The sequence below is a fragment of the Pseudomonas sp. B21128 genome (assembly GCF_044218865.1).
GTDB classification, from domain to species: Bacteria; Pseudomonadota; Gammaproteobacteria; order Pseudomonadales; family Pseudomonadaceae; genus Aquipseudomonas; species Aquipseudomonas iridis.
Genome location: NZ_CP162590.1, coordinates 3,338,269 through 3,799,641, shown reverse-complemented (window position 1 = coordinate 3,799,641; position 461,373 = coordinate 3,338,269). Strand labels below are relative to the sequence as shown.

Genomic DNA, 461,373 nt, shown 5'->3' with positions numbered 1-461,373 from the left:
GTGCAAACTGTTGATGGCGCCGCTCGGCCAACACCGTCAAATTAAAAAACCATGACTAAAGGACCTGAAATCATGAGTAACCTTGACTACTTCACCGAACTCGGTATCGATAAAGCACTGAAACCCGCGTCCACCGCGCATAAAGAAATCTCTCAGGAGGAGTATTTCAAACTGACGATTTCGCCGAGTTTCCCTCAAATTCCTGAGTTCGCTCCCAACCAATACTTCTATGCTTCATTGTCAGAAAACTCGATTAGCGTCATTGCGCGCCACACTACGCCAGAATTGTTTTATCAAGCAGGCTTTGTCTTGGACCGCGATATTGAGGACGGCACATACGAATTGCAGGAGAGGAGCGGCAGCAAAGTGCAAGCCCGCTTCATCACACCGGTCAATTTCAGTCCGGTTCTTACAGGGCAGAATGGCCAGATCACGCTGAAGCAAAACAAAGCAGACAAAACAATCGAAGCAACATTCGAATATGACATGATTCATAAAGGCGAAGTATACAAAGTAAGGAACGGGAGATTATTACTTCGGGCAACCGGCCCTCTTTAAAGCAGATTATTAGATATTAAAGAACAACCAATGCCAAACGAGAACGTTATCTCTCGCTGTGTTTGGCAGCTACTTATCCCCGAAAACAATACCCTTCCCTCCTCTCTAAATGCTCACCCCCCTTTAATGGCATGTTACCGCCCAGGCTGTTAACTCTGCCAGCGCGTCGGCGCTCATCATTGAAAGTGCAGGATCACGACATTTACACCAACGGGGTAACCGGGCACCCGCCGGCGTCAAGCCAGGGCTCGACACTTCGTTATTTACGAACTCTAAACCAGAAATAAACGATTTTTCTTTCGCCCAATCACGTCGCTAGCATGGCCTCGTCTGACCCTAAAACAACCAGAAACGGGGAGCGTGACATGCTGGAAACGAACATCAATATCGGCGAACCATGGATGTGGGGCGCTTTCATCGTCTTCGTACTTGCGATGTTGGCCCTGGACCTTTTTGTGTTCGGCGGGCGCAAGGCGCATCGGGTTTCAGTGCGAGAAGCCTCGGCTTGGGTCATTGCCTGGTGCTTGCTGGCGCTGAGCTTCGCCGGGCTGCTGTGGTGGTATCTCAACGGGGAATTCGGCGGCGACATCGCCCGACAGAAAACCCTGGAATTCCTCACCGGTTATCTGATCGAGCAGTCGCTGTCGATCGACAACATGTTTATCTTCGTGATGATCTTCACCTACTTCGCCGTGCCGCCGGAGTTGCAGCGTCGGGTGCTGCTGTACGGCGTACTCGGGGCGATCGTGATGCGCGCGGTGATGATTTTTGCCGGGGTGTGGCTGGTGTCGCAGTTCGAGTGGCTGCTGTACGTGTTCGGGGTGTTCCTGATCATCACCGGTATCAAGATGCTGGTGTTTGCCGATCAGCAACCGGATCTGGAGAAAAACCCTTTATTGCGCTGGGTGCGCGGGCATATGCGCATAACCAGCGGCTTTCATGGCGAACGGTTTTTTGTCCTGCAAAACGGCGTGCGCTGGGCCACGCCGATGTTTCTGGTGCTGGTGCTGATCGAGGCCAGCGATTTGATGTTCGCGGTCGACAGCATTCCGGCGATCTTCGCCGTCACCACTGACCCGTTCATTGTCTTCACCTCGAACATCTTCGCGATCATGGGCCTGCGGGCGCTGTACTTCCTGCTGGCGGACATGGCCGACCGCTTCCACCTGCTCAAGTACGGTTTGGCGATCGTGCTGGTGTTCATCGGCGCCAAGATGACATTGATGCCGTGGTTCCACATGCCGGTGGAATGGTCATTGGCGGTGGTGGGCGGGGTGATTTTCGGGTCGGTGCTGCTGAGCCTGATCACGACCAAGAGCAAAGCGCCGGAAAACCAGTCACCCTAAATCCCTGTGGGAGCGAGCTTGCTCGCGAAGGCGGTGGATCAGCCAACATCATCGTTGGATGGCTCGACGCTTTCGCGAGCAAGCTCGCTCCCACAGGGTGATGTGCTGTCAATTACCGGATTTGATGCTGGTCCAGACCCGGGTGCGTACACGCTCAACCTTTTGCGGCAGTGGCTGGACGACGTAGAGGGTTTTCAGCGCCTCGGGGGTCGGCGTCAGGTTCGGGTTGCCAGTGATGTCCTTGTTGATCAACGCCATCGAATCCTTGTTCGCATTCGGGTAACCGAGGAAATCACTGATCGGCGCGATGACCTTCGGATCCAGCAAGGTGTTGAGAAATTCATGGGCCTCGGCGACGTTCTTCGCGCTCTTCGGAATCGCGAACGTATCGAACCAGATCGGCGCGCCTTCCTTCGGCAAGCGCCAGTCGACCACCACACCATTGCCCGACTCTTTCGCGCGGTTGCCGAACTGATAAAAGCTGCCGGAATAACCGATGGCTACGCAGATGTCGCCGTTGGCAATGTCGGTCATGTATTTGGCGGAGTGGAAGTAGGTGACGTAGGGACGAACCTTGAGCATCAGCTCTTTGGCTTTCTCGTAGTCGGCGGGGTTTTGGCTGTTCGGATCGAGGCCCAGATAATGCAGGGCCAGCGGCAGAATTTCCGTCGGTGAATCAAGCATCGCCACACCGCAGGATTTCAGCTTTTCCATGTTTTCGGGCTTGAACACCAGATCCCAGCTGTCCACCGGCGCGTTCTCGCCCAAGGCAGCCTTGACCTTGGCCGGGTTGAAGCCGATCAGCACCGTACCGACCATGTAGGGAACGCCGTACTGGTTGCCGGGATCGTTCTTGCCCAGCAGCTTCAACAGCTCAGGGTCCTGGTGTTTCCAGTTGGGCAACTTTGACTTGTCGAGTTTCTGAAACACACCCGCCTTGATCTGGGTCTCGAGAAACTGGTTCGAAGGCACCACGAGGTCGTAACCGGAGTTACCGGTAAGAAGTTTGGCTTCCAGAGATTCGTTAGTGTCGAAGGTGTCCCAGGTCACTTTGATGCCGCTTTGCGCTGCGAAATCCTTGGGCACCGCCGGCAGGATGTAATCCGCCCAGTTATACACCCGCAGTTCGCGCTGCTCGGCCTGGACCGCGCTGGCCAGCAGCGTCAGTCCACAGACGGTGGCACCCAGAATACGTTTCATCGTGACCATGGTTGTTTTCCCAAAATGCGACGTGAGTTCAATGGTTTTTATGTTCTGTACACGGCAGTGGCTTTAAAGATAGCCAAGGGTAAAAAGGTCTGGCGTTTCGTTGTGGCTTTGATTCTTGCTGAGCGTGTAGATGGATCACAGTGGGCGATGGGCCAAAAGGGGATCGATATGGCCAATTTGCATGACCACCGTAATGCGCAGACGAAACTAGCCGCTGTATGCCAAGGCCTTGTTCGGGCGCGAGTCACCCACTTCGCGACTAATCAAACCCCGTTGAACATCGCCTTTTCGACGCAAAAGCCACGCTTATCGGCTCCTCTTAAAAGCCCTTGCAAAGAACAAATACTGGTATACCATCAGACCAACAAATTCATAATAATCGCGTCACATCACCCGAGGACCGCCCCATGATCGATGCCGCCATCTACAAACAAGTCATGGGCTCGTTCCCGTCCGGCGTAACCGTCATCACCACCCTTGATGACGACGGCCAGATTGTCGGGCTGACCGCCAGTGCCTTCAGTTCGCTGTCGATCGATCCGGCCCTGGTGCTGTTCTGCCCCAACTACAGTTCCGACTCCTACCCGGTATTGATCAAGAACAAACGCTTTGCGATCCATGTTCTGTCCGGTGGTCAGCAAAGCGAAGCCTACGCCTTCGCCCGCAAAGGCAAGGACAAGGCGCAGGGCATCGAGTGGACATTGAGTGAACTGGGCAATCCGATTCTGGCCAACGCGACAGCGGTGATCGAGTGCGAGTTGTGGCGTGAATACGAAGGTGGCGACCACGCGATCATGGTCGGCGCGGTGAAGAACCTGATCGTGCCCGAACAGTGCGCCGGGCCGCTGGTGTATTGCCACGGCAAAATGGGCGCCCTGCCCGTGCTGGCCTGATCAAAACCTGCAGCCACAACAAAAAAAAAATCCGAGGAAACGTCATGAAATTTTCCCTGTTCGTACACATGGAACGCTGGGACGAAAGCGTCAGCCACCGCCAACTGTTCGAAGACCTCACCGAACTGACCCTGATGGCCGAAGCCGGCGGTTTCAGCACCGTGTGGATCGGCGAACACCACGCCATGGAATACACAATTTCGCCGAGCCCGATGCCGCTGCTGGCCTACCTCGCGGCCAAAACCACCACCATCCATCTCGGCGCCGGCACCATCATCGCGCCGTTCTGGCACCCGCTGCGGGTCGCCGGTGAATGCGCGTTGCTCGACGTCATCAGCAACGGCCGCATGGAAGTCGGCCTGGCGCGTGGCGCCTATCAGATTGAATTTGATCGCATGGCCGGCGGCATGCCCGCATCAAGCGGTGGCCAGGCCCTTAGAGAAATGGTCCCGGTGGTCCGCGCCCTGTGGAAAGGCGACTACGCCCACGACGGCGACATCTGGAAATTCCCCACCTCCACCAGCGTGCCGAAACCGATCCAGAAGCCCAACCCACCCATGTGGATCGCCGCCCGTGACCCGGACTCGCACAACTTCGCCGTGGCCAATGGCTGCAACGTGATGGTCACGCCATTGATGAAGGGTGACGAAGAAGTCCTCGACCTGAAGAACAAATTCCAGACCGCACTGGACAACAATCCTGACGTGCCGCGCCCGCAATTGATGGTGCTGCGTCATACCCACGTACACACCGTTGATGATCCGGATGGATGGAAAGTCGGCGCCAAGGCGATCTCGCGGTTCTACCGCACGTTTGATGCGTGGTTTGGCAACAAGGAAACACCGGTGAACGGCTTCCTCGCGCCGAGCCCGGAAGAGAAGTTTGCCGAACGTCCGGAGTTTGAGCTGGAGAGTCTGCACAAGACGGCGATGATCGGAACGCCGGAAGAGATTATTCCGCGGATCAAGTACTACCAGGAACTGGGGGTGGATGAGTTCAGTTTCTGGTGTGACAACAGCTTGCCGCATGAGGAGAAGAAGAAATCGCTGGCGCTGTTTATCAAGCACGTGGTGCCGGCGTTCCGCTGAAAACCGTTGCGCACTCCATAACTGAAAACGGGGGAGTATTTATCAGGATGAACGCTCCCCTTCTATTCCGTCGAGGACGCTGTTAAAGACGATTTTTCAGTGCTCGACGCCGAATCGGGTCGCCACCTCGTTCGCCGCCAACACGCGACCATCCGCCGCCTTCAGTTCAATCTTGCGGATCGGCTGCCGATTCTTCGCATCGACCATCACTGATCCCGCCTCCCCCGGCGCGTACATAAACTCGCCGCCCCATTGCGACAGCGCGACAATCACGGTCTGCAAGGCCTTGCCGCGTTCGGTCAGCACATACTCCTTATAGGCGCCGCCATCGGCGGCCGGTACTGTTTGCAGGATGCCCTGCTCCACCAGCGCCTTGAGGCGGGCGCTGAGCATGTTTTTGGCGATATCCAGGTTCTTTTGAAAATCGCTGAACCGGCGTATGCCCTCCAGCGCATCGCGGATGATCAGCAACGACCACCAGTCACCGATCAGGTCCAGTGTCCGGGCAACCGGGCAGGCATTGCCTTGCAGGCTTTTGCGCTTCACGTCAACGTACTCCCTCAAACCAGTGATCGGCCTTGTGGTTCAGGGTTGCATCATACAACCCTGATGCCGAGATCCAACCCAGCACCTGCATACAAGTGACCGGTTGCGATTGCGTGGATAGTGAAGGCTGCCTTTTCGGCAATCCATGCACGCCCTTCGAAGAACCCTGACGCAAGGAGTTTCCATGAGCACGCTCACCACGCAAGACGGCACCGAACTCTATTACAAGGACTGGGGCAGCGGTAAGCCCGTGCTGTTCAGCCACGGCTGGCCACTGGACGCCGACATGTGGGAATACCAGATGGAATACCTGAGCAGTCGAGGCTATCGCACCATCGCTTTCGACCGTCGGGGTTTCGGCCGTTCCGATCAGCCGTGGACCGGTTACGACTACGACACCTTTGCCGATGACATCGCGCAACTGATCAATCATCTGGACCTGCGCGAAGTGACGCTGGTGGGTTTCTCCATGGGCGGCGGTGATGTCAGCCGCTACATCGCCCGGCACGGCAGCGAGCGCGTTGCCGGGTTGGTTTTGCTGGGCGCGGTGACGCCGCTGTTCGGCAAGAAAGCCGACTTCCCGCAGGGCGTCGACACGTCGGTGTTCGATGGCATCAAGGCCGGTCTGCTGAAAGATCGCGCGCAGTTCATCGCTGATTTTGCCGCGCCGTTCTATGGCACCAATCAGGGTCAGACCGTCTCCGATGGCGTGCTGACGCAAACCCTGAACGTCGCGCTGCTGGCGTCGCTCAAAGGCACCGTGGACTGCGTGACGGCCTTCTCGGAAACCGACTTCCGCCCGGACATGGCGAAAATCGATGTGCCGACCTTGGTGATTCATGGCGACGGCGACCAGATCGTGCCGTTCGAAACCACCGGCAAACAGGCCGCCGCGCAGATCAAAGGGGCTGAACTCAAGGTCTATGCCGGCGCACCGCATGGTTTTGCGGTGACGCATGCGCAGGCGTTGAATAAGGATTTGTTGGCGTTCCTGAATCGTTGATGCATGGGACTGCCGGATCTATGGCCAAGGAGGGAAGCTAGTTAGCGGATCTATTGCTATTTAACCCTGCAGTGAGGCATTGATTCCTCAATCAATGCCTCTTGTACATGGTGACTTTTCGAGTAACTTCACACCGTAGTTCAACGCAATCACTAGGTGTTTTAACATTACAAATGTCGCATAGGTCGCGGACTTTCACCTGCCAATAAAATGCACCACCCCTTGTAATATCGACGCAATGGAAAGGCACAAAAGCCCCAAAAATGCGTAAAGAGTTACCCGCACTGGATGTTTCTCCCAAAGGTGCAATTCAGACTCCAGTCTTGTTTTGCCCGGTGCCAGCCGCTCCTGAAGTTCCAAAATCAAATGCTCTTTCTCCTGCGGTGTATATACGGCAGGAAGCTCGTTGATCTTCACAGTCTGCGACTCAATCAACTCATTCAAGTGTTCCAGCTTTCTAACTCTGACACCTTGTTGAAAACGTGCGCCAGGTGCCCAGATCGCGTCATATGCCAGAAACGCTGATGCCAGGACACTTAGTACCAAGGACACCACTACAAGACCATCCGCAAGCGCCATTTCCAACTCCTTTAATTCCACTTGGGTCGACATTTTTCGGCTACACAAATATCGACGAAAAGCGATTGTATCAGGCAGGTTTATGACATTATTTTGTTTCGGGCGTCGCCAGTTTTTTACGCATGATTTGCACTATCTTTGATCGCCTGGGCAGTAACCTCCGGTCCTCGATAGCCCCGTTTTCCAGCCAGACATAATTCTGCATCAGTTTTTTATCTTCACATCCCAGCTTAATAATATTTTACCGATACCCCCCTCCTCCTTAGTCTGACCGCAAGCAAAACGGACAAGCCGACAGCGCCCGAATCCAACTGCCTTGCTAGGAAGGATGTAGAGATGACCACTGAAATAACAACAACAGACACACTCATAGTGGGTGCCGGCCAGGCTGGCGTGGCGATGAGCGAACACCTGAGCAAACTCGGTGTACCGCACATCGTTCTGGAACGTAATCGTATTGCGGAACGCTGGCGCACGGGGCGCTGGGATTCGCTGGTGGCCAACGGTCCGGCGTGGCACGACCGCTTTCCTGGCCTTGAATTCGATGACGTCGATCCCGACGGTTTCGCCCCGAAAGAACGCGTGGCCGACTACTTCGAAGCCTACGCGAAAAAATTCAACGCGCCGATCCGCACCGGCGTCGAAGTCAGGAGTGTCGTGCGCAATGTCGGGCGTCCGGGCTTCACCGTCGAGACTTCCGAGGGCGTGATCGAAGCCTCGCGCGTGGTTGCTGCAACCGGGCCTTTCCAGCGCCCGGTAATCCCGGCGATTGCGCCGAAAGTCCAGGGTCTTTTGCAGATTCACTCCGCGGACTATCGCAACCCACAGCAATTGCCAAACGGCGCAGTGCTGGTGGTGGGCGCCGGTTCGTCAGGGGTACAGATTGCCGATGAACTGCAACGCTTTGGCAAGCAGGTTTACCTCTCGGTCGGTGCTCACGACCGACCGCCTCGCGCCTATCGCAACAGGGATTTCTGCTGGTGGCTGGGGGTGCTCGGCGAGTGGGATCAGGCGGCAATGAAACCCGGGCGCGAGCACGTAACCATCGCGGTCAGCGGCGCTCATGGCGGGCGCACCATCGATTTTCGCGGCTTGGCTCATCGCGGCATGACGCTGGTCGGCGTGACCGAATCGTTCAGCGACGGCGTGGTGACCTTCAAGCAGGATCTGCTCGGCAATCTCAAGCGCGGTGATGAGAACTATCTGGCGCTGCTCGACGCCGCCGACGCATACATCGAACGCAATGGCCTGGACCTGCCGGAAGAACCGCAGGCTCGCGAAACCTATGCGGACCCAGAGTGCGTGAAAAATCCGCTGGTCGATCTGGACCTGGTCAAGGCCGGTGTTACGTCGGTCATCTGGGCCACCGGTTTCGCCGTGGATTATTCCTGGCTGCAGGTCGCGGCATTTGATGACAACGGCAAGCCTGCGCATCAGCGCGGTGTGTCGAATGAGCCGGGGGTGTATTTCCTCGGGCTGCCGTGGCAGTCGCGCCGGGGGTCCTCGTTTATCTGGGGCGTTTGGCACGACGCCAAGCATGTCGCCGATCACATCGCCACCCAGCGCAAGTATCTGGACTACCGCGATGCCGAGCAGCGTGAAGCCGCGCTGCACCCGGCCACCCACAACAAAGCGGCAGACACCGTCGACGCTTGATTCCCTCTGTCGCACCGGCGCCGATTGCGCCGGGCCCACCTTCGTCAGGAGCTTCCCATGAGCCAGCCCACTCACACCCGAATTCGCATGTTCAACACCAAAGAGACTTACCCGAACCAGAGTCTGGACAATGACCTGTGCCAAGCGGTTCGCGCAGGCAACACGATATATGTGCGAGGTCAGGTCGGGACCGATTTCGACGGCAATCTGGTCGGCCTCGGCGATCCACGTGCGCAGGCCGAGCAAGCCATGCGCAACGTCAAACAGCTGCTGGAAGAAGCCGGTAGCGACATGAGTCATATCGTCAAGACCACCACTTACCTCATCGACCCGCGCTACCGAGAGGCGGTGTATCAGGAAGTCGGCAAATGGCTCAAAGGCGTGTTCCCGATTTCGACGGGGCTGGTGGTGTCGGCACTGGGGCAGCCGCAGTGGCTGATGGAGATTGATGTGATTGCGGTGATTCCCGAGTAAGCAGACTCACCGAGTTGCGGCCATCGCTGGCAAGCCAGCGATGAGGCCAACCCAGACACCCAAGGAACATATCCATGACTTTTTCCATCGCCGCACGCTGCCCCGAAACCGGTCAATTCGGTATCGCCATCAGCTCCTCCAGCATCGCCGTCGGTGCGCGTTGCCCTTGGCTACTGCCGGGTGTCGGCGCAGTGTCGAGCCAGAACATCACCCTGCCGTCCCTCGGCCCGGAAGTCCTGGCCCTCATGGAGCAAGGCTTTACGCCCGACCATGCCCTCGACAAAGTGCTGACCCGCAACGGCTACAGCCAATATCGCCAAATTACCGCGGTTAATCACCTCGGCCAGACCGCGCATTTCAGCGGCGCGCAAACCCTCGGCGTGCACAATGCGGTCTCCGGTGAACAATGCGTGGCGGCCGGCAACATGCTCGCCGGGCGCTCGGTGATTGAGGCGATGGTCAGTGCGTTTGAGCAGGGTGAAGGCCAATTGGCTGACCGACTGCTCAAGGCCCTGCACGCCGCCCAAGCGCTCGGTGGCGAAGCAGGTCCCGTCCATTCTGCCGCTATTGTGGTGGTCGGTGAACAGACCTGGCCGATCGTCAACCTGCGGGTAGACTGGGCCGACGAAGACCCGATCGGTCAGTTGCAAAAACTCTGGAATGCCTATCAGCCACAGCTTCAGGATTACATCGACCGCGCCCTCGATCCGGCCAAGGCACCGGGTTACGGCGTCGCCGGAGATGATCGATGAACAGCAGCGTCGAGTTGCTCAAGACGCTGGTCGGGTTTGACACCACCAGCCGTGAATCCAACTTGCTGTTGATCGAGTTCGTGCGCGACTACCTCGCCAGCTTCGACGTGCCGTGCGCGCTGATCTACAACGATGAGCGCAGCAAGGCTAATCTGTTCGCCACGGTCGGCCCGGTGGATCAACCGGGCATCGTGCTGTCCGGGCACACCGACGTGGTGCCAGTCGATGGTCAGCCGTGGACGCTGCCGCCCTTCGACCTCACCGAACGCGACGGCAAACTGTTCGGCCGTGGCACGGCGGACATGAAGGGCTACATTGCTTGCGTACTTGCGCTAGTGCCAGCGTTGGTGAAAGCATCGTTGAGCATGCCGGTGCACATCGCGCTGTCCTATGACGAAGAGGTCGGCTGCCTCGGTGTGCGCTCGCTGCTCAAGGTGCTGGAGCAGCGTCCAGTCAAACCGCTGCTGTGCATCATCGGCGAACCCACCGAGCTCAAACCGGTGCTCGGCCACAAGGGCAAACTCGCGATGCGTTGCGACGTGCATGGCCACCCCTGCCATTCGGCCTACGCACCGCTTGGGGTCAATGCCATTGAATACGCGGCTGAGTTGATCGGTGAACTGGGCCGTCTCGGCCAACAACTGAAGGCGCCAGAGCATCACGATGCCCGCTTTGACCCGCCCTACAGCACGGTGCAGACCGGCGTCATCAGCGGTGGCAAGGCGCTGAACATCGTGCCGGCCGACTGCCGCTTCGATTTCGAGATCCGCGCCCTGCCCTCGCAGGATCCGTGCCTCGTCGCTGCGGCGTTGAAAACCTACGCCGAGCAACACTTGCTGCCACGCATGCGCGCTGTCAATGAACACAGTGATATTCGCTTCAGCGAACTGTCGGCCTACCCAGGCCTGGCTACCGATGAGCAGAGTCATGCCGCCGAGCTGATTGCGACGTTATGCGGCTCAAAGGAATTCGGCACGGTAGCCTTTGGCACCGAAGGCGGACTGTTCGATGCGGCTGGCATTCCCACCGTGGTTTGCGGCCCCGGCAGCATGGATCAGGGCCACAAACCGGATGAGTTTGTCAGCCTCGCCCAACTGCAGGACTGCGATGCAATGCTCCAACGGATGCTGACATCTATCCGTTACTGAGCATCGGTTCGGCTGCACTCAAGCGTACAGTCGAGCCAATTCCTCCCTGCAATGATCGACAAACAACTGCACCGGTTTGGTCAGTTGCACTCTCCGCAGCCAGGCAGCCGACAATCCCGAGCCGGTGACGTTTTCTGCCAGCGGCACGCACACCACTTGCTGACCGTCGTAGGTGTAGTCGCTGAACGGCTTGGTCACCAGAATCGAAAAGCCGAAACCACGCCCGACCATGCCGCGCACCATCTCGATTGACGGTGAGCTGAAGACGATGTGCGGGGTCAATCCGCGTTCTTCGAAGATGCTCACGAAGTAGGTTCGGCTTGGCACTACATCAAGCAAAATCATTGGCTCCAGCACTAGATCGTGCAGCGAGACTTTCGCCTGTTGCGCAAAGCGGTGATCCGCCGGCAGCAAGGCGTAGGGCTGCTGCGGCGGCATCAGCGGCACGGTTTCTATCGTGCTGTCTAGGTCGTGTTCGAAGAGCATTGCCAGGTCGATACTGCCGGCAGTCAGCGCCTGCACCAACTCCTGTTGCTCACCGTCACGAATGCGGATTTCGACCCCGGGCCAGCGCTCTTTGAAACCGGCAATCAGGCGCGGCAGGTACAACGGTGCGACGGTTTCGAAGCAGCCGATATCGATCTGTCCGGCGACGACGTCGTTGTCGGCCAAAGCGTTCTGTTCGAATTCATGGGCCACCCGCAACAGCTCCAGAGCCTTGCGATAAAACCGCGAACCGCTCGGCGTCAGCGAAACGCCTTGGGCGTGATGACGGATGAACAACTGCACGCCGAAGCTTTCTTCCAGATGCTTGATCGCGGTCGACACCGACGGCTGCGCGATATAGAGCTTGCGCGAGGCCTCGGCGACGCTGCCGCAGTCGGCGGTGGTGACGAAGTATTTGAGCTGGCGCAGGTTATAGGCGGCCATCGGAATCTCCAGTAATGCAAAGGATCGCAGCCTTCGGCAGCGCCTGCAGTGAGCACCACAGAAAAGGGCCCGCCCCTGAAAGACTTTGTTGTTTGATCAACGCTGAACATACCCGACACCCCCGCCGCCTGGGGCATATATTTTTTAAGGTCTTTAGCAACAAACTTACTAATTTATCTATCCCGGGGCTTTGCACATGATCACTTCAACAAGAAATGCGCCATCCGTGCCGGCGCTTACCGAAGTACGTCCACGTACTCATCCTTGCCTTGGAGTCCGTCATGGCCACCTCAGCAGCAACCTCCGCTCCGCTCATTGAAAAACACACGATAGGATATGTGCCCCCCGAAGATCGCCACGGAAAAGTCAGGGATCTGTTCACGCTCTGGTTCGGCGGCAATATTGCGCCGTTGCCCATCGTCACCGGTGCGTTGGGCGTGCAGTTGTTTCACTTGAATCTACTCTGGGGCATCGTCGCGATTCTGGTCGGCCATCTGGTCGGCGGCGTGCTGATGGCGCTGCACTCGGCGCAAGGCCCGCAGATGGGCATCCCGCAAATGATTCAGAGCCGTGCGCAGTTCGGCTCCCTCGGCGCCTTGCTGGTGGTGCTGATCGCAGGCGTGATGTACATCGGCTTTTTCGCCTCCAACATCGTCCTCGCCGGCAAATCGCTGCACGGAGTGGTCGACAGCGTTCCAGTGCCAGTCGGCATCGTCATCGGCGCCCTCGGTTCAGGGATCATCGGCATCATTGGCTACCGCTTCATCCACGTGCTCAACCGCATTGGCACCTGGGTGCTGGGGATCGGCATCATCGTCGGTTTTGCCTACATCCTGACCCACGTTCAGACCGATGACTTCCTCACACGCGGCAGTTTCAACCTCTCGGGTTGGCTCGCCACAGTTTCATTAGCAGCGTTGTGGCAGATAGCGTTCGCGCCATATGTTTCCGACTATTCGCGTTACCTACCAGCCCATGTGAAGGTGTCGTCGACGTTCTGGACCACCTATCTGGGCTCGGCACTGGGTTCGAGCCTGTCGTTCATCTTCGGCGCTGTAGCCGTGCTGGCGACGCCAGTGGGCATGGACACCATGGACGCGGTAAAAATGGCCACCGGTGCGATCGGTCCGTTGATGCTTGTACTGTTCCTGCTCAGCGTAATCAGCCACAACGCCCTCAACCTGTACGGCGCGGTACTGTCGCTGATCACCCTGGTGCAAACCTTTGCCTACCGCTGGATCCCGACCGCCAAGAGTCGGGCGCTGATCTCGATCATCGTCCTGCTCGCCTGCTGCTTCGCCGCCGTCGGTGCGTCGGCGGACTTCATCGGCCACTTCGTCGACATGGTGCTGGTGTTGCTGGTGGTGCTGGTGCCGTGGACGGCGATCAACCTGATCGACTTCTACGCGATCCACAAGGGCAAGTACGACATCGCTTCAATCTTCCAGGTCGACGGCGGCATCTACGGCCGCTACAACCCGCAAGCGTTGCTGGCCTATGCGATCGGCATCGCAGTACAGATCCCGTTCATGAACACGCCGCTGTACGTCGGCCCGATTTCGGCGCACATCAACGGTGCTGATCTGTCATGGGTGGTGGGCTTACTGGTGACCTCGCCGCTGTACTTCTGGCTGGCCAACCGAGACAGTGCCTACCGTCGACGGATGTTCGGTGGCAAATTGGCAAGCAGCCTCTGAGAGTTGGTTCGACGAAAAACGAAGGCCCGCCATGTGTGGGCCTTCTGCATTGGCCTGTGGTATTTATTTAGCACCGCCGACCATAGGGAGAGGGACATCCAATGCTGCGAATTCTGGGCAAGGCTTCATCTATCAACGTGCGCAAAGTCCTATGGACCTGCGCCGAACTGCAGATCCCGTTCGAGCGTGAGGATTGGGGCTCGGGCTTCCAATCCACCGACACGCCTGAGTTCCTGGCACTCAACCCCTGCGCCATGGTGCCGGTGATTCAGGACGGGGATTTCACCCTGTGGGAATCCAATTCGATCATTCGTTATCTGGTGGCACGCTATGACGGTTCGCACCTTTACCCGGCTGATGCGCGCGAGCGGGCGCGGATCGATCAATGGCTCGACTGGCAGCCGGCGGAGCTGAACCGTTCATGGTCTTATCCGCTGATGGCACTGGTGCGCAAGTCACCGGACTATCAAGATCCGGACGCCTTGGCCGCCGGTTGCCAAGCGTGGTCGAGAAACATGCAAATCCTCGACCGGCAACTGCAGAAAACCGGCGCCTACGTCAGCGGCGAGCGGTTTTCACTGGCGGACATCCCGATTGGCTTGTCGGTCAATCGCTGGTTCGAAACGCCGCTCAATCATCCGCATTTGCCCGCCGTAAACGCCTACTACGAACGCTTGAGCGAGCGTCCCGGCTATCTGCTTTACGGTCGCAACGGCACGCCGTGATCATCCGTATTTGCCCTGAACACGTTGCCGATCCGACCCTTACAGGGCGTCGTTCAACTCAAGCTGGCGGGTGAACAGAACACTCACATCCATTTTGCTTTGATGTGCAAATTCACTGTCGTTGATCGACCATGGATCGCGGCGACCAGCCGTATGGTTCAGCGCGCCCAAATCATGCAGAACGGCGACCAGAGCACTGCTGTCTGGCGGGTTGCCCTTGTCTGCGGTGGCCTGGAAGTACGCGCTACCCACGCCTGGCTTGCTGTTTCCGGAACGAACATCGGTTGCACTGTTCGCCAACGGAAAATGGCCGCTTTTGAATTGTGAACGGAGAATGTTCAGCATCGAGTTGATGACTTCGGCCGGATAGACGCGCCCATCCTGCAAATAGATGCCATCGGTTTGAATTCGATAATGGAACATTCTGCCGCGTGCCGCGGTGAAGCACTCCGTCCAATCCTCTTCGTCGTCAATCTCGCGCGGGCTCACTGCAACCTCGCTCGACCGGCCGTGTGGCAAGTCGTAGCCAATCATGAACAGTGCTGCCTCAAGTCGGCGTAGCGCGGGTATCGTCGAGGCAGTATTGAATGCGCTGAAAGGCGCTCGGCGCAAGACTTCGGCCAGAATCCCGCTAGCTTTCAGGTTCCAGACAGCATGTGGCTCACCGGCAGCCAAACGGGGGAAGTAATAGTTATGTTGCCGTGGATCGCGATTTTTCGGTGCCTTGGCATTGGCTGCTTCTTTCGCAGGCGCCCAGGGAAAGGCCAGTTCTGCGGGTACTGCGGGCAGTTGTCTGGCCTGACAATATTTCACTACGATCCAGTCCAGAGCAGCGGCGACGCGACTGTCGTAAATGATGAAATCATCGACCAACAGCGAGTAGACCTTGGTCATGCCGGCGTTGAAGCGCATCTGCCCGCGAGTCGCAAGGAGTCCATGAGCCAGGTTTTGGCTGGCCAGCGCAGCCGTCGTCGAAGAGAGGATGCTCACAAGTTTTGCGGTGTTGATAGTCAGCCAGCGCGCATTGCCTGCCCGCACGCCGCCCCAGGCCATGACTTCGATGCTCGCCGAAAGCGTGGCTGCATCGTTGGAGTTTTTCATCCCGGTGTTCAAGGCCTGTCGAAGTGCGTTCAATACGGCATTGCTGCTGGTCAGGCACGTGCCACCAGGTGCGCCAAGCGCGCCATTGTGCTTCCAGAAATACTGCGAAAGCGCATCGGGCAAGCCAGTGAATGTTCTTGGACCGTGGCGACGATCAACGTAGGCATGAGCAAACAATGGTTGGTCAAGATTGGCGGCGAGCCAATCGATAAAATCGTCGACTACGGCGAGTTTCAAATACTGAAGCATGTGCTGTTTCCCGTGTGCATTCTCAGCGTGGCAAAGTCCGGTATTGACCGGGCTCCCCGTGCAGTAATTTTTCATACCTGACGGCACGCGTGCGCGACAGGGCCTGCTCGGCATCACTGCCTGCCAGCAACGCTTTTACAGGGTTGACGATCAGAGCCTGAACATCCGCGGGGCTGTTGATATCGGTCAGATACAGGCTGTAGCACCACTCATCGTCGTACTGAGAGTGAGCCCACTTGAAAAGGCGATCCGCTTGCAGTGAAAGATCGAATTCACTGTCCAGATCAAGCGGAAAGCTCATCAGAAACTCTTCGAAATCAATCGGTGCGCCCCACCATCCGACATGGATCAGTGGCTCGTGATTATCCGCTGCACCGATGCCATTTCCGGCGAGGCTGATCTGCACGACGATGTAACCGCAGATCGAACGTTTTGGCTTGATGACCACCGGCAGCGAAAAACCCAGCTCGGTATTGATCCAACCCTTTTCGTCATTGGCGAATTTCTCGATCCATTGACCTCCCGCCTTGTAGCGGTGCGCAACTTCCGGGCTCAACAACGCGCGACTCACCTCCTCCCTGATCAACTTGGCGAGATGATCACACTCGCCGCCGACTCGAGAAATGAACTCGATGCTTTCGGTGATTGCCTTCCCGATGGCTGAAATATTGGTCACGGTGCTGAGTCCCAGAGGTAAGAGGCGGAGGATTTTTCGAGTGAAGGAACGACGGGTGGCATGAGCTGCGAGAAACCGCTCAATGGCCGCCAGAAAATAGAAGACTGTTCGTTTGGCGCAGACATAGGCGTAGGCGTGGTTAGCGCGACAAACCCCTGAAACCGCAAGATCCCGAGCTTGCCGAGGAAGCGCGTCATCTGCTCTCGCCAGGTCTGCAGTCCGCAGAACTCAGCCGCGCGAAGGTTGCGCACCACATGCAGAACACCGATCCAGGAATGGAGAATGAGTCTGCCCTGCCACACATCGTTGCTGCCAAGGGCATTGAGGCCCGCGCTTATTTCCGGGGCGATAAAGAGATGATAGGCGTCTGCCCGCTCCGCTTCGGTGAGGAACTCAAGCCACTGCCGGTGCAGCTGTTGCTCACCACTTAACGGCGCATTCCACTTGAACTCGACCAGCAAAATGCGCCGCTCTCCAGATGGCCAGTGCAATTCCACGACCAGATCCGGTTCGACTGCGCGACGTGGCCAGAAGCGCATTCGGATATGGCTTGGCGGCGACTCGGGAAATGCCGCGCTGGCAGTACGCCCTGTCTGCTCGACGAGACCGCGCCAGAACAATCCCGCAGCGGCAGGCGGCAAATAATCCAGCGGGCCCATGATCAGGGCGGTGATTTCATCCTCTTCACTGACGCGCTTCTCGCTACCATCGCGGTGCCCCAGGTAACGTCTGTAAAGGTTGCTCTTTCCTTGATTGAAGGCGTGCAGCATTCCGTTCGCTTCGCTGTTTTTCAGAAGGCGCAATAATGGCCTTTCGCCTCACCTTTTACCAGCGAGCAGTTTACGGCTTTGATCCTTTTGAATTTCCTGGGGCGACACGCTTGAAATCAGCCGAACTCACGCTCCGCCCGCACCACACCGCGCTCTTCAAGCAAGCGCACAAACATGCTCAGGCTGCGCGACACCGTGCCCCGCCGCCACACCAGCCAAGTGGTCAGGTAACGGAAATCTGCCGCCAGCGGCCAGACACTCACCGTCGCGCTGCCGGGCATGCTTTGCAGCATTTTGCGTGGCATCAGCGCCAGGCCTGCGCCAGCACTGACGCAAGCGAGCATGCCGTGGTAGGACTCCATTTCGAAGATCTTGCCGGGCACGGCGGCGTCGGTGCTGAACCATTTTTCGAAGTGGTGCCGGTAGGAGCAGTTGGAGCGAAACGCGTAGATGCTCTCGCCGTTCACATCCGCCGCGCGCTGGACTGGCGGATGGTTAAGCGGTGCGATGACGACCATTTCCTCTTCAAACGCCGGCACGCCCTCCAGCGCCGGATGCAACACCGGGCCGTCGACAAATGCAGCGGCCAGACGCCCGGACAGCACGCCGTCAATCATTGTCCCGGACGGACCGGTGGACAGGTCCAGATCGACTTTGGGGTGCAACTGGTTATACGCCGCCAGCAGTTCAGGGATGCGCACCGCGGCGGTACTTTCCAGCGAACCCAGAGGAAACGCGCCCTGCGGTTCTTCACCGGCAACCGTCGCCCGGGCCTCTTGCACCAGGTCGAGAATGCGCCGTGCGTACTCAAGAAAACTCCACCCGGCTGGCGACAGGCGCAAACGGCTTTTCTCACGAATAAACAGATCGACGCCCAGATCCTGCTCAAGCTGTTTGATTCGCGTGGTCAGGTTCGACGGCACGCGATGGATCTGCGCGGCGGCGGCGCTGATGCTGCCGTGGTCGGCCACGGCTTTGAAGATTTCCAGCTGCACCAGATCCATAGTCATTCTCTAATCGTGAAAGAAACGATCTTTATTATTCAGTTTCCAGAACACAAACGCCACCCTACTCTAGCCCCATCCAATGAACACGCAGGACGAAAGCCATGAGCCAGATTTCCAGCCAGACCCACGCCATCTCGATCAACCCCGCCACCGGCGAGCACATCGGCCGCTACGCGTTTGAATCCGCAGAAGCCCTCGATGCCGCGCTGACCCGCGCCGCCTTCGGCTTCGGCAAGTGGAAACGCAAGCCGTTGCAAGATCGCTCTCGCGCACTGACCGCCCTCGCCGGCGCGCTGCGTGAAACCGCTGAGGCCATGGCCACCATGATCACCCTGGAAATGGGCAAGCCCATTGCCCAGGCCCGCGGTGAAATCGAAAAATGCGCCAAGCTCTGCGAGTGGTACGCCGAACATGGCCCGGCCATGCTCGAGGCTGAACCGACTCAGGTTGAAGGCGGCAAGGCGCGGATTGAATACCGTCCGCTCGGACCGATCCTCGCCGTGATGCCGTGGAACTTCCCGATCTGGCAAGTGCTGCGCGGTGCCGTTCCAGCGCTTATCGCCGGCAATACCTACGTCCTCAAGCATGCGCCTAACGTGATGGGCAGCGCTTATTTGTTGCGCGATGCGTTCACCCGCGCAGGCTTTGCCCCCGGCGTGTTTGAAGTGATCAACGTCACTCCAGAAGGGGTCTCCAGCGCCATCGCCGACCCGCGCATTGCTGCCGTTACGCTGACCGGCAGCGTCCGCGCCGGCATGGCCATCGGCGCTCAGGCCGGTGCCGCGCTGAAGAAATGCGTGCTGGAGTTGGGCGGCTCCGATCCGTTTATCGTACTCAATGACGCCAATCTCGACGAAGCCGTTCAGGCCGCCGTGATCGGTCGCTACCAGAACTCCGGTCAGGTCTGCGCGGCAGCCAAGCGACTGATCATCGAAGAAGGCGTCGTTGAAGCATTTACCCGCAAATTCGTCGAGGCAACGCGCAAGCTGAAGGTGGGCGATCCGCTGTCTGCCGAGACTTACATCGGGCCGATGGCGCGTTTTGATCTGCGTGATGAACTGGATCAGCAAGTGCGCGACACCCTCGAAGAAGGTGCGACCCTGTTGCTCGGCGGCGGCAAAACCGCTGGGGCTGGCAACTACTACGAACCGACCGTGCTGGCCGACGTTACCGATCGCATGACTTCGTTCAAACAGGAACTGTTCGGCCCGGTCGCCTCGATCATCACCGCCCGCGATTGCGCGCATGCCATTGCGTTGGCCAACGACAGCGAATTCGGCCTGACCGCGACGATCTACACCGCCAATGTGCAACTGGCCCAGCAACTGACCAGCGAGCTGGAAACCGGCGGCGTATTCATCAACGGTTATTCCGCCAGCGACCCGCGCGTGACCTTCGGCGGCGTGAAGAAGAGTGGGTTTGGCCGTGAGCTGTCGCACTTCGGCGTTCGCGAGTTCTGCAATGCGCAGACGGTGTGGCTGGATCGACGCTGATCATTAGCAGAAAATGCTCGCGCTCGATGCCCTGCAAGTTGCCCATTGCCGTGGGCCTTCTATAGTGATCAGGTCCCCCTGCTCTTGGGGCCCGATATCGAGCGCTTTTCATGATCGCCCCCGAACGCCTGATCATCTGCGAGCACTGCGATTGTGTGTATGAAAAAGCCGTGCTCTGCAAACACCAGAAAACCCTCTGCGTACGCTGCGGCGGGGTGCTCGAACGCTTCAACGGACTGACCGTTGAGCAGCGTCTGGCCCTGTCGTTCACGGCGGCGATGCTGTGGCTGTTCGCCAATTTCTATCCGGTGATGAGCATCAGCCTCAAAGGCTTGAAAAACAGTGCGACGCTGTGGGATTCGGTGGTCGCCCTGAGCCAGGGGCCGATCACGTTCATGGCGATGGTGGCCGCAATCTCGATCATTATTGCCCCGGCGTTCCAGTTGGTGTTGCTGATCTGGGTGCTGAGTTTCGCCCTCTCATCCCGACGCGCGCCAGGCTTCAAGGTCTGTATGCGCTGGCTGGAAACGCTGCGGCCGTGGAGCATGCTGGAAGTGTGTTTGCTGGGGGCGATGGTCGCCGTGTTCAAACTGGCCGGAATGCTTGATGTGCTGCCCGGTATCGGCCTGTTCGCCCTGGCCGTGCTGAGCCTGATGATGATCCGTATTGCCGGCCGCGACATCCGTGACCTCTGGGACATCTTATGAAGCGACCAGCGACCGCCAGCGAGCTGAACCTGTGCCTGTGCCACAGTTGCGGCCTGGCCTGCGACATGACCGACGAACCGCATGAGTGCCCGCGCTGCGACGCCCCGCTGCATCGGCGCAAGATCAATTCGCTCACTCGCACCTGGGCCTATCTGCTCGCCGCACTGGTGTTTTACGTGCCGGCCAACTTGCTGCCGGTGATGAACACCACGATGCTGGGCAGCGGCGCCGACAGCACGATCATGAGCGGCGTGCTGGAGTTCTGGCAGCACGGTGCGTGGGATATCGCGCTGATCATCTTCATCGCCAGTATTGCCGTGCCGGGCGTCAAGTTCGGAGCCCTGACGCTGTTGCTGATCACTGTGCAGCGCGACAGTGGCTGGGCGCGGCGGGAGCGCTCGAAGCTGTTTCGGTTCGTCGAGTTGATCGGCTATTGGTCGATGCTCGACGTACTGGTGGTTGCCCTGGTCGCGGCGCTGGTGAAATTCCAGACGCTGGGCGATATCGAACCGCGTTCGGGCATCCTGTTTTTCGGCATGGTGGTGGTGCTCACCATGCTCTCGGCAATGAGCTTCGACCCGCGACTGATCTGGGACAACGCGCCGGACGACGAAACGCTCAGCGACGCACCCTCTCAAGCAGCACCTGCAAGGGATGGCGCACTGCCCGATCCGACTGGCGCTTGACCTGGCTGCGGCACGAATAGCCGGTGGCCAGCGCCTCGCCTTTCTGCGCTGGCGCGTCGATCTGACGTGCCCACGATTGTTCGTAGATCACTGCCGAAGTGGCGCGGTTGCGCGCTTCGTGGCCATAGGTGCCGGACATGCCGCAGCAGCCGGTGGCCTGCGTGTTCAGTTTCAATCCCACGCGCGCGAACACTTGCTCCCACTGCCGGGTTGCGGCCGGTGCGTTGGTTTTTTCCGTGCAATGCGCCAGCAAACGGAAGCTCTCGGCGGTGCCTTGAAGTGCCTGCTCCGGCATCACGTCGAGCAGCCATTCCTGCAGCAGCGCGACCTCCGGGCATGCCTGCATACCGGAGACTTTCTGATATTCCTGGCGATAAACCAGGGTCATGGCCGGGTCCAGCCCCACCAGCGGCACGCCGACATCCGCCAGTTCGCGCAACTGCCGCGCATTGCGCAACGCCGCGCGGTTGAACGCCGACAGAAAACCCTGCACATGCAGCGGCTTGCCGTTGGCACTGAACGGCGCCAAATAGACCTGATAGCCAAGCCGCGAAATCAGCTCAACCAGATCCGCCAACAGCGGCGCTTCGAAGTAGCGGGTAAACGCGTCCTGCACCAGCACCACGCTGCGCTCGCGCTGCGCCTGGGTCAGCGCAGACAAGGTCGGCACCGTCGCCGGCTGCACCTGCCAACGGCGCATCGCTGCGTGGAAATCGAAACGGCTGAGCAACGGCACATCCACCATGCCGCCCAGGCGCTCCAGCAGTTGTCGAACCACCGACGCGCCCATCAAACCGTTGTACAGCGCCGGAATCCGCGCCATGTAGGGAATGCTGTATTCAAGCGAAGCGATCAGATAATCCCGCGCCGGCCGCAGGTAGCGGCTGTGATACAGCTCGAGGAATCGTGAACGAAACTCCGGCACATTGACCTTCACCGGGCATTGGCCCGCGCAGGATTTGCACGCCAGACAACCGGCCATGGCATCGTAGACCTCATGGGAGAAGTCTGGCGTTTGCGCGCGGCTGTTGCGCCAGCGCTGCCAAAAGGTGCTGAAAAACCCAGGTCGGCGAACGGCCTCCGACAGCACATCAACCCCCGCCTCACCCTGCAATCGCAGCCATTCGCGGATCAACGACGCCCGCCCCTTGGGCGACTGCGCGCGCTCACGGGTGGCTTTCCACGACGGGCACATCGCGTCATCAGGATCAAAGTTGTAACAAGCGCCGTTGCCATTGCAGTGCATCGCTGCACCGTAGTCCTGCCAGACTTTCTCGTCGATCTGTCGATCCAGTTCGCCACGCAAGGTCACTTCATCAATCTTCAGCAGCTCAGCGCCTGTGTTGGCCGCCGTCGCGATTTTGCCCGGGTTGAATTGGTTGAACGGGTCGAACGCGGCCTTCAGCGCTTGCAGTGCCGGGTACAGCTCACCGAAAAACGCGGGCGCGTATTCCGAGCGCAGGCCCTTGCCGTGCTCGCCCCACAGCAGGCCGCCGTAGCGTTGAGTCAATGCGGCGACGCCATCGGACACCGGCCGCACCAGCGCCGCTTGTTGCGGATCTTTCATGTCGAGAATCGGCCGCACGTGCAGTACGCCGGCATCGACATGACCGAACATGCCGTACTGCAAGCCGTGGCTGTCGAGCAGATCGCGCAACTCGGCGATGTACTCGGCAAGATGCTGCGGTGGCACGGCCGTGTCTTCGACAAACGGCTGCGGCCGCGCTTCACCGGCAACGTTGCCGAGCAAGCCCACGGCGCGTTTGCGCATGCCATATACCTTGTTCACCGCGGCGTGGCCTACCGCCAGCGTGTGGCCCAGACGCTCAACGGTAAGGTCGTTGCTCAAGTGCTCAACGAACGCTTCTACACGGCGCTGCAGATCTTCGGCATCGTCACCGCAAAATTCCACCAGGTTGATCCCCAGCGTCGGCCGGTCGGGGCTTTGTGGGAAATACTCGGCAACGCCGTGCCAGACAATGTCCTGCATCGCCAGCAACAGCACTTTCGAGTCGACGGTTTCAATCGACAGCGGCTTAAGCGCCATCAGCGCCCGAGCATCACGGAGCGCGTCCATGAACCCGGCGTAGCGAATGTTCACCAGCATCGTATGTTTGGGAATCGGCAATACGTTCAACTTCGCCTCAACCACAAAACCGAGCGAACCTTCGGCGCCACACAGCACGCTGTTGAGGTTGAAGCGATTGTCCGCCTCGCGCAGGTGCGCCAGGTCGTAACCGGTCAGGCAACGGTTGAGATCGGGAAAGCGCGCCTTGATCAGCGCACCTTGCTCATCAATGATCTGCCGCGCACAACGATAGACTTCGCCGATCCGATCTTCGCGGGCGCACTGCGCTTCAAGTTCGCTCTCCGCAAGCGGCTGACCGTGCAGACGCTCGCCGCCGCGCAGGATCATATCGAGCTCCAGCACGTGATCGCGGGTCTTGCCATAGGTGCAACTGCCTTGGCCGCTGGCGTCGGTGTTGATCATGCCGCCGACGGTGGCGCGGTTGGAGGTGGAGAGCTCCGGGGCGAAAAACAGCCCGGCTGATTTCAGCGCGGCGTTGAGCTGATCCTTGACCACCCCGGCCTGCACGCGCACCCAACGCTGCTCGACGTTGATCTCCAGAATCCGGTTCATGTGCCGCGACAAGTCGACGACGATACCGTCGGTCAACGACTGGCCATTGGTGCCGGTGCCACCGCCGCGCGGGGTGATGACCACGTGTTGGTAGGTCGGGTCGGCAATCAGTCGTGCGACCTTGGCCACGTCCTCAGCGTCCATGGGGAACACCGCAGCTTGCGGCAGTCGCTGATAGATCGAGTTGTCAGTGGCCAGCACCACGCGACTGGCGTAGTCGGCGCTGATTTCACCCCGAAAACCGCTGGCCTTCAGCGCATTTAGGAACTGCTGGTAATTGGAGGTTTGCGCGGTTGCGGGCGACAGCTGGGCAATCATCGGTCAGGACATCTCGGTCAAAATCGGGCCGTGTGGCGGTGAACAGTTGTACGCAACGAATGATTGCGTCAGGCTCCGCCATCTCATGTTGCCCATATTCATTGCTGACGAATGCTGGGACAACCGTAAATTTGACCCGCTATTGATGACTTTTACGAATGAATCCGCGCACGCTCACGCCTTCCATGTCGTTATTGCTGGCCTTCGAGGCTGCCGCGCGCCACGAAAGCTACACCCGCGCCGCCCATGAACTGTCGCTGACGCAAAGTGCGGTCAGCCGTCAGGTGCAAATCCTCGAGAAGATGCTCGGCATGCGCCTGTTCAGCCGCGAAGGCCGGCAAGTAGTCCTGACCGACGTCGGGCGCATGTATCAACGCGAACTCGCCGAAGCACTCGGGCAGATCCGCAGCGCCACTTTGCAGGCCATGGCATTCGGCTCCGGCATCCATAGCCTGCGGCTGGCAACGCTGCCGACCTTCGGCTCGAAATGGTTGTTGCCGCGACTCAAGGATTTCTACACCGCCCACCCGGGCATGACCGTGCACTTGCACTCACGCATCGAAGCCATCGATTTTGATACCAGTGAAATCGACGCGGCAATTTGTGTGGGCGGCGGCGAGTGGCCGGGGCTGACCGCCCTGCCCCTGCACACCGAGGAACTGGTGGTAATCGCCAGTACGCAACTGTCCGAAGACGAGCGCAACGACGCTGGGCAACACATCGCCGGGCAATTGCTACTCAACGTCAGCAGCAATGCTCAAGCGTGGACAGAATGGTTCAGCCAGCACGATTTGCCGCATCGCAGCATGCGCATCGGGCCGAGCTTCGAAATGACTGCGCATCTGATTCAGGCGGTGCGGGCGAATATTGGCGTGGGCCTGGTGCCGCGGATTCTGGTCGAGGACGAACTGCTGAATGGGGAGTTGCTGCAACTGGGGGAACCGATTACCAGTCGACGCAGCTATTACCTGGTGTACCCGCCGCGCAATGAAGCGCTGCCGTCGTTGAAGGCGTTTCGGGATTGGTTGGTGGAGACGCTTTGAAGCATCACGATGACAGCCGGGCAGTCATCACGTTTCCAAGGATGGCTGGCGCTTCAGAGGTGGTGGCGCGCTTGGCCCTTTGATCAGTGGTTCCGCTAGTGGTTTTCCGTCTGCCCCCCTGAAAAGACGCGCATACTCCCTTGGCATAGGTTGTGGTGCTCTGGCGGTCATGATGAACCCTCTAATGTGGGGTTGAACTCAACCCATTTAACTTTTGCCGAATCTATCAGTAAATATTCGGCACCAGAAGGCAGCGACTTGCCATCCTCGTCGAGCCAATGCGGGTCCTGCATCACAAACTGCCCATTGGCTGACTCCGGTGGCCACTCGACCGGCCAGCCAAGTACGCGCCTTTCGTCGATCAAATGCAGAGTGATGAAGCGGTCATTTTGAACGAATGCGCTGAACCATTCGCTTGGGTAGGAAGATTGTTTCGTTACGTTTCTGTCGCGCAACCATCGATTTGACCAGATCACCCATGATCCGTGGCTCCTTGAAAGACATGCCGGCCTGATTTTCGGCCGGCAATCCAAAGCCTAGCGCACGCTGAAAAAACCCTCACGAGCAACTGCCACAGCTCATTTCGCCAAGCCTGAAACCTGCGCATCCTGCAAAATCAGATCCGCGCCCGTCTCCAACGCCATCAGCACCGCCGCATAACCGCGGATCAACCGAAGCGGGATTTTTTTGCAACGCAGCGGGTTTATGCGACCGGAATCATCGGGTCGGCAGCCGCGAGCGCGGTGACGCGATCCGCCGCTGGTGGGTAAATCCACTGGGTATTGATCTGGGTCTTCAACGCTTTGCCTTCCTGTTTGACCAGTTTCACCTGACGATCCCAGCCTTCCGTGTACACCGCGCCCCAGGCGCCGAGGTCCAGGCAGGTCACGTATTTCGGCTGGCTATACGGCGTCGGGTCAACCCCGAGAATCTGCGCCGCGACGTTGTTGCCGGCATGACGACCCAGCGAGATCGCGTGCTGGCAAGTCATCAGCGCGTAATTACCGATGTCATCACTCGCCGCGTAAGCCACATCACCCGTCGCAAAGATATCGTTCTGGCCGATGACCTTCAGGTTCGCATCGACGTGCAGGCGTCCCTGCTTGTCGCGTTCGGCGGGAATCTGCTCCGTCAGCGAACTGGCGCGTACACCGGTGGTCCAGACGACTGTTTTCGCGTCGATGTGTTGACCGTCCGACAGGGTCACACCCTCGGCATCGACAGACTGCACGGAGACACCCAAGCGCCATTCAACGCCCAACTCTTCGCTGGCCTCGACGATGGATTCGCTGATCTGCTCGCCCATCGACAGGCCGATTTTCTGCCCACGATCAACAATGATGACCTTGATGTCAGCCTGCCCGCCGAAGATTTCACGCAGCCGCGCCGGCATTTCCGTTGCGGTTTCGATCCCGGTAAAACCGCCACCGGCGACCACCACGGTGTTGCGTGCAGTGCTTTCTGGCAAATCCTTCAGACCTTTCAAATGGGTTTCGAGGCGAACGGCGGCTTCGATGCGGTCGACGTCAAACGCATGCTCGCTAACGCCTGGCGTACCGGACTGAGCCAAACCGCTGCCGGAGGCCAGCACCAGTTTATCGAAGTGAAACACTTGCCTGGTGCCTGCGGCATCGGTGTATACGACGGTTTTGCCCGCCACGTCGATGGTCTCGGCCGCACCTTTGATGAAGTGAACGCCGACCGCTTCAAATAGTTCATGCAGCGGTGCAGCCAGCTGATGAGCATTCGGCTCGTAGAAACGCGGACGAACTCGCAGTTCAGCCTGAGGTGCGAGGACGGTCACCTCAACATTGTCGCGAGCGTGGATATCGACCAGACGCGTGGCGCTCAATGCGCTCCACATGCCACCGAAACCTGCGCCAATTACCAGAATGTGCTGTTTCATGTTCGTCTCCGGGCTGATGCCACTTACGGAAAAAGGTGTGAAGAGTTCGTGCTGATCGGGAGTCACTGGACCGTGAAACTGAAAAAATTTGAAACTCGCAGATTACTGCCCACCCGATATAGCCGACTGTATTGGTCGTATATATTACGAACAAGTCGGATTATGTGATAGTTACCATCGAAAACATCGATAGCTCAAATACTTGACACCGGGACGGCAGAACGCCATTAAAAAGGCACATTCTGGCAATAATGGGGATTAGAAAGCAGGGAATTACACCCGCGCGCCCGTTGCCGGGCAAAGGTTAGCCTGCTAACATTTACGACAAATCAGGTCGGACTTCTATATGGCTCTTTACAGCGCAGGCGTCGAATACGGCATTCATTGCCTGACTTTTCTGGTTGCCAACGGTGGCGACAGTCGGGAGGCCAGCGTGCGTGACCTCGCAGAACTGCAGGGTGTGCCACTGGAGTATCTGGCAAAGATCTTCACCAAACTCGCCAAAGCCAAAGTGGTGGTCGCCACTGAAGGCGTACGTGGCGGCTTCAGCCTGGCGCGGCCGGCAGACGAAATCACCCTGCTCGACGTCGTCAACGCCATTGATGGGCGCAAGAATATTTTCGAATGCAGAGAGATTCGCGGGCGTTGCGCCCTGTTTGAAGGGGATCCGCCGGACTGGGCCATCGAAGGCACCTGCTCGATCCACGCCGCCATGATGACCGCGCAAAAACGCATGGAAGAAGCCCTCGCCCAGCAGACCATTCTCGACATCGCCAGAAAGGTTGGACGCAAGGCGCCGGCGCAGTTTGGCCAACAAGTCGAAGACTGGATTCAGGATCGACGCGAGAAAAAGGGCAACTTCGGCACCATCCCGCTGACCGACATTTCAGACTGATCGCGCTCTACTGGTATCGCCAGCCAAAAAAAAAGCAGAAACCGAAATCCGGTTTCTGCTTTTTTTTGCACCCAACAATCGCTACAGGCAATCACGCACAGATTGGCGTAGCGAGCCGGACTTGGCCCAAGGCGGGCCCTGGTACAAAGACACGCTGCTACCGTCCTTGTATTTGACGATTTCGAGGATCTCGTCAGCCGTGATGATGCTCGGCGCGGTGATGCGGTAACCATTGGAGATCGATGCCTGCGAGGTTTTCGCAACATCCTTCTGCCACAACGGTAATACGCACGCGGCATAGTCTTTGGGCGCCTTGCTTGTGGTCTTTCTGACATTGGGCTCACCCGGCACCAACGATGTCGGCAACGAGCACCCTGCCAACACGGCCAACGCCAGACTCCCGATCCATATCCGCATGATGTTTCCTTTTGCTAAAAAAGTGAATGTACCGCCTAACAGACAACACATCTATCGTGGCATCGCGCCCGCTGTGGAGATTGGACAATCTTTTACACCCATTCAGCGGTATCACAGACAAACCACGCGCGACGGGTGAGAAATGCGACTACTCTTTTTTACCGAGAATGTTCCGGAGGTGATCATGCGTCTCAACGAATACGAACATGAACTGCAACGCGACTTGCAAAGCGTCGCATCGGATCTGCGCTGGTCGGCAGTCGATCTGAAACGCATCGCCGAGCAGCTGCGCAAATCTGGTAACGAGGCTGACGCGCAGTCAGTGCTGAGATCCTGCGAGGTCTTGCAAAGCGATGAAGAGCGGCTGCAATTGTACGCCAGGGAAGTGAAGGCACGGGCAATCAGTCGTACCAAAGTCCACTGACACTTACCACCGCTGCAAACCATGGCCCCGGCATTAGCCGGGGCTGCTTTTTTACAACCCGTTATCTCGCGTCAAGCCCCTAAACACGCGTTTAGGGTTTTCTGCATCCGCTCGCACCACACAAGCCTGTTCAGCATTTGGCACTTCTCTCAATACTCGACGCTCCAACGTCAAAGGAACCTTTAACCGAAGGCTCGGCTCGAATATTGCAGTTTTGTTTCTATTTTGTGACAGCAGTAACAGGCATCCGATGAAAGTACGTGCAACCGTCATTTGCGAACAGGATCGACATATCCTCTTGGTGCGCAAGCCCAGCTCCCGCTGGAATTTGCCTGGCGGCAAAGTTGAACCTGGCGAAACCCGGGCAGACGCTGCCGTGCGCGAACTGCAGGAAGAAACCGGACTGGATGCCGATGAGGTGCTTTACCTGATGGAGCTGCACTACGGCGGAACCCGACATCATGTCTACGAGGCTTCGGTGCTGAATATCAATCAGGTACGACCGCAAAACGAAATCGTCGATTGCATCTGGTTTCCGCTGGACTCGGTGCAGAATTTGGATACCAGCGAAGCCACGCTTCGCATCGTTCGGGCATTTCAACGGCGTTTATAAACATCAACCGGCGAAGGCCCTGCGGCCGGCACTAATTTCTGTACGTAATTCGCCGATGAAGTTGGAAATGTCGCGGATCGTGACGAGATGTTCCGGGGAGGCGCCGTTGAGCAGCAATTCGACGCGCCCGCTCTCGGGCTCATAGACTTTGATTTGCAACAGCCCCTGAGGCGTTGAAATGCAGTCGCATTTAAACGTGGGAAAGCCGGATTCGACAATGCGACAAATGTCGGCAATGGCAAGCATGGCGGGGCGCCTCGCAGGCGTTGAATCGATCAATCCGTAGAGCATAGATGGGCGTTGACCGCCCCGCCGCCGAAAAAACGCCAACCCGATCACACTTTTCATGCGTCCCGTCAGCGCGCGTCGTGCCCCCAGATCCAGTTCCACAGGCCCGGCAACTGCACCGGCTCGGAACTTTGCCGAACCGTTCGCGCCAGCGCAGCCTTCTCCAATTCAGCGTGATCGTCATAAAAAGGCTTTTGCGCCAATCTCACGCCGGTGGCTGCGGCGCTGTCGAGCAGGATTTGCAGGTATTCGCGCATATGCCGCGCGGTATAGCGGTTGAGATCATGAAAGGTCACCACCACAGGGATCACACCGTCCACGGTCGGTAACTCTCCCAGGGCGATTCGCTCACGCACTTGCGACAGGTGCCGCAACATGTTCGCCCGGCGGCGCGGGCTGGCGTTGAAACCCCAGATCTTGCCGTCATTGGCACTCAGATCCGTAAGCAGCACCTGCAAGCCGTGCTGTTGATAGGCGGCGAACGTTCGTTTGTCGTAATTCCAGAATGGCGGTCGCAGCAACTGCGGCGGCGCTCCGGTGATGGCGGCAATGTCAGCGGAGCCGTGGGTCAGCGATTCCTTGAGTGCCTGCGGGGTGAGCGAGCGATGGTTGGTGTGCCAATGGGTCGCGGTATGAAAACCGAGGACATGCCCCTCTTGGAACTCGCGTCGCATGATGTCGCGACCGATTTCGCTGTTGCCAGCCCGGGGGGCACGCGTCTGGACGAAAAATACCGCTTTGATCCCCGGCTGCACCGGGTTGTCTTTCAAGCTGTCAAGCACCGTCGCTGATGGATTCCAGAAACTTGAGGCGCTGGGGCCGTCATCGAACGTCAGCACAAAACGCACCGGCGCTTGAGCCTTTAACCGGGATTCGGTTTGCGCGGTCATTTCAATGGGCGCGGCAATGCAGCCAGCCAGCACCAGGGCGATGATCGCTGCACAAAGAAGTTTGAATCCGGTTGTCATGTTTTGCCTTGAGCCCGACCACTGCTTTCATATGTTCGATGGCAAAACTCCCTCGCCCCTATCCCTCCCTGCGCTCGGCTTCGCGAGCCGAGGTTGGATAAGGTACACACGGTTTGGTTCCGGTGCTCGCTCGAGCTGATCGCTGAAGTGGCGTAAAAATCAAAGATCGTAAACCTTCGGCAGTTCCTGCAGGTGACGCTTGGAGTTTACAAATGGTGTTTCAATCTTGAGACAAACCTGAATAAAACAGTCGTTTGAGCGAACTAACCGCTTGTCTGACATTTCAATCGTCATACATACATTTACATTCGCTACGGATAGCATGCGCGCCGCATTTCCAATTGGTATACCAGTTGACCACAGAGTCAAGAAACCAGGATTCCCCATAACTTCTACAAGCCTTGCAGAGAACTAAGTTGCGCGACGATTTTGCAATCAAACAGGTCGGTGGCCTGGAGTGTATTCATCTGTCCACGACAGAACGCTTTCAACTCGACTGTTTTATCGGCCATTACATCAAGACCCGAAACCTGAGTTCAGTCCCAGACATCGAACGTATTCTGCGCACCACGCTTGATGAGTATCCCGGCCAAGCGCCGGTAATGGTCAACGAGCTCAATGCCTGGATCGACCGAACCCTGGGTTATCGGGCGGCACACCCCGATCTCACGCAGTTCGAAGACCTTTGAAACGCAAAGCCCCGTTGATTCGGGGCTTTGGCAATTCATCATTCAAGGTTTTAGCGGGCGTTCCTGATCGCGATCCGACAGCTCTCTGCTGTCGTCATGTTTCCAGGTCTGCTCCTCTCTCCTCTTCTGTTGCTCGACCTCTTCTTCTGATGGCTCATCCTCATCCTCCAGATGCGTTTTCTCAGTTGCCATGTCCGCCTCGCTTTGAGAAGTCATTCGTCATCGATAAAGCGTAGAACAATTTTCATCGCGCAACTTATAACCGCTCGACGCAGACAGCAAACACCATGTCCGGCTAACAATTGCGCTCAATCGCGCCGTGCGTGAGCCGACACATGGCGTAACATGGAACCCATCACACAAATGCGTCAGGGAGACGACATGCTGTACCGAATCGCAGCCGACGGGCTGGTGCTGTTTCATTTGCTGTTCATTCTGTTCGTGCTGTTCGGCGGGCTGCTGGTGCTCAAGTGGCCGCGGCTGATGTGGCTGCACTTGCCGGCCGCCGCGTGGGGCTTCGCGGTCGAGGTGTTGCACCTGACCTGCCCCCTGACCTACTGGGAAAACCTGATGCGCCACGCCGCCGGGCAAACCGAGTATGCCGGCGGTTTCATCGAACATTACATCTGGCCGATCATCTACCCGGCCGGGCTCACACCGCAGATTCAGCTGGTGCTAGGCAGCGTGGTGCTGATGGTCAACCTGCTGGTTTACGGGCGCTTGATCCGCTCGTGGAAACTGCGCCGAGCCAGCCGTATTTCGCTTTAACGCGACGCAGGTTTCAAGGCCTCCAGCCACGCCGGATCAAGGCGTGGCTGGTCGACATCGAGACCCAGCGCCTGCATCCTCTCCTTGTGCTGCTCGACTTCGCGATGCAACTGCGCATGATCGCTGGAGTTGCCATCCAGTTCATGCATCTGCGTCAGCCCCTGATGGTAGAAGCGCAACACTTTCATCGCGATCGGGTCGTTCTGTTCCACTGCTGCCGTCACCTGATGCATCACATTGGTGACGCTCATCAAATTGCGCTTGAGCCGCCAGCTATACACCGCCGGCGCCATCCAGCCCTGATTCCAGAAGCGCCCGCGCAGCAATGCCGCCGTCAGCAGAAATGCCAGAAAAACTCCGCCGACATTAAACCGCAGGTTATCGCCGCCCGGTTCTCCGAACAGCTGCACCGCCACCGTTGAAAACAACATCGCCAGCACGAGGAACAGCACGGCGATGATCAGCGTGCTGCGGCGGGTCTGCTGGCGAAAAGTGGCGGCGTCCATCGGCTGAATCTCGAACATTACAAATGACTTCCTTGAGCAAGAAAAAGAGGCGCAACAGAAAAACGGGCCCGGGCATTATCGCCTCTGCGATGGATTTAGCTATGCTGGGGCCCCTTTTCATCTTTTCATCGTCCAACGGGGACATGGCGGTATAGCGCAGATCGTGCCATCTTCATTCATGGATACACACTATTCGGATGCCATTCGCCTGGTTCTGGGATGACATCGTTTTAAGGATCATTGCATGACCCAACGACACGTAATCAATGCTTCGGTCAGCCCCAAAGGCAGCCTGGAAACCCTTTCTCAACGTGAAGTGCAGCAACTGAGTGAAGCCGGATCCGGCAGCACCTACACCCTGTTCCGCCAGTGCGCCCTGGCCATCCTCAACACCGGCGCTCATGTCGATAACGCCAAGACCATTCTTGAAGCCTATAAGGACTTCGAAATCCGCATTCACCAGCAGGATCGCGGTGTGCGCCTTGAGTTGCTGAACGCTCCGGCCGATGCCTTCGTCGACGGCGAAATGATCGCCAGCACCCGGGAAATGCTGTTCAGCGCCCTGCGAGACATCGTCTACACCGAAAACGAACTCGACAGCCAACGCATCGATCTCAGCACCTCCCAAGGCATCAGCGACTACGTCTTTCATCTGCTGCGCAATGCCCGCACCCTGCGTCCGGGTGTCGAGCCGAAAATCGTCGTGTGCTGGGGCGGTCACTCGATCAACACCGAAGAATACAAATACACCAAGAAAGTCGGCCACGAACTGGGCCTGCGTAGCCTCGACATCTGCACCGGCTGCGGCCCCGGCGTGATGAAGGGCCCGATGAAAGGCGCGACCATCGCCCACGCCAAACAGCGTATTCACGGCGGTCGCTATCTCGGTCTGACCGAGCCGGGCATCATCGCTGCCGAAGCGCCAAACCCGATCGTCAATGAGCTGGTGATCCTGCCGGACATCGAGAAACGTCTGGAAGCGTTCGTGCGTGTCGGCCACGGCATCATCATCTTCCCGGGCGGTGCCGGTACGGCGGAAGAGTTCCTCTATCTGCTGGGCATCCTCATGCATCCGGACAACGAGGGTCTGCCGTTCCCGGTCATCCTGACCGGACCGAAACATGCTGCGCCGTATCTGGAACAGCTCGACGCGTTCGTCATCGCGACCCTCGGCGAAGCGGCCAAGCAGCACTACGAAATCATCATCGACGACCCGACTGAAGTCGCGCGCCAGATGACCCAAGGCCTGAAAGCCGTGAAGCAGTTCCGCCGCGAGCGCAACGACGCGTTCCACTTCAACTGGCTGCTGAAGATTGACGAGGGCTTCCAGCGTCCGTTCGATCCGACCCACGAAAACATGGCCAACCTGAAACTGCACCGCGACCAGCCACCGCATGAACTCGCGGCCAACCTGCGCCGGGCGTTCTCAGGGATCGTGGCCGGTAACGTCAAGGACAAGGGCATTCGTCTGATCGAGGAACATGGCCCGTACCAGATCCGCGGTGACGCCGCGATCATGCAACCGCTCGACGCGCTGCTCAAAGCCTTCGTCGCCCAGCACCGGATGAAACTGCCGGGCGGCGCGGCGTATGTGCCGTGCTATCGAGTGGTGGCGTAAGGTCCAGCCACACAATATCCCTGCAGGAATTTGTGTTGGGCAAAGATCTGATCTAGTGCTCAACGCAAGTCCCTGTGGGAGCTGGCTTGCCAGCGATGGCGGCCGAAACTACACCCTCAACCCCACAGACCTCTCAATCCGTCAACCGCGCCGCCAACGCCTTCGCCTGCAACGCCACATCCGTCACCGCCGTACTCTCCCACCACATCCCGCGCAACGGCGGACCCATTGCGAACAAGCGATTCGCTGCTTGTCCGTGTTCGCCCACAACAGCTCCGTCAGTCGCTGCCGCAATCCCTAACGCCAAAGGCCCAGGCTGCACCAAACCTCGCGCCAACAATTGTTGTGGCAACGGTCGCGCCACTCGACGCCAGTCATACTCGATGCCGCTGGAGTTGATCAGCGCTGCGCCATGTACCACGCAGGTTTGCGCTTCACCCCGCCGACGAATGCGGATACTCACACCACCCTTCGCGCAAGGTTCAAGCCCTTTGAACGAAGCTGCGTGAATCCGCAGCCGCCCTTCGCTATGCAAGCGCTCAACCAACTGCGCACTCAGTGGTGGTGAACGATGATGATGACTTTCCCACCAAGGCCGCACATGACGTACGAATTGTCGACGCTGCACGTCAGTCGCCTGGCTCCAGAGTCGGCCAATGTGTGCACGCACCGTGTCCAGCGGCGCTTGCCAATCGATGCCTTGTGCGATGGCGTCACGGCAATGCCGTCGCAGCTCGCGCAGTAACTGTCGGGGGGAACGAATGCCGTGGTCTTCAGCAAGAAAATCTACCCAGCCCGGCGGTTGTCGACGCACATGGGGCAGCAAGCCATGACGGGAAAACACCTCGATCGGCCCACGATGCCCAGCCTGCTCCAGCGATACCACGGCATCGACCATGGTCAGGCCGGAACCGATGATCAGCACGCTCGATTGCGCATCGAGCTGACGCATCGCCGCTACATTCCACGGGTCCAGAGCCGCGGCGTTGAGACCACTGGATTGCGTCTGCGGTGTGCGCGCGGCCGGGAACATGCCGGTGGCGAGTACTGCGTACGCGCCATGCAATTGTTGGCCATTGTCCAGGGTGAGCTGCACTGAATCCGTATCGATTTGCAGGTCGACGGCCTCTGCGCGGATGTGTTCGACGGTCGAACCCCGTTGCGCGCCGTCCTCTCGTGCTTCGGCTAATCGCTGCTGCACGTAAACGCCGAACAGTCCGCGCGGCGGGAACAGTTCACTGACCGGCACCTGTTGCTCGGCAGACTCGGGCCAACCGCCCGTAGCGATGTGCTCGGCGAGCCATTGCGTCAGGTCATCCGGGTCATCCGGATCGACGCTCATCCGCGCCGCGTTGCCATTGAGCGTGTGGCCCAACTCCACCGCACTATAGGCCTCGCCACGGCCGAGTTCCGTGCGCGGCTCAATGACCAGAATCCGGCGCTGGCCTGGCCGACGCAACAATTGCACCGCCAGCATCGTGCCGCTGAGGCCACCGCCAATGATCAGAATGTCTGCGTACTGGTTCATTCAAATCACCACATTGCGCACAAACCGCGCCGCCACATCCCCATCATTGCGATAAGCGTGGGGCTGATTACTGGCAAACATGAAGAACTCCCCCGTGCCGATCTGCTGCGCATGATCGCCAAGCATCAACGTCAGGCAACCCTCAAATACATAAATCTGTTCACTCCAGCCATCGGCGTCCGGTTGCGACGGATAGACCTCGCCCGGTTGCAGGCACCACTCCCATTGCTCGACTTCGCGGGTTGCAATGGCTTTCGACAGCAACACGGCTTTGCTGCCGGGGATGCTACCGGCCCATGCCACTTCGTTGATGCGGCTCGGATCGCGCGCGTCGGGGGCCTGGATCAAATCGCTGAAGGCAACGTCGAGTGCTTCGGCGACGCGGTCGAGGGTGGTCAGGCTGACGTTCTTTTCGCCTGCCTCGATCGCCACCAGCATCCGCCGACTCACGCCGGATTTTTCCGCCAGCGCGGTCTGGCTCATGTCGGCAGCGTGCCGCAAGCGCCGGACGTTCTGGCTGACGTGTTGCAGGACGGAGGCGCGTTGGCTGGAATCTTTGTGCACTATATTGCTCACTCGGTGGGGTTGGGCAGTATACTGCGCAACATTTGGCGCATTGTGCGTCGCTCCTTCTTCCGCGCGCAAGGACATGACGTCAGTGAATCGCTCCGACACCTCCCCTCGTTTCTCCCGCTTCAGCCAGGCCGAGTGCGTGCTGGTGGTGATCACCATGATCTGGGGCGGCACCTTTTTGTTGGTGCAACATGCGATGACCGTCAGCGGCCCGATGTTCTTCGTCGGCCTGCGCTTTGCCGCCGCAGCGGTCATCGTCGCGCTTTTTTCGTGGCGGCACTTGCGTGAGCTGACCTTGTTCGAACTCAAGGCTGGGGCCTTCATTGGCGTAGCAATCATGCTCGGTTACGGCCTGCAGACGGTGGGGTTGCAGACCATTCCAAGCAGTCAGTCGGCGTTCATCACTGCGTTGTACGTCCCGTTCGTGCCGCTGCTGCAATGGCTGGTGCTGGGGCGGCGACCGGGTTTGATGCCGAGCATTGGCATCATGCTGGCGTTTAGCGGATTGATGCTGTTGTCGGGGCCATCCGGAGCCTCGCTGAATTTCAGCTCCGGTGAAATCGCCACACTGATCAGCGCCGTAGCCATTGCTGCTGAAATCATTTTGATCAGCACCTACGCCGGCCAGGTGGATGTGCGCCGGGTGACCGTGGTGCAACTGGCAACGACCTCGGTGTTGTCATTTTTGATGGTGGTGCCGACGGGCGAAGCGCTTCCGGACTTTTCCTGGCTGCTGCTCGCCACGGCTTTGGGCCTGGGCGCGGCGAGTGCGGCCATTCAGGTAGCGATGAACTGGGCGCAGAAGAGTGTTTCGCCGACGCGAGCGACGCTGATCTATGCCGGTGAGCCGGTATGGGCAGGGATTGTCGGACGGCTTGCTGGCGAGCGTTTGCCGGGGATTGCGCTATTGGGCGCCGGGTTGATTGTGGCGGCGGTAATCGTCAGCGAGTTGAAGACCAATGGTAAGCATTCGGAGGAAGTGCTGGAGGATTTTGACCGCGAGACTGAGCGCTGAGGATCTAGAAGGTCAAAGATCTCAGCCTTCGGCAGCGCCTACACTGGAATGCGTTTTCCTGTAGGAACTGCTGCAGGCTGCGATCTTTTTTCGCCCATGAAACAAGACCAAACACAAATATCCCGACTACTTTGTAGGATTCTGAGACATCCTGCCATTTGGTGATCGGGGAGCTGGCACGTATGATGCTTCACAAACTTCCGCAGATTAGAAGCCTATGTCCCTGATAGTTCTACTGCTTCTGCCATTCATTGGCAGCTGTCTGGCAGCGGTGCTGCCACACAATGCGCGTAATACCGAATCCCTGTTGGCAGGTCTGGTCGCTCTGATCGGCGTCGTCCAGGTGGCTTTGTTGTACCCGCAGATCGCCCATGGCGGCGTCATTCGCGAAGAATTCATGTGGTTACCGAGTCTCGGGCTCAACTTCGTTCTGCGCATGGACGGTTTCGCCTGGCTTTTCTCGATACTGGTACTCGGGATCGGCTCACTCGTCTCTTTATATGCCCGCTACTACATGTCGCCGGACGACCCGGTGCCGCGATTCTTCGCATTTTTCCTGGCGTTCATGGGCGCCATGCTTGGCCTGGTGATCTCCGGCAACCTCATCCAGATCGTGTTCTTCTGGGAACTGACCAGCCTCTTCTCTTTCCTGCTGATCGGATACTGGCACCACCGCTCCGATGCCCGTCGTGGCGCCTACATGGCGCTGATGGTCACAGGCGCCGGCGGACTATGCCTGCTGGCGGGGGTCATGATCCTCGGCCATGTCGTCGGCAGCTATGACCTTGACAAGGTCCTGGCCGCCGGCGATCTGATTCGCGCACATGCCCTCTACCCAATCCTGTTACCCCTCATTCTCATCGGCGCCTTAAGCAAAAGCGCCCAGTTTCCCTTCCACTTCTGGCTGCCGCACGCTATGGCGGCGCCAACGCCAGTCTCGGCGTATCTGCACTCGGCGACCATGGTCAAGGCCGGGGTTTTCCTGCTCGCACGCCTGTGGCCATCGCTGTCCGGCAGTGAGGAATGGTTCTACATCGTCAGCGGCGCTGGCGCGTGCACCCTGTTGCTCGGCGCGTATTGCGCAATGTTCCAGAACGACCTCAAAGGCTTGCTCGCCTACTCAACCATCAGCCACCTGGGCCTGATCACGTTGCTGCTGGGCCTGAACAGTCCGCTGGCCGCCGTTGCCGCGGTATTCCATATCCTCAACCACGCCACGTTCAAGGCCTCGCTGTTCATGGCCGCAGGGATCATCGACCACGAGAGCGGCACCCGCGACATCCGCAAGCTCAGCGGTCTGATCAAGCTGATTCCGTTTACCGCAACGCTGGCGATGGTGGCCAGCGCCTCAATGGCCGGCGTGCCACTTCTCAACGGCTTCCTGTCCAAAGAGATGTTCTTCGCCGAAACCGTGTTCATCAACGCCACGGCGTGGGTCGAAGCCGCGCTGCCGATTGTCGCAACCATTGCCGGCACCTTCAGCGTCGCCTATTCGCTGCGTTTCACCGTCGATGTGTTCTTCGGCCCGACAGCCACCGACCTGCCCCACACCCCGCACGAGCCGCCGCGCTGGATGCGTGCACCGGTCGAGTTGCTGGTGTTTACCTGCCTGATCGTGGGGATTTTCCCGGCACAAGTGGTCGGCCCGCTGCTCGCCGCCGCCGCGCAGCCCGTAGTGGGCGGCACCTTGCCGGAGTACAGCCTGGCAATCTGGCACGGCCTGAACGCACCGATGATCATGAGCCTGATCGCCATGTCCGGTGGCATCGTGCTTTACCTGTTACTGCGTAATCAGTTCAGACACGGCCGCTTCAAATACCCGCCACTGGTGGGACGCTTCAACGGCAAGCGCCTGTTCGAGCGCAGCCTGGTGGTGATGATGCGCATGGCCCGGCGGGTGGAACGCCGGCTCGGCACCCGACGCCTGCAAATGCAACTGTTCCTCATGGTCTTGGCGGCAGTGCTCGCGGGCCTGATTCCGATGCTGCACAGCAGCCTGAGCTGGGGTGACCGGCCGAAGATTCCGGGCTCGATCGTTTTCGTGACCCTGTGGCTGCTGGCGATTGCTTGCGCTCTGGGCGCCGCGTGGCAGGCCAAGTATCACCGTCTCGCCGCCCTGACCATGGTCAGCGTCTGCGGCTTGATGACCTGCGTGACCTTCGTCTGGTTCTCCGCTCCGGACCTGGCGCTGACGCAATTGGCCGTCGAAGTGGTGACCACCGTGCTGATCCTGCTGGGGCTGCGCTGGTTGCCCCGGCGGATCGAAGAGGTTTCGCCACTGCCGAGCACGCTGCGCAAGGCACGCATTCGCCGTCTGCGCGACTTGATGCTGTCGATTGCGGTCGGCGCCGGCATGGCGCTGCTGTCCTACGCAATGCTCACGCGGCAGACGCCGAATGACATTTCCTCGTTCTACCTCAGTCGCGCCCTGCCTGAGGGCGGTGGCAGCAATGTGGTCAACGTGATGCTGGTGGACTTCCGAGGTTTCGACACCCTGGGTGAAATCACCGTGCTGGTCGCCGTGGCGTTAACGGTATTCGCCCTGCTGCGCCGCTTCCGCCCTCCGAAAGAAAGCCTGCAACTGCCGGCCCAGCAGCGCTTGCTGGCACCGGACGTGGTCACCGACCTGGTCAACCCGCGCTCGGCCAGCGACACCGCGCTCGGCTTCATGATGGTCCCGGCAGTGCTCGTGCGTCTGCTATTGCCGATTGCGCTGGTGGTGTCGTTCTACCTGTTCATGCGCGGACACAACCAGCCGGGCGGCGGATTTGTCGCCGGGCTGGTGATGTCGGTGGCGTTCATCCTGCAATACATGGTCGCCGGTACGCAGTGGGTCGAGGCACAAATGAGTCTGCGGCCACTGCGCTGGATGGGCACGGGGTTGCTCTTCGCCACCGCCACCGGGCTTGGTGCGATGGTGGCTGGGTATCCGTTCCTCACCACCCACACCTGGCATTTCACCTTGCCGCTGCTGGGTGACATCCATATCGCCAGCGCGTTGTTCTTCGACATTGGCGTGTACGGCGTGGTGGTTGGCTCGACGCTATTGATCCTCACCGCTCTCGCCCACCAATCGGTGCGTGGTCACAAGAACGCGTCCCTGCCCAAGGCCGTCGCCAGCAAAGGAGCCGTCTGATGGAAGAAGTCATCGCAATCGCCATTGGCATTCTCGCCGCCTCCGGCGTCTGGCTGATCCTGCGCCCACGTACATTCCAGGTGGTCATGGGCCTGTGCCTGCTGTCCTACGCGGTCAACCTGTTCATCTTCAGCATGGGCAGCCTGTTCATCGGCAAGGAGCCGGTGATCAAGGACGGCGTGACCCAGGACTTGATGCACTACACCGATCCGCTGCCGCAGGCGCTGGTATTGACAGCAATCGTCATCAGCTTCGCCATGACCGCATTGTTCCTCGTCGTTCTGCTCGCTTCGCGCGGCCTGACCGGCACCGACCACGTCGACGGCCGGGAGCCTAAAGAATGATGGCGATGACTCACCTGATCGCCGCACCGATTCTGCTGCCGCTGCTGACTGCCGCGATGATGTTGATGCTCGGCGAGCGGCACCGACCGCTGAAGGCGAAAATCAACCTGTTCTCCAGCCTCCTCGGCCTGTTCATTTCAGTGATGCTGCTGCAATGGACGCAAACCACCGGCGTGCCCGGCTCGATCGGCGTATACCTGCCGGGCAACTGGCAGGCGCCGTTCGGCATCGTGCTGGTGGTTGACCGCCTGTCGGCGCTGATGCTGGTGCTCACCGGGGTCATTGGCGTCAGCGCGCTGCTGTTTGCGATGGCTCGATGGGACGGCGCCGGATCAAGCTTCCACGCGTTGTTCCAGATCCAGTTGATGGGTTTGTATGGCGCGTTCCTGACCGCTGACCTGTTCAACCTGTTCGTGTTCTTTGAAGTGCTGCTGGCCGCCTCTTATGGCCTGTTGCTCCATGGTTCGGGCCGGGCACGGGTTTCGTCCGGGCTGCATTACATTTCGATCAACCTGCTCGCCTCGTCGCTGTTTCTGATCGGCGCGGCGTTGATCTACGGCGTCACCGGTACCCTGAACATGGCCGATCTGGCGGTGAAAATTCCGCTGGTTCCGGAAGCCGACCAAGGCCTGCTGCACGCCGGCGCAGGCATTCTCGCGGTAGCGTTTCTGGCCAAGGCCGGCATGTGGCCGCTGAACTTCTGGTTGGTACCGGCCTACTCTTCGGCCAGCGCACCGGTAGCGGCGATGTTCGCGATCATGACCAAGGTCGGCGTCTACACCCTGCTGCGCCTGTGGACGCTGCTGTTCTCCGCCCAGGCCGGAGCCTCGGCGTTCTTCGGTGGCGACTGGCTGATCTACGGCGGCATGGTGACCATGGCCTGCGCAGCGCTGGCGATTCTTGCCGCGCAACGCCTTGAGCGCATGGCCAGCCTGAGCATTCTGGTGTCGGCGGGGATTCTGCTGTCGGCCGTCGGCTTCGCACAACCGAACCTGATCGGTGCGGCGTTGTTCTATCTGGTCAGTTCGACGCTGGCGTTGAGTGCGCTGTTCCTGCTGGCCGAGTTGATTGAGCGTTCGCGCTCGGCCAACGAAATTCCACTGGAAGACGAAAGCGAAATGCTGCCGCGACCACAGGAATCCCTGCAACCGCCCAAAGGCATCAACCTCGACGACGAGCAGAAAGCCGTGGTCGGTCAGGTCATCCCGTGGACCATGGCGTTTCTCGGCTTGAGCTTTATCGCCTGCGCCCTGCTGATCATCGGCATGCCGCCGCTGTCCGGTTTCATCGGCAAACTCAACCTGATCAGCGCGTTGCTCAATCCGCTGGGATTGGGCACCGCCGCGCCGATTTCCAACGCGGCATGGGCGCTGCTGGCGCTGTTGATCCTGTCCGGCCTGGCAGCGTTGATGGCGTTCTCGCGTCTCGGCATCCAGCGTTTCTGGACGCCAGAAGAGCGCCCGTCACCGCTGCTGCGCAAACTCGAATGCGCGCCGATTTTCCTGCTGCTGGGGCTGAGCATCGTTCTGACCTTCAAGGCCGAACCGCTGCTGCGTTACACCCAGGCCACGGCTGACGCATTGAATAATCCCCAGCTATACGTCAATGCCGTGCTCGGCACTCGCGCCGTACCGAGCCCGGAAAGCAAGGCCGCCCTGTTGGAGGTGCAGCCATGAAGCGTGTATTTCCGGCACCGTTGCTTTCAATGGCGCTGTGTATCTTGTGGCTGACGCTTAACCTGTCAGTCAGCCCCGGCAACCTGCTGCTCGGCGCAATACTTGGTTTCGCTGCGCCGTTGATGATGCGCAAATTGCGCCCCAAGCAAGTGCGTATCCGCCGTCCATGGACAATCGTGCGGCTGCTCCTCCTGGTTGGTCGTGATGTGGTGATGTCCAACTTGATCGTGGCTTGGGGCGTATTGAATGCAGGCCGTCGCCCGCCTCGCTCCGGCTTCATCAAAGTGCCGCTGGACCTGCGAGACGCCCATGGCCTGGCCGCGTTATCGATGATCTGCACGGTAGTGCCCGGCACGGTGTGGTCAGAACTGGCGCTGGATCGCAGCATTCTGCTGGTACACGTATGGGATCTGGATGACGAAGCGCAATTCATCGAGCACTTCAAGAGCACTTACGAGCGGCCGCTGATGGAGATTTTCGAATGAGCCCATTACTGTCGAATGCGATTCTGCTGACCCTGTTTCTATTCTGTTTGGCCATGCTGCTGACGCTGTTGCGTCTGTTCAAAGGGCCATCGGCGCAGGATCGGGTACTGGCGCTGGACTACCTGTACATCGTTGCGATGCTGATGATGCTGACTCTGGGCATTCGCTATTCCAGTGACACTTACTTTGAGGCGGCGCTGCTGATCGCGCTGTTCGGCTTCGTCGGTTCGTTTGCCCTGGCGAAATTCCTGCTGCGTGGCGAGGTCATCGAATGAACGCGGAACTGTCTCTTTGGGTTGAGATTCCTGTGGCGATCTTGCTGGTGCTCAGCGGCGTGTTTGCCTTGATCGGCGCAATCGGATTGCTGCGGATGAAGGACTACTTCCAGCGCATGCACCCGCCGGCACTGGCGTCTACGCTGGGAGCCTGGTGTGTGGCGCTGGCCTCGATCATCTGCTTTTCAGCGCTGAAGTCCGGACCGGTGCTGCATGCCTGGCTGATCCCGATTTTATTGGCAATCACGGTCCCGGTGACCACGTTGCTGCTGGCGCGGGCGGCGTTGTTCCGCAAACGCATGGCCGGGGATGATGTGCCGGCGGAAGTCAGTAGTCGCTCCACTGAAAGCGGTAGCTGAATTCAGACTTTGTGGTGCCGGGTCTGGCCTCTTAGCGGGCAGGCCCGGTCATCACATCGATCTGCTCAGCGTCAAACCCAAGCCACCGCCAACAACCCCACCCCCAACACCGCACACAATGGCGAATAAACCCACGTATCCAGCCGCGCAAAACGTGAGCCCTTCACCTCCTTGAAAAACCCCACCAGATGCGAATCACCAATCGCCCGGGCAAACATCAACAGCGCAATGACACTGATCACCCACTGCAACGCCTTGTGATGAACCGGCGCCACGCCCCACCCGACCCGCAGACACACCAGCGCGGCAATCGCCAATAAAACAACCGCCACCACCAAGGTAATCCAGCCCGACGGTTTGAATGCCGGTCGCAACGTCGCCACCAAGCCTTCCTCCGGAACTTGCGGAACGGCCGCCACCGCCGCCCATTGCCCACCCAACGCCCAATACACATGCACCAGGCTGATCACTGCAAACACTGTCACCAGCCATTGAGCCAACACAAAGGTCATGGTTGAAATCCTTGAAAGGGATTTGAACAAATCATCCTAGTCGCATTTTTTTCAAGTGCACGACCGATCAGCGGTACGGTAAAGTGCCGGCCCATGAAATTCTCCCGTTCCGATCGATCACTGCTGGCCTGGATGCTCTATTGCTGCGTCCTGTTCAACGTGTTCGCTTGCAGCATCGGTCACGGGCAAATGGTCGGCATGCAGCTCAACGGCATCGGCGGCCAGTTCTGTACAGTCGACCCGGCGACTCAAGCGCCGCTGGCCTCCAATCCCAGCGAAGAACAACTGCCGACGCTGTCCAAAGCCTTCGGCTGTCCGCTGTGTTCTGTCGGCGGCGGCATGGGTCCGGCGTTCAATTCCAGCCTGACCCTGGCGATCCTCCCGGAACAACACAGCCCGCCGCTGGCGCCCATCGCCAGCGCCGACCTCCTCGCCCGCCTCACCTGGCCCTCGGCCAACCCACGCGCCCCACCGCTCGCCTGAGTGTTCCTGCCTTTTTGATTTGTCGGCCCACTGCGCCAACGCGCGGCGTTTGCCTGTGCGCTGACGCCTAGACATGCATTCAGGATTCAATGATGAAACACCTCACTTTGCTGGCGAGCCTGTGCGGCTGCCTGTCCATAAACGTCTGGGCGCAATCCACCCTGGAACTCGCGCCGATCAACATTGATGGCGAATCCGGCAGCGAACCGGGCCTGAGCCTCGACCAGTTCAGCGGCATGGCTTCGCGACTCGGCTTGAGCGTCCGCGACACACCCGCTTCGGTGGCCATCGCCAATCGCAACGACATCGAGCGCCACGGCGCACAGAATTTCCAGGACGCCGCCAATACCCTGCCCGGCGTCAATGCCAGCGCACCGCCAGGCTTTGGCGGATTCATCTCCTATCGCGGCTTCACCAGCAGCCAGATCACGCAGATGTTCAACGGCATCAACGTTTCCGGAGGCCTCGCCCGTCCTGTCGATGCGTGGATCTATGACCGGGTGGAGTTGGTGGGCGGTCCATCCTCGCTGATCAATGGCGCAGGCTCGGTCGGTGGTTCGTTGAACTACGTGACCAAACTGGCGACCCGCGATGAACAGGCCGTTGAAGGCAGGGTCAGTTACGGCACCTACGACACTACCGAAACCGCGTTCGGCCTCAACCATGCGTTGACCGATCCAGGCCGCGAGGTGCAGCACTACGCGCGTCTGGACATCAGCCACAACACCAGCAATGGCTACATCGATCGACAGGAGCGCGATGCCTGGAGCGTAGCGTTTTCGTTACTCAGCGATTTCACGCCAAACCTGTCGCATACCCTGGCCCTGGAGTATCAGGACGAACACGAAGACAGCCCGTACTGGGGCACGCCGGTACTCAACCCCAAGGCCGGCGAATTGAAGATTGATAAACACAACCGCTTCAACAACTACAACGTCGAGGACGGCCGCTACGAACAGCGAACAATCTGGGTGCGGTCGATCATCGACTACCGGATCAACGACAGCACCACCCTGCGCAACACGCTGTACCACCTCGACAGCCAGCGCGATTACCGCAATCTCGAGACCTACCAATACAACGCCGACAACTCGGCAGTGAATCGTTCGACGGCGTACCAGGTGCGGCACCAGGGCGAACAGAACGGCAACCAGTTCGAACTGCGCCACGACAACACATTGTTGGGACTTGATACGACGTGGTCCGGCGGTTTCGAATACAAGGTCAACCAAACCACCAACTCGCCGCTCAACATAAAAGGCGCGAGCGCGGTAAACCCGAACCACTATCGTCCCGGGTATTTCTACGACATTCCTGGCACCAACCCCGCACTGATCAGTGACAAGACCAACGAGGTCACCACCAAAGCGCTGTTCGTGGAAAACCGTCTGGCGTTGACCGACAATCTGTCGCTGCTCACCGGCCTGCGTTATGACGACATCGATCTCGACGTGACCAACCACCGCGCCGTGACCGCCGCCAATCCCAGACACCTCGAGCGCAGTTGGGAGCCTGTCACGGGGCGCGCGGGCCTCACGTACCAGTTCATCCCTTCGGCCAACGTCTACGTGCAATACAGCACCGCGGCCGAGCAACCCAATGGCACACAGGACTTCGACGTATCGACCGGCAAGCAATGGGAAATCGGCAGCAAATTCGACTACCTGAACGGGCGAGGCTCGGCGACTGTGGCGGCTTACACCCTTGAGCGAAAAGACTTCGCCGTCACCGATCCACTGGACCCGACCCGCAGCATTGCGGTGGGCCAGCAGACGTCAAAAGGGATCGAGATTGCCAGCGCCTTGCGCATTACCGACAGACTGCTGGCCGAGGGCAATTTCGCCTGGGTTGACGCGCAGTACGATGATTTCACCGAAAAAAACGCCGCGGGCGCGGTGGTTTCGCGCAAGGGCAACATGCCCACCAATGTCCCGGACCGGGTTGGCAATCTCTGGCTGACTTATGATTTTTCGCCGCAATGGCAAGGTGGGGTCGATGCACGATATGTCGCATCGGTATTCGCCGACAACGCCAACACCCTGACCGTGCCGTCGTACACGCTGTTCGGCAGTTTCCTCAGTTTCAAGGTCGATTCGCACACCACCGTCACCGGTCGGGTGCGCAATTTGACGAATGAGGTGTATGCCGAGTTTGCGCATGTATCGCCGGCGTATTACCTGGGTACACCACGCACCTTTGAGTTGGCGGTGCAGACCCGATTCTAAAAGCATCGCGGGCAAGCCCGCTCCCACATTGACCGGTGTCGTACACATATTTTGTATTCGACAGAAAAACCTGTGGGAGCGGGCTTGCCCGCGATGAGACCTGTGGCCTCAACCCTCTATTTCAGATCAGCCGACACCTTATCCGCCACATCCTTCGGCAACCACGCCTGCCACACATCCGGATGCGCCTTCATGAACGCTTCAGCCGCCTGACGCGGTGCGGTGTGTTTCTCGCTCATGTCGGCCAACGCCTTGTTCAGCTCAGCAATCGGGAAATCGACCTTGCTGAAGAACTCGGCAATCTGCGGATACTGCTTCTGGAATGGCGTAGACACGCCAATCGACAGTTTCGACGCCAGCGAGCGGGTGGGTTTCGGGTTGGGATTATCAGCGTCAGTCAGTGTTTTCCATGCCTCGGCATCAAACGGCGGCTCTTCCAGCTGCACCAGTTTGAACTTGCCCAGCAACGGCGTCGGCGACCAATAATAAAACAGCACCGGTTTACCGCGACGAATAGAAGAACTGATTTCGGCGTCGAGCGCGGCACCCGAGCCACTGCGGAAATTGGTGAAGTCGTCCTGCAACCCGTAAGCCGTGAGTTTCTGCTTGTTGACCACTTCTGAAGTCCAGCCAATCGGACTGTTGAGGAAACGCCCCTTGGTCGGGTTTTCCGGGTCCTTGAACACGTCCTTGTATTTTTTCAGATCACTGACACTGCGCAAGTCCGGTGCCAGCGGCTTGATGCCCTTGGCCGGGTCCCCCTTGATCACGTATTCCGGCACCCACCAGCCTTCGGTGGCGCCCTTGACCGTATCGCCCAGGCTCACGACCTTGCCTTCAGCCTCGGCCTTGACCCACACCGGACTGCGCCCGGCCCACTCCTCGCCAATGACCTGAATGTCATTGTTGGCCAGCGCGGTTTCCAGAGTAATGGTGGTGCCGGGCAAGGTGTCGGTTGGCAACCCGTAGCCCTTCTCGACGATGATCCGCAAGACATCGGTGATCAGGCTGCCGCTTTCCCAATTCAGGTCGGCGAAATGGATCGGCGCCTGTACTGCCATCGTCGATTGCGCTGACGCCAGCAGGCCGAATGTCGCCACGCTGGCGGCCAATAACCGTCGAAATCCGTTCATGCATTACACCTCGTGCTGTTCACAGCAATGACAGGATGGCCTGACAGAAGACCGCAAGCCTCTGAATACTCAGTCAACTGACTGTAGACGAGGTTCCTGCTTTTTCAGGGGCTAGCCCCAGACGAGGTTAGCTTTCAGACTTTTCCTGCAAGCTTTGCAGCTCGCGTCTGACCATGCTGGCGTATTCCGCTGGACGCAACGCATAGATCTGCGAGGCCACCCACCCCAGCCACGCGCCTTGCAACTCGGCCTTCATGGCGAACAAGCGCCCGGCCTCATCACGCGCATTGTCGATGTTCTGCGAATGAAAATCGGCGCGACTCAAACCACCGATCACTCGCTCGCCTTGAAGGTCACCAGTTCGCCCTTGCGCCACTTCGCGGCTTTGCCAGTGACCGCTTTCAGGGTCTTGGTCAGGCCTTCCTGCAATTGCTCATCGGCGGCGAACACGGTCACCACGCTGTGACCTTCCTTGAACAGGATCGCGTGGCCATCAGCGCTATCAACGAAGGCGTAATCGCCAAGCCCATAAACCGTCAGTTTTATTTCACGAAAACGAATATCCATCTTGCCACCTTCACGGCTGGGCAAGACTGATGCACTGAAGTGGTCGCCGACCTTGAGCTTCAGCCCCGGTTTGTCATCGACTACCAACGCACTTTGCGTGTCGAGTTCGGCAACATAAATACCTTCAGCGCTTTGCTCGGTGATGTAAACAAAACGCGATTGGAACTGCTTGACCAGCTTTGCACGCAAATCACCCAGCACGAACAAAGCATGCATATCGAGATTACTGACTGCCAAAGAAACATCCCCACATCTGAAAAACCGCACACGGGAAACGCGCACGGCAAAAAAAAGCCAGGCCGATGGCACTGCCAATTGACTCAAATAAAAACCTGAACTGAGCAGAGCGCTCGTTCAACGCGAGGTTCGTAAGACTACTGGATTGTCACTCGCGAAACTCACTCCAACGTCGCCAAAGCCTGAAGGAAAAATCCTCACTCGCCATGAGAGAAAGTTGACTACGAACTTTAGGGAAAATTCTCACGAAGAAAAGCTCTTTTCCGACATATCGCTTGCGAAAAATTGCTTTAGATAAGCGCTGTCGTCAACAGGTACTGGCGATTCTAGAGCAGCGATGCTCATCAAGACTACCCACAACGGCCTGTAAATATCGGCCAACTGATGAAAAGGACTTCATATGTGCACTCTGACTCATTTCGCCATGCCCGCTGACGCCCGACTCAAATCGCCTGTGATCCTGCATATCACCGGCATGGAAGATCTGCCGGAGTCCGTTACAAACGACCAGACGCCACGCTTTCAGGTGGTACCTGCAGGTAACGCTTTCTTTCACATTAAAGAAAAGTCGACCGGCCGTGTAAGAGGTTTCCGCGAGGATCATAACGAGGCTTGCGCGCTCGCCCGCTCACTCGAATTACAAATCGAACTCCTGGCCAGCGGCTGCCTCAGATAGAGAGAGCGATTGACTGCGCCACATCGGCGCGAATCAAAAAGGAGTACGTGATGGATTTGCCAAGCTATGATCTGAAAACCCTGTTCGATCAACTGGGACTGCCTTCAGAAGGCGATGCAATCGACGAGTTCATCGACGAGCATCAACTGGACGCTGACACCAAACTGATTGACGCCGAATTCTGGACCGAATCGCAGGCACAGTTGCTGAAAGAATGGTTACGCGGCGACGGCGAAGAGGCAGTCGTGGTCGATGAGCTCAACTTGCGCTTGCATCACGACATCAAGTAACCCGATCAGTGCAGGCTGTCGCCAACCTCCGCTTTCAACTGCGCGAGCCAAGCAGTCCTGCACTCTTCGGCCTCATCGCGACTGGCGAACGCGGTGCCACGTCGCTCACCGTTGAGCAAAACCACCCAGCAAACGCTTTGCCCCATTGCGCGCAAACCGGCGGGCACGCCACTGCCGATCATCACGGCAACATCAACCCTGCACTGCATGTGGACCTCCGAAATTCATTAGCTACCTAACTAAGCGGGCATGTTAATGATTTGGCCACAGCGGAAACAGCAACCCTCGTGCACAGATTCATTGCATCCAGCGTAACAATCGATCAGCGCGGACTTTCCGGTTTATAGCCCAGACGCAAACCGCCCCAGTGTCGGCCCTTTATCGTGATCGGCACCGACAGGTCGTGCATCAACTCACCGGTATCTCGCGTATAGGTCTGCAACAACACCGGCTGCTGATGGCTGCCACAGCGAATCCCGGTGCGGTCGGCGAACTTGCGCTTGGTCCGGTTGTTGACCGCATCGACCTGCGCATCACCAGTCAGTGCCTGGCTGAACACCTGATTATGCGTCGGCACATACCCCTGCTGCGTGCAGGCAATGGCGAACACCAGACCTTCGTGACGCGGCAGCAACGGTTCCTGGATCGCTGGCAGAACCTGATCGGTATAACGGTCGAAGCGGGTTTGAAATTTGGTCGGTTGAGTATTCGCGATCGCCTGATACTGGCGGTCGAACAGATCTTCGAGACTGATCCGCCCTTGATCGACGTCCGCCTCGAAACGCGCCGCAATCTGACTCGCCCCTTCGCGCGCCAGATCGTAGATGCGCTGGTGATAGTCATCCAGACCAACTTCGGCGAGACGTTCGCTGATGGTTTCTGCCTGCCCCTCCATCTGCACCGCCGCATCGGCGAGGCGCCGGGTCTGTTGATCGCTGATCGCCAGATCGCTGCGCATCTGCTCGATGGCCTTGAACAGACTGTCGAGTTGCTCACGATTGGTCTCGGCACCACGGGCGATTTCGCCGACCTGACTTTCCACCCCGGCCGCCAGCCGAGCAATGTTCTCCAAGTGCTGGCCGGTGTGCTCGACCTGTTCGACGCCCGTGTGCAAGTCACTGGACAGCTCGCGGATCTGCTCCACCACCTGCGCGGTGCGTTGCTGAATGTCGGCGACCATCTCGCCCACTTCGCCAGTCGCCGACGCCGTCCGCGCCGCCAATCCGCGCACCTCATCAGCCACCACAGCAAACCCGCGGCCATGCTCACCAGCCCGCGCCGCTTCAATGGCCGCGTTCAACGCCAACAGATTGGTCTGGCTGGCAATCGACTGGATCACCAACGTCACACGTTGAATGTCATCGCTGCGCAGGCTCAAGGCTTCGATCAATTCACGACTGGCATTGGCGCGCTGACTGAGCTGACGCATGCGCGAAATCGAATCGATCAATTCGGTGCGCCCCGCCGCACTGCTGTGATGTGCCTCGCTGGCGGCTGCCAGTGCATCGCGGCTGAGCTGCGAAGTCGCGTGTTCGGTGGCGATCATCACTTCGGCGTTGCTGACAATCCGTGCCGCAGCATCGAGTTGCGATTCGAGCTTGCTCGCCAGCTCCTTGACCGAAAACGCCACGCCGGCCGCCGACAACGCGTTATGGCTGGTGGTGTAGGAAAGGTCGCGGGTCAGTTCGGACATGGCGTTGCCGGGGTCGGCAGGCGGTGCATCGGGGACGGCGCGGGTGCGCAGGCGCGGCAGCCAGACAATCAGCACCGCCAAGGGCATGCCAACGTAAAGCGACCACTCACCCAGCGTCATGCCGGCCAACAACAGCATCAGGGCGATGCTTTGCAGGGTCGGTGCGATCCAGCGGTTTTTTGGCAAAAGCACTGGTGCAGGCAAAGCCCCAACCAGAGATCCATCTCTCGTCATATCAACACCCCACGCGTGTTCTCATTATTGTGACTGCATTAAACGCCACTACAACGCCATTATCTATGGTCCGTTAGTCGTGATGTCTTGCAGCAGGTCAATGGAACGGCGCGGAATATCGCAGACGAAAAAAAACAAGATCGCAGCCTTCAGCCGCTCTAAAAGGAGCTACCGAAGGCTGCGATCTTTTCAGGGTGACCCACATTCATGGGTCACCGCACAGAATCAGGCCTGACGCTGGTGCTTATCGATCTGCTCGTGACGCTCTTGAGCTTCGATGCAGTACTTGGTGGTCGGGCTGATCAGCAGGCGCTTCAGGCCAATGGCCTCGCCGCTGTCGTCGCACCAGCCAAAACTGTCTTCCTTGATGCGCTCAAGGGCTTGTTCCAGTTGCGGCAGCATGCGCTGGTCGCGATCGATCGCGTTGACCAGCCAGGTGCGCTCTTCTTCAACCGAAGCCGCGTCCGCCGGATCAGCCGGGGTATCCAGGCTCTCGATGGCGATACGGTTTTGCTCAATGCGCTCGTGGGTTTCGACTTTCATGTTCTGCAACAGCTCTGCGAAGAAAGCGTGTTGCTCAGCATTCATGTAGTCATCTGCCGGCATGGCCAGCAACTTGTCCTTTGTCATTGATATCTCTATAAAAAAACGTGCATTAAGGCGAAATAGGGAGCGTTCCGGCGAACCGTGTCCGGTCGACGAAAAGGCATCGTTTATTGCAAATGCCACCCGGCACTCAATTTACGAGGGGCGGCAGTCTAAGGCCCGTTTCAGGCATCAGCAACTCTAAATACTGGGAATTTGTCCGACAAGGCCCGGAAAAGGCTCTGACACAGGCTTCATTGCGGTTATCGGAGTGCGTTTATAGCAAGAAATTCAGTCGAGCGGCTGTATATAGAAGACAAACGGCTAACCAAGCGCCATTTGATCGAGATTTTTTCGCCTGCCAGTGCATCGTTTCAGCCAGGCAGACCCGGCAAAGCCCCACTACCATCAGCCACACCTCGCCACAGCGATATCGATCAGACAGAAGGATAACGTATGCCCCGCCCCGATCTGCCGGCCACCGACGAGCCCACCCTCGCCAGCCCCCCGATCACTGCCGAGCGTCTGCTGCAACTGATCACCGAACAATACGAAACCCTGCCGCGCCAGCTTAAACGCATTGCCAGCTACATGAGCCAGCAGAGCGACCGGATCATGGTCGACCGCATCAGCGACATCGCCCGCGAATGCGAAGTCCACCCGTCTGCCATCGTGCGCTTCTCCCAGCGTTTCGGCTTCAGCGGCTTCAGTGAAATGCAGGCGCTGTTCCGCACCGCCTACACCCACAAAGCCTCGCCAGTGCAGAACTATCAGCAACGCATCCGCAACATGATCGCCAACCAGTCGCAGAAAGCCAGCGACGGCGACCTTGCCCGCGAGTGCATCGACGCGACCCTCAGCGGCATCGAACGCCTGGGCCGCGAACTCGACGACATTGCCTTCGAAAAAGCCGTCGACCTGATCGTCAACGCCGACAACATCTATGTCGTCGGCGTGCGCCGCTCATTCGCCGTTGCCGACTATCTCGTTTACAACTTGCAACACACTCAGAAACGCATCCACCTCGTCTCCGGCCTCGGCGGCAGCTACCGCGAACAAATGCGCAGCGTCCGCGAAGGCGACCTGGTCATCGCCATCAGCTTCACCCCCTACGCCAGGGAAACCCAACACTGCCTGCGCCACGCCCGCGAACAACAGGCCAACACCCTGATCCTCACCGACAGCCACCTCTCGCCACTGGCCAAACGCGCGAACAGCGTGCTGTTGGTCAATGAAGGCAGTGCGCTGGCCTTTCGTTCGTTGAGTGCGACGTTGTGTTTGTGCCAGGCGTTGTTTGTGGCAGTGGCCTATCGACTGGAATTGAATGTCGATGAGATTCACGAACAAGCCGGATTCGACGACTGACAATTGCTTCAACCTCGGCTAGGTTATGCCTACCCCACCGGTTTGGCTTGAAGGAACGCGTCATGAAACTGATCGGCATGCTGGACTCCCCATACGTGCGCCGCGTGGCGATCTCCGCCAAACGCTTAGGGATCGACCTTGAACACGAGTCAGTCTCGGTGTTCCGCCACTTCGAGCAGTTCCAGCAGATCAACCCGGTGGTCAAGGCGCCCACCCTGATCCTCGACGACGGCGTCGTCCTCATGGATTCGACCCTCATCCTCGACTACCTCGAAACCGCCTCTGGCAAAAGCCTGCTGCCGAAAGACCTGAGCCAACGAGCCCAAGCCCTGCGCCTGATCGGCCTCAGCCTCGCCGCCTGCGAAAAAGCCGTTCAGCTCTACTACGAACGCAACCTGCGCCCGGCCGACATCCAATACCAACCGTGGGTCGAGCGCGTCGAAGGCCAACTCGCCGCCGCCTTCACCGCCCTCGAACACGAACTCGAAAAAACCGGCCTGCCCACCGACGGCACCCTCACCCAGGCCGGCATCAGTCTCGCCGTCGCCTGGAGCTTCACCGACCTCGTCGTCCCCGACCAGATCGATGTGGCGCGCTACCCGCGTATCGCCCAATACACGGCCTACGCTGAAACGCTTGAAGCGTTCGTCAGCACGCCGATGACCTGATCATGAGCGCACCTGAAACCGCGGCACCGGCACTGAAAGAGATCTTTAACGCTGAGCGCTTGCAACACATCGCCACAGAAATGAGCGCTGTGTACCCAGCGTTTAAGGCCAAGGCGTTTTTGACGTATGCCAATGATGGGCTGGCTGAGTTGTCGGTGATGCAGCGGATGGCGCGGGTGAGTGAAAGCCTACATGCGGTGCTGCCGCTGGACTACGAAGATTCCCTCGATGTGCTGCGCGAACTCGCACCACGACTGAACAGTGGATTCGTCAGCATGTGCCTGCCGCACTACGTCGCCAGCTACGGCGGCCATGCGTTCGATACCTCCATGGAAGCCCTGAAGTACTTCACCACCTTCGGCTCCTCCGAATTCGCCATCCGCCACTTCCTGCGCAGCGACCTGGAGCGTTCGCTGGAACGGATGCACGACTGGACCCAGGACGAAAACCACCACGTCCGCCGACTCGCCAGCGAAGGCAGCCGCCCTCGCCTGCCGTGGTCGTTTCGGCTGGAAGCCGTGCAGGTGGATCCGCAATTGGCCGCCGGGATACTGGATCGGTTGAAAGCGGATGAGAGTCTGTACGTGCGCAAGTCCGTGGCGAATCACTTGAATGACGTGACGAAGGTGCATCCCGAGTGGGTGCTCGACACGATTGAAGGCTGGTCGTTGGAAAACAAACACACGGCGTGGATTGCGAAGCATGCGTTGCGGAGTCTGATCAAACAGGGGGATTTGCGTGCGTTGACGGTGATTGGGGCCGGGGGGAAACCTGAGGTCGAGTTGCTGGATGTGAAGGTTGAGCCGGCGGTGGTGAGACTGGGGGAAGCGATTACGTTGTCGTTTGTGGTGAAGTCGACGGTGGCTGAAGAGCAGCGGTTGGTGATCGATTATGCGATTGACTATGTGAAGGCGAATGGCGGGGTTTCGGGGAAGGTTTTCAAGTTGAAGACGGTGGTGTTGCCGGGGTTTGGGAGTGTGGTTGTGGGACGGCGCCAGGTGATTAAGGATTTTACGACGCGCAAGCATTTTGCTGGGGGACATGGGGTGAAAGTGATGGTTAACGGGGAGGTGTTGGCAGCTACCGCGTTTAACATCATCGCGGGATGACGCCGTAAATAGATTTAGTGGGGCTGGAGAAGGTTGAACAGGTGCGAGATTGAGGGTGGGCCAGTTTTATCACGTATTAAGCAGCCACTCGCGAAGGACTGCTGTCGGCCAAAAGCAGACCATCCGGCAATGGCCTAATAGGTTTACCTTGTGGTTTGGAGATTTCTTCGGAATCCATTGCGTTTCAAAGTGCCACAATCGACTCTGAACAAATCGGCATTGTAATGTACCACTCTTAACCTGCGTTAAATGGCGACAATAGCCCCGAATGAACTGCAATAGCCTGCCAAGCTAAAGGCCATTACACTGGAAGTAGTCAAGCGGAAGCGGAGTCAAGGAACGATGGAAAATTCAACAGAGGTACATTTCCACTCTGCACGCCAGTTGCTGGACTACTTGTCACCTCTAAACCCTATTTGGGATGTTGGAAAATTCATCTTTAGAGGTCAGCCAAGTGATGAGTTCAAGCTGACACCATCAGTGTGCAGGCGTGGAGTAGGCTCATTCGCCTATGGCTCTCCAAGGAGGATGTTTGATGCCTCGACGGCCGGGCAAGTGGCCTTTGAGCTGGAGATATTGAGGAGATTTCTGAATGGCTGTGATCGCTCAGGGCTAAATGTTCCGGGCTACACCGAACAGTTAAGCGGAACACTTGTCGATGGTTGGGGCTCGTTCCAAAGTCCGCATATCCCTTAGCCGTCTACTCAACTATACGAAATCATGGCGGTCGCTCAACACTACGATGTTCCCACTCGCCTTCTAGACTGGACTGAGAGAAGCTTTGTCGCTTGTTACTTCGCTGCCTCATCGGCAAACTTTGAGATTGATAGCAGGGAAATGCCGAGGCTGGCTATCTGGGCTCTGGACACCACTCATGCGATGCACTGGAAAACAGTGAAGGTGATTAGGACTCCAGGGGGAACGAGCAAAAATCAGGCGGCTCAGTCTGGTTTGTTCACCACGCATGAGGTTAAAGGGTATAACCCAGACGACTTGTATCAGGTAGAAGCGCTAGAGGACGTTGAAGAGATTTACAGCATGACAGGGAGCCACACACCACTTGTCAAAATGACCCTGCCGATTGAGGAAGCTCCCGCTTTATTAAGCCTTTGCTCGCGACTTGGCGTTGATGGCTCAACACTCTTTCCCGGATTCCATGGTGTGGCAAAAAGCGTAAGGGATTGGGCTAACGTTGAGGTTGGTGTAAGGCCGTCTCAGTCACTCATTCAGGAATACAATGAAGAAGGCTACGATCCAGACTTCCATTAAGTAGCAATCGCCTGCGGGCAATCGAAGTAACAAACTGAATCGCCCCTAATTCCCAAGACGCCTTCGACTGGCTCCTTGTGGCAGATTTCTGCATTTGAAGCGCAGAAACCGACTAATAGAGGACCCCGAATGAGCCCATGAAATTGGGGGCTATTCACAGCTCTCCGTGGCCACACGCCTACATGCTGGCTGTTTCGTGGTGTTAGGAAGGGCGCAGCGGCATTCTTCATTTGTATCTACGGAGGGGCAATGACCTCGAAATTTTTTAAAAATCAAGACTCTATTACGCTGGCATTTTCGTTAATTGCAATTATCATCTCTGGCTTGGGTTTTTATTACTCAGTTAGAGAGGTTGATTCTGTAGTTGTTAGAGCGGTCAGTTTTTCTGAGTCGAACGCAGCGAAGCTTGGTACCGATGTAGAGCTTGTATTCTCAAATGGTGGAAATTTACCTTATCTTATTAGCAATATAGAAATTAAAACCTACCAAGGAGTTACTGATGGCGGATATCTTTCATCCTTGTCGGATGTAAGATTTGCCGAGGTGCCTTTTGTATTAGATAAAGGTGCAATGAAAATGTTGAAGCTGACCGTGCCGCTGCCCGAATCGTTACTCGAAAGCAAAAGAAACATCCCTGTTCATCTCGTTGCAAAAATTACAGCTTTAGATGTGTATGGTCGGCTCCGCGGAGTTGAAGCCTGGTATGGATCATTCTGCATGGAACCTAAAACTATAACCCAAGACGTTATTAGAAGGGACATGGTTTCCATAAGTGATAGCAAATTTGGCTCTTCGCCGGATTTTAATACTGATCCTTGTGTTGAAGTGTCACGAACCGCTAGAACTAAAGCGAATCGCACTAGTTTTGGAGACTATTAGAAAGACTGCTAATGGCCGTTTGCTGCTAGTCGCCACCGGCAGGGATCGGCCAATACCGGACGTTCACCAAGGCACTATTTTGAGATTTGGAGGCGCCTACAGAGCCGGGGACAATTCATATAGATATGGCGATTATCAGACCGAGGCAGAAGTTCTTGAACCGGCGTACCACCAAGCACGTCGGCTCATGATCAAGAGACTCAGAATGGGATATCAGTATTCGAACCATCGGCCCCAGCTGAGAATGGCTTAGGAGACTGCGCTACAATTGGGATTACCAAGGACGCGGCAGTGCGCAATGGCTCGACAGCGCCTACGTCACCAGGCTCCCCTGAAACAACGATAAGTGCATCCTCCCCAACTGCAGTGCCGCCAGAATTTCCGAGCAACTCCTCATCTTCTGGCTCATCCTCTACAGGATCTAAATCGACAAAGTCTCGGCCCATCATCATTTTATAATGAGGCATATGTTCCATAGCCTTAAAGACCTTGAAGAAGATCTTTATATAGCTGTGTGCCATACCATCGCTTATTGCCACGTACAGATCATCTGGCGAATAGTGGGATCCGTCGTTAACCCAGCTAATTAATGATTGGCATTGAACCTTCTCCTGCCCTTCGAACTTGTCTATGATGACATGCGTATCTATGTTTCCTAGAATTTTGAAGTAATTCTCCAAGATCCTACGCATGGTATTTTGAATGGTAAGCGCCGGCAATGGTTTTTTCGTCAATTCTGCCCACAGCAACTGATAGGACGTTTTAATGGGATTATTCTCAAAGCCTTCAATCTTCGAGAAATGATCGGGCTTGCGTACTACCCAAAACGTCTCATCCTTAATAGAAGCATCTCCAGTCCTCTGGGGGTTAAAGGTAATTTCTTTATGAAAGTGGACGTTATGGGTCAGGACAAAGATCTGTTTTAGGTTATTGCCCTTCTGGCGAACCTCGTGAAAGAGCTTTTTGATCAAACTGCTCACGATGAACAGCACATCGCTATCCAGGCTTGAAACCGGGTCATCAATGACGACTATTCGATCAGTACTGATACCTGAGGTCGAGATACTTCCCCTAAGCAAATGATAGAAGTACAGGAAAGTAACGAAGGTCTTTTCTCCTTCACTGAGCGTTGCTTTAGCATCAGTTCCATCGCTTCTGATCAGGCGATATGAATTATCGGCACACGCAGGATCTAGGGAGAAACTCCGAAACCCAAAGTCTTTCAGGATTTTATTGATCGCAATGACAGTAGGTCTCACACTTGTCAGCAACGTTTCAATCTTTGCAATTTCTGCGTCAGCTGTGGATATATCTACCGTTGCCTTATCCACGCTTGCAGTGATGCCATCAATCGCTTTGCCGACGCGACCCACATCTTTAGTGTAATCAGCAAGAGCGTCTTTAAGCTCAACATCAAGAAGATACCGCCACACCGCATCTGTTAACTTATTCTGCTCAACGGAGAACCCGGAAACAAGACGATTATGTTCAGATACCTTGAGGTTAGCTGAATTGATCAGTTCAGAAACTCTAAGCGGAATCTCTGCAAGACCTTCCAACTCCACGGCAACACTGGGGCTAGCCACCTTGTGGTCGATGCGTTGCCTGTTCACCAACATGATTGCATTCAGGGCCTGCAATTCAAGATCAAGTTTCTCTTTATCTAGATGCGAACAATCCGTGGCCAGGATTGTTTGAGCCTGGGCTAACAGACCATCTGCTATTGCGTTATAAGTATCCCGAAACTGCGAAAGAGCTCTAGTTTCAGCTTCGAATGTTTCGTCGAAATAATCTTCAAGGCTTTTTTCGAATTCATGCGGCAATTTCTGTTGACAGAAAGGACAGTCATCGTCGGTATGGCCCAAGTACTTCATACCTTGTCTAATCCAGTCACTGTTCCCCAAGTTCTGGATCATCGCAGATATATTGACATCCTCTTTGCCGACGACTTTCTTACCCAGGACAGGGTTTTGCTCAAGCGCAACCAAGCGAGACAGGTCAAGATCGGAGACGGCATTCATGGGTAATGGTGCGTCACCATAAAGTACGCTTGCGCGTTTGCGCAGGTCTTCCATATCAACCAACTGGGAGGTATTACTTTTGCTCTCCTGCAAAACCCTATTTTTGAAGGCCTCCCGGTTATTTCTTAGGCCTTTAAAAGCCCCCTGAAACTCATCATCGTGCTTCTGCTTTTGTTCCCAACACCGTCCTACCAGCTTTTCTTCCAAGGCAGTTTTTTCGGCGATCTTCCCGCTCTTACCGTCTGGGCCATTCAGGTTTTCTTGCGCTCTGGTTTTGAATAGCGCGTGGCGGTCTCTTTCCTTCTTGAGCTCTTCCAGGTGATCAAGTTGCGACTGCTCGGCCTGGCCCAGCGTGAACACACCTTTGAACTGCTTCGAGTCAGTGAAATTCGAAGCGATGAAATCGTTGTTGTAGACCATTGCCGGAATCGGATCGCCCTTCGCCCACGTGACCCTGGAGGTAGCTGATAGCGCTGGGTTGTTTATCAGCCTGCTGATCGTTGTCTTGCCTGCTCCGTTTGCACCGTAGAAGTAGTTCACAGCCTTCAGGTTTTGAATCGTTTCGGGGGTTACAGGGCTGTAGGTTGCTATGCCGGAAAGGGTGATCGATTCAATCATGTCTCGCATCCGTGGAGAGGAAACGTTAAGGAACAAGCCAAGGGGCGGCCTTAGATATGGCGCACGTCATCCTAGAACCCTGAGTAGGCAGTGGCCTTTTGCCGCCTCAGCGTAGACCAATACACCAGCTTGTGAAGGCGGTAGCAATCGAAAACTACCACCGCGAACCCAGCTGTAGTGATCTACTTCTGTTTTTTGGCACTCTGGGGAGTGGTCAAGCGCGTCCTAGGCACCTCGACAACAGCTAGCCACTCTGCATCTTCAACATGCGCATCATCTAAAAGGGAACCATCTCAGATTTATTTTTCTATCATTGTCCGCTTATGGCCGATATGGGTCGATCGCAGTCAGCCGTTCGTGACTTTACCAAGCCATAGTTTGTAACCGTTTGCCAGCATCACGCGGAGCTAATGACAGCGAACAGGTTTTTCATGATTGGAACTTGTTAACGTTTGACCCCACCTCCCCGAGTCGGGCGAGAAACCGTGTCGACTCGTCAGCAGTGTTGGTCACAACGACGGCCGCAGATGGTCGTGTGCTACAACGCCAAGGGCATGACAGGACATCAAGGTATCCAAGCGCTCTTGGTCGATCTGCGACAAGAGGTTCAACGACGGTACGTCCGCTAAGCGATGCCAAATTGACATCCTGCTTTGACCAAAGCTAGGCTCAGCTGCTGCAACAACGGCAAGGACTCCGACCCCATGACACCTCGCGACCAGTTTCACAGAAATGGCTACATCCTCTCACGCCAAGACCCCGGCGACTGGATGGCTGCACTGTGCAGCAACTTCGACGCCTTTACCCGGCCCTGGGACCAATGGGTATTTCCGCACGACAATCACTTGTGACATTTGCTGCTGATACTGGCCCGACGATCCGTCAATCGCGCCGTCTGTCCCTGATCCTGACCGCCGTCGTCGATCTGGTCCGCAAATGCTTTCCCCCCCAAGTGTATGGCTGTGATGCCTCCCCAAACCGCAACTTAATCAACCGCAGAGCCACAAGTTGAACGTCAAGACCACCAGCACAGAAAGGGCCCTGCCCTCGTCAGAACAATTCACATACATTATCGGCAACAACGGCATCGGCAAGAGCATCGCGCTGGAGAAAAACGCACAAAACACAAGTGAACATACTAATGTCGTGGTCATTTCCTCTGGTTTAAGCGACAGATTCAAATGGGGCAGCAAGAAGAAAGATAGAAAAGGAGGCGGCAGCTATACCTACCTTGGCAATCGCACCGTAGGCAACGGCGTCCACATGAATACACTGGCTGCGAATGCAGTACTGAACTACGTCATCTGCCTAGAAAAACAAAGAGATTCTGTATTGAAAGGGCTACTTCAAGACATAGGTTTTAAAAGCGAGGTATGGATAGGCCCACGCGAGGTAAAGAAGCGAAAAAGCGATAATAACTCGCAATTGGCCAGGACCTTCGCAAAAGCACCACTGGACCTTGACTTCGTCAAAAGAAACCGTGCAATTCTGGATCACCCGCTCAAGCCATTCGAACTCATGCTCAGAAAGGGCGACGAAATCCTACCGTTTTCCTTGTTCAGCTCTGGAGAGCAGAACATGGTGTCGACGGGGTTGAAAATCTTGTCTCATTGTGCGCCGAATACTCACTTCTATATTGATGAACCAGAGATAAGTCTACATCTTGAGTGGCAATTGGCATGGCCTAAGACTATGCAACAGATCGTCGCCAACGTGCTCGATTGCAAATTCACCGTTGCCACGCACTCGCCGGTAATCATTGCGAGCGCCCTGAAGCTGGGCTCTGCCTGCTATAACATGACTGGTGAGTCTAAGATGCAAAGAATCGTCGAAATTTCCAGCAATGTAGAAAACCTTATCTTCGAGGAATTTCATACTGTCACCCCGAATAACAAAGCGATCTACGAAAAATATGCGACGGTTCTCAACATGGCATTGGACCATGCCAACACCGAGATTCACAGCATGCAGGAAGTAAAAGACGCATTAACTCTCCTGGAGGAGCACACCTTATCAGCTGCTGCCATGGCCGGTGAAAGAGCGGAACTGCGTAAGTCTGTTGAAGATTTCAAAATCGCTATTGATACCATCCTGCAAAGGGTGACTTCCCATGGATAGTGATATCACCTGTTTCTTGAAGCAGGTTTACCCGAAAGCTGCTCATGCACCCGACCGCGCCGCTGCCTACCAGCAAATCTCGCTGTTCTACAGAGGGGTAAGGAGGAATTTTCCGCCGGATAAGAATATCTGGGCGAATTTCTATAATACTGGTAAAGGAGCCTATCTTCACAGAAAGCTCCGCGAGTACCTCGCGACCCGACAAAATCAGTTGTGCTGTTATTGCCAAGACAAAATTTATCATCACATAAACTCTAATATTGAGCACATATTACCCATCAAGCACTACCCCTATTTTGCATTTTCCTTCGATAATTTAGCGTTATCCTGTGCGACCTGTAACGCGTTGAAAAGCGCAGACGACTGGTTCAAGCTACCGAGCGTGAAGCAGTCATACAGGAGGAACAAATTCGATTGTTTCCATCCACGCTATCATAGCTACCATGAACATATAGAAATGATTAGGATAGGAACTAACAAGGTCGACGTTAGAGTATTTTTTGGGAAAACCAAGGAAGGCAAGATTGTTTGTAAAAACCTTCTTGGCAAGGTGTCCAATTTCTTCTTAAAAGAAAAGACTTGCCCAGAAATATCGAAGGCAATTACATCATTGGAAAACTATATCAGCAACAACCCCGGTGCAGCCAGTCTCGCGCTTGAGAAGATAACAAAAATGCTTTACTCGAAAATTTAGATCAACATAGGGCTGTGAATCGCCCTTAGTGAACAATTTTTGGCGCTCGCTTCGGCCGATTGCAGTCCACCGCGAAGGACCGTTATGGGTCGGTAGCCGCCATTGGTGAACGGCTGCTTTTGGCCGTTCGTCGTCACTTGCGAACAGCCACTTATGGCCGGAAGCAGACGCTAGCGACAGGCAGCAATCGGCCAAAAGCAGACTATGGACACGCCACTAATCCGTCAGTAATGTCCGCAAAAGTCATGTTGCTTTACCTCCTCGCCTCATGTCACGGTTCTGGCGCGACGAACGAGTCAACATGGAGTTACACATGGACAAAGAATGTTATCAGACACCAGCGGTGGAAAAGATTACGCCATTTGTATCGCCAACTTATAGTTATGCGCCTTGGCAAGGAGCATGCATTGAAATTTGAAAGGATTTATAAAAACATGACCGGCTTAAGCTGCCCAGTATTCGGGATCCAATGGAATGCTCCGATAATAGAAGCTAATGAGGCTCGGAATATTATTGTACTTCTCGAAGATAAATGCGTTCTTTTCAATCCTGGCAACATGGAAGATTCAAATCATTGCGCCCTAAGCATACTTGATATCAGATCTGAAACAACTAAAGCACTACAAGCATTACCTGCCAGTTCAAGTTTATCAAATTCTTTGAAGCGTATGAAAAAATCTTGCCTCGAATTTAGCAACAAGCTTGGCCATCCAAATTTCTTAAGTTTTGATCCACCCGTACAAGTATCAATACTTGAGCGAGAGCTATTTAGATTGCGAGAGAAATTTGGTATCTCTGTCGCTGAAATCTCAGTGGCATATGGGATTGACATAGATGACGACTTGGCCAGCATCATACCATTCAACAACGCAATAAACACATAGCCAGTGGTTCAAGTCGTTCGTTACGCTCACTTAGGACGGGCCAAAACAAGCCCCTCAACCAAACGCTAGAGGAAATAAAGTTGACACTCCGCAATCGATTTCTTGACGCAATTATCCACGGCCAAATTGGTAGCGGAAGGACAACGCACTAGCACGTACTCGTAGGTTGCTTTACGTGACATGTAGTCGGGCTGAAAAGAGCCTGGCGATTGTCGTATACAGCCCCCCAGCTTGCACTTGCCAAGCAAAACCTTGTTGCTGCTGGCTGGCTTCAGGAGAGTGAGGTCGAAATCCTGTGAAGCCTTCCTCCTAGGGTTGAGTCCGCCCTAGTTGCGTAGACGCTTCCGGGCCTCAGCGAAGCGCATGGATCAGTTTATCAGGGATGGAGGTGGTCAGGACTGTATTGAAGAAGACAAGACTCAGTAGGGTTGGTAGCATTCGGCCATTAATTTTCATTGCATAAGGATGTGAGTAAAACGGCAGCGATCTGACCGATAACAGTTATTGAGCTAATTGGGTTTTCGGAGGGGTGGTAATTCCATTCGCCTTCTTTGTGTATAAATTATAAAGGAATTGAGATAATGGAGCCTGTAGCTGTAGGTATGTCCGTGATAAACGCATCGGGCGTGCCAAAGAAAATTATTGAAAGTACAATTGTGTCGGACGTATTTGACTCTTTGGTGACGAAGTACAAATTGTCGTCGTTCTCTGGTTTCAAGGATAAGTATCTTAAGCTCTGTTCTGGAAATTTATTAATAAAAACGATTGTATCTCCGGACAATTCGGTTCATGTAGATGAGATTTATGTGCCACTTGAGCTTTCGGGCCACTCTAGAATTGAAGTTGAAAATGGGACCACTCTTGATAATTCAAGTCGAGCATCTTTGATTGTTGGTCTTGCCGGGCAGGGCAAGTCAACAATTTTAAGGAAGTTGCTTTCTAATAATATAGCAAAAATCAGCAGGCTTCCATTTTTTTATGAACTGAAGAATTATGGCGGTGGAGAGATAGAGGTTGCGATTTCAAGTAATTTATCTAGCCAAGGGATTGAGTTTAGCCCTGGCGGGTTAAAGAAAATCTTCAACGATAGCAATGTAAGGCTTTTCCTTGACGCTTTCGATGAGTGCCCATCTAATCATAAAGCTGCATTATATGCAGAGATTGACAAGCTTGTAAGAAAATATAATTGCAATATTATCTGCACAACTCGCCCTGACACTGAGCTTGACGCCTTGGTAGGCGTGGATGTCTATAGAGTTGAGTTTTTAAAAGAAAGGCAAATACAATCGATAATTCACAAGACTTGCAATGACAAAGATAAGGCGGAAGAATTATGCAATGCTCTAGATCGAAGTGAATTCCACAAAGATAGCGATAGTGTTTTGAGGTCTCCCATACTGGTAGTTCTTTTTTGCACAAGCTATAATCTGGGAATATCGATTCCAGAATCGTTATCTCAGTTCTATAAAAATATCTTCGACACAGTCTTTTTAAAGCACGACAATTTAAAGGGTGGCGTTTCTCGTTCGCGCCACTGGAATGATGATAGAAGTATATATCGCAATGTTTTTGATTATTTTTGTTTCATCTCTCAAAGAAAGTCTCTCGCTAGCTTTAGTTTTTCAGAGCTGGCAGGCTTGATATCGGATACGCTAAGTTACTTGAGTAAAGAGCCATCTTCTGCTGACGTTATAGCCACAGAACTGATACAAATAACAAATCTATTAATTAAGGATGGCTATGATGAGTATAAGTTCATTCATAAATCCATTCAGGAATTTTATTGTGCTTCTTTTTTAGCTACCGGTCTAGACACTGAAAAGAAAAAAGAATTCTATAAAAAATGCTCCGAAGAGCTGGCTTTTTATAGCATATTTTCGAATACCTTGTTGTTCATGAAAGAAATTGATTCTTTTGACTATCTGGCATTCTACATCGCTCCCGCAGTAAGTAAGATGCTTGACTTAGACATGAAGATGATTGGTGATGCGTTTGTAGTTGGTCAGAATTTGATTGAAGAATATACTGGCTCGATAGTTTACATTGTTAATTATGAAGAAGGCTTTGATAAGCGGGGTGGTGCAACAATATCTGCGGAAATGTTTCCCGCAAAAGTTAGTCATGTTGTTAGAAACACATTCTTGCACAAGCTGTTTTTAACTGCTAGTGAGTTTTTGCAAGGGAAGTACCCCTCAGTTCTGACCATGAAATCCATTTCCGTTCAATCTAAAAATTTGGGCGATGGTCTTTATGAGATGGATTTGAAGGCAATATGTCCATTTCTTGAGATTACATCAACTGACATTGAGAATAGTTTGATGTTGTCCCTTGGTGTGCTGTACCGGCGGGAGTATAATTTGGCTATTGAACATATTAATAATAGAGTCACTCAAGTTACACGGCAAGGGTATTTGGACTTTGGCTTAGAACGCTGAGCGCATGGGTCGCTCAGATCGCGGTCAAAGACATCTCGATGTGCGCACCAGTTTCACCCGCACGGCGAAAGCCCAGACGTTCATAAAGCCTCTGCCCAATATATTCGTTCGGGAACACCCAGTTGCACGGGCACTTTCGGGCAGAGGAGTCCAGCTGGAAGACCTTCAAAATGTGAGCGCAGATACTCTTGCCTTATAACTTTTATGAAATAGCGATGTCCTGAGCGTAGAAGTCAGCTAAAGCGGCGAACTGAATCGCCCCTGCTTCTGTAGACGCCTTCAAGCTTCAAGGAGACGCTCCTAAGCCTGTGAAACTGTCCGCTTCTGGCCGATCACAGCCATTCGTAACAGGCAACAATCAGCCAAGCACTCATGATGCCGTGCGGTAAACATCAAAAATCCAGTGTGCTCGCGATGAGGTCAGCGCTTCCATTGATGTTGGCTGACACTACGCCATCGCGAGCAGACTCGCTCCCACAGGGGGGATTGGTGTTTGGGGAATTGCGCTCCGCCGACATGGGGCGGCATTTTCCGACGTTTCACCCATTGCTGCCGTCGATAGCCCCCATCGCGCCAATGGCGTTCTAATACAAAACCTCGGCGTAGCATCTCGTCGATGCTCGTCTGCGGTAGCCGAAAGGGGGGTTCAGCGTATCAGCGTCTGATCAACTGCAGAGTGAGCGGACACAGCTGAACGCCCCCTAACCTCATAACAGTGCTGAGCCGCGTTTACATTCGAGGCTTTCACCCAAGCCACGGATCATCTCCATCAATGCCTTCACCCGCAGCGGCAAGTTTCCGGCCGGGTATACCGCGTGCATCTGTGGGCTCTCGCCGCTGCTGGAGGTGAGTTTGTACTCAGGACAAACCCGGCACAGGCGCCCCGCTTCCACTTCGGGCTCCGCCATCCAATCCGCCAAGCGGGCGATCCCGACGCCTGCCAGGGCTGCCTGGAATACCGCCAGACCGGAGCTGAAACGAAATTTGGGGTGAACCCGAAAGCTGATGGCCTGCTCCTCACTGCGAACATTCCACTCCTTGAGAATCCGTGGCGCCGTGTGCAGGATCAGCGAATGCGACTCCAGTGCCTCGATGGAGTCGGGCATGCCGTTGCGCTCCAGGTACTCGGGGCTGGCATACAGATAACGTGAGTAACTCCAGAGCGCAAAGCCGATCAATTCGCTGGATTGTGGAAACGCGCCGCGAATCGAGAAGTCCAGCTTGCTCTTGGCCGGATCGATGATCTCATCGGTGAAAATCACATCGATTTTTACGTCTGGATAACGCTCGCAGTATTGCGCGATCAACCGGGGCAATACCCCGTTTGCGAGATACTCGGGGGCGGAAAAACGGATCCAGCCGGAGGCCAGACCGCTGAGACCGGCCAGGTCTTCATCCACCTCACGTTGCAGATCGAGCATTTTGTACGCGTGGGGCAATAAGCATTCACCCGCTTCGGTCAAGCTCACGGCATTGGACGAGCGATTGAACAACTTGAGCCCGACACTTTCCTCCAGGGCCTGAACGGCGCGGGTCAGTGCGCTGGGGGAGCGCCCCAGGGTCCGTGCCGCGGCGACGAAGCTGCGCTTGCGAGCCACGGTCGCGAAGGCTTCAAGTTCCCCCAACATATTCAATGCCACTCTCCACCTCATTGCGTTTTTCACAACGCGGCATTGCAACACAAAAAAGTCCCTTCCGTTAACCTTCCCGCTCAACCCACAAGGATTGGGCAAACAGGAGCGCACGGACGTGTCGAAGCTGGATAAAGAAATCGGGAAAGCCGCAGCTTGTGTTGATGAAGTCATTCATGAATGGCTGGAAAAACAATCGGTGACTTCGATCCGACGGGAGATACCGCAAATTCATCTGTCGCTCGAAGAACAACGCACACTTCAGGCCGGTCTGGCATTACTGGACGTGACCGATAGCGCCTCGGGTATCCGCCACATGCCGGTCCTGGGGCCGTTGCTGGAAAGTGTCCTGTGCACCGAAAAAATCCAGCAGCTACGCAATTTTCCACAGTCCCGTGAAGTGGCGATGATCGTCAGGGGGCTGCCGCTGGACCCGCAACTGCCCGCCACGCCCTATGACCTGGAGCCGGGTATCGAGAACTTGTCGACTCTGGCCGGAGCTATTTTGTCCGTGCTGCAAACGCTGCAAACCCGTCCGCTGGCGTACGAGGGTGAAAGCAGCGACACCGTGTTCCGCCACGTATCGCCCAAGCAAAAGCGAGAAACCGAAAGAAGCTCCTATGGCTCGCGCGCGGATCTGGACATGCATGTCGACAACCCTCACCTGCCTTTGACCTGCGAACCGGTCTCGCAGTTGTCGGCCTGTCCGGAGTACCTGTCCCTGACCGGCCTGCGCTGCGAGCTCGACGTGCCGACGCGCATCGTCGCCATTGACGAGGTGCTGGCCATTCTGCCGACCTGGGTCGAAGAAGAATTGTCACGACCGAAATTCACCGTTCGCCGGCCGGCCTCCTTCGGCAAACAGGGCAATGTGCTGGAAAACGTCCCCTTGCTGTACAGAAGCGCAACCGATGGCCTGTATTGCCGCTACAACAAAGCGAGTGTCGAAACGACCTGCGCCAATGCGCAGTTCGCCCTCCAACTGTTCGCCGCCGCTGCCAATCATCCTGATGTCGTGCACCACATACTGCTGCAACCGGGCGACATGCTGATCTTCAAGAACCAGCAAACCCTGCATGCCCGGGATGGTTTTACACCCCGCTACGACGGCCGTGATCGCTGGATGTTGCGCGTCTTCGGGGTCAATGATCCGGCACGCGTGATGCCGCTGGACCCTCATCAACCCTATATAGTCAGAGCCTGATTCATGGTCGATATTGTCATCCTTTGCGTGTTCGCCTTCGCCGCCGGCCTGATCGATGCGGCGGTGGGCGGCGGCGGACTGATCCAGATTCCCGCGCTATTCAACGTGCTGCCCACCGCTCAACCGGCGGCGCTGCTGGGTACCAATAAGGTCGCGGCCGCCTGCGGCACCGCATTCGCGGCCCGGTCCTTCGTGCGCAAAGTGGTGATCGACTGGGGGCTTGTAATCCCCGCCGCCTGCGCGGCTTTTGTCATGGCCTTCTTCGGAGCGGCCACGGTGTCGTTCGTACCCCAGTCGATGATCCGGCCGGCGGTGCTGGTGTTGATCGTACTGATGGCGATCTACACCTTCTGGAAAAAGGATTTCGGCGCCCTGCACAAACCCATGCACATCGGTACCAAGGAAAAACTGCTGGCGATCGTCATCGGCGGTGCTATCGGTTTCTACGATGGTCTGTTCGGTCCCGGCACTGGCAGCTTCCTGATCTTCCTGTTTATCCGTTGCTTCGCCTTCGACTTTCTTCATGCCTCGGCATCGGCCAAGCTGGTGAACATCGCGACCAACGTAGCGGCACTGATGTTCTTCATTCCGACGGGTAACGTGCTCTACCTGATCGCAATCCCCATGGCGGCATTCAACATCCTGGGCGCGCTCACCGGCACCTGGCTGGCGGTTCATAAAGGCGTGCCCTTTGTCCGGGCTCTGTTCCTGGTGTTGCTGGTGATTCTGATCAGCAAACTGTCCTACGACCTGTTCCTGTAAACCAGAGGAAAACTACATGCATCCCATGTTCGATCGCCTCGTGGCACTACTCGATGCCCGCTCAGCCTCCTACCGGGTGTTGATGCACGATGCCGAGGGCCAGTCGGCGCGCGTCGCCGAAATCCGTGGCACCGAGCCCGGCCAAGGCGCGAAGGCCATGCTTTGCTCCCTCAAGGGTCAGGCCGAACCCTATGCACTGGTGATACTGCCGGGCGACCAGAAGCTGGACATGAAGAAAGTCGGAGCGGCCCTGGGCGGGAAAAAAGCCGAACTGGTGAAGGCCGAAACCGCCATGGAACTGACCGGGTGCCGGATCGGCGCCATCCCTCCTTTTGTTTTCGATGAGCGGATTCAATTGATCGTCGATCCAGCCTTGACCACACGCTACGCTGAAATAGCCTTCAACGCGGGGCGGCTGGATGCGTCGATGGTGCTCGATACGAAAGATTATCTGGCGATTGCCATGCCTCGATTGCTGGATATCAGCCAGGCTTGAGCAGATGTTTTCAGGGACGGATTTATTTTCATTTATTAAAAAACGGATCTTGAAAATAAATCAGTCTGCTGGGCGGCAGCCATCAAGCGGCTATTCGGGGCCGACAGCAATCGGGCAATAGTCGCCATTCACGAAAGGCTCCTTTCGACGCATGGCAGCGTGATGCTTAGCTTCATTGATCCACCGCTTACCAACTTCCGTAAGGAATGCCGTACTTCTCGATGTAGCGCTTAGCTTTTTCACTCACGGGATAAGCGTAGCGATCACCGTGCTTACCCTGTTGTGGGCCGAGTGGTTCGATTTCTCCCTGGGCACTCGAAACTTTCACTGGGCTATGGCAAGAGTCTCTGACCCATGCTTGTAGCACCCCTCCAGGCGCCAAACCCACGTAGAGCGATGCCATGTATCGCGCAGTTCTTTCGGGAGTTTTCGGGCAGCGCTGATGGGTTGATCTCACCATCAATTGCCTGGCTTCTTCTGGGATTTCTATGAATCCCTTGTAGGTTTTTTGCTCTGATATGGACTGCCAGCGGACGAAGATGAGTTTTGGAAGATCAGCGCCGGTCACTGGTATCCCGGATCCAGTTACCGCCCCCCAGCCCCGGGCAGATTCAGTGGTGAGTTTCGGCTCTCCGCTGGCGGCAGTGGCCTTACCAGCTCTGAAAAACATCCTGTTATTGATATCCAGAACAGAGCTGTCCTCTACCCAGACTTTCATATAGTTCGGTTCAACGAACACTAATTCCCACCAAGGATATTTTGGATCATTTTCGCCGGTTTCACGGCCCCCGATTTGGCAGCCCGACACCAGTAAACCACCCAGCAGAGCAATCACTGCTTTCATCACTAAAGCGTCCATTCAGGTACGTGTCACGACTACCAACTTCCGTATGGAATGCCGAATTTCTCAATATAGCGTTTGGACTTTTCACTAACCGGATACGCGTATCGCCCTTGGTTTTTGCCTTGGCTTGGTCCCAATGGCTCGATCTCGGCTTGAGCGCGTGCGACTTTGACCGGGTGATTACATGAGTCTCGAACCCAAACCTGCACGACACCACCGGGGGCCAGTCCCAGATACACCGAGGCCATATACCTTGCTTCCTGTTCAGGCGTCTGCGGGCAACGTTGATTAACGGATGACACCATCAGTTGCCTGGCCTGCTCTGGAATATCTACCCATGCCTGCCAAGTTTTTCGTTCAACGATTGATTGCCAGCGAACCCAGATACGAGCAGGTAAATCTGCACCTATTACTTTCCTTCCGCTACCACCTACTCCACCCGTCCACCCCCGGGCAGAGTCGGTGCCGTCTTCAGGCTCTCCCCCTGCAGCGGTTCCGCCGCCAGTTTTGAAAAAAACCTGGCCAGTAATGTCTTGAACAGAACTGTTCTCTACCCAGACTTTCATGTAGTCCGGCTCAATAAATGCCAACTCCCACCATCCAGATTTCGGATCGCTTTTTGCTGAAAGTGGATCAGCAGACTGGCAACCGGTGATGAATAGCGCGCATAGCAGGACGAAAAGTAATTTCATTACCAGAGCTTCCAATCAGCTACGTGAGGGTGTTGGACGCGAATCGAATCCGCCGTTGGGGCATTGATGTAAACGGCGCGAACACCACTACCGTCTCTTCGGCCGAGAGGATGATTCCAGTTTGCGGACATGTGAATGTACTTCAGTTTCAGCATCTGGTCTTCTTGCAATGACGTGACGTAGTTACCTGCAAGAAATCGATCACACAGGTCCTGAAGCTCTGACGGAACTGCCAATTCAGGCGTATCTGGAATGTCGTTGAACCGAACACCCTTCTCTTTTGCCAATTGGTGCATCACTCGTAGATATACCCTGGAGAGCATGCCACTCACAGGACGTTTGAGCTGCACTGCGGCGTAAACTCGTTTTTTACGTGGGCCGAGCCGATCTTGGTGATCTGTTGGCAGGAAAAGCGCATCGGGGGTGACGATCTCCAACATTTCATCTGGCCAACCTTTGGCGACCCACTGACTTTTCACAACTACAGCATCACGGTAGATCGACGTGGTGGAAATATCGGTGAACTGCGAGACCTCAAGCGTCTGCATTGGGCTGATGAGCACGCACTCTTGAACCTCGTCCTGGTAACCACCGCCAATGTCAGAATGAACGCCGGGAAGAGTGATTTCCAAGTGATCGGCCTTAACTCGACTCAAAGCAAAGTTGGCCCGGTATTCGTCGCGAGCAGAGAGTTGAATGACATCTGTGAAAAAACGACGATCAAGATACAACTTGATGCCCGTAGCGATGGGGCTTTTGATATCGCCCCCATTTGACCAACCAGCAATCGACGGGACAGTGTCGAACAGGCCAATAAAGCCCATGTTGATGCTGCCATGGTATTGGTCAATGAATGTTCGGCTGAAGGCTGTGGTGTGACTTCGCAAAACATCCCCCAGCGGACCTTGCTTTCCTCGTACGACTTCATTGGCAAAGTGTCGAGCTGCAGCGGCACCTCGGCTAAAACCAAATGTGTCAAACGTCAGAGAGGTGATTTCACTATTGGGATGGTTGTCCAACACATCCTTGATACGCAGTTTGATTTCTGTAAACGAATGCTGAACTCGCCCGGCAACGCCGGTTTCTCCTCGGCCGGTGCCTGCACCAAGCGTACTGTCTTGCTTGCCTGATTCCGTACCGATTCCCTCGACATAGATCATGCGGAAGGCTTGTTTCTGCAAGCTGTCCCCTTCGCTTTTTTGAGGTGCAAAGTACAGCTCACTTAGCTTGTATACGTTACTGGTGTCGTTGGCGTAGCTACTATCAGGATCGCCCATATAAGGCTGACAGCTCGCAGGAATATCCTTCGGCGCAATCGGATGCTGCGCACCACACAGCAACCCAGCTGCCGTGTTGTTCGCATTATTTCCAGTGCCATCAAAGAACACACCAATCCGCAACGCGATGCCGATTTTCTCAGGCTCGGGCGCGGGTTCTTTCCCGTGTTTTTCGTATTCAGCCCAACGCTGGGCGTGGATATCGACGGGTTTGGCTTCTTCGTAGCGATAATTTTTCGGGGGGTTGGGGACGTAGCCGCTCAATCCTTGATTCCTTGCTCTGATCCTTGAGAACGGCCCGAAGGGTGACAGCCGAGGCCTGGGGGCGCAAGGCGTGGCCGTATGCCAGCGCGGTTGAGACAGTGTGATGTGACGAGGGTTTCCCCTCGTCTTGGCGGAGGGCTATTTCGTGATTACGACGTTATCCAGCGCTTGGTTTACGGCCAGTTCGCCAAGCATTACGACCTGCGCGATTCCCAATGCAGTTTTGCGGTGGGAGATGTCCAGCATGGCGGCGAAGTTGTTGAGCATTTCGCTGGCCGAACCGAGGGTTTCGCTGGCGTTGGCTAGCAGGGATTCGGTGTCGTATTTCGGGTTGGCGAAGTACATGCGGTCAGGCTCGTTGGTGCTGGCCATGATTTGGTCGGCAGGCTTGAGGTAGTGGTCGAGGGCGCGTTCGGCGGCTTCGTGAAATTTCTTGGAATCGGGGGATTCGTAGGGGGATGTGGGGTCGGTTTCTGGCGGGTTGGGTGTTGGTTTGAACATGGTGAAACTCCTGATTTTTCAATAGGAGCTACCAACATCACTTGCAGATGATGGGTGGCAGCTATGCGCGGGTCTGCAAGACCGGGAAACCAGGCACCCGGCAGACCCGAGGGTCTCCCGCACAAAGCCGCCATTGAGCGGACACAAATGAGTGTCCCTTGGCAGGGCTATGCGACTGGTTTCGGCGAGCTTGCAGACCCGATCACTGATGAGCAGTGACGGGAATCAAGTTACGGGGGGAGTTCCAGACGCACAAGCCGGCGGATTCTGGCTTAGTCGTAGCCGATGGCGCAAGACGTTGTAGGGCTTGGGTCGTTACTGGAGGCTTCGTTTAAACAGCACCGGAATTGTCTGTTTATTTTGGTCTGGGATTCAGGTGGTGATTGGGATGGCGTCATCGCTGGCAAGCCAGCTCCCACGGAGTTTCGGCTGATTTGGGATTTTTGGTGATTAGGCTGGCGTCTTCGCGAGCAAGCTCGCTCCCACAGGGTTTTGGGGTTGGTTTTGAATTTTTGGTGACTGGGCTGGCGCCATCGCTGGCAAGCCAGCTCCCACAGGGGTTTCGGCTGGTTTTGGATTTTTGGTGATTGGGCTGGCGTCTTCGCGAGCAAGCTCGCTCCCACAGGGTTTTGGGGTTGGTTTGGGGGTTTTGGTGACTGGGCTGGCGTCATCGCTGGCAAGCCAGCTCCCACAGGGGTTTCGGCTGGTTTTGGATTTTTGGTGATTGGGCTCGCGTCTTTGCGAGCAGGCTCGCTCCCACAGGTTTGGGGGCTGTTCAGGTTCGGTGGCGTTTCATTTGGATCAGGGCTGATCGTCCGCCATCCGGCGCCGGGCGTTCTTCGATGCCGAACGGGACGAAGCCGAGTTTCGGGTAGAGCAGCAGGCCGGCGGTGTTTTGGTTGAAGCAGGAGATCTGCACCTCCTCGGCTTGATACTTTTCGAACGCCAGTGCAGTCATGGTCGTGACGATGAATCCAGCCACGCCTTGACCGCGAGCACTCGGCGCGACGATGACGTTGCCGATGCAGCAGATGCCGTTGTGTTCGGCGCGGTAGAAATTGGCGAAGCCGACGACTACTCCATCAGCCTCGAAAACCGTGGAGTCGAAGCGTTGGCTGATCGCGGTGTGCAACTGTTCTTCCGTCAGCGGGTAGTTGGCTTTCGGGAACATGAAGAACAGTTCCTGAATGCCCTGCGCAAAGCTGCAGATAGTTTTGACATCTTCGGCCAGTACGGGCCGGTGGGTGAAGTTCATCGCTGCCCTGCCCTCACTTTTTGCCATTGGCCAAATGATGCGCGACCAGCGGGTTCGCGTGGCCGTGGCCCGATAGAGAAGACATACGGCGCCGGGCCTTTCACTTTGTTGTCTCCGCTCATGCTAAACGCTCCGTGGGCCGCGACGGAGGGTCGGCGGACGCTCCTTGTCGGCAAGGCCTAAGCGTGGACGCGAAATGCGGATCCGGCAACTGCCCCACGCGACCGGACGCCGCAAAACCCTGTGGGAGCGAGCTTGCTCGCGAAGGCGTCGTGTCAGTCAGCAGTGATGTTGACTGGATAGACGCTTTCGCGAGCAAGCTCGCTCCCACAGGGTTTGTGGTTGGAGTAGATCAGCGTGAACCTGTACGCCCCGGCAGCATGCGCACCAGCGTGTTATCGCGCACCCAATAATGGTGAAACAACCCCGCCAACGCATGCAGGCCGATCAGCCAGTAGCCGGTGCTGCCGATCAGTTCGTGCCAGTACTTCAGGCGTTTGGCGAAGTCCGGGTCGATGGCGACCGGGGCCGGTACGTGGAAGCCGAAGTACGGGAACGGTTTGTCGCCGGCGGCGAGCATCAGCCAGGCGAGGATCGGGGTGGCGATCATCAGGCCGTAGAGGGCCAGGTGCGTGAGGTGCGCAAGGCCGGTTTGCCACGCAGGGGGTTTGGGGGTGATCGGTGGACGCGGGGTCAGGCGACCGAGCAGGCGGATCCATACCAGGGCGAAGATGCTGGCGCCGAACAGGCCGTGAAAGCCCATCAGCAGGCCGCGCGCCTCGCTGCCCTTGGGCATGTAGCCCTTGATTTCGACGCACGCGTAGACGCCGACGAACAGCGCCAGCATCAGCCAGTGCATCGTGATTGAAAGTTTTCCATAACGGTTTACGGCGTTGTCGCGGGTCATAAGTAGCGCCTCGTGATTGTCGTGAGTGACGGTCGATGCGCTCGACGGTCACGTTCCTTGGGCCGGGCGAACCGACGGTGTGAGCCTGCCCGGCCAGTCTTAAGACAGTCTGAAGATCGGCTCACAGGTTAACCTTTTTTTACCTTCAGACTTCGTTAAGAAATGGCTTGGATACTCCTCTCAAACCTATTGAGGGAGGCGTTCTGCCCATGCCCGATTTCGACTGGAACATCCCCCTGCCCCTGCACTTCGGCCAAGCCGAAACGCCGCAGATGACGCTGACCAATGCCTTGCCGGATGACGGGCAACGGTCGGCCTTCGAAACGTTTATTCAGCAGCGATTTCGCAAAGCCCACGGCGCTGACATCCGCCATTTCATGCCCGAGCTGTTCGGCATGCACAACGCCGTGGGTGAGCTGAGTGCGGTGGCCGGTGTCCGTCGCGCCCATCTGGAGCCGCTGTTTCTTGAGCGCTACCTGGATGAACCGATCGAACCGCTGATCAGCGCGGCGGCGGATCGCCCGGTGACGCGCAACGGCATTGTCGAAGTCGGCAACCTGGCCGCCAGCGACACCGGCAGTGCGCGCCTGAGCATCATCGCCATCACCTATTTACTGGCCATGGGCGGTCTGGAGTGGGTGACGTTCACCGGCAATATCGGCTTGGTCAACAGCTTCCATCGTCTCGGCCTGAATCCAGTGACATTGTGCGCCGCAGACCCGGAGCGGCTGGGTGACGAGCGTCAACATTGGGGCAGTTATTACGAGAGTAAACCCTGGGTTCACGTCGGCAATATCCGCGCCGGGTTTATCCATTTGCGCAATATCGGACTGTTCAACCGGCTGGGATTGCCGACTTCGATTGAAGGAGCTTTCCATGTCGCTTGAATTGCAACGCTTTCAGGAAACCCTGCGCAGCCATGCCGGGCGCAATGACAACGCGGTCGCGCTGTGGGGCGATACGCTGAAAATCGATTACACGACCCTCTACGCCGAGGTGCTGTATCGCCAGGAGCGTTTGCGCGATGAACACGTGCAAGTCGTCGCATTGGTGCTGGATAACGGCGTCGACGCGATGCTCTGGGATTTGGCGGTGCTGTTCGAAGGCCTGACCTGTGTGACGCTGCCGCCGTTTTTCAGCCCGGCACAACGCGCCCATTGTCTGGAGCTGAGTCAGGCTGAACGGGTGATTGCCGAGCCAGAGCTGGAGGCCGAGTTGCTCAGCGCCGGTTATGTGAAGAACGGTGAGTTCTGGTGCCGCACATTCAGCGGGCCGAGCCGCATGCCCGCCGGCACCGCCAAACTGACCTTCACTTCCGGCACCACCGGCACGCCTAAAGGGGTATGCCTGAGCGCCGACAGCTTACTGCGGGTTGCACGCGAGCTGGATCAGGCGAGCGAACCGACCGGTCCGGCGCATCATCTGGCGCTGTTACCGCTGGCGATCCTGCTGGAAAACCTCGGTTGTTATGCGGCGCTGTATGCCGGTGCGATGTTGAGCCTGCCGAGCCAGAAAACCCTCGGCATTCAGGGCGCCAGCGGCGTCGATGTGCCGCGCCTGCTGGGCTACCTGGCCAGCCGTGCACCGGAGAGCCTGATTCTGGTGCCGCAGCTGTTGCTGATGCTGGTCAGCGCCGCCGAGCAAAAAGCCTTCGATCCACAAAAACTGCGTTTTGCCGCCGTCGGCGGCGCGCGGGTTTCCGAGGATCTGCTGCACCGTGCGCAACGTGTCGGCCTGCCGGTTTATGAAGGTTATGGCTTGTCCGAATGTGCGTCGGTGGTGTGCCTCAATCGCCCCGGTGCCCGGCGCCCAGGCAGCGTCGGCAGGCCCCTGCCGCATGTCGAAGTGCGGCTGGCCGAGGACGGCGAAGTGCTGATCAAGGGTTCGCCACTGCTGGGTTACCTGGGGGATGCGCCGTATGCCGAAGAATGGTGGCCGAGCGGCGATCTGGGTGAGTTCGACCCGGAAGGTTTTCTCTTTCTCAAGGGGCGCAAGAAGCATCAGTTCGTCACCAGTTTCGGGCGCAACGTCAACCCGGAATGGGTCGAGTCGGAGCTGACCCAGCGCCGCCACATCGACCAGGCCTTCGTCTACGGCGAAGCGATGCCGCACAACCACGCCCTGCTCTGGCCGCATCGCGCCGATTGCAGCGACGCTGATCTGGCCGCGGCCGTCGCCGAAGCCAACGAAGCCTTGCCCGATTACGCCCAGGTACATCGCTGGACACGTCTAGCGCAACCCTTCACCGCCGCCAATGGCCTGCTCACCGCCAATGGCCGCCCGCGCCGCGAAGCCATCGTCGCGCATTACCACACCCAATTAACCGAATCCGTTATCTGCGAGGCATCCGCATCATGAGTTTTTTCGACACCCTGCAAGAAGCCACACAACACGAACGCCACGAGCTGTTCAACCTGCCGATCATCGTTGATGCGCTGAAAGGCAAGGTCAGCCTTGAGAGCTATCGGGAATTTCTCGCCCAGGCCTATTACCACGTGCGCCACACGGTGCCGTTAATGATGGCTTGCGGCGCACGTTTGCCGACACGCCTGGAGTGGCTGCGCAAAGCGGTGTGCGAGTACATCGAAGAAGAATACGGCCACGAACAGTGGGTGCTCAACGATATTGCCGCGTGTGGCGGTGACCGTGATGCGGTGCGCGATGGTCAGCCGTCGCTGTCGATCGAGTTGATGGTCAGTTTTCTGTACGACCTGATCGCCCGGGGCAATCCGGTGGGGCTGTTCGGCATGGTCAATGTGCTTGAAGGCACCAGCATTGCCCTGGCCACCCACGCGGCGGGCAGCATTCGCGAGCGGCTGGCGTTGCCGGAAACGGCGTTCAGCTACCTCAGTTCCCACGGTTCGCTGGACATCGAGCACATGCAGACCTATCGCCGCCTGATGAACCAGCTCGAGGACCCGCAAGACCAGGCCGCCGTGATCCACGCCTCGAAAGTCGTGTATCGCCTGTACACCGATATGTTCCGTGGCTTGCCGCGTGAAGTGCAGGCTCAACATGCAGCTGCATGAAGCGCGTGTTGTCCTGACCGGCGCCAGTGGCGGCATCGGCCTGGCCATCGCCAGTGCCTTGTGCGCCGCCGGTGCGCGGGTGCTGGCCGTGGCCCGGCATCAAGAAGCGCTGCTGCCGTTGCTTGAGCGTTATCCGCAAAATCTGTATTGGGTCGGCGCCGACCTGACCTTCCTTAGCGACCGGCACAAAGTGCTGGTCGCCGCCGAAGCCATCGGCGGCATCAACCTGTTGATCAATGCGGCCGGGATCAACCACTTCGCCATGCTCGAACAGCTGGACGACAGCGACATCAACGCCATGCTGGCGGTGAATGTCAGTGCGCCGATCTGCCTGACCAAACTGCTGTTACCGCTGCTCAAGCAGGCGGACAGCGCCATGGTGGTCAATGTTGGCTCCACCTATGGCTCGATCGGCTATGCCGGTTACGCCAGTTACTGCGCGAGCAAGTTTGCCTTGCGCGGTTTCTCCGAAGCGCTGCGCCGGGAGCTGGCTGACACGCGGGTCAGCGTTCTTTACGTCGCGCCGCGTGCCACCCGCACGTCGATGAACAGCACGGCCGCCCAAGCCTTGAACGATGCACTCAAGGCCAACGTCGACGATCCGCAAACCGTGGCGTCGGCGGTGATCCACGCCATCGCCGGCGATCGCCGCGATGTGTATCTGGGGTGGCCGGAGCGGTTCTTCGTCCGCCTGAACAATTTATTACCGCATCTGGTGGATCGTGGCCTGCGCAAGCAGTTGCCGCTGATCCGACGTTTCAGCGAAAAAACCGACAACGAGACTCTCAAACCATGAAAAAAGCCTTCGCTTGCCTGCTGCTCGCTGCCCTCAGCCAATCCGTCTGGGCGCTGGACGCCGCCGATCAACAACGCCTTGCCGGGATCCAGCAGAGCTGGGCGCACATCCAATATGAAGTCGCGGAAAAACAGCGCGCCGCCGCCTTCGAAGAGCTTTCAACCGAGGCCACTGCCTTTGCCACGCAACGCCCCGCCGCGGCCGAAGCGTGGATCTGGAAGGGCATCGTCACCAGCAGTTGGGCCGGCGCCGAAGGTGGACTCGGCGCCTTGGGCAAAGCCAAGGACGCCAAGGCTGACCTGGAAAAATCCTTGACCCTCGATCCCAAAGCCTTGAATGGCTCGGCTTACACCAGCCTCGCCGCGCTGTACGACCGGGTGCCGGGCTGGCCGATCGGTTTTGGTGACAGCGACAAGGCCGAGCAGTTGCTCAAGCAGGCGTTGCAACTGAACCCCAACGGCATCGACAGCCTGTACTTCTGGGGGGATCACCTCTACCGTGAAAAACGCTACGCTGAAGCCAAGGCAGCGCTGCAAAAAGCCCTGCAAGCCGCACCGCGCCCAGGGCGCGAAAGCGCCGACGCCGGGCGCCGCAAAGAGATCGCCGCCCTGCTGGTGGACGTCAACAAGAAACTCGACTGACAGGAGTGCGCGTGCGTTTATTACTGATTGAGGATGACGTCGCGCTCGGTGAAGGCATTCATCAGGCGCTGGGGCGTGAGGGTTACACCGTCGACTGGCTCAAGGACGGCAGCAGTGCGTTGCATGCACTGCTCAGTGAAACCTTCGACCTGGCGGTACTCGATCTCGGTCTGCCGCGCATGGACGGCCTCGAAGTGCTGCGCCGTTTGCGCGACAGCGGTTCGAATCTGCCGGTGCTGATTCTTACGGCCCGCGATGCCACCGAAGACCGCATCGCCGGGCTCGATGCCGGGGCCGACGATTATCTGGTCAAACCGTTCGATCTGGCTGAACTCAAGGCGCGTTTGCGCGCGCTGTTGCGGCGCAGTGCCGGGCGCGCTCAGGCGCTGATCGAACACGCCGGCATCAGCCTCAACCCCGGCACCCAGCAGGTCAGTTATCAGGGCCACCCTGTGGCGCTGACCCCCAAAGAATATCAGTTGCTGCACGAATTGCTCTCGCCGCCGGGCCGGGTGATGACCCGCGATCAACTGATCCAGTTGCTCTACGGCTGGAATGAGGAAGCCGAAAGCAACACCCTGGAAGTGCACATTCATCACCTGCGCAAAAAGTTCTCCACCGACCTGATCCGCACCATCCGTGGCGTGGGTTATCTGGTGGAGGAGCGCCGATGACTTCAATCCGACGCCGCACGCTGACGCTGATCATCGGCCTGCTGCTGGCCGGCCTGGCAGTGCTCAGCACGTTCAACGTGCATGACAGCAACCACGAAATCGCCGAAGTCTACGATGCTCAACTGGCGCAGAACGCGCGTCTGTTGCAAGGCGTGATGCGCATGCCGATGGCGAGTACCGAACACGCGCAGTTGTATCAAGCGTTCAATCAGGCCTTGGGCGAAGCCAAGCCACGGGTCGATGGTCATCCTTACGAAAGCAAGATCGCCTTTCAGGTCTGGAACCCCAAAGGTGAAGTGCTGGTACACACCGCCAGCGCACCCTCCTTCACCGCACCGCCGACCCGACCGGGCTTCAGCGACGTGGTGGATTTGAGAGGCCGGCAATGGCGGGCGTTCATGCTGGAAGACAAGCAGAACGGCCTGCGCATCTGGGTTGGCGAGCGCGATGATGTGCGCACCGATCTGGTCGACCGCATCGTGCGGCACACCCTGTGGCCGAACATGCTCGGCAGTCTGATTCTGGCGGCGATGATCTGGCTCGCCATCGGCTGGGGCCTCAAGCCACTGGCGAACATGGCCGCCACCCTGCGCGCCCGTCACAGTGGTTCGCTGGAGCCACTGAAGCTCACGCCGCTCCCCAGCGAACTGGAGCCGATGCAAGCAGCCCTGAACCGCATGCTCGCGCAGATCCAGGAAGTGCTCGGCCGCGAACGCCGCTTCATCGCTGACGCTGCCCACGAAATGCGCACCCCGCTGGCGGTGCTGCGCGTGCATGCGCAAAACCTGCTGGAGGCCGGCACCGAGCAGGAGCGCCGCGAATCCCTGGAATTTCTGATCTCCGGCGTCGACCGCACCAGCCGTCTGGTCAACCAGTTGCTGACCATGGCACGCCTCGAACCGAAATCCGACCCGCCGCCGCTGCAACGCATCGACCTCAGCGAAACCGTGCGCAACAGCCTCGTGCAACTGACGCCGTGGCTGCTGAGCAAACAGCTGGAACTGGCCTTCGAGGACAGCGCCGAACCTTTCCACGTCATGGCCAGCGCCACGGCCATCGATATCGCCCTGAACAACCTGATCACCAACGCCGCCAACTTCTCCCCCGAGCACGGCATCATCACCGTGACCCTGACCCGAGCCGACGGCTTCTGTCATTTGAGCGTCGACGATCAGGGGCCGGGAATCGATGAGGCGGATCGAGAGCGATTGTTCGAACGTTTCTACAGCCGTGGCAATCCTCAGGGGGCGGGATTGGGACTGACCATCGTCAACACCATCGCAACGCGTTTGGGTGGACGAATTACGTTGGTCAATCGCGCTGAGGGTGGCCTGCGCGCGACGTTGTCGGTACCGCATGGACAATGATCGGCCAGGCCCGGCCCGCTTATCCTGAGCGTCAGCTGTGCAGGACCGCGGTGGCCGATGAGACCACCAGCAACACCGCCAGCCCCCGGTTCATCCAGCGCAACTGCGCCGGATTACTAAGCCATCGCGCAGCGCCCCGCCCCAGCAACGCCCAGATCGCGAGGCACGGCAACGACACCAGAAAGAACACCAGACACAGCGCATTCAGCCCTTGCCCCTGAGCGGTGAACACACTAATCACGGCAATCGCCATGAACCACGACTTTGGGTTGACCCATTGCAACAACGCCGCGCCAATCAGGCCCATCTCGGCTTTTTCTTCCCCAGCAGCGGCGCCGATGTCGGTGACCGGCGCACTGAAAATCTGCCACGCCAGCCACAGCATCCAGCACAACCCGAGGCCGCTGATGATCGGGCGTACGCCGGGCAGCATCAGCGTGCTGGCGCCGGCGCCGGCGACCCATACGAGTGAAGCGGCGCCAATACCGGCGCCGAGGATGATCGGCAGGCACGGTCGCCAGCCGCGTCGGGCGCTGGTGCTGAGGACGATTAGGTTGGTCGGGCCCGGGGTGATGGAGGCGACGAAGGCGAAGAGGATGAACGCAAGCATGGCATGGCCCTTTAGGAAGTCAGGGCCTACTTTGGCAATTGGCTGAGCGGCAGTCTTGAACGTTTGTTCAGCGGCGGATGATGCCTGTGGCGCGCTGTTGATAGGCGCCGGGGGTGATGCCGTAGGCGCGTACAAACCAGCGGCCGAGGTGGCTTTGGTCAGAGAAGCCAAGTCTGCTGGCGACGTCCACCGGTTGCACGCCGGCGGCGAGCATCTGGCGGCCACGGCTGAGGCGCAGCTGGATCAGCCAGGCGTGCGGTGCCAAACCATAAGCGGCCTTGAACGCCCGGGTCAGGCGGAAGCGGTCAGTGCCGCAGACTTGCGCGAGGGTGTGCAGGCTGATGTCTTGTTCGTGATAGGCCATGAGGTAATCCCGGGCCTGTCGGGCGATCAAGGGTGCCCGGTTGGCGGCGGATACCTGCGGGCGCTTGTACAAATGCGAAGCCAAGCGTTCGAGCAACGTGTCCAGCGCCACGTCACGGACCATTTGCACGTCTTGCTGATGCAACGCGTTGAACGCAAACAACGTTGCGCGAGCCAGTTGCGGGTCGTCATTCAATACGCTGCCAATGCCCGGCAAACCGCTGCCGTAACTACCCAGGTGCAAACCGTCCAGCGCCTGTTCCAGCCACGAAGGTTGCAGGTACAACATGCGATAGGTGAAACCCTCAGGACTCGGCGCATCGCCGTCATGGATGTCGCCCGGTTCGAGCATGAAGACCTGACCTGGCGTGCTGTCATGCCGGGCTCTGCGGCTGTTGAAGCGCTGTACGCCTTGCTCGGTGAAGCCGATCAGGTAGGTTTCGTGCCAGTGCGGATCGTACGCGTGCGCGTGCCCGGCGAAATGCGCGTGCAGGGTTTCGATGCCGGTTTCGCGGTCGTGGCTGAGGTTGATCCAGTTGCTCATGGCTTGCATACAGTGATGGGCTGCACGCAGTAATCCACAATCGGCTGCGTGCGGCTAGAAGGTTTGTGCAACGTTCGTCGGCTTGCCCCTCAAATCGAACGCTGGTTGACCCGCGCCATCAGTTGCTCGGCGCTTTCCTTACGCTCCGAATAGCGATCAACCAGAAAGTCCTGACGGTCGCGCAGCAGCACGGTGAATTTCACCAGCTCCTCCATCACATCGACGACGCGGTCATAGAACGGCGACGGTTTCATCCGCCCCGCTTCGTCGAACTCCATCCAGGCCTTCGGCACCGAGGATTGGTTGGGGATGGTGAACATGCGCATCCAGCGCCCGAGCACGCGCAGTTGATTGACCACGTTGAACGACTGCGAGCCGCCGCAGACCTGCATCACTGCCAGGGTTTTGCCCTGGGTCGGGCGAACCGCGCCAAGCTCCAGCGGAACCCAGTCGATCTGCGCCTTGAACACCGCCGACATCGCGCCGTGGCGTTCCGGCGAGCACCAGACCTGGCCTTCCGACCACAGCACCAGTTCGCGCAGTTCCTGCACTTTCGGATGGTCGACCGGGACGTCGTCGGGCAGTGGCAAACCGGACGGATTGAAGATGCGCGTCTCGGCGCCGAAATGTTCGAGCAGGCGTGCGGCCTCCTCCACCAGCAAGCGGCTGAACGAGCGCTCGCGGGTCGATCCGTAGAGCAACAGAATGCGTGGTTTGTGTCCGCCCGAGGCTGAGGTTGGCAAGCCGTCGAACAGGGTTGAATCAAGATTTGGCAAGTGGTCGGACATTGTCAGTCCTCCTTAAAGCGTACCGATTCGGTCGAGTTCGAGTTTGAGTTCGTCGCGGCTGAGGCGGTTGAAAGGCAATGCCAGGAAGGCTTTGCAGCGTTGCTCGATGCGCGCCAGGGTGGCGTGGAAAGCAGCGTCGATCGCCGCTTCGTCGCCCTTTACTTCGGAAGGATCTTCCAGCCCCCAATGGGCCTTCAGTGCCGGGCCGAAATACACCGGGCAGCTTTCGCCAGCGGCTTTGTCGCAGACGGTGATGACGATGTCCGGCGGGTTGCTTTCGAAGGCGTCGTTACCCTTGCTGTACAAGCCGTCGGTGGCAATGCCGACCTGCTGCAAGGTCAAGAGACTGCGCGGCAACACCTGGCCTTTGGGGAAACTCCCGGAACTCAGCGCTTCGAATCCCGACGGCGCCAGGTGGTTGAACATTGCTTCTGAGAGGATGCTGCGACAGCTATTGGCCGTGCACATGAACAGGATTCGCATGGGTTGCTCCAGCAGAGATTAATGAGTTAGCAGCACGCCGCTTCGCGGACCGGACGTCCATCCATCTTCTGCAAACGCGAGGCGTTGTCCTGGAGCCAATCGGCATTGGCTTTGCACGTCACTTGCAGGATCTCGCGTACCCAATCCGGCAGGTCCGGATTGAGGCGGTAATAAACCCATTGCCCCTGACGGCGATCGAGCAGAAGACCGTTGCTGCGCAGTTGCGCCAGATGACGGCTGATCTTTGGCTGACTGTCGTCGAGGGCGCACATCAGCTCGCAAACACACAACTCACCCTGATCGGCAATCAACAGGGTGGCGCGGGCGCGGGTCTCATCGGCCAGGCTTTTGAAGACATCGGTGGGGGTGATCATGGGACAGGCTTCGAACATATGGAAAGGCGAATATACGGATATCCATATATTAATCAACCCTGGAATGGTCCCACCTGACCCACAAACACCGATACCCCCTGTGGGAGCTGGCTTGCCAGCGATAGCGCTGGGTCAGGCAAAGCCGATGTCGAATATCAGTCCGCCATCGCGGGAAAGCCCGCTCCCACAGGGTTTGATGCTGGCAAAACTATCCGAGCAACACCCCCTGCTCCGCCTCACACAACCCCACCACATAATCCCAAACCACCCGCAACCGCACCGACTTGTGCAATTCCCTTCGCGTGCTGATCCAGTAACTGCGCTCGATGCTCTCATCCGGCAGCAATGGCACCAGGTCCGGGTCGGGGGCCGCCATGTAGCACGGCAATACGGCGATGCCCAACCCCGAACGCGCCGCTTCCTGCTGAGCGATGACGCTGGTGCTATGGAACACCACGCGAGGGCTGCGGCAGAAGCTGTTGAGGAACATGAGCTCCTGACTGAACAGCAGATCATCGACATAGCCAATCCACGCGTGCCGCCCGAGGTCTTCGCGGCTGTGCAATGGCGGCGCGTTGTCGAGATAGCTTTGGCTGGCATACAGCGCGAGGCGGTAGTCGGTGAGTTTGCGGGTGACCAGCATGTCCGCCGCCGGGCGCTCCAGATGAATGCTGATTTCCGCCTCGCGATTGAGGATGCTGACGAAGCGCGGCACCGCGACCAGTTCCACTTCCAGGCCCGGGTAACGTTCGAACAGACCGATCATGCGACTGGCGAGAAACTTGACGCCGAGACCTTCGGTGACACCGACGCGAATCTTGCCCAGGGGTGCGGTGGATTGGGTGATTTCTTCCTGAGCTAGCAGCGCGACGTTTTCCATGGCTTCGGCGTGCTTGAGCAGCGCCTCCCCGGCCGGGGTCATTTCGTAGCCTTGGGCGTGCTGAACGAACAGCGCAGTGCCAAGGCTTTTTTCGATGGCCTCGATGTGGCGGGCGACCGTAGCGTGAGTGGTGTTCAAACGGCGGGCCGCGGTGAGCAAACGTCCGCTGCGTTGCAGCTCGAGAAAAAACCGCAGGTCGTTCCAGTCGAACATGGCGTGTCCTTGTCAGCGAGGGTCAATCAGGGCTGTTCGAAAACGCACAGCGGCTGCGCAAAAACTAACATTCTTTTAACGAAAGCTAACAACTAGAGTGTCCGACAATAAAAACAAAAAGCGAGGTCAGGGAATGCAGACTTCCCTCGATGAATACGATTACATCGTGGTCGGCGCAGGCCCCGCAGGGTGTTTGCTGGCCAATCGGCTGTCGGCGGATCCACAGCAGCGGGTGTTGCTGCTCGAAGCCGGCGGACGCGACAACTATGCCTGGATCCACATCCCCGTTGGCTACCTGTTCTGCATCGGCAACCCGCGCACCGATTGGTGCTTCAAGACTGAAGTGCAACCCGGTCTGCAAGGTCGCAGCCTGAGCTATCCGCGCGGCAAAGTGCTTGGCGGCTGTTCTTCCATCAACGGCATGATCTACATGCGCGGCCAGGCCAACGACTACGACGGCTGGGCGGCGGAAGGCAATCCGGGCTGGGCCTGGAACGACGTGCTGCCGCTGTTCAAGCAGAGCGAAAACCACTTTGCCGGCAGTGCTGAATTTCACGGTGCCAAGGGTGAATGGCGGGTCGAACAACAGCGCTTGTCGTGGCCGGTTCTGGATTCCTTTCGCAGCGCCGCTGAACAAAGCGGGATTGCCTCTGTTGAGGACTTCAATCAGGGCGACAACGAGGGTTGCGGTTACTTCCAGGTCAATCAGAAGGCCGGCGTGCGCTGGAACGCGGCCAAAGCCTTTCTCAAACCGATACGTGACCGGGCGAATCTGACGGTGCTGACCGGGGTTGAGGTCGATCGTGTGTTGCTTGAGAACGGTCGCGCCGCTTCTGTCAGTGCGCGTCACGAAGGCCAAGTGAAACGCTTCAAAGCGCGCAAGGAGATCGTGTTGTGCGCCGGTTCAGTCGGCTCGCCGAGCATTCTGCAGCGCTCCGGGATTGGCCCGCGACCATTGCTGGGACGCCTCGGCATTGGCGTGATTCATGAGTTGCCGGGGGTTGGCGGCAATTTGCAGGATCACCTGCAACTGCGCCTGATCTACAAACTGGAAAACGCTCGCACCCTCAACCAGATCGCCGGCAGTGTGTGGGGCAAGATGGGCATGGGCCTGCGTTATCTGTATGACCGCAGCGGGCCGTTGTCGATGGCGCCGAGTCAGTTGGGCGCGTTTGCCCGCTCGGGGCCAGAGCAGACGTCGGCAAATCTTGAATACCACGTGCAGCCGCTGTCGCTGGAGCGCTTTGGCGAGCCGTTGCACAGCTTCCCGGCCTTCACCGCGTCGGTGTGCGATTTGCGTCCGCAGAGCCGTGGCCGTATCGACATTCGCTCGGCGGATCCGCAGGAGGCGCCGCTGATTCAACCCAATTATCTGAGCCACCCCGAAGACCTGCGCGTGGCCGCCGACGCCATCCGCCTGACCCGACGTATCGTCAGCGCCCCCGCCCTGCAAGCGTTCAAACCGGTCGAGTATTTGCCGGGCGACCGCCTGCAAAGCGAAGAGCAACTGCACGAAGCGGCGGCGCGGATCGGCACGACGATTTTCCATCCGGTCGGCACCTGCCGCATGGGCAATGACGGCGAGGCGGTGGTTGATGCGCAGTTGCGCGTCCACGGCGTGCCCGGTTTGCGCATTGCCGACGCCTCGATCATGCCGAGGATCATCTCGGGCAACACCTGTTCGCCTACGCTGATGATTGCCGAGAAGGCCGCGCAGCTGATCCTCAACCCTAACGCTGTAAACACCGTCCCTGTGGGAGCGAGCGTGCTCGCGAAAGCGCTAGATCATTCAACATAAACGTTGCCTGACATGACGCCTTCGCGAGCAAGCTCGCTCCCACAGGGTTTTGTACAACACTCAAGACAGCACCCGGACAGGCAACACCAGTGGAACAACAAAAACAATCACTGTGAGGGATACCGATATGTCAGAACACGCTCAGCCGCTGGACGCCGCGTACAGCGCGCAAACCAGCCCGGATACACGCAAAGTCATCTTCGCTTCATCACTGGGAACAGTGTTCGAGTGGTATGACTTTTTCCTCTACGGCGCCCTGGCGGCGGTGATCAGCAAGCAGTTTTTCGCCGGAGTCAACGACACCACGGCGTTCATCTTTGCGCTGATGGCGTTTGCCGCCGGATTCATCGTGCGGCCGTTCGGGGCACTGGTGTTCGGTCGGTTGGGGGACATGATCGGACGTAAATACACCTTCCTCGCGACCATCATTTTGATGGGCGTGGCGACGTTCTGTGTCGGTCTGTTACCGACCTACGCCAGCATCGGCATCGCCGCGCCAATCATTCTGGTGGTGCTGCGCATGCTTCAGGGCCTGGCGCTCGGAGGCGAGTACGGCGGCGCCGCAACCTACGTGGCAGAACACGCGCCGATCGGCAAACGCGGGTTCCACACCAGCTGGATTCAATCCACCGCGACCCTCGGCCTGCTGCTGTCGCTGCTGGTGGTGCTCGGTTGCCGCTACTTCACGGGCGATCAGTTTGAAGTGTGGGGCTGGCGGATTCCGTTCCTGCTGTCGATCGTGCTGCTGGGCATTTCCACCTGGATTCGCCTGAGCCTGCATGAGTCGCCGGCCTATCTGAAGATGAAAGAGGAAGGCAAAACCTCGAAGGCGCCGATCCGCGAATCCTTCGGCAAATGGGAGAACCTCAAAGTCGTGCTGATCGCCCTGTTCAGCATCAACGCCGGGCAAGCGGTGACCTTCTACGCAGCGCAGTTCTACGTGCTGTTCTTCCTCACCCAGTTTCTGAAAATGGACCCTGCACTGGCCAACACCTTGCTGATTATCAGCGTGGTGATCGGCGCGCCGTTCTTCATTTTCTTCGGCTGGCTGTCGGACAAGGTCGGACGCAAACCGGTACTGATGCTCGGCTTGCTGCTGGCGACGGTGCTGTACTTCCCGATTTTCAAATCCCTCGCGCATTACGCCAACCCGGCGATCGATCAGGCCAGCCGTCAGGCACCGATTACGGTGCTGGCTGACCCGGCGACGTGCACCTTCCAGTTTGACCCGGTGGGCAAGGCGAAATTTGACAGCCCGTGCGACAAGGTCAAAACCTTCCTGGTCAAGCAAGGCCTGCCCTACTCCAGCGCCGCCGCACCGGCCGGCAGCGCCGTACAGGTCAGTGTCGGCGACGTGAAACTCGACGGCTTCGATGAATCTGCCTTACGCGGTGCAATCACCCTCGCCGGGTACCCGCAACAAGCCGATGTGCAGCAGACCAACAAACCGATGATCGTCGCCCTGATCGTAGCGCTGATCATCATCTCCGCCATGTGCTACGGCCCGCTCGCGGCGCTGATGGTCGAACTGTTCCCGACCCGCATTCGCTACACCTCGATGTCGCTGCCGTACCACATTGGCAACGGCTGGTTCGGCGGGTTTCTGCCAACGGTATCGTTTGCGCTGGTGGTGTACACCGGGGACATTTTCTATGGGCTGTGGTACCCGGTGTTGATTACCGGAGTGAGCCTGGTGGTGGGTGTGATCTTCTTGCGTGAGACGAAGAATATCGATCTGGACAAGAACTGAAGTTAACGCCAGAACCCTCGGTGGCGAGAGCGCGTGCTCTCTCGCCACCCTCTTTTCAGGCATCCGCCTTGATCACCTCGAACTTCACCTGATCCGGATAAAACGCCACATAGTCGCGGATCGGCGCCACCGAGACTTTTGGATTCTCGTAAGTCCACACCGCATTCGCCCCCTCATGCCCCGGCACCTGCAAGCTGAAGTAATTGGCGTCGCCCTTGTACGGGCAGTAACTGGTGTGGTCGGTGCGGGCGAAGTACTTTTCGTCGATGTCTTCGCGAGGGACGTAGTAAACCGGCGGGTAGTTGGCCTCGTTGAGGATCATCGCGTGGGAGGATGCGGCGACCTGGATGCCGTGGAATTTCACCAGCAGGCAACCTGTAAGTTGTTCGAGGGTGATGACGGGGCTGGGGCCGGAGCTTTTCATGGGTTTCTCCAAGGACAAATGAACTGTGGCGAGGGAACTCGCTCCCGCTGGGCAGCGTAGCGGCCCCAACATCAGCAATCGCAGTGTGTCAGGTATAACGCGATTTCCGAGTTTGCGACGGCTTCGCCGCCGAGCGGGAGCAAGCGCCCTCGCTACAAGTTCCGGACTGGCCCGTTTTATGTCAGATCAAACAACAATATCCGTCACCACCGCCTGCCCCACCACGCCCACAGCAAAATCGACCTGCCCCTGGCCGGTCAAGTCAACCAGCAGCCCCGTCTGACCGTGCTGCGCGTAGTAAGTCAGGATCGCATCCCCCGCATGGCCGGTGAAACTGCTGACGAAGTTCAACGTGGCGGCACCACTCGAAAACTCGGCGATCCCCGAAAGGTCGATCTTGTCCAGGCCGCTTTTGAAATCCATGATCCAGTCCGGCTGGTTATCGGTCGAATCGCTGGCAGCGCCGAACACGAAAGTGTCTGCACCCTCTCCGCCTACCAGCGTATCGCCACCACCGCCACCGTAAAGGATGTCGTCGCCGGCACCGCCAAACAGCGAGTTCGCCTTTGCGTTGCCGATCAACAGGTCATTGCCCGAACCGCCAACCGCGTTTTCCACGGTCACGCCGTAAGCGATCGAAACGTTGCCCACCAATCCTCCGACATCGGAGAACGAGCCCTCATTGAGATTGATTTTCTGGTTCTGGGTGAAACCGGAGAAGTTCAGCGTGTCATCGCCGCCACCGTCCCACACCGAGAACACCAGCTTCGACGACGCCGATGTCGCGCTGTAAAAATCACGCCCGGTGTTGGAGTAGAAACCGTACGTGGTGTTATCGGCGCGAGTCTCATAGTTGGCGCCATACAGTTTCTGCACGGCAACAATGTCGTCCATTAACGGCGCAGAAGCGTAGGCACCGCTGCCATCCTTGCTGAAGTCCTGCTCGGTGTTGGTTTCACTCCAGTAGCTCATCAAGCTATAGCCGCGGGTGTCTTCGGCGTATTTAGCGTCGCCGTAGGTTGGGTTGCCGTTACCGGCGTTGTAGGCGCCAGGGTGCGACAGGCCGAGGGTGTGACCGATTTCGTGAGTCAGGGTCTGGCGACCATAGTTGCCGGTATCCGGCGTCTTGTTGACCTGATACTGGTTGTTGATCAGATACCACGATTGGCCGTCATAGCTGCCGCCGCTCGGCAGGTACGCGAACGCGGCACCACCGGTGCTGACGTCATAATTGCCGAACGTCATGTGACCGTCGCCGCCCTTGCCTTCGGTGAATGTGACGTTGGCGACGTCGGCCCAGGACTGCATGGCCAGCACAGCCTGAGCTTTCTGCTGGGCACTGAATTCGCCGAAATTGCCAAGCTTCGGGTTGTAGTTCGCCGGTTTCTCGGTCAGGAAGGTGTAGCTCAGGTCGATCTTGCCGTCAGCGTTTTTATCGCCCCACGACAGGCCTTTGCGCAGGATTTCGTCAGCAGCTTGATCAGCGGTGAACGAGGGTTTGCCATTGATCAGCCCGACGCCGCGGTCGTACAGATGACTGAAGGTGTCGATTTGGTCGTAGGCGCTGCTGGTTTTGGATTTGGCTTGAGCCATGGATGGACTTCCTTGTTTCAGAGTAGTCAGTTTCCGACAGACCGCGGCGATCTTCTGGCGAGATCGTCCTGTCACTCGTGTGGTTGAACCGCCAAAAAACCTGACACAGGCACGGACAGGGCGCTAATCGATTTTTCGATAGTGCTTTCCCTGTCCGCGGAATACCCGTCATTTCCGGCAACCCTTTTTATCTGTATATCCATACAGATAAAAGTTGCCCATGGGCGCAAGTGCGGCCATTCTGTGTACCTCTTCGGACATTGATCGACGTGGTGGTTATGCGGCTGTACCTCTGTGAAAAACCTTCTCAGGCCAAAGACATCGCGGCCGTACTCGGTGCCAAGCGCCGGGGCGACGGCTGCTGGCTGGGAACAGACGTCACGGTGACCTGGTGCATCGGTCATTTGCTGGAAACCGCTCCGCCGGACGCCTACGACGCACGCTACAAGCGCTGGGTACTGGCGGATCTGCCGATCATTCCGGACAAATGGAAAATGACCGTCAAGCCGCGCACCGCCAGTCAGTACAAAGCCGTCAAACGGCTGCTCGGCGAGGCCAGCGAACTGATCATCGCCACCGACGCCGACCGTGAGGGCGAGATGATTGCCCGGGAACTGGTCGAGCATTGCCGCTATCGCGGGCCGATCCGCCGCTTGTGGCTGTCGGCACTGGACGAGGCGTCGATTCGCAAGGCCCTGGCCGCGTTGAAGCCAGGTGCCGAGACGTTCAGCCTGTATCACTCGGCACTGGGCCGCTCCCGGGCGGATTGGTTGATCGGCATGAACATGAGCCGCCTCTTCACCCTGCTCGGTCGGCAGTCGGGCTATCAAGGTGTGCTACCGGTCGGTCGAGTACAGACACCGACATTGCGCCTGGTCGTGGACCGCGATCGCAGCATCGCCGACTTCGTGCCAGTGCCGTTTTGGGCGATCGACGTACAACTGCTGCACAACGCCACGCCGTTTACCGCGCAATGGCGCGCGGCGTCGGACGTCTGTGATGATCAGGATCGTTGTTTGAATCAGGCACTCGCGCAACAGGCAGCCGTCGCGATCGCCAGCGCCGACACTGCTCGGGTCGTCAAGCTACGCACCGAGCGCATGCGTGAAGTGGCGCCGCTGCCTTTCGATCTCGGCACGTTGCAGGAGGTCTGCTCGAAAAAACTCGGCCTCGGCGCGCAGGAAACCCTCGACATCGCCCAGGCACTCTACGAAACCTACAAAGTCGTCACCTACCCGCGCAGCGATTGCGGTTTTCTGCCGCTGAGCCAGCACGGTGAGGCACCGGGGATTCTCGCGGCACTGCGTCAGGCCGACCCGAGCCTCGAAGCGCTGCAAGGTTTTCTAGAGCCGCAGCGTCGCTCCCGGGCGTGGAACGACAGCAAGGTCACCGCGCACCACGGCATCATCCCGACCGCGGCGGCGAAGAACCTTGAACGCCTGACGGGCAAGCACCGCGCGGTCTACACACTCATCCGCGCGCGGTATCTGGCGCAGTTTCTACCCAACCATGAATACGACCGCACCCAGGCTGATTTCGATTGCGCCGGTGAAGCGTTGCGTGCAGTCGGCAAACAGATCATCGAACCGGGCTGGAAGCGCGCACTGCCCGAGGCACTGGCACCGACCAAGGGCCGTGAAGCGCCGGCACCGCAAACCTTGCCGACACTTGGCCAGGGTATCGATTGCGCCGTTGCTGATGTGAAGCTCAAGGATTTGTGGACGCAGCCACCCAAGCCCTACACCGAAGGCGATCTGATCAAGGCGATGAAGAACGTTGCCAAACTGGTGGAAGATCCGCTGCTCAAACAGAAGCTCAAGGACACGACCGGCATCGGCACCGAAGCCACCCGTGCATCGATCATCCAGGGACTGCTCGATCGCGGTTATCTGGTGAAAAACGGCAAGGCACTGGCGGCAACACCGGCGGCGTTCAGTCTGATCGACGCCGTACCCCGAGCGATTGCCGACCCCGGCACCACGGCGATCTGGGAGCAGGCGCTGGACATGGTGCAGAGCGGTGAGATGAGTCTGGAAGAATTCGTCACCAAGCAAGCGGCGTGGATGAGCAAGCAGGTGACTCGCTGCTCTGCGCTGAGCCTGACCATCAGCGGCCCACCGCCTGCCGGCAAGGCTGCTACGCCGTGGAAGAAAAAACGCAAATCGACGCGAAGCAAATCAACCGGCACAGCCAAACGCACGGCGAAACCGGCAGCCAAAAAGTAAAACGCGCTACTGTTCCTGAAAGGTTCATCACCTCAGGGACCCAAAACATGCCCAGCATCGAACTCCACCCCGCCGAGCGTGACGAACTGCAAATCATCGAAAACCTGATGCAGTTCTACCTGTACGACTTCAGCGAATGGCTGCCGCTGAAGCTCGCCAAGCATGGCTTCTTTGCCCTCCAGCCAAATGACGCTTACTGGCGCCATCCGGCCACCCGTCCCTTTCTGATCCGCGTCGATGGCGAACTCGCCGGCTTCATCACGGTGGATGAAGAAACCCACATCGACGGCGCCGAATTCAACATCGGCTACTTCTTCGTCACCCGGCGCATGCGTGGCCAAGGCGTCGCGCAGTTTGTCGTCTCTGCCCTCTTGAGCCAAATCCCCGGTCGGTGGCAGATTTTCCATATCGACGCCAACCTGCCTGCACAACGCTTCTGGGCCAGGCTGATGCCGGAATGGGTCGGCGTCGAATTCACCTTGAGCCACCGCGATGTAGACGGTTACCCGTGCACCTTCTACACCCTGCGCAGCCCCGTTTCCATTGCCTGAACGGATCCGTTCTCATTCCAAAACAGCTTTGTCCGACAATATGTAGTGCTTAAAAATAATCACTACAAAACCGTTGACGGCGTCGTTTTGCTTTTGCATGATGAAGACGTTCCCCGATCGGGAACACGGGTAACACGCTTGAGCAAACTCGTCTGACCGCCGAGTTGTTTTTTCCGGATACACGCTGCCCACAAGGCAGATTGAAGAAGCTGACCTGGCCTGAACGTCCAGTACAAGGACGAGAAGCGCTGGCGAAAATTCTCAAGACGCTTGTGCGTCGACCCTGAAAACGTCGACAAGGGCCTCCCGGTTTTCGCTGCTTCTCCTCGTTGTGACGCTATCGCGTAGCAGTTATTCAACACGACTACATGCAACAGATGCACGACCCCGTACTTCAAACGGGCGACCGCTGACGTCCTGGTTTCGGTGCCAGGGATCAACTAACCGATGGGCTACCTGTATTAGCGAATCAACTTAGAAAGATCACCAAACTGGTCAAGGGGCAAAATCATGAATCTGAACAATCAACCTACTGTCGAAGAACTGGCTCGTATGTTCGCTGCGCAAAAAGACAGCCTCGACAGCCATATTCTGTGGATCAGCAAATCGGGCCAGGTGCATATCGACTGCCTGACGCCCCACGCTGGCGAAGAAGAGTTCGACCGCAACAATCAGAACCTGCTGGCCCGCCTGAAGATGTACCGCCGCGGCCAAGGTTATGTCGGCAAAAAAGCCGCGGCCGACAAGGACTTCATCGGTAATGTTCTGCAGACGCTGAAACAAGCGTGGGACTCGATGCAGAACAAGAATGAAGTTCGGGTGATTGATCGGTTCTGCTGACTTTTAAAACTTAAATAACAAGAGGGCCTGCTTCCAGCGATGGAGCAGGCCCTTTTTTGTGTATGGCGTAAGCTTTGTGGTGTTAGTTAAATCTATCCCCTCACCCCAGCCCTCTCCCGAAGGGAGAGGGAGCCGATCTCGAGCGTGCTTGCGATATACAAACTTCAATATTTTCAGATCGCTGCATTAGCCACCAACACCTCGGTCAGTCCCCTCTCCCTCCGGGAGAGGGTTAGGGTGAGGGGCTTCCCATGCTCAACACCATTTCCACAAACGCCACCGCCGCCGCACTGTGATAATTATTCTTGCGCCGCAACAAGGCCGCCCCGCGCTGCGGCGCTTCGCTTTCTACCCGCAGCCTGTGCAAAGCGCGATCCTCAGTCGCAATCGCCTCCGGCAACATCGTCGCAATCGGCGAATGTCGCACCACCTCCAGCAGCGTACTGACCGAGTTCACTTCAATACGCACCTTGGGCGTGATGCCGTGCTGGCGGAAATACTCATCCACCGATGAGCGCGTGATGTAGTCCGGCGCCAGCAAGGCAAAATCCAGCTGTGCGATGTCATCCGGTGTCAGTGTTAACGTGCTGTCGTACAACGGGTGCTCGCGCCCGACCATGATTCCCAAAGCTTCGGTGAACGCCGGAACACACTCAATATCCGCATTGCGCACCGGGGTGAAGGCAATCGCAATATCCAGCGAGTCGTCCGCCAGACCCGCCTCAATGTCATCCATCGACAACTCGAAAATGTCCAGATGAATCCCTGGAAATCGCGCCATGTAGTCGCGCACCAGCGGCCCGACCAGGTACGCCATGAACGTCGGCGTCATGGCCAGACGCAAGGTGCCACGCGACAGATCCTTCACGTCATGCAGTGCCCGCTTACCCGCCTCCAACTCCACCAGCACCCGTCGCGCGCATTCGATATAGGCCTCGCCGGCATCGGTCGGCTTGACTGATCGTGAGGTGCGATCAAACAGGTTCACCCCCAGGGTTTCCTCGAGCTGGCGAATCTGTTGCGACAGCGTCGGCTGTGACACATGCAGTGCCTCGGCCGCGCGGGTGAAGCCGCCGTGATCGGCAACGGCGAGCAGATAACGCAAATGTCTTAACAGCATCGGGCAAACCATCTATAGGCAGGGCTTATGCAAAGCATTGTATATGGGTCTTGGACGCTATGGATTAATCAGCTGAAAATCAATCCCACACAGCAAGCCAACCCCTGAAAGGAGTGACACCATGCAACAGTCCCACGCCTACAACGACACCAGCCTGGCCCTGACCACCCGCATTCTCGACGCCAAGGCACGCAAAAATCTGTCGTGGCAGGATCTCACCGACGGCACCGGCCTGAGCCTGGCGTTCGTCACCGCCGCCCTGCTCGGCCAGCATCCTCTGCCGGAAAACGCTGCCCAAGTAGTAGGCGACAAACTTGAGCTGGATGCAGCCGATGTATCGGCGATGCAAATCATCCCGTTGCGCGGCAGCCTCAGCGGTGTGCCGACCGATCCGACCATCTACCGTTTCCACGAGATGATCCAGATCTACGGCACCACCCTCAAAGCCCTGGTTCATGAGCAATTCGGCGACGGCATCATCAGCGCGATCAACTTCAAACTGGACATCAAGAAAGTCGAAGACCCGGAAGGCGGTTCCCGCGCCGTGGTCACCCTCGACGGCAAGTTCCTGCCCCTGCGTCCGTTCTGATGCGCCCCCGGCCCGCACCTCGCGTGCGGGCCCACCGATCTCCCTTGAAGAGGACATGCACATGAAAGCCCTGATCGACGGTTTCCTGAAGTTCCAGAGCGAAGCCTTCCCGCAACGCACCGAACTGTTCAAACACCTGGCGACTACCCAGCAGCCCGGCACCTTGTTCATCACCTGTTCCGACAGCCGTGTCGTGCCGGAACTGCTGACCCAGCAAGAACCCGGCGAACTGTTTGTGATCCGCAATGCCGGCAATATCGTGCCGTCCTACAGCCCGCATCCGGGTGGGGTTTCGGCGACGGTGGAATACGCCGTGGCGGTGCTCGGCGTGACCGACATTGTGATCTGCGGCCACTCGGACTGCGGTGCGATGACGGCGATTGCCCAGTGCAAATGCATGGATCACCTGCCCGCCGTCAGCGGTTGGCTGCAGCATGCCGAGTCAGCGAAAGTGGTGAATGAGGCGCGGCCGCATGCCAGTGAAGCAGCGAAATTGAGTTCGATGGTGCGCGAAAACGTGATCGCGCAACTGGCGAATATCCAGACTCATCCGAGCGTGCGCCTGGCACAGGAGAAAGGCCTGCTGAATTTGCATGGCTGGGTGTACGACATCGAGACCGGCTCGATTGATGCGCTGTCCTCGGACCGCCGCACCTTTGTACCGCTGGCCGAGCAACCGGCAGTTTGCGCAGTTCAAGCAAAAGCCGCTGCCTGAATGGACGCCTGTGGGAGCTACCGAAGGTTGCGATCGTTTGATCTGGCCTTTAAAGATCGCAGCCTGCGGAAGCTCCTACACAAGGTATGCCGTTCAGCGCTTTACGGTGAGATCCGTTTGAGTCATGCGGCTGCGCACAGTAAATACGCCATCCCCCGAAAGGATCGCACTGCGCGCAAACAAGCGCCCGCTCTCCCAGTTCGAAAGCCCCAGTTCCGGCTTGTTCAGGGCGTATTGACCATCGACCCAACGGGTGATGCCGTTGCCCACGAACGGCGCGTTGACGGCGTTGTAAAAACGCTCCTGAACGTGCGCACTTTCACTGATCAGCGACACGGTGAATTGCGGGCTATAACGGTTGAACAGCGCAATCGCCTGATCCAGATCTTCAACGATCATCAGGCTGACTTCCGGCGTTTCCTCCCATTCCCACTCGCGACCCAATGCAGATTCCGCCAGTGGTTCGGCCAGCGCTTCAGTCTGATAACCCTCGGCGCGATAAACCTGCACCGTCGCGTTCTGCCATTCGGTCGGCAGGCAATGTTCACTGCCTTCGACGATGTGCAACTTGCAGCCCTGCCCGCGTGCGGTGCCGGCCTGTTGCAACGCATCAAGGAACAGCGGCACCAGTTCAGCAGCACGTTCGCGCTGAATCAGGCAGACATTCAGGGTGTTGCAGACCTTGCGATCCAGCGAGTTGCGCACCACGGCCGCGAAGCGCTGAGCGTCAGCCTCTCGATCGGCAATCAACCACGCACCACCGGTGCCATGCAGGCTGACCGCAGTGCCCGCCTGTTGCGCAATGCTGCCCAACTGACTGACCGCACGCCCCGATCCGCGAGCCACCGCCAGCGACAGGCGCCGATCGGCAAACATCGCCCAACCGGCCGCGTGATTGACGCTCTCCACCAACGACACGGCCCCGACCGGAAGACCCGCTGCTGCCAGCGCCGGGTTCAACGCGTGAGTGACGATGGCTTGCGCCGTGCCCAACGCATCACTGCCAATGCGCAGCACCGCTGTATTGCCGGTGCGCAGTACACCGGCAGCATCGGCAAATACATTCGGGCGACCTTCGAAGACAAACGCGACAATGCCCAGCGGCGAAACCACTTGCTCGACCTTCCAGCCGTCGTGCTCGACGCTGCTTATGACTTTGCCGCGCGTCGGTGGCGCATCACGCCAGGCCCGCAGACCGGCAATCATGTCGCGGCGCATGCGCTCATCGGCGAGCAGCCGTGTGGTGGAGCGCCCGCGTGCCTTGGCGCGCTCGATATCGGTGAGGTTGGCGGCGTCGATCTGCGCCCAGCATTCGGCGGTTTCCAGACGTTGCGCGAACAGATCGAAAAACTGGCTGATCGCCTCGTCCGGCACCGCCGACAATGCGCTAAACGCCGCAGCCGCGCGCTCGATCGCAACAGAAGCCGCTTGTTGATCCACCACCGGAATCAGCAATAACTCGCCACTCACCTGCTCCACCAAAAGGTGGTCACCGGGCTGAAAACGCGCAGCCAGTTCGGGGCTGACCACGGTGACGCGGTTACCAGCGAAAGGGATCGGCGTGCCAGCGACTAGACGTTCGAGCGCAAGAGACATGAAGCGGATTCACCATGCAGAGGGCGGTCGGAAAATGTATAGGATTCTTCGCTGAAATACACCTTCGGCAAACATGACTAACCCTGTGGGCGCCGGCTTGCCAGCGATGAGGCCGGCGCATTCAAAATTGAGGTTGCCTGATTCGTCGCCATCGCTGGCAAGCCAGCGCCCACAGGATTTTTCAGCGTGCGTGCTATAGGGTTAAAACACTGACCAGCCAATCCGCGAACTGAGCATCTCAAGCGCCGCCATCCCCGCCAGCGAATTGCCCGCGGCATTCAGCTCGGGCGACCACACGCACACCGTGAATTGCCCCGGCACTACCGCGACGATCCCGCCGCCGACGCCGCTTTTCCCTGGCAGACCGACGCGATAGGCGAAGTTGCCCGCCTCGTCGTACAGACCGCTGGTGGCCATGATCGAGTTGACCTGCTGAGTCTGGCGCCGAGTCAGAATCTGTTCGCCGCTGTGTTTGCAATAACCGTCATTGGCCAGAAAGCAGAACGCCCGGGCCAGATCGATGCAGTTCATGCGCAGGGCGCAGTGGCTGAAGTAACTGCGAAGCACCGCTTCGACGTCGTTGTGGAAATTGCCGAAGGACTGCATCAGGTAAGCCATCGCCGCATTGCGCGCGCGATGCTGATATTCGGAGTCGGCGACTTTGCCGTCGATCATGATCTGCGGGTTGCCCGACAGACGCCGCACGAAGTCACGCATCGACAGGGTCGGTGCGGCGAAACGCGACTGGTTGATGTCGCAGATCACCAGCGCGCCAGCGTTGATGAACGGGTTGCGTGGGCGCCCACGCTCGAATTCCAGCTGCACCAGTGAGTTGAATGGCTGACCGGACGGCTCATGGCCAAGGCGTTCCCAGATTGCTTCGCCGGAATGATCGATGGCCTGCACCAGGCTGAACACTTTGGAAATACTCTGCACCGAAAACGCCGTTTCGGCGTCGCCAGCGCAATACATCTCGCCATCATTGCCGTACACGGCGATGCCCAATTGATTGGCCGGGACGGTGCCGAGGGCGGGAATATAGTCAGCCACCTTGCCCTGCCCGATCAGCGGCCGGACAGCGTCAAGGATCTCGTTCAACAGCGCTTGCATGCCGGGTTCCGAAGTCTCGCCCCATGGGATTGCGGGGACACAGGGGCTAGACGCTGCGGGCGCGCGTCGGATCACACCGGCAGGGTTCCGGCAGAATGATCTAGGCTCAAGCGTTCAACCCTGCTATCGGAGAGCACCCATGCACCTCGAAGGCTCCTGCCATTGCGGCGAGGTTTCGTTCAGCCTCACCAGTGCCCACCCCTACCCTTATCAACGCTGCTATTGCTCGATCTGCCGCAAGACTCAGGGCGGTGGCGGCTACGCAATCAACCTCGGCGGCGACGCCACGAGCCTCAAGGTTCGTGGACGCAAGCACATCAGAATCTACCACGCACGAATGAAAGACGAAGGCGAAAAACGTGCCCACCGCAGCAGCGCCGAACGGCATTTCTGTTCGCTGTGCGGTACTGGATTGTGGCTGTTCAGCCCGGAGTGGCCAGAGCTGATACACCCATTCGCTTCGGCCATCGACACGCCGTTGCCGGTGCCGCCGGAACACACTCACCTGATGCTGGGCTCGAAAGCATCATGGGTCGAGGTCGACGCCAGGCCCAAGGATCGACAATTCGAGCTTTACCCCGAAGAGTCCATCGCCCAATGGCATGAACGCCTCGGGCTGACCCAATAAATATTTCCGGAAGTCGCCTTTATCCCCTGTGGGAGCCGGCTTGCCGGCGATAGCGGTGAACCCGTCGACATCGCTGTTGCAGATGCCGGCCTCATCGCTGGCAAGCCAGCTCCCACAGGGATGTGTGGTGTAACAGCTGCTGAATAACGCCTCACTTCTGCAAGGTTCGGTGGTGTGCGCTCATCGCGGGAGCAACACAAATCCTGTGGAAGCTGGCTTGCCTGCGATAAGGCCAGTACAGCCAACAGCACTAATCCAGATGCGCCCACGTCATCCGAAACGACGCTCCGCCCCACGGCGAATCGCCGACTTCAACCTGACCGCCATGGGACTGCGATACCCGCCGCACCAGCGCCAGCCCCAATCCAAAACCACCGGTACGCCGATCGCGGCTGGCATCCAGCCGCGAGAACGGTTCGAAAATCTTCTCCCGGCCATGCGCCGGCACGCCTGGCCCGTCGTCGTTGACCTGCACTTCGTAACAGTCCCCGGTGCGCACCAGCGTCACTTCCACGCGCTGCTCGGCATAGCGAATGGCATTGCGCAGCAGGTTGATCACTGCCCGCGCCATGAAACGCGGTTCGATGCGCACCGTGTCGAGCCGGCACTCACCGATCAACAACTGCACCCCCGCTGCTTCCGCCTCCAGCGCCACGCTGCCGACGACGCTGTCGAGCCAATTGGCCGCCTGGATGTTCTCGCGTTTGATCACCGTCGCACCCCGCTCAAGGCTGGCGTAGGTGAGCAGTTCCGAAACCATTTCCTCCAGCTCGCCAAGGTCGGCGTACATGTCGGCAATCAGTTCGCGGTTCTGACTGGCGTCCGGCAGCTGCTTGAGCTGGTCGAGTTCGAACGACAGCCGCGCAATCGGCGTGCGCAGCTCATGGGAGACGGCATTGGTCAGTTCACGCTGATTGGCGATCAAGCCTTCGATGCGCGCCGCCATCAAGTTGAAGTGCTCGGCCAGGTCGCGGATGTTCGAGCGTTTGGACAACTGAATGCGTGCCGACAGATCGTTGTCGCCAAAGCGCTCTGCCGCGAGACGCAGCTTCTCCAGGTCACGCCAGTGCGGGCGCACCCAGAAAAACAGGACGATGCCGATCAACACCGCCAGCATCCCGTAAGCCACGGCGATGTAAAACGGCATCAGGCTCGGTTCCGGCGGGAGTTTGATGCTGAGCAACTGCGACCCGCCGTCGATGTTGCTGATGAACTGGGTGTAGTTGTCGCGGATCACCAGCAGATTCTGCGCCAACTGGGCTTGTTCTTCAGGCGTCAGAGCCAGTTGATCAGCCTCGACCAGTTTCAGTGTCAGACCGTAATGTGGCCGCAAGGTCTCCAGTCGCTGCTCACGATCGGCGCCCTGGCGCCCGCGCAAATGGTCCACCAACGACCACGCCTGACCGCGCACCGCTTCACGGTTGTAAGCCTGCATCTGGTTGTCGAGCAATGCGTTGAAGGTGTGTTCGACCGTCTGCAACGCCAGCACCAGACCGACCGTCATCACCAGAAACAGCCCGAGGAATAACCGCAGCATCTACAACTCCCACGCAAACGGATTGAACAGATAACCTTTGCCCCACACGGTCTTGATGCACACCGGTTCGCGGGGGTTGTCCTTGAGCTTGTTACGCAACTTGCTGATGTAGACGTCGACGCTGCGGTTGAGCCCATCAAAGGCAATACCGCGCATGCGATTGAGGATGTCATCGCGTGACAGCGTATTGCCGGCGGCACTGGCCAGCAGCCACAGCAGCTCGAACTCCATGGTGGTCAGTTCGATGATCTCGCCCGCCAATCGCACTTCGCGGCAACTGCGATCGATGCTCAACTGACCGAATTCAAGGAAATGCACCACACTGCTGTCCGGCACTTGCCGGCGCTGCAAGGCGCGCAATCGGGCCAGCAGCACCGGCGGCTTGATCGGTTTGATCACGTAGTCATCAGCACCGGATTCCAGGCCGAGAATATGATCGAGGTCGTCTTCCTTGGCCGTCAGGATGACAATCGGCGTGTCCGACACACTGCGTATTTCCCGGCACACATGCAGACCGCTCTGCCCGGGCAGCATCAGGTCGAGCACCACGACTTTGGGCCTGAACGCCAGAAAAGCCGCCACGGCCAGATCACCGCGATGCACCGTGCGCACCTCGTAGCCATGTTGTTCGAGGAAGTGGGCGATCAGCGTGGCCAGGCGCTCATCGTCTTCCACCAGCAGGACTTTGCCAAAACCCAGGTTATCCATAACGACCATCTGCCAACCATTTGTAAAGTGGGCGGCATTATGGCGGCAATCAGGGGCAAGACGTTTATCCCAGGCCGCAAAAACCGGCCGCGGGGGCCGGTTTTCGGTGATGTTTCATACTCTTAAGAGTTTTTAACAGTTTCCCTGCAGGAGCTGCCGAAGGTTATACAGCGGCAGGCACGCCGCTGTGGAAGCGGAATTCCGTATCCGGCGATTCGATCAACTCCTGCTCGGCGACGCGAACTCTTTCGATCACCTGCGCAACATCCTTCGCCTCACCATATTGATAAGCCAGTTTCAGATAACCCTGAAAATGCCGAGCCTCGCTTTTCAACAGGCCAAAGTAGAACTTGCCGAGTTCTTCGTCCAAATGCGGCACCAGTGCTTCGAAACGCTCGCAACTGCGCGCTTCGATAAACGCGCCGACCACCAGCGTGTCCACCAGCTTCACCGGCTCGTGGCTGCGCACGACTTTGCGCAGACTCGAAGCGTAACGGCCGGCGTGGAGCTGGCGCAGTTCGATCTTGCGGCGTTTCATCAGGCGCATGACTTGTTCGTGGTGCACCAGTTCTTCCCGGGCCAGACGCGACATCATGTTGATGAGGTCGACGTGGGAATGGTACTTGGCTATCAGGCTAAGCGCGGTGCTGGCAGCCTTGAACTCGCAGTTCTTGTGGTCAATCAGCAGGGTTTCCTGATCGGCCAGTGCGGCCTGGACCCAGGCGTCGGGGGTGCGGCAGCCAAGGAATTCGTGGATTTCGGGAAGGATCATGGGGCTCACGGCAAAAGGTGTTCGAGCGAAGGGCGCCGATTATACCGGCCTGCGGACAGACCACCAGCGGCTGGCGTTGATATGCATCAAGTCGCAGGTGTTCAAGCAGCATCTATAGTTGTGCAACGCCGTGCCTTTTCTTTGTTGGAGACTCCGCTCATGCAAGCCATTCGCAGCATTCTGGTGGTCATCGAACCCGAACATTCGGAAAGCCTGGCGCTCAAGCGCGCCAAACTGATCGCTGGCGTGACCCAGGCCCATTTGCACCTGCTGGTGTGCGACAGGAAGCATGATCACGCCGGCATGCTCAGCGTGCTCAAAACCGCGCTGCTGGCGGACGGTTACAGCGTGACCACCGAACAGGCATGGAACGAGAGCCTGCACGAAACCATCATCGATGTGCAGCAAGCCGAAGGTTGCGGGCTGGTGATCAAACAGCATTTCCCCGACAGCCCGTTGAAAAAAGCACTGCTGACACCCGCCGACTGGAAACTGCTGCGTCACTGCCCTACACCGGTGCTGTTGGTGAAAACCTCAACTTCGTGGAAGGACAAGGTGATTCTGGCGGCGATCGACGTAGGAAATACCGATGGGGAGCATCGGCATCTGCACACGACGATCATCGATCACGGCTATGACATTGCCAGCCTGGCCAAGGCGCACCTGCATGTGATCAGCGCCCACCCGTCGCCGATGCTGTCGGCGGCCGACCCGACGTTGCAGCTCAGCGAAACCATCGCAGCGCGCTATCGCGAGCAATGCCGGGCATTTCAAGCGGAGTTCGATGTTGATGACGCGCACCTGCATATCGAGGAAGGTCCGGCCGATGTGCTGATTCCGTTTATGGCCCACAAGCTGCAAGCGGCGGTTACGGTGATTGGCACAGTGGCGCGTTCCGGATTGTCAGGGGCGTTGATCGGGAATACGGCCGAAGTGATACTGGATGCGCTGGAAAGTGATGTGCTGGTGCTCAAGCCGCAAGAGGTTGAGGATCATCTGGTGGAGTTGGCGGTGAAGCATTGAGTTCTTGTGGTGTTTGTCAGGGCCCCTTCGCGAGCACGCTCGCTCCCACCGGGGAATGCGTTCCCTTGTGGGAGCGAGCTTGCTCGCGAAGCCTCTAGCCGCCGAAGGCGTCTTTGAGAAATCCGGGGGCGATGTAGCGCTCATAGTGCGCTTCCGACAGCAGGAAGAATTCCCGATCAATGGCATCGCGCAATTGCGGCAGACCCCAGTCGCGAAACTCCGGCAGCAATACCATGCCGTAGGCTTCCAGATTAATGATCACCCGCGCGCCACGGGCAATCAGTTGATACGCCCAGCAATATTCCGACTGATGCGGCACGAAGCGGATCTTGCGCTGCTCGAGCTGCTGGCGCAGCCGCGCCGGGTCGAAAATCTCGACCTTGCTCGCCATCACTTGTGACAGCAACTGCTCCAGACGCAGCCACACCGCACGCTTTTCCTCCTCGCCGTAACCATTCCAATTGATCACTTCGTGATGGAAACGCTTGCAGCCACGGCACACCAGATCACCGTAAACAGTGGAGCAGAGGCCGACGCAGGGGGTCTTGATGGTCTGATTGGGCATATAAGGTAGGCAAAGGCACTGAAACGCGGAACAGGTCGGCATGTTAGCCCTTTGTCAGGCATTGATCACCCCTCAAACGTCAGGGGCAAGCACTGGCCCGGCGTTTGGCCCGGCCGCACACAACGCCACCAAAGTCCAATAGAGCCCGACTTACCTTTAAATTTTTTTTGCCGTAGAATCAGCCAGCCTTTTAAGGCGCAAATGTCCGTTAGAAGCTGTTTTCAAAGCGTCACGAGCACAGTCGTTCCTTCAGAGCGGTGTTGGCGACGGGTTTTTCCAGCGGGGAAAAGCCCAACGCCAACCCTCATCAGCTCCCCCTCTGCAGGCGTAAAACTTTGAAAGCAGCTTCTGTAAGGAATGGTCGGTAATTCTGGCTAAGTGGCCCACAACGCCACGCAGCGCATGAGTACGAGCATTTCGCGACGAGCGTCCCGGACACCCATTTGGGACCACTGATGAGGGTAATAACTGTGCTTGAAGCCTACCGCAAACATATCGAAGAGCGTGCAGCACTGGGTATCGTTCCCCAGCCGCTTAACGCCGAACAAACAGCCGGCCTGGTCGAGCTGTTGAAGAATCCTCCGGCTGGCGAAGAAGCTTTTCTCGTTGACCTGATCACCAATCGCATTCCACCCGGTGTGGACGAAGCTGCCTATGTAAAGGCCGGTTTCCTGTCTGCTCTGGCCAAGGGCGAAGTCTCCTCCCCTCTGCTGGACAAGAAGCGCGCTGTAGAACTGCTCGGCACCATGCAGGGCGGCTACAACATCGTGACCCTGGTTGACCTGCTGGACGACGCCGAGCTGGCGCCAGTCGCTGCCGCACAACTCAAGCACACCCTGCTGATGTTCGACGCGTTCCACGACGTGGCCGAAAAAGCCAAGAACGGCAACGTTCACGCCAAAGCCGTGCTGCAATCCTGGGCTGACGGCGAGTGGTTCAAGAACCGCCCGACCCTGGCCGACAAGATCAGCCTGCGCGTGTTCAAGGTAACCGGCGAAACCAACACCGACGACCTGTCCCCGGCTCCAGATGCATGGTCGCGTCCAGACATCCCGCTGCACGCCCTGGCCATGCTGAAAATGGCTCGCGACGGCATCGTTCCTGATCAGCAGGGCGCCATCGGCCCAATGAAGCAGATCGAAGAAATGCGCGGTCAAGGCTTCCCGATCGCCTACGTCGGTGACGTGGTCGGTACCGGTTCGTCGCGTAAATCGGCAACCAACTCGGTGCTGTGGTTCTTCGGCGATGACGTTCCTTACGTGCCGAACAAGCGCGCTGGCGGTTTCTGCTTCGGCAGCAAAATCGCTCCGATCTTCTACAACACCATGGAAGATGCCGGCGCACTGCCAATCGAATTCGACGTTTCCAACATGCACATGGGCGACGTGATCGACCTGTACCCGCATGCTGGCAAAGTCTGTAAACACGGCACCGACGAAGTCCTGACCACCTTCGAAATGAAGACTCCGGTGCTGTTGGACGAAGTTCGCGCTGGCGGCCGTATCCCGCTGATCATCGGCCGTGGCCTGACCGAGAAGGCTCGCGCCGAACTGGGTCTGCCACCGTTCGATCTGTTCAAGAAGCCGGATGCTCCAATTGAAAGCACCAAGGGTTTCACCCTGGCGCAGAAAATGGTCGGCAAGGCTTGCGGTCTGGCAGAAGGCAAAGGCGTTCGTCCTGGCACCTACTGCGAACCGAAGATGACCACCGTAGGTTCTCAGGACACCACCGGTCCAATGACCCGTGACGAACTGAAAGACCTGGCGTGCCTGGGCTTCTCCGCTGATCTGGTGATGCAGTCTTTCTGCCACACCGCGGCTTATCCGAAGCCGATCGACGTGACCACCCACCACACCCTGCCTGACTTCATCATGACCCGCGGCGGCGTTTCCCTGCGTCCGGGCGACGGCATCATCCACTCGTGGCTGAACCGCATGCTGCTGCCGGACACCGTCGGTACCGGTGGTGACTCGCACACCCGTTTCCCGATGGGCATCTCGTTCCCGGCCGGTTCCGGTCTGGTCGCGTTCGCCGCTGCCACCGGCGTCATGCCGCTGGACATGCCGGAATCGATCCTGGTGCGCTTCAAAGGCAAAATGAAACCTGGCATCACCCTGCGTGACCTGGTTCATGCCATTCCTTACTTCGCTATCCAGAACGGTCTGCTGACCGTCGAGAAGAAAGGCAAGAAAAACGCCTTCTCCGGCCGCATCCTGGAAATCGAAGGCCTGGAAGGTCTGACGCTGGAACAGGCTTTCGAGCTGTCCGACGCCTCGGCCGAACGTTCGGCTGCCGGTTGCACCATCAAGCTGTCGAAAGAGTCGATCACCGAGTACCTGAACTCCAACATCACCCTGCTGCGCTGGATGATCGGCGAAGGCTACGGCGATGCACGTACTCTGGAACGTCGCGCACAAGCGATGGAAGCCTGGGTTGCCAACCCTGAGCTGATGGAAGCCGATGCTGACGCCGAATACGCCGAAATCATCGAAATCGACCTGGCCGACATCAGCGAGCCTGTACTGTGCGCGCCGAACGACCCGGACGACGCCCGTCTGCTGTCCAGCGTGGCTGGCGAGAAGATTGACGAAGTGTTCATCGGTTCGTGCATGACCAACATTGGTCACTTCCGCGCTGCCGGTAAACTGCTGGATCAGGTCAAGGGTCAGTTGCCAACCCGTCTGTGGCTCTCGCCGCCGACCAAGATGGACGCTCACCAACTGACCGAAGAAGGCTACTACGGCATCTACGGCAAGGCTGGCGCGCGCATGGAAATGCCAGGCTGCTCGCTGTGCATGGGTAACCAGGCACGTGTAGAGCCGAACAGCACCGTGGTCTCCACGTCGACCCGTAACTTCCCGAACCGTCTGGGCGACGGCGCTAACGTCTACCTGGCCTCGGCCGAGCTGGCGTCGGTTGCTTCGATCCTGGGTCGCCTGCCGACCGTCGAGGAGTACATGGAATACGCTGGCAAGATCGACAGCATGGCGGCCGATATCTACCGTTACCTGTCCTTCGACCAGATCGCCGAGTTCCGTGAAGCTGCTGCGAACGCCAACATCCCGGTCGTTCAAGCCTAACGTTACAACGCCATGAAAAACGCCGCCCATCGTGAGATGAGCGGTTTTTTTTTATGCCTGCAGAAGAGTCGCCCCCTGCTCCGGCCTCATCGCTGGCAAGCCAGCTCCCACAGTGTTCTGCGTGATGCCCACCTATGCGCAAACACCCGCAATCCCTGTGTGAGCTGGCTTGCCAGCGATAGCGGTGTGTCAGTAACCACCCTCTTTGAATGAGCCTCCGCTATCGCGAGCAGGCTCACTCCTACAATGTTTTGCGTGACACCCACCATCGTGCAAACACTGAAATCCCTGTGGGAGCTGGCTTGCCAGCGATAGCGGTGTATCAGGCACCATCCTCTTTCCAGACGTAAAAAAGCCGCTGCACACAGCGTGTGCAGCGGCTTTTCTGTTGATCTTGCTTTACATCGTCAGCTTGTAAACCACCGCCGAAATTGCCACAAGACCCACCACGGTGACAAACACGTTGGACGCTTGCCCACGAAAGCGCGCCATCGCCGGCACTTTGCGGATGGCATACATCGGCATCAGGAACAGGATCGCCGCGATGACCGGGCCACCGATGGTCTCGATCATGCCGAGGATGCTCGGATTCAAAGTTGCCACGATCCAGCACACCACCAGCATGAAAGCCGCCACGATGCGATCCAGCGCCTTGGCGCCGGGACGCTTGCCGCTTTTGATGATCAGACCTTTCAGGCCTTCACTGGCACCGATGTAGTGACCGAGGAACGACTTGGAAATCGCCACGAACGCAATCATGGGTGCTACGAACGCGATGGTCGGGTTGCTGAAGTGGTTGGCCAGGTACGACAGGATCGACAGGTTCTGCTCCTTCGCTTCAGCCAGTTGTGCTGGTGACAGGGTCAGCACGCAGCTGAACACGAAGAACAGCACCATCACCACCATCAGCAGGTGCGCACGACAGAGAATTTGCGAGCTGCGCTCATCGGCGTGGGTGCCGTAACGGCGCTTTTGATCGACCGCAAACGCCGAGATGATCGGCGAATGGTTGAATGAGAACACGATCACCGGAATCGCCAGCCACAGCGTGTGCAGCAGCTCCGATGGCGCGGGGACTTGTGACACGGTGGTGAGGATGCCGCCGTTCCAGTGCGGAATCAGGTACACCGCGAGGAACAGCAGCGCGACGATGAACGGATAGACCAGCAAGCTCATCGCCTTGACGATCGCCTGTTCGCCACAACGCACCACAGCCAGCAAACCCAGGATCAGCACGAACGACAGCAGCGCGCGTGGCGGCGGCATGATGTGCAGTTGATGTTCGAGGAAACTGGCGACCGTGTTGGTCAGGCCAACGCTGTAGATCAGCAGGATCGGGAAGATGGCAAGGAAATACAGCAGTGTGATCAGCGCGCCGGCCTTGATGCCGAAATGCTCTTCGACCACGTCAGTGATGTCGGCGCCTTCGCGACCGGACAGCACAAACCGGGTCAGACCGCGGTGTGCGTAGAACGTCATGGGGAAGGCCAACAGCGAGAGGATCACCAGCGGCCAGAAGCCACCGATCCCTGCATTGATCGGCAAGTACAGGGTGCCGGCGCCGATGGCCGTCCCGAACAGTCCCAACATCCAGGTGGTGTCCTGGCGATTCCAGCTCGAAAGTTCAGCGGGTGCTGCTGCATCAAAGCGCTCTTCGACGCTATTGGCCTGATCATTCATCCGGTCGGATCTCCGCATTCCGGTCACTTGCCACTCGGTCAGGACGCGTCGGAAAAAACCGACAGACATGCTCCGGCCGAAACAGGGGCGCGATTCTCCGTGATAAATGAGCAGAAGCAAAGACTTAGCTGAGGAATGGTTGTGCGGAGCAGATCAGAGGTGTGTCGTTTTTGGGAAATTAGCTGTCGGCGCTGGGTATGAACAGTGTCGTTTTTGAATATACTTTCGCGCCGAAGTCGTTCACTGAGTCGCTTCAGAGCCAACGGAGAACTACCGTGCCGAGGGTCAGCATGACCAATGCAAATAGTGCTCCCATGCTGAACCTGAACAACTCTGAGCGAATTTCCGCCGGGGACAGGTCTGGCACCTTTTCGGCAAGCTCGGCGTCCTCTCGATAAAGACGTTCAATTCTGGCAACGCGTTCTTCCAGGGTCATGATTCATCTCCTTTACGGGTTAACTTAAAACTTCACCAAAAGGCTTAATACACCAGCAAAAGCGGTTAAAACCCCGGTTCCTACCGCGACTGGGTACCAGAATTTTTCTCGCTTTAACTTGCCTTCCGCCGCCATGAGTTTGAGCCTCTCAACAACCAGTTTCCGCGTTTCGTTTTGAAGCTTTTCAAGTTCCAGATTTTCGCGATCGTCCTGAAGCATGCGCCGTCCTTGGCTATTGGCACTGACTGCCCGAGCTATTTTGTGCCCTATGATTTCCTATTCATCACTTACCAGATAGCAGATGAATCCGGCGATTTCGTAGGCAAAATCCGTGAGTTGGGTAGGCGGGCTCATACAAAGTCGCTGCTGAGATTGCGGCGGGCCAACCGCCCTGCCACCGCATGGGTCTACTCCGGCTGCGCCCAGTTATGGAGCACTTGATTGACAGCCGCCCAACACGAGCAGCATGATCGGCCTCATGAACTTTCGCTCGCTGCACCTCACCCGTACCACCACGACCGCCAACGGCGGGTCGTGGTGTTTGCGCCTGAGGTAAAAACCAGCGCAGCAAACCCCAGGCCCCGCCAGCAATGGACGGGGCCTTGTAGTTTCTCCCGTCCGTGCGGCACCAGCTGCCCGCTCGTCACCAAGGAGAAACACCATGTCTGCAGCGCTGTTGATCATTGATATGCAGGTCGGTCTGTTCCACGGCCCGGAAAAACCCCACAAGGGCGAACCGGTTCTCGCCAACATTCAACGCCTGATCAAAAAAGCCCGCCAACTTAACGTGCCAATCTACGCCGTGCGCCACACTGGCCCCCAAGGCTCGCCGATTGCTGCCGACAGTCCATTCTGGCAATTGCTGCCAGCGTTGCACCTGGACGCTGACACCGACATTATCTTCAACAAATCCAGACCCAACGCCTTCCACGGCACCGAACTGGCGCAGCAGCTCAATAGCCGCAATATCGAAGACCTGTACCTCGTCGGCATGAAGACTCAGTTCTGCATTGACGCCACCTGCCGCGCCGCCGCTGACCTGGGCTTCAAACCGGTCATGGTCGCCGACGCCCATACTTGCATGGACACCCCGGCGTTACCCGCCCAAGCCATCATCGAACACCACAACGCAACCCTGGGCGCCACCTTCGCCAGGCTAATCAACAGCATCGACGCAACCTTCTGACGAAGCGCCCGCGCACGCCTCGTTTCAGCTCCTACACTGGCTGAAACGGGGCAGCGCTCAGTCATTGCCAAACCGCTCAGGAATCAGCACTCTGCTACGACTTCGCGACCGAACTGCCATTGTTCAAAGGAGCCGCGCAATGCCCGCCACCGTTCTGGTACTGGTTGAAACCATCAATGACTATCTGCCGATTCTCGAGCATCAGGGCTTTCACCTGATCCTCGCTCCCACGCCGGCCGAACGTGCGCAAGCCATTGCCACCCAAGGCACGCGGATCGATGCCGTGCTGACCCGTGGCCCGTTAGGCCTGACCGCCGATGAAATTGCTGCGCTGCCGGCGTTGAAAATCATCACGGTGATCGGTGCCGGTTACGAACAGGTCGACCTGCAAGCCGCCAGTGATCGTGGCATAACCGTGACCAACGGCGCCGGGGTCAACGCCTCGTCCGTGGCTGATCATGCGATGGCGATGCTGCTGGCGTTGGTGCGCGATATTGCGCGCTGCGATGCCGCTGTGCGTCGGGGTGAATGGCCGAAGATCATGCGTCCATCCCTGTCTGGCAAACGGCTGGGCATTCTTGGCCTCGGTGCGGTGGGCCTGGCGATTGCCAAGCGCGCCAGCCTCGGCTTCGACATGCAGATCAGCTACCACAGCCGCCAATTGCGCAGCGAGGTGCCTTATGCGTTCTGCTCGACCCCGACCGAACTGGCGCGAGCCTCAGACTTCCTGATCGTCGCGACGCCGGGCGGGATCGGCACTCAGCATCTGGTGACGCGTGCGGTGCTCGATGCGCTGGGGCCGAACGGTTTCATCGTCAACATTGCCCGAGCCAGTGTGATCGCCACGGCGGACCTCATCACCGCGCTAGAGCAGCGACGCATAGCCGGCGCTGCGCTGGACGTCTTCGACCATGAACCGCATGTACCGGATGCGCTGAAAGCCCTGAGTAACGTGTTGCTCACGCCTCACGTCGCCGGTCTGTCACCGGAAGCGACCCAAGGCACGGTAGAACTGGTGGGGAAAAACCTGCAGGCGTACTTCTCCGGCCAACCGGTGCTCACACCGATTCAGTTACCGCCGAAAATCAGCAGCCAGCGCGTGCACTAAAGCACGCCAAGCAATGTCCACAAGCGCCGCGATTCAGCATCGGCGCTGATCAATTCACCGAGCAATTCACTCAGTGGTTTGGGTTTCATCCGAACGGGAAAACGGCGGTGCAAGCACGGTATATGAATGGGCAGTTGCTGGAGCCGGAGCAGGGTTTGCCGAGGATGGGCGGCCGTTGGGGGCGGATGGCAAGCCGATATCGCGGGTGCGCTGGTGGTATCAGCGCTGGATGGATCCGCAGCAGGCTTGAGAGCCCCTCACCCTAGCCCTCTCCCGAAGCGAGAGGGGACTGACCGTGGGATATTGGTGAATGACGCCGACGTCGAAGATTCGTTGGGCATCCATAACTGAACTTCGCCAGCTTGCAAAAACAGCTGTGAATCCGTAATCGCCCCTTCGGCACCGCCGTAAAACAGCCATAAATCCATAATCAATTCGGTCGTTCAGGTCGACGTACCACGCAAGACACCTCGGTCGGCCCCCTCTCCCTCCGGGAGAGGGTTGGGGTGAGGGAATCAGGGGGATCATGGGAATCAGGAAAATCAAGGAATCAACATCTGCATCTGCCCCGGCACGACAATCTTGATCACCGCCGCCCAGTTGCACATCAACGTGGACTGGCAGCACGTTGAGCATCGCTGGCGCGGCGCCGAAGCTGCATTGCAATGTGGCGGTGGCACAGACTTGCGGACAGCCCATTTGCAGGCTCCTTTGGCGACACGACATACCCGCTAAACCTTAGCTTGCCGTGGCGCGCCCTGCACATTCCCAAAGGTGATTATCCGGCAACACGCTAACCTATAAGACCGACCCGCGCTTGTGACCGACCGGGCGCACCATTAGATTAGCCAATGATGTCTGGCCTCCAAAATAAGCAGAAGGGATAAGCATGGCGCTTACTGACCAGTCCACCCGTATCCGCTCTGGCGAAGAACTCGATGCCAGCCTGATCGATCCGTATCTCAAGGCACACATTCCGGGCTTGAGCGGCTCCCCGGCGATCAGCCAGTTTCCCGGTGGTGCGTCGAACCTGACTTATCTCCTGGAATACCCGCAGCAGGAGTTCGTCTTGCGCCGGCCGCCGTTCGGCCACAAGGCCAAATCCGCCCACGACATGGGCCGCGAATTCCGCATCCTCAACCAACTGCGAGACGGCTTCCCGTATTGCCCCAAAGCCTATGTGCATTGCACCGACGAATCGGTGATCGGCGCCGAGTTCTACGTGATGGAGCGGGTCAACGGAATTATCCTGCGCTCGGAACTGCCGCCGGAACTGGGCCTCGATTCGGCGAAAACCGAAGCGCTGTGCAAGGGCTTCATCGACCGCTTCGTCGAACTGCACCAGGTCGACTACAACGCTTGCTGCCTGGGCGATCTGGGTAAACCCGAAGGTTACGTGGCCCGCCAGATCAAAGGCTGGAGCGAACGCTACGAAAAAGCCCTGACCCCGGACGCGCCCCACTGGGAAGCGGTCAAAGCCTGGCTCAACGAAAAGATGCCAGCCGATCACCCGACCTCGAGCATCGTCCATAACGACTATCGCTTCGACAACGTCATCCTCGACCCGCAAAACCCGATGCAGATCATCGGCGTACTCGACTGGGAACTGACGACCCTGGGCGATCCGTTGATGGATCTGGGCAACACCCTCGCCTACTGGATCGAAGCCGACGACCCGGCACCGGTGCAACTGATGCGCCGCCAACCGAGCCACGCACCGGGCATGCTGACCCGCCGCGAATTCGTCGACTACTACGCCGAGCGTTCGGGCATCCAGATCGACAATTTCGATTTCTACTACACCTACGGCCTGTTCCGCCTCGCCGGCATCGTGCAGCAGATCTACTACCGCTTCTACCATGGCCAGACCCAGGACAAACGCTTCGCGCAGTTCATTCACATGAACAAACTGCTGGAGCAGATGAGCTTGCAGGTCATCCAGAAATCCAGCCTCTGATCCAGGCCCTCCAACAAGACTTTTCACAAGGGAATCCCATGTCCAAGACTCAGTTGTTCGACCTCGACGGCAAGATCGCTTTCGTCTCCGGCGCCAGCCGTGGCATTGGTGAAGCCATCGCCAAACTGCTGGCCCAGCAAGGCGCCCACGTGATCGTCTCGAGCCGCAAACTCGACGGCTGCCAACATGTCGCCGACGCGATCATCGCCGCTGGCGGCAAAGCCACTGCGGTTGCCTGCCACATCGGCGAAATGGAGCAGATCAGCCAGGTGTTCGCCGGGATCAAGGAACAGTTCGGCCGCCTGGACATTCTGGTCAACAACGCCGCGACCAACCCGCAGTTCTGCAACGTGCTGGACACCGACCTCGGCGCTTTCCAGAAGACCGTCGACGTGAACATTCGCGGCTACTTCTTCATGTCCGTGGAAGCGGGCAAGCTGATGCGCGAAAACGGCGGTGGCAGCATCATCAACGTCGCGTCGATCAACGGTATTTCGCCAGGCGTGTTCCAGGGCATCTATTCGGTGACCAAAGCGGCGGTGATCAACATGACCAAGGTCTTCGCCAAGGAATGCGCGCAATTCGGCATCCGCTGCAACGCCCTGCTGCCGGGTCTGACCGACACCAAGTTCGCCTCGGCACTGGTGAAAAACGACGCGATCCTCAAGCAAGCATTGACGCAGATCCCGCTCAAGCGCGTGGCGGATCCGAGTGAAATGGCGGGGGCTGTGTTGTATCTGGCGAGTGATGCGTCGAGCTACACCACTGGGGTTTCGCTGAACGTGGACGGTGGCTTCCTGTCCTGATCCTCGAGGCAAATAGCTGACCCTGTGGGAGAGAGCCTGCTCGTGAAGAGGCCATGTCAGTCAACCTATTGGTTAACTGAGATACCGCTTTCGCGACCAGGCTCGCTCCCACAAAGCATGTAGTTCATTCATCAAGCAATTTGGGCAATTGCCAGCACAACCCGAGACTTGCGCCCCGCCGGCGTTATTGAGTGACGCAGCGGGTGGTGGTGATATGCCGAGTCACCTGCTCGTCGACATAAGCATCGCCCGCCACCTCAGTGTTCTCGATGACCTGACAAGTACGTTCCGGCGGTGGAGGTGGCGCTACAAGTGGAGGCGGCGGCGGACTGGCACAACCGGCCAACAACGCCACGCAAAAAGCCAATGACAACGGCAAACACACGCGTTTCCCAAGCCTGTTCATAGGACGACCCGCGATAAAAGGGAGACAAACTTCCGCGACCAAACCGCCCACGGAAAACCTGACCACTCATTCTTTATAGACGAGACCTTCGTGAGCGCCAGTAAACCGGTGATATGCGGGGACATTGGCTGTCGATTTTGCGTTGAAATTCGAGAGCGTAAGCCTTAAATCTCCCGTCGTCATTCAAACCGCCATCGCTGGCAAGCCAGACTCCCACAGGGATTGAGTACACCCCTGATAGATACAGGTCGGCCCAGAGGCCCCATCGCTGGCAAGCCAGCTCCCACAAAAAAGCAAAAACACTCTCCCACCGCCCTCGCCCTCGCCTCTCACCACTCAACACAATGAGCGTTAGCTCGAGTGCAGCTCTTGATCTGGAAGGCCCGTCGGGAGGCTGAGTGGAGGGATTCATCCGGGGAGGACATCGAAAGGAGGTGCAGCGAAGCAAACCGGAATCGATGCCCCGGATGGATTCCGGAGCGAAGGAACCCCGAGCGTTAGCGAGCGGGCCGGACGTCAGGGCAAAGACCTTTTGGTTACTTTTGGGGCGTTTGCCAAAAGTGACCCGCCGTAAGGGCGGAACCCTAATCCGCCATCACCAAAAAACCAGATATTCACCCAAAACAACCCAGAGTATGGTCGGCCCAGAGGCCGCCATCGCTGGCAAGCCAGCTCCCACAGGGATTTGAGTACACCTGACAGATAAGGGTCGGCTGAAAAATAGCTATCGCCAGAAGGCTAGCTAGCTCCCACACACAACCCACACGGCTAGGCCAAATCAGCATCCCGCGAAGAGCGCAAAGAATTACTCTCCAACTCATACCGCAATTCATCGATCAAAGCCGCCACCGACTCAGGTGTACGCAAGGCATCGAGCTTCAACCCACTGATCACCAGATCCACCTGCCCCGACACCGGGTGATAAAGCTTTACCGTCAGCGAATGATCCCCATCCACCGAACACTCACACGCCAGCGGCGCAAAGCCGTGCTCAAGCTGGGCGCGCAACTGCGCAAGATTGATCATTGAGGCCGTTCCTTAATCTGTTTCGAAGGGACGCGATCCCAAGCCGAAAAGGCTCGTACCGCACGCCAACAGACTAAAAAAAGCCTCCTCGCCCCAACACATCAATTTGCACCCTGCCTACTAGTGCATTTGCACCTAACGTTGCCCCTTGGTGGGCCACTCCCCGGAAAACAGCCCACGCTCCCGCGCCCAGACAATCGCCTCGCTGCGGCTATGCACATCGAGCTTGGAATACACCGTCGCCACATGATTGCGCACAGTGTTCGGCGCCAGTTTCAACCGCGCCGCGATCTCCTTGTCCGCCAGGCCTTCGCAGATCAGGCCAAGCACATCACGCTCCCGTGCCGTCAGATCGGTGAACGACACGCTCGGCAGTTGCGGTGAATTGATCTTCTTCACATTCGCCAGTTTTTCGATCAGCGTACGACTGAACCAAGAGGCGTCTTTCATCACCTCCTCAATCGCAGACACCAGTTCAAGCTCGGTACGTTTGCGCTCGGTGATGTCCATCAGCACCAGCAAGTAGCACGGCACATCGTGAATGTTGACGGTGTCGGCAGACACCGCGCATTCCAGCAGATCGGTATCCTTTTTGCGCACGCGCAAATCTACCCGGTCTACCCGACCGCTTTTTGTCAGCGCCGTCAGCAGGCGGTTGCGGGCGCCCTCGTCGGCGATGAAGTCCAGTTGCGTCACGGTTTTGCCCAATACGTCATCACCGGTATACGCCAGCGAATCGAGGAAAGCCTGATTGACGTCCATGATCTGCTGCTCGTCGGCCGTGCAGATCAGAATCGGCACCGGGGTCAGTCGAAAAGCCGTGGCGAAGCGTTCCTCGCTCTGGCGCAGCGCCACCTCAGCCCGGCGGCGCAATTCCACGTCAACGAAAGAAAACAGCATGCATTGCTCATCGTTGAGCAACAGGGGTTGCCCGGCGACAATCACTTGCTTGTTGCTGCCGTCAGGCAGGCGCAGTTCGGCCTGCATCTGCGGAATGGTCGCCACATCGCGCAGGCGCTGGATGGCCAGATCTCTTTTCTCGGCTTGCTCGAAAATGTCGATTTCATAGGCCGAAGTGCCGATCACTTGTTCGCGGGTATAACCAGTCATCTCCAGAAACCCCGGATTGACCTTGATGTATCGCAAGTCGCTGAGACGGCAGATCACCGCCGGCGCCGGGTTGGCGTTGAAGGTTTTTTCGAACCGCAGCTCTGCGTTGGCCCAATCGGTGACGTCGCTCATGATCAACACCAGCGACTCTGGCTGCCCTTCGCGGTCAGTCAGGACCATGCTGCGCACGCTGTGAACCCAGACACGCTCGGGATCATCCACCGCGAACACCTCGATCAATACGTCGCTGAACGCTTCGCAACGCGCGACACGGCTGATCGGATAACTTTCGGGCGGCACCAGATGGTTATTGCGATAGCGCAGCGTGAAGCGCTTGGCGTACTCGTCGGCATTCACGCCCAATTCACCAATGCGGCTGACACCGTGCATGGCCAGCGCTGCTTCGTTGGCCCAGAGGATGCTCTGATCGAGTTCAAGCAGAATTACACCGTCGGACAGCCCGGCGATGATCTGCTGCAACTGACGACGATTGGTTTCGCGGGTCAGGACTTCCTGGCTCATTGGATCTCCACAAGTGATACGCCCATGTGAAGGTTACGACCGCAGCCAGCGGAGATCGTGCCGAGCGTTGATTTCCGCATCCCCATAAACCCCTGTGGGAGCGAGCTGGCTCGCGAAGGCGATACATCAGTCAAATATTGACTGACTGACGGGATGCCTTCGCGAGCATGCTCGCTCCCACAATGGGTTAGGGGTGAATGGAAGGTTCGCGCACTTCACGCAAAGTATCGAGAAACAGCTTGAGCACCGGCGAAGCATCGTCCGCGCGATACGTGGCATACAACGGCACTTCCGGCAACGCCGGGGTCAAGTTGCGGAACACCAGGCCCGCCGGCGCCAACTGCTCGATGGACGCTGGCAACAGCGCCACGCCAAACCCCGCACGAACCAGGCTGAGCAGGGTCTGGACCTCGATGACTTGCTGGCGTATCTGCGGCGTGAAGCCGGCCTGAATGCAGCACTGATAGAGGAAACCGGCAAACCGTGACTGCTTCAACTCCAACGCCACAAACGGCTCCAGCGCCAGATCCGCCGGGGCCAACACGTCGCGACACGCCAACGGATGATCCGCTGGCATCACCACATGGATCGGCTCGTAGATCAGCAATTCATTGCGCAATTGCGGGTCGTCATAGCCCACGCGGAACACGCAGGCGTCGATGCGTTTCTCCTTCAACGCCTTGACCTGCGCCGCCGGGGTCATTTCATGTAAACGCCAGGTGACTTGCGGATAGCGCTCGCGAAAAAGGTGCAGCGCCTTGGGCAGCACGCCGACCATCACCGAGCTGATCATGCCGATCTCCAGCTCACCGAGCTGGCCGCGCCCGGTTTGCCGGGTCAGGTCCAGGGCGCGTTCAAGCTGTTCGAATACCAGCGGCGCCTGTTCCTTGAGCATCTGCCCCGCGGCGGTCAGCTCGACGCGATGATGACTGCGCTCGAACAGCGGCGTGCCGAGTTCCTCTTCCAGCAGACGAATCTGTTGGCTCAACGGCGGCTGACAGATATGCAGCCGCTCGGCGGCACGGCCGAAATGCAGCTCATCGGCCAGGGCCATGAAATACCGCAGCAGACGCAGATCCATGGCCGTTTACCCCAGACTCAGCGGTGTCGAGCGCTGACGCACGCCGGTCAGCGCGAACAGCGCATTGGCGATGGCCGGCACCACGGACGGGCTGCCCAGTTCACCAACGCCGCCGGGCTTACTCGGCTCGCCGTCCAGCACAACGATGTCGGTGGCCGGCATGTCGGACATGCGCGCCACGCGATAGTCGTGGAAGTTGCTCTGCACCACCCTGCCCTGTTTGATATCGAGCTTGTCAAACAACGCATGGCCCAGGCCCCACATCAGGCCGCCATAGATCTGCTCCTCGACACCGCCAGGCGACACAGCCAAACCACAATCGACCACGCAGGTGAGTTTCTCGACCCGGGCCTTGCCATCGACGGTCGTGACCCGCGCCACCACTGCGATAAAACTGGTGTAACCCTGATTGGTCGCGATCCCCAGCGCCGTGCCCGGCGGCAATGGTTGGTCCCATCCGGCGCGCTCGGCGGCCTGCTTGAGCACCGCCACATGGCGTGGCCGCTCCTGCATGTTGGCCAGGCGGAATGCCAGCGGATCGGCACCCGCCGCGTGGGCCAGCTCGTCCATGAAGCTTTCCACGGCGAACACGTTGGGAATGAAACTCACCGAGCGATACCAACCGCTGGGCACGTTGCTTTCATGCTTGACCCAATTCAGTTGCAGATGCGGCGGACGGTAGGCGAAGTCCCATGCGGTGATGGCTTCGGTGGTGCTGTAATCCATGTGATCCGAGCGCTGGAAGTAGCCCGGCTCCCACTGCTCGGGCGAAGCCGGCGATACGGCATGCAATTGCAGTGCGGTGAGATTCCCCTGAGCGTCCAGTGCACCTTTGATCCGGTTCAGCGTTGCCGGGTGATAGAACAGCGCGTGCATTTCGTCTTCGCGGCTGTTGAGCAGCTTCACCGGCACAGCGGTTTTCTGCGCCAGATAGGCCACTTCGAACAACCAGTATTTGGCCTCCCGCGCACCAAAACTGCCGCCAGAGACCAACTCATGGATGGTCACATTGGCCTGGTCGATCCCACACACGGTTCGCGCCGCTTCCAGCGCCGAGGACGGCACCTGCACGCCGCCCCAATAGGTGATGGCCTTGTCTTTCACGTGTGCGGTGATGCAGATCGGTTCCAGCGGGTTTTGCACCTTGTAGGGCATGGTGTAATCGGCTTCGAGCAGCTGCGCTGCGCCCGCCCATTGCCCGGCGACATCGCCTTGAGTCATGGCATTGACTGTTTGCGCTTGCGGATCACCGATGGCTTTGGCCTGGGCGCTGAACAACTGGTCGCTGTCAAATCCGGCCAGCACCGAATCGCTCCACTGAATCTCCAGTAGCTTGCGCCCCTCTTGCGCCGCCCAGTAGGTATCGGCCAACACCGCGACACCTTCCAGATTGCCGCCCAGCACATCGGGCCGCCCGGGAATCGCGATCACTTTGCGCACGCCGGGCACCCGTAACGCTGCTGCCGAGCCCACGCTGACCACTTTCGCGCCCACCACCGGCGCACGCTGGATCACCGCCACCAGCATGCCCGGCAACTGCACGTCGATGCTGTACGTGAACTGCCCGCAAACCTTCGCTGCCGCATCGCGTTTATGCCGTAATTTACCGATGTACTTGAACTGCGACGGATCCTTCAGCGTGACCTTGTCGGGTGCCGGCAGATGCGCGGCTACGCCGACCAGTTCGCCGTAGCCCAGGCTGCGTTTGGTAGCTGGATGAACGACCCGACCTTCTTCGGTGGAGCAACTGTCGGGGCTGACTTTCCACTGCCTGGCCGCTGCCGTGATCAGCAACGCCCGCGCCGTGGCACCGGCCATACGCAAGCGGTCGTACTCCAGCGCAACGCTGGTGCTGCCGCCCGTGGAGAAGACTTTCCAGATCGGGTGAATGTAGGTTTCGAAGAACGGATCTTCCGGAGTAATCACCTGCACGGTCATCGGATTGACATCCAGTTCCTCGGCCACACACGCGGCCAGCGCGGTATGCGTACCGGTGCCGGAGTCGTGCTTGTGCACCACCAGTTTCACCGTGCCGTCGGGCAATACGCGCACCCAGGCATTGGGTTCGAATTCGCTGGCCGGGGCCGGGGCCTTGGGGTCAGTCGCCGCCATGCCGCTCGGCAGATACAAGGCAATCGCCAAACCGGAAGCGACCGTGACCGCTTGTTTGAGAAACACCCGGCGCGGCAGCTCGGCACCGCTATCCTCGAGAAGGCTCATCAGGCTTCCTTCGGCGCAGTCGCCGCGCGTTTGATGGCTTTGTTGATGCGCCCGTAGGTGCCGCAGCGGCAGATGTTGCCGGACATGGCGTTGCGGATCGAATCATCAGTGACTGCCGCGCCAGTGTTGAGCAACGCCGCCGCCGACATGATCTGCCCCGATTGACAGTAGCCGCATTGCGGCACATCTTCGGCGACCCAGGCCAGTTGCAACGGATGGCTTTGCGTCGGCGACAAGCCTTCGATGGTGGTGATGCTGTGGCCCGCGACGGCGGCCAGCGGCAACTGGCAGGAACGCACGGCTACACCGTCCAGATGCACGGTGCAGGCACCACACAGGCCCATGCCACAACCGAATTTGGTGCCGGTGAGTTTCAACTGATCACGCAAGACCCATAACAAGGGCATGGAGGGGGACGCCTCATCCAGCTCGCGTCGTTCGCCGTTAACCGTGAATGTCATCATTGTCAGGCTCCAAGAGAGCGGCCCGTCTTTGTGCGGGCCTGGTCACCGATTATTGGAAGCCACGGCAATCCCCGGCCAGCGACGATTTCTGCCAACCGGTGTAAGCAGGACTAACAACATGTACAAGCGATACCCGTCGGTGCAGTCCATGAGCGCGTTTATTCACGCGGCGCGTAGCGGCAGTTTTTCCAGCGCTGCGCGCAAACTCGACCTGACCCACAGCGCCATCAGCCAGCAGATCCGTGCGCTGGAGGATTTCATCGGCCAGCCGTTGTTCGTGCGTGAAGGGGGTGGCAGCAACCTGACGGACGCCGGGCAGTTGTTTGCCAGCGTGTTGTCGGATGGGCTGGCGCAGATTGATCGGGCGTTGTCCTCGGTGAAAAACCGCAGCGTGGCGCAACGCCTGACGCTGGATGTCGACAGTGAGCTGGCGCAGAGCTGGCTCAATCCACGCCTGCCACAGTTGCTGGATGGCCTGCCCGATTACGAGGTGACGCTCCTGTCGATGCCGCGCAGTGATCGCAGCACCTTTGAGCGGGTCGATCTGGCGTTGCGTTACGGATATGGCGATTGGGACGACTGTGAGATGACGCAAATCTGTGGCGACCGGGTGATGGCGGTGGCCTCGCCTGAGTTGCTGGAACGGCATGGATTGCAGTTGCCGTTGAGCCCGGCGCAAGTGCTTGAGTTACCGTTGCTGGGGTATACGCGGCGCTCGTGGATTCCCTGGCTGGATGCCGCCGGGATGACGCCGACCGAACCCACGGCACGGGTGATTTTTGATAACGCGGCAAATCTGATCGCCGCCGCCGAGGCGGGCGTCGGCGCGGGACTGGTGCGTGGACTACTGGCCGCCGATGCCTTGCGCAGCGGACGGTTGGTGGCGCTGAACGAGGCGCAGATTGCGGCGCATTACAACCTCTATGCCGTGTGGCCACATGGCCAGGCAGAGCGCGTGGCGCCGGTGGTTGAAGTGATCAAGCAGTTGGCTTTGCGTACGCTTGAGAACCCGGCCCTCACCCTAGCCCTCTCCCAGAGGTAGAGGGGACCGATTGGGGGATATTGGCGAATGACGCCGACGTGCGATATTTGCAGTGAATCCATAATCGACTGGTTATTTCAGGTCGATGCATCGCGCAAGACACCGCGGTCGGCCCCCTCTCCCTCCGGGAGAGGGCTGGGGTGAGGGGCTTTTGATCCAGGCCCCATATCGAACGCATATCACCACCGCTCCCAATTAATATTGTACGAACCCCTCCCCCTTTCCAATACTCGCCCTCAGCAGCCACCCACCCGGGCCGGATGCGACCAGGCGAGGGAATGCGTGCACGCTGCGCATAGAAAGGGCCGATTGCCCGGGACGTGGATGCCGAGAGCCGCAAGGCTCCCTTCCCCGCTATCAGGAGATCGACTTCAATGATCATCGATATCAGCTGCTATCCCACCGATCTGGTGGACCTCGCCTGGAGGCATGACGGTGACCCGTTCACCGGCGAGCGTCTGCTGGAGATGATGGATGGCCCCTACATGGTCAACGGCAAGCCTCGCCGCATCGACAAAGCCTTCATCCAGCCGCCGCAAGGCAACACCATCTACACCTGGACCGACGGCGACCTGACCGGCCGTGAATCCATCGACGCCTACATGGCCTACACCCTGAAAATGGTCCAGACCTACCCGGACCGATTCATCGGCTGCTTCGTCTACAACCCGCGCTGCGGCGTGGAAAACGGCGTCGAGGCGATCGAGCGCTACGTCAAGGAACACGGCTTCAAGATGGTCCAGATGCAGGCCAACATGCACGCCTATCGCCCGGACCGTGCGCTGGACTGGGTGCGCCCCTGCTTCGAGAAATGCGCCGAGCTGGGCATCCCGGTCAAGCTGCACACCGGCGACGGGCCGTACAGCATCCCGTCCGAATGGGTGCCGATGATCAAGGAGTTTCCCAACGTCGATTTCATCATGGCCCACTTCGGCGTGCAGACCGGCGGCGTCTACGTGTTCGAGCCGATGCAATGGGCGATGGAATTGCCCAACGTCTACTGCGAGTCGGGCTGGTGCCTGCAATCGCGGATCGTCGAATTCGCCAAGGTCCTGCCGACGCACAAAATCCTCTTCGGCACCGACACCCCGCCGAATGAACCGGGCATGTGGCTGCGCCTGCTCGAAGTGCTGTGTCATGAGCCGCCGCAGGGCCTCAACCTCGACGAAGACACCCTCGAAGAGTACCTGGGCAACAACACCGCGCGGATGATCGGCCTTGAGCCAACCCCGCCACCGCGTTCCGTTTCCGAAGCAGAGGCGCAACTCAAGCGCCCCGTCACCACTCAACTGGCCAGGAGCTGAACCGATGATCATCGACACCCATCTGCACCCCACCAACCTGGTCGACGAGGCCTGGCGCCACACCGGCGAACCGTTCACTGGCGAGCGCATGCTCAAGTTGATGGACGGCCCGTACATGATCAACGGCAAACCACGCCGCATCGACATGGGTTTCATCCAGCCGCCACCGGGCAACACCGGTTATCGCGACGGCAATCGCCGTGGCCGTGAGGGCGTGCGCGACTACATGTCGTACATCGCCGAACTGTGCATGAAGTACCCGGACCGCTTCATCGGCAACTTCAACTTCAACCCGCGCTGGGGGCCGGAAAACGGTGCGGCGGAGCTGGAATTCCATATCAAGGAATACGGTTTCAAGATGCTCAAGCTGCACGCCAACATGCACGGCTATCGCCCGGACCGGGCGCTGGACTGGCTGCGTCCGGCGATGAAGGTCTGCGCCAAATACAACATCGTCGTGCTGATCCACACAGGCGATGGTCCGTACACGATTCCGACGATGTTTTACCCGATCATCCGCGAGTTCCCGATGGTCAATTTCATCATCGGCCACTTCGGTATCCAGACCGGCGGCAACTACTCGTTCGAAGCGTTCTGGATGGCGATGGACACGCCGAACGTGTACTGCGAATCGGGCTGGTGCTTCCAGTCACGGATCGTCGAGTTCGCCAAGGAGCTGCCGCGCAACAAGATTGTGTTCGGCACTGACTCCCCGCCGAACGAACCGGGCATGTGGCTGCGTGAGCTGGAGGTGTTGTGCTCGCCAGCGCCGCAGGGTCTGGGGATCGATGAGGATCATCTGGAAGACTACCTGGGCAACAACATTGCCCGCTTGTGCGGGATCGAACCGACGCCACCGCCGAAGGATCTGGTCGAGGCCGACATACGCCTGACCACCACGTACTTATAGACACACACAAAACCGGTGGGAGCGAGCTTGCTCGCGAATGCGGTATGTCATTCAACAACGATGGTGACTGAACCAATGCCTTCGCGAGCAAGCTCGCTCCCACTGCGGTTCAGTGTCAACTCGGCCACACAGCGACTTTACAGGCATGAAGATGACCCGGCGTTCGCTCGACCGGCAGGCCAACGGCTTGTCGATCGAACGCCCTCTCACCCCTGCGTGCCTGCTTTTTACGAGGTGAAACCATGACCCGTTCGACGCTCGGCGATTCTCAGGATTTTCACGTATTCATCGATGCCTATCGCCGCGAGTATCCGGACGATGTGCTGACCATCACCCAGCCGATTTCTGCCGATCAGGACGTCACCGCCCTGGTCGACGCCCTCGCCGCCCAGGGCCGCGATCCACTGCTGATCTGCGAAAACGTCGGCAGCCTCGGTGTGCCGGTCGCGACCAACCTGTTCGCCTCCCGCACCCGCATCGCCCGGTTGTTCGACGTAACCCCTGGGCAACTGCACGAGACCTTCCAGACCCGCGCCAACCAGCCAGTCCCGCCGCGCTATGTGGAAACCGGTCCGATCCTCGATGAAGTCTTCGAAGGCGAAGCGCTGGATCTGGCATGGCTGCCGATGCTCAAGCATTTCGACAGTGATCGCGGGCCGTACATCACCAACGCAATCATCATTGCCGAAGACCCGGTGACCGGCATCGCCAACATGAGCTACCACCGCTCGATGCGCCACGCCCGTCAGGCCCTCGCCACCAGCCTGCACTCACGCGGGCACCTGTGGCGGATGCTGCAAACAGCTCGCGAACGTGGCGAAGAACTGCGCGTGGCGATGGTGGTCGGCGCGCATCCATTGTTCATGCTCGCCGCTGCGGCGCGCCTGCCCTATGGCAGTGACGAACGTGCGGTGGCCGGCGGCTTGTTTGGCGCACCGCTGGAGCTGGTGAAAACCCCGCGCTATGGCATTGGTGTGCCGGCGTATGCCGAGTTTGTGCTGGAAGGCGCCATTGATCCGGCGGCCTACGCCGAGGAAGGCCCGTTCGGCGAGTTCAGCGGTTACTCCTCGGATCGCTCGACCAACAATGTGCTGCGCGTCGACACCTTGCTGCGGCGCAAGGACGCCTGGCTGGTCGATGTCATGGGCGGCCGTTACGCCGAGCATCTGACACTTGCGCGCCTGCCGCGGGAAGCGGAAATGAGCGAGAAGCTCAAGGCACGTTTCCCCGCCGTCACCGCCGTGCACTACCCGAACTCCGGCACGCATTTTCATTGCTACGTGGCACTGGATCAGAGCCGCGACGGCGAGGCGCGGCAGATCATGCTGGCCCTGCTCGGCTGGGACCCGTATCTGAAAACCGTGATCGCGGTGGACAGTGATATCGACATCCGCGACGACAGCCAGGTGCTGTGGGCGCTGGCCACGCACTTCCAGCCGCATCTGGATATTTTCACCATCGACGGCTTGCCCGGCAGTCCGCTCGACCCGTCGTCCTCGGCCAATGGCACCACCTCGCGGATGGGGCTGGATGCAACCCGCGGTTCCGGGTTCGACGGGATCAAGGCGCAGCTCGATCAGGACGTACTCGAACGCGCGCGGCAATTGCTCAAGGGGCTGGAATCGTGAACCGGCAACGGATGGTGGTCGGCATCAGCGGCGCGTCCGGCTTCATCTACGGCGTGCGCCTCCTGCAATTGCTCGCCGAACTGGACATCGAAAGCCACCTCATCATCAGCCGCGCCGCGTTACTGACCATGGCCCACGAAACCGACTACAAACTGGCCGACGTGACTGCGCTGGCCAGCCACTACCACCGTGCCGATGACGTCGCCGCCGGGATCGCCAGCGGTTCATTCAGCTGCTTGGGCATGGTGGTTGCGCCGTGTTCGATGCGCACATTGGCGGAGATTGCTACCGGCACTTCATCAGGGCTGATCGGCCGCGCCGCCGACGTCACCCTCAAGGAGCGCCGCACGCTGGTGCTGATGGCCCGAGAAACGCCGCTAACCCTCGCGCACCTGCGCAACATGACTGCCGTCACCGAGATGGGCGGGATCATCGCCCCGCCGGTGCCGGCCTTCTATGCCCGCCCCGACAACCTCGCGCAAATGGTCGACCACAGCCTTGGCCGGGTGCTCGACCTGTTCGGCCTCGATGCGGGCACCGCCACACGCTGGAGAGAAAACCCCGGCCCCTGTGGGAGCTGGCTTGCCAGCGATAGCAATAGGTCAGTCGGCATCACTGGTGAATGACACACCGCCACCGCGGGCAAGCCAGCTCCCACAGAAAGCGTCATCACTCATTTCATCGTGCACCGGTCTATCAATACCAAGGAGCTTTATATGAACACCCCATTCAACGCCCCAACCCCGAACACAAAAATCCCCGTGACCATCCTCACCGGGTTCCTCGGTGCCGGTAAAACCACCCTGCTCAATTACATCCTCAAGGAAAACCACGGCCGCAAGATCGCCGTGATCGAAAACGAGTTTGGTGAAGTCGGCATCGACGGCGATCTGGTGCTGAGTTCGGAAACCGAAGAAATCTACGAGATGGTCAATGGCTGCGTGTGCTGCACCGCCGAGGTTCGCGAGGACTTGGTGCGCATCGTCCGCGAGTTGGTAGCGCGTCCGGTGCGGCTCGACCACATTCTCATCGAGACCAGCGGGCTGGCCGATCCGTACCCGGTGGCGCAGAGCTTTTTCATCAATGACCCGATTGCCGATGAAGTCGAACTCGACGCGATCGTGACCATGGTCGACGCCAAGCACATCGCCCAGCATCTGGAAGATCTGCAACTGGACGGCGTCGACAATCAGGCGGTCGATCAGATTGTCTGTGCCGACCGCATCGTCATCAACAAGGTCGACCTGGTCAGCGCTGAAGAAGTCGAAGCCTTGCGCGGCAAGATCCGTGGATTGAATGCCACGGCGGATCTGGTGACGTCCACCCACGCGCAAATCGACCTGACGAAGATCCTCGGCATCGGCGCTTTCGAATGCACGCAAAAACTCATGGAAATCGGCGCTGAACAGCATGACCACCACGAACATGCCCACGAGCACTCTCTCGAAGAGCTGGATCACCAACATGACCCGAGCGTGTCGTCGGTGGGTATCGCCGTCGACGGCGCGGTGAATCTGATGGCGTTCCACCGCTGGATCAGCGAGCTGCGCTCATCCCAGGCCGACAACCTGTACCGCATGAAAGGCGTTCTGGCGGTGGCCAATGAAGACCAACGCTATGTGCTGCAAGGCGTGCACAGCCTGGTGGAATTTCGGGCGTCGACCGCGTGGGGCACGGAGCCCCGCTCAAGCAAGATCGTGTTCATCGGCCGCGACCTGGATCGTGCGGCGCTGAACCAGGGCTTCGCCGCCTGCCTGGCAGGCTGAACAAGGCGTCGGAGCCGGTGGATGGCGGCTTCGCAGCACGAATGACTGATGCCGGATTTTCTGAACAACACAAAACCTGTGGGAGCTGGCTTGCCAGCGTTAGCGGACTGTCAGTTGATGACAAGGGTGAGTGATCAACTGCCATCGCTGGCAAGCCAGCTCCCACAAGTTCCACTGTGTTCTCGATCCACGCGGCATCAGACGAATACCCCTCTCTACCGCATAAAAACAGCCAGAGGTGTTTCCCCATGTCGTCAGCCACATCCCCATCGCAAAGCGCTTCTACCGTCCATCCCGTCGACCAAGTGCTGCCGGTGCGGCAGATGCTCACGCTCGGTCTGCAACACATGGCCGTCTCGTACATCGGCGCCATCGCCGTGCCGTTGATTGTCGCCAGTGCCCTGAAAATGTCCCACGCCGAAACGGTGGCGCTGATCAGCACCACGCTGTTCTGTTCCGGTATCGCGACCCTGCTGCAAACCGTCGGTTTCTGGAAATTCGGTGTGCGCTTGCCGATCCTGCAAGGCGTCGCGTTCAGCAGCGTTGGCCCGGTGATCGCCATCGGCAGTAACCCGGATGTGGGCTTTGCCGGCGTCTGCGGGGCGGTGATCGGGGCCGGGATTTTTACCATGCTGATCGCGCCCTTCGTCGGTCGATTGCGGCGATTTTTCCCGCCGGTGGTGACCGGCTGCATCGTCACAGTGATCGGTTTGCAGCTGTTCCCGATCGCCTATGAATGGGTCGGCGGCGGGCGCAGTGCGAGCAACTTCGGCGCGCCGGCCTTCCTCGGCGTGGCGGTGGTGGTATTGCTGACGATTCTGCTGATCAACCGCTATGGCAGCCCGCTGCTGCGCAACATGGCGGTGCTGGTGGGGATGCTGGTGGGCGCCGCTCTGGCCTACGGTTTGGGCATGGGCAGTTTTCACAGCGTCGAAGAAGCGCCGTGGCTGACCGTGCCCTATCCGTTCTACTTCGGTTTGCCCACGTTCAGCCTGATCCCCATCGCGACCATGGTGGTGGTGATGATCGTGCAGATGGTCGAGTCAATGGGGTTGTTCGTGGCCATCGGCGACATCGTCGAAAAACCGGTCGAAGACAAACAGGTCATCAACGGCCTGCGCGCCAACGGTCTGGCCAGCACCATCGCCGGGATGTTCGCCGCGTTCCCGTTTATTGCCTTCATGGAAAACGTCGGCCTGGTGATCCTGACCGGCGTGCGCAGTCGTTGGGTGGTTGCGGTCAGCGGCTTGCTGATGTGCTCGGTTGCCTTGGTGCCCAAGGCCGGGGCGATCATCGCGTCGATGCCGACGGCCGCACTGGGCGGTGCCGGTATCGCCATGTTCGGCGTGGTCGCGGCGGCGGGGATTCAGACTCTGGCCAAGGTCGACTACGAGCGCAATCGCTACAACGTGCTGATCGTTGGTTTCACTCTCGCCGCCGCGCTGGTGCCGGTGCTCGCGCCAACCCTGTTCAAACAATTACCCGAGTGGTCGCAGCCGTTCCTGCACAGCAGCGTGGTCATCGCCTGCCTGGTGTCGGTGCTGCTCAACGCCGCGCTGAATGGCGTCAGCGTGCCGCAAACCACCGCCGCCAAATCCGCCTCGCACATCCTTTGACTGGAGCCTGCCCATGACTCAACTTCAGAACATCCTGATCAAGAACCCGGTCGCGGTCATGACCGGCCTGCGCGGCACGCATGCCCGAGCGGGCGCCGTGGACATCCGCGTGGTCAATGGTCGTATCGCCGAAATGGCTGCCGATCTGGCGGCGCAACCCGGCGAACGGGTAATCGATGCGCGCAACTGCGTGGTTTATCCGGGTTGGATCAACACCCACCATCATCTGTTTCAGAACTTGCTCAAAGCCGTGCCCGAGGGCCTGAATCAGGACCTGCAAGGCTGGCTCGCCAGCGTGCCCTACCCGCGTTTGAACCGCTTCACCCCGCAACTGGCGCGAATCGCCGCGCGCCTGGGGATGGTCGAATTACTGTTGTCCGGCGTCACCACGTGCGCCGATCACCACTACCTCTACCACGCCCACGGCAGCACCGAGACCGGCGACTTGCTGTTCGACCTGGCGGATGAATTCGGCCTGCGTTTCGTCCTGTGTCGGGGTGGCGCACTGGAGTCGGCCAGCGCCCATCCGGGCTTCTCGAAAACCGCGTTGCAGCCGGAAAGCCTCGACCAGATGGTCGGCGACATCGAGCGGTTGAAGTCGCTGTATCACCAAGACACGCCAGACGCATTGCGTCGCGTCGTAGTCGCACCCACCACGCCGACCTTCTCGCTGCCGCCCACCCTGCTGCGCGAACTGGCCCACACCGCGCGCGGCCTCGGTCTGCGCCTGCACACGCACCTGTCGGAGACGCAGAATTACGTGAACTTCTGTCGGGAAAAATACAACTGCCTGCCCGTGGAGTTCGTCGCCGAACACGAATGGCTCGGCCCTGATGTCTGGTTCGCCCACGCCGTGCACCTGCAACCCGGTGAAATCCGCATGCTCGCACAAACGGGCACCGGCATTTCCCACTGCCCGGTGAGCAATGCACGACTGGGCAGTGGCGTCGCCCCGGTGCCGCAGATGTACGAGGCGGGCGTGCCGATCTCCCTCGGCGTCGACGGCGTCGCCTCCAACGAATCCGGGAGCATGGTCGGCGAAGCCAACACCGCATGGCTGATCCACCGCGCCGAACAAGGCGCCTCGGCGACGACAGCCGAAGATGTCATCCACTGGGGTACGGCGGGCGGCGCGCACGTGCTGGGCCTTGGCGCCGTCGGTACGCTGGAAGTCGGCCAAGCGGCGGATCTGGTGGTCTACGGCCTCGATCACCCACGCTTCTACGGCTTTCACGACAGGGCCGTCGCACCGGTGGTGGCGGGCGAACCGATCACGGTGAAATACAGCCTGGTCGGCGGGCGGATCGTGGTGGATAACGGCGTGATTCCGGGGCTGGATATCGAACGCATGCGCGCCGAGGCATGGGAGGGGGTGCAGGCGATGATGAAGGTTGACGACTGATCTCCTGCGCAGCGGGGAACCCTGTGGGAGCTGGCTTGCCAGCGATGGCGGACTGTCAGTCAACCGAGCAATAACGAGCAAAAAAAGGAGAACTGGCAACCGCCACGCTCTCCTTTTCGTTGCACCGCTTCAAAAAATCACAAATCAGACATCGACTTAATTGCTAGCTCTATCCTTTCACGTGCGGCACTGGTCAAACGCTTCACACCGAAAGTTTTGGCGATTTCCAAAGGCATGTCGCCAGCAGAGATCAAAGAGGCAACGATCAGTAGCTCTTCAGCGGCGATCTCCTCAACCGATCTGCCGTCATCCAAGGTCGCCGGTATCCGATATTTGTTCCAACCGGCAATATCATTTTCAGAATGCCAAACAAATTGACCATCCACTTGATCACTTTTCAAATGATGGTTTTGTGCTGTCAGATCAAGAACTCGCTCTCGAATGAGGCGCCCAGAACGTTGAAAGCCATGTGCCCGGGCTACACGCTGTACTAACACTGAATCGAGGATAGGAGCCTCCTGCAACAACACATGTGAAATCATTTCAGCAAGAACTGCATCATATTCAGGCGTGTAAAACGCTTCTGCATTGATTCTATGACCCACGCTTGTAAAGTCGGTGACGCGATATTCATCTTTGATTGCTGGTAAGACTTGCAGTGCAAACGACTTCGCGATCTTGAGTTCGGGAGATAGCTCGTCAGTAGCTCCACCCTCAGATGCAGCAGAGATTTCCTCTTTCTCTACGTCATTTTCCAATGGCGCGCTGTGGACTAATGACAAATGAGGTATTGATGACTCCTGATCAACAGTTTTGCTAACAAGAGCGGATGCACGGGATTCTTCCAAAAGAGCTTCAAGAGATGCATGCAACCGATCCAGCGCGCCAGACTTATCAATCCACCACTCTGTAGACCAGAGCCGAATCAGCTTCCACCCCAGCCCTTGAAGGATTGCGCTACGAACTTTGTCGCGATCTCGGGCGGTAGCCGCACTGTGATAGGTCGCACCGTCACATTCAACACCAACCAGATAATCGCCAGGTCTGTCTGGATGGACAATGCCTAGATCAATTCGGAAACGAGATACCCCTATTTGCGGTACTACTTGCCAGCCTTTTCGTCTCAGTTCTTGAGCAACAGCTTCCTCAAAAGGCGAGTCATAACCGCCCACTGAACCCTGCACAGCCTCAGCAAGAGCTCTTGGCCCTCTCTGAGCAAATTCAATGAAGTGCTTCAGATCGCGAACAGCTCGAGCGTTGGTGCGATTCAAATCAATCATTGAAGAATCAAACGATGAGAAAACCATCATTTCCCTGCGTGCACGCGTTATAGCAACGTTCAAACGACGCCATCCGCCTTCTTTGTTCAATGGACCGAAGTTCATCGACATAACCTGCGCGCCTGGCTCGGTTGGGCCATACCCGATGCCAAGCATGATCAAATCGCGCTCATCGCCTTGGACTGTCTCCAGGTTTTTTACGACGATGGGTTCGGCAATATCATGCTGGAAGAATGGCTCGATTTGAGGAAACTGTTGCCGCGCCCTATCCAGCAGATCGTTGATCAATCTTTGCTGGTCGCTATTGAGTGTGATGATCCCAATGGTATGACCGCTCGAAACAAACGCAGGATCCATCAAACGCTTCACAGTCTCGGTAACGATGGCCTCGGCCTCGACCTGATTGTGCCTGCCCCTGCCTTTTGCGTAGACGCCATCAACTCGTCGCCACTCCACGGCGCTTGCACGAGTTTCAGCTGCAGGAAAGGTGATGAGATTGCTGTCGTAGTAACGGTGGTTTGAGAATGCGATCAAGCTCTCATGGCGACTCCGGTAGTGCCAACTGAGGCTATGGCTTGGGATACCTGCTCCCAGACACTCATCCAAAATGCTCTCCATATCCTCCGCAGTGTCATCCTCTGCGGCAGACGCGGCGCGATTGAAAAAGTTGGTTGGTGGCATCTGACGCGGATCGCCCGCGATGACTACCTGCTTACCTCTGGCGATTGAACCTATGGCATCCCACGGAGCAATTTGCGAAGCCTCATCGAATATCACCAAGTCGAAAAGTGCGAGATCCGTTGGAAGATACTGTGCAATAGAAAGAGGGCTCATCAGCATGCAAGGAGCGAGTTTTGACATGGCGTCCCCCATCTCAACCGCAAGTTGTCGCACGGGTTTGTGACGACGAGACTTTTGCAGCTCATGCTTCAAAATGCCGAAACCGCCTTGCTTGCCGATTTCGTTTTTCGACGGAATCAACCCACACAGCTTCGCTCGAATATATCGAACTGTTAGCTTGGAAAGTTCCTCATCCAGACGTACAAACGCCTCAATATCGCTGGCGTGCTCTGCTGGCACGAAATTACGCAGCAGCGGTTCCGCGTCGATCATCACCCTTGCAAACCAACGCGCATAAGATGTTTCGAACGTATCTACAGTCCCGCCCTCTGGCAAACCTTTAACTGCCAATGCATCACTTAATGGTTGAAGCCCCGCGGCTATCGCCTCTTGACGTACCCGACACCAATCGCACCAGGCTTTCAGCTTCGACTCTTGTCGAGAGATCGCACAAGACGCATCGAGCAATGACTCAATTGTTAGTTTTCCCTCTATAGTGCGGTTACTCAGTTCATTGAAGCGTTTACTGGTATGACTGAACTCAACCAATGCATCTTTTAACTGATGAAGCGCTGCGGCGATAAAACCACCCCCGCCTAGTAGCTCATTGGCTTCAACGACCAGCTTTTGTGTGGCCCCCCGCAGTGCAATAAGATCTTCAGGGGACTCTGCGTTCGAGCTGATCAACGTCCGCAAGCGCTCCGCGAGCTCCCAAGCTACCGCCATCGCGGATCGATCACTAGATACCCCGCTCCATCCAGGCACAGCATTTATATCTGCAGCTAAGCTGTCCAGCGAAATGAGCAAGTCGCGCATTTCGAAGAGTCTGGCGAGATCCAGTTCAACGTTTGGAAGTCCCGCCGCTCCGCCCTGACTCGCGAGGTTTTTACCCACCTTTTTCTTGGCCAAAGTAGCGAGAAACCAAAATTTGGTCTTGCCAATATCCCAGTCGTTTTTGAGTTGTTCGAGGTTGATGGTACGACAGGCCTCTGATGCGTAACGCACCGACAGAGACTGCTCAAGCTCTTCGTAACTTGTGAGGATCTGAACAGCTTTCTTTGCTGCAACAATCTTGGCACTTGCATTCAACGTGAATGCAAAAGAGAGATCGATACCGTGCGTATCTACCAACAGTGCAACAAACTGGCAAAAACGCTCAATGTCCTCCCCGCTCGTAACTGCTAGAGGAAGATCGGTGGCTCTCAACAAGTTGTTACAGGCAATCTTCAGCCGTTCGATTACTCCCGGCAGCTCCCTGGATACAGCAGCGATCGAATCTTGCCAGCCGTTTGACCATTCTGTCGGAGCGATAAGCGAGAATTCAGCTGACAGATCGCGGGCAGCCTGACTATTCAGGTCAAGACGCCTGGCAAGATCTCGCAACCGCGCGTAGTCCTGCGCGTCGTGAGATGTTCCGTGTGGCCAGTCAAGACGCGGTAACACAGCGTGTCCATCTCGTACGACACGACCTATAGCCTGATGTACCGTTAATCCATTAGGTTGCCGACGATGCAACGTTTCCACGACTTCATTCAATCGGTTTCGCAGCTTGTGCAGTTTTTCCGTCTCTAAAGCCCAATCTTCAGCGGTCAACGCATCGCGAACATCCCAAGCACGCTCCAGTTGCTTCAGTACCTCCACCTTGGAGGTTTTACTGGAGTGCAGTTCAAGACAGAATTCGCCTAGCCCCTTTTCTTCAAGCCGACGATATACAACATCCAGAGCTGCCATTTTTTCCGCGACGAATAAAACCCTGCGCCCCAACGCGAGGTTGTGGGCGATCATGTTGGCGATTGTTTGAGACTTACCCGTGCCGGGAGGCCCATCAAGGACAAAATCACAACCACTGGCTGAGGCAACGACTGCTGCCAACTGGGAGGAGTCCGCTGGCAACGGTGTGAACAGATCGGACGGGCGGACTTTTCTATCCAACTCATGTGGCTGCGGAAAATCTCCCGACATAGCGAAGCCTTCACCGCCGACACTTCTATCCAGCAAGTGCTTGACCATCGGGCTTTTCAAGAGCTGTTCAGAGCGAGCAGCCAGATCCTGCCACATCAAATATTTCGCGAAAGAGAACGTTCCCAACACGAGTTCTGTGGTGACCTCGAAACCCGGCACATCTCTGATGGCACGTCGTACTGTATTCCAGATCCCAGTGACATCAATGCCACTTTCATCGGAGGGAAGTTCGCCTTCAAGCCCTGGAATTACGAGTTCAAAGTCATGCCGTAATAGTTCGAGCAGAGTCAAATTGAAGCGAGGTTCATCCTCAAGCAAAGTCATCGTCACACCGGACAATGCGCTTTTGCGATCCAGCTTTACCGGTAGCAAAATTAAAGGAGCGGAATAGGTTTTTGGATCATCTGCTGATTTTTTCCATTTTAAAAACCCGAGCGCAAGAAAGAGAGTATTTGCTCCACCTTCATCAAGATCACTTCGAGCTTTCCGGTACAGGTCGATTAGCGCTACTTCGAGCTTACTTTTCTCAAGGGTGGCCAATACCTCACCACGAGACAATGCACTGCGAGCGTATTCATCTCTGAGCGACTCTCGATTTTGTTGCTCATAAAGTGCCGCATCTCTACCTCCAGCCTCCAGATCCGGTATCGACACGATCCTAATGCGTTTGCCGCTGGCTAGCTGATCTTCTAGCTCAGCAGGCTCAGGACAAATCAAGCGAATGCCTTTAGCACTATCAGGTAGATGTAGTAGTCGATTTCGAGTCGTCAGATCGAGAAGCTTGCGTTGCCACAAAGTTAGCTTACCGGCAGGTGTTTCTGACTCGGTAAGTATCTCTACGTCAAAGCCCGGTAATTGTGGCGCGAGCTCCAACGCATCGAGTGGCACCTCCGACTCTTGAATCACATCTGATTTCGGCGTTGAAATTGACGTTGCCAAAGGACGAATGCGCTGCATGCGTGCTCGATGCATATCAATGGCCATAATGAAATCATCATCGTTGACCTGCCTTTCAGCTGTACTAATAGCCTGACTGAAACCTGGCGCAGGAAATTGCGTTGCCAGAGTGGTTTCAAATACGAGGACCTCTTTCAGGTCGATGCGCTTTCGTACTGCAGAAGCCTCATCTGTAATCAGTTGAGAAAACTCCTGAGGCTGTAACCAAACACCTGCAAACGCATGACCTTTCGTCAGCAACAGAAGTGCGTTTAGTCCGGCTTGCTCCAACGCCGCAGCAAAAAGCAATGCCGTGTCCAAACAAGTTGCAACACCGCCTTCCAATATGAGGCTGGGAGTTCTGACTTTCTGGCCGAAAGCCTCAAAGCTTGCCGGCGGTAGCGCATAGCTCAATTTAAGCCCGCAGACTGCAGACCATATTGCGGAAGTGAGCTCCCAAGTTCTGGTTCTGGACTTACTTTCGTAACCGTTGATTCCATCCGCTTTGCCAGCTCGACGCAGAACATCAGAAGCAGATTTGAGTATCCGATCTACCGCAGGGTCATTTGGCATTGCAAACGCAGGCAGCAACTCTGGCATGGAGTTAACGCCCCCCCACTCATTTCTTGCCAAAAGCTCAACCGGGAAGATTTGACTATTGAGGACTTCATCGTTGCAACGAAGGCGCAGGACAAGGGTCGCGCTGAGACTTTCCGTCAGATCGGCGAGAAAAGCGGCATTCAGCTTCAAGTTGCGTTCTGAAATATGGAGCGTCGAGTCTTTATTTAATCTATCCAGACGCCAAATTTTTCCCTCAAGGAAAGGAGGATCTGCGACAAGCTCTAGCTCAAGATCGCTGTAATCAGCTTCACCATCGTTGTGTACGGTCAGTTCTCGGAGGACCGGGACAGCATTCTGGTGAGAAGCAAAGCCAACCTTGCTGGCAATCACTCCCTCGATCTTGATGGTCATGAACCATTTTCTCCATTGAAAATTCGACGAAACGACTTCGGAATGCTTACAAAAACAGGGGCCATACTCACCGACATGGATAGATTTTGAAACTGCTTTTTCGCTTATTAGGTACAGACAAGTCCGCTCCTAAAGTCGTGTCTGTAGGCCTACCACACTAGCAAACAGGAAATCTGTTCATTTAGCGCTTAGTCGCAACTATTTGGAGAGTCCACCTGAAGCGAGCCAGCTCCCACGGAACCCAGGGTATTAGCGGCTTTCCGGTTTGTCGTCTAAGGTCAATGTCTCATCGGACAGAGCCCCTGCCAGCCACACCGGGCTCTTAATCAAGGAGAGACTGATGATGTCCCGCCGCAACATCGAACAGACCTATCGCACCTGGTCCAGTCCCATCCTGCTGGAGCTGAAAAAGCGCGAACACCAAATGAAGCCCGTCGAGCGTCAGGCGCTGGAGAACGTATTGGTGGAAAGAAGATTGCTCGACACTGGCAACCCTGAAGGCACCGAACGTCGCCAGCGCTGAGGGCTTAGGTCAATCCAGTAATCCGGCGCTCTTTAGCAAATCGCCCAATCCCTTCGGCACCAATGGCGCCTGCTCGCTGAAGCTTGAGCTGTCATGCCAGCGCACGGTAAAGGGCGCGCCGTCACTTTCGTGACCTTTGATCTGCGCATGCCTGTACACGCTTGGGTCGGTAAACGACGCGTCGTAGACCTGAACGATCTCGTGTCCCGATTTGCCGTTATAGATGAACAGGCTTTCGAGCGTGCCGAGCAGGCGCAGGTCCGTTATCGACTGGCCCAACTCTTCCTGCACTTCGCGCACGATCGCTTCGGCGCTGGTCTCGCCGAAATCGATCCCGCCGCCGATGGGCCGAAAGCAGGTTTGCTGACTGACTGGGTCACGAAACTCGTTAACCAGAATTCTGCCGTTGTGCTGAAAAACGCAGAGTGCGAGGGCGCGGATACGCGGTTCGGCCATGGGGGTAAATCCATTTACAGGTGTGAGGCGCGGCATTTAAACACGATTCGCGCGGCACACCTGTGGCCGTCATATGAAGCACATCACTTCAGACAGGAGAAATCGTCGCGAGCATGCCAATCAGAACGGTCAGTACCAAAAATCCACCCAGAAAATACGCCATCTTGTTCATGTTGCTCTCCTCAATGCTGAGCTTGCGGTGCACTGGACGCTTCGGGATGAAGGACTGTCGCGAGTGACCGAACCGCGGGGGCAGTTTGATCCTGCATCTGAACCGAATACAGGGGCAGATTGAAACGAAAAAAGCGTATCAGATGGGATCTGATCTGTAGGAGCCCCATACGGTTGTCATAAGGTGACATTCAGGCCGCGACAACAAGCTTGCCCTGCCGAGGCTTTGATCTAGAGTCCAAGAACAACAAAAATCCAGAGGTGCAAATGACTGATCTGAACCTGCAACCCGGTGCCGCCGAATCCCTGAGCCGCTGGCACGAGATGATCCGTACCGCCGACTTGAGCGCCCTGCCCGCGCTGCTTGATGCCAACGCCGTGTTTCGCTCGCCGATGGCGCACACGCCTTACCCTGGCGCGCAGGTCGTGGCGATGATTCTCAACACGGTGTTTGAGGTCTTCGAGGATTTTGAATATCACCGCGAACTGGCGACGGCTGACGGTTTGAATGTGATTCTGGAGTTCAGTGCCAAGGTGGGCGCGAAGGAACTCAAGGGCATAGACATGATTCGCTTTGATGAGCGCGGCAAGATTGTCGAGTTTGAGGTAATGGTGCGACCCCTTAGCGGCCTGCAAGCGCTGGGCGAAGAAATGGGCCGACGGCTTGGTGCCTACCTGGCTGCCGCCAAAGCCTGATATCAACCACAATCGGCAAGGCACAAAAAAGCCCACTGACCGTCGCCGGTTCAGTGGGCTTTGTGTGTCAGGGGTCTAGTTACAGAGCCATGTCACGTGCAGCGTTTTCCTTGGGTGCTTCAGCTTTTTCAGCTGCAGGTGCCGCCGGAGCTGCAACCTGACCAATCACTGGAGGCGTCGGCAGTTCGAGGATTTTAGCGGTGTAAGCCCACTCTGCAGCCACTTTGGCTGGATCGCTGTTCAGCTGAGTGCCGTAGCTTGGAACGATCTGGTGCAGCTTGGATTGCCACTCTGGGGTCGCGACTTTGTCTTTGAAGACTTTCTGCAGCACGCTCAGCATGATCGGTGCAGCGGTCGACGCGCCTGGCGATGCGCCCAGCAGGCCGGCGATCGAGCCGTCTTGCGAAGCAACGATTTCGGTGCCCAGTTTCAGCACGCCGCCAGCCGCTTCATCACGCTTGATGATTTGCACGCGTTGGCCGGCCTGCCACAGGCGCCAGTCTTCGGCTTTGGCGTTCGGGAAGTATTCCTTCAGCGCGTCCAGACGGTCTTCATCCGACAGCATCAGTTGACCGGCAAGGTACTCGACCAGCGGGTATTCCTTGATGCCGACCTTGGTCATAGGCCAGATGTTGTGGGTGGTGGTGCTGGTCAGCAGGTCCAGGTACGAGCCTTCCTTAAGGAACTTGGTGCTGAAGGTCGCGAATGGGCCAAACAGAATGACGCGCTTGCCGTCCAGGACACGGGTGTCCAGGTGCGGAACGGACATCGGCGGTGCGCCCACCGAGGCTTTACCGTAGGCCTTGGCCAGGTGCTGCTCGGCGATGGTCGCGTTGTCGGTCACCAGGAACGAGCCGCCAACCGGGAAGCCTGCGTATTCCTTGGCTTCTGGAATGCCCGACTTCTGCAGCAGGTGCAGTGCACCGCCGCCCGCGCCGATGAACACGAACTTGGCGTCGGTTTCGGTTTTGGTGCCGTCTTTCAGGTTTTTGTAGCTGACGCGCCAGGTGCCGTCTTCGTTCTTGGTGATGTCCTGCACTTCGCTGGACAGTTTCAAGTCGAAATTAGGCTTGGTCTGCAGGTAACCGGCGAACTGGCGGGTGATTTCGCCGAAGTTCATGTCGGTACCCAGCGGGCTCCAGGTGGCCGCGATTTTCTGGTTCGGGTCACGCCCTTCCATCATCAGCGGGACCCACTTCTTGATCACAGCCGGGTCTTCGGAGTACTGCATGCCGGCGAACAGCGGGCTCGCTTGCAGGGCTTCGTAACGCTTTTTCAGGAACTTGATGTTGTCATCGCCCCACACAAAGCTCATGTGCGGAGTGGTGTTGATGAATGAGCGAGGGTTCTTCAGAACGCCTTGCTGAACCTGCCAGGCCCAGAACTGACGGGAAACCTGGAACGCTTCGTTGATCTCGACGGCTTTCGGGATCGTGACGTTACCTTTGTCGTCTTCCGGGGTGTAGTTCAGCTCGGCCAGGGCCGAGTGACCGGTACCGGCGTTGTTCCAGCCGTTGGAGCTTTCCAGGGCGACGCCGTCAAGGCGCTCGACCATTTCCATCGACCAGGTCGGTTCCAGCTCATTGATCCACACACCCAGGGTGGTGCTCATGATGCCGCCGCCGATCAGCAGTACGTCGACTTTATTGGCCTCTGCCGCATGCACGGAGGTCAGCCCCATCGACAAAGCCAGCCCTAGCAAGGCCGTGTTCACTTTCTTAAACATCTGTTGCACCTATGATAAAACGCCTTCCGCCCGCCGCTGTTATCTGCATGCGATCCGCTTTGATGACGCTCAGGCTGGCGTCGCAGATTCCGGCACACTTCAATTTTGACGGGTGGGCACACAAGGCCGACATGCCGCATCGACCTCAGTTAATGTCCCTTCTGAACTGACTTCTTATCATTATTGGCTCAGCTACTTGAGCGACAGGGATTCCGTCGGCCCGCCCGTAAGGCAAGCAAACTGAATGAGGTCAAACCAAGTTGGCGCGCAGAATATCACGTCATGGCAAACCCGCGCGTCTGTTCCCGACCTGAGAGTCTTTTTCCGTTCTGGGACTTATCGGCAGCCGGGCGCCGAACATGACCCTTGACGGTGCCTGGCTGAAAGCTACCTGTACGCAAGTGTCGTTAGCCGTGATGATGTTGATTGAGCCGCTGGGTAATCATTTAAGAACCTGCTACGTTGTACGATGACTGATGAACACCATCGGCTCATCGGTCATCAACCCCATAACAACAAGGAACAGCACTCATGACCCAGTCCCGCCTCCTGATCGGATTTCTTTGCGCCTTCAGTGGCTTCGCCATGGCCGCCGCTGCCCCGGCCGAGAAGGATGTTGCCCAAGCGGTCGATCATCTGACCCAGGCGATGCTGCACAAGGACATTGCCGAACTGAATGCCCTCACCGCGCCCAACCTGACCTACGGCCACTCCAGCGGCAAGATCCAGGACAAGAAAGCGTTCATCGCCGATATCGAAACCGGCAAGAGCGCATTCAAAACCCTGGAGATGCAGAACCAGACCATCACCCTGTCAGGCGACACCGCGCTGGTGCGCCACCACTTCTCCGCTCAGGCATTGAAGGGCACTGAAGTGATACCAACCGAGATCGAGAACTTCCAGATCTGGCAGAAGCAGGATGGCAAGTGGTTGCTGGTGGGGCGGCAGGCGTTCAAGTTCTGATGTCGTAACGTCTGCTGAAACTGATGTTTGCTGAACTGGCCTCTTCGCGAGCAAGCTCGCTCCCACAGGGTTCGGTGGTATGACGCACACAACCTGTGGGAGCTGGCTTGCCAGCGATGAGGTCGGCTCATCCAGCATCGATGTCGACTGATCCACCGCTATCGCTGGCAAGCCAGCTCCCACAGGGATGCGTACACCCCGCTTAAAAACGTGGGATGAGCCTGATCGCGATGACGGCCGACCAGACTCCACAAATCAACGGGCAACCCTCACAACCGAAACCGATCCACTGACTGCGCCAACTGCCCCGCCAGGCTCGACAACTCGTCCGTGGTATTCGCTGTTTGACCAATCACTCGACTGTTGCCCTCGGACATCCCCGCAATCATTTCCACCTGATGGGCGATTTCGTTACTGGCCAGGCTCTGCTCTCCGATCGTGCGGGTGATGTCGTTGACCAGTTGCGTGGTGCTCAACGTCGCCTCAAGGATTTCGCGAATCGCCCGCTCGACGTCAGCTGTCACCGCCATGCCCTTGTCGACCTGCGCCACGCCCGCCTCCATGCTGCTGACGGCCTCGCGCGTGCTGTGCTGGATGCGTGCAACCATGGCGGCGATTTCCTGGGTCGATGCACTGGTTCGCGCGGCCAGACTGCGCACTTCGTCAGCCACCACCGCAAAGCCCCTGCCCTGCTCGCCCGCCCGGGCCGCCTCGATGGCGGCATTGAGCGCCAGCAGGTTGGTCTGGTCGGCAATGCCCTTGATCACCTGGATGATGTTGAAAATACCTTCGGACTCCTGATCCAGCGTACGAATCACCTGCGCGGACTGTTGCGCCGAACGAGCGATATCGTCCATGTCGCTCACCACTTGATGGATCACCTGGCCACCATTCTTCGCCAGGGACTGCGCCTGATTGGCCATGCCCAAGGCGCGTTCGGCGTGACGGGTAATGTCCTCGATACTCGCGGTCATCTGGCTCGCGGCGGCGGCCATGGTTCCGGCAGCGGCGCTTTGCTGCTGGCTGCTGTCGGCAACCTGATGGCAGCCGTGGCTCAGTTGTTCGCTCATGCCGCTGACGCCTTGGGCATTGCGCCGCACCACATCGATCATGTTGCGCAGGTCGCGCTGCATGGTGGCCAACGTGCGAATCAAGACGCTGGCCTCGTCCTTGCCTGAAGGCTCGATGATCGGCTCGCTGAGGTTGCCGTGAGCGATGCTTTCGGCAATACGACTGGCGGACTTCAACGGCCCCATGATGCTCAGGATCACCGAGCGGCCCTGCGCCAGCAGCAAAAGCAAACTGGCGACCAACACAACGCCGAGTGCGATGTTGGCATTGCGAATCGCCGCTTCAGTGCCTTGGCTGGTTTGCGCCGTATTGGTTTCAATCAATTCACTCAAAGCGCCCATTTGCTCTTCGAGCCGAGTGAACGCGGCGTTGAACTGGGCAAGCTCCTGTTGCGCCGCCTCTGGATTATCCAGCGCCAGCCCGACAATGCGCTCACCGGCGTCGATATATGTGTCGAGGCTGGGCTTGATCTGCTCCAGCACCGTGCGCAATGCCGGGTTGATCGGCAGCTTGATGTTCTCTTCAAGTACTGCGCGAAAATGCCCCGCGTGTTCATCAATCGAAGCGCGTACCTCGGCCGCCGTACTGGTGCTTTTGTCCAGGCCCACCAACATCGCAGAGTAGACATCGGCACGCAGGGCGTCGTGCATCATGTCGGCTTCCATATGATTGCGCAGCGCGCTCATGCTGACCGCGTTGTCGCTGACGGCCGTGGCCATCCGCAGGTTGCCAACGTAGCTGACCAGACTGACGATCAATGCCGTCAGTAGACTGGTAACAATCAGCAACACTAAACGCAGTTTGATCGACACAGTGGAATCCTCTCTGGGTGCGCTGAAAACGCCCGTTAGTCCTTCAGTTAAGCCTGTTTGCGCCGTTCTGCTACGCCAGAACGTGTCAGCAGTTGTCTGCGTGGAGAGGCAACCCCGGCAAAACTTTCGCGATGTGCGACGAGTCTCATTTTGCAACGTAGCCGAATCCAGCGTTCATCGCCCGTTAATGCGCAAAGGTCTTGATTCGGTCTTCTGAAAACCGTGTAGCAAAAGGAAACGCTTATGAAACGCGCAGTCTGGTTGGGTTTGCTCGGCACCTTGGCCATCGGTACCGCTCAGGCGGCAACGGAAAAAGTCACCATCAATCTGGTTAGCGCTGACGGTGCACCCCAGGCAATCGGTGCCGTGACGATCAGCGAGACGCCTTATGGCCTGCTGTTCACACCGGATCTGAAATCCTTGCCAGCTGGCGTTCATGGCTTTCATGTGCATGAAAACGGCAGCTGTGAGGCCGGCATGAAGGACGGCGTCAAAGGTGCTGCACTGGCGGCTGGTGGCCACTTCGATCCACAGAAAACCGGCAAACACCTCGGCCCCTATGCAGACGGTCATCTGGGCGACCTGCCGGCGGTTTACGTGACCGCTGACGGTATCGCCAACTATCCGGTGCTGGCGCCGCGCCTGAAGAAAATCTCCGAGATCAAAGGCCACGCGCTGATGGTCCACGCCGGCGGCGATAACCATGCCGACATGCCCAAGCCTTTGGGTGGTGGCGGCGATCGCATGGCGTGCGGCGTCATCTGACAGCCCGCCATCAGGCCGGGTGACTCGCAACGGTGTCACCCGTGTCTGTCACGCGCACCCTCAGGGAACTCCCGCCCTTCGCGCCCCTCTCACACTATGTAGGACTTCCCTTTTGCTTCGCGCTTGTGGAGGAATACCGTCATGCGCAAGTTAGTGCTCGTTTCTTCTTTACTCTTATGCCTGCCCGTGGGCACTGCTCTGGCCAGAGTGGATGCCGGAGATGTCGCGACCTCAGCAGGTGTCTCCGCGTCGCTGTATTCGACCTTCAAGGATCACAAAATGGTGATTCCGGCTCGTGACGACTTGTCTGCATTTGTCGCCAGTGGCGGGGCCATTCGTGGGGTTTATCTTGAATCGGTGCTGCAACAGGTTCGTCAGGACAATCCCGGCATCAATGCCAGCGATGAAGACCTGGCCAACGCGATTCTGGTGCATTACGAAGGGTTGAATCAGTAGCTGTCACGGACGAAGCCGCCGATGGACGGCAGCTGAAGGCGCATAGGCAAAATTGTCCGACGGCCTCTATGATGGAGGCCATGACGACTCCCGCGCCACTGCGCTCACCCTGCCCACCCGGCGCCTGCGATTGCGGGCGCGACCTGTTGGTGGAAATGTCAGGTGCGGATTTGCGCATCCTGCTGTTGACCCGCGAGCAAGAAAAAATCTTGCTCGCACGCCTGGAAAAACTCAAAGACCTCGCCGATCTCCGGCATCTGCAAAACCGCCTGTATGAGCAGCTGGGGATTCGTGTCGACATATCGCCCGGTTTTCACGAAGTCCGCACCATGCTGGGCATCGACATTCAGATAGAGAAAATGCCGGGGCTGTGCCGCAAGACGCGCAAGTCAATACCGGCAGCCATTCGCCGGGGGCTCAGCAATAACCCGCAGATCGCCTTCGAACTGCTCAACGCCCACGACTTGCTGCGCGGTACCTGATCACTTCTTCATGCCCACCCGTTTGCGCATCTCGGCAGTGATGGTCTGACGGGTTTTCTTCATGTCCGCCCAAGGCTTGTCGCCGACCTCCGCCAGCCGCTCATGGACGTTGTGAATATTCCACTGATTACCGCCCTTGATCTCGGCCACTTCCTCCCGAAACAGCGGCACCGATACCGGCAGGCCTTCGCGAGTGCGTGCCGCATAAGTGCAAATGGTCGTGGCCCCGAGGCCATTACGCAGGTAATCGATAAAGATCTTCCCAACGCGATTTTTTGGCCCGGACACCGCCGAAAAACGATCCGGCAACAGCTTGGCCATATGACTGACGATCGCGTGGCTGAAATCCTTGACCTCGTCCCAATCCAGTTTGCGCGTCAGCGGCACCACCAGATGAATGCCCTTGCCGCCGCTGGTCTTGAGGAACGCCTTGAGCCCCAGTTCATCCAGCACCGTGAGGGTCAGCGCAGTGGCTTCAACCATGCATTTCCACGGCAGCGCCGGGTCCGGGTCAAGGTCGAGAACGAAGCGGTCGGGCTTTTCCAGATCAACCGTGGTGGCGTTCCAGGTGTGCAGTTCGACCGTGCTCATCTGCACCGCGCCAATCAGCGCTTCGGCGTTATTGATCAGCATCACCGGTTGGCCGGTGACATCCTTGTCCAGCGTGGTGATGCCGGGTATCGCCAGGCGCTCGGCATTTTTCTGAAAGAACAGTTCACCGGCGATGCCATCCGGCGCGCGGACCAAGGCGACCGGACGATCCTTGAGTTGCGGCAAAATCCATTCGGCGACGCTGGCGTAATACTCGGCCAACTGCATTTTAGTGGTGCCACTGACGGCGTCGATCACTCGATCGGGGTGGGTGATGCGCACCTTGCCATTGGCCAGGCCGAGTTGTGAGGGCGCGGTTTCGGCCGGTGCAGGTTTACTCGCAACGGCTTTTTTCGCCGGTTTCTTCGCGGTGGTTTTGCTCTCTGACTTCTTCACGGGCTTGGCGCGCTCCTCAGTGATGTCCTTCGCCGGTTTGTCATCGCGCAAACCATGAAACACCGCGTGGCGCACCGAGCCATCCTTGGTCATTTCCGCAAACGCGACTTCTGCCAGCAACTTCGGCTTGAGCCAGTGCACACCCTTTGCCTCGAAACCGCTGGGTGGATTGACCACCGCGGCGGTCTTGACCTGCAACGGTTTGAGTTGGGCGAGAATGCTTTTCAGCGTCATTTCATTGAAACCGGTGCCGACCTTGCCGGCATAGCGCAATTCACCGCTATCGCGGTCATGCAGCCCCAGCAGCAATGCGCCAAAGGCACTGCGCGCACCTTTGGGATCGGTGTAGCCGACGATGACGAATTCCTGGCGATGTTTGCACTTGAGCTTGATCCAGTCACCGCTACGCCGGGACACGTAGGGCGAGCCGAGGCGTTTGCCGATCAGGCCTTCCATCTGCATCTGACAGGCGCTGTTGAGCAGCGCATCCGGGGTCTCGTCAAAGGCTTCAGAGAACCGCAACAAGGGCTGCTCATGGGCGCCGAGAACCGTGGACAGTGCCGCGCGGCGCTCTTCGACGGCGACTTCACGCAGGTCGACGCCGTTGAGATAGGGCAAGTCGAAAAGGTAATAGAGGATGTTGGTGCTTTTGCCGGAATCGAAAGCATTTTGCAGCGCCTGAAAATCCGGTACGCCCTGCTCGTTGGCAACCACCATTTCGCCGTCGAGCCAGGCCGATTCCAGTCCCAGCGCGGCAAGCGCCTCGGCCTGTTTCGGTAACTTGTGCGTCCAGTCGTGACCATTGCGCGTGAACAACTGCACCTGGTCATGATCGATCCGCGCCATGATCCGGTAGCCGTCAAACTTAATTTCGTAACTCCACTCGCCTGCCGGGGCGCTGTCGACCAAGGTCGCCAACTCTGGTTTGAGCTGCGCGGGAATCTTCGCTTTGTGTGCGCCGGTCAACGTCCCCGTAGCCTTTTTACGCGACTTGGGCGCAGCCTTCTCCAGCGGTTTGACTTGCTTGGCCGCAAGCTTCGGTTTGTCGACCAACGTCCGCTCGCTGAGCACGCTGTCCGGCTCGGCCACCAGCACGTCGTAGTCGTCCTGCGGGCGGGCGGCGCCGTCCTGATGTTTGATCAGAAACCAGTTTTCCTTTTTGCCCGGCATGTGCGTGCGCACCAGATTCCAGACGCCGGCGAGTTTCTCGCCTTGCAGTTCAAATTTGAGCTTGCCCTTGGCGTAGGCCTTGTGCGGATCTTCCAGCGGAATCCATACGCCGCGATCCCAGACAATCACATCCCCGGCGCCGTAATGCCCTTCAGGAATACTGCCTTCGAACGTCGCATAATCCAGCGGGTGATCTTCGACATGCACCGCCAGCCGCTTGACCTTGGGGTCGAGCGAAGGTCCCTTCGGCACCGCCCAGCTCTTCAGCGCGCCATCAAGTTCGAGGCGAAAATCGTAATGCAGGTGCGAGGCGTCGTGCTTCTGGATGCAGAACTGCAAGGCGTGATCACCGGCCGTTTTCTTGCCCGAGCGCTTGACCGCCGCCGGTTCAGAGGTTGCCGAGAAATCGCGCATGCTGTTGTAGTCGTCGAGGTTCCTGCTCATGGCGCACCTGCCTTGTTTCAGCCAATACGGGTCACGGTCAAGGCGACCACGGCAATCCGGTCGACTCGTTGATAACCGGGGTTCATCAGTTCTTCACCGAACACATCCGGGTCGAGCTCGCGGTACGTCCAGCCAAAGCGCGATTCATCGAGTCGCGGCAATACGGTGTCAAGAAACGGGTCGCGACCATCGACCATCGCCACGCCGGTGTACAGCACCAGGGAACCGCCCGGTGTCAGCCGGTTGAGTGCCTGCTCGACGATACGCAGCGACAGCCCGGCGCCCAGTGTGCCGCCGCCATGCCGGTAGGCGCGTGCGGCGGGATCAGCCATGTACGGCGGGTTGGCGACGATCAAATCGAAATCGCCGTCGACGCCTTGCAAAATGTCGCTGTGACACGCTTCGACGTTGGCCACTTCCGCCAGTGCCGCATTGATCGTGGTCAGGCGCAGCGCGGCGGGATTGATATCCAGCGCCAGCACTTGCGCTTCGCGGCGGGCACGGGCGATCAGGATCGCGCCGACGCCGGCGCCACAGCCGATGTCGACTGCGCGGTGGATCGGCGCGAAGTTCTGCTGCAAATGCGCGTGAATCAACTGCGCGAAACGGTAGGTGTCCGGGCCGAAAAACACCGAGTCGGCGGCATCCGTGGGAAACGCCGAATGCACAAACAACATATCGTCCAGGCTCGACCAGCGCACCCGACTCTTCAGGTGCCCTTCGTACGTATCGATGACTTGAGCTTCCAGCAGTTGCTGCTGTTCATCGGCGGACAACAAACCCGGTTCAAAGGGCCGTGACCAGCCAAAGACATCGCGCAGAGAGTCGGCGAACTGGCCTTCATCTCGCTGGTTGACCCGCTGATGAGTCAGCGGCGTCGGGGTGGTGAAACGGTAGCCGTCCGCTTGCAAGCGCCGGCCCAATTGCAGCAGCGCGAGATCATGGGTGGACAGTTGATCTTCCTGAGTCATTGACGATTTCCTTAAGGCAAACGGGATTTGAGATCGATGAAGCGGCGAGTGGCGAGCAAGCCGGCCGGGTGCGCATGCCGGGCCGGCGCGAGCCATGGGATGAGCGTCGCCATTTGGGCGTGGCCATCCTGCCCTTGCAGCGTGTCGTTGAGCTGCTGCACATCGGGGTCCTGCTCGGGCACCTCGATAGGAGCGTTGGCGGGGGGGTGCCGACGTAACGGGGTGGGTTTGTTCGCGGGTTTCCAGTCGCCGGCAATCCAGTCATGCACCAGTTGTTTTTCGTAGGCGCTGAACACACCAAACATGGCCGCACCATCGCCGTCGATCAACTGCCAAAAGCGACTGGCCTGCGGGTCTTCGTGGCGTTTGATCCAGCCTTTGTTCTGCAAGGCTTGCAGGAAGCCTTGCAGATGCTCGGGCTCGGCCAGCCACTGGTTGACGGTTTTCCCTTCAAAGCGGCAATAGTCCGAGTGCATGTGCTGAGCGAATGGGCACTTGCGCTCCAGCATCGCCAGCAATTCGCGCTCAAGGTCAAACCCTTCGATGATTGCGCGGCTGCCCTGCCCGAGATCATTGAGCCGATAACCCAGCGATACCCGACGCATAAAGTCGGCGCGATCCGCCTCAAGCGGCAACAGATCCAGAACGGCCTGCACGGCTTTTTGCGCATGGCCGGTGCTGGCGTTGTCGATGGTCACGTGGAGGGTGAAGTAGTACGGATCAATGCCCAGCTCGCTGAGCTCGTAACTGCTGATCAGCAAATGCAGCGGCAGCTGTTCGTAGCCAAGGTTATAGCCGATCACCTCAGGCAGGAAATCATCGCCGCAGGCACCGAGCGCGAGTTGCAGCGCGCCTTGCAGATAGCGGCCGTCTTCCAGGGCACCGGCATGATCGAGGTCGTGCTCGGCCAGCAGCTTGCGGTAGATCACCACATGGTTCTGCGCCGGATTACCATCGCCCAGTTCTTCCAGGTAGGTGCACAACAAGCCGCTAAAGCGTGGATCGCGCCAATGCTGCAACAAGCCATAGAGCCACGCGCCATCCACCAGTTTGGTAGGTGCAACCGCTTGCAGAAAGTACAGCGCATGAGCCTTGCTGGTAAAGAATTGCCGCGGCCCACCCGCCTTGCGTTGTTGCAGGTAATCGGCGTATTGGCGAGCAACATCGGCGCAGTGCTCGGCGACCCAGTCGTGCCAGGTCGATGGATCGTGCGGGAGTTCCTCGGGCAACGCGGAGGCGCGTTGCAGTTGTTCGCTCAAGAACGTTTGCGCGAGGCCTCGCGAGTTCTCCTCGCGCAGCAGCGTTTCGTAAATGCCACGCAGGTTGCCGGCGGGAGTGATCGCTTGTGCTTGGGCCGGCACAGATTGCAAACGTGTCAGGACAGTCATGGCAATATTCTCGGTCGATTGGTACGGCGCTGTTTCGCGCCTCTACAGCAGCAGAGGGGCTCTGCGTGCCAAAAATTCAATCGACCTCAAAAAAGCCCTGACGGACGGTGTTCCCCCATCGCTGGCCACACTCCCCCTGTAGGAACTGCCGAAGGCTCGGGCCGCGATCGGACGATCTCTTGATGTTATGCCGTGCCGTTGGCCTGTTGCTCCAGATGCACCTGCAACTCAGGATCAATCCCCAACGCCGCCGCCAGCTCGTCCAGGTAAGTGCGTTCGGCATCTTGCTGGTCGTCCACCAGCAGGATGCTGGCCAGGTACATTTCGGCGGCCACAGCCGGGTCGTCGTTTGCGGCTTGTGCGACTTCGGCGGCACTGAGTGGTTTGGCGACTTCGGCGTCCAGCCATTGCTGTAGTTGCGGATCATCGGTGTGTTTGCCGATTTCGCTGCTGATCAGATGTTTTTCCGTTTCGTCGATGCGCCCGTCCGCCTTCGCCGCTGCAATCAAGGCACGCAACACCGCGTGGCTGTGCTCTTCGATGGCCGGGCCGGCGAGCAGATTGGCCGTCTGCGGCGTTTGCTGCGCCGCTGTGCTGGACTGGTTGCGTTGCCAGGCTTGATACGCCTGCCAGGCCATCATCCCCAGTGATGCCAGCGCCGCATAATGAGTGCCGCCGGACCGGCTTTGCGTGCCGCCACCCAGTGCGCCGCCCAGCCCACCGCCGCCGAGCAGCCCGCCGAGCAAGCCTCCCAGCCCACCAAGCCCGCCAGCCGCAGCGCCACCACGTGTGCCTGTAGAATCCGCGCCACCGAGCAAGCCCCCCAGCAATCCACCGAGGCCGCCCAAACCGCCACCGGTCGCCGCACCACTTTGCTGACCCGCCGAGCCCTGGCCCCGAAGCAGTTGTTCAAGCAAATCGCTGGTGTTCATGACGTCATCCTCAAGCATTGAGATTTACTGCGTCTGGCAACGATAGACCGCTGCGGGCGTTGCGCCAGCACCGTTTGGCCGATGCCGTAGCCGCTGAATTATTTCGCTCGCGTATTTTTTCGATGGACAGCTAAGATTCAGGGTAGGTGAACCTTATCCCGGCCCGACCGGTCGATAGCTGCAACCCGAACCGGTTTGCTGGCGCCCTTGCTGTCCAAGGGTAATACCCGGCTGGCATTAATTTCTGGAGAACGCCCCCGTGATATCCACCGTCCACATAGCCAGGCTCAAAGCCTGGGGCGCCCATGGTTTTACCGCGACCGGCGTGGTCACTGCATTTCTGGCGACCCTCGCCCTGCTGGAAAACCAACCCACCCACTGCCTGATGTGGCTGGGGGTGGCGCTGATCGTCGATGGCCTTGACGGCGCACTGGCGCGCAAGGTCAATGTGCAGTCGGTGTTGCCGAGCTTCGACGGCTCGGTCCTTGATCTGGTGATCGATTACCTGACCTACGTGTTCATCCCGGCACTGTTCATCTATCGCTACATTCCGCTGCCGGATTACACGCTGTTGCTGACGGTGTCGCTGATTCTGGTGTCGTCACTGTTCTGCTTCTGCAACGTCAACATGAAGAGCAAGGACAACTACTTCGTCGGCTTCCCTGCTGCGTGGAACGTGGTCGCATTGTGCCTCTACATCATCGGGCCTGGGCCATGGATCACCTTTCTGACCGTCATCGGCCTGGCGCTGCTGACCGTGACAAGGATGAAGTTCCTGCATCCGTTTCGCGTGCGTCGGTTCATGCCGATCAACATTGCCGTGACGGCGATCTGGCTGTTGTGCAGCCTGTCGCTGGTGCTCAACCATCCGGTGATCAACCCATTGGTGATGGGTTTGTGGTTGCTGATGTCGGCTTACTTTCTGGGGATCTGCATCTGGCGTACGGCGCTGGAGTGGTTTGATCGGTCGCAGGTGAAGTAGTCCTCTGCCGGCTCAGAAAATCCTCCCTGTGGGAGCGAGCTTGCTCGCGAAAGCGGTGTGTCAGTCACTGTATTTTTGATTGACACACCGTATTCGCGAGCAAGCTCGCTCCCACATTTGATCTCCAGGATTTACAAGATTGCATTCCGCTCAGCGCTTGTTGATCACCACCTCCAGATACTCACTCGGCACCACCAGCGAGTCCGCCCCCGCGCGGTTCGACCGGTTGAGCAAATCCGCCAGGTCACTTTCCAGCGCCTGACCGCTTTCCGGTGGCAGCGCGGCGAAAGCCTTGTGCACCGGCCCGTACCAGTGCCGAAAAATGTCGATGAAATGCGCCGCCGAGCGATAACGGAAATTGAACTCGCGCCGCGTGACCTGCACGACAAAATCGTGATCATCGAAATGTTTGTGCAGCCACGCCTCCGTGCCCCAGTTCGACGGCGGCTGTGCGCCAGCCGGCGGTGGCAGATGCCGGCCGAGGGTCTTGAACATCTGCCCGACAAACCCTTCCGGCGTCCAGTTGGCCAGACCGATCCGCCCGCCACGCCGGCAGACCCGCGCCAATTCGGCAGCGGCCTTGTCCTGATCGGGGGCAAACATCACCCCGAATGTCGACAGCACCGCCGCAAAACTGCCATCGGCGAACGGCAAGGCTTCGGCATCGGCGACTTGAAAAGTCACGTCCAGATGCTCAGCGCGGGCGCGATCCTGGCCGCGCTCCAGCAGCGCCGCGACGTAATCGGTCGAGGTGACCAGACAACCGCGCCGCGCCGCTGCCAGGGTCGCATTGCCGTTGCCAGCGGCCACATCCAGCACCTCTTCATCGCAGCGCAGGTCGCAGGCTTCGGCGAGGTTTTCGCCGACAATTTGCAGTGTGGTGCCGATCACGGCGTAGTCGCCACTGGCCCAGGCGACTTTCTGACGTTCCTTCAAGGCAGTGAGATCAATCGGGGTACTCATGAATGCGAGCTCCGTTTGCTGTTAGTCGGCAGCGCCGTTTAGTGAGACGGCGTGTCCACTATCGCGCCGAGCCTGTTTGGCGTCTCCGCCGATCGTCCGGCAATCCCATAAAACCGCCGCTTTGCCGATAAGTGGTGGAGATCTGTCAAGCGGGCGCAACACTCACGGCATTGCCAGAATCCGGCGATTGGTTTCTGATGCCCGCTCGCCCTCTGAACGGACTTCAGTCATGCCCGTGCAATTCGAATGGCTCGCCAGCCACATGCAGCACAGCGACACCTATGCCGCGTGGATCCACCAGCAATTTCAATACGAATACGCCCATCAACCTTTGGCTCAATGGCAGCGTGAATTTGCCGAGGGCCAAAGCAATGGCGACTGGTCCTGCCTGATCGCACTGGACGGCGACCGCTTGGTCGGTGGTGCGGCGCTGGCCCGCGATGATCTCGAACAACGGCCGGATCTCGGCCCATGGCTGGCCTGCGTGTTCGTCGACCCGCAGGTTCGCGGGCAGGGTCTGGCACAGCAGTTGATCGACGGGGTTTGTCGGGAAGCAAAAATCCGCGGCCTCCCCCGCCTGTATCTGCACACGCAGAACAAACAGGACTACTACGCCAAACGCGGCTGGGCAGTAGTGGAACGCTTTCACGCCTGGGACAACGATCAATGGCTCATGGTGCGTGACCTCTGAGCCATCGAGTTGTTTGATCAGGCAGCCGGGGCCTTGGCCTCTTCGAGCAACTGCTTGATCATCTGCTCCTGCGCTTCGTAGCGACCTTCGCCGAAGTGGCTGTAACGCATCTGCCCCTTGGCGTCGATCAGGTAGTGCGCCGGCCAGTACTGATTGTCGAAGGCGCGCCAGATCGCATAGTTGTTGTCGATGGCCACCGGGTAGGTGATGCCGAGTTTCCGCACTTGGTCCCGGACGTTGTCGATGATCCGCTCGTACCCGTATTCCGGGGTGTGTACGCCAATCACCACCAGGCCATCCTTCTCGTACTTCTTCGCCCAGTCTTTGACGTACGGCAGGGTGCGCTGGCAGTTGATGCAGTCGTAGGTCCAGAAATCCACCAGCACGACTTTGCCACGCAGGGATTCGGCACTCAGCTGTGGTGAATTGAGCCATTGCACGGCACCGGACAGCGACGGCATCGCGCCTTTGCTCTCGTCCATCATCGAATCTGCGCGAACTTTGCTGACAAGAAAGTCGACCACTTTCGGCGGCACGTTCTCCAGCACGTGCCTCTCCACGCTGGTGACGCCTTCGGACGACGTGCCGGCCAGCAAGGTTTTATCGGCGCCGGTGGAAATCACTGCCACGCCAGCAAGCACTGCAACACCGGCGCCGCGACGAAACCACCCGGTGAACGGAATCGACGGTTTCAAGCGATTGACCACGCCACGGCCGGCGAAGATCAACGTCCCCAGCGACAGCGCACTCCCCACGCCGTAGGCCAGCAGCAACAAGCTGGTCTGGGCGTTGGCGCCTTGCAGCATGGCGCCAGTGAGGATCACGCCGAGGATCGGCCCGGCGCAGGGCGCCCAGAGCAACCCGGTGGCCACGCCGATCATCACCGACCCCATGGGCCCGGTCTTCTTGCTGGCGTCCGGGTCGAGGCGGTTGCCGAGCAACACAAACGGTCGCGCCAGCCAGTCACCCACGCGCGCCGAGATCAGCGACAACGCAAACAGCGCCATGACGATCAAGGCGATGTGGCGGCCGGTGTTGCTGGCCTGAATCACCCACTCACTGCTGACCACGGCGAGGCTGGAGATCAGCGCGAAGGTCAGGGTCATGCCGCCGAGGGTCAGCAGGATCGAGGAACGTTTACGGTCGGCGTTGGCAAACAGGAACGGCACCACCGGCAAGATGCAGGGGCTGAGCACGGTCAACAAACCGCCGAGGAATGCGATCAAGTACATAAAATCACCTTGGATTGGCGGTAGGGAACCGAGAGACGTTGTTCATAAGGTTCTGCCTGTAAACAAGTGAGATTCAGTTGCCGTCGTTGCAACCGTCAGCGAATTTGCTGTAATCGAGTACGCGGGTTTTGCCGGCCGAATCCAGATAAGTCATGCGCGCATCGACAATCCCACAGCTCACCGAGTCGTCCTGAGTCAGCGAAATGACTTTCTGGATATCCAGGTGGGTGCCGTAGTTGTAAGTTTGCGCGGTGACTTCGGCTTCGGCGCGGGCCGACAGGGTGCAGATGTTCAGGGCGGCAAACAGGCAGGCGGCGATAACGGACGAGTTTTTCATGGCGTGTTCCTCAAGGCTGCGAAGGGTTTGAGCCGAGGCGCTATGGAGTGCCTCGATGGTGCCTATTTGAGGCTCCCGAGGTATCGCGCATGTGTCGGAAAATGGCGGCTAACCCTCGCTGTGTATCTGTGCCGCCCGGGGATACACAGCGATACAAAACCCTGAAAAAATCGCTTTTTTACGTCTGCGTGTATCGCTTGTAACGCCAGATACACTGCAATACAAAGGCAGGCAGGCGAGCACTCGAAGGCTCGATAGACTGCGTGACATTCCCCTTTGCCAGAGGCCAGGCCCCATGGAACATGTCGATCACATTCTCATCGTCGACGACGACCGCGAGATCCGCGAGCTGGTCGGCAATTACCTGAAAAAGAACGGTCTGCGCACCACCGTCGTCGCCGATGGCCGGCAGATGCGCAGCTTTCTCGAAACCAACACGGTCGACCTGATCGTGCTCGACATCATGATGCCCGGCGACGATGGCCTGCAGCTGTGCCGCGAATTGCGCGTGGGCAAGCACAAGGCGACGCCGGTGTTGATGCTCACCGCACGCAATGACGAAACCGACCGCATCATCGGTCTGGAAATGGGCGCGGACGACTACCTGACCAAACCCTTCGCCGCCCGCGAACTGCTGGCGCGGATCAACGCCGTACTGCGCCGCACGCGAATGCTGCCGCCGAATCTGGTGGTCACCGAAGCCGGTCGTTTGCTGGCGTTCGGTCGCTGGCAACTGGACACCTCGGCCCGGCACCTGCTGGACAAGGACGGCACCATGGTGGCGCTCAGTGGCGCCGAATATCGTTTGCTGCGGGTGTTTCTCGATCATCCGCAACGGGTACTCAGCCGCGATCAATTGCTCAACCTGACCCAGGGCCGCGACGCGGATCTGTTCGACCGTTCCATCGATTTGCTGGTCAGCCGTTTGCGCCAGCGCCTGCTCGATGACGCCCGTGAGCCGGCCTACATCAAGACCGTGCGCAGCGAAGGTTACGTGTTTTCACTGCCGGTCGAGTTACTCGGTGCCCCGGCATGACACTTAATCTGCACTGGCCGCGCACACTGGCCTCGCGCTTGTCACTGATTTTTCTGGTCGGGTTGATTCTCGCCCAGGCGCTGTCATTCGGTGCGCAGTATTACGAGCGTTATCAGAGTGCAAAAAGCACCATGCTCGGCAATCTGCAAACCGACGTCTCGACCTCAATTGCGATTCTTGATCGCCTGCCGGCCGAGGAACGTCCGGCCTGGCTCGAGCGCCTGGCGCGCAACAATTACGGCTATCTGCTGAGCGAAGGCGACGGCGGTACGCCGATCAGGTCCGCCGACGTGCCCATTGCGGTCACCTCAATCACTGAGGTCCTGGGCGATAAATATCCCCTGACCTTCACCGATATTCCCGGCCCGAAAAAGCATTTTCAAGGCCACCTGCGCCTGAGCGACGGCAGCCCGGTGACCATCGACGTGCGCCCCGCGATGACGCCACTGTCGCCGTGGCTGCCAGTGGTGCTGCTCGGGCAACTGGCGCTGATGATCGCCTGCACCTGGCTGGCCGTGCGCATCGCCATCCGGCCCTTGACGCGGCTGGCCAACGCCGTGGAAACCCTTGATCCCAACGCGCACCCGATTCAACTGGACGAGAAAGGTCCGAACGAAGTGGTCTACGCCGCCCGTGCCTTCAACACGATGCAGGCGCGGATTGCCACCTACCTCAAGGAGCGCATGCAACTGCTGGCCGCGATCTCCCATGACCTGCAAACCCCGATCACGCGGATGAAACTGCGGGCCGAGTTCATGGACGACTCGGCCGAGAAGGAAAAACTGTGCAACGACCTCGGCGAAATGGAACACCTGGTGCGCGAAGGTGTGGCCTACGCCCGCAGCATTCATGGCTCGACCGAAGAAAGTCGGCGCACCAACATGGATTCGTTCCTCGAGAGCCTGGTGTTCGACTATCAGGACATGGGTAAAAAAGTACAACTGATCGGAAAAAGTGAAGTGGTCGTCGAGACCCGCCCGCACGCGTTGCGCCGGGTGCTGGTGAACCTGACCGACAACGCCTTGAAATTCGCTGGGGGTGCCGAGGTGTGGGTCGCAGCGAACAAGGGAAAGCTGTCGATCACCGTCATGGATCGCGGCCCGGGCATCGCCGAAGCCGAACTGGCGCAAGTGATGGAGCCGTTCTACCGCGTGGAAAACTCGCGCAATCGCAGCACTGGCGGCACGGGTCTGGGTCTTGCCATCGCCCAGCAATTGGCAATTGCCCTCGGCGGCTCGCTGACCTTAAGCAACCGCGAGGGCGGCGGGTTGTGTGCTGAACTCAAGCTGCCACTCAGCCCCTGAGACGCACAAAACTGTGGGAGCGGGCTCGCCCGCGATGGGGCCGGATCAGTCGATGATGATGTTGACTGTCCCGGCCTCATCGCGGGCAAGCCCGCTCCCACAGGGGGTTGATGTGTTCAAGTAATACCGATTACCCGGTCTTCGTGCATTTGCTGCAACAACGCCAATCCGCTGGCCATGAACGACTCGTCTGCGAATTGCCCAGCCTCCTGTGCCAAGCCCTGCAATTGCTCGCGCCCGGTCAATGACGGCAACTCACCGATCCGCTGCAGCAACCGCCACGCCAACGGGCTCAACTGCGAAAACCTCACGCTGAAATCCGCCTCCCGCCGTACCAGTAACAGCGTCGGATGCGCCGGGGCGGTTGGAGGCTGATAATCCGGGCCAAGCCACTGCACCGGCCACGTGTAAGCCAAAGGCCAGGCCAGCGCAGAGATCCGCAATGGCCGTTCCAGCAACAAGCCCTTATCCGTCGCAGGCAAGGGCTTGGCGTCGGATTGCTGCAAGACCATCTCAACCCATTCGTAATGCGCCAGCTCCAGCAAAAACGCGGGCCACGGCCCCTCGCTCAACACCGCAGGCTGCGTGGCGAGATAGTCGAGGAACGCCTCGGCGACCTCAGTAAACTTCGGCGTTTGCGCACGGTAATCGCGCAAAAAACGGCGAATCAGCGTGTGCCAGCGTTGATCGCCGATGATCCGGATCAGTACAGGAAACGTGCCACTCAACAATTGCGAAAGATTGCTGAACAGCAGATCGCGGTACACATTGACCCGCGCGGTATTCATTTCAGCAGGAGGTTCGTGGTTGTCGGGATCACGCAGATAACGCGTCAGCGCCCGTTGTTGCCGTTCAAGGCTATCCACGCTGAGCTCCTTCGCCTTGCAGACGGCGAATGGTCTGTAGCTCGGCGACCAGTTCGGCAAATGCCGGGAAATTGAAATCACGCTCCAGCAGCGTCGGCTGCGCGCCGAACCGTGCGTAGGCTTCGGCCAGCAACGACCACACCTGCGGTTTCACCGAGGCGCCATGGGTGTCGATCCTGAGGCTGTCGGACTCATCGAAATGCCCGGCCACGTGCATCCCGACCACCCTGCCCGGCTCGATCCGGGCCAGAAAAGCCTGCGGATCAAAACCGTGATTGATGGCATTGACGTAGACATTGTTGACGTCCAGCAGCAGGTCGCAATCAGCCTCGCGCAACACCGCGTTGGTGAAGGTCACTTCGTCCATGTCCTGACGCGGGGCGGCATAGTAGGAGACGTTTTCCACGGCCAGGCGGCGACCGAGAATGTCCTGGGACTGGCGGATACGCGCGGCGACGTGGTGCACCGCTTCCTCAGTAAACGGCAAGGGCAACAGATCGTAGAGATGGCCGTCGTCGCTGCAGTAACTCAGGTGTTCGCTGTAATGTTCAACGCGGTGATCATCGAGAAAAACCCGCACTTCCTGCAGAAAACTACAGTCTAGCGGCGCCGGGCCGCCGAGCGACAACGACAAACCGTGACAGGACAACGGATAACGCTCGGCCAGTTCGCGTAACGCCGCGCCGTGGGCACCGCCGACGCCAATCCAGTTTTCCGGGGCGACTTCCAGAAAGTCGAAATCGCCGGCGGGGGCGGCTTGCAGATCTTTCAACAGACCACGGCGCAGGCCCAGGCCTACGCTGGGTTGCCTTGATACATGAGGGGTTTGCATGGTGGCTGACCTCGGTGGTTGACCCACGCAGTTCAACCGGTGGCTGTATCGACGCTGTGTTCAACCCATCCGATATTTGCCACCCCATGTATCCCCCCGCCACAGCGATACACAGCGATACACACCCTTTGAACTCACTGAAAAACTCTGTGGGAGGTGGCTTGCCAGCGATGGCGTCAGCACAGCCAACATCATTATCGACTGTGCCGACCTCATCGCTGGCAAGCCAGCTCCCACAGGGATTAGCGGTGATCACAATTCTTCAGTCCATGCAGCTTTTCTGTAAACGTGAGCCTGCTTGCGATAGCGGTGTGTCCGTCAATGGCTGCAGCGGCTGACACAATGCCTTCGCGAGCAGGCTCGCTCCCACATTTGCTCCGCGTCGATCAAAGAATCCGGGCTAGACTCATTCATGACCCAGTCGAGGGGGCCGCAGGACTTTTGCCGTGCCCTGCCTGTTTCCATGACCACCGCCCGGTGGCGCATGCCTCGACGCTCAACGCCGCCGGACGGTGATCCTGTTTCAGGAGCACACATGATGGACGAGGCTCGACTCAACGAATTCATGGGAAAACTGGTCAACGACATGGGCGGCGCGGCAATGCTGGCCAATGTCATCGTCGGCGAAGAACTCGGGCTGTACCGGGCGATGGCCGACAGTCAGCCGATCAGCCCCGAAGCCCTTGCAGCAAAAACCATCTGCAACCCGCGCCTGGTGCGCGAATGGCTCAGCGCTCACGCCGCCTCCGGCTACATGGAGCACCGCGACGGGCAGTTTCGCCTGCCAGAAGAACAGGCCATGGCGCTGGCCGTCGAGGACTCGCCGGTTTACGTCGCCGGTGGTCTGGGGGTGGTGGCGTCGTTTTTCCACGACAAGGACAAACTGGTCAAAGCCATGCGCGGCAACGGCGCCCTGCCCTGGGGTGATCACCATCCGTGCATGTTCAGCGGCACTGAACGGTTTTTCCGCCCTGGCTACAAAGGCCACCTGATCGCCGAATGGTTGCCGGCGCTGGACGGCGTCGTGGCCAAACTCGAGAAAGGCGCGACAGTCGCCGACATTGGCTGCGGCCACGGCGCCTCGACCGTGTTGATGGCCCAGGCGTATCCCAACTCGCGTTTCGTCGGCTACGACTTTCACGCACCGTCGATCACCGTCGCCAACCAGCGCGCGGAAGAAGGCGGGGTCAGCAGTCGGGCGACCTTCCTCCAGGGCTCAGCGAAAAACTACCCCGGCAATGACTATGACCTGATCTGCTATTTCGATTGCCTGCACGACATGGGCGACCCGGTGGGCGCCGCGCGTCATGCCTACGACTCGCTCAAGGACGACGGCACGGTGTTGCTGGTCGAGCCCTTCGCCAACGATGCGCTGGACGACAACATCAACCCGGTGGGACGGCTTTTCTACGCAGCATCGACGTTCATTTGCACGCCAAACTCGCTGTCCCAGGAAGTCGGCCTGGGCCTCGGTGCGCAGGCCGGTGAACAGCGCCTGCGCAAAGTGTTTACCGAAGCCGGATTCAAGCAGTTCCGGCGAGCGACGCAGACGCCGTTCAACCTGATTCTGGAGGCTCGCAAATAACCGCGAATCTGTGGCGAGGGAGCTCTCTCCCTCATCACGGAGGTCAGTGCTAACCTGCAGGGCACTCATCGCTACTGGAATGCCAGCCATGCTCGACAGCCCGATCCGCGAACACCTCGACACGCTGCAACAGGCGATGATCGACGGTGACTTCCTGGTGCTCACCGGCGCCGGCATCAGCACCCCCTCGGGCATCCCCGACTACCGTGACAGCGACGGCGTGCGACGTGGCCGGCAACCAATGATGTATCAGGAGTTCCTCGCCGCCCCCGAATCACGCCGCCGCTACTGGGCACGGGCGATGCTGGGCTGGCCTCGGGTGCGTCAAGCGCAACCGAATGCAGCGCATGAGGCGCTGGCCAGTTTGCAGCGTCATGGCAGGATCAGCGGCTTGATCACGCAGAACGTCGACACTTTGCACGATCAGGCCGGCAGTCATGACGTGATCGAACTGCACGGCAGCCTGCACCGCGTGCTGTGTCTGGATTGTGGACAGCGCAGCGAGCGCGATTCGATTCAGCAACTGATGGAACGGCAGAATCCGTATCTGGCCGGCGTCGATGCAGTGCAGGCGCCAGACGGTGACACCCTGCTTGACCCGGCATTCGAAGCACGCTTTCAGGTGCCACACTGCCCGTTTTGTGCGGGCGAGCGGATGAAACCGGACGTGGTATTTTTCGGCGAAAACGTCGCGCAACCTACCGCCGCTCGGGCCATGGATGCAGCGCAGACGGCGGCGGGAATGCTGGTGGTGGGGTCTTCGTTGATGGCCTATTCGGCGTTTCGCCTGTGCCGGGTGATCGCAGATCGCGGCAAGCCGTTGATTGCGATCAATATGGGCAAGACACGGGCGGATGATTTGCTGGATTTGAAGATTGAGGGGGCTTGCGAACAACTGTTGCCCTTGCTGACACAACACCTGACGACTGAATCCAGGTAGGCGTTGATGCACATTGCGACAAGCCTTCAGCAGCCAGGCACCCCTTGAAAGTCGGCGCTGGCTACTGTTTCAGATCATCGACCCGTTTGTTCATGACCAAGTCAGACACATGGGTAAATGCCTTGCGCAATGTCTCTGGATCGGTGGCGTATTGCTCGGGCGAACAATTGATCATGCAATGATTCGCCGGGCAGGCCACTGCCTCGATACCACTTTAGAGGCTGGCGTTATCGCGGAAATGTTTGCAGGTAAGCCAACAAATTCTCAAGCTTCTCCTCATCACTCAGCCCCCAGAAAATCATCCGCGTGCCCGGCACCACGCCTTTGGGATCTTTCAGGTAAGCCTTCAGGGTTTCGTGGTCCCAGGTCACGCCTGAGTTTTTCATCGCATCGGAATACACATAGTTCGCCGACGTCCCGGCCGGGCGGCCGATGATGCCGTTGAGTTCAGGGCCGAAACCCGAGCGGGCGGACTCGCCGACTTGATGGCAGCCGCCGCACAGGCGCGGGAAGATTTTTGCGCCGGCCTCGGGATCGCCTGCTGCGTGGGCGGTTGTGCCGAGCAGGCCAGCGGTGAGTATCAGGGCGAGGGACAGTGAAGCGGTGTTTTTCATCGGGCGATCCAAAGCGATTTGATGCGAATGCGCCAAGGCTAACATTTTGTGGCCAAGGAGCCTGATCCCTGCCAACGGTTCTACAGATAAGCGCCGACGACGCTTCTGACGGTGATCAACGCTTGGCGCAACACGCTCATATCCACCGAACCCAATGCCAACCGAATCGCATGCGGTGTATGCGTCGCCACCGAAAACGGCTCGGCGCTGGTGACCGAAATCTGTTCGTGCATCAGCTCCATGACCATCTGATCGGCGCGCACGTCGTCCGGCAACGGCAACCACAGAAAATACGAGGATGGATGTGCGAAATAAGGCAACCCGTTGAGCAGCTCGGCGGCCAGTGCCTGGCGTGCTTTGGCGTCATTGCGTTTCTGCTCTTCAAGCATGATGACGGTGCCGTCGTCGAGCCAGCCGCAAGCAATGGCGGTCATCACGCCGGGAGTGTTCCAGGTGGTGGCGCGGATGATTCGCTCCAGCGCCGGCACCTTGGCCACCGGCGCAGCGATGAAACCGACGCGCAAACCGGTGGCGATATTCTTGGAAAGTCCCGACACATAAACCGTGCGCTCCGGCGCCATGTCGACCAGCGCTGGCGGTGGGTTTTCCACCAGAAAGGCGTAGGCCGCGTCTTCAATAATCGTCAGATCATGCTGGCGGGCAATCGATATCAACTGCTCGCGCTGCTCAGTCGGCATCACCCAGCCCAGCGGATTGTGCAGAGTCGGCATGCTGTACACGGCGCGCACTGAGCGGCTGCGACAGAGTTTATCCAGCGCCGCCAGATCCGGCCCGTGGTCACCGACCGGAATCGCCACCACTTCCAGATGCAGCGCTTCGGCCAGCACCTTGAACCCGGAATAGGTCAGCGCATCCGCCGCAATCACATCGCCCGGTTTGAGCAGTGCCATCAGCGTCACCGCCAGCCCTTGCTGGGCGCCGTTGACGATCAGCACTTGCGCCGCCTCAACGCTCACCCCGCGACTCAGCAGATGCCGCGCAACCGAGGCGCGCTCATGTTGGCGGCCGGCTTGCGGTTGATAACGCAGCAGTGCTTCGAGGTCACCGGACAGCGCCAATTGGCGCAACGCCGTGCGTAACAGCTCAGCCTGACCGGGCAATGACGGGTAGTTGAAATTGAGGTCGATCATGCCGACCGCGACATCCTTCTGATCGATGCCCTGCCCCGGCGACAACGAGGTTTCCCGCACAAAGGTGCCGCGGCCGGTTTCGCCACTGACCAGGCCCATCGCCTCCAGCTCGGCGTACACCCGCGAGGCCGTGACCAGCGCCAGTCCTTCGCTCGCGGCCAGTTGCCGGTGGGTCGGCAGTCGCGTGCCCGGCGCGAGACGCCCCGAGCGGATGTCTGCCGCATAGGTATCAACGAGGGTCTTGTAACGGGAGCGTGGCACGTGGGGATGTATCCATGACAATTTTTTGATTGTCCTGATTCTCGCCCCTAGGATTAAACCTACGCAACCCCACCTTTGAGCGCGACCTCGTATGGAACGGACTTCGAACCTGGGTAACCCGGCACTGGATAAAACCAGCGGCTGGGTCAACGGTTTTATCGGCGTGGTGATCTTCAGCGGCTCGCTGCCGGCCACGCGCCTGGCGGTGCTGGAGTTCGACCCGGTGTTTCTTACCGTGGCGCGGGCGGCCATCGCCGGGGTATTGGCGGCGGGATTGTTGTGGCTGTTTCGCGAGCGGCGTCCGGCGCGCAGTCAGTGGTTTTCACTATTCATCGTCGCGATGGGCGTGGTGTTGGGTTTCCCGCTGCTGACCGCGTTGGCGTTGCAGCACGTGACGTCAGCGCATTCGATTGTTTTCGTGGGATTGCTGCCACTGGCCACGGCGATTTTCGGCGTACTGCGCGGCGGTGAGCGTCCGCGACCGGTGTTCTGGTTCTTCTCGATTCTGGGCAGCGCTCTGGTGGTTGGATTCGCGCTTTCCCAGGGGCTGACTGCTTCGCCCACCGGTGATTTGCTGATGCTCGCAGCGATTCTGGTGTGCGGCCTCGGTTACGCTGAAGGCGCGAAGCTGTCGCGCACCCTCGGCGGCTGGCAGGTGATCTGCTGGGCGCTGGTTTTGTCCCTGCCGCCGATGGCGTTGCTGAGTCTGTGGCAGGCGCCCGCCTCGTTCAACAACATCAGCCTGTCGGCGTGGCTGTGTCTGGCCTATGTGTCGCTGTTCAGCATGTTGATCGGATTCGTGTTCTGGTATCGCGGACTGGCGCAGGGCGGGATCGCGGCGGTTGGACAGTTGCAGTTGCTGCAACCGTTCTTCGGCCTGGCACTGGCGGCGACGTTGCTGCATGAACAGGTCAGCATCGGCATGCTTGCGGTGACATTGGGAGTGATTTTGTGTGTCGCCGGGGCGAAGAAATTCGCCAGATAACGCTCAAATCCCAGCCTTCCACTCCCGAGGACTGAGCCCCGTTTTGCGGCGAAAAGCGCGGGCCAGCGCCGAAGGACTTTCGTAGCCGACCTCTTCGGCGATCAACGCAATCGGCCGGCCTTCGCGCAGACGTTTCTGCGCCAGACTGACCCGCCAGCTCAGCAGGTAATCGCCCGGTGTCTGCCCGACAACGCGGTGAAACTGCTCGGCGAATCCTGCGCGAGACAGGTTGGCAGCCTCTGCCAGATCGGCCACGCTCCAGGGCTTTTCGGGCTGTTCATGCATCAGGTTCAAGGCGCGGGACAGGCGCGGATCGGCCAGCCCGGCCATCATCCCGGGGGCTTGATCACGATTACTGATGAGGTGGCGCAACAGCAGGATCACCAACAACTCGAACAACCGGTCCATCACCGCCACACGTCCGCAATGACCTTCGAAGGCTTCCTTGAACAGCCACTCCAGGGTGCTGCTCAACTCTGGAATCTCTGTGAGTTCGAGCACCAGATAATCCGGCAGCGCCGCCGCCAATGCATTACCCGAACCGCCGTCAAACGTCAGCGCTGCGCAGACCAGTCTGGTCTCCATGGACGCGTCGGCAATCATGCGATGGGCAAAGGGTCGAGGGAAGAAAATCAGCGACGGCTGATCGAGGCGGATCTCGCGTTCATTGCCAGGCTTGAGCAGCAACTCACCCGCCTGCAACAGATGCACGTGCCCACTCGGCTCACCCTCATGAACACTGACGCCGCAAAAGTCGCCGCTGTGAAACGTACCGGCATGCACAGCGAAATGGCTGAGCAACGTGGAAAGGCGATCCATGGGCAACTCCCGAGCGAATATCTGGACGATCTGCCGCATATCCTCGACGATTTGACGCCAAAGCACCACTAGCGCTGATTAACATCACCTCCATCGCCGGTGCACTTCGCACCCGACCTTTGGAGAATCACCATGAGCCGCATCAATGCCATCAGCCTCGAATCCGCCACCGACACCACCCGCCCGGTACTGGAAGGCGTGAAAAAGAAAATCGGCTTCCTGCCCAATCTTTTCACTACTTTGGCCAAGGCGCCCGTAGCGCTTGAGACCTACGTACAAGCCTCGGCCATCCTCGGTAAAACCTCATTGAGCGCCAAGGAGAAAGAAGCGGTCTACCTCGCCACGTCGCAGGTCAACGGTTGCGATTATTGCCTGGCGGCGCACACCCTGTTTGCCGGCAAGGCCGGGCTGTCGGCGCAGGACATCGTCGCGGCACGCGAAGGCGAACTCAATGCCTACGCCGCCCTCGCCCAGCAACTCACGCAAAGCCGCGGCCACCTGAGCGACGAACAAATCGCCGCCGCCCGCGCTGCCGGTATCGACGACGTGAAAATCATTGAAGTGATCGCACTGGTCGCCGTGCAGACACTGACCAACTACCTGAACAACGTGGCGCTGACCGATATCGATTTCCCGGCGATCTAAACCTGGGCACACACATATCCCTGTGAGAGCTGGCTTGCCAGCGATGGCGGTGGGTCAGTCAACATCTACATTGACTGTGCCGGCGTCATCGCTGGCAAGCCAGCTCCCACAAGGTATCGTGGGTGAGCCGATCAAACCTACAGAAAAGCAAAAGCAGACCGCTTTTCACTTCTCACCACTCAACACAATGAGCGTTAGCTCGAGTGCAGCTCTTGACCTCGAAGGCCCGTCGGGCCGGACGTCAGGGCAAAGACCTTTGGTTACTTTGGGCTGGGCCGGCACTCCGGCGTTTGCCAAAGTGACCCGCCGTAAGGGCGGAACCGCAAGAAGCCATCACCGCAGCAACGGATATGCTCCCCTCAATCGTGATCAACACCAGCGCGCTTAAGCAACTTCTTACAACGTTCCGACAAATGAAACACCTGCAAATGCTTACCCGCCTTCGCATAACGCTCGCGCAAAGTTTTCAGCGCGGCAATGGCGGAATAATCAACAAAACTCAAATGCTGACAATCGAGCGTAACCCGCGCCGGGTCATTGGCCGGATCAAAGCGGTTGAGGAACGGCGTGGTCGAGGCGAAGAACAGCGTGCCGTGCAGTCGATAAAGTTTGCTGCCGTCAGCTTCCAGATGCTCATCGGCATACAACTCACGAGCCTGCTGCCAGGCAAAATTCAGCGCAGCAATGATGATGCCGCACAGCACGGCCGTGGCCAGATCGGTGAACACGGTGATAGTGGTCACGGCGATGATCACCAACACATCGTTGAGCGGCACTTTGTTCACCACCCGTAGCGACGCCCAGGCGAAGGTCTGCTGCGACACCACAAACATCACGCCGACCAGCGCCGCCAGCGGAATACGCTCGATCAGTGGCGACAGAAACAGGATAAACAGCAGAATCAACACGCCCGCGACGATGCCCGACAAACGTCCGCGACCACCGGAGCTGAGGTTGATCACGGTCTGGCCAATCATCGCGCAACCGCCCATGCCGCCAAACGCGCCCGAGACCATGTTCGCCGCGCCGAGCGCCACGCACTCGCGATCCGGGTAGCCACGGGTTTCGGTGATTTCGTCAGTCAGGTTCAACGTCAGCAGGGTTTCCAGCAAACCGACCAGCGCCATCAGGATCGCGTACGGCGCGATGATGCTCAGGGTTTGCAGGTTCCACGGGATGTCCGGCAGGGCAAAGGTCGGGAGGCCACCGGCGATGTGCGCCATGTCGCCGAGAGTGCGGGTTGGCAGGCCGAACAGATAAACCAGCAGGCCCACGCCGAGAATCGCCACCAGCGCCGGCGGCACTGCGCGGGTCAGGCGCGGCAGGATGTAGACGATGGCCATGGTCAGCGCCACCAGCCCGGTCATCAGGTACAGCGGCGTACCGCTGAGCCAGTCTTCACCGCTTTTGAAATGCTCCAGTTGCGCCAGCGCAATGATGATCGCCAGGCCGTTGACGAAACCGAGCATCACCGGGTGCGGCACCATGCGCACCAGTTTGCCCAGGCGTAGGAGCCCGAACACCATCATGATCAAACCGCCCAGCAACACGGTCGCCAGTAGATACTGCACGCCGTGCTGCACCACCAGCGCCACAATCACCACCGCCATCGATCCCGCCGCACCGGAGACCATCCCCGGGCGACCGCCGAACAATGCCGTCAGCGTACAAATGATGAAAGCGCCATAAAGGCCCATCAGCGGATTGAGGTGGGCCACCAGCGCGAACGCAATGCATTCGGGCAACAGGGCAAACGAGGTGGTGAGTCCGGCCAGGACATCGGCGCGCAGACGTATCGGTTTCATGGCATACCTGACTGAGCGGCCGCTGGGCACGGCCGCGGATTTGCTGAAAAGAGTGCAGCGAATAAAGAGGGTTGCGGATATTACGGAATTGTCCGACATCGGGCCAGCAATACGCTGACACATCGCAATTCACGCCTTATGCTGGCGCGCTCCTGTACGCATCGAGTCCACACATGTCTGCATTTCTGACTGCCCGTGAGGTTTGCCAGCGACTGCGCGAGGCCGCGCTGGGCGTACTGGCGTTCAGCTGCGAGGCACGCACCGAGGCCGGACTGGTCACGGTGGACATCGACGGCTGGCGCCTTGTGCTGGATTTTGAAGGCGAACGGTTGCATCACTGTGAATACGCCCGCAACTGCGAGGGCGATGAAGGAGCGCTCGATAGCTGGCAGCGCTTTGGCACCGATCCGGTAAGCCTGCTTAGTACCTGGGAATTGGCGCAGATCGAACGGTTGCTGATTGAGTCCGGTCAGCCCTGCGCTTCGAACAAATGATCCATCCCGCAAAGCGCCGGCCGCTGAAAGCGCTGAACGCCGGGCTCAGGGCATAAAATCCACGGGGCTATCCTGGTGGCTTTTCATGCGTTCATTCCAGGCCTGCAGGGCGTCAGGCAAGCGCGATTTCCATTGTGGCGCGTTGGTGTAGTAACGCAGGCGCGCGTGACCTTGGGCATCGTAAGTTTGCAGCAGCACCCAGAACCGAGCATCACTTGAACGCATGACGATGCCGGTGCCGCCGAGGCCGCGCATCCACATTTCCACGACCTGACTGTCCGGCACATCGGTTGAAGGCTCAGCCGTCATCAACGAGCCGGATAACTCCACCAGTTTTTGGTAATCGTCCTTGAGCAGCGTGCGCAGGGCCTGATTTTCCTCCGGCGTTTGCGCCAGGCCAAGGCTGAGCATGTCGTACTCCAGCGTCAACGGCTGCTGCGAGGCGACAAAACGACCGGTGTAATACACGCCCATTCCGGCACTGCAATAGCCTCCGGCTTCGACTTGCGAGATATCCAGCACGCCGTTGATCGGCGTGAAGCTGAGGGTGCATTCGTCTTCAGCGTATAAGGCTGTACCGTTCTTGAGTGTTGCAACGCCGTCCAGATCACCGGAGTTGGCCCCCTCACCCGCCGTGATGGCGACGCTGATGTGCGTGGCATCAACCTGTTTGGTCACCACCGTCGCAGACGTCGACGGGCCGGGCGGAATGAGTTGCCAGGTCGCGTCCCAATTGAAGGGCTGAACGGCGTGTTTGAGTTCGACCAGACGCCTGACGTACTGTCGACGCAAACAGGCAGCCGAATCGCCACAGGCGTTGCGACTTTTCAGCCATTGCCGTTGATCTGTCTTCAGGGCTTTGGGGTCAGCGACTTTGGCCAGGCTTGAGCGCCACTGCTGGGCGAGTTTTTCGTCGAGTTCGGAAAGGTAAGGGTCGGCACAAATCGCTTTTTCAGTTTTGCTACTGGCGCTGGCGCAATCGAAACTGCTGGCGTGGACGAAGGGTGCAAAAACGAGAGATGTCAGCAACAAAACGTGACGGGGGTTGAAAGGCAACATCGAGAGATTCCATTCTTCAGACGGCGGGCAGTATGCCAGCGCTGCTCACGGAAATCCTTGGAATAGACAGCGGTCGTGGGCCAACCGCAGGTCGCTGTGGGAGCGAGCTTGCTCGCGAAGGCGTCCTGACCATCGCTGATGTTTTGGATGACTCAGCGCTTTCGCGAGCAAGCTCGCTCCCACAGTAAATCGAGGTTAGAACTGGATTGCTGCGGCGGGTTTTACATCGATCCGCGCCACCGAGCCGGTCAGGTGCGCCAGATCCTTGTTGTGCTCGCCAATGATGTCTTCGGCGCTCATGTTGCCGTTGTCGACCGTGGAATGGGCGTCGGCCGCCAGCACCACGTCGTAACCCAATTGGTGGGCCTGGCGCACGGTGGCATTGACGCAGTAATCGGTTTGCAGACCGCAGATCACCAAACGCTCGAATTCTTCGCCCGGCAGCCGTTTGCGCAAATCGGTCTGGTAAAACGAATCCCGGGTGGTTTTGCGAATGCGCAGATCGTTCGGGGCCGTCTCAAGCCCTTCCGCCAATTGCCAGCCTTCGGCTCCGTGGGCCAGTGGACTGTCCTTTTCTTCATGCTGAATCAACACAACCGGCACCCCGGCCTTTCGCGCGCGGTTGCTGAGGTTGTTGATGGTGTCGATCACGCGGTGGATGTCATGGCATTGGTATTCGCCCGAGCACAGAGCGTGCTGGACGTCGATGATCAGTAATGCGGTGGTCATGATGAGCCTTCCTTGATCAGTCCTTGAGACAGGGGCGGACGTGAGTCCGCCCCCTTTTTACGCCTCTCAGTAACCCAATGACAACCCTGTATTGCGCCGTGGATCGTTGGCGCCGTAGAAGCGGTTTTTGCCGACCGGTTTACCGCCCAGCGACGGTGCGCCAACCAGAATCGCGGCGATATGGTTGGCGTCCTGCGGCCCGGCGAACTTGTGGCCCCAACTCTCGAGAATCTTCCTCGTGTCGGGGCTGGCGGCGAAGTCTTCGAGGTTGGTTTCCTCCGGCATCCATTGCTGATGGAAACGCGGCGCATCGACCGCCTCCTGCAAGCCCATGCCGTAGTCGATGACGTTGAGCATGGTCAGCAAAGTCGCGGTGATGATGCGGCTGCCGCCCGGCGTGCCGACCACCATGACCACTTTGCCATCCTTGGTGACGATGGTCGGGCTCATCGATGACAGCGGCGCCTTGCCCGGAGCGATGGCATTGGCTTCGCCCTGCACCAGACCGTACATGTTCGGCACGCCGACTTTCGACGTGAAGTCGTCCATCTCGTCATTGAGGATCACCCCGGTTTTGCTCGCCATCACACCGGCACCAAACCAGTCGTTGAGCGTGTAGGTGACCGAGACCGCGTTGCCCCACTTGTCGACGATCGAATAGTGAGTGGTGTTGCTGCCCTCATGGGGCGCTGTGCCGGGTTTCAGTTCGGCGGAGACACCGGCCTTTTGCGGCTGGATGGCGTCACGCAGTTTGGTCGCGTAGTGCTTGTCCAGCAGGTGTTCGATCGGGTTCTTGACGAAATCCGGGTCGCCCAGATAGCTGTTGCGATCAACATACGCGTGACGCATCGCTTCGATCTGATAGTGCATACCCTGGGCCGAATGGAAGCCCAGGTCCTTCATCGGATAACCTTCGAGAATGTTCATGATCTGGCAGATCACCACGCCACCAGAGCTTGGCGGCGGGGCCGAGACCACGTGATAGCCGCGGTAATCGCACTCCACCGGGGCCAGTTCGCGGGTCTTGTATTTGTCGAGGTCGGCCTGGGTGATGATGCCCTTGTTCGCCTGGCTGGAGGTCACGATGGCGTCGGCCACCCAGCCTTTATAGAAGCCGTCAGCGCCCTTTTCGGAAATGGTTCGCAGGGTTTTGCCGAGGTCTTTCTGCACCAGTTTCTGCCCGACCTGCATCGGCTCGCCGTTGCTGAGGAAGATCGAGCCGGAATCGCGCATGTCCTTCTTGAACACATCGGTGGCGTACTCCAGCAACTCGACGTCGCCTTGCTCCAGCTCAAAACCGTCTTCAGCCAGTTTGATGGCGGGGGCAATCATGTCCTTGCGCTGCTTGGTGCCGTACTTGCTCAGCGCCAGCTCCATACCAGACACAGTACCCGGCACGCCGACGGCCAAATGGCCGCGGGTACTCAGTTCCGGGATGACGTTGCCTTCCTTGTCGAGGTACATATCGGCGGTCGCCGCCAGCGGGGCTTTTTCGCGGAAGTCGAGGAACGTCTTGCGTCCGTCTGCCAATTGAATGGTCATGAAACCGCCGCCACCGAGGTTGCCCGCAGCGGGATAGACCACCGCCAGCGCATAACCTACCGCGACCGCCGCATCCACGGCGTTACCACCGCTTTTCAACACGTCGACACCGACATGCGTGGCCAGATGTTGCGCGGTGACCACCATGCCGTTTTCCGCGGCAACCGGTGCCACCGAGGCGGCGTGAGCCATGAGACAGCTGAGTGCCAGTGAGGTCGCTATCAGCGATTTGGCCAAAGGTTCGTACTTCATGAGTCGATCTCTTTTTTGTTTTCAGGGTCTGTGCAACACAGAGGGGAACGCGTCAAGAGCAAGAAGCAGTATGGTCGGGTTTGCGTATTGCGCCTCCCCGATCAGCCAGTATGCTGGGCGCTGTTGCCGCACCGAATCGGAGCTTGCTCGCATGTCGCTTACCTTCATCACCCTGCCCTCGCCGGTTGGCGAGCTCAAGCTGGTCGCGAACGGCTCGCGACTGGCGGCCATCCTCTGGGAAAACGACCGACCGAACCGCGTGCGTCTTGGGCCGATGACTGAAGCACCGGACAATCCGGTCCTGCTGAAAACCGCTCGGCAACTGGAAGAGTATTTTGCCGGGACGCGCAATTGCTTCGAGCTGGAGCTGGATTTTGTCGGCACGGACTTTCAGAAACAGGTCTGGGCGGCGTTGCTGACCATTCCGTTCGGAGAGACCCGCAGCTATAGCCAGATTGCCCAACAGATCGGCAAACCCTCCGCCGTACGGGCAGTGGGCGCAGCGAATGGGCGCAACCCGATTTCGATTGTTGCGCCGTGTCACCGGGTGATCGGCGCGTCGGGAAAGTTGACTGGTTTTGCCGGGGGGCTTGAGGCTAAAGAGCGGTTGTTGACGCTGGAGGGTTTCTGCCAGACGGGTCACACGGGAAATTTGTTTTGACCTGCTTAGGGTGGAAGCGCGCTTGCTCGCTCCCACAGGGATTAGTGTGATGCCTGAGCGTTGAACAGGTTATTCATCGCCGCGTATTGCAGCAGCAGGATGGTCTTGGCATCGCAGATCTCACCTCGATGGAAGGCTGCCAGCGCTTCATCGAATGACCATTCCAACACTTCGAGCTCTTCGGTTTCTTCTTCCAGACCGCCACCGTCGCTGACCTTTAAAGCCGAGTCGTACTCGGCAATAAAGAAGTGCAGTTTCTCGGTCACCGAACCGGGGCTCATGTAGGCCTCAAAGACCTTCTTCACGTCATGCACGCGATAGCCGGTTTCTTCCTCGGCCTCATCGCGAATCCGCTGTTCCGGGGCGGCCCCCTCCAGCAATCCTGCTGCCACTTCAATCAGCAGACCGTCATGGCCGTTGACGAACACCGGCAAGCGGAACTGCCGGGTCAGCACCACAGAGCGCTTCTCTCGGTTGAACAGCAAAATGGCAGCGCCATTACCGCGGTCGTACACCTCGCGGGTCTGACGCTGCCACTCACCATTATTGCGTTGGTAGTCGAAGGTGATTTTCTTCAGCAGATACCAATCGTGGGACAACACCTGAGTGTCGATAATGTTGACCCGCTCGGCTGTGTCGCTCATCACGTTTGATCCTTTTTCCATCGTAAGGCTGCCATGGTCGAATAATCGCGCCAATTAAAAAAGCCCGGCAGCGCTACCGGGCTTGTTTATTTGCAGCTAAAGCGCGGAATGCGCAACCGACTCTTCGATCTCCTGCCCGGTCAATCGGGCCCCGTGAATCAACGGCCCGTAACGCTGACTGAACTCCCAGTCATACGGCACGCGCTCCTTATTGGTGCCGTTGTCCCAGTTCACCGACCAGGTCATCAACCCCTTGATCGAATGCCCCTTGATTGCCAGCCGCTTGAGCACATTGCCCACCACAGTCTTGTCGATGACGTAACCGGTGGCAGCGGCATCGACATTGGCCGGAAGACCGATGACGAATTTTTCCGCGGCAATCCTGGTAAAACCTCGAGTGCCCGTCACCAGACTTTCAGTCAGGTAATAAAGGAAGTCCTCTTTCAGCACATCGTTGTTCTGCGCGATCCACGCACCGGCACCGTTGTTGGCCTCAGGCACCCAGACCCCGTCGCCGCCCTGATTGTAGAACTGCGGTGCGATGAAGTCGTAGTAGCCTTCCAGTGCCTGCAAATAACCGACGTACTTGCCGTTGGTGGTCAGGTACGGAAACTCCGGGGCCATGCTGATGATGAAATGCTTGCCCTGGCCTGCGTAGTGATCCTTGACCCGTTTCAGCGCGGCCGGCAGGACGGTCTTGTTGGCGGCGAAATCAATCGCGCTCTGTTCAAGATCGATGTCCAGCCCGTCAAAGCCATACGTTTCCACCAAGCGGATGATTTCATTGGCCAGCGGTTGCTCCTGACCGCTTTGCAGCTCGATGTGTGCATCGGCGCCACCGAGAGAAATCAGCACGGCCCGCCCCTGACTGTTAAGCACGCCGACCTGACGGCGGAACTCGGCATCGGATACGTTGAACGGCTTGAAGGTCGGGATACCGCTGCCCTTCATGAAGGCCACTGCGACCACGTTGTATTCCCTGGGTACATCCTCCAGAGCGATGCTGGCAAACCGGCCCTGCCGATAACCGTCGCTCGGCCCCGCTGGCCAGTTGTGCCAAAAGCCCATGAGGATTTTTTTGCCGGCAATGCCCGGCATCAGCGAAGCCGCATCACTCGCTGCGTTTTGCATCAATGAGAAGTCGATGTTGGACATGTTCTAATCCTTCAGAACCTGTGGGTTTGACGACGCTGCGCCGTTATTTGAAGTCGACGTCGAACGCCTGATAGAAGGCGTTACCGGTATTGGCAACGATCCACATCAGCACGATGACGTGACGGCCTTTCTTGTTCGCCGGCAGTTTCACCGAGTGGTTCACCTTGGCTTTAAGCTCAGCCGGATGACTGTAGTAAGGCACCTGAGTGTAGAAGTCCTCAAAGAACGGTTGTGCTTCGAGTTGCGCGCGGGTGATGCGTTGTTTCGGATCCCAGCCGTCCTTGGTGATCAGCCAGCGATAGCCACGGGTGGTATGCGGTGCGGTGTATGCCCATTGGATCTCGAGGATCTGACCTGGGGTGACATTGAGCAGCGGCCACGTGAATGGATGATTGAGTTTCCTGCTCATTTCCTCATCGGTGAAGTTCACGCAATCGCGCGCATCAGTCTTGCCGCCGCTGAGAATGTAGCCGTCTGCGGGCGGGGCGACACTGGTGGAGTCGGTTTCGTAGGGTGGCGGAAACGGTCCGGCAACGAGTGCCGGAAAGTTCTTGCCGCCTTCCATTTCATTCACCTGCCAGTCGCCCAGCAGCCCTAGATCAATGGCCACCGAGCCACGGCTTGCTGGTGAGGTGACACGACCATGTCGCAGTGGGGTTTCAGGGTTTGCTTGATTCATGTTTTTCACTCCGTTGATTAAAGAACTCTCCTTCCCGAGGAGAGGCCTTCAAGCTAACGGAGGTGATTTTTTTGTCCATCGGCGGTTATGTCGCACTCATCGTCAGCCGCGCTCAAAACACCAATAAACACTGTATGGATATACAGCACCCTAAGAAAAAGCCCACCCCACGTATGGCAAAAGGACTACACGCCGACGCTGCAAACGTCGCCATTCTCAACTCAGCCTAACTGAGCGTTGAACTCCTTTTCGTATTCTCCAGCCAACTGTTCTTTCTGCTTTTCGCTGAGTAACTTGCCGGCCATCTGGAAGAACTTCTGCTCCTCTTCCTTGAGGTGGTGATGGACCTTGTCCGAAAGCTTTTTAGCGGTCACCAGCCATGCCGGGCTGGACATCTCGGTCTCATCCAGCTCTTCCATCATCTCGTCCATCTCATGGTGCTCGGAGATGGCGTGCCGGCTAAGGTCAACGCCGTTGTCGAACGCCATCAGCGGGATATAGAAGTGGCGCTCCTCGGCAGTTTCGTGGGCTTGCAACTCGGCCTTGAGCTGCTTGTAGGCCTCTGCCCTTTCAGGAGTATCACCACTGGTTTTGATCAGGTTTTCGGCGTAGCTGCGCTGGCGATCATGGCTTTCACGAAGGGCTTCGAAAATATTCATGGGGGTCCTCATCAACCGCGTTCTGAAATGACGCTGTCAACGCTAGACCGCAGCGCGGGAGCGACGGTTCCACGGGGTTGAACAGGGACTTGGAAGACACCCCTTGTGCAGGATAGGCTGGGGGCTCACACCACAAGGAAGTCCTGCATGAACTTGCGCATCGAGTTGTCGCAAAACCCTACGGAAGAACAACGTCAGGCCATTCTCCAGCCCTTGATTGCCTACAACGACGCGCAGACAGGTGGTTCGAAATCAGAACCCTTCGCCCTGCTGGTGCGCGACGAGCACGACGCGATTCTCGGCGGATTGTATGGTCGGGTGATTTTTCAGTGGATGTACATTGAATTGCTGTCAGTCCCGGACCAGGGTCGGGGGCAGGGAGTCGGCTCGGAGCTGATGACCATGGCCGAATCGATGGCCAGGGAAAAGAACTGCCTGGGCATCTGGCTGGACACCTTCAGTTTTCAAGCGCCAGAGTTCTACAAGAAGCTTGGGTTCAGCCAGTTCGGGGAGATCGTTGACTATCCGCCGGGGCACAAGCGGCATTATTTCCAGAAGCGCTTGATGGGTTGAATCGACTGGCCCCATCGCGGGCAAGCCTGCCCCCCACAGTGAATACCTGTGGGAGCGGGCTTGCCCGCGATGAAGCCATTGATGTCACCGCACAGGGCAACTGACTGACCTTAAAGACAAGTCGCCAACGCCGCCAACCGTCGCTTGGCAACAAAATCATCTTTTTGCGCGTAGTAGTTCAACACCGTGCCGGAGGCATCCGTACTCACATCGACAAACGACTCCGCCGAACGCGTGTACACCGTCGAACCGCCCTTCTTGCCCGGCTGCAGATAAGCCCCGGCATCGACGCCGAACACGGCTTCGTCCTGCCAGGCGAATTGCACGCACTGGGCCACGTTTTTTTCGGGTTTGTTGGAGGTCAGAACCTTGTTTGGGGTTTGGGTGCGGGCATTGTCCATCACCGAACCCGCGCAACCGGCCAGCAACGTCGCGGCCAGCGCCACCATCAGAATTCGCATTGCATTCGCTCATTCACAAAAAAGCGGACTGTATCACCGCAGCAGCAGGAATCGTTCTGCTTTACTGCATTTATAGCGCGACACGCGCGGGCAGCTGCGGCAACCTAAGGTCATCAGCCTCACAAGGAAAACACATGGCGCCTACCGACCAGCGACATGAACACGCTCTGAAACTGTTTCTCGACGCGCACCCCGATTTGCGCGAAACCCTCGACCATCTCAATCCGTTGCTGGCCCAGGCCAAAGGTGAAACCCAGGCGCAGTATCGCGAGGAGCGCCTGCATGAGGCGTTTGAGGCCGAGGCGGAAAGTCGAGGCTTGTTTGCCTGGGAACTGACCTTGCAACTGACAGCCGAAACGCCTGAAGAATATCAGGCTCAACGTCTGGAAGTGCATCGCGAAGTCGCGGAAATGGCCGGGATGGAGTGGCTGGAATACTGCGATCTGTATGGCATAGAACCGTAATCATTGCTCAAGGATATCCGCACCGATGCTGCCCTCAACCTCGACCCACCGTGCCAGTCCCGGCCATCTGCACAAGCAGAAATGGCGCGGTCGTGTGGGTCTCGCGCTGGTGGCCAGCCTGTCGGTGCTGGCCGGGATGACGGATGCAATCGGCTTTATGGCCAGCGGCGATTTCGTCTCGTTCATGAGCGGCAATACCACACGCCTGGCCGTGGCGATCAGTGATGGCGACATGGGGCTGACGTTGCGCCTGGTCATCCTGGTGGCCACGTTTGTCATCGGTAATGCCCTGGGCGTGGTGGTTGCACGGCTTGGCGGGCGGCGCACGCTACCCTTGCTGCTGTGCATCGCCACCCTGCTCTGCATGGCGGCAGCGTTACCAATTGATGCCCAACTGCCGGCGCTGCTGGCGGCAATCATCGCGATGGGCATGCTTAACGCCGCAGTCGAGGAAGTGAACGGCCTTCCGGTCGGGCTAACCTACGTGACCGGGGCGCTGTCGCGATTCGGACGAGGACTGGGGCGCTGGATGCTCGGCGAACGCCGCGGTGGTTGGCGGGTGCAACTGGTGCCGTGGAGCGGGATGTTTATCGGCGCGATACTTGGGGCGGTACTGGAACACCATTTGGGACTCAGGGCGATGTTCGTCAGCGGTTTGTTGGCGGCAGTGGTGGGGTTGCTGTCCCTGACCATTCCCCGACGCTGGCAATTAGGCTACATGCCCCGTTGACTGATGCCTGACACCTATCCCTGTGGGAGCGAGCTTGCTCGCGAAGGGTCCTTCACATTCAACATCCCGGCGCCTGACAAGACGCTTTCGCGAGCAAGCTCGCTCCCACAGGGTTATAGGCATAACCTGAATTTCGCGGATACCCCAATAAAGCTTTATCATGCCCGCAGTTTTGCTGATCGAGTCCGTCATGAAGTTCGCCATTGCGCTGTTTTCCGCCGCCCATGCGCCCTCCTCGCGCCGAGCCCTGCTGTTTGCGCAGGCTGCATTGGCCGGTGGGCATGAGATTGTCCGGCTGTTTTTCTACCAGGACGGGGTCTACAACGCCTCCGACGCGGTGGTCACGCCGCAGGACGAGCTGGACCTGCCCAAACAATGGCGTGCATTCATCAGCGAGCGACAACTCGATGGCGTGGTGTGCATCGCCGCAGCCCTGCGCCGCGGGGTGCTGAATGCCGAAGAGGCTCAGCGCTATCAGCGAGATGCCGTGTCCGTCAGCACACCGTGGGAATTGTCCGGCCTCGGTCAGTTGCACGACGCGGTGCAAGGCGCCGACCGCTTGATCTGCTTCGGAGGTGCGTGAGATGGCCAAATCCTTGTTGATCATCAGCCGTCAGTCGCCGTGGTCCGGCCCCGCTGCCCGCGAAGCGCTGGACATCGTGCTGGCCGGCGGCGCTTTCGATCTGCCGATCGGCCTGCTGTTTCTCGATGACGGCGTGTTGCAACTGGCCGCGGGGCAAAACGCCAAGGCTCTGCAACAGAAAGACCTGAGTGCCAACCTGCAAGCGCTGCCGATGTTTGGCGTCGAAGAACTGTTCTATTGCGCCGAAAGCGCTAGCGCTCGCGGCCTCGGCGAATTCTCGCTGGACGAAGCCGCACCGCTCGCCGCCGAGCAAATCACTGCCCTTATTGACCGTTACGACCAAGTGATCACCCTCTGATGTCGACTTTGCATGTGTTGTCTCATTCCCCGTTCGGCGATGATCGTCTGACGAGTTGCCTGCGTGTCATCGGCAGTGCCGACGCTTTGTTGTTGTCTGGTGACGCGGTCTATGCGTTGCAACCGGGTACCGCGCCGTTTACCGAACTGCAAAACCGCCACATCAAATTATTCGTTCTGGCCGAAGATATGGAAGCTCGCGCCATCGAAGCGCCGGACTGGGCCAAAGCCATCGATTATCCGGCCTTCGTCGAGCTGTCGATTCACCACGACAAGGTCAACAGTTGGCTATGAATTCCATGACCGTCGGCGCCCGCGCCATCGAACTGGACAAGGACGGCTTCCTCGTTGACCTCAGCGACTGGTCACACGACGTCGCCAGTGCCCTCGCCGCCGCCGAAGACATCGAGTTGACCCCCGAACACTGGGAAGTCCTCGAACTGCTGCGCAGCTTCTATGCAGAATTCCAGCTGTCCCCGGCCACGCGGCCGCTGATCAAGTACACCGCGCTGAAGCTCGGCGTGGACAAAGGCAACAGCCTGCACCTGAACCGACTGTTCAAAGGCACCCCTGCCAAACTCGCCGCGAAACTGGCGGGCCTGCCCAAACCGACGAATTGCCTATGACCGACTATCCAGCGCTGACCCTCGAAACGCCCGCCGAGCATCCCTTCGCCCCGTTCGTGCGAATCCTTGGCAAGGGCAAGCGCGGCGCTCGCGACCTGACTCGCGTCGAGGCCCGGGAAGCAATGGGCATGGTGCTCGACGACAAGGTCGAAGACACCCAACTCGGCGCTTTTCTGATGTTGCTGCGGCACAAGGAAGAAAGCGCCGAGGAAATGGCCGGTTTTACCGAAGCGCTGCGTGAGCGTCTGCAGGCACCGGCCTTGAATGTCGATCTTGACTGGCCAACCTACGCGGGCAAAAAGCGGCATCTGCCCTGGTATCTGCTGGCGGCCAAGTGCCTGGCGCAGAACGGCGTGCGCATCTTCATGCATGGTGGCGGCGCGCACACTGCCGGGCGTCTGTACAGCGAGCAACTGCTTGGTGAGCTGAGCATCCCTTTGTGCCGCGACTGGCAGCAAGTCGGTACGGCGCTGGACAACGGCGGTCTGGCGTTCATGCCGCTGGTGGACTGGGCACCGCAATTGCAGAAGATGATCGACTTGCGTAACACCCTGGGCTTGCGCTCGCCGATCCATTCGCTGGCACGGATTCTCAATCCGCTGGGCGCGCGCTGCGGTCTGCAAAGTATCTTCCACCCCGGTTATCAAGCCGTGCACCGCGACGCCAGCGGCCTGCTCGGCGACACGGCGATTGTGGTCAAGGGCGATGGCGGTGAGATAGAAATCAACCCGGATGCCGACAGCCATCTCTACGGCACCATGGGTGGCGAGAGCTGGGATGAGGAATGGCCGCAATTGTCAGCGCAACGCCACGTCAAACCAGCCTCGCTGGACGTTGAGCATCTGAAAGCCGTATGGCGCGGCGATGTGGTGGACAGCTATCCGCAAATGGCCCTGATTTCGACCATGGCGTTGGCGTTACGCGGTCTCGGCCAGTCCCGTGAGCAGGCATTCGAAAACGCCGAAAAATATTGGAATAACCGAACCCGTACAATCTAAAAATATTGATGTTGCCAACCCACACATAGGAAGAAACAGTGAGAGACGACTTTAAGGAAGAAGTAAAAAGGATACTTGCGCTGCGGGCTGGAGGGAAATGCTCAAATCCTAGCTGCCGATGCTCAACTTTCGGTCCTCGCACCGAACAGCACCAAATCGTCAACATTGGCGTAGCAGCTCATATCCATGCGGCATCGGAAGGAGGGCCGCGGTACGACAGAAACATGCTCAACGAGGATCGGGCGAGTATCAGCAATGCAATCTGGTTGTGTCAGAGCTGCGCAAAACTCATCGATAACGACGAAAAACGCTATACACCTCAGTTGCTTCGCGAATGGAAAGCAGGCGCTGAGGATGCTGCCATTCGAGAGCTCGAACGTCGTGAGTCAGCAATCCATGCGACGGCGGCGACATTTGAAACGCCTGTCCCGACCGTGCATATCAAGCTATCTCCTGTTTTTGGCGTAATAACTCCCCCAAACGATTTCAAGTTGATCATCAATCGGCTATCAGTTGCGGCCGCTAAAGAAGAACCTCTGAAGCTGCACGTCGAACTTGTCGACTTGGAAAAATATGCGGCGGCATTTCAAGACGAAGTCCACCAAGTGAATTTTCGCGCCGATCGCCTTAAGAAGGCAGCACAAATCGCTGGCGCCATTCAATTACTTTGCTCCAAAGCGGTCCAGGATTGGCTGCCATTTGTTGTTACCGACAGCGCTGATCGCGTCAACGTCGCGCACGCGATCGTGGTCTGGTATGAAAGCGGCCATGCTGCTCCCGGGACAAAACTTGATGTCTGGCGGGACTGCCACCCCCAACTGAGTGCACCGGTGTATCTGTCCGAAGCCGAAGTCGCGGCGATGCTATCAAAATTCGAATTCGATTCGATGAGGGATCTGGCCATGGGCGCAGGTTGGAGGGCAGCTGACGAGTTACCGACCGAGGTCATTCTCGGTAAGGTGCTACCGCGCATCCTGATTGAAACCCAGATCAGGAACATCAATCCCGTTCAGGTACAAGAAACGCTGGTGCTCGCTAGCTGGCACATAGGTCAAGGTTGAGAAAAGGCATTGCCCTTGCCTTCTACAAGGGCAGTGCCGCTCACAAATCGATTTAACCGATCATTCGCGCCTGATCTTTGCGCTTTTTGTTCGAACTCATCGGAATAGACTCGACTCCAACGTTTATTGGTTTACGGAGTCTTGATCATGGGTTTACTCGTTGATGGCCGCTGGCAGGACAAGTGGTACGAAAGCAGCAAGGACGGCGCGTTCCAGCGCGAACAGGCGCAACGGCGCAACTGGGTCACCGCTCACGGCCGGCCAGGCCCGAGCGGCGAAGGCGGCTTTGCAGCCGAGGCCGGGCGCTATCATCTCTACGTTTCGCTCGCCTGTCCGTGGGCACATCGCACCCTGATCCTGCGCAAACTCAAAGGTCTGGAAAGCCTGATCGACGTTTCCGTGGTCAGTTGGCTGATGCTGGAAAACGGCTGGACCTTTGACACCGCGCGCGGCTCGACCGGCGACCGGCTCGATCACTTCGACTTCATGCACCAACGCTACACCGCCGATACGCCGGACTACACCGGGCGCGTCACCGTGCCGGTGCTCTGGGACAAAAAACTCAAACGCATCGTCAGCAATGAATCGGCAGAGATCATCCGCATGTTCAACAGTGCGTTCGATGATCTGACCGGCAATGATCTGGACTTCTACCCGGCGCCGCTGCGTAGCGAGATCGATGCCTTGAACGAGCGGATTTATCCGGCCGTCAACAACGGTGTGTATCGCGCCGGGTTCGCCACCTCGCAACAGGCTTATGAAGAGGCATTCGATGAGGTGTTCGCCGAACTGGATCACTTGGAACAGGTACTGGGTGCCAATCGTTATCTGTCGGGTGAATACCTGACTGAAGCGGACGTTCGTCTGTTCACCACGATGATCCGTTTCGATGCGGTGTATCACGGGCACTTCAAGTGCAACCTGCGACGGATCGCCGATTACCCGAACCTGTCGAACTGGCTGCGTGAGCTGTATCAGTGGCAGGGGATCGCCGAGACGGTGGATTTCCAGCACATCAAGAATCACTACTACGGCAGCCACAAGACAATTAACCCGACAGGGATTGTGCCGAAGGGGCCGGAGCAGGATTTCACTGTCGCCCATGACCGGGCGCGGTTGAGTGGGAAAGGGGTTTGGCGCAGGGGCTGACATTTGTAGAGGCTTGGAGGGCCCCATCGCTGGCAAGCCAGCTCCCACAGGGATTTTTGTGATGCTTGAGACTGAGCATCACTCCAAAACCTCAGGGTCAGGGGGTGATGCTGGAGACTGCAGCTTCAACACATGACCTGTGGGAGCTGGCTTGCCAGCGATGCGGGCGCCTCGGTGTTCAGACCTGCGCCTGAGCACCCTCAAACCACGCCAGTTTCTCGCGCAATTGCACCACTTCGCCGACGATCACCAATGTCGGCGCATGCACTTCATGCTCCGCCACCAAACGCGGCAAATCGGCCAGCGTGCCGGTAAAAACCCGCTGATTGACCGTGGTGCCTTGCTGAATGAGCGCCGCCGGGGTATCCGCCGAGCGACCATGCTTGATCAACTGCTCGCAGATCACCGGCAAACCCACCAGGCCCATGTAAAACACGAGCGTCTGCGCCGGCGCGACAAGGTCGACCCACGGTAGATCGGTGGAACCATCCTTCAAATGGCCGGTGACAAAACGCACCGACTGCGCGTGATCGCGGTGAGTCAGCGGAATCCCGGCATACGCCGCGCAACCGCTGGCCGCCGTAATGCCCGGCACCACCTGAAATGGAATGCCGTGGGCCGCCAGCTCTTCAATCTCTTCGCCACCACGGCCGAAGATAAACGGATCGCCACCCTTCAACCGCACCACACGCTTGCCGGCCTTGGCCAGATCGACCAGTTGCTGATTGATCTGGTCTTGCGGCACGGCGTGTTCAGCGCGGCGCTTGCCGACATATACCCGCTCGGCATCGCGACGGCACAGATCGAGAATCGCGGGCGCGACCAAACGGTCATACAACACCACATCGGCTTGCTGCATCAGACGCAAAGCCTTGAAGGTCAGCAAATCCGGATCACCCGGACCTGCGCCCACCAGATACACCTCACCGGTAGTGATGGTCGCTTCACCGTCGATCTTGGCTTGCAGCAGACGTTCGGCTTCAGTGCCTTGGCCGGCCAGCTGCCGATCGGCAATCGGGCCTTGAAAGACGTCTTCCCAAAACCCGCGACGCTGTTGCACATCCGGAAACAGGTTTTTCACCTGATTGCGGAACCGCGCCGCCAGACCGGCCAATTGGCCGTAGGTGGACGGAATCCAGGTTTCGATCTTGGCGCGGATCAAACGGGCCAACACCGGCGCATCACCGCCGCTGGAGATCGCGACGATTAGCGGCGAACGATCAACGATGGCCGGGAAGATCACGCTGCACAAGGCAGGCGCATCGACCACGTTGACCGGCACGCAACGCCGATGAGCATCGGTGGAGACCTGCGCGTTCAGCGTTTCGTCGTCGGTGGCGGCGATAATCAGCACGCAGCCGTCCAGATCCGCCTCGGCGTAACCGCGCAACAGGCACTCGCCACCGCTGGCAACGACCAGTTCACGCAGTTGCGTTTCGATTTCAGGTGCGACCACCCGCAGCAGCGCACCGGCGTCGGCCAGCAGGCGGGATTTGCGCAAGGCAATTTCCCCCCCACCGACGACCAACACACGACTGCCGCGCAGGTTGTGAAACAGCGGCAGATATTTCATTTAACCGATGACCTCAAGGCCACCCATGTACGGCTTCAGTACGTCCGGCACGCGGATCGAACCGTCGGCCTGCTGGTAGTTTTCCAGCACGGCAACGAGGGTACGACCAACCGCCAGGCCGGAGCCGTTCAAGGTGTGTACCAGCTCAGGTTTGCCGGTTTCCGGGTTGCGGAAACGCGCCTGCATGCGGCGGGCCTGGAAATCGCCGCAGTTGGAGCACGACGAAATTTCGCGGTACTTGTCCTGGCTTGGGATCCACACTTCCAGATCGTACGTCTTGACCGCGCTGAAGCCCATGTCGCCCGTGCACAGCGCCAGGGTGCGGTAAGGCAGACCCAGCAACTGAAGGACTTTCTCGGCGTTGGCGGTCAGACCTTCCAGCGCTTCCATCGACGTGGACGGCTCAACGATCTGGACCATTTCAACCTTGTCGAACTGGTGCTGACGGATCATGCCGCGGGTATCACGACCCGACGCGCCGGCTTCGCTACGGAAGCACGGCGTGTGTGCAACGAACTTGATCGGCAGCAGTTTCGAATCGACGATTTCGCCAGCCACGATGTTGGTCAGCGACACTTCGGCGGTCGGGATCAGGTACAGATCGGCTTCGCCTTCGCGGGCGATCTTGAACAGGTCTTCTTCGAACTTCGGCAGTTGACCGGTGCCTTGCAGCGCCGGGGCCTGGACCAGATAAGGCGTGTAGGCCTCTTCATAGCCGTGCTCGTTGACGTGCAGGTTGATCATGAACTGCGCCAGTGCGCGGTGCAGACGGGCGATCGGGCCGCGCAACAGGGCGAAACGTGCGCCGGACAGCTTGGCGGCGGTTTCGAAATCCAGCCAGCCGAACTTCTCGCCCAGGGCTACGTGGTCTTTGACTTCAAAATCAAACGCCGTCGGCGTGCCCCAGCGGCGCACTTCAACGTTGTCGTCTTCGTCTTTGCCGACCGGGACGGATTCGTGCGGCAGGTTGGGGATGCCGAGCAGGATAGAGTCCAGTTCGGTCTGGATCGCGTCCAGTTCGACTTTACCGGCGCTCAATTCGCCTGCCATGCGCTCGACGTCCGCCATCAACGGCGCGATGTCTTCGCCGCGCTGCTTGGCCTGACCGATGGACTTGGAACGCGCGTTACGCTCAGCCTGCAGTGCTTCGGTGCGGGTCTGGACGGTCTTGCGCTGTTCTTCCAGCGCTTCGATGCGCGCGGTATCCAGAGCATAGCCACGGGATGCCAGGCGGTCCGCTACGTCCTGAAGGTTGCTACGTAACAGTTTGGAATCGAGCATGTCGGGTTCTCGTTATCAAAGTTTGGTCAAAGACAGGCCAGCCCAGGTTGCGAGCAGCCCGCCGAATACGCTGAGTGCCGCATAGCCCAGGGCCAGCGGTACTTGCCCGCTTTCCAGCAGGCGCACCGTATCCAGTGAAAAGGATGAAAAAGTCGTCAGCCCCCCGAGGAAGCCAACCATCAACCCGGCGCGTACCTCGATCGGCACTTCCGGGCGTATCAAAAACAGGCCGTACAACACGCCGATCAGCAGACAGCCCACGATATTAACGGCCAGCGTCGCGGTATAGAAGTGCCGCGGCCAATTGGCGGTGACCCAATTGCCGGTAGCGAAGCGCAACAACGTGCCGGCGACCCCGCCAGCGGACACCGCAATAATCAATGGAATCACTATTTTCTCCGCTGTCTTGGGCTTACACGATCGAGTTGCGCGAGGTGATTGAGCTTTTCGCCGATCTTCAACTCAAGGCCTCGGGGCACCGGCTGATAAAACGGGATCGGCTCAAGCTCTTGCGGAAAATAGTCTTCGCCCGCGGCGTAAGCGTCCGGCTCGTCGTGGGCATAACGGTATTCGTCACCGTAACCCAGTTGTTTCATCAGTTTGGTCGGCGCGTTGCGCAGGTGCAACGGCACCTCAAGCGAGCCGTTTTCGGCGGCAGCACGCAACGCGGTCTTGAAGCCCATGTACACCGCATTGCTTTTTGGCGCGCAAGCCAGATACGTGATGGCCTGGGCCACTGCCAACTCGCCTTCCGGGCTGCCGAGGCGTTCCTGCACTTCCCATGCGGCCAGACACAGACTGAGGGCGCGCGGGTCGGCGTTGCCGATGTCTTCGCTGGCCATACGCACCACGCGCCGGGCCAGGTACAGCGGATCGCAACCGCCGTCGATCATCCGCGCGAACCAGTACAGCGCACCGTCGGGATTGGAGCCGCGCACCGATTTGTGCAGCGCCGAAATCTGGTCGTAGAACGCTTCGCCACCCTTGTCGAAACGCCGACGGGTGTCGCCGAGCAGGCTTTGCAGCAGTTCGGTACCGATCTCGCTGTCGTCTTCGGCAAGGTCGGAGGCGTTTTCCAGCAAATTGAGCAGACGCCGGCCATCGCCATCGGCGGCGGACAACAACATCTGGAAGCCTTCGTCGTTCAACGTCAGGTTGCGCTTGCCCAAGCCGCGCTCTTCAGTCAGCGCGCGATGCACGAGCTTGCGCAGCGCCGCTTCGTCGAGGCTTTTCAGAACGTAGACGCGGGCGCGCGACAACAGCGCGTTGTTCAGTTCAAACGAAGGGTTTTCAGTGGTGGCGCCGATGAAGATCAGCGTGCCGTCTTCAACATACGGCAGGAACGCATCCTGCTGGGACTTGTTGAAACGGTGCACTTCATCGACGAACAGAATCGTGCGCTTGCCGTACTGGCCGGCCTGCTGCTTGGCGATTTCAACGGCTTGACGGATCTCCTTGACCCCGGCGAGCACCGCCGACACCGTTTCGAAGTGCGCATCCGAGACCTCCGCGAGCAAACGCGCCAGCGTGGTTTTACCCACGCCCGGCGGGCCCCAGAAAATCATCGAATGCAGAGCTCCCTGCTCCAGCGCCTCACGCAGAGGCTTGCCGCGAGCCAGCAAGTGCTCCTGACCGACGTACTCATCCAGATTGGTCGCACGCAAACGCGCGGCCAGTGGCTGGGCAATCGGTGCACTGCGAAACAGATCCATCACTACCTATGAAACCTCAGTGAGAAGAGCCACTCCCGTGGGAGCGTTTATTCCTGGATAACGTCAGCGCCCTTCGGGATATCGAACTTGAACTTCGACGCTGGCACCGGCTCGTTGGCCTTCACCCCGGTGAACAGGATGTTGGTGCGCTGACCAACGCTGTCGATCAGTTGCATGTCGTTGAGCAGACCGTTGCGGAACGACAGGCGCAGGTTGTCGAACAGCGTGTCCTTGGTTTTCGGCTTGAGGGTGAAGTCGATCACGCCGCCCGCCTCTTTCGCGCTGATGTCGAAGCTCTGGCTGATTTTCGACACGTCACCGGACAGCAGCAGCGCCGGGGTCTGGGTCAGACGTTCGTCGAGTTTCTTGATGGTGGCCTGCTCAAGATCCGGGTCCCACAGGGTGACTTTTTTGCCGTCAGAAACCATGGTTTGCTCGGCCGGCGCATTGGTGTGCCAGTAGAACAGGCCCGGACGCTGCAAGGTCATGTTGCCAGTGGTTTCCTGCAACTGCGTGCCGCCGCCATCAAGGGTCAGCTGCGAGAAGTTTGCGCTCAGGGTCTTGGATGTTTCCAGCAATTGGGTCAGACGCGCCACGTCCTTGTCATCGGCGTGGGCCGTGAGTGTGGTCAGAGCCAGTACTGGCAGCAGCATGCGGATAAGACGCATGGGAGTCCTCTTGAATACTCGTTGGGAGAGCGGCGGCACATCATTGTCCCGCCTCTTGCTTTTGCAATCAGTCGCGTACCGGGCCAGGCGCCAGGACTTCACGCGAACCGTTGGTGTTCATTGATGTGACGACGCCGGCCATTTCCATGGCTTCGATCATCCGTGCCGCGCGGTTGTAGCCGATTTTCAGCTTGCGCTGTACAGCGGAGATCGATGCGCGACGGCTTTCCAGCACGAACTGTACGGCTTCGTCATACAGTGCGTCTGCCTCAGGATCGTCGCCGTCGCCGCCACCGCTGCTGCCTTCAAAGCCGCTGCCCGCCTCTTCGACACCGTTAAGGATGTCGTCGTTATATTCCGGGGCGCCGCGCAGTTTCCACGCCTCGACCACACGATGGACCTCTTCATCGGACACGAACGCACCGTGTACGCGAATCGGCAGGCTGGTGCCCGGTGGCATGTAGAGCATGTCACCGTGGCCGAGCAGTTGTTCGGCGCCGCCCTGATCGATGATGGTTCGGGAGTCGATCTTGCTCGACACCTGGAACGCCATACGGGTCGGAATGTTGGCCTTGATCAGACCGGTGATCACGTCCACCGACGGACGCTGTGTCGCGAGAATCAAGTGAATACCCGCCGCACGCGCCTTTTGGGCGATACGGGCGATCAGCTCTTCAACCTTCTTGCCAACGATCATCATCATGTCGGCGAATTCGTCGACAACCACGACGATGGTCGGCAGCTTCTGCAGCAACGGTGCTTCGTCGTGAATGCTTTCGCGCTTGTACAGCGGATCGCTCAGCGGCTCGCCAGCGTCCTGGGCTTCCTTGACCTTGGCGTTGAAGCCGGACAGGTTTCGCACGCCCATCTTCGCCATCAGCTTGTAACGACGCTCCATCTCGGCGACGCTCCAGCGCAGGGCGTTGGCGGCGTCCTTCATGTCGGTCACCACCGGGCATAGCAGGTGCGGAATGCCTTCGTAGATCGACAATTCGAGCATCTTCGGGTCGATCATGATCAGCTTGGCGTCTTCCGGGCCAGACTTGAACAGGATCGACAGGATCATCGCGTTCACACCCACCGACTTACCGGAACCGGTCGTACCGGCCACCAGCAAGTGCGGCATCTTCGCCAGGTCAGTGATGACCGGTTTGCCACCAATGTCGTGACCCAGCGCCAGCGTGACCGGCGATTTGAAGTTGTCGTACTCGGGCGTCGACAGCACTTCGGAGAAGCGCACGATCTGCCGGTCTTCGTTGGGAATCTCGATGCCGACGGTAGTCTTGCCCGGAATGACCTCGACCACCCGCACACTGGTCACTGCCAGGGAGCGCGCCAGGTCTTTTGCCAGGTTGGAGATACGGCTGACCTTGACGCCCGCGGCCGGCTGGATTTCGTACCGGGTGATCACCGGACCCGGATGGATCGAGTCGACGGTGACTTCGACGCCGAACTCCTTGAGCTTGATCTCCAGCAAGTGGCCGACCGCAGCCAGCGACTCCGGCGAGTAATTGAGTTGTTTCTTTTCCGCAGGATCGAGGATCGAGATTGGCGGCAAGGTGCCTTCCACCGCGCTGTCGACAAACAACGGTGCCTGTTTCTCTTTCTGCACGCGCTTGCTCGGCTCGGGCGCTTTGGGCGGCGCCGGGGCGATGACCGGTGGCACCTGTTTTTCGCGATCGGACATGTGCTTGCTCAGCGCCTGCTCACGCTCGATCAGGCGTTCCTTGACCTTGGCCTGTTCACGCTTGTCGGTGACGGTCGGTGCGACCACATCATGTACGCGATCATCGACTTCACGCAGTTGCGCAACCAGTTGCTTGCGCTCGGCGCGGGCCGACCACCAGCGGTTTAGCGCCCCCTGGAACAGTTCGAACAGGTCCAGGGTGATCTTGCCGGTGATGTCCATCACCTTGAACCACGACAGGTCGGTGAACACCGTCAGGCCGAACAGAAACAGCGCAATGAACAGCAACGTGCTGCCCTGAATATTGAATGCGTTCTTCGCCAGGTCGCCGAGGCTCTCGCCCAGCGCACCACCGGCACCGGCCGGCAGACCGGTTGCAGCGTGAAAATGGATATGCGCCAGCGCCGCACCGGAAAGAATAAGGAATACCAGGCCGATCAGGCGCCAGGAGAACAGCCAGCCGCTCCACTGCCATGGCTCGTGGCGCTGACGGAAGATCTGGTAGGCCTTGACCGCCAGCAACAACGGAAAGATGTAGGCGAAGTAACCGAGCACCATGAACAGAATGTCGGCGCTGTAGGAGCCCGCCGGGCCGCCGAAGTTCTGCACATCGTCGATCTTGCTGTTGTGGCTCCAGCCCGGATCGTCCTTGCCGTAGGTCAGCAAAGCCATCATCAGGAACAGGCACAGCGCGCCAATGGCGATCAATGCACCTTCCTTGAGCCGGTAGTGCAACTGTTGGCGCCAGAGCGGAACGACTGTTTTTGGTGCTTCGGTGGATTTCTTCAAAACGCTACTTTTCCTGCGCCCGAGGCGCGTCCATCTATTGAATGACGATAAAAAACTGCCCAATCAAGGCAGGTAAAAAAGTTGACGGGCACAACCGAGACTACTTTTAACACTGAGCGGCAGCTTTTACATACACAGCTATAAACACGCTAACCGGCAAATATTGTGTAACAGCCCGACATTGTACGGGTTTGTGCGTCCGATGCCATGGTTCAGACCCGCAGCATGGAGCATAGCCAAGCGCGCAAAACCTGCGATCCAATTTGAGCATGCATTGTCTTTTGTGACAAAGGCTTATGAGGTGTATTTGATGAACGTAGCGAAGCATTGACACCCAGCCCCTGCGAACGACCGCAGGCCGCCTGCCAGGCCCACTGCAGACATGTCGCGGGCCGGCGCGCAGCGCTCGCTTACGACCGCATCCAGCGCGCCAAGTTGCAACACCGCAAACGTCGAGCAGGATCGGCACGACAATCGCCGCATTTCGCGGCACACTTTACCGCGGGCCGAACAGCCCGCACCGCCCTCCCCTTCTGCAAGCCTGGATGCCATGCTGACTTGGTTACAACGTAATTCCCTGACTTTTCCGCCGCTGGAAAAGGCCATGCGCGAACCCAACGGATTGCTCGCCGCCGGCGGCGACCTCTCCGCCGACCGCCTGATCCAGGCGTATCGTCATGGCTGCTTTCCGTGGTTTTCCGAAGGTCAGCCGATTCTCTGGTGGTCGCCTGATCCTCGCACTGTGCTGTTTCCCGACGAACTGCATGTTTCGCGCAGTCTGGGCAAATTGCTGCGCAAGGAGCGCTATGAGGTGACTTTCGATAAAGACTTCGATGCCGTGATCCGTGCCTGCGCCGCGCCAAGGGATTACGCCGACGGCACCTGGATCACGGCGGCCATGCAGGACGCCTACGTTGAACTGCACCGGCGCGGCTTCGCTCATTCGGTGGAAGTGTGGGATCAGGGCGAACTGGTCGGTGGCCTTTACGGACTGGCGATGGGGCAGCTGTTTTTTGGCGAATCGATGTTCAGCCGCGCCGATAATGCTTCCAAGTATGGCTTTGCCACGCTGGTCCGACATCTGCAAGCATCAGGATTCGTGCTGATCGACTGCCAGATGCCCACCGACCACCTGCACAGCCTCGGTGCCCGGGCGATTCCCCGCCGCGAATTCGCGGGCTATCTGGCAAGGCATCTGGATCAGCCCAATCGTGCCACCTGGGTTTGCTGAGCGACTTTTGCGCGCGTGGCTTACACTTAATTCACCAGCTTATCCCGAGGGTTGATCATGACCGAGTTGGCGCGATTGAAGTTCTATGCCACTCAGCCTCACTCTTGCAGCTATCTGCCCGAGGAGCAGGCTACTACCCTGTTTCTCGACCCTAGTCAGCCCATGGATGTGCATGTCTACGCAGACCTGTCGGAAATGGGCTTTCGTCGCAGCGGCGATCATCTGTACCGCCCCCATTGCCAGAATTGCAATGCGTGTGTGCCTGCACGCATCCCGGTGGCGCAGTTCATCCCCAATCGTCAGCAGAAGCGGATTTTCAAGCGCAACGCCGACTTGCAGGTACAGCCGGCGAAACCGGCGTTCAGTGAGGAATACTTCGAGCTATACCAACGCTACATCGAACAGCGCCACGCCGATGGCGACATGTACCCGCCGAGCCGTGATCAATTCTCGACGTTTCTGGTACGCGATCTGCCCTTCTCACGCTTTTACGAGTTCCGACTCGACGGACGGTTGCTGGCGGTAGCCGTGACCGATTTGCTGCCGAACGGCTTGTCAGCGGTCTACACCTTTTACGAGCCGGCCGAAGAACGGCGCAGCCTTGGACGTTTCGCAATCCTGTGGCAAATCGCCGAGAGTCAGCGCCGCGGACTTGAAGCGGTCTACCTCGGTTACTGGATCAAGAATTGCAAAAAAATGAACTACAAGACCCAATATCGCCCCATCGAACTGCTGATTAATCAGCGCTGGGTGATCCTGAACTAACGACAAGCCGTAAACCCCTTGGCGTAAACACCATTTTTCGGGCACAATGCACGCCGCTTTTGCCTGGCGCAGTTGCACCGGGCCATTCATTGGATACCGAGGGCTTTACTGCATGTCGAAAGAAGACAGCTTCGAAATGGAAGGCACTGTCGTCGACACCCTGCCCAACACCATGTTTCGTGTGGAGTTGGAAAATGGGCACGTCGTAACCGCGCATATTTCCGGCAAGATGCGCAAGAACTACATTCGTATTCTTACCGGTGACAAAGTGCGCGTCGAGCTGACGCCCTATGACTTGAGCAAAGGGCGCATCACTTACCGCGCTCGCTAATCAAGTCAATACAAGACGCCCGGCTTTATGCCGGGCGTTTTTGTGTCTGGGGTTTGGGGGGCTTTAAGATCTTGGGGTTTTGGGTGTATATCCGTTGTTGCGGGTGCTGCCGCTGACGGTTTCGCTCTTACAGCGACTCACTTTTCCAGACGCCGAAAAGTAAGCGAAGGGCTTTGCCCCGGCGTACGGCACTTCGCTGAGGCTCAGTGTTCCCTCGCTACGGTGTCCATCCGGGGGCATCGACTACGGTTTGCTGCGCTGCACCTCCTCTCGATGTATGCGGCTACGCCGCACGGCGCTGCGCGCCTAACCCCCGGATAAACACCTTCGCTCGGCCTGCCGATGGGGCAAAAGATCAAAAGCCGAAGCAAGATCAAGAGCCAGATCAAGAGCCCCTCACCCTAGCCCTCTCCCGGAGGGAGAGGGGACTGACCGGGGTGCTTGGGCGAACTACGCCGACGTGCGATACCGAGTCGAACTCAGGCTTTGAAAGCACACAAATCGGTCCCTCTCCCTCTCTCTCCGGGAGAGGGTTGGGGTGAGGGGCGAATCCACTACAAAATCAAATCCGAACACCCGCTCTTCACCACTCAACAGGATGAGCGTTAGCTCGGCTGCAGCTCTTGATCTTGATCCACGGGCGACGTCGGAAGGCTGAGGGGAGGGATTGATCCGGGGGTGGGAGCGCAGCGACCGTTTGGCGAAGCCAAACACAGCGAGAGGAGGTGCAGCGCAGCAAACCGGAGACGCTGCACCCGGATCGATCCCGGAGCGAAGGGACCCCGAGCCCCAGCGAGCGGGCCGCACGTAGGAGCAAGCGTTTTTTGCTTACTTTTTTTGGCGCTTGAAAAAAAGTGAGTCGCCGTAAGGGCGAAACCGTAATAAGCCATCACCGCAGCAACGGATATTCACCCAAAAACGCCTGACAACAAAAAGGCGCCCGAAGGCGCCTTTCGCTTACAACAGGCCGTCAGGCCATCTCAGCCGTAGTTTCGAAGTCAAAGGTCATCTCACCATCCTTGATGTCGATGTGAACCACACCACCATGCTCAGCCAACTCGCCAAACAGAATCTCCTCCGCTAGCGGACGCTTGATCTTGTCCTGGATCAGACGCGCCATCGGACGTGCGCCCATTGCCGAGTCGTAACCACCGGCCGCCAGCCAACTGCGCGCCGCATCGGTAACTTCCAGTAGCACCCGCTTGTCTTCCAGCTGCGCCTGAAGCTCGGTAAGGAACTTGTCCACCACACTCTTGATGACCTCATGACTGAGGCGACCAAACTGGATAATGGTGTCCAGACGGTTACGGAATTCCGGCGTGAAGCTCTTCTTGATCACTTCCATCGCATCAGACGAGTGATCCTGATGAGTGAAACCGATCGAAGCACGCGCGGCCGTTTCGGCACCGGCGTTGGTGGTCATGATCACGATCACGTTGCGGAAATCCGCCTTGCGCCCGTTGTTATCGGTCAGCGTGCCGTGATCCATCACCTGCAGCAGCAGGTTGAAGACTTCCGGGTGCGCCTTCTCGATTTCATCGAGCAGCAATACGCAATGCGGCTGCTTGGTAATCGCCTCGGTCAACAGACCGCCCTGATCAAAGCCGACATAGCCGGGAGGCGCACCGATCAGACGCGATACGGTGTGACGCTCCATGTACTCGGACATGTCGAAGCGAACCAGCTCGATACCCAGCGCCTTGGCCAATTGCCGCGCCGCCTCGGTTTTACCGACACCGGTTGGCCCTGCGAACAGGAACGAGCCGACTGGCTTGTCTGGCGACTTGAGGCCTGCACGGGACAGCTTGATCGCAGTGGACAGCGAATCGATCGCCGCATCCTGACCAAATACCGTCAGCTTCAAATCGCGCTCGAGGTTACGCAGCAGTTCCTTGTCGGAACTGGTGACGTGCTTCGGGGGAATCCGTGCAATCTTCGCCACGATGTCTTCGACGTGCGGCACTTCGATACGCTTGGCGCGTTTCTCGACCGGCTGCAGGCGCTGGTAAGCGCCGGCTTCGTCAATGACGTCGATGGCTTTGTCCGGCATGTGCCGGTCGTTGATGTAGCGCGAAGCCAGTTCGGCAGCGGCGCGCAACGCCTCATCGCTGTACTCGATGTTGTGATGCGCTTCGAAACGCCCTTTCAGGCCGCGCAGGATACCGATGGTGTCTTCCACCGACGGCTCGACGACATCGACCTTCTGGAAGCGTCGTGCAAGCGCACGATCCTTCTCGAAGATGCCGCGAAATTCCTGGAACGTAGTCGAGCCGATGCAACGAATGTCGCCAGACGATAGCAAAGGCTTGAGCAGGTTCGACGCATCCATCACGCCACCCGACGCAGCACCGGCACCAATAATGGTGTGGATCTCGTCGATGAACAGAATGGCTTGCGGACGTTTCTTCAGCTCGTTGAGCAGCGCCTTGAAGCGCTTCTCAAAGTCACCGCGATACTTGGTGCCCGCGAGCAGAGCACCGAGATCAAGGGAATATACAACGCTGCCTGCCAGCAGGTCTGGCACCTGGTTATCGACAATACGCTTGGCCAGGCCTTCGGCAATCGCGGTTTTACCCACGCCCGCCTCGCCTACCAGCAGCGGATTGTTCTTGCGACGACGCGCGAGGATCTGCGCGACGCGCTCGACTTCCAGTTCGCGTCCGACCAACGGATCAATACGACCCTGTCGCGCCAGTTCGTTGAGATTGCTGGCATAAGCATCCAGAGGATTGCCTGAAGAAGAAGACTCACCGCCCTCATCGTCCTGCATATCTTGTTCACCTTCAGAGTGATCGCCATGCCCCGGCACTTTGGAAATACCGTGCGCGATGTAATTGACGACATCGATGCGCGCCACGCTCTGCTGTTTCAGCAGAAACACTGCCTGGCTCTCTTGCTCACTGAAGATTGCAACCAGCACGTTGGCGCCAGTCACTTCGCGTTTGCCCGAGCTCTGCACGTGGAAAACAGCACGCTGCAGGACACGCTGAAAGCCCAGGGTTGGCTGGGTTTCGCGATCCTCGTCATGGACGGGGATCAATGGCGTGGTAGAGTCGATGAACTCCTGCAGGTCGTGCTTCAGTTTGTCGAGGTTCGCGCCGCAGGCACGCAAAACGGTGGCGGCAGCCTCATTGTCCAATAGGGCCAGCAGAAGGTGTTCGACAGTCATGAATTCATGACGTTTCGAACGAGCCTCCTTGAAGGCAAGATTGAGGGTGACTTCGAGCTCGCGGTTTAACATAGCTTCACCTCATACCCAAGTGGTCGGCGATTAACCGTCCTTCTCGATTTCACAGAGTAGCGGATGCTGGCTTTCCCTGGCGTACTGGTTGACCTGCATGGCCTTTGTCTCGGCGATGTCGCGGGTAAACACTCCACATACTGCCCGTCCTTCTGTGTGGACGGCCAGCATGACCTTGGTCGCCAGCTCGCGATTCAGGTTAAAAAACACCTCGAGCACTTCGACGACGAAATCCATCGGTGTGTAGTCATCGTTGAACAAAACCACCTTGTACATCGGCGGCGCCTGTAACGCAGGCTTTGCCTCCTGAACAGCAACGCCCGCCGAATCGTCGTCGCGTTCCTCCGGGTGATCCTTTTGGAGAGTCGGGCGATCCTGATTGAATGTTAGTCGAATCTGGCTGATTGCATGCATGGAAAGAAAGGTTCGTCAGTTGTGCAGATACAGTGGTGGGGGCGGTTGTCCACGTTTTCAACTCCGACTGCCCGGTCACCTTGACTATCGGGAAAACGGTGTTACAACCAATAGAGCCCACAGTGGGTAAAAAAGATCCGCGGAGTCAATTCTTTTAACGGATTAGATTGCGGATGACTTGGATGATACTCCAGCGATGGAGTCTGTTGCAGAGGGATTTGAGCATGGCTGTCGGCAAGGTGAAATGGTTCAACAATGCCAAGGGGTACGGGTTCATCATTGAGGATGGCAAAGAAGAAGATCTGTTTGCTCACTACTCGGCAATCCAGATGGATGGATATAAAACCCTGAAAGCCGGGCAGCCTGTGGCCTTCAGTATAATTCAGGGCCCCAAGGGGCTGCATGCCACCGATATCAAAAACGTCGTTACCGACCCCTCTAACGCCGCCGAAAATGCTGCTGCCGGTACCGCTGCGGCTGCCGCAACGGCCACTGCGCTGAGCTGACTGATTCTCGCCTGACCATTCAGGCATAAAAAAACCGCCTGACTCAATCGATCGAGCCAGGCGGTTTTTACGTGCCCGCGAGCTTTACATGTGCGAGATCAGCGCATCTCCGAAGCCCGAAGACGAAACCAGCTTGGCCCCCTCCATCAGACGCTCGAAGTCATAAGTCACAGTCTTGGCGCTGATGGCGCCGTTGGTGCCCTTGATGATCAGATCCGCCGCCTCGGTCCAGCCCATGTGCCGCAGCATCATTTCTGCCGACAGAATCAACGAACCCGGGTTGACCTGATCCTTGCCGGCATACTTCGGTGCGGTCCCGTGGGTGGCTTCGAACATCGCCACGGTGTCGGACAGGTTGGCGCCCGGCGCAATACCGATACCGCCCACTTCCGCCGCTAGGGCGTCGGAGAGGTAATCACCGTTGAGGTTCAGCGTCGCGATCACATCGTATTCGGCCGGGCGCAGCAGGATCTGCTGGAGCATGGCGTCGGCGATGGCGTCTTTGACCACGACGTTTTTACCGGTTTTCGGGTTTTTGAACTGCATCCACGGGCCGCCGTCGAGCAGCGTCGCACCGAATTCTTCAGCCGCCACCTCATAGGCCCACTCTTTGAAGGCACCTTCGGTGAACTTCATGATGTTGCCTTTGTGCACGATGGTCAGCGAATCGCGGTCGTTGTCGACCACGTATTGCAGAGCCTTGCGCGCCAGACGCTTGGTACCCTCCAGGGAAACCGGCTTGACGCCGATGCCGCAATTTTCGTCGAAACGGATCTTGGTGACGCCCATTTCTTCTTTAAGGAATTTGATGACCTTGGTCGCCTCCGGCGAACCGGCCTTCCACTCGATACCGGCATAGATGTCTTCGGAGTTCTCGCGGAAAATCGTCATGTCGACGTCGCCAGGCTTTTTCACCGGGCTTGGCACGCCTTCGAACCAGCGCACCGGGCGCAGGCAGACGTAGAGGTCGAGTTGCTGACGCAGGGCCACGTTCAGCGAGCGGATGCCGCCTCCGACCGGGGTGGTCAGCGGGCCTTTGATGGAAACCACGTAATCCTTGACTGCGTCCAGGGTTTCCTGAGGCAGCCAGGTGTCCTGATCGTAAACCTGAGTGGCTTTTTCCCCGGCGTAGACTTCCATCCAGGAAATCTTGCGCTTGCCGCCGTATGCCTTTTGAACTGCAGCATCGACAACCTTGATCATCACCGGACTGATGTCGACACCAATGCCGTCACCTTCGATGAAGGGGATGATCGGGTTATCAGGAACATTGAGAGAATGGTCTGCATTGACGGAGATTTTGTCGCCGACGGCTGGAACCTGAATCTTCTTGTAACCCATGCTGAACTCCATTGTTTGGATTGAACATCTGGCTTGGTTCGAGCGTAACCCAGTTAAATCAACACGCAAACCCTCTGTTCGCGGCGCAGGCACATCTGATTTCGTACAAGCCTGAAAGCAAAGGGAAAAGCGCCAAACTCAAGCATTCGCGACGACTCTACGCCCCACCCCGCCCTGCGACCTTTAGACCAATGGACGAGAATCGTTGCATATGAACCATCGGCAGATTGCCAGCTACCTATGTATAATGCCGCCCGCTGACCAAAGGGTCACGACGGCTGGCCTCTCTAGAACGAGACTTTCCGCCTGATTGGTCGGGTTGTTACCGCGGCCCGACTGCATGACGCTCTATTGATGCACCCAACATCACCGCGAAGAATCTCGACATTCGGTTCATGGATGACTTTGAACGAACGCGCTTACCCGGCGCCCCTCGAGTTTCTGCGCACGCTTTAGCAAAGAAGAGAGAGTTAATCCGAATATGCCCACCCGCTCGAAGATCATCTATACCTTCACCGACGAAGCCCCAGCCCTCGCCACCTATTCCCTGCTGCCGATCATTGAGGCCTACACCGCCTCGGCCGATATCGCCGTGGAAACCCGCGATATCTCTCTTGCAGCGCGCATTCTGGCCAGCTTCCCCGAGCAACTGGGTGTCAAAGCCGTAGCCGACCACCTCGCCGAACTGGGCGACCTGGCCGTTACGCCTGAAGCCAACATCATCAAGCTGCCGAACATCAGTGCTTCGGTTCCACAGCTGCAAGCCGCGATCAAAGAGCTGCAAGCTCAGGGTTACAACCTGCCGGACTACCCGGAAACCGTGACCAGCGACGCCGACAAAGACGCCAAGGCGCGTTACGACAAGATCAAGGGCAGCGCCGTGAACCCGGTTCTGCGCGAAGGCAACTCCGATCGTCGTGCACCGCTGTCGGTCAAGAACTATGCGCGCAAGCACCCGCACAAAATGGGCGCCTGGGCCAAAGACTCCAAATCCCACGTCGCTCACATGAGCACCGGCGATTTCTACGGCAGCGAAAAAGCTGCCCTGATCGACGCCGCTGACGCTGTGAAAATCGAGCTGATCGCCAAGGACGGTACCGCTACCGTCCTGAAAGAAAAGACTACCGTTCAGGCTGGCGAGATTCTCGACTGCGCGGTGATGAGCAAAAACGCCCTGCGTGCGTTCATCGCTGCTGAAATCGAAAGCGCCAAGGCTCAAGGCGTGCTGCTGTCGGTTCACTTGAAAGCGACCATGATGAAGGTCTCCGACCCGATCATGTTTGGCCAGATCGTTGCCGAGTTCTATAAAGACGCGCTGACCAAGCACGCTGACGTGCTGGCCCAGATCGGCTTCAACCTGAACAACGGCATCGGCGATCTGTACGCTCGCATCAAAGCCCTGCCGGCCGAGCAACAAGCGCAGATCGAAGCCGACATGGCGGCGGTCTACGCTGCTCGTCCGTCGCTGGCGATGGTCAACTCCGACAAAGGCATCACCAACCTGCACGTGCCGAGCGACGTTATCGTCGACGCCTCGATGCCAGCGATGATCCGTGACTCCGGCAAGATGTGGGGCACTGACGGCCAGTTGCACGACACCAAGGCTGTGATCCCGGATCGCTGCTACGCGACCATCTACCAGGCCGTGATCGAAGATTGCAAAGCCAATGGCGCTTTCGATCCGACCACCATGGGCAGCGTGCCAAACGTTGGCCTGATGGCTAAAAAAGCCGAAGAATACGGCTCCCACGACAAGACCTTCCAGATCAAGGCCGACGGCGTGGTTCGCGTGACCGACAGCAAAGGCACTCTGCTGATGGAACAGGCTGTTGAAGCCGGCGACATCTTCCGCATGTGCCAGACCAAAGACGCGCCGATCCAGGACTGGGTCAAACTGGCCGTCAACCGTGCTCGCGCCAGCAGCACTCCCGCTATCTTCTGGCTGGACCCGATGCGCGCTCACGATGGCGTAGTGATCGAGAAAGTTCAGGCCTACCTGAAGGATCACGACACCGCAGGTCTGGACATCCAGATCATGGCGCCGGTCGACGCAATGAAGTACACCCTGCAGCGCACCCGCGAAGGCAAGGACACCATTTCGGTGACCGGCAACGTACTGCGCGACTACCTGACCGACCTGTTCCCGATCATGGAACTGGGCACCAGCGCCAAGATGCTGTCGATCGTGCCGCTGATGAACGGCGGTGGCCTGTTCGAAACCGGCGCCGGCGGTTCGGCTCCGAAGCACGTGCAGCAACTGGTTGAAGAAAACTTCCTGCGTTGGGATTCGCTGGGTGAGTTCCTTGCCCTGGCAGCCTCGCTTGAGCATTTGGGTGTGAACTACAACAACTCGAAAGCGCTGGTGCTGTCCAAGACCCTGGATCAGGCCACTGGCCAGTTCCTCGACAACAACAAGTCGCCATCGCGCAAAGTCGGCAACATCGACAACCGCGGCAGCCACTTCTATCTGGCGATGTACTGGGCTCAGGCTCTGGCTGCCCAGACCGAAGACGCTGCACTGCAAGCGCAGTTCGCGACGCTGGCCAAGACTCTGACCGAGAACGAAGCAACCATCGTTGCCGAGCTCAACGCCGTTCAGGGCAAGCCAGTCGACATCGGCGGTTACTACCACGCCAATGCCGAGCTGATCAGCAAAGCCATGCGCCCAAGCGCAACCCTCAACGCGGCGATTGCTGCGCTGGTTTAAGGTTGTAGCGCTGTAAACAAACCCCGGCCTGGTGCCGGGGTTTGTGTTTCCGGGTTTTATGATTACCACAAAACCCTGCGGGAGCTGGCTTGCCAGCGATGACGGCTTATCATCCAACATGAAGGGTGACTGACCCACCGCTATCGCTGGCAAGCCAGCTCCCACAGGAATTGGGTTTCAACCAATAGATTGAGGAAAATTTATGGAATGGCTTCCCCACATCACCGTCGCCACCATCGTCGAGGACAACGGCCGCTTTCTGATGGTTGAAGAGCACAAGGCCGGCCGTGACGTGCTCAACCAGCCCGCCGGTCATCTCGACCCGGACGAAACCCTGATCGATGCCGCCATTCGTGAAACCCTCGAAGAAACCGGCTGGGACGTCGAACCCACCGGCGTGGTCGGCATTTATCTGTACACCGCACCCAGCAACGGCGTGACCTACCAACGCATCTGCTTCGTCGCCAAAGCGCTGAAACATCACCCGGATTATCAGCTCGACGACGGCATTGTCGGCGCCAAGTGGCTGACCCGCGACGAATTAATCGAACAGCGCGAGCACTGGCGCAGCGAGCTGATCATCCGTTGCATCGATGATTATCTGGCCGGCCATCACTTCGGCCTCGAATTGATCCGCCCTTCTCTTTAGCCTTGAGGCCGCGAGCCTGATAGAATCGCGTCCTTTTTAAAGACACTCATTGAATCCCTATGCGTGATCCAGCCCCTTCTGACACATCCAAGAAGCGCGTCATTGTCGGCATGTCCGGCGGCGTGGACTCTTCCGTTTCCGCTCTCCTGCTGATCGAGCAGGGTTATGCGGTGGAAGGCCTGTTCATGAAGAACTGGGAAGAAGACGACGGAACGGAATACTGCACCGCCATGGACGACCTGGCGGATGCCCAGGCTGTCTGTGACAAGATCGGCATCAAGCTGCACACCGCCAACTTCGCTGCCGAGTACTGGGACAACGTGTTCGAGCACTTCCTGGCCGAATACAAGGCCGGGCGCACGCCGAACCCGGACATCCTGTGCAACCGCGAGATCAAGTTCAAGGCGTTCCTCGACTACGCCATGATGCTCGGTGCCGACCTGATCGCCACCGGCCACTACGTGCGCCGCCGCGACATCGATGGCCGCACCGAGCTGCTCAAAGGCCTCGATGCCAACAAGGATCAAAGCTACTTCCTGCACGCCGTCGGCGGCGAACAGATCGCCAAGACCCTGTTCCCGGTCGGCGAACTGGAAAAACCTGAAGTCCGCGCAATAGCCGAGAAGTACGAACTGGCGACCGCCAAGAAGAAAGATTCCACCGGGATCTGCTTCATCGGCGAACGACGCTTCAGCGACTTCCTCAAGCAGTACCTGCCAGCACAGCCGGGCGAGATCAAGACCACCGAAGGCGAAGTCATCGGCCGTCACCACGGTTTGATGTATCACACCATCGGTCAGCGTCAGGGCCTGGGCATTGGCGGTCTGAAAGATGCCGGCGATGAGCCGTGGTACGTGCTGCGCAAAGATCTGGACAACAACGAACTGATCGTCGGCCAGGGCAACAACCATCCGTGGCTGTTCTCCAGCGCCCTGCTCGCCTCGGAGATCTACTGGGTCAACCCGGTCGACCTGAGCCAGCCACGTCGCCTGACTGCCAAAGTGCGTTATCGCCAGAGCGATCAGGCCTGCACGCTGGAGCAGACTGCAACCGGCTACCGCGCCGTGTTCGATGAGCCGCAACGCGCGGTAACACCAGGCCAATCCGTGGTGTTCTATGACGGGGAAATCTGCCTCGGCGGCGGCGTGATCGAAGTCGCCGAGCCATGGAGCGGTCAGGCATGAGCCCGACTCAGGAGCAACTGACGGCGCTGGGCGGTGTGTTTCTCGCCGCCGTGCTGGTCGACCGGATCGCCAAAAGCGGCCAGACCAGCGAAGCCGGCCTGACCTGCATGCTCGGCAGTCTGTTGGTACGCGACCCGAAAGACACGCTGGACGTGTACGGCGGCGACGACCTCAATCTGCGCGAAGGCTATCGCGCACTGATCGGCGCCCTTGAACGCGATCCGAGCACGTTGCAGCGCGAGCCGTTGCGCTATGCCCTGTCGATGCTCGGTCTTGAGCGCCAACTGGCCAAGCGCGACGACATGCTCGATGCGATCGGCAAGCGTCTGCCGCAGATCCAGTCGCAGGTCGAGCATTTCGGCCCGGCGCACGAAAACGTCATTGCCGCCTGCGGCGCGCTGTATCAGGACACCCTGAGCACCCTGCGCCAACGCATTCAGGTGCACGGCGACATGCGCAACCTGCAACAACCGAGCAACGCCTCGAAGATTCGTGCCCTGCTGCTCGCCGGGATTCGCTCGGCGCGCCTGTGGCGTCAGCTCGGCGGCCATCGCTGGCAGTTGGTGATCAGCCGGCGCAAGCTGCTCAAAGAGCTGTATCCGCTGATGCGCAGCGAGTAAATCGCCTGCAACAAACGCTTTGAAGTCTGTAACGCGTAATACGCCGGTCAGTTGGCAACGGACCGGCGGATATTTTCATGTATGATACGCGCCCCATTTCGTTGCCCGACTGTCCGAGAACACCCCATGCAGCTTTCTTCGCTCACTGCGGTTTCCCCTGTTGACGGCCGCTACGCCGGCAAAACCCAGGCCCTGCGCCCGATTTTCAGCGAGTACGGTCTGATCCGTGCCCGTGTTCTGGTTGAAGTGCGCTGGCTCCAGCGCCTGGCCGCCCACGCCGGTATCCCTGAAGTGCCAGCCTTCTCCGCCGAGGCCAACGCCGTTCTCAATGAACTGGCTGAAAACTTCTCGCTGGAGCACGCCGAGCGCGTCAAAGAGATCGAGCGCACCACCAACCACGACGTCAAGGCGATCGAATACCTGCTCAAAGAGCAAGCCGCCAAACTGCCCGAGTTGGCCGCCGTCAGCGAATTCATCCACTTTGCCTGCACCAGCGAGGACATCAACAACCTGTCCCACGCCCTGATGCTGCGCGAAGGCCGTGACGATGTAATGCTGCCGCTGATGCGTCAGACCTGCGACGCCATCCGCGAGCTGGCCATCCGTTTCGCCGACGTGCCGATGCTGTCGCGCACCCACGGCCAACCCGCCTCCCCGACCACTCTGGGTAAAGAGCTGGCGAACGTGGTTTACCGCCTCGAGCGTCAAATCGCTCAAGTCGCTGCCGTTCCGCTGCTGGGCAAGATCAACGGCGCTGTCGGCAACTACAACGCTCACCTGTCGGCTTACCCGCAGATCGACTGGGAAGCCAACGCCCGCGCCTTCATCGAAGACGAGCTGGGCCTGGGTTTCAATCCGTACACCACGCAGATCGAGCCGCACGACTACATCGCCGAGCTGTTCGACGCCATTGCGCGCTTCAACACTATTCTGATCGACTTCGACCGTGACATCTGGGGCTACATCTCCCTGGGTTACTTCAAGCAGCGCACCATCGCTGGCGAAATCGGTTCGTCGACCATGCCGCACAAGGTCAACCCGATCGACTTCGAAAACTCCGAAGGCAACCTGGGCATCGCCAACGCGCTGTTCCAGCATCTGGCGAGCAAACTGCCGATCTCCCGCTGGCAGCGCGACCTGACCGACTCCACCGTACTGCGTAATCTCGGTGTCGGCTTCGCCCACAGCGTGATCGCGTACGAAGCCAGCCTCAAAGGCATCAGCAAGCTTGAGCTGAACGCGCAGAAGATCGCCGCTGATCTGGACGCTTGCTGGGAAGTTCTGGCTGAGCCAATCCAGACCGTGATGCGTCGCTACAACATCGAAAACCCGTACGAGAAGCTGAAAGAACTGACCCGCGGCAAGGGCATCAGCCCTGAAGCGTTGCAGACTTTCATCGACGGCCTGGACATGCCAGCCGAAGCGAAAGCCGAGCTGAAGCTGCTGACCCCGGCCAACTACATCGGTAACGCTGTAGCGCAAGCCAAACGCATCTGATTGACCGCTTGACCCGTTTGAGACGCCCGGCCGCGCCGGGCGTTTTTATTCCCGTCTGAAAAGTGCTTTTTTTCAATAGGTTACATATGACTTCCGATATTCCTCTTCAACTTCTGGGCGGTCTTACGGCGCGCGAATTCCTGCGCGACTACTGGCAGAAAAAACCACTGCTGATCCGCCAGGCGATTCCTGACTTCGAAAGCCCGATCGACGCCGACGAACTGGCTGGCCTGGCCCTGGAAGAGGAAGTTGAATCGCGCCTGGTGATCGAGCACGGCGAGCGCCCATGGGAGCTGCGCCGCGGCCCGTTCGCTGAAGACGAGTTCAGCAAATTGCCGGAAAAAGAGTGGACCCTGCTCGTTCAGGCAGTCGACCAGTTCGTGCCGGAAGTCAGCGAGCTGCTGGAAAGCTTCCGCTTTCTGCCGAGCTGGCGCGTCGACGACGTGATGATCAGTTACGCCGCGCCAGGTGGCAGCGTTGGTCCGCACTTCGACAACTACGACGTGTTCCTGCTGCAAGGTCACGGCAAGCGCAACTGGAAAATCGGCCAGATGTGCGATTCCGAGAGCCCGCTGCTGCAACACGCAGACCTGCGCATCCTCGCTGAATTCGAACAGACTGAAGAGTGGGTTCTGGAACCGGGCGACATGCTTTACCTGCCGCCGCGCCTGGCTCACTGCGGCGTCGCCGTGGATAACTGCATGACCTACTCGGTCGGTTTCCGCGCACCAAGCGCATCCGAAGTGCTGACCCACTTCACCGATTTCCTCAGCCAGTTCCTGACTGACGAAGAGCGCTACACCGATGCCGACGCTCAGCCAGCGGTCGATCCGCATCAGATTCAACACGACGCACTGGATCGCCTGAAGAGCCTGCTCGCCGAGCACATGAGCGACGAGCGCCTGCTGCTGACCTGGTTCGGCCAGTACATGACCGAGCCGCGCTACCCGGAACTGGTCGTCGGCCCGGAAGAAGTCGAAGAAGAAGACTTCCTCAGCGCCCTGCAGGATGGTGCTGTGTTGATCCGCAACCCAAGCGCACGTCTGGCGTGGTCGGAAGTCGATGACGATCTGCTGCTGTTCGCCAGCGGCCAGAGCCGTTACCTGCCGGGCAAACTGCGCGAGCTGCTGAAACTGATCTGCGCCGCCGATGCCTTGCATGTCGACAACCTCGGCGAGTGGCTGAACGACGAAGACGGTCGTGGCCTGTTGTGCGAGCTGGTCAAGCAAGGGAGCCTGGGGTTCGCCGATGAATAAGATTCGCGTACGTGTCGCAGATTGGCAAAAGGACATCGCCGAGATCCGCCGCATTCGTGAGACGGTATTTATCGCTGAGCAATCGGTGCCACCTGAGCTGGAGTGGGACGCGGATGACGCAAGCGCGGTGCATTTTCTGGCCTTTGAAGGCGACTTTCCGATCGGCACAGCGCGCCTGCTGCCCGACGGGCACATCGGCCGGGTGTCGGTGCTCAAAGACTGGCGGGGCATGAAGGTCGGTGATGCGCTGATGCAAGCGGTCATCGCTGAAGCTGAAGCGCGCGGCCTGAAGCAGCAGATGCTCAGCGCTCAGGTGCAGGCTACGGCGTTTTATGAGCGCCTGGGTTTCAGCCTGGTCAGTGAAGAGTTCCTGGAAGCAGGGATTCCGCACGTTGATATGGTTCGCCATTCGGGCTGAAACCGAGGCACGGCCTTCGCGAGCAGGCTCGCAAAGAGACCCTGAAGCCCACCGTAAAACGCCCCGACATCCAACGATGCCGGGGCGTTTTGCTGTCTACGATTCAACTTGCCCCACCCCGGGCCGACAAACTGGCAATATCAAGCCTTTCGAACGCGGAGATAACGGACATGTCCCTACGCACCCTGCTCACCACCCTGCTGCTCGGCTGCAGTTTTTCGGTGATGGCAGCCACAGAAGTCGTCCCCCTCAAGTTCCGCACCAGCGCCGACATGCTGCCGATGGCGCAAGACTTCATCGGCAAGGACGGCCAGGTCAGCGCCTATGGCAACCAGTTGATCGTCAAAGCCGAGCCGGACAAGATCGAGGAACTCAAAGCGCTGATCACTCAGCTCGACACGGCACCCAAACGCCTGCTGATCACCGTCGACACCAATGAAAACAACGGCCGTGGCGATGAAGGTTATTCGGTCAATGGTGCGCAGACCCGCATCATCAGCCGCAGCACCGCCAGCCGTGACGGCGGCGTCCAGCAAGTTCAGGCTACCGACGGCATGCCGGCGCTGATCCAGGTCGGCCAGAGCGTGCCGATCACCAGCAGCCAGAGCAACTCCTACGGCGATTACAGCAGCCAGACCGAGTACCGCAACGTCACACAGGGTTTCTATGTCACCGCCAGCGTCACCGGCGACATCGTTCACCTGGCTATCACGACCAATCGTGACCGTATGAGCCAGGAACGCCCCGATGTAGTGAACGTGCAAAGTACCGACACAACCGTCAGCGGACGTCTCGGCGAGTGGATCACTCTGGCCGGCGTGAATCGCCAGACTCAGGCCGACAAACAGGGCCTGGCCCGCAGCTACTCGACTCAAGGCCGGGATGACATGACCTTGAAGGTGAAAGTCGACGCCTTGGACTAAACCACCGGAAACTGACTGATTAGTCGTATTAGACGAAAGATGTAGTGCTTGAAAAAAAGCACTACAAAACGTTTGACGAGGCAAAAAAGCGAAGGCATGATGGCCTCGCTCCCGCTAATCAGAGGCCCTGGCAAGGGTCTTCGAAGCGATGTTCGCCTCTACCCCGCGAACCGCTTCGTGTCTGTACCGCCCACAAGGCGTGTTTGACGAGGTTGCCGACTGGAACGAAGTTGTCCCGAGGGACGGAAGCGTAATTAGGTAACCCGGCTTCACGCTGTAGTTCGTACAAAGGCCCACGACGCCCGAATGCGCCCGCAGTCCGCCCTTACCTGCTCACTTCCCCTCGAGCCCATCGTTCATCCCGTCGCCTACCCCGCCGAATCCGACTTGACCGCCTAAGCTTCTGGTCAGCGAGCGCAGGAATTTTCCACCGCAGAACAACTTTTCATAAAAGACGCGACGAGGTTTATCTCCATGGCACTGACACGCGAACAGCAAATTGCAGCCCTCGAAAAAGACTGGGCTGAAAACCCGCGCTGGAAAGGCGTGACCCGCGCTTACTCCGCTGCTGACGTCGTCCGCCTGCGTGGCTCGGTTCAACCTGAGCACACTTTTGCAAAACTCGGCGCCGAGAAGCTGTGGAACCTGGTCACCCAGGGTGCCAAGCCGTCCTTCCGTCCAGACAAAGATTTCGTCAACTGCATGGGCGCCCTGACCGGCGGCCAGGCTGTTCAGCAGGTCAAGGCCGGTATCCAGGCCATCTACCTGTCTGGCTGGCAAGTCGCTGCGGACAACAACTCCGCAGAATCGATGTACCCGGACCAGTCGCTGTACCCGGTGGACTCGGTTCCAACCGTGGTCAAGCGCATCAACAACTCGTTCCGTCGTGCTGACCAGATCCAGTGGAAAGCCGGCAAAGGCCCGGGCGACGAAGGTTACATCGACTACTTCGCACCGATCGTGGCTGACGCCGAAGCCGGTTTCGGCGGCGTGCTGAACGCTTACGAGCTGATGAAGAGCATGATCGAAGCAGGCGCCGCCGGCGTTCACTTCGAAGACCAACTGGCCTCCGTGAAAAAATGCGGCCACATGGGCGGCAAAGTACTGGTTCCTACCCAGGAAGCCGTACAGAAGCTGACCGCTGCACGTCTGGCTGCTGACGTTGCCGGTACACCGACCATCATTCTGGCGCGTACCGATGCAAACGCTGCTGACCTGCTGACGTCCGACTGCGACCCGTACGACCAGCCGTTCGTGACTGGCGAGCGTACTCAGGAAGGTTTCTACAAAGTTCGTGCCGGTCTGGACCAGGCAATCGCCCGTGGCCTGGCTTACGCACCGTACGCCGACCTGATCTGGTGCGAAACTGCCAAGCCGGATCTGGACGAAGCCCGTCGCTTTGCTGAAGCGATCAAAAAGGAATACCCGGACCAACTGCTGTCGTACAACTGCTCGCCTTCCTTCAACTGGAAGAAAAACCTGGACGACGCGACCATCGCCAAGTTCCAGCGCGAACTGTCCGCCATGGGCTACAAGCACCAGTTCATCACCCTGGCCGGCATTCACAACATGTGGCACAGCATGTTCAACCTGGCGCACGACTACGCCCGCAACGACATGACGGCCTACGTGAAGCTGCAAGAGCAGGAATTCGCTGACGCCGCCAAGGGTTACACCTTCGTGGCTCACCAGCAGGAAGTGGGCACCGGCTACTTCGACGACATGACCACCGTGATTCAGGGTGGCACGTCTTCGGTCACCGCACTGACCGGTTCGACTGAAGAAGAACAGTTCCACTGATCGACTTCGCCTGAGTAAACGGCCGTTGCGCAACGATTAAAAGCTAACCGCAGCGCTGCACATCTGACGCCCCGACTGGTTCGGGGCGTTTTTTTTCGCCTGCGATTCCTCAAGCGCCACAAACCTCTTGTGGGAGCGAGCCTGCTCGCGAAAGCGTCATGTCAGCTTGCCAACGCAGCGATTGACCCACCGCCTTCGCGAGCAGGCACGCTCCCACAGGTGTCGTCTTCAGCCTGCAAGACAAAACATTGATCCAGATCGGCATCCACGCCAGGCAAATCAGCTAAAACGGACGCCGCCGCTACTTGCAGTAATGGGTATATAAGACAACTTCCCACCGACTGCGCCGCTAAATAGTTACAAAACCATCCCAAACGATATTAATTATCATTCAGACGCAACTATGTTCGTTACATCCATGACAAAACATTATTCATTGAAACCCGGCTAATGCCCGCAACGCATGGGCCTCAGGGCATTCCAGGTGCGCTATGTCCTTATTCCAATAAATAATTTCGCTATAGGAATTTTACTTGCTGGGTGTTTAGCCATAAAATCAGCGCGATTGATTGCTGCGACATATCGTCACTGCCTATTTCTTTATCAAGCTCAGAGACCTTTGCTCTCTGTTAAGGATTACCAGCATGCCCGAAGCGACAGGACTCATGGCCCACAACTGGGGCTTTGCCATTTTCCTTCTGGGTGTCGTCGGCCTGTGTGCCTTCATGCTTGGTGTCTCCAGCCTCCTCGGGTCAAAAGCCTGGGGCCGCAGCAAAAACGAACCGTTCGAATCGGGCATGCTACCTACCGGTGGCGCCCGCTTGCGGCTCTCAGCCAAATTCTATCTGGTCGCGATGCTCTTCGTGATCTTCGATATCGAAGCCCTCTTTCTCTTTGCATGGTCTGTGTCCGTCCGCGAAAGCGGCTGGACCGGATTCGTCGAAGCTCTCGTTTTCATAGCAATTCTGTTGGCAGGTCTTGTCTACCTGTTCCGAGTGGGCGCCCTTGACTGGGCTCCGGAAGCTCGTCGCAAGCGGCAGGCGAAGCTGAAACAATGAGGCTTTGGCAATGCAATACAATCTCACCAGGATCGACCCCGATGCCCCTAACGATCAGTACCCGATCGGCGAACGGGAAACCGTTTCCGATCCGTTAGAGGATCAAGTTCACAAAAACATTTTCATGGGCAAGCTCGAAGACGTGCTGAGTGGCGCGGTCAACTGGGGACGTAAAAACTCCCTGTGGCCGTACAACTTCGGTCTGTCGTGCTGCTACGTGGAAATGACCACCGCCTTCACGGCGCCCCACGACATCGCGCGCTTTGGCGCCGAAGTTATCCGGGCATCGCCGCGTCAGGCCGACTTCATGGTTATCGCCGGTACCTGCTTCATCAAGATGGCGCCGATCATTCAGCGTCTCTATGAGCAAATGCTCGAACCGAAATGGGTTATCTCCATGGGTTCGTGCGCCAACTCCGGCGGCATGTACGACATCTACTCTGTGGTTCAAGGAGTGGACAAGTTCCTGCCGGTGGACGTCTACGTACCTGGCTGCCCGCCCCGTCCAGAAGCATTTCTGCAAGGCTTGATGCTGTTGCAGGAATCGATTGGCAAGGAGCGTCGCCCGCTTTCCTGGGTCGTTGGTGATCAAGGCGTTTATCGCGCCGACATGCCTTCGCAGAAGGAACAGCGCCGCGAACAGCGAATCGCAGTGACCAACCTGCGCAGCCCTGACGAAGTCTGATCCAGATCTGTTCTTACCAAGAAACAAGAAGCTGGCTTCATTCTTTACGTTGACCGAAAGCGAAAAAATAACCATGACTACAGGCAGCGCTCTGTACATCCCGCCTTATAAGGCAGACGACCAGGATGTGGTCGTTGAATTGAACAACCGTTTTGGCCCGGAGGCGTTCACCGCCCAGCCAACCCGCACCGGCATGCCGGTGCTGTGGGTGGCGCGTGCCAGACTCGTCGAAGTCCTGACTTTCCTGCGCAACCTGCCCAAGCCGTACGTCATGCTCTATGACCTGCACGGCGTGGACGAGCGTCTGCGCACCAAGCGTCAAGGGCTGCCATCGGACGCCGAGTTCACCGTGTTCTATCACCTCATGTCGCTTGAGCGTAATAGTGACGTGATGATCAAGGTCGCCTTGTCCGAGAGCGACCTGAGCTTGCCGACCGTCACCAGCATCTGGCCGAACGCCAACTGGTACGAGCGTGAAGTCTGGGACATGTACGGCATCGACTTCAAAGGCCACCCGCACCTGTCGCGCATCATGATGCCGCCGACCTGGGAAGGTCACCCGCTGCGCAAGGACTTCCCGGCGCGCGCCACCGAATTCGATCCGTACAGCCTCAACCTCGCCAAGCAACAGCTTGAGGAAGAAGCCGCGCGCTTCCGTCCTGAAGACTGGGGCATGAAGCGTTCCGGTGTGAACGAGGACTACATGTTCCTCAACCTGGGCCCGAACCACCCTTCGGCTCACGGTGCCTTCCGTATCATCCTGCAACTGGACGGTGAAGAAATCGTCGACTGCGTTCCGGACATCGGTTACCACCACCGTGGCGCCGAGAAGATGGCCGAGCGTCAGTCCTGGCACAGCTTCATCCCGTACACCGACCGTATCGACTACCTCGGCGGCGTGATGAACAACCTGCCGTACGTGCTCTCGGTCGAGAAGCTGGCCGGCATCAAGGTGCCCGAGAAGGTCGACGTCATCCGCATCATGATGGCCGAGTTCTTCCGGATCACCAGCCACCTGCTGTTCCTGGGTACGTACATCCAGGACGTTGGCGCGATGACGCCGGTGTTCTTCACCTTCACCGACCGCCAGAAGGCGTACACGGTGATCGAAGCCATTACCGGTTTCCGCCTGCACCCGGCCTGGTACCGCATCGGTGGCGTTGCCCACGACCTGCCGCGCGGCTGGGAAAAACTGGTGAAGGACTTCGTTGAATGGCTGCCAAAACGCCTCGACGAATACACCAAGGCTGCCCTGCAGAACAGCATCCTCAAGGGTCGTACCATCGGCGTTGCCGCCTACAACACCAAAGAGGCCCTGGAATGGGGCGTCACCGGTGCCGGCCTGCGTTCGACCGGTTGCGATTTCGACCTGCGTAAAGCGCGTCCGTACTCGGGCTACGAGAACTTCGAGTTCGAAGTGCCGCTGGCCGCCAACGGCGATGCCTACGACCGCTGCATGGTGCGCGTTGAAGAAATGCGCCAGAGCATCAAGATCATCGACCAGTGCATGCGCAACATGCCGGAAGGCCCGTACAAGGCGGATCACCCGCTGACCACGCCGCCGCCCAAAGAGCGCACGCTGCAGCACATCGAAACCTTGATCACGCACTTCCTGCAAGTTTCGTGGGGCCCGGTCATGCCGGCCAACGAATCCTTCCAGATGATCGAAGCGACCAAGGGCATCAACAGTTATTACCTGACGAGCGACGGCGGCACCATGAGCTACCGTACCCGGATCCGCACTCCAAGCTTCCCGCACCTGCAACAGATCCCTTCGGTGATCAAAGGCAGCATGGTCGCGGACTTGATTGCGTACCTGGGTAGTATCGACTTCGTTATGGCCGACGTGGACCGCTAAGCATGAACAGCACGCTTATCCAGACAGACCGTTTCACCTTGAGTGAAACCGAGCGCTCGGCCATCGAGCACGAGCTGCATCACTACGAAGATCCGCGCGCGGCGTCGATCGAAGCCCTGAAGATCGTTCAGAAAGAACGTGGCTGGGTGCCGGATGGCGCCCTGTACGCCATCGGCGAGATGCTCGGCATCCCGGCCAGCGACGTTGAAGGTGTGGCGACGTTCTATAGCCAGATCTTCCGTCAGCCCGTCGGCCGTCACATCATTCGCGTCTGCGACAGCATGGTCTGCTACATCGGCGGCCACGAATCAGTGGTCAGCGAAATCCAGAACAATCTGGGCATCGGCCTGGGTCAGACCACCACCGACGGTCGTTTCACCCTGCTGCCTGTCTGCTGCCTCGGCAATTGCGACAAGGCACCGGCGCTGATGATCGACGACGACACCTTTGGTGATGTGCAGCCTGCTGGCGTCGCCAAACTGCTCGAGGGCTACGTATGACCCTGACATCTTTCGGTCCTGCCAACCGCATTCAGCGGTCGGCCGAGACTCACCCCCTGACCTGGCGTCTGCGTGACGACGGCGAGGCCGTGTGGCTCGACGAGTACCAGGCCAAGAACGGTTACGCCGCAGCGCGCAAAGCCTTCGCCGACATGAGCCAGGACGACATCGTTCAGACCGTGAAAGACGCAGGCCTGAAAGGTCGCGGCGGTGCAGGCTTCCCCACGGGTGTGAAGTGGGGCCTGATGCCCAAGGACGAATCCATCAACATCCGCTACCTGCTGTGCAACGCGGATGAAATGGAGCCGAACACCTGGAAAGACCGCATGCTGATGGAGCAACTGCCCCATCTGCTGATCGAAGGCATGCTGATCAGCGCGCGCGCGCTGAAAACCTACCGTGGCTATATCTTCCTGCGCGGCGAATACACCACCGCCGCCAAGCACCTCAACCGTGCCGTGGAAGAAGCCAAGGCGGCAGGCCTGCTGGGCAAGAACATTCTGGGCTCAGGCTTCGATTTCGAGCTGTTCGTCCACACTGGCGCCGGGCGTTACATCTGCGGTGAAGAAACCGCACTGATCAACTCCCTCGAAGGCCGCCGCGCCAACCCGCGCTCCAAGCCGCCCTTCCCTGCCGCCGTCGGCGTGTGGGGCAAGCCGACTTGCGTGAACAACGTGGAAACCCTGTGCAACGTGCCGGCGATCATTGCCGACGGCGTTGACTGGTACAAATCGTTGGCCCGCGAAGGCTCTGAAGACATGGGCACCAAGCTCATGGGCTTCTCCGGCAAGGTCAAGAATCCGGGTCTGTGGGAATTGCCATTCGGCGTTACCGGTCGCGAGTTGTTCGAAGACTACGCCGGCGGCATGCGCGACGGTTTCAAACTCAAGGCCTGGCAGCCAGGCGGCGCCGGTACCGGTTTCCTCCTGCCAGAACACCTCGACGCACAAATGTACGCCGGCGGCATTGCCAAAGTAGGCACCCGTATGGGTACCGGTCTGGCCATGGCGGTGGACGACAGCGTCAACATGGTCTCGCTGCTGCGCAACATGGAGCAGTTCTTCGCCCGCGAATCCTGCGGTTTCTGCACCCCGTGCCGCGATGGTTTGCCATGGAGCGTCAAGCTCTTGATGGCCATCGAAGAAGGCCGCGGTCAGCCAGGTGATATCGAGACCCTGCTGGGTCTGGTCGGTTTCCTCGGCCCGGGCAAGACCTTCTGTGCTCACGCACCGGGTGCCGTGGAGCCGTTGGGCAGTGCCATCAAATACTTCCGTCCAGAGTTCGAAGCCGGTATCGCGCCCGCAAGCGCCGCCGTCCCGCCTCTGGCAAGGCCGATCGTAATCGGCGCGTAAACGCTTAAAAGGCGAAGGGTCCGTGCCCTTCGCCTTTCGTCCGATGACGCCTTACGGGGCTGACTGGATTCGGACGGATAACAAGATTCCATTAGCCACGCCCGCTGACACCGGGCCAACGAAGACCTTTGAACCATGGCCACTATCCACGTAGACGGCAAAGCGCTCGAAGTCGACGGGGCAGACAACCTGTTACAGGCATGTCTGTCGCTGGGCCTCGACATTCCATATTTCTGCTGGCACCCCGCGCTAGGTAGCGTCGGGGCTTGCCGCCAGTGCGCGGTCAAGCAGTACACCGACGAGAACGACACCCGTGGTCGCATCGTCATGTCCTGCATGACGCCCGCCACCGACAACACCTGGATCTCTATCGACGATGATGAGTCCAAGGCATTCCGCGCCAGTGTTGTCGAATGGCTGATGACCAACCACCCGCACGACTGCCCAGTCTGTGAGGAAGGCGGTCACTGCCACCTGCAAGACATGACAGTGATGACCGGCCACAACGAGCGCCGTTATCGCTTCACCAAACGTACTCACCAGAATCAGCAACTGGGCCCGTTCATTTCCCACGAAATGAACCGCTGCATCGCTTGCTACCGCTGCGTGCGTTTCTATAAAGACTACGCTGGCGGCACCGACCTCGGTGTGTTCGGCGCCCACGACAACGTGTACTTCGGTCGCGTCGAAGATGGCACCCTCGAAAGCGAGTTCTCCGGCAACCTCACCGAGGTCTGCCCGACCGGTGTGTTCACCGACAAGACTCACTCCGAGCGCTACAACCGCAAGTGGGACATGCAGTTCTCGCCGAGCATCTGCCATGGCTGCTCGAGCGGTTGCAACATCTCCCCGGGCGAGCGTTACGGCGAACTGCGTCGCATCGAAAACCGTTTCAACGGTTCGGTGAACCAATACTTCCTGTGCGACCGTGGCCGTTTCGGTTATGGCTACGTCAACCGCACCGACCGTCCACGTCAGCCGCTGCTGGCCGACGGCACCAAGCTGAGCCTCGACGCTGCGCTGGATAAAGCCGCCGATCTGCTGCGCGGTCGCAACATCGTCGGTATCGGTTCGCCGCGTGCCAGCCTCGAAAGCAACTACGCGTTGCGTGAACTGGTAGGCGCCGAGCACTTCTACTCGGGTATCGAAGCGTCCGAACTGGAACGCATCCGTCTGGTTCTGCAAGTGCTCAATGACAGCCCGCTGCCAGTACCGAACATGCGCGACATCGAAGACCACGACGCCATCTTCGTGCTCGGTGAAGACCTGACCCAGACCGCCGCCCGTATGGCGTTGTCGCTGCGTCAGTCGGTCAAGGGCAAAGCCGAAGAAATGGCCGACGCCATGCGCGTTCAGCCATGGCTCGATGCCGCGGTGAAGAACATCGGTCAGCACGCGCTGAACCCGCTGTTCATTGCCAGCCTGGCTGAAACCAAGCTCGACGACATCGCCGAAGAATGCGTTCACGCAGCTCCGGACGATCTGGCGCGCATCGGTTTTGCTGTGGCTCACGCGCTGGACGCCAGCGCACCGGCTGTTGAAGGCCTGGACGCTGAAGCACTGGAACTGGCCAAGCGCATCGCTGATGCCTTGCTCGCCGCCAAGCGTCCACTGATCATCGCCGGTACTTCGCTGGGTTCCAAAGCGCTGATCGAGGCTGCGGCCAACATCGCGAAGGCCCTGAAGCTGCGCGAGAAGAACGGTTCCATCAGCCTGATCGTGCCGGAAGCCAACAGCCTCGGCTTGGCGATGCTCGGTGGCGAATCGGTTGATGCTGCGCTGCAAGCAGTGATCGATGGCAAGGCCGACGCTATCGTCGTGCTGGAAAACGATCTCTACACCCGCACCGCCAAAGACAAGGTCGATGCAGCGCTGAACGCCGCGAAAGTGGTGATCGTCGCTGACCATCAGAAGACCGCTACCAGCGATCGCGCGCATCTGGTTCTGCCAGCCGCCAGCTTCGCTGAAGGCGACGGTACGCTGGTCAGTCAGGAAGGTCGCGCCCAGCGCTTCTTCCAGGTTTTCGATCCGCAATACCTGGACGCGAGCATTCTGGTGCACGAAGGCTGGCGCTGGCTGCACGCCCTGCGCGCCACCCTGCTGAATCAGCCGATCGACTGGACGCAACTCGACCACGTCACCGCTGCCGTTGCTTCGAGCACCGCGCAACTGGCGCGTATCGTCGACGCGGCGCCGTCCGCGGCGTTCCGCATCAAGGGTCTGAAACTGGCGCGTGAGCCGCTGCGTTATTCCGGTCGCACCGCGATGCGCGCCGACATCAGCGTTCACGAACCACGCACCCCGCAAGACAAAGACACCGCGTTCGCCTTCTCCATGGAAGGTTACTCGGGCTCCAGCGAACCGCGTCAGCAAGTGCCATTTGCCTGGTCGCCGGGCTGGAACTCGCCGCAAGCCTGGAACAAGTTCCAGGACGAAGTCGGTGGTCACTTGCGCGCTGGCGATCCGGGCACCCGCCTGATCGAAAGCACGGGCGATTCACTGAACTGGTTCGCTGCCGCGCCGCGTGCGTTCAACCCGATGCCGGGTACCTGGCAAGCCGTGCCGTTCTTCCACCTGTTCGGCAGCGAAGAAAACTCTTCGAAAGCCGCTCCGGTTCAGGAACGCATTCCGACGGCTTACGTTGCATTGGCCAAGTCCGAAGCGGATCGCCTGGGCGTCAACGAAGGTGCGCTGCTGAGCCTGAACGTGGCCGGTCAGACCCTGCGTCTGCCGCTGCGCATCAATGAAGAACTGGGCGCCGGTCTGGTGGCACTGCCTGCGGGCATCGCCGGCATTCCACCGGCATTCGCCGGCGTATCCGTCGACGGTCTGCAGGAGGCAGCGCAATGACCTGGTTCACCCCTGAAGTGATCGATGTGATCCTGACGGTCGTCAAAGCCATCGTGATTCTGCTGGCCGTAGTGGTCGCGGGCGCGTTGCTCAGCTTTGTCGAACGTCGCCTGCTGGGCTGGTGGCAGGACCGTTACGGTCCGAACCGCGTTGGTCCGTTTGGTATGTTCCAGATCGCCGCCGACATGCTGAAGATGTTCTTCAAGGAAGACTGGACGCCACCGTTTGCCGACAAGGTGATCTTCACCCTGGCACCGGTTGTGGCCATGTCGGCCTTGCTGATTGCGTTCGCGATCATCCCGATCACCCCGACCTGGGGTGTCGCGGACCTGAACATCGGCCTGCTGTTCTTCTTCGCCATGGCCGGTCTGTCGGTCTACGCGGTGTTGTTCGCCGGCTGGTCGAGTAACAACAAGTTCGCCCTGCTGGGTGCCTTGCGTGCCTCGGCGCAGACCGTGTCCTACGAAGTATTCATGGGCCTGGCCCTGATGGGCATCGTGGTGCAGGTCGGCTCGTTCAACATGCGCGACATCGTCGAGTACCAGGCGCAGAACCTGTGGTTCATCATTCCGCAGTTCTTCGGCTTCTGTACCTTCTTCATCGCTGGCGTCGCCGTGACTCACCGTCACCCGTTCGACCAGCCGGAAGCGGAGCAGGAACTGGCTGACGGTTACCACATTGAATACGCCGGCATGAAATGGGGCATGTTCTTCGTTGGCGAATACATCGGCATCATCTTGATCTCGGCGCTGCTGGTCACCCTGTTCTTCGGTGGCTGGCACGGTCCGTTCGGCATCCTGCCGCAACTGTCGTTCCTGTGGTTCGCCCTGAAGACCGCGTTCTTCATCATGCTGTTCATCCTGCTGCGCGCCTCTATTCCGCGTCCGCGTTATGACCAGGTGATGGACTTCAGCTGGAAGTTCTGCCTGCCACTGACCCTGATCAATTTGCTGGTGACCGCTGCGGTTGTGTTGTTGAACACGCCCGCGGTTGCGGTTCAGTGAGGATTTGACCCATGTTCAAATATATTGGCGACATCGTTAAGGGTACCGGTACCCAGTTGCGCAGCCTGGTCATGGTCTTCGGCCATGGCTTTCGCAAGCGCGACACCCTGCAATATCCGGAAGAAGCGGTCTACCTGCCACCACGCTACCGTGGTCGTATCGTCCTGACCCGTGACCCCGATGGCGAAGAGCGCTGCGTAGCCTGCAACCTGTGCGCCGTGGCGTGCCCGGTGGGTTGCATCTCGTTGCAGAAAGCTGAAACCGAAGACGGTCGCTGGTACCCGGACTTCTTCCGTATCAACTTCTCGCGCTGCATTTTCTGCGGCCTCTGCGAGGAAGCCTGTCCGACCACCGCAATCCAGTTGACTCCGGATTTCGAGATGGCCGAGTTCAAACGTCAGGACCTGGTGTACGAGAAAGAAGATCTGCTGATCTCCGGCCCCGGCAAAAACCCTGATTACAACTTCTATCGTGTTGCAGGTATGGCAATCGCTGGCAAGCCGAAAGGCGCTGCGCAGAACGAAGCCGAACCGATCAACGTGAAGAGCTTGCTGCCTTAAGGAAGAACGATGGAATTCGCTTTCTATTTCGCATCGGGTATCGCGGTTGTGGCCACGCTTCGTGTGGTCACCAACACCAACCCTGTGCACGCCCTGCTCTACCTGATCATCTCGTTGATCGCCGTGGCCATGACCTTCTTCGCCCTCGGCGCACCGTTCGCCGGTGTGCTGGAAGTGATCGCCTACGCGGGCGCCATCATGGTGCTGTTCGTGTTCGTGGTGATGATGCTCAACCTCGGCCCCGCCGCGGTTCAGCAGGAACGCGTCTGGCTCAAGCCCGGTATCTGGGCCGGGCCGGTGATTCTCGCCGGCCTGCTGCTGGCCGAATTGCTGTATGTGCTGTTCGCTCACCAGAGCGGCCAGGCCATCGGCCACACCACCGTCGATGCAAAAGCCGTGGGCATCAGCCTGTTCGGCCCGTATCTGCTGGTGGTCGAACTCGCCTCGATGCTGCTGCTTGCCGCAGCCGTCACGGCGTTCCATTTGGGCCGCAACGAGGCGACGGAGTAACTTATGCCTGCTATCCCTCTTGAGCATGGTCTGGCGGTTGCCGGCATCCTGTTCTGCCTCGGCCTCGTCGGCCTGATGGTTCGTCGCAACATTTTGTTCGTGTTGATGAGTCTGGAAGTGATGATGAACGCCTCTGCACTGGCCTTCATCGTTGCTGGCGCCCGCTGGGGCCAGCCGGATGGACAGATCATGTTCATCCTGGTGATCAGCCTTGCAGCTGCCGAGGCCAGTATTGGCCTGGCGATCCTGCTGCAACTGTATCGCCGCTTCCACACGCTCGATATCGACGCTGCCAGTGAGATGCGCGGATGAACCTAATCTTTCTGACTTTCGTATTCCCCCTGATCGGGTTCCTGCTGCTGTCGTTCTCTCGTGGACGCTGGTCGGAAAACCTCTCGGCGCTGATCGGCGTGGGCTCCATTGGCCTGTCGGCGATTGTCACCGCCTACGTTATCTGGCAATTCAACGTCGCGCCTCCCGAGGGCGGTCACTACACCCTGGTGCTGTGGCAGTGGATGGCAGTGGAAGGCTTCAAGCCTGACTTCGCCCTCTACATCGACGGCCTGTCGATCACCATGCTCGGTGTGGTGGTGGGCGTGGGTTTCCTGATCCACCTGTTCGCCTCCTGGTACATGCGCGGTGAAGCGGGTTACTCGCGCTTCTTCTCGTACACCAACCTGTTTATCGCCAGCATGCTGTTCCTGGTCCTGGGCGATAACCTGTTGTTCCTGTACTTCGGCTGGGAAGGCGTGGGCCTGTGCTCGTACCTGTTGATCGGTTTCTACTACAGCAACCGCAACAACGGTAACGCCGCACTCAAGGCCTTCATCGTGACCCGGATCGGCGACGTGTTCATGGCCATCGGTCTGTTCATCCTGTTCCAGCAAGTGGGCACGCTGAACATCCAGGAACTGCTGGTGCTGGCACCGCAGAAATTCCAGGTCGGCGACTTCTGGATCACCCTGGCGACTCTGATGCTGCTGGGCGGTGCGGTCGGTAAATCGGCGCAACTGCCTCTGCAAACCTGGCTCGCGGACGCGATGGCCGGTCCTACCCCGGTTTCGGCACTGATCCACGCCGCGACCATGGTAACCGCAGGTGTTTACCTGATCGCCCGTACCCACGGCTTGTTCACCCTGGCGCCGGACATCCTGCACCTGGTCGGCATCGTGGGTGGTGTGACGCTGGTACTCGCCGGTTTCGCCGCTCTGGTTCAAACCGACATCAAACGTATCCTCGCCTACTCGACCATGAGCCAGATCGGCTACATGTTCCTGGCGCTGGGCGTGGGTGCCTGGGATGGCGCGATCTTCCACCTGATGACCCACGCCTTCTTCAAGGCGCTGCTGTTCCTTGCCTCCGGTGCGGTGATCGTTGCCTGCCACCACGAGCAGAACATCTTCAAGATGGGCGGCCTGTGGAAGAAACTGCCACTGGCCTACGCCAGCTTCATCGTCGGCGGCGCGGCTCTGTCTGCCCTGCCACTGGTAACCGCAGGCTTCTACTCCAAGGACGAAATCCTCTGGGAAGCGTTCGCCAGCGGCAACCACGGTCTGCTCTACGCAGGTCTGGTCGGCGCGTTCATGACCTCGCTCTACACCTTCCGCCTGATCTTCATCACGTTCCACGGTGAAGCCAAGACTGAAGCGCACGCCGGTCACGGTATCGCTCACTGGCTGCCATTGTCGGTGCTGATCGTGCTGTCGACTTTCATCGGCGCCATGATCGTTCCACCGCTGCACGGCGTACTGCCAGAAAGCGTTGGCCATGCCGGTGGCGAAGCCAAGCACAGTCTGGAAATCGCCTCGGGCGCCATCGCCCTGGCCGGTATCCTGCTGGCGGCCCTGCTGTTCCTCGGCAAGCGTCGCTTCGTGACGGCGATTGCCAACAGCGGCATCGGGCGTTTCCTGTCGGCCTGGTGGTTCGCTGCCTGGGGCTTCGACTGGATCTACGACAAACTGTTCGTCAAGCCGTACCTTGCGATCAGCCACATCCTGCGCAAAGACCCGCTCGACCAGACCATGGGTCTGATCCCGCGTATGGCCAAGGGTGGTCACACAGCCCTGAGCCGCACCGAGACCGGTCAACTGCGTTGGTACGCTGCTTCGATGGCTGCTGGTGCCGTGCTGGTCATCGGCGCCATCGTGCTGGTAGCGGTCTGATATGAACCTTGCGAATTTGCGAAAGGAAACGAGCCCGTCATGATTCTGCCTTGGCTAATCCTGATCCCCTTCATCGGCGGCCTGCTGTGCTGGATGGGTGAGCGCTTCGGCGCTACCCTGCCCCGCTGGATTGCGCTGATCACCATGTCCCTGTTGCTCGCGATCGGCCTCTGGCTGTGGGCAACCGGCAACTATTCATTTGCCCCGGCGCCTGGCGCCGATCCGACCTGGGCGCTTGAGTTCAAGCACATCTGGATCGCGCGTTTCGGCATCAGCGTGCACCTAGCCCTCGACGGCCTGTCGCTGCTGATGATCCTGCTGACCGGTCTGCTGGGCATCCTCTCGGTGCTCTGCTCGTGGAAAGAGATTCAACGTCACGTTGGCTTCTTCCACCTGAACCTGATGTGGATCCTGGGCGGCGTTGTCGGCGTGTTCCTCGCCCTCGACCTGTTCATGTTCTTCTTCTTCTGGGAAATGATGCTGGTGCCGATGTACTTCCTCATCGCGCTCTGGGGTCACAGTTCTTCGGACGGCAAGAAAACCCGGATCTACGCAGCAACCAAGTTCTTCATCTTCACTCAGGCTTCCGGCCTGATCATGCTGGTGGCGATCCTCGGTCTGGTACTGGTCAACTTCAACAACACGGGCGTGATTACCTTCAACTACGCCGACCTGTTGAAAACCAAGATGTCGATGACCACCGAGTACATCCTGATGCTCGGCTTCTTCATCGCCTTCGCGGTCAAGCTGCCGGTTGTACCGTTCCACTCGTGGTTGCCTGATGCGCACGCCCAGGCACCGACCGCAGGTTCCGTCGACCTCGCCGGTATCCTGCTGAAAACCGCTGCCTACGGCCTGCTGCGTTTCGCCCTGCCGCTGTTCCCGAATGCCTCGGCCGAGTTCGCGCCGATCGCCATGACCCTCGGTCTGATCGGGATCTTCTACGGTGCGTTCCTGGCGTTCGCGCAAACCGACATCAAGCGTCTGATCGCCTTCTCTTCCGTTTCCCACATGGGCTTCGTGTTGATCGGCATCTACTCCGGCAGCCAACTGGCCCTGCAAGGTGCAGTGATCCAGATGCTGGCGCACGGTGTCTCGGCAGCCGCACTGTTTATCCTCAGCGGTCAGTTGTACGAGCGTCTGCACACGCGTGACATGCGTGAGATGGGCGGTCTGTGGTCGCGTATTGCTTACCTGCCGGCGATCAGCCTGTTCTTTGCAGCCGCATCCTTGGGTCTGCCGGGTACCGGTAACTTCGTCGGCGAGTTCCTGATCCTGATCGGTTCTTTCGCGAGCTGGCCTTGGATCACTGCGATTGCCACCTCCGGCCTGGTGTTCGGTTCGGTCTACTCGCTGATCATGATCCACCGTGCGTACTTCGGTCCGTCGAAATCGGATTCGATTCTGCACGGTATGGACGCTCGCGAACTGATCATGGTGCTAGGCCTTGCGGTGCTGCTGATTTACCTCGGCGTCTACCCGCAACCGTTCCTCGACACTTCTGCGGCCACGATGCATGGCGTACAGCAGTGGCTCGGCACCGCCTTCACTCAACTCGCTTCGGCCCGGTAAGAGCGCTATGGAATTCACGATTCAACACTTTATTGCGCTTGCGCCACTGTTGATCACCAGCCTCACCATTATCGTGGTGATGCTGGCAATCGCCTGGCGCCGCAACCACTCGCAGACCTTCCTGATTTCGGTGGCGGGTCTGAACCTGGCCTTGCTGTCGATCCTGCCTGCCTTGAAAGTCGCGCCTCTGGCCGTGACCCCATTGCTGCAGATCGATGCGTTCGCCTGCCTGTACATGGCGCTGATCCTGGTCGCCACCCTCGCCTGCGTTACCCTTGCCCACGCCTATCTGGGCGACGGCGGTTCGGGTTACCCGGGCAACCGTGAAGAACTGTACCTGCTGATCCTGATGGCCGCCGCCGGTGGTCTGGTTCTGGTCAGCGCGCAGCACCTGGCCGGGTTGTTCATCGGTCTGGAACTGCTGTCGGTGCCGGTCTACGGTCTGGTCGCTTATGCCTTCTTCAACAAGCGCTCCCTGGAAGCCGGCATCAAGTACATGGTGCTGTCGGCCGCCGGTTCCGCGTTCCTGCTGTTCGGTATGGCGCTGCTGTACGCAGACGCCGGTTCGCTGAGCTTCGCCGGTATCGGTCAGGCACTGGCTGCCACTGGCCTGCCGAGCCCGCTGGCACAACTGGGCCTGGGCATGATGCTGATCGGTCTGGCGTTCAAGTTGTCGCTGGTACCGTTCCACCTGTGGACGCCGGACGTGTACGAAGGTGCTCCGGCACCGGTCGCCGCGTTCCTCGCGACCGCTTCCAAAGTCGCCGTGTTCGCGGTGATGGTGCGCCTGTTCCAGATCTCCCCTGCTGCAAGCAGTGGCGTACTGAGCGACGTGCTGAGCGTGATCGCCGTTGCCTCGATCCTGTTCGGTAACCTGCTGGCCCTGACCCAGAGCAACCTCAAGCGTCTGCTCGGTTACTCGTCCATCGCGCACTTCGGCTACCTGCTGATCGCACTGGTGGCAAGCAAGGGTCTGGCCGTGGAAGCCATCGGCGTCTACCTGGTCACCTACGTGATCACCAGCCTCGGCGCTTTCGGCGTGATCACCCTGATGTCCTCGCCGTACAACGGCCGTGACGCGGATGCCCTGTACGAATACCGCGGCCTGTTCTGGCGCCGCCCGTACCTGACCGCCGTACTGACCGTGATGATGCTGTCCCTGGCCGGTATCCCGCTGACCGCAGGCTTCATCGGCAAGTTCTACATCATCGCCACCGGTGTCGAATCGCATCAATGGTGGCTGGTAGGTTCGCTGGTCCTGGGCAGCGCCATTGGCGTCTTCTACTACCTGCGCGTGATGGTCACCCTGTACCTGATCGAGCCGAACCTGCGTCGCCACGATGCCGAGTTGCACTGGGAACAAAAGGCGGGCGGCGTCATGCTGCTGGCCATCGCCCTGGTTGCGTTCTTCCTCGGCGTTTACCCGCAGCCGTTGCTGACACTGGTTCAGCAGGCGGGTCTGGCGGGCTGATTGCTCCGGTGGATTTAGCTGCAAATGGAAACGGCACCTTCGGGTGCCGTTTTTTTTTGGATAGATGAGCGGCGCCTGTCCCCTCTCCGCCTGATACCTGCCCCTGCTGTGGCTGCAGGAACGCATTTAATCAACGCAAGGAAAACTCATCTCATGCGATCGGAGATGATTGCCAGAACGGCTTCTCTCACAACACTCGCTGAAATGTCCGACACGAGGCGTTAAACCGTCAGTGCGCAGCATGGCTAAACCGACCGCTCGTCTGAAACCATTGCATACCTGTCAGATCTGACAGGTGCGCAATTCACCCTGTCCGCGTTCAATCACTCCATCGCATTTCGCCCTGGAGTCCCTCGCCCATGTCCGTCAACGACCTGCCCGGCAACAACACCCTGCTCCTCAAGGAACTCGACATCCCCGGCCGCACGGGTCCGGTATCCCAGCAGCCACTGGTATGGGGCATCAACCGGGCGGCTGCGTGGGACAACTTTCCCCGTCAGGGCCTGTTCTGTCGGGCCGAGTCGTGGCCGCTGATGAACACTGGCGACACGTTCGTGATTTCTTTTGCAGGGCGGCAAGTCCTGCGAAAAATCATCGACGAGCACGAGGTCAACACGGAGCTGCAGATGTTCGTGCCCGCGGCCCGCATCCACGAAGGCCCATTCACCGTCTCCTACACGGTCACCCGTCTCAACCAGACGCCTGAGACTTCAGAGTTCAAGGATTATCTGTGCAAGGTTACCCGCCCCGGCGGTCACGACGAAAACGATGGGCCGGGGCATTCGAAGTTGATCATGAGCATCCCGCCGGAGATCATTGACGGCGGCATTGACAAGGACAACGTCGCCGACGGTTTCCTGGTCACCATCGGCAACGATGACGGCTTGCCGCCCTACCCATTCGCAGCGGCCGGTGATCAGATTCAGGTGAGCGTTGGCGGGGTATTTGTGCTCAGCGAGCGGCTCACTCAGGATCAGGCCGACGGCAAGACAGCGATCATCGTTCACATCGACGAAGCCACCCTGCGCGAGGCGGGCGACTCCGATAGCACCGGTTTGGGGGTGGCCTTCGAGGTCTACGATCTGGTGGACAATCGCTCCGAGGACTGGAGCTTCGAGCGACGCGTGGTGGTCGCCATCGACACGACCCGGCTGGAGGCGCCGCTGCTCAGGGAAGCCGTCGACAACGTGCTGGATGTCGACAAGCTCGGCAACGCCAACGGCACGGCGCAGATCGTCGCCCTGGACACCAGCAAATTCAAAAAAGGCGACATCATCATTTTGCAAATCAAGGGCACGCCCGTGGAAGGTGCGCCCATCAATAAAGAGATCGTCAGCGAGCCGCTCGCCAGCGTGCCCAGCATTGCCGAAATGTCGGTGCCCAACGCTGTCCTGCGGCAATTTGCCAAATCGCGCTTTGCGATGTCTTTTCGGTTGCTAAGTGCCGACGGTTCTCCAGAGCAGCGCGCCAAAACCCGGTTCATCAGCGCCATCGGCGAGGTGCAGCGGCTGGCGGCACCGATTGTCCGGGACGCCTCGAATGGCGCGCTGGACCCGACACTGGCGCAGGTGGTCATTCTGATCCCGTTCGATGAATCGTTCGCCGCCGGCGACTCCATCGAACTGCACTGCCTCGTCATTCGTTCCGACCTGACCCCCTACCTGCTCAAGGTGCCGTTGCGCACGATCACCGATGGTGACATCGCGGCCAAAGAGCCGCTGCAAATAAACGTCTCCGGTGATCCGCTACTGGAGATTGCCAAGGGCGGCACGCTGGAGACGTACTACCTGTCGCACGTTGCAGACACGGTGCTCGGCACGATGAACCGGGTCAACGCCACCCATGCCACCCGCGAATCGATCCACGCCGAGATCCTGCAAGTCGGCGAGCCGCGCCTGGAACTGCCGGAGCCGGAAGTGGCCGGCGTCGTCGACGGTGTCATGCCGCCCGACAGAGACGGGACCACGCTGACCATATCCTACCTGAACACAGAACCCGGCGATGTCGTGACGTACTGTTGGTGCGGGTCAGAAACCGGCACGGTCTGCGACTCGATCACACTGAACTCGTTTACCGCGGGCAAAATCATCCAGTTCACCATCAAGGCCGAACTGATCAGCAAGAATAAAAACGGGACGGTCAAGACGGACTATTGCATCAAACGCGCGGCGGGTGGCACCAGTTATTCCAACCCGCTGAAGTTCCGTGTCGGGGTGGCGCTGGATCCCCAAATATTCGTCATCGGCCATCGCTCTCAGCCAGGTCCCCGCTACCATGCCAACCTGAGCCGGTTGAGCGTGGTCAGTGCCGATCAGAATCAGGCTCTGTGGGTCTACGAGGGTGACAGTGAAGGGGTGACTGCGGCCTCCTTTCTGGATACAGAACCCGAGAAAGCGCTGACCGTGACACTGCCAACGGCGACGCGTGCATCAACCAGTGTGGTACTGCGCCCGGCTAATGTGCACGGTGTCGTCAACCTGGGCAACCGGTTCAGTGGCTGTATCGTCAAAGATGACGGCACTCTGTTTGGCTGGAGTCAAAACAGTGAAATGCTGCCGCCCGCTGACGCGCGAGACGTTCGTTATGTGGTTGCCGGGGGATCAGCGTTTGCGGCACTGAAAAAGGACGGCAGTGTTTTCGCTTGGGGTGCAGCGCTTCTCGGCGGACGGATCCCTCCGGAGATCGGCGCGAAACTTAAAGATGTGAAAAAAATTGCCTCCAGCGCTGGCGCCTTTGTCGCCTTGCTAAACGATGGAAGTCTGGTGGCATGGGGGGATCCGGACGTTGGCGGGAAGATTCCCGACAATGTCGCCCCGCACCTCACACCCGCTCTTCAGGTCGTTGGCAGTACCGCTGATTTCAGCGCTGTCCTGCGCGATGGACGTGTTTTCAGCTGGGGGGCGACGTGGCCAACGGGTTTGCAGGTAACAGCGGCCAGGGGCGCATTACACATCAGCGCCAGTGATCGCGCATTTGCTGTCATCAAGGCAGACCAGAGAGTCGTCGCCTGGGGCTCGGATGAACACGGGGGAGCTATTGCTACCGAGACGGCGAAATTACTCACCAATGTATCGGCGCTCGCGTCAACCAGTGCTGCGTTCGCAGCGCTGAAGCTGGATGGCAGCGTTGTCACCTGGGGCAACCCCAGATTTGGCGGTGCGCCTCAGGAAACACTTCACAACGTTCAGCACGTCGTTGGCTCGACCACTGCTTTTTGCGCGTTGAAGACCGATGGATCGCTGGCCGCTTGGGGTGAACCCAACGAGGGCGGCGTCCTGCCCCCCGGCTTGGGCAAGACCCTTTCACTGTCCGCTTCGTACGCAAGCTTTTGCGCCATACAAGACGACCACAGCGCCATTTCCTGGGGCATCAGCACTTCAACCGAGCACTTGCCCGGCATGACGTGTGTGTATCCGGCCGGTCGCCATTGGGTCGCTTTGGGTGAGCAAAAAACGTTACATGCCTGGGGCCCCGGGGCTCCTGATCTTGAACTGTTGACCGGTGAAGTTTCTTACACCGAATGAATGGATTTCAGCCCGATTCAAACCATGTCCCTGGATAAAGGGATTCAGTCAGGAGTCTTCGTCATGAGTGCAGATGCAAAAGCGGCGCCTACCGTGAAACAAGTCACCATCATGGGTGAGACCGCCGTCGGTGGAACCGTGAGCGGGAGTTATATCTATCAGAATGCCGATGTGAACCCTGAAGGGGATTCGGTGTTTTGCTGGTACAGCGTCGAGTCCGGCAATGAAGTGATTGCGACTACCGTCGACCTCGCTCTGACCGCCGAGCATGAAGGGTTAACCATTCAGTTTTCGGTCATTCCGGTTGCCGTATCGGGTGAGGAAGGGGATGAAACGTTCTCTGATCCCAAAAAAGTCACCAGCGCCCGATATCAAAACATCAGCGAAGAAGAAAGTGAGAACAGCTTTTTCAAGCAAAGGGGTCAGTTTGCCTTTCACGCCATTCCAAACGATCACCGGGGCACGTCGACTGCCGGTGCCTATGCGTTGAAGAATCGGGTTACACAGAACGTCTCGGTCATGGGAACACAGAATTTTGGCGGCGTCGTACCGCCGGAAATCGCCAGTTATCTCAAAAACAACTCGGCCATTACCATGTCTTCGACAATCAACAGCTTTTGTGCGTTGGTACCTGTCGGGAGCACCAACCATCTGCTGGTCTGGGGTCCAGGAATGCCAGCGAATCTACCCGACCTCCAAGGTATCAAGAGCGTTTACACCAACAACGCGTCCGCGGCTTTTATCTATTCGAATCCTGTACCCGGCACCAACACTATCGGTGCGGTCGGTACAGCCGCCACTGGGGGTGTGGTGCCCATCGAAATACAGAACAAGCTGTTGTTCGACAAGCCCGTTGCCATCCACAGCACTTACGATGCATTCGCTGTACGGACTGAAAGTGGCAAAGTCATGTGCTGGGGTAACGCGACTAACGGAGGCAGCATCCCCGCCAATATCCAGACTCAGTTGGACAACATGAAAGTGGCGCGAATCATTGCATCAAATACTGCGTTTTGTGCGCTCACAGACGACGGAGAGCTGATCGGATGGGGCAAGGATGGCGTCATTCCGGCACTCGTCCTTACCCGAATCTACGACGATGACGGCGCCTTTACTGTGATCGCCAATGCCGGTGCCTTCTGTGCAATCACCAACCGCAGGAAGAAACTCCTTACTTGGGGTACGGCGTCGTACGGCGGAACCATGTCGGAGGCGACCGCCGCTCTGGCGGCACGGGGTAATATTGTTCTGTGCGTCGCGACCCCTTGGGCCATGTGCTTTATCAATGAAAGCGGAGGATATGCGGCGTGGGGCTATCTGGGCTACGGTGGCCTTGAAAGTTCGCAGTCGGACGCTGAAGCAGCATTCGAGCAGGGTGACACAAAGGCGCAGATCGAGAACCTGTTCAAAGGCATTCAGGTTTCTGCAGCCAGTCGCAAATCAAGAGTGTTTTCGAAACTGCAAACAACCGCGGGTGGGGACATCCAGTTGATGCGTAACGACTCCAGTTTCGTACTTCTCGCAAGACACCCTGACGGCCGCACAGAACTCATTCACAGCTGGGGGCTATTGGCCGCGGGAGGCGAAATGCCGAGCAGTGTGAAACAGGTACTGCAGGCCAGCCACATCATCAAAATCCATGCATCCAACGGAGCTTACGCCGCACTCTGTAATCAGGGGTCGGTTCAAGGCGCGGTGGTCACCTGGGGCAGGTCCAACATTGATGGCGGCACCATTCCTGCGCATTTGCTCGACGCATTGAGCAGTGACGTTGTCGATATAAACACTATCCAGGCCTTCCCCTCGCCACAAACTGCCTCGCTCGCCGCATTCATTGCGCGCAAGAAAGACAATAAACATGTGTCATGGGGCTCCCATCTCAAACAGGAAGAGTTCGATCCTGAACGCGACTGATGCTGTTTCTCGCCAACAGAACCGTGTCTGAAAGGAAAAAGGGAGTGTTGCTCATGGACATTACCGCTGCGCCTGTAGCCAGTAACGTCATCATCATCGGCGAAGCCATAATCGGGGGGGTTATTCGCGGAAGTTATGTGTATGAAAACGTGGATGAAAACCCCGAAGGAGCTTCTGTCTACCTTTGGTATCTGGATAACACGCCCATTGCCGGCCCCGAGGGTTCGATTATTGATCTGAGGGTCAAGCACGAATACGAAGGGCGCTCACTGGTATTCTCGGTAACGCCAGTGGCATCGAGCGGTGAGATCGGCCAGCAAGTCCGCTCTGACGCCAAAGTTGTAAGCTCAGACTTTCAAGGCATCAGCCGGGAAGAAAACGAAAACAGTTACCTCCAACAGATCGGAAACTTCGGCTTTCATGAGGCCGAACCCTATGACCGGGTTTTCGTTTCGACCGGGGGGGCATTCGGCCTGATTGACCCCGCCACCCGCGATATTTTCTTTGAAGGACAAGAGGGTTGGGGGTTGCCAGTGCCCCCTGGCATTATCAACTTCCTGAAAAACAGCCCGGCAGTACGTCTTTATTCGACCGAAAAGGATTTCGGCGCGTTGGTCAAAGTAGGCAGTGGGAATCAGCTTCTTGTCTGGGGAGCCAACATACCCACCAATATCTCCGTAAAACTCACGGACATCGCGTCGGTTTACAGCAACCGAGAGTGTTTTGCCTTCATCTACAAAGATGCGACGGGCAACGCTGATCGAATCGGTGCTGTTGGCAGAGCCGGTGCCGGTGATGTCATCCCTCCTGCGATTCAAAGTGCACTGTGGTTCGATAACCCCGTCGCTATCCATGCCACGCAAAATGCGTTCGCTGTGCGGACTGAGAAGGGCAAGGTCTACGCTTGGGGTAATCAAGCCAACGGTGGACAGATCGACTCTGCGACTCGGCAAAAGCTTGATGGCATCGTGGTCGAGCGAATCATTGCTGCCGCCACCGCTTACTGCGCCATCGGCACTAACGGGGAAATTGTGACGTGGGGAGTGGCCGCCAACGGTGGCAACCTGCCTGCCAACGTGGAGGCAGCGATCATTCGCGATGGCGGTATCAATTCCGTGACGGCAGCCACCACGGCATTTTGTGCCATTACCAAAAATTCCCGCATGGCTGTCAGTTGGGGGCTGTCGGGCGAAGGTGGCGTCATGTCCGCCTCAGCGGCGCAGATTGCAGGCCGTGGCGGGGTCATTCTGTGCAAGGCCACGCGCTGGGCGTTTTGCATCGTCACCGAACGCGGCGAGGCAGAAGCCTGGGGGGCGACACTCTACGGCGGCGCATCGATCACCGCGACGACTCGAAACGAGATTGCCGAGGCGTTAAACGACACCCACCCCGAACCTGCCAGCCCACAGGGGCGTGTCGGCGCCAGAGCTATCACTGTCCCGGGGATCGTCAGCCTGTATTCCAATGACGTCAGTTATTTCCTGCTGAGCCAGCATGAAGATGGGCGTACCCGGGCAGTGGTCGTCTGGGGCATGAACACCCATGGTGGCGCCATGTCTACTGGCGTCAGACAGTCCTTGATGGCAAGCAAAATCGGTGGCGTGTATTGCACCAACGGTGCCTATGGCGTCATTGCCACCCAAGGTCCTGTTTATGGCGCGGTCATTGTTTGGGGAGCGACATTGGCGATGGAAGACGCCGGCGAAATTCCGCCGGAGCTGGCTCCGTATCTGGACCACGATGTCATCGAGTTGTATTCGATCAAACGCTTCCCGTACGTAACCTTTCCGCCACCCCCTCCTCCACGCCCTACTCCCATCGACCCCTCTTTCGCCGCAAGGTGTCGCGACGGCAGTTATCCACTTTGGGGAGGTAACGTGGTCAATCAACGCTATGTACCAAAACCCAGGACCTCGTGAATCGCTCTGCAGGTCGCGATCCTTTTGATCTGGCTTCGGATAATCGAAGTCAGATGATCACGACGTTTGGCGGTGCGGACAATGCCAGGAGTGAGAAGGCTGGAAGCGGCCCTTACCCTGGCCCTCTCCCAGAAGGAGAGGGAACTGATGGGTCTGAACACGCAATCGCCGTGAAAGACCTTGAGCACCCTCATCGTGATCCGTTCGACCGCCTTATCGTTGCAACCGCAATGACCGAACCGATGAAACGCCTCACTGCTGACCTGTGGGAGCTGGCTTGCCAGCGATGGCGGTGGATCAGGCACACATGAAAACGGCACCTTTCGGTGCCGTTCGCTGTTCACATTTCAGCTTTTACTTGCGCGCATCCGCCCACGATTTAAGCAGTTCGTTGTAGCTCACGGTCTCCCCTTTCGGCTTCTCGTTAGCCAGTTTCGGTTTCGGTGCGCCCGGCTGGTCGAACCAGTATTGCGCGTCGCGTTCCGGGTTCATTTTCGGTGCGCAGGTGGCCTGGGCCTTGGAACGTTCGAGGCGCGTCATGATCGCGTCCTGATCCTTGGCCAAGCCATCAAGCGCCTGCTGCGGAGTCTTCTCGCCGCTCGCCGCTTCGGCAATGTGGCTCCACCACAGTTGTGCCAGACGTGGATAGTCCGGCACGTTGGTGCCGGTCGGCGACCATTGCACGCGGGCCGGGCTGCGATAGAACTCGACCAGACCACCGAGTTTCGGCGCCAGATCGGTCATGGCCTGCGAGTTGATGTCCGACTCGCGAATCGGTGTCAGACCGACAATGGTTTTCTTCAGCGAAACCGTTTTCGAGGTCACGAACTGCGCGTACAGCCACGCGGCGAGTTTCTGTTTCTCAGGCGTGGATTTCATGAACGTCCACGACCCCACATCCTGATAGCCGAGCTTCATGCCCTCTTCCCAATACGGGCCTTTAGGCGACGGCGCCATGCGCCACTTCGGCGTGCCGTCGGCGTTAACCACCGGCAGGCCGGGTTTGGTCATGTCGGCGGTGAACGCGGTGTACCAGAAGATCTGCTGGGCGATGTTGCCCTGCGATGGCACCGGGCCCGACTCGGAGAAGGTCATGCCCGCGGCTTCCGGTGGCGCGTAGGCCTTGAGCCAGTCGACGTATTTGGTGGTGGCAAACACTGCCGCCGGGCCGTTGGTGTCGCCACCACGGGTCACGCTGGAGCCGACCGGATGGCAGTCCTCGACGCGAATCCCCCACTCGTCCACCGGCAAACCGTTGGGCAGGCCCTTGTCGCCGCCACCGGCCATGGAGAACCAGGCATCGGTGAAACGCCAGCCCAGCGACGGGTCTTTCTTGCCGTAGTCCATGTGCCCGTAGACGCGCTTGCCGTCGATTTCCTTGACGTCTTCGCTGAAGAATTTGGCGATGTCTTCATAGGCGGACCAGTTCACTGGCACACCCAGCTCGTAGCCGTACTTTTCCTTGAACTTGGCTTTCAGGTCGGCGCGCTCGAACCAGTCGGCGCGGAACCAGTACAGGTTGGCGAATTGCTGGTCGGGCAGTTGATAGATCTTGCCGTCCGGCGCGGTGGTGAACGAGATGCCGATGAAGTCCTTGAGGTCGAGGGTCGGCGAGGTGAAATTCTTGCCTTCGTTGGCCATCAGGTCGGTGATCGATTCGGTCTTGCCGTAGCGAAAGTGCGTACCGATCAGGTCCGAGTCGTTGACCCAGCCGTCATAAATATTCTTGTCGGACTGCATCACCGTCTGCATCTTTTCCACCACGTCGCCTTCTTGCAGCAGGTCGTGGGTGAGCTTGATCCCGGTGATTTCAGTGAAGGCCTTGGCCAGCACCTTGGACTCGTATTCATGGGTGGTCAGGGTCTCGGAAACGACCTTGATGTTCATGCCACGAAACGGCTCGGCCGCCTTGATGAACCACTTCAATTCTTCGAGCTGCTGTTCGGCCGTCAGGGTCGACGGTTTGAATTCGCTGCCGATCCACTTTTTCGCAGCATCTTCGTAGGCATCGGCCCAGGCAGATGCGCTCAAACCGCTGAGTGCCAGCATGGCTGCCAATGAAATGCTATGTCGCAGCTTATTGTTTTTGTCGAACATAGAGACCTCCTGTTTAGGATTTCGGAGCACGATTGCCGATTAATTCGACTAGCCCCAACGCATCACAGCCAACAGCCACACCAGGGACAACGCGGACGCGACCCAGATGCTCCAGTCGGTGGCGCCGATGACCAGCAAATGCAGGTAGGCGCTGCCGAGAAGACCGATAAACAAGCGATCGCCACGGGTGGTGGCAATCGGCAGAAACCCTCGCCGCAGGATGCTCGGCGAACGCAATTCCCAAGTGGTCATGCCCACCAGAATCAGGCCGATGACGATGAAGAATGTCGCTGTGGGGGTGGTCCAACTCATCCATTCCATCATCAGCTCCTCAAACTCGACCGAGGGCAAAGCCCTTGGCCACGTGGTTGCGAACAAACCAGATCACCAGCATGCCGGGCAGAATGGTCAACACCCCCGCCGCCGCCAGCACGCCCCAGTCGATACCGGAAGCTGACACCGTTCGGGTCATTACCGCCGCAATCGGCTTGGCGTTTACCGAGGTCAACGTGCGCGCGAGCAGCAGTTCGACCCAGGAAAACATGAAGCAGAAAAACGCCGTGACGCCGATGCCGGAACCGATCAACGGGATAAAAATCTTCACAAAGAATTTCGGGAAACTGTAGCCATCAATGTAGGCGGTTTCGTCGATTTCTTTCGGCACGCCGGACATAAACCCCTCAAGAATCCACACCGCCAACGGCACGTTAAACAAGCAATGCGCCAACGCCACCGCGATGTGCGTATCGAACAAACCAATCGAGGAATACAGCTGGAAGAACGGCAACAGGAACACTGCCGGCGGCGCCATGCGGTTGGTCAGCAGCCAGAAAAACAGGTGCTTGTCGCCGAGAAACCGATAGCGTGAAAACGCGTACGCGGCCGGCAACGCCACGCTCAGGGAAATCACCGTGTTCAGGCTGACGTAGTACAACGAATTGAGATACCCGGTGTACCAGCTCGGATCGGTGAAGATCACCTTGTAGTTCGCCAGCGTGAAGTCCTGTGGGAAAAGCGTCAGGCCACCGAGGATTTCGGTGTTGCTCTTGAAGGACATGTTCAGCAGCCAGTAGATCGGCACCAGCAGGAACAGGATGTAGATCAGCAGCGGAATCAGCTTTCTCTTGCTCATGGCCAGGCCTCAGCGGTTGGCGTCGGAGTGCGTCATGGCCGTATAGAACAGCCAGGACACCAACAGGATGATCAGGAAGTACACCAGCGAGAAAGCCGCTGCCGGACCCAGGTCGAATTGGCCTACAGCCATCTGCGTCAACGTCTGACTCAAGAAGGTCGTGGCGTTACCCGGCCCCCCGCCGGTGAGCACGAACGGCTCGGTGTAGATCATGAAGCTGTCCATGAAACGCAGCATCACCGCGATCAACAACACGCTTTTGAGCTTGGGCAACTGAATGTGCCGGAACACCGCCCATCCCGAAGCGCGGTCGATGCGCGCGGCCTGGTAGTAAACGTCAGGAATCGCCCGTAATCCGGAGAAACACAGCAGCGCCACCAATGAGGTCCAGTGCCAGACATCCATCACCAACACGGTCACCCAAGCGTCCATGGTGTTGGCCGCGTAGTTGTAGCTAATGCCCATGGCGTTGAGGCTGGAACCGAGCAAACCGATGTCGGCACGGCCGAAAATCTGCCAGATGGTGCCGACCACGTTCCACGGGATCAGCAGCGGAATTGCCAGAATGATCAGCACCACCGACGACCAGCGGCCCTTGGTCGGCATGGTCAGGGCGACAGCGATGCCCAGCGGAATTTCGATCAGCAGCACGCAGGCCGAGTAGATGAACTGGCGCAGCAGCGAGTCATGCAGACGCGGGTCGAGCAGCACCTGCTTGTACCAGTCGGCACCGACAAAGTAGCGGCTGGACTGGTCGAAGATGTCCTGCACCGAATAGTTGACCACGGTCATCATCGGGATCACCGCACTGAACGCCACCAGCAGAAACACCGGCAACACCAGCCACCAGGCCTTGTTGTTCTGCACCTTGTTCATGGCTGCACCTCGCTGTTTTCGCTGGCTTCGAGGAGGAATTCGTCGGCATAGACCATCAGCCACTGCGCCGGAAAACTGATGTAGGCCGTGCCCTGCGGCACCGGTTTGTCTTCGGCCAGGCGAACTTTCAACGGTGCGCCGTCGAGGTCGAGGGTCATGATCTTGTAGGTGCCGAGGTCTTCGACGTGTACGACCCTGGCCTGCATAGCGTCATCAAACGGCTCGTCCCACACATGAATAAACTCGGGACGGATGCCGACCTTCAGATTTTTCCACTGACCGTGTTCGATATGGCGCTGCAAGCCGTCGGACAACGGCAGATGCGTCGAGGCGAAACCGACGCCACCGGGCTGCGGCTGCACTTCGATCAGGTTCATCCCGGGGCTGCCGATGAAGTAGCCGACGAAGGTATGGCTGGGCCGCTCGAACAATTCCCGTGGTGTGCCGAACTGGACGATCTGGCCGCCGTACATCACCGCGATCTTGTCGGCGAAGGTCGAGGCCTCCAGTTGATCGTGGGTGACGTAGACCATGGTGATGTTGAACTGCTCGTGGATCTGCTTGAGCTTGCGCCGCAGCTTCCATTTCAGGTGCGGGTCGATCACCGTCAGCGGCTCATCGAAGAGGATCGCCGAGACGTCATCGCGCACCAGACCACGGCCCATAGAGACTTTCTGTTTTTCGTCAGCGGTGAGGTTGCGCGCCTTCTTGCTCAGCAGATTTTGCAGGTCGAGCACTTCGGCAATTTCCTGCACCTTGCTGTGCACTTTGGCCTCGGCCATGCCCTGATTGCGCAAGGGAAACGCGAGGTTGTCGAACACGGTCATGGTGTCGTACACCACCGGAAACTGGAACACCTGAGCAATGTTGCGCTTCTCCGGCGTGAGGTCGTTGACCGCTTTGCCGTCGAACAGCACATGCCCCTGCGAGGGGCTGAGCAGGCCGGAAATGATGTTGAGCAAGGTCGACTTGCCGCAACCCGACGGCCCGAGCAGCGCATAAGCCCCGCCCTGTTCCCAGACGTGATCCATCTCGCGGATCGCATAATCCTCCGCGCCGCTCGGGGTTTTGCTGTAGCTGTGGGCGAGGTGTTGCAAGCGGATTTCGGCCATCAGGCAACCCTCGCGACACGCCGGCCCGGTGCTTGCACCAGACGGCCCTGCGCATCGAAAACAAACAGTTTATGGGTCGGGATATAGATGCGGATCGGCGCATCGACGTCGTATTCGTGGACACCCGGCAGGTGCAGCACCAGCAGGAAATGTTCGTTGCGCACGTGCAGAAAGGTTTCCGAACCACTGATCTCGGCGACTTCGACGGTGACCGCCAATTCCAGATCATCATCGTTGCTCGGCACCAGCGAGATATGGCTGGGGCGCACGCCAAAGCGGAACTCGCCCTCGCCCACCGGACGCAGATCGACGTTCAACGGGAAGTGCACGAAATTGGCGAAGCTGACTTCGTTGCCGGCAATCCGCCCGGGCATCAGGTTGATCGGTGGCTCGGAGAACAATTCGGCGGCGAGCACCGTTTGCGGCTGGTGATACACCTCGGTCGACGGCCCGCTCTGAATCACCCGGCCTTCGTGAAGAATCGTCGTGGTGCCGCCCAGCGCCAGGGCTTCGTTGGGTTCGGTGGTGGCATAGATGGCGATGGTGTGGCGCAACTTGAACAGCTCGCGCATTTCCTGACGCAGTTCCTCGCGCAGTTTGTAGTCGAGGTTGACCAGCGGCTCATCGAACAGAATCAATTCGGCATCCTTGACCAGCGCCCGGGCCATGGCAGTGCGTTGTTGCTGACCGCCCGAGAGCTCCAGCGGATAACGCTGCAAGAACTTCTCGATGCGCAACATTCGCGCGGTTTCCTGCACCCGGCTGTGGATGATCTCTTTCGAGACACCGGCCTGGCGCAATGGCGAGGCGATGTTCTCGAACACGGTCATGGTCGGGTAATTGATGAACTGCTGATAGACCATCGACACGTTGCGCAAACGCACCGGGCGTTGCGTGACGTCGACGCCGTTCATCAGCACGCGGCCGCTGTCGGGCTTGTCGAGGCCGGCCATCAGGCGCATCAGGCTGGTTTTGCCCGACAGCGTGCGGCCGAGCAAAACATTGAACGAACCGGGTTCGAATTTCAGGCAGGCATCATCGATCCAGATCTGGCCCTCGACGGTGCGGCTGACGTGCTCCAGGGTGAGTGACATGGCTCGGCCTTTTTTATTTTTGGAGTCAAGCGACCTGTGCACTGGAGCGACTTTCGTGCCAAAAATGGCAAGCTATTGATTTGTCGTGAAAATCGCTGAAAACGTCGAGAAGCGGCCTTCAATGGTGAACACATTTGAACAGTTGGACGATTGACAATGAACAATTGTGAACAACACTCTATGGATGCTTTTTACCCGGTCCTGAATACGATATAGATCCCTGTGGGAGCGAGCCTGCTCGCGAAGGCGGTGTGTCATTCAACGAATTTATTGACTGACCCGGCGCTTTCGCGAGCAGGCTCGCTCCCACAGGGGACGCCTGTAGTCCTCAGGATTTGGGTTCATAACAATAATAAAAATCGCTGCATCAGAGGCTGACCGCCATGGCTGCACCTGCCCCGCCGTTGTCCCACGACGCGATCGTCCAGAGTTCCTGGCAACGCTGTCGCGCGTTCGGTCTTGACCACCAGAGCACCCCGGCTTTCGATCAACTGCCCGCAGCCAGCATTGCGCGGCTACTCGACAGTCAACATTCGTTGGTGCAGACCACCCACCAGGAAGTGCTGCCCTATTACGAGAACATCCTCAGCAATTCCAATTGCCTGATCATGCTCGCCGATAACCAAGGCCAGGTGCTGACCTCGTGGGGCACGCAACGCTTTATCGAGCCGAATCTGGCACGGGGTTTTCAGGCCGGGGCGAGCTGGATGGAACGCTGCAGCGGCACCAATGCCATCGGCACGGCGCTGGCCTGTGAGCAGGCCGTGCACATCGAACACGATGAACACTTTCTTAAAGCCAACCGCTTCATGACCGGTTCGGCCGCGCCGATTTTCGATGCCGAGCGCAAGGTGATCGCGGTGCTCGACGTCTCCAGCGACAGCTATCTGCCGCCGTCGCACACACTGGGCATGGTCAAGATGATGAGCCAGACCGTGGAGAACCGGCTGATCCTCAACCTGTTCCACGGTCAGCACTTTCAACTGACCTTCAACACCGGGTTGAACAACCTCGACAGTCAGTGGGCCGGGTTGTTGATCTTTGATGAGAGCGGCCAGGTGCTGTCGGCCAATCGCCGGGCGGACAATCTGCTCGGCGTGCGTTTGTCGCGAGTGAGCGTCGAAAGCCTGTTCAAGGTGTCGTTGCTGGAGTTGATCAATCAGCCAGACGGGCTGCCGTTCGCGTTGCAGACCTCGGGGCGCAACCGTTTTCAGTGCTTGTTGAAGCGGCCGAAACAGGCACCGATTCAGGCACGTGTTTTTACGGCTGAAGCTAAACCCGTCGTTTCAACGACGATCAGCCTCAACACCCTGCACTTCGGCGACAGCCGCGTGGAAAAAGCCGTGCGGCAGGCAGAACGGCTATTGGAAAAAGACATCCCCTTGTTGATCCACGGCGAAACCGGCGTCGGCAAAGAGGTGTTCGTCAAAGCCCTGCATCACGCGAGCACCCGCAGCAAACAAGCGTTTATTGCCGTCAACTGCGCCGCGATCCCCGCCGAACTGGTTGAGTCCGAGCTGTTTGGCTACGAGAAAGGCGCGTTCACGGGCGCCAACCAGAAAGGCAGCATCGGCCTGATCCGCAAGGCTGACAAAGGCACGTTGTTCCTCGATGAAATCGGCGACATGCCGCTGCCGACTCAGGCGCGGTTGTTGCGGGTGTTGCAGGAGCGCTGCGTGCAACCGGTGGGCAGCAGTGAGTTGTTCGCGGTGGATCTGCGGATTATCTCGGCGACTAACCGTTCGTTGCGCGAGCAGGTGCAACTGGGACGGTTCCGCGAGGATTTGTATTACCGCATCGGTGGCCTGACGCTGGAACTGCCGCCGCTGCGCGAGCGCAGTGATAAACAAGCGCTATTTAAACGGCTTTGGGAGCAGCATCGAGAGCCGACGCAGTGGGCGGGTTTGAGTCCAGAGGTACTGGAGTTGTTCGACAAGCATCCGTGGCCGGGGAATCTGCGCCAAGTCAGTAGCGTGATGCAGGTAGCGCTGGCCATGGCTGAAGAGCAACCGGTGCGGGCGGAACATTTACCGGACGATTTTTTTGTTGATCTGGAGATGGAGCCGGTTGAGAGCGCGCAGCCGTTGGGGTTGGATTTGAATGATGTTGAAGCGTTGAATCGGGAGTTGAAGTTGGCGGGGGGCAATATTTCGCACTTGGCGCGGCGGTTGGGGGTTAGTCGCAATACCCTTTATAAGCGGTTGCGGCAGTTGGGCGGTTAACAGCGAAGATCAAAAGATCGCAGCCTGCGGCAGCTCCTACACGGTGTACGCAATGCCACTGTAGGAGCTGCCGCAGGCTGCGATCTTTTGACTTTGAAAGCTATATAAAAGCAGTGCGCATTACGAATACGCCGACTCAATATTTGTCGTTGAAGCAGCAGCCAACGTACGCAACCCAATCAACACAACCACCATCATCATCACCCCCGCACCAATCGCCACCCCGAACCCTGCTCGCGCGCCATAAGCATCAATCACTGGCCCCGTGAGCATGCCCCCAAGCGCTACGCCAATGCTGATGCCAGTGGTCATCCACGTCAGCCCTTCTGTCATCCTGGACGCAGGGATGATGATCGTCCCCAACTTCATGACCACGACCATGGTGGGCGCAAACGATATGCCCGCGATAAACAGCATCGCTGACAGGACATAAACATCTGTTGCGAAAACCGGCAATACGCCGGTGACGGCCGTGACCAATATGCCGATAAAGAACTGTTTTTCTATCGGCAAGGTTAGCCGCAATGCACCGAACGTCAGGCCCGCCACCAGTGAGCCGAGCGCATAGGCGGCGAGCATGAACGTGGCAGACGCGGGCCAGCCTTGATCATTGGCAAAAGCCACGACGGCGACATCGATTGCACCGCCAATGGCGCCCATCGCCAACAGCGCCAGGACAATGGTGCGAACGCCAGGAATCAGCAACGTCGAACCGCTATTGCTGCGGTTGCCCACGACCACTTTCGGTTCGGTCTGGCGCTGCATGAGAAACGCCGTCACCCCGACGGCCAGCAGCCCGACCGCCACCAGTGGCCCGGCTTCGGCGAAGAAGCTCACGCTCAAACCGATCGCCAGTGGCGGACCGATGATGTACGCGAGTTCGGTCAAGACCGTGTCCAGAGAGAACGCCGTGTGCAGCTGCGGCTTGCCACGGAACAAGTGCGACCAGCGTGCCCTGATCATGGACGGCATGCTGGGCATCGTCCCCGCCAGTGCCGCCAGAACAAAAAACAAGGCGGCAGGAGCCCTCATGTAGACGGCGAAGATCAGCGCCAGCAGCATGACCACGCTGAAAGCCGTGACGATGGGCAACACTCGACTCTGGCCACGCTGATCAACGAATCTCGAAATGACCGGGCCGAGCAGCGCATTGGTCAGGGTGAACGTACCGGCGACGGCGCCGGCCAGCCAGTAGACACCGGTTTGCTGGACCAGCATGGTGATGATGCCGATGCCGATCATGGCTTGTGGCAGTCGGGCAATAGAGCTCGCGAACACTAACCCGGTGGCGCCGGGTGTCCTGAACAGTTCGCGATAGTGATTGGCCATGGTTCCTCCCTTTATTCGTCGCTGAGCTGCATCCTGCGGAACGCGCGGCCGCCCATGTTGGCGGAGTCAGACATCAAGACCTACGCGTAGCGCAAAAGCAACCCCCTCACCCCAGCCCTCTCCCGGAGGGAGAGGGGGCAGACCGAGGTGTCTGACGTTTTACATCGACCTGAAAAAACCAGTCGGTTATGGATTCAAAGCAGCACGTTCAAGTCGGCGCATCTTTTAAACATCCCCCAATCAGTCCCCTCTCCCTCCGGGAGAGGGTTAGGGTGAGGGGCTCTTCTTCGTGACAGGTCGAGAGTTGGAAGCAAAGATCAAAAGATCGCAGCCTTCGGCAGCTCCTACAGGGTCGCGCTCGATGTAGGAGCTGCCGAAGGCTGCGATCTTTTGATTTTAAAAAACAAAAACCCGCACAAGGCGGGTTTTGTTCGTAACAGGTATCGCAATCAGTCAGCCAGACGCCAGGTAGTCCCACCCTTACCGTCTTCCAACACAACCCCCATCGCAGTGAGCTGGTCACGAATACGGTCGGACTCAGCCCAATCCTTACCTGCCCGTGCCGCCAGACGCGCAGCAATCAGCGCGTCGACTTCAGCCGCGTCAACACGCCCTTCGGCGCCAGCCTGGAGGAAGTCGTCGGCTTCGAGTTGCAACACACCCAATACGCTCGCCAGTTCTTTCAAACGGGCAGCCAGACCGGCCGCTGCATCAAGATCGCTCTCGCGCAGACGGTTGATCTCACGCACCATCTCGAACAGCACGGCGCAGGCTTCCGGCGTGCCGAAGTCGTCGTTCATCACCGTGGTGAAACGTTCGACAAACGCTTCGCCGCCGGCAGGCGCCACGTTCGGCAGGCCTTTCAACGCATGGTAGAAACGCTCGAGTGCGCTTTTGGCGTCCTTGAGGTTGTCTTCCGAGTAGTTGATCGCGCTGCGGTAGTGGCTCGACACCAGCAGGTAACGCACGACTTCCGGGTGGTACTTTTCCAGCACGTCGCGGATGGTGAAGAAGTTGTTCAAGGACTTGGACATCTTCTCGCCATTGATGCGAATCATGCCGCAATGCATCCACGCGTTGGCGTAGGTCTTGCCGGTGGCCGCTTCGCTCTGGGCGATTTCGTTTTCGTGATGCGGGAACTCGAGGTCGCTGCCGCCGCCATGAATATCGAAAGTCTCACCGAGGCAGCAGGTCGACATCACCGAGCATTCGATGTGCCAGCCCGGACGCCCGTCGCCCCACGGCGATGCCCAGCTCGGCTCGCCCGGCTTGACGCCTTTCCACAGCACGAAGTCCAGCGGATCTTCCTTCGCTTCGTCAACTTCGATCCGCGCACCGATGCGCAGGTCTTCGATCTTCTTGCGCGACAGCTTGCCGTAGCCCATGAACTTGCCGACGCGGTAGTACACGTCGCCATTGCCCGGGGCGTAGGCATAGCCCTTGTCGATCAGGGTCTGGATCATGGCGTGCATGCCCGGAATGTGATCCGTGGCGCGCGGTTCCATGTCCGGTTTCTTGATGTTCAGGCGCGCTTCGTCTTCATGCATCGCGGCGATCATGCGCTCGGTCAACGCTTCGAACGACTCGCCGTTCTCGTTGGCACGATTGATGATCTTGTCGTCGATGTCGGTGATATTGCGCACGTAAGTCAGGTCGTAACCGCTGAACCGCAACCAGCGGGTCACCAGGTCAAACGCGACCATGCTGCGACCGTGGCCCAGGTGGCAGTAGTCGTACACGGTCATCCCGCAGACGTACATGCGCACCTTGTTGCCATCGAGCGGCTTGAAGACTTCTTTGCTCTTGGTGAGCGTGTTGTAAATCGTAAGCACGTTGGTTTCCTTGACGCTAAATCACTGGCCCCACGAATCACGCAGGGTCACGGTACGGTTGAATACCGGCTGACCTGGTTTCGAGTCCTTGATATCGGCAACGAAGTAGCCTTCGCGCTCGAACTGGAAACGGTCTTCCGGCTGTGCATTGCCAAGCGATGGCTCAGCACGACAACCGGTCAGCACTTGCAGCGAATCAGGGTTGATGTTGTCGAGGAAACTGGCGCTGTCTTCGGCCTTCTCCGGGTTGGCCGAACGGAACAGACGATCGTACAGACGCACTTCGCACTCGATGCTGGCGGCGGCCGGCACCCAGTGGATCACGCCTTTGACCTTGCGGCCTTCCGGGTTCTTGCCCAAGGTTTCGGGGTCGTAGGAGCAACGCAGCTCGACGATGTTGCCGTCGGCGTCCTTGATTGCTTCGTCGGCGCGGATCACATAGCTGCCGCGCAGACGCACTTCGCCACCCGATTCCAGACGCTTGTAGCCCTTCGGCGGCTCTTCCATGAAGTCTTCACGGTCGATGTAGATTTCCCGGGCGAACGGCAGAGCGCGCACGCCCATGTCTTCTTTCGGATGGCGCGGCAGTTCGAGGTTCTCGACCTGGCCTTCCGGGTAGTTGGTGATCACGACTTTCAGCGGACGCAGCACGCACATGGCACGCGGGGCGCTGTGGTCGAGGTCGTCACGGATGCTGAATTCGAGCATGCCGAAGTCGACCACGCCGTCTGAACGATTGGTGCCGATCATTTCGCAGAAGTTACGGATCGATTTCGGCGTATAGCCACGACGACGGAAGCCCGACAGCGTGGACATGCGCGGATCGTCCCAGCCATTGACGTGCTTTTCATCCACCAGTTGCTTGAGCTTGCGCTTGCTGGTGATGGTGTAGTTGAGGTTCAGGCGGCTGAACTCGTACTGACGCGGGTGCGCCGGTACTGGCAGCGCATCGAGGAACCACTCGTACAGCGGACGATGGCTTTCGAATTCCAGGGTGCAGATCGAGTGGGTGATGCCTTCGATGGCGTCCGACTGACCGTGGGTGAAGTCGTAGTTCGGGTAGATGCACCACTTGTCACCGGTCTGATGGTGATGGGCGTGGCGGATGCGGTACATGATCGGGTCGCGCAGGTTCATGTTCGGCGAGGCCATGTCGATCTTGGCACGCAGCACGCGGGCGCCGTCCGGGAACTCACCGGCGCGCATGCGGGCGAACCAGTCGAGGTTCTCTTCAACCGAACGGTCACGGAACGGGCTGTTCTTGCCCGGCTCGGTCAGGCTGCCGCGGTATTCCTTGGCTTGCTCGGGCGTCAGGTCGTCGACGTAGGCCTTGCCGGCCTTGATCAGCTCGACGGCCCAGTCGTGCAACTGATCGAAATACTGCGAGGCGTAGCGCACTTCGCCGGACCATTCAAAGCCCAGCCATTTGACGTCGCTTTCGATCGCGTCGATGTATTCCTGATCTTCCTTGGCCGGGTTGGTGTCGTCGAAACGCAGGTGCGTGACGCCGCCGAACTCCTGGGCCAGGCCGAAGTTCACGCAGATCGACTTGGCGTGGCCGATGTGCAGGTAGCCGTTGGGCTCAGGCGGAAAACGGGTGATGATCTTGGTGTGCTTGCCCGAGTCCAGGTCTGCCTGGATGATCGGCCGCAGGAAGTTGACCGGCACGGCGGGGCCGGACTTGGCATTCGAGGTAGGGTCGACAGTGGGCTTGCTCATAGGATCCTTGACTTACATGTGCGCGGCCGCAGAAGAGGGGCCAGACAAAACAAAGCCGCTATCATAGCCGATGCTGTCAAGGGGCTGACAGAGCAGGCCCTATAAAGGCGTGCATTTAATCGCACGGAAATGAAAAACTGCCTCGAAATTCACGCCTGTCACGCTAAACTGCGCACCTCGGCCTTCAAGGGCTGAACCGGTAAAGGCTGCAAATGGCCCATACCCACGAATTCCTTATAAAGAGTAGCGATCATGACTCAAGTAAAACTGACCACTAACTTCGGTGACATCGTCATCGAGCTGAACGAAGAAAAAGCCCCGATCACCGCGGCCAACTTCATCGAATACGTTAAAAAAGGTCACTACGAGAACGTCGTGTTCCACCGTGTGATCAAAGGTTTCATGATCCAGGGCGGCGGTTTCGAGCCTGGCATGAAAGAAAAGAAAGACAAGAGCCCAAGCATTCAGAACGAAGCTGACAACGGCCTGAAGAACGAGAAGTACACCCTGGCCATGGCCCGCACCATGGACCCGCATTCGGCATCGGCGCAGTTCTTCATCAACGCCACCGACAACGGCTTCCTCAACCACACCGCCAAGACCGCTCAGGGTTGGGGTTACGCGGTATTCGGTAAAGTGGTTGCGGGCTTCGACGTTGTCGACAAGATCGAAGGCGTTTCCACCACGTCCAAGGCAGGCCACCAGGACGTACCCGCAGACGACGTGATCATCGAGAAAGCCGAGATCATCGAAGCGTGATATTGCTGATTTCAGACTTGCATCTGGAAGAGGAGCGCCCGGACATCACCCGGGCGTTTCTGGATTTGCTCGCCGGACGCGCCCGCTCGGCGAGTGCGTTGTACATTCTGGGCGACTTCTTCGAAGCGTGGATTGGCGACGATGCCATGACACCTTTCCAGCGTTCCATCTGCCAGGCCCTGCGCGAATTGAGTGACAGCGGCACGGCGATATTTCTGATGCACGGCAATCGCGACTTCATGCTCGGCAAGGCCTTTTGCAAACAGGCCGGCTGCACATTATTGAAGGACCCGAGTGTCGTGCAGTTTTATGGCGAGCCAGTGCTGTTGATGCACGGCGACAGCCTCTGCACCCGCGACGTCGGCTATATGAAGCTGCGGCGTTATCTGCGCAACCCGGTCACCCTGTTTGTCCTGCGCCACCTGCCACTGCGCACCCGCCATAAACTGGCGCGCAAACTGCGCAGCGAGAGCCGGGCGCAGACGCGGATGAAGGCCAATGACATTGTCGATGTCACGCCCGAGGAGATTCCGCGGATCATGCAGGCATTTGGCGTAAAGACCCTGATTCACGGCCACACCCATCGTCCGGCGATCCACAAGCTGCAGCTCGGTGAGCAGGCGGCGAAGCGGATTGTGCTGGGTGATTGGGATCGTCAGGGTTGGGCGTTGCAGGTGGATGAAAACGGGTATGCGCTGGCGCCGTTCGACTTTGCCCCGCCGCTGGCATTGCCGCACGGCTGAAGAGCCTCACCCCAGCCCTCTCCCCCAAGGGGGAGAGGGGGAACGGGAGCAGATCTTCATGCTGTTCAAACCTGGGTTCGACCAGATTCCTCAAGTAATGCTTTCCAACACCTGAGTTCGGCTCGGAATTTCAGGCCAATGCACCTTGAAAGAACACCCCAATCAGTCCCCTCTCCCTCCGGGAGAGGGCTAGGGTGAGGGGCTTTTGATCTGGCTTTTGATCTTCAATGCCCCGAAGCAGCAGGCCCCGCCTTCGCCGCAAACGGCGGCTTCGCCAGCCACACAATCAATATCAACCCCATAAAGCCCCAACCCAACAGCGTGAAGTAATCCACGGTGGAGAGCATGTACGCCTGGCTGGTCAGAATCTGATCCATCTGTGCATAGGCCGATTGGCTCGCCCCGCCCAACGAATGCAAGGTCTCGCGCGTCGCCGGCTCGAAAGTGCTGATACTTTCACTCATGTACGCATGATGCTGATCCGCGCGACGAATCCAGATCCATGTGGTCAGCGACGCCGCGAAGCTGCCGCCCAAGGTACGCAAAAATGTCGCAAGGCCTGCGCCGTCAGCGATCTGGCTTGGCGGCAAGTCCGACATCAAGATGCTCAACGTCGGCATGAAGAACAGCGCCACGCCAATGCCCATGAACAGTTGCACCAGCGCGATATGCTGGAAGTCCACCTCGTTGGTGAACCCGGCGCGCATGAAGCAGCTCAGGCCAATCGCCAGAAACGCCAGCCCGGCCAGCAGGCGCAGGTCGAACTTGTTCGCGTACTTGCCGACAAAGGGCGACAGCAGCACCGGCAGAATGCCGATCGGTGCCACGGCCAGACCGGCCCAGGTCGCGGTGTAACCCATCTGGGTTTGCAGCCATTGCGGCAGGATCAGGTTGATACCGAAGAACCCGGCGTAACCCAACACCAGCACAATCGTGCCGATGCGGAAGTTGCGATGGGCGAACAGGCGCAGATTGACCACCGGGTGCTGATCGGTCATTTCCCAGATCACGAACACCGCTAGCGCAACCACCGAAATCGCCGCGCCGATGATGATGAAGTTCGACTCGAACCAGTCCAGGTCATTGCCCTTGTCGAGGATGACCTGCAACGCGCCGACACCGATGATCAGCGAGATCAGCCCGACGTAATCCATCGGCTGGCGACTGGTCACCACCGGACGCTTGGCCAGTTGCGAACGCACCACCATCACCGCAAAGATGCCGATCGGCACGTTAATGAAGAAGATCCACGGCCAGCTGTAACTGTCGGTGATCCAGCCACCGAGGATCGGCCCGGCAATCGGCGCAACCACCGTGACCATCGCCAGTAACGCGAGCGCCATCCCCCGTTTAGCGGGGGGATAAACAGCGATCAACAATGTTTGTGTCATCGGGTACAGCGGCCCGGCGACCAGACCTTGCAGCACCCGAAAACCAATCAGTTCCGGCATCGACGTCGAGATACCGCAAAGGAACGACGCCAGTACAAACAGAATGGTCGCCCAGAGAAACAGCTTCACCTCGCCGAACCGGCGGCTGAGCCAACCGGTCAGCGGCAGCGCAATCGCGTTACTGACGGCGAACGAGGTGATCACCCAGGTGCCCTGCTCCGAACTCACGCCGAGGTTGCCGGAAATCGTCGGCAGCGCCACGTTGGCGATGGTGGTGTCGAGCACTTGCATGAACGTCGCCAGCGACAGGCCGATGGTGCTGAGCAACAGGCTGGGCGGCGTAAAAGAGGCGTTATTGCTCATCGTGAATCCTTTGAAACCAGGTTGACGCCATGTCCTTGTGGGAGTGAGCTTGCTCGCGAAGGCGGTCTGTCAGACAAATCAATGCTGAATGACGCACCGCTTTCGCGAGCAAGCTCACTCCTACAGGGTCAGATGCGATCTCAGCGTTGCGCGGTTTTGCTGGCCGCGGCGCTGTTGTCGTGGATCAGCCGCGCAATCATCGCGTCGGCTTCGGCCAGTTGACGGTCGTAGACGTTGGTGCTGAACGAGGCTTTTTGCGGCGGCTGCTGGGCCAGTACCGGGCCGCTCTGGTCGTGTAGATTGACCTCGACGTTGGTCGACAGGCCGACGCGCAGCGGATGCTTCGCCAGTTCTTCAGCGTTGATGTGAATGCGTACCGGCACACGCTGGACGATCTTGATCCAGTTACCGGTGGCGTTCTGCGCAGGCAACAGGGCAAACGCGCTGCCAGTGCCGGCGCCGAGGCTGTCGATGGTGCCGCTGTATTTCACGTCGCTGCCGTAGATGTCGGATTCGATGTCCACCGGCTGGCCGATGCGCATGTCACGCAACTGGGTTTCCTTGAAGTTGGCGTCGATCCACAGTTGATCCAGCGGGATAACCGCCATCAGCGCGGTGCCCGGTTGCACACGCTGACCGAGCTGCACGGTGCGTTTGGCGACGTAACCGGTGACCGGTGCAATCAAGGTGCTGCGGGCATTGGTCAGATAGGCCTGACGCAGATCGGCGGCGGCCGACATCACGTCCGGATGCGACGAAACCACGGTGTCGTCGACCAGTGCGCTGGTGGTTTTCAGTTGCTGTTTGGCGTTGGCCAGGGCGTTTTGCGCCGAGGTCAGGTCATCGCGAGCGTGGGACAGTTCTTCCTGGGAAATCGCCCCGCCCGAGGCAAGACTCTTGCGGCGGTTGTAGTTGTCCTGGGCTTTCTGCACTTCAGCTTGCTGGGCGTTGACCTGGGCTTTCATGCCATCGACGTTGCTGTACAAGCCGCGCACCTGACGCACGGTGCGCGCCAGTTTTGCCTGAGCACTTTGCAGGCCGACTTCAGCATCGTTGGGGTCGAAGTTGATCAGCACCTGACCTTCGTGAACCAGATCGCCATCATCAGCACCGATGCTGACCACGGTACCCGTCACCAGCGGGGTGATTTCAACGACGTTGCCGTTGACGTAGGCGTCGTCGGTGCTTTCACTCCAGCGCCCGATGAATTCGTGATAAACCCAGACGCCGGCGATGGCGAGGATCACCACAACGGCCAGCGTCAGCAGCATCACTTTGCGTTTGCGCGGGTTGCCGGTGTCCGGGGTGTTGTCTTGAGCTTGGGTGTTTTCGGCAGTGGCCATGACAAATACCTTGAATTAGTTGTGCGGCGTGGCTGGGCGGGCGTTGGCTGCGGTCAGGGTTTGCCCCTGGAAGCCGCCGCCCAGCGCTTGCATCAGTTGAATCGACAGGTCGATCTGCTCGGCATTGAGGTTGGCCAACTGGCGTTGGGCCTGGAGCAATTGCTGCTCGATGCTGAGCACGTCCAGGTAATTACCGATGCCGGAACCGTAACGCTGGACGACGGTGTTGTAAGAGTCCTGCGCAATGTCGGTGGCGTGTTGCTGCGCACCGATCTGCCGGCCGATGTCACGCAACTGGTTAATCGTGTCGCTGACATCGCCCAGTGCTTTCACCAGACTTTTGTTGTACTGCGCCACCGCCAGATCGTAATCGGCGTCGCGCGCATCGAGATTGGCGCGCAGGCGTCCACCGTCGAAGATCGGCACCGAAATCGTCGGGGCAATATTGAAGAAGCGACTGGCCGAACCAAACATCGCATCACCCAACAACGATTCCGCACCGGCCGAGGCCGTGAGGTTCAGGTTGGGATAGAACCGGGTTTTCGCCGAGTCGATGTCTTTGCTCGCGGCTTCCACGCGCCAGCGGGCGGCGACCAGATCCGGACGACGACCGAGCAGTTCCGCCGGCAACACCGACGGTACGGCCACGGCGCTGGCCTGGAGGATTTTCGGGCGGGCGATTTCGTTGCCGCGATCCGGGCCTTTGCCGAGCAGCACGGCCAGGGCGATCCTGGCGCTGTTCAGGCGTTTTTCCGCATCGATCAGACTGGCTTCGGAGCTGGCCTCAAGGCTTTGGGTCTGCTGGAACTGATACTGACTGTCGATGCCGGCACTCAAGCGGCGCTGGCTCAGTTCGAGCATCTGCTTGGTGCGCTTGAGGTCTTCGTTGGCCAGGTCGTAAACGATGTGCGCCTGACCGAGATCGCTGTAAGCGCGGGCGACGTCGGCGGCGAGAGTCAACTGCGCTGCCTGACGATCGACTTCGGCGGCACGGGCCTCACCGAGCGCGGCTTCCCACGCATCACGCTGACCGCCCCACAGGTCGAAGTTGTAATTGAAGCCGGCGCTGACGTTACGCACGGTGGCGTAGGCATCGCCCTGCCCTCGCGGGTCCTGATCCTTGGCCAGGCGCGAGCGGCTGATGCCGGCGCTGGCGTCGAGGGTCGGATAACGCTCGGCATCGGCGGCATATGCCGCGGCGCTGGCCTGGTGGGCGCGGGCTTCGGCGATCTGCATGTCGGGGCTGTCGTGCAGGGCTTCGCGGATCAAGCCGTCGAGTTGCGGATCGCCGAGGCTGGTCCACCAATCGCTTTTCGGCCAGGCCGCCGGTGACAACGTGACGCCATTGAGCGACTGACCGACTTTGAGGCTCTTCGCATCGAGGCTCTGGCCTTGAGTGTCGAGGCCGCTGTAGTTGGCGCAACCGGCGAGAATCATCGCCGACAGCACCAAAGTGAGGCTGCTGCGCAAGGTTTTACCGCTCATTGTGTTCACCTAACCGCTGGATAGTGATCGGGTCACCGGCTGCCAGCAGAATTTTCTTGAGGATGTATTCCAGGGTTTTCAACTCGTCCGGAGTGACGGCGCCGGCCAGTTCATTCATTGCATCGGCGCCGATGTGCGGCAGGCGATCAGCCAGTTGCTGGCCTTGTTCGGTCAGTTTCAGTTGCACCTGACGGCGATCGCCTTCGCTGCGTTGGCGAACCAGAAAGCCTTTCTGCTCCAGACGATCAAGCATGCGTGTCATCGAACCGCTGTCCAGCGACAAGTGCCGGCACAGCTCGGCCGGCGTATCGACGCCGAACTGGGCCATGATGATCAACACCTTGAACTGCGCGGCAGTGATGCCGTGGGGTTCCATGTGGGTGTCGATGATCCGGTCCTTAAGCAATGCGGCACGGCCAAGCAACAGGCCCAGATGGCAGTGTTTGAATTCGTCCGGGGTGAAATGCTTCATTTGCTCACCTAATAACTGCCTAGGCAGTGAATGTATGTCGAGATATTACTGCCTAGGCAGCGAATGTCAATAAAATCGTTAGCAGGCTAGGTAATTAGCTGACCGGTGGACTCGGTTTTTGTGCCGCACAGCCGGACGCCTTCGCGAGCAAGCTCGCTCCCACAGGGGATCTCCTGCGAACGCCAATCCAGTGTGGGAGCGAGCTTGCTCGCGAAGGGCGCAACTAGGTGTAACGTCGATCAGGATTCGTCGGGGGGACGCACTGACGATGGCGGTTGCAACGGATGCACTTTGCGCCCCCGTAAGGCAGTGGCCACATACCCACAAGCACGTTTGGTCACTGCATACATGCTGTGCCAGCCCGGCGGTGCTGGCTCGACGGCGGCCCGCAATGCCCGGGCGTAATCGAGCACCAGGCCGGGCGTCCAGGCCATGGCTTCGGCGCGTTTGCGCACCTGGGCCGCTACCCAGAATTCGGGGCTGATGATGATCCGGGCAAAATCCAGCATGCTTGATTTGCCCCGATTCATCGCGCCTTCAAGGGCCGCTTCCAGGCTATGGGCGACGGCACTGGAGCAATTGCGGCTGGTGAGGTTGTAGGTGGCGTTCTGCCGATAATTGGCCCAGAACCCGGCCAATCGCTGCGCATCATAAAGGGCAAATCTGACTTGAACCGACGATGGACACCAGTCGGCGACCTCGCTCGGATAAGCGGGTAAAAACCTGCCGGCGACATCGTTGTTCGGCGTCGCCCGCAGCAACCGCACGAAATCCCCGGCCGAACGGTCAATGTCGTCCTGCGGATAGTGGCTGATGTAGATGTCCGGCCCGCACTCGAGTGCGGCGTGGCCGGCAGAGATGACGCCATTGACGTCGACCGCCGCGATATAACGATTGAGCAGGCGGTTACGGACCAGGGTGTCGTCGACCGTGCCGCTGGGTGTCCAGACATGGATCACCAGTGCGTTGCTGCATGCCGGCGCGCTGACGGGGGAAATGCCGATCGGCGACTGCCAGTTTTTGAAACGGATGGCCTGGCGCAACAAGGCACTTCCCGAGAGGAAAATACTCATGCCAATGCAGAACGGCACCGTTCCTTTGTAGAGCGTCGGGTACGGTTCGAGGATGAACAGGCCAAAACCGATTTCGAACAACCCCGTCAGCAACGACAGTCGCCAGCCGACAAACCGCACGACAACTGCCGCTACCAGACGAAAGCCGCCATCAACCAGAAAAGCCCCGCCAAACAGCACCGCGAGAATCAGGCCGGCAGCATGTTGCCTGTCGACGATCAGCAGCCCGAGTATCAGGAAAGCCACACCTCGCGCTTTGCGCAAAGCGGCAGCGGTGCCGGTTCGCGGTGCGGGCACCAGCAGGATGATCAAGGCATCGAGTAACAGCAGATAGCCAAAAAAATGCAGCGGAAAATACATCACGCCGTCGAGCGCATCGATGAATATCGCCACGCCCGCCGCGCCCCAGACCACGCCGATCAGGGCCAGCGATGACCAGCGTTTGCGGACAAAGTCTTTACCGAGCAGGATCGTGCTCAAGCGGATCATAAGACCAACCTATGAGGCGTCAGGCAACGGCCCGCGCGGCTTTCAAGTCCGCTGAGTCTAATACATCCGCCGATAACCGGATCGCGCGCGGCGATCCGGTTATCGGCAACGCGACCTAGAAATCGCGCTTATAGAAAATGTCCAGAGAACTGGCCACGCCACTGGCGACTTCGACGTAAACCTTCTTGCTCAGCTTGTACCGCAGGGCAATGGTGCTGGCCGGTTCAAACACGCCAACGCCGTAACGCAAACTGAGCTTCTCGGAGATATTGCCGCTGGCCACCACGCTGGTAGCGTCGCCGCTGCCCTGCGTGTCGAGCTGGAAATCCTGGATACCCAGATCCTTGGCCAGACCACTGGTGACCCCGGCGCTGCCCATCAAGCCCAGGCCCAACGCCGCTTGCGCGAGCATGTTGTTGTCTTCACCGCTGGTGCTCAACGGACGCCCGAGCACCAGATAGGACAACGCCTGTTCCTGGCTCATCGCCGGCTCCGAGAAGATCTGCGTGGTCGGTTGTTCGGCGCTGCCACTCAGGCGAATACCAGCGATCACGTCGTCTGTCTGGCGAATCGCTTCGATATCCAGATACGGCTGATCGATGGGGCCAGCGAACAGCAGACGCGCACGCCGCACCGTCAGGCGCTGGCCGTAGGCGCGGTAACGCCCGTCGTTGAGCCAGAGTTCGCCGCGAGTGTCCATGTTGTCACCGATGTGGACCTGACCTTGCAGATTGGCGGTCAGGCCAAAACCGGCGAAGCTCAACTTGTCTTGCCCGACCACCACGTCGATGTCCATTTTCATGGCGATTGGGGGTTTGCCCTGTTCGGTCTGCGCGCCGACGATGATCGTGTCATCGGAGACCTTCACCGTCGATGGCGGCAATTCACGCACGGTGATTTCGCCTTTGGGCACCAGCACTCTGCCGGCAATTTTCAGCTCATCGCCGGCCATGGAAATCTTCAGGTCCGGCGCCACTTCAAGCTTGGCGTAGGGTTCGACGCTGACCGGCAATTGCGTGCCCTTGAGCGCCAGATCCACCACCAGCGCCTGGCCCCAGGTGATGTTGCCGTTCAGGCTGCCCTGCCCGCTCTTGCCGCTTTTCCAGCCGCCGTCCAAACGCACCGACTCACCGGCAATCATCGCTTTGACTTGCAGATCCTGCAGTTCCATCGGCAACTCGGCGCCGGACACTTCGCCATCGCTGAGTTGCACAGTGCCGTTGACCAAGGGTGCGAGCAGACCACCGGAGATCGTGCCGCTGCCGTTGAGGCGCCCGGTAAGTTTCTCGACCATCGGCACAAACGGCCGCGCCACGGACAGGTCCAGCCCGCTCAGGCGGAACGAGCCGCTCAGCGGTTTGTTTTTCGGCAGCGGATTGAGCTGGGCCTGCACCATCAGTTCGCCGAGTTTGCCGCCGACAAAGTTGAGGTCGGTGTCGATACGTTTCGGGGTCAGCTTGCTGGTGAGTTTCAGCGTCTGGTACGGAAAGTCGAGCCACTGCTCCTTCTCACGCATACGCAAGGTGCCGCCGCTGGCGTCGATGCTGACTACGCCATTGGGGCCGCTGGCCGGCAAGTCCAGTTGCAGATCGGCATTGAGCTTGCCCTGCCAGGCGAAGTCTTTCGGCAACCACTGCGCGAGGCTTTCAATCGGGAATTGCTTGAGGTGGTAACGCAGTTTCGGCTCGGGCATCAGCCGTTGATCTTCACCGCAGAAGCTGGCGCTGCCGGACACCCAGCAATGGGCGCCGAAGTTGATTTTGCCGTCAGCCAGACGCTCGAGCCTGGCCGGGTTTTGCAGTTTCCAATCCTGGCCGCCGGCCTGAATGTCGCCGCTGGCCAGGCGCCCGCGCCAATTGCCCTTGTCCAGATTGCCGTCCAGGCCAAGCGCCAGTTTCAGTTTCGGCCCGAGCAGGTCGAGATTGAGTTTCTGGCGCTTGATGTCGCCTTGGGCGCTGGCGGTCAGGGTGCCCAAATTCGTGTCACCGGCCTGAATGCCGCTGCCCTTCAGATCGATCTTCGCTCGCTGTGCGCTGTCGAGGGTGGCGTCGAGATTGAGGCTTTGCAGGCGATTATCCTGAAAGGCCAGTTGCGAACCTTGCAGACCGAGCTTGCCTTGCGGTGCTTTCAATGTGCCGGCGACGTTGACCTGGCCGTTGATCTGCCCGCGCAGTTCTGGCCAGAGCTGGGCCAGACGGGCCAACTTGATGTCGATCTGCCCGGTGAGTTTCTGTTGCAGACTGCCCTTGCCGCTGATGCTGTTGTCGCCGAGGCGGATTTGCAGGGCATTCAGATTCCATAGTTCGCCAGCGCCGTCGGCCTTGGCCTGGAGGATCGCCGGTTGACCGCGCAGTTTGCCTTTGAGGTCGAGATCGGCCGTCAGGCTCAAGCGCTCGTTCTTCATTTCGCCTTGGCTTTTCAACGGCCCCGCCAGGGTGCCCGGTAGTTCTGCAACCCAGTACGCCGGGTTGAGTGCCGACAGATCCAGCGCCGCGTCCCAGGCAATGCCGTCCGCAAACTGCACGTTCACGTGCCCTTCGGCCTTGCCCTGCCCGGCTTCCATTTTCAGTTGCGGCAAAGCGATCTGTTTAAGGCTGCCGCTGAACGGACTGCTCAGGCTGAATGCGCCCGCTGGGCCATCCAGCGCGGCGGCGAAGTTACCGATGTACTGACCGTCGGTGTAAGAAACTTCGCCGTTGAAGGTACGCAAGGCGACCTGTGGCTCGTCGATTTCGTTGTAGAGCCGATGCCACGGGAAGTCCTGCCAATGGATGTTGGCTTGAGCCGTGATGCCTTTGCTCCAGTCGACGCTGCCGGTCAGTTTGAGGCTCTGCTGGTCGTTGGCGGTCAGGTCGAGGCCGGCGATTTGCGCGCTGCTGGCGTCGACCTTGCCTTTGAGCAACAACGCCACCGGGCCTTTATCGGCGGGCAGCGTGGCGTTGCCATTTAGCTGGTAACCGTTTTTCAGGTCGCCTTCGCCGGTCAATACCAGTTGATTGAGTTGCAGGGTATCCGGCAGATCAGCGCTCGGTTTGAACGCCTCGGACGTGATACGCACCTTGGCCGGCAGGTTTTCCGCCAGCGGTTGCAGTTCGCCGCTCAACTGGCCATCAAGGTAGCCACGACTGTCGGCGTGCAGGTTGAGGGTCTTCAACAGATCGCCGTCGACTTTCAACGCCAGCGTCCAGGGATCGGTGCCTGGAGACGGCAGGGTCAGATCCCCTGCAATGTTCAGCGGCCAGTTACCGGTGGGCTGGAGCAACCCGGACAGGTTCAGGCTCAACTCATCGCGTTGCAATTTCACGCTGTCGATCTGCAAGCCTTTAGCGGTCCAGTGGGCCGCCAGTTGCAGGCCTTTGAGTTGTTCGCTGCCGTTGAACAGCAAACTGCCGACCTGCACATTGCCCAGTTCGAGGCCCAGCGGCAATTGCAGATCCGGCAGTTTGATCGGGCCGCTTTCGGTGGTTTCTTCACTCGGCGGGAATTGCAAAACAACCCGATCAGCCTTGAGTTGATCGATGCACAACGTCATGCGTGTCAGGCACAGCGGCGACCAGGCGAAGATTGCCTGGTCCAGTTCGACCCGGCTGCTGTCTTGCTGCCAGACGAGATGATCGGCGCTCCATTGCCCGCCGAGGCGCCCCTGGAAATTCTCCGTGCTCAAGCCCGGCACCAGACCCAGCGCCCAGCGGCTGCCGGTGTGGGTTCCGAGTACGACGGCCACACTCAATACAATCAAGAACACCAACGTCAACAACGTCAGTGCGGTAATTTGCAAACCACGCTTCACAGCTCAGGCCCCATGGAAAAGTGCAGCCGGATGCCGCCATCGTCGTCCAGCGCATGGGCCAGGTCGAGGCGGATCGGCCCCACCGGAGAAACCCAGCGCACACCGATACCGACCCCGGTCTTGAGGTCCGGCAGTTCGAGTTTGTTGAAGGAGTTGCCCTGATCGACGAAGGTCGCGACTCGCCATTTCTCCGCGACGGAGTATTGATATTCAACACTGCCGGCAATCATGTAGCGGCCACCGATGCGGTCGCCATCGGAGTTTTCCGGGGACAGGCTCTGGTAGTCGTAACCGCGTACGCTCTGATCGCCACCGGCAAAGAAGCGCAGCGACGGCGGCACCGATTTGTAACCGTTAGTGGCGCTGCCGCCGACCTGCACGCGACCGAGCAGACGGTGCTTGTCGAACACCGTGGTCAAGCCCTTGACCAGCGCGGTGCCATATAAAAGGTTGGTGTCGGAGCCAACGCCCTCTTTCGCGACTTTGCTTTCAAAGGTCAGGCGGTAGCCGTTGTGCGGGTCGATGCGGTTGTCACTTTTGAGGTACGAGTAACTGATGCCGGGCATCAGCAAGGTACTCAGGCCCGAGTCGTCGCCAAGCTCGTATTCCTCGCGCTGCCATTTCAGCGAAATCACCCGTTGCCAGCCGCTGGGCAACTTGCTGTGCCATTCCGGGCCGAAGGTCAGCAGTTTGCTGAGCGTGTCGGAACCTTCGATGTCTTCGAATTGATAACCGCCGGCCCAACGCAATTTGTCGGTCAACGGCGGGTCGAGCGGGATGTCGTAGAACAGCCCGACGTTCTGCCGCGGCGCCGAGAGTTCGGCTTCCCAGCCGTAGCTGTCGCCCTGCGGATTGACCCAATGGCGCGTCCAGTTGGCTTTGATCCGTGGGCCGACGTCGGTCGAATAGCCGAGACCCAGGCCCATGGTGCGCGGCTTGCGCGTGTCGAGTTTGACGTCCACCGGGATCACGTCATTTTTTGCGGCAGTCGGCGCGGCGTCGACCCGCACGCCTTCGAAGTAGCCGCTCGATTGCAGATCACGATTGAGTTCGGCGATCAGTTCGGAGTCGTAAGGCTCGCCCGGTTTGAATGGCACCATGCGTTGCAGCAAGTCTTCGTCGAAGGGCGTATCGCCCTCGAAACTGACTTTACCCAGCGCATAACGCGGGCCGCTTTCATAAATCAGTTCAACATCGGCGACGCCTGCGCGCGGGTCGACCAAGAGTTTTTGACGGGTGAAATGGCCACTGAAATAACCGAAGCGCGAGGCCTGATTCTGGATCAGCCGCTTGGCGTCTTCGTAGCGACCGTGGTTGAGCACCGCGCCGGGCTTGAGCACATCGGCTTTGGGTACGCGAAAGGATTTGAACGAGGCCGCTGGCCCGTCGACGCGAATGGTCACGTTGCGCAGACGGATCGGCTCGCCGGGATCGATGTTCAGCACCAGGCGCGGCTTGTCGCCGCCCTTCACATCACTGTCGATCTGCGGCTGGTAGTAGCCCAAAGCCTGCGCGGCTTTGCGCGCCTGCTCCTCGGCACCACGACTGAAGCGCAGCAAGGCTTCTTCGTCGCGGTCACCGAGGCTGCCGATATAGCCTTCTATATTGGCCTTGAGTTCATCGTTGGACGGTTTGATCCGCACATCCAATTCACTTTGCGCCAGCGCCGCGCAGCTGGATAACAGCATGAGCACGCCACTGGTAAATCTTCCTGGAAAATTCATAGGCGCGGATGCTATCACGAGCTTGAGAGCCTGATAGAACCGGACTTGTCTCGAAAAGTTCGATGATTATGCGGTCGCAGTTTGTAACACCTGCGGATTGGCATGGAAAAACACATGCTCGCGCACTGGGCCGACGGCAACTTCGCCGATCTCCTCGTAACCCTGTCGTTTGTAAAATTCCAGATAGCGCGGATTGCCGGTGTCGAGCACCACGCCTTGCGACGTTTCGTCCACCGCGCACCAGTTGTGTACGGCCGTCAGCAGTTGCTCGCCGAAGTGCTTGCCCTGGAACTGCGGGTGAATGCCGAGCAGCGGCAACATGTGCACCGAATCACTCGGCACGCACGCGGCGACGGCATCGTGATATTCCAGATAGCGCCTGGTGCAGCGAAAACCGGTGCTGAGCACCATGCGCAGGCGCCATGCCCAACTTTCGGTGATGCCCAAACGGCGCTGCGGCGGCGCGATCAGAGCGATGCCGATCAGGCGGTCGTTGACCAGCAGGCCAATGGCGGGCAAGTCCTGAAGAAAGTGCTGCTTGACCAGTTCGCGCACCGTCGCGCGCACGCGCTGCTCGTATCCGGGACGCTCGGCTTCAAACAGGTAACCGAAGGTCGGCTCGTGGCGATAGGCCTGATAAAGCAGGGATCGGGCTTCGCGGGAATAACCGCGGTCGAGCATATGAATGTCGGCGATGGCGGTCTGGGTTTCAGGCATGTCAGTGATTCTCCCCTGGCACCGCTTGAATGGCGGGGCTCTTGTTGGTACGAACCTTTTGGTGATGCTGCGGTTCCCCACAGGTATAGACCAAAGCGGGATCTTCATCGACTGAACGGACGCCATCGCTGGCAAGCCAGCTCCCACAGATTTCTCGGGTGTTCACAGAATTTTTGTTCGCTGCAGATCCCTGTGGGAGCTGGCTTGCCAGCGATGGCGCCACTGCAGACAGCACAAACCCCACAGACCAAACCGAATCTGCCTACCCCAACACTGGCCCCCATCCCACATGTCAGCTAGCATCGCCCTTTTGCCAGGACTGCCGACCATGAAGATTGTTTCCTTCAACATCAACGGACTGCGCGCCCGTCCGCATCAGCTGGCAGCGCTGATCGAAAAACACCAGCCGGACGTGATCGGCCTGCAGGAAACCAAGGTCCACGACGATCAGTTTCCGCTGGAAGAAGTACGCGCCCTTGGCTACCACGTGTATTTCCATGGCCAGAAAGGCCATTACGGCGTGGCAATGCTCTCGCGTCAGGAGCCGATTGCTATCCACAAAGGTTTCGCGACTGACGAAGAAGACGCCCAGCGCCGCTTCATCTGGGGCACTTTCGCTGACGCCAATGGCGTGCCGGTGACGATCATGAACGGTTATTTCCCACAGGGTGAGAGCCGCGACCATCCAACCAAATTCCCCGCCAAGCAGCGTTTCTACAGCGATCTGCAAACCCTGCTGGAAAGCCGGTTCAGCAACGAACAGCCGGTGGTGGTGATGGGCGATGTGAACATTTCACCGGAAGACTGCGACATTGGCATCGGCCCGGACAACATGAAGCGCTGGCTGAAAACCGGCAAGTGCAGCTTTCTGCCGGAAGAGCGCGAGTGGATGGCCCGCCTGAAAAACTGGGGCCTGACCGACAGCTACCGCCACCTGAACCCGGACGTGACCGACATGTTCAGCTGGTTCGACTACCGCAGCCGTGGTTTTGAAGATGAACCGAAACGCGGGTTGCGCATCGACGTGATCCTGGCATCCCACGGTTTGCTGCCTCGGGTAAAAGCGGCGGGTGTCGACTATGAATTGCGCGGCATGGAAAAGCCTTCGGACCATGCGCCGATCTGGCTTGAACTGAGCTGATCTTCAAATCATCTGAAATCCCCCTGCGGGAGCGAGCCTGCTCGCTCCCACATTGAATCGCTGTCATGTTTTGGTCATACGCCTGACTTAATCTCCCCGGCAATCCCCTTGGCTTCAATCGGTGCCGGCATGACCCTGCGTGTTTTACTGGTTTTTCTGTTGGGCACATGGCTGAAGGTCTCCGCCGCTGCCCTGCCCATCGCTCAAAACGGCCCGGCACTGCGCATCCAGGGATCCAACACCATTGGCGCCGAACTCGGCCCGGCACTGGTTGAAGGACTGCTGCGAGAGCAGGGTCTGCTGAAGATCCACCGCGAAACCGCGGACAGCGCCAATGAACGGCGGATCGTTGGGCAGACCGCGCAAGGTCAACGCGTTGTCGTGGAAGTTGCGGCCCACGGTTCTAGTACCGGATTCGTCGCATTGAAAAACGCCAGCGCCGATCTGGCCGCATCTTCCCGCGAGATCAAGGATGGCGAGTTACAGACACTGCACTCACTCGGCGATCTGAAAAGCCCCGGCGCCGAGCAAGTCATTGCCATTGATGGCCTGGCGATCATCCTCCACCCCGATAATCCATTGCAGCAACTGGATACCGAACAACTGGCGCGGATCTTCAGTGGCGAGCTAAAAACCTGGGAAGACCTCGGCGGGCGTGGTGGCGCCATTCATTTATATGCGCGAGATGATCAGTCCGGTACGTACGACACGTTTAAGGAATTGGTCCTGAGTCGTCGTGGGAAAAGTCTGAGTAGCGCGGCGAAAAGGTTTGAATCCAGCGAGCAGTTATCCGACGCCGTCAGCAGCGATCCACAGGGGATCGGCTTCATCGGTTTGCCGTACGTGCGGCAGGCCAAAGCGGTGGCGATAGCCGATGGCGCGTCGCAATCGATGCTGCCACTCAACAGCTTGATCGCCACCGAAGACTATCCGCTGTCGCGACGATTGTTCTTCTATCTGCCGCCCGACAGCCAAAACCCGTGGGCCAAGGCATTGGTGGCGTTTGCGCAAAGTCGTCAGGGCCAGGCGATTGTTGCGGCCAACGGTTTCATCAGTCAGACCGTGCATGCGATGACCGTCGCACCGAATGCGCTGATGCCTGAGGGGTATCAATCCCTAAGCCGTCACGCCCAACGTCTGACAGTCAATTTTCGTTTCGAGGAAGGCAGTGCCAGCCTCGACAACAAGGCTCGGCAGGATCTGGCTCGGGTGTTCGACTATATAAAGCGCCACGACAAAACCGATCGTGCGGTAACGCTGGTGGGGTTTGGCGACGTCAAGGACGACCCGGCGCGGGCGGACTTGTTGTCCAAATTGCGGGCGATGGCCGTGCGGCGTGAGTTGGTGAAAAACGGCGTGGTGCTGCGCGAGGTGCGCGGGTTTGGCGCGCAGATGCCGGTGGCGGCCAATAGCGCGGATGAAGGTCGGATCAAGAATCGGCGGGTTGAGGTTTGGATCTACTGAACCTGATGTGATTGGGTGAACCTGCTGATGCCATCGCTGGCAAGCCAGCTCCCACAGGTTTCTCGGGTGTTCACAAAATTTGTGCTCACTGGAGGTCCCTGTGGGAGCTGGCTTGCCAGCGATGAACGATGACACGGTGTTGAATCAGCGTTCGCTACGCAGCATTTCCTTCGGCACATACTTGCCGATCTCGAACTTGCCGATCGCCGCGCGGTGCACTTCGTCCGGGCCGTCAGCCAGGCGCAGGGTGCGCTGCATGGCGTACATGTAGGCCAACGGGAAATCGTTAGACACCCCTGCCCCGCCATGCATCTGGATCGCCCGATCAATCACGCGAAGTGCCACGTTCGGCGCGACAACCTTGATCTGTGCGATCTCGCTCTTCGCCACTTTGTTACCGACAGTGTCCATCATGTAGGCCGCTTTCAACGTCAGCAGACGCGCCATGTCGATTTCCATCCGTGAGTCGGCGATCTTGTCGACGTTACCGCCCAGACGCGCCAAAGGCTTGCCGAACGCAGTGCGGCTCACCGAGCGTTTGCACATCAATTCCAGCGCACGTTCCGCCATGCCGACCGATCGCATGCAGTGGTGAATTCGGCCTGGGCCAAGGCGACCCTGAGCGATTTCGAAGCCGCGTCCTTCACCCAGCAGGACGTTTTCGTACGGCACGCGTACGTTGTCGAACAGCACTTCAGCGTGACCATGCGGCGCGTCGTCATAACCGAATACCGGCAGCGGACGGACGATTTTCACGCCGGGGGTGTCAACCGGCACGAGGATCATCGAGTGCTGCGCGTGGCGCGGCGCATCAGGATTGCTCAGGCCCATGAAGATGAGGATTTTGCAGCGTGGGTCGCAGGCGCCGGAGGTCCACCACTTCTTGCCGTTGATCACCCACTCGTCGCCATCACGCACGGCGCGGGCGGCCATGTTGGTGGCGTCGGACGAAGCGACGTCCGGTTCGGTCATGGCAAACGCCGAGCGGATCTCACCGCGCAGCAGCGGTTCGAGCCAGCGCTGTTTCTGTTCTTCGTTGGCGTAACGCACCAGCACTTCCATGTTGCCGGTGTCCGGCGCCGAGCAATTGAACGGCTCTGGCCCGAGCAAGGAGCGCCCCATGATTTCTGCCAGGGGCGCGTATTCAAGATTGGTCAGACCGGCGCCGAGTTCCGATTCCGGCAGAAACAGATTCCACAATCCCTGCGCCTTGGCCTTGACTTTGAGCTCCTCCATGATCGCCGTCGGCTGCCAGCGGTCGCCTTCGGCAACCTGGCGTTCGAACACGGCTTCGGCCGGGTAAACGTAAGTGTCCATGAACGCGGTCACGCGCTCACGCAGTTCTTGCACCTTGGGCGAATAAGCGAAATCCATGAGCAATTACCTTCTTGGGCAGAGGTTGTTTAAGTCATGCAATCGATGCTAGAACAGCGTTGATAATTTACCTAGCCTATTCTCGGCGTGTATTAACATTCATCACCGATATATGATCGGCTGATTGTCAGCCCCAAAACACCTGCCCTTAAAAACAAGAGAAGCCGCGTAATGAATCTGAGCAAGGTCGACCTCAACCTTTTCATCGTCTTCGACGCGATCTACACCGAAGCCAACTTGACCCGTGCCGGGCAGATTGTCGGCATCACGCAGCCGGCGGTGTCCAACGCGCTGGCGCGGTTGCGCGAGACGTTCAACGACCCGCTCTTCGTACGCACGGCTCAGGGCATGGTGCCGACGCCGATGGCACAGAACATCATCGGCCCGGTGCGCAACGCGCTGTCGCTATTGCGCGTATCGGTTCAGGAAAGTCGCATTTTCAACCCGGCGCAAGCGGTCAAGACCTACCGCATCAGCATGACCGACCTCACCGAGGCAGTGATTTTGCCGCCGCTGTTCCAGCGTTTGCGCCGTTTGGCGCCGACGGTAATCATTGAGAGTTTCCTGTCCAAACGTCGCGAAACCACCAAGGAACTGGCGGCCGGACGTCTGGATTTTGCCGTGGATGCGCCGCTCAACACCGACCCGCAGGTGCGTCACGTCAAGCTGATGGAAGACCGCTACGTTTGCGCGATGCGTAAGGGCCATCCGATGGCGGGCAAGGAAAAATTCTCCCTCGATGACTATCTGTCGCTGACGCACATCCATATCTCCAGCCGTCGCAGCGGCCTCGGCTATGTGGACCTGGCACTTGGGAAAATGGGCATTCAGCGCAAGATCGCATTGCGCTCGCAGCATTATTTGATGGCGTCCCAGGTGATGCAGCAGACCGACATGGTCATGACCGTGCCGGAGCGTTTCGCCCGTCGCCATGAACTGCATGCGTTTAATCTGCCGGTCAACGATGTGCCACCGGTGGAGACGCACCTGTATTGGCACGAGAGCACCGATCAGGACCCGGCGAATCGCTGGATGCGCGAGCAGATGATCGAGTTGTGCCAGCAGGTGACGGCACATGAGAAGAAGCTCGACAAGGTGTAGGACTCTGCACCGCATTGCGGCCATCGCGAGCAAGCTCGCTCCCACAGGGCTCTCGGCCGGTCACCTATTTTGTATTCAAAACAGACCCACTGTGGGAGCGAGCTTGCTCGCGAACAGGCCAGCCCTGACAACAACGATTCATCCTTCTTGACGTAAACGTCAACCTGCCATTAGCTTAGCGCCAAGACCTTTTATCGAGCGCTTTCATGAGCAGCCAGACCTATAGCATTTCCGACCTTGCCCGCGAGCTGGACATCACCACCCGGGCAATTCGCTTTTATGAAGAGCAAGGCCTGCTCAGCCCTGAGCGTCGCGGCCAGGAACGCATCTATTCGCCCCGCGACAAAGTCAGCCTGAAGCTGATCCTGCGCGGCAAGCGCATCGGTTTCTCGCTGGCCGAATGCCGCGAACTGATCGAACTCTACGACCCGTCCAGCGGTAACACCAAACAACTCAACAGCATGCTGGCGAAAATCAGCGAGCGCCGGGAACAACTGGAGCAGCAATTGCTCGACATCGAGCAGATGAAGCTGGAACTCGATACCGCCGAAGAACGCTGCGTGCAGGCGCTGGAGCAGACGCTCAAGAGCCAGCAAGTCACGCAGTAATCAGCCATCACTCATTTCCTGTGGGAGCGGGCTTGCCCGCGATCAGGCCGGAACATCCAGCATTCATGTTGACTGACCCGACGCCATCGCGGGCAAGCCCGCTCCCCCAGGACTCTCAATGAATCAAAATTCAAGCAGGTCAACGCCATGTCCCTCCCCTCCCAAGTACGCCTGATCGAAGTCGGCCCGCGCGATGGCCTGCAGAACGAAGCCCAACCCATCAGCGTGGCTGACAAGGTGCAACTGGTCGACGCCTTGAGCGCCGCAGGTCTTGGCTATATAGAAGTCGGCAGTTTCGTCTCACCGAAATGGGTGCCGCAGATGGCCGGGTCCGCCGAGGTGTTCGCGCAGATCCAGCGCAAACCCGGCGTGACCTACGGTGCACTGGCGCCGAACCTGCGTGGCTTTGAAGACGCGGTCGCGGCCGGGGTCAAGGAGGTCGCGGTGTTCGCCGCCGCATCCGAAGCGTTCTCGCAGCGCAACATCAACTGTTCGATCAATGAAAGCCTGGCGCGGTTTGCGCCGATCATGGACGCGGCGAAACAGCATGGCGTTACCGTGCGCGGTTACGTTTCCTGTGTGCTCGGCTGCCCTTACGAGGGAACCGTCGCGCCGGAGCAAGTGGCCATGGTTGCGCGCGAGTTATACGCAATGGGCTGTTATGAAGTGTCGCTCGGCGACACCATCGGCACCGGCACCGCAGGCGCGACTCGTCGCCTGTTTGAAGTGGTTTCGGCGCAGGTGCCAAGAGAAAAGCTCGCCGGGCATTTTCACGACACCTATGGCCAGGCCATGGCCAACATCTACGCCAGCCTGCTCGAAGGCATCGCGGTGTTCGACAGCTCTATCGCCGGCCTCGGCGGTTGCCCGTACGCCAAAGGTGCGAGCGGTAACGTCGCCACCGAAGACGTTGTTTACCTGCTCAACGGCCTGGGGATCGACACCGGAATCGACCTGGACGCCTTGATTGCCGCGGGTCAGCAAATCAGCGCGGTGCTCGGTCGCCCAAGCGGCTCGCGCGTGGCCAAGGCGCGTAACGCACAGTGAGGTCAAGGGTGTTACCGCGGCATCCGCAAAGTGGGCACGAGCGAGTAACACGGAAACAAATTGTCTGGCTTTGACCGGACGATAAAACCTGAAAAAATATCAACCTATTGATTTATAAGGACTTTTTAAAGTTGGCACGCGTCCTGCTATCTCTATGGCATAACAAGAATAAAAAGCGGCAAACCAATAAAAATAAGACGTAACGACTCTGACATAACAAAAACAACACGGCAGAGACGCAGCTAACAGATTTTTTTGGAGAAGGTGTGTTTTTCAGGGTGCTCTCAGGAGTGACCCGCAACCGGGCAGAGAATAATAAAACTACCTTCAGGTAGCTCCCGAATCGGTTGGATCGTTTAACGAGAAAGCAGATCAGCGCTCAAAAAAATACGTTTGCTCTTGACCCCGGATGGGGGTCGCCAAAAACAGCGGTAAAGGGCCACGGTTGCCAAAAACAACAATAGACCGACCCTCAATAATAAAAAAAGAGCACGCGACGACAAAATTAAAGGGGAGCCTCGGCTCCCCTTTGTGCTTTCTGTGATTCCTGAATTCTTCCGAAACCACTGTGGGAGCGAGCTTGCTCGCGAATGCGGTGTGTCATCAACAGAGATGTTTACTGACCTGACGCCTTCGCGAGCAAGCTCGCTCCCACAAGGATTGTGCCTACCGCACGACTGTTTTCAGTTCCTCGATGCTTATTTCCCGCATTTTGAACTTCTGGATCTTGCCGGTCACCGTCATCGGAAACTCTTCGACAAACTTGAAATGCCGTGGTGTCTTGAAGTGCGCGATGCGCTCCTTGCACCAGGTTTGCAGCTCCAGTTCCGAGGCGTTGTGGCCGGGATGGAATTTGATCCAGGCGACAATTTCCTCACCGTACCGCGAACACGGAATGCCGATCACCTGCACATCCGCCACGGCCGGATGGGTGAAGAAGAACTCCTCCAGCTCACGCGGATAAACATTCTCGCCACCGCGAATGATCATGTCCTTGTTACGTCCGGCGATGTTCACGTAGCCATCGTCATTCATGCTTGCCAGATCGCCGGTACGCATCCAGCCGGCCTCATCGATAGCCTCGGCGGTGGCCTGCGGATTGCTCCAGTAGCCAAGCATCACACTGTAACCACGGGTACAGAGTTCGCCGATGGTGCCACGCGGCACCAGGTTGCCGGCCTCGTCGATGATCTTGCTTTCCAGCTGTGGCTGGGTGCGGCCGACAGTGGTCACGCGCAATTCCAGTTCGTCGTTCGGTCCGGTCTGCAGCGACACCGGACTGGTTTCGGTCATGCCATAGGCGATCTGCACTTCGCTCATGTGCATCTCGCTGATGACCCGGCGCATGACTTCGATCGGGCAAGTGGCGCCGGCCATGATGCCGGTGCGCAGGCTCGACAGATCGAATGCGCCGCGTTGTGGCTGGTCGAGCATGGCGATGAACATGGTCGGCACGCCGTAGAGCCCTGTGGCTTTTTCTTCGGCGACGGTTTGCAGAGTCAGCAACGGATCGAACGCATCGCTGGGGTAAATCATCGTGCTGCCGTGGGTGATACAACCGAGGTTGCCCATGACCATGCCGAAGCAGTGATACAACGGTACCGGGATAACCAGTCGATCAAGCGGCGTCAGACCGATGCTTTCGCCGACCATGTAACCGTTATTGAGAATGTTGTAGTGACTGAGGGTGGCGCCTTTGGGGAAACCGGTGGTGCCGGAGGTGTACTGGATGTTCACCGGTTGATCGAAGTGCAGGCTGTCGCTGCGTTCATGCAGTTGTTGCGGGGCGATGCTGGCGGCCATGTCGGCCAGTTGCGACCACGGCAGGAAACCCGACGGCGGTTGTGCGTCGAGGCTGATCACGCCACGCAGGTCCGGCAGACGCTCGCTGCGCAATTGGCCGATGGATTGCTCCGCCAGTTCCGGCACCAATCCCTGCAACATGCCGTGATAGTTGGAGGTCTTGAATGCTCCGGCACAGACCAGCCAGTTGCAGCCCGACTGCTTGAGCACATATTCGAGTTCGGAGGTGCGGTAGGCCGGGTTGATGTTGACCAGGATCACCCCGATCTTCGCGGTGGCGAATTGGGTGATGCACCACTGCGCGCCATTCGGGGCCCAGATGCCGAGTCGATCGCCCGCCTGCAATCCCAACGCCAGCAAAGCCCTGGCATGCAGATCCACTGCCTCAGCGAGCTGTCGCCAGGAGTAGCGCAGCTGCTGATGGCGCACCACCAACGCCTCGCCGTCCGGGAATTGCGCGACGGTCTGGTCGAACTTCTGCCCGATGGTCATCGCCAGCAAGGCTTTGTCCTGGGAACCTCGGGTGTAACTGCGCTGCGGATTTGCACTGGGTTGATCCATGACGACCCCTATTGTCTTTATTAGCGGGTTTGCCGGATTGAATCCTTGTGGGAGCGAGCTTGCTCGTGAAGAGGCCATCTGATTCGACATCCGTGTCGACTGGTCTGGCGCCTTCGCGAGCAAGCTCGCTCCTACATGGGACAGTCCGTTTTCTATCTTGAACTGTCTCTACTCTCGCCTAAGTTGACGTTAACGTAAAGTGTGATTGACAGTCACTCATCACAGGCTTACGTTTACGTCAAGGTGAGAGCTGAACCGCCGCCCTCCCCACCCTACAAAAAAGCCAAAAGGTGACCCATGAGCTACCCATCCCTGAACTTCGCCCTCGGTGAAACCATCGACATGCTGCGCGATCAGGTTCAGTCCTTCGTCGCTAAAGAGATCGCCCCACGCGCGGCGCAAATCGACAGCGACAACCTGTTCCCCGCCGATATGTGGGGCAAATTTGGTGACATGGGCCTGCTCGGCATCACCGTGCCGGAAGAGTACGGCGGCGCGGGCCTGGGGTATCTGGCGCACGTAGTGGCGATGGAAGAAATAAGCCGCGGCTCGGCCTCGGTGGCGTTGTCCTATGGCGCGCACTCAAATCTCTGCGTCAACCAGATCAACCGTAACGGCAACCACGAACAGAAAATCAAATACCTGCCGAAGCTGATCAGCGGCGAGCACGTCGGCGCGCTGGCGATGAGCGAACCGAACGCCGGTTCTGACGTGGTTTCAATGAAACTGCGCGCCGACAAACGTGGCGACCGCTACGTCCTCAACGGCAGCAAAACCTGGATCACCAACGGCCCCGACGCCAACACCTACGTGATCTACGCCAAGACCGATCTGGAAAAAGGCGCCCACGGCATCACTGCATTCATCGTCGAGCGCGACTGGAAAGGCTTCAGCCGCAGCAACAAGTTCGACAAGCTCGGCATGCGCGGTTCCAACACCTGCGAGCTGTTCTTCGATGACGTCGAAGTGCCGGAAGAAAACATCCTTGGCGTGCTCAACGGCGGCGTGAAAGTGCTGATGAGCGGCCTCGATTACGAACGCGTCGTGCTGTCGGGCGGGCCGACCGGGATCATGCAGTCGTGCATGGATCTGATCGTCCCGTACATCCACGACCGCAAACAGTTCGGCCAGAGCATCGGCGAATTCCAGCTGATCCAGGGCAAAGTCGCGGACATGTACACCCAACTCAACGCCAGCCGCGCCTACCTCTACGCGGTGGCCCAGGCCTGCGAGCGCGGTGAAACCACACGCAAGGACGCTGCCGGCGTAATCCTTTACACCGCCGAACGTGCCACCCAGATGGCCCTCGACGCGATCCAGATTCTCGGCGGTAACGGCTACATCAACGAATTCCCCGCCGGTCGTCTGCTGCGCGACGCCAAGCTGTACGAAATCGGCGCCGGCACCAGTGAGATCCGTCGCATGCTGATCGGTCGCGAACTGTTCAACGAAACGAAATGAATTTCGTCAGCGGCAAGCTGCGAGCGTCAAGCGGCAAGAGACATGCGCTCTCGCCTCGACTTGCACCTCGTAGCTTGAAACTTGAAGCTGCTACGGAGTAGCCCATGATTCTGCACACTCAGCTCAATCCTCGTTCAGCGGAATTCGCCGCCAACAGCGCCGCGATGCTCAAACAGGTCGACGCCCTGCACACCCTGCTCGCGCAAATCGCGCAAGGTGGCGGCGCGAAAGCACAAGAACGCCACACCTCGCGAGGCAAGCTGCTGCCGCGTGAACGCATCAACCGCCTGCTCGATCCGGGCTCGCCATTTCTGGAAATCAGCCAGTTGGCCGCCCACGCTGTCTATGGCGAAGACGTTCCGGCCGCAGGCGTGATCGCCGGTATCGGCCGGGTTGAAGGCGTCGAATGCATGATCGTCGCCAACGATGCGACGGTGAAAGGGGGTTCGTACTATCCATTGACCGTGAAAAAACACCTGCGCGCGCAGACCATCGCCCAGCAAAACCGCTTGCCGTGCATTTATCTGGTGGATTCGGGCGGTGCCAATCTGCCGCGTCAGGACGAAGTGTTCCCGGATCGCGAACACTTCGGGCGGATCTTCTTTAATCAAGCCAACATGAGCGCGATGGGCATTCCACAGATCGCCGTGGTCATGGGCTCGTGCACCGCCGGTGGCGCTTACGTGCCGGCGATGGCCGACGAAGCGATCATGGTGCGCAACCAGGCAACGATTTTCCTTGCCGGCCCGCCGCTGGTGAAAGCCGCGACCGGGGAAGTGGTCAGCGCCGAGGATCTGGGCGGCGCCGATGTGCATTGCAAAGTTTCCGGGGTGGCCGACCATTACGCCGAAAGCGACGAGCACGCCCTCGCCCTTGCCCGCCGCAGCGTCGCCAACCTTAACTGGCGCAAGCTTGGCGAAGTGCAGCAGCGCACACCGATCGCTCCGCTGTACAGCAGCGACGAGTTGTACGGTGTGGTCTCGGCCGACGCCAAGCAGCCGTTCGATGTCCGTGAAGTGATTGCGCGGCTGGTCGATGGCTCGGTGTTCGATGAATTCAAAGCACTGTTCGGCACTACGCTGGTGTGCGGTTTCGCCCATCTGCACGGCTACCCGATCGCCATCCTCGCCAACAACGGCATCCTCTTCGCCGAAGCCGCGCAGAAAGGCGCGCACTTCATCGAACTGGCCTGCCAACGCGGCATTCCACTGCTGTTTCTGCAAAACATCACCGGCTTCATGGTCGGCCAGAAATACGAGGCCGGCGGCATCGCCAAGCACGGTGCAAAACTGGTGACCGCTGTGGCGTGCGCCAAGGTGCCGAAATTTACCGTGATCATCGGTGGCAGCTTTGGCGCCGGTAACTATGGCATGTGCGGTCGCGCCTACGATCCGCGTTTCCTGTGGATGTGGCCGAACGCGCGCATTGGCGTGATGGGCGCCGAACAAGCGGCGGGCGTGCTGGTACAGGTCAAGCGCGAACAGGCTGAACGCAGCGGCCAGGTGTTCAGCGCGGAGCAGGAAGCCGAGATCAAGCAGCCGATTCTCGACCAGTACGAAGAACAGGGTCACCCCTACTATTCAAGCGCACGATTGTGGGACGACGGCGTCATCGACCCGGCGCAGACCCGCGATGTGTTGGCCCTGGCCTTGTCCGCGTCGTTGAACGCGCCTATCGAACCGAGCCGCTTCGGCGTGTTCCGGATGTGATCGGGAGAATCTCATGAGCGATTTCAACACCCTCGAACTGCACAGCGACCCACGGGGTTTTGCGACTGTGTGGCTCAACCGTGCCGAGAAGAACAACGCCTTCAACGCCGAAATGATCCGCGAACTGATCCTCGCCCTCGACAAGGTGGCCAGCGACGCCAGCCTGCGTTTTCTGCTGGTGCGCGGGCGCGGCAAGCATTTCAGCGCCGGCGCCGATCTGGCGTGGATGCAGCAATCGGCCGAACTCGATTATCACACCAACCTCGACGACGCCCGGGAACTGGCGGAGTTGATGTACAACCTGGCCAAACTGAAGATTCCCACCCTGGCCGTGGTGCAAGGCGCAGCATTCGGCGGCGCGTTGGGTCTGATCAGTTGCTGCGACATGGCGATTGGTGCCGATGAGGCGCAGTTCTGCCTGTCGGAAGTGCGTATCGGCCTGGCCCCTGCGGTGATCAGCCCGTTTGTGGTGCAGGCCATCGGCGAGCGCGCAGCACGCCGCTATGCCCTGACCGCCGAGCGTTTTGGCGGCCAGCGTGCACGGGAAATCGGCTTGTTGTCCGAGAGCTATCCTAACGCAGAGCTTGAACATCAGGTCGAGCAATGGATCGACAACCTGCTGCTCAACAGCCCGGCCGCCATGCGCGCCAGCAAGGATCTGTTGCGTGAGGTCGGCAACGGCGCGCTGACACCAGCCCTGCGCCGCTACACCGAAAACGCCATCGCCCGCATCCGCGTCAGCCCTGAAGGTCAGGAAGGCTTGCGCGCCTTTTTGCAAAAACGTCCGCCGAACTGGCAAGCCGCAACCACCCTTAAGGAGCCGCGTTGATGAGCGCACCTGTTCTCACCACCCTGCTGGTGGCCAATCGTGGCGAAATCGCTTGCCGGGTCATGCGCACCGCCAAGGCCCTGGGCCTGACCACCGTCGCGGTGCACAGCGCGACCGACCGTGATGCGCGACACAGCCGTGAAGCCGATATCCGCGTTGATCTGGGCGGCAGCAAAGCGGCCGACAGTTATCTGCAAATCGACAAACTGATCGCAGCGGCCAAGGCCAGCGGCGCACAGGCGATTCATCCGGGTTATGGCTTTCTTTCCGAGAACGCCGGATTCGCCCGCGCCATCGAAGCCGCGGGTTTGATCTTCCTCGGCCCGCCCGCCTCCGCCATCGACGCGATGGGCAGCAAATCCGCCGCCAAAGCGCTGATGGAAACAGCTGGCGTGCCGCTGGTGCCGGGTTATCACGGCGAAGCGCAAGACCTCGACACCTTCCGCGACGCCTGTGAACGCATCGGTTATCCGGTGCTGCTCAAAGCCACTGCCGGTGGTGGCGGCAAAGGCATGAAAGTCGTCGAGGACGTCAGCCAACTGGCCGAAGCCCTCGCCTCCGCTCAACGTGAAGCACAATCATCGTTCGGCGACTCGCGGATGCTGGTGGAGAAATACCTGCTCAAGCCACGCCATGTGGAAATCCAGGTATTTGCCGATCAGCACGGCAACTGCTTATACCTCAATGAGCGTGATTGCTCGATCCAGCGCCGCCACCAGAAAGTTGTCGAAGAGGCGCCGGCACCGGGGCTGACCGCGCAGCTGCGCCGCGAGATGGGTGAAGCGGCTGTGCGTTCGGCGCAGGCGATCGGCTACGTTGGCGCAGGCACCGTGGAATTTCTGCTCGATGCTCGCGGCGAATTCTTCTTTATGGAGATGAACACTCGGCTGCAGGTTGAGCATCCTGTGACCGAGGCCATTACCGGCCTGGATCTGGTGGCGTGGCAGATTCGCGTTGCGCGTGGTGAAGCGTTGCCGATCACTCAGGAGCAAGTGCCGCTCAATGGCCATGCCATTGAAGTTCGGTTATACGCCGAAGATCCGTCGAATGACTTCCTGCCGGCCGCCGGACGTCTGGCGCTGTATCGCGAATCAGCTGAAGGCGCAGGACGGCGGGTGGATAGCGGCGTCGCAGAAGGTGACGAGATTTCGCCGTTCTACGACCCGATGCTCGGCAAGCTGATTGCCTGGGGTGAAGATCGTGAGCAGGCGCGTCTGCGACTGCTGAGCATGCTCGATGAGTTTGCGATTGGCGGGTTGAAAACCAATATCAATTTTCTCCGGCGGATCATCGCTCACCCCGCGTTCGCGGCGGCAGAACTGGATACCGGTTTTATTCCGCGTTATCAGGAGCAACTGTTGCCGGTTCCGGGCGAGTTGAGTGACGCGTTCTGGAATGTGGCGGCGCAGGCGTTTGCACAGAGCCTGCCGAGTATTGCGCGGGCTGATGACCCGAGTTCGCCATGGGCTCGCAATAGCGGTTTGCGTGCGGGTCTGCCGCCGGAAATCACCCTGCACTTGAGTTGCGAGGGCCAGGATCGCGCGTTGACGTTGGGTGCAGGTAGCAACGCCAAACTGTCGGGTGAAGCACTGATTATCGAGCATGACGGGGTACGTCGTGACTTGCGCGCTATCCGTCAGGGCGATTCGCTGTATCTGCAGTGGGAAGGCGAGTTGCGGCGCATCGAATCGTACGACCCGATCAGCGCTGTCGAAGCCAGCCACAGCCATCAAGGCGGGCTGACTGCGCCAATGAACGGCAGCATCGTGCGGGTTCTGGTTGAAGCAGGTCAATCGGTTGAGGCCGGGGCGCAACTGGTGGTGCTGGAAGCCATGAAAATGGAACACAGCATCCGCGCACCACACGCCGGCGTGATCAAGGCGCTGTATTGCCAGGAAGGCGAAATGGTTGGCGAAGGCAGCGCTTTGGTTGAGCTGGAATCTGTGTGAAATGAAGATCGATCCTACGCCTGGCGAGGATCGATCTGACTAAAAACGCGCCGTTGCCTGAACCACTACGCCGATAATTCGACACTCATCGGTAAACAGGGCTTTCGGCCAGGTCGGATTGAGCGGCACCAGGTAGCGCTGGCCGCCCTCTTCGTCGAGTTTGCGAAAAATCGCTTCGTCGCTTCCCGGCCACTGGGCGATCACCAGCTTGCCGGGCACCGCCTCCACCTCTGGATCCACCAGAATCAGCATGCCTTCAGCGATGCTTATGCCACTGGGTGCGGTCATCGAATCCCCCGTCACCGTCAGCCAGAACGCAGCACCTCGGGCGTGGTAATCCGTCAGTTCGAAGCGTGGATTTTCTGTTGTCGACAAATAGGTGGGTTGCCCGCTTTCGCGCACCTCGCACGGCGTGCGCCAATCGCTGACCGGATAACGGAAGTACGGGTTGTACTTCTGCGCCAGCGGCATCTCATCCTCCGGCGTCTCCTGCTGCTCGCGGATCAGTACCACCACTTCCAGATATTCCATGCCCAGCGCATGCAGCACGCGATTCATTTCAGTGATGCCCGGTTCCCTACGTTTGTTCAGCCAATGACCGATCCCTCCCTGGGACATACCGACGCGCTCTCCGAGCACTGTTTGAGTGATTTTGAGTTCACTCATCTTGGCCTTGACCAACTCAATCCATTTATCCATGTCCGGCACCTTACGCGTAGGTCTCCCGCACGACAAAACACAAATTGTAGTATTTAATTTTTAGTGACAACTACACTTCGTACTATTCTGAAAGCACGGATTTTCTATCGAACAAGGAGTGGCCGTCATCATGAATATCAGCAGCAAAGACTTGCCCGATCTGCAAATGGACACCACGTTCACCTCGCCACAAGGCAATGCCGCGGCACAGCGAGCACTGGACTATTACTTGAAACCAGCTGTGTCAGAGCCCGAAGTCGATGAGCGCTTCTTCGATGTGAGGCGCCATCTCAGCGGCGAGGAAGCGCTGGTGCACGCCTCGGATCTACTGCGATGCGCGGCAGCCACCGCGTTCAAGGCAGCAGAAAACCTGCAGGGCGCGAGCCGGGACCTGGCATTTTCGGTGGTGCATATGGTGGATATGGCGCGGGCGATGGTCGACCACTCGCTCGATGGCGAGGAAACCTGAGGGCGCGAGAGGAAAGAATTTTCCAATCGCGCAGATGAAAACATTTGACTTGCAAATGATAATGATTATTATTGCAAGCAGCTGGTCGCGAGATCAGTCGATGGACCAGAGACCTTAGGTCGGTCTTCTGGACTATCTCCTCATCAGGCTAATCACGGTTTTTGACCCGGCTTTTTGCCGGGTCTTTTTTTGCCCATTTTTTGGGCTTATAGCTTCAGGCTAATGAAGTCTGTAGATGCTGCAAAATCGATGGCGCGGATAATATCAAAAGAATATCGATTGGCAAGACAAGCCCGGCTGCATTGGGGAAAACTAACGGCAGATAGCACTTGAGAATCAATCGCATACACTCTAAGCTGCATCCGCGTCATGGAGGACGCCCCCGCCTCCACCCTACAATTCCCCTCGGTTTCACGCCTGTCTTGTGTGTAAAGTAACGGCCATAAAAATCATATTCAGGAACCGATTATGACCGTGGCCAAATCTTCGTTCGACATCAGCGCCAACTTCGACAGCGGCAATATCCAAGTCATCGATATCAGTAATCCGCTCAACCCGGTTCTGGCCATCCGCCCGGACACCCGCAGCGCGCATTTCCAGTGGTTTCACTTCAAGGCCAGCGGCTTGCATGTTGGCCAGGAGCATTGGTTTCGCCTGAACAACGTCAGCCAGTCTTCTTACAACAAAGCCTGGACCGGCTATCAAGCCGTGGCGTCCTACGACCACGTGAACTGGTTCCGCGTACCGACCATTTTCGAAGGCGACTGCCTGCGTTTCTCCCTTGAAGCCACCCAGACCCACGCCTGGTTCGCCTACTTCGAACCCTACAGCCGTGGCCGTCACGACTGGCTGATCGAGCAGGCCCTGACCAAAGCCGGCACCGAACTGCTGGCCACCGGCAAAAGCGTCGAAGGCCGCGACATCCAATTGCTGCGCAAAGGCACAGGCGCCGAAGGCCAGCGCAAAATCTGGATCATCGCCCAGCAACACCCGGGTGAACACATGGCCGAATGGTTCATGGAAGGCGTGATCGAGCGCCTGGAAAGACACGATGATCCGGTCATGAACACATTGCTCGCCAGCGCCGATCTTTACCTGGTACCGAACATGAACCCGGACGGCGCGTTCCATGGTCACCTGCGCACCAATGCCATGGGCCAGGACTTGAACCGCGCCTGGCAGAACGCCACTCAGGAGGTCAGCCCTGAAGTGCTTTTCGTGCAGCAGCAAATGGAAAAATACGGTGTCGATCTGTTTCTCGACGTACACGGGGACGAGGAAATCCCCCACGTCTTCACCGCCGGTTGTGAAGGCAATCCTGGCTACACACCACGGATCGAGAAGCTCGAAGAACATTTCCGCAACCACTTGAAGCACACCACCAAAGACTTCCAGACCAAGTACGGCTACACCCGCGACGAACCGGGCCAGGCCAACATGACCCTGGCGTGCAACAGCGTCGGCCAGAAGTACGATTGCCTGTCGCTGACGCTGGAAATGCCGTTCAAGGATCACGACGATCATCCCGATCAACACACCGGCTGGTCGGGCAAGCGCTCCAAGCAATTGGGCAAAGACGTGCTGACCACCATGGCCGACATGGTCGACACCCTGCGTTGATCCCCCGCTCTCGGTAATCCGCAAAAGATCGCAGCTTGTCTGCGATCTTTTGTTTTGTGTAATGCACAGCCTTGCTCGATCAGGTTGCAAAACAAAACCAGATTATCTACTGTGATTCTGGTTTTAATCTGAAACCTAAAAGGAAGCCGGGTATGAAACCTCATTCACTCACCAACAGCGTGATACTGCTCTTTGCCGTTGCCTGTGGTCTGGCCGTGGGCAATGTGTATTACGCGCAACCGCTGCTCGACGCGATGGCCGAAGCGTTTGCCATGTCGCCGGCAACCATAGGCATCGTGATTACCCTGACTCAGGTCGGTTACGGCGTCGGCCTGGTATTGCTCGTGCCACTTGGCGATTTGCTCAACCGACGACGATTGATCGTCGCGCAGACGCTGCTATCGGCCGCGGCGTTGCTGATGATCGCGCTGGCACCCAGCAGCCTGTGGCTATTGATCGGCATGACCTTGACCGGTCTGCTCGCCGTGGTGACGCAAGTGTTAGTGGCCTATGCAGCGACGCTGGCGATCCCGGCACAGCGCGGGCGCGTGGTTGGCGTGGTCACCAGCGGCATCGTGGTCGGCATCTTGCTGGCGCGCACGGTCGCAGGCGCCATGGCCGATCTGGCTGGATGGCGGGCAATTTATCTGCTGTCGGCGGGGCTGACGTTGTTGATGGCTTTGCTGCTGTTTCGTGTGCTGCCCAAAGATGAAAACCCACAACCGACGACAACCTATAGCGCCTTGATCATCTCGGTATTCAGTCTGTTCAGAGAAGAGCCGGTACTGCGCCAGCGCGCAATGCTCGCCCTGCTGACTTTCGCCAGCGCCATGGTGCTGTGGACGCCGATGGTGCTGCCGCTAGCCGCCCCGCCGCTGTCGCTTTCCCACACCGAAATCGGATTGTTCGGACTTGCCGGTGCCGCAGGCGCGCTGGCCGCCGCCCGCGCCGGGCATTTGGCTGATCGAGGTCTCGGCCAGTGGGTCAGTGGGTTATCGCTGTTGTTGATGCTCGGCTCGTGGCTGCCGATCGCCCTCACCCAATCCTCGCTTTGGGCGTTACTACTCGGCGTAATCACCCTGGATCTGGGCTTGCAAGCCGTGCACGTCACCAGCCAAAGCATGATCTACAGCGTGCGCCCGGAAGCACAAAGCCGCCTCACCGCGGGTTACATGTTGTTCTATTCGATCGGCAGCGCACTGGGTTCGATCGGCTCTACCGCCATGTATGCGTGGGCCGGATGGATCGGCGTGTGCTGGCTCGGCGCGGGCATCAATGCCCTGGCGTTGGCGTACTGGTACCTGACGCTGAGAAGCGGCGCATCTTCGCAATGCGCCGCTCAGGCAGGCTAACGGCGATCACGCCCGCGCAACATGCTGTCGAGCACCTCGTCGCGGCGCACCCAGCCATGGAACAGCGCCGCCGCCAGGTGCAGCAGCACCGTCAGGAACAACAGATACGCCAGATACCCATGGGCCTTGCGCAGCAACGCAAACAACTGCGCATCGGCCGGCACAATTGACGGTAACAGCAGCGAACTGCTGAGCATCACCGGTTCGCCCGACGCACTGATCATCGCCCACCCGAGCAACGGCAGCACCAGCATCAGCGCATACAGCAATACATGCGAAGCCTTGGCCGCCATCACTTGCCAGTTCGGCAAATCGGCGGGCAGCGGCGGTTGCCGAGTGGAAAACCGCACCAGAAGGCGCACGATCACCAGCGCCAGAATCGCAATACCCAATGGCTTGTGCAGATGGATCAGCCATTCATGCCGCTCGGAAACCGAAGTGACCATGCCGGCGCCAATAAACAGCATGGCGATGATCATCAGCGCCATCAGCCAATGCAGCAGCCGCGCCAGCAGCGCGAAATGAGTCGGTTGAGCGCTCATGGACGAGCCTCCTGTTTGGCGGCGGGCAACTGGCTGACTTCGCTGGTGCGTCGCAGGTAGGAATCGGCGTAACCGGCGGAGCGAGCCGCCAGCAACGGATCGTCGGAACCTTGAATCCCGGCCGGCAGCACCAGCGGATCGTAGTTGATGTCGCGGCACTCGCCGCTCAGTTGCGGTTGAGTTCGCTCCAGCACCAAGGTGCCGGCGTTCAGCACCTTGCGCCCCTCGGGCCAGGTTTTGCTGGCGTCGTTCACCGGGTCATCGGCATTGGCCAAGGTAATGTTCAACTGAAAACGCAACGGTGCGGAGGCCAATCGTTGCACCAGGTCTTTCTCCAGAAAATCGCCCCCCTCAGGCGCAGTGGCACCCGCAGCGTCCTGCGCCAAGGGTTTCATGCTCCAGCGCACGGCCTGTTTTTTGCCACTGGCATCCACCAGATAGAACGCGTTGACGCTGTTATACGTTTCAGTGGCGTAACTGGCGGATGGCTTGGCGGTCTTCACCCAGGTCAGAAATGGCACGGCTTCCGGGTGCGCTGCAAAAAACGCGGGCACCTTGGTCGGATCCGGTTTGCCGGTGGCCGGATCCGGCGACTGCGCCTGTTGCAACTGATAGAACGCCTCAGGCGTGCCGACCGGGAACACCGGCATGCTGTTCATCCCGGTGCGCCATTGCTGACCATTGGCCTGAGTGAATCGCAGCGCCAGGCTGCGGATCGGCACGCTGCTGTCCGGTGCATAAGGATTGCCCGCCGGCAGCGCGAAACGCCCGACCACTGGCGTGCGTGGATCGTTGAACACCTGCGCGGTGGAGAACACTCGCGCCTCGCCACTGCTCTCAAAATGCCCGATCACGCATACGCCTTTGGCGTGATTACGGCGAAACCCGGGATGCACGCCGTTGTTCTTCTCCAACACATCGACCAGCGCTTTGGGCGTCAGACGTTGTGGGTCAAAGGTGCCATGAACGTAGGCAAAAGCCCCGGCCACGGCAGCGACTACCACGGCAATGGCGCCAAGACGCAATACCAGGCTCGCGGCACTCAATGGCGCGCGCTGCGGCCCGCCGGGTGGTGCCGCGTTGAGTGAGCTGCGATCAACCATGAAAGACTCCAGGGCCATCGGCCATAGGGAAAGGTGCTATGAGACGCACGCCTCGTAGGATTATTCCCTTTGAACTGTAGTTTCTTTCAGATCACTGCGTCTGCTGATGCGTTGAGCACGTTAAATCTGCTCAAAACGTGGCGTGCGCTTCTCCAAAAATGCCTGCATGCCTTCTTTTTGCCCCGGTGTGGCGAACAAGCCGTGAAACACTCGACGCTCGAACAGGATGCCTTCGCGCAACCCGACTTCCTGAGCGCGATCCACCGCTTCACGCGCGGCCAATAGGGCCGTTCGTGGAAACCCGGCAATCTGCTGCGCAACCGCCAGCGCCTGTTCAAGCAAGTCATCGGCGGCTGTCACGCGCGACACCAATCCCGCCTGCTCGGCCTCCCGAGCACTGATCGAGCGTCCGGTCAGGATCATGTCCATGGCTTTTGCCCGGCCGATAGCGCGTGTCAGACGCTGGGTTCCGCCCATGCCCGGCATGACGCCGAGCGTGATCTCAGGCAACGCAAATCGCGCTGACTCGGCGGCGATCAGCACATCGCACATCATGGCCAACTCACAGCCACCGCCATAGGCATACCCCGCCACTGCAGCTACTTTCGGAGTTTTGAACCCGGCGAAGGCATCCCAACCGGCGAAGTAGTCCTGCTCAATCATTTCCAGGCAGGTCTTTGCGTACATTTCCTTGATATCAGCGCCGGCAGCAAAGTACTCATTCGTACCGGTAATAACGAAACAACCGACACCCGGATCATTGTCCAGGCCTCGCAGGCAATCGAGCAGTTCACTCATCATTTGGTGACTCAGGGCATTGCGGGCTCGCGGGCGATTGAGCCGGATCAGCACAACGCGTCCGAGTCTTTCGATCAATACGTTCATGTTCATTGCCTTCCTTGGATTAAGTAACAGTAAGAAAACTATCGATGCGGTGTCAGGAATCCCAAATAGCCCCGTAAGCAGGGATACCCCTGGCTTCCATTTCCTCGACCACGCGTTCCGTCAATGTCTGATTGGATATGCAAATCACCGCCTCCGCGCCGAACGACTGCACCGCGCAATACGCCAGCTTCACCAGGTCGGGTTTGCCTGACACATCGGTGTCCCAGATCAACGCATCGGGCTGCGCCGCGAGAATTTCGTCCACCAGTGCGTCGCCATACGTGGCTCTGGGACTTCGGGTCGACCAGATCAGGCGTATGGGTATTTGTTGGGCCAACAAGTGCGGCAACACCGGGCCAATCCCGCTGCCGGTGGCGATATACACCACTGCTTTGAACAACGTTTCAATGTGGGCCACCCCAGCGGTGGTAATGCCTTTGACCCAGACGTGGGTCGGCGCCTGCTCGATGAAATCGCCCGTCCAGTCCCCCGCCCGGGAAATGATCAGTCGGAAACCGTCCTCCCCCGGCGCAGGAATATTGGCGAACGAATGCCATTCCCACAGTGGGTTGCGACTGATCGCAGTGGCTGAACCAGCAAACGGTGTGTGGTGATCGAACCGGGCTATCACCGCGTGGGAGGAAAGTGGCACCACACTGACAGGGACTTGGCGCAACCGCAGCCACGGCAAGGTAATGCTGAATGTCACCAGCAACAGCATCCAGAACGAGGCAGATCGCAAGAGGACATCCGTCAGCGCCGCCGTGGGATGTTGCTCCCTGACAAACACCAGTGTCATCGCCCAGAACATCGCGAGCGCGGCCCAACCGGCGAAGCGGTGGGTGCGCTCGAAAGCATTATGAAAACGCGCGCGAATGATCGGCAACGCCATGATCGCCACCAGTAAAAGCAGCACGAGCAGGCCGCCGCTCAGCCCGATCAGGGTCAACGAAACGCCGCTCGGACCTTCAAACTTCAGCCAGATCATCGAGCCGAACAACAGCGCAAACCAAACAATGGCTGCCATCGCGCCACCGCTGTGCAGACCACCGAAATGGTAGACCTTGGCCAACGATCGGCGAATCGCCAGGGGCCAGGACGTCGGCGCCCGGGTCGCCAGCCAGAACAAGCCATTGATGACGTACTGCTGCCGAATCAGTATCGCCATCGACAAATTCGCGACGACCAACCCGGACAGGGTTTGCAACGCTACGCCTGAAGTCGACCACCACTGGCCGATGTTCAAACCGTAAACCAGGGCGGCAATGTTGACGGCGAACACCAGCAACACCAGACGGTTGTAATGCGAGAACATCGGCAGCGTTCCCAAACGCCGCCACAATGCGCGCCGCGGCGGTAACACGATCGTCGAATCCACGCGGCTCATGCCTGCACCTGCTGCTCGGCGCGAGCGTGTTGTGCCTGATGCGCCACGGCCCACTGGAGCAACAAACGCTTGTCGACCTTGCCTCGGGATGTCAGCGGAATAGCATCCACAGCGAGAATCAGCGAGGGCACGCAATAATAAGCCAGGCGCTCTTCGCAACGTTTTCGCGCCACTTCAACGTCTGTGATGGCGGGATAGACGAAGGCCACCAGATGGCGACTGTCGAGCTTGAGGGTGACCGCGCGCTCACAGTCCGGCGCAGACTCCAGTGCCGCTGACACCGAATCAAGCTCCACCCGAAACCCCCTGACCTTGACCTGATCATCGACACGCCCCAGGTGTTCCAGCTCACCGTTCGCCGTCCAGCGTCCCAGATCCCGGGTACGGAACATCAAACGTCCCTGCCCCAGAAACGGATCGGGCCGATAGCGTTCGTGGGTCAGTTGCGGATTTCCCAGATAACCGGCAGTTACGCAGTCACCGCCCGCCCACATCTCGCCTTGCTCGCCCGGAGCGCAAAGCTGTCCAGCGTCGTCGAGTACATAAACGGTGTTGTTGGGCGTTGGCTTGCCGATCGTCAATGCACCCGCGCCGCGATAGTGCTGCATGGTATTGACGATGGTGGTCTCGGTCGGCCCACAGGCATTATAAAAAGTGCAAAACGCCGCCCAACGATCCGCCAGCGGTTGTGGGCAGGGCTCGCCAGCCAGAGCGACCACTTTTACCTGACGGCAACGGGCAGGATCGAGCGTAGCGAGAATCGACGGCGTCGCAATCAGCACGTCACAGCGCTCGGCGGTTTGCGCGATGTCCTTGCCACGGATCAACAGCGTTGCTCCGTTGGCCAGACAGCACAGTACTTCCCAGGCCGCCATATCAAAAGCGATGTTCAGGATCTGGCCGACCTTCAGGCCCGGTCGCATACCAAGATTGCCGGGCTCGGTCAGCAAAATATTGCACACATTACGCTGCGTCACGCGAACGCCATTGGGCAGTCCGGTTGTGCCCGAGGTGAACAGGACAAAGCACAGTGAATCCGGCGAGGACGTCGTGCCACACCGATTCAAGTCGTCGCTGGCGACGCTCGGCAGTTGAATGAATTCATCCAGGTGGATGCACTGTTGATCCGTGGTCAGAGGAATCGCCCGCGCCAGTCCGGACAGTGTCAGTACGACCCGAACCTGGGCAACCGCCATGATATGACTGAGCTGCGTAGCGGGGGTGATGCCGACGTGTTGAGGAATGTAGGCCGCCCCGGTTTTCAGCACGGCCAGCATGCCCACCAGCATCGGGATCGAACGCTCGACAAACAGCGCCACATGATCGCCCGGGCCCACACCCTGCTTGAGCAATGTCGTGGCGAGTCGATTGGCCTGGCGGTTCAACTCGCCGTAAGTGATGGACTGGCCCTGATATTCGGCCGCGATTGCGTCAGGCCGGCCAGCCGCTTGCAGTTCAATTGCGCGATGGATCAACGTAGCGTCAGGCGTAACGCTCGGACCGCAGCCGAAGCGTTGCCATGGGTTGGACTCAACGAACGGATTCGGCTCCGCGTTCGATGTCGACCGGTTATTCATCGCAAATGCTTGCATGGGGCTTCCCTTTCCTTTTCTCAACGATTTATTTTTTCACGTTGGGCTCCGCATCCTTGGGTTGCGCCGCTAGCCAACGTGATTGACAAATGGGTTGAGCAGGGAAATTTGAATCCATTACACGGCTTACAAATCGCAGCGAACTATCCTACGAAGAAGGGAGAAAAATTTTTCCAACCGGCGGATGGAATAACCATCCTTGAGGGGCGTCTTTCTTCTCAACATCGCCTTTCGGCAAAGAGCAGCCCCCTCGCCATGAACGAGCTAGACGAACAACTGCGTGAACTGATCCCCAGGCTTCGGCGCTTTGCCGTTTCGTTGACGCGCAACAGCAGCAGCGCCGACGATCTGGTGCAGGCGTGCCTTGAGCGAGCCCTGTCGAGTTGGGGCGGCAAGCGCGCTGACGGTGATGTGCGGGCCTGGCTGTTTTCTATTCTCTACCGGCAGTTTCTCGATGCCCATCGCCGCTCGCGCCGTTACGCGCGGATGCTCGAGTTTTTCACCGGTCGCGACGATGCCGAACCGTCGACCGAGCGCACTGTGATCGCCCAATCGACCCTGCAAGCATTCGACCGACTGCCCAGCGAACAGCGCGCGCTTCTGCTGATGGTCTCGGTTGAGGGCCTTTCCTATAAAGAGGTTGCCGAGATTCTCGACACCCCGATCGGCACCGTGATGTCGCGCCTGTCCCGCGCCCGCCAGGCTTTGCGCCAACTCAGCGACGGCGAAATCATCAGTCCTTCTTTGCGGATACTCAAATGATCAGCATGCCTCCCAGCGAGCGTGACCTGCACGCCTACGTCGACCACCAACTCAGCGACGCCGACCGGCGCGTGCTGGAAACCTGGCTGGCCAGCCATCCGGACGAAGCCGCACAGGTTCGTGGCTGGCAACAGGATGCCCAGCAACTGCGTGCGGCACTGAGCGGCGCCTTGCAGCAACCGGCCAATCCTGCGCTTGATCCGGCGATGATTCGTCTGCGCCGCCAGCGTCAGTCGCGCCGCCATCTGGCCACCGCGGCGGTGCTACTGATCGCGGTGAGCGTCGGTGGTTTCAGCGGTTGGCAGGCACGGGAAATGACCCTCGTGCGAGCCTCCGCGTTACCCATGACCGACGCCCTGCAGGCCTATCGGTTGATTGCCCAGCAAGGCATGCTGCCCGCGGATTACAAGGTCGAGGGTGCTGGCGACATGCAGCGCTGGCTTGATCGTTATTTCACTCAGGTCAGTCGCTTGCCAGATTTGACGGCGGCGGGGTTTGAGCCCGTCAGCGGGCGCTTGCTGAGTACCGATGAAGGGCCGGCGGCGATGGTGATGTATCAAGATGCGAGTGGGCACAAGGTCAGTTTTTATGTGCGACCACCCGGGCCGAAAAACACCTTCTTGCCCAGAGGCAGGCGCAGTGATGGGGATCTTCAGGCCGACTACTGGTCAGGCGGTGGTTACAACTACGCGATGGTCAGCCCGGTTGATACGCCGGCCGCGCCACTGCTCAAGCAATCGCTGCAATTCTGAAAACCAGCGCAGACCGGTGGGTTCAAAACCCACATCCAGCACCACATTGTTCAGGATTGAAATATGGGCATCACCCCGTGACCATGACGTCCAGCACATCCGAGTAGCGACTGACCCGTCGCACTTCGGCCAGACTTTCGATCCGCGCGCACGTAGCAGGCCAGCGGCACGCCCGGTTAAACTACGCCACGGCGCTGCTGGGCGCCGGTTCGCTGAACACGGAGTAAACCAAAGTGCCCGCCCACCCACCGAAACGATCGCGACTGACCCAGCGCTGGCCGGTGCTGCGCCGTTTGTTCGGCAAAGGCACGCCTGGCAAAGCAGGCCATGACGCCAGCGCCCAGTTGATCCGCGATTACTTCCGCCATAAGGCCAACGGCCAGGGTTACACCCTCAGCCACAGTCAGCTGCGAGTGATCGACTGCATGGCGCAGCAGGCCAGTCTGCTGTTCAGCGCAACAGCGCAAACCCCGCCGAGCCTGTATCTGCACGGCAGCGTGGGGCGCGGCAAGAGCTGGCTGCTGGATGGCTTCTTTCAGGCACTGCCGATCACGCAGAAACGCCGCCTGCATTTCCACGAGTTTTTCGCGCAGTTGCATCAAGGCATGTTCAGCCATCGCGAACAGGACGATGCGTTGGCCATAACGCTGGATGAATTGCTGTTGGACTGTCGGGTACTGTGTTTCGACGAGTTTCATGTGCATGACATTGGCGACGCGATGCTGATCACCCGCCTGTTCAAAGCATTGTTCCAGCGGCGGGTTCTGCTGTTGGTGACCTCCAACTATCCGCCCGAAGGCCTGTTGCCCAATCCGCTTTACCATGCGCGATTCAAACCGGTGATCGAGCTGATCAACTCGCGCATGCAGATCATGGAGGTCGGTGGCCCTCACGACTACCGCAGTCAGACGCGCAACCATGCGCATCAGGTGTTCACTCAGGGACGCTACGTGTGGCCAGCCACGCCCGCTCAGCGTGAGGCGCTGAACCTGCCGACGCAAGATGCACCAGCCATTTCGTTAACCGTTGGCATCCGGCCGTTTCGCGCACGTTTTTGCGAGGATCGCCGCGTCGGCTTCACCTTCGCTGACCTGTGTGAACAGCCGACGGCGGTCATGGACTATCTGCAATTGTGCCGACGCTTCGACCACTGGATCATCGACGGGCTGCCGGAGCTGGGCGAATGCTCGATTGCCGCACAGCAGCGGTTCATCAATTTGATCGACGTGCTCTACGACCAGGACAAGCACCTGACATTGCTCGGTCGGTTGCCACTGGGCGAAAGCCTGGCGGGTCAGGTTATCGATCTGGCCCGGACCCGCAGCCGGCTGGGGCAGTTGCAGGAAGAACACAGCACGGACTGACCTGCCTCGATTCCCAGTGGGACTCCCACCGTTAAAGCCGAGTCAAGATCCGATAAAATTTCAAAGCACAGCTTTGCCGCTATCATGTCGCCCATTCCCAGCGACCCCTCTATTAGCGAATTCCTTCATGCATACCCTTGCTCAATTGCGCGCCGGCGAATTGTCGGGCATCACGCGGCTGGACCTGTCCTGCGGCCTGACCGAGTTCCCGGCAGAAATCTTCGATCTGGCCGACACCCTGGAAATCCTCAATCTGAGCGGCAACGCCTTGAGCTGCCTGCCGGATGACCTGCATCGTCTGACTCGATTGCGCGTGCTGTTCTGCTCCGACAACCAGTTCACCGCGCTGCCCGCCTGCCTTGGCCAATGCACGGCCCTGACGATGATTGGCTTCAAGGCCAACCGCATCGCCGACGTCCCTGGCGCCGCCCTGCCACCGCTGCTGCGCTGGCTGATCCTGACGGACAACTGCATCGACACCTTGCCAAGCGAACTGGGTGAACGTACGCACCTGCAAAAACTCATGCTGGCGGGCAATCGCCTGCAATCGCTGCCTTCGTCACTGAGTCATTGCCACCGCCTGGAACTGCTGCGCATCGCTGCCAACCAGTTGACCGAGTTGCCCCACTGGCTACTGACGTTGCCGAGCCTGACGTGGCTGGCCTACGCCGGCAATCCGCTGGAAACCGAGGCCGACGCCGCGGCGCTTGAAGCCACGCCGCAGATCGACTGGTCCGCGCTGCGTCTGGAGCAACAACTGGGCGAAGGCGCTTCCGGTGTGATTTCCAGTGCGGCCTGGCAACGCGCCGATGGTGCGGTGACGCCGGTTGCGGTGAAGCTGTACAAAGGCGAAATGACCAGCGATGGCTCACCACTGCATGAAATGAACGCCTGCATCACGGCCGGTTTGCACCCGAATCTGATTCGAATTGAAGGTCGCATCCACGGCCATCCCGACGGCCAGCAAGGTTTGGTCATGCAACTGATCGATCCAAGCTTTGCCAACCTGGCAGGACTGCCGAGCCTGGCGTCCTGCTCGCGGGATGTCTACGCCGAGGATCGCCACTTCAGCGCACAGGTTGCACTGCGCATTGCCATGGGCATTGCGTCGGCGGCGGCGCATCTGCACCAACAAGGCATCACCCATGGTGATCTCTACGGACACAACATTCTGCTGAACGAGCAGGGTGACTGTTTACTGGGGGATTTCGGCGCAGCGTCGTTTCATGCCACCACCGACAGCGTGGAAACGCGGGCGCTGCAGCGCATCGAAGTGCGGGCGTTCGGGGTCTTGCTGGGGGAATTGCTGGCGCGGATCGAATCGGGACTGAGTGACGAGCGACGTGAGGTGCTTGAAGCGCTGGAGCAGCGATGCTGTCAGCCCGATGTGCTGGCGCGGCCAGGGTTCAGTGAAGTGATTGAGGTATTGCAAAAGGCGTGACCGCGGCGCGGTCAATCGCGGGCAAGCCCGCTCCCACAGGGTGTATGGCGATCACGGAATTTGTGCACGACGCCATACCTGTGGGAGCGGGCTTGCCCGCGATGACGGCTCTACTGAATAAACAAATCAGCCAGCCAGACCGACGAACATATCCTGCACGTCATCATGGTTGTCGAGGCCTTCGAGGAACGCTTCAACCTCAGCCATCTGCTCATCGCTCAAACCGCTGACCGGGTTTTTCGGCTGGTAGCCGAGCTTGGCCGACAGCACGGCGAAGCCTTGTTCCGGCAGGGCTTTCTGCACCGCGTCGAGGTCGGTCGGATCGGTGATAAACAGGGTCGCGCCCTCTTCACCCGGCTCAAAATCCTGGGCACCGGCTTCGATCGCCGCCATTTCCGGATCGGCGTCCGGAGTGTCCGCCGAGGCTTCGATCATGCCGACGTGGTTGAAGTCCCAGGCCACCGAACCGGAAGCGCCCAATTGGCCCTTGCGGAACGCCACGCGAATTTCCGCCACGGTGCGGTTGATGTTGTCGGTGACGCACTCGACAATCAACGGCACCTGATGCGGGGCGAAACCTTCGTAGGTCACGCGGTGGTATTGCACGGTTTCGCCCAGCAGGCCGGCGCCTTTCTTGATGGCGCGGTCAAGAGTTTCCTTCGGCATCGAGGCTTTCTTGGCCTGTTCGACGACCAGGCGCAGGTGCGCGTTGGTCGCGGTATCGGCACCGTTACGCGCAGCAATGGTGATTTCTTTCACCAGTTTGCCGAAGATCTTGCCCTTGGCATTGGATGCCGCTTCTTTGTGTTTAACCTTCCACTGTGCGCCCATTACTCACTCTCTTGATCTGTGGCGCCGAGACATCTATTGGCCGACGCGTGGCGCCAAGTTTATACGGCCTAAAGTCGGCAATCGACCAAAAAAATCCACTGTTGAATCGACATATTCGCCGGACCTTGTAGGGCGATTCTGAAAACCACCTTTGACATGACCATTCAGCGCTGCGGTTTCGTACCCTCTGAGGCCCGTATCGCCTGACAGAGCCTGTCCGAATGCTCAATGACAAGGAAAGTCCGTTTACCCTCACCCTGACCGACAGTGGATTATGCCTGCCGGTGGTGCGTTTCAATGGCGAGGAAGCGCTCAACCAACCCTACCGCTTCGACATCGAACTGATCGGCCTCACCCCTGCCGTGACGCCGGGCACGCTGGTGCAGCAACCGATATTTCTAAGTCTGGACGACCATCATGGCATTCACGGCATGATCGACAGTGCCAGTTGCGAATATCGCGGAGCGCACCGCATCGGCTATCGACTGATCGTGGTGCCGGCGCTGCAACGGATGGCGCAGCCGAGCAAACGGCGGGTGTTCGTGCAACTGAGCGTGCCGCAGATTCTTGAACAGTTGCTCGCTGAAAACGCCCTGCCGGCCGACAGCTACCGAATTGAAATGACCGTGGGTCAGTATCCGGCGCGTCCCTTTTGCGTGCAGTTCGAGGAAAGCGATCTGGCGCTCCTACACAGGCTTTGCGAAGAAGAAGGCATTCACTATCACTTCGAGCACAGCACCGACGGGCATGTTGTCGTGTTCGCCGATGACAGCCTGAGTCTGCCGCAAGAACCGTCACTGGTGCCGTTCATGGAGGATGAGCAAGCCTCCTCGCCCTGCGTCAGCTCGTTGTACCAGCACCACCACGCCGCGCCCATCCCGACGCTGCACGCCGTGCGCAATCGAGGGCTACAGACTGCCGACGGGGATGCGGCCAATCAGCCCCCGTCAAAACCGTCGCTGCCGATGCCTTCGCCCCAGCAACGCCACAGTGAACAACGCAGTCGTCGCCATCTGGAACGGCAACGTTGCCAACACCGGTCAATCAATGGCCGCAGTGACTGCATCGGTTTGTTCAGCGGGCACTTGTTGCAGGTGACGGAACATCCGATCAGCCAATTCAACGAACAATGGCGCATCACCCGCCTGCGCCATCACGGGCAACATCCATCGATTCTGGACCCGGCAGCCACTGTGCACCGTTACTACAACGATTTTACTGCCCAACCGTGGTCAACCGACTATCGCCCGCCACTTCAGCAACCGCGACCGAGCATTGCGGGCTATCACCTGGCGCAAGTGCTGGGAACTCCGGGACAACCTGCGCGGCTCGATGCGCAAGGGCGGATCGCCGTCAGGTTGTGGCCATCGCAATCGCCACCCGTCGCCGACACCGACACCGAAGCCATCTGGCTACCCATCGCCATGCCCCGAGCCAACGGTCGAATCGCCCCTGATGAATTGCCCAGCGTGGGCAGTGAAGTGTGGGTGAGTTTTCTCGACAGCGATCCGGACCGGCCGATCCTGTGTCTGGGCAATACACGCAATCCCACACCCCGCGAAACACCGTCCGCGACTGACAGCCGTCTGTTGCTCGATTGGCTGCTCAGCGGAACCCACCTGTGACCTGAAGCTCTGTAGGCGCTGGCGAAGGCAGCGCCTACAAGATAGGGGTGTTTTGCAGTTATGCGGTTGTCAGCCCTTGTCAGCCTTGCCCGCCGCCGCGGCAAATTTGGCGAGGCGCACGTCCAGATGCCGGGGCCGGTGGCCATGGTCTTCGGCGCGCTCCTTGCGGCGAATGGCGTTACGCACCATCAACGATCCCAGGTAGCGAATGGGCTCCGGCGGGAAATAACCCATCGGCCCGTTGACCAGTGGCGAGCGCGTCCACGGATTGTCCAGCCCCTGCACCAGTGACGCCAGGATCTGCCCGCCCATGTGACACGGGCCGACGCCGCTGCCGGAATAGCCGAAACCGTAAAACACATTGCCGCTGCTGCTCATCTGACCGAAAAACGGCAAACCGGTGACCGAGCGATCTGACGGGCCGTTCCAGGTCGCGTCGACTTTCACGTCAGCAAACGCCGGGAAAAAATCGCCGAGGCTCGTTTTGAGCAGGTCCGCGTAAGGCGATGGCTGATCGAACACCGGCAACATCCGCCCGCCAAAGGCGAAGGTGTTGCCGCCCTTACCGAGCATGATCCGGCCATCCGGGGTGTTGTGGTAGTAGTGCACGAAAATCCGTGAATCAAGCACGGTGACCCCACTGGTCAAGCCGATTTCCTGCAACAGATCCGGACGCGGCTCGGTGATCAGCATGTCGCTGGAGACAATCGCCACACTGCGTTTGAATTGCGGGAAGGCGCGGGCCATCCACGCGTTCATCGCCAACACCACGCGGTCTACCTGCACATTGCCGTTGGCCGTGCGAATGCGTGCGGGACGGCCCTCCTCCAAACCGGTCATTGCCGTGTTTTCGTGAATTTTCACGCCCAACTCCAGTGCTACACGGCGCAACCCGCGCACCAGTTTGCCGGGTTGCACACTGGCTGCTGCCGGCGAAAACCAGCCCTCCAGATGCTTGCTGGAACCGGCCATGCGCTGCACATCAGCCACCGGGCGCTGAGTGAACGAGTTGATCCCGTTGCGCTCAAGCGCAGCGATTACCGCGTCAGTCGAACCGACCTGCGCACGGTTGGTCGCGGTGTATAGCGTGCCATCGAGCCGGTAGTCGGCATCGACGCCGTACTGCTCGCAGAACTCGCCGATCGCATGAATGCTGCGTTCGGATTCCTTGACCAGACGCACCGCTTCCTCAACGCCGAACAAGCGCTCAAGCGTAAAATATTTGGCCGACCACGACAGCGCACACCCGCCGTTACGCCCGCTGGCGCCGGCGCCGCAGATGTCGGCTTCGATCAGCAGCACATCGAGTTCGGGGTTTTGTTGCTTGAGCATGATCGCCGTCCACAACCCGGTGTAACCACCGCCGACGATGCACACGTCGGTGCGCACGTCGCCCTGCAGCGGCGGGCAGGTTTCGGAGGTGTCGGCCTGCAGGGCCTGCTCCAGCCAAAACGGTCTCATGGGTTTTCTCCAGTCAGTTGGCCACGGCACAGCCTGCCGCGAACACCGCAGCAGGCCGCGAGGCAAAGGGGTTTCAGTTACGCAGGGGTTTGATCGTCAAGGGGCAGTTGGGGATGGACGCGCGCGGCTCCATGAACCCGACCGGACGGCTGTTCCAGTGCGGAATCAACACCAGCGCCGAGAACAGTGCGCAACCGGCGAAGACGATGAACACCGTCACCGTGTCGAAGTAGCCCGGCAGCAAGCCGCCCAGCACGGCGCCGACCGAGCCGCAGCCATTGACGAATCCGGCGGCGGTGGCCCCGGCCTTGGCTTTGCCGAAATCGATGGCGGCCGCGCCGCTGATCATCGAGTCGGGTCCGTACAGGGTCAGGCCCATGACAAACAGCAATGCCACAACCAGAAAAACACTGCCGGTCTGCAAGGCAGCCATGAACAGCGCCAGCGTCACCGTCAGCGCCAGCAGACTGATCACACAGGCTGGCATGCGCCGCGCGCCGAACAATTTGTCCGACGCCAGACCGATCATGATCGGACCAAGCAGCCCGGCCAGCTCGAACGAAGTGGGGATGATCGCCGCCCCCACCTTGCCGACGCTGGGCATTTGTTCAAAGACTATCACCGGGCCCCACAGCAGGATCGCGTAACGCGCCGGTTTCAACATGAAATACGCCAGGCCCAGCACCAGCACCGTGCGATTACGCAGGATTTCCTTCAACGGCTCCCAAACGCTGAGCTTGCTGTTGGCTTCGGTCTCTTCGGCGGTTAACACAGGCTCCGGCTCCACCGCCGGCAGGCCGACATCTTCCGGTTTATCGCGTTGGAAGATAAAGAACAACACCGCCACCACCGCCACCACTGCCGCACTGGAAAAAAACGCCGCGTGCCAGCTGCCAACAAGCGTGTAGGCCCACCAACCGGCGAACGGCGACGCCACCAGCCCACCAAATGCGTAGCAAGAACTCCACAAGCCGAGCACTCGCCCGCGCTGTTTGGACGGGAAGAAACTGCCAAGGTTTTTACACAAACCCGACCAGCCCGTGGACTGCGCCAACCCTTGAATCAACATACAGGTGGCGAAGATCGGCAGCGTGGCGAAACTGCCCATCACCAGCGCCGCCGCCGCAGAAATCAGCAAGCCTCCGAACACCACGACCCTTGGGCCGAAGCGGTCAGCGAGCATGCCCCAGGTGAATTGGCCGATGGCGTATGCCGCCAGATAGATGGCATCGAGGTTGGCCATGGTCATTTTGTCGAGCATGAAATCTGGATCTTCGCCGATGCCCAGTTTGGCCACCGAGAAGGCTTTGCGAGTGAAATAGAAAGCGGCGTACGCGAGCCATGTGATAGCAAAAATCTGCATGCGCCAACGCGCAATGGTGCCGATGTGCTTATTCATTGTGGTTCTGACCTCAGGGTGTGAGTGTGCCGGCAGAATCGTTAAGTAAACGCCTGTGTTTTTTATTGTTGAGCACTGCGATATCACCCCATCCCTATGGCGATACCGGTCAGATGAGTCCTGCGGTTGCACGCACAGGCTCATGGCCAGCGCCGCTGTTCGATCGAGCAGTCGGCGGTGGCGTGAGCCGATCAAAGCAATTACTGTTTAATAAATAAAATCGATTTATCGTATTTCACACATAAGCTCAGCTTTTAACTGGAGCGGTCATGTCAATTTCCCACGCCCAACTCAAAGCGTTCCACGCCGTGGCCGTGCATGGAAGCTTCACTAAAGCCGCTGAGCGTCTTTTTCTCACGCAACCGGCGATTTCCGACCAGGTGCGCAAACTCGAAGAACGCTTTGGGGTTTTGCTGTTTCATCGCAACAAACGCTCGGTACGCCTGACCGATCTGGGCGAGCGCTTGCTGGCGATCACCCAGCGCCTGTTTGTGATTGAAGCGGAAGCACAGGAGTTATTGCAGGAGTCCCAGGCGTTGCAGACCGGCAGCCTGATTCTGGCGGTGGATGCGCCGGTGCATGTGCTGCCGCAGATCGCGCGGTTCTGCGAGCGCTTTCCAGGCATCAACGTGAAAATCGAGACCGGTAACACCGATGAATCGTTGTTTCGCCTGTTTAACTATCAGGCCGATCTGGCGCTGCTGGGGCGTGATGTCAGCGATGAACGCTTGCTGTGCGTGCCACTGCGCAACGATCCGATGGTGGCGTTTGTTTCGCGTAATCACCCGTGGGCCGAGCGCGAGTCGATCTGCCTGGCGGACCTGGATGACACGCCGCTGGTCTTGCGCGAACACGGTTCGGTGACCCGGCAAACGCTGGAGGAGGAAATGGCTCGGGCGGGATTTCGCATTCGTCCGGCGATTCAGGTCGAAGGCCGGGAAGCGGCGCGCGAGGCGGTGGTGGTGGGGATTGGTGTGGGCGTGGTTTCAGCGGCTGAGTTTGGCGCCGACTCAAGGGTTTGCGCGTTGCCGATCACCGACTGCACCCGACGCTTGACCGAAACCCTGGTGTGCTTGCGCGAACAGAGTTCGCGGCGGGTGGTGGCGACGTTTCTGGATATGGTTCGCGAGAGTCTTGTGTGAACGGTGCTGGCCCAATCGCTGGCAAGCCAGCTCCCACAGGGTTTGAGCCTTTAACAAATTGTGCGTACACCAGAGAAACCTGTGGGAGCTGGCTTGCCAGCGATGAGGGCGCCACGGTTTATCAGGCTGGCGCCAATCCAAAAAACGCCTGAATCAAGCGCAACTCTCTGCGACGCTCCATGCAACCGATCATGTGCCGATTGACCAAGCCCTCCCCGACAATCGGAATCGCCACTACCCGTGGGTCGTGGCTGACTTCCACCGATGACACCACGCCAACGCCCAGTTGCGCGGCGACCGCCTCGGTCACCGCCTCACGACTGTCCAGCTCCAGCAACACGCGCGGATGAATCGACGCCTGCGTGCATGCCAGATCAAATGTGCGCCGGGTAATCGAACTCGGCTCACGCAGCACCATGATCACCTGATCCAGTTCCTTGAGTTTCACCTCTGTGGCACGCGTAGCCCACGGATGCCCGGCCGGCACCAGTGCGCAAATCCGCGATTCGCTCAGTGCTTGCAGATGCAATCCCTTGCGTGGCTCGACTTCGGTCAGCACCGCGACGTCCGCGTGTTCGGACAATAACGCTGCCAGCGTTTCCTGGGCATTGCCCAAACGCAGATTTACCGTGATCCCCGGATAGCGCGCACGCAGACTGGCCAGCATCGGCATGACCATGTGCGGGCCGTCCGCCGCCACTTCCAGCCGCCCGGTCAGCAACTGGCGGTTAGCCTCCAGCATGGTTTGCGCTTCTTCCGCCAAACCGAACATGGCGCGAGTGATCGCCGCCAGTTTGGTGCCTTCCTCTGTCAACTCCACCCGTCGCGCGGTGCGTCGCAACAACGTGATCTGGTAATGCTCCTCCAGCGCCTTGATGTGCCCGGTCACTGCCGGCTGGCTGATGAACAACCTTGCAGCGGCGCGGGTAAAGCTGCCCTCGCGCGCCACGGCATCGAACGCGCGCAGCTGAAACAGGTTCATGAATAACTCTCACTGATGGCTGGCATAACAACAAACAATTTGATTGATACAACGGCAAATTGCAACTTAGGCCCCGTAGCTTCATCCCACAGCGCTATCCGAGGACACACGAATGAGTATCGCCGAACCCATCCTGCTCACTCCCGGCCCGTTGACCACTTCGGCCCGCACCCGCCAGGCGATGATGGTCGACTGGGGGTCATGGGATGACCGCTTCAATCAACTGACCGCCAGCCTCTGCGAGCAATTACTGGCGATTCTCAACGGCGCCGCGACCCACCATTGCGTGCCATTGCAAGGCAGCGGCACCTTCGCGGTCGAGGCAGCGATCGGCACGCTGGTGCCACGCGACGGCAAAATACTGGTGCTGATAAACGGCGCCTACGGCAAGCGCCTGGCAAAAATCTGCGAAGTGCTGGGTCGCTCGTTCAGCACTTTCGAAACCGCTGAAGATGAACCGACCACCGCCGCCGACGTCGACCGTCTGCTACGCGCCGACAGCACTATCACTCACGTCGCGCTGATCCACTGCGAAACCAGCACCGGCATTCTTAATCCGCTGGCGGAAATCGCTCACGTCGTCGAGCAACACGGCAAGCGCCTGATCATCGACGCCATGAGCTCCTTCGGCGCGCTGCCGGTGGACGCGCAGCAAGTGCCGTTCGACGCGTTGATCGCTGCGTCAGGCAAGTGTCTGGAAGGCGTGCCGGGGATGGGTTTTGTCTTCGCACGCAAAGAGTCGTTAGCCGCAGCCGCCGGCAATTCGCACTCACTGGCGATGGACCTGTTCGACCAGCACGCCTACATGATGAAAACCGGGCAATGGCGCTTCACCCCACCGACCCATGTGGTCGCGGCGCTGCACGAAGCCCTGCTGCAATACAACGAAGAAGGTGGCCTGCCGGCACGGCATGCGCGCTACGCCGCCAACTGCCAGGCGCTGATGGAAGAGATGGGCAAACTCGGTTTGCGCAGCTTTCTGCCAGCCGCGATTCAGGCGCCGATCATCGCGACGTTCCACGCGCCGAATGACCCGCGTTATCAGTTCAAGGATTTCTACGAACGGGTCAAGGCCAAAGGCTACATCCTCTATCCCGGCAAACTGACTCAGGTCGAAACCTTCCGCGTCGGCTGCATCGGTCATGTCAGCCCGGACCAAATGCGCCAGGCCGTGGCGGCGGTCGGCGAAGTGTTGCGCGAGATGGAAGTCCTCGACATCTGAACCCTCACCCTACTCCCCTGTGGGAGCGAGCCTGATGGCGAATGCGGTTGAACAGTCAACATTGATACAGCTGACACACCGCTTTCGCGAGCAAGTTCGCTCCCACATTTGAATTGCATTGCCCACTCAGGAATTTGATTACCATGAACTACACCAACCCAACCAAGCTGCAAGCCGCCATCCTCGACTGGGCCGGCACCGTAGTCGATTTCGGTTCCTTCGCCCCGACGCAGATCTTCGTCGAAGCCTTCGCCGAATTCGATGTTCAGGTTTCCATCGAAGAAGCTCGCGGCCCGATGGGCATGGGCAAGTGGGATCACATCCGCACCCTGTGCGATCAGCCGCAGGTGGCCGAACGTTACCGCAAAGCGTTCGGCCGCACGCCGACCGACGATGACGTCACCGCCATTTACGAGCGCTTCATGCCGCTACAAATCGAGAAAATCGCTGAACACTCGGCGCTGATTCCCGGTGCCCTGGACACCATCGCCAACCTGCGCCAGCAAGGCATCAAGATCGGCTCCTGCTCCGGCTACCCGAAACAGGTGATGGATAAAGTCGTCGCACTGGCTGCCACCAACGGCTACATCGCCGACCACGTGGTCGCCACCGACGAAGTGCCCAACGGCCGCCCTTGGCCAGCACAGGCATTGGCCAACGTCATCGCGCTGGGCATCGACGACGTCGGCGCCTGCGTGAAGATCGACGACACCGTCCCGGGCATCCTCGAAGGTCGCCGCGCCGGCATGTGGACCGTGGCGCTGATCTGCTCGGGCAACGCGCTGGGCCTGGATTACGAGGGTTTCCGTGCCTTGGCCAGCGATGAACTGGCCAGCGAACGCGCGCGTATCCATGCGCTGTTCGAAAGCTCGCGCCCGCATTACATGATCGACACTATCAGCGATCTGCCGGAAGTGATTGCCGACATCAACAAACGTCTGGCCAACGGTGAAATGCCGCAATCCTGCTAACTTGCAATAAAAAAACACCGCCGACCTGAAAGCCAGTCGGCGGTGTTTCTGTTTTACTGATTGAGACACAGACCATCACGAAACTTTACAACGTGACCAACAAGCAACTTATTACGAAACAAGGTTGCCTTGCGCATCGTAGGTCAGGCCGTCCGGATACTTGGTACTGCCGTCAGGAAGTTGTTCTGTTCCATCTTCCCAAACAATGCGTCCATCAGGGTATTCGATCGTGTTATCCGGCCAGATAATACGGCCATCAGGAAACTCGACACGGCCGTTCTGGTGATGGATCACGCCATCGGGGCCCTTGAGCAAGTTCTTACTCATATCAACCAGGCTGCCATCGGGAAGGGACGCAGAGCCATCAGTATTGAGGACTCCGCCCAAACTGATAACCAGTGTCGCCAGAGCGACCGGATCAATATTGAAGTTGATGGTCGGCCAAGGCATGGGTGGCCTTTTCGTTGCAACCGCTCCGACAATGCCGTCAGTAGTAACAGGTTTGGTTATCGGAACGGGCTTGACTGGCTTGACTGGCTTAACTGGCACGATTGGCTTGACCGGCTTGACGATTGGTTTGACTGGCTTGACAGGCTTGATGAGAGGCTTGACCGGCACTACAGGTTTGAGCGGCACTGGCTTGACGACTGGTTTCGGTTTGGAGACAGGTCGTTTGGCCATAGCCTTTTTAATAACGTGAGCGTTTTTATTTTTATCAGAGAACATAAATATTCCATTGAAAATCAAACAACATTAATACCCCCAGGCAACCATTTTCTCCCGAGGACTTACCCGCACAATAAACAGCGCGTTATAACCAGGCAATCCGAAGTCAAATACAGAATATAAACAACAAGCCGTTACACCCACATTCAATCCAAACTTCAAAAACAATTAACAACCATTGAATTCAGCCACTTCACGCCTCGCCATAGAACACATCCAAATCGCACCAGCACATTGAACAAAACTCAGACCACTCAGCGCAAAAACGCGCCCTCGAGTTGAGCCCAGGTGGCGGTGATCCCGGCCGAGACACAGCAGCCGCTCTCTTTGGTCATAGATAGATCCCCTGCCCACAAAGGCTCAACTTAGAAGAGGGTTGTGGGCGAACCCCCGCCGTCCCTGCAATCCACCTGTATGCACAAAAACCAACCGTGTGCCGCTAGCGAATTTACCCGCCTCGACCTGCTGCTTGAGCGCCAGCAACGCCTTGCCGGTGTACAGCGGTTCCAACGGCACGCCGCTGTTCCGCTCGGTCTGCGTAATGAATGCCAGCAACGCCGAATCAACCTTGGCAAAACCGCCGCGACTGGCATCAATCAGCTCATAGTCAGCCCTGTGCCGGCCGGATTCTCGCAGGATCGCCTCGACTTGCGCCGCCACGCCGTGATCCTCAGGTACCGCCAACGCGCCGTAGACCGGGTGTGCGCCCGCCTCGGCGAGTACCAGCCCGGCCAACGTCGTCCCGGTGCCGCAGGCCAGCCACCAACCGTGATAATCGCGCCACCCCGTCAAGCTCAATTGCGCATCGACCTGCGCTTTGATCGCGGCGCACCCCAGCGCGCCGGCTAATCCGCCACCGCCCTCCGGCACCGCATACAGATTTGAATATCGCGCTCGCCACGGCTCCCAGAACCCCGGCTCATGTCGCGCCCGATAACCGCCATAACCCAGCCAATGCAGGTGCATACCGTACGCTTGCAGATCGGTGACAGTCGGCGTTTCTTGTGGATGACCGCGCAGCAGCCCCGCCGTTTTGAACCCGAGCCGTTTACCCGCCGCCGCCAACGCGTGCAAATGGTTGGAGTGCGCGCCGCCCAGACTGATGATGCCTTCGGCCCGGGTGCGATCGGCGGCTTTCAGATGCTCAACGAGCTTGAACCACTTGTTACCGCTGATCAGCGGGTCGATTTGATCGAGGCGCAGGATGGCGACTTCAACATTGGCGGCGGTGAGCCAGTCCAGATGAAGCGGTTCGAGAGGAGCCTGGGGGAGCCAATTGGAGGAAGGAAGAAGCATGGGCGACTAGTCGTTCGGAGCAGAGCCGGCATTCTAGTCGCTCATAAGCAGCCATCGCGAGCAGGCTCACTCCTGCATGGGTTCTACAGTGTTCACAATCTACGTGGACGATACAAAACCTGTAGAAGTGAGCCTGCTCGCGATGGCCGTTGGCACGTCAGACTTGCAACCTCAAAGTTCAGCCGCCAGACGCGACCCTTGATTGATCGCACGCTTGGCATCCAGCTCCGCCGCCACATCAGCACCGCCGATCAGGTGCACGTTTTGTCCGGCCGCTACCAGGCCATCGTGCAGCTCACGCAGAGGGTCCTGCCCCGCGCAGATCACGATGTTGTCCACCGCCAGCAACTGCGGCTCGCCGGATTCGCCGATGCGGATGTGCAGGCCTTCGTCGTCGATGCTCAGGTATTCAACACTGTTGAGCATCTGCACCTGCTTGTTCTTCAGCCCGGTACGGTGAATCCAGCCAGTGGTTTTGCCCAAACCGTCGCCGACCTTGGTTTTCTTGCGCTGCAAAAGGAACACTTCACGAGCCGGCGCGTGCGGCGCAGGTTTGATCCCGGCCACGCCACCACGGGCTTCGAGGTGGGCGTCGATGCCCCACTCCTTCCAGAACGCGGCGCGATCCTGACTGGTGGCAATGCCTTCGTGAACGAGGAATTCGGAGACGTCGAAACCGATGCCGCCCGCACCAATTACCGCCACGCGTTTGCCAACCGGTTTGCGCTCGAGGATCACGTCGAGATAGCTCAGCACCTTGGCATTTTCAACGCCCGGTATCGCCGGAGTGCGCGGTGCAATACCCGTGGCGAGGATGATTTCGTCATAACCGCCGTCAACCAGTTTCGCGACGTCGACGCGGGTGTTCAGGCACACCTCGACGTTAGTCGTTTGCAGCTTGCGGTTGAAGTAGCGCAGCGTTTCGAAAAACTCTTCTTTGCCCGGCACGCGTTTGGCGATGTTGAACTGGCCACCAATTTCGCTGGCAGAATCGAACAACGTCACCTGATGGCCACGCTCGGCCGCCACGGTCGCAGCGGACAACCCGGCAGGACCGGCACCCACCACGGCGATCTTCTTGATTTGCTGCACCGGCAGATAGTTAAGCTCGGTTTCGTGACAGGCACGCGGGTTGACCAGGCAACTGGTGAGTTTGCCGCCGAAGGTGTGGTCGAGGCAGGCCTGGTTGCAGCCGATGCAGGTGTTGATCTCGTCAGCGCGACCTTCGGCAGCCTTGTTGACGAAGTCAGGATCGGCAAGAAATGGTCGCGCCATCGAGACCATGTCGGCATCGCCTTCGGCGAGTATCTGCTCGGCGATTTCCGGCGTGTTGATGCGGTTGGTGGTGATCAACGGAATGCTCACCGAGCCACGCAGCTTGGCCGTGACCTTGCTGAATGCCGCACGCGGCACCTTGGTGGCGATGGTCGGAATACGCGCTTCGTGCCAGCCAATGCCGGTGTTGATGATGGTCGCACCGGCCTGCTCGATGGCTTTGGCGAGGGTGACGATCTCGTCCCAGTTACTGCCACCTTCGACCAGATCAAGCATCGACAGACGGAAGATGATGATGAAGTTCGGGCCGACCGCCTCACGGACGCGGCGTACGATTTCCACTGGCAGACGCATACGGTTTTCGTAGCTGCCGCCCCAACGGTCGGTGCGATGGTTAGTGTGCGCGGCGAGGAACTGGTTAATGAAATAACCTTCCGAACCCATGATTTCCACGCCGTCGTACTCGGCGGTTTGCGCCAGCACCGAACAGGTGACGAAATCCCTGATCTGCTTCTCGATGCCCTCCTCGTCGAGCTCTTTTGGCTTGAACGGGTTGATCGGCGCCTGAATCGCACTCGGCGCGACTTGTTTCGGGCTGTAGGCATAACGGCCGGCATGGAGGATCTGCATGCAGATCTTGCCGCCCGCCTCGTGCACCGCGCGGGTGACGATGCGGTGCTTGAGCGCTTCCTCCTCGGTGGTCAGTTTGGCTGCACCGGAATACACACCGCCCTCGTCGTTCGGGCCGATCCCGCCAGTCACCATCAGGCCGACGCCGCCACGGGCACGTTCAGCGAAGTACGCTGCCATGCGCTCGAAGCCACCCGGCTTTTCTTCAAGACCGGTGTGCATCGAGCCCATCAGGGTGCGGTTGCGCAGCGTGGTGAATCCCAGGTCCAGCGGGGCCAACAGGTGCGGGTAATGAGCGGCGGTCATCGGTAACTCCACAACGAGCGATCACGGAAAAAGTGCGGGAGCTCTGCGTCCCCCGTCAGTCATGCTCGACAGACTAAGAGTCGCATCGCTGTCACTCAATGACCGTAACTGACAAGTTAATGATCTAAATGCGCAGCGCCCCTTGGCAAGCCAGACCCTGGGCCCTACCCTAGTCGCCATACCCTGTACCCGGTCGTTGTTGGTTTTCATGCGCAAACTTTTGTACCTGTTTTTTTCCATGGCCCTCGTTGCCGTCCTTACCACCTACGCCATGTGGGCGGCAGACCGGCCGGCGGCGCATTACCTGTCGGACCTGCGCATCAAACTGGCGGTCGATCAGGGCACGCCCGCCGACCGAGGTAATCTGCTGGGCATTCAGCCGGAACTGTTCCCCACCGACTACCAAAGCCCCGCGCGCCTGCGCCGCAAACTCGCGGCGTACTTGCAGCAAGCACAGGATCAAGGCTTGTTGAATGACAAGACCGTGGTGGTGTTGCCGGAACATGTCGGCACCTGGTTGATGATCAGCGGCGAAAAAGACGAGTTGTATCAGGCGCCCACCCTCGCCGAGGCGATGAATTGGCTGGCGGCGAGCAATCCGTTGTTGTTTGCCCGTGCCTGGCTCAGCGCCAAGGGCAAAGACCGTCTCGATGATGCTCACCTGCGCATGAAATCGCGCACCATGGCCAAGGACTACCAGGCGCTGTTCGGCGGCCTGGCCAAGGAATTTCACGTGACGCTGGTGGCTGGCTCAATCGTTCTGCCCGAGCCGAGTATCCGTGACGGTCAGCTCAAACCCGGTAGCGGTGCGCTGTACAACAGCAGTGTGGTCTTCGGTCGCGACGGTGCACCGCTCGGCCAGCCGCAGCGGCAACTGCACCCGGTGTTCAGCCAGCGTGATGTCATCCAGGCCAATGAAAAGACAATCAACGTTGTCGATACCCCGGCCGGGCGACTTGGCGTACTCATCGGCAGCGACAGCTGGTATCCGGACAACTACCGCAAACTCGACGAACAAGGCGCGCAATTGATCGCCGTGCCGGCGCAGGTATTCGGTCAGGGTGCATGGGATCAGCCATGGCGTGGCTATAAGAGTTCGAGTACACCAGGCTCCGTCAGTCTCAAGCCCGGCGAAGTCAGCGAAGGCCAGGCCTGGCATCGCCTGACCTTGACCGCGCAACCGCCCAGCAGCCATGCAGTCGCTGGCATGAGTGTGTTTCTGCGTGGGCAGTTCTGGGATAAATCAGGCGCAGGCCAAAGCTTCCTCAACAGCAACGGCCAGCAGTTCGCCGACGGTGACGCCCGTGGCGCACGTATGCTGAATATCTGGTTGTAAGCGATGAAGCCGCTGCCGATGCGCCTTGGGGATCTGTCGGTAGGTTTCGTTCATAGCCTCGCCGATGCGGTTCGCAGTCACGGCGCTGACCCACAGCCGCTGCTCGAACAATACGCACTGGATGCGGCAAGATTGGCCGAGGCCGGGGCACGACTGTCGATTCCGCGTTACATGCGTTTGGGGCATGGCGCGATTCAATTGACCGGGGATCCGGCCCTCGGCCTGCGCATGGGCCAGCTCAGTCGCTTGAGCCAGGCGGGACTGGCCGGTGTCACCGCATCGCAGGCGCCTACCGTACGTGAGGCCGCCCGCTGCCTGATCCGCTTCGAACCGTTGTATGGTTCCAATTACCGCGGCCAGTCGAGCTTTCACGAGGACGCCACTGGCGCATGGCTGCGTTTCTATTCGATCAGCCCGTATAACGCCTATAACCGTTTCGTGGTGGATTCGATCATCGCCGGCTGGCTGCATCAACTGTCCAGTGTCAGCCGCGAACCGCTGCGCGCTGAACGCGTTGAAATCGAATTCGACGCGCCCGATTATCGCGACGCTTACGCGGCCTTGGGTGATTGCCCGATCCAGTTCGGCGCGGAACGAAACCAGTTGCGCCTGAACCTGGCCGGCCTCGCCCTGCGCAACCCCGAGCACTGCCCGAGCACCTGGCGGCATCTGCTGCAGCTGTGTGAAAGAGAGCTGGAGCAACTGACCCGTACTCGCAGCCTGCGCGAACGCATCACGCAACTGCTTGGGCCATTATTGAATGGTGGCCGAGAACCCGACCTGGAAGAAGTGGCGGCACGCCTGAAGCTGCCGACATGGACCTTGCGGCGCAAACTGACAGAGGAAGGCACGCAGTTTCGCGCGATCCTCAACGACACTCGCCGTGATCTGGCGATGACCTACATCCGCGATACGGAACTGGCGTTCGGCGAAATCGCCTACCTGCTCGGCTTTGCTTCAGCCGAAGCATTTCAGCGAGCGTTCAAACGCTGGAGCGGCCAGACGCCGGGCGAATTCCGCCGCAGTCATCGTAAAACAGCCTGACACCTTAAAGCTCGGTAGCGTCTTCCGCCGGCTCTGGCGAATCCAGTTCGTAGGCCTGGTATTCGAGCAGTTCTTCCTGATAGTCATCCATCGCGTAATCCCCCAGCTGCTCTGTTGAATGGGCCTGAGCAAATGCCCAGTGCCTCGAGCATAACGTGCCCGTATGAAGGAAAAATGAAGCCTGGCCTTCATGAATAAAACGTAGCAGGCGGTCAGGAATTTATCGCGGGATTTTTGTCAGGTGAATGTAACCAGATATTCCTCTGTAAGAGCTGCCGGAGGCTCGATCCTTGACATTTCAAGATCAAAAGATCGCAACCTTCGGCAGCTCCTACAGGGGCCAAGCCGAGGTGTGGGGTTATTGGCCGGAGGCTGGCATTGCCGGAATCGGCTCGGACGGCGGCGGAATATCCGTCGGATTGGCCGGTGGCGTGATGGTTTCGGTAGCCGGCGCAGGTTCCGCACTCGGTGCCGGAGCAATCGGGGTCGACTCCGCAGGAGGTGCGACCGGCTCGGAACTCAACGGTGCCGGTTCAGCGGGCGCAGGCGCGGTCACGGCCGGCTCAGGCGCTGCCTCAGGTGCTGGAGCAGGCGCTGTAACGGGAGCTGTAACAGGCGCTGGAGCGGGCTCCGCGGCTGGCGTCAGGCTCGCGGGGGCCACTTTTGCCTCAGGCACGCCCAGATCGGTCTTCGGCTTCTCCTCGATATGTGCAGCTTTCTTGGTTTCTGCCGGCAGAAACTGTTCGACCAGAGTAAAGAAGCGCTCATAGAACTTCTGCGCCGTCACCGTCTCACTGGCGACCTTGACCATCGAATCGTCCGACGAGCCGATCGGCATCGATACCGAACCCAGCACGCCGACACCGAGACTGGCCGAGTTGTTGGTCTTCTTCAACGCATAACGATCCTGCAAGGCATTGGCGAACATCGTCGCGTGGTGCCCGGCACTGCCGTCATCGGCGCAGACCACATTGAAGCTGATCTCCATGTGTGTATCGCCGGTTTGCTGAAAGCTCTTGTGGCCACTGATCAGTTTCGAGTCGCTGCTGGTAATGATGTAGCCCTGACTCAGCAACGCACGACGCGCCGCTTCGCAACTGACAACGTCGGTCACCGGGTAATTACGCGAAAACGTACCGGAGTCATCGAAGTTCTCGTGCTCATACATCGGCTTGTCTTTCGCACAGCCGGCAACACCGGCCAACAACAGCGCCAACCCGACAACACGCAGGGGAGTGGAAATCAACATTAAACATCCTGAGGGAAAACAGTCCGGGGCGTATTGTGCAACAGAACGCGCCCTCGCGGCGTATGGATTAGTGTCTTGAAACAGTTACAAGCCTATCGACCCCAGATTGCGGAAAAAGGTCGCGCTGATAATTCAATGAAGAAAATCCAGCAAAATCCAGAATCAGTTCTCGGCTAAAAGCGACGACAGCAACACCACAAACCGAATGGATAGTTACAGAGGAGAGCATCAGCAAAAAATGCGTCCCCTACCGGCCCGCCATCGCTGGCAAGCCAGCTCCCACACTGACTGCGTGCACTCAGACGATATGGGTCGGCTATTTTCAATGTGCGCCCGCCCAAGAGCGTGATCGGCCCAAAGACCGCCAAGGCGCAAAAGCGAACACCCATAAAAAAACCCCGGCACACAGGCCGGGGCTTCTTGTACTACAGCTCAAACCACCATCAGAACTTCTTGATGTCAGCCTGGCTTTCCAACTGCTTGCGATACGCCGCAAAGTCCTGCTGACCTTCACGCGACGCAAGGAAGCGACGGTACTGAACCTTCTCTTCATCCGTCGGCGCAGCCGCTTCGTTCACGCCATTGAGGCGAACGATCATCAAACTGCCGTCCGGCAACGTCACACTGGTGAACGTCGGTTTGTCCTTGGCAGCCGGTTTCGGCATGCGGAACAGCGCTTGCAACACCGCCGGTTCAACCCCTTCCTGACCACGGGTGGCCGCTTCGGTGGTTTTCCAGTCCTGACCGTCTACCGCTTTGTCCAGCGGAGCCTTGCCATCACGCAGATCAGCAATCAGCTTCTCGGCTTTGGTCTTGGCTGCAGCGCTGGCATGCTCTTTGGTCAACTGAGCGCGGATGGCCGCACTCACGCTTTCCAGAGGCAGTTGAGCAGGCTTCAAGTGCTCCTTGGCGCGCAGCACGATCACCGTGTCCGGATCCAGCTCAATGGCGGTGCTGTTGGCACTCTCATCAAGCACTTCGGTGCTGAATGCAGCAGTGACAACGGCACGGTTGGCCGCAATCCCTTCGCCACCTTCACGGCCGAATGGCTTGGAAGTGTGAACGGTGAGCTTCAGGTCTGCTGCTGGCTGAGCCAGGTCAGACGCTTCAAACGCGGAGTCTTCCAGTTGCTTGGTCGCCTCGACGAAACGCTGCTCGACTTGCGCCGCTTTCAAATCGCGGGTCAGCTTGTCTTTCAGGCTGGCCAGGGACGGCACTTCAGGTGCTTCAACACCCAGCAGCTTGATCAGATGGAAACCGAAGTCAGTGCGAACCGGCTCGGAAACCTGATCTTTGGCCAGCGAGTACAGCGATTTTTCGAAGGCTGGGTCGTAGACACCCGGACCTGCGTAACCGAGGTCGCCGCCATTGTTGGCCGAACCCGGATCCTGCGAGAACTCCTTGGCCAGCGCTTCGAATTTCTCGCCGTTGGCCAGACGCGCCTGGACTTCTTCGATCTTCGCTTTGGCTTGAGCTTCGGTGGTCTTGTCGTTCACTTCGATCAGGATGTGAGCCGCGCGACGCTGCTCCGACAGGTTGGCAATCTCTTTCTGATACGCCGCCTGCAGGTCTTCATCCTTCACAGTGACCTGGTCGAAGAACGAGGCCTTCTTCAGCTCCAGGTAATCGATGACGACTTGATCCGGAGTCATGAACTCCTTGACGTGTTCGTCGTAGTAAGCCTTGACCTCATCATCGGTCAGCTTGACTGCAGCCGGATCGGCTTTGACGTTCAGGGTCGCGAAGTCACGGGTCTGTTTTTCCAGACGGGCGAAAGCCAGCACTTCGGCATCGGTCACAAAACCGCTGCCCGCCACACCGGCGCGCAGCTGGCCGATCAGCATTTCCTGAGCCAGCATCTGGCGGAACTGCATACGGCTGTAACCCAGTTGACGGATCACTTGGTCGAAACGCTCGGAGCTGAACTTGCCGTCAACCTGAAATTCAGGCGTCAGCAGAATCACCTGATCAAGGGCGCCTTCGGAGAAAGCAAATTTCGCTTCGTCCGCCCCTTGCAGCAGCAGCTTGCGGTCAATCAAACCCTTGAGGGCTGATTCGCGAAGCATTTTTTCATCGAGCAACGAAGCGTCGAAATCCTTGCCCAGCTGTTGCATCAACTGACGGCGTTGCATATCAACGGCCTGGCTGAGCTCGTTCTGACTGATGTCTTCACCGTTGACCGTGGCTGCATTCTGGCTATTGGTCGTAGCCTGGAAAATGGCCTCAATCCCCGTGAACGCCATCAATACAACGATGATCCCGATAATAGTCTTGGCAATCCAGCCTTGTGAATTGTCCCTGATATTCTGCAGCATGCGTCCCCCAGAAACGGTTGAATTTCAATATTTAGGCAACCGTGGAGCGTGGGTAAAATCCGGATAGAAGAAAGGCGCATCCGAGGATGCGCCTTCTCGTAACTGGCGGAGCGGACAGGGCTCGAACCCTCGATCCCGGCGTTACAGGCAGCTGTGTCAGCGACCTGCTCTACCGCTCCGCTGCCAAGTCAGGCATAACCCCGACCCGGATGGGTAAAAACCTGAAAACTTAGTTAACCGCTTCTTTCAGTGCTTTACCGGCTTTGAAACCTGGTTTTTTAGCAGCAGCAATTTGCAGCGTCTTGCCGGTCTGTGGGTTACGACCAACGCGAGCTGGACGATCAGTTACGGAGAACGTACCGAAACCAACCAGAACTACGGAGTCGCCAGCCTTGAGAGCGCCAGTGACGGATTCGATTACAGCGTCCAGCGCACGGCCAGCAGCAGCTTTCGGGATATCAGCGGATGCAGCGATAGCATCAATCAGTTCCGACTTGTTCACTCTAAGTCCCCTTATATCTATTTTGAGATGATTCTAAGTTTTTTGGTGAAAGCAAAAACGAGTGCTGGATGGCCTACAAACACTTAAGAGCCGCTTTATAACAAGGGCTCTAAAAAGCTGTCAAGGAAGCCACCCAGTCAAAAACGATTAATGCGTGCTAACTCTTTCCTTAGAGTCAGACTCACGTTTTTCATCCTTGGCAACTATCTCCGGAGCCACATCCGGCAAGGGCTCCGGCGCGTATTGCAGCGCAATTTGCAGGACCTCGTCAATCCATTTAACCGGTTTAATCTGCAGATCCTGCTTGATATTGTCAGGAATCTCCTTCAGATCGCGCACGTTCTCTTCCGGAATAATCACAATCTTGATTCCGCCGCGGTGTGCTGCCAGCAGTTTTTCCTTCAGACCGCCGATTGCCAGTACCTGACCACGCAATGTGATTTCGCCCGTCATGGCGACATCCGCGCGCACCGGAATGCCAGTCAATGCAGACACCAATGCCGTGCACATGCCCACACCGGCGCTAGGGCCGTCCTTCGGGGTAGCCCCTTCCGGCATGTGAATATGCGTGTCGCGCTTCTCGTGGAAGTCCAGAGGAATGCCCAGGCTCTTGGCACGGCTGCGCACAACAGTCAGGGCAGCAGTGATCGATTCGACCATTACATCGCCCAGCGAGCCCGTCTTGATCAGCTGACCTTTACCCGGTACGACAGCGGCTTCGATGGTCAACAATTCGCCGCCAACCTGCGTCCAAGCAAGGCCGGTGACCTGACCGATCTGATCCTGCTGCTCGGCCAGACCATAGCGGAACTTGCGCACACCAAGGAAGTGTTCCAGCAGCTCAGCTGTCACTTTCACCGAGAAGCGTTTTTCCATCGCATGCTCTTTCACCGCCTTGCGGCAGACCTTGGCGATCTGACGTTCGAGGCCACGCACACCGGCTTCACGGGTGTAATAACGAATGATGTCGCGGATGGCTTCGGCGTCGAATTCCAGTTCACCTTTCTTCAGACCGTTCGCGGTGATCTGCTTAGGCGACAGGTATTTGACCGCGATGTTGATCTTCTCGTCTTCGGTGTAGCCCGGCAGACGGATGACTTCCATCCGGTCGAGCAGCGCCGGCGGGATGTTCATCGAGTTCGAGGTGCACAGGAACATCACATCCGAAAGATCGTAATCGACTTCCAGATAGTGGTCGTTGAAGTTGTGGTTCTGCTCCGGATCGAGCACTTCCAGCAGCGCAGATGCCGGATCGCCACGCATGTCGCTGCCCATTTTGTCGATTTCATCGAGCAGGAACAGCGGGTTACGGACGCCCACCTTTGTCATCTTTTGAATCAATCTTCCCGGCATCGAACCGATGTAAGTCCGGCGGTGACCGCGAATTTCGGCTTCGTCACGCACGCCACCCAGGGCCATGCGCACAAACTTGCGGTTGGTGGCATGAGCAATCGACTCCGCCAACGAGGTTTTACCCACGCCAGGAGGACCGACCAGGCACAACACCGGGCCACGGATTTTCTTCACGCGCTTTTGCACGGCGAGGTATTCAAGGATCCGTTCCTTGACCTCTTCGAGGCCGTAGTGATCGGCATCGAGAATGTCTTCTGCACGAGCCAGGTCCAGACGCACCTTGCTCTGTGCCTTCCACGGCACCTGCACCAGCCAGTCGATGTACGAGCGCACCACGGTGGCCTCGGCGGACATCGGCGACATTTGCTTGAGCTTGTTCAGCTCGGCAGTGGCTTTGGCCAACGCGTCCTTCGGCAAACCCGCAGCGTCGATACGCTTTTTCAGGTCTTCGATTTCGTTGTGGCCTTCATCGCTGTCGCCAAGTTCTTTCTGAATGGCCTTCATCTGCTCATTCAGGTAGTACTCGCGCTGACTGCGCTCCATCTGCTTTTTGACGCGACCACGAATGCGTTTTTCGACCTGCAGCAGATCAATTTCGGCGTCCAGCAACGCCAGGACGTGCTCAACCCGCGCCGACAAATCGACGATTTCGAGAATTTCCTGCTTCTGCTCGATCTTCAGCGCCATGTGTGCAGCCATGGTATCGACCAGGCGGCCCGGCTCATCAATACTGTTGAGCGAAGACAGGACTTCAGCCGGGACTTTTTTGCCCAGCTGTACATATTGTTCAAACTGCGAGAGCAGCGTGCGCACGAACACTTCGGATTCGCGCTCGACAGCCTCGACTTCTTCGATCAGCGAGACTTCGGCGCGGCAGTGCCCGTCGACTTCACTGAAGCGTTCAACGGTACCGCGCTGCTCACCCTCGACCAGCACCTTTACGGTGCCGTCAGGCAGCTTGAGCAGTTGCAGAACGGTAGCGATGGTACCTACGCGATAGAGAGCGTCTTCACCGGGATCATCATCAGCCGGGTTTCTCTGGGCCAGCAACAGAATCTGCTTGTCGCCCGTCATCGCAGCTTCGAGGGCTTCGATGGACTTCTCGCGCCCCACGAACAGCGGGATAACCATGTGCGGATAAACCACGACATCACGCAATGGCAAGAGAGGCAATTCGATGGTTGTCTTCATGATTTCGCCTCTACGGCGGCCATATGGCCGTAATCAGATGGAATTAAGCTTGAAACCAAGATGGGGGCTGCCTTGAAAAAAAACAAGCGCAAAGCGGATGTAAAAAACGACATAAAAAAAAGAGGCCCGAAGGCCCCTTCTTTATTCCGGCAGAGTGGACGCTTACGCGTCCGGCGCTGCCTTGGCAGTCGGCTCACTGTTTTCGTAGATATACAGTGGCTTGGACTTGCCCTCGATCACACTTTCATCGATCACGACTTTGCTCACCTCGGACTGCGAAGGGATTTCATACATCGTGTCGAGCAGCACACCTTCCAGAATCGAACGCAGGCCACGAGCACCGGTTTTACGTTCCAGGGCACGTTTAGCCACTGATTTCAGTGCATCGGTGCGGAATTCCAGATCGACGCCTTCCATCTCGAACAGCTTGGCATACTGTTTGGTCAGCGCATTTTTCGGCTCGGTGAGGATCTGCATCAGCGCAGCCTCATCCAGCTCGTCCAGCGTCGCGAGGACCGGCAGACGACCGACGAACTCCGGGATCAGACCGAACTTGACCAGATCGTCAGGCTCGACTTCACGCAGGGATTCACCGACTTTCTTGCCTTCTTCCTTGCTGCGCACTTCTGCGTTGAAACCGATGCCACCCTTGGTGGAACGGTTCTGGATGACCTTCTCGAGACCCGAGAACGCGCCACCGCAGATGAACAGGATGTTACGGGTGTCGACCTGCAGGAACTCCTGCTGCGGATGCTTGCGACCACCTTGCGGCGGTACGGAAGCGACCGTGCCTTCGATCAACTTGAGCAAGGCCTGCTGCACGCCTTCACCGGAAACGTCCCGGGTGATCGACGGGTTGTCGGACTTGCGGGAAATCTTGTCGATTTCGTCGATATAGACAATACCCATCTGGGCTTTCTCTACGTCGTAATCGCACTTCTGCAGCAGTTTCTGAATGATGTTCTCGACATCTTCGCCCACGTAACCAGCCTCGGTAAGGGTGGTGGCGTCGGCGATCGTGAACGGAACGTTCAGCAAGCGGGCCAGCGTTTCGGCCAGCAGGGTTTTACCGGAGCCTGTCGGGCCGATCAGCAGGATGTTGCTCTTGCCGAGTTCGACGTCGTCAGCCTTTTTGTCACGCTGGTTAAGGCGCTTGTAGTGGTTGTACACCGCTACGGCCAGAACCTTTTTTGCACGCTCCTGACCAATGACGTACTGGTCAAGGATGCCGCTGATTTCTTTAGGCGAAGGCAATTTATGCGCGCTGCTTTCGGCCTGGGCTTCCTGCACCTCCTCGCGGATGATGTCATTGCACAGGTCGACGCACTCGTCGCAGATAAAGACCGAGGGGCCGGCAATCAATTTGCGCACTTCATGCTGGCTTTTGCCACAGAAGGAGCAATAGAGCAGCTTGCCGTTGTCCTCGCCGTTGCGGGTGTCAGTCATTCGTTCGATCCAAATCCGATAGGCTTGCAACACAAGATGAAGGCTATTGCGGGCTTTTTCAAGCCCGCCGCTGATCAGACCAGCCGACCATGCCTATTTTGAGCTGCTTATTTTTACGCTGGGCGCTGGTTGATCACTTCGTCGATCAAGCCATATGCCTTCGCAGCTTCTGCACTCATGAAGTTATCGCGGTTGGTATCGCGCTCGATTTCTTCCAGAGTGTGACCGCTGTGCTTGGCCATCAACGTGTTCAGACGTTCGCGAATGAAGAGGATTTCCTTGGCATGGATTTCGATATCCGATGCCTGGCCCTGGAAACCGCCCAGTGGCTGGTGAATCATCACACGCGAGTTCGGCAGGCAGAACCGCTTGCCTGGTGCACCTGCGGTCAGCAGGAATGCGCCCATGCTGCAAGCCTGGCCGATGCAAGTGGTCGACACGTTGGGTTTGATGAACTGCATGGTGTCGTAGATCGACATGCCCGCTGTCACCGAACCGCCCGGGGAGTTGATATAGAGATGGATGTCCTTGTCCGGGTTTTCCGCTTCAAGGAACAGCAGTTGCGCGCAAATCAGGTTGGCCATGTAGTCCTCTACCGGACCAACCAGAAAGATCACTCGCTCCTTGAGCAGGCGCGAGTAGATGTCATAGGCGCGTTCGCCACGAGCAGATTGCTCGACAACCATCGGAACCAGGCCGCCTGCGGCCTGGATATCAGAGTTCTGCTGAATATACGAATTACGGAACATGCTCTGCAGTCACTCCCAAATAGTTATGTCTTGAATACGCATAAGCCAGCTCGAGAGCTGGCTTATGTGAGCACTTCTTAACGCAAAAACAATCAGTCGGCTGTTGGAGCTTCTACCGGCTTGACCGCTTCTTCGTAAGAGACCGATTTGTCGGTCACGCTAGCTTTCTGCAGAACAGTATCCACAACTTGCTCTTCCAGCACAACCGAACGAACTTCGTTCAGTTGCTGGTCGTTCTTGTAGTACCAGGACACAACCTGCTCAGGTTCCTGGTAAGCAGAAGCCATTTCCTGAATCATTTCACGTACGCGGGCTTCGTCAGGCTTGAGGTCGAACTGCTTGACCACTTCAGCCACGATCAGACCCAGCACGACGCGGCGCTTGGCTTGCTCTTCGAACAGCTCGGCCGGCAGTTGGTCAGGCTTGATGTTGCCACCGAACTGCTGAACAGCCTGCACGCGCAGACGGTCGACTTCGTTGGACAGCAGAGCCTTTGGCACTTCAATCGGGTTGGTGGCCAGCAGACCGTCCATTACCTGATTCTTGACCTTGGATTTGATCGCCTGACGCAGTTCACGCTCCATGTTCTTGCGAACTTCGGTGCGGAAACCGTCGATGCCGCTTTCCTTGATGCCGAATTGAGCGAAGAACTCTTCGTTCAGCTCAGGCAGCTTTGGTTCGGAAACGGTGTTTACAGTCACGGTGAACTCGGCGGTTTTGCCAGCTAGGTCCAGGTTCTGATAGTCCTCTGGGAAGGTCAGGTTCAGAACGCGCTCTTCGCCCGCCTTAGCGCCAACCAGGCCATCTTCGAAGCCCGGGATCATGCGGCCGGAACCCAGTACCAACTGAGTGCCTTTGGCGGAGCCGCCAGCAAACACTTCGCCGTCGACCTTGCCAACGAAATCGATGTTCAGTTGGTCTTCGTTCTGGGCAGCGCGATCGGCCACTTCAAAACGGGTGTTCTGCTTGCGCAGGATGTCGAGCATTTTGTCCAGGTCAGCGTCAGCCACGTCAGCGCTCAGGCGCTCAACGGTGATGCCTTCGAAACCAGCAACGGTGAACTCAGGGAACACTTCGAATACGGCAACGTATTCCAGATCCTTGCCAGCTTCGAGCGACTTGGGCTCGATTGCAGGCGAACCAGCCGGGTTCAGCTTCTGCTCGACCACAGCTTCGTAGAAGGAGGACTGGATGACATCACCAACAGCTTCCTGACGAGCATCAGCACCGAAACGGCGCTTGATTTCGCTCATTGGCACTTTGCCTGGACGGAAGCCAGCAATCTTGGCCTTTTGGGCAGTCTGCTGCAGACGCTTGTTGACCTGGCTCTCAATGCGCTCAGCCGGCACGGTGACGCTCATGCGGCGCTCAAGAGCAGTAGTATTTTCAACAGAAACTTGCATGGATATTCCTCGTTGCACAGACGTTAGCCGGCCGTTTCCGACCCCAGAATCAAGGGCATGCATTCTAGTGGGTCAAACTCAAGAAGTCACCCTACTGAAAACGGGTAAAAAAACAGCAGGCAATTTATAGGGGCCGATGCACGGATGCGTCGCGCCCCCGAGGCGAATACAACCAATCACGCCAGGGCTCTGCGCCGACCCCTTCTATATATAGAAGCGGCGACCAATGAGTCCCTGACGGCCGACCTTGCAAGCAAGCTCGACGAGCAGCACAGCATCATCGAGCAACATAAATTCGACGAAGCGCCCTGCCCTTGCGACTCGAAACCGGCAATTGCCGACTTTTCAAATCGCTAAAACAAAAAAGGCGCCAGACTGTTAAATCTGGCGCCTTTCGAAATATGGGGTGGACGATGGGGATCGAACCCACGACAACGGGAGTCACAATCCCGTGCTCTACCAACTGAGCTACGCCCACCATATTGCGTAACAAAAAAGCCAAACAACTTCTTTGTTGAACCTCACCAGCCCAAAGGCATGAATGAAGCTTTAATTGGTGCGGATGAAGAGACTCGAACTCTTACGCCTCGCGGCGCTGGAACCTAAATCCAGTGTGTCTACCAATTCCACCACATCCGCGGATGAAGCTTTTAAAACAAAAACGCCAGACCGTTAAATCTGGCGCTTTTCGAAATATGGGGTGGACGATGGGGATCGAACCCACGACAACGGGAGTCACAATCCCGTGCTCTACCAACTGAGCTACGCCCACCATATCGCGTTACTTGTGCCAAAGCTGCCTAATGGCGCACCCGGCAGGACTCGAACCTGCGACCATCCGCTTAGAAGGCGGATGCTCTATCCAGCTGAGCTACGGGCGCCTTATTAATCTGTACTCTTAAAGGACTACAAACTAAGTGCTTTCCAGTGCCACGGAACGTTGATTCCGCTTTACCTTCTTAACCAGTGCTAGGCTGTGCCCGACAAGTGCGACGAATAGTATAGAGCGCTCCAAAGGTCGTCAAATCCTTTTTGAAAAAAATTCATTTAATTAAAGGAGTTAGGGGAATTTGCTGACCAAGCGCCTTTGCCCTCACCGCCCGACATGCGAGAATGCGTTCTCTTTTTTTCCCCTCTCGATGGTTAATCACGCGCAATGACTGCACAACTAATCGACGGCAAATCGATCGCCGCCAGCCTGCGCCAGCAGATCGCCAAACGAGTTGCCGAGCGTCGCCAGCAAGGCCTGCGCACTCCCGGCCTCGCGGTGATCCTGGTCGGCAGCGATCCTGCCTCTCAGGTTTATGTCTCGCACAAGCGTAAAGACTGTGAAGAGGTCGGCTTCCTCTCGCAAGCCTACGACCTGCCCTCTGACACCACTCAGCAAGCGCTGACCGATCTGGTCGACCGTCTTAACGACGATCCGGCCATCGACGGCATTCTGCTGCAGTTACCGCTGCCCGAGCATCTGGACGCCTCCAAATTACTGGAGCGCATCCGCCCGGACAAAGACGTAGACGGTTTCCATCCTTATAACGTCGGCCGTCTGGCCCAGCGCATCCCGCTGCTGCGCCCATGCACGCCAAAAGGCATCATTACCTTGCTGGAAAGCACCGGTGCTGATCTTTATGGCATGGATGCGGTAGTTGTCGGTGCCTCCAACATCGTGGGTCGACCGATGGCAATGGAACTGCTGCTGGCCGGTTGCACCGTGACCGTGACACACCGCTTCACCAAGGATCTGGCCGGCCACGTTGGCCGTGCCGATCTGGTGGTCGTGGCCGCCGGCAAGCCGGGCCTGGTCAAGGGCGAGTGGATCAAGGAAGGCGCGATCGTGATCGACGTCGGCATCAACCGTCAGGAAGACGGCAAACTGGTCGGTGACGTTGTCTACGAAACCGCCCTGCCCCGCGCCGGCTGGATCACTCCAGTGCCGGGCGGCGTTGGCCCGATGACTCGCGCCTGCCTCCTCGAAAACACTCTCTACGCGGCAGAAACCCTGCACGCTTAAGTCGGTTTCTTCGCAATATGGGAACCCCGCCTCGTGCGGGGTTTTTCATGGGTGAGAAAAAACACTCACCGTTCGCCGGAAACCCCTCTTTTTACAGGTCTTTTCACGAGATTTTCAGGTCGTCCAAACAACCATCGACAGATCTTCAGCCATACTTCTAGAATGCGACGCTTTGAAGAAATAACCCGTTACAAACTAACGGAATATCCAACTTTTATGAGTTCGCCCGCGTGAAAATTCGTCTTTCGATTCTGAGCCTGTTTTTTGCATTTACAGGCACATTCATCACGCCAACGATCAACGCTGCGGAAACCACCGCTGCCCCACGTGACGCTTCGAAACTGAAGATCGCTTCCGGCAGCGCCCTGCTCATGGATATGCAGACCAACAAAGTCATCTACTCCAGCAATCCTGACGTGATCGTTCCGATCGCTTCGGTCAGCAAGCTGATGACTGGACTGGTAGTGGTTGAAGCCCGACAGAACATGGACGAATGGATCAATGTCGATATCAGCAGCACGCCGGAAATGAGAGGCGTGTTCTCCCGAGTCAAACTGAAGAGTGAACTGCCGCGCCGCGAAATGCTGCTGATCGCCCTGATGTCTTCGGAAAACCGCGCGGCTGCAAGCCTGGCGCATCACTACCCGGGGGGTTACGCAGCGTTTATCGCGGCGATGAATGCCAAGGCAAAAGCACTGGGCATGACCAGCACTCACTTTGTCGAGCCGACCGGCCTGTCGCCGCGCAACGTATCTACCGCGCGTGACTTGAGCAAATTGCTGATAGCGGCGCACAAACAACCGCTGCTTGTTCAGTTGACCACCACCAAGGAAAAAACCGTAGCGTTCCGCAAACCCAGCTACACCTTGGGTTTTCGTAACACCGACCATTTGGTGAACAAGGACAACTGGAACATCAAGATTACCAAGACTGGTTTCACCAATCAGGCCGGGCATTGTCTGGTGCTGGTGACGAGTATGGGCAATCGTCAGGTGGCGCTGGTGATTCTTGACGCATTCGGCAAATACACGCATTTTGCCGATGCCAGCCGTATCCGTAGCTGGGTTGAGACGGGCAAGAGCGCCGACGTTCCAGCGGTGGCTCAACAATACAAGGCCGATAAAAACCTCAAGAGCCGCCAAAGCGGGGTGGTTGAAGCCTCCAAGTAAAAGCTACCCAAACAAAAAGCCCCGAATCTTCGGGGCTTTTTTCATTTACGCGCCTCAGTCGTTAGGCAACGGCATCTTGTCATCGTCAGGAATGCCATCTCCCTTGCTGATATCCGGCGCAAGCCCAGGAGCCACCAAGGGCCGGGCCATTGGGTCGCGCATCGGGCTGTCCGGATCGAGCACTGGATCAACGCCCTCTTCAGGCGTCGTCGGGACGCTGTCAGGCTTTTGGTCATCGAAGCTTGAATCGGTACTCATACGCACCTCACATCAAGGTTTCAGATCGGCTAAAGGATCGTAAGGTTTGGCCGGTTTCTTTTCTTCTTCACCGGGCTCCACATCCAGCGGTGCCTTGGCGGGCCCTACAGGATCAACCTGTGGATCGGCGACATCCGGCGAATCCGGGTCGAACCCCAGGTCATCGCCTGAGGAATGCTCGGAAGAATGCGGGCCTTGCGTGGATCGAGAATCTGTCATGTCGCCTCCTTGTTTACCCGTGAACAACGGGTTGTCATCTTCAGAGGCCTGCCGGGCTCAGTCGTGCCCGGCAAATGACGAACGGAGACTCAGTGCGCGGCCAGTGCGTTGCGCGCTTGCGTCGCTTCGGCTTCCTGACCGGCCTGGGACAACTCGTCGGCAGCCTTGAGCCAGCGCTGACGATCCACGTCCGCAGGAATCCGCGCAGGTTTCTGGATCAGGATGGCCCAGCCGCCAGACGTTTCGAAGGCCGATTCAAAAGCGCTGAAGCTCATCAGCTCGCGACGGTTCATGCCCGCGCGCAGCAGCACTTTCTGCATATTGCGGTCGTAACCGGAAAGAATCGCGTAACGCGGCTCAGCCCAGAATGCCGAACCTTCGCTGAACCGCACCATCACCGGGAACCCTGCTGCAACCTGGGTCAACAAGGCCGGCAAGCTCTTGTCCAGCGGATACACAACCATGCCGTATTCGCGGGCCAAGTTCTGGATATTCTGTTGCAGCTTGTCCTCGGCACCCGGCAGGTGCAGCGGTTTTTCCAGCAACCCCGGCGTGATCACGATGCCTTGCTGCGACAACAGACTGGCCAACACCTGCGGGCCGCTTTGATTGGCTTCACCCCGATAGAACGTGCCGCTCAACTCGACCCGCTCCGGCAGTCGCTTGATCTGCGGCGCAACAGTACTCGCACACCCGACCATCACGGCCGCGCATCCGGCCACTAGCAGAGCCGTACGAATTCGAGAAAATACCTGCACCTTTGTCACTCTCTGTTCAGACGCCGGTCGTCGTGTTCCGGCAAGGTCAAGGATCATAGGACGCCGCAAGGCTGCGGTATAGCCTTAAACCGCAGACACCTCGATTGCATAGAGCAAACTGATTGGTCACCACCGACCTTTGGTCAATAGCTTGAAACACCGCAGTGACTAGACTGTCACTGAGACAGAGCGAACTGAAAAAGTGGGCGCCCGATGCAGGGCAAAGAGGAGGCACTGATGAGCCTGACCATGACTATTGTAATGTTGATTGCCGGCTGGCTGGCTGTGGCCACCGCCATGCTTTGGGGGGTGCTGCGAATTGCGCGGCGCCATCATCATCCTGTCCAAACCACGCTGGTGGAGAAGGCAGAAGAGCAACGCGTACGCCACGCAACGGCGCATTAGAGCGAAAAGCCCCTCATGGCCCTCACCCGGGGGCAGAGCAAACTGACGGGATTGTTCTTTCAAGATCCGCCGACCTGAAAGCCTGAGTCGACCTCATGTTTTGCAAAGCCCGAAAGTCGGCGCCCTCTCCTCGGGAGAGGGCTGTGCGAGCGGCGCTGCGATGAGGGGCGAGTTCTGATAGACATCACCAATCTCTAGTCGAAAAAAAACCGCCTGAACTCCCGGAGTTCAAGCGGCCTTTTGTCTTTCAGCTATTACGCCTGCGCAGCGAGCTTCTTCTGCTTGGCACGACGCGACAGCATGTTCAGCACTTCAATCCCGGCCGAGAACGCCATGGCCGCATACACATAACCTTTCGGTACGTGGGCGCCGAAGCCTTCGGCGATCAACGTCATGCCGATCATGATCAGGAAGCCCAAGGCCAACATCACTACCGTCGGGTTGTCGTTGATGAACTTGGCCAGCGGATCAGCTGCCAACAACATCACCAGGACCGACACGACCACCGCGATGATCATGATAGGCAAGTGTTCGGTCATGCCGACCGCAGTGATGATGCTGTCGATCGAGAACACCATGTCGAGCAACAGGATCTGGCCGATAGCCGCAGCAAAGCCCAGCGTGACAGTCGAGGTGGCCGACTTCGGGTCTTCCGGCGCCGGGTCCATGCTGTGATGGATCTCGGTCGTGGCTTTCCAGACCAGGAACAGACCACCGGCAATCAGGATCATGTCCTTCCAGGAGAAAGCCTGGCCGAGGATGTCGATCACCGGCTCAGTCAACTGCACGATGAACGCGATGGTGCTCAACAGCGCCAGACGCAAGATCAACGCCATGCCGATACCGATGCGCCGCGCCTTCTGGCGGTGCTGCTCAGGCAACTTGTTGGTCAGGATCGAAATGAAGATCAGGTTATCGATGCCGAGCACGATCTCCATCACGACCAGTGTGGCCAAGGCAACCCAGGCGGTGGGGCTGGCGGCGAGTTCTAACAGATATTCCATGGGTCAGTCCTGACTCTGTGTAAGACGATTTAGATAGTCTTGGAGGAAGATTCGGAAGTTTCCGAGTCTTTTTCCGATGGTTCTTTTTTCTCGATCAACCCGCCAGTGGCGTCGCTGATTGCTTGCTCGGCAGCCCTGTGGGTGTCGTCGATGGCTTGCTTGGCGCTTTCGGCTGCTTTGCCCATCAACTGCTGAGCGCTTTTCTCGGCCTGATCGCAACCGGTCAGAACCAGTAAAGACGTAAACATCAACATGGGGAATGTGTATTTCATGAGGTTTCCTTCGAATAATCAGTCAGGGTCACAGACCGACCCTCGATGGCTGGGCATTCTAGGGAGCCGAACACTTCAGGAAAATTCGTATTTTTAGCGGCTATACTTCGGGTTTTACGAACTGATGGAGCCGCCAATGCTCAATTACCGACAACTGCATTATTTCTGGGTGGTCGCCAAGACCGGCAGCATCGTGCGGGCCTGCGAGCAACTGAACCTGACGCCACAGACCATCAGCGGGCAGATTTCCCTGCTCGAGCACACGTACGGCATTGAATTGTTCAGACGGGTTGGCCGGCAACTGGAACTCACCGAGGCCGGGCGTCAGGCCTTGCCCTACGCCGAGCAGATGTTCCAACTGGGCGGCGAACTGGAGCTGATGCTGCGCGCCCAGCCCAATGAACAACAGATCCTGTTCCGGGTGGGCGTCGCCGATGTGGTGCCCAAGTCCATCGTCTATCGCCTGATCGCGCCGACCATGGAGCTGAACGAGCCGCTGCGCATTACCTGCCGCGAAGACAAACTCGAGCGATTGCTGGCGGACCTGGCGATCCAGCGCCTGGATCTGGTGATCTCCGACAGCCCGATGCCCTCGCATCTCGACATCAAGGGCTACAGCCAGAAACTCGGTGAGTGCGGGATCAGCTTCTTCGCGACCGCCGAACTGGCTGCGCGTTACGGTCAGGATTTTCCGCGCAGTCTGCACGGCGCCCCCCTGTTGATTCCCGGACCGGAAACCGTGGTGCGCAGTCGGTTGCAGCGCTGGTTTGCCGAGCAGCAGATCCAGCCACAAATCGTCGGCGAGTTCGATGACAGCGCCTTGATGCAGGCCTTCGGCCAATCGGGCAGCGGGATTTTTATCGGCCCCAGCGTGATTGCCGAGGAAGTGAAGCGCCAGTACGGCGTTCAGCTGATCGGCCAGACCGACGCGGTGACCGAGTCGTTCTATGCCATATCCGTGGAGCGCAAGGTCAAGCACCCCGGCATCGTTGCGATTACCGAAGGTGCCCGACGCGAGCTGTTTACCGCGTTATGAACCCTGGGCGCAGACGTCGCGCGGCTTGAGCGTCATCAGCACCATGGCGAGGAACACCGACAGCAGAATGAACCCTGCGGCGGCAAACCCGAGGAAGCCCAGACCTGCGCTGTCGATGACCCGGCCGCCGACCATCGCGCCCAGACCGATTCCCAGGTTGGCCCCGGCGATGTTCAGCGATGCGGCGAAGGCCGGCGCCTCCGGCGCGGCTTTCATCAGGCGCACATGGCTGACCAGGAACAACGCCGCCTGAGTCACGCCCCAGATCCCCATCGCAACCGTCAAACCCAGCGGCGAATGAATGTTCGGCACCAGCGACACCATGCCGGCAATCATGAACGCACAGAACAACACCGACGCCCCCAACGGATGGCGGTCCACTGCACGACCACCCAACGAGTTGCCGATCAAGCCGACCGCGCCGAAGCCCATCAGGCACCAGCCGACCACCGTGCCGTTGAAACCGGCGAGGCGTTCAAGGATGTCGGCCAGATAGGTGTAAACGGTGAACATGCCGCTGAACACCAGAATCGACAACACGACGTGGCCGATCATCAGCGGGCTGCGCAAGATCTTGAACTGCGAGCTGAAGCTGACCTGATGCTGGTGCAGATCGGTTTTCGGCAGATACACAAACAGCAGCAATGCCTTGGCAAAGGCGATCACCGCCAGAATGCCGAACGCGCTGCGCCAGCCGAACGCATCGGATATCAAGGTGCCGACCGGAATACCGAACACCGTGGCGCAGACAATGCCGAAGCCGATCTTGGCGATGGCTCGACCGGCAAAGTCCGGGCCGACGATGTCCACCGCCGTCTCGCTGGCCAGCGCCCAGAACACCGGCAGCCCCAGCGCCGGGATCAACCGGGCAATCGCCATCACCCAGATATTGGGCGCCAATGCGGCCACGGTATTGGCCAGACCAAACATGATCAGGATGCTGATAAACAGCTTGCGCCGCTCGAAGCGAGCGAAATACGCGGTCAAGAATGGGCCGAACATCGCCACGGTAAAAGCGAATAGAGTCACCAGCAGACCGGCCTGCGGAATGGTGACTTCAAGGTCTCGGGCAATCGCCGGTAGCAGGCCGACGATAACGAATTCCGTGGTCAGCACCGTGAAACCGGCGGCGGACAACAGAAGGATGGGCAACAGCATGGGAAACTCCAACGAAACGACGACACCAGCGATGACCGGAAGGCCCGCTGGCAGAACTTTAAAATGAGGATGCGCGATCTTAACAGAGTGTGTCCGGACTGACTTGCACAAACCTGTCTATCTTGCTGACAGATCGGGTGGCAGATCGTCACATGCCTGAAGGATAAGGCCTACGCTGTGATAAAGTCCGCGCCCTGAAAAACGTACACCCGTTCAGCGGCCTGTTTAAGGACGTTGAATTTGCGTCAACACTTTCGCTGCGTGGTGGGGGTCTGCCCTGGTTTTGTCACCGCCTCACGCAACCTTGTACCCAATAAAAAAACAGAGATGCCGTCATGACCGCTTCATCCCCTTCTCTATTGCAACGCTTGAAAAACCTGAGCCTGGTCACGCAGATCGTGATCGGCCTGATTGCCGGCATCGTCCTGGCGATGTTCGCGCCGGAAGCGGCGAAGTCGACGGCGTTTATCGGCAAGGTGTTCGTTTCAGCATTGAAAGCCGTGGCGCCGATTCTGGTGTTCGTGCTGGTCATGGCGTCGATTGCCAACCACAAGCACGGCCAGGAAACCCACATCCGTCCAATTCTGTTCCTTTACCTGCTGGGCACGTTTGCGGCGGCGGTGGTTGCCGTGGTCGCGAGCATGGCGTTCCCGTCGAATCTGGTACTGGCCACCGAGAACGTTGCGGTAACGGCGCCGGGCGGTATCGGTGAAGTGCTGCAAAGCCTGCTGCTGAGCGTGGTGGATAACCCCGTGAGCGCGCTGATGAACGCCAACTTCATCGGCATTCTGGCCTGGGCGATCGGCATGGGCATCGCGATTCGCCATGCCGGCGACACTACCCGCGAAGTGCTGGGTGATCTGTCCAACGGTGTCACGGTAATCGTGCGCGTGGTGATTCGCTTCGCTCCACTGGGGATCTTCGGCCTGGTCGCTTCGACGCTGGCCACGTCCGGTTTCGGTGCGCTGTTGGGTTATGCGCACCTGCTGGCGGTGCTGCTGGGCTGCATGCTGTTCGTGGCGCTGGTGATGAATCCGCTGATCGTGTTCTGGAAGCTGCGTCGCAACCCGTATCCGCTGACCCTCAAGTGCCTGCGCGAAAGCGGCATCACTGCATTCTTCACCCGCAGTTCGGCGGCGAACATTCCGGTCAACCTGGAATTGAGCAAGCGTCTGGGCCTGCACGAAGACACGTACTCGGTATCGATCCCGCTGGGGGCGACGATCAACATGGCAGGCGCGGCAATCACCATCACCGTGCTGACCCTGGCCGCCGTGCACACACTGGGCATCGTCGTGGATATTCCTACGGCGATCCTGCTGAGTGTGGTGGCCGCGATCTGCGCCTGCGGCGCTTCGGGTGTGGCCGGTGGCTCGCTGTTGCTGATCCCGCTGGCGTGCAGCCTGTTTGGCATTCCAAGCGAGATCGCCATGCAGGTGGTTGCGGTAGGGTTCATCATCGGTGTACTGCAGGATTCCGCCGAGACCGCGCTGAACTCCTCCACCGACGTGCTGTTTACCGCAGCGGCGTGCCTGGGTGAGGAAGAGAAAGCTCGCCGCACCGCGTAATTACGCTGCGATAAAAAAGCCCGCCAACGTGTGAACCTTGGCGGGCTTTTTTGTGGCTGAAATCGCGCCCCCCCTCACCCCAACCCTCTCCCCCATGGGGGGCGAGGGGGAAAGGGAGCTGATCTTTGTCGCTTCCGATCCAGAGTTCGACTTGATATCTCACGTCTACGTATCTCGACCAATCAGCTCGGTCAGTCCCCTCTCCCTCCGGGAGGGGGTTAGGGTGAGGGGCTCTTGGCGATTTAGAACGCGCCCATGTAATCGCGTTTACCCACTTCAACACCGTTGTGACGCAGCAAGGCGTAAGTGGTGGTGACGTGGAAGAAGAATTGCGGCAGACCGTAGGTCAGCAGGTAGGACTGGCCACTGAAGCGCTTCTCTTTCGGCGTGCCTGGACGGGTAACGATTTCGATGCCTTCCTTGCCATCGATCTGCTCAGGCTTGATCTCGCCGATGAAGGCCAGGACCTTGGCGATCAGGGCTTGCAGCTCGGCGAAGGTGGTTTCGCTGTCGTCGTACTTCGGCAGTTCGACTTCAGCCAGACGCGCGGAAACACCTTTGGCGAAGTCCACGGCAATCTGCACCTGACGGGTCAGCGGGAACATGTCCGGGTACAGACGCGCTTGCAGGAAGGCGTTCGGGTCGATGTTTTTCTCGGTGGCGTGGGCTTCAGCCTTTTTCAGGACATCGCTCAGGGCGTTGAGCATTTGTTGAAAAACCGGGACGGATGCGGCGTACAGGGAAATGGTCATGGCAGTCTCGTGTAGTGGCTGGGTGGAACATGGGGGCGATTATAGCCATGCTTGATGACCACACGGCTTGCCTTTTGTTTGGCAAGGATTACGCTAGGCGCCTTCGACTGCTGAGGGAACGCGCGATGACCACCGAATCAGAATCCACCTTCGACGAGCCACGGCTTAACGCCACGGAAATCCGTATCCTCGGTTCGTTGATCGAGAAACAGGCCACCAGCCCGGAAACCTATCCGTTGACCCTCAACGCACTGGTCACCGCCTGCAATCAGAAAACCAGCCGTGAACCGGTGATGAACCTGACTCAGGGCCAGGTTGGCCAGAGCCTGCGCGCTTTGGAAGGTCGCGGTTTTGCCAAGCTGGTCATGGGCAGTCGTGCCGACCGCTGGGAGCACAAGGTCGACAAGGCGCTGGAACTGGTGCCGGCGCAGGTGATTCTGACGGGACTGCTGTTTCTGCGCGGCCCGCAAACCATCAACGAACTGCTGACCCGCAGCGGGCGCATGCATGATTTCGAAGATGCCGAGCAGGTACTGCATCAGCTGGAGCGCCTGATTGCTCGCGGGCTGGCGGTGTTGATTCCACGTCAGTCCGGACAGCGCGAAGATCGTTACACCCATGCGCTGGGTGATCCGGCGGATATCGAGGTCATTCTGGCGGCGCGGCACAATCCTCAGGAGCGCGGCGCGGCTAGCGGTGTTTCGGTGGAGCGTATCGAAGAGCTTGAAGCACGGATTGCGGCGCTGGAAGAGCGTCTGGCGCGCCTCGAATAAATACCGCAAATCACTGTGGGAGCGAGCTTGCTCGCGAAGAGGCCGTGTCAGTCACAACCTCTTTGAATGACACACCGTCTTCGCGAGCAGCTCGCTCCCACAGCTTATGCATCGGACCGCACCTTTGTGTTATTCCCCATCCCAGTAATCCACCCCATCCGACTGTCGCGCCACAGCGACAAAGCCTGACGCATTGCCTTCGGCATCGACCGTGAAATTGTCCATCACTGCGTATTTATTCGAATCCGGGTATTCGCAAATATCCGGCTGCTGCTGAGTGCTGACTGCCAGATAGCGCAGTTCGCCCGCGCTGGTATTGATGATCTGATGCGCCATCTCCGGGCCGCCCGGCGGACAGGCAATCACATCTCCTTCTCGGATCGGGAATCGCTCGGCGCCCAGACGCACTTCGCCTTCCCCGGCCACCACGTAGAACATTTCCTCATTGACCCGATGGCTGTGAAACGGGCTGCCGCGCATGCCCGGTGGCAGTGCATACAGGCGATAGCCGAGTTTCTGTGCACCGAGTTGCTGGCCAATCCGCGCTGAGCGTTGCTGGTAACGTGCGGCGGTTTCGCCCTCCGGAGACAGGGCTTCGGGCAGCGGTTGGAGTTCGACCTGATGCAGATTGAGAATGCGCGGGGGCATGCTGACCTCGGTTTTTGTGGGTGGGCAAGTCTGTGCTTGCTGGCCAAGCAGTATAGGCAACCCGATACACCGCAGAGACTTCATCGCTGGCAAGCCAGCTCCCACATTGGGTCTTGGTGATACCCAGGTATTGTGTTCACCGGAGATCCCTGTGGGAGCTGGCTTGCCAGCGATGGGGCCAGCTCACTCACCGCATCACTTTCAGCTACGCGCAAACTCCACCGCCGCCTGAAATTGCTCTTCGGTCGGCCGCACCCCGGTATAAAGCACAAACTGCTCCAGCGCCTGGATCGCAATCACCTCCAGTCCGGTGATCACTCGTTTGCCTTCAGCCCGTCCGCGCACGATCAGCGGCGTTTCCGACGGAATCGCCACCACATCAAACACCGTCTCCGCCGCTTTGATCACCTCAGGCTCAAACGCCAGTTGCCCTGCTTCCGGGCCACCGTCCATCCCGACCGGCGTGACGTTGATCAGCATCTGCGGCCGTTCATCACCCAGCTCTGCCTGCCAGCGATAGCCCAGCGAATCCGCGAGTGCACGCCCGGCACGTTCGTTACGGGCGACGATCAAGCCGTTTTTGTAGCCACCATCGCGCAGTGCACTGGCCACAGCCTTGGCCATGCCGCCGCTGCCGCGTAGTGCGAAGGTCGATTCCTTCGGCACCGCGTGGGTTTCCAGCAGTTGTGCGATGGCAATGTAGTCGGTGTTGTAAGCCTTGAGATGGCCATGGGTGTTGACGATGGTATTGATCGACTGAATCGCCGCCGCCGACGCGTCCAGCTCATCGACCAGCGCAATGCTGGCCTCCTTGAACGGCATCGACACGCCGCAACCACGGATGCCCAGCGCGCGAATCCCACTGACCGCGCCGGTCAGGTCCTTGCTGGCGAAAGCCTTGTAGTAGAAATTCAGGCCCAACTGCTCATACAAATGGTTATGAAAACGCAGACCGAAATTACCCGGCCGGCCGGACAGGGACATGCACAGCTGGGTGTCTTTGTTCGGGTTCATCTGCATGAAACTTCTCCTTCAAACGCACTTTCGGATGGACGGGATTAGCCAGCCCATCGGGTTCTGTTCGATCATATCGGCGTGTCTGTACGCGATGGCGTTAGCGCTGCACGTCCGGTAAAGAAAACCGTACAGACCTTACACAAAATTTACCTGGCGGCTGTGCTGAATTTCAAAAAAACGCTGTCTTAGAAGTATCCCCGCGACGACTGCGGGCCTGGTGCAGGCCCTGCCGCCGGGTCGAAGAACCGAGGAGTTATCATGATTCGTAAACTCTCCATCATGGCAATGTTGATTGGCGCACTCGCAGTCACAGGACAGGCAGAAGCCGGTGGCGGCCATGGCTGGCAGGGCCCTGCGGTGTTTGGCGCGATCGTCGGCTCGGCCATCATCGGCTCGGCGCTGATCAATCAGGATCGACCGGTGTATGTCCAGCAACAACCGGTTTACGTTCAGCCACAACCGGTTTACGTGCAACAGCCGCCCCCACCGGTTTATTACCAACCGGCACCGGTGTATGTGCAGCAACCGGTCTATATCCAGCAGGCGCCCGTCTATTACGGGCCGCCTCGCGGTTATTACGGTCGGCTACACGGTTACTACGACCGGCCACACGGTTACTACGGTGGCCCACGCTGGTAACCGAAATACAGAGCCCCGCTTTAATAGCGGGGCTTTTTTGTGACCGTCGGTCGGCCAGCGTCTGAAAAAATCTCGCCAAGGTCGCTGTGAGGACAGTTTCAACAGCTAAAGTCGGCATGATGGATTTGACCGTTGGGGCTAAAACATACAACGGTCATTTATTTGTCATGACGGAACCGCAAGCTGAATCCGTCCGTAAACAACAGGTTGATAACAACAAGGACGACTCCATGCCCACACAAAATCCGCACCGCATCGTCGGCTTGTGCACCTCCAGCAAGGTGTATAGCGCGCTGACCGAGCTCAAGCACCTGGAAGGCCACCGCTGCGCCAAGTTTCTTTCGCTGCTGGCCGAGAACCTTGTGCACAAAGGCCTGCTCAATGAGCGCGAAGTGATGCAGATGCTTGATCAAGTGGTCGATTGAAACAGCCCTCACTGTTATCAATGACCACTATCGAAAGCGTTGATTGTCCCTGAGAACGCCGAGTCCCTAAGGTAGCGCCATCGATTGATGGAGGTCCTTGTCATGGCTCAGGTTCAAATCATGTCCGTTATTGGCAGCGCCGTTCCCGCCTCACTCAGAGAGCTGGGATTGCTCGCCTGTTGGTATCTGGTGCGTGACGGCGAGCCGATCAGCGGCCCGCTCACGTCCTTGCCGGCAGCGCAGGCACTGTCGCAACAGGTCGCCGGCGCGCGGTTCCACGTTTAAGGCAACTGCACCTTGGGTTTGGTCTCGATGAACAGCGCCCAGCTGGACATGAACAGCGCGGCAATCAACGGCCCGATCACAAACCCGTTCAAGCCGAACACCGCCAGACCGCCCAGGGTCGAGATCAGGATCAGGTAGTCGGGCATGCGCGTGTCCTTGCCAACCAGAATCGGGCGCAGCACGTTATCGACCAGCCCGATCACGAAAATGCCGAACAGGCCGAGCACGACACCCTGCCAGATCATGTTGCTGAGCAGGAAATAAACCGCCACCGGTGCCCAGACGATCCCGGCTCCGACCGCGGGCAACAGCGACAGAAACGCCATCAATACCGCCCACAGCAACGCGCTGGGGATGTCGAGAAACCAGAAGATTGCGCCGCCCAGCGCACCTTGCGTGACCGCGACCACCAGGTTGCCCTTCACCGTTGCCCGCACCACGCGGTTGAACTTCAGCTGCAGGCGTCGCTTGTGACTCTCTTCCAGCGGTACGGCGGTGCGTATCTTGCGCGCCAGTTCCGGGCCGTCACGCAGAAAGAAGAACAGCAGATAAAGCATGATGAAGAAACTCACCACGAACTCGAACGTGCCCTGGCCAAAACTGAACGCCTGACTCGCCAGTACCTGGCTGCCCTGCATCGCTGACTTGACGATTTTCTCGCGCAAGCCGTTCAGCTCGCCCATGCCGAAACGGTCCAGCAAATGCTGGAAGTACGGCGGCAGGCTGTGCTTGAACTGCGCCAGATAAGCCGCGACATCCAGCTCGCCACTCTCGATGTTCTTGTAGACCATCGCCCCTTCCTGGACCAGCAACACACTGATGATGATCACGGGCAAAATCGCAATCACCAGGCAGACGCTCAACGTGAACAGCGATGTCAGGTTGCGCTGCCAGCCGTATCTGGCCTGCAACCGGCGCTGCATCGGCGCAAACAGAATGCCGAGGATCACCGCCCAGAACACCGCGCCATAGAACGGCAACAGAATCCAGATAAAGGCCACCGTCACCAGCACCAACAGCACCGTGAGGGATTTGAATTGAATACTTTTTTGGTTCATGTCCAGTCCATGTCAGTCAGGCGCCATGCACGCCAGCGCAACTTAGTCAGCCGCCGCCCGCGCGAGTGCCATCTTTATTCAAGGAGCATAGATCCAGATCAGTAAACCCTGGAGACAACCGCACTACCCTGCCGCGCTTTTGCGAGCGCTGCCGCCATGACTCCGACCTCCACTCCCGCCGCCCCCGAACTGCTCGCCCCCGCCGGCACCCTGAAAAACATGCGTTACGCCTTCGCCTACGGTGCCGATGCGGTTTACGCCGGCCAGCCGCGCTACAGCCTGCGGGTGCGCAACAATGAGTTCGATCACGGCAATCTGGCGCTGGGCATTCGTGAAGCACAGGCGCAGGGCAAGCGCTTCTACGTGGTGGTCAACATCGCGCCGCACAATGCCAAGTTGAAAACCTTTCTCAAGGATCTGGCGCCGGTCATCGAGATGGCGCCAGACGCACTGATCATGTCTGACCCGGGGCTGATCATGCTGGTGCGCCGGCATTTCCCGCAGATGCCGATCCACCTTTCAGTGCAGGCCAACACGGTGAACTGGGCGAGCGTCGAGTTCTGGCAGCAACAGGGTCTGAGCCGGATCATCCTGTCCCGCGAATTGTCGCTGGAAGAAATCGGCGAAATCCGCGAGCAGGTGCCGGGCATGGAGCTGGAGGTGTTCGTTCACGGTGCGCTGTGCATGGCCTATTCCGGACGCTGTCTGCTCTCGGGTTACATGAACAAACGTGACGCCAATCAGGGCACCTGCACCAACGCCTGCCGCTGGAAATACTCGGCGCAGGAGGCCACGGAGAATCAGCTGGGCGAGATCGTCCAGACCTTCCAGCCCGAGCCAACCCTGGGCCTCGGCGCGCCGACCGATCAGGTGTTTCTGCTGCAGGAAGCCAATCGCCCTGACGAATTGATGCCCGCCTTCGAAGACGAGCACGGCACCTACATCATGAACGCCAAGGATCTGCGCGCGGTACAGCACGTCGAGCGCCTGACCCGCATGGGCGTGCATTCACTGAAAATCGAGGGCCGGACCAAATCGCACTTTTACTGCGCGCGCACCACGCAGGTGTATCGCCGGGCTATTGATGATGCGGTGGCTGGGCGAGAGTTCGATCGCAGCCTGATGAGCGATCTGGAATCACTGGCCCAGCGCGGCTACACCGAGGGTTTCCTGCGCCGCCATGTGCATGACGAGTACCAGAATTATCTGCATGGCAGCTCGGTGTCGGAGCGACAGCAGTTTGTCGGGGAGTTGACCGGTGAGCGGCGTGACGGATTGGCCGAGGTCAAGGTGAAGAACCGTTTTGCGTTGGGTGATCATCTGGAATTGATGACGCCCGAGGGCAACTTTCATTTTGATTTGCAGGAGTTGCGCAACCTCAAGGGTGAAGCTGTCGAGGTGGCGCCGGGGGATGGGCACACGGTGTATGTGCCGATTCCGGATGGGGTGGATTTGCGCTTCGGGTTGTTGATGCGGGATGTGGCGAATGCTTGAAAGGCCTTCACCCTGGCCCTCTCCCAGGGGGAGAGGGCCAGGGTGAGGGCCGCTTTTCTTACGCGATAAACTCTTCGCGCAACATCGCCACAAATGCCTCGCGCGCCGGGTGCACCCCGGCGTTTTCATGCCAGTAAAACAGATTCTCGATGGCCGTCAGTTCGGGGAACTCATAGCCCACACACCCCGCGCCTTTGGCGTATTGCTCGAACACCCCTTTGGGCACCAACGCCACGCCCGCCCCCGCACTGACGCACCCGACAATTGCCCCGTAACTGGCCAGGCTGACAATCGGCAACGCCTGCCCCTGACGCAACAACCAGTGCTCCAGCGCCGCCCGATACGGACAGCCTTGCGGCCACATGAACACGGTTTTGTCCTGCAAATCATCGATGCCGTGCACCGGCCCGAACGACGTCGAGGCAATCAGCAGCAGCTCTTCGCGATACATCGGTGTGCGTTTGAGCTGGGAACGCTCAACGTCCACCGCGACAATCGCGCCGTCGAGGCGATGGTTCAGCGTGTCGTCGAGCAACTGGCCCCAGGTGCCGGTGGTCAGTTCCAGTGCGACCTGCGGAAAACGCTTGTGAAACTTCGCCAGCAACCGTGGCAACCGCCCGGTGGCCGATGATTCGATGGCGCCGATGCGCAGCGGCCCGGACGGCTCGGCCGAGGGATCAACCGCGCGTTTGGCCTCCGCCGTCAGCGCCAGAATTTTTTGCGCATAGGCAAGAAACGTCTGTCCTGCGGGACTGATCCGCAGCCCACGGCCCTGACGCACGAACAGTGCCACACCCAACTCCGCCTCCAGCGCCTTGATCCGCGCCGTGATGTTCGACGGCACGCAGAACAGTTTTTCCGCCGCCCGGGCGATGCTGCCTTCCTCGGCCACGGTCTTGAACATACGGATTTGTGCCAGCTCCATACTCATCACTCTGAGTGAACATTCAGCGCAGTATAAGTCAGTTGTGGCGAATGATTGCGCACCCGGATACTCGGCACATCATGCCTGTTGGTGCTCGATCATGCCGTCCCCTGCTTCGCTGAAAATCTTACTGGCCACGGCGTTTGTCGTCGGCTGCTGGGCGTATTCGCCAACCGGCATCCACATCGGCCTGCAAGCCTACGATCCCGGGCATCTGGCGCTGTTGCGGTTTCTGTTGGCGTCGTTGTTCATGGCGGTCATCGCCGCGTTCAAAGGTCTTCAACTTCCCCGCGTGAGGGACGTACCACTGCTGTTCGCCCTGGGTTTCTTCGCGGTCAGCCTGCATCACGTCGCGCTGAACATCGGCCAGCAAAGCGTCAGCGCCGGGGCGTCGAGCGTGCTGGCGCAATCGAGTCCACTGTTCAGCACGCTGCTGGCGCGTTTTGTGTTCAAGGATCAGGTCAGTGTCTGGCGTTGGGGCTGTGTGTTGCTGGGTTTGGTCGGCGTGGCGATTGTGGTCAGCGGTGATCGTGGTGTGGGTGAGATCGACGCGCATGGCTTGTTGATCTTGCTGGCGGCGGTTTCCTGGAGCATTTATTTCGCCCTGCAAAAGCATCACGCCCGGCGCTATGACGGTCTGAGTCTGACGTGCTACGCGGTGTGGTCGGGGACACTGCTGTTGCTGATTTACTTGCCGGGGTTGAGCGACGCGGTGATGAAAGCGCCGCTGCGGGTGCAATGGGCGGTGTTGGCGCTGGGTGTGTTTCCAAGTGCCCTGGCCTATCTGGCGTGGGGGTTTGTGCTCAGGCATGTGGATTTGAGTCGGGCGACCATGACCCTGTACCTGATTCCGCCAACGGCGATGGGGATTGCGTCGGTGGGGCTGGGCGAGCGGCCGACCCTGTTGATGCTGGCGGGCTCGGCGGTGGTGTTGGTGAGTGTGCTGGCGTTGAATCTGGAGCGGCGGTTTTGGGTGGGGCGCACTGCCGGGGTTTGATCGCTGATATCTACTGTTACTGCCGCCGCCATCGCTGGCAAGCCAGGTCCCACAGGGTTCGGGGTTGTACAAAGGTTCTGCTGCACACCCGCATAACCTGTGGGAGCTGGCTTGCCAGCGATGGAGCAAGCACAGACATCACATCAATCAAAGCCAGATACCTCAGCGCCGATCATCCGACAACGGCGTCGGCTCATCCGCCGGCGGCATTTCTTCATCCGCTGGCGGATCCTTCCAGTCTTCCGGCCGATCGGCGTCACTCAACGGATCGCGCCCCGGACTCATCCCTGGCGGTGCATCGTGATCGCCCAGTGACGGCTCATCGGTGCCGGGCACCGGAAGGGTTGGGTCGGTGGGAAGCACTCCCCCCTGAAACAGCAAGTCGTTAGCCATGACGCACCTCACCAAGGAGGTCCGGAAAACCCGGGCCGTACAGTTTGGAAGCGGCCCCGGAAACGGCGTGCCATCGAACAGACCAACGGCGCTCAACCCTGTGCGAGGAACCGGTCGCGACTGTTGGTCAGATGCAGCCACATGGCTGCCCGCGCGGCATCCGGGTCCTGGCGCTTGATCGCATTCAGAATCGCCTCGTGCTCGAGATTGGCCAGTTGCCCCAGCTTGCTCAAATCCGCCGCCCCGCGCTCGACTGCATTGACCCGCGCGCGCGGAATCATCGCATTGCCCAAGTGCTGCATGATCTCGCTGAAGCACACGTTGCCGGTGGCCTCGGCGATCAACAGATGAAAGCGCCGATCGGCCTCGACGCAGCTGTCGTTATTGGCCAACAGGCGTTGATAGTCATCCAGCGCCTGGCGCATCTGCAGCACTTGCTGCTCGCTGCGGCGCTGCGCCGCCAGCGCCACGGCTTGCGTCTCCAGTCCCATGCGCAATTCAAGAATGCTGCGCACCCCGAGCGCGGTGTCGACGTTCAACCGCAACCCCTGCTCCGGCGCCCGCTCGATCACGAACGTGCCGATGCCATGCCGCGTCTCGACCAGCCCCGACGCCTGCAATTTGGAAATCGCCTCGCGCACCACTGTGCGGCTGACCCCGTATTCCTGAACGATGGAATTCTCCGACGGCAATTTGTCGCCGGGCGACATTTGCCCGAGCTGGATGCTTTGGGTGAGCTTCTCCACCAGGTCATGGGCCAGGTTGTGCGCACGTTTGCGCGCGGGAGCGTCGAGGTTTTCTTGCATGGTCGGTTCCGGTGAACGGGGCTTGCGGATCGTAGCACTGCGGGGATGGGTGACAAGGGTCGATGTTACTCCTCAGAGCCCGATCAACTTGTATGACAACACTCCATTTCTACGAAAAATCCCACTCGTGATTTATGCGTTCCGCTGAAATAAAATGCGGAGCTGTTAAAAACACACGACCGTCCAACGCAAAGAAAACCCAATAGAAACGGGCTTTACGACCCAAAAAAGCATAAGAATTCTGCCTTTCCAAAGAATTTAGTCGGTTCTCCCCACTTGTAGGACAAAAAAATGTAGTTGTATGATGTCTATCAACAACGCAACACCCAGCCCTACCCCGCATAAAAATAATCAGTGGGAGAAAACCTAGTGAAAACCTCCGTCTCCGGGATGAACGAGGGCGTTGATTCAACGCTGGCGTCCGCCATTTCGAAAGTGAAACGCCACGTCTTGCCGCTCTTTGTGATCATGTTCATCGTCAATTACATTGACCGGGTGAACATCGGCTTCGTCCGCACCCACATGGAACATGACCTGGGCATCGGCGCCGCCGCTTACGGCTTCGGCGCCGGTCTGTTCTTCATCGGTTATGCGCTGTTCGAAGTCCCCTCCAACATGCTCTTGCAGAAAGTCGGCGCACGCATCTGGCTGACCCGAATCATGTTCACCTGGGGCGTGGTCGCTACCTGCATGGCGTTCATTCAGAACGAAACCCACTTCTACATTCTGCGTTTCCTGCTCGGTGTCGCCGAGGCCGGGTTCTTTCCCGGGGTGATCTACTACTTCACCCGCTGGCTGCCCGGCGCCGAACGCGGTAAAGCCATTGCGATTTTCCTCAGCGGCTCGGCCATTGCGTCCCTGATCTCCGGCCCGCTGTCCGGCCTGCTCCTGCAAATCAACGGGCTGGGCATGCACGGCTGGCAATGGATGTACTTTATTGAAGGGATGTTTTCGGTGTGCCTGTGCGTGTTCGTCTGGTTCTGGCTCGACGCCAAACCTCACGATGCGAAATGGCTGAGCCGCGCCGAACAGGACGCACTCGTCACCGCCATCGACGATGAACAGAAGGCCCGCGAAGCCGCCACACCGATCCGGCCATCGATGGGCAAACTGCTCAAGGACCGGCAGATCATCCTGTTTTGCCTGATCTACTTCTTCATTCAGTTGACGATCTACGCCGCGACCTTCTGGCTGCCAAGCATCATCAAGAAGATGGGCGAACTCAGCGATGTGCAGGTCGGCCTGTTCAACTCGATTCCGTGGTTGCTGTCGATTGTCGGCATGTACACCTTCGCCTCCCTATCCACCAAATGGAAACACCAGCAGGCATGGGTCGCCGCTGCGCTGTTGATCGCTGCAGCGGGGATGTTCATGTCCACCACGGGCGGGCCGATCTTCGCCTTTGTCGCAATCTGTTTTGCGGCGCTGGGTTTCAAGTCGGCTTCGTCGTTGTTCTGGCCGATTCCGCAGGCTTATCTGGATGCGCGGATTGCCGCCGCCGTGATCGCGCTGATCAACTCGGTGGGCAACCTCGGCGGCTTCGTTGCGCCGACCACTTTCGGTCTGCTCGAAGAACACACCGGCTCGATTCAGGGTGGCCTCTACGGCTTGGCCGCTACCTCGATCATTGCCGCGATCATCGTCTTCTTCGCCCGCACCAAGCCCAGGCCGGCTGCGGATCTTGCTATAGCTGAAACTGCGCCGAAACACGCCTGATTCTGAAAGATACGAAAGGATAAACACAATGAACGCACACGACACCGCCAAAGCGCCGATCATCACTGACATGCAGGTCATTCCGGTGGCCGGTCACGACGGCATGCTGCTTAATCTGAGCGGCGCCCACGGGCCATTTTTCACCCGCAACATCGTCATTCTCAAGGACAACGCCGGCCACACCGGGGTCGGTGAAGTACCCGGTGGCGAGCGCATTCGCCAGACGCTGGAAGACGCACGCAGCCTGGTCATCGGCAGCCCGATCGGCACGTACCAAAAGATGCTCAACCAGGTGCGTCAGACCTTTGCCGACCGCGATGCCGGCGGCCGCGGCCTGCAAACCTTCGACCTGCGCATCACTATTCACGCGGTCACCGGCCTCGAAGCCGCACTGCTCGACTTGCTCGGTCAGCACCTCGACGTGCCAGTCGCGGCGCTGCTCGGCGAAGGTCAGCAACGCGATGAAGTGAAGATGCTTGGTTACCTGTTTTACGTCGGCGATCAGCGCGAAACCGACCTCGCCTACCGCAGCGAGCCGGACGCCGACAACGACTGGTTCCGCGTGCGTCACGAGAAGGCCATGACCGCCGAAGCCGTGGTGCGCCTCGCCGAAGCGGCCCACGCGAAATACGGCTTCAAGGATTTCAAGCTCAAGGGCGGCGTGCTCAGTGGCGACGCGGAAATCGAAGCGGTGACGGCGCTGGCCGAACGCTTCCCGCAGGCGCGCATCACCCTCGACCCGAACGGCGCCTGGTCACTCAAGGAAGCGATCCGCTTGTGCCGCGACCAGCATCAGGTTCTGGCGTATGCGGAAGACCCGTGCGGTGCGGAAAACGGTTATTCGGGCCGCGAAGTCATGGCTGAATTTCGCCGCGCCACCGGCCTGAAAACCGCCACCAACATGATCGCCACCGACTGGCGCGAAATGGGTCATGCGATCCAGTTGCAATCGGTGGACATCCCGTTGGCCGACCCACACTTCTGGACCATGCAGGGTTCCGTGCGCGTGGCGCAGATGTGCCATGAGTGGGGGCTGACCTGGGGCTCGCACTCCAACAACCACTTCGATATTTCGCTGGCGATGTTCACCCATGTTGCGGCGGCAGCACCGGGTGAAATCACCGCCATCGACACCCACTGGATCTGGCAGGACGGCCAGCGCCTGACCAAGGCACCGCTGCAAATCGTCGACGGTTGCGTGCAGGTGCCGAAGGCATCGGGGCTGGGTGTGGAAGTGGATATGGATCAGGTGGCCAAGGCTCACGAACTGTACAAAGGCATGGGCCTTGGCGCGCGGGACGACAGCGTGGCGATGCAGTTTCTGATTCCGGGCTGGAAGTTCGATAACAAGCGGCCGTGCCTGGTGCGCTAACGCTTCACTCACATCACAGATCTCCTGCGCGCTCACTTTTGCAGGAGGTAGGTGATTGCCGATCCGACACATAAACCTGTGGGAGCTGGCTTGCCAGCGATGACGTCAACACGGTCAACATTGAAGTTGACAGACTCAACGCTATCGCTGTCAAGCCAACTCCCACAGGGCCGTGTGCTAGACGGCGATTTGCAGCAGCCAGTTTTTAAACGCATCCATCGCCGCCGTCTCCGGCCGCGACTGCAACCGCGTCAGCCAGTAACTCCCGGTCGTGATCTCGATCGCGAATGGCTGACGAATCGCATCCGCCGCCAGTTGCCTGGCAAACATCAGCGGCGGGGCCAACGCCACGCCACTGCCCTGCAACGCCGCTTCCATCATCGCCAACGACGAGTCGAACATGATGCTTTGCGGCGGCGCGGCCTGTGTCGCCAGACCCGCCGCCTGAAACCACGCTGGCCATTCATCAGTGCGATAGGACCGCAGCAACGTCTGCTGCAACAGATCCCCCGGCGTGTGCAATTGCCGGGCGATCTCCGGCACGCACAGCACTGATAGCGGCGCATCGAGCAAGCGCATGGCCTCGATACCGTGCCAAGCGCCAGCCCCAAAGCGGATCGCATAATCCAGCCCTTCGGCGGCAACGTCCACGCGATTGTTGTTCGTCGACAGCCGTAAATCTATGAGCGGATGTTTCGCCCGGAAGTCCGCAAGCCTTGGCAGCAGCCAACCCACGGCGAAGGTGCCCACCGCGCCGACGGTCAACATCTCGCGATACTGTCCACCGGCAAGGCGTTCGAGAATCTGCGCGATGTGGTCAAACGAGGTGCTTAACACCGGCAGCAACGTTTCGCCCTCACTGGTCAGCATCAGCCCGCGGGGCAGGCGTTTGAACAGTGTTACGTTGAGCTGCGCTTCGAGGCTTTTGACCTGATGACTGACGGCGGCCTGGGTCACGCACAGCTCCACGGCAGCTCGCGTGAAACTCAAGTGACGCGCCGAGGCTTCGAAAGCGCGCAGTGCATTGAGCGGCAATTGCGGTCGAATCATGCCCAGCCCCTAATTTTTCTAATGGCTAATCCGAGATTTCGTCGTTTGTCGATTCAAGTCGGACTGCCTAAATTGTCGGCGCTGATCAGCCGCCCATTACAAAAATCGCCCGCAGTGTAGCGCGATACTATTATCAACACTCATGGAGAGTGGTTCACTTATGTCATCCATCAACCTGACCAAAGCCTTTTCCTGTAGCGCATTCGGACTGCTGTTCGGCGCTGCAACCTGCCTCGGCGCCCCGCAAACGGATGAGCAACTGCAAGCGTTGGTCACAGCCGCCGTCACACCGGTCATGCAGCAACAGAACATCGCCGGCCTGGCCGTTGCACTGACCATTAACGGCCAGCCGCATTACTTTAACTACGGCGTCTCCGCCAAGGACACCGGGCAGAAGGTCAGCGAAAACACCCTGTTCGAAGTCGGCTCGGTGAGCAAGACCTTCACCGCCACATTGGCCGGTTATGCGCAGGCCACGGGCAAACTTGACCTGTCGACCAAGGCCAGCACGCTCTGGCCTGAACTAAAAGGCAGCGCCTTCGACAACATCAGCGTGCTGCAACTGGGCACCTACAGCGCGGGCGGTTTGCCGCTGCAGTTTCCCGCTGATGCGGACTCAACGGACAAGATGCTCGGCTATTACCGGCAGTGGAAACCGGCCTATTCGCCGGGCAGCCATCGCCTGTATTCGAACCCCAGCCTCGGACTGTTCGGCTATCTGACGGCAAAAAGCCTCGGTCAGCCCTTTGCTCAGGCCATGACTGAAACCTTGCTGCCGAAGCTGGGCCTCACGCACACCTTCATTGAAGTGCCCGCCTCCGAAGCGAAGCTCTACGCGCAGGGTTACGACAAGAACGACAAACCGGTTCGCGTCAGCCCCGGCGCACTGGATGCCGAAGCCTACGGCATCAAGACCAGTGCGGCGGATCTGCTGCGCTACGTCGAGGCGAACCTCAAGCCTGCGGGCCTTGAACAGCCGCTGCAAAAAGCCGTCGCCGCGACCCACACCGGTTACTACAGCGTCGGCAATATGACGCAGGGTCTGGGCTGGGAGCGCTACCCCTACCCCATCAGCCTGAAGAAGCTGCAGGCCGGCAACTCGACGCCGATGGCGATGGAGCCGCACAAGGTCAAATGGCTGACCCCGCCACAGCCTGAGCCGGCCAATGTGCTTTACAACAAAACCGGCGCAACCGGCGGTTTCGGCGCGTACGTGGCGTTCGTGCCATCGAAGGATATTGGCATCGTGATTCTGGCCAACAAGAACTACCCGAATGCGGAACGGGTGAAGATTGCGCATGAGATTTTCAGTGCGCTGACCCACTAAAGATCAAGAGATCGCAGCCTTCGGCAGCGCTTTTTTGCAGGCAATAAAAATGGGCGACCTCTAGAGGTCGCCCATTTTTGATTCAAATCGAACCATCAATCATCCGGCATTTCCGGCGGCTTGGTCGGTTTTGCAGGCTTGCTCGGCTTGGCGCCTTTCGCACCTTTGGCCGGTTCAGGTTCGGCAGCGGCCGGGGCCTGGGCTGCTGCGGCGGCGGCCGCTTCTTTCTCGGCCATGGGCATGGCGTCGATGGTGTCGAAGATTTTCTTCAGGTCGATGGCCTTCGCGTCATCCCCCGAGGCGGAGAGTTTGGTTTCGCCGTCCTTGCCCACCAGGAACACTTTCGGATAAGCCCCGGCGCCCAGCTTCAGCGAGCGCAGCAGCGCCATGGTGTCTTGCTGGCCCATATCCTTGCCGTCGAGCTGACCCGACATACTGAGAATGGTGTAAACCTTGATATTGCGATCCGCGACGCCCTTTTTGTTGGCCGGGTCGTCCAGCGACTTTTTCAGATTCAGCCACACGGGGTCGGCGGTGCTTTGCGCGATCACGATCAGCGGTCGGGCGCGGCCCATGTCCCCGGCAATCGGCGAATCGTTGTCAGCGGCGGACAGGGGGCCGGCAACTGCCAGCAAGAGTGTCAGGGTCAGTGACCTGATGAGCATGCGCATCTCCTTTTGATATCCACGCTCTAATGATTGCGCATCGTGGCGATTGTTCCGGTGTTTCCGGCAAATATCTGTTGCCCTGCCAGAAGCTTAGGTCAGGCCCGATATTGCGCAACTGTACAAACGCGATCGCCACGCCGATTTGATTACCGTTCAAGAGCGCATTAGGGTGGCTGTTCTGCTCACGAAATGGAGGTCACCGCGTGCACATTGATTACCTGTGCGATCACCCTGAATTGATCGAAGAACTGGCTGAACTCAACTTCAAGGAGTGGAGTGGCTTTAGTCCCGACGACACCCTTGCTGCCCGCACCGAACGCATGCGTGCTGCGTGCGGCAAAGGTGCGATCCCCAGTGTCGTGGTAGCGATTGAAGACGGCAGGTTGCTGGGCGGTGCACTGCTGATCGACAGCGACATGAAGGTCCGCCCCGAACTCACGCCCTGGCTGGCCGGGGTTTATGTGAAGGCTGAAGAACGTGGCCGCGGGATTGCTTCGCGACTGGTCAAGCGCATTGTTGAAGAGGCTGAGGCGTTGGGCGTGCCGGAACTTTACCTGTACACCGACGCAGCGCAGTCGCTGTATGCCCGGCTGGGTTGGGAGGTGGTCGAGGAGATGGTTTACGAAAATTTGCCGGTGACCGTCATGAAATACACCACGCGGCAACCAACATAAGAAGACATCTGTGGCGATGGGGTTCAGCGCGACATCAGTCCAGCGCCGAATCAAGGGTTGCCAGTAAATGTGCGGGTTCGATCAGTCGCGCGCCGACTCTGATTACCCCGCCGTCCAGATCAATGCTCACCGTCACCGACGCGCGATCGCCAGGGTATTTGCGCAGCAGCAAGTCGATGCCACTGACCGTCTCCTGCGCTGTGCCGATCAGATCCCATAAGCTGTCGGTCAGATCCAGCAACACCTGCTGACGCTGCTGATCAACCGCCCGCGGCGCATACAGCCAATGGCTCATGCGCATCTCGCGAGGTTCGACAGTAATGGCGATACGGCCATCGCAGTGCACAGTGGTTTCGCTCATGGTTGTCGATCAAAACGCCAGTTTATAGCCGATCAATACCAGCATCGTCGCCAGGCAGGGTCGCAGCACTTCGTCGGAGATGCGGCCGGTCAGGTGGCTGCCAAGCCAGATGCCTGGCAACGAACCGATCAGCAAAAAGCCCAGCACGCTCCAGTCCATGTTGCCCATGCTCGCATGGCCGAGGCCGGCGACGAGGGTCAGCGGTACGGCGTGGGCGATTTCGGTGCCGACCAGGCGGCGGGTCGGCAGCAGCGGATAGAGGATGAACAGCGCCACGGTGCCGAGGGCGCCGGCGCCGATTGAGGTCAGGGCGACCATGGTGCCGAGGATCAGGCCAGTGATCACCGTCATCACGTTCAGCCGCGAACCGCTCGGGTTGTAGTTGCCGCCAGCGCGTTTGTGGGCGAATTCCAGCAAGCGTTTCTTGAAGAAGATCGCCAACGCTGTGGCAAACAACACAAAGCCCAGAGCTTGTTTGATGATGGCGTTCATCGCGTCTGGCGCGGTGTGCAGCGTGCTGAGAAACCACAAGGTCATGACCACCGCCGGCACGCTGCCGAGGGTCAACCAACCGGTGATGGCCCAATCGATATTCTTGTTCTTCTTGTGAACGATGACGCCACTGGATTTGGTAATGGCCGCGTACAGCAAGTCGGTGCCGACCGCTGTTGCGGGGTTGATGCCGAACCACAGCAGGATCGGCGTCATCAACGAACCACCGCCGACACCGGTCATGCCGACAATAAAACCCACCACCAGCCCGGCAATCACAAGGCCGAAATTTGCCAATTCCATTAAGACGTCCAGAAAAACGACGGGGAAAATCTGGCCCGCAGCATAGCGATTTTTCTTATAACTACATATATCGATGCGGTCTATCGTTATGCCCAATCCCGCTTTCAGGCTCGAGGGTTTGGGGTATATCCGTTTTTTGGGTGATGGCGACTTAGGGTTCCGCCCTTACGGCGGGTCACTTTTGGCAAACGCCCCAAAAGTAACCAAAAGGTCTGCGCCCTGACGTTCGGCCCTCGCTGTGGCTCGGGTTCCTTCGCTCCGGGATCCATCCGGGGCATCGATTTCGGTTTGCTTCGCTGCACCTCCTTTCGATGTTCCCCCCGGATGAATCCCTCCACTCAGCCTTCCGACGGGCCTTAGAGATCAAGAGCTGCACTCGAGCTAACGCTCATTGTGTTGAGTGGTGGAAGAGCGATGCGGTCGGCTTTTGTTCGGTGTTGGATTCACCCCTCATCGGAGCGCCGCCCGCCCAGCCCTCTCCCCGAGGAGAGGGGGCCGATTTTTGCGCTTTTCAAAATTGGAGTGCGACTCGGTATTGCACGTCGATGTATTTCAGCCAAACACCTCAATCAGTCCCCTCTCCCTCTGGGAGAGGGCTAGGGTGAGGGGCTCTTGATCTGGCCTTTGCTCTTGATCTGGCTTTTGATTTTTTGCCCCTTCGGCAGGCCGAGCGTAGGTGTTCATCCGGGGGTTAGGCGCGTAGCGCCGTGCGGCGAAGCCGCATCCATCGAAAGGAGGTGCAGCGCAGCAAACCGGAGGCGATGCCCCCGGATGGACACCGTAGCGAGGGAACACTGAGCCTAAGCGAAGTGCCGTACGCCGGGGCAAAGCCTTTTGGTTCCTTTTTGGCGTTTGAAAAAGGGACTCGCTGTAAGAGCGAAACCGCCAGCGGCAACACCCGCAGCAACGGATATACCCCCAATCCCGATCCCGATCCCAATCCGGCGTTCAGGTGCTCCACGACCAACGCAACAAGAAAGATCAAAAGATCGCAGCCTTCGGCAGCTCCTGCAGGGTGGCGGTGTCAGTGTTGGCGTCGTCCGGGTTTGAAGCTGTGTGTGCTGTTGATCCACACCGTGGCCAGCGCGATCAGGGACAGAATCAGCAGCGCCCACGGAAACGACATCGCCCCCGCTCGATCCAGCAGTAAGCCGCCAAACAGCCCGCCTCCGGCAATCGCCACGTTCCAGGAAGTCGTCAGCATTGCCTGCACCACATCGACATGATCGCCGGCAGAATCCGCTGCTGCCGTCAGCAACAACGTCGCCGAACCACCGAAGGACAACCCCCACACCGCCATGCAGCCGTAGATCAGCCATGGCGACGGATTCGCCAGTGCCAACACCAGCGCCGTCACGGCAAACACTGCGAGGCTGATCAGAGTCAGCCAGCGCAACCAGCGATCCACGAGCATGCCGATAATCCAGATTCCCACCAGCGAACAAACGCCAAACACCAGCAGCACCAGATCGACACGCCCGGCGAGTCCGGCCTGCATCAAAAACGGAGAAATGTAGGTGTAGAGAATGTTGTGCCCGAGCATCCACGTCAGCACCACCAACAACACCGGGCGCACACCCGGCAGGCGCAGGGACTGCATCAGCGGCAGACGCTCGGCACTGGCCTGCCCCGGACGATCCGGCACCGCCACAACAATCCACGCCGCCAGCACCAGCGCCAGTGCCGACATGATGCCGAACGAGGCGCGCCAACCGATCAGATGGCCCAGCCACGTCCCCGCCGGTGTTCCCAGGGACAGCGCCACCGGTGTGCCGAGCATGGCAATCGCCAGCGCTCGCCCCTGCTGATGCACCGGCACAATCCCGCGGGCGTAACCGGCCATGATTCCCCACGACAGCCCCGCCGCCATCCCGGCGAGAAAGCGCGAGGCCAGCGTCAGGCCGTAATGACTGGAAAACGTGGTGATGGTGTTGAAAAGCAGAAACCCGCCAACCGTCATCAACAGCACCCGGCGTCGTGGCCAGCCACGGGTGGCCACCGTCAGCGGAATCGCCGCAACAATCGAACCCAACGCATACAGCGTCACCAGTTGCCCGGCGAGCACTTCGCTGACGTTCAGCCCGGCACTGATTTGCGGCAGCAATCCGGCCGGCAGGGTTTCAGTGAGGATGGCGATGAACCCGGTCATGGCGAAGGCCAGCAACGCGGCATAGGGCAGTTTGTCGGCGTGGGTCGCGTGGTCGACACGGCTGAAATCGGCGCTTGCGGGGTCGGTCATGACGGATGCAGCTCCATTTGGATCAAAATTAGCGAGTGATTGTATACAAGTTATCCGACCACCAATCAACCCAATACCGCTGACAACACTATCCCCCCTGTAGAAGCTGGCGAAGACTGCGACCTTTTGATGGTGGTTTTTTAGATCAACATCAAAAAGATCGCAGCCTTCGGCAGTTCGTAACTCTATTGGCCAGCCGCGTATCCACAGATTTATTGCACCGGGAGGAAATTGAGGAACAGCAAACTCTGTGCGTAATTGAGCCCGATCCGCCGGTAGCGCTCATCAAGCATTTGCGTCAGCAGATCCAGGCGCGCAACGATTTTGCCGAACTCAACGGCAAAACTCAGGTTGCTGCCCTCCTCCGAGATCTCATTGGAAAACAACAGCGGCTGGCCTTCCTTGTTCTGACGCTGCGACAGAATCCACGTGGCTTTTTCGATGTTGCGCGCCGCGTTATGCACGAACGTCGGGTTGATCGCGTCCGTCATGTAGAACTGGGTTCGATTGCCATGGGCCGTCACCAGCATGCTGCCGATGGCATAAATGAAAGCGCCGACGCGGTCACCACGAAACTCCGGGCTCATCGCATAGCTGAGCGCCGCGAGGTCCTTTCTGCCGCCGAGCACCGGCAATGGTTGTTGCTGCTCGATGGCCAGTCGCACCTGTTTGACGGCGGCGTGAATGTTGAGGAAACCCGACTTGCGCAACTCGTCCGGGTTGCGCAGGTACAGCTTGCCCATCAACCGATAAAGACTGCCAAGATTGTCGCGCATCGCCAGCGTGGCCATCCGGTCGACGCTGGTCTGCAGAAATTCCTGCGGCTGCCCTTCCCGGATCTGGTTAATGAAGCCGTTACCGTCCTGATGGCTGCAACCGCTGAACAGCAGCGACGACAAACAGGCCAGCAGCAGGCACGGGCGACGGATAAATCGGGTGATCAGCTTAAACACTCTCGGCATGAATTCTCGAACAGGCACATTCCTGTGCGGCGGGAGTCACCGCATCCTGGCCATGGATAGAGCCGCCGATTGCGCAAAAGTGCAGTGCTGGCGGTATTTCCCGACCTTCGGCGGGGCACAGCGATCAATTTAGTCCGACTTTATTTTTGCAATAAACGTTTAATCCGCTATAGATTCTCACTCGAACGATAAATAGCATGACTATTGCCCCACCCTACAAAACAACAACAAAAAGGAAGGTCAACCATGATTCAATCCCGTCACCTGCTCTCCGGCCTTGGACTGTCCCTGATGATCGCCACCCTCTCTGCCAACGCGGCCGGCCTGAGTGCCGAACACAAGGCCTTCGGCAAAACCAATGACGGCACGCCCGTCGAGCAATACATCCTGCGCAACAGCCATGGCATGCAAGCCACGGTCATCACGTACGGCGCAACCCTGCAATCGCTGCAAGTCGCGGACAAGCACGGCAAGTTTGACGATGTCGTGCTCGGCTTCGACGATGTGCAGGGCTACCAGAAAGGCACCGCGTACTTCGGCGCGACCATTGGCCGCTTCGGCAATCGTCTGGCAGAAGGTGCTTTTGAACTCGACGGCAAACGCTATCAAGTGCCGCAGAATGACAAGTCCAATGCCTTGCATGGCGGCACTCAAGGCTTCGATAAAAAGGTCTGGAAAGCCCAGGAAACCAAAGACAAGGATTCAGTCGGCGTGACCCTGACCTATCTGTCGGTGGACGGTGAAATGGGTTTCCCCGGCAACCTCACCACCGAGGTGACTTATCGCCTCACCGACAACAACGAATTGCGCATCGACTACAAGGCCAGCACCGATAAGCCGACAGTGCTGAACCTGACCAATCACAGCTACTTCAACCTCGCCGGCGCCGGTAATGGCGACATCCTCAAGCAAGTCGCGACCTTGCATGCCAGCCATTACACCCCGGTCACCGGCAAACTGATCCCCACCGGAGAGTTGGCGCCAGTGGCCGGCACACCGATGGATTTCAGCAAACCGACCGCCATCGGCACGCACATCAAGGCGGATCATCCGCAACTGAAATTTGCCGAGCCGAAACAGGGTGGCTTCGATTTCAACTGGGCGCTGGATACCCAAGGTGATGCGAGCAAACTGGCCGTCGAAGTCAGCGACCCGCAGTCCGGCCGGCACCTACAGCTGTTCACCAGCGAACCTGGCGTGCAGTTCTACACCAGCAACTTCCTCGACGGCACGGTCAAGGGCAAGGGTGGCAAGGTCTACCCGCACTGGGGCGCGTTTACCCTCGAGACCCAGCACTATCCAGACTCGCCGAACCAACCGGACTTCCCGAGCACGCGGCTGGATCCGGGGCAGGCTTACGCGCATAGCGTGGTGTTGAAGTTTTCTGCGAAGTAGAAGCTGAAGATCAACAGATCGCAGCGTGCGGCAGCTCCTACAGTTGTTTGGGTACACCGTTTGTATGGCGGTGAATCCATCTACCTGTAGAAGCTGCCGCAGGCTGCGATCTTTTGCTTTTAAAGTCCATGGAACCCCTGCGCTATCCTGCTGCCCACTAAGGTATCGACCCTTTCAGATAGGAGGTTTGAATGCGTACCCTTGAATTGGCTGGCGTGCAGGTTCCGGTGATTGGCCAAGGCACTTGGCGTATGGGTGAGGATCGTTCGGCCCACAAGCGTGAAGTTGCCGCCTTGCGCAGCGGCATCGAACTGGGCATGACCCTGATCGACAGCGCCGAAATGTACGCCGAGGGCGGCGCCGAAAGTGTAGTCGGCGAAGCCATCGCCGGCCTGCGTGATCAGGTGTTTCTGGTCAGCAAGGTCTACCCGCACAACGCCAGCCGCAAAGGCATCCCGCAAGCTTGCGAACGCAGTCTGCGTCGGCTGGATACCGATTACATCGACCTCTATCTGCTGCATTGGCGCGGCCAGTATCCGCTGGATGAAACCGTCGAGGCTTTCGAACGCCTGCGCGAAGAGGGCAAGATTGGTCGCTGGGGCGTGTCGAATTTCGACGTCGATGACCTCGAAGAACTGGCGTCTCCCGCCTGCGCGACCAATCAGGTGCTCTACAACCTTGAAGAACGTGGCGTCGAATTCGATCTGCTGCCGTGGTGCCAGCAACAGCGCCTGCCGCTGATGGCTTACTGTCCGATCGGTCAGGGCGGCGCGATGCTGGCCAACCCGGTGCTGAAACAGATCGCCGCTCGTCACGGCGTCACCCCGGCGCAGGTGTCGCTGGCGTGGATTCTGCGTCAGGATAATGTCATTGCGATCCCCAAGGCTGTGCGGCCGGAACACGTTCAACTCAATGCACAAGCCGCGCAGCTGCAACTGGAGGCCGGGGATCTGGCGGCGCTGGACCAGGCGTTTCAAGCGCCACAACGCAAGCAGCGGCTGGCCATGGTCTGAGCTAACGACTGGCCGAGGTTCCGTATGAGAAGCACTGATCACAACGACCCGTTTGACCTGCAACGATTCGTCCAGGCTCAGGATCCGGTATTGGACCGGGTCCAGCGCGAACTCGAAGCGGGTCGCAAACGCAGCCACTGGATGTGGTTTGTCTTCCCTCAGTTCGCAGGGCTTGGCGGCAGTGAAATGTCCCGACGCTTCGCCATCGGATCAGCCGCAGAAACCCAGGCCTACCTCGATCACCCATTGCTCGGCGCACGACTGCGCACTTGCACGCAGCTTGTGCTGAATACCGAGCAGCGTTCGATTGCAGAGATTTTTGGTCATCCCGATGACTTGAAATTTCACTCCTCGATGACGCTCTTCAGCCAGTTTGCCGCTGACGACAGCCTGTTCAATCAGGCCCTCGAGCGCTACTTCCACGGCATCCCGGACGAATGGACGCTGCAACTGCTGGACTCAAAAGAGGCCCAGCTGCCCCCCGATCAGGGTTGAGAAATCATCGTCGACGAAGGGCAGGATGGCGTCCGCCACCGGTTGCAGCTGCCGGGTGATGTAGTGGTCGTAATCGATGGTTGAACGCCGCACTTCCAGCGGTTCCGGACCGGCCAGGGTGATGACGTAGCTGATCCAGCCGCCATTCTGGTATTGCCGTGGACGGCCGTGTTGCGTGTTGTATTCATCGGCCAGCCGCGCGGCGCGCACATGGGGCGGCACGTTGCGTTCGTAATCGTCGAGGGTGCGACGCAGGCGCTTGCGATAGACCAGTCGATCATCGAATTCCCCGGCGAGGGTTTTGCGCACGTAATCGCGCACGTAATCCTGATACGCCTTGCGCTGGAAGATTCGCTCATACAGTTCCTGCTGGAACTGCCGGGCCAGCAGCGACCAATCGGTGCGCACGGTTTCCAGGCCTTTATAGACCATCTCATCTGTGCCATCAGCGCGCGTTACCAGACCGGCATAGCGCTTCTTGCTGCCCTCCTCGGCGCCGCGAATGGTCGGCATCAGGAAGCGCTTGTAGTGAATTTCAAACTGCAATTCGAGCGCACTTTCCAGCCCGTATTCTTCGCGCACATGTTCGCGCCACCAGTCGTTGACGTGCTTGACCAGCGTATGGCCGATCGTCGCCGCTTCCTCCTGACCATGGGCGCGACGCAGCCAGACAAAGGTCGAGTCGGTGTCGCCGTAGATCACCGCATGACCCTGTTCTTCGATCAGCTTGCGCGTGCGCAGCATGATTTCGTGTCCGCGCAGGGTGATCGACGACGCCAGCCGCGTATCGAAGAAGCGGCAACCGCTGGAGCCGAGCACGCCGTAGAAGGCGTTCATGATGATCTTCAAGGCTTGCGACAGCGGCGCGTTGTGCTCGCGTTTGGCGGTCTCGCGACCCTCGGCGACCCGCGACACAATCGACGGCAGGCAATGCCGCGTGCGCGAGAACCGTGCGCCCCGAAAACCCGGCACCGAGTCCGCATCGTCCGGGTGCTGCAAGCCTTCGATCAACCCCACCGGATCAATCAGGAACGTGCGGATGATCGACGGATAAAGGCTCTTGTAGTCGAGCACCAGCACCGATTCGTAGAGGCCCGGTTGCGAGTCCATGACAAACCCGCCGGGGCTGGCCTGCGGCGGATTGGTACCGAGGTTCGGTGCGACAAACCCTTGGCGGTGCATCAGCGGCATATACAGGTGCGTGAACGCCGCCACCGAGCCGCCGCTGCGATCCGCCGGCAGGCCGGTGACGCTGGCGCGCTCAAGCAAAAATGTCAGCAATTCAGTCTTGGCGAAGATCCGCGTGACCAGTTCACAGTCCTTGAGGTTGTACTTGGCCAGCGCCGGTTTGTCCTCGGCGAACATGCGATTGATCTCGTCCATGCGCTGGTACGGATTGTCGATGGCCTTGCCTTCACCGAGCAGGGTCTGGGCGACGTTTTCCAGGCTGAACGAGGGGAAGCTCCACGTCGCCGAACGCAGGGATTCGATGCCATCGATGATCAACCGCCCCGCCGCCGAGGCGAAGTAATGATTGCGGCTGCCGTGCTCACGCCACTGCATCTCTTCATTGCCACGGCCGAGTTTCAGCGGTACGCCGAGGCGCCGCGCGTGTTCGTGGAGGATGCGCAGATCGAACTGCACGACGTTCCAGCCGATGATCGCGTCAGGGTCGTGCAGCGCGAACCAATCGTTGAGCTTCTTCAGAATGACCGTGCGTGAATCGCAGTATTCAAGGTCGAAGTCGACGATGCTGTCATCGCCATTCGCCGTGCCGAGCATATAGACCTGACGCTCGCCGCAGCCTTCCAGCGCAATGGAATACAACTCGCCGTTTTCGGTGGTTTCAATGTCCAGCGAGACCAGCCGCAGCTTCGGCCGGTAGGTGGGGTCGGGCTTCAGTTGAGCGTTGAGCAATATGCCGTTGGCATCGGGTGTGCCACTGAACAACACGGGGGCGGTGATGAAACGCTCCATCAGGTAGCGCTCGGGCGGGCGGACATCGGCCTCGAAGACATCGACGCCGGCGCGGGTGAGCGCGGTTTCCAGGCGCATCAACTGGCCGTGTTGCTGGCAATACAGGCCCAGCACCGGGCGATGATCGAAATCCAGCAGGGCCAAGGGTCGCAGTTCGACGTTTTTTTCGTCGTGCAGCACCCGTTCGGCCGCTTCACGCTGCTCGGCAGGTACAAACGCCACCGACGGTTGATGGGGCAAACGCACACGTCTCGGCCCGGCGTCGGTCGCCAGCCAGAACTCGACTTCGGTGCCGGCGGGGGTATCGCGCCAATGCCGGGTCAGGACGAAGCCCTGCTGTAAATCCACCACTGCGACCTCAGAAATTTAAACAGAGGGGCATTCTACGCGGCATTCGACCATTGGGTGGCGCGCAAAACAGGGTCGGCAAAGGTGCGACACCTGTCAGAGTTGACAGGTTACACACCTTGCCAGAGTTGCTAGATTGGCCTTTGCCTCCATGCGATGCCTTGCGTCGAAGGAAATGAGAAATGGATCTCTCTGTTCATCGCCGAACCCCGTCAGTCAGCGTGAATGACGCCCGGGGTCTCCCTGTTCGTCAAATCGCCTATTTGCGAAACGTACCAAGGGCAGCCATCGAGTCGTTGATCACCCGGCAACGTCACGATGCCGCCGGCAGAGCGATAGAGCATTGGGATCCACGACTGTTCGCAACAGCGCCAAAAGCCAATTTGACGACCATCCATGACATGGCAGGCCGTTCGCTGCTGCTCAACAGCGTCGATTCTGGCTGGCGTTTGAGTTTGTATGGTTTGGCTGGGGAAGTTGTCCGGCGTTGGGATGCTCGCGGGAATCGGTGGAGCAACCGCTACGACAAGCGTTTGCGCTTGCTGGGGATCAAAGTGAACGACGGGCCTGACAGGGAGACCATGCGCTACGGCGCCGCCGATGCAGATGCCGAGAGGAACCTGCGCGGCCAATTGCTCCGCAAAGTCGATGCCTCAGGTTCTCTGGATTACAGCTCGTTCAGCCTCAATGCCCTGCCTTTGGAGGAAACCCGCACGCTGCGTGATGCCGGTGTCTACACCACGCGTTGACGCTACGGGGCCAACGGCGCAGCACTGAGCCAGACGGATGCAAGTGGCCATCAGCAATGCTCACGCTATGACGTCGGCGGGCAACTCCAGCAGGTGACCCTGAAGATCAGCGGCGACAATGCTGTACAAGACATCCTCAAACACGCCCGATACAACGCCGAAGGCGAGAAAATCGAACAAACTCTGGGCAACGGCGTGGTGTGCAATTGGGAATACGATGGCGCCAACGGTCGCTTGATTGGCATCAAGGCAGGTGTGCCCGGCCAGGCCTTGCGGCAAAATCTCGAATACCAATACGACAAGGTCGGCAATGTTGTCAGTCTTCTGGATCGCACAGTGAATCCAGTGTTCTTTGCCAACCAGCTTATCGACGGCCAGCGCGACTTTGGCTATGACTCGCTCTATCGGCTGATCCGCGCCACCGGACATGACGTCATGCCCCCGACAGACATGCCCGGCCGTGCATTACCGAGCGATCCTAAAAACCGCCTCAATTACACCCAGACCTACGAATACGACACCGGTGGTAACCTGATCAAACTGGTTCACGGCCGGGCAATCGCTGGCTACACCCATCACATGTTCATCGACCCGAACAGCAATCGTGGCGTGCGCTGGAAAGAGGGTGAGCCACCGCCCGACTTTTCGACGCAGTTCGACGCTCATGGCAACCTCCAAGCCTTGCAACCCGGCCAGGGTTTGCAATGGAATGTCCTGGATGAACTGGCATCGGTCACGCTGATCGAACGCGAATCCGCCCTGCCCGACACGGAAACCTATCGCTACAGCGGCGGCGCCCGAGTCTTCAAACACCACGAGACTCAAGGCTCAAACAAGACCCACTTTCATCAGGTGCGTTACCTGCCGGGGATCGAGATCCGCACTCGCGAAACGGGTGAAGAGTTGCACGTCATCACGTTGCCGAGCCTGATCGGCAACGTCCGCTGCCTGCATTGGCTCAGTGGCCGCCCAGGCGAAATCAACAACAATCAACTGCGCTATTGCCTTGAAGACAGTCAGAGCTCCACCTTGATCGAACTCGACCAGAATGCACGCCTGATCAGTCATGAACACTATTACCCGTTTGGGGGAACGGCCTCACTGGTCGCCCATTCGAGGACGGAAGTCAGCTACAAGACCATTCGTTATTCGGGCAAGGAACTGGATGACACCGGCCTCTATTATTACGGCCGACGCTATTACGCACCGTGGTTTCAGCGCTGGATCAGCGCCGATCCGGCAGGGGCGGTGGATGGGTGGAATCTGTATGCGATGGTGGGGAATAACCCGACGAGTTTTGTCGACATCAACGGACTCGGGCGCGAAAAAATCGGTAACAACGTTAACCAAGGGGACAAGGTCTACCGAAAGATAGGTACGCGTACGACGGACATCCTCAGCACGTCTGAATCGGGAGGCCAGCGTCAGTTTCGCGCAGAGGCAAGAGACACGATTCTCGTTGCTCATGCTGGAGCTGCAATTCACTCACTCTCGCCCGATGGTGAAGTGATTGCGCTAGCGACGGATTTTTTCAATATTCCCCGAGAGGGGGGAAAGGCAAAATCCGGCAGGCCCTTCAAAATCCAGCTTACCCCCGCCGACCATGGTTTGTTTGTCAGCAGCCCCTACAACGCCAAGCTCCCCAAGGAAAACCTGTTAGCCGGAGGCGTATTCCAGGTAATGACGCCTGAAAAATTTCTGGAGTATATGAGCAATCAGTACATCAAACGATTCAATGACCCAGATTACCCCGTAATGCTGCATGACGGAGACAACGCCGCCCCCATAAGCCTGGCAGGTATGGAAAAGGAGGTAGCACCTATGCACCGGATTATCAAAACGAATATCGAACGACATATCCAGGCATCGGGTAGTTTTTTGCCGCAATCGGCCGGCTTGCCGGGCGCCCACGCTGAAGTCCAGGCAGCCAATTTCATGCTGTATCTACAACATGAAAAAACAGGTTCAACCGATCCGAAACTCATCGAGGTGATGACTCAGAAATTGCAGCACAGGCAATACGCGGAATCCTTCCCCGCTTGTTACAACTGTCGCGGTACTCTGGTCGCAACTTACGACGACATCACACCGGCCTTTAACGTCCCGACAGGCCGTACAGAAACGAACTCTGCGATTTGGCGCGCCGCCACAGACAAAAAAGACGCAACAAGCCGTAGATGAATGAGTTCCTGATAAAGAGTCAGACCTTGAAAGCCCCAACCGTACGCCTGTTCGCAAGTTCAGGCATACGGCCATTCACCGAGCAACCAATGAGAGTTTCGTCAATGCTGTGAGTGTTAGCGATCTCAATAAAGCCTTGCGTTCCTCCGCCAACTCGACGAGTTCGCGCTCGTAATCAGGTTGCGCAACAGCGCCCGCCAGATGCCGGTTCAACAACGCCTCTGACTTTGCGTTGTATATCGTTGCATTTCGATCAAATGCTGCTGCGTGCCTGTCCTTCAAATACCTGCGCCAGAACTGCTGTTCGATCATTCGGTTGACCAATCCATCCCCCGCCTCAAGCGATAATACCGTCTGATAAGCCTCGTCGATCTGCGTCTCACTGACTTCAGCGATACTGCGAAACAACATTCCCCGTGACTGCCACGGCAACTCGAGCCGGCCAGCCAGACCGGTCTGAAATGCCAGATAGACTTCCACTTCATCAATACTGCCCGTGAATTCACCCTCCTCATCAAGTGCAATAAAAGCTTCACCAGCCTCCAGGCGGGTCTGGATGTTGGCGCGGGCAACGTCGTTAACCATGTCCAGGCGAGACTTGCCCTTCGCCAATTGCACCAGATTGAACTCGACCTGCTCGGGGCTGCCGGCCAGCCAGGCCTCATGGATCAGAACCTTGATCCCCATCTCATTGAAAATCTGTGCCCCGGCGTCCGCGCAAGAGTCAGGATTACTGGTCATGCGGAACAACTCTTCACGCAGTGGCGTGTTCTGTGTCGCGGCATCCAGCATTCGCCACACCCGCTCGGTCAGCGCCGGACGCGCCTCCTCGGCGATGTAGTCTGCTGATTCCGCGACTTTTTCCAGCACTTCGAAAAAACCCTGGGAATCAGGCTCGTGCTCCAACTCATCCCACACTGTTTGCTTGCGCTGACGCGGCTCGCCCGTGACGCCCTCCAGCCAATGCGCACTGGTCTGCTCGCCCTTCGGCGGGTAGCTACGAGCGGGGTCGTAGCCCGCTGAGCGCATATAGGCATGAAATTGTTCGCGGTCCTGATCGGACAGACGGTCACGACTCAAACGGGTGCGCGCTATCAATCGCGCCTGCTCCGAACCGGGTGCTACCTGGGGAACCTGTTCGATTGGATTGCCTTGCAGATCCAGATCAAACGCCCTTGAACGCGGTGCCGTGAACAGGCCTGTCGGCCATTCGGTAATCCCGGTGTCATGCAGATCGAGGGTCTGCAGGTCTACCATCGCACCGACATCCGGTGCGCGCGCCAGCATCGGATTCGCGCCCAGCCTCAATATCTGCAAGCGGGTCAGACGGCTGAGTTCAGTGACGTTTGCGGCTGTCAGCGTCAGTTGATTGTTGCCCAGATCCAGTGTTTCCAAAGCGTGCAGATGGCCTACCCGACGGGGCAATGCGGTGAGGGAGTTTTCGCTCAGGTTCAGGACCTTCAATTTGGGGAAGTAGCCGAGGAATTGGCTGATATCAATGCGCAACTGCGCATGACGAAATTGCAGCTCGCTGACGTGCGCAAACTCAATGTCAAGCGTCGGCAGGTACTCAAGAAAGTCACTGCTCCAGTGAAAATCCAGATCCAGCGTGTAGCCGCCCTCTCCTGCCGTTTCAGCGGCCTGCCAGCATTGGCTGAGCGCCTTGGCGAAACGCCGTTTGTGAAAACGCTGATCCATCGGCAGCAATTCGCCGCGCTCGATGGCCACCCAGTCATCAAGGGTTTTCTGCAGATGCTTGAACGCCAATTCGCGCTCCCGGATGAGCCGTAACGCGTCGGCAGGTGTTCCGGATGCTCGCACAAACTCATTGAAGTTAGCCGTGGTGGCCCGCGGATAGAGGCTTTTGAACCGGTCCTCCGGATTCGACTCACCGCCTGTGCCTAACAGCCGTTCAGTGATCAACGTGTAGCCTGGATTTTGGGGTTTTTCGACGGCGATTCGAAGCGGTGAGTCGTCGAGCAGATCGCGCAGCTGCGCACGGGTGATTGATGATTGCTGAAGGTTGCTGCGCAGGCGCTGACCTTCACCAATGCCAAGCCCCAGACTGTCGCGTTCGGCATCCGATAATGCCTGCAACACCGCATTATAAAAATCACCCGCGCCGTGCAAACTATTACCCTGCGCGTCGTAGGGCTGGAACTGGTTCTGCACCGTGCGCAGCAGTACTTTGCGAATGGGTGCCGAGGTCGGTCCGACGCTGTCGATCAGCAGCCCGTCGAACGATTGGTTGCGCATTTCGATCAAGACCTGCGGCGACCAGCCCGGTAACTTGCCCAGACTGTGCAGCGCCAATCGGTAGCTGTCGAGATTGGCGTTGGCCGGCAAGTACAGCCCCTCCCAGGCCCGGGTCGTGCGCCAATCGCGCATCGCTTCACGGGCAGCCTGTTTCAAGCGCAAGGACAATTGCCCCTGCTCGCCGGCCAACTGCTTTTCGGCTGGCAAGACATCCGTCAGTACATTGCTCACAAGCTCGTTCGGCAGCTGGGGAAACTCGCTGCGCAGCAACACGCTTTCGGCAGAAGGCACGGCAGTCGGCACCTCCTGCCATTTGACGTGGCTATCCACCAACGCTGTTCTTTGCGCCCTTGCCGTCTCCACGATCAAGGCGCGCAGCCTCGCAGCACGCACGTTCGCAGCGATGACGCCACGACCAAACTCTTCTTCCAGCAACACGTTGATGTCCTGCTCGCTCAGCAGCGACAGCAGCGTGGCGGACACGTCTGCGACGAGGCCGTGGTCGAGCTGCAAATTGATCGGTGTTTTACCTGCCAGTGATGACGATTGCCACAGCACGTTGCCTTGCTCATCGAGCCATCGCAGCGAGCGCTTTTCAGGCCATTGTTTGTGCCCCGTCAGCAACTGCAGTTGCATCCGCACATCGGCCTTGGCATGGATCTGCAAGTCGTCGCTGCCAAGCTGTGCCATGAACGTTTCAATGGACTGATCGGCCGTAAAACGCTTGATCGTCGCCGCCAGCATCGCGGGCGGCTGTTCACGTTCAACGTGCAGTTTGCGCAATGTCGACTCATCCACCCCGCTGACGATGCGCATCTGTTCCAGCGACTGTTCAGAAAAACCGTCGACCTGATGACCGAGACGCCGCATCAACTGACTTCCCTGCCAGGCCTGAGGCTGTTCGGCTTCATGCACCCAGGCGCCAGCACCGTTATGGCTGAGTCGGGGGGCATAGGCGTCGCTGCGCTGCGGATGCTGGATGCGGTAGTCATCCGATCCGGGCTCCGGGCGAATAACAAACGTGTCGCCCTCCAGCAGTAACACCTGCTGATCGGCCTGACGATAAATGCCCATGGCGTCAGGCCGGGCCGATTCACTCAAGTTCAGCGACTGTGAATAGCGCCGCAGATCCGAATCCCATAACCGCGAGCGACCATCCGCCATATCGACAATTTTCATACGGCCGATCAAGGGCGACGCCTTGGGCGAGACCACCGCCCCCACCAGTTGACCACCCACCAGGAACGCACCCAACTGAATCAGGCTTTCCACCACGCCGAGCACATGTTCGAACGCCTCAGTACGCAGCCCTTGAGCCCACTCGACAATCCCTTCGAACGTCTCATCCAACAGTTGGTAGGCGGTATACGCAAGCATCAATTCACCCAGACCAGGCACAAACGGCGCGGCGACAAATGCCCCCACCTCCAGCACGGTCAGCGCGACGTTGAGGAAGCTGTCCCAGCGAGCCCAGCGTGATTTGGCGTCCTCATCGCCAGTGGGGACTGCCCGCGTTCGGGCGTCGGCGAACAAGGCGTTCAACTTCTGCTGAAACTGATGAAACCAGAACTCACCTTTGATTCGCGCATAGCCGATCTGCAGATCAGGTTTCAGAACGGGCACAGGGCGCCAGGCTGGCAGTTGCTGAAAAGGAACCGGGGCATGCCATTGCAGTTTTGATAGCCGATTGTTGAGCTGAAAAAGCAACTGACCTCGGTGCTGATGCGGCACGAACCGGCTGAAGAATCGCTGGTACTCAGGTGAGCGCAGCTGTCGTGTCAGCTCGACGACGAACTGGGTCGAAGACGCATACTGCTTCAGCGGATGCTCGGGATCATGGGGGACATAGGCAATGACCGGAACCGTCGTTGAACTGCGCTCAAGATCGGCGCAGACCAGCACAATCCCTGGCAACTCGACGCCCATCATCGTCAATGCATGACAGTGGACTGCCCGCCCGTTCCAGATCAACCGTCGTTCTCCCGCAGCCCACCTCTCGACCAGGCGATGAGCGTCGTGATCAATATCGCCTTTGATCAACGCCAGCCCATTGCACAGGCGCAGGGTGCTCTTCTCGTTAGCCTCGACCTTTATTTTCAGTACGGCGCTGGCAACGGTATTGGCCGGATCGAAAAAGTCTTCGAGATATCTCTGATAAGCAGCACCTGCGTCCAGCTCCCGGCACAACGCAGTGAACGCCGCGACGGACATTCTGGCCTTGATCGGCACGACGTCGAATGCTCCGGAGGCCGAAGGTCGGGTGATAAAGTCGCTCGCCTGGTCGTAATAGTCTGGTCGAGTCTCTTTCAATTCGAAGTTGTGCAGACAGCACTCGAGCAGCGTCAGGGTGCGCACTTCAAAGCCCCCCGTCATCCCGGTCGAACGGTAAAGCCTTAGACACGTCGAGCTGACGTCTACGGTGATGTCATGGCGGTCTTTCAGCGCGGCGGTCAGTAACCCATGGGCAAACGCTTCGACTTCGGTCAGCCGCGCGAAGACCTTGTCCACTGCCTGCCGGGCAGTCCAACTCGCTGCAAGGGCGTTTTTCATCTCATCGCGTTGCGCTGACGAGGCAGAGTGAAACCAAGGCAGGTCTGGCACTGTGGCCTGCTTCAACGCGTCCCTGTGCAGTGCGGTGCTGCTCAATAGCCAGTCTGGAACATTCCCGGCAATGAAGCTGAACGTGGCATTGCCAGCCAGAGCATCCGGCAGCGATGGCACGATATTTTTGTTGCTCAAATTCAAGCTAGGCATCGAAATTTTCATCCATGAAATTCAGATGCCCGAGTCTATCGAAGACGCAGAAACGCCATCGCGCCCTTCTGTATCAAGACGTGCACAGGCAAAGAAGCGGCCATGTGTGGAAAAAAACGGCCAAATGACGTTTTTTGCGTGCTATGTGCCGCTTTGCCACCTTGCCCTGCGCGCCAGCGTCTACGATGCTTGGATAACAACGACAACACCTGAGTAACCGCCATGAAGACCGTCGCCCAACTGCTCAAGCTCAAAGATCAGAAAAACCAGGAAGTGCACCAGATCCAGCCAGATCACATGGTGCTTGAAGCGCTGATGAAGATGGCCGAGAAAAACGTCGGTGCCTTGCTGGTGGTGGAAGACGACAACGTGGTCGGCATCATCAGCGAGCGCGATTACGCGCGCAAACTGGTGCTGCATGGCCGCTCATCGGTGGGCACGCCGGTTCGCGACATCATGGTGGCGAACGTGATTACCGTTGATACCCACCAGACCGTCGACACCTGCCTGAGCATCATGTCGGACAAGCGCCTGCGCCACTTGCCCGTGGTGGAGAACGGCAAGTTGATTGGCTTGCTGTCGATTGGTGACCTGGTCAAGGAAGCGATTGCCGAACAAGCCGAGCTGATCAAGCAACTGGAGCAGTACATTCGCGGGGAGTGATCTTCCGAAGCACCACGATCCCCTGTAGGAGTGAGCCTGCTCACTCCTACCATTGGATTGACGGTGTGTTCACACGGGCCAATGCCGCGCAAACACTGGCGCCAGCACCGGATGTCGATCAATCCGCTGCAACCACGCATAAAATCCCGGCCGGGTCTGACGCAGATGCTCGCGGCTGCCCGCCCAGCGCGTCACCACCGCCGCCAGCACGTCCAGCGCACCCGGTGTTTCGTCGTCCAGGTACAGCTCGGCGGAGAACTGGTCGGCAAACACTTCCCAACTCCAGTGCAATCGCTGGCGAGCGCCGGCGATCAGGTTCTGTTGCGACGCTTCGTCCGGCATCACCAGCCAGCGCTCGGGGTAGTCGACGACGCCGATCGCCGCGTAGCAGTTGCTGACGATGTAGACCAGACCGCGAATGGCCTGATCGCGCTCGTCCGCCTTGGCCGGCAGCAAACCCGATTTGGGGAATGTCAGGCCCAGATGAATCAGAATCGCCGCGCTCTCGGTGAGCACGCTGCCATCGGGCAATTGCAGGGTCGGGATCTGCTTCAGGGGATTGAGCTTCGCCAGATCCTCGGCGGCTTCGGTACTGGCTTCGATATCAATGAAGCGATAAGCGATCTGGCACAACTCCAGCGCCGCTTCGATGGCGGCTGCGCCTGAGTTGCGATGTCCGTAGAGCTGATACATATCCCCTCCTCAATCCCCGACAGGCCTCTGATGTAGCACTATTTATAGCTGTTGTATCCGATTTGGCCCGATTTTCCGATGCACTCGTACCTGCGAATCAAACCTCGCAAGAAAGCACTGGCGGTGATTTGAAAAATATTTTTCAGTCGCTGCATCCAAACCGCTCCGTCACGGGTAGTCCCTGTAACAGCCCTCCTCGGCTGTCAGCGGTTTACCCTTTTCGGAGAAAGATACTGATGAACACCACACAGCTGATCTGCTTCACCGGTTTGCTCGCCGTCACCTCGACGACCTTCGCCCAAAGCAACTATCCGGACGCCATCAAAGTTCCGGATGGCCACAAGATCGCGATGGAAACCACCGGGGTGGGCGAGATCACTTACGAATGCCGCGACAAGCCCAACGCTGCCGGACAGACCGAGTGGACCTTCGTCGGCCCGAAAGCGGTGCTCAATGATCGCAGCGGCAAGCAGGTCGGCACCTATTTCGGTCCGCCAGCCACCTGGCAGGCCAAGGACGGTTCGAAAGTCACCGGTACGCAATTGGCCGTGGCGCCGTCGACGCCGGGCAACCTGCCCTATCAACTGGTCAAGGCCAACCCCGCTGAAGGCAAAGGCGCAATGACGGGCGTCAGCTACATCCAGCGCGTCGCGCTCAAGGGTGGCGTGGCGCCGGGTAGCGCCTGCACGGCGGATAACAAGGGCAAGCAGGAAGTGGTGAAGTATCAGGCGGATTATATTTTCTGGGCAGCGAACTGAGGTTACAGGCCTGACACAAAACCTGTGGAAGCGGGCGTGCCCGCGATAGCGGTGGATCAGTGAAGCAGAAATTGGCTGACACGACGCCATCGCGGGCAAGCCCGCTCCCACAAGGTTCTGTGTGTGGACGTTAAATGTCAGCTAGATTGCACCACATGACCTTGCCTGACCCCGAATTCGATTATGAAGCCCGCCTCGCTGCCTGTGCCCGCGGCGAGCGTTCTGCCCTGCGCGATTTGTACGTGCAGGAAGGCCCGCGCCTGCTCGGTGTGGCCAAACGGCTGGTGCGCGACACGGCGCTGGCGGAGGACATTGTCCATGACGCATTTATCAAGATCTGGAACGGTGCGGCGGGGTTTGACGCTGCACGGGGTTCGGCGCGTGGCTGGATGTACAGCGTGACGCGGCATCTGGCGTTGAATCAACTGCGTGATCACCGTCGGGAAACGCCGTTCGACGAAGACCACGAAGTGCTCGACGAGACCTTCAACGCGCAGGATCACTCGGCGCGCATCCATCGCTGCCTGGAACAACTCGACCCACAGCGCCGGCGCTGCATTCTCCACGCCTACGTCGACGGCTATACCCACGCGCAAATTTCCACGCGCCTCGACACGCCGCTCGGCACAGTCAAGGCCTGGATCAAACGCAGCCTCAACGCCTTGCGGGAGTGCATGGGATGACCACTGAATCGGCGCAGGAACGCGATGAACTGGCGGGCGAATACGTACTCGGCACGCTCTCTGCCGAACATCGAATCGAGGTGCAGAAACGCCTGCCACATGAGCCTGAACTGCGTGCGGCGGTGGATGCCTGGGAGCGGCGGTTGCTGGAACTGACGGATTTCGCCTCACCGCAACAACCGTCAGCACTGCTGTGGCCGCGGATCAATCGCAGCATTGATCGACTCACGCCGCCAGCACCTTCAACCTCATGGTGGAACCTGCTGCCGCTGTGGCGCGGCTTGAGCGCTGCCGGCCTGGCCGCCACATTGGTGTTGGGCGCGATGCTGCTGACCCAGACCACACCAAAACCGAGTTATCTGGTGGTGCTGGTCGCACCGCAGGACAAGGCTCCGGGCTGGGTGATCCAGGCGAGCAATTCGCGGGAAATCCAGCTGATTCCCTTGGGTGTGATGGAAGTGCCCGCGGACAAGGCGCTGGAGTTCTGGACCAAGGCTGACGGCTGGCAAGGCCCGGTATCGCTGGGGTTGGTCAAACCGGGGCAGGCGCTTTCGGTGCCCCTGGACAAGTTGCCGCCGCTGGAAGCGAATCAGCTGTTCGAGTTGACGCTTGAAGGGGCGAACGGTTCGCCAATCGGCAAGCCGACCGGGCCGATTCAGGCGATTGGCCGGGCAGTCAAAGTCCTCTGAATCAATCATCATTGCCGTCGATGTTCACCATCACGGCAATGAAGTTCTCATAAAAAATCTCCGGCGTAACATCTGCTCCATACCAACCCAATAACACCCCGGAGCACACCATCATGAAACGCCAAACTCTTCTCAGCATCGCTTTCTCGGTTTTCGCAGTTAACGCTTTTGCCGCTACCCCGGCTCACACGCTGATCGCTGCTGATGGCGCCGATCGTGTCAAAGGCAACACCATCGCCGCTGACGGTGCTGATCGTGTCAAAGGCAGCACCATCGCCGCTGACGGTGCTGATCGTGTCAAAGGCAACACCATCGCCGCTGACGGTGCTGATCGTGTCAAAGGCAACACCATCGCCGCTGACGGTGCTGATCGTGTCAAAGGCAACACCATCGCCGCTGACGGTTCGGATCGTCTGAATGGCAACCGTGTCGCTGAAGGTGGTGCAGATCGTCTGAACGAACTTCGCAACGCTTGAATGAATGGCGTTAATCGCAACAACCCAGAGAAACCCGGCTCCCGCAGCCGGGTTTTTTATGTCTGGTTTTTATGTCTGGGTACGTTATCCGGCCTTGGCCATGCAGCGTTTGTAGCGCTCGTCCACACGTTTGGCGAACCACGCGGTGGTCAGTTTGCGGGTGATTTTCGGGCTCTCCAGGACGATCCCCGGCAGCACCGCCCGTGGCAGTGATTTGCCTTCGGCCTTTTCGGCCAATGCAAAAACCTCTCGGTACAGCTTGGTCTCTTCGAATTCCAGGGTTTTACCCTTCTCCAGTTGATCGCGAATGGTCGGATTGCGCATGCCCAATGACTTGCCAAGGGTACGCACCGCCAGTTCCGTGCCGCCGGGCATGATCGAATCGTAGCGAATCAAGTCGCCATCCAGCGCCAGCGGGATACCCGATGCGCGGCTGACCGCATTCTGAAACGCCGCATTGCGGCTGGCGTACCAACCGGCGTTGAAGTCGGCGAAGCGATAGAGCGGCTCGCGGTAGCTCACGGGGTAGCCGAGCAAATGCGCAATGCCGAAATACATGCCGCCGCGACGGCTGAACACTTCGCGGCGGATCGTGCCGTCCACAGGGTACGGATAGTCCTTGGCGTGCTGCTCGGCAAATTCGATGCTGACCTGCATCGGCCCGCCGGTGTGCACCGGGTTGAAGCCGCCGAACAGCGTGCGGCCCATCGGCACCATGCCGATGAACTCGTCAAAAATGGCACTCAATTCCTTTTCACTGCGCGCCGCCTGCAAGCGTTCGCTGTAGGTTTTGCCATTGGAGGAGCGGACCTGCAGGGCGCCGCTGACCAGCAAGCCGGGGATGTGGACTTTGCCGGCACGACGATCGATTTCGTCGCGGGCAATCTTGCCCAGGCCCGGCACTGTCGGATCGGCTTGAAAGGTTGATTCCTGCTCGGTAACGGCCAGCACCGAACACAGGTTTTGCGTGGTCGGGCTAATGTCCTGTGCAGCGAAGGCCACGTAAATATCAGTCGCCCAGCCTTGGCGGTCAGCGATTTTCGCCGGCATCAGGCGCACGATCTCAGCCTTCACTTCGGCCGGAGGACGCGGGGCGGGCTCGCCATTGCGCTGGCTGGCGCAACCGGCCAGCACCAGCATTGCCGCGAGGGTGATCAGTAATCGAGGGGTGTGCATGTTGCTCCATCCAGTCCGTTGAGGCGGGTTCACCATACGTTCAATAGCCCAATCTGAACACTTCCCCCTGCGGGAGTTGCCGAACGGAGTCCGAAAGGCGTGATGACAAACTGATTGCAAAACGTTACTGAGAAAATCTATCATTCGCGCCTGGAGTCGCATTTGCGCAAGGAGTTCCCGCGCCGCCCCACTTTCTCACCGGCCGTGCGCCTCCAGGTATGAAACATGTCCGCTCCAGCCCGACTCCGCGTTCCTTTTCGTCCGACGCTTCTTGCCCTGCTCTGCTCCCTGACCGTTACCGCCCACGCTGCTGAAGAAGACAACAAGGCGCTGGTGCTGGACAACGTCAATATCAACGCTCAAGCGCCCACACCCAACGCCCTGCCCCCGGTCTATTCCGGTGGTCAGGTCGCACGCGGAGGCCAGCTCGGGGTGTTGGGCAATCAGGACATGATGGACGTGCCGTTCAGCGCCGCGTCCTACACCGAACAACTGATCCAGGATCAGCAAGCCGAAGACGTCGCCGACGTGCTGCTCAACGATTCGTCAGTGCGTCAGGCTTCGGGGTTTTCCAACCAGTCGCAGGTGTTCATGATCCGTGGCCTGCCGCTGAACGGCGACGACATTTCCTATAACGGGCTGTATGGCGTGTTGCCGCGGCAGATCATTTCCACCGACGCCCTGGAGCGCGTGGAAGTGTTCAAAGGCCCCAACGCCTTTATCAACGGCGTGACCCCGACCGGCTCCGGCATCGGCGGCGGCGTTAACCTGCAGCCAAAACGCGCCGGCGACGTGCCATTGCGCCGCTACACCACAGACATCAACAGCGAAGGCCGCATCGGTCATCACTTCGACATTGGCCAACGCTTCGGTGAAGACAACCGCTTCGGCGCGCGCATCAACCTGTCCCAGCGCGAAGGCGACACTGGCATCGATCACGAAAACCAGCGCTCGAAACTGTTCGCCATCGGCCTCGACTATCGCGGCGATGCGCTGCGGGTTTCCGGCGATTTCGCGTATCAGAAGGAGCGCGTCAACGGTGGCCGCAGCTCGATCAACCTCGGCACTGCCACGCACATCCCGGACGCGCCATCGGCCGACACCAACTACGCGCCGAAGTGGGGCTACACCGACATCGAAGACACCTTCGGCATGCTCCGCGCCGAGTACGACCTCAACGATAACTGGACTGCCTATGCCGCTGGCGGCGCCAAACACACCCGCGAAGTCGGGCGCTACAACTCGACCACGCTGGTCGGCAACTCTGGCGCATCCTTCACCACCGGCTCTTTCATTCCTCACGACGAAGACAACACCAGCGTCATGGCGGGCCTCAACGGCAAATTCAACACCGGCCCGGTCAGCCATAAGCTCAACTTCGGCCTGACCGGCATCTGGGCCGAACAGCGCAGCGCCTACGATTTTGATCTGACCCGTTACGACAACAACATCTACCACCCGGTGCAGACGCCCGCGCCGGTCGGCAACTTCTCCGGCGGCGACCTGAATGATCCGGGCATCGTCGGCAAAACCTTCAACCGCAGCCTGGCAATTTCCGACACCCTCGGTTTCTTCGATGACCGCCTGCTGGTGACTGCCGGCCTGCGCCGCCAGCAACTCGTAGTACAAGGTTATGGTTACGCCAGTTACGGCAGCGGCCCGCGTTCGTCGAGCTACGACGAATCGATCACCACGCCGGTCTATGGCATCGTGTTCAAACCGTGGGACCACGTGTCGTTCTACGCCAACCACATCGAAGGTCTGGCTCAAGGCCCGACCTCACCGACCAGCGCCGGCGGGTTCCGCGTGACCAACGGCAACGAAGTCTATGCACCGGCGCGCTCCAAGCAGACCGAGGCCGGGGTGAAGATCGACATGGGCACCTACGGCGCGAGCCTGGGGGTTTATCGCATCGAGCAGCCGAGCGACGGTTACTGTGAAATCGACAGCGCCACCACGTGCACCTACGTGCGTGAAGGCGAGCAGATCAACAAAGGCGTGGAAATGAACGTGTTCGGCGAGCCGATCCAAGGCCTGCGCCTGATCAGCGGCCTGACCCTGATGGACACCGAACTGAAAAACACCCTAAACGGCGCCAATGACGGCAACCGTGCTATCGGCGTGCCGACCTTCCAGTTCAACGCCGGCGCCGATTGGGACGTTCCCGGCCTGCAAGGCGTAGCGCTGAACGCGCGGATGCTGCGCACCGGCGGGCAATACGCCGACGCGGCCAACAACCTCAGCCTGCCGACCTGGAACCGCTTTGACGCGGGTGCGCGTTATGCCTTCAAGGTGTCGGAGAAAGACGTGACGGTGCGTCTGGGTGTAGAGAATCTGGCCAACAAGAAGTACTGGGAATCGGCGCAGGGTGGTTATTTGAGCCAGGGTGAACCGCGGGTGGCGAAGTTGTCGGGCACGATTGATTTCTGATCCTGAAAAGCCCCTAACCCTCTCCCAGAAGGAGAGGGGACTGACCGCGTTGATTGTCCGGAATACGCCGACCTGAAATATCGAGTCGAACTCACGTTCCGAACAATCCACGATCGGCTCCCTTTCCCCCTCGCCCCCCTTGGGGGAGAGGGCTGGGGTGAGGGGGGAATGGATTTGCGCAACGCCACAAATCTTCAGCCCAATACTGCAAAAAACCCCACAGCCTCACGGCCCTTCCCCACTCAGCCGACAAACTGGCCACCCTCTCCTTCTGATCCATACTTGCTCCACAGCAAAAGGAGCACACCCCATGAACCGCAGCGACGTCCTGATCATCGGCGCCGGCCCCACCGGGCTGGTGCTGGCCCTGTGGCTGAGCAAACTGGGCGTGCAGGTGCGCATCATCGACAAGACTGCCGGCCCCGGCACCACTTCGCGGGCGCTGGCGGTGCAGGCGCGCACGCTGGAGCTGTATCGGCAACTGGACCTGGCCGAGACCATCGTGCGCAACGGTCATCAGGTGGCGGCGGCAAACTTCTGGGTCAATGGCAAACCGGTCGCACAGTTGCCGCTGAACCGCATCGGCGAGGGCCTGACGCCCTACTCGTTCGTCGAAATTTTCCCGCAGGACCAACATGAACAGCTGTTGATCGAGCGTCTCGAAGACTATGGCGTGCGCGTCGAGCGCGGAACCACACTGGAAAGTTTCGAGGAAACCAGCGACGGCGTCACCGCCCATTTGCGCCTGCCCGATGGCGAGCAGGAAATCTGCCAGGCCTGCTATCTGGCAGGTGCAGACGGGGCGCGGTCGGTGGTGCGAAAAAACCTCGACGCCGGTTTTCCCGGTGGCACTTATCAGCAGATTTTCTATGTGGCGGATGTCCAGGCCAGCGGCCCGGCGCTCAACGGCGAGTTGCATCTGGATCTGGACGAAGCCGACTTTCTCGCGGTGTTTCCACTGGCCGGTGACGGCCGCGCGCGATTGATTGGCACCGTGCGTGACGAACGTGCGGAGCGTGCCGAAACGCTGGAGTTTTCTGATGTCAGCAGCCGCGCCATCGAACACCTGAAAGTGCACATCGAGGACGTCCACTGGTTTTCCACCTACCGCGTGCACCACCGCGTGGCCGAGCATTTTCGCGGCGGGCGGGCGTTTCTGCTCGGCGACGCGGCCCATGTGCACAGCCCGGCGGGCGGTCAGGGCATGAACACCGGCATCGGCGATGCGATCAATCTGGCGTGGAAACTCGCTGCAGTCCTGAGCGGCGGTGCCGAGGCCAAACTGCTCGACAGCTACGAAACCGAACGCATCGCCTTCGCCCGGCGGCTGGTCTCCACCACCGACAAAGTGTTCAGCTTCGTCACCGCTGAGGGGCGCATGGCCGATCTGTTGCGCACGCGGCTGGCACCGTTTCTGATTCCCAAGATGGCGTCGTTCGAGGCGAGTCGCGAATTTCTCTTTCGCACGGTCTCACAAGTCACCCTCAACTATCGTGGCATGCCGCTGAGTCAAGGCACGGGCGGCCACGTCCACGGCGGCGATCGCTTGCCGTGGGCGCATGACGGTGAGGGAGATAATTACGAACCACTGAGGCAGCCGTGCTGGCAGGTGCATGTGTATGGCGACACCAGCGACGAAATGCTCGCCTGGTGCCTTGAGCATCACTTGCCGCTGCATGTGTTCGACTGGCGACCCGCGTTTGAAACAGCAGGATTGGCGCGCAACGGCTTTTACCTGCTGCGCCCGGATACGTATGTGGCGATTGCCGATAGCAGCGCCGATCCGAAAGTGATCGAACGCTACTTCCGCGACCAAGGAATCCGGCCATTTTTCGCCTGCCCTTGACCCACGAACACCACAGAAACCTGTGGGCGCTGGCTTGCCAGCGATGAGGTCAGTACAGCCAAAATCAACCTCGACTGAACCACCGCTATCGCTGGCAAGCCAGCTCCCACAAGGTTTTGCGGTGTGGCTTAGATCCCGGCCAACGCCAGATCCATCGCGAAATACGTGAAGATCAGATCCGCCCCCGCACGCTTGATCGCGCCCAGGCTCTCGCGCACCACGCGATCCTCATCAATTGCGCCGGCCTGCGCGCCGAACTTGATCATCGCGTACTCGCCACTGACCTGATACGCCGCCAGCGGCAGGTTCGACGCTTCGCGGATATCGCGGATGATGTCCAGGTACGCACCGGCTGGTTTGACCATCAGCGCATCGGCGCCTTCCTGCTCGTCGAGCAACGATTCGCGCAGGGCTTCGCGGCGGTTCATCGGGTTCATCTGATAGCTTTTGCGGTCGCCCTTCAACGCGCTGCCACCGGCCTCGCGAAACGGGCCGTACAGCGCCGAGGCGAATTTGGTCGAATAGGCCATGATCGGAATCTGGGTGAACCCGGCCGCGTCCAGTGCCTGGCGAATCGCCCGCACCTGACCGTCCATCGCCGCCGACGGCGCAATCACATCCGCACCGGCACGGGCAGCGGCAACGGCCTGCTTGCCGAGGTTGATGAGGGTCTGATCGTTGTCGACTTCATGGTTGTGCATCACGCCGCAGTGGCCGTGATCGGTGTATTCGCAGAAGCAGGTGTCGGACATCACGATCATTTCCGGCACGGCGTCCTTGGCGATGCGCGACATGCGCGAGACCAGGCCCTCTTCGCGCCAGGTGTCGCTACCGTTGCTGTCCAGATGATGGGACACGCCGAAGGTCATCACCGACTTGATGCCGGCGCGGGCATAGCGCTCGATTTCGCTGGCCAGTTTGCGCTCGGGAATACGCATCACACCGGGCATGCTCTTGATCGGCACGAAGTCATCGATCTCTTCCTCGACGAAAATCGGCAGCACCAGATCATTCAGGCTGAACTCGGTTTCCTGGAACAGACTGCGCAGGCTCGCATTGCGGCGCAGACGGCGGGGACGTGCTTCGGGGAACTGACTGGACATGGGGCTTTCCTGAAAACGGAAGATGAGACGAAAGTCGTAGGGGGCGAAGCTTATGCCTTGCGCGGGCTGGCGTACAAACCTGGATCAATCAAGACAGCATTACCGAGTGCGTAATAATCTTTCACGCACACCCCTGAAACCCTGTGGGAGCTGGCTTGCCAGCTCCCACAGGGTTGTGTGTCCATCAGGAAGGGATCGTTAAACCCCGGATTACCGCAGGCCGTGCCAGAAAGCGCTCCAGCACCCGGGTGACATTCGGGAAGTGGCTGATGCCCACCAGGTCACTGGCTTCATAAAACCCGATCAAATTACGCACCCACGGAAACGTCGCGATATCGGCAATGGTGTAACGCTCGCCCATGATCCAGTCGCGACCTTCCAGTCGACCGTCGAGCACCTTGAGCAGACGTTTACTCTCTTCGACGTAACGATCACGCGGGCGCTTGTCCTCGTAATCCTTGCCGGCGAATTTGTTGAAAAAACCGAGCTGGCCAAACATCGGGCCGATGCCGCCCATCTGGAACATCAGCCACTGCAGGGTTTCATAGCGCAAGGTGCCCTCCTGCGCGAGCAACTGACCGCTCTTGTCGGCGAGGTAAATCAGAATCGCGCCAGACTCGAACAACGGCAGCGGCTGATCTTCGGGGCCGTGGGGATCAAGAATCGCCGGGATCTTGTTGTTCGGGTTCAGCGAGAGAAACTCCGGGGACAACTGATCATTGGTGTCGAAACCCACGCGGTGCGGCTCGTACGGCAGGCCGATCTCTTCAAGCATGATCGACACCTTGACGCCGTTGGGTGTCGGCAAGGAATAGAGCTGAATCCAGTCAGGGTACTGCGCCGGCCATTTCTGGGTGATCGGGAACGCGGACAGATCGGTCATGGGAAGCATCCAGTCACAAATTAAAGCCCGATCATAATGTAGGCGCTGCCGAAGGCTGCGATCTTTTGATCTTGAGCGTTTCACCAGGCCCAAAAAGAGCGCAGCCTCCGGCAACGCCCACAGGAACCGTAACATTCGGTGATTATTCTCTGCCAATGCCGTGAGTGCTTGCCATTAGAGTGCCGCGCACGCTTGCGAATCGAACCAAAGGGCCTCAGAGGACTCTGAGCTATGCCCTTGCTGCAGAGGAAGCGTTTCATGACATGGAAAACACCCGGTGCTGGGAGCCTGCGGTGTAAAGGTTTGTCAGCCTTAACCGAACACGCTGAAGACCTTTTTATTTCATGTCGAATTTGATGAGTTTCGCCAAACGCTTCAAACATCGCGCCTACGTTGCCCTACCCTCCCTGTTGGCGGTCAGCGCGTTGTTTCTGTCGCTGGAATCCAGCGAAAGCCGTGCACAACCGGTGGACGGTACCCAGACCCTGGTGTTCCTGCGCCACGCCGAAAAGCCTGAAGGTGGCCTCGGCCAGCTCAATTGCCAGGGTTTGAACCGCGCCATTGACCTGTCGACGTTGCTGCCTGAGAAATTCGGCGCTGCCGACTACGTGTTCGCCGCCAATCCGACGCGCAACGTCGAGGAAGGCGAACTGGACAACTCCTACAGCTATATTCGCCCGCTGATGACCATCAGCCCCGCCGCCATCAAGCTCGGCCTGCCAGTGAACATCGAATTTTCGGCCAATGACACCAGCGATCTGGCGCGCGAACTGCTGGAGGACAAGTATCACAACTCCACCATCTACACTGCGTGGTCCCACGGCTATTTGCCGGAGCTGATCAACAAGGTGGCCGGTAATGCCGTCGGCGAAAAACAGTCCATCACCGAGGACTGGGCGGGCAGCGACTTCGATTCGCTGTACGTGCTGACCCTGACGTGGCACAACGGCAAGGCCAGTTTGCAGAGCCACAGCTACAAGCAAGGGCTGGATAACGGCAAGGCTACTTGCCCGACTTGAGTTCTGTGCTGTCAGTGATGCCCTTTTCGCGAACAAGCTCGCTCCCACAGTCGATCTTCTTGAGCACAAATTGCGTGTCCGACCGAGATCTCTTGTGGGAGCGAGCTTGCTCGCGAAGAGGCCGGTCAAGTCACCATCAGACTTTCTGACTCACCCGCTCGCGCAGATACTCGATAACCGCACCCTGCTCCCCGGCAAACTCGATACGCCCGCCCTTCTTCTCGCGTTGAAACACATACATCGGATCGTAATACTCACGCAGCAACCCCTCGATCCAGCCGCGATGCAGATCCACCGCACCACTGCGGGCCTGCTCTGACAGCGCCGCTTCCATCGAATCGAACAGCCGCCGATGGCGCTCGCCACCCAGGCGTTTCTGCACGTTGTTCAGGCTCTCCAGCAGCCGCTCTGCGAACAGCGCAAAACCTTCCTCGCCATGCACCGATGCAAACTCGGCAGACAGATCGACCACGTAATCACGCAGAATCCGCTCCACGCGATCTTCAAAACTGTCTTCCAGCCAGACCATCGGGTACTGCTGCATGCCCTGATACATCGCCAGCGGCAAGGCGCAACTGCCGACCACCCGACTCTCGTCCTCCAGCACGAACTGCTCGATACCGGCATCACGTTTCTTGAGGATGTCGATCGCCAGACGGTTCTCGAAATCGATGTTCGACGGCTGCGCGGTGGCGCGTTTGCCGAAACTGGAGCCGCGGTGATTGGCGTGTCCTTCCAGATCCAGGCCATTACGCAATTGCACCAGCACTTCGGTCTTGCCGGTGCCGGTCATGCCGCCCAGCAAGACGAAATCACACTGCGCGATGGCCTGTTCAGTGGTGTCGATAAGGAAGTTGCGCATCGCCTTGTAACCGCCGCCAACGCGCGGATAGTCAATGCCGGCTTCGTCATGCAGCCATTGTTGGGTGATCTGCGATCGCAAACCGCCGCGGAAGCAATAGAGGTAACCGTCGGGGTGGGCCCGGGCGAAATCCGCCCAGGCCTGAATACGCTCGGCCTTCACCGCACCGGACACCATTTGATGGCCCAACTCGATAGCGGCCTGCTGGCCGTGCTGCTTGTAGCAGGTGCCGATTTTCTGCCGCTCGATGTCATTCATCAGCGGCAGGTTGATCACGCCAGGGAACGCACCTTTGTGAAACTCGACCGGCGCGCGGGCGTCCATCAGCGGCCGATCGTTAAGGAAAATATCGCGGTAATCGGTGCAGTCGCGGAGCATCAAATCACCTCGACTGCGTTCGTCTGTCGCTCGACCAGTTCGCCAATTGGCGCCAGGCTCAAGCCCAGTTCGGCGGCGACGGCGAGGAACTCGTCATTGCCTTCAGGCGTAACCGCGATCAACAGACCGCCGCTGGTTTGCGGGTCGCAGAGCACACGTTTGTGCAGCTCCTGCACGCGGCCAACCTTGCTCGAATAACTGTCGAAGTTGCGCAACGTACCGCCGGGCACACAGCCCTGTTCGAGGTAATACTCGACGCTGTCCAGACGCGGCACTCGGTCGTAGGCGATGCGCGCCGTGAGCTGGCTGCCGTCGGCCATTTCCACCAGATGCCCGAGCAGGCCGAAACCGGTGACGTCGGTCATCGCCGTAACGCCAGCAAGTTTGCCGAAGCGGCTGCCGGGTTTGTTCAGCGTGCACATCCAGTCGCGAGCGACGCCGACGTCGGCAGGACGCAACTTGCCTTTCTTTTCGGCCGTGGTGAGGATGCCGATGCCCAGCGGCTTGGTCAGGTACAGCAGGCAACCGGCGGTGGCGGTGTCGTTGCGTTTCATGTGGCGTTTTTCCACCAGACCGGTCACCGCGAGGCCGAAAATCGGCTCTGGCGCATCGATCGAATGCCCGCCCGCCAACGGAATGCCTGCGGCGTCGCACACTGCACGCCCGCCACGGATCACTTCCCGCGCCACTTCCGGCGCCAGCACATTCACCGGCCAGCCGAGAATCGCAATCGCCATCAACGGATCACCGCCCATCGCATAGATGTCGCTGATCGCGTTGGTCGCGGCGATACGGCCAAAGTCGAACGGATCGTCGACGATCGGCATGAAGAAGTCCGTGGTCGACACCACACCGCGCTCGGCATCAATTTCATAGACCGCCGCGTCATCACGCGAGGCGTTGCCCACCCACAGTTTCGGGTCAAGGTTCTGCGCGCCGCTGCCGGCCAGAATCACCTCCAGCACCTGCGGGGAAATCTTGCAGCCGCAACCGGCGCCGTGGCTGTATTGGGTGAGGCGAATCGGCTCGCTCATAGGAAAGAGTCTCTGGCAGGGAATGGGGCGCATTCTAGCAGAGCGCGATTGGCGGCATGTTCCACCTTGGATAGATGTGGCCTGTCAGGCCGCCATCGCGGGCAAGCCAGCTCCCACAGTGTCGGTGCGTTTACACAATAGGCGCACGCCACCCAAACCTGTAGAAGCTGCCGCAAGCTGTGATCTTTTGCCCCTGCAAAAAAAACCGCCCTTTCGGGCGGTTAAAAGTGCTTTCGACCCTAAATCAGAAGCCAAGGCTGAAGCTGATCGTCATCGCATGATCGTTGTTGTCATCCGACAGTTGCCCCGAGTAGCCGATACCCAGTTTGCCGGTCGGGCTGATCTGGAAGTCCACGCCCGCTTCGACCAGCGCGCTGTCCTTGGCAATCGGTACGCCTTGGGTGCTGAACGAGGCGCCGCCGTCGATGAAGGTCAGGTCGGCATCAGGTTTGGTGTCACCAAACGCATGTCGCCAGCCCACTGCCGCGCGCGGGGTGAATTGCCCGCCGTTGGCCAGGGTGATGACTTTGCCGGCGCGCAGGCCGAGGGTGGAGAAGGTGATGTCCTGCTCGGCATCGGCCTTCAAGCGTCCCACGCCGCCTTTTTCCTTGGCCTTGTCGGTGTCGTAGTTGACGTAGGCCAGACCGGCGAACGGCTCCAGAGCAATGCCGGCAGCTTGCATTGTGTAACCGACTTCACCGAACACCTGAGCGCTGCGGGCGTCGTAATTGGCCTCCAGACGATCGTTGTAGGTCCCGACGCTGACATCGCGTTTGGTCTCGATGTCGTGCCAGCTGTAAGCCGCGCCGAGGCGCACTGCCAAAGCATCGAACTGGGAGTTGAGGTATGCCGCCAGGTGGTAGCTTTCGACCGTGGCATCCGAGCGACGATCATGCGCATCGAGGTCGCTGCGGGTGTAACCGGCGGCCATGCCCAGGCGCCATTGCTCATCGAGTTGCTTGTCGGTGCCGAGCATGAAGCCGCTGAGGTTGCGGTCGAGTTTGGCGCTGTTGCTGTCGCCATCCGACTCACCCCAGGCGCCAAGTGCGCGCGCCCAGCCGACCATCTCGCCGTGGCAACCGTTGCTGCTCAGTTGGTTGTCGCTTGGCGCCAAGGCACGGCGTGGATCATCCGGCGCACTGCACGAAGGCTGGCGCATGCGGTCGTTGACGGCTTCGCGCACGTAACGCGAATCCTCGAGGATCGCACTGGCGGTGCTGGCATGAATCTCCCCGGACAGGCTGTCGAAGGCATTGCGCGCACCCGCCGCACTGAGGTTGACGATTTCGTCCTGCAACGCCGCGCCGGCCGCACCGTTGCGCGACAACGCCGAAGCGCTGTTGCGCTGGTTGCCCGTGGCGGCGACGTCGGCGAACGAGTCGTTGTTGCGGCTCACCACCAGGTTTACCGCGTTGGCGCCGTACACCAGCGCCGAGTCGAGGAACGCGTACTGCGGCAGATCCGCAGCGTTGAAGGTACCGATGACACCACCGCCCGCTGTGATCAGCGAATACGTGGTGTTGCCGGTGAACGGCGCCAGAGCGTTCACTTGCAACCCGCCCCCCAGCGTCGCAGTGCCGCCGACAGCCAAAGGCGTCGCGGTCGGCGAGCTGACCGTCAGCGCCAGCACACCGCTGGAAGCATTGGTCAGGTTGCCGGCGACACTCAACGTGCCCGCCTCGGCCCCGGATTGCACCACGCCATTGTTGACCACCGAACCGACGCTGCCGTTACCGCTGAGCGCAGCGCCGCTGGCAACAGTGACCTGCCCTCCCAACGAGGCCTGAGCAGCGCGGCTGCCGACTTGCAGCACGCCTTGATCGACCGCTACGGTGCCGCTGAACGGGTTATCACCGGTCAACAGCAAGGTGCCGGTACCACGTTTGGCCATGGCGCCGAGACCATTGAGGCGACCACTGAATCGCCCGTCCAGGTTCTGCTCAAAAACCAGCGAGGCGTTGTTGAGAATGTTGCCTTGCAGACTGGTGCTATTACCGACCAGCGTACCGCCACTGATCGTGGTGCCACCGCTATAAGTGTTGGCACCACTCAGTACCAGAGTGCCAGAATCAAGCTTCTCGATACCCCCCGTGCCCACCAGCGGTACGCTGATTTCCGTGCTCGCACCGGCATTCACCCGCACTGGTGCGAGGCTGCCATCCGCGCCGTTGACCGGGGTCAGCGTGCCGCCAGCAGCGGGTACCAGGCTGTAACCGGCCGCGAGGAACTGCACACCGGTGAAGTTCTGATTGCCCTGAACGGTGACCGTGCCGCCCTGCCCGCCGAAGACGGCGAATTGTCCGTTGGCGCCGAGTGCCTGAGTGCCGCTTGGATCAGTCCAGTTGGTACCCGGCCCCCACACACCACTGCCGCCACCGATGCTGCCATCAGGATTGGTGGTGCCGCCGTTCCAGAACTGCACCTCACCCGGCGAGTCTTGCACCAGCAGATTGATCTGATTGGCAATGGCGGTTTGCAGGGTCAGGTTGGACTGCGCAACCGGCAGGCTGCCGTAGACCAGACCGTTGTCGGTCAGGCTGCCGCCGTAGCTGAACAGTTGATAGACGCCAGTGCCAAAACCACCGGCGTTGCTGATGTTCAGCGTGCCGTCGAGGGTCAGGTTGCCGGCGACATTGACCACCGTGGTCGAGCTGGCGGCAGACCCGAGGCTGAAGTCCAGATCAGTCCCCGAAGACAACGCCAACGCACCGACCGACAGCGGCGTCGTCGTGCTGCCACCGGCCAGCGTCGCGCCGTCGGCCAGTTGCAGTGAACCGCCCAACTGACCGGCACCGCCAATCTGCGCCCCGCTGGCGACGTTGACGTTGGCGCTGTTGAGCACACCGTTGACGGTCAACGTGCCGGCCTGCACGGAGGTGTTGCCGGTGAAGCTGTTGTTGCCGGTCAGCAGCAGTTGGCCGCTGCCGGTTTTGTTCAGCGTGCCAGTACCGGTGAGGTTGCCGGTGTAGCTGCCGTCGGCGTTTTGCTGGAAGGTCAGCGCCGCGTTGTTGGCGATCGCACCTTGCAGGCTGCTGGTGTCGCCTCGAGTGCTACCGCCGTTCAGCGTGGTGCCACCGCTGTAGGTGTTGGCGCCACTGAGCACGAGTTCGCCCGTACCGTTTTTCACCAGACTGCCAGTGCCGGTGACCGCGCCGATCAGCGTGGTGTTCTGGTTGCCGGCCAGCGTCAGCTCGGCGCCCAGGTTGATGGCGTTGGCCAGTTGCAGCGCCGAGGTGCTGTCCAGCGTGCCGTTGCCGAGCACACTCAATGCACCGCTGCTGATTGCGCTGTTGTTGCCGAGAACCAGCGTGCCGCCACTCAGTTGGGTGCCACCGGAGTAAGTATTGCTGCCATTGAGCGTCAGGCTCGAAGCTCCGGTTTTGATCAAACTGCCGCTGCCGCTGACGACGCCACCGAGGGTCAAGGCGTTGGAGCCGGCGACGCTCAATCCTCCGTTGAGCACCACGTCATTGCCGAGTCTGACGGCGGTGTTGCTGCCGAGCGCAGTGCCGTTCGCTGCTGTTAACACACCCGTGCCGAGCGCCGCATTGTTGCCAACGACAATCGTGCCGCCATTGAGCGCGGTGCCGCCGGTGTAGCCGTTGGCAGCGTTGAGCACCAGGGTGCCGGTGTCATATTTGCCGAGTGTGCCTGCGCCGTTGAGCGCTACACCGACGGTTGCCGTGGCATTCGGATCGACGCGCACCGAGGCGTTGCCCAGCGAACCGTTGACCAGATTCAGCGATCCCGCCGTGCCGTTCTGCAGGCTGTAGCCATCGGTGACGAACTGCATGCCGGTGAGGGTTTGCGCGCCGTCGACCGTAACCGTGCCCGCCGCGCCCTGGAACACCGCAAAGTTGCTGGTCCAGCCCTGATGGGTGGTGCCGTTGACATCGGTCCAGTTCGTGGTTCCGGTGCCCCAGGTACCGTTGCCACCGTCGACCGTGCCGTTGGCGACCAGTTGGTTACCGTCCCAGAACTGCACGGTGGCGGCTGGCGCGGTGACCAGCAGGTTGAGCTGATTGGCCTGCGCGGTCTGCAGTTGCAGATCGCCGACTGAGACGCTGCCCGGCACGCTGCCGATGAGCATGCCGTTGTCGATCAGGCCACCGGTGTAGTTGATCAGGCGATACACGCCGCTGCCAAAACCTCCGATGTCGCTGACATTGAGTGTGCCATCAAGGGTCAGGTTGCCGCCGACGTTGACCAGCGCGTTACCGCCACCCGACACCGGCGCACCGAGGCCGACATCGAAGCTGGAGTTGCCGCCAAACACCAGGGAATCCACCGCCAAGGTGCTGCCGGTGACACCCGCCAGATGTCCGCCATCGGCCACGGTCACCGCACTGGTCAACGTGCCGCTGCCGCCGAGTGTGCCGCCGTTGTTGACCAACACATTGGCGCTGGCCAGCGAACCGTTGACCTGCAAGGTGCCCGCGTTGACGTTAGTGTCGCCCGTGAGGTCGCTGATGCCGCTCAGGGTCAGGCTGCCAGTGCCGAGTTTGGTCAGCCCGCCGTCACCGCTGAGGATGCCGGCGAACGTGCTGCTGAGGTTATTGCTGCCCAGGCTCAGCGTGTTGCCGGTGCCGACCAGCGCAGTGCCGCTACCCGTCAGGCTGGCGAGACTGCCCGATGCGCCGAGATTGAGGGCTGCGCCAGCACCGAGGTTGACCGTCGCATCATTGCCCAGCGCTGCACCGCTCAGGGTGGTGAGGCTGCCGGACTGCACATCGAAGGTCCCGCTGAACGTGTTGTTGCCGCTCAACGCCAGGTCGGCCAGGCCGTTTTTGCTCAACGTTCCGGCCCCGGCAACCACGCCGCCCAGGGTCAGGTTGTTGTTACCGGCCAAGGCCAGATTCGCGTTGACGTTGACGTCGTTCGCCAGCACCAGCGGCGAGCTGTTGTCGAGGGTCGACGCGCCAGCCACGTTCAGTGCGCCGGAGCCCAAGGCCGCAGCGGTGCCAAGCGTCAGGGTGCCGGCATTCAAGGTGGTGCCGCCGGTAAAAGTATTGATGCCGTTGAGGGACAGGTTCGACGCGCCATCCTTGATCAGTCCGCCCGCGCCGCTGACTCCACCGGCGAGCGTCAGGTTGTTGCTGCCGGTGTTGCTCAGGTTGGCGTTGAGCACGAGGTTGTTGCCCAGGCTCAGCGCACTGTTGCTGTCCAGCGCCGAAGCGCCGGCCACGGTGAGGTTGCCCAGCCCCAGCGCCGAGTTGCTGCCGGCAGTCAGGGTGCCGGCGCCCAGGGTGATGCCGCCAAGGAAGTTGTTGTTGCCGCTCAGGGTCAGGTTGGCAGCGCCGGTTTTGCTCAGGCTGCCCGCACCATTGATCGTGCCGGCAAGCGTCAGGTCTGCCGTGCCGCCAATGCCGAGGTTACCCGCCAGATTGACCGCGTTACTCACCGAAACCCCGGTGACGGCATCGAGCGTGGTGCCGCCCGCCGCGTTCAGGGTGCCGGAACCCAGCGCCGCGTTCGACGCCAGAATCAGTCCGCCGGCATTCAACGCGACCGGGCCGAGGAAGGCATTGTTACCGCCGAGCGTCAGGTTGGCCGCGCCGGTTTTGATCAGGCCGCCAGTGCCGCCGATCACGCCGTTGAGCGTCAGCGCATTGCTGCCGACCACCGTGAGGTTGCCATTAAGGGTCGCTGCGTTGCCGAGCGTCACCGCAGCATTGCTGTCCAGTTGCGTGCCGGCGTTGGCGGTCAGTGTGCCGCTGCCCAGCGCGGTGTTACTGCCAACGATGATCTTGCCGCCGTCCAGTTGCGTGCCGCCGCTGTAAGTGTTGGCGCCGTTGAGCACCAGGGTGCCGGTATCGAGTTTGTTGAGGATGCCGCTGCCATCGATATTGGCGCCGATGGTCGCGGTCACACCCGGATCAACGCGCAACGCGGTGGTCCCCCCGGTGCCGTTGACAGCGGTCAGTTGCCCCGCTGTGCCATTCACTACGTTGTAGCCATCGGTGAGGAACTGCATGCCGGTGAACGCTTGCGTGCCGTTGACCGTCACCGTACCCGCCGTGCCCTGGAATACCGCGAAGTCGCCCGCCCACGGTTGATTGACCAGACCGTTGGCATCGGTCCAGTTGGTACCAACCGCGTTCCAGATACCGCTGCCGCCGTCGACGACGCCGTTGGCAATGGTCTGGCTGCCATCCCAATAACGGATGTTCACGTTCGGTGCCGACACTTGAATGTTGATCTGATTGGCCACACCGGTTTGCACGATCAAGTCGCCGAGGCCGTAGCCGACCGGCACACCTGCGACATCCAGCCCCAGATCGGTCAGGGCACCGGTGTAGTTGAACAAGCGATACACACCGACCCCGAAACCTCCGGCATCGGTGACGTTGAGATTACCGTCGAGGGTGAGGTTGCCGCCGACGTTCATCAACGACGTGGTCGACGGTGTCCCCAGTGCCACATCAACATTGCTGCCGGCCGCGAGGGTCAGCGCACCGGCGGACAGTTGATTGCCCGAGGACAGCGCCAGATGGCCGCCGCTGTTGACGTTGACGGTACCGAGCGCCGAACCGGTACCGCTCAGGGTACCGCCGGTATTGACGTTGATCTGCGCGCTGGCCAGGGAACCGTTGAGATTCACAATGCCGCTGTTGATCGCGGTGTCGCCGGTGATGCCGTTGATCCCGGTGAGGTTCAAGGTGCCGGTGCCGACTTTGATCAGGCCGCCGCTGCCGCTGAGGTCGCCGTCGAACGTGCTGGTGACGTTGCCACTGCCGACGGTCAGCGTGTTGCTGCCGGTGAGCTGCACACTGCCGCTACCGGTCAGCGCGCCGAGGTTGGCGTCGCTGCCCAGATTCAGCCCGGCGCCGGCACTGATGTTGACGCCGGCGGTGCTGCCCAGCGCGTTGTTGTTCAACGTCGTGACGCTGCCGGACACAATGTTCAGCGCGCCGGTAAAGGTGTTGTTGCCGGCCAGGGTCAGGTCTGACAGGCCATTTTTGGTCAGGCTGCCGGCGCCGTCGATAACGCCGTTGAGGCTCAGGTCGTTGTTGCCCGCGACGGTCAGCCCGGCGTTCAACGTGATCGCATTGCCGATCCCGAAGGAAGCGCTGTTATCCAGCGTCGCTGCGCCACCGACGATCAACCCACCGCTGCCCAAACCGTTGGCATTGCCCAGCGTCAGGGTGCCGGCATTGAGCGCGGTGCCGCCGCTGAAGGTGTTATTGCCGTTGAGCGTCAGGTTGGCCGCGCCGTTCTTGATCAATTGGCCGGTGCCGCTAGCAATGCCGCCGAGGGTCAGGTTCTGCGTACCGCCGACCGTCAGTGCAGCATTGAGGGCGACAGCGTTGCTGAGACTGACCAGCGGCGAATTGCTGTCCAGCGTCGCCGCGCCCGCAACCGTCAGTGCGCCGGAACCCAGTGCCGAGCTGTTGCCGACGGTCAGCGTACCGGCGTTCAGGGTGGTGCCGCCGATGAAGTTGTTGGCCGCGTTGAGAATCAGATTGGCCGCGCCGTCTTTCACCAGACTGCCCGCGCCGCTGACCAGACCGGTCAGGGTCAGATCCGCCGTGCCGCCGATGTTCAAGGCACCGGCCAAGGCCACCGCGTTGTTCAGGCTCACGGCAGTATTGGCGTCCAGCGTGGTGCCTGCTGCCGCGTTCAATGTGCCGGCGCCCAGCGCGTTGTTGCTGCCGAGGATCAGTTTGCCGGTGTTCAGGGCGGTGTTGCCAAAATAGGTGTTGGCGCCGTTGAGGGTCAGGTCGGCGGCGCCGTTCTTGACCAGCCCACCGATCCCGGCGACCACGCCGTCGAGGGTCAGCGCCTGGGTGCCGCCCAGAGTCAGCGTGCCGCCGAGGTTGACGTTGTTGGCCAGGGTTGCTGCGGTACCCGCGTCCAGCGTGGTGCCGTTCGCTGCGTTCAAGCTGCCCGTACCCAATGCGGTGCTGGAACCGACGATCAGCGAACCGGCGTTCAGCGCCGTGGTACCGGTGTAGCTGTTGGCGCCGTTGAGGGTCAGGCTCGACGCGCCCGTCTTGATCAATCCGTTGCCGCCACTGATCACGCCGTCGAGGGTCAGCGCGTTGGCGCCGCCAGCGGTGAGGTTGGCGTTGAGGTTGATCGCGTTGTTCAGGGTCAGCGCGGAGCTGCTGTTGAGGGTGCCCGCCCCGGCCACGGTCAGTGCGCCAGTGCCGAGTGCTGCGCCATTGCCGACCGTCAGGCTGCCGGCATTCAGCGTAGTACCGCCAGTGAACGTGTTAGCGCCGCTCAGGGTGAGGTTGGCTGCGCCATTCTTGAGCAACTGACCGGCGCCGTTGATCACGCCGGAGAGGGTCAGGCCGCTGCTGCCGCCGAGGGTCAGGACACTGCTGTTGAGGTTGACGTTATTGCTCAGGTTGACGGCGGTGTTGCTGTCCAGTGTTGAAGCATCGATGACGTTCAGCGCACCGCTGCCCAACGCAGCCGCATTGCCCACGGTGAGGGTGCCGGCGGCCAGCGTGGTATCGCCGAGATAGGTGTTGGCGCCGTTGAGAATCAGGTTAGTGAAGCCGCGTTTGGTCAGCCCGCCACTGCCACTGATAACGCCGCCGAGGGTCAGGTCAGCGCTGCCACGGACTTCCAGATCGCCACTCAGGGAAACGGCGTTGGTCAATGCGACCGCGGTGCTGGCATCAAGCTTGGTGCCTGCCGCGGTCGTCAAGGCCCCCGTACCCAGCGCAGTGTTGGAGCCGACAATCAGCGTGCCGGCATTGAGCGCAGTACCGCCAGCGAAGGTGTTGTTGCCGCTAAGGGTAAGGTCCGCCGTGCCGTTCTTGATCAGATTGCCGGCGCCGCTGACGACGCCACTCAGACCCAATGCCTGCGTGCCGCCGAGGGTCAGCCCTCCCGCCAGCGCTACGGCATTGGCGAGCGTCACGGCCGTGGTCGCGTCCAGCGTGGTGTTGGCCGCCGCGTTCAAGGCGCCAGTGCCGAGCGCGGTGTTGCTGCCGACAAACAGGCTGCCGGCGTTGAGCGCGGTGTTGCCGGCGTTGGTGTTGTTGCCGGTCAGCGTCAGGCTGGCGCTGCCGCTTTTGGTGATGGCGCCGGTGCCGGACAAAATGCCGCCCAGGGTCAAGGCATTGCTGCCGAGCACGTTCAGCGCGCCAGTCATGGCGATGTTGTTGGCCAGCGTGACGTTGGCGGTGCTGTCGAGGCTGGTGCCGGCAGCCGTGTTCAGTGCGCCGCTGCCCAGCGAATTGTTGTTGGTCACCAGCAAACTGCCGGCGCTCAGGGTGGTCGTGCCGGTGTAACCGCTGTTGGCGCCGCTGAGGGTCAGGCTGCCGGTGCCGGTTTTAGTCAGCCCGCTTGCGCCGCTGATCAGGCCGCCGAGGGTCAGCGCTCCCGTGCCGCCAGCCGTCAATGTGCCGCCGAGGTTGATGGCGTTGTTCAGGCTGATCGTGCCGGGGGCGCTCACGGTAGTTGCGCCGGTCACATTGAGGGTGCCGGTACTGAAAGCCTGATTGTTGCTGACCTGTACCGTGCCGCCGTTGAGCGCGGTGTTGCCCAGATAGGTATTGGCCGCGCTGAGGTTCAACTGGCCGGCACCGACCTTGGTCAGGCCACCGCTGCCGGAAATCACCCCGCTCAGCGTGGTGGCGTTGGTGCCTTGCACCGTGACACCGCCAGCGCCCAACGAGATCAGATTGCTGACGTTCAACCCGGCGTTGCTCGCCTGCAAAATCCCGCCGTTGGAGGTGATCACCCCGCTGCCAAACGTGGCGTTGTTGTTGAACTGGGCGACGCCGCCATTGAGCGTGGTCGCGCCACTGACCAGTGGCCCCTGCAAGGTCCAGGTGCCGCTGTTGATGGTCAGGTTGTTGAAGTTGACGTAGGTGGCGCTCGACGCTGTGCCGACTCCTGTAGTGCCACCGCCAACGCCGATCGGGTTTTGCAGGATCAGGCTGTTGGTACCGCCTGCGCCGCCATCGACGGTGCCGGTCGGGGCGAAGGTCAGGTTGATGCCGATCAGACCACCGAGCCCCACCGAAACCTGAATACCGTCACCGACCTGAACCGAAGAACCGGTAATCGCCGTGAACGTGTTGGTACTGCTTGCGCCCATCGACACGCCGCCGGTAATTGCGCCAGCGTTGGTGAACGTATTGCCCGCGGCCGACGTCTCGAACGCGATCCGGCCGTTGATGACGCCGGTGCTGCTGTTGGTCATGTTGACCTGCGAGCCGCCGTAGACGCCGACCACCGGCGTATCGGCCAGGGTAATGCCGCCCACCGACAAGCCGGTCGAGGTAATGGTGCCGTTGTTGGTGATGCTGGTGGTACCGGCCGCAGCGTTGTTCACGCTGAGGGCGAGGCCATCGAGGCTGGTCAGGTTGAGCCCAAGGAGCATGCCGGTGCCGCGCATGATGCCGCTGGCATTATTGAGCACGCTTACCGTGCTGGTGGCGCCAGTGCCGATGAAGGCGCCGCCGCTCAACACCGAAACCAGGCCCAGCAACGCCGGGTCAAGCGTGCCTGAGTTGTTGAGGGAGATATTCACCCCGGTCAGGTCCATCACGTGGCCACCGAGGGTCGCGTTCATCTGCGCCCCGCTGTTGACGTTGACCGTGAGGCCGTTGGTAGCGCTGCTGAAGTTGTTAAGAAACAGCGGCAGGCTCGGCACGCCGGTACAGGTCACTGTGGAACCGGCGGTGGAGCAAGTGGCCAGCGCCGGAGTGCTCACCGCACCGAACAACAGTCCGGCGACGCTCAAGTGCACAGCAAGGGAAAGAGGGGAAAAACGCGAAACGAGGGCGACACCGGATCTTACTTCCACAGGCTACTCCTTGTCGTGGCCAATTCTTCCTTGAAGGGCGTGCGGGATCGGGCTTGTTCCTCACGCGAATCAAGACTGCGACGGTCATCGCAAAACCGTTGATTGCTGACAAAGCTAGTAGAGCCGCGGAAATGGGTGCGGATTAAATGGTGTTAATACTTTAATACTAGGCCCTCTGAACCGGGGGTTTGAGGCTGTGAATATTGGAGCTTCGACTACGAGCCATTCTTCAGTGGGAGCCAGCCTGCTCGCGAAAACGGTGTACCCGAAGAGGATGTATTGGCTGACTTAATCCCTTCGCGAGCAAGTTCGCTCCCACAGTGATCTTCGGCGCAGCAATGAAACTGGTACGGCTTATGCAAACGTTTGCGAGCCGTCAATCACGGCATTTTCGCCACACATCCGCCAGGCCCGCAGATTCCGGGCCTTGATCCGCAAAAAAAGGACTTTGCATGCACGTCGCTTCCCTTCTCCGCACCCCCCTCGCGCGCACGTTTGCTGTTTCCTTGCTACTGACTGGCGTTACCGGAGTTCTCAGTCCAAGCGCATTTGCGCAACCGGCCCTGCCCGAGTCCGCCCAGGGCGAAACCCTCAGCCCCGACGCCAGCCCGCCGAAAAAAGGCGCGTACCTGTCGGACTGGTACAACCAGGACCTGACCCTGATCGGCAGCAAAGACATCAGCTTCGGCCCGCAACCGGCTGACGACATCTACCTGGAATATGAATACTTCGGGCGCAAGGGCCCGTTCGAACTATACGGCTATATCGACGTGCCGAAGATCTTCAACATCGGCAACAGCCACGACAAAGGCGTATGGGACCACGGCTCGCCGGTGTTCATGGAGCACGAACCGCGGATTTCCATCGACTACCTCGCCGGCCGCAGCCTGGCCATCGGCCCGTTCAAGGAATGGTATGTCGCCTTCGACTGGATCTACGACCACGGCAGCCGCAAAGAAAATCGTGCCAACACCCTCTACAGCGGTTTCGGCACCGACATCGACACTCATTCGCGGGTCAACCTGTCGGCCAACCTGTACGGGCGTTACCAGTGGGAAAACTACGGCGCGAGCAACGAATATTCCTGGGACGGCTACCGCGCGCAACTCAAGTACATCATCCCCATCGACAAATTCAGTAACGGCGCCTCGCTGACCTACATCGGCTTCACCAACTTCGATTTCGGCTCCGACATCCACAAAGACAACCCGGCACGCACCGCCAACGCGACGGTGGCGACCAACGTGTTGCTCTACGCGTTCACCCATTTGCGCTTCACCCTGGTCGGGCGTTATTTCCATAACGGCGGCAACTGGGAGGATGGCAGCGAGCTGAATTTCGGCGACGGCAATTTCCGCGCGCGTTCGAATGGTTGGGGGTATTACGCAGGGATCGGGTATCAGTTCTGACCTGTAAATGACCACTGGATCGCAGCCATCGGTAACGCCCATCAGATCGGGGTAGATACCGTCGGACAATCCGAGTGAATTTTCCCGGTGCGCCGCGATCCTTCTATTACCACAGGGAGGAATACGGGCTTTATGAACAACGCAAAACTTTACGTCATCGACTACACCCTTCACGGCACGCCCAAGTCCTTCATTATCCGCTCGGACAAGATGGACAACGCCGAGGCTTGGCATTGGGCGAGCTGCGATGCAGGGGTAGGTCGGATCCCGCGATTCGGCCGGGAAAAGGTGCAGAAGACCAGTAAACCAATGGCGGAAAAATTTGGCGTGGAAAACGTCGTCTGGCGACCGACCAGCTAAGCTGCGCACAGTGATCGACATCATTCGGGGGAAAGCACAATGACCCACCTCATGAGCCCGGCACATCTGGATTACGGCCTGGACAGCTTGTTCGGGCGTATCACCAAAAGTGTCGACTGCCCGGTAGGACTTGAAGCCGTCGAAGATGATCCGTTTCGCTTCGCGCTGAGGGTGCCGGCACCGTTGCCTGAAGATCTTGATCAGGCGAAAACCGTCGTGGTCAGGGTTGACGGTCGATTGCTACAAGGTACGGTGCGCCATACCGAGCGGCTGGAAGATGACAGCCTGAAACTGGAAGTGGAGCCTGATTAGGCTCCACTTTTTTATGGGTACGTTTACTTGGGATGCGCGCACTGGCAGCCCTTGCTTGAACATTCCTCGCCCCCCTTGTGGTGGTGGGCGCAGGCCTCGCAGCAGTAGTGCTTGCCGTGCACAGCGTACGCATGCTCGCCGTCTTTGAGGGTGCATTTACATCCGGGACAATCGCATTTTCTATCAGGCATGGGACAGACTCTTTGGGTTGTGGTTGTCTGAGGCTTGAATGCAAGCCGTAAACACAAGTGTAGGAGCTGCTGCAGGCTGCGATCTTTTGATTTTGGGAGTTGTGAGCATATCCGTTGTTGCGGGTGCTGCCGCTGGCGGTTTCGCTCTTACAGCGAGTCACTTTTCCAGACGCCGAAAAGTAAGCAAAAGGCTTTGCCCCCGGCGTACGGCACTTCGCTGAGGCTCAGTGTTCCCTCGCTACGGTGTCCATCCGGGGGCATCGCTTTCGGTTTGCTTCGCTGCACCTCCTTTCGATGGATGCGGCTTCGCCGCACGGCGCTGCGCGCCTAACCCCCGGATGAACACCTCCGCTCGGCCTGCCGATGGGGGCTAAGAGCAAGAGCAACATCAAAAGCCAGATCAAGAGCCCCTCACCCTAGCCCTCTCCCGGAGGGAGAGGGGACTGATCGAGGTGATTGGGAGAAGTACACCGACGTGAAATACCGAGTCACACTCCAATTTTGAAAAGCGCAAAAATCGGCCCCCTCTCCTCGGGGAGAGGGCTGGGCGGGCGGCGTTCCGATGAGGGGCGAACCCACCACAAAACCAAAGCCAACCGCACCGCCCTCCCACCACTCAACACAATGAGCGTTAGCTCGAGTGCAGCTCTTGATCTCGAAGGCCCGTCGGAAGGCTGAGTGGAGGGATTCATCCGGGGAGAACATCGAAAGGAGGTGCAGCGAAGCAAACCGAAATCGATGCCCCGGATGGATCCCGGAGCGAAGGAACCCCGAGCCCCAGCGAGTGGGCCGGACGTCAGGGCAAAGCCTTTTGGGTTACCTTTTCGCTGGGCCGGCACTCCGGAGTCTGGAAAAGGTGACTCGCCGTAAGGGCGAAACCCTAAGCAGCCCTCACCGCAGCAACGGATATGTACTCAGTCAGTAAATCAATCAACCCCACGAACACTACTGCGATACATAAAAACCAAAGCCAACCCCAAACAAACCATCGCCAACACCCGACTGGAAGAAAGCTCAATCGCCGGATTCCCCAACCAGCCAAAATTATCAATCAACATCCCCATCCCAAGCTGTCCGACAATGACAGCCACAGTCGCCACAGCCGTCCCCACGACAGGCACCGCGCCCACCATCACCATCATGTAAACCACCCCAAACAGCGCCCCCATCAACTGCCACTTGGGCACATCCAGCAGACTCACCGGCTGCGCCGGCTCAAAGAACAAAATCAACAACCCGGTCACCACCGCGCCCACCACAAACGTCAGCAAACTGCTGCGCAATACACCAACGGTTTCACCCAAACGCCCATTGATCGCCGCCTGCACACTCAACACTGCGCCGGCCAACACCACCACTGCCAACAAAATAATCAGACTCATCACTCACCCCCGCGCAATCAAAACCAATGCCACCACAATCAACCCCAACGCCAGCCAGCGCTCAGCGTTAACTTTCTTGCGCGTCGCCCCGAACCAACCAAAATGATCGATCAACACGCTCTTGCCGACCTGTCCGGACAGAATCGCGATCATCGTCATCGCAATGCCGATATGCGGCGTCGCCAACGTCAAAACCACCACATACATCGGTCCCAGAAAACCACCGATCAATTGCCAGCGTGGCAGATCGGTAAACGCAGGGCCCTTTTGCGGGCCGGCGAACAACAGCAGCAAAAACAGAATCGCCGAGCCGACACCAAAGATGCTCAAGGTCGCCCACAAATGCCCGACCTGCACCCCCAACGGCCCGAGCAAGCCCGCCTCCACTGATAAACCCATGCCCGCCAGAATCACCAGCGGCAGCAACAACAAACGCAACCACGGCCTGGCTACTGGCGCGCTAACACTCACCTCATCCAACGTCTGCATAACCAAAACCTGTGCAAGTAAACGATGGCGCGGATTATCGGCTGGCTTCGCTGTGCGATAAATGGGAGCATCCGGACAACACTTTTGCGTAACTCGCACAGCAGGACGACCCATGCACGGGCTCAATGAACTCGGATTCAAGGCACTCAGGCTGTTTGTCGCAGTGCTCGACCACGGCAGCTTCTCCGAAGTCGCCCGCCGCGAGGGCGTGGCGCCCTCCTCCATCTCGCGGCAAATCCAGTTAATGGAACAGGCGCTGAACCAGCAATTGCTCTATCGCCACACTCGCGCAGTCACGCCGACCGAAGCCGGGCGCATGCTCGGCCACCACGCGCGGCTGGTCCTGGTGCAACTGGAAGAAGCCGAACAAGCCTTGCAGGAACAGCAAAGCGAACCCACCGGCCTTGTGCGGATCAACGCCCCGGTGGTGTTTGGTCAACGGCATCTGACGCCGTGGCTCGGTCAGTTGTGCGCGCGTTATCCCAAGCTGCAACTGGACATCCAGCAAACCGACCATTACGTCGACCCGTTGCAGGAGGGTGCAGACCTGCTGTTTCGCATCGGCCCGCTACAGGATTCGAGCATGCAGGCGCGGATAATTGCGCCGCACCGCTTTCAGGTCGCGGCCAGCCCGGCCTACCTGAAACGTCAAGGCGCGCCGCAGCATCCCGACGATCTTGCGCACCATCAATGTCTGGCCTACAAAGGCGCGACCGGCCAGCAGCGTTGGTTTTTCCGTCAGGATCAAGGCGACTGGACGCCCTATTCGGTGAGGGGTGCGATCACCGGCAACCACGCCGACACGCTCACCCAGGCGGCCGAACAGGGGCTGGGGCTGGTGATGTTTCCGTCATGGCTGATTGGTGAAGCAGTGCGCGAAGGCACGCTGGTGCCGGTGCTTGGGGAGTATCAGGTGTCGAACAGCCTGGAACCGCAGCAGATCGCGGTGCTGTGGCCGGGGAGCCGGCGGTTGTCGGTGAAGGTGCGGACGGTGATTGATTTCTTTGTCGAGTGTTTTGGCGAAGTGCCTTATTGGGACAGCCCCTCGCCCTAGCCCTCTCCCGGAGGGAGAGGGAACTGATTGGGGGATGCTGCAGAAGAACACCGACCTGAACGAACTGTTGTGAATCCATCATCGACCAGACCTGAAGAAAGCGGTGAATCCATCATCGACCAGACCTGGAGACTCAGCGGTGAATCCATAATCGACCAGATCTCTCAGGTCGATGTATGACGCAAGTCACCTCGGTCAGTCCCCTCTCCCTCCGGGAGAGGGCTAGGGTGAGGGGCTGTTGGGCGCTCAGATGCGGAACTGCCCGACAAGGCTGCCCAACCGCTGGCCAAGATCCGCCAGACTGCGCGACGTCTGCGCGCCCTGCTGCGTTTCATCTGCCACGCTATCCACCGCCACTGCAATCTGATGCACGCTGCGGTTGATCTCTTCGGCCACCGCCGTTTGCTCCTCGGCAGCGCTGGCAATCTGCGCGTTCATCGAGTTGATGGTCGCAATCAATTCCGCCATCGCATCCAGCGACGCCCCGGCCTGATTGGCCTGCGCCGATGTACCGTCACCCGCCTCACTGGAGCGGCGCATCGCCTCGACCGCCGCTTGCGTGCCCGCCTGCAAACGATCGATCATCGCCTGAATTTCCTGGGTGCTGATCTGCGTACGACTGGCCAGCGCGCGCACCTCATCCGCCACCACTGCAAACCCACGCCCGGCCTCACCGGCCCGCGCCGCTTCAATTGCCGCGTTCAGTGCCAGCAGGTTGGTTTGCTCGGCAATCGAACGGATCACCCCGAGCACACCGACAATCGAACTGACGTCCTGTTGCAGGCTATCGAGCGACACGCCGCTGCTGCGGATGTCATCGACCAGCGCATGAATCTGTTTGATGCTGCCCGCCACCACGCGTTTGGCGCTCTGGCCTTCTTCGTCGGTCTGCTGGGCGGCGACGGCGGCGTTCTGCGCGCTCTTGGCGACTTCCTGGGCGGCGGCGGACATTTCGTTGATCGCGGTGGCGACCTGATCGGTCTCGTGGCGTTGACGCTCCATCGCCTGATCCGAACGCTGGGCCTGATCGGAGACCTGCGTCACCAGCCCGGTCAGTTGTGTGGTCATCTCGGTGATCTGCCGCACCAGACCGTGAATCTTGTCGACGAAGCGATTGAACGAGCCGGCCAGTTCACCCAGTTCGTCCTGGCTGGTGATGTTCAGGCGTCGCGTCAAATCGCCCTCGCCCGCCGCGATATCGTCGAGGTTGGCTTTCATCTGGGTCAGCGGACGCAAAATGGTATTGGCCAGCAGCATCCCCACCGCTGCAATCACCAGCAGCACCACCACCGCCACGCCGACGATGCTCAGCACCACGCCTTGCATGCGTTCCTGCACCTGCGTTTCGACCAGCGCCACTTGCGCTTCGATGCCGTCGAGGTTGACCGAAGTACCGACCGCCATGTCCCACTTCGCCAGGTATTCGGTGTAGCCGAGTTTCGGCACCAGCACCTTCGCATTGCCCGGCAGCGGCGAGCTGTATTGCAGGTAATGCGTGCCGTCCTTCGCCACTTTCACCAGACCGAGGTTGACGTAAACGCCGTTCGGGTCGCGGTTGTCCTTGAAGCTTTTGCCCACGCCGTCGGGATCGTTGGCCTTGAACAGGCGCACGGTCTCGGAGTCGTAACCGAAGAAGTAGCCGTCCTTGCCATAGCGAATCCCCGACAGCAGTTTGATCGCCTGCGCGCGCGCCGCTTCATCGCCGGGGGCGGCAGCGTCGTAGAGCGGTTTGATCGTGGTCATGGCCACGGCGACGTAACTTTGCAGAGTGGCTTTGGCGTCGCCGAGCAGGCGCTCGCGCGTCTGTTCGACCTCTTCGCGCGCCTGTTTCTGAAGAATGAACAGCGTGGTCAGGCTGATGACCAGCGCAAAGAGCAATACCGGGAGGACGGCAAGGGAGAGGACTTTAGCCTTGAGGCTCAGACGCATTGGGGGGCTCACTCTTTTGGTTTTATTGGCGTGGTTAAAGGCTTTAACGGCACGCCATAACAAAAGTTGAGCAAAGGAATCACCACGCCCCCTGTGGGAGCGAGCTTGCTCGCGAAGGCGTCGTGTCAGTCAGCCTTTATGCCGCTGATTCACCGCTATCGCGAGCAAGCTCGCTCCCACAGGGGCCACGTGATGATCAGAGGATCATCGCGGCCACCCAGCCGAACGCCAGCAAAGGCAGGTTGTAGTGCAGGAAAGTCGGCACCACGGTGTCCCAGATATGGTGATGCTGGCCGTCGATGTTCAGGCCAGAGGTCGGGCCCAGGGTCGAGTCCGAGGCAGGCGAACCGGCATCGCCCAGCGCACCGGCAGTGCCGACAATGCAGACGATGGCCAACGGGCTGAAGCCCAGTTGCACGCACAGCGGCACGAAAATCGCCGCCAGAATCGGCACCGTGGAAAACGACGAACCGATGCCCATGGTCACCAGCAACCCGACCAGCAGCATCAACAGCGCACCCACGCCCTTGCTGTGATTGATCCACGACGCCGACGATTCGACCAGGGTCTGGACCTGCCCAGTGGCCTTCATCACTTCGGCGAAACCCGAGGCAGCGATCATGATGAAGCCGATCATCGCCATCATCTTCATGCCTTCGGTGAACAGATCATCGGTGTCGCGCCATTTGACGATGCCCGACACCGAGAAGATCAGAAAGCCCACCAGCGCGCCGATAATCATAGAGTCGAGCAGCAACTGCACGACGAACGCTGCGGCAATCGCCACGCCAGCAATCATCAGGCTTAGCGGGTTGTACTGCACCGCTGCTTGCTCGACCTGCTCGATCTTCGCCAGGTCGTACACGCGCCGCTTGCGGTAGCTGATGAAGGCTATCGCCAGACCGAACACCATGCCCAGCGCCGGAATGCCCATGGCGTGGGTGACGTTGATGCCACTGATGTCGACGCCGCTGCGTGCAACGTTGGCCAGCAGGATTTCATTGAGGAAGATGTTGCCGAAACCCACCGGCAGAAACATGTACGGCGTGATCAGACCGAACGTCATGACGCAGGCGATCAAGCGGCGGTCGAGTTGCAGCTTGGTCAGTACATAAAGAAGCGGCGGCACCAGCAACGGAATGAACGCAATGTGGATCGGCAGGATGTTCTGCGAGGCAATCGCCACCACCCACAACAGGCCGATCAGCAGCCATTTGACGTTGCCGCCACCGGTACTGTGCTGGCGGTCGACCATCGCCAGCGCCTTGTCGGCCAGCGCATGGGCCAGGCCCGACTTGGCAATCGCCACGGCGAAAGCGCCGAGCAATGCGTAGGACAACGCCACCGTCGCCCCGCCGCCCAAGCCGCTGTTGAACGCCTTTAGCGTGGCATCGATGCCCAGACCACCGGTCAGGCCGCCAACCAGCGCGCCGACGATCAAAGCGATCACCACGTGCACGCGGGACAGGCTGAGAATCAGCATGATGCCAACCGCCGCTATGACTGCATTCATTTCACTACCTCAAAAAACACTGCGGTGGAAAACCGACCGCCAGACAGGATGAGCCCGCCAAAGGTTAACCGGCGGATTGCAAAGAGGGTCTTATTAGAAGGGCGCGCACTGTGAATGAAGCCGCGACAAGCTGCAAGCTTTTGCGTTTTTTCGCTTGCAGCGTGCGGCTGGACGCTCAAGAAAGCTGCTGTCAGGCCGCTACAGTGCAAAGTCTCAGATACTTATCGAATAAGGACGTCTCCATGCCGCTCAGACAACTTTCCATCCAATGGAAAATCACCCTGCTCGCCGGGCTTTGCCTGGCTGGTATCGTGACCCTGTTGGTGGGTCTTTCGCTGTATCGCATGGAGCACAGCTCCGCCATGGTGAAAGCCTCCAGCATGGAGATGCTCACCGAATCGGCCCAGGCGCGCATCGAATCCCAGGGTGAAGTGCAAGCGGCGGGCATTCGCCAGCAGTTCATGGATGCCTATCAATACGGCCATGGTTTCTCGCGTCAGGTGCTGTTCCTGCGCGAGCAGGCCGAAAAGCGCTTCCTTGATGCCTTCGACCTGCGCGAAGACATGACCCGTCAGGTCAAGTCCGCGTTGCAGGCCAACCCGGACTTGCTCGGTCTGTCGCTGGTGTTCGAAGCCAACGCGCTGGACGGCAAGGATGAACTGTTTGCCGGTCAAGCCGAGCTGGGCAGTAACGACAAGGGCCGGTTCGCCCTGTACTGGTCGCAGCCGACCCCAGGCAAGATCACCTCGATGGCGCTGCCGGAAAGCGACATGGCCGACACCAGCACCGGCCCCAGCGGTCAGGCTGCCAACGCCTGGTTTACCTGCCCGCGTGCCACGCTCAAACCCTGTGTGATCGAACCGTACTTCTATGTGATCGACGGCCATAACGTGCTGATGACCAGCATCGTTTTCCCGCTGATGGTGAACGGCAAAGTCATCGCTTCGCTGTCGGTCGACATCAACCTCAACAGTCTGCAAGCGATCAGCCAGAGCGCCAGCAAAAAACTCTACGACGGCCAGACCGCCGTGAGCATCATCAGCCCGGTCGGCCTGCTCGCCGGTTACAGCCCGGATGCCGGCAAACTCAGCCAGCGTCTGGACGCCGTGGATAAAACCAGCGGCGCCGAACTGCTGCGCCAACTGGCTTCAAATACCAACGTCAGCAGCCTGCACAGCAACGGCCAGTTGAAAGTGCTGTCGCCGTTCCAGCCGATTCCCGGCGGACCGTCGTGGGCAGTGTTGCTGGATGTCCCTGAAAAAGTGCTGGTGGAACGCGCCGAAGCACTCAAGCAGCAACTGGATGCGAGCAACAACACTGGCACGTTGATCGAGTTGGGCCTCGGCGTTCTGGCGGCGTTGATTGGCCTGCTGCTGGTGTGGCTGATGGCGCGCAGCGTGACCCGACCGATCCTTGGCGTGGCGCACATGCTCGAAGACATCGCCAGCGGCGAAGGCGATCTGACCCGGCGTCTGGCGTATGACAAACAGGATGAACTCGGCCAACTGGCCGGTTGGTTCAACAAGTTCCTCGACAAGTTGCAGCCGATCATCGCCGAAGTGAAACGCTCGGTGCAGGACGCGCGCAATACCGCCGACCAGTCCTCGGCCATCGCTACGCAGACCAGCGCCGGCATGGAACAGCAATACCGCCAGGTCGATCAGGTCGCGACCGCGTCCCACGAAATGAGCGCCACCGCGCAGGACGTGGCTCGCAGTGCCGCTCAGGCGGCCGAAGCGGCCAAGGATGCTGATCGTGCCACCCGTCAGGGCTTGACCGTGATCGACCGCACCACCGCCAGCATCGACACCCTCGCCGCCGACATGAGCGCGGCAATGGTGCAAGTCGAAGGCCTGGCCGCCAACAGTGAGAAAATCGGCGCGGTGCTCGAAACCATCCGCGCCATTGCCGAGCAAACCAACCTGCTGGCCCTCAACGCCGCGATCGAAGCGGCTCGTGCCGGTGAAGCCGGACGCGGTTTTGCCGTCGTCGCCGACGAAGTCCGCAACCTCGCCCGCCGCACACAGGAGTCGGTGGAGGAAACCCGTCAGGTCATCGAACAACTGCAGAGCGGCACACAGGATGTGGTCGGCTCGATGAGCAACAGCCATCGTCAGGCGCAGGGCAGTGTCGAGCAAGTTGGCCAAGCGGTGACGGCGCTACGTCAGATTGGTGATGCGGTGACGGTGATCAGCGACATGAACCTGCAGATTGCCAGTGCCGCTGAAGAGCAGAGCGCGGTGGCAGAAGAGATCAACAACAACGTGGCGACGATTCGCGATGTGACTGAATCGCTGTCCGGGCAAGCGAACGAGTCGGCGCGGGTAAGTCAGTCGCTGAACAGCCTGGCGAATCAGCAGCAGAGTTTGATGGATCAGTTTCGCGTCTGATTCAAAGGTTGTGGGGTGTCAGCTGGATTCCCCCCTCACCCCAGCCCTCTCCCCCCAAGGGGGCGAGGGGGAAAGGGAGCCGATCTCCGGGCCGTTCAAAACCCGAGTTCGGCTCGATTCCGCAACTCAGCGTACCTCTTCCAAACACCTCGGCCAGTCCCCTCTCCCTCCGGGCGGTCCGACGTTTCGGGAGGGCTAGGGTGAGGGGGCTCTTAATGACTTATCGCCGAGGCAGCTGAATCTCTACCTTCAACCCGCCCCACTCACTCTCGCCCAACACCATCGTCCCGCCCCATGTATCGACGATATCGCGCACAATCCCCAGCCCCAGGCCATGCCCGTCAGTCTGCTCATCAAGCCGTGTCCCGCGACTGAACACCTGAGCGCGTTGTTCGGCAGGGATACCCGGGCCATCATCCTCGACGCTCAAGGCAAACCCGTCAGCGCTCTCGACCACGCTCAAACGCACCTCGGCATCCGCCCACTTGCAGGCGTTATCCAGCAGGTTGCCGAGCAGTTCCAGCAAGTCCTCACGGTCCCAGGGCAGTTGCAGCCCTTTGGGCGCAACGTAACTGAGCGCCAGGTGCTCGCCGTGGATCATGTTCAGCGTCGCCAGCAATCCCGGCAGTTCGGCATCGCAATCAAACAACGCCCCGGGCAACGCATCACCGGACAGTCGCGCGCGATTGAGTTCACGATTGAGCCGTTGCTGCACCTGTTCCAGTTGTTCCTTGAGGATCTTGCGCAGCTCGGGATGGCTGTCGAGTTTTTCGCTCGACGCCAGGCTCAGCAACACCGCCAGCGGCGTTTTCAGCGCGTGGCCGAGATTGCCCAGCGCATTGCGCGAACGCTTGAGGCTGTCTTCGGTGTGTGCGAGCAAATGGTTGATCTGCGCCACCAGTGGCTCCAGCTCCACCGGCACCTGATCGTCCAGTTGCGAGCGCTGGCCCTGCTGCAACTGAGCAATTTGCTCACGCGCCTTTTCCAACGGCCGCAGCGCGCGACGCACGGTGAGGCGTTGCAACAACAGAATCAGCAGCAAACCGGCCAGACCGAGGCCGAGGCCAATCTGGCGCATGCGCTGGAAGCTGTCGCTCACCGGCGTGTAATCCTGCGCAACGCTGATGGAGATCGACTGGCCCAATCGGCGATAGTCCGAACGCAGCACCAGCAATTTCTGGCCGTCAGGCCCCAATTGCAGATTACTGTGCAGCCCCGGATGCTCGAGCAACGGCAAGTCCTGATCCCACAGCGAGCGCGAGCGCCAGTGGCTGTCGGCAAAATCGATGCGGAAATAATGTCCGGAAAACGGCCGCTGATAGGCGGGCGACAAGTGGCGCTCATCCAGCTGCAAGCCCTGCGGGCCGCGCACCAGCGCCACCAAAAGGCTTTCGCTGTCGTTGCGCAATCCGGCTTCGAGGTAGCGCTGCAAGCCCATTTCGAACAACCACAGACTGGTTTGCGCCAGCACCAGCCCCACCACCACCATCACGCTGATCAAACCCAGGCTCAAGCGGCGCTGGATCGACCTCATGAAGCTTGCCCGCCGAACAGGTAACCCTGACCCCGACGGGTTTCAATGACGCTTTTGCCCAGTTTGCGGCGCAGGTGATTGACGTGGACTTCGAGGACGTTGGAGTCACGCTCGGTCTCGCCGTCGTAGAGGTGTTCGGCGAGGTGGCTTTTGGACAGGATCTGCTCCGGGTGCAGCATGAAATAGCGCAGCAGACGGAATTCTGCGGCGGTCAGCTGGATATCGGCACCGTCGCGCGTCACGCACTGACGGCCCTCGTCCAGATGCAGGCCCGCAGCCTTGAGCGTGGTTTGATTGGCCTGCCCCTTGGAGCGGCGTAACAGCGACTGCACCCGCAGGTGCAGCTCTTCCGGGTGGAACGGTTTGGTCAGGTAATCGTCAGCGCCGGCCTTGAGGCCCTCGATGCGTTCAGCCCAGGAGTCGCGCGCCGTGAGGATCAGCACCGGGATCGCCAGCCCGCCCGCGCGCCACTGCGCCAGCACCTCAAGCCCCGGCACACCGGGCAGGCCGAGGTCAAGAATGATCAGGTCATAGGGCTCGCTGCTACCCTGATACACCGCATCGCGTCCGTCCGCCAGCCAATCCACCGCGTAGCCTTGGCGTTGCAGGCCGGCGATCAACTCGTCAGCCAGCGGTACGTGGTCTTCCACCAGAAGCAAGCGCATCGATCAATCTTCCTTGTCTTTCACGAGTTCACCGGTATCGGCCTTCAGGTGCAGCTCGCGCGCTACACCCTCGGCCGTCAGCAACTCGACTTCATAAATGTAGACGTCGTGTTTTTCTTCCAGCTCGACTTCCAGCAGTTTTGCCCCGGGATAACGATCCATGGCCTGCTGCAACACTTGCTCCAGCGGCAGGATCACCCCGCGCTGACGCAGCTTCAGTGCCTCGTCCTGATCGAGGTCGCGAGCCATCGCCGCCGAACAGGAAATCACAAGCGCCAACGCAGCAAGGCTGGTGACGCGAACATTAACCTTCATTACGTATCCTGATGATCCTTGAGAACCTGCCCACTGACCGCGTCTAATTCCAGATCCCAGTTCAGCCCTTGCGGATCACGCAGTTCGACCTGGTAGATGTACTTGCCGTACTCCTCTTCCAGCTCGGTTTCGGTGATGGTCGAACCCGGGTGTTTGGCCAGTGCCGTGGCATTGAGCTTCTCGAAGGAGACGATAGTACCAGCGTCGCGCAGCCGCAGGGCCTCATCAGGGCCCAAATCGCGGGCATGGGCGAGGCTGGTGGTCAGGCCGATGATCGAGACGAGGGACAGGGCAGTCAGGGTTTTCATGGGTATCTCCGTATTTTTTATGTGTTGCTTACGGACGGCACCTTAACGGGATGAACTTAACTGAAGCTGAATGGCCATCATTGCTGATGGCAATGCCACATCGCAGATTCATGCAAAACCCTGTGGGAGCGGGCTTGCCCGCGATGGCGTCCTTTCAGCCAACTGGATGCAAGCGTTGCCGCCGTCATCGCGGGCAAGCCTGCTCCCACAGGGTTTGGGGAAACGCTTATAATCCTTCGCTTGCTAACGATCGAGACCGGTATGACTGCCATCCACATCAAGTTCCCCGCCCTCACCCTCAAGGCTGGCCCACGGGCCATGGCGCGGATTCGTGCGCAAGGCCTGAACGCTGCCGACGTCGGCACCCTGCCCGGCGCGGCCGGTGGGCCGAAGGCGCTGGGGATTCAGGGGCTGGATCTGGCGTTGTTCGGTGAGTGGCTGCCCAGCGCGCCGCGCGAGCGTTCGCTGATCGGGGCATCGGTCGGTTCCTGGCGCTTCGCCAGCGCCTGCCTGCCGGACGCCGCCGAAGGGATCCGTCGCCTCGGCCAGCTCTACGCCGAGCAGAATTTCAACAAAGGCGTGACCATGGCCGAGATCAGCCAGAGCTCGCAGCGCATGCTCAATGACCTGCTCGACGGCCGCGATGCGAGCATCCTCACCAACGCCGATTACCGCTTGAACATCATGGTGGTGAAGAGCCAGGGGCGTCTGGCCGATGATCACCGCGGTCGACTGGGGCTGGCGCTGGGCTCCGTGATTGCCGATAACCTGCGAGGCCGCGCACGGCTGTCGCGGCACTTCGAACGGTTGATCATCCACGATCCGCGCCTGGCGCCGCCGGTCAATGCGTTGAACGACTTTCCGTCACGCTTCGTCGCGCTCAATGCCGGCAACCTGCGTCAGGCGCTGCTGGCGTCGGGTTCGATCCCGATGGTCATGGAAGGCGTGCGTGATTTGCCGGGCGCCGGTGCCGGGACGTTTCGCGACGGTGGCCTGCTCGACTACCACCTCGACCTGCCGTACAGCGGCGACGGTATCGTGCTCTACCCGCACTTCACCGACCGGGGATTCCGGGCTGGTTCGACAAGACGTTGCCTTGGCGTCGTGCTTCGGTGCAGCGCTTGCAGGACGTGCTGTTGCTCGCGCCTTCGAAGGAATACCTGGCGCGCCTGCCCTACGGCAAACTGCCCGACCGCAACGACTTCAAGCGCTTCATGGGCGATGCACAGAGCCGGCAGAAATACTGGCACGCGGCGATGGATGAGAGCCGCCGTTTGGGCGACGAGTTTCTCGAACTGGCTGCCAATGGTCGCCTCGCCGAGCGCTTGCTGACCCTTTAGTCAGCACGGCCAAACACAAGCTGGTAAACTCGCCGCCTGCCCGAATCGCTGCGGCGAACGCCATCTGAACAGAGCTGAAAACACTGTGGAAATCTTCAAGGAATTTACATTCGAATCCGCCCACCGCCTGCCGCACGTCCCGGACGGCCACAAGTGCGGGCGTCTGCACGGTCACTCGTTCAAAGTGGCGATTCACCTCAGCGGTGACCTCGATCCGCACACCGGCTGGATCCGCGACTTCTCCGAGATCAAGGCGATCTTCAAGCCTCTGTACGAGCGTCTGGATCACAACTACCTGAACGATATTCCCGGTCTGGAAAACCCGACCAGCGAAGTATTGGCCAAGTTCATCTGGCAGGAATTGAAGCCACTGCTGCCGGAACTGAGCGCGATCCGCATCCACGAGACCTGCACCAGCGGCTGCATTTATCGCGGTGAGTAACTCGTACTAAACGACACCGCTTATCGTGTGGGAGCTGGCTTGCCAGCGGTGACGTCGGCACACGCAACATCAATGTGACTGACCCACCGCTGTCGCGGGCAAGCCCGCTCCCACAGGGTTCAGTGTCTGCTCGCAGAATAATAAACAGCCGCCATGGCTGTTTTTTTACGCCTATGCTTTTTGGCTAAAACCCGCCAAGAGGACAGGACCATGACGGACTGGCTGCTCAATCAGGTCTTTGATTTCCATGGCCGACAGGTACGTCATGCCGTGCGCGGCGACGGCCCGCCGCTGGTGCAGATTCTCTGGGGTGAAGAGGATCAGTGGATTCCCATTGAACGGGGTCGAGCGTTACACAACATGATCCCGGGATCACAATTTCACCCAATTCCCAACGCCGGCCACCTCGTTCAGGAAGACGCCCCTGAAGCCATTGTCGCCGCGCTTCTGCGCTTCCTATGAGCCACGAAACCATCAAAAACATCCCCTGCAGGAGCAGCCTGCGGCAGCTCCTGCAGGATGGGGGTCAGCACAAGACTGTGCGAGCGCTGGACTGCTGGCCCCCACATGGGGCCGGGTTGTGTTCAGGTGCACCGCTTTCGCGCCGAAAACCACCGTCTCGTCTATACAGAGCCACAGCGCCCGGTTTGGCACGAGCACTGCAACCCTCCCCGCGTCTTCCCTTTCAGCAAGGACCGCCTCATGACGCAAAACGATTCCGGCAACGATTACCCCCTCAGCGAAGTCCCCCTGCATGCGCGCAAAGGCCTGGCCTCCACGGCGATGGTGTTGCTGGGTTTTACCTTCTTCACCGCGACCATGTTTGCCGGCGGCAAGCTCGGTGTGGCGTTCGGTTTCGCCGAATTGATGGCGGTGATCATCGTCGGCAATCTGCTGCTCGGGGTGTACGCAGCAGGCCTGGGTTACATCGCCTTCAAGAGCGGTCTCAATTCGGTACTGATGGGGCGTTTCTGCTTTGGCGAAGTCGGCAGCAAGCTCAGCGACCTGATCCTCGGTTTCACCCAGATCGGCTGGTATGCCTGGGGCACGGCGACGGCGGCGGTGGTGATCGGCAAGTATTTCAACCTCGATGAGGCCACAGTCCTCGGGTTGATGGTGTTGTTCGGCCTGATGTTCTGCGCCACGGCGTATGTCGGTTATCGCGGGCTGGAGATTCTGTCGTACATCGCGGTGCCGGCAATGATGTTGCTGCTGATCCTGTCGATGTGGGTCGCGACGGTGAAAGTCGGCGGTTTCGAGGGACTGCTGAGCGTTGTGCCCAGTGGTTCGCTGGACTGGTCGACCGCCATCACCCTGGTGTTCGGCACTTTCGTCAGTGGCGCGACTCAGGCGACCAACTGGACGCGCTTTTCGCGTTCGGCAAAAGTTGCGGTACTGGCAAGCCTGATCGGGTTCTTCATCGGCAACGGTCTGATGGTGCTGATCGGCGCCTATGGTGCCATCGTCTATCAGCAACCGGACGTGGTTGAAGTGCTGCTGTTGCAAGGTTTCGCCATGGCCGCAATGGCGATGCTGTTGCTGAACATCTGGAGCACCCAGGACAACACCATCTACAACTTCGCCGTCGCCGGTTGCAACCTGCTGCGCACCGGGCGGCGCAAGACCGTCACGTTGGCTGGCGCGGTGATCGGCACCCTGCTCGCCCTGCTGGGCATGTACGACATGCTGGTGCCGTACTTGATCCTGCTCGGCACGGTGATCCCGCCGATTGGCGGCGTGATCATGGCCGACTTCTTCTACCGCTGGCGCGGGCGCTATCCGCGTCTGGCCGACGCACGGCTGCCGGCCTTCAACTGGCCGGGCCTCGGGGCCTACGGCGTCGGCACCGTCGCGGCGTTCAGCTCGCCGTGGGTCGCGCCGCTGGTAGGGATCGCTGCTGCCGCGCTAACGTATGTCATCTTCACCGCCATACTCGGCGCCCGCAGCGCCAGCGCGCCACTTCAAGACTTATAAGAAGGATTTGCCTGATGCACATCATCAACGCCCGACTGCGCAACCAGGAAGGTTTGCACGAATTGCACCTTGAAGACGGGCTGATCCGCAGCATCGCCCGCCAGACCGAAGCCCCGACCCTGGGCCCCGACGACCTCGACGCCGGCGGCAATCTGGTGGTGCCGCCCTTCGTCGAGCCACACATTCACCTCGACGCCACCCTCACCGCCGGCGAGCCGCGCTGGAACATGAGCGGCACGCTGTTCGAAGGCATCGAATGCTGGGGCGAGCGCAAGGTCACCATCACCGAAGAAGACACCAAGACCCGCGCCAAGAAAACCATTCAGACCTTGGCGGCTCACGGCATCCAGCATGTGCGCACCCACGTCGACGTCACCGACCCGCAACTCACCGCACTCAAAGCCATGCTCGAAGTGCGCGAGGAAAGTCGACACCTGATCGACCTGCAAATCGTCGCGTTTCCGCAGGAAGGGATCGAGTCGTTCCGCAACGGTCGCGAGTTGATGGAAGAAGCCATCCGCATGGGCGCTGACGTCGTCGGCGGGATCCCGCATTTCGAGTACACCCGCGATCAGGGTGTGAGTTCGGTGAAGTTCCTGATGGACCTGGCCGAACGCACCGGATGCCTGGTCGACGTGCACTGCGACGAAACCGACGACCCGCATTCACGCTTCCTCGAAGTGCTCGCCGAAGAAGCACGCAGCCGTGACATGGGCGCCCTCGTCACCGCCAGCCACACCACGGCGATGGGCTCCTACGACAACGCCTACTGCGCAAAACTGTTCCGCCTGCTCGGCCATTCCGGGATCAGTTTCGTCTCGTGCCCGACAGAAAGCATTCACCTGCAAGGGCGTTTCGACAACTTTCCGAAACGCCGGGGCGTGACCCGGGTGAATGAGCTGCTCGAAGCCGGAATGAACGTGTGTTTCGGCCAGGATTCGATCGTCGACCCGTGGTATCCGCTGGGCAACGGCAACATCCTGCGCGTGCTTGAAGCCGGCCTGCACATCTGCCACATGCTCGGTTACCGCAACCTGCAAAGGGCGCTGGATCTGGTCACCGATAACAGCGCCAAAGCGATGAATCTGGGCGAGCGTTATGGCTTGGAGCAGGGGCGACCGGCCAACCTGCTGATCCTCTCGGCGGACAGCGATTACGAGGTCATTCGCAGCCAGGGTCTGCCGCTGTATTCGATTCGCGGCGGCGAGGTGCTGATGAAGCGGCAGATGCCGGTGGTGGAGTTCAGCAGCCGTTTGAGCTGAGACTGAGGGCCCCATCGCTGGCAAGCCAGCTCCCACAGGGTTTCGGTGAGCACAGTTTTTGTGTCTGGCCTACAGGGGGGTGCTGTGTACACAGACGAAGTGCTCAGCACAAAACCCTGTGGGAGTCTGGCTGGCCAGCGATAGCGATGTCGGATTCAGCGTGTCAATTGCGCCGTACCGAATAATCTGACGCCGACCAATTCCCCTTGCTCTTCTTCAAGCAAAATCGGAGCGGTGCCGCCGGGCATCACGACGTGCACCTCACCCGCGTCGACCCAACCGACTCGCCAAGTCGCGCACGCCACCCCACTGGCGCTGGTGCCGGAGGAAGCGGTCGGTCCTTCGCCGCGTTCGAACACCCGCGCGACAATTCGCTGCTCGGACTCGCGCACGGCCCACTGCAGATTGACGCCCGCCGGGCAAGGATCACCTTCACCCGTCGGCATCGCGTAAGCAATCCGGGTCAGGCCCTCGGTCAGTGGTGATTCGCGCATTTGCTCGTTACCCGGCAATGCGCCAACGTCTGTCAGTAACGTCACACAATGCGGATTGCCGATGCGTACAAACTGACTGCGGCTCCACGTCGGATCGAGTTGTGCCAAGGGCTTCACATGGCTCACGGCACGCCCATTGAACTCGCCGCTTTCTATGTTCTGCGCTCCGACCGCCTCCGCGCCGAATTCGGGTTGGCCGAGTTCCAGCCAGAAACCTTTCACACCTTCGATTTGCGCCGGTTTCACCGAAGTTTGCAGCGCATCATCCTTGTCGTGATGGACGTTTAACAACGCCCCCTGCTCCGGCATCACTCCCTGTTCGGTCAGCGCTTGGGAAAATATCGTCAGGCCGTTGCCACTGCGCTCGGCGAGGGTGCCGTCGGTGTTGACGATCAGCACGTCAAACGGCGGCGCGTTCTGGAAAGGGCCGATCAGCAGGCCGTCGCTGCGGTGGGATTTGCTGTTCGGCGGGCGCTGACCTTCCGGCCAGTCGCAGCACAGCGCGATGGCCGCTTTACTCCATGCCTTGCGCGATGACGCACATTCGGTCGCACTCGCTGGCAAATCAATCCCCGCTTCACGCAGCGTCGCCGGAGAAACCACCCCATAGATGTTGCCCCGAGCGTCGTAGAACTGAGTCATCACCTGCCCTTCATCGTGTCAAAAATGGCACTGTAAAACGCAATCCCCTGTGGGGGCGAGCTTGCTCGCGAATGCGTTGGCTCAGTCAAAAAATATGTCCACCGACACACCGCTTTCGCGAGCAGGCTCGCTCCCACGGGTTGGACTGTGCAACGATATCCCCCTGCGTTCCACCCAGTCCTGTGATCGAACCTCGACGCTCAATCACTGTCCCTCGGGGACGCGATGTATTTTTGCCAAGGATCGATATGACCAGCCTCACCCCCCAAGACACGTTCGTGCCCGGACGCTTGCAACAGATGTCCACCCGCATCGCTTTTTTCATCGCCGGCCTCGGTATTGCCGCGTGGGCGCCACTGGTGCCGTACGCCAAGGCCCGCGCCGGGCTCAATGAAGGCACCTTGGGACTGCTGCTGTTGTGCCTCGGCGTCGGTTCGATTCTGGCGATGCCATTGGCGGGGATTCTCGCGACGCGGTTCGGCTGCCGACGCGTGGCGACTGGCGGCACGTTACTGATCTGCGCGGCGTTGCCGTTGCTGGCGACGGTGTCGTCGGTTCCGGCGCTGATTGCCACGCTGTTCATGTTCGGCGCCGGGCTGGGTACGGTGGATTCGACGGTAAACCTGCAAGCGGTGATCGTCGAGCGCGCCAGCGGCAAGCACATGATGTCGGGTTTTCACGGCTTGTTCAGCCTCGGCGGGATTGTCGGCGCGGCGGGCGTCAGCGCCCTGCTCGGCCTCGGTCTGTCGCCGCTGGGGGCGATGCTGGTGGTGGTCGCGGTGCTGATCGGCGCGCTGTTCAAATGCGTCCCGCACATGCTGCCGTATGGCAGCGAAAGCTCGGGCCCGGCCTTCGCGGTGCCCCACGGCATCGTGCTGTTTATCGGCGGGATGTGCTTCATCGTGTTTCTCACCGAAGGTGCGGCGCTGGACTGGAGCGCGGTGTTCCTCGCTCAGGAACGCGGGATCGACACGGCGTATGCGGGTTTGGGTTACGCGGCATTTGCCCTGACCATGACCGCCGGCCGCTTGATGGGTGACCGGATTGTGCGCAGTGTCGGTGCGACGCGGATCATTCTGTTTGGTGGCCTGTTGGCGGCAGCAGGCTTGTTCCTGGCGACGTTCGCGCCAAGCTGGCAACTGGCTCTGGTCGGTTATGCGCTGGTCGGTGCCGGTTGTTCGAACATCGTGCCGGTGCTGTACACGGCGGTGGGCAAGCAGACGGTGATGCCGGAAAGCATTGCCGTGCCGGCGATCACTACGCTGGGTTATGCGGGGATTCTGGCGGGGCCGGCGGTGATCGGGTTTGTCGCGCATGCCAGCAGTTTAAGTTTTGCGTTTGGGCTGATGGCGGTGTTGTTGGTGGCGGTGGCGATTGGCGGGAAGGTGTTGAAAGTCTGAACCGAGTGCAACTGCCAGATCGCGAACTGTGTGGGGGTTGCTGAAGGCTGCGATCTTTTGATTTTGGATTTTGGGAGTTGTGAGCATATCCGTTGGTGCGGGTGTTGCCGCTGGCGGTTTCGCCCTTACGGCGAGTCACCTTTTCCAAACGCCGAAAAGGTAACCCAAAAGGCTTTGCCCCGGCGTACGGCACTTCGCTTAGGCTCAGTGTTCCCTCGCTACGGTGTCCATCCGGGGGCATCGCTTCCGGTTTGCTTCGCTGCACCTCCTTTCGATGGATGCGGCTTCGCCGCACGGCGCTACGCGCCTAACCCCCGGATGAACACCTTCGCTCGGCCTGCCGAAGGGGCAAAAGATCAAAAGCCGAAGCAAGATCAAAAGCAAGATCAAAAGCCCCTCACCCTAGCCCTCTCCCGGAGGGAGAGGGGACTGATTGAGGTGTTTGGCAGAGCTACGCCGACCTGAGATACCGAGTCGAATTCAGATTCTGAAAGCCTCACAAATCGGCTCCCTCTCCTCGGGGAGAGGGCTGGGCGGGCGGCGTTCCGATGAGGGGTGAATCCAACACCGAACAAAAGCCAACCGCACCGCTCTCCCACCACTCAACACAATGAGCGTTAGCTCGAGTGCAGCTCTTGATCTCTAAGGCCCGTCGGAAGGCTGAGTGCAGGGATTCATCCGGGGGGAACATCGAAAGGAGGTGCAGCGAAGCAAACCGAAATCGATGCCCCGGATGGATCCCGGAGCGAAGGAACCCGAGCCACAGCGAGGGCCGAACGTCAGGGCGCAGACCTTTTGGTTACTTTTGGGGCGTTTGCCAAAAGTGACCCGCCGTAAGGGCGGAACCCTAAGTAGCCATCACCGCAGCAACGGATATTCACCCCATCAACCAATCAATCAAAACCCCAAACTAGCCTGCACAAAAAACGTCCGCGGCGCCCCCACATACATCCCCGAATTGTTATCACTGGAACGCGTGAAATACTGCTTGTCAAAAACGTTCTTCACCCCAGCGCCCAGCTTCAGATTCGACACCTGCGGCCCGAAGTCGTACCCACCGCGCACGTTCCAGGTCACATATCCCGGAATATCACCGTACTGCCCATCCGCCGTGCCGTCAGTGATGTAGTTACCGTTAAAACTACCATCGGCATTCACACCAGTACCCGGCGAACGCTGTTTCGACTGGGCAAAACCGTCGAGATTGTAGGTCCAGCGATTAACCTCATAGCGCAAACCGACGGTCGCCACCTGGCGCGAATAGAACGGCAGATCACGCCCCTTGAACCCCGGAATCTCACCTTCATAGGTCGCACGGGTATACGTAAAACCGGCATTCGCGGTCAGCCCCTCAAGGCGCGGATCCAGCGCCGCCATGTCGTAGTGCGCCGACGCTTCAATGCCCTGATGCTTGGTCGCGCCAAGGTTGGTCCAGCCCACGTCATTGCTGATGTATTGCAGTTCGTCGTCGAAGTCGATGTAGAACAGCGTTACTTCCCCGCCCCACACGTCATCGTTGTAACGCGTGCCGATCTCGTAGGTCTTGGCCTTTTCCGGTTGCAGACCATTGGCGGTGCTATCGCCCGAGCCACCCTGCCCCAGCTGGAAATATTGCAGGCTGCCGAACGAGGTTTCGTAGTTGGCAAACAGCTTCCACGCATCCGACAGGTGATACATCACGCTCAGTGCCGGCAGCGGTTCATTGCTTTCGATGCTGCGGTTTTTCTCTGGCACCGGTCTGCCGGCGGTATCGAGCACCGCGCGATCGTGCCAATCCGTGCTGATGTGCTCGAAGCGAATGCCCGGCGTGATCGTCCAGTTGCCGACGTCGATTTTGTTGTCGATGTAAACCGAGTTGGCCTCGGTGCCGCCGGTACGATCCTGGAACACGTGGCCGTCTGAAGTCGGCGTGACGACAGGCTGGTTGTTGACCAGCGCCAGTCGGCTCGACTGCTCGTGCATCGCCTCTTTCTGATAGCGATAACCGACGCTGACTTCCTGGGTGGTCGGGCCGACGTCGAACACGCGCGACACACGCGGTTCGATGCCCAAGGTGTAATAAGAGCGTGGATACGAACTGAGGGTTTTCTGGTCGCGAGCGGCGATGGTGCTGCCACGGAAACTGTCGGTGTAGTAGGTCAGCACTTCAGCCTGGGTGCGCTCGTCGATCTGGCGAATCCACTTGAACGACACGTCCTTGCGCCGACCGCTGAAGCTGTCGTAATCACGCACCGAATCGTAAGGATTGTCGTCGTACTGCTTCTGCGTAAGGCCGCCGGGCATGTCGGCGCTGGCGTCGTAGTAATGGAAATTGAGACTGAAATCGTCCTGATCGGTCGGCGCCCAGTGCGTCTTCAGGATCACGTCGTCAATGTCGTTGCCGTTGTTGCGCTCGCGGTAGCCGTGGCCGTTGACGCCCGAGTACAACAGCGCCACGCCCATGCCGTTGTCGGCGGTACCGCCGAGGAACGCCGTGTCGATGTGCTTCCAGCCACCGTACTGAGTGGTTTCCAGCGTGGTGCCGATCTCGCCAGTGGTTTTTTCCGGGATCGCGCGGGTGACGAAGTTGATTACGCCGCCGACGTTTTGCGGCCCATAACGAACGGAGCCGGCGCCACGCACCACGTCGATGCTGTCGAGGTTGCCCGACGAGATCGGCGCCATCGACAGTTGTGGCTGACCGTACGGCGCGAACGCTGCCGGTACGCCGTCGATCAGCACGGTGGAGCGTGGCGACAGACGCGACGTCAGACCGCGCACGCCAACGTTCAGAGCAATGTCGCTGCCGCCGGTGCCGTTGGAGTCTTGCACCTGTACGCCGGGCACGCGTTTGAGCACGTCGCTGACGTTCATTGCGCCCTGCTCGACCATCGCTTCGCGGCGAATCACCGTCCGCGCGCCGGGGTGGTTTTGCACCACGGCCGCATTCGCGTCGCCGAGCCAGTCGCCGACCACTTTAATATCGGTCACGCCCAGTTCCAGCGGGCCGTTGGTGGCGGCAGAACTCGCGGCGGTCGACAGCGTCACCGAGCCTTCGTTGATCTGATAATCCAGACCGCTGCCTTGCAGCAATTGGCGCAGCGCCTGCTCTGGAGAGAGATCACCGTCGACGGCCGGGGCTTGTTTGCCGGCGACCAGGTCCGAACTGAAAAACACTTGCAGCGAGGTTTGCTGGCCCAGCTCACTCAAGGCCTGACCCAGCGGCTGCGCGCGAATATGAATAGCTTCAGCAGCGAAAGCCAAAGGCACGGCAGCGTTGACCGCCAGCGTGAGGGCCAGCGGCAACCAAGGAGATTTTTTGTTGTTGGCGGTGATGGTTTTCACGTCGAACGTAGTCCTGTGGATCGCAAGAGTGTGCGGCTGTTAATGCAAACCAGTTGCAGTTGAACAGGAAGACGATGAACTCGAAAAAAACCTGAATGTTATTTTGAAATTATTTCCTGGCTGCCATCCGCGAGGGTGCGGATGGCCACTGGCAGAATGCTCGGCAAGGCCTTGAGCAAGGCGTCGGTGTCGGCGGATTTGAACACGCTGGTAAGGCGCAGATTGGCCACATCGGGGTTGCTGACGGTCAGGGGTTGCTCGCGATAACGCGACACTTCGGCAGCCACTTCGCTAAGGCGGGCGTTGTTGAACACCAGTTTGCCGCCACGCCACGCCGTCAGCTCCGCTGGGTTGACGGCGTAGGCTGCCGCGACTTTGCCCTGCGCGTCGACGTGGGTGCCGAGCCCGGCGGTCAGGTTGATAAATTCGTTGTCCGGCGCATCGTGTCCCTGCACTTTCACTGTGCCCTGCTCCACCGCTACCCGTGTCTGCGTCAAATCGCGGCGCACATCGAAGCGCGTTCCGGTGACCGTAATCTTGCCGCTGCCCGCCTCGACCACAAACGGTCGCGAGCTGTCGTGCTCAACGCTGAACATCGCCTCGCCTTCACTCAACTCGATGAGCCGGCGATCCTCTTCATAATGCACCTGCAAGCGACTGCGGCTGTTGAGGTCGATCACCGAGCCGTCCGGCAATGCCACATGCTTGCGCTCACCGAGCGCGGTGGAGAATTCTGCGCTGTAACCGCCCGGGTGATTAAGGCCGCTGAACAGTCCCAATCCAAGCGCCACCGCCAGCACACTGGCGGCCACCGCATAACGCAGCAGCGGACGCCGTTCGCGGCGCGCCGGTTGGTTTTCAGCGAGGGCTTTGAGGCGTGGCGCCGGCAGCAGGTCAGCCGCCGTCCACAGCCCTTGCAGCAGCTGGAATTCATCACGGTGTTGCTGATGTTGATTCAGCCAGGCGTCAAAGCGCTGCTGCTCGTCGGCACTGACGGCCGGCTCCTGCAAACGCACAAACCAGCGAGCCGCGTCATCGCGCACCGTCGTTTGCCCGCACGCACAATCACGAGTATCCATCATGGAATGTCCTGTTTGGCCGGGGATGAAAAGCTGCAGCGGCTCATGACTGCAACCCGTCCAGTCGATCACGCAGATGCCGCAGGGTGCGGATCATATACTTTTCGACCATGTTCTTGGAGAGCCCCAGGCGTTCTGCAATTTCCGCCTGGGTCAGGCCTTCGATCTTCTGCCAGACAAAAATCTTGCGGCAATTGACCGGCAGCTCCGCCAGCGCCCGTTCGATGGAGTCGGCCAACTGGATCGCGTGCATGTAATGCTCCGGGTCGCCGGAAGACGACGCACTGTGATCGATCGCCTCTGACTCCATGGCGCCGCGCCGATCCTCCCGCCGGTAGCCATCAACCGCAATATTGCGCGCAGTCTGGTGCAAATACGCCCGGGGTTGCTGCACCTCTGCCGGATCGGACTCAAGCACCCGCACAAAGGCGTCGTGCGCCAGATCCTCGGCCTGCGCGCGATTGCGCAGGCGACGAGTCCAGGTGCCGATCAACTCTTCGTAATGCTCGAAAAAGCCGGGTCTGCGGGGACGCATGGGGGGTATGGGTGGTGTGCTGAGGAAAGGAGCGCGAATAGTAATGGTTACTATTAAGACCGGCAAATCATTCCGATCATAAGCAAATCCCCCTGTAGGAGCTGCGGCACGCTACGATCTTTTGATCCTGGTTTTCCAAGATCAAAAGATCGCAGCCTGCGGCAGCTCCCACACGAGTATCGGGATCAGCCTTTTCCGTCGATGCCGGCTTGGAGAGTTTGGGTTTCGAGATGCCCGCTCAAGGTGACCGGGCCGATTTTGAGGTTGCCGTTTTCAAGGGAAACCTTTGGGGCGTTTTCCTCGGTTTTTTGTGGCAGATCCAGGCCAGCTTTGATGCCGTAATCGCGATTGTTCAGGTCGGTGCTGCTGACCTTCGAACCACCCAGATCAACCTTGCCGTCACTCGCCGAAATGCGCGCGCCGGTCAGTTGTGTCGCGCCGCCTACATTCAGCTTTACACCTTGACTGGCGCTGATGCCGGACGCCTGCGCGACGCTGTCCTTGTGCGCGTATTCACCTTGGGCTTTCAGCGTTGGCTTGTAGTCGGTGCCGGCGGGTTTTTCCTTGTCGTTCGGTGGGTTCTTCTTGGCGGTCAGGCCCAGGTCCACGTCAACCTTGGCGCTTGTCTTCGAGTCTTGACGACTGGCAACCGACAAATCACCTGCGACATTCCCGCTGACAGTCTTCGCATCGATTCGCGCACCTGCCAAATCTGCATCGCCTGCGCTGTTCAACACCACGCTGTCAGCCTTGATCTGGCTGTTCTGCTGCGTGGTGCCCTGCAGGTAATCCACGCCCACCTTGGCCCCAGCATTGAAACCGTGGTCGCTGCTGGCCTTCTCATCGGCGGCTGTCGGTTTCTTGCTGCTCAGATTGCCGCCAGCATTCAGTGCGACGTTCCAGTTGTTACGGCTTTCAGTGGACTGTGCCGACCCCTGAACATAGCCGCCCTTCTGTGCATCGACGTTGACGTTTGGTGCACTGACTTGCGTGCCTTGCAGATGAACAGCGTCACCGCTCAGGGTGATCCCGCTCTGACTGTTGAGTTGGCCACCGGTCAGTGTTTGTGAGTGCTCATTGACCCGACCGATGTTGAAGTTGCCACTGAGATTGCCGCCCTGATCACGGCTCTTCTCGCTGCTGGATTTGCTGCCGCCGCCCTTCAAGCCGCCGCCGAGATTGCTGCCGGTGGCAGTGTGAGTGTCGGTCGCTGCTTGCAGATCGAGTTTGCCGTCAGCATGCAGATCGATGGCGCCAGCGCTGTTGATTGTGGTGCCTTGCTGGACCTGATTGCCGCCGCTGCTCAGTTGTACCGGACCGTTGCCGGTGATGCTCGCCACGTGGGCCTGAGTGTCAGAGGTCTGCTTGGTGCTGTGATCGAGCTGGAAACCGGCGCCAAGATCGACGTTGGTGCCGTCGGTGCCCGGCAAGGTGCCAACCGTCAGCGAGCCATTGCCGCGCAGACTGGCGTCACTGCTGTTCTGGCGATCGTTGGCCTGATTCAGCGCCAGATCGCCGCCGGTCTTGATGCTCACACCGCCCTGCCCGCCGTCGAAATGGCTGCCTTCGAACTGTGCGTCGCCACCGACCTTGATGTTCACACCCTGGCTGCCGGCATAAGCGCCGACCACCGCCGTGGAACTGTCCGTACTCGACTGGCTGCTGCCTCCCGCGCCGCTACCGGCGACATTCACGTCTTCGCCGGTTTTGGTGTAGACCCGCACGTCGACTTTGGCATCCACCGAACTGTCGGTGCTGGCGTGGGTATTGCTCGCGGCATCGGCGACCAGTTTGTCGGCGCTGATGTTCAATTTACCGGCGCTGGCGTTGTACTGCGTGCCTTGGTCGTGCAGGGTTCCAGCGACGTTCACGTCGACAGTGCCGCCGTCAAAACGACTGACCACAGCGTTGCTGCCTTGCTCGGTTTTGTTGGCGCTGCCATGACCGATTGCGACGTCAATACCGACGTTTGGCTGGCCGAGATTTGAAAGCGCATCCTTGTCCGGCACCTTGGCGTTCAGCACATCTTTAACCGCACCAGCGATAGGCCGGGCGATGTCTTTGTACTCGACGTTGGCGCCGATATCCGCCGACCAGTTGCTTTGGTTGTGAGTGCTGCTTTCGGTGTTGCTGGCCGCACGGTTATCGACTTCGTTGGCCGCGATGTTCAGACCGTTGCCAGCCTTCACTTGCGCGCCTTCGGTGGCGAGCTTGTCGGCGTTGATCGTCAGGCCGCCGCTGCTCTGCACGCTGGTGGTTTGCGCAGTGGTTTTGCTGCTGGTGTCTTGCGACGTGTTATGGGCGAAATCAACGCCGCTACCGGCGCGGTCGAGGCCGCCGGTGTAATAGAAACCGCCGCCAGTGCTGGACGTGTCGGTGGTGGTTTTGTGGCTGTCCTGTTCGGCCAGCAACGACACGTTTTTACCGCTCAACGTCGTGTCGCCAGCGGTGGATTTAACGTCCGCGCCCTTGAGGGTCACGTCGCCGCCCGCCTTCACTTGCACGCTGCCGCCGCTGAGGCTGGAACCTTGCTGGGTCACGTCGTTACGGGTCACGGTTTGTTGCTTGTCTTCGTAATGAATCCCGGCGCGATATTGCTCTGGCGTCTGCTCTTTGGCGTAGGCGTCGAACCCACGGGTTTCAGTCGTGGTGCTGCTGTCGTGGCTGTTCTGCGCAGAATGCACGTTCACATCCCCCGCCGCGTCCGCCGTCAGCGCGCCGCCCGCCTTGACGGTCGAGCCAGCCACTTCAATATCCTTGGCGCTTTTGAGCTTGAGGTTGCTGTCGGACACCAGTTCGCTGCGCACCGTGGTGCTGTCCTTGGCGTTCTGGCGCGACTCGTCCTTGCTGATGCCGAAGAACTTGCTATCCTTGTCATGATTGTTGCTGTGCGAGGTGTCTTGCACGCCGTCGACGATCAGCGAACCCTTGTCGCTGATCACGCTTGCGTCGGTGCCGCCACGGACCTGGCTGCCGCTGATGCGTACGTCGTCAGCCTTGACGATCAGTTTGCCCGCCGCATTGACCTTGCTGCCCTGATGCTGGGTCTGGCCCTTGTCGGCATCACCGGTTTTGCCAAAGAAACCACCGCCCACCAGATCGCCGGAATAGCGATTGTCGTTGCTGCGATCGGTGCGTGTGGCCGTGGTGATTTCCACCTGTTTGCCGGCCAGTTGCAGGTCGCCCGCACTGTTCAACTCGGCACCCTCGGAACGCAACAACGCTGCGGTTTGCAGGGCGATATTGCCAGCCTTCAACTGGCTGGTGACACTGCGCTGCTCTTCGCTGCTGGTGTTCCAGTTGGCTTTCCACAAGTGTTTGCGGTGATTGCCCTGATCGGTCTGGGTGTGGCTTTCGGTGGGCGCGGTCAGCCGCAGATCACCGCCACTTTGCACGCTGAGATTCTTCGCCGCTTCGACTTTTGCAGCCTGCAGTCGAGTGTCTTTGCCGGAGGACAATGTCGCGTCACGGCTGGCGATAATCTGGCTGCCGTGCTGACGCGACTCGCTGTCGGTTTGGGTACGGTCGTAGGTTTCCCACGTGATGCCGATGGTGCTGTTACTCCAGTCTTCGCGCTTTTCCTGGAGCTTGCGGCTTTCGACCGTACTCAGGGTCAGATTGCGCTTGGCATCGACGCCAACGTCACGGCCACTGACATCGGTGGCGGCCAATGTCAGGTCCTTGCCGCTGTGCAGACCGACATTGCCCTGGCTGCTGCGGATGCCCGCGCGCGTCACGTCGAGACTGTTCGCCACTGCATCGCCGCTGACACTGAGGTCGCCAGCAGAACGAATCTGCACGCCATCGCGCCCGGCCACTTGTACCGCGCCAACTCGCACACCAGCGCCTTCAGCGGTGCTGACGATGTTGATGCGTCCGGCTTGCATCGCCCCGAACAGGCTGGCGTCGATGCGTTGATCGGCGGTGTTGCCTGCCGGGCCCACAGTCTTCACCTGGCCGCTGGCGTAATCGACCTGATTGTGGCCAACGGTGAGGTTCAATTGATCGCGGGCATTGAGCGCGCCCTGGCTGTCGATACGCGGGGCGATCAGGTTGATCGAGCCCTCGCCGTTACGCAGGCCGCCGCTCTGAATCTGCAACTGGCCGCTGGCGTCACGGGTGCTCAGGGCTTGCAGTTTGCCGTCGTTCAACTCCGGGCGACCGACCACCAGATTGGCGTTCGGCGTGTTGATGAAACTGCCGCCATTCACCGAAATGCCGTTGGGGTTGGCCAGCACATAATCGGCGGCGCGACCGAAGATTTCCTGTGCGCCGTTGATGGCCGACGAGTTGCGGCTGATTACCTCGTTGAGGATCACGCTCGCCGCTTGCCCTTGCAGTTGCGGGTTGGCCGCCAGTTGCCCGGCGAGTTGTGATTGCCCGGCTTGCAAGGCGTTGTTCAGCACCAGGCCCTGGCGGTCGACGTTGTAGTCGAGGAACTGATTGTGCGACAGGCCCGAGCCGTTAGGCGCGACGATATTGACGATGGGCACACCGCCCTGAGTCTGCAATTGCGCGGTGCCGCCCGGTCCAGGAGCGACGACCACACCGCCGGCCAAAGCGCTCGGCAGGTGCACCGCGAAGAACAGGCCGGCGATCGCCCAGCGCAATTTGCCCCGTGGGGAAAGATGAAATGCAAAGGTAGGTGCTGGCATAAAAACGTCTCCATGTAAGTACGGCATCACGTCGCGCGTTTTGGTGTTGGCCGTGGCTGTCGCGCTCAGATCCGACGGCTGTTTGTTCACTGCATTGTTCGTATCAGTCATATCTGCACACCGACTCGCATCAGCCAGGTTTCGTGCTCATGTTGCAGACCGTTTGGGGTGTTGAGGGCGCGTTGGTAATCGACGTCCACTTGCAGGTTCTTCCAGCCCATATTCAGGCCGACACTGGCGCCGCTCAGGCGTTGACCCTGGGCGCCGTGATCGGCCTTGATCCAGCCGTGGTCGAGGCCGGCACGCGGGGTGATCTGCACCGGCCATTCGCTGCGCAGCGGCAGGCGCAAGGTGTTGCGCCAGATCGCACCGCTGGCACCGGAGGCACTGCTGAGGCGATAACCGCGCACCGCCGAATCGTCGGTACCCAGCAATTGCTCGATGGCTGGCAGCGGATCAGGGCTGTACTGCAAATTGAGTTGGCTCTGCCATTGCCAGGCTTGCGCGCCGAACTGGCCATTGCGCCATTGACTGAGGCCGGCGCGGTACTTGCGAAACTGTGCCTTCGGCAGGTTGTTGATCGCCTGACGGGAATCGTCATCGGCACCGAACCAGCGCAGGCCTTGTGCGTAATTGACGTCGAGATTCCACACCGCGCGGTCGAGCCAGAACAGATTGAGCCCGGCTTCGGCCACGGTCAGGGTCGGGCTCTGGATGCCCAGACGGACGTGTTGCAGATAGCTGTCGACGTCCTTGTGCGCCAGTTGCAGGTTGGCGCTGAGCTGGCGGCTCTGGTCGCGCCACAACACGCGGTCGGCGCGCAGACTGATCTGATCAGTAATGCCGGTGCTGTGAAAGGTCGTGCTCGGCAATTTGAACGGCGCGCGGTATTCGGCGTGGCTGGCGAATACGCTGTAGGTCCAGTAGCCGTAGGGGATCGCGTAATACAGGCTGGCGTTGCGGCTATAGCGGTCGCCCTGATTCAACGTGTCACTGGCGCTGAGGCTCAACAGGTCGTTGAGTTCCAGCGGACTGTCGAGGCTCAGACTGAGGGTATCGCGGTCGCGCCCGGTGCTGGCGCTGCCGAGGTTGTCGATCCCTGCATTCAAGGCCCAGCGCGAGTGCCCGGTGGTGCGCGAACGCAGGATGATCCGTGAGGCGCCGGGCTGACTGCCGGGGGCGATATCGGCGGTGAGGTCAACCGAGCGCAAGCGGTTCAACTGATCCAGCCCCTGCTCCAGATCGCGCAGGTTCAACGGCCCGCCGAGCATGCCGGGGAACGCACCACCGAGGGAAACCGGCAGGCTTTGCTCGGCCAGTTCGATGGACTCGATGTAGCCTTCGTCAATCCGGATGTCCAGCGACTGCCCCGCCGCCGGTGCACTCACCAGGTAGGGACGGCTGGCGATGTAGCCCTTCTCGACGTAAATCGCGGTGATGGTCGCCAGCAGATGATTGATCTGGCCGACGCCCATGCACGGCGCGAGCAGAGGCTTGATGCGGGCATTGAGTTTGTCGCTGTCGATCAGCGTGACGCCGCCGATGCGCGTGCCGCTCAACGGCCAGCAGCGCTCATCGGGAGTAACGGTTTGGGGAATCGCCGGAGTGACCGGCGCCGGGCCGAACGCGCCGCGCTCCAACTGACGTTTTCTTTGCTCAAGTTGCAGCTGTTGCAAATCGCGCTGTTGCTGTTGCTGCTGGCGCAGCACTTCCTGGCCCGGTGCGACAGGTTCGGCCGCCTCAAGCGAGGACGCAACCACGCTCAACACAACGACCGACCACAGCCGCCAACGCGTGACATGACGAGGAAAAACAGCGCGAATCGAATACGGCACGCAACATCCTTGCGATCATTGAATGGCGTAATGCCACATCATCAATGATCGTGATAGTCGGAGCCCTCCTACGCAAATGCAAGACGCTTCCTACAGCGCTTACACTTCTTAAACAATTGCTTTTGTTGCTCTTATTGTCAGCAGCAACGCCACGGCACTGCACGCTATCAGGGTTTCCCCGAGGGCCTGAGACCACCCGGCGAGCATCATGCCCGCGCCGATCAGCAGGTAATAAATCAGTCCCAACAAAGCTCCGGCAGTGCCGAGACGATCCGAGTAATTGACCAGCGCCAGGCCAAGAATATTGGGGATTGCCATGCCGAACGCCAGCACGATCAGCAACATCGGCAGCACAAACGCGCCACTGTCCTGCAGCCACCAGACGCCAATGCCACCGAGCAAACCGGTGACGGCGGCGAGCCGGATCAACTGCATCGCGGCAAACCCTGCCTGCAACAAACGCCTGTTGGCCCATGCGCCAAAACCTGAGCCCAGCGCGAGGATCACGCCGCTGTAGCCGAACCATGTTGCGTCCAGATTCAGACGCTGAAAAATGAACGGGCCAAGGCTATAATAACTGAACAGCGCCACATTGAACGCAGCAATCCATAAGGCCGAGCGCCAGATGCCCACGTCGCGCAACATGCGTGCGAGGGTTTCCCACACACAGACGTGGGGCGTTTGCTGAGGGCGGGTTTCCGGCAAGGCGCAGCAACTCCAGAGCCACAGCGTCGCAGCGATTAAAACCAGCGCAATCAGCACGCCGCGATAGCCGAATGCTTCGACCAGACTGGCACCGCTGAACAAACCGATCGCGGGACTGGCCGCCAACGCGATGCCCACCAGGGAAAACACCTGCGCCAATTCTGCGCCTTTGAAACGGTCACGCAGCAAAGTTTGCGTGACCACTGAGCCCACCGCCGCGCCGAATGCCGCCACCCCCTGCGCCAGCAACAGACCGTTGAAACTGCTGACCCGCAGCGCGATAACCGTGGCGACCGCGTAGATCGCCAACCCCACAAGCATGACCGGACGCCGGCCGATGCGATCACACAATCGCCCCCACACCACTACGCCCACGGCAAAGGCGAGAAAGTAAACCGACAAAGTCTGCGCTGCCGCCTCAGGACTGACTTCAAACACCCGACCAATATCCCCCAGCGCCGGGCTGTACAGGGTCTGCGCAATCTGCGGAAACATCAGCAACGCTATCGCCAGCGGTAACAGATTTCTGTTGTTCATTGTTTATGACTCCTCGAGTAAACCGCCGGGGAGTTTAAGAACTGCTGACTGGCGTATTATCCGAATCCTGCCAATTTATCGCGCAAATCGGACAACCCATGGCTTGGATCGACGCTCACACTCTCTTTGATGCAAACCATTATTCGGCGCCGGTGATCGGCATCGCAGCAATACTGGGTGATCACGATTCCGGACAACATCAGCATCTGCACGGGCAACTGCTGTACACCCGCCAGGGCTGCACGCGCATCACCCTCGCGCAACAATTGTGTCTGCTGCCACCGTCGCGCGCGGCGTGGATTCCGGCGGGGGTGAGCCATCGGGCGGTGATGCAGCAAAGCGTCGATTACCGCTCTATTTACCTGATCCCGGAACTGTGCCGCGAGCTGCCGCAGCAGGTCTGCGTTATCGAAGTCAGCCCTCTGCTGCGCGCCGTGCTGGAACCCATGGCCACGGCGGATTTCGACACGGATTGGGAACAGGGCAAATTCGCCCATCTGCTTGGCTTGTGCCTGAGTGAGATTATCGAAGCGGCACAACAACCGATGTTGTTGCCGTTGCCACGGGACAAGCGTTTGCGGCCACTGCTCGCAACACCGGAACAATTGCCGCCGGAACTGCAGGTGCTGGAACGCCAGATCGGCGCCAGCAGCCGCACCATCGGCCGAATCTTCCAGCGCGAAACCGGCATGAGTTATCAGCAGTGGCGCCAGCAATGGCGGTTGATGCGCGCCATGGAGTTGCTCGCCACCGGGCGCAGCCTCAGTTATTGCAGCTTCGAACTGGGCTTTGCGAGTGACAGCGCTTTCATCGCGTTCTTCAAAGCCACGACCGGCAGCACACCCGGCCAGTGGCTCAAATAAACATTTGACGAACGGCGCTCGCCTACACGCAAATTGCGATGTGGCCTCAGGCCTGAGGCGTTTTGCGGAAGCCTACCGCCAAGCGGTTCCAGCTGTTGATGGTGCTGATCGCGACGCTCAGGTCGACCATTTCCTTGGGCGAAAACTGCGCGGCAACGACGTCGTAGTCTTCGTCCGGCGCGTGGGTCAGGCTCAGCTGGGTCAGCGATTCGGTCCACAGCAGCGCGGCGCGTTCACGGTCACTGAAGAATGGCGCTTCACGCCATGCGGTCACCGCGAACAGGCGCCGTGGAGTCTCGCCCCCCTTGATTGCATCGGCGGTGTGCATGTCGATACAGAAAGCGCAGCCGTTGATTTGCGAGGCGCGCAGCTTGACCAGTTCGATCAGGGTTTTTTCCAGCGGCAGCTTTGAGACGGCGGTTTCCAGGGCGATCATCGCTTTCAGGGCGTCTGGGGAAGCCGTGTAGAAATCGACACGAGGTTGCATGGTGGTTCTCCGGGGCCAGTGAATGTGTGACTACGTTAGTCCCGGTGCTGCGCTCGGCAAATAGCCAATAATCCTGAAGAACAGTAGGCCACTCCATCGACCGCTCGTCACTCGGGCGGCACCAAGCGTTGGGGGCCTCAGACCAATATCAGGTAAATCCCCTTTTTGGAGACGTACCATGATGACGCGCAAACTGACCTCGTTACTGCTCGCTGGCCTGCTGGCCACGGCATCGGCTGCCAGCTTCGCTGCCAACGACGGCGCCGATGCAACAGGCACAAAATCGGGTTCCACCAGCGGCTCGACCATGCCACCGGACAACACGCCGGGCGCGCCATCGGGCGGTAACGGCGCCGACGGCACCGGCACCAACGGCGGCGCCAGCGGATCGGGCTCCGGCGCCGGCGGTGGCACCGGTTCGGCAGGCGGCGGTACCGGCGGTGCGGGCGGTGGCACGGGTGGCTGAACGAACAAGAGCCATCCGTGGTGAAAATCTTTCCACGTGCTCTCTAGACATTCACACAATCTGTGCTCGCTGAAAATTCCTGTGGGAGCTAGCTTGCCAGCGATGGCGTCACTGCAGTCAGCCTCTTCTTAAGCTGACGGATCGCTATCGCTGGCAAGCCAGCTCCCACAGATTTTTGTGGTGGTCCTTGGTTCAGCGGTCGTAGCGCATCAGCTCAGCAATCCCGTCATCCGTCGACAGCACCGCCGCCCGATTGCGTCCGGCATTTTTGGCCTGATACAACGCCGCATCCGCGCGCTGGATAAACGCTTCAATGCTGTCATTGCCTTTGGGAACAAACGAGTAGCAGCCCAAACTGACTGTCAGATAACCGGTGGGCGAACCACTGTGGGCGATGCGCTTGTCGATCACGCTGCGGCGAATCTGCCCGGCAATCGCCAATGCGCCATTGATGTCTGTGTCGGGCAATAAAACCGCGAACTCCTCGCCCCCGTAACGGACCACAAGATCGGACTTGCGCTGGCAGCAGTTCTTCAACACCTGGGCCACTTGCGTCAGGCAATGATCCCCCGCCACATGCCCATAAGCGTCGTTGTAACGCTTGAAGAAATCTATATCGAGCATGATCAGGCTGACCGGACTAACCTGCCGCGCACCACGGGCAAACTCGATCTCCAGCGATCGTTCGAACAGGCGCCGATTGGCCAGCCCGGTGAGGCTGTCGTGAGTGGCGATCTGCTCCAGCGCCCGTTGCGCCTTGCGCAGGTTTTTTTCGATCCGCTCGCCGTCGCGCACCTGATGGATAAACACCCAGCCGAACAAACCGACACCCAGGATCACCAGCGCCACAATCACGCTGGACTGAAACGCGCGGTCATACCACCCCTTGAGAATCGTGTCCCGCGAAGTCGCGGCCGAAACCACCAGTGGATAAGCCGACAGTTGCCGGTAGCCGTACAAACGGGTGACACCATCGACTACCGATTGGAACATCGCCGTTCCGGCAGCGGCATTGGGCAACAGCGATTGATAAATTTCGCCTTTGGCCAGTGACGTGCCGATCAGGGATTCATCGTACGGCCGGCGGGCGAGCAAAGTGCCGTCAGTCAGGCCGATAAACATGATCCCGTTGTCATCGAGGCTGAAGCTCTTAAAGAACTGCTCGAAGTACGACATTTTGATCCCGGCCAGCAACACACCCTGAAAGTTGCCGGCACGATCGTTGACGCGTTTGGAGATCGGGATGATCCATTCGCCGTTCTCGCGGCTGCGAATCGCCGGGCCGATGTGCGCTAACGCCGAGACGTTCTGCTGATGAAACTTGAAATATTCGCGGTCAGCCACGCCGTTGCCACGGGGCAGATCAAGGAATGAGGTAACGACCCACTGTCCGTGGTCGTCGAACAGAAACATACCGTGCAACTGCTCCAGCTGCTGCACGCGTCGGGAGAGCGTTTTCTGCAACCGCGGCCTTAGCGCCGTCCCGTAACCGTCGTCCTGAATCCAGTCGACCAGACTGGTCAGCACCAGGTCCGCCGCCAGAAACGTATCCTCTGCCTGCTGCGCCATCGCCCGGGTCAGGTTGCTCGAGGCCATTTGCGCAACCGCCAGATCCTGGCGCCGCGACTGCTCAAGTTGCAGGTACAGCAAACCAAACAGGCACAAACTCACCGCAACGATAAACAGCACCGCCGCTTTGCGCAGCGGCAGACGCTTTAGCGTGCCGGGAGCCTGATGCGGATCGTGAATGGGGATTGGCAAAAGCATGTCCTGGGCAGGTACGACAGGGGCGTTAGCCCGAAACCCTTATGAATTGTGAGCTTAGTCCACCGGGGTGCAAGGGGCAAACGCCCCGCTCCCGCCCCGTTGTATCGGCGTAATGCGCGATTGGATGACTGCCGCGGGTCGAATTATTTTTGCGGCGACTATTGCAGGTAGGGTTGGTGAAGTTTTTGCGCGGGGTGTCGGGGATGGATATGAGAGATTCGTCTGACCAGACCGAAACATCCTGTGGTGAGGGGATTTATCCCCGATGGGCCGCGAAGCGACCCCCAGAAATGGGACTGCTGCGCAGTCCATCGGGGATAAATCCCCTCGCCACAGGTTCAGTGCTCAGTGCTCAGTGCTCAGTGCTCAAACCGGATCACATCACCGCGCCGGAGGCACCCGAATATCCCCCGCCCGGCACTGTGTTTTCACACCCTTGCCACACGCGCCAAACTGCAGATCCTTGCCCATGCAGACGCGCACTTCCGACAACTCCGGGCCACTGCAAATCACGGCGATGCCATCAGCCGGAATCCCCGGATTGGCCTTGCGAAACAAATCGGAAATTTCCTGCGCCTCGAAGTAATACGACGTGCTGAACGGCTGCAACTCCTGCGGAATTTTCACCGCACCAACCGCCTCATCTGCAGCATCCAGATACCCCATCGCGCCGAGGCCGCTGCAAGTGCCGTGTTTGGACCATTCGTGATCGAGCAGTTTTTTGGTCGGGAACAACGTCATGCCTTTTTTGCTTTCCGCGGGCGACAGTGTGGTCAGCGGCGGACAGGATTGCGGCCAGCCGCCCTTGGCGTATTGCGGCCACAAGCCGTGCAGGACAAAGCCATAACCCTTGCCAGAACACTGCACGTCGTCCTTGTGTGTCAAACAGAAGGTCGGCGACCAGGACAGCGTCAGCAGGTAATAATCGAACACCCCCGCCACCGACTCCGCTTGCGCCTTGCTCGACTGCGATTGACGCGCCGAACTCAGGCCGATGCTACCGGCCGTCAGCGCAATCACTGCCAAAATTGTAAACAGCTTTTTCACGTACCCGCTCCTTGGGACGCCTGCGTCCGTGGTTTCGATCCTGACCAGACTGGTCAACGCAGATTTCGACACGCTTGTGTTGCAAGCGCATGACGCACGGCAACGTTGTACGCCGTTGAAAGGTCTACGATTAATAAGCAGACACCACAAACAGGGAACCGACATGAGTAAAGCAGACGAACTCGCCGCGAAGCTCAAGCAAACCCGGCACGGCCACGCGGACGACATCACCTGCGCCGAACTGGAGATCGATTGCTGGCCCGCGCAGGTGTATGACCTGTACCACCGCATCGAAACCTGGCTGCAACCGGTGACCGAAGTCGGACTGAAAATTCGGCGCAATCCTACGCACATCTGCGAAACCTCTGCGGATGGCGAATCCTACGATTACGCGATCGATCAATTGGTAATCGAAGCAAATAACCAAAGCCTGACCTTTGATCCCATCGCACGATTTACCGAAGACGGCGCCGGGCGCGTGCAAATCACCCTGCCGGACAGAAACACCTACCTGCTGCGCACCGTCGATGAACATCACGAAAGCCACTGGTGGATGCAGACCGTTGAAACCGGGCAACAGCTGGATGCCATCGCGCTGACGGAGAACAATCTGTTGTCGGTGGTGCAGGAAGGATTGGGGCTGTAAGCGCACTCTGCCGATAGGGATCAGCGCCCAGAACGTGGTTAACTTCTGGCTCCGATCCCTTTGAAGCCCGACAGCCATGATAAAAACCAAAATCTTGCTCGGTACCTTGCTGGCCCTGCCCCTGACCTTCAGCGCTCAGGCAGCGGAACAACCGTCGCACCTCGATACCATCCAACAACAAGGCCAACTGCGCGTCTGCACCACCGGCGACTACAAGCCCTACACCTTCAAGCGCACCGACGGTGATTTCGAGGGCATCGACATCAGCATGGCGCGCTCGCTGGCCGACAGCCTCGGGGTCAAGGTCGAGTGGGTGCAAACCACCTGGAAAACCCTGATGCCGGACATGCAGGCCGGCAAATGCGACATCGGCATGGGCGGCATCTCGGTGACGCTGGAGCGGCAGAAAAAGGCATTTTTCAGCAACACCCTCGACGTCGACGGCAAGATCCCGCTGGTGCGCTGCGCCGACCAATCCAAGTACCAGACTGTCGAGCAGATCAACCAGCCCAGCGTGCGCCTGGTTGAACCTGCCGGGGGCAGCAACGAAGCCTTCGTCCACGCCTTCCTGCCCAAAGCGCAACTGGCCCTGCACGACAACGTGACGATCTTCCAGCAACTGCTCGACAACAAGGCCGACGTGATGATCACCGACGCCTCAGAAGCGCTGTATCAGCAGAAGTTGAAACCAGGGTTGTGTGCGGTCAATCCGCAGCAGTTCATGCAGTACGGGGAAAAGGCTTACCTGCTGCCGCGCGATGACATCAGCTGGAAACTCTACGTCGATCAGTGGCTGCACTTGAGCAAAGTCACCGGCAAATATCAGAAAGTACTGAGCGAATGGATCGCCGTGCCGCAATAAGTATCCAGGCCTGATACTGCCCGTGTGGCGAGGGAGTTGCTCCCTCGCCACACATTCAAACTAGGCCCTCGCCGAACACCACATCATGCAACTTTCCTGATCGACAGCGCCGGTGCAGAATCGCTTATCCGCCAGACAAGGACATCCCCATGCAATTCCTCCCCCTCACCGACGCCAGCCCCGCCATACAGGCCAGCGTCCGCACCCTGCGCAACCAGGAAGATGTGCGCAAATTCATGTACACCTCCCACGAAATCACCGAACAGGAACATGCCAACTGGCTGGCCTCTTTGCAGGGCAATCCACGCCAGCAAGTGTTTGTGGTGATCAAGGATGAACAGGCGGTCGGGGTTGTTTCGCTGAATGCGATTAACCAACTGCACAAGACGGCGGATTGGGCGTTTTATCTGGACGTCGGCTTGCAGGGTAAGGGGTTGGGCAGCGTGGTCGAGTTCTGGATGCTTGATTACGCGTTTGATGTGGCGGGGTTGGAGAAGCTGAATTGCGAAGTGCTGGCGATGAACTCGGCGGTGGTGAAGATGCATCAGAAGTTTGGGTTTGAGGTTGAGGGTGTAAGGCGGCAGAACGTGGTGAAGGATGGGGTTCGGGTTGACGTCGTTCTGTTGGGGATCAACAGGGAAGAATGGCTCAGCAAACGTCCGGCACTGGCCCCCGTAATCGAGCGGCTCAGTGCGAGCTGAGAGAGGTCATCTCTTCAGCCACGCACCCGTGGGGATCTGCGCCAGGGATTTGAAAGCAGGTTTGGCGAACCAATAACCCTGCATCAGATAAATGCCGCAATCGGCGAGAAAGTCTCTTTCCTGGGCATCTTCTATGCCCTCGGCGATCACCTCCACGCCCAACTCTCTGCACATGTTCACGACGTTACGCACGATGGTCTGGCGTACACGGTCAAGGTGAATATCGCGGACCAGCGCCATATCCAGCTTGATCAAATCCGGCTGAAAATCTGCCAACAGGTTAAGACCGGAATAGCCTGCGCCGAAGTCATCGATCGCTGTTTTGAAACCAAACTCGCGGTACTCACTCAAGATATTCGTCAGGTGGCTGTTCTTTTCAACGTACTCGCCCTCAACCGCTTCGAAGATCAAGCGATCCAACGGAAACCCGTGAGCGCGTGCTGCTTCAAGTGTGCTGCGAATGCACAGTTCCGGACGGTAAACGGCATTCGGCAAAAAGTTGATCGACAGGTACTCGGTCATCCCTAACTGAGCCGCCGTGGAAATCGCCCGAACTCGACACAGTTGATCGAATCGATAACGGTTTTGATCGTCCACCTGCTCCAGGACTGACAAGGCGCCCTCACCCTTCACGCCGCGAACCAAGGCTTCATGGGCAAAAGTCGTTTGATCGCGCAGATCCACTATGGGCTGGAACGCGAAGGCGAAATCCATATCCGGCGCGCCTTTGTTTTTACAGCCCTGGCAGCCTCCGAGCGAGGCGGATGATTTTGAAGAGTCGGTCATGACGCCCTCTGATAACGGGTTGTAACCCTCCATGGTGATAAATAAACAGCTGCTCGGGGTTAAGTGCTAACCAGCCATAACGGCAGCCCAACGGCGCCTGAATATTTTGAAGGTGCCGTGGGCTCATCGTTCACCGAATCAGGTGCGGAAATGCGCGGTCATTCGCTGCAAGTCCTGCCCCAGCGACGCCAGCTCAATTGTCGCGGCCGCACTCTCTTCGCTGGCAACCGCCGACTGGTCGGCCACATCACGCACGCTGACGATGCTGCGATTGATCTCGTCGGCCACGGCACTTTGCTGCTCGGCCGCGGCCGAGATCTGCAAGCTCATTTCCTGGATCGTGCCGATGGACTGATTGATCTCGGTAATCGCCAACTCGGCTTTCTGCGCCAACTCCACCGTATCGAGAGTGCGCTCGCGGCTGGAAGCCATCAGCGCAGAAGCCGCTTGCGTGCCCTGTTGCAGGGTGACGATCAGCGCTTCGATTTCCTTGGTCGAGTCCTGTGTCCGCTGGGCCAACGAACGCACTTCGTCTGCCACCACGGCGAAACCACGACCCTGCTCCCCCGCTCGCGCCGCTTCGATAGCGGCGTTCAACGCAAGCAAATTGGTCTGCTCCGCAACGGCTTTGATCACATCGATCACTTTGCCGATCTGCTCACTGTCCTGAGACAGCACGTTCATCGCACCGCCCAACTCTTCAATGGCCACCGCGAGCTCACTGATCTGCGCCGTCGCCTGCTTCACCACCGTGCTGCCGTGACGCGCCTGTTGATCGGCCAAAGTCGCAGCAGCGGACGCGTCGGTCGTGTTACGCGCAACTTCCTGCACGGTCGAAGCCATTTCATGCATCGCCGTGGCGACTTGATCCACTTCACTTTTCTGCTGACGCACACCCGCGCTGGTCTGCTCGCTCATGGCCGAGAGTTTTTCCGCAGAAGTGGAAATATGCGTGACACCATTGCCGATACCTTGAACCAGCGTGTTCAGGTTCTGCGCCATGTCCTGCATCGCATTTTGCAGATCGCCCAACTCATCTTTGCGGTTTGATTTGGCCTGTACCGTCAGATCGCCTTTGGCAATACGCCGAGCCAGATCAACCGTCAGCGCCAGCGGCGAAGTGATCTGCCGCGAGATGACCACCGAAGCAAACAGTCCGATCACCAGCGCCAACACGGTCAATACGGCCATCTGGATAAAGGCTGAGCGCTGATCTTCACGCGCCAGACGCTGCTGGGTATCCATCAGGCCACTCATGATGCTGTCCATCGCCTTGCTTTCCTGGCTGACCTGCAGACGCATGCTCTGCTTCTGCTCGAACAGCCCGGCCACTTCCACCAATACTTCGCGATAACGACGGATGCCCGCGTGCGCTTCTTCCAGTTGACTCGACAGGGTCGCCGGCAGGCTGGAACGCGCTTTGGTGATATCGCTCAGGAACGTGTCGATGGTGTCCATCAGCACTTTTTTGTTCACGTCGTTGGGCACCGCAATGTAACGGCGCAGCATCAGGCGAAACGTGGCCATGCCGTAGCGCAAATCGGCCACCGTGCGCAGCTCCCGCACGCGTTCGCCATCGGCGGACGCCAAGGCACCGCTCGTAGTGCTTTCAAGCATGTCACCAAAGGTCTGCGCGTACTTGTCCGACAGCGCACCCAACGGTTTCAGGGCATCCGTCGTCGACTTATCGGCATCGATCAGGCGCTTTACCTTCTGATCATAGGCAACAATCGTGGCTTGCAACGCCTTCAAGGCTTGCTGGTTTTCAGCGCGCGTCAACGTTTCCAGCGCCTTGCTCACAAGGCCCTGCAACACATTCAGTTGCGCGTGATAAGAGTCAGCGAAAGCGGCGTCAGCAGCGGCTTCGTACTGTTTCTCGGACAGACGCATATCTTGCGTAGCGTCATTCAACGTGCCAATCAGACGCGTCGTACTCAAGCGATCAACCAGCACGCTGTTGCTGTTATAGCCAATGAAGGCAACCGCCAAAACAGCCAGCAACAGAATGCCAAAACCGGTTCCCAGCTTGCGGGAAACTTTGATGTCACCCAGGAAATTCGATTCAACTGCCATATTCAGCCTCAAACGCCCTGACGCGAAACGCCAGGCACAAAAAATTGATCTCCGGTAACCGCAGTCACCGTCCAGACATTCGGGGGGTCGTCATCCAAGGCGTAATACGGGACGCTCCAGCTGTCCCGGAAATGCAAAATGCGATGCTGTTGATGTGTCAAAGAGAAATCCGACGCGAGCATCGGCAGACAAACCATCACGTGGCAAACAGGGCGTCTGCACGCAAGATTTATCGATTCAGCAAAGTATCTGGAAGGGATGCTATAAACTTTAGGAAAACTTGTACAACTTTTTATATTTGTACAGGAAGTGAACTTTTAGCTCGGCATGATGACGCATTGCCATCACGAATTGTGGCACATCGCTACTGGCGCAAAAAGACGCGGAAAATTCCAAATCAGAACCCCGCCCCTCTGCAGCAACGGCGTGCCGCATGCCACAGAGGGACACGGGTTTACGGCTTGATTTCAACCTTATCCAACGCCTGATTCACCGCCAACTCCGCCAACATCACCACCTGCGCAATGCCTAGCGCAGATTTGCGGCGCGAGTTATCCAGCGTCGCGGCAAAGTTGTTGAGCATCTCGGAGGCAGAACCCAGGGTTTCGCAGGCATTGGCCAACAGGGATTCCATGTCGTACTTCGGATTGGCGAGGTACATGCGTTCGGGCTCGTCGGTGCTGGCCATGATTTGGTTGGCGGGAAGAAGGTAGTGATCGAGCGCGCGTTCGGCGGCTTCGTGGAGTTTTTTGGAATTGGGGGATTCGTAGGGGGATGCGGGATCGGTTTCTGGCGGGTTGGGTGTTGGTTTGAACATAGATGGAACCTCTAGCGCGATTACTAAAAGAAGCCATCACCCACGCTACCAAACGATGGGTGGCGGCCATACGCGGGTTGGTAGACCGGTCGCACTAGAACCCGGCGCCCACGAATGGGCCCCACGCATGACCACCATGAAATCCGAGTCCTGGGAAAGCGACTGAACAAGGTGACGCATGCATCTAGACACGAAGCGGGCTACCAAACCCGATCACTGGTTTTCAGTGACATTGGGACGATAGAACCTGCGTGCTAGACGTACAAGCCGGCGGATTCTGTCTTACGTGTAGGGTGTGGCGCAAGGTGGTGTAGGGCTCGGGTTGTGCCAGCGTGATTCATTTAAACAAGAGCAAGCATTGCTGTTTAAATTGACGAAAAATGACGAGTGCATTGTCGCCCGTCACTGACCAAAGCAAGTCTGATACAGTCGGCAGCGGTTAATTTGATGACAGGGAGTCAAACATGGCAAAGCCAGCCGCGCGTATCACATTGAAACCCCAGCCCATCATGTACGACCAGAAGTCAAAGTCGCTGACGGCCTTTTCGCGATGAAAAAGACCAACGCTAATTTGAATCGCACAATGACTGCAAAAGATCGATATGACATCTACTGGGCATTGTCCGATACGTTCGTCGACAATGAGGTGGACTACAAATCTATCGCCCGACGGACCGAAGATTACGACCCGCAAGAAATAAAACGGATGCTCTACGAGGAAGTCGCACCTGTCTGCTACACGAATTTTGACTGCGTGATTCCAATCATCTGGTCTTTGTTTGACCCAGAACAATTAAATTCTGACATCGCGCAAATGTTGGAAGCCCGAGCAAGTAGTCGCTTTCGACGTCAGAGAGACAAACTGTTAATCCGTTGGCTTGAGTTCCGATACAAATACATTTGGAGAGAGATCTCCGCACACTATCGAAAATGAGTTGTTTTAGGCTCGATCTGGTGCAAATCACGATACTCAGCCGACCAGCGTCGGCGTTTCATCACCAAGCAATGCCACATCGATCAAAGTGCGTAAGGCTCTGCCCACCCCATTCCTGATAAACTCCCCCACCTTCGCCCCTCTGATCCAGATTTCCCCAATGTCTTTACAACCCGCCCCACTCTCCCGCCGCTTCTCCGTCGCCCCGATGATGGATTGGACTGACCGCCATTGCCGATTCTTCCTACGCATCCTGTCGAAGAACGCTCTGCTCTACACCGAAATGGTCACCACCGGCGCGCTGCTCAATGGCGATCACGAACGTTTCCTCCGTCACAACGAAGCCGAGCACCCTCTCGCGTTGCAGCTAGGCGGTAGCGTCCCCCTCGACCTGGCCGCCTGCGCTCGCATGGCTCAGGAGCACGGTTACGACGAGGTGAACCTAAACGTCGGCTGCCCGAGCGATCGTGTGCAGAACAACATGATTGGCGCTTGCCTGATGGGTCACCCTCAACTGGTGGCGGATTGTGTGAAGGCGATGCGAGATGCGGTGTCGATTCCGGTGACGGTCAAGCATCGGATCGGGATCAATGGGCGGGACAGTTACGAGGAGCTGTGTGATTTCGTGGGGACGGTGCGGGATGCCGGGTGTACCAGTTTTACGGTGCATGCGCGGATTGCGATTCTGGAGGGGTTGTCGCCGAAGGAGAATCGCGACATTCCGCCATTGCGCTATGACGTCGCGGCGCGGTTGAAGGCGGATTTTCCGGAGTTGGAGATTGTGCTGAACGGCGGGATCAAGACGATGGAGGCCTGCCATGAGCATTTGCAGACCTTTGACGGTGTGATGCTGGGGCGTGAGGCTTATCACAATCCGTATCTGCTGGCGGAGGTGGATCAGCAGTTGTTCGGCAGTTCGGCGCCGGTGATCAGCCGCGCGGAAGCGTTGGCGCAGTTGCGACCTTATATAGCCGAGCATTTGCTGGCCGGTGGGTCGATGCATCACATCACGCGGCATGTGTTGGGCTTGGGCACCGGATTCCCGGGGGCGCGCAAGTTTCGGCAGTTGTTGTCGGTGGATATCCACAAGGCCAAGGATCCGTTGGCGTTGCTGGATCAGGCGGCGGAGTTGTTGGCGGGTCGTTGATCGACGCGTTGAATGTGCGGGCAACGAATGAGCGTTGCTCGCGGTTTTGTTGTACCGACAGGATGTCTTTTGTTTATGCACGCGTTTAGCTGTGTTTTATTCAAGCGATTCACCCTCCTCGCTTTACTCCTTACCGTCCCTGCCACCGCCTGCGCCAGTTGCGATTTTTTGAAAGGGTGCGGTGATGGGGAAGATGGCCCTTTTGAATCAACCCAAATGTCTGGCTTTCTGGTTTTCACGACGACGATGATCACGGTCGATGGGATGTCAGACATGTCCGGTCTGAAAAAACGTGTTTATTCGGTAGAGGAAATCGAAGCAGCGCATTATTACCTCGCCAGCGACGGCATGCTGCAAGCCGCGTATTTCACCTCGGCCTTGCAGCGTTTTCGTCGGGAATCCCCCGACAGCGAATTAAACGACCTCGCCGTCGCCGCGCTGATCAGCAGCCAGTAATCAACCCGCCGCAGCCGCCGTCCAGTTCACCCAGCCAAACATCCACGTGGCCAGAATCAACAAGCCAAACGCGATCCGATACCAGGCGAACGCCGCATAGCTGTGGTTGGCGATGAACTTGAGCAAGCCGCGCACGGCGATCATGGCGAAGATGAATGCGGTGACGAAGCCCAAGGCGAAGACCGGCAGGTCGCTTTGCTGGAACAGGTCGCGATATTTGTAGCCTGAATACACGGCGGCACCGACCATGGTCGGCATAGCCAGGAAAAACGAGAACTCGGTGGCGGCTTTGCGCGACAGACCGAACAGCAGGCCGCCGATGATGGTAGATCCGGAACGCGAGGTGCCGGGAATCATCGCCAGGCACTGTACGAAACCTACCTTAAGCGCGTCAGACCAGCGCATGTCATCGACATGCTCGACGCGAATCACGTGGCTGCGCTGTTCGGCCCACAACATCACGATGCCGCCGACAACCAAAGCGACGGCGACTGTGATCGGGTTAAACAGGTAATGATGAATAGTGTCAGCGAAGAGCACACCCAGAACCACGGCCGGCAGAAAGGCGATCAACAGGTTGAGGGTGAATCGTTGCGCGTTGCGCTCGGTCGGCAGGCCTTTGACGATTTCGATGATCTTCGGCCGGAATTCCCAGACGACGGCAAGAATGGCACCCAGTTGAATAATGATGTTGAACGCCATGGCGCGTTCGCCGCCGAACTCCAGCAAGTCGGCAACGATAATCTGGTGGCCAGTACTGGAGATCGGCAAGAACTCGGTAAGGCCTTCGACTGCACCCAAAATCAACACCTGGAAAAAAGTCCAGAAATCCATTAATCCTCCGTCAGAGCACACTTGGTGAGCGACTGGTCAATAACACTCAGGGATTGAGTATCTGAAATAATACAAAGATCAAAAGATCGCAGCCTTCGGCAGCGCCTACATTGGGAAAGCATTCACCTGTAGGCGCCGCCGAAGGCTGCGATCTTTGATCTTGTCAGCGAAGGAGATTACGTCTTAACAAAAGACACACTCAAGCCATGTTAATAAACGTCCGTGTACGAACTAATGTGAAATTATTTAGGCACTTAGCAGGAAAAATTTCACTGCGCCAATAAAGTGTGATCTGCCTCACATATTGAAGGCTGGCTATACAGTGGCCAATAGACACAAACAAAGATGTCGTCATGAGTTCAAAATAGTGGCACAATTCCATATTGCCACCACTTACTCACTAGTTCACGAAGCCCAGAAAATCAACTAAAAGCTTGAAAAGCTTATTTATTGTTAGAAAACTCGGGAGCCACGTCTAAAAACGGCGTAAATGTTACCAATTGTCAGTCACAGATGAGAACCGGTGCTTTAACATCCTGATGTCAGCACCTAATTTCGAGTCAATGCATGATGCTCTCAGGGAACTTGGCGACTAGAAGTCCGCGCCCGACAATCGACGAACCAGGTGTACTCATTCTGGGTCGAACCCGTGGCGTGGCGGAACATTTTAGTACGCTACTCGCAAAGCTTGTGCGAACCGATGTGGCGCTTGAAGCCAACTCGTACACTGATGCCTATATGCAGAATGAAGATTCTGCCTTGTATCGAGCAATCTTCATTGTCATCGACAGCCCACAAGCACTCGAAGACAATCTTGCGCTGGTCGAAAACCTGCGCAAAGACAACTTTAAGCCGCTCATTTGTGCAGTTATCACTGGCCGCGGTGCTTTCAACAAGATCAAGTACTACCTGGCCGGTGCCGACTTCTGTATCAAACTCAACACCCTTTCCGACGATGGCGCCGAGTCGTTGGGAGAATTCTTCAGCAGTGAAGAATGGCAAAGAGACATAAACCTGACACTTGATCCAACTCGGATCTGTCTGCTGAGCACAAATAAACGCCTGGATATTTCGTTTGCCGAGATGAAAATCCTTGAAGCGTTTGCGCACAGCAATAATCACATTCTGAGCCATGATGAGATCGCCAACATCATGGGACTCAATCCCAATTTCTACGATCCTCGCGCGCTGGAGAAGTCCATCAGTCGCTTGCGTGGAAAAATCAAGGACGTGTATGGTACAAACGCGATTCAGAGCATCCGCGGCTATGGCTATCGCCTGGTGCGCGGCCTGATATCGACTGCCTGAGTCTCGGGCGGCCGTCCCTTTTGCATGCTCACGAAGGATCGTCTGATGCAACGATATACCTATGGTTTTACTTCACGCCTACCTATAAAAAAGCGATTGAATGAGCGCAAAAACATAACAATAAACTCAACAACATAGCAGCAGATCGAGTGGAACTTATCGAGGGCCAATTTCGGGCCCAGACCCTGCCTGTCGATTACTTCCAAGGAAGTCATTGCTCGCCTGCCGATTTACCTTTTAACCAATTTTGGTGCGCAGTTAAGGAGAGAGACATGGAAACTAGTACAACCCTCCCCAGAAAATATTTTGTTGTCGTGACCAACAGTACAGCGTCGCAACGTGAGCTCGAGAACATCCTGTCGAGCGAGCGCTTCAATTCGCTGGGCACGTCTCAGGCACAAATGTTTATTGAAGGTGCTACTTCGCCCTCTTCCGCCCCCATGCTGATGGAGTTCACTTACCCAAGCGGGACCCGAAAGCACGTTGCCCGCACGATTGAACATGACACCCAGCGTATATTGGCCACACTCGAATCCGAGTGGCGGGCAGCACAATCAAGCAATCCTTTTCGCAGCGCCCCGGCCATAACCGGCGAATCCGGCAAACTGCCTGTTGGTAATGAAGGCGTCACGCCGTGTACTGAAACCTGGCATCTGGATAATGATCAAGGCGCATTGGTCAAAAACGATGTCGAGATCAGTCTTACCGGGCTGGAAACTGCATTGGTGAGAAAGATGCTGCATCACGAAGACCGTGTGGTCAGTCGAGATGACTTGATCCTGAGCATCGGCCGAGAGCCGGAGCAATATCGCGGACTGGAAATGTGTCTAAGTCGCCTGCAAGACAAATTCAAAAGCGCCAGCCAAGGTGAGCGACTGTTCCGTGCCGTGAGAAATCGCGGTTATTGCCTCATCCAGGACATCATCGCGTAAACACAGGCAATACCTGCGAACACACAAACAGATAACAGTGCGATTACAAAAACAACAAGAGCACTCTGTTTGGTTCCATCTCCCTGATTAAAATGAACATCCCTGCCTCCACCCTCTAACAGTAACAAATACAACAACGACTGTTCACCCCCTCCTCTGCGACCTTTTCTAACAACCCACTATTTAATTATTAAAAAGTTGGCCTTGTGCCACCTTGTTAGAACTCGTCAGACACCATTCCCGACAATAAATTAGTCTATTGACTGACGACAGTTCGGCCTATCGACGTTGTTATCTCAGAACACTCACTAGAACAAAAACAATACATCTGACTAACAACTCGGCTTTCAACTGTTGAAACCTGAATGGACGTCTTTTGGGGATATCGTATGGATCTTTCTCTTAGTATCAATCGAAGCACGGGCCTCAAGGGACTTACCTTCTGGGGACAATGGGCGCTGGCACAGGGCTTTATCGTAGCCCTGCTGTTTGTATTGGCGGAACAACACACGGGAACCGTCGCGTTCTACTACCGGATGTGCGCAACGCTGGCGGTGCTGGCATCGGTGCCGGCTTACACGTTCAGTGGCGTTTATCGTAAACGGGATAACTATCTGACGGGGCTGGGACGCCTGTTCATGGGCTGGTCCATGACCATGGCGGCGTTGGCTTTCATCGCGTTTGTGTGCAAGGCCGATGAGTTGTTCTCCCGGCAGGTCATCCTCAGTTGGGCGGTGTACGGCTTCCTCGGCCAGGCATTGTTGTACGCGCCGCTGCATGCGTTTTCGAAGTTCTACCAGCGTTCGCGTAAAAGCGAGCACAAGACCTTGATCGTCGGCACCGGTGAGTTGGCGCTGGGGCTGGCGAAGAAGCTGAGCCAAATTGAAAACCTGCCGCTGGTGGGGTTGATCAGCAACGGCGTGGTCCCTTCTCTTACCTCGGATGCACCTCGCGTGGTCGGCGCCCAGGAAGATCTGCTGACGTTGATCGAAGCCCACGATATTCGCCGTTTGTACATCACCCTGCCGCTGTCGGAAGCGGCGAAAATCGAAGCCATGTATGTCGACTTGCTCGGCGCCAACGTGGATGTGGTCTGGGTGCCGGACTTGAACAGCCTGACGCTGCTCAATCATTCGGTGAAAGTCGTGGACGGCCTGCCGGCGATCTACCTGAACGAGAGCCCGCTGACCAGCCGCCCGACCGCTGCACTGAGCAAAAGCCTGATGGAGAAAAGCGTCGCGCTGCTGGCGATCATCCTGTTGAGTCCGGTGCTGGCGATCATTGCCTTGGCCGTGAAGATCAACTCGCCGGGCCCGGTGTTTTTCAAGCAGGATCGCCACGGGTGGAATGGCAAGGTGATTCAGGTCTGGAAGTTCCGCTCGATGCGCGTGCACGATGACAAAGAGGTCAAGCAGGCCAGCCGCAACGACTCGCGCATCACCCCGGTCGGACGCTTCATCCGCCGCACTTCGCTGGATGAGTTGCCGCAATTGTTCAACGTGCTGCAAGGGCACATGGCGCTGGTCGGGCCACGTCCGCATGCGGTTGCGCACAACAACTTCTATTCGGGAAAAATCCTCGCTTACATGGCGCGTCATCGGATTAAGCCAGGCATTACCGGCCTCGCCCAAATCAGCGGCTGCCGGGGTGAGACCGACACCATCGACAAGATGCAGCGACGTGTCGAGATTGACCTGCAGTACATCAACAGCTGGTCGCTGTGGCTGGACCTGAAGATCCTGGTGAAGACACCGTTTACGTTGTTGTCGAAGGATATTTACTGAAGGTTGTCGTTAAAAAATGCATGACCGCAGGGGGACGAAAGTCCCCTTTTTTGTGCCCGGGATTTGGGGTCAGCCAAGATTGCCGTTGAATGTGCCGCCGTCATCGTTGGCAAGCCAGCTCCCACAGGGGTACGGATACATCCGCAATATCAACTGTGCCTGATATATGGCTATCGCCAGCAGGCTGGCTCCCAGAGAAAAACAAAAACACAAGCCCCACCGCCCTTGCTTCTCACCACTCCGCACGATGAGCGTTAGCTCGAGTGCGGTTCTTGATCTTGAAAGCCCGTCGGGAGGCTGAGTGCGGGGATTCATCCCGGAGCGAAGGAACCCCGAGCTTTAGCGAGTGGGCCGGACGTCAGGGCAAAGCCTTTTGGGTTACCTTTTCGCTGGGCCGGCACTCCGGCGTTTGGAAAAGGTGACCCGCCGTAAGGGCGAAACCCTTAGACGCCGTTACCGCAGCAACGGATAGGTACCCCAACCAACAAAAACATCATCAACCAAGCGGACGCCTTCGCGACCAAGCTCGCTCCCACAGTTGGACTGAGTGCACCCGCAAAAACTGGTCAGCTGACAGATAGCTATCGCCAGCAGGCTGGCTCCCACAGTTTGGACTCGGTGTATTCAGACAAAACTGGTCGGCCGGCAAGCCAGCCACACAGGTTGAGCCCTCGCAAGACCAATCATTACTCAGTGATCTTCTCAAAGTTGCGATAGAACATATCGTCATCGCGGCTATCAGTCATCGAGTGCAGTTGATAACCACGATTAAGCCGCGCGCCGCCGTCTCGGGTCAGCGGTGCCCAGACCAGGTTGGCCCGGCGCATGGTCGACATGCTCATCATTTCGTCGAACGGGATCGACAGATAGAGCCCCTTGTCGAAGCTACCTTCACCGTACTCGGCGCTGCTGGCCGTGGTTATCGTTGCCCAGGCGCCGACCCGCACACCGTTGGAAAACTCTCGGGAAATGTCCATCGTGCCGCCCCAGTCGCCGGCCAGGTAACGGCCGACGCTGACAGCCGCCAGCATGTCGTAAGGCAAGTCGGTATAACCGGTGACATGACCGGTCACCACCGAGTAATCACGCAGGCCGAAACCCTGGTCGAATTCACGCTGGCGCACGTAGTTGAGGTCCGCGCCCACCGACCAGCGCTCGCCGGTCGGGCGGAACAGCACTTCGCCCCCCACCCCGGCAAACATCGACTCCAGATAACCGCCGTAAACCATGCCGTACAAATCTTTATCCAACTGTTCGGTGTGGCTCAGCTGGAACATCGGCATGGTCACTTCCGACTCGGTCAGGTACCGACGCAAATCCGTGCGCACGCGCGGCAACCCGCTGGGTGCGTCGTAGGTGAACTTGTCGAAGTTGTTGATCAGGTTGGCACTGAGCAAACCGCTCCACCATGTGTTGCGGTTGAAGCGGTACTCGGCGTCCGCGTCGGCACTGAACTGATAGAGCAAACCGTCAGGGCCGCCGACGTTTTGCTTGAAGCCCAGACCCACGCCATAACTGAAGTGCTGCGGCGCTTCGCTGTAGAGGGTTTTCTCGTTGTGCGGCATCGCCGGATTGATTTCGGTGGTGCGGTGCAACGACAGCAGCGGCTCTTCGTTGTTGATCACTTCACGAAAGGTCTCGCGCGGCACGCTGGTTTCTTCCAGCGGCAGGTCGTAACGCTTGTTGACCACGGTGAACCAGTTGATGTCGTCGTTGACGCTGTTGTCGAGAATCCGGCTCGCCCGCCCGACCGCTTTGGACGAATGAAAATAACGCTGCTGCTCGCCATACACGATCAGCTCGGAATCGCGCTGAGTGATGCGCTCGACCTTGTAGCCGGCGTTTTGCTGCAACCGTTGCGAGACGTTGGCCCAGTCGACCTGCGCCATCGACGTGGTCGGCATCTTCGCCGGCAGCGGTTCGGGGGTTGGGTCGTAGGTCTTGGCCGGCGCCTTGCGGCTGACGAAATTGGTGTGAAATGTCACGCCGAACATCGCCGTGTTGCCGCGCTCCCACGCCGCACTGATGTCGACCGAATCCGCGACCTTGAACACCGCGCCGAAGTTGATCGGCGAGTCCTGCTTGATCACGTTGTCCTTCGGCTCGTGCTTGTAGTCGTTGCCTTCGTATTCGAGTTTCAGGCTCAGGCGATCCCATGGCGTCTGATAACTCACGCCGCCGAAGAATGAAGGTTTACCGCGAAAGTACGAACCTGAGTTGACGTCACCGGTGCCTTCGAGGGCAGGCCGGGTATCGAAGCGATCACTGGCATAGCCCAGCGGGTTGTCGATGTCGCCCCGATTGCCCAGGTAACCCCAGGCAATGCCGGCGCTGAAATCGAAATTGTCGTAACGCTTATTGGCGACGAAATATTCACTGGAGAACAAACCCGTACCGCCGATATCTCGGAAACCCAGCGCCACATCGGGCAGCCAATGGCTTTCCTGCCACAGCCGGACTTTGGCGTCGACCGCCTTATCCTTATAGCTTTGGCTGCCGCTGAGGGCCTCGGAGCCGTACGCCCGGTTGGTGATCGCGGTGTAGCGAAACGAGCCTTCGAGCCAATCCAGAGGCTGCAACGAAACGCTGTAACGGCTGTAAGGCTCGGTGCGGTTGGCGTTGACGCTCAACTCGCCGGCCGGGGCCATGCGCGCCGTCGGCGTCTGCAATAGGCCCGTGCCACCGAAGTCATTTTGAGTAATACGCGGCTCGGCATGGGCCAGACCAACGGGCAATAAAAACACAGCTGCAAAACGAAAATTCAACGAACCACCTCAGCCAATTGCGTGGCAATCAATTCGGCCAACTGCTGATTCAGTTCAGGAAGAGGCGGATCAAGATCATCATTTTTGACCGGCACCAGAATCTTGCTGCCGGCGACGGGCATGTGCCCGCTCTCGCGATTCCAGTGCGCGATACCGACGCGCCGCGAAACGCCGTTGGGCTGGATCAGCCACAGGTAATCGGCCTCGGCATCGCTCAGGATCGAACAGCCTTGCAGGTATTCGCGAGCCTCCTGCAGGGGTTGATACGGCAAGTGGCAAGGCGCGGCGACAGCACCGAGCACTTCAACTTCGTCGATGCGCTTGGGGTAGATCAGGCGATCGCCGTCGTCCAGCCGGATGTTGCGCGCGAAGCCGACTTCCACCGCGACCGGATCGAGATCGGCGATCTGCCGGCCAGTCACCGGCATCTGCCGGACTTGCTCGGTCAGCCGTTGCGCCAGCGCCACACGGCTTGGCATGTCATAGAGCAACGCCATGCGCTGCAAGACATCCAGATCGAACAGCACGCCGGCCTTGAGCCGCGCCTGCTCCTCCAGCAACGACTGGCACAGCAACACCCCCGCCAACCAATAACCTTCGGCATTGGGCACCGCTTCGTTGATCACATCGAGCAAGCGCCCACCCTTCGGCAGTTCGACCGGCCCGGGATTGGCGACATCGCCCGTCACCGTGACAGCGGCCTGGCTCACACCGGCAATCACCATCAGACACGCTGAAAAAAAGCCAAGACGCTTCACGGCAGATGCCTGCGATCAGGTGTCAGTTGCACGATTCTGACGCGCAGTTGCGAGGTCAGTTGCTGCTCACTCTTGAAGATGAAACCGTCACGCGGATCAACCCAATAACGGTTGGTCGCACTCAGGCCGATGGCCGGGGCGTCAATCTGCTCATCGACACGTAGCACGGTGTATTCCTTGTCAAGAATGTCGAGGGTTTCCGTCGAGCGGCGGGTGAAGCGACTGTTGACGATCACCCCGACTTCCTGGCCCTTGTAGAGGTCGATCCAGCGCCGCGAGGTAAAGCCATCGGCGACTTGATGCAGGCCTGACTTGAACGGCGAGTCATCCGCCAGACGCGTGCCGTCGAGATCGCCCTCAAGGCCCAGGCCAATGCTGCGCACGGCGAGGCCATCGCGCAGCAGCAGCACTTGCTTGCCGGAGGCGACCCAGAACTGCAGGTCTTCACGCTCGCGCACCAACGCCAGCACCCCGGAGCCGGACGGCGTGGTCAACTTGAGTTGCGGGTAGCTGACCTCGGCCACCTGGGCCGGCGTCACGTCCACTTCGTCAGGGCCGATCACTGCCGATTTGAGGTTGTTCAGCGACGCGCTCATCAGAGGGTTACAGCCACACAACAACAGGGCCGCCATCAGGCAGACACCCACTTTCAACGTGTTCACAGTCGGCGGCCTTATTTGCTGTTGTTACTGTATTCGCTCCAGTTCTTCGCAGCGGAAGCCCCGGTCCCGACAATCGACGCCGACGGCACCAATTGGCTGATGAAGCGGTTCCAGCGCGTCACGTTCGCAGGACCGACATAAACGACATCCTGCGGGCGCACCTCGAAATGCGTGGCGAGTGCCATGGCGGTCGGTGACTCGGCATTCAACTGGTAGATTTTCGCCGGCTCGACGTCGAGGTTCTCGACGCCGCGAATGACGTAAACCGCGTTGCCGTTGGAGGTGGTCTGGCTCAAGCCGCCAACCGAACCGAGCACATCGGAAAGGTTCATCGTCGCCGTCTTGAAGCTCAATGCGCGCGGCTGATTGACCTCACCCATGACGTAAATTCGCTTGTTGTCGTTGTACGGCAGGTACAACTGATCGCCGCCCTTGAGGTACACGCCTTGCAACTCGGAATCCTGATGATTGAGCGAGTCGAGATTGAGCGGATACACCCGCCCGTTACGCGTCAACAGCAGGCCGGACAAGTCCGCGTTGTTGGTATCGATGCCGGCCGAACCCAGCGCTTCGACCACGCTCAGCGGATTGGTCGAAATCGCCTGCGGGCCGGCCTTCGCCACCGCGCCGGTGACCACCACTTTTTGACTGGCGAAACGCAACACGGCGACGTCCACCTGCGGCTCGGCGATGAACGCCGACAGCCGTTGTTCGATGTCAGAGCGCAGTTGCTGGATGGTCCGCCCGGTGGCCTGGACTTCCTTGATAAACGGGTAATACAGCGTGCCATCGGAGCGCACCAGACGGCCGTTGGCATCGATCTGTTGCTGCGCACCGGACGGCGCTGTCAGCTCGGGGTGATCCCAGACCGTGATGTACAAGACATCGTTATTGCCGATGCGGTACTCGGCCGGGGTCGTCAATAGCTCCGGCGGCAGCGACGTACGCTTTTGCGTGGCGCGGGTGGTGGAGATCATCTTGGGCGTGATCGGAATCAGCTCGACCCGGCTGCTCTCACTGGCACCCTGGCGGGTGATGTCGCTGGTGCTCAGGTATTGGCCGGGGGAAAACATGCAACCTTGTAAAGCGAAACTTGCCAACATTAAAAGAGAAAAACTACGAGTCATAATGGCACTACGCTATTCAAGGGCGGATCTAAAAAAAGAAGTCACCCGACTTGCGTCGGGCGACCCGTACTGCACTAACAAAAACCGCTGTTAGTTATGCGTGCCGGTTGTACCGGTGGTACCCGTCGTACCGGTGGTACCGCCGTTGGCACTGCCACCGCTGTTGGACGCCGCTACTGCACTGGCAACCATTGCAGTACTGGCTGCAGGGGCTTGCGAAGCCGCTACACTACCGCCCACATTGGTCACCGCAGTAAGCGGCGCTTCAGCTGCGGCAGCCCAGTTGCTCAACATCGTCAACAGGGCAACTGCCATCACTTTCTTCATATCAACTCCTTTCTAACATTCGACCTGTTAAAAACCGGCCGGTGCTAGAGGTGGTAGAGTTCAAGTCCGCGAAAAATGCGAACAAGATCCGTTGTTCTTTCACAGTCTTACGCAACTGATAAAAGTCGAACGGCAGGTTTATATCTACGGACTTGCAAAAGGCATTTCCAGCGTATTTTCCCGACGATATCTAACACCTGACCGAAACTAACATTGGACATCAAAACGACATTATCGGAGATAGCCCTTCGGATGGTTCGATTGCCAGCGCCACGTGTCGGTGACCATGTCCTGCAAGTTACGCCTGGCTTTCCAGCCCAGCTCTTGCGCAGCTTTGGACGCGTCGGCCCAACTCTCGGCGATATCCCCCGAACGTCGCGGCATCACCCGGTACGGTACGGGTTGTCCGCAGGCCTGCTCAAAAGCACGTAACACTTGCAACACGCTGTAGCCATCGCCGGTGCCGAGGTTCCAGGTATGAATGCCGCTGCGTCCGGAAATCGACTGCAAGGCTTTCAAATGCCCGTCAGCCAGGTCGACCACGTGAATGTAATCACGCACACCGGTGCCATCGACCGTGGGGTAATCGTCACCAAAAACCGACAACTCTTGCAGGCTGCCCACCGCGACCTGGCTGATATAAGGCAGCAGGTTGTTGGGAATGCCGTTCGGGTCTTCACCCATATGGCCGCTGTGGTGCGCGCCGATCGGGTTGAAGTAACGCAGCAAGGCGATGCTCCAGCGCGGCTCGGACTGGCACAGATCACGCAGCACGTTTTCGACGATCAGCTTGGATTGCCCGTAGGGATTGGTCGGAGTACCGGTCGGAAAGTCTTCGCGGATCGGCATCTGCGCCGGCTCGCCGTAGACCGTGGCCGATGAGCTGAACACCAGGCGAAACACCCCCGCCGCCGCCATCGCCTGACACAACGTGATGCTGCCGCTGACGTTGGTCTCGTAATACTCAAGCGGCTTGCGCACGCTCTCGCCGACCGCTTTGAGACCGGCGAAATGCAGTACGCCGTCGATGGCATGCTCATTGAATATCCGGTCAAGCAGCGCCCGATCGCAGACATCACCGCGAATCATCTGCGCACTTTTGCCGCAGATGGCTTCCACCGCATGCAGTGCGGCATCGCTGCTGTTGCAAAGATTATCCAGCACGACAACTTCATAACCTGCTTCAAGCAGCGCAAGTGTGGTGTGCGAGCCGATATAGCCGGCGCCACCGGTTACCAGAATCTTCATAGCGCGGTCCGTGATTGGATAATTAACAAGTAGCGTGTCAAGCCTGTTGTTGTGGAGATGTGTCGCAATCCACACAAAACAGACGACAACAACCGAAAACAAAACGAGCTCAATGACTGGCAATAAATATTTTTGCAGGTCACACTGTATTGCCCGGTACTTATTAGCACTGCAAGTGCATTCATCACTATCAACAGATACCGACTAAAAATAACTAATAACGCACCAGCCGACATCTCATAACATTGTCGCGATTTACCGGCGCATTCAATTGCTATTAATAACCTGACTCAGGTATTAAAGCAGTCGTTCAATAACTATTAAAACTTGCACTCCTTCGTTAGTGCGCGCACCCGTTGGCTGTGTTCCATGACTGTCCAGGATACTTTTATGATTCGTAAATGTTTGTTTCCCGCTGCCGGATATGGCACGCGTTTCTTGCCAGCCACCAAAGCCATGCCCAAAGAGATGCTGCCGATCGTCAACAAGCCGTTGATCGAGTACGCCGTTGAAGAAGCGCGAGACGCCGGCTTGCAACACATGGCCATCGTCACCGGCCGGGGCAAGCGTGCGCTGGAAGATCATTTCGACATCAGCTACGAACTCGAACACCAGATCCGCGGCACCGAGAAAGAGAAGTTCCTTGCCGGCACCCGCGAGCTGATCGACACCTGCACCTTCTCCTACACGCGCCAGGTAGAAATGAAAGGCCTGGGCCACGCGATTCTCAGCGGTCGTCCGTTGATCGGCGACGAGCCATTCGCCGTGGTTCTGGCCGATGACCTGTGCCTGAACCTAGAAGGTGATGGCGTGCTCACGCAGATGATCCAGCTCTACAAGAAATTCCGCTGCTCGATCGTTGCGATCCAGGAAGTCCCGGCCGATCAAACGCACAAGTACGGGGTGATCGCCGGCGAGCTGATTTCCGATGGCATTTATCGGGTCAACAACATGGTCGAAAAACCGGCGCCGCAGGACGCACCTTCGAACCTGGCGATCATCGGTCGCTACATCCTGACGCCAGACATTTTCGACCTGATCGCCGACACCCAACCGGGCAAGGGCGGCGAGATCCAGATCACCGACGCCCTGATGAAACAGGCGCAAAACGGTTGCGTACTGGCCTACAAATTCAAGGGCCTGCGCTTTGACTGCGGCGACGCCGAGGGTTACCTGCAAGCGACCAACTTCTGCTACGAAAACGTCTACCTCAACGGCCGCTGAGACGGCTCCGACACCCACCGCCCACTTTTCATTTCAGGCAGGCCTCTATGAACATTGCACAACATTCGGCAGACATTGAACATGAGGTGGGCAACCTCGGGGTGGTCAGTTGGTTGTCGCGTCAGCAGCCGTTGCCCAGCGCCAACGAATCCTGGCTGGGCAACATTTTGCTGGTGGAGCGCATCGGCATGTTTCCGTCCTCTGGCGACATTCGCCGGCCGCTGGCCGATCCCTATCCCCTGCTCGCTCACCTGAAAAAGCTCTATGGCGAGCAGGCGCTGGAAATCGATGACCACGACGGCCTGAAAGTGATTTTCAGCGATTGGCGCTTCCGGGTGCGCATTTGCTGCAACGACCCGGCGATCATCATCAACGTGGAGACGCGTTGTGATACGCGGTTGATGCCACAGAAGCTGACAGAATTGCTCGACCACGTCGACGCATTCGCTTAATTCACGCCCCCCTCTGTAGGAGCTGCCGAAGGCTCCTACAGGGTTCATTTGTCGCAACGGTCCTTGGCACCAGTGATCCAGCCATAGAAATAATCGGCAATCACCTTGCCGCCCGTGGCCGGCACCGGATGAATCTTGTCCGGGCCGATCATCGCAGCCGCGTAGAGTTTGACGTCGCTGCCGAAAGCGCATTGCAGATTGGCGTACCCCAGATGTTGGGACTGCGCCCAAGGCTGCAAAACCTGCGCATAAGCCGACATCGGATAGGCGCTGGAGCGCGTGGTGTCCTGACGCATGATCAGGTTGATGCTCGCCGCTGGCTGAATCTCGCGGATCATTGCCACCAGCCCCTGCACGTTGTGCAAATACGTCTCGGGCTTCACGCCAAAGCCCTGATCGTTGCCACCGAGCATGATCAGATAAACGTCGGCAGGAATCTTCGACACGGCGGCTTTCCACTGTGTCTGCCACTTCGGATCGCTGTGGTAGAAGTCAGCGGAAGCCGCGCCGGACGCCGCCAGTTTGGACACCCGCACGCCGCCCTGATCGTTGCTCATCCACAGGCCGAACAGGGTTGGCGCGCCGTTCACCACTTCGAGCCGGAACGCCCAATCCGCCGCGGTCGACGTGTCAGGCAGTGGCACCTCTTGTACGCCGGAACCGGCGAGCTTCAAGGGTTTCCAGTCTTGCGATGGCGTCCAGCGATAGCGGATCTCACTGGACTCACCGTTGCCCAGATAAAGTAATTTCGCTTGAGTGACGACGGTGTTGATCGCCGGTGTCGGGCTGGCCTCGACCTGCAACCATGCACCGGGCCGCCCCGTCACCGTTCGGCTATCGGGGCTGGCCTGGCCGAGCCCGGAGACCTTCCAGTCGCCGCCAAAGTACTTCTCGCTGCTGCGGGTGTATTTGAAGTGTGTGCCGCCCAGCGCTGCGCCGTGGTTGAAACCGACGTAGCCAGGCCCGGCAAAACCCACCTCCCCGGCCACCCGCTGCACCAGTTTGTTCACATAGAAATCCTGTCCGGCGCTGTAGCTGTCGCCGATCACCGAGACTGCCAGCACCTTGCCGGCCTTGCCTTCACGCCACCGGGCAAAGCGCTCGCGCGCATCACCTACCTCAACCACTGCGGCCGCAACCGGCGGAGCGTCATCAACTGCCAACATGCATAAATTCCTTCATTCAGTGACGGCCCCTTCGCGAGCAAGCTCGCTCCCACAGGGTTTGTGGTCATCCATTAAATCTGTGCATACCAATAAACCTGTGGGAGCTGGCTTGCCAGCTCCCACAGGGATGGTGTGACTTACAGGGATGATTGGGTTGGCACCACCGGGGTGATGGGTTCCAGTGGTTTTTTGCTTGCCGCCCGCTCCCCCAGAAACAGCACGGAGGTGAAATTGAACCGACTGAAAACCATCGACAACACCACAGGTCCAAGCAACCCGCACGCCACGCCGCCGAACACCAGCACGCTCTCATCCTTCACGCCCAAACGTCCCAGGACAAACCGCGAAGTGGCGGCAAACAAAACATGGAACAGGAAAATCGCATAGGAATAACCGCCCAGCCAGGTCAGCCACTTCGAGCGCATATCGCTCGACAGCAGCGCGAAGCAGGACACGCAACCCACCGTCAGACCCATCACACTACGGCGATCGACAATCAGCTCGCGATCCACCGCCGCGACATACAACAGCGTCAGCGAGATCAGCACAAACACCAGCGGCCCGATCATCTTGAAGCGCTGTCTCAACGCGTCGACGCTCTCTTGGCCGATCATCCCCGCGACGAAAAACGGCAGCAGGTAGATTGCGCCGTTGATGCCGAACGCGTCGAACGTGAACGGCGGCAGCAGAAAAATCGCCGCAGCAAAGGCAAACAGCAGATACAGGCGCGTGGGCGAACGCAGCAGACCACGCCACTCCATCAAGCCGACGAACATGAAAATGATGAACACCGCCTGCAAGAACCAGAAGTGGTTGATCGGCACCCAGAACGACAACAACGCGTCGATCACACCGACCTCCTTGTTCACCCCCGGGCCGACCGCTTGCAGCACCGAGAACGGCACGCCCACGCAAAACAGCGGGACGATCAGCCGCCGAACCTTGCCGGTGAAGAACGCGGAAAAGTCATTCCCGCGGATTTTGTAAATCGAGTAGATGTAGCCGGAAATGAAGGTGAACAGCGGCATGCGCACGTACACCATCGAGTCGGCGAGCACTCGAAACGGTGAGCCCAGATCGATCTTCAAGCCGCCGCCCAACGGGCCGATGACGTGATAGAGCACCAGCAGCAGGCACGCCAGGCCGCGCAGGGTTTCGATCTCCAGGGACTTTTTCTTGCTCGACATAAAGCACCTGCCTCAATTCAGAATTCTTGATTCAACCTGCACCGGTTTGTTCGCGCGCAGCATCAATCCCAGGCCGACGAACAGCACTGGCACGACCATCGAGAAGTGCCGGGCGAAGGAGCCGAAGTCCGGCTCGAACAAACCCTGCACCAGCAAAAACGCCAGCGGAATCGCGATCAGTTCCTTGGGTTTGGTCTGGATCGGCGTGCCCTTGTAATCGGTGGAGGTGATGACTTTGAACAGCAGCAACGCGGTCATGATCATCAAGGCGACGAAGATCGCCTGACCCGGCCCGGACAGCAGAATCAGCTCCACGGGGAACGACAACCGGAAGAAGATGATCATCGAGTCCAGCGCTTGGGAGACGAAGTCACTGCCGCTGAGCCACGACACGATCAACGATTTCGAGCCCTCCTCCCCCGCCGTGCGCAACTCGTTGTTACTCGCGCGAATCGACGACACCGGAAACCCGAGCGCCAACTGAATCGCCATGGCGACTGCCAGATAGAACATGAACAGCATCAGGAAAAAGGTCATGCGCGACACATACTTCTTCATCACACAGACGCCGACCCAGGACAGCGAAAACAGAATCCAGTAGGGCCGGATCAACACGCCGTAGATCACCGCCGACAGGAAAAATCCGCCGCGATATTTACGCGTCAACGAGCTGAGCAAAATGCTCAGCACCGCCACCGAAACGATGATTTCCTTGGTCAGGTTTTCCAGAAAAAACGAGCGGACGATGCCCCACAGACACAAGGTGCCGAAGATCGCCAGGGGCATGCGCCGAAACACCACCACCGGAATCGCCGTGAGGAAGAAGTTGCAGAACATGCCGTAGGCCCAGGCATTGGTCAGGTTGATCCCGGTGGGCCGCAGCAGGAACGCCGAACACTCGTAGGAGGAGCGATCCGGCGAGAACGGATTCCAGAAATTGCAGTTGTCGGCGCGAGCATAGGACGACCATAACGTCATGGCATCCGGCCCGGGCGCGCGAGGGACCAGCAGCGGCATGGCCACCGACAGAAACAGGCCGGTGAAGAGGATCAGGAACGAGACGTACGAATCGAGTTTCTTGCCACGAAACTCGATGCACGGCAGCTTCAGGCCCATGACACAGCGGCCTTCTTCGCGCCCGTCACACGGGTCAACACGGCAATCACGCCCAGTTGCACGATGATCGCAAAGACGTTGCCCCACGCCGCGCCATAGATCGAATAGTGCTTGATCAGCAGGTAGCTGACCGGCACCGAAACCAACAGGCAGATTGCCGCGCTGGCGAGTGACACGCGACTGTTTTTCGAGGCACTCAAACCGCCCCAGACGATGTCGCCAATCGCGCGCAAGGCGAAGGAAAAGATCAGCACAGCGAGGATCGCGTTGTCCGGACGTGGCACGCTGGTCGCGACGTAATCGAGCACCACGTTGAAGAACAGATAAATCGCCACTGCCACCACAGCGGACACCGTCAGCGAGCGCATGACCCATTTGTTGACGAACAATTGCCTGACCGTGAACGCTTGCTGATCGGCCTGAAAACGTTTGGCCAGCACCGGAATGCCGACCACCGCCACCACCGCGTAGGACAACGCTTGCAAGGTGTTGGCCGCCGACCACGCGTACACGTATTTACCGAGGCTGGCGTAGGGTTCGAGGTCGATGATCAGAAAGCGCTCGGCGTACTGACTCAACGCGATCAGACCGGTGCCGAGGTAGAACGGCAATCCGGCCTTCCACACCGTCGCGGTGGCCAGCGTTCCGGCTTCTCGCCCGCGATGAACGTTCACCACAATCAGGTAGCCGGCGATGATCACCAGCACGTTGGCGACCCCCCACAGCCACAACACGCTGGCAATGCCCGACACCCAGCCGAGCATCATCCCGCCCACCGCCAACAACGCCCACAGGCCGGTCTTGATGAAGAACAGCAGCGCGCCCGCCGTGGCTTTCTGCGCGGAAAACACGAACGAGTTGATTTCGAACGACAGGTGTTCGGTGAGCAATACCAGGGTCACGCAGAGGATCAGCGCCATCGGCGCCTCGACTGCCTGGAACACCGAATAAATCAGCACTGTCACCACCGACAACACCAACCCCACCGCCAGATACAGCAGCAAAACCTTGTCGACGACCCGGCGCGAACTGCCGCCGACACTGATCAGCCGATTGATTTCCGAACTGAAGCCGACGCTGTAGAACTTCGAGGCAATCAGCGATGCCGCGACCACCACGCCGTAAAAGCCCAACGCTTCATAACCGAGGTAATGAGTGATCGCCAGCACCAGCAAAAACTTCGCGCCCAACGCTCCGCCGCGAAGCAGTAGCCGAAATATCATCGAACGATCCCTTTGATGATCTCGTCCATGGCCACGGTTTTTGCCTCGATCTCGCGGCAGGTGTCGGTCAGGCGTTTGCCGAAATTCGACAACGCGTTCGGCGCGTAAACCGTGTTGATGATGGTGTCGACATTGATGTCGCCGCCGTTAATCACCCAGTCCTCGACACCCATGTCCTGATAGGCGCCGAAGCCTTTGCGCTCGTAGCTGATGTGATACGCCGGCACGCCCGAGAGCAGCGATTCGATCGCGCCGTGCAAGCGCACGGAAATCACCAGATCCGGCTGATACTTGGCAATTGTCTCCTTCAGCGACAGCAAGCCTTCGCTGATGCCCAGTTCGCGATAGAACGCGCCGTCATCGTTGCCACGCACGGCACTTTGCACGGCGCAGACCACTTTGCTTTTGTTCTTCAGGCGTTGCAGCAACACCTTCAGATTGGCGACGTAGGCGACCTTCTTTTCCTTGCTCCACTCTGGAGGCTTGCGCAGCACGACGCACACCGTGGCCGGCGACGCGGCGCAACGGGTGAACTTGGGTTGCTGCAGGATTTTGCTGGCCAACGATTGCACGGCCAGATCCGGCGCGCGATAGACGTTTTCACAGGCATCGAAGATCGCCGACGAACGATTGTCGCGCACGAACACTGCGTCGGCGCTGGCGTAATGCTCGACGATTTTGCTGCTCTCGCCATGGAACGGGCCGATGCTTTGCGGCAGATACACCGACGGCACTTTGCTGAGGATCGCGGTTTCCAGTTGCTTGGCGTGGCCGAGTTTCAACTTGATGTGCTCGAACGCACTTTTCGAGCGCATGTAACCGCCGCCGACGCCGACGATCAGGTCGGTTTTGCGCAACAGATCGGCGAGCCCTGCGTAGGACTGTTTGAGAAACACCGCTTGCTTGACCCGCCCCAGTCCTTTGGCCGCCATGACCGGCGCGTCAAAACGTGGGTGCGGCAAGTAGCTGAAGGATTGCGGATCGGACGCCACAACGCTGATCGCGGTGTCGTCACCAAAGTTGCGCTGCACCAGGGCAATGGCCAGATCGACAAGAAGACCGTCACCGGAGTTGGACGCACTGTAGCCATGCAAAATCGTTACGTTCATAAGCTTGAGTTCTACTTAATAAGTGGGAGCGCGATACAGGTCGTAGGTCTGGCGGATCATCAACGCGGCGCTGAAACGCTCGCGGACAATGCTGCGGCCCTCGTTGCCGAGGTCGAGCAACCGCGGCTTCTGGATTTTCGCCAGCACGTCCGCCAGCGCCTGGTGATCACCGGTCGGGAAGACGTAACCGGACACCTCGTTGCTGACCAGTTCTGGCAGTGACGTGCAGTCACTGGCGATCACCGGCAGCCCCATGGCCATGCCTTCCAGCGGCACCATGGCAAAACCTTCCCAGCGACTCGGGACGATCAACGCATCGGCTTGTTGATACAGCGCGTGCACTTCACTCGGTGTGACCCACGGCAGGTATTCAACGCCATGCATGGGCGGGCACTCGACAACGTCCTCGTTGACCGCACTGCCGACCACCGTCAGTTTCAGATCGCTGCGCTGCACCTTGGCGTAGGCCTTGAGCAACACGTCGAAGCCTTTCTGGTAGTCGAGGCGGCCGACAAACAACAGATGAATCGGCTCGGGATTGGCGATTTTTGCCGCCTCGTCCCGGCGATGAATGCCGTTGTAGATCAGGCGCATACGCTTGCGCTCGATGCCGAAACTTGCGGCTTTATCGAGCTCGTATTGGCTGACGCAAATGATCACGTCGGTGACCTTCTGCAAGACACGCTCGATCCACGCATAAACGTTCTGCTTGATCGGCGAGCTTTCCATCAGGAACGAAAACGCATGCGGGCAGTAGACGATTTTCGACTTGCGCCACGGTCGCAACAGCACGCAAACGCAACGGCCGATCACCCCGGAAAAAGTACTGTGCAGATGCACCACATCGGGTTTTTCCTTGAGCATCACCTGTGCCAGGCGCCAGGCGAAACGCAGCAGCGACGGCACGTTGCGCCCGGTTCGGGCGAAGGTGCGAATCTGCTGCGCAGCAATGCCGTGCAGCTCTTTTTCCTGATCCTGCGGGACCAGATAAACCAGCCCGTAATTGGCCGCATCGTCTTCGGGCGACGTCGAAATCGTGCGAATGACCGTCGCAACGCCACCTTTTATCGTCTCAGCCACGTGCAGTATTTTTTTCACAACCACCCACTCCAAATTTAGAAAAATCGCGGCGAATCAGGATTTGTCGGAGGCGTATTCGTAGTTGTAATAGCCGTAGCCGCCGTTGCCGTAGTAACTGGCCGCGCGCTTCTCGACGCCGTTGAACACCGCACCTTTCAACTCGATGCCGTTCTGCGCAAAGCGGCGAATGGTCAATTCGATTTCCTTGGCCGGGTTCACCCCGAAACGCGTGACGATCAGGCTGATGCCCGCCTCACGGCCAACAATGGCCGCATCGGTCACCGCCAGCAGCGGCGGCGTGTCGATGATCACCACGTCGTACAGCTCGCTGAGCTCTGCCAGCAGCTCGCGGAAATTGGCGTGCATCAACAGCTCGGAAGGATTGGGCGGCACCTGCCCGCGACTGATGAAATGCAGGTCAGCGCCTTCGATTTTTTTGATCGACTGCTCGAGGCTGCAGCGCTTGACCAGCAGGTCTGACAGACCATTGGCGATGGGTACGTCGAGGGTCTTGTGCAGATGCCCTTTGCGCATGTCGGCGTCGATCAGCACCACACGCTGACCGCTTTGCGCCATGACGGCGGCAAGGTTGGAAGAGACGAACGTCTTGCCGACCTGCGGGCTCGGCCCGGAAATCATGATGCGGTTGTTGGTCGAGTCGAGCCCGGCGAAGTGCAGGCAGGTACGCAGGCTGCGGATCGACTCGATGGACAGATCCGTCGGGTTGCGCAACGCCAACAGGTACGCCGGTTTGTCCACGCCATCGCGGGCGCGCCCCTTTTTGCCGTCCTCTTCCTGTTGCAGCGCGCTGTAAGGAATCGACGCATACACCGGCAAGCCAAGTTGCTCGATGGCCTCCGGCCCTTCCAGGCCGCGACTGAGGGATTTGCGCAGCAACACCAGGGCGACGCCGACGAAGGCGCCGAGGAAGGTGGCGATAAGCACGATCAGGGCTTTTTTCGGTTTGACCGGACTGGTCAGGTCGACATCCGCCGTGTCGATCAGGCGCACGTTGCCGACTGCGCCGGCACGCACGATGTCCAGTTCCTGGGATTTGTTCAGCAGTTGCGTGTAGATCTGCGAGGCCACTTCAACATCGCGGGTCAGGTTCAACAGCTCCTGTTGCGTGGCCGGCAAATCCTGAACCTTGCCTTCAAGCGACTTCTGCTGTTGCGTCAATTCGCCGATCTGGCTCATCAGTGCGCGGTAGGCCGGATGCTGTTTGGTGAACTTGCGATCCATCTCCGCCTGCTGCATTTTCAGCTCGGAAATCCGCGTTTCGAGCGCCACGGACTGACCGAGCACCGACTGGGTTTCCAGGGAGATGTTCACGGTCTTGCCGTGCGTCTGGTAGGCATTGAGCGCATCACTGGCCTTGGCCAGATCACGTTTGACCTGCGGTAGCTGGCTCTGCAGGAAAGCCAGGCTCTGCGCCGCTTCGGCAGACGTGCGGCGCACATTCTGCTCGACGTACAGCGCCGCGATCTTGTTGAGGATCTTCACCGCCTCAGGCGCGTCGGCGCTGGCCAGCGCGAGGCGAATGATGCCCGACTCTTTGCCCTGCTCGGAAATATCCAGTGCATCCTGATAACTCTGGATGGTCACGATCCGTGGATTGCGCACCACCTGGAACTGCGTGCCAGGGTTGGCCGACAGATGAGCGATCAGCCCTTCTACGTCATCCTGGGCGAAGGCTTCACCCACAACAGCGTCTACCAGCACGTTGTCGTTTTCATCGAGCAGCTTGAAGTGATGCTGTTCGCCGGCAATCAGCGTGAGCTTCTTGCCCAGCAGTTCTTTTGGCAGGTCGAGCCGGGCGATCTCGACACGCTCGCCGCCCCACGCATAGCTGTTCATGCCGAACCGTGGCGGCGCAACGCTGAACTCGGTTTCACCGCGATAACGGCGAGCGAGAAAACCGCCAATCACCGGAAAAGTATTGGGGGTGACGTCGATATCCAGACGCAGGTCATCGACGGTTTTGCCGATCACCGCGCGCGACTTGATGATGCCAATTTCGGTCACCGACGGCGATTGCCCACCGAGCATGCTGTTGAGGTCGGAGAAACCGAGCATGTCGTTCTTTTTCGGTTCGACCTGCACCAGCGCGTTCGCCAGGTACACAGGCGTGGCCAACACCGCATAGGCAACGCCGGCAGCCATAAAGGCACCGGTGAGTGCGCCGATCAACCATTTCTGGTCTATCAAACTGCCGAATATGCCGAGTAGATCAATACTGTCTTGATCGTTGTCACGGTTGGCGATTACTGACGGTAACTGCATAAGTCTGTTCTTACCATTCACTGATCTGAAGAATATTGATCAACGTACAAGACGTTGTGCCCATGCGCTGACAGCATCTTCAATCAATGCATGGGCATGAATAAAAGCGGCCTTGCCTTGACGGTATGGATCTTGTATCTCTCGTTCGCTCTGCCATTTACCGAGCAGAAAGACTTTGCCCCGCGCATGGGAGGCAATATTCAATACCTGGTTAACGTGTTGTTTTTCCATGACCAGAATCAGATCTGATTCATTGACGATGTCTGAGGTCAGTTGCCGCGCCTTGAAGCCTTCGGCGCTATGCCCGTGGTCTTCCAGAACCTGCCGCGCCGAAGCTTCAACGCCTTCTCCGACACGTGCCGCTAGGCCGGCAGAGGTCACCGAAATTGCTCCGGGGGCCAGCGCGTTACGCAGCAACAGTTCTGCGGTAGGACTTCGGCATATATTGCCAACGCAGACGACAAGGATCTTTTTGAACAAGGTTTACTTTCCTGTGTAATATCAAACTGCCAACATCTAGAGCGAACTTTAATGAACCCACTAGATCTTCCCGCACTCAGAAATAGATTCGCCCTGTTAGTACCGGAACACTAAGTACCACAGCGTTTAAAAGCCCCCCAACCAGAATTAGCGGACTAATAATAACTGTGATTTTCACGCGGATTATTTCCGACAAAAAATAACATTCGCGCACTTTGCGAGCATGTTAGTTTCGATAAAAAGGTAACGAGAGAACTATTCGACGTCGTCATCCTCATGGAGAGCAGACATGAAATCAGCCCATCTAAAACGCCTGAGTGCCTCACTCTTGTTGGTGCTCAGTGCTGCAAATCACACTCAGGCCAGTGAACTTTTCCCCAACCTGCCCGGCAAGACGTTCGGCATCCAGGTCAAAATCCAGAACTTCACCGCAGCCGATGCTGCCGAGATCAAAGCCGCTGGCTTCACGTTTGTGCGTTTCGGCGTATGGAGCGACAGCCTCACCGCCAAGGCTTATCAGAAGCAGGTCAGCGATGCCTTTGCAGCCGCACAATCCGCTGGCCTGCCGGTGTTGCTGACCGTGCGCGCGATCAAGCCGTTGACCCCGACACCCGACAACGTCGATGAACTGACAAAGGCTGGCGAATCGTTCGCCACCGCACTGACAGGCTTGGAGAAAACCTACAGTTCACAACTGGTGGCGATCGAGATCTGGAACGAACCCGATCTTGAAACCTACTGGCCAACGCGCAATTTCGCTACGACGTTCGTGCCGTTCATGAGCGCCGTGTGCAAGTCGTTGCAGGCCACAGCGCAAACCACGCCAGTGGTCGGCTTCGGTCTTGCCCGTGCACCGACCGCAGGCTCTGCGTCAACGGTGGCGCTTAACAGGATCGTCAGTGAGTACCCGAAATGCCTCGACGCGATTTCCTATCACCCGTACGGCATGACGGCCACGCAAATCAGCAATGCACAGTCGTTTATCCAGCAAAATTTTCATCTGCCCGGGGTCATCAGTGAATGGGGCGTATCGGCGCTCAGCTCCAATGGCGGCATCGACGGCCAGGCCAGCAAGGTCAGCGCGTTTATCGTCGATGTGAAAAAGCTCAATATCCCGTTGACGTCAATTTACGAATGGCGCAATAGCGAATCGGGCAGTAACGAACGCGAGAAGAACTTCGGCCTGCTGACCACAGACGGGCAACCGAAACCGGCGAAAATGGCCGCCGCCACTCAGCTGAACATGCAGTAGACCCTGTGCGACTGATCTGTACGCAGGTCAGTTGCTTTGAACCTGTCAGGGGTTTTGACGTCGTATTCATCGATACCGCGCCCCGCCTTTCAAACAATCGTTTTCAGGTTGTTGCCTCAGGGGCCATCGATCCACGTACGCGCCCTTGAGTGGCTGTCAGCGCTCGGGTAATGTCGTCAGACCCACAGGACAGAGCACACCCATGACTTCCAAGCTGGAACAACTCAAACAATTCACCACCGTTGTGGCCGACACCGGCGACCTCGAAGCGATCTCCCGGGTCAAACCGGTCGACGCCACCACCAACCCTTCCCTGCTGCTCAAGGCTTCGGCCATTGCCGGTTATGCCGAACTGCTGAATGCTTGCGTCAGCGACTGCAAGGGCGATGTTGGCCTGGCCAGCGACCGTTTCGGCGTTGCGGTGGGTCAGGAAATCCTCAAAGTAATCCCGGGCCGTATCTCCACCGAAGTGGATGCGCGCCTGTCGTTCGACAAGGACGCCGTGCTGAAACGCGCGCATCGCCTGATCGAGCTTTACGACAAGGCCGGCATTGGCCGCGACCGCGTGCTGATCAAGATTGCTTCGACCTGGGAAGGCATCCGTGCCGCCGAAGTACTGGAGAAGGAAGGCATTCAGACCAACCTGACCTTGCTGTTCTCCTTCGCCCAAGCAGCAGCTTGCGCCGATGCCGGTGTGTTCCTGATCTCGCCGTTCGTAGGCCGGATCTACGACTGGTACAAGAAGGCCAACGGCAACGACTACACCGGCGCCGATGATCCGGGTGTGCAATCCGTCACGCGCATCTACAACTACTACAAGGCCAATGACTACAAGACCGTGGTCATGGGTGCGAGCTTCCGCAACCTCAACCAGATCGAGCAACTGGCTGGCTGCGACCGCCTGACCATCAGCCCGGACCTGATCGACAAACTGGCGGCCGACACTGGCAAGCTGGAGCGCAAACTGGCGCCAGGGCACGCGGGTGAAGCGCGCCTGAGTCTCAATGAAGCGCAGTTCCGCTGGTTGTCCAACGAAGACGCGATGGCCACCGAGAAACTGGCTGAAGGCATTCGTCAGTTCGCCCGAGACCAGGAAAAGCTCGAGGCGCTGCTGCAAGCCAAGCTGTGATCTAGTTCGGCAAATGCAAAAAGGGCGAACCTTGTTGGGTTCGCCCTTTTTTATTGGCTAGATATTTAGAAATGTAGCGTCTGAGCTGACGCCTTCGCGAGCAAGCTCGCTCCCACAGGATAGGTGGGTGCATGGATATGCTGTGGTCATCACATAACCCTGTGGGGGTATGGAAATGCTGTGGCCACCACATAACCCTGTGGGGGTATGGAAATGCTGTGGCCACCACGCAACCCTGTGGGAGCGAGCTTGCTCGCGAAGAGGCCAGCCCGGCAAACATCACTTCAGGGAATCAGTGCCGTTCGAGCGCATTCACCAGATCGTGAAACGCTTCACGGTTGGAATCATTCAGGCCCATGAGGATCTTGTGCGCTTCCAGCACCTTGATCCGCACCACTTCTTCCGACTGATCCTGATCCGGCAGGTCATCGAGGCACTCCGGGCACGGCACGGGGTGGTTGACGATGTTGAACACCTGCTCGAAGCCCATCGATTGCAGCAGACGGGTGATGTCATCGTGGGTGGTGACCACGGTCGGCAGCAAACCAACCTTCTGCCGCGACAGGATCGACAGCTTGGCCAACAGGCCCAATGTGGTGCTGTCGATGCTGCGGGTTTCGGTCAAATCGATCACGATCGCGTTGAAGTTCAGCGCGGTGAAGATTTTCTCAATAGTCGCATCCAACGCCGAACACAGGGTCAGGCGAACTTCACCAACGAACTTCAGGACGAAGGTGCCATCCTGCTCGGCGAACTGGATTCTACCGGTACTCATTAAAGATTCCTGCTCAACACCAACAGGGCGATATCATCCGGCATCTCCCCCAGCGTGGCCAATCCAAAAACTTGCCGCAGACCATCCAGGCTGCCGCCCGCCGACTT

The 461,373-nt window shown here is 58.9% G+C and carries 401 protein-coding genes, 4 tRNA genes and 11 pseudogenes (1 of these 416 only partly in view); 211 read left to right on the top strand and 205 right to left on the bottom strand.

The window, feature by feature from the left end; genetic code table 11:
• Positions 1–72: 72 nt before the first annotated feature.
• Complete coding sequence (locus tag AB4P91_RS16950; protein WP_395603255.1) at positions 73–558, top strand: hypothetical protein; 486 nt, start codon at positions 73–75, stop codon at positions 556–558.
• Positions 559–923: 365 nt separating this feature from the next.
• On the top strand, positions 924–1,904 hold the full coding sequence (locus tag AB4P91_RS16945) for a TerC family protein (RefSeq protein WP_395603254.1): 981 nt from the start codon (positions 924–926) through the stop codon (positions 1,902–1,904).
• A gap of 108 nt (positions 1,905–2,012) precedes the next feature.
• Here the strand turns inward: AB4P91_RS16945 and AB4P91_RS16940 are convergent, their stop codons facing one another.
• Positions 2,013–3,113, bottom strand: coding sequence for a polyamine ABC transporter substrate-binding protein (locus AB4P91_RS16940; protein WP_150592159.1), 1,101 nt, complete (start codon positions 3,111–3,113; stop codon positions 2,013–2,015).
• Between the two features lie 407 nt (positions 3,114–3,520).
• Between AB4P91_RS16940 and AB4P91_RS16935 the strand changes: the two genes are divergently transcribed.
• Both AB4P91_RS16935 and AB4P91_RS16930 read left to right on the top strand, forming a co-directional pair.
• Positions 3,521–4,006, top strand: a complete 486-nt coding sequence (locus AB4P91_RS16935) for a flavin reductase family protein (RefSeq protein WP_047301703.1) — start codon at positions 3,521–3,523, stop codon at positions 4,004–4,006.
• A gap of 44 nt (positions 4,007–4,050) precedes the next feature.
• Positions 4,051–5,094 (top strand): LLM class flavin-dependent oxidoreductase, encoded by a 1,044-nt coding sequence (locus tag AB4P91_RS16930; protein ID WP_395603253.1) that lies wholly within the window; start codon positions 4,051–4,053, stop codon positions 5,092–5,094.
• Positions 5,095–5,190: 96 nt separating this feature from the next.
• Here the strand turns inward: AB4P91_RS16930 and AB4P91_RS16925 are convergent, their stop codons facing one another.
• The gene (locus tag AB4P91_RS16925) at positions 5,191–5,640 is read right to left on the bottom strand and encodes a helix-turn-helix domain-containing protein (protein ID WP_210623571.1); all 450 of its coding nucleotides are present in this window, start codon (positions 5,638–5,640) and stop codon (positions 5,191–5,193) included.
• 184 nt (positions 5,641–5,824) lie between these two features.
• Between AB4P91_RS16925 and AB4P91_RS16920 the strand changes: the two genes are divergently transcribed.
• Positions 5,825–6,643, top strand: a complete 819-nt coding sequence (locus tag AB4P91_RS16920; RefSeq protein WP_395603252.1) for an alpha/beta fold hydrolase — start codon at positions 5,825–5,827, stop codon at positions 6,641–6,643.
• A 195-nt stretch (positions 6,644–6,838) separates the two neighbouring features.
• Here AB4P91_RS16920 and AB4P91_RS16915 read toward each other — a convergent pair whose 3' ends face one another.
• On the bottom strand, positions 6,839–7,222 hold the full coding sequence (locus AB4P91_RS16915) for a hypothetical protein (RefSeq protein WP_395603251.1): 384 nt from the start codon (positions 7,220–7,222) through the stop codon (positions 6,839–6,841).
• Positions 7,223–7,558: 336 nt separating this feature from the next.
• Here AB4P91_RS16915 and AB4P91_RS16910 point away from each other — a divergent pair, with 336 nt between their 5' ends.
• The 4 genes from AB4P91_RS16910 (at position 7,559) to argE (ending at position 11,252) form a co-directional block, all read left to right on the top strand.
• On the top strand, positions 7,559–8,878 hold the full coding sequence (locus AB4P91_RS16910) for an NAD(P)/FAD-dependent oxidoreductase (protein ID WP_150598168.1): 1,320 nt from the start codon (positions 7,559–7,561) through the stop codon (positions 8,876–8,878).
• Positions 8,879–8,935: 57 nt separating this feature from the next.
• Complete coding sequence (locus tag AB4P91_RS16905; protein ID WP_150598167.1) at positions 8,936–9,352, top strand: RidA family protein; 417 nt, start codon at positions 8,936–8,938, stop codon at positions 9,350–9,352.
• A gap of 74 nt (positions 9,353–9,426) precedes the next feature.
• Positions 9,427–10,104, top strand: a complete 678-nt coding sequence (locus AB4P91_RS16900) for a DUF1028 domain-containing protein (protein WP_395603250.1) — start codon at positions 9,427–9,429, stop codon at positions 10,102–10,104.
• Positions 10,101–11,252, top strand: coding sequence for an acetylornithine deacetylase (gene argE, locus AB4P91_RS16895; protein WP_395603249.1), 1,152 nt, complete (start codon positions 10,101–10,103; stop codon positions 11,250–11,252). Before AB4P91_RS16900 ends, argE begins: the two co-directional genes overlap by 4 nt.
• Positions 11,253–11,270: 18 nt before the next feature.
• On the opposite strand, the gene AB4P91_RS16890 is transcribed toward argE, so the two are convergent.
• Positions 11,271–12,182 (bottom strand): LysR family transcriptional regulator, encoded by a 912-nt coding sequence (locus AB4P91_RS16890; RefSeq protein WP_150598164.1) that lies wholly within the window; start codon positions 12,180–12,182, stop codon positions 11,271–11,273.
• Positions 12,183–12,463: 281 nt separating this feature from the next.
• On the opposite strand from AB4P91_RS16890, the gene AB4P91_RS16885 reads away from it, so the two are divergent.
• Together AB4P91_RS16885 and AB4P91_RS16880 are read left to right on the top strand one after the other, a co-directional pair.
• Positions 12,464–13,879, top strand: a complete 1,416-nt coding sequence (locus AB4P91_RS16885; protein ID WP_150598163.1) for a cytosine permease — start codon at positions 12,464–12,466, stop codon at positions 13,877–13,879.
• A gap of 101 nt (positions 13,880–13,980) precedes the next feature.
• Positions 13,981–14,604, top strand: a complete 624-nt coding sequence (locus tag AB4P91_RS16880) for a glutathione S-transferase family protein (RefSeq protein WP_150592163.1) — start codon at positions 13,981–13,983, stop codon at positions 14,602–14,604.
• Between the two features lie 39 nt (positions 14,605–14,643).
• Here AB4P91_RS16880 and AB4P91_RS16875 read toward each other — a convergent pair whose 3' ends face one another.
• From AB4P91_RS16875 to AB4P91_RS16860, 4 genes are all read right to left on the bottom strand, one after another.
• On the bottom strand, positions 14,644–15,954 hold the full coding sequence (locus AB4P91_RS16875; protein WP_191623974.1) for a hypothetical protein: 1,311 nt from the start codon (positions 15,952–15,954) through the stop codon (positions 14,644–14,646).
• Positions 15,955–15,976: 22 nt separating this feature from the next.
• Complete coding sequence (locus AB4P91_RS16870) at positions 15,977–16,630, bottom strand: hypothetical protein (RefSeq protein WP_047301713.1); 654 nt, start codon at positions 16,628–16,630, stop codon at positions 15,977–15,979.
• On the bottom strand, positions 16,627–17,433 hold the full coding sequence (locus AB4P91_RS16865) for a hypothetical protein (RefSeq protein WP_147282623.1): 807 nt from the start codon (positions 17,431–17,433) through the stop codon (positions 16,627–16,629). Before AB4P91_RS16865 ends, AB4P91_RS16870 begins: the two co-directional genes overlap by 4 nt.
• An 83-nt stretch (positions 17,434–17,516) precedes the next feature.
• A complete protein-coding gene (locus tag AB4P91_RS16860) occupies positions 17,517–18,404 on the bottom strand; it encodes a LysR family transcriptional regulator (RefSeq protein ID WP_395604970.1) in 888 nt (295 codons plus the stop codon).
• A 104-nt stretch (positions 18,405–18,508) separates the two neighbouring features.
• Between AB4P91_RS16860 and AB4P91_RS16855 the strand changes: the two genes are divergently transcribed.
• The 3 genes from AB4P91_RS16855 to AB4P91_RS16845 all read left to right on the top strand — a co-directional run bounded on the left by AB4P91_RS16855 (position 18,509) and on the right by AB4P91_RS16845 (position 21,293).
• Positions 18,509–19,900 carry an aldehyde dehydrogenase family protein gene (locus tag AB4P91_RS16855; RefSeq protein ID WP_395603248.1) on the top strand — a complete coding sequence of 464 codons (1,392 nt, stop codon included), beginning with the start codon at positions 18,509–18,511 and terminating at the stop codon, positions 19,898–19,900.
• Positions 19,901–20,010: 110 nt separating this feature from the next.
• Positions 20,011–20,607, top strand: a complete 597-nt coding sequence (locus AB4P91_RS16850) for a paraquat-inducible protein A (protein WP_150598158.1) — start codon at positions 20,011–20,013, stop codon at positions 20,605–20,607.
• Complete coding sequence (locus tag AB4P91_RS16845; protein ID WP_395603247.1) at positions 20,604–21,293, top strand: paraquat-inducible protein A; 690 nt, start codon at positions 20,604–20,606, stop codon at positions 21,291–21,293. Before AB4P91_RS16850 ends, AB4P91_RS16845 begins: the two co-directional genes overlap by 4 nt.
• Here AB4P91_RS16845 and AB4P91_RS16840 read toward each other — a convergent pair.
• Entirely contained in the window at positions 21,226–24,252 is a 3,027-nt protein-coding gene (locus tag AB4P91_RS16840) for an FAD-binding and (Fe-S)-binding domain-containing protein (protein WP_395603246.1), read from the bottom strand. The two genes, AB4P91_RS16845 and AB4P91_RS16840, sit on opposite strands and share 68 nt — an antisense overlap.
• A 158-nt stretch (positions 24,253–24,410) precedes the next feature.
• On the opposite strand from AB4P91_RS16840, the gene AB4P91_RS16835 reads away from it, so the two are divergent.
• Complete coding sequence (locus tag AB4P91_RS16835) at positions 24,411–25,295, top strand: LysR substrate-binding domain-containing protein (protein ID WP_042559552.1); 885 nt, start codon at positions 24,411–24,413, stop codon at positions 25,293–25,295.
• 167 nt (positions 25,296–25,462) lie between these two features.
• On the opposite strand, the gene AB4P91_RS16830 is transcribed toward AB4P91_RS16835, so the two are convergent.
• A complete protein-coding gene (locus AB4P91_RS16830; RefSeq protein WP_395603245.1) occupies positions 25,463–25,771 on the bottom strand; it encodes a hypothetical protein in 309 nt (102 codons plus the stop codon).
• 227 nt (positions 25,772–25,998) lie between these two features.
• Entirely contained in the window at positions 25,999–27,201 is a 1,203-nt protein-coding gene (locus AB4P91_RS16825; protein WP_395603244.1) for an NAD(P)/FAD-dependent oxidoreductase, read from the bottom strand.
• A 346-nt stretch (positions 27,202–27,547) separates the two neighbouring features.
• Here AB4P91_RS16825 and AB4P91_RS16820 point away from each other — a divergent pair, with 346 nt between their 5' ends.
• Positions 27,548–28,096, top strand: coding sequence for an Rrf2 family transcriptional regulator (locus AB4P91_RS16820; protein WP_150592169.1), 549 nt, complete (start codon positions 27,548–27,550; stop codon positions 28,094–28,096).
• An 81-nt stretch (positions 28,097–28,177) separates the two neighbouring features.
• On the opposite strand, the gene AB4P91_RS16815 is transcribed toward AB4P91_RS16820, so the two are convergent.
• Complete coding sequence (locus AB4P91_RS16815) at positions 28,178–28,513, bottom strand: hypothetical protein (protein ID WP_150592170.1); 336 nt, start codon at positions 28,511–28,513, stop codon at positions 28,178–28,180.
• A gap of 184 nt (positions 28,514–28,697) precedes the next feature.
• Between AB4P91_RS16815 and AB4P91_RS16810 the strand changes: the two genes are divergently transcribed.
• Positions 28,698–28,937, top strand: coding sequence for a hypothetical protein (locus AB4P91_RS16810; protein ID WP_007910805.1), 240 nt, complete (start codon positions 28,698–28,700; stop codon positions 28,935–28,937).
• A 250-nt stretch (positions 28,938–29,187) separates the two neighbouring features.
• On the top strand, positions 29,188–29,550 hold the full coding sequence (locus tag AB4P91_RS16805; protein WP_150598154.1) for an NUDIX hydrolase: 363 nt from the start codon (positions 29,188–29,190) through the stop codon (positions 29,548–29,550).
• A 3-nt stretch (positions 29,551–29,553) separates the two neighbouring features.
• Here AB4P91_RS16805 and AB4P91_RS16800 read toward each other — a convergent pair whose 3' ends face one another.
• Both AB4P91_RS16800 and AB4P91_RS16795 read right to left on the bottom strand, forming a co-directional pair.
• Positions 29,554–29,796 (bottom strand): DUF1652 domain-containing protein, encoded by a 243-nt coding sequence (locus AB4P91_RS16800; protein WP_395603243.1) that lies wholly within the window; start codon positions 29,794–29,796, stop codon positions 29,554–29,556.
• A gap of 110 nt (positions 29,797–29,906) precedes the next feature.
• The gene (locus AB4P91_RS16795) at positions 29,907–30,806 is read right to left on the bottom strand and encodes a polysaccharide deacetylase family protein (RefSeq protein WP_150598152.1); all 900 of its coding nucleotides are present in this window, start codon (positions 30,804–30,806) and stop codon (positions 29,907–29,909) included.
• Between the two features lie 416 nt (positions 30,807–31,222).
• Between AB4P91_RS16795 and AB4P91_RS16790 the strand changes: the two genes are divergently transcribed.
• Positions 31,223–31,495 (top strand): hypothetical protein, encoded by a 273-nt coding sequence (locus AB4P91_RS16790; protein ID WP_150592174.1) that lies wholly within the window; start codon positions 31,223–31,225, stop codon positions 31,493–31,495.
• 42 nt (positions 31,496–31,537) lie between these two features.
• On the opposite strand, the gene AB4P91_RS16785 is transcribed toward AB4P91_RS16790, so the two are convergent.
• The gene (locus AB4P91_RS16785) at positions 31,538–31,687 is read right to left on the bottom strand and encodes a hypothetical protein (protein ID WP_191623975.1); all 150 of its coding nucleotides are present in this window, start codon (positions 31,685–31,687) and stop codon (positions 31,538–31,540) included.
• A 189-nt stretch (positions 31,688–31,876) separates the two neighbouring features.
• Between AB4P91_RS16785 and AB4P91_RS16780 the strand changes: the two genes are divergently transcribed.
• Complete coding sequence (locus tag AB4P91_RS16780) at positions 31,877–32,263, top strand: DUF2784 domain-containing protein (RefSeq protein ID WP_042559565.1); 387 nt, start codon at positions 31,877–31,879, stop codon at positions 32,261–32,263.
• Here AB4P91_RS16780 and AB4P91_RS16775 read toward each other — a convergent pair.
• A complete protein-coding gene (locus tag AB4P91_RS16775) occupies positions 32,260–32,787 on the bottom strand; it encodes a DUF3087 family protein (protein ID WP_150592175.1) in 528 nt (175 codons plus the stop codon). The two genes, AB4P91_RS16780 and AB4P91_RS16775, sit on opposite strands and share 4 nt — an antisense overlap.
• Positions 32,788–33,013: 226 nt before the next feature.
• Between AB4P91_RS16775 and ppnN the strand changes: the two genes are divergently transcribed.
• Positions 33,014–34,387, top strand: a complete 1,374-nt coding sequence (gene ppnN, locus AB4P91_RS16770) for a nucleotide 5'-monophosphate nucleosidase PpnN (RefSeq protein WP_042559566.1) — start codon at positions 33,014–33,016, stop codon at positions 34,385–34,387.
• A gap of 133 nt (positions 34,388–34,520) precedes the next feature.
• Here the strand turns inward: ppnN and AB4P91_RS16765 are convergent, their stop codons facing one another.
• Positions 34,521–35,915 carry an FAD/NAD(P)-binding protein gene (locus AB4P91_RS16765; protein ID WP_395603242.1) on the bottom strand — a complete coding sequence of 465 codons (1,395 nt, stop codon included), beginning with the start codon at positions 35,913–35,915 and terminating at the stop codon, positions 34,521–34,523.
• Positions 35,916–36,479: a helix-turn-helix domain-containing protein gene (locus AB4P91_RS16760; RefSeq protein ID WP_150592177.1), complete on the bottom strand. Its 564-nt coding sequence runs from the start codon at positions 36,477–36,479 to the stop codon at positions 35,916–35,918.
• An 85-nt stretch (positions 36,480–36,564) separates the two neighbouring features.
• Here AB4P91_RS16760 and AB4P91_RS16755 point away from each other — a divergent pair, with 85 nt between their 5' ends.
• The 7 genes from AB4P91_RS16755 to AB4P91_RS16725 all read left to right on the top strand — a co-directional run bounded on the left by AB4P91_RS16755 (position 36,565) and on the right by AB4P91_RS16725 (position 43,778).
• Positions 36,565–37,503 (top strand): DMT family transporter, encoded by a 939-nt coding sequence (locus tag AB4P91_RS16755; RefSeq protein WP_395603241.1) that lies wholly within the window; start codon positions 36,565–36,567, stop codon positions 37,501–37,503.
• A gap of 217 nt (positions 37,504–37,720) precedes the next feature.
• Positions 37,721–40,639: a monovalent cation/H+ antiporter subunit A gene (locus AB4P91_RS16750; protein ID WP_150597989.1), complete on the top strand. Its 2,919-nt coding sequence runs from the start codon at positions 37,721–37,723 to the stop codon at positions 40,637–40,639.
• Positions 40,639–40,983 carry a Na+/H+ antiporter subunit C gene (locus AB4P91_RS16745; RefSeq protein WP_395603240.1) on the top strand — a complete coding sequence of 115 codons (345 nt, stop codon included), beginning with the start codon at positions 40,639–40,641 and terminating at the stop codon, positions 40,981–40,983. Before AB4P91_RS16750 ends, AB4P91_RS16745 begins: the two co-directional genes overlap by 1 nt.
• Complete coding sequence (locus tag AB4P91_RS16740; protein WP_395603239.1) at positions 40,980–42,659, top strand: monovalent cation/H+ antiporter subunit D; 1,680 nt, start codon at positions 40,980–40,982, stop codon at positions 42,657–42,659. Before AB4P91_RS16745 ends, AB4P91_RS16740 begins: the two co-directional genes overlap by 4 nt.
• Entirely contained in the window at positions 42,656–43,144 is a 489-nt protein-coding gene (locus AB4P91_RS16735; protein ID WP_395603238.1) for a Na+/H+ antiporter subunit E, read from the top strand. Before AB4P91_RS16740 ends, AB4P91_RS16735 begins: the two co-directional genes overlap by 4 nt.
• Positions 43,141–43,419, top strand: a complete 279-nt coding sequence (locus tag AB4P91_RS16730; protein ID WP_042559573.1) for a K+/H+ antiporter subunit F — start codon at positions 43,141–43,143, stop codon at positions 43,417–43,419. The genes AB4P91_RS16735 and AB4P91_RS16730 overlap by 4 nt, the downstream gene beginning before the upstream one ends.
• Positions 43,416–43,778 carry a Na+/H+ antiporter subunit G gene (locus AB4P91_RS16725; RefSeq protein ID WP_150592182.1) on the top strand — a complete coding sequence of 121 codons (363 nt, stop codon included), beginning with the start codon at positions 43,416–43,418 and terminating at the stop codon, positions 43,776–43,778. Before AB4P91_RS16730 ends, AB4P91_RS16725 begins: the two co-directional genes overlap by 4 nt.
• A gap of 71 nt (positions 43,779–43,849) precedes the next feature.
• Here the strand turns inward: AB4P91_RS16725 and AB4P91_RS16720 are convergent, their stop codons facing one another.
• Positions 43,850–44,290 carry a DUF3995 domain-containing protein gene (locus tag AB4P91_RS16720; RefSeq protein ID WP_395603237.1) on the bottom strand — a complete coding sequence of 147 codons (441 nt, stop codon included), beginning with the start codon at positions 44,288–44,290 and terminating at the stop codon, positions 43,850–43,852.
• Positions 44,291–44,383: 93 nt separating this feature from the next.
• Between AB4P91_RS16720 and AB4P91_RS16715 the strand changes: the two genes are divergently transcribed.
• Positions 44,384–44,773: a DUF2946 domain-containing protein gene (locus AB4P91_RS16715; protein ID WP_395603236.1), complete on the top strand. Its 390-nt coding sequence runs from the start codon at positions 44,384–44,386 to the stop codon at positions 44,771–44,773.
• Positions 44,774–44,865: 92 nt separating this feature from the next.
• Positions 44,866–46,998, top strand: coding sequence for a TonB-dependent receptor (locus AB4P91_RS16710; RefSeq protein WP_395603235.1), 2,133 nt, complete (start codon positions 44,866–44,868; stop codon positions 46,996–46,998).
• 116 nt (positions 46,999–47,114) lie between these two features.
• On the opposite strand, the gene AB4P91_RS16705 is transcribed toward AB4P91_RS16710, so the two are convergent.
• The 3 genes from AB4P91_RS16705 to AB4P91_RS16695 form a co-directional block, all read right to left on the bottom strand.
• On the bottom strand, positions 47,115–48,131 hold the full coding sequence (locus tag AB4P91_RS16705; protein WP_395603234.1) for an ABC transporter substrate-binding protein: 1,017 nt from the start codon (positions 48,129–48,131) through the stop codon (positions 47,115–47,117).
• Between the two features lie 127 nt (positions 48,132–48,258).
• A complete protein-coding gene (locus AB4P91_RS16700; RefSeq protein WP_150592187.1) occupies positions 48,259–48,456 on the bottom strand; it encodes a hypothetical protein in 198 nt (65 codons plus the stop codon).
• A gap of 8 nt (positions 48,457–48,464) precedes the next feature.
• On the bottom strand, positions 48,465–48,935 hold the full coding sequence (locus tag AB4P91_RS16695) for a hypothetical protein (protein ID WP_395603233.1): 471 nt from the start codon (positions 48,933–48,935) through the stop codon (positions 48,465–48,467).
• 400 nt (positions 48,936–49,335) lie between these two features.
• Between AB4P91_RS16695 and AB4P91_RS16690 the strand changes: the two genes are divergently transcribed.
• Both AB4P91_RS16690 and AB4P91_RS16685 read left to right on the top strand, forming a co-directional pair.
• Positions 49,336–49,611 carry a hypothetical protein gene (locus tag AB4P91_RS16690; RefSeq protein ID WP_042559580.1) on the top strand — a complete coding sequence of 92 codons (276 nt, stop codon included), beginning with the start codon at positions 49,336–49,338 and terminating at the stop codon, positions 49,609–49,611.
• A 50-nt stretch (positions 49,612–49,661) separates the two neighbouring features.
• Positions 49,662–49,901: a DUF2789 family protein gene (locus tag AB4P91_RS16685; protein ID WP_395603232.1), complete on the top strand. Its 240-nt coding sequence runs from the start codon at positions 49,662–49,664 to the stop codon at positions 49,899–49,901.
• Between the two features lie 5 nt (positions 49,902–49,906).
• Here the strand turns inward: AB4P91_RS16685 and AB4P91_RS16680 are convergent, their stop codons facing one another.
• The 3 genes from AB4P91_RS16680 to AB4P91_RS16670 all read right to left on the bottom strand — a co-directional run bounded on the left by AB4P91_RS16680 (position 49,907) and on the right by AB4P91_RS16670 (position 52,458).
• On the bottom strand, positions 49,907–50,110 hold the full coding sequence (locus AB4P91_RS16680) for a hypothetical protein (RefSeq protein WP_150592190.1): 204 nt from the start codon (positions 50,108–50,110) through the stop codon (positions 49,907–49,909).
• 113 nt (positions 50,111–50,223) lie between these two features.
• Positions 50,224–51,447 (bottom strand): methyl-accepting chemotaxis protein, encoded by a 1,224-nt coding sequence (locus AB4P91_RS16675; RefSeq protein WP_395604969.1) that lies wholly within the window; start codon positions 51,445–51,447, stop codon positions 50,224–50,226.
• A 606-nt stretch (positions 51,448–52,053) separates the two neighbouring features.
• On the bottom strand, positions 52,054–52,458 hold the full coding sequence (locus tag AB4P91_RS16670; RefSeq protein WP_047301757.1) for a TraR/DksA C4-type zinc finger protein: 405 nt from the start codon (positions 52,456–52,458) through the stop codon (positions 52,054–52,056).
• A 411-nt stretch (positions 52,459–52,869) separates the two neighbouring features.
• Here AB4P91_RS16670 and AB4P91_RS16665 point away from each other — a divergent pair, with 411 nt between their 5' ends.
• From AB4P91_RS16665 to AB4P91_RS16645, 5 genes are all read left to right on the top strand, one after another.
• Positions 52,870–53,778, top strand: a complete 909-nt coding sequence (locus AB4P91_RS16665) for a MurR/RpiR family transcriptional regulator (protein WP_395603231.1) — start codon at positions 52,870–52,872, stop codon at positions 53,776–53,778.
• A gap of 62 nt (positions 53,779–53,840) precedes the next feature.
• Positions 53,841–54,446, top strand: coding sequence for a glutathione S-transferase (locus AB4P91_RS16660; RefSeq protein WP_395598482.1), 606 nt, complete (start codon positions 53,841–53,843; stop codon positions 54,444–54,446).
• Positions 54,447–54,448: 2 nt separating this feature from the next.
• Positions 54,449–55,555 (top strand): DNA alkylation repair protein, encoded by a 1,107-nt coding sequence (locus tag AB4P91_RS16655; RefSeq protein WP_395603230.1) that lies wholly within the window; start codon positions 54,449–54,451, stop codon positions 55,553–55,555.
• Positions 55,556–56,275: 720 nt separating this feature from the next.
• Complete coding sequence (locus tag AB4P91_RS16650; RefSeq protein ID WP_395603229.1) at positions 56,276–56,824, top strand: FRG domain-containing protein; 549 nt, start codon at positions 56,276–56,278, stop codon at positions 56,822–56,824.
• A gap of 249 nt (positions 56,825–57,073) precedes the next feature.
• Positions 57,074–57,703 (top strand): hypothetical protein, encoded by a 630-nt coding sequence (locus tag AB4P91_RS16645; protein WP_395603228.1) that lies wholly within the window; start codon positions 57,074–57,076, stop codon positions 57,701–57,703.
• A gap of 200 nt (positions 57,704–57,903) precedes the next feature.
• Here AB4P91_RS16645 and AB4P91_RS16640 read toward each other — a convergent pair whose 3' ends face one another.
• Positions 57,904–60,342: an AAA family ATPase gene (locus AB4P91_RS16640; protein ID WP_395603227.1), complete on the bottom strand. Its 2,439-nt coding sequence runs from the start codon at positions 60,340–60,342 to the stop codon at positions 57,904–57,906.
• Between the two features lie 1,008 nt (positions 60,343–61,350).
• Between AB4P91_RS16640 and AB4P91_RS16635 the strand changes: the two genes are divergently transcribed.
• From AB4P91_RS16635 to AB4P91_RS16620, 4 genes are all read left to right on the top strand, one after another.
• Positions 61,351–62,460, top strand: coding sequence for an AAA family ATPase (locus AB4P91_RS16635; RefSeq protein ID WP_395603226.1), 1,110 nt, complete (start codon positions 61,351–61,353; stop codon positions 62,458–62,460).
• Positions 62,453–63,154 carry an HNH endonuclease gene (locus AB4P91_RS16630; RefSeq protein ID WP_395603225.1) on the top strand — a complete coding sequence of 234 codons (702 nt, stop codon included), beginning with the start codon at positions 62,453–62,455 and terminating at the stop codon, positions 63,152–63,154. Before AB4P91_RS16635 ends, AB4P91_RS16630 begins: the two co-directional genes overlap by 8 nt.
• A gap of 407 nt (positions 63,155–63,561) precedes the next feature.
• Positions 63,562–64,038 carry a DUF6650 family protein gene (locus AB4P91_RS16625; RefSeq protein WP_395603224.1) on the top strand — a complete coding sequence of 159 codons (477 nt, stop codon included), beginning with the start codon at positions 63,562–63,564 and terminating at the stop codon, positions 64,036–64,038.
• Between the two features lie 581 nt (positions 64,039–64,619).
• The gene (locus tag AB4P91_RS16620) at positions 64,620–66,473 is read left to right on the top strand and encodes an NACHT domain-containing protein (RefSeq protein WP_395603223.1); all 1,854 of its coding nucleotides are present in this window, start codon (positions 64,620–64,622) and stop codon (positions 66,471–66,473) included.
• Between the two features lie 707 nt (positions 66,474–67,180).
• On the opposite strand, the gene AB4P91_RS16615 is transcribed toward AB4P91_RS16620, so the two are convergent.
• Positions 67,181–68,113, bottom strand: a complete 933-nt coding sequence (locus tag AB4P91_RS16615) for a LysR substrate-binding domain-containing protein (protein WP_395603222.1) — start codon at positions 68,111–68,113, stop codon at positions 67,181–67,183.
• A 109-nt stretch (positions 68,114–68,222) separates the two neighbouring features.
• Here AB4P91_RS16615 and AB4P91_RS16610 point away from each other — a divergent pair, with 109 nt between their 5' ends.
• Genes AB4P91_RS16610 through AB4P91_RS16600 form a run of 3 tightly spaced genes read left to right on the top strand, consistent with a single transcriptional unit; the run spans position 68,223 to position 70,566 of the window.
• A complete protein-coding gene (locus tag AB4P91_RS16610; RefSeq protein ID WP_395603221.1) occupies positions 68,223–69,308 on the top strand; it encodes a TauD/TfdA family dioxygenase in 1,086 nt (361 codons plus the stop codon).
• A 3-nt stretch (positions 69,309–69,311) separates the two neighbouring features.
• On the top strand, positions 69,312–70,070 hold the full coding sequence (locus tag AB4P91_RS16605) for a TSUP family transporter (RefSeq protein WP_047301774.1): 759 nt from the start codon (positions 69,312–69,314) through the stop codon (positions 70,068–70,070).
• A gap of 16 nt (positions 70,071–70,086) precedes the next feature.
• A complete protein-coding gene (locus AB4P91_RS16600; RefSeq protein WP_150602826.1) occupies positions 70,087–70,566 on the top strand; it encodes a YbaK/prolyl-tRNA synthetase associated domain-containing protein in 480 nt (159 codons plus the stop codon).
• Between the two features lie 187 nt (positions 70,567–70,753).
• On the opposite strand, the gene AB4P91_RS16595 is transcribed toward AB4P91_RS16600, so the two are convergent.
• The 6 genes from AB4P91_RS16595 to AB4P91_RS16570 form a co-directional block, all read right to left on the bottom strand.
• Positions 70,754–71,410 (bottom strand): DUF2931 family protein, encoded by a 657-nt coding sequence (locus AB4P91_RS16595; RefSeq protein ID WP_395603220.1) that lies wholly within the window; start codon positions 71,408–71,410, stop codon positions 70,754–70,756.
• A 32-nt stretch (positions 71,411–71,442) separates the two neighbouring features.
• On the bottom strand, positions 71,443–72,102 hold the full coding sequence (locus AB4P91_RS16590) for a DUF2931 family protein (protein WP_150597971.1): 660 nt from the start codon (positions 72,100–72,102) through the stop codon (positions 71,443–71,445).
• Positions 72,102–73,643 carry a DUF2235 domain-containing protein gene (locus AB4P91_RS16585; protein ID WP_150592204.1) on the bottom strand — a complete coding sequence of 514 codons (1,542 nt, stop codon included), beginning with the start codon at positions 73,641–73,643 and terminating at the stop codon, positions 72,102–72,104. Before AB4P91_RS16585 ends, AB4P91_RS16590 begins: the two co-directional genes overlap by 1 nt.
• A 138-nt stretch (positions 73,644–73,781) precedes the next feature.
• The gene (locus AB4P91_RS16580) at positions 73,782–74,144 is read right to left on the bottom strand and encodes a DUF6124 family protein (protein WP_395603219.1); all 363 of its coding nucleotides are present in this window, start codon (positions 74,142–74,144) and stop codon (positions 73,782–73,784) included.
• 775 nt (positions 74,145–74,919) lie between these two features.
• Complete coding sequence (locus AB4P91_RS16575; protein ID WP_150597969.1) at positions 74,920–75,399, bottom strand: GNAT family N-acetyltransferase; 480 nt, start codon at positions 75,397–75,399, stop codon at positions 74,920–74,922.
• Between the two features lie 352 nt (positions 75,400–75,751).
• Positions 75,752–76,306, bottom strand: a complete 555-nt coding sequence (locus tag AB4P91_RS16570; RefSeq protein ID WP_150592208.1) for a cytochrome b — start codon at positions 76,304–76,306, stop codon at positions 75,752–75,754.
• Between the two features lie 209 nt (positions 76,307–76,515).
• Here AB4P91_RS16570 and AB4P91_RS16565 point away from each other — a divergent pair, with 209 nt between their 5' ends.
• The 7 genes from AB4P91_RS16565 to AB4P91_RS16535 are packed head-to-tail and all read left to right on the top strand — an operon-like array spanning position 76,516 to position 82,813.
• Positions 76,516–77,193 (top strand): thermostable hemolysin, encoded by a 678-nt coding sequence (locus tag AB4P91_RS16565; protein ID WP_150592209.1) that lies wholly within the window; start codon positions 76,516–76,518, stop codon positions 77,191–77,193.
• Positions 77,183–78,664: an AMP-binding protein gene (locus AB4P91_RS16560; protein WP_395603218.1), complete on the top strand. Its 1,482-nt coding sequence runs from the start codon at positions 77,183–77,185 to the stop codon at positions 78,662–78,664. Before AB4P91_RS16565 ends, AB4P91_RS16560 begins: the two co-directional genes overlap by 11 nt.
• The gene (locus AB4P91_RS16555) at positions 78,661–79,335 is read left to right on the top strand and encodes a TenA family transcriptional regulator (RefSeq protein WP_395603217.1); all 675 of its coding nucleotides are present in this window, start codon (positions 78,661–78,663) and stop codon (positions 79,333–79,335) included. The genes AB4P91_RS16560 and AB4P91_RS16555 overlap by 4 nt, the downstream gene beginning before the upstream one ends.
• Positions 79,322–80,131: an SDR family oxidoreductase gene (locus AB4P91_RS16550; RefSeq protein WP_150592212.1), complete on the top strand. Its 810-nt coding sequence runs from the start codon at positions 79,322–79,324 to the stop codon at positions 80,129–80,131. Before AB4P91_RS16555 ends, AB4P91_RS16550 begins: the two co-directional genes overlap by 14 nt.
• The gene (locus AB4P91_RS16545) at positions 80,128–80,772 is read left to right on the top strand and encodes a tetratricopeptide repeat protein (RefSeq protein WP_150687089.1); all 645 of its coding nucleotides are present in this window, start codon (positions 80,128–80,130) and stop codon (positions 80,770–80,772) included. Before AB4P91_RS16550 ends, AB4P91_RS16545 begins: the two co-directional genes overlap by 4 nt.
• Positions 80,773–80,783: 11 nt before the next feature.
• On the top strand, positions 80,784–81,446 hold the full coding sequence (locus AB4P91_RS16540) for a response regulator (protein ID WP_150592214.1): 663 nt from the start codon (positions 80,784–80,786) through the stop codon (positions 81,444–81,446).
• Positions 81,443–82,813, top strand: a complete 1,371-nt coding sequence (locus AB4P91_RS16535; RefSeq protein ID WP_395603216.1) for an ATP-binding protein — start codon at positions 81,443–81,445, stop codon at positions 82,811–82,813. Before AB4P91_RS16540 ends, AB4P91_RS16535 begins: the two co-directional genes overlap by 4 nt.
• Positions 82,814–82,844: 31 nt before the next feature.
• Here the strand turns inward: AB4P91_RS16535 and AB4P91_RS16530 are convergent, their stop codons facing one another.
• From AB4P91_RS16530 to AB4P91_RS16505, 6 genes are all read right to left on the bottom strand, one after another.
• On the bottom strand, positions 82,845–83,423 hold the full coding sequence (locus tag AB4P91_RS16530) for a LysE family translocator (RefSeq protein ID WP_150592216.1): 579 nt from the start codon (positions 83,421–83,423) through the stop codon (positions 82,845–82,847).
• 67 nt (positions 83,424–83,490) lie between these two features.
• Positions 83,491–84,330: an AraC family transcriptional regulator gene (locus AB4P91_RS16525; RefSeq protein WP_150592217.1), complete on the bottom strand. Its 840-nt coding sequence runs from the start codon at positions 84,328–84,330 to the stop codon at positions 83,491–83,493.
• 89 nt (positions 84,331–84,419) lie between these two features.
• On the bottom strand, positions 84,420–85,118 hold the full coding sequence (arsH, locus tag AB4P91_RS16520; RefSeq protein ID WP_395603215.1) for an arsenical resistance protein ArsH: 699 nt from the start codon (positions 85,116–85,118) through the stop codon (positions 84,420–84,422).
• A 12-nt stretch (positions 85,119–85,130) separates the two neighbouring features.
• Positions 85,131–85,601, bottom strand: a complete 471-nt coding sequence (locus tag AB4P91_RS16515) for an arsenate reductase ArsC (protein WP_395603214.1) — start codon at positions 85,599–85,601, stop codon at positions 85,131–85,133.
• Between the two features lie 26 nt (positions 85,602–85,627).
• Positions 85,628–85,975: a metalloregulator ArsR/SmtB family transcription factor gene (locus AB4P91_RS16510; protein WP_395603213.1), complete on the bottom strand. Its 348-nt coding sequence runs from the start codon at positions 85,973–85,975 to the stop codon at positions 85,628–85,630.
• Between the two features lie 208 nt (positions 85,976–86,183).
• Positions 86,184–87,068, bottom strand: a complete 885-nt coding sequence (locus tag AB4P91_RS16505) for a LysR family transcriptional regulator (protein ID WP_150592221.1) — start codon at positions 87,066–87,068, stop codon at positions 86,184–86,186.
• A gap of 133 nt (positions 87,069–87,201) precedes the next feature.
• On the opposite strand from AB4P91_RS16505, the gene AB4P91_RS16500 reads away from it, so the two are divergent.
• Both AB4P91_RS16500 and AB4P91_RS16495 read left to right on the top strand, forming a co-directional pair.
• Positions 87,202–88,866, top strand: a complete 1,665-nt coding sequence (locus AB4P91_RS16500; protein WP_395603212.1) for a GMC family oxidoreductase — start codon at positions 87,202–87,204, stop codon at positions 88,864–88,866.
• Positions 88,867–88,993: 127 nt separating this feature from the next.
• Entirely contained in the window at positions 88,994–90,616 is a 1,623-nt protein-coding gene (locus AB4P91_RS16495) for an MFS transporter (protein WP_150592223.1), read from the top strand.
• 55 nt (positions 90,617–90,671) lie between these two features.
• Here the strand turns inward: AB4P91_RS16495 and AB4P91_RS16490 are convergent, their stop codons facing one another.
• Both AB4P91_RS16490 and AB4P91_RS16485 read right to left on the bottom strand, forming a co-directional pair.
• A complete protein-coding gene (locus AB4P91_RS16490; protein ID WP_150597960.1) occupies positions 90,672–91,040 on the bottom strand; it encodes a DUF427 domain-containing protein in 369 nt (122 codons plus the stop codon).
• A 186-nt stretch (positions 91,041–91,226) separates the two neighbouring features.
• A complete protein-coding gene (locus AB4P91_RS16485) occupies positions 91,227–92,633 on the bottom strand; it encodes a serralysin family metalloprotease (RefSeq protein ID WP_150597959.1) in 1,407 nt (468 codons plus the stop codon).
• 278 nt (positions 92,634–92,911) lie between these two features.
• On the opposite strand from AB4P91_RS16485, the gene AB4P91_RS16480 reads away from it, so the two are divergent.
• From AB4P91_RS16480 to AB4P91_RS16470, 3 genes are all read left to right on the top strand, one after another.
• The gene (locus AB4P91_RS16480; protein WP_395603211.1) at positions 92,912–94,858 is read left to right on the top strand and encodes a DNA topoisomerase III; all 1,947 of its coding nucleotides are present in this window, start codon (positions 92,912–92,914) and stop codon (positions 94,856–94,858) included.
• 47 nt (positions 94,859–94,905) lie between these two features.
• Positions 94,906–95,409: a GNAT family N-acetyltransferase gene (locus AB4P91_RS16475; RefSeq protein WP_395603210.1), complete on the top strand. Its 504-nt coding sequence runs from the start codon at positions 94,906–94,908 to the stop codon at positions 95,407–95,409.
• Between the two features lie 510 nt (positions 95,410–95,919).
• Positions 95,920–96,249: a hypothetical protein gene (locus AB4P91_RS16470; RefSeq protein ID WP_150592228.1), complete on the top strand. Its 330-nt coding sequence runs from the start codon at positions 95,920–95,922 to the stop codon at positions 96,247–96,249.
• A 232-nt stretch (positions 96,250–96,481) separates the two neighbouring features.
• Here AB4P91_RS16470 and cynR read toward each other — a convergent pair whose 3' ends face one another.
• The gene (cynR, locus tag AB4P91_RS16465) at positions 96,482–97,369 is read right to left on the bottom strand and encodes a transcriptional regulator CynR (protein WP_150687078.1); all 888 of its coding nucleotides are present in this window, start codon (positions 97,367–97,369) and stop codon (positions 96,482–96,484) included.
• A 121-nt stretch (positions 97,370–97,490) separates the two neighbouring features.
• On the opposite strand from cynR, the gene cynS reads away from it, so the two are divergent.
• Positions 97,491–97,958 carry a cyanase gene (gene cynS / locus AB4P91_RS16460; RefSeq protein ID WP_042559621.1) on the top strand — a complete coding sequence of 156 codons (468 nt, stop codon included), beginning with the start codon at positions 97,491–97,493 and terminating at the stop codon, positions 97,956–97,958.
• Positions 97,959–98,019: 61 nt separating this feature from the next.
• Complete coding sequence (locus AB4P91_RS16455; RefSeq protein WP_395603209.1) at positions 98,020–98,673, top strand: carbonic anhydrase; 654 nt, start codon at positions 98,020–98,022, stop codon at positions 98,671–98,673.
• Positions 98,674–98,766: 93 nt separating this feature from the next.
• On the opposite strand, the gene AB4P91_RS16450 is transcribed toward AB4P91_RS16455, so the two are convergent.
• Complete coding sequence (locus AB4P91_RS16450) at positions 98,767–100,269, bottom strand: aldehyde dehydrogenase family protein (RefSeq protein ID WP_395603208.1); 1,503 nt, start codon at positions 100,267–100,269, stop codon at positions 98,767–98,769.
• Positions 100,270–100,470: 201 nt separating this feature from the next.
• Complete coding sequence (gene glsB / locus AB4P91_RS16445) at positions 100,471–101,379, bottom strand: glutaminase B (RefSeq protein WP_150592233.1); 909 nt, start codon at positions 101,377–101,379, stop codon at positions 100,471–100,473.
• 139 nt (positions 101,380–101,518) lie between these two features.
• Between glsB and AB4P91_RS16440 the strand changes: the two genes are divergently transcribed.
• Positions 101,519–102,007, top strand: a complete 489-nt coding sequence (locus AB4P91_RS16440) for a GFA family protein (protein ID WP_395603207.1) — start codon at positions 101,519–101,521, stop codon at positions 102,005–102,007.
• A gap of 250 nt (positions 102,008–102,257) precedes the next feature.
• Here the strand turns inward: AB4P91_RS16440 and AB4P91_RS16435 are convergent, their stop codons facing one another.
• The 3 genes from AB4P91_RS16435 to AB4P91_RS16425 all read right to left on the bottom strand — a co-directional run bounded on the left by AB4P91_RS16435 (position 102,258) and on the right by AB4P91_RS16425 (position 105,024).
• A complete protein-coding gene (locus AB4P91_RS16435; RefSeq protein ID WP_395603206.1) occupies positions 102,258–103,544 on the bottom strand; it encodes an ATP-binding protein in 1,287 nt (428 codons plus the stop codon).
• Complete coding sequence (locus AB4P91_RS16430; RefSeq protein WP_150592585.1) at positions 103,545–104,252, bottom strand: response regulator; 708 nt, start codon at positions 104,250–104,252, stop codon at positions 103,545–103,547.
• A 163-nt stretch (positions 104,253–104,415) separates the two neighbouring features.
• Positions 104,416–105,024 (bottom strand): tRNA-(ms[2]io[6]A)-hydroxylase, encoded by a 609-nt coding sequence (locus tag AB4P91_RS16425; RefSeq protein ID WP_395603205.1) that lies wholly within the window; start codon positions 105,022–105,024, stop codon positions 104,416–104,418.
• A gap of 159 nt (positions 105,025–105,183) precedes the next feature.
• Between AB4P91_RS16425 and AB4P91_RS16420 the strand changes: the two genes are divergently transcribed.
• Positions 105,184–106,047: a universal stress protein gene (locus AB4P91_RS16420; RefSeq protein ID WP_150592236.1), complete on the top strand. Its 864-nt coding sequence runs from the start codon at positions 105,184–105,186 to the stop codon at positions 106,045–106,047.
• Positions 106,048–106,141: 94 nt separating this feature from the next.
• Here the strand turns inward: AB4P91_RS16420 and AB4P91_RS16415 are convergent, their stop codons facing one another.
• Positions 106,142–106,612: a DUF1289 domain-containing protein gene (locus AB4P91_RS16415; RefSeq protein WP_150597953.1), complete on the bottom strand. Its 471-nt coding sequence runs from the start codon at positions 106,610–106,612 to the stop codon at positions 106,142–106,144.
• Positions 106,613–107,082: 470 nt separating this feature from the next.
• On the opposite strand from AB4P91_RS16415, the gene acnB reads away from it, so the two are divergent.
• Entirely contained in the window at positions 107,083–109,692 is a 2,610-nt protein-coding gene (gene acnB, locus AB4P91_RS16410) for a bifunctional aconitate hydratase 2/2-methylisocitrate dehydratase (protein WP_042559629.1), read from the top strand.
• A gap of 399 nt (positions 109,693–110,091) precedes the next feature.
• Here the strand turns inward: acnB and AB4P91_RS16405 are convergent, their stop codons facing one another.
• The 3 genes from AB4P91_RS16405 to AB4P91_RS16395 form a co-directional block, all read right to left on the bottom strand.
• Positions 110,092–111,372, bottom strand: a complete 1,281-nt coding sequence (locus AB4P91_RS16405) for an HAAAP family serine/threonine permease (RefSeq protein WP_150592588.1) — start codon at positions 111,370–111,372, stop codon at positions 110,092–110,094.
• Between the two features lie 253 nt (positions 111,373–111,625).
• Positions 111,626–111,808 (bottom strand): hypothetical protein, encoded by a 183-nt coding sequence (locus AB4P91_RS16400; protein WP_150597952.1) that lies wholly within the window; start codon positions 111,806–111,808, stop codon positions 111,626–111,628.
• Positions 111,809–111,832: 24 nt separating this feature from the next.
• Positions 111,833–112,027 carry a hypothetical protein gene (locus tag AB4P91_RS16395; protein ID WP_395603204.1) on the bottom strand — a complete coding sequence of 65 codons (195 nt, stop codon included), beginning with the start codon at positions 112,025–112,027 and terminating at the stop codon, positions 111,833–111,835.
• Between the two features lie 442 nt (positions 112,028–112,469).
• Between AB4P91_RS16395 and AB4P91_RS16390 the strand changes: the two genes are divergently transcribed.
• Entirely contained in the window at positions 112,470–112,994 is a 525-nt protein-coding gene (locus AB4P91_RS16390; RefSeq protein ID WP_395603203.1) for a cysteine hydrolase family protein, read from the top strand.
• Between the two features lie 139 nt (positions 112,995–113,133).
• Positions 113,134–114,102 (top strand): 2-hydroxyacid dehydrogenase, encoded by a 969-nt coding sequence (locus AB4P91_RS16385; RefSeq protein ID WP_395603202.1) that lies wholly within the window; start codon positions 113,134–113,136, stop codon positions 114,100–114,102.
• Here the strand turns inward: AB4P91_RS16385 and AB4P91_RS16380 are convergent.
• Positions 114,099–114,224: pseudogene (locus AB4P91_RS16380) on the bottom strand (type VI secretion system protein TssA); the annotation flags it as partial. The gene AB4P91_RS16385 and the pseudogene AB4P91_RS16380 sit on opposite strands and share 4 nt — an antisense overlap.
• Here AB4P91_RS16380 and AB4P91_RS16375 point away from each other — a divergent pair.
• Positions 114,186–114,352: pseudogene (locus AB4P91_RS16375) on the top strand (toxin-antitoxin system YwqK family antitoxin); the annotation flags it as partial. The pseudogenes AB4P91_RS16380 and AB4P91_RS16375 overlap by 39 nt on opposite strands.
• A 368-nt stretch (positions 114,353–114,720) precedes the next feature.
• On the opposite strand, the pseudogene AB4P91_RS16370 reads toward AB4P91_RS16375, so the two are convergent.
• Positions 114,721–114,801, bottom strand: a pseudogene (locus AB4P91_RS16370) (DUF4280 domain-containing protein); the annotation flags it as partial.
• A 190-nt stretch (positions 114,802–114,991) separates the two neighbouring features.
• Between AB4P91_RS16370 and AB4P91_RS16365 the strand changes: the two are divergent.
• Both AB4P91_RS16365 and AB4P91_RS16360 read left to right on the top strand, forming a co-directional pair.
• Positions 114,992–116,059 (top strand): phosphotransferase family protein, encoded by a 1,068-nt coding sequence (locus AB4P91_RS16365; RefSeq protein WP_395603201.1) that lies wholly within the window; start codon positions 114,992–114,994, stop codon positions 116,057–116,059.
• Positions 116,060–116,097: 38 nt separating this feature from the next.
• Complete coding sequence (locus AB4P91_RS16360; RefSeq protein ID WP_042559635.1) at positions 116,098–116,865, top strand: SDR family oxidoreductase; 768 nt, start codon at positions 116,098–116,100, stop codon at positions 116,863–116,865.
• 1,174 nt (positions 116,866–118,039) lie between these two features.
• Here the strand turns inward: AB4P91_RS16360 and AB4P91_RS16355 are convergent.
• The 5 genes from AB4P91_RS16355 to AB4P91_RS16335 all read right to left on the bottom strand — a co-directional run bounded on the left by AB4P91_RS16355 (position 118,040) and on the right by AB4P91_RS16335 (position 123,694).
• Positions 118,040–118,297, bottom strand: a complete 258-nt coding sequence (locus AB4P91_RS16355; protein ID WP_150592242.1) for a DUF1652 domain-containing protein — start codon at positions 118,295–118,297, stop codon at positions 118,040–118,042.
• A gap of 135 nt (positions 118,298–118,432) precedes the next feature.
• Positions 118,433–119,929 (bottom strand): helix-turn-helix transcriptional regulator, encoded by a 1,497-nt coding sequence (locus AB4P91_RS16350; protein ID WP_395603200.1) that lies wholly within the window; start codon positions 119,927–119,929, stop codon positions 118,433–118,435.
• A gap of 187 nt (positions 119,930–120,116) precedes the next feature.
• The gene (locus tag AB4P91_RS16345; protein WP_150597947.1) at positions 120,117–121,010 is read right to left on the bottom strand and encodes a LysR substrate-binding domain-containing protein; all 894 of its coding nucleotides are present in this window, start codon (positions 121,008–121,010) and stop codon (positions 120,117–120,119) included.
• A gap of 6 nt (positions 121,011–121,016) precedes the next feature.
• A complete protein-coding gene (locus tag AB4P91_RS16340) occupies positions 121,017–123,230 on the bottom strand; it encodes a molybdopterin cofactor-binding domain-containing protein (protein WP_395603199.1) in 2,214 nt (737 codons plus the stop codon).
• The gene (locus AB4P91_RS16335; protein ID WP_150615281.1) at positions 123,230–123,694 is read right to left on the bottom strand and encodes a (2Fe-2S)-binding protein; all 465 of its coding nucleotides are present in this window, start codon (positions 123,692–123,694) and stop codon (positions 123,230–123,232) included. Before AB4P91_RS16335 ends, AB4P91_RS16340 begins: the two co-directional genes overlap by 1 nt.
• A 118-nt stretch (positions 123,695–123,812) precedes the next feature.
• On the opposite strand from AB4P91_RS16335, the gene AB4P91_RS16330 reads away from it, so the two are divergent.
• From AB4P91_RS16330 to AB4P91_RS16295, 8 genes are all read left to right on the top strand, one after another.
• Entirely contained in the window at positions 123,813–124,736 is a 924-nt protein-coding gene (locus tag AB4P91_RS16330; protein ID WP_395603198.1) for a LysR substrate-binding domain-containing protein, read from the top strand.
• Positions 124,737–125,110: 374 nt separating this feature from the next.
• Positions 125,111–126,040, top strand: coding sequence for an amidohydrolase family protein (locus tag AB4P91_RS16325; RefSeq protein WP_042559644.1), 930 nt, complete (start codon positions 125,111–125,113; stop codon positions 126,038–126,040).
• 4 nt (positions 126,041–126,044) lie between these two features.
• Positions 126,045–126,950 carry an amidohydrolase family protein gene (locus tag AB4P91_RS16320; protein ID WP_034152486.1) on the top strand — a complete coding sequence of 302 codons (906 nt, stop codon included), beginning with the start codon at positions 126,045–126,047 and terminating at the stop codon, positions 126,948–126,950.
• Between the two features lie 242 nt (positions 126,951–127,192).
• On the top strand, positions 127,193–128,578 hold the full coding sequence (locus AB4P91_RS16315; RefSeq protein ID WP_395603197.1) for a UbiD family decarboxylase: 1,386 nt from the start codon (positions 127,193–127,195) through the stop codon (positions 128,576–128,578).
• Between the two features lie 11 nt (positions 128,579–128,589).
• Positions 128,590–129,204 carry a UbiX family flavin prenyltransferase gene (locus AB4P91_RS16310; protein ID WP_191623991.1) on the top strand — a complete coding sequence of 205 codons (615 nt, stop codon included), beginning with the start codon at positions 128,590–128,592 and terminating at the stop codon, positions 129,202–129,204.
• 90 nt (positions 129,205–129,294) lie between these two features.
• Positions 129,295–130,344: a CobW family GTP-binding protein gene (locus tag AB4P91_RS16305; protein ID WP_395603196.1), complete on the top strand. Its 1,050-nt coding sequence runs from the start codon at positions 129,295–129,297 to the stop codon at positions 130,342–130,344.
• 248 nt (positions 130,345–130,592) lie between these two features.
• A complete protein-coding gene (locus AB4P91_RS16300; protein WP_395603195.1) occupies positions 130,593–131,960 on the top strand; it encodes a nucleobase:cation symporter-2 family protein in 1,368 nt (455 codons plus the stop codon).
• 13 nt (positions 131,961–131,973) lie between these two features.
• Entirely contained in the window at positions 131,974–133,362 is a 1,389-nt protein-coding gene (locus AB4P91_RS16295; protein WP_395603194.1) for an amidohydrolase family protein, read from the top strand.
• A gap of 137 nt (positions 133,363–133,499) precedes the next feature.
• On the opposite strand, the gene AB4P91_RS16290 is transcribed toward AB4P91_RS16295, so the two are convergent.
• Entirely contained in the window at positions 133,500–139,352 is a 5,853-nt protein-coding gene (locus tag AB4P91_RS16290; RefSeq protein WP_395603193.1) for a DUF3320 domain-containing protein, read from the bottom strand.
• 340 nt (positions 139,353–139,692) lie between these two features.
• On the opposite strand from AB4P91_RS16290, the gene AB4P91_RS16285 reads away from it, so the two are divergent.
• Entirely contained in the window at positions 139,693–139,875 is a 183-nt protein-coding gene (locus AB4P91_RS16285) for a hypothetical protein (RefSeq protein WP_042559650.1), read from the top strand.
• A gap of 9 nt (positions 139,876–139,884) precedes the next feature.
• Here the strand turns inward: AB4P91_RS16285 and AB4P91_RS16280 are convergent, their stop codons facing one another.
• Positions 139,885–140,331, bottom strand: coding sequence for an NUDIX hydrolase (locus tag AB4P91_RS16280; RefSeq protein ID WP_150597211.1), 447 nt, complete (start codon positions 140,329–140,331; stop codon positions 139,885–139,887).
• Positions 140,332–140,404: 73 nt separating this feature from the next.
• Here AB4P91_RS16280 and AB4P91_RS16275 point away from each other — a divergent pair, with 73 nt between their 5' ends.
• Positions 140,405–140,626 (top strand): hypothetical protein, encoded by a 222-nt coding sequence (locus tag AB4P91_RS16275; RefSeq protein ID WP_395603192.1) that lies wholly within the window; start codon positions 140,405–140,407, stop codon positions 140,624–140,626.
• Between the two features lie 143 nt (positions 140,627–140,769).
• Positions 140,770–141,198 (top strand): nuclear transport factor 2 family protein, encoded by a 429-nt coding sequence (locus AB4P91_RS16270; protein ID WP_150592256.1) that lies wholly within the window; start codon positions 140,770–140,772, stop codon positions 141,196–141,198.
• Between the two features lie 79 nt (positions 141,199–141,277).
• On the opposite strand, the gene mqo is transcribed toward AB4P91_RS16270, so the two are convergent.
• Complete coding sequence (gene mqo / locus AB4P91_RS16265) at positions 141,278–142,924, bottom strand: malate dehydrogenase (quinone) (protein WP_150592257.1); 1,647 nt, start codon at positions 142,922–142,924, stop codon at positions 141,278–141,280.
• Positions 142,925–143,455: 531 nt separating this feature from the next.
• On the opposite strand from mqo, the gene AB4P91_RS16260 reads away from it, so the two are divergent.
• Positions 143,456–143,887: a nuclear transport factor 2 family protein gene (locus AB4P91_RS16260; RefSeq protein ID WP_150592258.1), complete on the top strand. Its 432-nt coding sequence runs from the start codon at positions 143,456–143,458 to the stop codon at positions 143,885–143,887.
• 269 nt (positions 143,888–144,156) lie between these two features.
• Here AB4P91_RS16260 and AB4P91_RS16255 read toward each other — a convergent pair.
• Positions 144,157–144,750 (bottom strand): annotated as a pseudogene (locus AB4P91_RS16255) (methyl-accepting chemotaxis protein); the annotation flags it as partial.
• 312 nt (positions 144,751–145,062) lie between these two features.
• Positions 145,063–145,749 (bottom strand): annotated as a pseudogene (locus AB4P91_RS16250) (MCP four helix bundle domain-containing protein); the annotation flags it as partial.
• 264 nt (positions 145,750–146,013) lie between these two features.
• Between AB4P91_RS16250 and sodC the strand changes: the two are divergent.
• The 3 genes from sodC to AB4P91_RS16235 all read left to right on the top strand — a co-directional run bounded on the left by sodC (position 146,014) and on the right by AB4P91_RS16235 (position 147,473).
• Positions 146,014–146,535, top strand: coding sequence for a superoxide dismutase family protein (gene sodC / locus AB4P91_RS16245; RefSeq protein WP_150592260.1), 522 nt, complete (start codon positions 146,014–146,016; stop codon positions 146,533–146,535).
• 141 nt (positions 146,536–146,676) lie between these two features.
• Positions 146,677–146,991, top strand: coding sequence for a DUF2388 domain-containing protein (locus tag AB4P91_RS16240; RefSeq protein WP_150592261.1), 315 nt, complete (start codon positions 146,677–146,679; stop codon positions 146,989–146,991).
• 80 nt (positions 146,992–147,071) lie between these two features.
• Entirely contained in the window at positions 147,072–147,473 is a 402-nt protein-coding gene (locus AB4P91_RS16235) for a hypothetical protein (protein WP_191623976.1), read from the top strand.
• Here AB4P91_RS16235 and ligD read toward each other — a convergent pair whose 3' ends face one another.
• From ligD to AB4P91_RS16215, 4 genes are all read right to left on the bottom strand, one after another.
• A complete protein-coding gene (ligD, locus tag AB4P91_RS16230) occupies positions 147,474–150,074 on the bottom strand; it encodes a DNA ligase D (RefSeq protein ID WP_395603191.1) in 2,601 nt (866 codons plus the stop codon).
• 17 nt (positions 150,075–150,091) lie between these two features.
• The gene (locus AB4P91_RS16225) at positions 150,092–151,045 is read right to left on the bottom strand and encodes a methyltransferase (RefSeq protein ID WP_395603190.1); all 954 of its coding nucleotides are present in this window, start codon (positions 151,043–151,045) and stop codon (positions 150,092–150,094) included.
• 11 nt (positions 151,046–151,056) lie between these two features.
• Complete coding sequence (locus tag AB4P91_RS16220; RefSeq protein WP_395603189.1) at positions 151,057–152,433, bottom strand: iron-containing redox enzyme family protein; 1,377 nt, start codon at positions 152,431–152,433, stop codon at positions 151,057–151,059.
• Positions 152,434–152,618: 185 nt separating this feature from the next.
• Positions 152,619–153,365 (bottom strand): tellurite resistance TerB family protein, encoded by a 747-nt coding sequence (locus AB4P91_RS16215; RefSeq protein WP_395603188.1) that lies wholly within the window; start codon positions 153,363–153,365, stop codon positions 152,619–152,621.
• Positions 153,366–153,624: 259 nt separating this feature from the next.
• Between AB4P91_RS16215 and pcsA the strand changes: the two genes are divergently transcribed.
• Positions 153,625–154,347, top strand: coding sequence for a phosphatidylcholine synthase (gene pcsA / locus AB4P91_RS16210; RefSeq protein ID WP_042559811.1), 723 nt, complete (start codon positions 153,625–153,627; stop codon positions 154,345–154,347).
• Positions 154,348–154,497: 150 nt separating this feature from the next.
• Here the strand turns inward: pcsA and AB4P91_RS16205 are convergent, their stop codons facing one another.
• Positions 154,498–155,310 (bottom strand): class I SAM-dependent methyltransferase, encoded by an 813-nt coding sequence (locus tag AB4P91_RS16205; RefSeq protein WP_395603187.1) that lies wholly within the window; start codon positions 155,308–155,310, stop codon positions 154,498–154,500.
• Positions 155,311–155,539: 229 nt separating this feature from the next.
• Between AB4P91_RS16205 and AB4P91_RS16200 the strand changes: the two genes are divergently transcribed.
• Entirely contained in the window at positions 155,540–156,001 is a 462-nt protein-coding gene (locus AB4P91_RS16200; protein WP_150597220.1) for a GNAT family N-acetyltransferase, read from the top strand.
• Positions 156,002–156,018: 17 nt separating this feature from the next.
• Here the strand turns inward: AB4P91_RS16200 and AB4P91_RS16195 are convergent, their stop codons facing one another.
• Positions 156,019–157,233, bottom strand: a complete 1,215-nt coding sequence (locus AB4P91_RS16195; protein WP_395603186.1) for a cytochrome c biogenesis protein DipZ — start codon at positions 157,231–157,233, stop codon at positions 156,019–156,021.
• 73 nt (positions 157,234–157,306) lie between these two features.
• A complete protein-coding gene (locus tag AB4P91_RS16190; protein WP_150592270.1) occupies positions 157,307–157,570 on the bottom strand; it encodes a DUF2790 domain-containing protein in 264 nt (87 codons plus the stop codon).
• Positions 157,571–157,865: 295 nt separating this feature from the next.
• On the opposite strand from AB4P91_RS16190, the gene AB4P91_RS16185 reads away from it, so the two are divergent.
• Positions 157,866–158,606, top strand: a complete 741-nt coding sequence (locus AB4P91_RS16185) for a response regulator (protein WP_047301869.1) — start codon at positions 157,866–157,868, stop codon at positions 158,604–158,606.
• On the top strand, positions 158,603–159,910 hold the full coding sequence (locus AB4P91_RS16180) for an ATP-binding protein (protein WP_395603185.1): 1,308 nt from the start codon (positions 158,603–158,605) through the stop codon (positions 159,908–159,910). Before AB4P91_RS16185 ends, AB4P91_RS16180 begins: the two co-directional genes overlap by 4 nt.
• A gap of 116 nt (positions 159,911–160,026) precedes the next feature.
• Here the strand turns inward: AB4P91_RS16180 and AB4P91_RS16175 are convergent, their stop codons facing one another.
• Both AB4P91_RS16175 and AB4P91_RS16170 read right to left on the bottom strand, forming a co-directional pair.
• Positions 160,027–160,776, bottom strand: a complete 750-nt coding sequence (locus tag AB4P91_RS16175; RefSeq protein WP_395603184.1) for a DUF2063 domain-containing protein — start codon at positions 160,774–160,776, stop codon at positions 160,027–160,029.
• Entirely contained in the window at positions 160,769–161,608 is an 840-nt protein-coding gene (locus AB4P91_RS16170) for a DUF692 domain-containing protein (RefSeq protein ID WP_395603183.1), read from the bottom strand. Before AB4P91_RS16170 ends, AB4P91_RS16175 begins: the two co-directional genes overlap by 8 nt.
• Before the next feature lie 538 nt (positions 161,609–162,146).
• Here AB4P91_RS16170 and AB4P91_RS16165 point away from each other — a divergent pair.
• Both AB4P91_RS16165 and AB4P91_RS16160 read left to right on the top strand, forming a co-directional pair.
• Positions 162,147–163,193 carry a class I SAM-dependent methyltransferase gene (locus AB4P91_RS16165; RefSeq protein ID WP_395604968.1) on the top strand — a complete coding sequence of 349 codons (1,047 nt, stop codon included), beginning with the start codon at positions 162,147–162,149 and terminating at the stop codon, positions 163,191–163,193.
• A gap of 88 nt (positions 163,194–163,281) precedes the next feature.
• Entirely contained in the window at positions 163,282–164,133 is an 852-nt protein-coding gene (locus AB4P91_RS16160; protein WP_395603182.1) for an NAD-dependent protein deacetylase, read from the top strand.
• A gap of 227 nt (positions 164,134–164,360) precedes the next feature.
• On the opposite strand, the gene AB4P91_RS16155 is transcribed toward AB4P91_RS16160, so the two are convergent.
• The gene (locus tag AB4P91_RS16155) at positions 164,361–164,747 is read right to left on the bottom strand and encodes a cytochrome c family protein (protein ID WP_042562127.1); all 387 of its coding nucleotides are present in this window, start codon (positions 164,745–164,747) and stop codon (positions 164,361–164,363) included.
• 80 nt (positions 164,748–164,827) lie between these two features.
• Positions 164,828–166,159, bottom strand: a complete 1,332-nt coding sequence (locus tag AB4P91_RS16150) for a PLP-dependent aminotransferase family protein (RefSeq protein ID WP_395603181.1) — start codon at positions 166,157–166,159, stop codon at positions 164,828–164,830.
• A gap of 91 nt (positions 166,160–166,250) precedes the next feature.
• On the opposite strand from AB4P91_RS16150, the gene AB4P91_RS16145 reads away from it, so the two are divergent.
• The gene (locus AB4P91_RS16145; RefSeq protein ID WP_395603180.1) at positions 166,251–167,144 is read left to right on the top strand and encodes a DMT family transporter; all 894 of its coding nucleotides are present in this window, start codon (positions 166,251–166,253) and stop codon (positions 167,142–167,144) included.
• 3 nt (positions 167,145–167,147) lie between these two features.
• Here the strand turns inward: AB4P91_RS16145 and AB4P91_RS16140 are convergent, their stop codons facing one another.
• On the bottom strand, positions 167,148–167,963 hold the full coding sequence (locus AB4P91_RS16140; RefSeq protein WP_395603179.1) for a cupin domain-containing protein: 816 nt from the start codon (positions 167,961–167,963) through the stop codon (positions 167,148–167,150).
• A 132-nt stretch (positions 167,964–168,095) separates the two neighbouring features.
• Between AB4P91_RS16140 and AB4P91_RS16135 the strand changes: the two genes are divergently transcribed.
• A complete protein-coding gene (locus AB4P91_RS16135; protein WP_150592279.1) occupies positions 168,096–168,608 on the top strand; it encodes a carboxymuconolactone decarboxylase family protein in 513 nt (170 codons plus the stop codon).
• 359 nt (positions 168,609–168,967) lie between these two features.
• Here AB4P91_RS16135 and AB4P91_RS16130 read toward each other — a convergent pair whose 3' ends face one another.
• Positions 168,968–170,413: a SulP family inorganic anion transporter gene (locus AB4P91_RS16130; protein WP_395603178.1), complete on the bottom strand. Its 1,446-nt coding sequence runs from the start codon at positions 170,411–170,413 to the stop codon at positions 168,968–168,970.
• Positions 170,414–170,586: 173 nt separating this feature from the next.
• On the opposite strand from AB4P91_RS16130, the gene AB4P91_RS16125 reads away from it, so the two are divergent.
• On the top strand, positions 170,587–170,907 hold the full coding sequence (locus tag AB4P91_RS16125) for a hypothetical protein (protein ID WP_150592281.1): 321 nt from the start codon (positions 170,587–170,589) through the stop codon (positions 170,905–170,907).
• A gap of 45 nt (positions 170,908–170,952) precedes the next feature.
• Here AB4P91_RS16125 and AB4P91_RS16120 read toward each other — a convergent pair whose 3' ends face one another.
• The 3 genes from AB4P91_RS16120 to ggt all read right to left on the bottom strand — a co-directional run bounded on the left by AB4P91_RS16120 (position 170,953) and on the right by ggt (position 174,489).
• Entirely contained in the window at positions 170,953–171,966 is a 1,014-nt protein-coding gene (locus AB4P91_RS16120; protein WP_395603177.1) for a lysozyme inhibitor LprI family protein, read from the bottom strand.
• Between the two features lie 195 nt (positions 171,967–172,161).
• Positions 172,162–172,695, bottom strand: coding sequence for a cysteine hydrolase family protein (locus AB4P91_RS16115; RefSeq protein ID WP_395603176.1), 534 nt, complete (start codon positions 172,693–172,695; stop codon positions 172,162–172,164).
• Between the two features lie 66 nt (positions 172,696–172,761).
• On the bottom strand, positions 172,762–174,489 hold the full coding sequence (ggt, locus tag AB4P91_RS16110) for a gamma-glutamyltransferase (RefSeq protein ID WP_395603175.1): 1,728 nt from the start codon (positions 174,487–174,489) through the stop codon (positions 172,762–172,764).
• A 151-nt stretch (positions 174,490–174,640) separates the two neighbouring features.
• Between ggt and AB4P91_RS16105 the strand changes: the two genes are divergently transcribed.
• Positions 174,641–175,150 carry a methylated-DNA--[protein]-cysteine S-methyltransferase gene (locus AB4P91_RS16105; RefSeq protein ID WP_150592285.1) on the top strand — a complete coding sequence of 170 codons (510 nt, stop codon included), beginning with the start codon at positions 174,641–174,643 and terminating at the stop codon, positions 175,148–175,150.
• A gap of 41 nt (positions 175,151–175,191) precedes the next feature.
• Here AB4P91_RS16105 and AB4P91_RS16100 read toward each other — a convergent pair whose 3' ends face one another.
• The 4 genes and pseudogenes from AB4P91_RS16100 to AB4P91_RS16085 form a co-directional block, all read right to left on the bottom strand.
• Positions 175,192–175,794 (bottom strand): NUDIX domain-containing protein, encoded by a 603-nt coding sequence (locus AB4P91_RS16100; protein WP_395603174.1) that lies wholly within the window; start codon positions 175,792–175,794, stop codon positions 175,192–175,194.
• Positions 175,795–175,947: 153 nt separating this feature from the next.
• Positions 175,948–176,949, bottom strand: a pseudogene (locus tag AB4P91_RS16095) (chitinase); the annotation flags it as partial.
• Positions 176,950–176,992: 43 nt separating this feature from the next.
• Entirely contained in the window at positions 176,993–177,628 is a 636-nt protein-coding gene (locus AB4P91_RS16090; protein WP_395603173.1) for a lytic polysaccharide monooxygenase auxiliary activity family 9 protein, read from the bottom strand.
• A 221-nt stretch (positions 177,629–177,849) separates the two neighbouring features.
• The gene (locus AB4P91_RS16085) at positions 177,850–178,287 is read right to left on the bottom strand and encodes a hemerythrin domain-containing protein (protein ID WP_150592289.1); all 438 of its coding nucleotides are present in this window, start codon (positions 178,285–178,287) and stop codon (positions 177,850–177,852) included.
• Between the two features lie 147 nt (positions 178,288–178,434).
• Between AB4P91_RS16085 and AB4P91_RS16080 the strand changes: the two genes are divergently transcribed.
• Positions 178,435–178,860, top strand: a complete 426-nt coding sequence (locus AB4P91_RS16080; RefSeq protein ID WP_150688751.1) for an N-acetyltransferase — start codon at positions 178,435–178,437, stop codon at positions 178,858–178,860.
• A gap of 110 nt (positions 178,861–178,970) precedes the next feature.
• On the opposite strand, the gene AB4P91_RS16075 is transcribed toward AB4P91_RS16080, so the two are convergent.
• The gene (locus tag AB4P91_RS16075) at positions 178,971–179,321 is read right to left on the bottom strand and encodes a hypothetical protein (RefSeq protein WP_395603172.1); all 351 of its coding nucleotides are present in this window, start codon (positions 179,319–179,321) and stop codon (positions 178,971–178,973) included.
• Between the two features lie 134 nt (positions 179,322–179,455).
• Between AB4P91_RS16075 and AB4P91_RS16070 the strand changes: the two genes are divergently transcribed.
• The 9 genes from AB4P91_RS16070 (at position 179,456) to AB4P91_RS16030 (ending at position 185,289) form a co-directional block, all read left to right on the top strand.
• A complete protein-coding gene (locus AB4P91_RS16070) occupies positions 179,456–179,785 on the top strand; it encodes a DUF6388 family protein (RefSeq protein ID WP_042559838.1) in 330 nt (109 codons plus the stop codon).
• 25 nt (positions 179,786–179,810) lie between these two features.
• Positions 179,811–180,515 carry a YoaK family protein gene (locus tag AB4P91_RS16065; protein WP_042559839.1) on the top strand — a complete coding sequence of 235 codons (705 nt, stop codon included), beginning with the start codon at positions 179,811–179,813 and terminating at the stop codon, positions 180,513–180,515.
• Between the two features lie 190 nt (positions 180,516–180,705).
• The gene (gene tusD / locus AB4P91_RS16060; protein ID WP_150592590.1) at positions 180,706–181,098 is read left to right on the top strand and encodes a sulfurtransferase complex subunit TusD; all 393 of its coding nucleotides are present in this window, start codon (positions 180,706–180,708) and stop codon (positions 181,096–181,098) included.
• 1 nt (position 181,099) lies between these two features.
• The gene (gene tusC, locus AB4P91_RS16055) at positions 181,100–181,456 is read left to right on the top strand and encodes a sulfurtransferase complex subunit TusC (RefSeq protein ID WP_150597236.1); all 357 of its coding nucleotides are present in this window, start codon (positions 181,100–181,102) and stop codon (positions 181,454–181,456) included.
• Positions 181,456–181,749, top strand: a complete 294-nt coding sequence (gene tusB, locus AB4P91_RS16050) for a sulfurtransferase complex subunit TusB (RefSeq protein WP_150688753.1) — start codon at positions 181,456–181,458, stop codon at positions 181,747–181,749. Before tusC ends, tusB begins: the two co-directional genes overlap by 1 nt.
• Positions 181,746–182,081, top strand: coding sequence for a TusE/DsrC/DsvC family sulfur relay protein (locus tag AB4P91_RS16045; RefSeq protein WP_395603171.1), 336 nt, complete (start codon positions 181,746–181,748; stop codon positions 182,079–182,081). The genes tusB and AB4P91_RS16045 overlap by 4 nt, the downstream gene beginning before the upstream one ends.
• Positions 182,078–183,079 carry a glycosyl transferase family protein gene (locus tag AB4P91_RS16040; RefSeq protein ID WP_395603170.1) on the top strand — a complete coding sequence of 334 codons (1,002 nt, stop codon included), beginning with the start codon at positions 182,078–182,080 and terminating at the stop codon, positions 183,077–183,079. Before AB4P91_RS16045 ends, AB4P91_RS16040 begins: the two co-directional genes overlap by 4 nt.
• Positions 183,080–183,303: 224 nt before the next feature.
• Positions 183,304–184,140 (top strand): hypothetical protein, encoded by an 837-nt coding sequence (locus tag AB4P91_RS16035; protein ID WP_395603169.1) that lies wholly within the window; start codon positions 183,304–183,306, stop codon positions 184,138–184,140.
• Positions 184,141–184,287: 147 nt separating this feature from the next.
• Positions 184,288–185,289 carry a glutathione S-transferase family protein gene (locus AB4P91_RS16030; protein ID WP_395603168.1) on the top strand — a complete coding sequence of 334 codons (1,002 nt, stop codon included), beginning with the start codon at positions 184,288–184,290 and terminating at the stop codon, positions 185,287–185,289.
• A gap of 178 nt (positions 185,290–185,467) precedes the next feature.
• Here AB4P91_RS16030 and cysG read toward each other — a convergent pair whose 3' ends face one another.
• The 6 genes from cysG to AB4P91_RS16000 form a co-directional block, all read right to left on the bottom strand.
• Positions 185,468–186,862: a siroheme synthase CysG gene (cysG, locus tag AB4P91_RS16025; RefSeq protein ID WP_150592298.1), complete on the bottom strand. Its 1,395-nt coding sequence runs from the start codon at positions 186,860–186,862 to the stop codon at positions 185,468–185,470.
• Complete coding sequence (serS, locus tag AB4P91_RS16020; protein WP_150592299.1) at positions 186,863–188,143, bottom strand: serine--tRNA ligase; 1,281 nt, start codon at positions 188,141–188,143, stop codon at positions 186,863–186,865.
• 15 nt (positions 188,144–188,158) lie between these two features.
• A complete protein-coding gene (gene crcB, locus AB4P91_RS16015; protein WP_042559847.1) occupies positions 188,159–188,533 on the bottom strand; it encodes a fluoride efflux transporter CrcB in 375 nt (124 codons plus the stop codon).
• Complete coding sequence (locus tag AB4P91_RS16010; RefSeq protein WP_150597241.1) at positions 188,533–189,855, bottom strand: replication-associated recombination protein A; 1,323 nt, start codon at positions 189,853–189,855, stop codon at positions 188,533–188,535. The genes crcB and AB4P91_RS16010 overlap by 1 nt, the downstream gene beginning before the upstream one ends.
• 47 nt (positions 189,856–189,902) lie before the next feature.
• On the bottom strand, positions 189,903–190,523 hold the full coding sequence (lolA, locus tag AB4P91_RS16005) for an outer membrane lipoprotein chaperone LolA (protein ID WP_042559849.1): 621 nt from the start codon (positions 190,521–190,523) through the stop codon (positions 189,903–189,905).
• Positions 190,524–190,590: 67 nt separating this feature from the next.
• Positions 190,591–192,999: a DNA translocase FtsK gene (locus AB4P91_RS16000; protein ID WP_395603167.1), complete on the bottom strand. Its 2,409-nt coding sequence runs from the start codon at positions 192,997–192,999 to the stop codon at positions 190,591–190,593.
• Positions 193,000–193,549: 550 nt separating this feature from the next.
• Between AB4P91_RS16000 and aat the strand changes: the two genes are divergently transcribed.
• The 3 genes from aat (at position 193,550) to infA (ending at position 195,326) form a co-directional block, all read left to right on the top strand.
• Positions 193,550–194,230 carry a leucyl/phenylalanyl-tRNA--protein transferase gene (aat, locus tag AB4P91_RS15995; protein ID WP_150592591.1) on the top strand — a complete coding sequence of 227 codons (681 nt, stop codon included), beginning with the start codon at positions 193,550–193,552 and terminating at the stop codon, positions 194,228–194,230.
• Between the two features lie 57 nt (positions 194,231–194,287).
• The gene (locus AB4P91_RS15990; RefSeq protein WP_150592302.1) at positions 194,288–194,995 is read left to right on the top strand and encodes an arginyltransferase; all 708 of its coding nucleotides are present in this window, start codon (positions 194,288–194,290) and stop codon (positions 194,993–194,995) included.
• A gap of 112 nt (positions 194,996–195,107) precedes the next feature.
• Positions 195,108–195,326, top strand: coding sequence for a translation initiation factor IF-1 (gene infA / locus AB4P91_RS15985; RefSeq protein ID WP_002553999.1), 219 nt, complete (start codon positions 195,108–195,110; stop codon positions 195,324–195,326).
• A 970-nt stretch (positions 195,327–196,296) separates the two neighbouring features.
• Here the strand turns inward: infA and clpA are convergent.
• Both clpA and clpS read right to left on the bottom strand, forming a co-directional pair.
• Complete coding sequence (gene clpA / locus AB4P91_RS15980) at positions 196,297–198,567, bottom strand: ATP-dependent Clp protease ATP-binding subunit ClpA (protein ID WP_047301913.1); 2,271 nt, start codon at positions 198,565–198,567, stop codon at positions 196,297–196,299.
• Positions 198,568–198,597: 30 nt separating this feature from the next.
• Complete coding sequence (gene clpS / locus AB4P91_RS15975) at positions 198,598–198,981, bottom strand: ATP-dependent Clp protease adapter ClpS (protein WP_042559854.1); 384 nt, start codon at positions 198,979–198,981, stop codon at positions 198,598–198,600.
• A 224-nt stretch (positions 198,982–199,205) separates the two neighbouring features.
• Between clpS and cspD the strand changes: the two genes are divergently transcribed.
• Positions 199,206–199,487, top strand: coding sequence for a cold shock domain-containing protein CspD (gene cspD, locus AB4P91_RS15970; protein WP_395603166.1), 282 nt, complete (start codon positions 199,206–199,208; stop codon positions 199,485–199,487).
• 84 nt (positions 199,488–199,571) lie between these two features.
• On the opposite strand, the gene icd is transcribed toward cspD, so the two are convergent.
• The gene (gene icd, locus AB4P91_RS15965) at positions 199,572–200,828 is read right to left on the bottom strand and encodes an NADP-dependent isocitrate dehydrogenase (protein ID WP_150597244.1); all 1,257 of its coding nucleotides are present in this window, start codon (positions 200,826–200,828) and stop codon (positions 199,572–199,574) included.
• A 481-nt stretch (positions 200,829–201,309) separates the two neighbouring features.
• On the opposite strand from icd, the gene AB4P91_RS15960 reads away from it, so the two are divergent.
• The 25 genes from AB4P91_RS15960 to AB4P91_RS15840 all read left to right on the top strand — a co-directional run bounded on the left by AB4P91_RS15960 (position 201,310) and on the right by AB4P91_RS15840 (position 234,821).
• The gene (locus tag AB4P91_RS15960; RefSeq protein ID WP_395603165.1) at positions 201,310–203,535 is read left to right on the top strand and encodes an NADP-dependent isocitrate dehydrogenase; all 2,226 of its coding nucleotides are present in this window, start codon (positions 201,310–201,312) and stop codon (positions 203,533–203,535) included.
• Positions 203,536–203,737: 202 nt separating this feature from the next.
• Positions 203,738–204,184: an NUDIX hydrolase gene (locus AB4P91_RS15955; RefSeq protein WP_150592306.1), complete on the top strand. Its 447-nt coding sequence runs from the start codon at positions 203,738–203,740 to the stop codon at positions 204,182–204,184.
• A 59-nt stretch (positions 204,185–204,243) separates the two neighbouring features.
• Positions 204,244–205,368, top strand: coding sequence for a tRNA 2-thiouridine(34) synthase MnmA (gene mnmA / locus AB4P91_RS15950; RefSeq protein ID WP_150592307.1), 1,125 nt, complete (start codon positions 204,244–204,246; stop codon positions 205,366–205,368).
• Positions 205,365–205,988, top strand: a complete 624-nt coding sequence (hflD, locus tag AB4P91_RS15945; RefSeq protein WP_042559860.1) for a high frequency lysogenization protein HflD — start codon at positions 205,365–205,367, stop codon at positions 205,986–205,988. The genes mnmA and hflD overlap by 4 nt, the downstream gene beginning before the upstream one ends.
• Before the next feature lie 126 nt (positions 205,989–206,114).
• On the top strand, positions 206,115–207,485 hold the full coding sequence (purB, locus tag AB4P91_RS15940) for an adenylosuccinate lyase (protein WP_042559861.1): 1,371 nt from the start codon (positions 206,115–206,117) through the stop codon (positions 207,483–207,485).
• A gap of 86 nt (positions 207,486–207,571) precedes the next feature.
• On the top strand, positions 207,572–208,741 hold the full coding sequence (locus AB4P91_RS15935; RefSeq protein ID WP_150592308.1) for a cupin domain-containing protein: 1,170 nt from the start codon (positions 207,572–207,574) through the stop codon (positions 208,739–208,741).
• The gene (locus tag AB4P91_RS15930; protein ID WP_395603164.1) at positions 208,734–209,159 is read left to right on the top strand and encodes a GNAT family N-acetyltransferase; all 426 of its coding nucleotides are present in this window, start codon (positions 208,734–208,736) and stop codon (positions 209,157–209,159) included. Before AB4P91_RS15935 ends, AB4P91_RS15930 begins: the two co-directional genes overlap by 8 nt.
• Positions 209,160–209,329: 170 nt before the next feature.
• Positions 209,330–210,082, top strand: a complete 753-nt coding sequence (locus AB4P91_RS15925) for a secretin N-terminal domain-containing protein (protein ID WP_150688759.1) — start codon at positions 209,330–209,332, stop codon at positions 210,080–210,082.
• A 474-nt stretch (positions 210,083–210,556) separates the two neighbouring features.
• On the top strand, positions 210,557–211,882 hold the full coding sequence (aceA, locus tag AB4P91_RS15920) for an isocitrate lyase (RefSeq protein ID WP_025858968.1): 1,326 nt from the start codon (positions 210,557–210,559) through the stop codon (positions 211,880–211,882).
• A 644-nt stretch (positions 211,883–212,526) separates the two neighbouring features.
• Complete coding sequence (locus AB4P91_RS15915; RefSeq protein WP_003223812.1) at positions 212,527–212,940, top strand: NADH-quinone oxidoreductase subunit A; 414 nt, start codon at positions 212,527–212,529, stop codon at positions 212,938–212,940.
• Positions 212,941–212,950: 10 nt separating this feature from the next.
• Positions 212,951–213,625 (top strand): NADH-quinone oxidoreductase subunit B family protein, encoded by a 675-nt coding sequence (locus AB4P91_RS15910; protein WP_042559865.1) that lies wholly within the window; start codon positions 212,951–212,953, stop codon positions 213,623–213,625.
• Positions 213,626–213,698: 73 nt separating this feature from the next.
• Positions 213,699–215,483: an NADH-quinone oxidoreductase subunit C/D gene (gene nuoC, locus AB4P91_RS15905; RefSeq protein WP_047302093.1), complete on the top strand. Its 1,785-nt coding sequence runs from the start codon at positions 213,699–213,701 to the stop codon at positions 215,481–215,483.
• Positions 215,484–215,485: 2 nt separating this feature from the next.
• The gene (gene nuoE, locus AB4P91_RS15900; protein WP_042559867.1) at positions 215,486–215,983 is read left to right on the top strand and encodes an NADH-quinone oxidoreductase subunit NuoE; all 498 of its coding nucleotides are present in this window, start codon (positions 215,486–215,488) and stop codon (positions 215,981–215,983) included.
• Positions 215,980–217,335, top strand: a complete 1,356-nt coding sequence (gene nuoF / locus AB4P91_RS15895; RefSeq protein WP_150592311.1) for an NADH-quinone oxidoreductase subunit NuoF — start codon at positions 215,980–215,982, stop codon at positions 217,333–217,335. The genes nuoE and nuoF overlap by 4 nt, the downstream gene beginning before the upstream one ends.
• A 135-nt stretch (positions 217,336–217,470) precedes the next feature.
• Positions 217,471–220,185 (top strand): NADH-quinone oxidoreductase subunit NuoG, encoded by a 2,715-nt coding sequence (gene nuoG / locus AB4P91_RS15890; RefSeq protein WP_395603163.1) that lies wholly within the window; start codon positions 217,471–217,473, stop codon positions 220,183–220,185.
• Entirely contained in the window at positions 220,182–221,189 is a 1,008-nt protein-coding gene (gene nuoH / locus AB4P91_RS15885) for an NADH-quinone oxidoreductase subunit NuoH (RefSeq protein ID WP_042559870.1), read from the top strand. The genes nuoG and nuoH overlap by 4 nt, the downstream gene beginning before the upstream one ends.
• 11 nt (positions 221,190–221,200) lie before the next feature.
• Positions 221,201–221,749 (top strand): NADH-quinone oxidoreductase subunit NuoI, encoded by a 549-nt coding sequence (nuoI, locus tag AB4P91_RS15880; protein WP_016987418.1) that lies wholly within the window; start codon positions 221,201–221,203, stop codon positions 221,747–221,749.
• A gap of 9 nt (positions 221,750–221,758) precedes the next feature.
• Positions 221,759–222,259 carry an NADH-quinone oxidoreductase subunit J gene (gene nuoJ / locus AB4P91_RS15875; protein WP_042559872.1) on the top strand — a complete coding sequence of 167 codons (501 nt, stop codon included), beginning with the start codon at positions 221,759–221,761 and terminating at the stop codon, positions 222,257–222,259.
• A gap of 3 nt (positions 222,260–222,262) precedes the next feature.
• The gene (nuoK, locus tag AB4P91_RS15870) at positions 222,263–222,571 is read left to right on the top strand and encodes an NADH-quinone oxidoreductase subunit NuoK (protein ID WP_003223790.1); all 309 of its coding nucleotides are present in this window, start codon (positions 222,263–222,265) and stop codon (positions 222,569–222,571) included.
• Entirely contained in the window at positions 222,568–224,421 is a 1,854-nt protein-coding gene (gene nuoL, locus AB4P91_RS15865) for an NADH-quinone oxidoreductase subunit L (RefSeq protein WP_395603162.1), read from the top strand. Before nuoK ends, nuoL begins: the two co-directional genes overlap by 4 nt.
• A 39-nt stretch (positions 224,422–224,460) precedes the next feature.
• Positions 224,461–225,993 (top strand): NADH-quinone oxidoreductase subunit M, encoded by a 1,533-nt coding sequence (nuoM, locus tag AB4P91_RS15860; protein ID WP_150592314.1) that lies wholly within the window; start codon positions 224,461–224,463, stop codon positions 225,991–225,993.
• 7 nt (positions 225,994–226,000) lie between these two features.
• Positions 226,001–227,464: an NADH-quinone oxidoreductase subunit NuoN gene (gene nuoN, locus AB4P91_RS15855; protein ID WP_150597250.1), complete on the top strand. Its 1,464-nt coding sequence runs from the start codon at positions 226,001–226,003 to the stop codon at positions 227,462–227,464.
• Between the two features lie 359 nt (positions 227,465–227,823).
• Complete coding sequence (locus AB4P91_RS15850) at positions 227,824–230,988, top strand: RCC1 domain-containing protein (RefSeq protein WP_395603161.1); 3,165 nt, start codon at positions 227,824–227,826, stop codon at positions 230,986–230,988.
• Between the two features lie 24 nt (positions 230,989–231,012).
• The gene (locus tag AB4P91_RS15845; RefSeq protein ID WP_395603160.1) at positions 231,013–232,902 is read left to right on the top strand and encodes a hypothetical protein; all 1,890 of its coding nucleotides are present in this window, start codon (positions 231,013–231,015) and stop codon (positions 232,900–232,902) included.
• 53 nt (positions 232,903–232,955) lie between these two features.
• Positions 232,956–234,821 (top strand): hypothetical protein, encoded by a 1,866-nt coding sequence (locus tag AB4P91_RS15840; RefSeq protein WP_150597253.1) that lies wholly within the window; start codon positions 232,956–232,958, stop codon positions 234,819–234,821.
• A 354-nt stretch (positions 234,822–235,175) separates the two neighbouring features.
• Here the strand turns inward: AB4P91_RS15840 and AB4P91_RS15835 are convergent, their stop codons facing one another.
• The 6 genes from AB4P91_RS15835 to AB4P91_RS15810 are packed head-to-tail and all read right to left on the bottom strand — an operon-like array spanning position 235,176 to position 241,132.
• Positions 235,176–236,918 (bottom strand): ABC transporter substrate-binding protein, encoded by a 1,743-nt coding sequence (locus tag AB4P91_RS15835; protein ID WP_042559890.1) that lies wholly within the window; start codon positions 236,916–236,918, stop codon positions 235,176–235,178.
• A gap of 48 nt (positions 236,919–236,966) precedes the next feature.
• Positions 236,967–237,239, bottom strand: a complete 273-nt coding sequence (locus tag AB4P91_RS15830; RefSeq protein ID WP_042559891.1) for a DUF2160 domain-containing protein — start codon at positions 237,237–237,239, stop codon at positions 236,967–236,969.
• Positions 237,240–237,249: 10 nt separating this feature from the next.
• The gene (locus tag AB4P91_RS15825; RefSeq protein WP_003232361.1) at positions 237,250–238,050 is read right to left on the bottom strand and encodes a carbohydrate ABC transporter permease; all 801 of its coding nucleotides are present in this window, start codon (positions 238,048–238,050) and stop codon (positions 237,250–237,252) included.
• A gap of 9 nt (positions 238,051–238,059) precedes the next feature.
• A complete protein-coding gene (locus AB4P91_RS15820) occupies positions 238,060–238,926 on the bottom strand; it encodes a carbohydrate ABC transporter permease (protein WP_042559892.1) in 867 nt (288 codons plus the stop codon).
• Positions 238,923–240,038, bottom strand: coding sequence for an ABC transporter ATP-binding protein (locus AB4P91_RS15815; protein ID WP_047301953.1), 1,116 nt, complete (start codon positions 240,036–240,038; stop codon positions 238,923–238,925). Before AB4P91_RS15815 ends, AB4P91_RS15820 begins: the two co-directional genes overlap by 4 nt.
• Entirely contained in the window at positions 240,038–241,132 is a 1,095-nt protein-coding gene (locus tag AB4P91_RS15810; protein ID WP_042559894.1) for an ABC transporter ATP-binding protein, read from the bottom strand. The genes AB4P91_RS15815 and AB4P91_RS15810 overlap by 1 nt, the downstream gene beginning before the upstream one ends.
• Positions 241,133–241,515: 383 nt before the next feature.
• Between AB4P91_RS15810 and AB4P91_RS15805 the strand changes: the two genes are divergently transcribed.
• Positions 241,516–243,354: a sigma-54-dependent Fis family transcriptional regulator gene (locus AB4P91_RS15805; RefSeq protein ID WP_150597254.1), complete on the top strand. Its 1,839-nt coding sequence runs from the start codon at positions 241,516–241,518 to the stop codon at positions 243,352–243,354.
• Between the two features lie 120 nt (positions 243,355–243,474).
• On the opposite strand, the gene AB4P91_RS15800 is transcribed toward AB4P91_RS15805, so the two are convergent.
• The 3 genes from AB4P91_RS15800 to AB4P91_RS15790 form a co-directional block, all read right to left on the bottom strand.
• Positions 243,475–244,683, bottom strand: a complete 1,209-nt coding sequence (locus tag AB4P91_RS15800) for an MFS transporter (RefSeq protein WP_395603159.1) — start codon at positions 244,681–244,683, stop codon at positions 243,475–243,477.
• 449 nt (positions 244,684–245,132) lie between these two features.
• Positions 245,133–246,515, bottom strand: a complete 1,383-nt coding sequence (cysS, locus tag AB4P91_RS15795; RefSeq protein WP_042559897.1) for a cysteine--tRNA ligase — start codon at positions 246,513–246,515, stop codon at positions 245,133–245,135.
• Positions 246,516–246,536: 21 nt separating this feature from the next.
• The gene (locus tag AB4P91_RS15790; protein ID WP_042559898.1) at positions 246,537–248,234 is read right to left on the bottom strand and encodes a glutamine--tRNA ligase/YqeY domain fusion protein; all 1,698 of its coding nucleotides are present in this window, start codon (positions 248,232–248,234) and stop codon (positions 246,537–246,539) included.
• Between the two features lie 252 nt (positions 248,235–248,486).
• Here AB4P91_RS15790 and AB4P91_RS15785 point away from each other — a divergent pair, with 252 nt between their 5' ends.
• Both AB4P91_RS15785 and lpxH read left to right on the top strand, forming a co-directional pair.
• Positions 248,487–248,993, top strand: a complete 507-nt coding sequence (locus AB4P91_RS15785) for a peptidylprolyl isomerase (RefSeq protein WP_042559899.1) — start codon at positions 248,487–248,489, stop codon at positions 248,991–248,993.
• Entirely contained in the window at positions 248,990–249,736 is a 747-nt protein-coding gene (gene lpxH, locus AB4P91_RS15780; RefSeq protein WP_150592322.1) for a UDP-2,3-diacylglucosamine diphosphatase, read from the top strand. The genes AB4P91_RS15785 and lpxH overlap by 4 nt, the downstream gene beginning before the upstream one ends.
• A gap of 224 nt (positions 249,737–249,960) precedes the next feature.
• Here the strand turns inward: lpxH and AB4P91_RS15775 are convergent, their stop codons facing one another.
• From AB4P91_RS15775 to AB4P91_RS15740, 8 genes are all read right to left on the bottom strand, one after another.
• Positions 249,961–251,490 (bottom strand): DHA2 family efflux MFS transporter permease subunit, encoded by a 1,530-nt coding sequence (locus AB4P91_RS15775; RefSeq protein WP_150592323.1) that lies wholly within the window; start codon positions 251,488–251,490, stop codon positions 249,961–249,963.
• A gap of 140 nt (positions 251,491–251,630) precedes the next feature.
• Positions 251,631–252,833: an efflux RND transporter periplasmic adaptor subunit gene (locus tag AB4P91_RS15770; RefSeq protein WP_150592324.1), complete on the bottom strand. Its 1,203-nt coding sequence runs from the start codon at positions 252,831–252,833 to the stop codon at positions 251,631–251,633.
• Positions 252,834–252,848: 15 nt separating this feature from the next.
• Positions 252,849–254,318 (bottom strand): efflux transporter outer membrane subunit, encoded by a 1,470-nt coding sequence (locus AB4P91_RS15765; protein ID WP_395603158.1) that lies wholly within the window; start codon positions 254,316–254,318, stop codon positions 252,849–252,851.
• Positions 254,308–254,790 carry a MarR family winged helix-turn-helix transcriptional regulator gene (locus AB4P91_RS15760; protein ID WP_150592326.1) on the bottom strand — a complete coding sequence of 161 codons (483 nt, stop codon included), beginning with the start codon at positions 254,788–254,790 and terminating at the stop codon, positions 254,308–254,310. The genes AB4P91_RS15765 and AB4P91_RS15760 overlap by 11 nt, the downstream gene beginning before the upstream one ends.
• 239 nt (positions 254,791–255,029) lie before the next feature.
• A complete protein-coding gene (locus AB4P91_RS15755) occupies positions 255,030–256,352 on the bottom strand; it encodes an HdeD family acid-resistance protein (protein WP_395603157.1) in 1,323 nt (440 codons plus the stop codon).
• Between the two features lie 115 nt (positions 256,353–256,467).
• A complete protein-coding gene (locus AB4P91_RS15750) occupies positions 256,468–260,142 on the bottom strand; it encodes a translocation/assembly module TamB domain-containing protein (protein WP_395603156.1) in 3,675 nt (1,224 codons plus the stop codon).
• Entirely contained in the window at positions 260,139–261,866 is a 1,728-nt protein-coding gene (locus AB4P91_RS15745) for an autotransporter assembly complex family protein (RefSeq protein WP_150597260.1), read from the bottom strand. The genes AB4P91_RS15750 and AB4P91_RS15745 overlap by 4 nt, the downstream gene beginning before the upstream one ends.
• Positions 261,867–261,932: 66 nt before the next feature.
• The gene (locus tag AB4P91_RS15740; RefSeq protein WP_007912451.1) at positions 261,933–262,583 is read right to left on the bottom strand and encodes an N-acetyltransferase; all 651 of its coding nucleotides are present in this window, start codon (positions 262,581–262,583) and stop codon (positions 261,933–261,935) included.
• Between the two features lie 328 nt (positions 262,584–262,911).
• Here AB4P91_RS15740 and xthA point away from each other — a divergent pair, with 328 nt between their 5' ends.
• Both xthA and AB4P91_RS15730 read left to right on the top strand, forming a co-directional pair.
• A complete protein-coding gene (gene xthA / locus AB4P91_RS15735) occupies positions 262,912–263,724 on the top strand; it encodes an exodeoxyribonuclease III (RefSeq protein WP_150592329.1) in 813 nt (270 codons plus the stop codon).
• 129 nt (positions 263,725–263,853) lie between these two features.
• A complete protein-coding gene (locus tag AB4P91_RS15730; RefSeq protein ID WP_395603155.1) occupies positions 263,854–265,188 on the top strand; it encodes a substrate-binding domain-containing protein in 1,335 nt (444 codons plus the stop codon).
• A gap of 144 nt (positions 265,189–265,332) precedes the next feature.
• On the opposite strand, the gene AB4P91_RS15725 is transcribed toward AB4P91_RS15730, so the two are convergent.
• On the bottom strand, positions 265,333–266,562 hold the full coding sequence (locus AB4P91_RS15725; protein ID WP_395603154.1) for an acyl-CoA dehydrogenase: 1,230 nt from the start codon (positions 266,560–266,562) through the stop codon (positions 265,333–265,335).
• A gap of 171 nt (positions 266,563–266,733) precedes the next feature.
• On the opposite strand from AB4P91_RS15725, the gene AB4P91_RS15720 reads away from it, so the two are divergent.
• From AB4P91_RS15720 to AB4P91_RS15710, 3 genes are all read left to right on the top strand, one after another.
• Positions 266,734–267,663 carry a LysR family transcriptional regulator gene (locus AB4P91_RS15720; RefSeq protein ID WP_042559911.1) on the top strand — a complete coding sequence of 310 codons (930 nt, stop codon included), beginning with the start codon at positions 266,734–266,736 and terminating at the stop codon, positions 267,661–267,663.
• 206 nt (positions 267,664–267,869) lie between these two features.
• Positions 267,870–268,271, top strand: coding sequence for a MerR family DNA-binding transcriptional regulator (locus AB4P91_RS15715; RefSeq protein WP_150592331.1), 402 nt, complete (start codon positions 267,870–267,872; stop codon positions 268,269–268,271).
• Between the two features lie 147 nt (positions 268,272–268,418).
• Positions 268,419–269,318 (top strand): hydroxymethylglutaryl-CoA lyase, encoded by a 900-nt coding sequence (locus AB4P91_RS15710; RefSeq protein WP_395603153.1) that lies wholly within the window; start codon positions 268,419–268,421, stop codon positions 269,316–269,318.
• 666 nt (positions 269,319–269,984) lie between these two features.
• Here AB4P91_RS15710 and AB4P91_RS15705 read toward each other — a convergent pair.
• Positions 269,985–271,682, bottom strand: a complete 1,698-nt coding sequence (locus AB4P91_RS15705) for an AMP-binding protein (RefSeq protein ID WP_395603152.1) — start codon at positions 271,680–271,682, stop codon at positions 269,985–269,987.
• A 297-nt stretch (positions 271,683–271,979) separates the two neighbouring features.
• Here AB4P91_RS15705 and AB4P91_RS15700 point away from each other — a divergent pair, with 297 nt between their 5' ends.
• The 4 genes from AB4P91_RS15700 to AB4P91_RS15685 all read left to right on the top strand — a co-directional run bounded on the left by AB4P91_RS15700 (position 271,980) and on the right by AB4P91_RS15685 (position 277,630).
• Positions 271,980–273,143, top strand: a complete 1,164-nt coding sequence (locus AB4P91_RS15700; RefSeq protein WP_150688777.1) for an isovaleryl-CoA dehydrogenase — start codon at positions 271,980–271,982, stop codon at positions 273,141–273,143.
• A gap of 104 nt (positions 273,144–273,247) precedes the next feature.
• The gene (locus AB4P91_RS15695; RefSeq protein ID WP_395603151.1) at positions 273,248–274,852 is read left to right on the top strand and encodes a carboxyl transferase domain-containing protein; all 1,605 of its coding nucleotides are present in this window, start codon (positions 273,248–273,250) and stop codon (positions 274,850–274,852) included.
• A gap of 13 nt (positions 274,853–274,865) precedes the next feature.
• Positions 274,866–275,681, top strand: coding sequence for a gamma-carboxygeranoyl-CoA hydratase (locus tag AB4P91_RS15690; RefSeq protein WP_395603150.1), 816 nt, complete (start codon positions 274,866–274,868; stop codon positions 275,679–275,681).
• Positions 275,681–277,630, top strand: coding sequence for an acetyl/propionyl/methylcrotonyl-CoA carboxylase subunit alpha (locus AB4P91_RS15685; RefSeq protein WP_395603149.1), 1,950 nt, complete (start codon positions 275,681–275,683; stop codon positions 277,628–277,630). Before AB4P91_RS15690 ends, AB4P91_RS15685 begins: the two co-directional genes overlap by 1 nt.
• Positions 277,631–277,669: 39 nt before the next feature.
• On the opposite strand, the gene AB4P91_RS15680 is transcribed toward AB4P91_RS15685, so the two are convergent.
• Entirely contained in the window at positions 277,670–278,329 is a 660-nt protein-coding gene (locus AB4P91_RS15680; protein WP_150592337.1) for a S24 family peptidase, read from the bottom strand.
• Positions 278,330–278,459: 130 nt separating this feature from the next.
• On the opposite strand from AB4P91_RS15680, the gene AB4P91_RS15675 reads away from it, so the two are divergent.
• The 3 genes from AB4P91_RS15675 to AB4P91_RS15665 all read left to right on the top strand — a co-directional run bounded on the left by AB4P91_RS15675 (position 278,460) and on the right by AB4P91_RS15665 (position 281,770).
• Positions 278,460–278,798, top strand: coding sequence for a DUF6124 family protein (locus tag AB4P91_RS15675; protein ID WP_042559920.1), 339 nt, complete (start codon positions 278,460–278,462; stop codon positions 278,796–278,798).
• A 468-nt stretch (positions 278,799–279,266) separates the two neighbouring features.
• A complete protein-coding gene (locus AB4P91_RS15670; protein WP_395603148.1) occupies positions 279,267–280,418 on the top strand; it encodes a M14-type cytosolic carboxypeptidase in 1,152 nt (383 codons plus the stop codon).
• Positions 280,419–280,570: 152 nt separating this feature from the next.
• On the top strand, positions 280,571–281,770 hold the full coding sequence (locus AB4P91_RS15665) for an MFS transporter (protein WP_395603147.1): 1,200 nt from the start codon (positions 280,571–280,573) through the stop codon (positions 281,768–281,770).
• On the opposite strand, the gene AB4P91_RS15660 is transcribed toward AB4P91_RS15665, so the two are convergent.
• The 5 genes from AB4P91_RS15660 to AB4P91_RS15640 form a co-directional block, all read right to left on the bottom strand.
• Positions 281,767–282,312 carry a cytochrome b gene (locus tag AB4P91_RS15660; protein ID WP_047301987.1) on the bottom strand — a complete coding sequence of 182 codons (546 nt, stop codon included), beginning with the start codon at positions 282,310–282,312 and terminating at the stop codon, positions 281,767–281,769. The two genes, AB4P91_RS15665 and AB4P91_RS15660, sit on opposite strands and share 4 nt — an antisense overlap.
• Entirely contained in the window at positions 282,309–283,415 is a 1,107-nt protein-coding gene (locus tag AB4P91_RS15655) for a catalase family peroxidase (RefSeq protein WP_150592342.1), read from the bottom strand. Before AB4P91_RS15655 ends, AB4P91_RS15660 begins: the two co-directional genes overlap by 4 nt.
• Positions 283,416–283,535: 120 nt before the next feature.
• A complete protein-coding gene (locus tag AB4P91_RS15650) occupies positions 283,536–284,300 on the bottom strand; it encodes an enoyl-CoA hydratase-related protein (RefSeq protein WP_395603146.1) in 765 nt (254 codons plus the stop codon).
• A 52-nt stretch (positions 284,301–284,352) separates the two neighbouring features.
• On the bottom strand, positions 284,353–285,687 hold the full coding sequence (locus AB4P91_RS15645; RefSeq protein ID WP_395603145.1) for a hypothetical protein: 1,335 nt from the start codon (positions 285,685–285,687) through the stop codon (positions 284,353–284,355).
• The gene (locus tag AB4P91_RS15640) at positions 285,684–287,264 is read right to left on the bottom strand and encodes an amino acid adenylation domain-containing protein (RefSeq protein WP_395604967.1); all 1,581 of its coding nucleotides are present in this window, start codon (positions 287,262–287,264) and stop codon (positions 285,684–285,686) included. The genes AB4P91_RS15645 and AB4P91_RS15640 overlap by 4 nt, the downstream gene beginning before the upstream one ends.
• A gap of 270 nt (positions 287,265–287,534) precedes the next feature.
• On the opposite strand from AB4P91_RS15640, the gene AB4P91_RS15635 reads away from it, so the two are divergent.
• The 4 genes from AB4P91_RS15635 to AB4P91_RS15620 all read left to right on the top strand — a co-directional run bounded on the left by AB4P91_RS15635 (position 287,535) and on the right by AB4P91_RS15620 (position 291,598).
• On the top strand, positions 287,535–288,041 hold the full coding sequence (locus AB4P91_RS15635) for a sigma-70 family RNA polymerase sigma factor (RefSeq protein WP_150597276.1): 507 nt from the start codon (positions 287,535–287,537) through the stop codon (positions 288,039–288,041).
• On the top strand, positions 288,038–288,793 hold the full coding sequence (locus tag AB4P91_RS15630) for an anti-sigma factor (protein WP_150688787.1): 756 nt from the start codon (positions 288,038–288,040) through the stop codon (positions 288,791–288,793). Before AB4P91_RS15635 ends, AB4P91_RS15630 begins: the two co-directional genes overlap by 4 nt.
• Positions 288,794–289,026: 233 nt before the next feature.
• Positions 289,027–290,157, top strand: a complete 1,131-nt coding sequence (gene zapE, locus AB4P91_RS15625) for a cell division protein ZapE (protein ID WP_395603144.1) — start codon at positions 289,027–289,029, stop codon at positions 290,155–290,157.
• Between the two features lie 127 nt (positions 290,158–290,284).
• On the top strand, positions 290,285–291,598 hold the full coding sequence (locus AB4P91_RS15620) for a leucine-rich repeat-containing protein kinase family protein (protein ID WP_150688789.1): 1,314 nt from the start codon (positions 290,285–290,287) through the stop codon (positions 291,596–291,598).
• A gap of 126 nt (positions 291,599–291,724) precedes the next feature.
• On the opposite strand, the gene AB4P91_RS15615 is transcribed toward AB4P91_RS15620, so the two are convergent.
• Positions 291,725–292,429 carry a YebC/PmpR family DNA-binding transcriptional regulator gene (locus AB4P91_RS15615; RefSeq protein WP_395603143.1) on the bottom strand — a complete coding sequence of 235 codons (705 nt, stop codon included), beginning with the start codon at positions 292,427–292,429 and terminating at the stop codon, positions 291,725–291,727.
• Between the two features lie 221 nt (positions 292,430–292,650).
• Here AB4P91_RS15615 and AB4P91_RS15610 point away from each other — a divergent pair, with 221 nt between their 5' ends.
• Entirely contained in the window at positions 292,651–294,054 is a 1,404-nt protein-coding gene (locus tag AB4P91_RS15610; RefSeq protein WP_395603142.1) for a type VI secretion system Vgr family protein, read from the top strand.
• 69 nt (positions 294,055–294,123) lie between these two features.
• Here the strand turns inward: AB4P91_RS15610 and AB4P91_RS15605 are convergent, their stop codons facing one another.
• The gene (locus AB4P91_RS15605) at positions 294,124–295,515 is read right to left on the bottom strand and encodes an FAD-dependent oxidoreductase (RefSeq protein WP_395603141.1); all 1,392 of its coding nucleotides are present in this window, start codon (positions 295,513–295,515) and stop codon (positions 294,124–294,126) included.
• Positions 295,516–295,588: 73 nt separating this feature from the next.
• Entirely contained in the window at positions 295,589–296,914 is a 1,326-nt protein-coding gene (locus tag AB4P91_RS15600; RefSeq protein ID WP_150592352.1) for an MFS transporter, read from the bottom strand.
• A gap of 269 nt (positions 296,915–297,183) precedes the next feature.
• On the opposite strand from AB4P91_RS15600, the gene AB4P91_RS15595 reads away from it, so the two are divergent.
• Positions 297,184–298,056, top strand: a complete 873-nt coding sequence (locus AB4P91_RS15595; RefSeq protein ID WP_150597282.1) for a LysR family transcriptional regulator — start codon at positions 297,184–297,186, stop codon at positions 298,054–298,056.
• Positions 298,057–298,177: 121 nt separating this feature from the next.
• Here AB4P91_RS15595 and AB4P91_RS15590 read toward each other — a convergent pair whose 3' ends face one another.
• Positions 298,178–299,038 carry a LysR substrate-binding domain-containing protein gene (locus AB4P91_RS15590; protein ID WP_150592353.1) on the bottom strand — a complete coding sequence of 287 codons (861 nt, stop codon included), beginning with the start codon at positions 299,036–299,038 and terminating at the stop codon, positions 298,178–298,180.
• Positions 299,039–299,150: 112 nt separating this feature from the next.
• Between AB4P91_RS15590 and AB4P91_RS15585 the strand changes: the two genes are divergently transcribed.
• The gene (locus tag AB4P91_RS15585) at positions 299,151–300,260 is read left to right on the top strand and encodes a 2-aminoethylphosphonate--pyruvate transaminase (protein ID WP_150597284.1); all 1,110 of its coding nucleotides are present in this window, start codon (positions 299,151–299,153) and stop codon (positions 300,258–300,260) included.
• Positions 300,261–300,403: 143 nt separating this feature from the next.
• Positions 300,404–301,231 carry a phosphonoacetaldehyde hydrolase gene (gene phnX / locus AB4P91_RS15580; protein WP_150688793.1) on the top strand — a complete coding sequence of 276 codons (828 nt, stop codon included), beginning with the start codon at positions 300,404–300,406 and terminating at the stop codon, positions 301,229–301,231.
• A gap of 111 nt (positions 301,232–301,342) precedes the next feature.
• Here phnX and AB4P91_RS15575 read toward each other — a convergent pair whose 3' ends face one another.
• The 3 genes from AB4P91_RS15575 to AB4P91_RS15565 form a co-directional block, all read right to left on the bottom strand.
• Positions 301,343–301,957: a hypothetical protein gene (locus AB4P91_RS15575; RefSeq protein ID WP_395603140.1), complete on the bottom strand. Its 615-nt coding sequence runs from the start codon at positions 301,955–301,957 to the stop codon at positions 301,343–301,345.
• A 360-nt stretch (positions 301,958–302,317) separates the two neighbouring features.
• Positions 302,318–303,253 (bottom strand): 1-aminocyclopropane-1-carboxylate deaminase/D-cysteine desulfhydrase, encoded by a 936-nt coding sequence (locus tag AB4P91_RS15570; RefSeq protein WP_395603139.1) that lies wholly within the window; start codon positions 303,251–303,253, stop codon positions 302,318–302,320.
• A 171-nt stretch (positions 303,254–303,424) separates the two neighbouring features.
• Positions 303,425–305,464, bottom strand: coding sequence for an FAD-dependent oxidoreductase (locus AB4P91_RS15565; RefSeq protein ID WP_395603138.1), 2,040 nt, complete (start codon positions 305,462–305,464; stop codon positions 303,425–303,427).
• Positions 305,465–305,672: 208 nt separating this feature from the next.
• Between AB4P91_RS15565 and AB4P91_RS15560 the strand changes: the two genes are divergently transcribed.
• Positions 305,673–306,800, top strand: a complete 1,128-nt coding sequence (locus tag AB4P91_RS15560) for a carbon-nitrogen hydrolase family protein (protein ID WP_150592360.1) — start codon at positions 305,673–305,675, stop codon at positions 306,798–306,800.
• Positions 306,801–306,803: 3 nt separating this feature from the next.
• Positions 306,804–307,844, top strand: a complete 1,041-nt coding sequence (locus tag AB4P91_RS15555) for an AraC family transcriptional regulator (RefSeq protein WP_150592361.1) — start codon at positions 306,804–306,806, stop codon at positions 307,842–307,844.
• 358 nt (positions 307,845–308,202) lie between these two features.
• Here AB4P91_RS15555 and AB4P91_RS15550 read toward each other — a convergent pair whose 3' ends face one another.
• The 11 genes from AB4P91_RS15550 to AB4P91_RS15500 all read right to left on the bottom strand — a co-directional run bounded on the left by AB4P91_RS15550 (position 308,203) and on the right by AB4P91_RS15500 (position 318,933).
• A complete protein-coding gene (locus AB4P91_RS15550; protein WP_395603137.1) occupies positions 308,203–309,093 on the bottom strand; it encodes a DUF2242 domain-containing protein in 891 nt (296 codons plus the stop codon).
• A 443-nt stretch (positions 309,094–309,536) separates the two neighbouring features.
• Positions 309,537–311,408, bottom strand: a complete 1,872-nt coding sequence (locus AB4P91_RS15545; protein WP_395603136.1) for a SurA N-terminal domain-containing protein — start codon at positions 311,406–311,408, stop codon at positions 309,537–309,539.
• 229 nt (positions 311,409–311,637) lie between these two features.
• Entirely contained in the window at positions 311,638–311,910 is a 273-nt protein-coding gene (locus AB4P91_RS15540; protein WP_008077714.1) for an HU family DNA-binding protein, read from the bottom strand.
• A 147-nt stretch (positions 311,911–312,057) separates the two neighbouring features.
• Positions 312,058–314,454, bottom strand: coding sequence for an endopeptidase La (gene lon / locus AB4P91_RS15535; protein ID WP_395603135.1), 2,397 nt, complete (start codon positions 314,452–314,454; stop codon positions 312,058–312,060).
• Positions 314,455–314,616: 162 nt separating this feature from the next.
• Positions 314,617–315,900 (bottom strand): ATP-dependent Clp protease ATP-binding subunit ClpX, encoded by a 1,284-nt coding sequence (clpX, locus tag AB4P91_RS15530; RefSeq protein ID WP_003223632.1) that lies wholly within the window; start codon positions 315,898–315,900, stop codon positions 314,617–314,619.
• Between the two features lie 113 nt (positions 315,901–316,013).
• A complete protein-coding gene (gene clpP, locus AB4P91_RS15525) occupies positions 316,014–316,649 on the bottom strand; it encodes an ATP-dependent Clp endopeptidase proteolytic subunit ClpP (protein WP_042559948.1) in 636 nt (211 codons plus the stop codon).
• 92 nt (positions 316,650–316,741) lie between these two features.
• Positions 316,742–318,052 carry a trigger factor gene (gene tig, locus AB4P91_RS15520; RefSeq protein WP_042559949.1) on the bottom strand — a complete coding sequence of 437 codons (1,311 nt, stop codon included), beginning with the start codon at positions 318,050–318,052 and terminating at the stop codon, positions 316,742–316,744.
• Positions 318,053–318,454: 402 nt separating this feature from the next.
• Positions 318,455–318,530, bottom strand: a tRNA-His gene (locus AB4P91_RS15515).
• A gap of 76 nt (positions 318,531–318,606) precedes the next feature.
• Positions 318,607–318,691 (bottom strand) — tRNA-Leu (locus tag AB4P91_RS15510).
• Between the two features lie 57 nt (positions 318,692–318,748).
• Positions 318,749–318,824 (bottom strand) — tRNA-His (locus tag AB4P91_RS15505).
• A 32-nt stretch (positions 318,825–318,856) separates the two neighbouring features.
• Positions 318,857–318,933 (bottom strand) — tRNA-Arg (locus AB4P91_RS15500).
• Positions 318,934–319,208: 275 nt separating this feature from the next.
• On the opposite strand from AB4P91_RS15500, the gene folD reads away from it, so the two are divergent.
• Positions 319,209–320,063, top strand: coding sequence for a bifunctional methylenetetrahydrofolate dehydrogenase/methenyltetrahydrofolate cyclohydrolase FolD (gene folD / locus AB4P91_RS15495; protein WP_042559951.1), 855 nt, complete (start codon positions 319,209–319,211; stop codon positions 320,061–320,063).
• Between the two features lie 230 nt (positions 320,064–320,293).
• Entirely contained in the window at positions 320,294–321,232 is a 939-nt protein-coding gene (pbpG, locus tag AB4P91_RS15490) for a D-alanyl-D-alanine endopeptidase (protein ID WP_395603134.1), read from the top strand.
• Positions 321,233–321,286: 54 nt separating this feature from the next.
• Here the strand turns inward: pbpG and AB4P91_RS15485 are convergent, their stop codons facing one another.
• The 3 genes from AB4P91_RS15485 to AB4P91_RS15475 form a co-directional block, all read right to left on the bottom strand.
• Positions 321,287–321,490 (bottom strand): hypothetical protein, encoded by a 204-nt coding sequence (locus tag AB4P91_RS15485; protein WP_150598029.1) that lies wholly within the window; start codon positions 321,488–321,490, stop codon positions 321,287–321,289.
• A gap of 12 nt (positions 321,491–321,502) precedes the next feature.
• A complete protein-coding gene (locus tag AB4P91_RS15480; protein ID WP_150592368.1) occupies positions 321,503–321,709 on the bottom strand; it encodes a DUF6021 family protein in 207 nt (68 codons plus the stop codon).
• 89 nt (positions 321,710–321,798) lie between these two features.
• Positions 321,799–322,524: a peptidase C39 family protein gene (locus tag AB4P91_RS15475; protein ID WP_395603133.1), complete on the bottom strand. Its 726-nt coding sequence runs from the start codon at positions 322,522–322,524 to the stop codon at positions 321,799–321,801.
• A 180-nt stretch (positions 322,525–322,704) separates the two neighbouring features.
• Here AB4P91_RS15475 and AB4P91_RS15470 point away from each other — a divergent pair, with 180 nt between their 5' ends.
• Entirely contained in the window at positions 322,705–322,872 is a 168-nt protein-coding gene (locus AB4P91_RS15470; RefSeq protein ID WP_191623978.1) for a hypothetical protein, read from the top strand.
• A 254-nt stretch (positions 322,873–323,126) separates the two neighbouring features.
• Here AB4P91_RS15470 and AB4P91_RS15465 read toward each other — a convergent pair whose 3' ends face one another.
• Positions 323,127–323,876: a TerC family protein gene (locus tag AB4P91_RS15465; RefSeq protein ID WP_150598032.1), complete on the bottom strand. Its 750-nt coding sequence runs from the start codon at positions 323,874–323,876 to the stop codon at positions 323,127–323,129.
• Positions 323,877–323,905: 29 nt separating this feature from the next.
• Positions 323,906–324,148, bottom strand: a complete 243-nt coding sequence (locus AB4P91_RS15460) for a hypothetical protein (RefSeq protein WP_150592371.1) — start codon at positions 324,146–324,148, stop codon at positions 323,906–323,908.
• Between the two features lie 136 nt (positions 324,149–324,284).
• Here AB4P91_RS15460 and nhaR point away from each other — a divergent pair, with 136 nt between their 5' ends.
• Positions 324,285–325,184: a transcriptional activator NhaR gene (gene nhaR, locus AB4P91_RS15455; protein WP_150598033.1), complete on the top strand. Its 900-nt coding sequence runs from the start codon at positions 324,285–324,287 to the stop codon at positions 325,182–325,184.
• Here nhaR and AB4P91_RS15450 read toward each other — a convergent pair.
• Entirely contained in the window at positions 325,179–326,342 is a 1,164-nt protein-coding gene (locus tag AB4P91_RS15450; RefSeq protein WP_210703195.1) for an MFS transporter, read from the bottom strand. The genes nhaR and AB4P91_RS15450 overlap by 6 nt on opposite strands.
• Positions 326,343–326,677: 335 nt before the next feature.
• Between AB4P91_RS15450 and sstT the strand changes: the two genes are divergently transcribed.
• The gene (sstT, locus tag AB4P91_RS15445; RefSeq protein ID WP_150592374.1) at positions 326,678–327,910 is read left to right on the top strand and encodes a serine/threonine transporter SstT; all 1,233 of its coding nucleotides are present in this window, start codon (positions 326,678–326,680) and stop codon (positions 327,908–327,910) included.
• Between the two features lie 242 nt (positions 327,911–328,152).
• On the opposite strand, the gene AB4P91_RS15440 is transcribed toward sstT, so the two are convergent.
• Entirely contained in the window at positions 328,153–328,662 is a 510-nt protein-coding gene (locus tag AB4P91_RS15440; RefSeq protein WP_042560033.1) for a DUF1993 family protein, read from the bottom strand.
• A gap of 125 nt (positions 328,663–328,787) precedes the next feature.
• On the opposite strand from AB4P91_RS15440, the gene AB4P91_RS15435 reads away from it, so the two are divergent.
• Positions 328,788–329,435 carry a YceH family protein gene (locus AB4P91_RS15435; protein ID WP_150592375.1) on the top strand — a complete coding sequence of 216 codons (648 nt, stop codon included), beginning with the start codon at positions 328,788–328,790 and terminating at the stop codon, positions 329,433–329,435.
• 129 nt (positions 329,436–329,564) lie between these two features.
• On the opposite strand, the gene AB4P91_RS15430 is transcribed toward AB4P91_RS15435, so the two are convergent.
• Together AB4P91_RS15430 and AB4P91_RS15425 are read right to left on the bottom strand one after the other, a co-directional pair.
• On the bottom strand, positions 329,565–330,083 hold the full coding sequence (locus tag AB4P91_RS15430) for a cupin domain-containing protein (RefSeq protein ID WP_150592376.1): 519 nt from the start codon (positions 330,081–330,083) through the stop codon (positions 329,565–329,567).
• 201 nt (positions 330,084–330,284) lie between these two features.
• The gene (locus tag AB4P91_RS15425) at positions 330,285–331,103 is read right to left on the bottom strand and encodes a shikimate 5-dehydrogenase (protein ID WP_395603132.1); all 819 of its coding nucleotides are present in this window, start codon (positions 331,101–331,103) and stop codon (positions 330,285–330,287) included.
• 255 nt (positions 331,104–331,358) lie between these two features.
• Here AB4P91_RS15425 and AB4P91_RS15420 point away from each other — a divergent pair, with 255 nt between their 5' ends.
• From AB4P91_RS15420 to AB4P91_RS15410, 3 genes are all read left to right on the top strand, one after another.
• Complete coding sequence (locus AB4P91_RS15420) at positions 331,359–331,739, top strand: hypothetical protein (RefSeq protein WP_395603131.1); 381 nt, start codon at positions 331,359–331,361, stop codon at positions 331,737–331,739.
• A 230-nt stretch (positions 331,740–331,969) separates the two neighbouring features.
• Positions 331,970–332,164: a hypothetical protein gene (locus tag AB4P91_RS15415; RefSeq protein WP_115147320.1), complete on the top strand. Its 195-nt coding sequence runs from the start codon at positions 331,970–331,972 to the stop codon at positions 332,162–332,164.
• A 102-nt stretch (positions 332,165–332,266) separates the two neighbouring features.
• Complete coding sequence (locus AB4P91_RS15410; RefSeq protein WP_150592379.1) at positions 332,267–332,449, top strand: hypothetical protein; 183 nt, start codon at positions 332,267–332,269, stop codon at positions 332,447–332,449.
• Here AB4P91_RS15410 and AB4P91_RS15405 read toward each other — a convergent pair.
• On the bottom strand, positions 332,446–333,507 hold the full coding sequence (locus tag AB4P91_RS15405; protein ID WP_150592380.1) for an AI-2E family transporter: 1,062 nt from the start codon (positions 333,505–333,507) through the stop codon (positions 332,446–332,448). The genes AB4P91_RS15410 and AB4P91_RS15405 overlap by 4 nt on opposite strands.
• A 156-nt stretch (positions 333,508–333,663) precedes the next feature.
• Here AB4P91_RS15405 and yegQ point away from each other — a divergent pair, with 156 nt between their 5' ends.
• Positions 333,664–335,001: a tRNA 5-hydroxyuridine modification protein YegQ gene (gene yegQ, locus AB4P91_RS15400; RefSeq protein ID WP_395603130.1), complete on the top strand. Its 1,338-nt coding sequence runs from the start codon at positions 333,664–333,666 to the stop codon at positions 334,999–335,001.
• Between the two features lie 58 nt (positions 335,002–335,059).
• Here yegQ and AB4P91_RS15395 read toward each other — a convergent pair whose 3' ends face one another.
• Positions 335,060–335,926, bottom strand: a complete 867-nt coding sequence (locus AB4P91_RS15395; protein WP_150688803.1) for a LysR family transcriptional regulator — start codon at positions 335,924–335,926, stop codon at positions 335,060–335,062.
• Positions 335,927–336,026: 100 nt separating this feature from the next.
• On the opposite strand from AB4P91_RS15395, the gene AB4P91_RS15390 reads away from it, so the two are divergent.
• Positions 336,027–336,923 carry a DMT family transporter gene (locus AB4P91_RS15390; RefSeq protein ID WP_395603129.1) on the top strand — a complete coding sequence of 299 codons (897 nt, stop codon included), beginning with the start codon at positions 336,027–336,029 and terminating at the stop codon, positions 336,921–336,923.
• Between the two features lie 162 nt (positions 336,924–337,085).
• Here AB4P91_RS15390 and AB4P91_RS15385 read toward each other — a convergent pair whose 3' ends face one another.
• Positions 337,086–337,316 carry a hypothetical protein gene (locus tag AB4P91_RS15385; protein ID WP_150592384.1) on the bottom strand — a complete coding sequence of 77 codons (231 nt, stop codon included), beginning with the start codon at positions 337,314–337,316 and terminating at the stop codon, positions 337,086–337,088.
• A 92-nt stretch (positions 337,317–337,408) separates the two neighbouring features.
• A complete protein-coding gene (locus AB4P91_RS15380; RefSeq protein ID WP_395603128.1) occupies positions 337,409–338,122 on the bottom strand; it encodes a FadR/GntR family transcriptional regulator in 714 nt (237 codons plus the stop codon).
• 369 nt (positions 338,123–338,491) lie between these two features.
• On the opposite strand from AB4P91_RS15380, the gene AB4P91_RS15375 reads away from it, so the two are divergent.
• Both AB4P91_RS15375 and gudD read left to right on the top strand, forming a co-directional pair.
• A complete protein-coding gene (locus AB4P91_RS15375; RefSeq protein WP_150598042.1) occupies positions 338,492–339,838 on the top strand; it encodes an MFS transporter in 1,347 nt (448 codons plus the stop codon).
• Positions 339,839–339,866: 28 nt separating this feature from the next.
• Entirely contained in the window at positions 339,867–341,210 is a 1,344-nt protein-coding gene (gene gudD, locus AB4P91_RS15370) for a glucarate dehydratase (RefSeq protein ID WP_150592387.1), read from the top strand.
• A 177-nt stretch (positions 341,211–341,387) separates the two neighbouring features.
• Here gudD and AB4P91_RS15365 read toward each other — a convergent pair whose 3' ends face one another.
• On the bottom strand, positions 341,388–342,260 hold the full coding sequence (locus AB4P91_RS15365; protein WP_150592388.1) for a LysR family transcriptional regulator: 873 nt from the start codon (positions 342,258–342,260) through the stop codon (positions 341,388–341,390).
• 160 nt (positions 342,261–342,420) lie between these two features.
• Between AB4P91_RS15365 and ampC the strand changes: the two genes are divergently transcribed.
• Positions 342,421–343,587: a class C beta-lactamase gene (ampC, locus tag AB4P91_RS15360; protein ID WP_150688808.1), complete on the top strand. Its 1,167-nt coding sequence runs from the start codon at positions 342,421–342,423 to the stop codon at positions 343,585–343,587.
• Between the two features lie 95 nt (positions 343,588–343,682).
• On the opposite strand, the gene AB4P91_RS15355 is transcribed toward ampC, so the two are convergent.
• Complete coding sequence (locus AB4P91_RS15355; RefSeq protein WP_150688809.1) at positions 343,683–344,252, bottom strand: DUF4174 domain-containing protein; 570 nt, start codon at positions 344,250–344,252, stop codon at positions 343,683–343,685.
• Between the two features lie 206 nt (positions 344,253–344,458).
• Between AB4P91_RS15355 and AB4P91_RS15350 the strand changes: the two genes are divergently transcribed.
• Positions 344,459–344,929 carry a GNAT family N-acetyltransferase gene (locus AB4P91_RS15350; protein WP_395603127.1) on the top strand — a complete coding sequence of 157 codons (471 nt, stop codon included), beginning with the start codon at positions 344,459–344,461 and terminating at the stop codon, positions 344,927–344,929.
• A 34-nt stretch (positions 344,930–344,963) separates the two neighbouring features.
• Here the strand turns inward: AB4P91_RS15350 and AB4P91_RS15345 are convergent, their stop codons facing one another.
• From AB4P91_RS15345 to AB4P91_RS15330, 4 genes are all read right to left on the bottom strand, one after another.
• Complete coding sequence (locus tag AB4P91_RS15345) at positions 344,964–345,290, bottom strand: hypothetical protein (RefSeq protein ID WP_395603126.1); 327 nt, start codon at positions 345,288–345,290, stop codon at positions 344,964–344,966.
• 9 nt (positions 345,291–345,299) lie between these two features.
• Positions 345,300–346,085, bottom strand: coding sequence for a sulfite exporter TauE/SafE family protein (locus AB4P91_RS15340; protein ID WP_042560052.1), 786 nt, complete (start codon positions 346,083–346,085; stop codon positions 345,300–345,302).
• Positions 346,086–347,109: 1,024 nt separating this feature from the next.
• Positions 347,110–348,324, bottom strand: a complete 1,215-nt coding sequence (locus AB4P91_RS15335) for an MFS transporter (protein ID WP_150592393.1) — start codon at positions 348,322–348,324, stop codon at positions 347,110–347,112.
• 212 nt (positions 348,325–348,536) lie between these two features.
• The gene (locus AB4P91_RS15330; RefSeq protein WP_150592394.1) at positions 348,537–349,286 is read right to left on the bottom strand and encodes a hypothetical protein; all 750 of its coding nucleotides are present in this window, start codon (positions 349,284–349,286) and stop codon (positions 348,537–348,539) included.
• A 246-nt stretch (positions 349,287–349,532) separates the two neighbouring features.
• On the opposite strand from AB4P91_RS15330, the gene AB4P91_RS15325 reads away from it, so the two are divergent.
• The 3 genes from AB4P91_RS15325 (at position 349,533) to AB4P91_RS15315 (ending at position 352,189) form a co-directional block, all read left to right on the top strand.
• Positions 349,533–350,681: an aldose epimerase family protein gene (locus AB4P91_RS15325; RefSeq protein ID WP_150598051.1), complete on the top strand. Its 1,149-nt coding sequence runs from the start codon at positions 349,533–349,535 to the stop codon at positions 350,679–350,681.
• Positions 350,682–350,872: 191 nt separating this feature from the next.
• On the top strand, positions 350,873–351,694 hold the full coding sequence (locus AB4P91_RS15320; protein ID WP_150592396.1) for an aldo/keto reductase: 822 nt from the start codon (positions 350,873–350,875) through the stop codon (positions 351,692–351,694).
• Positions 351,695–351,718: 24 nt separating this feature from the next.
• Positions 351,719–352,189 (top strand): DUF1810 domain-containing protein, encoded by a 471-nt coding sequence (locus AB4P91_RS15315; protein WP_150592397.1) that lies wholly within the window; start codon positions 351,719–351,721, stop codon positions 352,187–352,189.
• Here AB4P91_RS15315 and AB4P91_RS15310 read toward each other — a convergent pair.
• Positions 352,154–354,514 (bottom strand): DNA polymerase II, encoded by a 2,361-nt coding sequence (locus AB4P91_RS15310; protein ID WP_395603125.1) that lies wholly within the window; start codon positions 354,512–354,514, stop codon positions 352,154–352,156. The two genes, AB4P91_RS15315 and AB4P91_RS15310, sit on opposite strands and share 36 nt — an antisense overlap.
• Before the next feature lie 401 nt (positions 354,515–354,915).
• On the opposite strand from AB4P91_RS15310, the gene AB4P91_RS15305 reads away from it, so the two are divergent.
• Together AB4P91_RS15305 and AB4P91_RS15300 are read left to right on the top strand one after the other, a co-directional pair.
• Positions 354,916–355,263, top strand: coding sequence for a hypothetical protein (locus AB4P91_RS15305; protein ID WP_395603124.1), 348 nt, complete (start codon positions 354,916–354,918; stop codon positions 355,261–355,263).
• A gap of 93 nt (positions 355,264–355,356) precedes the next feature.
• Complete coding sequence (locus tag AB4P91_RS15300) at positions 355,357–357,444, top strand: RHS repeat-associated core domain-containing protein (protein ID WP_395603123.1); 2,088 nt, start codon at positions 355,357–355,359, stop codon at positions 357,442–357,444.
• A gap of 75 nt (positions 357,445–357,519) precedes the next feature.
• Here AB4P91_RS15300 and AB4P91_RS15295 read toward each other — a convergent pair whose 3' ends face one another.
• On the bottom strand, positions 357,520–362,250 hold the full coding sequence (locus AB4P91_RS15295; RefSeq protein ID WP_395603122.1) for an NEL-type E3 ubiquitin ligase domain-containing protein: 4,731 nt from the start codon (positions 362,248–362,250) through the stop codon (positions 357,520–357,522).
• A 121-nt stretch (positions 362,251–362,371) separates the two neighbouring features.
• On the opposite strand from AB4P91_RS15295, the gene AB4P91_RS15290 reads away from it, so the two are divergent.
• Together AB4P91_RS15290 and AB4P91_RS15285 are read left to right on the top strand one after the other, a co-directional pair.
• Entirely contained in the window at positions 362,372–362,671 is a 300-nt protein-coding gene (locus AB4P91_RS15290; RefSeq protein ID WP_395603121.1) for a hypothetical protein, read from the top strand.
• A gap of 5 nt (positions 362,672–362,676) precedes the next feature.
• Positions 362,677–363,117, top strand: coding sequence for a CBS domain-containing protein (locus tag AB4P91_RS15285; RefSeq protein WP_150598055.1), 441 nt, complete (start codon positions 362,677–362,679; stop codon positions 363,115–363,117).
• A gap of 69 nt (positions 363,118–363,186) precedes the next feature.
• Here AB4P91_RS15285 and AB4P91_RS15280 read toward each other — a convergent pair whose 3' ends face one another.
• Positions 363,187–363,810: a glutathione S-transferase gene (locus tag AB4P91_RS15280; RefSeq protein WP_150592402.1), complete on the bottom strand. Its 624-nt coding sequence runs from the start codon at positions 363,808–363,810 to the stop codon at positions 363,187–363,189.
• Positions 363,811–364,046: 236 nt separating this feature from the next.
• Between AB4P91_RS15280 and AB4P91_RS15275 the strand changes: the two genes are divergently transcribed.
• The 4 genes from AB4P91_RS15275 (at position 364,047) to AB4P91_RS15260 (ending at position 366,416) form a co-directional block, all read left to right on the top strand.
• Positions 364,047–364,568, top strand: a complete 522-nt coding sequence (locus AB4P91_RS15275) for a DUF3455 domain-containing protein (protein WP_150688814.1) — start codon at positions 364,047–364,049, stop codon at positions 364,566–364,568.
• A gap of 155 nt (positions 364,569–364,723) precedes the next feature.
• A complete protein-coding gene (locus AB4P91_RS15270) occupies positions 364,724–365,251 on the top strand; it encodes a sigma-70 family RNA polymerase sigma factor (protein ID WP_395603120.1) in 528 nt (175 codons plus the stop codon).
• Positions 365,248–365,940: an anti-sigma factor domain-containing protein gene (locus AB4P91_RS15265; RefSeq protein ID WP_395603119.1), complete on the top strand. Its 693-nt coding sequence runs from the start codon at positions 365,248–365,250 to the stop codon at positions 365,938–365,940. The genes AB4P91_RS15270 and AB4P91_RS15265 overlap by 4 nt, the downstream gene beginning before the upstream one ends.
• Positions 365,941–366,053: 113 nt before the next feature.
• Positions 366,054–366,416 (top strand): hypothetical protein, encoded by a 363-nt coding sequence (locus AB4P91_RS15260; RefSeq protein ID WP_395603118.1) that lies wholly within the window; start codon positions 366,054–366,056, stop codon positions 366,414–366,416.
• 84 nt (positions 366,417–366,500) lie between these two features.
• On the opposite strand, the gene AB4P91_RS15255 is transcribed toward AB4P91_RS15260, so the two are convergent.
• Positions 366,501–367,592, bottom strand: coding sequence for a DUF1615 domain-containing protein (locus AB4P91_RS15255; RefSeq protein ID WP_395603117.1), 1,092 nt, complete (start codon positions 367,590–367,592; stop codon positions 366,501–366,503).
• Between the two features lie 225 nt (positions 367,593–367,817).
• On the opposite strand from AB4P91_RS15255, the gene AB4P91_RS15250 reads away from it, so the two are divergent.
• Together AB4P91_RS15250 and AB4P91_RS15245 are read left to right on the top strand one after the other, a co-directional pair.
• Complete coding sequence (locus AB4P91_RS15250; RefSeq protein WP_395603116.1) at positions 367,818–370,022, top strand: TonB-dependent receptor; 2,205 nt, start codon at positions 367,818–367,820, stop codon at positions 370,020–370,022.
• 310 nt (positions 370,023–370,332) lie between these two features.
• Positions 370,333–371,868 carry an FAD-dependent oxidoreductase gene (locus tag AB4P91_RS15245; RefSeq protein ID WP_395603115.1) on the top strand — a complete coding sequence of 512 codons (1,536 nt, stop codon included), beginning with the start codon at positions 370,333–370,335 and terminating at the stop codon, positions 371,866–371,868.
• A 128-nt stretch (positions 371,869–371,996) separates the two neighbouring features.
• Here the strand turns inward: AB4P91_RS15245 and hemB are convergent, their stop codons facing one another.
• Together hemB and AB4P91_RS15235 are read right to left on the bottom strand one after the other, a co-directional pair.
• Positions 371,997–372,971 (bottom strand): porphobilinogen synthase, encoded by a 975-nt coding sequence (hemB, locus tag AB4P91_RS15240; RefSeq protein ID WP_047300672.1) that lies wholly within the window; start codon positions 372,969–372,971, stop codon positions 371,997–371,999.
• Between the two features lie 184 nt (positions 372,972–373,155).
• Positions 373,156–373,854 (bottom strand): glutathione S-transferase family protein, encoded by a 699-nt coding sequence (locus AB4P91_RS15235; protein WP_395603114.1) that lies wholly within the window; start codon positions 373,852–373,854, stop codon positions 373,156–373,158.
• A 344-nt stretch (positions 373,855–374,198) separates the two neighbouring features.
• Here AB4P91_RS15235 and AB4P91_RS15230 point away from each other — a divergent pair, with 344 nt between their 5' ends.
• Positions 374,199–374,873, top strand: a complete 675-nt coding sequence (locus tag AB4P91_RS15230) for a hypothetical protein (RefSeq protein ID WP_042560072.1) — start codon at positions 374,199–374,201, stop codon at positions 374,871–374,873.
• Between the two features lie 136 nt (positions 374,874–375,009).
• Here AB4P91_RS15230 and mnmH read toward each other — a convergent pair whose 3' ends face one another.
• From mnmH to AB4P91_RS15215, 3 genes are all read right to left on the bottom strand, one after another.
• Positions 375,010–376,113 carry a tRNA 2-selenouridine(34) synthase MnmH gene (gene mnmH, locus AB4P91_RS15225; protein ID WP_150598062.1) on the bottom strand — a complete coding sequence of 368 codons (1,104 nt, stop codon included), beginning with the start codon at positions 376,111–376,113 and terminating at the stop codon, positions 375,010–375,012.
• Positions 376,113–377,147 (bottom strand): selenide, water dikinase SelD, encoded by a 1,035-nt coding sequence (gene selD / locus AB4P91_RS15220; protein ID WP_150592412.1) that lies wholly within the window; start codon positions 377,145–377,147, stop codon positions 376,113–376,115. The genes mnmH and selD overlap by 1 nt, the downstream gene beginning before the upstream one ends.
• Positions 377,148–377,391: 244 nt before the next feature.
• Positions 377,392–387,918, bottom strand: coding sequence for an autotransporter-associated beta strand repeat-containing protein (locus AB4P91_RS15215; RefSeq protein WP_395603113.1), 10,527 nt, complete (start codon positions 387,916–387,918; stop codon positions 377,392–377,394).
• Positions 387,919–388,370: 452 nt separating this feature from the next.
• On the opposite strand from AB4P91_RS15215, the gene AB4P91_RS15210 reads away from it, so the two are divergent.
• From AB4P91_RS15210 to AB4P91_RS15200, 3 genes are all read left to right on the top strand, one after another.
• Positions 388,371–389,327, top strand: a complete 957-nt coding sequence (locus AB4P91_RS15210; protein ID WP_395603112.1) for a nucleoside-specific channel-forming protein Tsx — start codon at positions 388,371–388,373, stop codon at positions 389,325–389,327.
• Between the two features lie 132 nt (positions 389,328–389,459).
• Positions 389,460–389,687: a DUF6555 family protein gene (locus tag AB4P91_RS15205; protein WP_034154602.1), complete on the top strand. Its 228-nt coding sequence runs from the start codon at positions 389,460–389,462 to the stop codon at positions 389,685–389,687.
• Positions 389,688–389,726: 39 nt separating this feature from the next.
• Positions 389,727–389,999, top strand: coding sequence for a hypothetical protein (locus AB4P91_RS15200; RefSeq protein ID WP_150592415.1), 273 nt, complete (start codon positions 389,727–389,729; stop codon positions 389,997–389,999).
• Between the two features lie 23 nt (positions 390,000–390,022).
• Here AB4P91_RS15200 and AB4P91_RS15195 read toward each other — a convergent pair whose 3' ends face one another.
• The 3 genes from AB4P91_RS15195 to AB4P91_RS15185 all read right to left on the bottom strand — a co-directional run bounded on the left by AB4P91_RS15195 (position 390,023) and on the right by AB4P91_RS15185 (position 392,061).
• Entirely contained in the window at positions 390,023–390,190 is a 168-nt protein-coding gene (locus tag AB4P91_RS15195) for a metallothionein (protein WP_150592416.1), read from the bottom strand.
• Between the two features lie 926 nt (positions 390,191–391,116).
• On the bottom strand, positions 391,117–391,572 hold the full coding sequence (locus AB4P91_RS15190) for a DMT family transporter (RefSeq protein WP_150592417.1): 456 nt from the start codon (positions 391,570–391,572) through the stop codon (positions 391,117–391,119).
• A gap of 3 nt (positions 391,573–391,575) precedes the next feature.
• On the bottom strand, positions 391,576–392,061 hold the full coding sequence (locus tag AB4P91_RS15185) for a DMT family transporter (RefSeq protein WP_150592418.1): 486 nt from the start codon (positions 392,059–392,061) through the stop codon (positions 391,576–391,578).
• A gap of 112 nt (positions 392,062–392,173) precedes the next feature.
• On the opposite strand from AB4P91_RS15185, the gene AB4P91_RS15180 reads away from it, so the two are divergent.
• Positions 392,174–393,115, top strand: coding sequence for a LysR family transcriptional regulator (locus tag AB4P91_RS15180; protein ID WP_395603111.1), 942 nt, complete (start codon positions 392,174–392,176; stop codon positions 393,113–393,115).
• Between the two features lie 246 nt (positions 393,116–393,361).
• On the opposite strand, the pseudogene AB4P91_RS15175 reads toward AB4P91_RS15180, so the two are convergent.
• The 3 genes and pseudogenes from AB4P91_RS15175 to AB4P91_RS15165 form a co-directional block, all read right to left on the bottom strand.
• A pseudogene (locus tag AB4P91_RS15175) lies at positions 393,362–393,955 on the bottom strand (methyl-accepting chemotaxis protein); the annotation flags it as partial.
• Positions 393,956–394,267: 312 nt separating this feature from the next.
• Positions 394,268–395,044 (bottom strand): annotated as a pseudogene (locus AB4P91_RS15170) (cache domain-containing protein); the annotation flags it as partial.
• Positions 395,045–395,240: 196 nt separating this feature from the next.
• A complete protein-coding gene (locus AB4P91_RS15165) occupies positions 395,241–396,557 on the bottom strand; it encodes a Na+/H+ antiporter family protein (protein WP_395603110.1) in 1,317 nt (438 codons plus the stop codon).
• A 242-nt stretch (positions 396,558–396,799) separates the two neighbouring features.
• Here AB4P91_RS15165 and AB4P91_RS15160 point away from each other — a divergent pair.
• Together AB4P91_RS15160 and AB4P91_RS15155 are read left to right on the top strand one after the other, a co-directional pair.
• Positions 396,800–398,041 (top strand): annotated as a pseudogene (locus tag AB4P91_RS15160) (chemotaxis protein); the annotation flags it as partial.
• A 150-nt stretch (positions 398,042–398,191) separates the two neighbouring features.
• Positions 398,192–398,947, top strand: coding sequence for a methyl-accepting chemotaxis protein (locus tag AB4P91_RS15155; RefSeq protein WP_390896377.1), 756 nt, complete (start codon positions 398,192–398,194; stop codon positions 398,945–398,947).
• 220 nt (positions 398,948–399,167) lie between these two features.
• Here the strand turns inward: AB4P91_RS15155 and AB4P91_RS15150 are convergent, their stop codons facing one another.
• The 4 genes from AB4P91_RS15150 to AB4P91_RS15135 are packed head-to-tail and all read right to left on the bottom strand — an operon-like array spanning position 399,168 to position 401,769.
• A complete protein-coding gene (locus tag AB4P91_RS15150; protein ID WP_150592423.1) occupies positions 399,168–400,481 on the bottom strand; it encodes a sensor histidine kinase in 1,314 nt (437 codons plus the stop codon).
• Complete coding sequence (locus AB4P91_RS15145; RefSeq protein ID WP_042560088.1) at positions 400,478–401,146, bottom strand: response regulator transcription factor; 669 nt, start codon at positions 401,144–401,146, stop codon at positions 400,478–400,480. The genes AB4P91_RS15150 and AB4P91_RS15145 overlap by 4 nt, the downstream gene beginning before the upstream one ends.
• Positions 401,147–401,149: 3 nt before the next feature.
• Positions 401,150–401,461 (bottom strand): PepSY domain-containing protein, encoded by a 312-nt coding sequence (locus AB4P91_RS15140; protein WP_395603109.1) that lies wholly within the window; start codon positions 401,459–401,461, stop codon positions 401,150–401,152.
• Positions 401,461–401,769, bottom strand: coding sequence for a PepSY domain-containing protein (locus AB4P91_RS15135; RefSeq protein ID WP_150592424.1), 309 nt, complete (start codon positions 401,767–401,769; stop codon positions 401,461–401,463). Before AB4P91_RS15135 ends, AB4P91_RS15140 begins: the two co-directional genes overlap by 1 nt.
• A gap of 261 nt (positions 401,770–402,030) precedes the next feature.
• On the opposite strand from AB4P91_RS15135, the pseudogene AB4P91_RS15130 reads away from it, so the two are divergent.
• From AB4P91_RS15130 to codA, 5 genes and pseudogenes are all read left to right on the top strand, one after another.
• Positions 402,031–403,109: pseudogene (locus tag AB4P91_RS15130) on the top strand (patatin-like phospholipase family protein).
• 85 nt (positions 403,110–403,194) lie between these two features.
• Positions 403,195–403,551, top strand: a complete 357-nt coding sequence (queD, locus tag AB4P91_RS15125; protein ID WP_046042818.1) for a 6-carboxytetrahydropterin synthase QueD — start codon at positions 403,195–403,197, stop codon at positions 403,549–403,551.
• A 153-nt stretch (positions 403,552–403,704) separates the two neighbouring features.
• Positions 403,705–404,013, top strand: a complete 309-nt coding sequence (locus AB4P91_RS15120) for an alpha/beta fold hydrolase (RefSeq protein WP_395603108.1) — start codon at positions 403,705–403,707, stop codon at positions 404,011–404,013.
• 240 nt (positions 404,014–404,253) lie between these two features.
• Complete coding sequence (codB, locus tag AB4P91_RS15115; protein ID WP_150592428.1) at positions 404,254–405,525, top strand: cytosine permease; 1,272 nt, start codon at positions 404,254–404,256, stop codon at positions 405,523–405,525.
• Positions 405,526–405,539: 14 nt separating this feature from the next.
• The gene (codA, locus tag AB4P91_RS15110) at positions 405,540–406,787 is read left to right on the top strand and encodes a cytosine deaminase (RefSeq protein ID WP_150592429.1); all 1,248 of its coding nucleotides are present in this window, start codon (positions 405,540–405,542) and stop codon (positions 406,785–406,787) included.
• A gap of 155 nt (positions 406,788–406,942) precedes the next feature.
• On the opposite strand, the gene AB4P91_RS15105 is transcribed toward codA, so the two are convergent.
• A complete protein-coding gene (locus tag AB4P91_RS15105; RefSeq protein WP_395603107.1) occupies positions 406,943–407,923 on the bottom strand; it encodes a diaminopimelate epimerase in 981 nt (326 codons plus the stop codon).
• Between the two features lie 248 nt (positions 407,924–408,171).
• Between AB4P91_RS15105 and AB4P91_RS15100 the strand changes: the two genes are divergently transcribed.
• On the top strand, positions 408,172–409,323 hold the full coding sequence (locus AB4P91_RS15100) for an MFS transporter (protein WP_150598099.1): 1,152 nt from the start codon (positions 408,172–408,174) through the stop codon (positions 409,321–409,323).
• Positions 409,324–410,220: 897 nt separating this feature from the next.
• Here AB4P91_RS15100 and AB4P91_RS15095 read toward each other — a convergent pair.
• From AB4P91_RS15095 to AB4P91_RS15070, 6 genes are all read right to left on the bottom strand, one after another.
• The gene (locus AB4P91_RS15095; RefSeq protein WP_395603106.1) at positions 410,221–412,647 is read right to left on the bottom strand and encodes a TonB-dependent siderophore receptor; all 2,427 of its coding nucleotides are present in this window, start codon (positions 412,645–412,647) and stop codon (positions 410,221–410,223) included.
• 98 nt (positions 412,648–412,745) lie between these two features.
• Entirely contained in the window at positions 412,746–413,729 is a 984-nt protein-coding gene (locus AB4P91_RS15090; protein WP_150592433.1) for a FecR family protein, read from the bottom strand.
• A 40-nt stretch (positions 413,730–413,769) separates the two neighbouring features.
• Positions 413,770–414,270, bottom strand: coding sequence for a sigma-70 family RNA polymerase sigma factor (locus tag AB4P91_RS15085; RefSeq protein WP_191623992.1), 501 nt, complete (start codon positions 414,268–414,270; stop codon positions 413,770–413,772).
• 176 nt (positions 414,271–414,446) lie between these two features.
• Positions 414,447–418,916, bottom strand: a complete 4,470-nt coding sequence (locus AB4P91_RS15080; protein WP_395603105.1) for a hemagglutinin repeat-containing protein — start codon at positions 418,914–418,916, stop codon at positions 414,447–414,449.
• A 107-nt stretch (positions 418,917–419,023) separates the two neighbouring features.
• Positions 419,024–420,751, bottom strand: coding sequence for a ShlB/FhaC/HecB family hemolysin secretion/activation protein (locus tag AB4P91_RS15075; protein ID WP_395603104.1), 1,728 nt, complete (start codon positions 420,749–420,751; stop codon positions 419,024–419,026).
• 108 nt (positions 420,752–420,859) lie between these two features.
• Complete coding sequence (locus AB4P91_RS15070; RefSeq protein WP_395603103.1) at positions 420,860–421,993, bottom strand: MFS transporter; 1,134 nt, start codon at positions 421,991–421,993, stop codon at positions 420,860–420,862.
• Between the two features lie 98 nt (positions 421,994–422,091).
• Here AB4P91_RS15070 and AB4P91_RS15065 point away from each other — a divergent pair, with 98 nt between their 5' ends.
• On the top strand, positions 422,092–422,856 hold the full coding sequence (locus tag AB4P91_RS15065) for an AraC family transcriptional regulator (RefSeq protein WP_395603102.1): 765 nt from the start codon (positions 422,092–422,094) through the stop codon (positions 422,854–422,856).
• Positions 422,857–422,902: 46 nt separating this feature from the next.
• Here AB4P91_RS15065 and AB4P91_RS15060 read toward each other — a convergent pair whose 3' ends face one another.
• Entirely contained in the window at positions 422,903–423,343 is a 441-nt protein-coding gene (locus tag AB4P91_RS15060) for a carboxymuconolactone decarboxylase family protein (RefSeq protein ID WP_395603101.1), read from the bottom strand.
• A gap of 178 nt (positions 423,344–423,521) precedes the next feature.
• Here AB4P91_RS15060 and AB4P91_RS15055 point away from each other — a divergent pair, with 178 nt between their 5' ends.
• The gene (locus AB4P91_RS15055; RefSeq protein ID WP_042560105.1) at positions 423,522–423,809 is read left to right on the top strand and encodes a hypothetical protein; all 288 of its coding nucleotides are present in this window, start codon (positions 423,522–423,524) and stop codon (positions 423,807–423,809) included.
• A gap of 192 nt (positions 423,810–424,001) precedes the next feature.
• Here AB4P91_RS15055 and AB4P91_RS15050 read toward each other — a convergent pair whose 3' ends face one another.
• Together AB4P91_RS15050 and AB4P91_RS15045 are read right to left on the bottom strand one after the other, a co-directional pair.
• Positions 424,002–425,570, bottom strand: a complete 1,569-nt coding sequence (locus AB4P91_RS15050) for a diguanylate cyclase (protein WP_395603100.1) — start codon at positions 425,568–425,570, stop codon at positions 424,002–424,004.
• Between the two features lie 387 nt (positions 425,571–425,957).
• Positions 425,958–426,623 carry a ribonuclease T2 gene (locus AB4P91_RS15045; protein ID WP_395603099.1) on the bottom strand — a complete coding sequence of 222 codons (666 nt, stop codon included), beginning with the start codon at positions 426,621–426,623 and terminating at the stop codon, positions 425,958–425,960.
• 163 nt (positions 426,624–426,786) lie between these two features.
• On the opposite strand from AB4P91_RS15045, the gene AB4P91_RS15040 reads away from it, so the two are divergent.
• The 3 genes from AB4P91_RS15040 to pseH all read left to right on the top strand — a co-directional run bounded on the left by AB4P91_RS15040 (position 426,787) and on the right by pseH (position 428,832).
• Complete coding sequence (locus AB4P91_RS15040) at positions 426,787–427,269, top strand: hypothetical protein (RefSeq protein WP_150592439.1); 483 nt, start codon at positions 426,787–426,789, stop codon at positions 427,267–427,269.
• Positions 427,270–427,345: 76 nt separating this feature from the next.
• Positions 427,346–428,131, top strand: coding sequence for a transporter substrate-binding domain-containing protein (locus tag AB4P91_RS15035; RefSeq protein ID WP_395603098.1), 786 nt, complete (start codon positions 427,346–427,348; stop codon positions 428,129–428,131).
• Between the two features lie 149 nt (positions 428,132–428,280).
• Positions 428,281–428,832: a UDP-4-amino-4,6-dideoxy-N-acetyl-beta-L-altrosamine N-acetyltransferase gene (gene pseH, locus AB4P91_RS15030; RefSeq protein WP_395603097.1), complete on the top strand. Its 552-nt coding sequence runs from the start codon at positions 428,281–428,283 to the stop codon at positions 428,830–428,832.
• 6 nt (positions 428,833–428,838) lie between these two features.
• On the opposite strand, the gene AB4P91_RS15025 is transcribed toward pseH, so the two are convergent.
• The 4 genes and pseudogenes from AB4P91_RS15025 to AB4P91_RS15010 form a co-directional block, all read right to left on the bottom strand.
• Positions 428,839–429,618, bottom strand: coding sequence for an EAL domain-containing protein (locus tag AB4P91_RS15025; RefSeq protein WP_395603096.1), 780 nt, complete (start codon positions 429,616–429,618; stop codon positions 428,839–428,841).
• Between the two features lie 138 nt (positions 429,619–429,756).
• Positions 429,757–430,461 (bottom strand): methyl-accepting chemotaxis protein, encoded by a 705-nt coding sequence (locus AB4P91_RS15020; RefSeq protein WP_395604966.1) that lies wholly within the window; start codon positions 430,459–430,461, stop codon positions 429,757–429,759.
• Between the two features lie 201 nt (positions 430,462–430,662).
• Positions 430,663–431,691: pseudogene (locus tag AB4P91_RS15015) on the bottom strand (methyl-accepting chemotaxis protein); the annotation flags it as partial.
• A 454-nt stretch (positions 431,692–432,145) separates the two neighbouring features.
• A complete protein-coding gene (locus AB4P91_RS15010; protein WP_150598087.1) occupies positions 432,146–432,508 on the bottom strand; it encodes a DUF6124 family protein in 363 nt (120 codons plus the stop codon).
• Positions 432,509–433,058: 550 nt separating this feature from the next.
• On the opposite strand from AB4P91_RS15010, the gene AB4P91_RS15005 reads away from it, so the two are divergent.
• The 3 genes from AB4P91_RS15005 (at position 433,059) to AB4P91_RS14995 (ending at position 435,045) form a co-directional block, all read left to right on the top strand.
• On the top strand, positions 433,059–433,442 hold the full coding sequence (locus tag AB4P91_RS15005; RefSeq protein ID WP_224790597.1) for a hypothetical protein: 384 nt from the start codon (positions 433,059–433,061) through the stop codon (positions 433,440–433,442).
• Positions 433,443–433,602: 160 nt separating this feature from the next.
• Positions 433,603–434,589, top strand: a complete 987-nt coding sequence (dusA, locus tag AB4P91_RS15000; RefSeq protein ID WP_395603095.1) for a tRNA dihydrouridine(20/20a) synthase DusA — start codon at positions 433,603–433,605, stop codon at positions 434,587–434,589.
• Between the two features lie 27 nt (positions 434,590–434,616).
• A complete protein-coding gene (locus tag AB4P91_RS14995) occupies positions 434,617–435,045 on the top strand; it encodes a DUF2388 domain-containing protein (RefSeq protein ID WP_395603094.1) in 429 nt (142 codons plus the stop codon).
• Here the strand turns inward: AB4P91_RS14995 and AB4P91_RS14990 are convergent, their stop codons facing one another.
• Entirely contained in the window at positions 435,046–435,879 is an 834-nt protein-coding gene (locus tag AB4P91_RS14990) for an undecaprenyl-diphosphate phosphatase (protein ID WP_395603093.1), read from the bottom strand.
• A 567-nt stretch (positions 435,880–436,446) separates the two neighbouring features.
• Between AB4P91_RS14990 and AB4P91_RS14985 the strand changes: the two genes are divergently transcribed.
• The 3 genes from AB4P91_RS14985 to AB4P91_RS14975 all read left to right on the top strand — a co-directional run bounded on the left by AB4P91_RS14985 (position 436,447) and on the right by AB4P91_RS14975 (position 439,903).
• Positions 436,447–437,187 carry a winged helix-turn-helix domain-containing protein gene (locus AB4P91_RS14985; protein ID WP_395603092.1) on the top strand — a complete coding sequence of 247 codons (741 nt, stop codon included), beginning with the start codon at positions 436,447–436,449 and terminating at the stop codon, positions 437,185–437,187.
• 272 nt (positions 437,188–437,459) lie between these two features.
• Positions 437,460–438,119 (top strand): transcriptional regulator, encoded by a 660-nt coding sequence (locus AB4P91_RS14980; RefSeq protein ID WP_395603091.1) that lies wholly within the window; start codon positions 437,460–437,462, stop codon positions 438,117–438,119.
• Positions 438,120–438,508: 389 nt separating this feature from the next.
• Positions 438,509–439,903 (top strand): undecaprenyl-phosphate glucose phosphotransferase, encoded by a 1,395-nt coding sequence (locus AB4P91_RS14975; protein ID WP_395603090.1) that lies wholly within the window; start codon positions 438,509–438,511, stop codon positions 439,901–439,903.
• 686 nt (positions 439,904–440,589) lie between these two features.
• On the opposite strand, the gene AB4P91_RS14970 is transcribed toward AB4P91_RS14975, so the two are convergent.
• From AB4P91_RS14970 to galE, 6 genes are all read right to left on the bottom strand, one after another.
• Positions 440,590–442,668, bottom strand: coding sequence for a YjbH domain-containing protein (locus AB4P91_RS14970; RefSeq protein WP_150592499.1), 2,079 nt, complete (start codon positions 442,666–442,668; stop codon positions 440,590–440,592).
• Positions 442,665–443,393, bottom strand: a complete 729-nt coding sequence (locus tag AB4P91_RS14965) for a capsule biosynthesis GfcC family protein (RefSeq protein ID WP_395604965.1) — start codon at positions 443,391–443,393, stop codon at positions 442,665–442,667. Before AB4P91_RS14965 ends, AB4P91_RS14970 begins: the two co-directional genes overlap by 4 nt.
• Before the next feature lie 29 nt (positions 443,394–443,422).
• Entirely contained in the window at positions 443,423–444,088 is a 666-nt protein-coding gene (locus tag AB4P91_RS14960) for a YjbF family lipoprotein (RefSeq protein ID WP_395603089.1), read from the bottom strand.
• Positions 444,089–444,099: 11 nt separating this feature from the next.
• Positions 444,100–445,161 carry a polysaccharide biosynthesis/export family protein gene (locus AB4P91_RS14955; protein ID WP_395603088.1) on the bottom strand — a complete coding sequence of 354 codons (1,062 nt, stop codon included), beginning with the start codon at positions 445,159–445,161 and terminating at the stop codon, positions 444,100–444,102.
• 144 nt (positions 445,162–445,305) lie between these two features.
• Positions 445,306–445,542 (bottom strand): hypothetical protein, encoded by a 237-nt coding sequence (locus AB4P91_RS14950; protein WP_016775457.1) that lies wholly within the window; start codon positions 445,540–445,542, stop codon positions 445,306–445,308.
• Positions 445,543–445,773: 231 nt separating this feature from the next.
• Positions 445,774–446,790, bottom strand: coding sequence for a UDP-glucose 4-epimerase GalE (gene galE, locus AB4P91_RS14945; RefSeq protein ID WP_395603087.1), 1,017 nt, complete (start codon positions 446,788–446,790; stop codon positions 445,774–445,776).
• A 390-nt stretch (positions 446,791–447,180) separates the two neighbouring features.
• On the opposite strand from galE, the gene galU reads away from it, so the two are divergent.
• Both galU and AB4P91_RS14935 read left to right on the top strand, forming a co-directional pair.
• On the top strand, positions 447,181–448,014 hold the full coding sequence (gene galU, locus AB4P91_RS14940; RefSeq protein ID WP_395603086.1) for a UTP--glucose-1-phosphate uridylyltransferase GalU: 834 nt from the start codon (positions 447,181–447,183) through the stop codon (positions 448,012–448,014).
• Positions 448,015–448,061: 47 nt separating this feature from the next.
• Entirely contained in the window at positions 448,062–448,466 is a 405-nt protein-coding gene (locus AB4P91_RS14935; RefSeq protein ID WP_395603085.1) for a mannose-1-phosphate guanylyltransferase, read from the top strand.
• 44 nt (positions 448,467–448,510) lie between these two features.
• Here the strand turns inward: AB4P91_RS14935 and AB4P91_RS14930 are convergent, their stop codons facing one another.
• The 8 genes from AB4P91_RS14930 to AB4P91_RS14895 form a co-directional block, all read right to left on the bottom strand.
• A complete protein-coding gene (locus AB4P91_RS14930) occupies positions 448,511–449,632 on the bottom strand; it encodes a GDSL-type esterase/lipase family protein (RefSeq protein WP_395603084.1) in 1,122 nt (373 codons plus the stop codon).
• Between the two features lie 137 nt (positions 449,633–449,769).
• Positions 449,770–450,819, bottom strand: coding sequence for an acyltransferase family protein (locus tag AB4P91_RS14925; protein WP_395603083.1), 1,050 nt, complete (start codon positions 450,817–450,819; stop codon positions 449,770–449,772).
• A gap of 12 nt (positions 450,820–450,831) precedes the next feature.
• The gene (locus AB4P91_RS14920; protein WP_042560133.1) at positions 450,832–451,935 is read right to left on the bottom strand and encodes a hypothetical protein; all 1,104 of its coding nucleotides are present in this window, start codon (positions 451,933–451,935) and stop codon (positions 450,832–450,834) included.
• Positions 451,926–453,158, bottom strand: coding sequence for a polysaccharide biosynthesis C-terminal domain-containing protein (locus AB4P91_RS14915; protein ID WP_395603082.1), 1,233 nt, complete (start codon positions 453,156–453,158; stop codon positions 451,926–451,928). The genes AB4P91_RS14920 and AB4P91_RS14915 overlap by 10 nt, the downstream gene beginning before the upstream one ends.
• Positions 453,155–454,267 (bottom strand): polysaccharide pyruvyl transferase family protein, encoded by a 1,113-nt coding sequence (locus AB4P91_RS14910; protein WP_150598076.1) that lies wholly within the window; start codon positions 454,265–454,267, stop codon positions 453,155–453,157. The genes AB4P91_RS14915 and AB4P91_RS14910 overlap by 4 nt, the downstream gene beginning before the upstream one ends.
• Positions 454,268–454,282: 15 nt before the next feature.
• Positions 454,283–455,365 carry a glycosyltransferase gene (locus AB4P91_RS14905; RefSeq protein WP_395603081.1) on the bottom strand — a complete coding sequence of 361 codons (1,083 nt, stop codon included), beginning with the start codon at positions 455,363–455,365 and terminating at the stop codon, positions 454,283–454,285.
• Between the two features lie 36 nt (positions 455,366–455,401).
• Positions 455,402–457,630 (bottom strand): polysaccharide biosynthesis tyrosine autokinase, encoded by a 2,229-nt coding sequence (locus AB4P91_RS14900; RefSeq protein ID WP_395603080.1) that lies wholly within the window; start codon positions 457,628–457,630, stop codon positions 455,402–455,404.
• Positions 457,631–457,669: 39 nt separating this feature from the next.
• Positions 457,670–458,110 (bottom strand): low molecular weight protein-tyrosine-phosphatase, encoded by a 441-nt coding sequence (locus AB4P91_RS14895; protein ID WP_150592511.1) that lies wholly within the window; start codon positions 458,108–458,110, stop codon positions 457,670–457,672.
• 289 nt (positions 458,111–458,399) lie between these two features.
• On the opposite strand from AB4P91_RS14895, the gene AB4P91_RS14890 reads away from it, so the two are divergent.
• Together AB4P91_RS14890 and tal are read left to right on the top strand one after the other, a co-directional pair.
• Positions 458,400–459,362, top strand: a complete 963-nt coding sequence (locus tag AB4P91_RS14890) for a cellulase family glycosylhydrolase (RefSeq protein WP_395603079.1) — start codon at positions 458,400–458,402, stop codon at positions 459,360–459,362.
• A gap of 202 nt (positions 459,363–459,564) precedes the next feature.
• Positions 459,565–460,491, top strand: a complete 927-nt coding sequence (gene tal, locus AB4P91_RS14885) for a transaldolase (RefSeq protein ID WP_047302215.1) — start codon at positions 459,565–459,567, stop codon at positions 460,489–460,491.
• A 292-nt stretch (positions 460,492–460,783) separates the two neighbouring features.
• On the opposite strand, the gene rssC is transcribed toward tal, so the two are convergent.
• Positions 460,784–461,266, bottom strand: coding sequence for an anti-sigma factor antagonist RssC (gene rssC / locus AB4P91_RS14880; protein ID WP_042560140.1), 483 nt, complete (start codon positions 461,264–461,266; stop codon positions 460,784–460,786).
• A protein-coding gene (rssB, locus tag AB4P91_RS14875) for a two-component system response regulator RssB (RefSeq protein WP_150592514.1) crosses the window boundary here: on the bottom strand, positions 461,266–461,373 show its 3' end. Its footprint extends 1,074 nt past the window's final position; 108 of the gene's 1,182 nt are visible here — the last part of the coding sequence; the start codon falls outside the window, past its right edge; the stop codon is at positions 461,266–461,268. Before rssB ends, rssC begins: the two co-directional genes overlap by 1 nt.

Coding starts and splice junctions, on each gene's coding strand:
- AB4P91_RS16950 (WP_395603255.1), top strand. CDS start 73: ATGAGTAACCTTGACTACTTCACCGAACTCGGTATCGATAAAGCACTG.
- AB4P91_RS16945 (WP_395603254.1), top strand. CDS start 924: ATGCTGGAAACGAACATCAATATCGGCGAACCATGGATGTGGGGCGCT.
- AB4P91_RS16940 (WP_150592159.1), bottom strand. CDS start 3,113: ATGGTCACGATGAAACGTATTCTGGGTGCCACCGTCTGTGGACTGACG.
- AB4P91_RS16935 (WP_047301703.1), top strand. CDS start 3,521: ATGATCGATGCCGCCATCTACAAACAAGTCATGGGCTCGTTCCCGTCC.
- AB4P91_RS16930 (WP_395603253.1), top strand. CDS start 4,051: ATGAAATTTTCCCTGTTCGTACACATGGAACGCTGGGACGAAAGCGTC.
- AB4P91_RS16920 (WP_395603252.1), top strand. CDS start 5,825: ATGAGCACGCTCACCACGCAAGACGGCACCGAACTCTATTACAAGGAC.
- AB4P91_RS16915 (WP_395603251.1), bottom strand. CDS start 7,222: ATGGCGCTTGCGGATGGTCTTGTAGTGGTGTCCTTGGTACTAAGTGTC.
- AB4P91_RS16910 (WP_150598168.1), top strand. CDS start 7,559: ATGACCACTGAAATAACAACAACAGACACACTCATAGTGGGTGCCGGC.
- AB4P91_RS16905 (WP_150598167.1), top strand. CDS start 8,936: ATGAGCCAGCCCACTCACACCCGAATTCGCATGTTCAACACCAAAGAG.
- AB4P91_RS16900 (WP_395603250.1), top strand. CDS start 9,427: ATGACTTTTTCCATCGCCGCACGCTGCCCCGAAACCGGTCAATTCGGT.
- argE (WP_395603249.1), top strand. CDS start 10,101: ATGAACAGCAGCGTCGAGTTGCTCAAGACGCTGGTCGGGTTTGACACC.
- AB4P91_RS16890 (WP_150598164.1), bottom strand. CDS start 12,182: ATGGCCGCCTATAACCTGCGCCAGCTCAAATACTTCGTCACCACCGCC.
- AB4P91_RS16885 (WP_150598163.1), top strand. CDS start 12,464: ATGGCCACCTCAGCAGCAACCTCCGCTCCGCTCATTGAAAAACACACG.
- AB4P91_RS16880 (WP_150592163.1), top strand. CDS start 13,981: ATGCTGCGAATTCTGGGCAAGGCTTCATCTATCAACGTGCGCAAAGTC.
- AB4P91_RS16875 (WP_191623974.1), bottom strand. CDS start 15,954: ATGCTTCAGTATTTGAAACTCGCCGTAGTCGACGATTTTATCGATTGG.
- AB4P91_RS16860 (WP_395604970.1), bottom strand. CDS start 18,404: ATGGATCTGGTGCAGCTGGAAATCTTCAAAGCCGTGGCCGACCACGGC.
- AB4P91_RS16855 (WP_395603248.1), top strand. CDS start 18,509: ATGAGCCAGATTTCCAGCCAGACCCACGCCATCTCGATCAACCCCGCC.
- AB4P91_RS16850 (WP_150598158.1), top strand. CDS start 20,011: ATGATCGCCCCCGAACGCCTGATCATCTGCGAGCACTGCGATTGTGTG.
- AB4P91_RS16845 (WP_395603247.1), top strand. CDS start 20,604: ATGAAGCGACCAGCGACCGCCAGCGAGCTGAACCTGTGCCTGTGCCAC.
- AB4P91_RS16840 (WP_395603246.1), bottom strand. CDS start 24,252: ATGATTGCCCAGCTGTCGCCCGCAACCGCGCAAACCTCCAATTACCAG.
- AB4P91_RS16835 (WP_042559552.1), top strand. CDS start 24,411: ATGAATCCGCGCACGCTCACGCCTTCCATGTCGTTATTGCTGGCCTTC.
- AB4P91_RS16825 (WP_395603244.1), bottom strand. CDS start 27,201: ATGAAACAGCACATTCTGGTAATTGGCGCAGGTTTCGGTGGCATGTGG.
- AB4P91_RS16820 (WP_150592169.1), top strand. CDS start 27,548: ATGGCTCTTTACAGCGCAGGCGTCGAATACGGCATTCATTGCCTGACT.
- AB4P91_RS16815 (WP_150592170.1), bottom strand. CDS start 28,513: ATGCGGATATGGATCGGGAGTCTGGCGTTGGCCGTGTTGGCAGGGTGC.
- AB4P91_RS16810 (WP_007910805.1), top strand. CDS start 28,698: ATGCGTCTCAACGAATACGAACATGAACTGCAACGCGACTTGCAAAGC.
- AB4P91_RS16805 (WP_150598154.1), top strand. CDS start 29,188: ATGAAAGTACGTGCAACCGTCATTTGCGAACAGGATCGACATATCCTC.
- AB4P91_RS16800 (WP_395603243.1), bottom strand. CDS start 29,796: ATGCTTGCCATTGCCGACATTTGTCGCATTGTCGAATCCGGCTTTCCC.
- AB4P91_RS16795 (WP_150598152.1), bottom strand. CDS start 30,806: ATGACAACCGGATTCAAACTTCTTTGTGCAGCGATCATCGCCCTGGTG.
- AB4P91_RS16785 (WP_191623975.1), bottom strand. CDS start 31,687: ATGGCAACTGAGAAAACGCATCTGGAGGATGAGGATGAGCCATCAGAA.
- AB4P91_RS16780 (WP_042559565.1), top strand. CDS start 31,877: ATGCTGTACCGAATCGCAGCCGACGGGCTGGTGCTGTTTCATTTGCTG.
- AB4P91_RS16775 (WP_150592175.1), bottom strand. CDS start 32,787: ATGTTCGAGATTCAGCCGATGGACGCCGCCACTTTTCGCCAGCAGACC.
- ppnN (WP_042559566.1), top strand. CDS start 33,014: ATGACCCAACGACACGTAATCAATGCTTCGGTCAGCCCCAAAGGCAGC.
- AB4P91_RS16765 (WP_395603242.1), bottom strand. CDS start 35,915: ATGAACCAGTACGCAGACATTCTGATCATTGGCGGTGGCCTCAGCGGC.
- AB4P91_RS16755 (WP_395603241.1), top strand. CDS start 36,565: ATGACGTCAGTGAATCGCTCCGACACCTCCCCTCGTTTCTCCCGCTTC.
- AB4P91_RS16750 (WP_150597989.1), top strand. CDS start 37,721: ATGTCCCTGATAGTTCTACTGCTTCTGCCATTCATTGGCAGCTGTCTG.
- AB4P91_RS16745 (WP_395603240.1), top strand. CDS start 40,639: ATGGAAGAAGTCATCGCAATCGCCATTGGCATTCTCGCCGCCTCCGGC.
- AB4P91_RS16740 (WP_395603239.1), top strand. CDS start 40,980: ATGATGGCGATGACTCACCTGATCGCCGCACCGATTCTGCTGCCGCTG.
- AB4P91_RS16735 (WP_395603238.1), top strand. CDS start 42,656: ATGAAGCGTGTATTTCCGGCACCGTTGCTTTCAATGGCGCTGTGTATC.
- AB4P91_RS16730 (WP_042559573.1), top strand. CDS start 43,141: ATGAGCCCATTACTGTCGAATGCGATTCTGCTGACCCTGTTTCTATTC.
- AB4P91_RS16725 (WP_150592182.1), top strand. CDS start 43,416: ATGAACGCGGAACTGTCTCTTTGGGTTGAGATTCCTGTGGCGATCTTG.
- AB4P91_RS16720 (WP_395603237.1), bottom strand. CDS start 44,290: ATGACCTTTGTGTTGGCTCAATGGCTGGTGACAGTGTTTGCAGTGATC.
- AB4P91_RS16715 (WP_395603236.1), top strand. CDS start 44,384: ATGAAATTCTCCCGTTCCGATCGATCACTGCTGGCCTGGATGCTCTAT.
- AB4P91_RS16710 (WP_395603235.1), top strand. CDS start 44,866: ATGAAACACCTCACTTTGCTGGCGAGCCTGTGCGGCTGCCTGTCCATA.
- AB4P91_RS16705 (WP_395603234.1), bottom strand. CDS start 48,131: ATGAACGGATTTCGACGGTTATTGGCCGCCAGCGTGGCGACATTCGGC.
- AB4P91_RS16690 (WP_042559580.1), top strand. CDS start 49,336: ATGTGCACTCTGACTCATTTCGCCATGCCCGCTGACGCCCGACTCAAA.
- AB4P91_RS16685 (WP_395603232.1), top strand. CDS start 49,662: ATGGATTTGCCAAGCTATGATCTGAAAACCCTGTTCGATCAACTGGGA.
- AB4P91_RS16680 (WP_150592190.1), bottom strand. CDS start 50,110: ATGCAGTGCAGGGTTGATGTTGCCGTGATGATCGGCAGTGGCGTGCCC.
- AB4P91_RS16675 (WP_395604969.1), bottom strand. CDS start 51,447: ATGATCGCCACCGAACACGCGACTTCGCAGCTCAGCCGCGATGCACTG.
- AB4P91_RS16670 (WP_047301757.1), bottom strand. CDS start 52,458: ATGACAAAGGACAAGTTGCTGGCCATGCCGGCAGATGACTACATGAAT.
- AB4P91_RS16665 (WP_395603231.1), top strand. CDS start 52,870: ATGCCCCGCCCCGATCTGCCGGCCACCGACGAGCCCACCCTCGCCAGC.
- AB4P91_RS16660 (WP_395598482.1), top strand. CDS start 53,841: ATGAAACTGATCGGCATGCTGGACTCCCCATACGTGCGCCGCGTGGCG.
- AB4P91_RS16655 (WP_395603230.1), top strand. CDS start 54,449: ATGAGCGCACCTGAAACCGCGGCACCGGCACTGAAAGAGATCTTTAAC.
- AB4P91_RS16650 (WP_395603229.1), top strand. CDS start 56,276: ATGGCGGTCGCTCAACACTACGATGTTCCCACTCGCCTTCTAGACTGG.
- AB4P91_RS16645 (WP_395603228.1), top strand. CDS start 57,074: ATGACCTCGAAATTTTTTAAAAATCAAGACTCTATTACGCTGGCATTT.
- AB4P91_RS16640 (WP_395603227.1), bottom strand. CDS start 60,342: ATGATTGAATCGATCACCCTTTCCGGCATAGCAACCTACAGCCCTGTA.
- AB4P91_RS16630 (WP_395603225.1), top strand. CDS start 62,453: ATGGATAGTGATATCACCTGTTTCTTGAAGCAGGTTTACCCGAAAGCT.
- AB4P91_RS16620 (WP_395603223.1), top strand. CDS start 64,620: ATGGAGCCTGTAGCTGTAGGTATGTCCGTGATAAACGCATCGGGCGTG.
- AB4P91_RS16605 (WP_047301774.1), top strand. CDS start 69,312: ATGGTCGATATTGTCATCCTTTGCGTGTTCGCCTTCGCCGCCGGCCTG.
- AB4P91_RS16600 (WP_150602826.1), top strand. CDS start 70,087: ATGCATCCCATGTTCGATCGCCTCGTGGCACTACTCGATGCCCGCTCA.
- AB4P91_RS16595 (WP_395603220.1), bottom strand. CDS start 71,410: ATGAAAGCAGTGATTGCTCTGCTGGGTGGTTTACTGGTGTCGGGCTGC.
- AB4P91_RS16590 (WP_150597971.1), bottom strand. CDS start 72,102: ATGAAATTACTTTTCGTCCTGCTATGCGCGCTATTCATCACCGGTTGC.
- AB4P91_RS16580 (WP_395603219.1), bottom strand. CDS start 74,144: ATGTTCAAACCAACACCCAACCCGCCAGAAACCGACCCCACATCCCCC.
- AB4P91_RS16575 (WP_150597969.1), bottom strand. CDS start 75,399: ATGAACTTCACCCACCGGCCCGTACTGGCCGAAGATGTCAAAACTATC.
- AB4P91_RS16570 (WP_150592208.1), bottom strand. CDS start 76,306: ATGACCCGCGACAACGCCGTAAACCGTTATGGAAAACTTTCAATCACG.
- AB4P91_RS16565 (WP_150592209.1), top strand. CDS start 76,516: ATGCCCGATTTCGACTGGAACATCCCCCTGCCCCTGCACTTCGGCCAA.
- AB4P91_RS16560 (WP_395603218.1), top strand. CDS start 77,183: ATGTCGCTTGAATTGCAACGCTTTCAGGAAACCCTGCGCAGCCATGCC.
- AB4P91_RS16555 (WP_395603217.1), top strand. CDS start 78,661: ATGAGTTTTTTCGACACCCTGCAAGAAGCCACACAACACGAACGCCAC.
- AB4P91_RS16550 (WP_150592212.1), top strand. CDS start 79,322: ATGCAGCTGCATGAAGCGCGTGTTGTCCTGACCGGCGCCAGTGGCGGC.
- AB4P91_RS16545 (WP_150687089.1), top strand. CDS start 80,128: ATGAAAAAAGCCTTCGCTTGCCTGCTGCTCGCTGCCCTCAGCCAATCC.
- AB4P91_RS16535 (WP_395603216.1), top strand. CDS start 81,443: ATGACTTCAATCCGACGCCGCACGCTGACGCTGATCATCGGCCTGCTG.
- AB4P91_RS16530 (WP_150592216.1), bottom strand. CDS start 83,423: ATGCTTGCGTTCATCCTCTTCGCCTTCGTCGCCTCCATCACCCCGGGC.
- AB4P91_RS16525 (WP_150592217.1), bottom strand. CDS start 84,330: ATGAGCAACTGGATCAACCTCAGCCACGACCGCGAAACCGGCATCGAA.
- arsH (WP_395603215.1), bottom strand. CDS start 85,118: ATGTCCGACCACTTGCCAAATCTTGATTCAACCCTGTTCGACGGCTTG.
- AB4P91_RS16515 (WP_395603214.1), bottom strand. CDS start 85,601: ATGCGAATCCTGTTCATGTGCACGGCCAATAGCTGTCGCAGCATCCTC.
- AB4P91_RS16510 (WP_395603213.1), bottom strand. CDS start 85,975: ATGATCACCCCCACCGATGTCTTCAAAAGCCTGGCCGATGAGACCCGC.
- AB4P91_RS16505 (WP_150592221.1), bottom strand. CDS start 87,068: ATGTTCGACTGGAACGACCTGCGGTTTTTTCTCGAGCTGCAACGCAGC.
- AB4P91_RS16500 (WP_395603212.1), top strand. CDS start 87,202: ATGCAGACTTCCCTCGATGAATACGATTACATCGTGGTCGGCGCAGGC.
- AB4P91_RS16495 (WP_150592223.1), top strand. CDS start 88,994: ATGTCAGAACACGCTCAGCCGCTGGACGCCGCGTACAGCGCGCAAACC.
- AB4P91_RS16490 (WP_150597960.1), bottom strand. CDS start 91,040: ATGAAAAGCTCCGGCCCCAGCCCCGTCATCACCCTCGAACAACTTACA.
- AB4P91_RS16485 (WP_150597959.1), bottom strand. CDS start 92,633: ATGGCTCAAGCCAAATCCAAAACCAGCAGCGCCTACGACCAAATCGAC.
- AB4P91_RS16480 (WP_395603211.1), top strand. CDS start 92,912: ATGCGGCTGTACCTCTGTGAAAAACCTTCTCAGGCCAAAGACATCGCG.
- AB4P91_RS16475 (WP_395603210.1), top strand. CDS start 94,906: ATGCCCAGCATCGAACTCCACCCCGCCGAGCGTGACGAACTGCAAATC.
- AB4P91_RS16470 (WP_150592228.1), top strand. CDS start 95,920: ATGAATCTGAACAATCAACCTACTGTCGAAGAACTGGCTCGTATGTTC.
- cynR (WP_150687078.1), bottom strand. CDS start 97,369: ATGCTGTTAAGACATTTGCGTTATCTGCTCGCCGTTGCCGATCACGGC.
- cynS (WP_042559621.1), top strand. CDS start 97,491: ATGCAACAGTCCCACGCCTACAACGACACCAGCCTGGCCCTGACCACC.
- AB4P91_RS16455 (WP_395603209.1), top strand. CDS start 98,020: ATGAAAGCCCTGATCGACGGTTTCCTGAAGTTCCAGAGCGAAGCCTTC.
- AB4P91_RS16450 (WP_395603208.1), bottom strand. CDS start 100,269: ATGTCTCTTGCGCTCGAACGTCTAGTCGCTGGCACGCCGATCCCTTTC.
- glsB (WP_150592233.1), bottom strand. CDS start 101,379: ATGCAAGCGCTGTTGAACGAGATCCTTGACGCTGTCCGGCCGCTGATC.
- AB4P91_RS16440 (WP_395603207.1), top strand. CDS start 101,519: ATGCACCTCGAAGGCTCCTGCCATTGCGGCGAGGTTTCGTTCAGCCTC.
- AB4P91_RS16435 (WP_395603206.1), bottom strand. CDS start 103,544: ATGCTGCGGTTATTCCTCGGGCTGTTTCTGGTGATGACGGTCGGTCTG.
- AB4P91_RS16430 (WP_150592585.1), bottom strand. CDS start 104,252: ATGGATAACCTGGGTTTTGGCAAAGTCCTGCTGGTGGAAGACGATGAG.
- AB4P91_RS16425 (WP_395603205.1), bottom strand. CDS start 105,024: ATGATCCTTCCCGAAATCCACGAATTCCTTGGCTGCCGCACCCCCGAC.
- AB4P91_RS16420 (WP_150592236.1), top strand. CDS start 105,184: ATGCAAGCCATTCGCAGCATTCTGGTGGTCATCGAACCCGAACATTCG.
- AB4P91_RS16415 (WP_150597953.1), bottom strand. CDS start 106,612: ATGCCCAATCAGACCATCAAGACCCCCTGCGTCGGCCTCTGCTCCACT.
- AB4P91_RS16405 (WP_150592588.1), bottom strand. CDS start 111,372: ATGAATGATCAGGCCAATAGCGTCGAAGAGCGCTTTGATGCAGCAGCA.
- AB4P91_RS16400 (WP_150597952.1), bottom strand. CDS start 111,808: ATGACCCTGGAAGAACGCGTTGCCAGAATTGAACGTCTTTATCGAGAG.
- AB4P91_RS16395 (WP_395603204.1), bottom strand. CDS start 112,027: ATGCTTCAGGACGATCGCGAAAATCTGGAACTTGAAAAGCTTCAAAAC.
- AB4P91_RS16390 (WP_395603203.1), top strand. CDS start 112,470: ATGTCTGCAGCGCTGTTGATCATTGATATGCAGGTCGGTCTGTTCCAC.
- AB4P91_RS16385 (WP_395603202.1), top strand. CDS start 113,134: ATGCCCGCCACCGTTCTGGTACTGGTTGAAACCATCAATGACTATCTG.
- AB4P91_RS16365 (WP_395603201.1), top strand. CDS start 114,992: ATGGCGCTTACTGACCAGTCCACCCGTATCCGCTCTGGCGAAGAACTC.
- AB4P91_RS16360 (WP_042559635.1), top strand. CDS start 116,098: ATGTCCAAGACTCAGTTGTTCGACCTCGACGGCAAGATCGCTTTCGTC.
- AB4P91_RS16355 (WP_150592242.1), bottom strand. CDS start 118,297: ATGATCAATCTTGCGCAGTTGCGCGCCCAGCTTGAGCACGGCTTTGCG.
- AB4P91_RS16350 (WP_395603200.1), bottom strand. CDS start 119,929: ATGAGCCAGGAAGTCCTGACCCGCGAAACCAATCGTCGTCAGTTGCAG.
- AB4P91_RS16345 (WP_150597947.1), bottom strand. CDS start 121,010: ATGGATCTGCGTCTGCTGCGGTATTTCATGGCCCTGGCCGATGAGCTG.
- AB4P91_RS16340 (WP_395603199.1), bottom strand. CDS start 123,230: ATGAGCCTTCTCGAGGATAGCGGTGCCGAGCTGCCGCGCCGGGTGTTT.
- AB4P91_RS16335 (WP_150615281.1), bottom strand. CDS start 123,694: ATGATGACATTCACGGTTAACGGCGAACGACGCGAGCTGGATGAGGCG.
- AB4P91_RS16330 (WP_395603198.1), top strand. CDS start 123,813: ATGTACAAGCGATACCCGTCGGTGCAGTCCATGAGCGCGTTTATTCAC.
- AB4P91_RS16325 (WP_042559644.1), top strand. CDS start 125,111: ATGATCATCGATATCAGCTGCTATCCCACCGATCTGGTGGACCTCGCC.
- AB4P91_RS16320 (WP_034152486.1), top strand. CDS start 126,045: ATGATCATCGACACCCATCTGCACCCCACCAACCTGGTCGACGAGGCC.
- AB4P91_RS16315 (WP_395603197.1), top strand. CDS start 127,193: ATGACCCGTTCGACGCTCGGCGATTCTCAGGATTTTCACGTATTCATC.
- AB4P91_RS16310 (WP_191623991.1), top strand. CDS start 128,590: ATGGTGGTCGGCATCAGCGGCGCGTCCGGCTTCATCTACGGCGTGCGC.
- AB4P91_RS16305 (WP_395603196.1), top strand. CDS start 129,295: ATGAACACCCCATTCAACGCCCCAACCCCGAACACAAAAATCCCCGTG.
- AB4P91_RS16300 (WP_395603195.1), top strand. CDS start 130,593: ATGTCGTCAGCCACATCCCCATCGCAAAGCGCTTCTACCGTCCATCCC.
- AB4P91_RS16295 (WP_395603194.1), top strand. CDS start 131,974: ATGACTCAACTTCAGAACATCCTGATCAAGAACCCGGTCGCGGTCATG.
- AB4P91_RS16290 (WP_395603193.1), bottom strand. CDS start 139,352: ATGACCATCAAGATCGAGGGAGTGATTGCCAGCAAGGTTGGCTTTGCT.
- AB4P91_RS16285 (WP_042559650.1), top strand. CDS start 139,693: ATGATGTCCCGCCGCAACATCGAACAGACCTATCGCACCTGGTCCAGT.
- AB4P91_RS16280 (WP_150597211.1), bottom strand. CDS start 140,331: ATGGCCGAACCGCGTATCCGCGCCCTCGCACTCTGCGTTTTTCAGCAC.
- AB4P91_RS16275 (WP_395603192.1), top strand. CDS start 140,405: ATGAAGCACATCACTTCAGACAGGAGAAATCGTCGCGAGCATGCCAAT.
- AB4P91_RS16270 (WP_150592256.1), top strand. CDS start 140,770: ATGACTGATCTGAACCTGCAACCCGGTGCCGCCGAATCCCTGAGCCGC.
- mqo (WP_150592257.1), bottom strand. CDS start 142,924: ATGTTTAAGAAAGTGAACACGGCCTTGCTAGGGCTGGCTTTGTCGATG.
- AB4P91_RS16260 (WP_150592258.1), top strand. CDS start 143,456: ATGACCCAGTCCCGCCTCCTGATCGGATTTCTTTGCGCCTTCAGTGGC.
- sodC (WP_150592260.1), top strand. CDS start 146,014: ATGAAACGCGCAGTCTGGTTGGGTTTGCTCGGCACCTTGGCCATCGGT.
- AB4P91_RS16240 (WP_150592261.1), top strand. CDS start 146,677: ATGCGCAAGTTAGTGCTCGTTTCTTCTTTACTCTTATGCCTGCCCGTG.
- AB4P91_RS16235 (WP_191623976.1), top strand. CDS start 147,072: ATGACGACTCCCGCGCCACTGCGCTCACCCTGCCCACCCGGCGCCTGC.
- ligD (WP_395603191.1), bottom strand. CDS start 150,074: ATGAGCAGGAACCTCGACGACTACAACAGCATGCGCGATTTCTCGGCA.
- AB4P91_RS16225 (WP_395603190.1), bottom strand. CDS start 151,045: ATGACTCAGGAAGATCAACTGTCCACCCATGATCTCGCGCTGCTGCAA.
- AB4P91_RS16220 (WP_395603189.1), bottom strand. CDS start 152,433: ATGACTGTCCTGACACGTTTGCAATCTGTGCCGGCCCAAGCACAAGCG.
- AB4P91_RS16215 (WP_395603188.1), bottom strand. CDS start 153,365: ATGAACACCAGCGATTTGCTTGAACAACTGCTTCGGGGCCAGGGCTCG.
- AB4P91_RS16205 (WP_395603187.1), bottom strand. CDS start 155,310: ATGAGTACCCCGATTGATCTCACTGCCTTGAAGGAACGTCAGAAAGTC.
- AB4P91_RS16200 (WP_150597220.1), top strand. CDS start 155,540: ATGCCCGTGCAATTCGAATGGCTCGCCAGCCACATGCAGCACAGCGAC.
- AB4P91_RS16195 (WP_395603186.1), bottom strand. CDS start 157,233: ATGTACTTGATCGCATTCCTCGGCGGTTTGTTGACCGTGCTCAGCCCC.
- AB4P91_RS16190 (WP_150592270.1), bottom strand. CDS start 157,570: ATGAAAAACTCGTCCGTTATCGCCGCCTGCCTGTTTGCCGCCCTGAAC.
- AB4P91_RS16185 (WP_047301869.1), top strand. CDS start 157,866: ATGGAACATGTCGATCACATTCTCATCGTCGACGACGACCGCGAGATC.
- AB4P91_RS16180 (WP_395603185.1), top strand. CDS start 158,603: ATGACACTTAATCTGCACTGGCCGCGCACACTGGCCTCGCGCTTGTCA.
- AB4P91_RS16170 (WP_395603183.1), bottom strand. CDS start 161,608: ATGCAAACCCCTCATGTATCAAGGCAACCCAGCGTAGGCCTGGGCCTG.
- AB4P91_RS16165 (WP_395604968.1), top strand. CDS start 162,147: ATGGACGAGGCTCGACTCAACGAATTCATGGGAAAACTGGTCAACGAC.
- AB4P91_RS16160 (WP_395603182.1), top strand. CDS start 163,282: ATGCTCGACAGCCCGATCCGCGAACACCTCGACACGCTGCAACAGGCG.
- AB4P91_RS16155 (WP_042562127.1), bottom strand. CDS start 164,747: ATGAAAAACACCGCTTCACTGTCCCTCGCCCTGATACTCACCGCTGGC.
- AB4P91_RS16145 (WP_395603180.1), top strand. CDS start 166,251: ATGGAACGGACTTCGAACCTGGGTAACCCGGCACTGGATAAAACCAGC.
- AB4P91_RS16140 (WP_395603179.1), bottom strand. CDS start 167,963: ATGGATCGCCTTTCCACGTTGCTCAGCCATTTCGCTGTGCATGCCGGT.
- AB4P91_RS16135 (WP_150592279.1), top strand. CDS start 168,096: ATGAGCCGCATCAATGCCATCAGCCTCGAATCCGCCACCGACACCACC.
- AB4P91_RS16130 (WP_395603178.1), bottom strand. CDS start 170,413: ATGAAACCGATACGTCTGCGCGCCGATGTCCTGGCCGGACTCACCACC.
- AB4P91_RS16125 (WP_150592281.1), top strand. CDS start 170,587: ATGTCTGCATTTCTGACTGCCCGTGAGGTTTGCCAGCGACTGCGCGAG.
- AB4P91_RS16120 (WP_395603177.1), bottom strand. CDS start 171,966: ATGTTGCCTTTCAACCCCCGTCACGTTTTGTTGCTGACATCTCTCGTT.
- AB4P91_RS16115 (WP_395603176.1), bottom strand. CDS start 172,695: ATGACCACCGCATTACTGATCATCGACGTCCAGCACGCTCTGTGCTCG.
- ggt (WP_395603175.1), bottom strand. CDS start 174,489: ATGAAGTACGAACCTTTGGCCAAATCGCTGATAGCGACCTCACTGGCA.
- AB4P91_RS16105 (WP_150592285.1), top strand. CDS start 174,641: ATGTCGCTTACCTTCATCACCCTGCCCTCGCCGGTTGGCGAGCTCAAG.
- AB4P91_RS16100 (WP_395603174.1), bottom strand. CDS start 175,794: ATGAGCGACACAGCCGAGCGGGTCAACATTATCGACACTCAGGTGTTG.
- AB4P91_RS16090 (WP_395603173.1), bottom strand. CDS start 177,628: ATGAATCAAGCAAACCCTGAAACCCCACTGCGACATGGTCGTGTCACC.
- AB4P91_RS16085 (WP_150592289.1), bottom strand. CDS start 178,287: ATGAATATTTTCGAAGCCCTTCGTGAAAGCCATGATCGCCAGCGCAGC.
- AB4P91_RS16080 (WP_150688751.1), top strand. CDS start 178,435: ATGAACTTGCGCATCGAGTTGTCGCAAAACCCTACGGAAGAACAACGT.
- AB4P91_RS16075 (WP_395603172.1), bottom strand. CDS start 179,321: ATGCGAATTCTGATGGTGGCGCTGGCCGCGACGTTGCTGGCCGGTTGC.
- AB4P91_RS16070 (WP_042559838.1), top strand. CDS start 179,456: ATGGCGCCTACCGACCAGCGACATGAACACGCTCTGAAACTGTTTCTC.
- AB4P91_RS16065 (WP_042559839.1), top strand. CDS start 179,811: ATGCTGCCCTCAACCTCGACCCACCGTGCCAGTCCCGGCCATCTGCAC.
- tusD (WP_150592590.1), top strand. CDS start 180,706: ATGAAGTTCGCCATTGCGCTGTTTTCCGCCGCCCATGCGCCCTCCTCG.
- tusC (WP_150597236.1), top strand. CDS start 181,100: ATGGCCAAATCCTTGTTGATCATCAGCCGTCAGTCGCCGTGGTCCGGC.
- tusB (WP_150688753.1), top strand. CDS start 181,456: ATGTCGACTTTGCATGTGTTGTCTCATTCCCCGTTCGGCGATGATCGT.
- AB4P91_RS16045 (WP_395603171.1), top strand. CDS start 181,746: ATGAATTCCATGACCGTCGGCGCCCGCGCCATCGAACTGGACAAGGAC.
- AB4P91_RS16040 (WP_395603170.1), top strand. CDS start 182,078: ATGACCGACTATCCAGCGCTGACCCTCGAAACGCCCGCCGAGCATCCC.
- AB4P91_RS16035 (WP_395603169.1), top strand. CDS start 183,304: ATGCTCAACGAGGATCGGGCGAGTATCAGCAATGCAATCTGGTTGTGT.
- AB4P91_RS16030 (WP_395603168.1), top strand. CDS start 184,288: ATGGGTTTACTCGTTGATGGCCGCTGGCAGGACAAGTGGTACGAAAGC.
- cysG (WP_150592298.1), bottom strand. CDS start 186,862: ATGAAATATCTGCCGCTGTTTCACAACCTGCGCGGCAGTCGTGTGTTG.
- serS (WP_150592299.1), bottom strand. CDS start 188,143: ATGCTCGATTCCAAACTGTTACGTAGCAACCTTCAGGACGTAGCGGAC.
- AB4P91_RS16010 (WP_150597241.1), bottom strand. CDS start 189,855: ATGGATCTGTTTCGCAGTGCACCGATTGCCCAGCCACTGGCCGCGCGT.
- lolA (WP_042559849.1), bottom strand. CDS start 190,523: ATGCGTCTTATCCGCATGCTGCTGCCAGTACTGGCTCTGACCACACTC.
- aat (WP_150592591.1), top strand. CDS start 193,550: ATGCTGACTTGGTTACAACGTAATTCCCTGACTTTTCCGCCGCTGGAA.
- AB4P91_RS15990 (WP_150592302.1), top strand. CDS start 194,288: ATGACCGAGTTGGCGCGATTGAAGTTCTATGCCACTCAGCCTCACTCT.
- infA (WP_002553999.1), top strand. CDS start 195,108: ATGTCGAAAGAAGACAGCTTCGAAATGGAAGGCACTGTCGTCGACACC.
- clpA (WP_047301913.1), bottom strand. CDS start 198,567: ATGTTAAACCGCGAGCTCGAAGTCACCCTCAATCTTGCCTTCAAGGAG.
- clpS (WP_042559854.1), bottom strand. CDS start 198,981: ATGCATGCAATCAGCCAGATTCGACTAACATTCAATCAGGATCGCCCG.
- cspD (WP_395603166.1), top strand. CDS start 199,206: ATGGCTGTCGGCAAGGTGAAATGGTTCAACAATGCCAAGGGGTACGGG.
- icd (WP_150597244.1), bottom strand. CDS start 200,828: ATGGGTTACAAGAAGATTCAGGTTCCAGCCGTCGGCGACAAAATCTCC.
- AB4P91_RS15960 (WP_395603165.1), top strand. CDS start 201,310: ATGCCCACCCGCTCGAAGATCATCTATACCTTCACCGACGAAGCCCCA.
- AB4P91_RS15955 (WP_150592306.1), top strand. CDS start 203,738: ATGGAATGGCTTCCCCACATCACCGTCGCCACCATCGTCGAGGACAAC.
- mnmA (WP_150592307.1), top strand. CDS start 204,244: ATGCGTGATCCAGCCCCTTCTGACACATCCAAGAAGCGCGTCATTGTC.
- hflD (WP_042559860.1), top strand. CDS start 205,365: ATGAGCCCGACTCAGGAGCAACTGACGGCGCTGGGCGGTGTGTTTCTC.
- purB (WP_042559861.1), top strand. CDS start 206,115: ATGCAGCTTTCTTCGCTCACTGCGGTTTCCCCTGTTGACGGCCGCTAC.
- AB4P91_RS15935 (WP_150592308.1), top strand. CDS start 207,572: ATGACTTCCGATATTCCTCTTCAACTTCTGGGCGGTCTTACGGCGCGC.
- AB4P91_RS15930 (WP_395603164.1), top strand. CDS start 208,734: ATGAATAAGATTCGCGTACGTGTCGCAGATTGGCAAAAGGACATCGCC.
- AB4P91_RS15925 (WP_150688759.1), top strand. CDS start 209,330: ATGTCCCTACGCACCCTGCTCACCACCCTGCTGCTCGGCTGCAGTTTT.
- aceA (WP_025858968.1), top strand. CDS start 210,557: ATGGCACTGACACGCGAACAGCAAATTGCAGCCCTCGAAAAAGACTGG.
- AB4P91_RS15915 (WP_003223812.1), top strand. CDS start 212,527: ATGCCCGAAGCGACAGGACTCATGGCCCACAACTGGGGCTTTGCCATT.
- AB4P91_RS15910 (WP_042559865.1), top strand. CDS start 212,951: ATGCAATACAATCTCACCAGGATCGACCCCGATGCCCCTAACGATCAG.
- nuoC (WP_047302093.1), top strand. CDS start 213,699: ATGACTACAGGCAGCGCTCTGTACATCCCGCCTTATAAGGCAGACGAC.
- nuoE (WP_042559867.1), top strand. CDS start 215,486: ATGAACAGCACGCTTATCCAGACAGACCGTTTCACCTTGAGTGAAACC.
- nuoF (WP_150592311.1), top strand. CDS start 215,980: ATGACCCTGACATCTTTCGGTCCTGCCAACCGCATTCAGCGGTCGGCC.
- nuoG (WP_395603163.1), top strand. CDS start 217,471: ATGGCCACTATCCACGTAGACGGCAAAGCGCTCGAAGTCGACGGGGCA.
- nuoH (WP_042559870.1), top strand. CDS start 220,182: ATGACCTGGTTCACCCCTGAAGTGATCGATGTGATCCTGACGGTCGTC.
- nuoI (WP_016987418.1), top strand. CDS start 221,201: ATGTTCAAATATATTGGCGACATCGTTAAGGGTACCGGTACCCAGTTG.
- nuoJ (WP_042559872.1), top strand. CDS start 221,759: ATGGAATTCGCTTTCTATTTCGCATCGGGTATCGCGGTTGTGGCCACG.
- nuoK (WP_003223790.1), top strand. CDS start 222,263: ATGCCTGCTATCCCTCTTGAGCATGGTCTGGCGGTTGCCGGCATCCTG.
- nuoL (WP_395603162.1), top strand. CDS start 222,568: ATGAACCTAATCTTTCTGACTTTCGTATTCCCCCTGATCGGGTTCCTG.
- nuoM (WP_150592314.1), top strand. CDS start 224,461: ATGATTCTGCCTTGGCTAATCCTGATCCCCTTCATCGGCGGCCTGCTG.
- nuoN (WP_150597250.1), top strand. CDS start 226,001: ATGGAATTCACGATTCAACACTTTATTGCGCTTGCGCCACTGTTGATC.
- AB4P91_RS15850 (WP_395603161.1), top strand. CDS start 227,824: ATGTCCGTCAACGACCTGCCCGGCAACAACACCCTGCTCCTCAAGGAA.
- AB4P91_RS15845 (WP_395603160.1), top strand. CDS start 231,013: ATGTCCCTGGATAAAGGGATTCAGTCAGGAGTCTTCGTCATGAGTGCA.
- AB4P91_RS15840 (WP_150597253.1), top strand. CDS start 232,956: ATGGACATTACCGCTGCGCCTGTAGCCAGTAACGTCATCATCATCGGC.
- AB4P91_RS15835 (WP_042559890.1), bottom strand. CDS start 236,918: ATGTTCGACAAAAACAATAAGCTGCGACATAGCATTTCATTGGCAGCC.
- AB4P91_RS15830 (WP_042559891.1), bottom strand. CDS start 237,239: ATGGAATGGATGAGTTGGACCACCCCCACAGCGACATTCTTCATCGTC.
- AB4P91_RS15825 (WP_003232361.1), bottom strand. CDS start 238,050: ATGAGCAAGAGAAAGCTGATTCCGCTGCTGATCTACATCCTGTTCCTG.
- AB4P91_RS15820 (WP_042559892.1), bottom strand. CDS start 238,926: ATGAACAAGGTGCAGAACAACAAGGCCTGGTGGCTGGTGTTGCCGGTG.
- AB4P91_RS15815 (WP_047301953.1), bottom strand. CDS start 240,038: ATGGCCGAAATCCGCTTGCAACACCTCGCCCACAGCTACAGCAAAACC.
- AB4P91_RS15810 (WP_042559894.1), bottom strand. CDS start 241,132: ATGTCACTCACCCTGGAGCACGTCAGCCGCACCGTCGAGGGCCAGATC.
- AB4P91_RS15805 (WP_150597254.1), top strand. CDS start 241,516: ATGGCTGCACCTGCCCCGCCGTTGTCCCACGACGCGATCGTCCAGAGT.
- AB4P91_RS15800 (WP_395603159.1), bottom strand. CDS start 244,683: ATGGCCAATCACTATCGCGAACTGTTCAGGACACCCGGCGCCACCGGG.
- AB4P91_RS15790 (WP_042559898.1), bottom strand. CDS start 248,234: ATGAGCAAGCCCACTGTCGACCCTACCTCGAATGCCAAGTCCGGCCCC.
- AB4P91_RS15785 (WP_042559899.1), top strand. CDS start 248,487: ATGACTCAAGTAAAACTGACCACTAACTTCGGTGACATCGTCATCGAG.
- AB4P91_RS15775 (WP_150592323.1), bottom strand. CDS start 251,490: ATGAGCAATAACGCCTCTTTTACGCCGCCCAGCCTGTTGCTCAGCACC.
- AB4P91_RS15770 (WP_150592324.1), bottom strand. CDS start 252,833: ATGGCCACTGCCGAAAACACCCAAGCTCAAGACAACACCCCGGACACC.
- AB4P91_RS15765 (WP_395603158.1), bottom strand. CDS start 254,318: ATGAGCGGTAAAACCTTGCGCAGCAGCCTCACTTTGGTGCTGTCGGCG.
- AB4P91_RS15760 (WP_150592326.1), bottom strand. CDS start 254,790: ATGAAGCATTTCACCCCGGACGAATTCAAACACTGCCATCTGGGCCTG.
- AB4P91_RS15755 (WP_395603157.1), bottom strand. CDS start 256,352: ATGATCCGCTTGAGCACGATCCTGCTCGGTAAAGACTTTGTCCGCAAA.
- AB4P91_RS15745 (WP_150597260.1), bottom strand. CDS start 261,866: ATGAATTTTCCAGGAAGATTTACCAGTGGCGTGCTCATGCTGTTATCC.
- AB4P91_RS15740 (WP_007912451.1), bottom strand. CDS start 262,583: ATGCCTGAAACCCAGACCGCCATCGCCGACATTCATATGCTCGACCGC.
- xthA (WP_150592329.1), top strand. CDS start 262,912: ATGAAGATTGTTTCCTTCAACATCAACGGACTGCGCGCCCGTCCGCAT.
- AB4P91_RS15730 (WP_395603155.1), top strand. CDS start 263,854: ATGACCCTGCGTGTTTTACTGGTTTTTCTGTTGGGCACATGGCTGAAG.
- AB4P91_RS15725 (WP_395603154.1), bottom strand. CDS start 266,562: ATGGATTTCGCTTATTCGCCCAAGGTGCAAGAACTGCGTGAGCGCGTG.
- AB4P91_RS15720 (WP_042559911.1), top strand. CDS start 266,734: ATGAATCTGAGCAAGGTCGACCTCAACCTTTTCATCGTCTTCGACGCG.
- AB4P91_RS15715 (WP_150592331.1), top strand. CDS start 267,870: ATGAGCAGCCAGACCTATAGCATTTCCGACCTTGCCCGCGAGCTGGAC.
- AB4P91_RS15710 (WP_395603153.1), top strand. CDS start 268,419: ATGTCCCTCCCCTCCCAAGTACGCCTGATCGAAGTCGGCCCGCGCGAT.
- AB4P91_RS15705 (WP_395603152.1), bottom strand. CDS start 271,682: ATGGATCAACCCAGTGCAAATCCGCAGCGCAGTTACACCCGAGGTTCC.
- AB4P91_RS15700 (WP_150688777.1), top strand. CDS start 271,980: ATGAGCTACCCATCCCTGAACTTCGCCCTCGGTGAAACCATCGACATG.
- AB4P91_RS15695 (WP_395603151.1), top strand. CDS start 273,248: ATGATTCTGCACACTCAGCTCAATCCTCGTTCAGCGGAATTCGCCGCC.
- AB4P91_RS15690 (WP_395603150.1), top strand. CDS start 274,866: ATGAGCGATTTCAACACCCTCGAACTGCACAGCGACCCACGGGGTTTT.
- AB4P91_RS15685 (WP_395603149.1), top strand. CDS start 275,681: ATGAGCGCACCTGTTCTCACCACCCTGCTGGTGGCCAATCGTGGCGAA.
- AB4P91_RS15680 (WP_150592337.1), bottom strand. CDS start 278,329: ATGGATAAATGGATTGAGTTGGTCAAGGCCAAGATGAGTGAACTCAAA.
- AB4P91_RS15675 (WP_042559920.1), top strand. CDS start 278,460: ATGAATATCAGCAGCAAAGACTTGCCCGATCTGCAAATGGACACCACG.
- AB4P91_RS15670 (WP_395603148.1), top strand. CDS start 279,267: ATGACCGTGGCCAAATCTTCGTTCGACATCAGCGCCAACTTCGACAGC.
- AB4P91_RS15665 (WP_395603147.1), top strand. CDS start 280,571: ATGAAACCTCATTCACTCACCAACAGCGTGATACTGCTCTTTGCCGTT.
- AB4P91_RS15660 (WP_047301987.1), bottom strand. CDS start 282,312: ATGAGCGCTCAACCGACTCATTTCGCGCTGCTGGCGCGGCTGCTGCAT.
- AB4P91_RS15655 (WP_150592342.1), bottom strand. CDS start 283,415: ATGGTTGATCGCAGCTCACTCAACGCGGCACCACCCGGCGGGCCGCAG.
- AB4P91_RS15650 (WP_395603146.1), bottom strand. CDS start 284,300: ATGAACGTATTGATCGAAAGACTCGGACGCGTTGTGCTGATCCGGCTC.
- AB4P91_RS15645 (WP_395603145.1), bottom strand. CDS start 285,687: ATGAGCCGCGTGGATTCGACGATCGTGTTACCGCCGCGGCGCGCATTG.
- AB4P91_RS15640 (WP_395604967.1), bottom strand. CDS start 287,264: ATGAATAACCGGTCGACATCGAACGCGGAGCCGAATCCGTTCGTTGAG.
- AB4P91_RS15635 (WP_150597276.1), top strand. CDS start 287,535: ATGAACGAGCTAGACGAACAACTGCGTGAACTGATCCCCAGGCTTCGG.
- AB4P91_RS15630 (WP_150688787.1), top strand. CDS start 288,038: ATGATCAGCATGCCTCCCAGCGAGCGTGACCTGCACGCCTACGTCGAC.
- AB4P91_RS15620 (WP_150688789.1), top strand. CDS start 290,285: ATGCATACCCTTGCTCAATTGCGCGCCGGCGAATTGTCGGGCATCACG.
- AB4P91_RS15615 (WP_395603143.1), bottom strand. CDS start 292,429: ATGGGCGCACAGTGGAAGGTTAAACACAAAGAAGCGGCATCCAATGCC.
- AB4P91_RS15610 (WP_395603142.1), top strand. CDS start 292,651: ATGCTCAATGACAAGGAAAGTCCGTTTACCCTCACCCTGACCGACAGT.
- AB4P91_RS15605 (WP_395603141.1), bottom strand. CDS start 295,515: ATGAGACCGTTTTGGCTGGAGCAGGCCCTGCAGGCCGACACCTCCGAA.
- AB4P91_RS15600 (WP_150592352.1), bottom strand. CDS start 296,914: ATGAATAAGCACATCGGCACCATTGCGCGTTGGCGCATGCAGATTTTT.
- AB4P91_RS15595 (WP_150597282.1), top strand. CDS start 297,184: ATGTCAATTTCCCACGCCCAACTCAAAGCGTTCCACGCCGTGGCCGTG.
- AB4P91_RS15590 (WP_150592353.1), bottom strand. CDS start 299,038: ATGAACCTGTTTCAGCTGCGCGCGTTCGATGCCGTGGCGCGCGAGGGC.
- AB4P91_RS15585 (WP_150597284.1), top strand. CDS start 299,151: ATGAGTATCGCCGAACCCATCCTGCTCACTCCCGGCCCGTTGACCACT.
- phnX (WP_150688793.1), top strand. CDS start 300,404: ATGAACTACACCAACCCAACCAAGCTGCAAGCCGCCATCCTCGACTGG.
- AB4P91_RS15575 (WP_395603140.1), bottom strand. CDS start 301,957: ATGTTCTCTGATAAAAATAAAAACGCTCACGTTATTAAAAAGGCTATG.
- AB4P91_RS15570 (WP_395603139.1), bottom strand. CDS start 303,253: ATGCTTCTTCCTTCCTCCAATTGGCTCCCCCAGGCTCCTCTCGAACCG.
- AB4P91_RS15565 (WP_395603138.1), bottom strand. CDS start 305,464: ATGACCGCCGCTCATTACCCGCACCTGTTGGCCCCGCTGGACCTGGGA.
- AB4P91_RS15560 (WP_150592360.1), top strand. CDS start 305,673: ATGCGCAAACTTTTGTACCTGTTTTTTTCCATGGCCCTCGTTGCCGTC.
- AB4P91_RS15555 (WP_150592361.1), top strand. CDS start 306,804: ATGAAGCCGCTGCCGATGCGCCTTGGGGATCTGTCGGTAGGTTTCGTT.
- AB4P91_RS15550 (WP_395603137.1), bottom strand. CDS start 309,093: ATGTTGATTTCCACTCCCCTGCGTGTTGTCGGGTTGGCGCTGTTGTTG.
- AB4P91_RS15545 (WP_395603136.1), bottom strand. CDS start 311,408: ATGCTGCAGAATATCAGGGACAATTCACAAGGCTGGATTGCCAAGACT.
- lon (WP_395603135.1), bottom strand. CDS start 314,454: ATGAAGACAACCATCGAATTGCCTCTCTTGCCATTGCGTGATGTCGTG.
- clpX (WP_003223632.1), bottom strand. CDS start 315,900: ATGACTGACACCCGCAACGGCGAGGACAACGGCAAGCTGCTCTATTGC.
- clpP (WP_042559948.1), bottom strand. CDS start 316,649: ATGTTCCGTAATTCGTATATTCAGCAGAACTCTGATATCCAGGCCGCA.
- tig (WP_042559949.1), bottom strand. CDS start 318,052: ATGCAAGTTTCTGTTGAAAATACTACTGCTCTTGAGCGCCGCATGAGC.
- folD (WP_042559951.1), top strand. CDS start 319,209: ATGACTGCACAACTAATCGACGGCAAATCGATCGCCGCCAGCCTGCGC.
- AB4P91_RS15485 (WP_150598029.1), bottom strand. CDS start 321,490: ATGAGTACCGATTCAAGCTTCGATGACCAAAAGCCTGACAGCGTCCCG.
- AB4P91_RS15480 (WP_150592368.1), bottom strand. CDS start 321,709: ATGACAGATTCTCGATCCACGCAAGGCCCGCATTCTTCCGAGCATTCC.
- AB4P91_RS15475 (WP_395603133.1), bottom strand. CDS start 322,524: ATGATCCTTGACCTTGCCGGAACACGACGACCGGCGTCTGAACAGAGA.
- AB4P91_RS15470 (WP_191623978.1), top strand. CDS start 322,705: ATGAGCCTGACCATGACTATTGTAATGTTGATTGCCGGCTGGCTGGCT.
- AB4P91_RS15465 (WP_150598032.1), bottom strand. CDS start 323,876: ATGGAATATCTGTTAGAACTCGCCGCCAGCCCCACCGCCTGGGTTGCC.
- AB4P91_RS15460 (WP_150592371.1), bottom strand. CDS start 324,148: ATGAAATACACATTCCCCATGTTGATGTTTACGTCTTTACTGGTTCTG.
- nhaR (WP_150598033.1), top strand. CDS start 324,285: ATGCTCAATTACCGACAACTGCATTATTTCTGGGTGGTCGCCAAGACC.
- AB4P91_RS15450 (WP_210703195.1), bottom strand. CDS start 326,342: ATGCTGTTGCCCATCCTTCTGTTGTCCGCCGCCGGTTTCACGGTGCTG.
- sstT (WP_150592374.1), top strand. CDS start 326,678: ATGACCGCTTCATCCCCTTCTCTATTGCAACGCTTGAAAAACCTGAGC.
- AB4P91_RS15440 (WP_042560033.1), bottom strand. CDS start 328,662: ATGACCATTTCCCTGTACGCCGCATCCGTCCCGGTTTTTCAACAAATG.
- AB4P91_RS15435 (WP_150592375.1), top strand. CDS start 328,788: ATGACCACCGAATCAGAATCCACCTTCGACGAGCCACGGCTTAACGCC.
- AB4P91_RS15430 (WP_150592376.1), bottom strand. CDS start 330,083: ATGCCCCCGCGCATTCTCAATCTGCATCAGGTCGAACTCCAACCGCTG.
- AB4P91_RS15425 (WP_395603132.1), bottom strand. CDS start 331,103: ATGCAGATGAACCCGAACAAAGACACCCAGCTGTGCATGTCCCTGTCC.
- AB4P91_RS15420 (WP_395603131.1), top strand. CDS start 331,359: ATGATTCGTAAACTCTCCATCATGGCAATGTTGATTGGCGCACTCGCA.
- AB4P91_RS15415 (WP_115147320.1), top strand. CDS start 331,970: ATGCCCACACAAAATCCGCACCGCATCGTCGGCTTGTGCACCTCCAGC.
- AB4P91_RS15410 (WP_150592379.1), top strand. CDS start 332,267: ATGGCTCAGGTTCAAATCATGTCCGTTATTGGCAGCGCCGTTCCCGCC.
- AB4P91_RS15405 (WP_150592380.1), bottom strand. CDS start 333,507: ATGAACCAAAAAAGTATTCAATTCAAATCCCTCACGGTGCTGTTGGTG.
- yegQ (WP_395603130.1), top strand. CDS start 333,664: ATGACTCCGACCTCCACTCCCGCCGCCCCCGAACTGCTCGCCCCCGCC.
- AB4P91_RS15395 (WP_150688803.1), bottom strand. CDS start 335,926: ATGGAGCTGGCACAAATCCGTATGTTCAAGACCGTGGCCGAGGAAGGC.
- AB4P91_RS15390 (WP_395603129.1), top strand. CDS start 336,027: ATGCCGTCCCCTGCTTCGCTGAAAATCTTACTGGCCACGGCGTTTGTC.
- AB4P91_RS15385 (WP_150592384.1), bottom strand. CDS start 337,316: ATGGCTAACGACTTGCTGTTTCAGGGGGGAGTGCTTCCCACCGACCCA.
- AB4P91_RS15380 (WP_395603128.1), bottom strand. CDS start 338,122: ATGCAAGAAAACCTCGACGCTCCCGCGCGCAAACGTGCGCACAACCTG.
- gudD (WP_150592387.1), top strand. CDS start 339,867: ATGAACGCACACGACACCGCCAAAGCGCCGATCATCACTGACATGCAG.
- AB4P91_RS15365 (WP_150592388.1), bottom strand. CDS start 342,260: ATGATTCGACCGCAATTGCCGCTCAATGCACTGCGCGCTTTCGAAGCC.
- ampC (WP_150688808.1), top strand. CDS start 342,421: ATGTCATCCATCAACCTGACCAAAGCCTTTTCCTGTAGCGCATTCGGA.
- AB4P91_RS15355 (WP_150688809.1), bottom strand. CDS start 344,252: ATGCTCATCAGGTCACTGACCCTGACACTCTTGCTGGCAGTTGCCGGC.
- AB4P91_RS15345 (WP_395603126.1), bottom strand. CDS start 345,290: ATGAGCGAAACCACTGTGCACTGCGATGGCCGTATCGCCATTACTGTC.
- AB4P91_RS15340 (WP_042560052.1), bottom strand. CDS start 346,085: ATGGAATTGGCAAATTTCGGCCTTGTGATTGCCGGGCTGGTGGTGGGT.
- AB4P91_RS15335 (WP_150592393.1), bottom strand. CDS start 348,324: ATGACCGACCCCGCAAGCGCCGATTTCAGCCGTGTCGACCACGCGACC.
- AB4P91_RS15330 (WP_150592394.1), bottom strand. CDS start 349,286: ATGCCGAGAGTGTTTAAGCTGATCACCCGATTTATCCGTCGCCCGTGC.
- AB4P91_RS15325 (WP_150598051.1), top strand. CDS start 349,533: ATGATTCAATCCCGTCACCTGCTCTCCGGCCTTGGACTGTCCCTGATG.
- AB4P91_RS15320 (WP_150592396.1), top strand. CDS start 350,873: ATGCGTACCCTTGAATTGGCTGGCGTGCAGGTTCCGGTGATTGGCCAA.
- AB4P91_RS15315 (WP_150592397.1), top strand. CDS start 351,719: ATGAGAAGCACTGATCACAACGACCCGTTTGACCTGCAACGATTCGTC.
- AB4P91_RS15305 (WP_395603124.1), top strand. CDS start 354,916: ATGGCAGGCCGTTCGCTGCTGCTCAACAGCGTCGATTCTGGCTGGCGT.
- AB4P91_RS15295 (WP_395603122.1), bottom strand. CDS start 362,250: ATGAAAAACGCCCTTGCAGCGAGTTGGACTGCCCGGCAGGCAGTGGAC.
- AB4P91_RS15290 (WP_395603121.1), top strand. CDS start 362,372: ATGAAGCTGAACGTGGCATTGCCAGCCAGAGCATCCGGCAGCGATGGC.
- AB4P91_RS15285 (WP_150598055.1), top strand. CDS start 362,677: ATGAAGACCGTCGCCCAACTGCTCAAGCTCAAAGATCAGAAAAACCAG.
- AB4P91_RS15280 (WP_150592402.1), bottom strand. CDS start 363,810: ATGTATCAGCTCTACGGACATCGCAACTCAGGCGCAGCCGCCATCGAA.
- AB4P91_RS15275 (WP_150688814.1), top strand. CDS start 364,047: ATGAACACCACACAGCTGATCTGCTTCACCGGTTTGCTCGCCGTCACC.
- AB4P91_RS15270 (WP_395603120.1), top strand. CDS start 364,724: ATGACCTTGCCTGACCCCGAATTCGATTATGAAGCCCGCCTCGCTGCC.
- AB4P91_RS15265 (WP_395603119.1), top strand. CDS start 365,248: ATGACCACTGAATCGGCGCAGGAACGCGATGAACTGGCGGGCGAATAC.
- AB4P91_RS15260 (WP_395603118.1), top strand. CDS start 366,054: ATGAAACGCCAAACTCTTCTCAGCATCGCTTTCTCGGTTTTCGCAGTT.
- AB4P91_RS15255 (WP_395603117.1), bottom strand. CDS start 367,592: ATGCACACCCCTCGATTACTGATCACCCTCGCGGCAATGCTGGTGCTG.
- AB4P91_RS15250 (WP_395603116.1), top strand. CDS start 367,818: ATGTCCGCTCCAGCCCGACTCCGCGTTCCTTTTCGTCCGACGCTTCTT.
- AB4P91_RS15245 (WP_395603115.1), top strand. CDS start 370,333: ATGAACCGCAGCGACGTCCTGATCATCGGCGCCGGCCCCACCGGGCTG.
- hemB (WP_047300672.1), bottom strand. CDS start 372,971: ATGTCCAGTCAGTTCCCCGAAGCACGTCCCCGCCGTCTGCGCCGCAAT.
- AB4P91_RS15235 (WP_395603114.1), bottom strand. CDS start 373,854: ATGACCGATCTGTCCGCGTTCCCGATCACCCAGAAATGGCCGGCGCAG.
- AB4P91_RS15230 (WP_042560072.1), top strand. CDS start 374,199: ATGTCGAATTTGATGAGTTTCGCCAAACGCTTCAAACATCGCGCCTAC.
- mnmH (WP_150598062.1), bottom strand. CDS start 376,113: ATGCTCCGCGACTGCACCGATTACCGCGATATTTTCCTTAACGATCGG.
- selD (WP_150592412.1), bottom strand. CDS start 377,147: ATGAGCGAGCCGATTCGCCTCACCCAATACAGCCACGGCGCCGGTTGC.
- AB4P91_RS15210 (WP_395603112.1), top strand. CDS start 388,371: ATGCACGTCGCTTCCCTTCTCCGCACCCCCCTCGCGCGCACGTTTGCT.
- AB4P91_RS15205 (WP_034154602.1), top strand. CDS start 389,460: ATGAACAACGCAAAACTTTACGTCATCGACTACACCCTTCACGGCACG.
- AB4P91_RS15200 (WP_150592415.1), top strand. CDS start 389,727: ATGACCCACCTCATGAGCCCGGCACATCTGGATTACGGCCTGGACAGC.
- AB4P91_RS15195 (WP_150592416.1), bottom strand. CDS start 390,190: ATGCCTGATAGAAAATGCGATTGTCCCGGATGTAAATGCACCCTCAAA.
- AB4P91_RS15190 (WP_150592417.1), bottom strand. CDS start 391,572: ATGAGTCTGATTATTTTGTTGGCAGTGGTGGTGTTGGCCGGCGCAGTG.
- AB4P91_RS15185 (WP_150592418.1), bottom strand. CDS start 392,061: ATGCAGACGTTGGATGAGGTGAGTGTTAGCGCGCCAGTAGCCAGGCCG.
- AB4P91_RS15180 (WP_395603111.1), top strand. CDS start 392,174: ATGCACGGGCTCAATGAACTCGGATTCAAGGCACTCAGGCTGTTTGTC.
- AB4P91_RS15165 (WP_395603110.1), bottom strand. CDS start 396,557: ATGAATGCAGTCATAGCGGCGGTTGGCATCATGCTGATTCTCAGCCTG.
- AB4P91_RS15155 (WP_390896377.1), top strand. CDS start 398,192: ATGGAACAGCAATACCGCCAGGTCGATCAGGTCGCGACCGCGTCCCAC.
- AB4P91_RS15150 (WP_150592423.1), bottom strand. CDS start 400,481: ATGAGGTCGATCCAGCGCCGCTTGAGCCTGGGTTTGATCAGCGTGATG.
- AB4P91_RS15145 (WP_042560088.1), bottom strand. CDS start 401,146: ATGCGCTTGCTTCTGGTGGAAGACCACGTACCGCTGGCTGACGAGTTG.
- AB4P91_RS15140 (WP_395603109.1), bottom strand. CDS start 401,461: ATGAAGGTTAATGTTCGCGTCACCAGCCTTGCTGCGTTGGCGCTTGTG.
- AB4P91_RS15135 (WP_150592424.1), bottom strand. CDS start 401,769: ATGAAAACCCTGACTGCCCTGTCCCTCGTCTCGATCATCGGCCTGACC.
- AB4P91_RS15120 (WP_395603108.1), top strand. CDS start 403,705: ATGGCTGTTTTTTTACGCCTATGCTTTTTGGCTAAAACCCGCCAAGAG.
- codB (WP_150592428.1), top strand. CDS start 404,254: ATGACGCAAAACGATTCCGGCAACGATTACCCCCTCAGCGAAGTCCCC.
- codA (WP_150592429.1), top strand. CDS start 405,540: ATGCACATCATCAACGCCCGACTGCGCAACCAGGAAGGTTTGCACGAA.
- AB4P91_RS15105 (WP_395603107.1), bottom strand. CDS start 407,923: ATGACTCAGTTCTACGACGCTCGGGGCAACATCTATGGGGTGGTTTCT.
- AB4P91_RS15100 (WP_150598099.1), top strand. CDS start 408,172: ATGACCAGCCTCACCCCCCAAGACACGTTCGTGCCCGGACGCTTGCAA.
- AB4P91_RS15090 (WP_150592433.1), bottom strand. CDS start 413,729: ATGATGGATACTCGTGATTGTGCGTGCGGGCAAACGACGGTGCGCGAT.
- AB4P91_RS15080 (WP_395603105.1), bottom strand. CDS start 418,916: ATGCCAGCACCTACCTTTGCATTTCATCTTTCCCCACGGGGCAAATTG.
- AB4P91_RS15070 (WP_395603103.1), bottom strand. CDS start 421,993: ATGAACAACAGAAATCTGTTACCGCTGGCGATAGCGTTGCTGATGTTT.
- AB4P91_RS15065 (WP_395603102.1), top strand. CDS start 422,092: ATGGCTTGGATCGACGCTCACACTCTCTTTGATGCAAACCATTATTCG.
- AB4P91_RS15060 (WP_395603101.1), bottom strand. CDS start 423,343: ATGCAACCTCGTGTCGATTTCTACACGGCTTCCCCAGACGCCCTGAAA.
- AB4P91_RS15055 (WP_042560105.1), top strand. CDS start 423,522: ATGATGACGCGCAAACTGACCTCGTTACTGCTCGCTGGCCTGCTGGCC.
- AB4P91_RS15040 (WP_150592439.1), top strand. CDS start 426,787: ATGAGTAAAGCAGACGAACTCGCCGCGAAGCTCAAGCAAACCCGGCAC.
- AB4P91_RS15035 (WP_395603098.1), top strand. CDS start 427,346: ATGATAAAAACCAAAATCTTGCTCGGTACCTTGCTGGCCCTGCCCCTG.
- pseH (WP_395603097.1), top strand. CDS start 428,281: ATGCAATTCCTCCCCCTCACCGACGCCAGCCCCGCCATACAGGCCAGC.
- AB4P91_RS15025 (WP_395603096.1), bottom strand. CDS start 429,618: ATGACCGACTCTTCAAAATCATCCGCCTCGCTCGGAGGCTGCCAGGGC.
- AB4P91_RS15020 (WP_395604966.1), bottom strand. CDS start 430,461: ATGGCTTCGACCGTGCAGGAAGTTGCGCGTAACACGACCGACGCGTCC.
- AB4P91_RS15010 (WP_150598087.1), bottom strand. CDS start 432,508: ATGTTCAAACCAACACCCAACCCGCCAGAAACCGATCCCGCATCCCCC.
- AB4P91_RS15005 (WP_224790597.1), top strand. CDS start 433,059: ATGAAAAAGACCAACGCTAATTTGAATCGCACAATGACTGCAAAAGAT.
- dusA (WP_395603095.1), top strand. CDS start 433,603: ATGTCTTTACAACCCGCCCCACTCTCCCGCCGCTTCTCCGTCGCCCCG.
- AB4P91_RS14995 (WP_395603094.1), top strand. CDS start 434,617: ATGAGCGTTGCTCGCGGTTTTGTTGTACCGACAGGATGTCTTTTGTTT.
- AB4P91_RS14990 (WP_395603093.1), bottom strand. CDS start 435,879: ATGGATTTCTGGACTTTTTTCCAGGTGTTGATTTTGGGTGCAGTCGAA.
- AB4P91_RS14985 (WP_395603092.1), top strand. CDS start 436,447: ATGATGCTCTCAGGGAACTTGGCGACTAGAAGTCCGCGCCCGACAATC.
- AB4P91_RS14980 (WP_395603091.1), top strand. CDS start 437,460: ATGGAAACTAGTACAACCCTCCCCAGAAAATATTTTGTTGTCGTGACC.
- AB4P91_RS14975 (WP_395603090.1), top strand. CDS start 438,509: ATGGATCTTTCTCTTAGTATCAATCGAAGCACGGGCCTCAAGGGACTT.
- AB4P91_RS14965 (WP_395604965.1), bottom strand. CDS start 443,393: ATGGTGATTGCCGGTGTGAGCCAGGCCGCTGTCACGGTGACGGGCGAT.
- AB4P91_RS14955 (WP_395603088.1), bottom strand. CDS start 445,161: ATGTTTTCCCCCGGCCAATACCTGAGCACCAGCGACATCACCCGCCAG.
- AB4P91_RS14950 (WP_016775457.1), bottom strand. CDS start 445,542: ATGAAGAAAGTGATGGCAGTTGCCCTGTTGACGATGTTGAGCAACTGG.
- galE (WP_395603087.1), bottom strand. CDS start 446,790: ATGAAGATTCTGGTAACCGGTGGCGCCGGCTATATCGGCTCGCACACC.
- galU (WP_395603086.1), top strand. CDS start 447,181: ATGATTCGTAAATGTTTGTTTCCCGCTGCCGGATATGGCACGCGTTTC.
- AB4P91_RS14935 (WP_395603085.1), top strand. CDS start 448,062: ATGAACATTGCACAACATTCGGCAGACATTGAACATGAGGTGGGCAAC.
- AB4P91_RS14930 (WP_395603084.1), bottom strand. CDS start 449,632: ATGTTGGCAGTTGATGACGCTCCGCCGGTTGCGGCCGCAGTGGTTGAG.
- AB4P91_RS14925 (WP_395603083.1), bottom strand. CDS start 450,819: ATGTCGAGCAAGAAAAAGTCCCTGGAGATCGAAACCCTGCGCGGCCTG.
- AB4P91_RS14920 (WP_042560133.1), bottom strand. CDS start 451,935: ATGGGCCTGAAGCTGCCGTGCATCGAGTTTCGTGGCAAGAAACTCGAT.
- AB4P91_RS14915 (WP_395603082.1), bottom strand. CDS start 453,158: ATGATATTTCGGCTACTGCTTCGCGGCGGAGCGTTGGGCGCGAAGTTT.
- AB4P91_RS14910 (WP_150598076.1), bottom strand. CDS start 454,267: ATGAACGTAACGATTTTGCATGGCTACAGTGCGTCCAACTCCGGTGAC.
- AB4P91_RS14900 (WP_395603080.1), bottom strand. CDS start 457,630: ATGCAGTTACCGTCAGTAATCGCCAACCGTGACAACGATCAAGACAGT.
- AB4P91_RS14890 (WP_395603079.1), top strand. CDS start 458,400: ATGAAATCAGCCCATCTAAAACGCCTGAGTGCCTCACTCTTGTTGGTG.
- tal (WP_047302215.1), top strand. CDS start 459,565: ATGACTTCCAAGCTGGAACAACTCAAACAATTCACCACCGTTGTGGCC.
- rssC (WP_042560140.1), bottom strand. CDS start 461,266: ATGAGTACCGGTAGAATCCAGTTCGCCGAGCAGGATGGCACCTTCGTC.